A 461373-nucleotide genomic window follows, 5' to 3' on the forward strand; every position below is an offset into this window, starting at 1 on the left:
TCGGCCACACGCTGGGCTGTGGCTACGGTGGGGGCGCTGCCGCCCACTTCGGTAAGGGGATAGTTGCTCATAGGCTTTCCTGCAAGGCGGCCAGCAGTTGGCGGTTTTCGTCGGGGGTTCCCACCGTCAAGCGCAGGCAATTGGCCAGCAATGGGTGCATTGTAGAAACGTTCTTGATGAGAATGCCACGCTCTTTGAGACGCTGGAACACGACAGCCGCCTCGGTTCGCTCACTGCGCAACAAAATCATGTTGGCTTGGCTCTCAAACACGGTCACGATAGGCATGGCTTGCAATGCTCCTAAAAGCATAGCGCGCTCAGCGCATATTTGCTGGGCTTGAGCCGCAAAAACAGCTTGGTGCTCAAGCGCAAAAATGGCGCATTCGTAGTTCAGTACGCTCACGTTGTAGGGCGGGCGCACTTTGTCAATCTCGGCCACCAGCGCAGCGGGCCCCATGAGGTAGCCCAAGCGAACACCAGCCAAGCCGAATTTGCTCAGCGTGCGCATCAGGAGCACATGGCCATGGGCAACCGGGTCGGCGCGCATCTCGTCTAGCCATGTGTGACTGGAAAAAGGCTGGTAAGCCTCGTCCAGCACCACGATGCTGCCCACCGCAGCAGCAGCGGCAATCACGCGGCGCATGTCGGCCTTGTCCCACAGCGTGCCAGTGGGGTTATTGGGATAAGCCAAGTAGACAATGGCAGGCTGCTGTTCGGCAATGGCCGCTTCCATGGCCGGTACGTCCAATGCAAAGCTGGGCAACAGTGGCACGCCGCAAAAGTCCAGCCCCAGCAAGGCGGCACTCATGGCGTACATGACAAAACCCGGCACAGGAGCCAGCACCACGGGCTTGCGCCCGGTGGTGGGGTCTGTGCCCTGCTGGCAGGCCATGGTGACCAAGCTGATCAACTCGTCGGAACCATTGCCCAATATGAGGCGATAGTCTGCGGGCATGTCGGTGTACTGCTGCAGCGCTTGGCGCAGCGCTTCCACGCGGTTGTCCGGGTAACGGTGCAACGCGGCTTGGCCCAAGCGCTGGCCCAGCGCGGCCTGCAAGTCAGCGGGCAGGCAAAAAGGGTTTTCCATCGCGTCGAGCTTGACGTAGCCACGGCTGTCTTGCACGTGGTAGGCGTGCATGGCGCGCACATCGGCGCGGATGCGGCGCTCCAGCACGCGTTGGGTCAGGTTGTTGGTAGGTGTGGTACTCATGCAAGGCTCTCGAGCAAAGACAAATCGGCTGCATCCATGTTGGCAAACGGGTTAATCACTTGCACCGCACCATAGCGCTGCTCATGCGGCAGGTCTTCGCTGAGCAGGTATTGGCAGTCCAAGTGCTGGGCAGCGGCCACTACCAAGCTGTCGGCAAAGTGCAGGCCAAAACGGCTCTCGATGGCCCAAGCCGACTCAACAGTGGCGTGGTCTATCTGCCAAGGCTGCCAGTGCTCGTAGCGGCGCACCTCGGCGCGGGCGTCGCCAGCGGGCATGGGCGGCTGCAGCTCATAGGTGGCGATGCGGTAAAAGTCGTGCAGCACCTGCGTGCTGGTGCGCCCCAAACCGCGCTGCCACAGGGCCGTGAGCCACTGCAGCGCCACGGCGCGGCGCTCGGGGTAGGCACCGTCTTCACTGGCCAGCAGCAGCGATACGTCCACGAACACGCCACTCATGGCTTGGCCTTCGCAGATGTGCTGCGGCTGGGATATGACGCGCCGTTGGACGACCAGAGGCGGTCTTTGCTCATCCAGTCCCGGGTGGCGCGGGCATAGGCATCGGTGCGCGCCATCTTTTCGGCAATCATTTCCCCCACCAACCGCGACACACTGGTGTTGCGCCGTGCAGCCTCGATGCGCACCCACTCCAAGGCGGCATCGTCCACGGTGATGGTGACGTTTTTCATGTGCCGCAGTTTACACGATTTTCGTGCAACACGAAATTCGTGTTGATATTTGCTCGCACGAAATCCAGCTACAGTATGTCCACCATGCGTTCGCTACTCCCCACTTTGCCACCCCTGATGTCTGCCCTGCTCCTGTACATCGCCACCGCTCTGGCCGAGATCGTGGGCTGCTACCTGCCCTACCTGTGGCTGCGCCAAGGCCACAGCGCGTGGTTGCTGCTGCCAGCTGGCTTGGCGTTGGGGCTATTCGCTTGGCTACTGACCCTGCACCCGGCTGCTGCTGGCCGGGTCTACGCCGCATATGGTGGGGTGTACATCGTGGCGGCCATCGCCTGGCTGTGGCTGGTAGAAGGCATACGCCCTAGCGGCTACGACGTGCTGGGCTGTGCCGTAGCGCTAGTGGGCATGGGCATCATCGTGCTAGCACCGCGTGGACAATAAGACGCCATGCACACCCTTCCCACCCACCCCCACGCCGGCAAACCGCTGTGGCTGCGCATGGCCTTGAGCCGGCCGCGCTTACTGATTGCCGCCACCTTGGCGGTACTCACGTATGTGGGCATGCCATCGGTGCTGGAGTCACACACGGCAACCAAGCTCATTACCGCGTGGAATGTGGGGGCCTGCCTGTATTTGGTGCTGGCCTTGCACATGATGTTTGGCTCCAGCCACGAACGCATGCGCACACGCGCCGTGCAGCACGATGAAGGGCGTTTGTTCATTTTGTTGCTGGTGGTGCTAGCGGCTGTCGTGTGCATAGGCGCCATCTTTGTCGAACTGGCTACGGTCAAAGACATACAACGCCCCAGCGCATTGCGCTACGGTCACATTGCGTTGGCAGCGCTGACCATTGCCAGTTCATGGCTCTTCACGCAGGTGATGTTTGCCCTGCACTACGCACACGACTACTACGTGGCGCTGATGCGCTACGGCTCAGGCGGGCTGGAGTTTCCGGGTGGGCATGCGCCGGACTACAGCGACTTTTTGTACTTTGCCTGCGTGATAGGCACCTCAGGCCAAACCGCCGATGTGAGCTTTAGCAGCCGCGCCATGCGCCGCATAGGCACAGTGCACTGCGTGCTGGCTTTCTTCTTCAACACCACCGTGGTGGCGTTGACGATCAACATCGCTTCAGGCTTGTTTTAGGCATGCCGGCAGTTCTAACCGCTTAATGAAGAAGCGGTGGCTGCCAGTGCTGGTTTGCGTTTGCATTTTGATCGGATGCATCAATACGAAAAGCGGATACCGCTTGAACCAAACTGGAAGCTTGATTGCGCAGCGCTTCTGCTGCAGCGGCACTCTGCTCTACCAGCGCAGCGTTTTGCTGCGTACTCCGATCCATGTCCAATACGGCTTGGTTTACACGCTGAATTCCCTGCGCTTGATCTACAGCAGCTTTGGATATATCCAGCACCATGGCGCTCACTTGCTCAATAGAACTCACAATACGATCCATGGTTTCTCCAGCGGTCTGCACTTTGACCGTACCGAGCTCAACTTGCTCAACCGATGCACTGATCAGTGTGCGAATTTCTTTGGCAGCCTCCGCAGAACGCCCAGCCAAAGAACGCACTTCAGACGCAACCACCGCAAAGCCTCGACCTTGATCCCCTGCCCTAGCTGCCTCTACAGCAGCATTGAGGGCCAAGATATTGGTTTGAAAAGCAATGCTATCGATCGTGCCTATGATTTCACTAATACGCTTGGCTTGGGTACTGATGACATCCATTGAGGAAATCACTTCACCCACAGCCATTCCACCTTGCTGGGCGATGTGCGAGGAATCAAAAGCCAGTTCACTAGCACGCGAAGCGGTTTCTGAACTCAATTGCAGCGTGCGGGTCAAGTCCCCAACAGCAGATGCCGTAGATTGAAGGGCCATCGCGGTCGATTCCGTGCGTGAAGCCAAGTCGTTGTTACCTTGTGATATTTCGCTAGCAGCCGTATTTATTTGATGGGCGCTACCACGTATGCCTGCAATCATGGCACGCAGACGGGCTGAAACGTCATACAAGGCACTGACCACGCGGCCTGCCTCATCTTCACCAGCACGGACTTTTTGCAGCGCCAAATTCCCGCTTGCTACATCATTCGCAATATGCATGGCTGTTTGCAATGAAGCAACTATTTGTCGAGCAATAAACCACGTCAAAAATATACCCAACAACAATGCACCAAGCGTTAATACAACAGATATATTGACACCGGCACTAAGTCCATTAGCGGCATTATCTGCTTCTACTTTCGCTTCATTGACTTCGCTTTGAAACTGTTTTTCAAGAAGCATTTGCGCCTCTTTATATGCTGTCTCGTTCGCAGAAAGCAAAACAGCTGCAGCGGTGATATCCGCATCACGCATATCAAGTGTATCCAAGACACCTTTAGTATAAATTTTAAATGCCTTATCTACTTTTTCCAGACGCTCTGTCGCATCTGCATCACCTTCCCCTACAATACTTCTCGTTTTATCCATTTGCTCCTGCGCTGCTTTTAACTCACTGGTGAGTTTTTCGTCCAGCGCCTTAATAACATCCGCCTTAAGCCCTGCTGCAGAATAGGCGACACTCTGCATCACAAGCGCATTGATGGAAACCACCCGCGCTTGCAATTGGGCAGTCAAAACTGTGTGGCGTATGCCTTGGCTAGCCAAGTCATTCAGGGTTGCCGAAGACTGCTGAGCAGTCCAAATACCGTAACCGGTAACTACAAGCAAAAAAACAAGAACCAGCGCTGGGGCTAATGCCACTTTGAACATGAGTGGCAATCGGGCAAAAAGGTATTTCATAGCTATAAAAAAACCAGTCAAAAGACTGGTTTTCAAAAAATCAACGATAAATACCTACCCCAGCAAATCCGTCAAAGCCCGGTATACGCTTCAAATAGCTTGACTTACCTTCTAGTTTTTTCGTAACTGGATTAGCCCAATCATAATCAACCCAAGTTTCTGAACCCGCTGTCATTGCATCCACAAAACCACGAATAAATTGCTTTCCATTCTGATCTTTTAGTTCTATAAGATTTTTTCCAATCAATTTCTCGTTTGCGCCATGTGCAATCATGACGCCCTTCATGTCCATAACAAAGACATACAAATCTTTTTTATTCCAGTTCGCCTTATCGGTTGAAAAATCTTTGAATGCCTGCTCTGCGCCAACTTTCTTAACATGGGCTAGTGCCGCATTCACCATGGCTTTGGCTTCGTCTTTGGTTCCATGCTCTTGAGCAGAAGCTGAAAAACAAATAGCAAGGGCGGCAAAAAAAGTGAGCAAGGGACGCAAAATAATCATGAACAATCTCCAATGGATTTTATAAACCAATGCAACGATAAAAAAAAGCGGCGAAGAACACTCACCGTATCGTTACAGAGTTGCAGATGATATATTTAATTACCAAAACACTCAAGTCTTCACGATTGATGCCACATTCCCATTCGTTGGCATGAAGATGGGATGCTGCGCCTTGCGCACATTCAGCAGGTTCGATCAGCTAGCAACGCCAATCCGTCAGCACGGATAGCTGGCTTCCAAAGCATTGCGCATGATCAGCTCGACGGGCATATCGGCTTCGTACAAACCTTCGTTGCGCAGCAGTTCAGCATTGAACAGGTTACGCGCCATACTGGGCTCCAGTTTGCGACCATTGGGGCAAATGCGGGGCTGCTCACCGCGGCGGGAAATGTCCGCTTGGTCTTCCACAATGCCCTCCATCAAGCCCACCAAGTAGTAGGTGGCATATAGATCGCCTTGATCCGGCACTTGACCCAAGGTACGCCACTCGCGCAGGCTCATGGCTTGTGCACTAGTTGCCAGCAAGCATGCTCCTATGCCCAATAGCGCTGCCCAGTGCTGTACAGCACGGTGCACAGGGCGGATGGCCAATCGCGAACGGGTGACGGGAAACATAGCGGTGCTCCGGATTTACTTGAGGCGCATTTCTGCCGCGCGGGCATGGGCTTGCAGACCTTCGCCATGGGCCAGCACGCTGGCGATACGGCCCAGGCTTTGTGCGCCCTGCTCGCTCACTTCGATCAGGCTGCTGCGCTTTTGAAAGTCGTACACGCCCAGCGGGCTGGAAAAGCGTGCGGTGCTGCTGGTGGGCAGCACGTGATTGGGGCCAGCGCAGTAGTCGCCCAAGCTCTCGCTGGTGTATGCGCCCAAAAAGATGGCTCCAGCGTGCTTGAGCAGCGGCTCCCAGCGGTGCGGGTCGCTGCTGCTCACTTCCAAGTGCTCAGGCGCAATGCGGTTGCTGATGGCGCAGGCCTCTTCCATGCTGCGGGTCAGAATGAGCGCACCACGGCCTGTGAGGCTTTTGGCGATGATTTCAGCCCGCGGCATTTGTGGCAGCAGGCGGTCTATCTCGCGCTGTACGGCGTCGATGTAGGCCGCATCAGGGCACAGCAAAATGCTCTGCGCCAGTTCATCGTGTTCGGCTTGGCTGAACAAATCCATGGCCACCCAGTCTGGGGGCGTTGTGCCATCGGCCAGCACCAAAATCTCGCTGGGGCCTGCAATCATGTCAATGCCCACGGTGCCAAACACGCGGCGCTTGGCAGCGGCCACATAGGCGTTGCCGGGGCCGGTGATTTTGTCCACGCGCGGCACCGTGGCAGTGCCGTAAGCCAAGGCAGCCACAGCCTGAGCGCCGCCGATGGTGAAGGCACGGCTCACACCGGCCACGTAGGCGGCAGCGAGCACCAGTGGGTTCTTTTCTGCTTTGGGCGTGGGCACCACCATGATGATCTCGCCCACCCCAGCCACATGGGCGGGGATGGCGTTCATCAGCACGGACGAGGGATAGGCCGCTTTGCCGCCGGGGACGTAGATGCCCACGCGGTCCAGCGGCGTGACTTTTTGGCCCAGCAAGGTGCCGTCTTCGTCGCGGTAAGTCCAACTCTCGCCCGATGCTTTCTTCTGTGCCTCGTGGTAGCTGCGCACCCGCTTGGCCGCGGCTTGCAGGGCATCGCGCTGCTCGGTGGGCAGGCTGTCGAAAGCGGCTTTCAGCTCCGTCTGGCTCAGCTCCAGCGCGGCCATGGTGCCAGCCTGCACACCGTCAAAGCGGGCGGTGTACTCCAGCACGGCGGCGTCGCCGCGTTGTTGCACATCGGCCAAGATATCGGCCACCCGCTGCTCGATGGCGGCATCGGTATCGGCAGACCAATGCAAGCGGGCCTGAAAATCAGCCTCAAATGTGGCGCTAGCCGTTGATAGACGGTCTGGAGCAGCTACAAAAGTCATAGCAAAAATTCTCCGGTTACAAAGCCACAGCACCAGCGAACGCATCGATGATGCGGCGAATGGGCTCTTGCTTGAGTTTGAGCGCGGCTTGGTTGACCACCAAGCGCGAGCTGATGTCCATGATTTGCTCGACTTCCACCAGGTTGTTGGCGCGCAGCGTGCCGCCGGTGGAGACCAAGTCCACGATGGCGTCGGCCAAGCCCACCAATGGCGCCAACTCCATGCTGCCGTAGAGCTTGATCAAGTCCACGTGCACGCCTTTGCTGGCAAAAAATTCGCGCGCAATAGCCACGTACTTGGTGGCCACACGCAAGCGCGAGCCTTGGCGCACGGCACGGGCATAGTCAAAGTCGGCCCGCGTGGCCACGCTGATGCGGCACTTGGCAATCTGCAAGTCCAGTGGCTGGAACAAGCCTTGACCACCATGCTCCAGCAAAGTGTCCTTGCCAGTAATGCCCATATCAGCCCCACCAAACTGCACGTAAGTGGGCACATCGGTGGCGCGCACGATGAGCACGCGCACATCGGGCTGGTTGGTGGCCAAAATCAGCTTGCGCGACTTGTCCGGATCGTCCAGCACCTCAATGCCAGCGGCGCGCAGCAGCGGCACGGTTTCTTCAAAAATGCGTCCTTTGGACAGCGCGAGGGTAATCATTTCACTCTTTCAATGTCGGCACCAATGCCACGCAACTTGGCCTCCATGCGGTCATAACCACGGTCGAGGTGGTAGATGCGGTCCACCACCGTCTCGCCATCGGCCACCAAACCGGCAATCACCAAGCTGGCCGATGCGCGCAGATCGGTGGCCATGACGGTGGCACCCGACAAACGCTGAACACCTTCCACCACGGCCACTTTGCCGTCGGTTTGGATGTGGGCACCCAAGCGCACCAGTTCATTGACGTGCATGAAGCGGTTTTCAAAAATCGTCTCGGTCACCTTGCTGCTGCCTTGCGACACGCAGTTGAGTGCCATGAACTGCGCTTGCATATCGGTCGGGAAACCGGGGTACTCGGTGGTGCGAAAGCTCTGCGCCTTGAGGTGTTGCCACGCTGGGCCGGGAGAGCTGACGCGGATGCCCCCCTCCACCGCCTGCACGTTGGCACCGGCTTCGCGCAGTTTTTCCACCACCGCGTCCAAGTGATCGGCACGGCCATGGCGTACCAGCACATCCCCACCCGTTGCGGCCACAGCGCACAGGAAGGTGCCGGTCTCAATGCGATCAGCCACCACAGTGTGGGTGCAACCGTGCAGGCGCTCCACGCCCTGAATGCGGATGCGGCTGGTGCCGTGGCCTTCGATCTTGGCGCCCATGGCAATGAGCATCTCGGCCAAATCGGGAATCTCAGGCTCTTGGGCGGCGTTCTCCAGAATGGTCTCGCCCTCGGCCAGCACGGCGGCCATGAGCAGGTTCTCGGTGCCGGTTACCGTCACCATGTCGGTGGTGATACGCGCTCCGTGCAGCCGGGTGCGGCCTGCGGGCAGTTTGGCAATGATGTAGCCGTGCTCGACCACAATCTCAGCGCCCATGGCTTGCAAGCCCTTGATGTGCTGATCCACAGGGCGCGAGCCAATAGCACACCCACCGGGCAAGGACACTGTGGCCTCGCCAAAGCGGGCCAGCAAGGGGCCCAGCGCCAAGATGGAGGCACGCATGGTCTTGACCAACTCATACGGCGCTTCGGGCGCGGTCACGTGGCTGGCGTTGGCGCTGACCGTACCATTTTCTTGCTGCTCTATCTCCACCCCCATGTTGCGGATGAGCTTGAGCATGGTCGACACGTCTTGCAAGTGGGGCACGTTGTGCAAGGTGACCGGATCTGCCGTGAGCAGCACAGCGCACAGTTCGGGCAAGGCCGCGTTTTTGGCACCAGAGATAGCCACTTCGCCGTGCAAAGCGCGGCCACCGCGGATGAGTAATTTGTCCATAGCAGGCTTTCAGTGCTGGTGCGCAGCCCATTCGGCTGGCGTGAAGGTTTTCATCGACAGGGCATGCACTTCGTCGGTTTGCATGCGCTGGCCCAAGCAGGCGTAAACCTGCTGGTGGCGTTGGATGAGGCGTTTGCCCTCAAAAGCGGTGGAAACGATGGTGGCGAACCAGTGGCGACCATCGCCTTCGAGTTCGCACAGCTCGCAGGGCAAGCCTTGGGTAATGAGTTGTCGCAGTTGTTCAGCAGTCATGGCTGTAGAGGGGTGGGGGGTTCAGTGGCGAATCTTGTAGCCTGTGCGCAGCAGGTACAGGGCCACTGCGGCCACCAACACCAACGCTACGCCGACCACGCTCAGGCTGATCCAAGGCGACACGTCACTGACACCGAAGAAACCGTAGCGAAAGCCATCGATCATGTAAAAAAACGGATTGAGGTGGCTCACCGCTTGCCAAAACGGGGGCAAGGAATGGATGGAATAAAACACACCACTCAAGAAGGTCATGGGGACGATGACGAAGTTCTGAAACGCGGCCAATTGGTCAAACTTTTCAGCCCACAAGCCACCGATCAAACCCAAAGTACCCAGCAAAGCAGCACCCAAAAGGGCAAATACCGCAATCCACAGCGGTGCAGCGTAGCTCAGGTGCGCAAACCAGCCGGTGACGGCAAACACCCCCAACCCCACCGCCAGGCCACGGGCGATGCTGGAACCCACATAGGCCACAAACCAGTGCCAGTAGTTCAAGGGGGTGAGCAGGACGTACACCAAGTTGCCCATGATCTTGCTCTGGATGAGCGAGGATGAGCTATTGGCAAAAGCATTTTGCAACACACTCATCATGACCAAGCCGGGCACCAAAAAGGCAGTGTACGCAACGCTGTCGTATACCTTCACATGGTCTTCGAGCACATGGCCAAAAATCATCAGGTACAGCACCGCGGTGAGCACCGGGGCGGCAATCGTCTGAAAACTGACCTTCCAAAAGCGCAGCACCTCTTTGTACAGCAACATTTGCCAGCCGGTCATGCGGCACCTCCTGTCTTGGCATCTTTGCCCACCAGCGACAGGAACACATCTTCCAAGTCGGCTTTGCGGATTTCCACCTCTTCCACATGCACACCCGCTTCACGCGCTTGGGCCAAGTAGCGCTCTACCTGCAAAGCATCTTGCACCGGTAGCTGCACCATGCGCCCCGTGACACGGGCCACAGTCGCCAACCCATCGGGCAAGGGATCGTTGGTGCTAAAGCGCAGCACGTTACCGCTGGCGGCCTTGAGCAGCGCGCTGGTGCTATCAAGGGCCACAATGCGCCCGCTTTTGAGCATCGCCAAACGGGTGCACAAGGCTTCTGCTTCTTCCAAGTAATGGGTGGTCAACAGCACAGCATGGCCTTGCTTGTTGAGTTTGCTGATGAACTGCCACAGCGTTTGGCGCAGTTCCACGTCCACACCAGCGGTAGGCTCATCGAGCACGATGACCGGAGGCTTGTGTACCAAAGCCTGCGCCACCATGACGCGGCGCTTCATACCGCCGGATAGCTGACGCATATTGGACTGGGCTTTATCGGTCAGCCCCAAACTGGCCAACAGTTCATCAATCCAATCGTCGTTGTGGCGAATGCCAAAGTAACCCGACTGAAACCGCAAGGCTTCACGCACCGTGAAGAAGGGATCAAACACCAGTTCTTGCGGAACCACGCCGAGCTGACGTCGTGCTTGGGTGGCGTCACTTTGTACGTCATAGCCCATGACCTTCACGCTACCGCTGGTAGCACGGGTCAACCCAGCCAATATGCTGATGAGTGTGGTTTTACCAGCCCCGTTGGGGCCGAGCAGGCCAAAAAATTCGCCTGGCTGAATCTCCATGCTCACACCATCCAACGCAGTGAATGGCGGGGCCCCAGTACGGGTGGCAGGGTAGATTTTGGATACGGATTGAAAGCTAAGAGCGGGCATAGGTAGCCCGCCATTTTAAGCCGGGCACGTTTCAGGCTGCAGGGAGAAGGGCACTGATGCCGTACAAACCAGCCAACTCACGCAAGCGTGTTGGCAAACCTTGCACGGCAAACAACTTGCCCCGGCGTGCGCATTCGCGGCGCAATTCCAACAAAACAGCCAAGGCCGATGTGTCAAAGCGCTGCAAAGCCGTGCCATCTACCACCACCTTGTCCGACGGCTCATTCACGTGCTGGCGCAGTTCTTCCAGACATTGGTGCGCCACTTCTTGGGTGAGTGTAGAGGGCAGGTTCAACATATCAGCCTTTCTTGTTGGCACTAGTCTTGTTCTGCTCGACCAAAATGTCAATCAGTCCATCAATGCCCTTGGCATTGATTTGCTGCGCAAATTGGCTGCGATAGGTATCCACCAACCACACACCCAAGACATTGATGTTGTAAATCTTCCAACCAGCGCCTTGACCGGGGGTTTTTTCCATGCGGTAGTCCAACTGAATCGGATCACCACGGCCCTTGATTTCAGAGCGAACGACAATTTCTTTGTCATCGGGATTGGCACGCAGCGGTTTCATGGCGATGGTTTGATCACTCACCTGCGACAACGCGCCAGCGTAAGTACGCACCAGCAAGGTTTTGAATTCATCTTGCAAGCGCTTTTGCTGCTCCGGTGTAGCTTGACGCCAAGCGGGCCCCACGGCCGAAGCGGTCATGCGCGCAAAATTGACGTGCGGCATGATGCGGTTGTCCACCAAGGCAATGATTTTGCTCAAATCACCATTGCGCAAAGACTTATCTGACTTCAAAGTATCCAGCACTTCATTGGAGACGCGCTTGATCAGTGCATCAGGGGCTTCGTCTTCAGCGTAGGCTGTGGTCGTGAGTGCCAACGAAGCCACCACGGCTGCCATGAGCCCCAAAAACCATCGACGTTGTTGCATAAAAAAACTCCTGTACTCGTACGTGCCTCAGTTTACGCCGCTTGGCGACTCCGTACTGACTGAAGGGTCATTATTTTCATCATCTGGTGGATTGCCGTCGTATTCGCGGCTACGTTGGCGCTGCAAATAGGCATCACGCATAAAGGTGTAGCGATCCAAGGCTGCACCATTCATCACATCATCAGCCCCCAAAAGACTGGCACGCGTGTCGATTAAGTCAACCACTGTCAAGGTATCGCGGGTGGTCACGTCAGGAATATGGTTCTGCAGACTGCCTTGTTGATCAACAGGAATCGCGCCGACCTCACGCAAGGTGTAGGGCCCCAATACGGGCAAAACCACGTAAGGCCCCGGTGGAACGCCCCATTTGCCCAAGGTGTAGCCAAAATTGGTGCTGTGGCGCTCAATGCCCAAATCACTGGCCACATCCAAGACACCACAAAGACCTACCACGGTATTAACCATGAAACGGCCAATATTGTCCCCCGCCTCTTGGCGCTTACCCTGAAAAATCGAGTTCACGCCAGACCACAAGTCATCCAAGTTAGAAAAGAAGTTGTTTACACCTTTGCGAAACCATGATGGCAATGCATCGCGATAGGTTGTTGCAACAGGTTTTGCCACGTACTTGTCCATGGTTTCGTTGAAACCAAACATCGTGCGATTGAAAGACTCCAAAGGATCGCGCTTATCTGGTCGCTCGACCGTGGCACAGCCCTGTAGCACCAGAAACGCCATGCACAAACAAGCGACCAACCAGCGGCGAACACGCACTGGATCAATGGGGAGCAAACCAAACAAAAGCATGGGGACTTAATCGGTTTTCTTACCGCCATCTGCCGCTTTGCTATAGAGAAACTGGCTGATCAGGTTCTCCAACACCACGGCACTTTGGGTGGTAGTAATGACATCGCCTTGCGCCAAATTGGCCGCATCGGCACCAGCCTCAATCCCGATGTACTGCTCACCGAGCAAACCGCTGGTCAAAATTTTGAGCGAGCTGTCTTTGGGGAAAGCGTAGCGCTTGTCCATGGACATAACAACTTTGGCTTGGAAGGACTTGTCATCGAACACGATTGACTCGACACGCCCCACCACAACCCCCGCGCTTTTGACTGCCGCCTTGGGCTTGAGGCCTCCAATGTTGTCAAACTTGGCGCTGACTTGGTAACCCTTATCCCATGTAATGGTCAATAAATTGGCTGCTTGCAAGGCCAAAAACACCAATGCCAGCGCTCCAATTAGCACAAACAAACCCACCCACAAATCCTTGGCGGAACGTTGCATCACGCACTCCTTACAAACTAAACATCATGGCGGTGAGAATGAAGTCCATTCCCAACACCGACAGCGAGGCCACTACCACCGTGCGCGTTGTGGCACGGGCTACCCCCTCAGGGGTTGGTAGCGCGGTATAGCCTTGCAGCAAAGCGATAAAACTCACCAAAACACCAAAAACAGCGCTTTTGAGGACGCCATTGCCCAGGTCGGCCCAAACGCCCACGCCGCTTTGCATCTGCCCCCAGAATGCCCCCGCATCCACACCGATCATCACCACGCCCACAACCCATCCCCCCAGTACACCAATGGCACTGAAAATGGCTGCCAGCAAGGGCATGGCGATCACGGCACCCCAAAAACGCGGAGCCAAAATGCGCTGGATTGGATCGACAGCCATCATTTCCATGGCGCTGAGTTGCTCGCCCGATTTCATGAGGCCAATTTCTGCCGTGAGCGATGTACCCGCGCGACCGGCAAACAGCAATGCGGTAAAGACAGGGCCGAACTCACGCACCAAACTCAGGCTAATGAGCAAACCAATGGAGTCTGCTGCGCCAAAACGCTGCAAACCATAGTAGTACTGCAAGCCCATCACAAAGCCGACAAACAAACCCGACACCACAATGATGGCCAAGGAGTAGTTGCCCATAAAGTGAATCTGGTCACGCACCAATCCAAAGCGACGCAAACAACCGGGCAAGGCCGCTAACAGTCGCCACAGCAAGCGCGCACCGTAGCCGAAATCGGCTAACTTACTGCGCAGCGCAAAGCCCACTTCCGCCGGATGCAGCCAACGGCTCATGCACCTACTCCCAAAAAGTCTTGCTCCACCGAAGTACCGGGGTAATGGAAACGCACCGGACCATCGGCTTGTGCAGTCACAAATTGCTGCACCAAGGGATCGCTACTGTGGCGCACCTCATCGGGCGTACCTTGGGCAGCTATGCGTCCATTGGCCAGCACAATCACTTGATCGGCAATCATGAAAGTTTCTTCCAGATCGTGCGACACGATGATGCTGGTCAACCCCATCGCATCATTGAGCTGGCGGATCAAGCGTGCAGCGGTTCCGAGCGAAATTGGATCCAAACCAGCAAATGGTTCGTCGTACATGACGAGCTCGGGATCGAGCGCAATAGCGCGGGCCAACGCCACTCGGCGGGCCATGCCTCCAGACACTTCCGAGGGCATCAGATCGCGGGCACCACGCAAGCCCACAGCATCGAGCTTCATGAGCACGATGTCACGTATCAGCACTTCCGGTAGCTGGGTATGCTCTCGCAAGGGAAACGCCACGTTGTCGAACACGGACAGGTCGGTGAACAAAGCACCGAACTGGAACAACATGCCCATGCGGCGACGCAATGCAAACAGCCCTTTGCGATCCAAGGTACCAACGTCTTGGGCGCTTGCACCCTGCGCATTGCCATGCACGACCACCTGTCCACTTTGCGCAGCCACCTGACCGCTGATCAGGCGCAGCAAAGTGGTTTTACCGCCACCCGAGGCGCCCATGATGGCAGTGACCTTGCCACGCGGAATGTGCAAGCTAACGCCATCCAAGATGCGGCGCTCGCCGTAGCCGAACACGAGATCGCGGATGTCAACCAATGAGGTGTGTGTGGAATCTGTCATGCGAAAAGATAAGGCCGGAGAAATCCGGCCCCTCAATCATATGCGGGAAAACCTTATCCCCGCACACGCAGGCCTGCTCACGCAGGTCCATACCTTCGCCATTTAGCGCGGCAAGGCGGTGCTGCCCATCAAAAACTCGTCCACCGCACGGGCGGCTTGACGGCCTTCACGAATGGCCCATACCACCAAACTTTGGCCACGACGCATATCGCCAGCGGCAAATACCTTGGGTACGTTGGTAGCGTAGCCACCCACCACCTCAGTGCTGGCTTTGGCATTGCCGCGGGCGTCTTTATCCACCCCAAAGGCTTCCAAGATGGTCGCCACGGGGTTCACAAAGCCCATGGCCAGCAGTACCAAGTCAGCCTTCCACTCTTTTTCGGTGCCAGGGATTTCCACCAGCTTGCCGTCTTTCATCTCCACATGCACGGTTTTCAGACCGGTGACCTTGCCGTTTTTGCCGATGAACTCTTTGGTCGAGACAGCAAACTCACGCTTGAGCAAACCTTGTGCATCGCTCTCGTCATGGCTGGAGCTGGTACGCAGCTTGAGCGGCCAGTAAGGCCAGACCAAGGATTTGTTTTCCTTCTCAGGTGGCTGGGGCATCACCTCAAACTGCACCACACTGACTGCACCATGGCGGGTGCTGGTGCCTACGCAGTCAGAACCTGTGTCACCACCACCGATAACGATGACGTGTTTGCCGTCAGCACGCAGTTGGCCCTTGAGCTTGTCACCCGCGTTGACCTTGTTTTGCTGGGGCAAGAACTCCATGGCGAAGTGGATGCCATCCAGATCACGGCCGGGTGCGGGCAAATCGCGGCTTTGCTCAGAACCACCAGTCAGCAACACAGCGTCAAAGTCTTTGTGCAATTCCTCGGCGGAAATGGTTTCCTTGGCCCAGTTGGTCACCTTGCTGCCTTCGGGCATTTTGCCAATCAGCACGCTGGTGCGAATGGTGACGCCTTCGGCCTCCAACTGCTTGGCACGGCGGTCAATCAACCCCTTGTCCAGCTTGAAGTCGGGGATGCCATAGCGCAGCAAGCCGCCAATGCGGTCGTTCTTTTCAAACAAGGTCACGTCATGACCAGCGCGTGCCAACTGCTGGGCTGCTGCCATACCCGCAGGGCCTGCGCCAACCACGGCCACCTTCTTACCTGTCTTGCGCTGCGCGGGTTCGGGCTTGACCCAGCCCTCAGCCCATGCTTTGTCGATGATGGCGTGCTCGATGGACTTGATGCCCACGGCGTCGCCATTGAAGTTGATGGTGCACGCGGCCTCGCACGGTGCGGGGCAGATGCGGCCCGTGAACTCGGGGAAGTTGTTGGTGCTGTGCAAGGTATCAATCGCCGACTTCCAGTCTTGGCGGTACACCAAATCATTGAAGTCGGGAATGATGTTGTTGACTGGACACCCGTTGTTGCAAAACGGGGTGCCGCAGTCCATGCAACGCGCAGCCTGGGTTTTGGCCTGGCTGTCATCCAGCCCGATGACGAATTCGCGGTAGTGCTTCACACGCTCTTTGGCGGGCGCGTAGCCCTCCTCAATGCGCTCATATTCCATGAAGCCGGTAACTTTTCCCATGATCCTATCCTTCCTAATCGTGCTGCATTACTTGCCGGCTGCTACTTTTTTTGTAGCAGCCTGAGCTGATTTGACGGCCTCTGCAGCCGATTTCTTGGCATTAATCTCACCGAGTGCGCGCTTGTAGTCGATCGGGAAGACCTTGACGAACTTGGCGCGGGCTACTTCCCAGTTGTCCAGCAGTTCGCGGGCACGCTTGCTGCCAGTCCAGCGGTTGTGGTCTTCCAGCAGCTTTTTGAGCTGGGCTTCATCGGTCTCACCGCGGTGCCATACCGCGCGGTCGATGCTGGCTTGCTGTTCAGCGGCAGGCAGCACCTTGTCCATGGTCACCATGCTGGTGTTGCAGCGCTTGGCGAACTGGCCGTCCTCGTCGTAGACGTAGGCCACGCCACCACTCATACCAGCCGCAAAGTTGCGACCCGTCTTACCCAGCACCGCCACAGTGCCACCTGTCATGTATTCGCAGCCATGGTCACCCGTACCTTCCACCACCGCAGTAGCGCCGGACAGGCGCACCGCAAAACGCTCACCAGCCACACCGCTGAAGAACGCCTCACCCGCTGTGGCACCAATCATCACGGTGTTACCCACGATGATGTTGCGCACGGCTTCGCCGCGGAAATCGATGCTGGGGCGCACCACGATGCGTCCACCCGACAAACCTTTGCCGGTGTAGTCGTTGGCTTCACCGATGAGGTACAGCGTGATACCGCGGGTCAGGAAAGCGCCGAACGATTGACCGCCTGTGCCTTCGAGCTGGATGCGGATGGTGTCATCAGGCAAGCCCTCTGGGTGCACCTTGGTCACCGCGCCGGAGAGCATGGCGCCCAAGGAGCGATTGACGTTGCGGGCCACTTCCATGAACTGCACGCGCTCGCCCTTGTCGATGGCGGGGCGACATTTCTCGATCAGCACGTTGTCGAGCGACTTTTCCAAACCGTGCTCTTGCTGTGCAACGTGGAAGCGAGGCACTTCGGGGCCTACTTGCGGCATGGCAAACAGGCGGCTGAAGTCCAAGCCCTGGGCCTTCCAGTGCTCGATGCTCTTGCGGGTATCGAGCAGGTCGGCACGGCCCACCATGTCGTCGAACTTGCGGATACCCAACTGGGCCATGATCTGGCGCACTTCTTCGGCAATGAAGAAGAAGTAGTTCACCACGTGCTCGGGTTTGCCAGAGAACTTGGCGCGCAGTTCAGGGTCTTGGGTGGCCACGCCCACAGGGCAGGTGTTCAGGTGGCACTTGCGCATCATGATGCAGCCTTCCACCACCAGCGGTGCGGTGGCAAAGCCGAATTCATCCGCACCCAACAGGGCACCAATCACCACGTCGCGGCCCGTCTTCATCTGGCCGTCGGCCTGCACCCGAATGCGACCACGCAGGCGGTTGAGCACCAAGGTTTGCTGGGTTTCCGCCAGACCGATTTCCCATGGGGAACCCGCGTGCTTGATAGAAGACCAAGGCGATGCGCCAGTACCACCGTCATGACCAGCAATCACCACGTGGTCTGCCTTGCACTTGGCAACACCTGCGGCAATGGTGCCCACGCCGATTTCAGACACCAACTTGACGGAGATGTCGGAATGCGGAGCGACGTTCTTGAGGTCGTGGATCAGCTGGGCCAAATCCTCGATGGAATAAATGTCGTGGTGCGGTGGTGGGGAGATGAGACCCACACCCGGCACGCTGTGGCGCAGCTTGCCGATGTACTCAGACACCTTGCCACCGGGCAACTGCCCACCCTCACCGGGCTTGGCACCCTGGGCCATCTTGATCTGGATTTGATCCGCACTGGCCAGATACTCTGCCGTCACACCAAAGCGGCCTGAAGCCACCTGCTTGATGCGGCTGCGCAAGGAGTCACCATCTTCCAGCGGGATATCCACTTCCACTTGCTCAGCGCCGATCACGCTCTTGAGGGTCTCGCCCCTCTTGATCGGGATGCCCTTGAGCTCGTTGCGGTAGCGTGCGGGGTCTTCACCGCCCTCCCCCGTGTTGCTCTTGCCGCCAATGCGGTTCATGGCCACCGCCAAAGTCGCGTGCGCTTCGGTCGAGATAGAACCCAGCGACATAGCACCGGTGGCAAAGCGCTTGACGATTTCCTTGGCTGACTCCACTTCCTCGACAGGAATGGCCTTGGCCGGATCAATCTTGAACTCGAACAAGCCACGCAGCGTCAGGTGGCGCTTGCTCTGGTCGTTGATGATCTGGGCGTATTCCTTGTAGGTGTTGAAGTTGTTGGCACGGGTGGAGTGTTGCAACTTGGCAATCGCATCGGGCGTCCACATGTGCTCTTCACCCCGGGCGCGCCAGGCGTATTCGCCACCAGCATCCAACGCATTGGCCAACACAGGGCTGTCGCCATAGGCCAGTTTGTGCATGCGGATGGCTTCTTCAGCAATCTCGAACACGCTAATGCCTTCGACCTTGCTGGGGGTGCGGGTGAAGTATTTCTCGATGGTGCTGGCGTTGATACCGATGGCCTCGAACAACTGGGCACCGCAATAGCTCATGTAGGTGCTCACGCCCATCTTGGACATGATCTTGGACAAGCCCTTGCCGATAGCCTTGATGTAGTTGTAGATCGCCTTGTCTGCCGACAAATCGCCGGGCAGGTCTTTGTGGATGGAGACCAAGGTTTCCATCGCCAAGTAGGGGTGCACTGCCTCGGCACCGTACCCTGCCAGCACGGCGAAGTGGTGCACTTCGCGGGCGGTGCCGGTTTCGACCACCAAGCCAGCGCTGGTGCGCAAGCCTTCACGCACCAAGTGCTGGTGCACAGCCGACAAAGCCAGCAATGCAGGAATAGCCACTTGGCTAGCACTCACAGCACGGTCGCTGATGATGAGGATGTTCTTACCGCTCTTGATGGCATCGACCGCTTCAGCGCACAGGCTGGCCAGCTTGGCTTCCACGCCTTCGTGCCCCCATGCCAGTGGGTAGGTGATGTCCAGCGTGTAGCTGCGGAACTTGCCTTGCGTGTGCTGCTCAATGTTACGCACCTTGGCCATGTCGGCAAAGTCCAGCACAGGCTGGCTCACCTCCAAGCGCATGGGCGGGTTCACTTGGTTGATGTCCAGCAGGTTGGGCTTGGGGCCAATGAATGACACCAGCGACATCACGATGGCTTCGCGGATAGGGTCAATCGGTGGGTTGGTCACCTGCGCGAACAACTGCTTGAAGTAGTTGTACAGCGGCTTGTTCTTATCAGACAACACAGCCAATGGACTGTCGTTGCCCATGGAGCCAATGCCCTCTTCGCCATTGGTCGCCATAGGGGCCATCAAGAACTTGATGTCCTCTTGGGTAAAGCCAAAGGCTTGCTGGCGATCCAGCAAGGCTGCCGCGTCGCTGTTGGCCACAGCAGGGGCTTGGCATTGCACGTCATCGAGCTTGATGCGCAGGTTCTCAATCCACTGCTTGTAGGGCTTACTATTGGCCAGCTGGGTCTTGAGTTCTTCATCGTCGATCATGCGGCCTTGCTCCAGATCGATCAGGAACATCTTGCCGGGCTGCAGACGCCACTTGCGCACGATTTTGTTCTCTGGCACGGGCAGCACACCAGACTCAGACCCCATGATCACGAGGTCGTCGTCGGTGATGCAGTAGCGCGAGGGGCGCAGGCCGTTGCGATCCAGCGTGGCACCGATCTGGCGACCATCGGTGAACACGATGGAAGCCGGGCCATCCCAAGGTTCCAGCATGGCGGCGTGGTATTCGTAGAAAGCCTTGCGGCGCTCATCCATGGTGGTGTGCTGTTCCCAGGGTTCGGGAATCATCATCATCACCGCTTGGCTGATGGGATAGCCCGACATGGTGAGCAATTCCAGGCAGTTGTCGAAAGTCGCTGTGTCGGACTGGTCGGCAAAGCTGATGGGGTACAGCTTTTGCAAATCAGCACCCAGCACTGGCGAGGACATCACGCCTTCGCGGGCCTTCATCCAGTTGTAGTTGCCTTTGACGGTGTTGATTTCACCGTTGTGCGCTACATAACGGTAGGGGTGGGCCAATGGCCACTCTGGGAATGTGTTGGTAGAAAAGCGTTGGTGCACCAAGCCCAAGGCCGATACGCAACGTGCATCTTGCAAGTCCAAGAAGTAAGTACCCACTTGGTCTGCCAGCAACAAACCCTTGTAGACCACCGTGCGACTGGACATGCTAGGAACGTAGTATTCCTTGCTGTGCTTGAGCTTGAGCGCTTGGATGTTGGCGCTGGCTGTCTTGCGGATGACGTAGAGCTTGCGCTCCAAGGCGTCTTGCACGATAACGTCGTTGCCACGGCCAATGAAAACTTGGCGGATGATGGGTTCTTTTTCGCGCACTGCGGGGGACATGGGCATGTCCACATTCACCGGCACATCGCGCCAGCCCAGCAGGACTTGGCCTTCGGCCTTAATGGCTCGTTCCATCTCTTGCTCGCAAGCCAAGCGGCTGGCGTGCTCTTTGGGCAAGAAGATCATGCCCACACCGTATTCACCCAATGGAGGCAGTACCACACCCTGTTTGGCCATTTCTTCACGGTACAAAGTGTCTGGCAACTGGATCAAGATGCCAGCACCATCGCCCATGAGCTTGTCTGCGCCCACAGCACCGCGGTGATCCAGATTCTCCAGAATCTTCAGCGCGCCTTCCACGATGGCATGGCTTTTCTCACCACGGATGTGGGCCACAAAGCCCACGCCGCACGCATCGTGCTCGTTACCGGTCGAATACAGACCCTGTTCTTGTAGGTGTTTGATTTCTGCTGCCGTTGTCATGGCGCACTCCTGTTAATGACACTGGGTGCGCAGAATACCGCATAACCTTATGCACAACAAGATTTTTAATTGGTGTACGTCCCTTATTTATTAAGACAAGAAAACAACCCAATATAAATAAGGGACATATCAAAAATATGGAAAATCAAGCAGTTGCACGCGGGCGACCAGGCTTTCTCTGGCTAATTCGCCGCTGCGTGTGGAGCTGCAGGGTATGCAAAAAATCTTCCGACCCCAGCGCCCAACCTCCCCAAACAGCTTGTTCCAAGCAAGTCCGGCGTTCACGGCTCAAGTCTTTTTGCACCAATTCTTGGAACGCAGCCTCCCGAGCAAATGGCGTATTGCCCAGCGCCCAATATGCGCTGGGTGGCGTCAACGCCTTGTCAACAGCTGTACCCGCGTAGTAGCGATAACTGCTCCACAGGTACGCTTCCGGGCTAGTGGCCTGTTGGTCATACACAGGTGCCCACGCTACACTGACCAAGCAATCCATAATCCAAGCTGCAGACTCCACAATCGTGCAGCGGTAACGCCCATCCCACAAAGTGCCGCTGCGGCCATAGCGTTGGTTGTAATAGCGCACATAGTCACGACCGATCGCCTGCATAAATCCAGGCAAGCTGGTGGCCTGTTGGGGAGTTAAGACCAACTGGTATTGGTTATTGAGCAGCACATAGGCATGCAACTGGACACCCAAACGCGGTGCATGCTGAACCAACAATCCATGCAGAAATTCAAAGTCCGCATCGTCTTGCGCGATCAACAAGGGCTGCAACGCCCGCAATATGACGTGGTGTACCTGTCCTGGTACATTCAAACGCGGCAAACGCGCCATGGATATTTCCTCAAAGCAAACGATTCTTGGGCAGCTGGTATTGGGTCGAGCCGACCAAGTCGATGCCACATGCCAATTGCTCCAGCCACTCTAACAGTTCAGGGATAGCCGCTCCCACCAATGGGGCTCCATGCTGCGGTGCAATCATGCTGATGTCGAGATCGCGCACCATGCGCACCCACAAACGCAGAATTTTGTTGCTAACCATGTAGCGGCGGTGAAAGCGCTCCATGCCGGGTGGCAACGGGGACAGCGTGGTCAATGCTTGAGCAGCTTGCGCCCCCGATAAAAGGGATACACCCAAGTCACCGGTAAACAGAATTTTGCTGGTGGGATCGTAGAAATGGAAATTGCCTTCTGAATGCATAAAGTGCGCAGGCAAAATGAGCAATTCGCAACGACCAAAGCGCAAACGTCCCCCTTCGTCGGGCACAGAAACAATCCGATCTTCGGTTTTTCCGATCTTGCAGAAATGGGGGGCAAACCGCGCCCAGAGGGATGAAATGACCAGCTTGGCTTGACTCGATGTCATCCATCTATCCAATGAGGCAATGATGTCGGGATCGGCGTGGGACGCGAGAATGTAATCCAGCTTGTGCGGTGCCATGTACTGGCGCATGGTGACGCTCAGCTCGTTGTAGGTCATGTTGCCACCCGGATCAAGGATCACCCCTTCCCCGTCGTCCACGATCAAGAACTGATTGGCTTGCACCGCCTCGTGCTCATCTGCCACCAAATCGGTGAACATGATGCAGCGGTGCTGCTCGGATTTGAATAATTCCACTGGCATGGCAGATCCCCAATGAGCCTGCACAATGCCACCTTGGCGGCACAGACTCTGTCCCTGAAATTATGAAAACAAGGCTGCAGAGTCTGTTTGATGTGGGTCAGTAATTCAGAGTGCTTACTGCTTGGGTGCCTTGCTAACGCGCACTTTGCCACCTGTCGTGACCATGATGACAGCATCACCCGGGGCGAAGGTTTCGCTGCCTTTGGCTTGCACAATGGAGCGGCGCTCTCCACCTTTGAGTTGCAAAATGATTTCCAAGGCCGTTTCTTTGGTTGATAAACGCTCAATTGCATTGCCTGCAGCAGCACCTGCAACACCTGCCAAGATGCCCAGTACCTGTGCTTCGCGCTGTACGCCGCTGCCTGAATAGCCACCAATTGCACCCACGACACCACCCACAGCGGCACCAGCTCCGGACTGGCTTCCATCCACCGTCACTTCACGGACTGACAAAACGGTAGCATCTTGGACCTGCGAGAGTCGCTGCGTATCCGAACGTTGAATCACGTCAGGGCTGCTGCTAGCGCATGCCGCCAGCATGGCGACCAAAAGGCAACTTGCGCCGTAGCGCAGGGTTCGGTTCATGGTATTTCTCCTTGCAAATTAATGTTTCCTGCCATGGCCAACTGATCCCAAGGCAGGCGGGCAAAACGTTGTCGCACTATATCGGCGATACCAAATTCCTGTGCGATGGCGTGCAATCGCCGTGCTGCAGATCGCTTGGCTTGACCGGTGTAGCGTGCCACTATGAGTTCATTTTTCATACTATGTTCCCAACCCACCAATTCGGTCACGGTAACTTGGTATCCGTTGGCCTCCAGATATAAACAGCGCATGACGTTGGTTAGTTGACTGCCAACCTCGCGGGTATGTATAGGATGGCGCCACAACTCAGCCAGAGGTGTGCGGGCCAAACTCAAGGCTTTGGATTGGTTCAAACCACGGGCCACCTCAGCTTGACAGCACGGTACCAGCACCATGGCTTGGCTTTGCTTGTGCAAACCAAATTCAATGGCATCGTCTGTTGCCGTATCGCACGCATGCAGGGCGGTCACTATGTCAAAACGCCCTGGCAATGCGCTGTCACGCGTGGCATCGGCAACCCGCTCATTGACAAAGTGCATCCGCTCAAAACCCAATCGCTGTGCCAGCTCGGTGGATTTTTGCACCAATTCAGCCCGGCTTTCTATGCCATAGACCCGCACTGCTGGATGGTCTTTGGCAAACAAGTCGTACAAAATAAAACCCAAATAGGACTTACCCGCACCGTGATCAGCAAGCAGCACGGCTGAGCGCTCAGCAGAAAGCTCAATGAGTATCTTTTCAATAAATTGGTAAAGGTGGTAAACCTGCTTGAGTTTGCGACGCGTGTCTTGATTGGTACGGCCTTCGCGCGTGAGGATGTGCAATTCTTTGAGCAACTCGAGTGATTGGCCTGGGCGCACTTCCTCAGGCAACGCAGTCGTATTGGAATCCGTCTTGGATTTGGAGGTTGATTTATTTTTCATACATGCCGGCCTACACCCAATGCAGCCCACCCTTCAGGACCCATTTTTTCCAATGTCTGGATATTGCGCTCGTAAATACTATCGGGGTCTGGAAACGATGCGAGTGCTTTTTCGATGCTGGCTTCGCGTATCAGATGCAGCATTGGATACGGCGCACGATTGGTGTAATGGCTCATGCCATGTGGATTTTCCCCAGCGAATTCAAACTGGGGATGAAAATGTGCAATCTGTATTTCCCCCTGCAACTTGCACTGCTTGAGCACACGCTCCGCAGGGCAGAGAAAGTCATTGAAATCCAAGAAATCCGGCATGAAATTAGGCAGCACAAGCACGGTTGTGTCGCGCTCTGCAGCAGGCAAGGCCTGCAAGGCCAATAACTCCGACTCAAGCTGCTCAAGCACATCAGCCGCGTGCGTCCACCACCCAAGGGCTAGATGAACTTGGTTTTTGACATACACGGCCTTGGCAAAAGGACATAGATTGAGACCAATGACAGCTTTCTCTAGCCAGCGCCGTGTGTCAATCAGCACGGCGGTGCTGTGGTGCTCAGGACGCAGCACCATCACACTATCTCCAAGCCAGCAAACACGCGCTGACCCGTCAACCGTTCATGCTCACGCGCCGCGAATCGATCTGTCATGCCGGCAATGTAGTCAGCCACGTGGCGTTGTAGCAAGCCATCGTGTTCCCAAGGGCGCTCATCAGCCAAACTGCCTTTCATTTCTTCTGGCTTGTCCACGTAACTGGCAAACAATTTATGAATGACTTTTTCGGCGGCATCCATAGTGGCCACGACCTTGGGATGACGATACAACTGCGCAAACAGATAGGCCTTCAAATGGCGTGATGCACTGCGAATATCAGGCGAAAAGCATGCCAGCGGACGCTCACAAGCTCGCACATCATTGACAGACTGCACTCCAGTGGAACGCAAAGCATGCTGGGTAGCTTCTATGACGTCATAAACCATGGTGCTTAGCAGCACACGCACCAGTTCATAGACCAATCGGCGCTGCTGCTGAGGTGCAGACAACTGGGGGTGTTGTTGCAGTATTTTTTCGCACAAAACATCAATCCAAGGCACAGAGCGTAAACCCGCCAGATCAATAAGGCCCGAGCGAATGCCATCGTCTATATCGTGTGTGTTGTAGGCAATTTCATCCGCCAAATTGCATAACTGCGCTTCTAGGCTAGGTTGCGTTCCCTGCAAGAAACGTTGTCCTATGCCGCCCGCACCATCGCTGTATCGGGGTTCATCGGCTTCAATTGCTGCAGCACGCTCGCGATTGCAATGCTTCAATATGCCTTCACGCGTTTCGAAACACAAGTTCAAACCATTGAACTGTGGATAGCGCTGCTCCAAGCTATCAACTACACGCAAACTTTGGTAGTTGTGCTCAAACCCGCCAAAATCGACCATGCATTCATTCAAAGCACGCTGCCCAGCATGTCCAAAAGGCGTGTGCCCAAGATCATGTGCCAAAGCAACTGCCTCCACCAAATCCTCATTGACCTGCAAGGTTCGGGCAATCGAGCGCCCTAGCTGAGCGACCTCAAGGGAATGGGTCAAGCGGGAGCGAAACAAATCGCCTTCGTGATTGGCAAACACTTGGGTCTTGTAAACCAAACGCCGAAATGCTGTGGAGTGCACAATCCGATCCCGGTCACGTTGAAACGCGTTGCGTGTAGGGGCTTGCTCCTCTGCGAATCGACGCCCTCTACTACGGCCTGGGTCACTGGCGCAGAGTGCAAGCATCACACTGCTGTGCATTGTTCAATCGCTTGAATGACCGCACTGTCATCTACAGGCTCAATTACCGCACGCCCCATTTCACGGATCAAAATGAAATGGATACGTCCAGCTTCAGACTTCTTATCCAAACGCATCCATTTGAGGTATTGGGCAGGGTTGTTCTGCTTGCTAAGCACTGGCAAATGTACTGGCAAATCAGCTTGCACCACCAAACTGCGAATTCGTTGCACATCTGCTAGCGAGATGTATCCCAGGTTGTGCGAAAGCTGGGCAGCCACCACCATGCCGGCAGCAACAGCTTCACCGTGCAACCATGCACCAAAACCCAAACCTGCCTCTATCGCATGCCCAAAAGTGTGGCCATAATTCAAAATAGCGCGCAAACCAGATTCTTTTTCATCTTGGCCTACAACTTCTGCCTTGATTTCACACGAGCGCTGTATGGCCCATGCCAAAGCTTGTACATCACGCCGCAGCAATGCCTGCATGTTTTGCTCTAACCATGCAAAAAACCCCGCGTCGTAAATAGGCCCGTATTTGATAACTTCAGCCAGGCCGGCTTTCAACTCCCGATCAGGCAGTGTACGCAGGGTGTCCATATCGCATATCACCTGCAAGGGTTGGTAAAAAGCACCAATCATGTTTTTACCTGCAGGGTGATTGATACCCGTTTTCCCCCCTACAGAAGAATCAACTTGCGCTAACAAGGTCGTAGGAACCTGGACGAAAGGCACACCACGCATAAAACACGCAGCTGCAAATCCAGCCATGTCCCCCACTACTCCACCACCCAAGGCAAAGATCACGGTTTTTCGATCACAACCCCAAGTCAACAGCGCATCAAATATGCTCTGCAAAGTTTCCCACGTTTTATAAGACTCACCGTCAGGTAACTCAACCAGTTGAACTTGTGAGAATCGATCTTGCAATGTTTTGCGTAATGTTGCGGCATAAAGTGGCGATACAGTCACATTGGTAACGATCACTGCTTGAGTGCCTTTCACAGTCGCTTGCAAAAACTCAATATTGGTCAGCAAACCTGCGCCAATGCAAATGGGATAGCTGCGGTCTGGCAACGGTATGTGTACCGTAGCATGGAGGGTAGTAGGCATAAAAATAAAAGTCGATGAGAGCTGCTAGCACTGCGGTGCTAGCTCAAGCTGCATCACGATTTTATTCACTAGTGCACTCACTGTAGTACGTGCGGTATCTACAGTAAAAGTAGCTACTTCACGGTACAACGGATCACGTTGCACGAACAGCTCCTGAAGCCTCGCATGAGGATCGTCTACCTGAAGCAATGGACGTACCGTGTCATGCTTTAGCCGTGCATACAAATCTGTAGCCGTGCTACGCAAATACACAGCCGTAGTGTGCTTTTTCAAAACCAAACGATTAGCATCACGCAAAACGATGCCGCCACCTGTCGCCAAAATACTAGCAACGGGATTTGCTACAAGTTGCGCAAGTACGTCTGCCTCTATGGCACGAAAAACATCTTCACCATGCAAGGCGAAGTATTCCCGGATAGATGTACCAATTTTGCTTTCAATGACAGCATCGGTATCAATGAAAGTTGTATTGAGCTTTTTAGACAGCAATTTGCCGAGAGTGGACTTTCCTGCTCCAGGCAAACCCACTAAAGCTATAGGTTTTCTCAACTCCACAAACAACTCAGCGGGCTAAAGCCTTCTCTGACAAAACCTTAGGCGTAATGAAAACCAACAATTCTTTCTTTGTCGATGCCTTAGATGTATTGCGGAACAATACACCAATACCAGGCAAATCGCCAAAGAAAGGAATTTTATTCACTTGGTCAGTTACTTCTTCGGTATAAATACCGCCAATCACTACCGTACCACCATTTTCCACTAGTACTTGTGTTTGGATATGCTTAGTATCAATTGCAAAACCTGCAGATGTTGACTGTCCAACACTATCTTTCGTCACATCCAAAGTCAAAATAATATTACCTTCCGGGGTGATTTGTGGAGTTACTTCCAATTTAAGATTGGCTTTTCGGAAAGCTATCGATGTTGCTCCACTGGAAGATGCAACTTGATAAGGAAGTTCGGTACCTTGCTCGATTAAAGCCTTTACCTGATCAGCCGTAATCACACGTGGATTAGAAACAACTTTGCCTTTTCCATCGGATTCCAATGCGGAGATTTCCAAATTCAAAATGGAGTCAGAGCCAGCACCGAATATTGAGAGTGCAAGGGTACCAACACTGCTTGACGACGATGTACCAGTGGCAGCCAAACTAACGAAAGAGCCAGCACTTAGGCCACTCGACGATGATGAGTAAGTTCCAATTGAGCCAGCAGAATTCGAACTACCGCCACCCAAGCGAGCCCCCAAGGACTTACCAAATGTATCCGAAGCCTCCACAATACGCGCTTCAATCAGAACCTGCCGCACAGCGATATCAATCTTCGAAATCAATTGCTGAACCTGCTCCAATTTACTTGGTATATCGGTAACAAAAAGTTGATTTGTTCTTGTTTCAAAAATAACACTACCGCGAGTAGTTAATATTCTACTTGCACCAGCCGCACTCCCAGAACCCGAACCAATGAGACCTGCGGCAATGTCGGCTGCTTTTGCATAATTAATTTGAAATGATTGTGTACGCAACGGTTCTAGACTTTGAACCGCCACAACATTTTCAAGTTCCAATTTTTCTTTGGCAGCTATCTCATCTTTTGGAGCGACCCATAAGACATTGCCATTTTTTCGCATCCCCAACCCTTTGGATTGCAAAATAATATCCAAAGCCTGATCCCAAGGCACATCTTGCAATCTCAAAGTAACCGAACCAGTTACAGAATCAGATGTAATAATATTAAAGTTGGTGAAATCAGCAATAACCTGCAAAAGCGATCTTATTTCAATACTCTGAAAATTCAAAGATAGTTTTTGTCCATTATAACCAGGTCCTTGCGTTAATTTACGCGGATCGGTTTTAACCTCTTTGACCTCCAATACAAATTGTTCATCGCTCTGATAAGCTGAGTGTTCCCATACACCTTGAGGTTCAACAACCACTCGCACAACATCTCCTACTTGGGAAACGGATACAAAACGAACTGGCGTAGCAAAATCAGATACATCCAATTTTCTCTTTAGAGAATCTGGCACTTTTGATTTCATAAAATCTACGATTAACTGTCGCCCTTCTTGCCTAATATCGACACCAACTTGATTATTAGGCAGCTTTACAACAACACGACCAGAGCCATCAGCAGATCGCCGAAAATCAACATCTTGTAATTCGGTAATGTTCTTATTTTTATTCTCAGCAAAATTTGTTGACAGCACTTTTGTAGTCGAAGAAATGGGATCCATATAAATCCATACGACTTTTCCTTCTACAACAGTCCTATATCCGGTTGAATTTTTCAAGTTAAGCACTAGCCTAGTGCGATCAGAAGCCTGCACTATCGCAAACGAGCGCATATTGCCTTGTGCAACATCTGTACTAGTTTTACCTGTTCCATTAATGTAACCAAGGAAATCCAAAACCACTCTAGCTGGTGATTGAACTGAGAAGCTTGCCGGAGCCACTTCAATAGGCTCTGACACCTCGACCTTAACCACATCGGAACCATCACGAACGGAGGTAGATATAGATTGAATAGCCGGTTGTGCATGCGCCAATGCAGCGCCTAAAAAATATATTAAAAATGCAGCAAAAACTCGAGAGTTCATAGCAACGTTCGACAGCAATTTCATTTTACTTTCTCCTGCAACTCCAATGTTGCTACACGCTCAATCCATTCGCCAGTTGAATCTTGAACAATTTCACGCAAACGAATTTGTGTTTCCGATATTTTTATTATTTTTCCATAATTTTGACCAAGATAGTTTCCAACACTTACTTGGTACAAATTTTTCTCAACATTGATGAGCGCAATTGGTTTTCCAGCTTTATTAACACTCCCAACCATTACCATGGTATCTAATGGATAGGATTCCAAAGGCTCTTTTCTCCTATTTAACTCAGGTGCCACCAAAGCAGCATTAGATTCCATTTGAGCCGATGCTTTTTTCAAAGCAACCGTAAGTTTTTCCGAATTGAATGGATCCGGTAAATTCTCGACAACATAAGGTTCGGCAACAAATTTTTTAGGCTCTTGAATAGGCTGTACAGCTGGGTGACTTTGATTACGCTCAGCTTCCATCCATGCTCTTAAATCATCATTTGACGTCAGACCACATCCGGTAAGGAGAACTGCCAGAATTGCTAAGCAAAAACCATTAATCATAGTCTTTGTCATTTTTTTACCCCTGCAGCCTTTTTTTGCGCCTGAATTTCATCAGGATCAAGGTATCTATACGTTTTTGCAGTGGCTTCAAAAGAAAGAACATTCTCTTTGCTTTGGGATATTGCCAAACCATTTAGAGTAACAATGCGCGAAAGATTGGCAACATCAGACGCGAATGAACCTATATCGTGATATCTTCCTGTCACTTTTAGTGCAATTGGCAATTCAGCATAATAATCTCTAACCACTACTTGCCCAGGACGAAACAACTCAAACTGCAAGCTTCTACCCAATCCAGCTTGATTTATATCTGATAGCAAAGCATCCATTTCAGCTTTACTGGGCAATTGTTTTTCCAACTGCAAAACATACTGCTGTACTTGTTCACGTTGTTTTTTTAGAAGATCCAGATTAATAGCTTTAACCAACTTTTTCTTGAAGTCTTCTTTGAGAGCAACTTCTTTGTCTTGCGCTTGCTGCAACTGCTCGCGAGAATCTGTTATCCACAAGAACCACAAGAGTAAAAGCACACAAAAGGATATCAACACAAGCAATCCATACCGTGGCAATGCAGGCCATGCTGAAGGATCTTGAGGATTCAAGTCCTCAAATTGCTCTCGCACTTTTTCCTGTATAGCCACTATATTAAAATTTTTGATTTGCATAAATACTCAGGGCTTGGGAGATTCGGTCTGTACAGATTGCTTTGCAATGAGCGCCTGCTGAGCATCCGCCTCTGCTGGATTTGACAGCCTTACACGTACAACAAAATTACCCACACGTTTTTGTTCACGAGAAACAGAGACAGTTCCAGCCACAATTTCCACCAATTCAGGCTTATTAAGCCATGGAGTTTTTGAAGTTAAATTTCTTAACAACTCCGATACACGCTCATTAGATTGAGCCACGCCATTAATAGTGATAACCCTGTCCTGCTGAGCAAGTTTTGTAATATAAATTCCATCAGGAAGCTGCTTCACGAGCTCAGTGAGCAAATGCACTGGCATATTACGATCTGCCTGCAAGTCTTCAACCGCTTGTTTTCTAGCTTTAAGTGCCGCAATCTCAGACTCTATATCAGCAATTTCTTTTATCTGCTGATCAAGTTTTTGAATTTCATTTGTCAACAAGGTGTTGTCGGATTCTTGTGCATCTATTGCTCCTTGATACATTAAATGAATCAAACCAGCAAAAACACCCCCTGCCATTGCAGCCACAAGAATAGCAATATTGAATGATTCCTTGCGGCGCTTTTTAGCTGCTTCGCGATGAGGCAATAAATTTATTCGTATCACTTATCAAACCTCCGCAGAGCCAAACCACAAGCAGTCAAATAGGAAGAGGCTTCGCGTGCCATTTTTTTCAACCTAACAGCACTACCCACTTCCATACCATCAAAAGGATTGACAACTGAACAAGAAAACGATGTATTTTGACTAACAGCTTGTGCCAGACCAACCAAAGAGGCAGACCCACCGCCCAAGAGAATTTGATCAACTCTATTGAAAGGTGTACTTGTGAAGAAAAACTGCAGGGCACGCGCCAATTCTTGCGACAATGTCTCCAAAAAAGGAGTAAGGACTACAGACTCGAAATCGTCAGGCAAATCACCTGCACGTTTTTTTGTTTCTGCTTCCTCTGGTGAAAAACCATACTGGCGAATAATTTGCTGCGTCAATTGCGCACCACCAAAAGCCTGATCGCGCTCATACAGCACATCCCCATCGCGCAGAACTTGCATGCTGATGGTGTAAGCACCAATTTCGAACAAGGACACCACTTTGCCTTTACCTTGATCGGGCATGGCCTCTATGAGGCGTTGTGTGGCCTGGCGAGAAGCATAGGATTCAATGTCCACAATCATCGGAGTTAAACCAGCAGCTTCTGCAAGACCTTGGATATCTTGCACCTTCTCTTTACGAGAGGCAGCTATCAATACTTCCTCATCACCGGGTGATGAACTGCTAGGGCCTACAACGCAGAAATCAAGCGCAACCTCATCCAACGGGAATGGAATGTACTGATTAGCTTCTGTTTCTACTTGCTGCTCAAGTTCGATTTCAGAAAGACCACTTGGCAAAATGATTTTTTTGGTGATAACTGCGGATGGTGGTAAAGCCATTGCCACATTCTTGGCTTTGGTGCCACTTTTTTTCACCACTCGTCGAATAGCATCGGCAACATCATCGAACTTTTCAATGTTGCCATCGGTGATACATCCTCGCTCCAAGGGCTCCAACGCACAACGCTCAAGCACCAAGCGACCGGAGCGATCACTGTCCAACTCCACCAACTTCACACTTGATGTGCTTACATCCAAGCCTATGAGTGGCGGCGATTTGCGACTAAATAAAGAACCAAGCGTTGTCAAATGAGTCCCCTGTAAGACCACAAAAAAGCTTACAACTTACTTCAATACTAGCAGCAAGATCGTTGATAGACCAAAATTTTTGAGCTCTTGTCACCCATGCGTTGGACTTAGCCCACGAATGCTTCAGAGGCCATTTCTATAATCGCGTCAAACTTCATTTCCATACATGAACAAACCCACTCCAGCAGCTACTCGTAACAACGACTCGGCAAAAAGCACATCCCAATTGATGCTCCGCGGCCTCTTGGCCATTGGTGCCTCCGCAGTGGCAGCAGTAGTTGCAGCAGTGGTTTTGGTGGCCATAGCATTGGCTACGGCATTTCCAAATCTGCCAGATATTTCGGATCTATCGATATACCACCCCAAATTACCGCTACGGATATTCTCATCAGAAGGTGATTTGATTGGCGAATTTGGCGAAGAAAGACGCAGCTTCACCCCCATCAAAGAAATGCCACAAAGCATGATTGATGCCATTTTGGCTGTGGAAGATGCCCGTTTTTTTCAGCATGGTGGTGTTGACTATGTAGGCATGGTTCGTGCGGGCTTAGCCAATATTGGCAAAGCGAAAAGTCAAGGAGCATCCACCATCACCATGCAGGTAGCACGCAACGTCTACCTTTCCTCTGAAAAAACCCTCACACGTAAACTCTACGAAATACTGCTGACACTCAAGCTAGAACACAGTTTAACAAAAGACCAGATTCTAGAAATTTACATGAATCAGATTTATCTTGGAAATAAATCGTATGGATTCTCTGCAGCAGCTGAAAATTACTTTGGAAAATCAATAAAAAATATCAGTATTGCCGAAGCAGCTATGCTGGCTGGACTGCCTAAAGCTCCATCCAAATACAATCCCATCGTTAATCCTGAGCGTGCACGTATTCGCCAGCAATACATTATTGATCGAATGCTCGAAAATGGCTTTATCACCTCCGAGCAAGCCACTGCTGCAAAAAAAGAAGAACTACACATTCGCACATCCGCCCAAAGTAGTCCTGTCCATGCAGAGTACGTGGCTGAAATGGTGCGGCAAATGATCATCGACCAGTACGGAGCTGAAGCCTACACGCGCGGTTTAGATGTCTACACAACCATATCGGCTCAAGATCAAAATGCTGCCTATAAAGCGTTGCGAAAAGGCATCATGGATTACGAGCGTCGGCAAGTTTACCGAGGACCTGAGAAATTCATCGATCTGCCGAACAATCCGAACGATCGCCAAGATGCGATTGATGATGTACTGGACGAGCACCCAGACAACGGAGAGATTTTGTCGGCAGTTGTGCTGGAAGCATCCAGCAAGCTTGTCAAAGTGGTTCGACAAAATGCCGAAACCATCGAGGTCACCGGTGATGGTTTGAAACCTGTCACCTCAGGCCTCAGCGACAAAGCACCCGCCAACATCAAACTCCGTCCTGGAGCGGTCGTACGCATTCAAAAAAATCCCAAGGGCAGCTGGGAACTAACCCAACTTCCAGAAGTGGAAGGTGCTTTTGTAGCCATGGATCCCCGCAATGGCGCAATCAAAGCCTTGGTAGGGGGTTTTGACTTTGCCAAAAACAAGTTCAACCATGTAACACAAGCTTGGCGTCAACCTGGTTCAAGCTTCAAACCCTTTATTTATTCCGCAGCGCTGGAAAAAGGCTTTGCCCCAGCCACGATCGTTAATGACGCCCCCATCCATTTCGACTCTGGTACCACGGGCGGTGATAGCTGGGATCCCAAAAACTACGATGGCACTTACGATGGCCCCATCACCATCCGCCGAGGCTTGGCCAAATCGAAAAACATGATTTCCATTCGTGTACTCAATGCCATTACTCCGCAGTACGCCCAAGAATGGATTGGACGTTTTGGTTTTGACCCAGTGAAGCATCCTCCCTACTTAACGATGGCACTGGGTGCAGGCTCGGTAACCCCCATGCAATTGGCCAGTGCTTACTCTGTGTTTGCCAACGGTGGCTACCGCATCAATCCATGGCTAATCAGCAAAATCACCGAGCAGCGGGGACGCACCTTGCTCTCGACCACACCACCCGATTTGGATGAAAGCATGCGTGCCATTGACGCTCGCAATGCCTTTGTCATGTCATCGCTGTTGCAAGAGGTCGCCCGCTCCGGTACAGCGGCACGTGCCCAAGCCACTCTGAAACGCCCAGACATATATGGAAAAACAGGCACAACCAACGACTCTATGGACGCGTGGTTTGCTGGTTTCCAACCTCAACTCACGGCAGTAACTTGGATTGGGTATGACACTCCCCGCAAACTCGGTGACCGTGAGACCGGTGGCGGCTTGAGTTTGCCGGTGTGGATCAGCTTCATGGAAACAGCTATCAAGGGCATTCCCGTCAGTGAACCTCCAGTGCCAGAAGGCGTGGTGCATGTCAACGGAGATTGGTTCTATGACGAATATGCCCAAGGCCAAGGCGTCACCAGTCTAGGACTGGGTGATGGAGGAGCCGAAAAAGCATCGGCCCCCTTGAGTCCACCAGCAGGCACGGGTACCCCGGCTGCGGGCGAAGAGAAGAAACAGATTCTCGACCTGTTCAAAAATTGATCACGCAAAGCGCAGCGCTTGGCCACTTTGCTGGCTGGCCTGCGCAGACAAAGCGGCAAAAAAAGCCTCTCCCGTCTTGCTGTCATGCCATGCACCATCTGCCCAGCGAAAATGCTGACCTGCTGCTTTAGAAGCCATCCAGACCTCATGCAATGGTGGTTGTAAATTGATCACGATTTGCGAACGGTTGGCAAACACCACCGTCAACATATTGCCAACGCGCTGCACATCCAAGTCCAGATCATCAACGGTTTCACTCAATGCATCGCATTGTGTTTCTACTGAGCGCAGCAAGGCCTCGGCTTTGTCCCAAAATTCGGTATCTGTCATTTCCATCACTCCACAACTCAAAGGTCGCCGTATGCACAAACTGTTATTGCTCAGCGCAACCCTGATTGCCCTCCTGCTCAGTGCCTGTGGGCAAACCGGGGCGCTGTACCTGCCACAAAAGAACAGCCAGCAAAGCAGCACGAAACCCTAAAGCTTACAGAGTTCCGTAGCTGTGCAGTCCAGATAGGAACATATTGACCCCAATAAAAGCAAAGGTAGTCACCACCAAACCAACCAAGGCCCACCAAGCAGCCACCACGCCACGCAAGCCGCGCATCAGGCGCATGTGCAGCCATGCAGCGTAGTTGAGCCACACAATCAACGCCCATGTTTCCTTAGGATCCCAGCTCCAATAACCGCCCCACGCTTCGGCGGCCCACAGCGCCCCCAGCACGGTGGCGATGGTGAAAAATGCAAAACCAACCGAAATGGCCTTGTACATCACGTCATCGAGCACCTCCAGCGCAGGCAAACGATCTGCTATCGTGCGACGCCCTGCCAACACACCCGCAACCACCAGTGCAACGACTCCAAAATAGACAGCCCAGTAGGCTGACACGCCAATGCTGGCCCCTTTGCGAAACACCACAGGCTCAAAACACAAAACAACCCCCAGCAGCCACAAGGGCAGCAAACGCCACCAACGCGTCTCACTGGCTTGGATCTTGATCAGATAGGCAAACGCCACCATTGATGCCAAGGCAAACGTACCGTAACCGATGAAGTTGGCAGGCACATGCAATTTCATCCACCAACTCTGCAGAGCTGGCACCAAAGGCTGAATCTCTTGCGCACCACGTACCACGGTGTACCAGAGCAAAAAGCCCACCGCAGCACTCACCACCAGCATGACGAACGCACCCAAGCTGTAGCTGCGGTACTGGGCTTCGTAGTACAGATAGAACAAGGCGGTCATCCAGCAAAAAAGTACGAAGACCTCGTACAAATTGCTAACTGGGATATGGCCTATATCGGCACCGATGAGGTAGCTCTCATACCAACGCACCATGGTTCCCACAAGCGCCATAAAGACAGCCAACCAAACTAGGAAAGACGCAGTCTTGAACAAGCCCAGTCCTTTTTCAGCCAAGAAAAGCGCCGACCAGTAGAACAAAGTCGCTACAAAAAAGAGCAAGCACATCCACAAAATGGCCGATTGGCTGGAGAGGAAATACTTGAGCCCAAACACGGTATCGGCTTTGGCAATGTCCCCACCATACAAGGCAATAGCCAACCCACTGAAGACAGCTACCAGCACCAGGAGTTGCTGCAAAGGGCGCCAAAACCAGCCCAAAGCGACCAGAGCCGGTGCACTCAAACAAAAAATACCCAGCTCATAGCCATCCATTCCACGGTGGTAGTGCACCCCGCCCCAAACTGCCAAGGCCAACACCGCCAGCGCAAACAACCAATCCTGCACGGAACGCTGACCCCGGCGCGCTTGCACAGGCAGATTCAAAGCAATTTCAGTATCAGGCATTTCGCACTCCTTCCATGGCTTGTACAGCCTCGACCCAATGGGCAAACTCATGATCTGCCCCCATTGTTTTGCGGTTGCTGGAATAGGCCAGCAAAACCTGCCCATCAGCCCCAGCCCACAGCCACAAACGCCGCTCGCGCACATAGAGCATGGCAAACACACCGACAATGAGCAGTGCACAACCGATATATACCACCCACTTGCCGGGTGAGCGGGTTACTTGGAACACGCTGGCTTGCACCTGTTGAAAGTCTTGCAGAACCAGTACAAACGGCGCTTGATAGACCGGCACATCACTCAGAGCCAAAACGGCTTGGGTCATATAAGCCTGCGTGCGTTCATCTGCCAAAGGCAGGGTTGCTTGGTGTGCTTTCTCCAGTGCCAGCTGCTGCAGCTCAAACACCACACCGTTAAGGATGCGAATCAACACATCACCCGCTTTGTTGCGCTCGGCCTGGGGCACGTTGTGTTCAATGAAGTCCGACACCGCTTGCAAACCAGCCGTTCCGGCAGGTGCACCCTCCCCTGCAAACAAGGCCAACACTTTGCTGGCCGATTCACCAAGCTGTGCTTGCACGCTTGCTTTTTGGCTCTCCAGTGCTTTGTGCACATAACGTTGCACGGCTTGGCTACGCAAAGCGGGGTTATTTATGGCCGCATGCAAGCGCCAAAAACTGTCCATACTGCCTGCAGCATCGGTAGGTACACGCAGATAGCGAAAACCCTCCTGCTCTGAGGTTCGCATGCCAAACAAATACACCGGCACGGTGCCATCATCCAATTGCACCGGGGCCATATAGTTTTGAAACTCCCGTGCTTGGCCTAATCCATCACGCAGTTTGTAAGTCACACTGGGGCCCAGATTGCGCAACTGCTTATCGCTTTTGCGGCTTGCAGCGCCCAACTGATCCTGCAGCGTCTCTATGGCATGCTGAGAGTCATTGGCAGCCTTGGGATCTTCGCCCAAACGCTCTACATTGATAACGCGCAGATCGGTGTACTCCACCGTCAACTCGTCAGAGACGCGCGTACTAGCACCTACCCGCCCTTGCAACGCAAACGGCGCGCTACGCCCATCCAAAGGAATGGCCTGCAACTGCAATGAAGAGCCGCCATCCTCAAAACTGCTTTGGTAAATCTGTACCCCGTTGTAGTCGAAAGGATGATTCACCTCCACCCGGGCAGGAATGGTTTTTCCACCATCGTGGATAAGGATGTCACTGGCAAACAACTTGGGCATGCCCGTGCTGTAGTAGTCCACTTGGAATTTTTTGAGCTCCACCGCAAAGGGTAAATCCTGCAGCAACACTCCGTCTTTTTGAGCCAGCACGGCAGTACCCGATTGGGTGTTCTCCGCCACTACCAAATTACCACGGTAAGTAGGATTCCACAGTGGCAAACGGTGCTGCTGGGGTACATCGGCCACAAAGCCGCCGCCACGGTAAGGCGTCTTGCCAGCCAACAGAGTTTGCGCTCGGATCACCAAATCGCTGTCGAGCAAGCCCCCCACACAAACCATGATGATGGCCCCGTGTGCAGCCACATATCCCCACTTGTTGAGGCCACCTTTTTTGGCCGCCAGCAAGTAACCGCTTGGCACACCGTGAGCCGCAGTTTGCGTCTCTCGCTCTACACCTGCGCGCTGCTGGGCTTTGAACTGCCAACCTTGGGCCTGCAGACGTTGCGCCAACGACTGCACCATTTGGTACGCAGCCTGGTCACTGGAGTTCACCACATGGGTTTCATAGCGGTGGCCAAAAGCCCGCAAACTTTGCAGACGGATATGCTCTTTGTAAGAGCGAGCATCGCGCAAGAACTTAGGGGTATTGCGCCACAAACACAAACCGGTGCTGAGTACCAAAAAACCCAAAATCAGCAAAAACCACCAGGAACTGTAAATGCTATACAGGCTCAGGGTGTCAAACACCTCGGCCCAAAATGGCCCGAACTGGTTGATGTAATTAGGCATAGGCTCGTGTTGCTTGATGAGCGTGCCCACCACCGATGCAATGCAAATCAAGGTTAGCAACGCCACAGCAAAACGCATCGACGACAGCAATGGAGACACACTACGCCAGGCAGCGCGAGGGCGCTCCAACCAGCCAGACGAATCAGAAGAGACAAAAGACATCAACACAACCAATCAGAAACCACACGCCAAGCATCCGCATAAAAAAAGCGGAGCTGCCCCCAAGAAGCCGCCCCGCCTACTCGCCCAGAAGCCAGCACACGGCTTCTTGGCTGAGTCTCTCAATGCAAGCCAGCAATATAGTCTGCCACGGCTTTGATTTCTTTATCGTTCATCTTGGCTGCAACACCGCTCATTTGGGGGCTGTTGCTGCGCCCCCCATCGCGGAAGGCCTGCAACTGCGCAGTGGTGTATTCGGCATACTGGCCACTCAAGCGTGGATATTGGGCAGGAATACCCGCACCCGTTGGGCTGTGGCAGCCAGCGCAAGCGGGCACTTGGCGATCAGCAATGCCGCCACGGTAAATGCGCTCGCCCAAGCGCACCAAGTCCTTGTCTTTGGCAGCACCGGGCTTGGCAGGCTTGTTCGTGACCCAATAGGCGATATTGCGCATGTCCTCATCACTCAAGGCCGTCGCCATAGGGGCCATGACTATGTTTTGGCGTTTACCAGACTTGAACTCCTGCAACTGTTTAACGATGTATTCAGGGTGCTGCTGTGCCAGCTTGGGGAAAGTGGGGCCGGTGCTATTGGCATCGGCTGCGTGACAGCCCACACAAATTGCCGTGTAACTGGCTTCCCCTTTGGCCAAATCGGGTTGCTTAGCGGGTGCAGCCACCTCACCAGCCCACGCCGACAGGGAAGAACCCACCACGAGAGACACCAACAGCCAGTGCGCAAAAGTCTTCATACAAGCATCCACCCAAGGAAAACGAAGCCAAAACGAGGGCCATTGTAGGGAGCCAGCCCGTGCACACACTTGATCTAAGGCAAGCTTTGCTGCCACAAGTCGGCACGGTACGTGCCATCCCATTGGAGGGCCTAGCGCCTACAATGCAGGCCCCGCTTAAGGCCTGTATGACCACCCCTGCTTCCAAAACCCCCGCCCAATTGGCCACTGCCTGGCTGCACACCGCGCGCTTTATGACCACTGCGCCGCAGTTGCATTTCCTGCCAGAACACGATGTGCCCGAAATCGCCTTCGTGGGCCGCTCCAATGCGGGGAAATCCACCTGCATCAACACCTTGACGCAGCAAAAGCAACTGGCCTTCGCTTCCAAAAAACCCGGACGTACACAGCACATCAACCTGTTTTCCTTGGGCAAACAAGGCGTCACCGATGCCGTACTGACCGACCTGCCCGGCTATGGCTACGCCGCCGTACCCCAGCAGGACAAAATTCGTTGGCAACAAGTCATGGCCAACTACTTGGTCAGCCGCAAAAACCTGCAAGGCATCGTGCTGCTGTGCGACCCCCGCTTGGGACTGACCGAACTGGACGAAATGCTGCTGGACATCATCCGTCCACGGGTGGAGGAGGGCCTGAAGTTTTTGGTATTGCTAACCAAAGCAGACAAACTGACCCGCGCGGAAGCACAAAAAGTGCTGTCCATCACCAAGCTGCAAGCAGGTGGCGGTGAAGTACGCTTATTCTCGGCCACCAAGCGCATCGGTATTGAAGAAGTATCTGAAATGCTCTGGCACTGGGCCCACCCGGATCAATAAGGTGCTTCGCCTGCCCCTGGCGGGCGGTCTTTGAAGCGTTTGTGCACCCAGTAGTACTGGGCTGGCATGGCGTTAATCCATTGCTCCAAACGCTGATTCATGGCGCAGGTATCTGCCTCCAAATCACCTGTAGGGTAGTCCTTCCACGCGGGCAACACCTCGACCGTGTAGCCCGCTGAGGTAAGCCGGGTCACTACTGGCACCACCTGTGCCTTGCCCAAACGGGCAAAACGTGGCAACGATGGCACCGTGGCAGCGGGCACGCCATAAAACGGCACAAACAGCGATTCGTGCGGGCCAAAGTTCATGTCGGGCAACAAATACAGCACACCACCGCTGCGCAGACTGGCGATGATGTCCTTCACCCCGTCGATGCGACCAAACAAACGCGGTGTACCAAAACGCTGGCGCCCCTGCAAAATCCACTCGTCCATTACTTTGTTGGCTTGGTCGGTATAGATGGTGCAAAACTGGCGTGACACCCCTTGCGTCAAGGCCGTCCAACCGACATCCAAGCCCATGAAGTGCGGGGCAAACAGCACCGTGGGCTGCTCACCTTGCAAAGCGTCTAGTGCACCCGTCAATTGCACCCGCCGTGCAATGCGCGCTGGGCTGGCATGCCAAAGCCATCCGCGATCCAACCACGCTTGCGCAAAATACACAAAACACTGCTGCGCGATGCGTCTGTGCTGCGCTTGTGTCCAGTCTGGGAAGCACCAGCGCAAATTGGTCATGACCACATGGCGACGCGAAACAATCACTCCATACAGCAGCCAGCCTAAGCACCAACCCAACGCCCGCAGCAGCGGCAAAGGCAGATACCCGAGGGCACGCAACACCCACAACACACAATAGCTGGCCATGGTTTACGCCTGATCCCGTGGTTGCTTGTAGCGGTTATAGCCCCACAAGTACTGGCTAGCCGCTTGGCGAACTACTGGCTCCATCGACGCATTGAGCACGCCACACGCCTCTTGCACATCCAAACCAGCCAAGTTAGGGCCCGGTATGGCGTGCACCACAAAACCCCGCCCCCACGGCAAACGCTCCCCCCATAGCCACAGCATGGGTGCACCTGTTTGCGCAGCCATGCGGGCTGCCAAGGTCATGGTGTAGGCATCACGCCCAAACAAAGGTGCCCACACGCCTTGGCCTTGCGGCGGCACTTGGTCGGGCAAGATGCCCACACTCTCGCCCGCCCGCAGGGCTTTGATCAGCTGTTTGACTCCAGCCAAGCTGGTAGGGGCCGTGCGCATGCCGGGGCGCTGGCGCGATTGGGACACGATGTCGGTCAACACCGCTTGGCGCGATGGGCGAAAAAGCACTGTGAGCGGGTTGCCAACTACCCCAAAATCACGTGCATAAAGCTGGGCCGTAGCCTCAAAACTGCCGCAATGTGGGGTCAGCAAGACAGCTCCCAGCCCTTGCTGCAAGGTTTGTTGCACCACCTCTGGATTGGCCCAGCGCGCAGGCACTGGCTTACCTAACCAAATGCGCGGCAACTCTGCCACCAGCTTGCCGCTGTGTCCTACGGCAGGCAGCCATTGGCGCCAGCCGACTTGGGCTTGGCGCACTTGCAGCAGGAAATGGCGGCGATAGCTGGGCGACAGCAAAAAAATTAACCATCCCATCCACCAACCGCAGCAATGCAGAAAACACAGGGGAAAACGGGCGGTTATCAAAAAAAGGACTCGCATCACTGGGCTAGAATTCGTCGGTCGCTGAGTTATGAACTACTTGCAGGGCGACAGGGTACACCATGCAAAGGGCTGGGATTGTGCCTTCCAATTTAAGGAACATCTGCTAAAGCGTTCGCTGCCTGCTCCAAGCTGCGGCAACGCAACTTGGAGCAATGCATATGGCAAACGATTTTCTCTTCACCTCTGAATCCGTCTCCGAAGGCCACCCCGACAAAGTGGCTGACCAAATTTCGGATGCAATTTTGGATGCGATCTTCGCGCAAGACCCCAAAAGCCGTGTAGCTGCCGAAACGCTGTGCAACACCGGCCTCGTGGTGCTGGCGGGTGAAATCACCACCAACGCGCACGTGGACTACATCCAAGTAGCCCGCGACACCATCAAACGCATCGGCTACGACAACACCGACTACGGCATTGACTACAAGGGTTGCGCCGTGCTGGTGGCCTACGACAAGCAGTCCAACGACATCGCCCAGGGCGTGGACCACGCGTCCGACGACTACCTGAACATCGGCGCTGGCGACCAAGGCCTGATGTTTGGCTACGCCTGCGACGAAACGCCCGAGCTGATGCCAGCCCCCATCTACTACGCACACCGCTTGGTAGAGCGCCAAGCCCAACTGCGCAAAGATGGCCGCCTGCCCTTCCTGCGCCCCGACGCCAAGAGCCAAGTGACCATGCGCTACGTGGACGGCAAGCCCCACAGCATCGACACCGTGGTGCTCTCCACCCAGCACGCCCCCGAAATGAGCTTGGGCGACAAGATGAAGCCCGAGTTCTACGAGGCCGTCATCGAAGAAATCATCAAGCCCGTGCTGCCCAAAGAGTGGCTGCAAGACACCAAGTACCTGATCAACCCCACAGGCCGTTTCGTCATTGGTGGCCCGCAAGGCGATTGCGGTTTGACGGGCCGCAAAATCATTGTGGACACCTACGGTGGCGCTTGCCCCCACGGTGGCGGTGCTTTCTCCGGCAAAGACCCCTCCAAGGTGGATCGCTCGGCCGCTTACGCCGCCCGCTATGTGGCGAAAAACGTGGTGGCCGCCGGTTTGGCCAAGCAATGCCAAGTGCAGGTGGCCTACGCCATTGGCGTGGCCAAACCCATGAACGTGACCGTTTACACCGAAGGCACGGGCGTCATCCCTGACGACCAAATCGCCAAGCTGGTGAACGAACACTTCGACCTGCGTCCCAAGGGCATCATCCAGATGCTGGACTTGCTGCGCCCCATCTATAGCAAGACCGCCGCTTACGGCCACTTTGGCCGCGAAGAGCCCGAGTTCACCTGGGAGCGCACGGACAAAGCGGCTGCTTTGCGTGCTGCAGCAGGACTGAAGTAAGCCCATGAATATCCAGACACAACGTTTCATTGACCGCTGGGCTGGCCAGCTGCTGTGCGCCGCGGTGTCTGGATGGGTGCGCTTGTCCCAGCTCTGGAAAAAGCCTAGCTCTATGCCGCGCGAGCCGCGGCATATTTTGGTCATCTTGCTGTCCGAAATGGGCAGCATCGTGCTGGCTGGGCCCATGTTCGCCCAGTTGCGCCGCCAGTACCCGACAGCGGCCATCCACATCCTGCAACTCAAGAAAAACCAAGAAGTCTCGCGCATGCTGCGCCTCACCGACGAGGCCTACATGCACAGCCTCAACGACAAGAGCGGTGCGCAACTGGTGCTGGACATCCTGCGCGTGAGCTGGCGGCTGCGTCGCTTGGGGCTGGACGCCGTCATCGATTGCGAGTTGTTCTCGCGCGTCAGCGCTTTGCTGTCCTTCACCACTGGTGCGCCTATTCGCAGCGGCTTTACCGCCCACACCCAAGAAGGCTTGTACCGCGGCAGCTTCATCAACCGCAGCATTCCCTACAACCCTTACCAGCACATCAGCAAGCAGTTTTTGTCGTTGGTAGACGCCTTGGGTTCGGGCCAAAGCATGCCACGCAACCGCGCTGCCCCCTTGCGCAACACCCCACGCGAGACCGAACTGTCTGTGCCATTCACGGCCAACGAGTTGAGCGCCTACAGCAACAAACTGGTGCAAGACCACCCCACCGTGCAAGGGCGCAAGTTGGTGCTGCTGTACGCAGGCGGCGGCATACTGCCAGAACGCGCTTGGCCTGCCGAACACTACGCCCACCTAGCGCGTGGCTTGTGCGATGCCGGGCATGCAGTAGGCCTCATAGGCTTGCGCGATGACGCCCCACTGGCCCAAAGCCTGATCGCCCAAGTGCAAAGCCCGCTGTGCCGAGACCTAACCGGCTACACCAAAAGCATCCGCGAGCTGCTCATGCTCATGCACGCTGCTGCTTTGCTGGTGACCAACGACGGTGGCCCCAGCCACTTTGCCACGCTCACGCCCATCCAAACCATGGTGTTTTTTGGGCCTGAAACGGGTCTGCTCTACGGGCCACTGGGCGACAAGTGCCGCATTTTGGAAAGCGGCATCGCCTGTTCCCCCTGCCTAACGGCCTACAACCACCGCCTGACCTTTTGCGATGGCGACAACCAATGCCTGCAGCGCATTCCCCCCGAGCCCGTATTGGCCGATGCGCTCACTTTCCTGTCCACAGGGACCATGCCCTTTGTGCCGCCGCGCACCGTGTTGGCCCCGCACATCCCCATCCACCCCGCCGTGGCAGCGCCACAGGCCTAAATCTGCGCAGCGCGCTGTTTGTTCATGAGTTTGTCGTCTTTCACCTTGTGGGTGCAACGCACCGTGCTGTGGGCCTTGGGGGTACTGGAACGGGTGCGCTTTCTCAAGTTTGGCATCGTCGGAGCCAGTGGCGTGGTAGTGAACTTCGCCGTGCTGCACTTTGGCCACGAGTACCTGTTTGCCACGCTGGAGAAGGGCTACCAAAAACCCTACATCTCCCTCGTGCTGGCCATCGCACTGGCCACGCTCAACAACTTCACCTGGAATCGCCTGTGGACTTGGGCTGATCGCGTGCGGGCGCTGGAATCCGAACTGCCCGCCCCCCAGCCCAGCTTGCGCACCATTTCGCTCGAATTCAGCCAGTACGCTACCTCCACCGCGGTGGGCAGTGGGCTGCAGTACGTCCTGACGCTTCTGCTGTCAGGCTATGTGGATTACCGTGCAGCCAACCTGCTGGCCATTGCCATGGCCAGTGTGGTCAACTACTTGGCCAACGACCGCTGGACTTTCAAGCAGCGTCGCCGCAAGAACCACTAAAACCTATCCACCATGAGCACCATGCCACACGCCTCCTCCCTGCAAGGCAGCGATTGGCGCCGTTTGGCTTGGGCGCAATGGCCATGGCTAGCCTTGGTACTGCTTTGTGCCAGCCTGTATCTGTATGGCTTGGGCAGCAGCTACGCCCCCACCAATGGGGACGAAATGGTCTACCTCCACATCGCCCACCGCACCGCTGACAGCGGGCATTGGCTGCCTTTGCAATCGGACTTGGTGGGCACCCGCAACACCAAACCGCCCCTGCTTATCTGGCAAGCCATGGTGGCAGGCGGCTGGGGCCAGTGGTGGGAACTGGCCTGGCTGCGCCTGCCCAGTGTGCTCTACACCTTCGCCACCACCCTGCTGCTGGCACTGAGCACCTGGCGCATGGTGCGCGTGCCCATGCATTCCACACCCAGCAGCACAGGCGCCGCGGACACTGCAGCCCCAGCACTGCGCACCGCCTGCTTGGCAGCAGCGACTTACCTGCTTTGCTTTTCTACCTACCGCTATGGGCGCGCCTACTTGACCTCGGGGCCAGAGACGTTTTGGCTCGGCCTGCCAGTGTGGTGGCTGCTGCTGGGTGGACAACGCCCCAGCCATCTTGGCAACAGCACCCTTTTCTACACCGCTTGCGGCCTGGCCATGGGCTTGGGCAGTGCCTACAAATCGTTTGCGTTACTGGCCCCTGCCGCCGCCACTGTCTGGTTGGCCCTGCTGCTGACCCAACCACAAGCGCTGCGCTGGGCCGATGTGCTGCGCGCCAGCGTGGGCATGGCGTGGGCTACCGCCGTGGGTCTGGGCATTTTTTGCCTGTGGTTTGTGCTCGACCCCGACCCCGCAGCGGTATGGCAAGAGTTCGTGGTGGCTGAGAACGCCGGCAAGATGAACAATGCCATGGGCTACTGGCAAAACGCTTGGAATGGCCCTTATCCGCTGTGGGAGCAATTGCTGGGCTACCCCGTGAACGCAGGCTTGCTGTTCTTGCCCGTGCTGGGCCTGTGCTGCCGAGGCGTGTGGCAGCTAGCCCACCTGCGCCAGCGCTGGACTGCCATACCCCAAGCTGTGCGCGTGCTGCTGGCTTGGGCCGTGCTGTGGATGGTGGTGTTTTCCATTCCCAGCCAGCGTTCGGAGCGTTACCTCATCCCCGCCATGCCTGCTCTGTGCATGCTGTGGGCTTTGGCATGGAATCAGCTAGGGCGCGTTTGGTACGTGCTGACGCTGCCTGTTTTTGCTTTCGCTTTGGTCATGCTGGCCCGTATCGGCTGGGTCATGCACGGCATGGGCATGTCCAGCAGCACCGAGCTTGCTACAGTTTTGATAGCTGCATCAGCAGGACTGGCAAGCTCTGCAGCCGTTTTTTATGCTTGGCGATGGGCCCGCGAGGCCAGCCTACTGACCGTGGCTTGCGTTTATGCCTGCTTCACCGCGATGGTGGCCCCGCTGTCTGACCCAGCAGCCCAGTACAGCGCCGCCGTGCAGCAACAACTGGCAGGCCAGCGCGTAGCCGTTCCCAACGGTTTTACCGGCCAGTACGAACGCTTTCACTTCCTGCTGCCCGAAAGCACCCTGCTGCCCTACGACGCCGAAGGCCGCAACACGGGTGAGCGCTTCCCCCAACTGCCCGATGCACAGCGCATACCACGCCTGCTGGATCCCGCCCAAGGCGGTGGCCAGGCCTTGGTCTGGCTGCAGTCGGAAGACGTGCCCAACGCCGAGCGCCTGCTAGCGCTGTGCCAAGCGGCCCCCAGTGCTGCAGCACAGGGTAAGCCTTGCCAACTGCTGGGCCAGCGTTGGCACGTGCGCAGCCGCCACAAAGCCGGCGAGATCACGCTGGATAACCTGTGGCAGCCACAGGAGTGGCTGTTTGCGCGGGAGTGGTTGGTCAGCACTCCACCAGCGCCTTGATCACCCCTTGGCTGGGCTCTAGCAAAGCAGCGAACCCCGTGGGCACATCAGCCAGCGAAAGGCGGTGCGTGTTGAGCGCTTGGGTGGGTATGTGGCCTGCGCGCATGGCCGCCAACACGGTCTGAAAATCCTCCACCGTCGCGTTGCGGCTGCCCATAAGGGTGGTCTCGCGTTTGTGGAACTCTGGGTCGTTGAAGGTGATGTTGTCCCGCACGATGGACACCAGCACGTACTTGCCCCCATGGGCCACCAAGGCAAAACCGCGCTCGATGGCTTTGGCATTGCCCGTGGCATCGAACACCACGTCGTACATTTCTCCATCGGTCAGGGCGCGCATCTGGTTTTCATCGTCTGGGCCAATGGTCACGGCAGCATGTGCGCCCAAATGCTGTTGGCAAAACGCCGCCCGCTCGGTGCGGGTATCCAGCGCAGTGACCTGCGCACCACGCAAAGCGGCAAAGCGCACCACCGCCATGCCAATAGGCCCCGTACCCACCACCAGCACGCGCTGGCCTGCTTGCACATCGGCCCGGCGCACCGCGTGGGCACCGATGGCCAAAAACTCCACCATGGCAGCCTCATCCAGACTCACCCCCTCAGCCTTGTGCACAAACTGCACGGGCACGCTCAGGTATTCGGTGAAAGCGCCATCGCGGTGCACCCCCAGCACCTGGATATTCACGCAGCAATTGGTCTTGCCTTGGCGACACGCCACGCAACGCCCGCAGGACAGGTAGGGCATCACATAGGCCACATCGCCGGGTTTCAGAGGCGAGTCCGCCGGGGCTTCTTCCACCACCCCAGCGATTTCATGGCCCATGACACGCGGGTAGCTCAAGTAAGGCTGGTTGCCGGTGTAAATGTGCAAATCGGTTCCGCACACGCCGACACGGCGCACTCGCAACAACACTTCGCCCTCTGCCCGAACGGGTTTGGGGCTGTCGATGGCGGTGAGTTGGTGGGGGTTTTCACAAATAATGGTGAGCATGGCATGGTGCAAAAGAATGGGTTAGGCCTGCATTTGGCCTGACCAATTTGCACAACAACATCCGGGTTTTCACCAAATAGCAGATGACCCCCACAACCAACTCCCTACGCCCCCACCCAACGCCGCTCCGACTCTTGCAAATGCAAACGCATAGCCGTTTGAGCAGCCAACGGATCACGTTGCTCCAAAGCACCCACAATAGCCTCGTGCTCTTGCACAGCCGACTCCCACGTGTACTCCGACTCCACCCGGGCGCTCAGGCGCTCCGACACAGGGCTGTGCCGCTCATCAAACAGCAGCGCGGTCATGCGCTGCAGCACACCATTGCCCGTGATTGCCGCCAACCCCACGTGGAACTCGCGGTCTAGCGCTATGGGCGACTGCCCCTGCGCCACCGCTTGGCGCATGCGCTGCAACACTGCGCGCAGGTGGACGATGTCACCTGCCGTCGCCTTGGCGCAGGCCAAGGCCACCACCGAGCCCTCGAACAAAGCACGGGCTTGCATCAACTCGCTGGGGCTCTCACCCAAGGATGCCAGCGCCAACGATTGGCGCTGCGCAGGGGGGCACACATACACCCCGGCCCCCATGCGCACCTCCACCACCCCGGCAATTTCCAGCGCGATCAAAGCCTCGCGCACCGAGGGGCGCGACACGCCTAGCTGCTGCGCCAAGTCCCGCTCGGGCGGCAAACGGCTACCGGGCGCATAGCCCCCCTTGTCGATCAGACCACGAATTTGGTCAGCGATTTGGTGGTACAGCCGCCGCGTATCGGCAGCCTGCTTGAGCGGATCCAACATACTTCCTCCAAGACACACAGTGTATTCCCCAAGCTTGTACAGGGACTGGGCTTGCTAAACTGGCCTGACCAATTTACACCAAAAAGCCCCCTCAAGCCTTTCTTATGACGCCCATCCTGCTGCACCCCCAAGACTCGGTCGCTGTGGCCCAACAAGCCGTCGCAGCAGGCCAGACCATCGCCGTAGGCGATGGCCACATCACCGCCCAGCAAGACATTCCCGCTGGCCACAAAATCGCCGTTCGCCCAGTAGCGGCAGGCCAAGCGGTGCGCAAATACGGCCAAACCATTGGCGTGGCCAGCCAACCCATAGCACCCGGCCAGCACGTGCACACCCACAACGTGGCCATGGTCAGCTCGCAGGCGCAACACCACTTTGGTGCCGACTACCAGCCAACCCAAGTGGCCACCCAGCCACTCACTTTCCAAGGCTATGGGCGGGCCGATGGCCGGGTGGGCACGCGCAACTACATCGGCCTCATTTCCAGCGTCAACTGCTCAGCCACCGTGTGCCGCCATGTGGCGCAAGCGTTTGACGAGGCGGCGCTGCAAGCTTTTCCCAACGTGGACGGGGTCGTCGCCATCACCCACGGCCAAGGCTGTGGCATGGCCGGTTCTGGCGAAAGCCTGGACGTGCTGCAGCGCACCCTGCGCGGCTATGCCGAACACCCCAACTTTGTGGGCGTCATCGTCATCGGCTTGGGTTGCGAGGTGAACCAAGTGAGCAGCCTCGTCCAGCCCCTGCGCCAGCGCGGCGATGGCTTGTTTGCCGCCCTCACCATCCAAGACAAAGGCGGTACCCGCGCCGCCATCGACGAGGCCAAAGCCTTGGTGCGCGCCATGCTGCCACTGGCCAACCAAGCCCAGCGCAGCACGGTGGATGCCCGCCACCTGTGCGTGGGCTTGCAGTGTGGGGGCTCGGACGGGTACTCGGGCATCAGCGCCAATCCGGTGCTGGGCGCGGCCGTGGACTTGCTGGTGCAGCACGGCGGCACGGCCATCCTGTCCGAAACGCCCGAGGTGTACGGCGCAGAGCATTTACTCACCTCCCGCGCCGCCAGCCCCGCCGTGGGGCAAGCCTTGGTGGACCGCATCCACTGGTGGGAGGACTACGCCCGCCAGCATGGCGGTGACATGGACAACAACCCCTCGCCCGGCAACAAAGCCGGGGGCATCACCACCATTTTGGAAAAATCACTCGGTGCCGTGGCCAAAGCGGGCAGCACCGGGCTTATGGCCGTCTATCCCTACGCAGCACCCGTGCAAGCGCAGGGCTTGGTGTTCATGGACACGCCGGGTTACGACCCCGTATCGGCCACAGGCCAAGTGGCCGGGGGGGCCAATCTCATTTGCTTTACCACCGGGCGCGGCTCCACCTACGGCTGCAAGCCCACGCCCTCGCTCAAACTGGCCACCAACACCCCCCTGTTCGAACGCATGCGGCTGGACATGGACTTCAACGCAGGCACCATCATCACGGGCGAGCAAACCATTGCCCAAGCCGCGCACGACCTGCTGCAACTGATGCTGGACACCGCCTCAGGCCACAAGACCTGCAGCGAGTTACACGGTCTGGGCGACAATGAATTCGTGCCCTGGCAACTGGGCGCTGTGATGTAAGGAATGTTCCGCATGCACGCTGCTGCACTGGATGTATTGACATTGGGCGAAGCCATGGCCCTGTTCGTGGCGCAAGACAGTGGCCCGCTGTCGCAGGTGGAACACTTTGCCCGCACCACCGCCGGGGCTGAACTGAACGTGGCCATTGGCCTGCGCCGTCTGGGTTTTCGCGTCGGCTACGCCAGCCGCCTCGGCCAAGACGCTTTTGGCGACTACCTGCTAGAGCGCCTGCAGGCCGAGGGCATCAACCACCAACACGTGCAGCGCGATGCGCACTACCCCACCGGCTTCATGCTCAAGTCGCGCCAAACCGATGGCAGCGACCCGCAGGTGCAGTACTTTCGCCAAGGCTCGGCGGCTAGCCGCATGGGCGTGCCGGGCCAACAAGAGGGTTTGCTGGACTACTGCCTGAGCGGGCGCTGGCTGCACATCACCGGCATCAGCGTGGCACTGTCCGACAGCCTGCGCGAGCTGGTGTTTGCCTTGGTGCAAGAAGCCAAACGCCGCGGCGTGCGCGTCTCTTTCGACCCCAACTTGCGCCCCCGCCTGTGGCCCAGCCAAGCGCTCATGGTCGATACCCTCAACGCACTGGCCGCGCACTGCGACTTGGTGTTGCCCGGCTTGGCCGAAGGCCAGCTACTCACCGGCCAGCGCGAGAGCGCTGCCATTGCCCAGTGGTATTTGGATAACGGCGCAAGCCAAGTGCTCATCAAACTGGGCCCACCCGGTGCCTACTACGCCAGCCACGATGGCCATGGCACCGTGCCCGGTTTTGCCGTCCCCCGCGTAGTGGACACCGTGGGCGCTGGCGATGGCTTTGCCGTCGGCGTGCTGGCAGGCCTGCTCGATGGGCTGCCCCTGCCCCAAGCGGTACGCCAGGGCAATGCCATCGGGGCGCTGGTGGTGCAGTCACCGGGTGACAACGACGGCCTGCCCGACCGCGCAGGGCTGCAGCGCATGCTGCAGACGGCTGCTTAAGAGGGTTTATTCCCCAGCAAGCCCACCGCGGCGCGCAGACCCAGCAGGTAGCTGTCCACGCCAAAGCCGCAAATCTGGCCTTGGGCGATGTCGGCAATCACCGATTGGTGGCGAAACGCCTCGCGGGCGTGGATGTTGGACATGTGCACTTCCACAATCGGGCACTTCAAAATGGCCAGCGCATCGCGGATGGCGTAGCTGTAGTGCGTCCACGCGCCGGCGTTGATGAGCACAGCATCCACGCCTTCACGGTGGGCTTGGTGGATGCGCTCGCACAGTTCGCCTTCTATATTGGTTTGGTAGCTGTGCACGGACACACCCAACTCAGCCGCCAAGGTTTGCAGGCTGCGGTCAATGTCTGCCAAAGTGGCCGTGCCGTACTGCGCGGGATCGCGCTGGCCAAACATATTGAGGTTGACCCCGTGCAGGGCCCAGATGGTTTTCATGCCGACTTCCTTTTGAAATAACGCCACAGCGCACGCACCAACACACCGTGCAGACCTAAGCATAGCCAAGGGTCGAGCAGTGCATCCCACACATTACCGGTTGGCAAACGCAACAGCACGTACAGCAGCAAGCTCAAGCACAGTACCAGCACCATGCGGGTGCTGCCCATGCCTATCCACAGCGCAGCCACGGCCACCAACACCCACGCCAAAGCGATAGGGCCTACGCCCCAAGGGTACACAGCGACAGGCCACAGGGCAAAACTATCGAGTGCCAAAACCCACCCCCACCCAGCAGCCAGTGCCACCAGCGCGTATTGCGCCCATGTGGGTTCGCGGCGCTGCCACGCCGTGTCGTCCGAGGCGGTTTCCCCCCAACCGGCAGCCACGCCTTGCCACAACAAATCCACCGCACACCACAACACCAATACGGCGCTGGGGTACTGGAAAGCCAAGCCCCACCAATACACCGGAGACACTACACCGGGTAAACCGGCCAAACTCACCGCCAGCAAAGCGCAGCCCCACACCCGTTGCCATGCCCGGGCACGGGGCGCGCCGAGGCGCTGGGCCACCAGCACCAATGCAGACAAAGCCCACGCCAGCACCACCGCCCAGCCGCCATAGAGCCATAGCTGTTGCAGCCACAAAGCAGGCTGCAACGGGCGACCAGCCCAGCCCAAGTGCATCAAATTTTGAATGCCATCCATCACGGTGTCTTTCTCTCTACGCTGGCTGGCACAGGTGCCAAGCGCTGCCATGCCAAACGGGCACGATCCACGGTGTAGGTGACCCACAACTGGCCATCCACCCAGGCCATAGCCGGATAAGAAAACTCGTCTTCAGGCTTGCCGCTCTCCAGAGTGCGCAGCAAACCCCAATGCGCGCCATCGCGGCTGGCACTCAAGTCCAAACGCTCGCGCCCACTGGGCGAGTTGTTGTGCGCCAGTAGCAGCTCGCCACTGGGCAAGGTCAGGCCGCTCACCGCAGAATCGGGATTGAGCAAATCGAGATCGGGCAGGTCTTGCCAACGCTTGCCTCCATCTTGGCTCTGCGCCGCCAGAATACGGCCATCGTGGCGCTCGTCACGCATCAAGGCCAACCAGTGGTGCTCGCCCAGCGGTAGCAGTGCGGGTTGCAAGGCGTAATCGCGTTGGCTGATGCGCACCATGCCCAAATACCCGCCTTGCGCATCAAAACGCAGCAATGCGGGTACTTTGCTACCCAGCTCAAAGTGCACTGGCAGCACCATGCCACCATCGGCCAGCGGCAATGGTGCATTGCGCACCAAGTAGCTGGTGTTCCAGCCCCAGGCCAACGGCAATACACCCACCGGTTCAAAGCACAACTGGCTCAGTGCATCGCTGGCTGCCGGGTTGTCACACTGGCGCAAATGCACCACGCGGCTAGCAGCCCAACCGCCCCAGCCCGTGCCCACCACAAACAGGTGGATGCGCCCTTGCCCATCGCGCCACGCCACTGGGTTGCCCAAGCGGCGCACGCCCAAGCCCAAATCACGCCCCAGCGTATGCCGGTTGACCACCGCACGGGCTGGCAACCACTGCTGCTGACCAGCGTCCCACTGGGTAGCGGCAATTTGTACCAACGGGCCACTTTCGCGGTCGCCCGAGAACCAAAACACCAGCAGCCCCGCACTGCTGGGCAGCAGGCTGCTGGCGTGCGCCGCTTTATCCTGCCCCAGCGAAGGAATTGGGCCTTGGGCCTGCACTTGCCACACAACCGGCTCACTGGCAGAGGTGGCTGGTGCCGCGCTTGCACCTTGCATCAAGGCGTTGCGCACCACAGTGGCACTGGCCACGGGGGGCATGTCAGGGCGCAAACTGGCATCGACCACCCACAGCAAAGGGGCAAAGGTCATGGCCAGCAGCGCGCGGCGTACACGGGTGGCTGTTGCGGCCTTGCAGAAGGAGACAAAATACATAACCTTCAACTATAGCGGCCACCTGCTTCTCCCTTGGTTTTGGCCCTATTCAGTACCACAGGCAGCCCACACCATGAGCAACACCCCTTCTGCGCCCCCCTCGGCGACACACGCCCTGATCGGCATGGCCGCCTTGCCACCAGGCCCCAGCCCGTGGCCCACCATCGATCCGTTCTTGTTCTGCGTTCACCACAACGACGCCTACCCCGCTGGCAATGCCGACTTGGGAGTAGCCGCCAGCCTGCAGGGCCGCCATGTGGGCAGCGACTTCAGCGCCCGCGACGGCTGGAGCATGTACCACGGTGACAACGTACCCGGCTTTCCCGCCCACCCGCACCGGGGTTTTGAAACCGTGACCATCGTGCGCGAAGGCTTTATCGACCACAGCGACTCCGCCGGGGCCACCGCCCGCTACGGCCAAGGCGATGTGCAGTGGCTCACAGCCGGCGCGGGCATCGTGCACTGCGAGATGTTCCCCATGCTCAACCAAGACGCAGGCAACCCCACCGAGCTGTTCCAAATCTGGCTCAACCTGCCCGCCAGCCACAAAATGGTGCCGCCGCACTTCACCATGTTTTGGCACGAGGCCATTCCCCGTACCACGGTGACCGACGCCGCCGAGCACAGCACCCATGTGGTCTGCGTAGCAGGCCAAGTGGCGGGCCTGCAAGGGCTGGCTCCACCTCCGGACTCGTGGGCCAGCCAAGCCCAGGGCGATGTGGCCATTGCCACCATCCGCATGCAACCCCACGCCCGCTGGACCTTGCCCGCCAGCAGCGGTGCCAAAACCCTGCGCATGCTCTACTGCATGGGCGGAGCTGGCGTGCGACTAGAGGGCCCAGAAGGCCAGACCCTGCCCCCCAACCACGTGGCCCAGCTGCACGGCCCCGTGGCCTGCGAGCTGGTCAACGGCGACGCTGAAGTGGAACTGCTGCTGTTGCAAGCGGCCCCCATCGGCGAACCTGTGGCGCAGTACGGCCCCTTTGTCATGAACACGCAAGCCGAAATCCACCAAGCCTTTGCCGACTACCGCCGCACCGAATTTGGCGGCTGGCCTTGGCCCACGCAAGACCCGGTGCATCCACGCGAACAAGGCCGCTTTGCCTTGTTTACCAACGGCGAGCGGCAGGAGCCCACAACATAAAAAGCACAACCAAATCAGAGCTGCAAACTAGCGTGGATGTCGCGCTCAAACTGGTCCAGTGCGGTTTGGGTCACCGGGTCGGTGCTCCACGCAGCCAGGCTACTGGGCGGCAACGTGACCGCAGCAGCACCCACTGCCAACAAATGGGCCATCACCTCGTGCGACTTGATGCTGGCCGCCAGCAAACGCGGGCCGGGCTGGTTGGCGTCGTTTTGCACCGCCACACAGGCCCGCACCAGCGCCCATATGTCGCGCCCATCGGTGGCCAAACGGCCCAAATACGGTGCCACGTACTGCGCGCCCATGTCGCGGGCCCACAGCAACTGCACGGCGTTGGACAAGCCCGTAAGCAGCACAGCTTGCCCCTCAGATTGGACAAAACGGATGCAGTGCTCCCAATCGGCCGCGCAGGGCAGCTTGATGGTCAGCACCACGCCACGGGCCTGTGCAGCCTTGCGCAAAGCATCCAGCCACTGGCCTGCGGCGGCCAAGTCCGGGCGGGGCAGTTGCAGCATCAGCTCAGCCAAACCCGCATCGGCCACGGCGTGCACCAGGCCTTGGTAGGTGTCCAAAGTCACGGGCAAGCCCGCCTGAAAAACCAACGTGGGGTTGGTGGTGACGCCTTGCACGGCTGGGCAGCCTGTAGGCAGCTTCCACGAGTCGATGCGAGCGGAGTCGAGGTAGATTTTCATGGCTCTAGCAGTGCTGCAACTGCGTACGGGATACTGGTCAGCAAATCGGTGGGCAGCATGCTGTAAGTCGTCAAACTTTGGCTGCACAGTTGGCCAGCCAAGCCGTGCAGGTAAGTGGCTACGCAGGCCGCCTGCAGCGCGCCAGCACCTTGGGCACACAAGCCTGCCACCATACCAGCGAGCACATCGCCCGTGCCGGCCTTGGCCAGCGCCGAGTTGCCAGTGGGGTTGGTAAAGGTTTGCTCGCCATCGCTGATGAGGGTTTGGTGGCCCTTGAGGATGACCACCGCTTGCCACTGGCGGGCTGCCATGGCTACGTATTGGGCGCGGTTGGCCTGAACCTCTTCCACGCTGACCTGCAACAAACGCGCTAGCTCTTGCGGATGCGGGGTGAGCACGGTGTTTTGCGCGGCAAATCGGGGACGCTGCTTTTGCGGTAGCTGGGCCAGCACATTGAGGGCGTCAGCATCCACCACCATCACCATGCCATTCCCACTGGCTACTTGCAGCACTTGGCGCGTGAACACCTGCACCTCGGTTGACACACCATCCATATTCCCCAGCCCACAGCCCATGCACAGCACTTGGTAGCGTGGCAAGGCGGCCACGATGCGTTGGCCCGCGTCAGAAGCAATGCAACCGTCGCGCTCGGGCAATTCCCACGCAATGAGCGCTGGAGTTTGGGCCATGGCTGCTTGCACCACGGTTTCTATGGCGGCCAAGGTGGCATAACCAGCCCCTACACGCAGCGATGCCAGTGCTGCCAACAAAGGTGCCCCACGGTAATGCTGCGATCCTCCTACTGTGAGCACACTGCCAAACATCCCCTTGTGCGAATCAGCCGGGCGCTGGGGCAACCAAGCGCGCAACATGGCGGGGGTCAGAAAATCTGTCATTCAATACCTACCTCTAATAAAACTTGAGCCTGTACCGGATTGTCAGTTACCGATTGGGTACGCACAGTTCCCAAAAAAACCTGCTCGACGGGCACTTGCTGGTTCAACAAAAACTCTTTCACGGCGATAGCGCGTTGCATGGCCAAGTCGCGCAGCACATCATCATCTACCGCACTGCTGTCGAGCCAATCTTGGGCTGGGTTGGCTTGGCCATGGATGGTGAGCAATAGGTTGGGCTTGTTGCGCAGATTGGGGGCCAATGTGCGCAGGGTGTTTTGTGCAGCCTCACTGAGCTTGGTGCTACCGGCAACAAAAGCCAACGCGCCATTGGACTCGCTCTCTGTCGTCCCCCCCAAAGCAGCAAGCCATTTGAAAGGGGAAGTCGCCGCCTTGACGATCAGATTGCCCAAGGCCTTCCACAGCAATGGGCCTAGGCTGAACTGCGGATCGTTGATGGAGCCAGAAATGGGAAAGTCCAGATCGATGACACCATGGCTATCGGCCAGCAAAGCCACTGCCAACTTCACTGGCAGGGTTTTGGCACTGAGTGGCTGATCGCCAAAGCGTAGCTGGTTGAGCACCAGTTTATTGGTGGCCGTTAGCTGGCCATCGGGTTGCACCGTGTAGTGCAAATCCATGCTCATCTTGCCGCGCTCAATACCATAGCCAGCGTACTTCACGGCATAGGGGGAAAACGGCGACAGTTCCAAATCGCGCAGGCGGGCGCTCATATCCAAGACCAATGGCTTGACCAAGGGATTGAACTTGCCATTCACATCCAAGCTGGCTGTGCCTTCGGCACGGCCTTGCAACTCCAAATCGGCCATGGCAGGACTGCCATTGGCTGATGCCTGCGAATTGAAAGCACTGAGCCGACCATTGAGCTGGGTGATATGCAAAGCGTAATTGGGCCGGATGAACTGGTCTTCAAAGTCCACCTTGCCGCGCAGCAAGCGCAGCGGCCCCATGTTCACCACCATGGTGGGGCGGCTGGCGGGACTGTCAGCCACAGCTTGTGTACTGCTTGCGCTGGAGTTTTTGAGCAAGTGCTCCAAGTTGAGGGTGCTGTCTGGACGCACCAAGATTGAGGCGTAAAAGTCCGTCAAACTGGCCTCTAGCGCACTCACCCGCACGGCTTGCCCATCACCCATTTGCAGTTGCAAACCGGGCACTTGCAGCGCTTTCCAGCGCAGCAAGTCGTCACCGTCTTGGCTGCTACCGTTGGCGATGGTGGCGTGCAAGTCTTCCAGCGCGGCATCGCCCTTCACTTGCACTTGGTTGCCTGCTTGCACCCAATCCACTTGACCACTGAACGACGCGTCAGCGCGGCGCACCTCTACGTTCAAGCGGTCTGCCACATAGGGCATGGCTAGGTGCACGGGCACACGCTGCAACTGCCCCTGCGCACTGAGGCGTTGCGGCACACCTTGGGCCAAGAGTTGGGCACTTCCCTGCAAGCGCACAAAACCACTAGCACTTGCATTCTTGCCCGCTTCTTTGCTTGTGCCTGCAATGCCTGCTTGCACACTCCAGACTACAGGTTTGGCGCTGGCTTGCCCCCACACCAGCGACTGCACTTGCAATTGCACGCCGTTCATAAGCAGTTGCACCGGCGTAGCTGGCTGCCAATCACTCCAAGCCACGGAGCCGTCGCGCACCGTCAGCGCATCCAATTGCACCACCCATGGCACGCTGGGTTTGGGGGCAGCAGAAGCAGGGCTGCTGGCCAACCACGCTTGCACATTGAGCACGCCTTGGGCATTGCGCTGCAGGGCCATGCGGGGTTGCTGCACTTGCAGGCTTTGCACTTGCACGCGCTGCTGGCTCAAATCCAGTTGCACGCCTTGTAGGCGTAGCTGTTGCAACTGCGGCCACTGCTGGGGCGATTGCGCATCGGCACTGGCACTGGCACTGGCACTGGCACTGGCATTGGCAGGCTGCAGTGCCAGCTTGCGCACGGTCAGTTCTGGCACGCTCAGTTGCAGGTTGGGCAGCCACTGGCCAGTCACACCAGCAGTGCCATTCCATTGAGCGTGCAGGGTGGCGTCCAGTGTGCCTTGCAGTTGCAGCGGCTGCTGGGGGTTCCACAGCGCTTGGGTATAGGGGTTGGCCATGGCCAGCGGCAATTGTTGCAACTGGGCTGTGGCTTGCCCCTTCGAAGGGCTGCCTTCTAGCTGCCACTGCAGCGCAGCTTGACCCGCAACGCCTTGCATGGTTAGTACCGCGCGGCCTTTGAGTGCGCCACTGGCGGGGGCAGCGCCAGCTACTTCGGGCCAACGCCACTGGCTCGCCTCTAGGCGCACATCGCGCAGCGCCATGCGGGTGTTATTGGCTTGCGTGTCCACCCAGGCTATGGAGTCCGCTTGCAGTTGCAGGGATTGAAGCAACACATGCGGCTGCGGGTCTTCATCGACAAAACTCAAGCGCACATCGGCTTTGAGCACGGCCTGCGTGGGCCGCTGCGCCAGCGTGGCAGGCCAGTAGGGCAAATAAGGCGCCAAATCCAGCTTATCCACCTGCACATGCACATTGCCTTGTGGATCATCGGCAAAAGGCAGCGCCATGGCATCGCTGTCCCAGTGGGCTCCGTTGAGGGTGAACACCAACTGGGGCTTGACCTGCACGCTGCGCTTGGCGGGCAAGTTGCTGATAAAAGGCAACTGCAGTTGCCCATCGCGCAAGCTGTGGTGCACCACGGTGCCATTGGGGCGCACATCGTCAAAGTCCACCTGCAGGTCTTGCAAGGCTATGTTGTAAACCGCGTAGCGCACCGGATCGCTGGGCGGCTGGTTGAGCAAGCGCTGCAACACATCGTCCACGTCGTAGTGGCCTTGGCCCTGGTGGCGCAAGCGCAGGTGCAAGCCCTGCAGTTGCACGGCATCGAGCACGGGGGCCAAGTGCCACAGGCTTTGCAGTTCGGCATCCACATAGACGCGCTGCAACTCCAGCTGCGGTGTGGAATCATCTCCCACATTCCCCCCAGCGCCAGCTATGCGCAAGTCATGCAGTTCCAGTTCCAGCGACCACGGGCGAAACTGCACCGACCCCACCGCTACTACGCGCCCCAGCTTGTCGCTCAACTGCCGCTCGGCCATGCGTTGCAGCATGCTGGGCAGCACCGCCCAGCCCACCACACACCACAGCAGCCAGGCTGCCAGCACACCAGCCACTACCCACGCCAAGCGGCGCACGAGTGTGGGCATAAAAAGCATGCGCTTCCCTGTGGGCGCACCAGTTGTTTCTTGGTCTGTATGCATAGGCCTATTGTCAGGGCAAGGAACACTTTTCTAGTGACAGGGTGTTTTTGCCATGCGTGTTTTTACTTAGTTCAATAAACAAACTATGTCGGGTTTGTCCCGATGTGACGGCCCCAACCGCGCCACAGAATGCGCCGGTCACGTCTGCTGCCGCAGGCAAACAGGCCGGTGACTCGCTTAAACACAAACCAAGGCCGCGAGGCCATATGAGGAGACTGCGATGAAACTGAAGACAACCCTGACCGCTCTGGCCCTGAGCATGGCCGCCGCCGGTGCTTTTGCCCAAGTGGTGGGTGTGAGCTGGTCCAACTTCCAGGAGGAGCGCTGGAAGACCGATGAGGCCGCCATCAAAGCCCAACTGGCCAAAATGGGAGCCACCTATGTGAGCGCAGACGCGGGCGGTTCGCCCGAGAAACAACTAGCCGACATTGACAGCCTGATCGCCAAGGGTGCCAAGGCACTGATCATTTTGGCCATGGACAAAGACGCCATCTTGCCCGCCGTGAACAAGGCCAACCAGCAAAAAATCCCAGTCGTGGCCTATGACCGCCTGATCGAAGCACCCGGCGTGTTCTACATCACCTTTGACAACGTGGAAGTGGGCCGCATGCAAGCGCGTGCCGTGTTCGAAGCCAAGCCCAAGGGCAACTACGTCATGATCAAAGGCTCCCCCACCGACCCCAACGCCGACTTCCTGCGCGGTGGCCAGCAAGAGGTGATTGACGCTGCGGTGAAGAAGGGCGACATCAAGATCGTGGGCGAGGAATACACCGAAGGCTGGAAGCCCGAAGTGGCGCAAAAAAACATGGAGCAAATCCTGACCAAGACCGGCGGCAAGGTCGATGCCGTGGTCGCCTCTAACGACGGTACCGCCGGTGGCGTGGTGGCTGCGCTCACTGCCAAGGGCATCAAAGGCGTGCCCGTGTCGGGCCAAGACGGTGACCACGCTGCGCTCAACCGCGTGGCACTGGGCACCCAAACCGTGTCGGTCTGGAAAGACGCCCGCGACCTGGGCCGCGAAGCCGCTGCTGCTGCCGTGGACTTGGCCAAGGGCCAAAAGGTAAAGAACGCCGTGACCTGGAACGGCGGTGCCAAGAAACTGGCCCTGCAGTCGCAGTTCCTCAAGCCCGTGGCCATTACCGCCAAAAACTTGGACGTGGTGGTCAAAGCCGGCTGGATCAGCAAGGCTGACCTGTGCAAAGGCGTGGACGCTGCCAAAGGGCCTGCTGCCTGCAAATAAGCCCTGCAGAGCCTGATAGCAACACCGCACGGCCCTTCACACCCCTGTGCTGGCCTGCGGTGTTTTTTTCTCGGAGAAATCCTCTTGAACGCCGTTTTGTCTTCCCTTAAGCAAGCCGCCATCGACTGGCGCTTGGTCGTCATGGGCCTGGTGCTAGCGGTCATTGCTGTGACATTCAACATCCTCTCGGGTGGCCTGTTTTTGGGCCCTGAGAACCTCTACAACATTGCCCAGCAAACCGCCGTGGTGGGCATCGTCGCCACCGTGGTGGTGCTGGTCATCGTGGCGCGCCACATCGACCTGTCGGTTGGCTCGGTCATGGGCTTTGTGGGCGTACTCATCGCCACCCTCATGTACACCGGCGGCTGGCACTGGATCAGCGCCAGCCTAGCCGGATTGGCTGCGGCCATTGCCGTGTCGTTTTACCAAGGGGCCCTGTCGGCCAAGCTGGGCGTTCCCTCGTTTGTGGTCACGCTGGGCGGCCTCATGTCCTTTCGTGGCGCGGCCTTTTTGGTGGCCGATGGCAAAACCCAGCCGGTAAACGACGCTTTCTTCCAGCGTCTGGGCGGTGGGTTTGATGGTGCTATTGGCGTCGCCGCCAGTTGGCTGCTGGCCCTGTTGGTGTGCGTGGCCGTGGTGCTGGCCACCTGGAGCCGCCGCCGCGCCCAAGCCGCCTACCAAGTGCCCAACAACCCGCTGTGGCTGGACGTGGCGCTCACCCTCGTGCCCATCGCGCTGGTGCTGGCCTTTGTCGCCACCATGAACGCCTACCAAATCCCCGCCAAAGACGCGCCCCAGGGCGTGCCTATTCCCGTGCTCATTTGGGGTGGCGTGGCGCTGCTGCTGTCATTCATCGTCAAGCGCACGCGCTTTGGCCGCTACATCTTTGCCATGGGCGGCAACCCCGAGGCCGCCGCGCTGGTGGGCATTCCGGTCAAGCGCGTCACGCTCATGCTGTTTGTGCTGTTGGGCGTGCTGGTCACGGTGGCGGCCATTGTGTCCATTGCCCGCCTGAACGCAGGCACCAACTCGCTGGGCACGGGCATGGAGCTGTACGTGATTGCCGCCGCCGTCATTGGTGGCACCGCGCTCACCGGGGGCAGCGGCTCCATCATGGGGTCGGTGCTGGGAGCGCTCATCATGCAATGCATAGACAGCGGCATGCTGCTGCTGGACGTGTCCATTGGGGTGCGCTATGTGGTCATAGGGCAAGTACTCATCGTGGCCGTGGTGTTTGACGTGCTGTACCGCCGCCTGACAGGAGAAACCGTATGAGCAGCACGCACACACACACTGCACCGTTGGTCGAACTGCGCCGCATCCACAAAGCCTTTGGCGGTGTGCACGCCGTAGAAGACGTGAGCCTGAACCTCTACCCCGGCGAAGTGGTGGCCCTCTTAGGCCACAACGGTGCGGGCAAATCCACCCTCATGAAAATGCTGGCCGGGGCCTACCCCATAGACAGCGGCGAGGTGCTCATCAACGGCCAAAAAGCCGCCATACGCACCCCCGTGGACGCACAGGGCCACGGCATCGAATCCATCTACCAAACGCTGGCGCTGGCCGACAACCTGGACTCGGTGGCCAACCTGTTTTTGGGCCGCGAGCTGATGACGCGCTGGAACACCCTGGACGACATGCGCATGGACGCCGAGGCACGCAAAGTGTTCCAGCGGCTGAACAAAAACTTCAAGAACGTGCGCGTGCCCGTGCGCCGCCTCTCGGGCGGGCAGCGGCAGGTGGTGGCCATCTCGCGCGCCATTTACTTCAACGCCAAGATCCTCATCATGGACGAACCCACCGCCGCGCTCGGCCCCGAGGAAACCGCCATGGTGGGGCAGCTCATACGCCAGCTCAAGGCCGAGGGCGTGGGCATCTTCCTCATCACCCACGACATGCCCGACGTCTTCGCCCTGAGCGACCGGCTGGCAGTGATGAAAAACGGCAAGCTGGTGGGCACCTACCGCACCAGCGATGTGAACGAGGACGAGGTGCTGGGCATGATCATTGCGGGCAAACTACCCCCCAACAAAGCCCAAACCCACACCCTCTAAGCGAGTCACCCCACCATGAAAAAAACCGGCGATCTGCAACTCGTCAAACGCATGAACCGCTGCGAGCTGATGCGCTTGCTGCGGCTGCAGCCCGGTTTATCGCGCGCCCAGTTGGCCCAAGCCAGTGGGCTGACCAAATCCACCGTGAGCCTGCTGATCCGCGAGCTGATGGACGATGGTTGGGTCACCGAAACCCAAAGCCATAGCGATAGCGATGCCGCCAGCCCCCCCGTGATGGGCCGCCCCTCCACCCCGCTGCAGGTCGATGGCACGCGGCGCGCCCTGCTGGGCGTGGACATTGGCGTAGACACCCTGCGCGCCGTGGCCGTGAACCTGCGCGGCGAGGTGCTGGCCAGCGCCGAAGAAGCCCTGACAAGCACCCAGCCCGCAGCCGCCTGCTTGCAAGCTGCGCAACTGGTGCGCCAATTGATAGACAAATTGCCCCACCAAGCCGAACAGCACCGCTACACCCTGTGCGGCATAGGCTGCGGCGTGCCCGGTGCCATCGACGAGCGCCAAGGCCTGCTGCGCTTTGCCCCCAACCTGGGCTGGCGCAACCTGAACCTGCTGCAACTGCTGCGCCAAGCCCTGCACACCGCCCAGGTGCCCGACCTGCCCGTGCACATTTGCAACGAGGCCGATGCCGCTGCGCTGGGCGAGTACGAGTTTTCCGCCACCCACCCCAGCCCCTTGGTCTTTGTGGCTTGCGGCGTGGGCGTGGGGGCCGGCATCGTGCAGGGCGAGCTGGTGCTGACGGGCTACCAAGGCATGGCAGGCGAAATAGGCCACAGCATTTTGGACATGAACGGCCCGCGCTGCTCCTGCGGACGCCAAGGCTGTGTGGAGGCGTTTTTGGGTTCCCGCGCACTGGCCCACGCTATTGAGCAGGGCAGCAGCGAAAACGCTTTGGCCCAAGCCGGGCGCTATTTGGGCACTGTGCTGCAAAACCTGTGGATGACGCTCAACCCGCGCACCATGGTGCTGGGCGGCGCATCGTGCATAGCCCACCTCGCGCTGGTGCAAGAAGCCACGCGCATGCTGGGCCAGTACGCCGAGCAAGCCGGCATGCAAGCCCCCGACGTGCAACTCACCCGCCACGGCCTGCTGGCCGGGGCCGTGGGCGCAGCCGCACTGGTGCTCTACCACGAACTACAACCACTGCAACGACTGGGCATATCCAGCACACCACCATGTACATAGGCATAGACGCTGGCACCTCCGAAATAAAAACCCTGCTGCTGGACGAGCAGCACCGCGTACTGGCCAGCAGCGGGGTGGCGCTGGACATCAGCCGCCCCCACCCCGGCCACAGCGAACAAGACCCCCACGCTTGGTGGGATGCCACCTGCCAAGCCATCGCCCAACTGCGCCACAGCGCACCGCCCAAGGCATGGCAGCAAGTGCGCGGCATTGGCCTGTCCGGCCAAATGCACGGCGCGGTGCTGCTGGACCAAGCCGACCGCGTGCTGCGCCCCGCCATCTTGTGGAACGACGTGCGCAGCGCCGAGCAGTGCCAGCACATGATGCAACGCCTGCCCCAGCTGGGCATGCTGGGCGGCAGCCTGGCCATGCCCGGCTTTACCGCGCCCAAGCTGCTGTGGGTGGCCCAGCACGAACCCGAGGTGTTTGCCCAAGTAGCCAAAGTGCTGCTGCCCAAAGACTACGTGCGCCTGCAACTGACGGGCGACTACGCCAGCGACATGTCCGACGCCAGCGGCACCCTGTGGCTGGACGTGGCGCGGCGCGACTGGAGCGACGAGCTGCTGGCCCTGACAGGCCTGAACCGCAGCCACATGCCCCGCCTAGTGGAAGGCAGCCAGAGCAGCGGCACCCTGCGCCCGGCCTTGGCCGCGCAGTGGGGCTTGCCTGCCAACGTGCAAGTGGCCGGGGGCGGTGGCGACAACGCGGCCAGCGCCATCGGCATGGGCATGGCTGCAGCGGGCCAAGGCTTTTTGTCGCTGGGCACCAGCGGCGTTATGTTTGTGGTCACGCCCGGCTACCAGCCCAACCCGGCCAGCGCCACCCACGCCTTTTGCCACGCCCTGCCCGGCCTGTGGCACCAAATGAGCGTCATGCTCAGCGCCGCCAGCGCCCTGCAGTGGGTCACCCAACTGCTGGGCTACCAGCGCGTGGCCGATCTGGAGCCCCGCGCCGCCGCCCTGAGCAGCAGCGCACGCAGCGCCAGCCCCTTGTTCTTGCCCTACCTTGCGGGCGAGCGCACCCCGCACAACGACGCACTGGTGCGTGGCAGCTTCCACCATCTCACGCTGGACACCGACCCGGCCCAACTGACCTACTCCGTCATGGAAGGCGTGGGCTTTGGCCTGCGCGACGGCTTGGCCGCGCTGCAAGCGGCGGGCACGCAGGTGGCCAGCCTGTCGCTGGTGGGCGGCGGTGCGCGCAGCCGCTTTTGGGCGCAGTTGCTGGCCAACACCTTGGGCGTGCCCATCGTCACCCACGAAGACTCGGCCCTGGGCGGCGCACTGGGTGCGGCCCGGCTGGCGTGGCTGGCCTGCGGCGCACCGCTGGCGCAGGTGTGCACCACCCCGCCCGTGCAAGACACATTCACCCCACAAGCTACCGAACACGACGCGCTGCAAGCGCGCTACCAGCGCTTCAAGCGCCTTTACCAACCGGGCAGTGAACCCGGCCACTGAATACCCCACACAACAGGAGACAAGCCATGAGCACCTACTTTCACAACATCCACCCCATTGCCTACGAAGGCCCGCTGTCGCACAACCCGCTGGCCTTTAAGTGGTACGACAAAGACCGCATGGTGCTGGGCAAGCGCATGCAAGACCACCTGCGCTTTGCCGTGTGCTACTGGCACAGCTTTGTGTGGAACGGCATGGACCCGTTTGGCGGTGACACCTTCCAGCGCCCTTGGCAGCACATGGCCGACCCCATGGCCGCCGCCAAGGCCAAGGCGGACGTGGCGTTTGAGTTCTTTAGCAAACTGGGCGCGCCCTACTACTGCTTTCACGACCGCGACGTGGCCCCCGAAGGCGCTACCCCCCGCGACAGCGTGAACAACCTGCGCGCCATGGTGGACGTGCTGGGTGCCAAACAACAGCAAACCGGCATGAAGCTGCTGTGGGGCACGGCCAACCTGTTTAGCCACCGCCGCTTTATGTCAGGCGCGGCCACCAACCCCAACCCCGAGATATTTGCCATGGCCGCCCTGCAAGTGAAAGAAGCCATGGACGCCACCCTGAAACTGGGTGGCGAAAACTACGTGCTGTGGGGTGGCCGCGAAGGCTACGAAACCCTGCTCAACACCAAAATGGGCCACGAGCTGGACCAGCTAGGCCGCTTCCTGAACATGGTGGTGGAGTACAAGCACAAGATAGGCTTTAAGGGCACCATCCTGATAGAGCCCAAACCCCGCGAACCCAGCAAGCACCAGTACGACTTTGACACCGCCACGGTGTACGGATTCTTGACCCGCTACGGGCTGGAAAAAGAAGTGAAGGTGAACATAGAGGCCAACCACGCCACCCTGTCGGGCCATAGCTTTGAGCACGAGATAGTGACCGCGCTGGACTTGGGCATTTTCGGCTCCATCGACATGAACCGGGGCGACATGCAGTGCGGCTGGGACACCGACCAGTTCCCCAACAACATAGCCGACACCGCACTGGCGCTGTACTACATCGTGCAGGGCGGCGGCTTCACCACCGGTGGCTTTAACTTTGACGCCAAGGTGCGCCGCCAAAGCATAGACCCCGAAGACATGTTCCACGGCCACATAGGCGGCATGGACGTGACCGCCCGCGCCCTGCTGATAGCCGAGAAGATGATTGCCGATGGCCGCTTTGCCCAAGTGACCGAAGACCGCTACGCAGGCTGGAAGGGCCACTTTGGCCAAGACGTGCTGACCGGCAAACTGGGCCTGGACGCCGTGGCCCAGCGCGTGCTGGACAGAAACGTGGACGTGCAGCCCGTGTCAGGACGGCAGGAGTGGGTGGAGAACTTGCTCAATAGCTATTTGTAAGGCCGAGCTGGGGCTGAAAGAGAAAACCCCCGTGGGCGGGAGCCTGCGGGGGTTTTAATTTAAATTTTAGCAACTACGTAAGGCACAAATACCTTTTGATTACTGAGAATACGGAGCACAGTATCTTGAAAGCCCATCATGATGTGGTGAGCGCTGTGGTTATGAAAAACGATCTTTGAATTGTGATCGTTGTGCTTCGCGTGATACGTCACGATCGTTGGATTTTCCTCACCAATCAGCGTGTAGCTTTCATCGTGCATAAGAGAATGCTTAAAGCTATTGAAAAGCTCATTGATGATTTTTAAGAATTCTGTTGAATCTTTTTCATAGCGCTCACCATCCCCGACAATAACCCTTGAAAAATCTGTTCCTTGAGTCGATACATCTAGTGCACGCCCTATTTCGTTGTGCGCTATTTTTTTTGTTTTCTGAAACATATCTGCATCAGTAATCAAGTAAGTGAGCTGGGCGAGGCTATCAAGCACTCGACGCATCAGATAAACAATGGATTCGATTTCGAGTTTGTACCTATAAATATCTGTCGGCAAGCAAGCAAGACTCGCGGCATCCGGTGAATCCAGCGGAACAAGGGACAAACTTTCACGCCCGATCGCCTTATGCAAAAGACATGCAGTGTTGAATTTTTCTTGAATAAAACGAATACGCTGACAGATTGCTATAACAACGACCCTGGAATTGCATATCTGAGGTATAGACGGGTAATTCGGAAAATCACTACCAAAGGCCGACAGGCTGAGCGGCTGATAAGTAGCCATCAACCTTCCCGCATCGTAATTAACCTCTTCACATAAGGGACGCCAGAAATTGTTGGGGACAATTCGCCACTGATTCAGGGCCTTATCAAATTGAGCTATCTCGTCATCCTGGGTTGCAAGGATCGGAGGCGGGACAAAGGTTGCATTAGCAGGCAACAGTGGTACACCTGTTTCCGGACAAATATTTGCTTTCCCAACCCATAAGAGAAACCGCTCTCGCGCTTCGTAGTGATACACCAGTGTTTCGCTATTGACACTCATAGATACTTAGTAAGTTTGGGTGGTAGTGAACCGTACTTCGCTTACTGATTTTCCAACAAATGCTGTGCCTATTTAAATATCTCTTCCAGTTGTGGCGGCTTATTGCTCACTTAAATTAACGTAGCTACAATAAAGTATGCGCATTGAATTCGACCCAGCAAAAGATGCATCCAATCAAGAGAAGCACGGCCTGTCGCTTGCGCTAGCGGCGGAGCTTGATTGGGATGAGGCTCTGGTCTGGGTGGATGATCGACGCGACTATGGCGAGCTGCGCATGATTGCGCTCGCACCGGAGACCGGGATTTTGTATTACGTGGCGTTTGTGGAGCGCAATGATGCCCGCCGCATCATCAGCTTGCGCAAAGCCAATCGACGCGAGGTGAAGCACTATGTCCAAAGTTACTAAACGACCAGCTGTTGTCATGCCCACCGTGGCTGAAGACAGGGCCATTACCGCTGCTGCCAAGGCCGATCCTGATGCACAACCGCTAACGCCCAAGCAGCTACAAGCCATGGTGCCGCTCAAAACGGTGCGCGGTCGCCCGAAGTCTGCCAGCAAAAAACTACTGGTCTCTGTGCGCTACAGCCCGGAGGTGGTGGCGTATTTCAAATCCACTGGCGAGGGCTGGCAATCGCGCATGGATGGCGTACTGCAGCAGTATGTTGCCGAGCATTCGCGCAGAGCGTGACGGGCTCCCCAGTCCAGCACGTGCTGCATGGCAGCCAATACCACCGCTGACGGAAAGCTATCGGCTTCCGTCACAAATACAGACGTTTTCCCGTTTCTGCCCCGCCAGAATTCTTGGAGAATGGGCACAGACCGTATCTGTAACCAGCCCCACCGCCCAAGGCCTGCCTGGCGGTGCACTTCGGAGTGTTCTGCCCCGTGAGTTCCGCCCCACCGTCGTCTGTGGACGACCTGATCCAGCGCATTGCCAGTGACTACAACGCGCTGAGCAAGCAGCTCAAAATCATCGCCCGCTATGTGGAGCAGCACCGCGACCACATAGGGCTGGAGGGCATTTTGGATGTGGCGCGCAACTGCGGCGTGCAGCCTTCGGCCATCGTGCGCTTTGCCAAGCACTTTGGCTTTTCGGGCTTTAGCCAGCTGCAGGCGGTGTTCCGCGAAGGGCTGTCGCGCCAGTTGGTGCCGGGGCGCAATTACCAGGCCCGCATTCGCGAGGTCATCGAGTCGGCCAACAAGCCGCTGGATGCGGCGGACATTGCGCGGGAATTCATCAGCGGCTGCCAAGCGGGCATGCAGGAGCTGCAGCAGGCGCTGGATCCGGTGGCGCTGGACAAAGCGGTAACGCTGCTGCAGCAGGCCGACAGTATTTGGATTTGCGGCTCGCGCCGTTCGCTGCCCATAGCAGCCTACCTGGACTACGCGCTGCAGCACACCGACAAGCGCGTGGGCCTGATCTCGGCGCTGGGCAATATGCACTTGGGCCAAACGCGCTCGGTGCGCGCGGGGGATGTGCTCATCGCCATCTCCTTCGCGCCCTACGCCAACGAGACAGTGCAAGTGACCGAACTGGCGCACGAGCGCGGCGCGCACATCATCGCCATCACCGACAGCCTGATGAGCCCCCTGTCCACCCACGCCCACACCACGCTGGTGGTGCAAGACCACTCCACCTTTGGCTTCAGGTCGCTGAGCAGCACCATGTGCCTGGCGCAAAGCCTGTTCATCGCCCTGGCCTATCGGCTGGAGCTGCCCTACCAGCCGACGACGGGGAAGGTCTAGCCTAGTAGCTTGGATGAGCATATTTTATTTCCCAAACAGGAAATTTTGTTGCGCAAAGGTCTGTTGCACACCATAATTTCCCGTACGGGATATTCAACAGACCATGACAACCATCCAATCGCCCCAGCAACTGGGCCAGGCCTTGCGTGCCGCACGCAAGCAACTGGCGTTGACACAACCCCAGCTAGCACTGGCAGCGGGGGTGGGTGTGCGCTTTATCGTGGATTTGGAGGCTGGCAAACCGACGGTGAGGCTGGAAAACGTGTTGCGCGTTATCGATGCGTTGGGCGGTGTAGTGCAGTTGATTGGACTTCCATTGGCTACCAACAGCACAGACGAAGGTGGCGCACATGGCGCATGAACTGCAAGTTTGGCTTTTTTCCCAGCGCGTGGGCACGCTGGCACTGGTGGATGGGCGACTCCATTTTGCGTATGCCCCTGACTGGCTGTTGCGGCAAGATGCGGTGGCCTTGTCAGCTTCGCTTCCTCTGCAAGCTGCGCCGTTTGACGACAAGCAGACACGGCCTTTCTTTGCGGGCTTGTTGCCCGAGGGGCAAATGCGCCGCCTGATTGCGCAACAGTTTCAAGTCTCTGGCCAAAATGACTTTGCCCTGCTGGATCTCATAGGGGGCGAGTGTGCAGGGGCGGTTACCTTTCTGGAACCGGAGCAAGCGTTGCCTGCCACTGTGGGCCAGCCCAGCAACACGGATGTGCAGTGGCTCAGTGATGAAGAAGTGGTAGCCATTCTGGAGGAGTTACCACGCCGCCCGATGCTGGCCGGCAAAGACGGTTTGCGGCTTTCATTGGCCGGTGCACAGGACAAACTGCCTGTGGTCTTCGACGGTGTACGGATTGGCTTACCTCTGCGTGGAACGCCTAGCTCCCACATCTTGAAACCAGCTATCCATTCGGTTGCGGACAGTGTGGTGAATGAAGGATTTTGCATGGCATTGGCACAAGTCATGCAGCTACAACCTGCCAAGGCCGCCGTGCACAAGGTGTTCGACCGTTCATTTCTGCTGGTAGAGCGTTATGACCGACTGGTGGATAAGCAAGGGCTGCTGCAACGCTTGCACCAAGAGGACTTTTGTCAGGCATTGGGCGTAGTGCCGGAGATGAAGTACCAAAACGAAGGGGGGCCTGACTTGGCCCAGTGTTTTGATTTGGTACGCCGCGCCACGCGCCCCAGTGCCCCCCATGTGCTGCGGCTGCTGGACTGCGTGGTATTCAACGCCCTGATTGGCAACAACGATGCGCATGCTAAAAATTTCTCGTTGCTCTACACAGCAAAGACACCCGTTTTGGCACCGCTGTATGACACGCTGTCCACCGCTATCTGCCCGAGCCTAACTCCCAAGATGGCGATGAAAATCGGCAGCAAATACAAGTTCAGCGAGGTGGAAAAGCGGCACTGGGAGCAATTTGCTCAGAACGTAGGTGTGACCAAAGCCCAAGCCAAAAGGCGCATTGTGGAGTGGGCCAAATCACTGCCTGCAGCAGCACGCAAACTGCAAGCAGACACAGTACAAGGCTTTGCTGGCAACACGGTGGTGGAGCAAATCACTGCACTGATTGAACAGCGGTGTGCGTTGACAATTCGGCGGCTCACAGAGGCCGACAGCGACACCTCAAGACAAGAATAAAAATTTATTTAGCGTAAACCATAATAGAAAAATATTTCTATTGCTAGTTATGCTCCCCGGGTCGCGCAGCGTGCTGCGCACCAGAACCAACGACCCGAGGACACGCATGAAAAAAGTAGCCGTATTCGGTGCTGGCCGCATTGGCCGCATCCACGCCACCAACCTGGCCGCCCTGAGCGGTGTGCAGCTCGCCTATGTGTGCGACGCCATGCCCCAAGCCGCTGCCGACCTGGCCCAGACGCTGGGTGCTGCAGCGGTAGACATAGACACCGTGCTGGCCGACCGCAGTGTGGACGCGGTGGCCATTTGCTCGCCCACCACCACGCACAGCGACCTGATTGCGCGCAGCGCAGCGGCGGGCAAACACATCTTTTGCGAAAAGCCGGTGGACTTGTCCGTGCCCCGCGCCGAGGCCGTGGCACAAACCGTGGCCCAAGCGGGTGTGGGCTGCATGATTGGCTTTCAGCGCCGCTTTGACCCCACCTTCAACGAAGCGCGCACGCGCATGGACAAGGGTGAAATTGGCACGCCGGAGATGCTGGTCATCACCAGCCGCGACCCCGGCGCGCCGCCGGTGGAGTACATCAAACAGTCGGGCGGCATTTTCCGCGACATGCTGATCCACGACTTTGACGTGTTCCGCTGGATTTTGTGTGCCGACGGTGACGAAGCCGCTTGGCTGAGCGCCACCGGCTCGGTGCTGACCAACCCCGCCGTGGGCGAGGCGGGCGACTTTGACTGCACCGCCGTGACCATCCGCACGCGCAAGGGGCGGCTGTGCCAGATCAACACCACGCGCCGCGCCGCTTATGGCTACGACCAGCGCTTTGAAGTGCTGGGCTCGCAAGGCATGCTGCAGTGTGGCAACCACGCGCCCAGCCAGGTGCAACAGTGGGATGCGAACGGCATCAAGGCCGACAAGCCAGAGGCTTTCTTCCTGCAGCGCTACGCAGCGGCATACCGCCTGGAAATAGAGCACTTCTTTGACTGCCTGCAGGCGGGCAAGCCCTTTAAAACCACGGTGCACGACGGCGTGCAGGCGCAAAAGCTGGCCGATGCGGCCACCCAAAGCGCCACCACGGGGCAGCCGATTAGCCTATGAACAGGCCTCAGCGCCGCAGTCGCGTGAGGCCAAATAGCGATGCCAACTTGGTATCCAAGGTGCGAGTGGGCAGTAAGCGCTTGAGCCAGATGAGCTTGGCGCTATTGGTACCCGCCCGGTACAGTGGGCCTGGCTGCGCTTGCACCAAGTGGTCTGCTAAGCCCCGCGCAAACACATCGGCAGGGGTGGCGGTGGCCTGCGAAGCGCGTGCTCGCTGCAGAACCGAATCTGCTATGGCGCTGTAGAGCGAATCTGCAGGCAGTTGCACCTGCTCACTGCCCGCATCGCCAAAGCGCGATGCCACACCACCGGGCTGCACGGTAACGACATGAATCCCCAATGGCAACAGTTCCATGCGCATGGCATCGGCCATAGCGTGCAAAGCAGCTTTACTAGCGCAATACGCTCCAGCAAAGGGCGTCGTGACCACCCCCGACACACTGCCTATATGCGCCACGCATGCGCGGGGTGCAGCGGCAAGCAAACACGGCAGCAAGGCCTGTGTCACGACAAGTGGTGCCAGCACATTGGTATCGAACTGCTGGCGTATGGCGGCAGGACTGATGTCCAGCATGGCGCCAAACTGGCCGTAGCCCGCGTTGTTGACCAACAGGTGCAACGCTACTTTTTCTGTTTGCAGTGTGGATGCCAGTGCAGCGATTGACTGTGCGTCGCTCACATCCAGCGCCATAACTCTGGCCCCCGCTGCAGCCAAGGCCTGCAAGCGCTCTGGTCTGCGTGCGGTAGCGATTACCTGCCAACCGCGCTGCAGCAACTCGACTGCCAAAGCCGCTCCAATGCCACTAGAGCAGCCAGTGATAAGGGCAGTAAAAGGTGTTGATGAAGTCATATTGATGCAAGATGTATGGAATACGTGCCCACCGCATGCGCCACAGGCTCGCTCTGGCCTTGGGAGTAGAGGTAGACCTCGCCCACCACCAGGCTGCGGCCTACTTTGAGCAGGCGGCATTCCCCCACGATGCGGGCATCGGCACTGGGTTTGCGCAGAAAGTTGATGTTCAGGCTGGTGGTGACCGCCAGCGGCACGATGCCTATGCGGCCCAGTATGGCAACGTACAGCGCCACATCGGCCACGGCCATGAGCACGGGGCCAGAGACGGTGCCACCGGGGCGGAGCTGCTCTGGCCCGACAGGGTGGGACACCGTGGCGCAGTCCGGGCCGATGGACTCGACCACGCACTGCGTTTGCGGAAATTGGGCGGCCAAAAAGGCCGCTACTTCGTGTTGGCTGGCAGGCATGCCCACAGCTTACTGCCTTAGTGCCGGATTGGGCAGCCCTACTTTGGAGCCAGCATCCACTCATGCGCGGGGTCGTTTTTGAACACCCAAAAACGGTTGGGCCCAGCCATGACGTTGAGGTAGTAGGACTCGTAGCCGTGCGGAGCCACCACGGGGTGGTAGCCGCGCGGCACCATCACCACGTCGTGGTTTTCCACCGCGCAGGCTTCGTCTAGGCTGCGGTCGTCGGTGTACACGCGCTGGAAGGCAAAGCCTTGCGGCGGGTGCAGGCGGTGGTAGTAGGTTTCTTCCAACTGCGTTTCCACGGGCGGCTGCTCCAGGTCGTGCTTGTGCGGCGGGTAGCTGCTGCTGTGGCTGGCGGGGGTGCGCACCTCCACCACCAGCAGATGGGCGGCCAGCGGGTTGTCGTGCGGCAAGATGTCGCACACATAGCGGGTGTTGGTGCCCTGCCCGCGCACGCTGCGGCGCATGGTGGCGGGGTCTAGCAGGGTCACGGGGCGGGGCTTGTCGTCACCGGGGGCGCTGCACAGGGCCACCTCGGCATTGCCATGGGCGCGAATGACCACCTGCTTGCCCGGCGGCACATACAGCGCAGCAGGGGCTACGGGGTCGAACACCGACAAGCGGGTGCCCATGCGCTCAAATACTTGGCCGTCTACCTCCATGTCCACCACACCGGTGAGCACCACCACGCAATGCTCCCGCGTGAGGGTGGGGACGTGCTCGACATCGCCCGCGACCAAGCGCACGGCCCGAAAGCCCACATAAGTCCACCCAGCCCGCTCGGGCGTGATGTGGACGATTTCGCGGCCTGTGGGGGTGGCCTTTACGTGCAGTGGGCTGACCATGGGTGCCTCCTGTGCTGGTGCGGTTTAAGGGTGTTCTGCGTTGATGCGGCTCACGATGCCTTGCAGGGTTTGGAAGCCTTTTTCAGCGTACTGGTAGCTGGGGGCGACCGCGGGGTCTTGCTCGGCCTCCACCACCAGCCAGCCCTCGTAGCCTGCGGCGTGCAGGGTGCGCAGCACGGCGTCGTAGTCGATCACGCCATCGCCGGGCACGGTAAACGTCCCATTGAGCACACCGTGCAAAAAGCTCCAGCCGTCGTTGCGGGCTTGGGCTATGACTGGGGCGCGCACGTCTTTGCAGTGCACGTGGGCCACGCGCTGCACATGCTTGGCCAGCAAGTCCACCGGGTTGCTGGCCCCGCCAAAGTAGGCGTGGCCCGTGTCGTAGAGCAGGAACACGGCGGCTGGGTCGGTCAGCGCCATGAGCTTGTCGATGTCGGCCGGGGACTCCACATACGCGCCCATGTGGTGGTGGTACGCGAGCTTGATGCCGTAGGTAGCCAACAAGTGGCGGCCAAACAGGTTGAGCCGCTCGGCATAGTCCTGCCATAGCTGTTCACTGGCAAAGCGCGGGCGCTTGCCCACGGGGGTGTCTATCTGGCCTTGGATGGTGCCTGCGCATTCACCGTAGACGACCACCTGCACGCCGTTGTACTGCAGCTTGCTCATGTGGGCGTGGCAGCGCTCTATCTCGGCCTGCACGGCCTGGGCGTTGGTCTGGTGGGCTTCCTTTTCTGCCAAAAAGCCCGAGTACCAACCCGACACGCACACCAAGCCGAACTCGGCCAGTTTGGCCTTGAGCGCGGGGCCTTCTTGGGGGAATTTGTTGCCCAGTTCAAACCCGGCGTAGCCGATTTGCTGGCCTTCAGCCAGCGCGGTTTCCAGCGGGGTTTCGCCACCCAGGGATGGCAGGTCATCGTTCATCCAGGACAGGGGGTTGATGCCGATGCGGACGTTCCAAGTCATAAAACAGGTCTCTCTCTTTGTAGGTGTTGTGCGTGGTTACTTCAAATGCGTTGCTGTTGCTTGGCCGTGGTGTAGCGCTGGTGGGCTTGCTGCACTTCGGCGCGGGTGGACACCTCGGGGATGGCAACTTCCCACCAGCAACCGCCGTCGTCGGTGGTGCGGGTGTGCGTGGTGTTGATGACCAGCACCTGCGTGCGCTGCGCCTTGCGGGCTTGGGCCATGGCGCGGCGCAGCTCGGCCACATCGGCCACGTGCACGGCATCAGCGCCCATGCTGCGGGCGTGTTGGGCAAAGTCGATGCGGCTGGGCTCGCCACCTGCGGGGATGCAGTCATCCAGCAGGTTGTTGAACCGGGGGCTGCCACTGGCCAACTGCAGGCGCTGGATGCAGCCGTAGCCCCGGTTGTCCAGCACCACGACGATGAGCTTGAGGCCCAGCATGACGGAGGAGGCTATTTCCGAATTCATCATCATGTAAGAGCCATCGCCCACCATGACGATGACCTCTTGCTGGGGCCGTGCCAGCTTGACGCCCAAGCCCCCCGCTATCTCATAGCCCATGCAGGAGTAGCCGTATTCCATGTGGTAGTTGCCGGGCAGGCTGGCGCGCCAGAGTTTGTGCAGTTCGGCAGGCAAGGTGCCAGCGGCGCAGACCACTACGTCGTGCGCGGGGCTGCTCAGGCCTACATCGGTGGCGGAGTCGCGCACGGCGCCGATCACCTCGGCGTCGTACGGCAACTCGTTCTGCGGCAATGGATGGTGTGGTGCAGTGGTGGTGAGGGCTTGCACGCGGTCGCGCCATGCTTGCGCGGCTTGGGTGGCTTGCTGCGTCCAACCAGCTGGGGCTGTGTAGGCGGGAGTTGTGCCATCACCCGCCAAGCCTGCAGCCAACTCTTGCAGCGCGGTGCGGGCATCGGCCACCAGCGACTGGGCGTGCCACTTGTGCGCGTCCAGCGCTTGCACGTTGATAGACAGCAGCTTGGCCTGCCCAAACAGGCTGTGCGAGCCGGTGGTGAAGTCTTGCAAGCGCGTGCCCACGGCCAGCACCACGTCGGCTTGGCGGGCTAATGCATTGGCGGCGGGCGAGCCGGTCACACCGATGGCACCGAGGTTGAGCGGGTGGTCCCACGGCAGGCTGCTTTTACCCGCTTGGGTTTCGGCCACGGGCACGCCGTGGGCGCTGGCCCACTGGTCCAATGCAGCACCGGCCAGGCTGTAGAGCACCCCGCCGCCGGCGACGATGAGCGGGCGCTGCGCTTGGCGCACCAGCGCCAGCGCTTGCTGCAGCTCGTGCGCATCGGGTCGGGGGCGGCGCAGGCGCAGCACGGGCGGGTGCAAAAACTCCACCGGGCAGTCAAACGCCTGCGTCTGCACGTCTTGCGGCAAGGCCAGGCACACGGGGCCGCACAGCGCCGGGTCGGTCAGGATGGCGATGGCGCGTGGCAGTGCGGTGAGGATTTGCTCCGGGCTGGTGATGCGGTCGAAGTAGCGCGTGACGGGGCGGAAGCAGTCGTTGGCACTGACATCGCCGTGGTGGAAGTCCTCCACCTGCTGCAGCACAGGGTCAGGGGCGCGGGACACAAAGGTGTCGCCGGGCAGCAGCAAGAGCGGCAGGCGATTGACATGCGCCAGCGCGGCTGCAGTGACCATGTTGGTAGCGCCGGGGCCAATGCTGCTGGTGGCCGCCATGATGCGCTGGCGACCATGGGCTTTGGCGTAGGCAATGGCGGCATGGGCCATGCCCTGCTCGTTGTGGGCGCGCAAGGTGGGCAACTGCTCGCGCTGCGCCCAGAGGGCCTCGCCCAAGCCGGCTACGTTGCCATGGCCAAAGATGGCGAACACGCCCGCGCAGTAGGGCACGGTGCTGCCATCGTCCAGTTGCACGCGCAGTGCCGCTAGGTGCTGCACCAGCGCTTGCGCCATGGTCAGGCGCACATGGGACGCCGTGGAAGAAGGGGTTGGCTGAATACTCATGGTTAGCGAGAGAGTGGTTGGCGTGTGGCTTGTTGGCGCTGGGCCCAGGCGTGGATCAGGGTGTCAAAGTTGCGGGCCACGGTGGCGACCAGCGTGGCGTCGTCTATCAGACCGCTGAGCCACTGCTGCGACGCATCGGCCCACAGGCTGCGCCCCACCATAAAGCCTTTGACCACGGGGTTGCAAGCCTGGGTAAAACTGCTTGCCAAATAGTCCAAAGGCTGGTTAAGCCCCAAGATGACTGCGCCACGGCAATGCGGGTCACGTACTTGGAGCAACTGCTCCAGCGCCGCCCACCCCGCGGGCTGCATGGGGGCGAGCTTCCACCACTCGGGCTTGACGCCTAGGTTGTAAAAGCGCTGGATGGCGCGCAGCACCAACTGATCGGCCAAGGCATCAGCCCCGCTGTGCTGCACCTGCAAGCCAGGCAAGCTGGCTTGGTGCGGCGCTTTGGGCACGATGATTTCCAGCAGCAGTTCGTTGCCGCTGACGCGGGTGGCTTCCCACAACTCCAGCACGCGCTGCTCTTGCTCCAGCCGCAGCGCGGTGCTGTCGTCGGGGTGGTAGTGCACCAAGCACTTGACCACCTGCTCAGTAGGCCACTGCACCAGTGCCGTGCCTACGGAGCGGGTGCCGTCAAAACGCAGCGGGCGTGAGCCGGGCAGCTCCACCGGGCGGCCCACCCACCAGCCCCGGCCCGTGGCATGGGCCAAGGCACTGCGGCCATAGTCGCCACCATCAACCAGCACCCCCAGCTGGGTGCCCAGCGCTTGGCTGCGCGGCTGCACCTGCTCGACGGCCTGCAGCAGCAATTGCTTGAGGACGGGAATGCGCGCTTCACTGGCCCCGGCGTTGCGCGCCAGTTCGTAAAACTGGCTGCGGTGGTCAAACGCCAGCACGCACAAGTTGCCCCACTGGGCACGGTTGGGGGTGACGCGGTGCAGGTGGGCCAACTGGGTGTCGGCATCGACCTTGGGGTTGCGCTGACCGCTGAACCAGTGGTCTAACTCGGCCATGGTGGGCATGGCTGCAGAGCAGGCGTGGCGCGACACGACGATGGCGCCGCAGGCATTGGCCACGCGGGTGGCCTCGGCCCAGCCGTGGCCGCGCAGCAAGCTGGCCAACAGGCCGGACAAGAAAGCATCGCCCGCGCCCAAGACGTTGAGCACTTCGACCTGCTCTCCTGCGTAGGTGGGCGCATGGTCTAGGCTGGCTGGTACTGCGCCTTCTAGGACGGTGCACCCCAGCGGGCCGCGCTTGACCACCAACACAGCCAGCGTGATAGCGCGCACGGCTTGCAGGCTGGCCAGCAAGTTGCCCTCTACCCCACCGGCGATGAGGAATTCCTCTTCAGTGCCTACCAGCAGGTCGAACTGGGGCAGCACAGCTTGCAGTTGCTGGGTCACTGCGGCATCGGGCACGTAGCGGTTTTCGCCCGCGCCGCGGCTGGTCAGGCCCCAGAGCACGGGGCGGTAGTCGATGTCGAGCACGCGCACAACGCCGTGTTTTTTGGCGTAACCCAAGGCCGTGAGGGCAGCAGAGCGCGTGCCGGGGGTGGACAGGTGGGTGCCGGTAATGGACAGCGCCCGGCACTGGCGGATGAAGTCTTCGCTGATGGCGGCGGCGTCCAAGGCCATGTCGGCGCAGTTCTCGCGCACAAAGAGCAGTGGGAAGGTGTCTTGGTCTTTGATGCCCAGCAGCACCAAGGCGGTCAGGCGCTGGGGGTCGATCTGGATTTGCGAGGTGTCGCAGCCTTCGCGCTCCAGCGTTTGCCGCAAAAAGCGGCCCATTTGCTCGTTGCCCACGCGGGTGATCATGGCGCTGCGCAGTCCCAAGCGGGCCACGCCAAAAGCCAAGTTGCCCGAGCTGCCGCCCAAGTACATGGCCATGCTGCGGGCGTTTTCAAGGGCGCTGCCAATTTGCTGCGCGTACAGATCGACCGCGAGGCGGCCTAGGCATGCCAGGTCTATGCGCCGGGCTGGGGGAAATGGAAGAACGGTCATGGCTTGGTCATGGGATGGTGTGCTGCAAGTGTAGTGACAAGAGAAATAAATATTTCTAAGTAAAACCACCTAGAAATAAATTTCTATTTTGGTTCTACAGTTGCTCCGTCCCAGCGGACAAACACAGACCAACAAACAGGAGACACGGTATGAAACAGATTGCTCTGGTGGCAGCGCTTGCGACTGCCATGCTGGCCCCCGTGGCCGCACATGCAGAAAAAGTGGGCTTGGCGATGGCGCAGCAGGACACGTTTCTGACGATTTTGAAAAACGGCACGCTCGATGCAGCCAAGAAGCACAACGTGACGGTGCAAGTGGAAGACGCGCAGGGGGATGTGGGCAAGCAGTTGAGCCAGATCCAAAACCTGATCGCGCAGAAGGTGGACGCCATCATCGTCAACCCAGTGGATACGGACGCAACGCCCAAGATCACCAAGATGGTGACCGACGCCAAGATTCCGCTGGTCTACGTGAACCGCAAGCCGGTGGACTTTGACAAACTGCCCGCAGGCGTGGCGTTTGTGGCGTCGGACGAAAAGGTGTCGGGCACCATCCAAACCCAAGAGGTGTGCCGTTTACTCAAGGGCAAAGGCAACCTGCTGGTGCTGATGGGCGACCTGTCCAACGAGGGGGCACGCACCCGCACCAAAGACATCGAGGAAGTGGTGGCGACCAAAGAGTGCTCTGGCTTGAAGATTGTGGACAAGCGCGAAGGCAAGTGGGACCGCACGCAAGGGCAAGACATCACCACCAACTGGCTGTCCTCGGGCGTGAAGTTTGACGCCATCATCGCCAACAACGATGAGATGGCCATTGGCGCTATCAACGCTTTGAAGGCAGCCAAGAAGTGGACAGCCCAATCCATCGTGGCAGGCATTGACGCCACCCCCGATGCGCTGGCTTCTATGAAGGCAGGCGACCTGAAGGTGACCGTGTTCCAAAACGCCGCTGGCCAGGGTTCTGGCTCTATCGACGCTGCGCTCAAGCTGATCAAAAAGCAGCCAGTGGATCGCTTCGTGAACATTCCGTTTGAACTGGTGACCCCAGCCAACCTGAGCAAGTACGCAGGCAAGAACTGATGAGCACGACGCTGACCAGCAGCGAAGCCCCTGCCCAGCAGGGGCATGAGCAGACCGTTGCTCTGCTGCAAGTGGATGGGGTGCGCAAAACCTTCCCCGGCGTCGTGGCGCTGGAGAAGGTGCACCTGACACTCAAAGCAGGCACGGTGCATGCACTGATGGGTGAGAACGGCGCGGGCAAGTCCACGCTGATGAAAATCATCGCTGGCATTTACACCCCCGACGAGGGCGCGGTGCGCCTGCACGGGCAGGCGCTGAAACTGCGCTCGCCCAAAGATGCGCTGGAGCATGGCATTGCCATGATCCACCAAGAGCTGAACCTGATGCCCTACATGACGGTGGCGGAGAACGTGTGGATTACCCGCGAACCGCGCAACCGCTTAGGGCTGGTAGACCACAGCGCGCTGCGCCGCCAAACGCAAGCGCTGTTTGATGAACTCCATATCCAGATAGACCCGGATGAGGAAGTACAAAACCTGTCTGTGGCTAGCCGCCAGATGGTGGAAATTGCCAAGGCGGTGTCGTACAACTCGGACGTGCTGATCATGGATGAGCCGACCTCGGCGCTGACCGAGGCAGAGGTGGAGCATTTGTTCCGCATCATCCGCGACTTGCGCTCGCGGGGCAAAGGCATCATCTACATCACGCACAAGATGAACGAGCTGTTCGAGATTGCGGACGAGTTTTCGGTGTTCCGCGATGGGCGCTACATCGCCACCCATGCCTCGCATGACGTGACGCGCGACGACATCATCCGCATGATGGTGGGGCGTGAGATCACGCAGATGTTCCCCAAAGAAGCAGTGCCTATCGGTGACGTGGTGCTGTCGGTGCGCGACCTGGGACTGGAAGGCGTTTTCGGCGGTGTGAGCTTTGACATCCGCGCCGGCGAAATACTGGGCCTAGCGGGCTTGGTGGGATCGGGCCGCTCCAACGTGGCCGAGACGCTGTTTGGCATCACCCCTGCCACCAGCGGGACGATTGCGATTCACGGCCAGACCGTGCTCATGAGTACCCCCACACAAGCCATGGCGGCAGGCATGGCCTTCCTGACCGAAGACCGCAAGCAAACAGGCTGTTTCTTGTGTCTGGACATTGAGGACAACATGGACAGCGCGGTGCTGAGCCAGCGCTATGTGCGCGCTGGCTTTTTGCAGCGCAAAGCCTTGCGCCAAGACTGCGAGGCGATGGCGCGCCGCCTGCGCGTGAAAACGCCGCACATGCAGGAGGTGATCCAGAACCTGTCGGGGGGCAACCAGCAAAAGGTACTGGTAGGCCGTTGGCTGCTGACCAATCCGCGCATCCTGATTTTGGACGAGCCCACACGCGGCATTGACGTGGGAGCCAAGGCAGAGATTCACCGCTTGGTGACCGAGCTGGCACGCCAAGGCGTGGCGATTTTGATGATTTCTTCTGAACTGCCCGAAGTGCTGGGTATGAGTGACCGCGTGATGGTGATGCACGCAGGCCGCATGACGGGCATTCTGAACCGGGCCGAGGCCACCCAAGTGGCCGTGATGGATTTGGCAGCCAAATAACTTTAGCCGCTATGCATGCTATGAACTCTACGCTTTCTACCCCTACTGCTTCTTCCACTGCCGCTATAGCGCAGCGGCGTTTTAAGCTGCCGCCTGAGGCCAGCATCTTCATGGTGTTGGTGGGCATTTGCCTGTTTTTCGAGGCGCTAGGCTGGTACGTGAACGGCCAGAGCTTTTTGCTCAACTGGGAACGCATCCAAATCATCGTGCTGCAGATGGCGGTGATCGGCATCATCGCGGTGGGTGTGAACATCGTCATCATCACCGGCGGTATCGACCTGTCATCGGGCTCGGTGGTGGCCGCTGCGGCGGTGGTATCGGCCAGCCTAGCGCAGGTGTCGGACTTTCCGCGGGCTGTCTTTCCGCAACTGACCGATTTACCCATCGTCTGGCCCGTGCTGGCAGGCACGGTGGTGGGCGTGGTGGTGGGGCTAATCAACGGTGCGCTGATCGCGTACACGGCGATTCCGGCCTTTATCGCCTCGCTGGGCACCATGGTGGCGGCGCGCGGTTTTGCCAAGTGGTTCACTGGAGGCATGCCCGTTTCCATGTTGACGGACGACTTTGCCGCCATCGGCTCGGGTGCCACACCGGTCTACATTTTCCTGACCGTGGCCTTGGTCTTTCACATCGTGCTGCGCTACACGCGCTTTGGCAAATTCACCTACGCCATTGGGGCCAACCGCCAGGCGGCGGTGGTGTCGGGCATCAACGTGGGCAAGCACCTGATTTGGGTCTATGCCATCGCGGGTTTTTTGAGCGGAATTGCTGGCACGGTCACGGCGGCCCGCGCCATCTCGGGCCAGTCGGGCATGGGCGTGATGTACGAGCTTGATGCGATTGCCGCCGTGGTGATTGGCGGCACCTCACTCACGGGGGGCTTGGGGCGCATTACCGGCACCGTCATTGGGGTGCTGATACTGGGCGTGATGATGTCGGGCTTTACCTTCATCCGCATTGATGCGTACTACCAAGAGATGGTCAAGGGCGCCATCATCGTGGTAGCCGTGGTAGCTGACCAGATGCGCAACCGCAAGCGCCGCGGCTAAACGCCATCAGACCCGGTAGCGGTCGCCCGATTCGGCGCGCAGCTTTTGTAGCAAAGCAGGGGCGATTTCGGTTAATGGCAGCACCTCATCAGCCGCACCTGCCAAAATGGCTTCGCGTGGCATTCCGAAGACGACACACGAAGCCTCGTCTTGGCAGTAGTTGTAGCTGCCGGCATCGCGCATTTCTTTCATGGCCTTGGCACCATCGTTGCCCATGCCAGTGAGCATGATGGCGTAGGCATTGCGCCCCACCACTTTGGCACCGGATTTGAACAGCACTTCTACCGAAGGACGATGGCGATTGACCAACTCGCCATCTTCCACCACGCACACGTAGTTGGCACCGCTGCGGTTCACGCTGAATTGTTTGCCACCCGGGGCAATGTAAGCGTGACCGGGCAGAATACGCGCACCGTTAACGGCCTCTTGCACGGTGATTTGACACAGGCTATTGAGGCGTGCGGCAAAGCTGGAGGTAAAGCCTGGTGGCATGTGCTGGGTAATGACGACCCCAGGAGCATCCGCTGGCAGGCGTGTGAGGATTTCTTTGATCGCCTCGGTACCGCCGGTAGAAGCGCCAATGAAAACCAGCTTTTCGGTGGACAAACGGCCCACACTGGCAATGGCGCTATCGCCTCCGGCGGGCTTGGTGGCTCCAGGCGCTGCGGGTTTGGCCACATGGCGGCGCAGTTGGGCTTTGGCTGCGATGCGGATTTTGTCCACTATGTCGGTAGCCAATTCGCGCACCCCATCAGCCACGCCAATGCGGGGTTTGGCCACGAAATCGACCGCACCCAACTCCAAAGCTCGAATAGTCACATCGGCACCTTGTTGGGTCAGGGTGGAAATCATGACCACAGGCATGGGGCGCAGGCGCATCAAGCGCTCTAGGAAATCAAGCCCGTCCATGCGGGGCATTTCCACGTCCAAGGTAATCACATCGGGATTGAGCTCGCGAATCATCTCGCGTGCCACCAAAGGATCGTTGGCAGCGCCAATGCATTGCATATCAGGCTGTTTGTTGATGATTTCAGCCAACAAACCGCGTATGAGTGCAGAGTCGTCCACTACGACGACTGTAATTTTTGTACTTGTCATTTAAAAAAGATCCACAGAACCGCCTGCCGTTTTGGTAGCGACTACAGCGGCATTGCCGCGTCGCTCTTCGACAACCAAGCTTTCTGGATGTGCATGTGCCAGCCGTTTGACCAGCGCTTTTCCCAAAACAGGGAAGAAGCATACTTTACGCGGATGGATGTCCATCACATCACGCGAAACAATCGGGATACGCTCCGTAGCGAGATAGTCCAAAACAAAATTGGTGTTGCGCTCCCCCACATTCATGGTGGTAAAGCCCGCCATCACTTGACCACCACCAAAAATCTTTGCCTGCAAAGTCTCGCGGGTGGCCCCCATTTTGAGCATTTCGTTGATGAGCAACTCCATGGCGTAAGAGCCAAAACGACCACTGCCCTGCCCACCTCCATCACCATCAGGCAGCATGAAGTGATTCATACCACCGACACGGGCCCGTGAGTCCCACAAGCACGCTGCGATGCAAGAGCCCAGCACCGTCATGATCACGATGTCTTGATTGGCCACGAAATACTCACCCGGTAGCACTTTGACCGCATCGTACTGAAAGTGGTGGTCGAAATAAAAAAACGAAGCCTCCCCTGGCTTGCGCGGCTGGGCTTTGAGCTGGTCAATTCTCGAATTGCTCACACAACACCTTTATGGGTTACAGCGGTCAAAGGCCGTTAGCCTCCAACTCGGGAATACACGGTTTTTCCTCTCAGATGGAAAAGGTCGCGGGAATCGCTGAAGTTCTCAGCATGCCCAACGAACAGCAAACCACCTGGCTTCATCACTCGATGGATCTTGGCCAATACCTTGCGCTGGGTTTCCGCATCAAAGTAAATCATCACGTTGCGGCAGAAAACGACATCAAATGCCTCACGAAATGGCCAGTTGTCTTCTATCAAATTCACAATCATGAAATCGATAGAGTCACGCAACTCGGGCTTCGCACGCACCAAACCCGAGTTGCTTCCCTTGCCGCGCAAAAAGTATTTTTTCGCCATGCCATCGGGCACGGTTTTGAGAGCATCAAAGTTATAGATTCCATTTTTGGCAGTGGCCAAAACCTTGGAATCGATGTCACTGGCGGTGAGTTTGAAATGGTCACGCCCCAGCATTTCGGTCGCTGTCATGGCCAACGAATAAGGCTCTTCACCAGTAGAAGCCGCGCTGCACCAGATTTTGCAAACACCACGGTCGAAAGACTCTGTGTGCAAGTAGTCACGCAACACATCAAAGTGGTGGTTTTCTCGGAAAAAGGAAGTGAGGTTGGTAGTCAGTGCATTGATGAACTCTTGCCACTCAGCACCACCCGAAGACTCCAACCAACCCAAGTATGCACTGAAGCTTTTATGGCCTGTCTCTCGCAATCGTCGAGACAGGCGACTGTAGACCATGGCTTTTTTGCCATCGTGCAGACTGATCCCAGCCTTCTGGTAGATCAATTTCTGCACATGGGTGAAATCAGCCCCCGTCCATGCGAACTCATGCTCCTGCAAGTCGGTATCAGAAAGCATTGGCTGATTCCGAAAGATGGATAAAACCCATTACTCGCCCAGAGTCACGAGACCCATGCCAGGGTCATCCATCAATTTTTCGATATCGAGCAGAATCAGCATGCGCTCACCAATAGAACCCAGGCCCATGACAACAGAGCTGTCAATCACGCTGTCAATTTCGGGAGCGGGTTTGAGTCCGTCAGTGGGAATTTCCATCACATCGCTCACAGAGTCCACTACGACGCCAACGATGCGACTGCGCAGATTGAGCACGATCACTACGGTGAACGTGTTGTACTCTGCTTTGGGACAATGGAACTTCAGGCGCATGTCAACAATAGGAACAATCGTTCCACGCAGGTTAACAACGCCTTTGATGAATTCGGGGGCATTGGCGACACGGGTTGGTGGTTCGTACCCTCGAATTTCCTGTACTTTCAGGATGTCAATGCCGTACTCTTCTTGATCAAGTTTGAAGGTCAGGTACTCGCGTACACCACCTGCATTCGCTACTGTTTCATTTGCTTTTTCCATCAAGCACTCCTCGTCTTGAATTAGTGACGTGTGCGGCGAACCAAAGCACCGGTATCCAAAATCAACGCGACCTTGCCATCACCCAAGATGGTGGCACCCGACACGTTGGGCACTTTTTTGTAGTTGGTTTCCAAGTTCTTCACTACAACTTGCTGTTGTCCCAACAGCTCATCGACTAGCAAAGCCACTCGCCCGCCCTCTGCCTCAACCACCACCATGATGTCGCTTGAACGCTCGAAATCAAAGCGAGGGATTTGGAAGACTTTCTCCAATTCAATCACTGGCATGTACTCTTCACGCACTTTGACCAACTGGGAACCTTGGCCCACAGTAGACAAGGCATCAGACTTGACTTGGAAGGATTCAACCACAGAGGACAAGGGCAAGATGTAAACCTCTTCACCTACACCCACAGACATACCATCCATAATGGCCAAAGTCAGTGGCAAGCGCACAGAAACTTTGGTGCCATAGCCCTCGGCAGAGTCAATTTCTACCGTGCCATTCATGGCTGTGATGTTTCGTTTGACAACATCCATGCCTACTCCACGGCCAGAAATATCAGTCACAACATCTGCAGTCGAAAAGCCTGGTGCAAAGATGAGTTGCCAAACCTCTTGGTCGGACATCTGATCGGATACTTCTAATCCACGTTCACGAGCCTTGCTCAAAATTTTGTTACGTGAAAGGCCACGACCATCGTCGCGCACCTCAATCACGATGGAACCACCTTGGTGTGAGGCTGACAGAGTGATAGTGCCAGTTTCGGCTTTGCCTGCAGTCAATCGGTCTGCAGGCAATTCAATTCCATGGTCACAGCTATTGCGTACCAAATGGGTCAATGGGTCAGTAATTTTTTCCACCAAGCCTTTGTCCAATTCGGTCGCTTCACCGTGTGTCACAAAGTCCACTTTTTTGCCCAACTTGCCAGCCAAGTCGCGCAGCATGCGGGGGAAGCGGCTGAACACGATAGACATGGGGATCATGCGAATCGACATTACAGACTCTTGCAAGTCGCGTGTATTGCGATCCAAATCTGCCAAGCCCGCCAAGAGTTGCTGGTGCACTGCAGGATCCAAAGCACGGCTGTTTTGAGCCAACATCGCTTGGGTAATAACCAATTCACCAACCAAGTTAATCAGCTGATCAACCTTGCTGATTGCAACGCGGATGGTGGCGGCTTCCGGCTGCGCAGCTGGGGGCACATTAACACCAGCAGTTTTGGCTGCAACTGGTGGAGCCTTCACCTCTACTGCGACTTCAGTAGCAACGGGCACCGCTACGGGGGCCGCAGGTACTACAGCTGGGGAGGCCGCAGCGGTCACTGGCGCCCCAGGCAAACCGGGGGATCCATCAAAGAAACCATAACCAGCCTCTTCCCCAGCAGCAGCAGTTTGAGAAGCCGTAACTGGCGCTGCGACCGAGGCAGCAAGATCCTCAATGGCCACCTTTTCACGTGCCACGTGAAAGGCGAACAGATCCAATAAATCGTCGTTGGTAGAACTTGTTTTAGCCTGGAAAATGCGGGATGTGGCCGATGACTCTAACGGCTCAATCGTTCCAAGACCAGGTATGTCACGGAACAAGTCCTGAATTGCATCTGCTAGCTGCGGCTTTTCCAAGGGCCCAATGGTGATGCGAATGGTGCGCACCCCACCAACTGCGACAGGTGCCACAGGAGCTGCCTGCACCTGCGGCGCTGCGACCTTGGCTTCCACTTTAGCTTCTGCTTTGGGTGCAGAAGGCTCTAGAGCACCACCGCTGGCCAACACGCTGATGCGCTTAACCAAGTCTTCGGTAGCTGGAGCTTCACCTTCATCTCCAGCTTGGTGGCGCGCTAGCAAACTACGAGATATGTCTGCAGACTCCAGCAACACATCGACCATGCTAGCGTTGGCTTGCAACTCGTGGCGCCGCAGCTTGTCAAGCAGCGATTCCATATGGTGCGTCAACTCTGCGACATCAGCAAACCCGAAGGTCGCTGCACCGCCCTTGATAGAGTGAGCGCAACGGAAAATGCCATTGAGCTCTTCGTCATCGGCGGTTTCCAAGTTCAGATTCAAGAGCATGTGCTCCATCTGATCAAGGTTTTCTCCAGCTTCCTCAAAAAAGATTTGATAAAACTGACTGAGATCGAAATCTCCACCGGCGCTTTCTTGGTGCATATCTGCCATAGTCACTCTCCGTATTACTTGCGGCTGAAGGCTTGTTAGCCAATCACCTTCTTGATCACATCAATCAAGCGCGCCGGATCAAAAGGTTTTACCAGCCAACCTGTTGCACCTGCCGCGCGCCCTGCCTGCTTCATCAAATCACTGGATTCGGTAGTCAGCATCAGGATGGGAATCGTTTTGAATTGCTCATGTTCTCGCAATTTGCGTGTCAAACCCAAGCCATCCAAACGCGGCATATTTTGGTCCGTCAACACCAAATCGAATTTCTGTGCGAGAGCTTTCTCGTAGGCATCCTGCCCATCGACGGCTTCCACAACTTGATAGCCAGCGCCAGTCAAGGTAAAGGAAACCATTTTTCTCATGGATGGAGAGTCATCGACTGCGAGTATCACTGGCATGGATTGCTCCGAATAATCTGTAGATCAATTAGTTAGAAAAGCTCAATTGAGCCTGCGTCCATTTCATCTTGTGTAACAGGATTTGGTCTTTCCGGCACCTGTTCTACAAAAGGAACTGCTTCCCCATCTTCACGCCCCATGCTTTCTGAGGCAAGTCTGTAGGCGCAACCTTGCAATATTTTCGAAGTATGAACGATAAGCTGAGATGCCATATCTTGGAACTGCAATTCCGTGACTGCAGCACGCAAAATTTCTTTTGCCTTTTCAATTTCCTCTATATCCGCTGCCAACTGGGAAGCAGCAGCCAAACGAGAGCTGGCTGTTGTAAAGCGCTCCATCAAATTTTCCATGGTGTGCGCTAACAAGCCATCCAAGCGAGCCAAGTCATGCACAACCACCAACAGTGAATCTTGTACCTCGGCCACCAGCATTACGGGCAATTGCACCGCAGGCGGGGAAGAATTGGTCTGTGTTGGATCCATTAGTTCGCTCCTCAATGCGTACGTTTATACCAACTCAAAGTAAGCTTGTGAACCACCATCATTGCTATCGACGATAGCAGACGATCGAATAAACGCCACATGGAGCATCCTCTTTGAAGCGAGATGTTTTATGCTGCTACATGATAGCGACAAATATCCTCCTATAGATCGTTCGATAAAGCTCGTGAACATCCTCCATATCGAAGACTCTGCGTTAGATCATGCTCTATTTAAGCGTGCGTTAGCCGCTTATGGAATCAATGCAATTGTCATGCATGCCAGCACATTAGATGCTGCCTGCACCTCTTTACAAAAAAACCATTGTGATGTCGTCGTTGTCGATTACAGGCTGGGGGATTTCAATGCCATTGATGTGTGGAATGAAGCCACATCAATGGCATGTACAGCCCCATTCATTTTGCTATCAGGCGCCATTGGTGAAACAGCCGTAGCCCAAGCCCTGCGAACAGGGATTCACGACTTCGTTCACAAAGATGATTTGCACACCATTGGTCGTGTAATTGAACGCACGCTGGCTTGGCAAAAATTACAAACCGAAAAGAAAAAAACAGATGCAGCGCTGCAGCAGTCACAACAACAAATTGCAGAACTGGTGCAGCACTTACAAAAAATTGCTGAAGACGAGCGCACAGCATTCGCTCGAGACCTGCATGACGAAATAGGTGGCACCCTGACCGCGACGCGATTAGAGCTTGCATGGTTGCAGCGCCACGTGAATGATGCGCAATTCAAAGCGCATGTGGATGCAGCCTGTCTGCTGGTGCAAAACGCCACCTTGGCCTGCCAACGCATCATGCAAGAGCTACGCCCCCCTGTGTTGGACGATGGCCTAACCACCGCTGTGGAGTGGCTTGCACGTGGCCATGAGCAGCGCAATAGCAGTCCTGTTCACTTGCGTGTACCACCATCACTCGCCACACTGCCCGAAAACGTCATGCTCGCGGTCTACCGCACTGTGCAAGAAGCACTGACGAATGTGAGCAAATATGCCTATGGCTCCAGTGTGCAAATTGACCTAGAAAACAGTGGTGGAGCACTGACCGTTGAGATTTCGGATAACGGTCCAGGCTTCAGCCCCGAAGCGCGCAGCAAACCCTCTTCATATGGCCTGCGTGGCTTGCAAGAACGCGCCCAAGCGGTGGGTGGATGGCTAGACATTCACTCCACACTCGGTCGCGGAACCTGTTTGACCTTGACGATTCCATTGAGTATGGCGAACGATAACTTGGAGGGTTTGGATGATTGATGTCATCATCTGTGATGACCACGCAATGATCCGGCGTGGCATTCGAGACACTTTGACAGAAGCCGTGGATTTGCGCGTTCTGGCTGAGGCAGGCAACTACGGCGAACTGAAAGAACAACTACGCCAACACCCATGCCATGTGGTGGTATTGGACATCAACTTACCTGGGCGCAGTGGCTTGGAGACACTGAGCAGCATCCGAGAAAGCTATCCAGAGGTCAAAGTGCTGATCGTCTCCATGTACCCTGAAGAGCAATACGCCATCAAAGCACTCAAGCTGGGAGCCTTTGGCTATCTCAACAAAGCAGATGATCCTGCTCAATTAATCGATGCCGTGCGCACCGTGGCGCAAGGTCGCAAATTCCTCACGCCCGCGCTATCAGAACTGCTGGTGACGCAGCTGTCCTCCCCCGTTCCACAAGCCCCACACGATGCACTGTCCGATCGAGAAATGCAAACGCTATTGCTTATCGCCCAAGGCAAAAAACTCTCCGATATTGCCGATGAATTGGCTTTGAGTCCCAAGACAGTCAGCGTCTATCGCGCCCGTCTGCTGGAAAAACTGCATCTTTCCAGCAATGCAGAATTGGCCGTGTACGCGATTCGGAACCAGCTAGTGTGAAGCAACACTAAGCCCCAAACATGGCCACCAGCTTGCCCATCAAAATATTGAAGGGATCAAGCATGTCAGGCAACACCAGTGCGATAGCCAGCATTCCCACCACCAAGGTAATAGGAAAACCAATCGCAAAAATATTCATTTGAGGGGCTACACGAGAAATAACGCCTAAGGCCATATTGGTAAACATCAGAACCCCGACCACAGGCAGTGCAATCCAAAAGGCCGAGGCAAACAACTCTGCCCCAAGTTTGTAGATTTCAAGCCCCTGCAGACGGGGCAAAAAATCCACTCCTACAGGGATGTAGGCAAAGCTATTGGCTACAGCCCCTAGCACTAGCACATGGCCATTGAGCACTACAAAAAGCAAGGCGGTGAGTTGCGTGAACATGCGTGCAACAGCACTGGACTGGCTATTCATGGCCGGATCAAAGAAGGCTGCGAAATTGAGTCCCATCTGGAATCCAATGATTTCCCCAGCCAGCTCCATCACCCCAAACAACAATCGAACCACAAACCCAATCGCCAAACCCACCACCACCTGCTGCGTAGCAATCGCCACTGCACTGGGGTCATTCAGGCCATATACCGGGGCACTGGGCAAAATAGGAGCAATGGCCACAGCCACCAAAAAGGACAAGCCTATGCGCACCCTTATGGGCACAGAACGTGATGACAACACCGGAGCCGAGGTAAAAACGGCCAAAATGCGCAAAAAAGGCCAGAAGATAGGCGCCACCCAAGCCGCTATCTGCGCCTCATCAAAAGTGAATGGTGGCACGCGCAATACCCCAAAGGGCCATCAGAGCAGCATGCTGGGAATGGCCTCAATCATGCGCTTGAGGTACTCGACCAGCATGGTCAACATCCATGGCCCGGCTATCGCAAATACAGCCACTACAGCGATCAATTTGGGGACGAAGGCCAAAGTCGCTTCATGGATTTGGGTCACGGCTTGAAACAAACTCACCAACAATCCCACCAACAGGGCAACACCCAAGATAGGGGCGGAAATCATCAGCATCATCAACAGGGCTTGCTGCCCCAGTGTCAAAACCATCTGAGCATTCATGGCGACTCCTTGCTGCAGCGCTACTGCACAAAACTGGCGACCAATGAGCCAACCAATAGATTCCACCCATCGGCCAGTACAAACAACATCAGCTTGATGGGCAAAGCCACCAGTACGGGTGACAACATCATCATCCCCAAAGACATCAGCACACTGGCCACCACGATATCGATGACCAAAAAGGGAATGAAGATCATGAAACCAATTTGGAAAGCTGACTTGAGCTCACTGATCACAAAAGCGGGCACCAACACCCGCATAGGCGCAGTGTCGGACTTCACATCGGATGGCAACTTGGCCAAACGGGCAAACAGCATGAAATCTGACTGCCGAGTTTGTTTGATCATGAAAGCCCGCATAGGTACTTCGGCTTTTTGAATAGCCACTTCAAATGGCATTTGACCCTGGCTGTATGGCAGATAGGCATCCTCGTACACCTTGTCCAAGGTAGGCCCCATAACAAACAGTGTGAGGAACAAAGACAAACCAATCACAACTTGGTTAGGAGGAGCTGATTGGGTTCCCAATGCTTGGCGCAGCAAAGACAACACAATGACGATGCGAGTGAAGCTCGTCATCATCAGTACCACCGCAGGAATGAAAGACAGTGCTGTGAAAAACAGCAGTGTCTGAATAGGGACTGAGAAATTCAGTCCGCCATTGCCCGAACCCACCAACAAGGGCAATTGGCCTTGGTTTGGCACACCTGTCTGAGCTTGTGCCCATGCCACGCCAGCTATGCCGCATAGCAACAACGACAGCAACACTGCGCGAGAGCCTGTGCGGCTATAAGCCCCCATTTTTTTCAACAATACGGTCAAGCTACGTCCCATGATCAGTCTGAGTGGACACAGGGATAGAGCTTAACAAAGCGATGGACTGCGGGGTCACACCCACCGTGAGCCATTGGCGCGCATGGGCAGGCCCCACCTCCACCGTGACGATGCGCTGTTGCGGCCCCACTGCCACTGCAGAAATGAATTTGGAGGCGCCAACAGCGGCATCCTGAGGCACAAAACGCTGCTTCCACAACTTGAGCAGCCACGGCACACATGCCAGCACCGTGACAAACCCAACCATCCAGAGCAAAGAACTGCTCATCATCCACCCTTGCTGATACGACGCAGGCGCTCGGACGGAGTCACCACATCGGTCAATCGAATACCGAACTTGTCATTAACCACCACCACCTCACCTTGGGCGATCAAATAGCCATTCACTAGCACATCCATGGGTTCACCCGCAAGGGCATCCAACTCCACCACAGAGCCTTGCCCGAGTTGGAGAATGTGCTTGATAGGTACTTTAGTGCGCCCCAATTCCACCGATAGCTGGACTGGAATATCGAGCACCATACTGATGTCATTGGCATGCGCTTCACCACCTGGCGTATGGGCAGAGAAAGGTTTGGGAGCGTCGCCGCCCGATAACGGACCACCGCTGGGCTCAGGAGCAGCCTCGGCGGTTTTTTGCTCCATCAGGGCTTCCGCCCAATCCGCCATACCGTCATCGGCAGGCAATACGTCATCGGTTTGTTCTTCAGCCATTGCGTTCACCTATCCAGTTCAAATCATTTCCACGTAGCAACTTCTCAATACGGATGGCGTATTTGGAATTATGGGTACCGTACTGGCACTCAAAAATCGGCACACCATCCACCGTGGCCTCTATGCGAGGCTGCCGATTGAGCTCAATAAAGTCACCTGGTTTCAACGCCAATAAATCCTCTACCGTGGCACGGGCTGTTGCCAGTTCTGCCACCAATGTCACCTCCGCCGCTTGGATTTCCCGTGTCAGTACATTCACCCACCGACGGTCCACTTCAATCGAGTCGCCCTGTGTCGAGGAATACAGCACATCACGGATAGGCTCTAGCGTGGAGTACGGAAAACAGAAATGGATAGTTCCCGAAATATCGCCAATTTCCAACTGGAACGATGTTGCAATCACAATCTCACTGGGCGTGGCGATGTTGGCAAACTGGGGCTGCATTTCCGAGCGTTGGTATTCCAACTCCAGCGGGTAAATACCCTTCCACGCTTTTTTGTATTCCTCGGTAATGACATCGACCAAACGATTGATCACACGCTGCTCTGTGGCCGAGAAGTCACGCCCTTCGATACGGGTTTGGAATTTGCCAATACCACCGTACAAGGTGTCAATCACACCAAATACCAAAGACGGTTCACACACGATCAGCCCACTGCCCCGCAAAGGACGAATGGCCACGATGTTGAAGTTGGTGGGCACCGCCAACTCACGCAAAAAAGCGCTATAGCGTTGCACCGCGACAGGACCGACCGAAATTTCCGGGCTGCGACGAATGAAGTTAAACAAACCCACCCGCATGTTGCGGGCAAAGCGCTCGTTGACGATTTCCATCGTGGGCATACGCCCACGCACGATGCGCTCTTGGCTAGAGATGTTGTAGGCACGAACCTCCCCGTTCTCCGGGGCTTCTTCAACGGTTTTCTGACTCTCGCCCGTTACGCCCTCGAGGAGCGCATCCACCTCTTCCTGAGAAAGAAACGACTCACTCATGGTTCACCTCATTACTGAACTATGAAACTCGAAAACAGCACGCCCACCACGGGGTACTGGACTTGTACTTTCTTCTTTTTGGAAGTGGTCTCATTGCCATGACCACCACCAAAAGGCTCAGCAGCAGCCTCCACGATATCGTCTGCCAGTTTTTGCTTGCCTTCAGCTTTGAGCAATTCATCGGCCGTACGTTGCGAAATCAGCATCAAGATACTGCTGCGAATTGCAGGCAAATACGCCTTCACGGTATCGATCATGTGGGCGTCTTCCAACTCCAAAGTCACCCCGATCTGGGCCACACGCTCACCACCTTCATCGGCCAAATTGACCACCATAGGATCCAATGGCAAATAGGCTGGCACAGCTTTGGGATCGACTTTGACTGGTACTTTGGCAGGCTCGGCATGCGTTGCAGCAGACGTTTCCTCTTCTTCGGCACTGCTGGAGTGCTTTTTCAAGAGAAAAAACGCAGCCCCTCCGGCTAGCAGCAACAGCACCAATACCGCCACCAAAATGATGATCAGCAGCTTCTTACTCTTAGGAGGCGCTCCATCCGCGGCAGCGGCTTCTTCTTTTTCAGGCTTGGCTGACACTTGGACTCCTTTGACTAATACAGTTTGCAATTATTGGACAACTTAGTCCCGTGCAAACGATAAATAAGACCATTGCACACGGCGAGTTTGTGCCATTGCTGATTAAACATACAGATCCAAACCACTACCCGTGCGTGGCGTTGGGCTGCGTGTGGACAAACCGGCTTGAGGACTGAGCGCCGCCACTTGCGCCTTGCGCCCTGAATCGGATGATCGTGAACGGCCATCCGAAGGCCCGTCCCCACCAGCACCTGATTGCCCAAACTGCCCCACAGAGACCCCCGCCAACCCCATTCCATGGGCATTGAGTGTTTCGCGCAATTGGTGGTTCGAGGCCTCCAAAGCTGAGCGCACCTCCGGCACATCGGTGCGGAAAGCCACTTGGGCTTCATTTCCCTGCATAGATACAGTGATCCCCAAAGGATCGCCATCCATTCCCATGACGGTAACGTCGGCATTTTGTACATCCCCGTTACCCCAAAAAACCACATCCTCTTGCTGGTAACGATCCAATTCGAGTACGGCTCCTGTAGCCACTATCCCATCAACCCCCATGATGCCGCCATTGTGTGCATCTTGGCCGACCATCCCAGCGTCTGGCATAGGACTTGCCGCATCTTGCTTCTTGACCCACTCGGGGTCTCGCGACAAGGGTTTGTGCAACAAAGTAGCCTCTGCCACCACCGTTTGGGTGACTTGCATGGGAACCATCTCTGGCAGAGGATGAACTCCTGCTTGTTTTCGCTCTTGCATCCAGAGAGCATCCTCTTTGCGCTGCAGGGCATCCGCCACACCCGCCACAGCGACCGCACCCGCCAGCAATGCTTCATTGGCTTTTTTGGCTTTGCTCGCAGCAGCCTTGGAGCCGCCCAATACATCGGCACCAGCATCCTTGCCCAAACTTAAGGTTGAGGTACCACCTGCAGAGGCGGCGCTGGTGCTGGCATTGGGAATGCCGTCCGCAGCACGCGGGGTAACTGCAGCCATAGCAGCCCAGGCGCTGGGGTCTAAGCTTGCTACAGGAGCCGTTGTTGCATCTTGTGCAAGCAGCGCAGTGCTATCGTCAGCCACCACTGCCGCAGAATCATCCACTGGTAAAGCCGCATCGGCCATTGACAGCAAAGCCAAAAAATCCAGTGCAGCAGCATTGCCAGCAGCACCCGATGTGTCGGCGTTGCCGCTATTGGCCGTCTCCGTGCTGGCTTTTTTCTCTGGCGCGCTCTTTTTGTCAGCAGCCGGACGATTGGAGGCGTGTTGTGGGGCAGGTGGTACAGGGCTCATCGTGCTCATACGTGTTCTCCATTGAGTGCCAAACGGCGCATGCTCAGTTGCATCGCCATTTCATCCATGGCTTTTTGTTCGTAACGAGCTTGCTGCTGCTGCGCTTGTAGCTGACGTTGTTGCCAAACTTTTTGCAAAACCGTCAGGCGCTGCTCAGCCTGCACCAAGGTTTGCCGTGCAGTATCTTCATGACGCCGCATTTGTGCTACCACCCCCTCTTGCATGCCGGTGGCTTGCTGCAAGCGGGACATGAATTGATTTTGGTGCGTTACCCAATCCACCGACACCCCAGCCATGCCTTGGCGTGCCCAACGCGCATCCATTTCGGCGGCGTAGCTTTGCAACTGCTCAAGCTGCTGCATGGCTGCTGCCGTCTGTTGACGGCGTGCCATCAAGGCTTTGGCGCAAGCATCGCGTTGGCGTTGGGCTTGTTCAATCGCCAATTGCAGGGCGCGGTGCGGGGTGTTAGCCATCTCAACCTCCTGCCTTCACCCACAACGCTTGTTGCATGGTCTGCAAAGCGTGGGGCATATCCGCACATTCGTGCATGTCTTGTTGCAGGAATTGCTCTAGTGCGGGAAAAACGGCAATCGCCTCATCCAACTGCGGATCACTCCCCGCAGCATAAGCACCGATCTGGATGAGATCGCGCCCGCGCTGGTAGCGGGCGTACAGACTGCGAAAACGCCGCGCCAGCTCCCAGTGGTCTTTTTCCACCACGCTGTGCATCACGCGGGAAGCCGATTGCTCAATATCAATCGCCGGGTAATGACCCGACTCCGCCAAACGGCGCGATAGCACGATATGGCCATCCAAAATGGCACGGGCTGCATCGGCAATCGGGTCTTGCTGGTCATCGCCTTCGGACAGAACGGTGTAAAACGCAGTGATGGACCCAACCCCATGCAAACCATTGCCACTGCGCTCCACCAGTTGGGGCAACTTGGCAAAACACGATGGTGGATAGCCTTTGGTAGCCGGAGGCTCGCCCACAGCCAACGCAATCTCGCGCTGAGCCATGGCATAGCGGGTGAGCGAATCCATAAGCAAAAGGACATGCAGACCTTGGTCGCGAAAATGCTCAGCAATGGCAGTGGCGTAGTTGGCACCTTGCATGCGCAGCAAAGGCGGCGCATCGGCAGGTGCGGCCACCACTACTGAGCGGTGGCGACCATCCTCACCCAAGATGTCCTCGATGAACTCCTTCACTTCGCGGCCCCGCTCGCCGATCAACCCAACCACGATCACATCGGCCTGGGTGTAGCGGGCCATCATGCCCAACAACACGCTCTTACCAACGCCCGAGCCAGCAAACAACCCCAGACGCTGGCCTCGCCCTACGGTCAGCAAGGCGTTGATGGAGCGCACCCCGGTATCGAGCACGTCACGCACAGGTGCTCTGTCCATGGCGTTGATGGGTTTGCGATTCAAGGGTTTGGCGCCCACATCTTGCAGTGGGCCTTGGTGATCCAAGGGAATGCCTTGTGGATCAACCACGCGACCCAACAACCCCGCCCCCAAAGGCAAGCACAGCAAGCCCGCTGGGCTGGTTTCTTCTTGGCTCACATCGCCCAGTCGAGGACGAGGCACATAAGCGGGTGCCACCTTGACGGCAGCGCCACTAGAGAGGCCCTGCACATCACCCGCAGGCATGAGGTAAGCCCTGTCGCCTGCAAATCCCACCACCTCGGCCAACACCTGTTCACCCTGCAACGAGGTGATTTCACATTGCGCCCCCACGGGCACGCGCAAGCCCGTGGCCTCCAGCACCAAGCCGGTAAGCTTGGACAAACTGCCACGGACTTCTAGCTCTGGCTGTGCCGGCAATTGCTGGTGCAAGCGTTGAAAAAATTGCGACCAAGCTGCGGTGTCTGGTGTCGACTCAATCGTGTTCGTCATGCGCCACCTCCTCGTCCCACTGCTGCCCAATGCCCCATGCAGCCACCGCCTTTTGCCAACGGCGCGAAACCGATGCATCAATCACCATACCCGCCGCTTGCACCACGCAGCCACCGCGATCCAAACTGACATCCGCCACAAAACGCATGTCTAGTGCCGGGTAATGGGCACGCAAATCGTCGGCCACCAGCGCCAAGTCCTCTGGGTGCAGTTTGACTTGCGCCAGCTTGGTATCGGTGGTGAGCATGTCCAATGCCTCTTTGACCACAGGCAGCACCGCATCGGGGGTGAGGGTAAGCTCTTGGCGAACAACCTGCTTGGCCAAGGCGCACACCAGTTGCAGCACTTGGTCTGCCAGCAGCTTTTCGACTGCTGCGTGTTGGCTGCTTATGCCCTGCACCACTTGGGCAATCGCCTGTGCAGCCTCTTGGGCTGTATGGGCCTGGAATTGGGCCAGCATGGCATCGGCAGCCGCTTGGGTACGCTCGGTGGCTTCGGCCTCGCCTTTGGCTTGGCCTGCAGCAAAACCTTCGGCGTAGCCTTGTGCATAGCCCAGTTGGTGCGCTTGCTGATCGCGCTCTTGGCTTTCTGCCTCTTCCTGTGCTTTGAGTTTGGCGGCAAAACGCGCCGCCCGCTGGTCTACTTCTTCAAAAGTCCACGGTGAGACTTGGCTACCAGCCACTTGGGGAATGAAAGCAGATGCACTCTTGCTCATCAGATCATGGCGTCGTCGCCACCTCCAGTTGCAATCACAATTTGTCCTTCGTCAGCCAAACGGCGCACGGTTTTGAGAATGTCTTTTTGCTGCGCCTCCACTTCGGACAAGCGCATGGGCCCACGCGATTCGAGGTCTTCGCGCAGACTCTCGGCTGCACGCGAAGACATGTTGGCCAGGATTTTTTCTTTGAGATCGGGCTGTGCGCCCTTGAGAGCCACCACCAACTGATCGCTCGATACTTCCTTGAGCACGGTCTGGATGGCTTTGTCATCGAGTTTGATGAGATCATCAAAGACAAACATCTTGTCCATGATTTTTTGCGCCAAATCGGCATCGTGGCTGCGGATGGACTCAACCACCGTACCCTCGATGACTGTCCCCATCATGTTGATGATTTCGGCTGCGGTTTTGACACCGCCCAAGGACGACTTGCGAATCTTGTCGCCACCAGCCAGCACATTGAACAGCACCTCGTTCAAGTCCTTCAAGGCAGTGGGCTGGATACCTTCCATGGTGGCAATACGCAGCATCACCTCGTTGCGCTGGCGCTCGCTCAGTTGCTTCAAGATGTCGGCCACTTGGTCATATTCCAAGTGCACCAAAATTGCCGCCACGATCTGCGGGTGTTCATTGCGCAGCAATTCAGCCACCGAGAGCGGATCCATCCATTTCAAGCTCTCAATGCCGGAAACATCGCCGCCTTGCAAAATCCGGTCAATCAGCAAGGCCGCCTTGTCATCCCCCAAGGCCAGCTTGAGCACCGAACGCACGTATTCGCTGGAGTTGGACACCAGCAAGCTTTGCGATGCCGCCACAGCGGTGAACTTGGAAATCACCTCATCGACCCGCTCTTTGGACAGGTTGGTGGTTTTAGCAATTGCCTCACCCAAGCGCTGCACCTCTTTGGGTGACAGGTGCTTGAATACCTCCGATGCCTCGGCTTCCCCCAAGGACATCATGAGGATTGCAGCGTCTTTGATTCCGTCTTCGTTATTGGCCATGGTTCATTGTGCGTCAAGCAGTTGCTGGCGCATCTTCTCCGTTGATCCAGGCTTTGACAATATTGGCCACGGCCGCAGGGTTATCGCGGGTAAGTTGGCGAGCCTCATTCAAGCGCTTCTCAGCCTCACTCATTTCAGCGCTCATCTCCTCGTAGCTAGCGCCGTTGGTCAGGGCTGGGCGATCCGGTTGTTCGGCCTCCAGCGCATCCAACTGACCACCTTGCAAGACCTCGGCCAACTCGGCAGATGAGGTGGTTTCTACCGGCTTGAACATGGCTTTCATCACAGGTCGCACCACCCCAAAGAGCACCAGTGCAGCCAAGGCCAAGGTACCCAGTGGCCAAGCCGAGTTTTTGGCCAACTCAAGCATCTCGGGCTTTTGCCACATTGGCAGAGCTTCCACAGGTTTTTCAGGGGCAAACGCTGCATTGATAACGTTGACCGAGTCCCCACGGTCTTGGCTATAGCCCACAGCCTCACGAACCAAGGTCGTCAGTTTTTCCAGCTGGGCATCGCTCAGCGGCTCATTGGTCGTTTTGCCTTCGGCATTGGTCACCGGTTGGTGATTCACTACCACGGCTGCGGTAATGCGTTTGATGACACCCGATGCACCGCGCACCACCTTGACAGTTTTGTCCACCTCGTAGTTGGTGATGCTTTCTTTCTTGCTGGTGGAATTCGCACCCCCGGCAGCTTGCCCCGTTGCTGCTAGAGTTTGGGCCTGTCCATTGATGGGGGCTGCACTCTGAGCAGGTGGTTGGTTGGTGGTAGCACCCGGAATACCCGTCGGTGGCGTGGGTTGCGCACCGCTGCCACTTTCCACAATCTGCTGGCTGCGTACGGCAGCCGTATCAGGCGTTTGGTTGGGGTTGTGCGACTCGGTGGTCGATTCGGTTTGGGAGAAATCCAAATCCGCTGTCACTTGGGCACGCACATTTTCCTTGCCCAAAACAGGCTCCAAGATGTCCAAGATGCGTTTGTTGTACAGCTGTTCTACCTGCTGCACATACTGCAATCGCTCTTCATCCACACCACTGGCATCGGGCTTTTGAGACAGCAACTTGCCGCTGTCATCGAGCACGCTCACGGCATCGGGCGAGAGCTCAGGTACGCTGGAAGACACCAAATGGATGATGCCGGCAATCTGGTTGCGGTCTAGGAAATAGCCACGTTTGAGGCCAATCAGCACCGAAGCCGATGGTTTTTGCTGCTCACGAAAAAAACCATTCTGATTGGGAATAGCCAAGTGCACGCGGGCACTCTCTACCGCCGCCATGGACTGAATTGAGCGCGTCAGCTCCCCTTCCAAACCACGCTGAAATGTCAACCGCTCTTGGAACTGCGTCATGCCAAAGCGATTGGATTCCAACATTTCAAAGCCAGACACCGATCCCTTGGGCAAACCTTGGGAGGCGAGCTTGAGGCGTACTTCGTGCACTTTGTCGGCAGGAACCAAGATGGCACCGCCACCCTCACTGTACTTGTAGGGCACGTTCATGGCCGACAACTGGGCTATGACAGCACCACCATCTTTATCAGACAGGCTGGCATACAGCGTGCGCCACTCCGTCTGGCGTCCCATGATGACGCCGACGATGACGATGACAACGAACAGCACTACCCCGACCGCCAAGCGCATGCGCTTGGGGCGCTCCAATTCTGCAAAGCGTTGCAGCAAATTGGGGGTGGTGGGAATGGTGGCAACGGTATTCGTATCCATGCAGCCGATTATTCAAATCAGCTCACAGAACTTGAGGGGAAAAAGACCGACTTTTACCGTCTATTTCGCATCTATGGTGGCAAGGGGCTCCACCTAGGATTGCGCCACATTGCAACCGTACAGGTGCCCACTATGGACGTCAAACTAAGCCCGGTATCTTCACCCCTGCGAACCAGCAGCACCACTGCCACTCGCCCTATGACCAATGCGCAAGGCACTGGCACAGGGTTTGCCACGGCTTTTCGCGATGCTCTACAAAATGTCAGCGCCCAACAAAATGAATCAACGCGGCTGCAAGAGCAAGTGCAGTTGGAAAACCCGAACGTGAGTTTGGAAGAAACCATGGTTTCCATCCAAAAAGCCCAAATCGGCTTTCAATCCACTCTGCACGTTCGCAACCGACTGGTGCAGGCTTACACCGACATCATGAACATGCAGGTGTAACCCTGTCCCTCTCACTCAATGCAAAAACGCTGGTGTACTTTCTGGATACTCATCCAACTGCGCCAACCACGGCTCTGCCAAATTGCGTATCTGTGCATCGTTGCGCAATATGCGCTGCATGATGCGCGTCTTCTCCACCCGCTCCAAAGGGCCTAGCTCCTCTGTTTTGGCTCGGTGACGCAACTGCTCAATGAGCACTGCACACGCCCCCTCACAGCGCATGACCCCCTCCCAATCTTGGGCTTTAGCGGCTTCCAGCATCCGCAAGCTACTAGCCTCTATCGCCCGGTAAAAGTCAATCAAAACGCCAGTCATGGTGACCTCCTCAGGCTGCGCGCACCAGCTGGGTAGAGGGTACTTTCATTTCTTTCCACCCCGACGCAACGGGGGCAATTAATTGGCTGACCTCATCCAAACCTGCTTCATCGTTTTTGGCATTGGCCAAAACCAAGCGACGGATGCAGTAGTCGTACAAGGCATTGAGGTTTTTGGCGATTTCACCACCACGCTCCATATCCAAAGGGGCTTTCAAGCCTTCCTCCAAAATACGCAGCGCTGCGTTGACTTGGTAGCACTTGCCTGTGATGTCTTGGGCTTGCAGAGCAAGCTTGGCACAAGCAAGGTGGCGTTGCAGGGCTTCAAACAGCAGTGTCACCAACTGGTGTGGATCAGCCATGGCTACGCTGGCTTCCACACTGGCTCGTTTGTAGGCGGCGGCAGAACGGGTATTGACTGAGCTGTACATATCTCGATCCTCGGTTGCTTGTGAACTAGGTATCGGCATGCTGGCCAGAAACTAAAGGGGCAATTTGCAGCCCCTGTGCATCAGTCTTTGGATTTGTTCCAATTGGTCACTTGCTGGGACACATAAGCATTCAAAGCATTGAGGCTGCCCATCTTTTTGTCCAGCTGGGTGTACTGCTTGCGCAGGCGGGCTTCGGTCATGGCCACGCGGTCATTGAGACGCTTTTGATCGTCTTGGTTGTGCTCCATGTCTTTGTCCAAGGCTTTGCTTTTGCTGCTAACCACCCCATCGGCAGCGATAGCTCCGCGCGCGAAGTCTCGAAACTTGAGTGCAAAGCCATTGGTCTGCGGATTCTTGTTGTCTGCCGTGAAGAGTTTTTTCAATTCCTGCCCATTGTTGGCTGCTTGGCCAAACTTGGCTGTATTCATGGACAAAGAGCCATCCAGTTGGCGCTCGACCCCCACCTCGGACAAAGTGTGGTACTGCCCCCCTTCGCTGCTGGAACCCGCAATGGTGCGCAGCAAATTGAGCATGCCAACCACGCCCGAGTCACCCTGAAAAGTACCTGCCTGCTTGCTTTCAGGATCGTATTTGGTCACTTCAGTCAAGGTTTGCGACAGAGTGTTGTATGCAGTAATGAAGTTCTGCACATTCTTCACTGCCACAGTCACGTCCTCACTCACCGTGATAGTGACAGATCCACTGGCAGCATCTTCAGCCTTACTGGGGGTCAACAAAGCGATGCTGACGCCTGGAATGTTGTCATCCAAGTTGTTGTTCTTGGAGCTAACTTCCACACCGTTGATCAGCGCTTTGGTATCACTGGCTAGCTGGATATCACCCGCATCGGATCCCGCCATCCCCACTGCACCGTATGCGGGATCAAAAACCAAGCGCGACAAATCTGCCCCTGCAGGGTCAAGTTTCTCATCAGGAATATCCGCTTGGATGCGAAAGCCCGCCTCTGCGCCCATGTCTTTGGAACGCATGAGCAAGCGCTCTTTGTCGCCATCGCGCAAAACGGTGGCCACCACCCCGGCATTGGCAGCATTGATCTTGCTCGCCACCGCGGACAAGGTATCTGATGCCGTGACCTTGATGTCTATGTCTTTCCCTGATGGTGCAGGCTTGAAACTGTAGCCCTGCTGCCCCTGATTCCAAGAACCCAAGCGCACGGTCAACGTTCCCTCACCCACGGGTTGACCGGAATCAATAGCCGGAGATGCCACCGATTGCTGCTTGGCCAGTGAGAGCACCTCTAGGTTGAATGAGGTTGGAGCCGCATTGGGCTTGACCGTCACTGTCGCCACACTTTCATTGGATGATGTGCCTTTGCGCGCGCCCCAGCCTTCAGGGCTATTCATGGCGTTGGCGGCATCAGCCAAGGCGGAAAACTGGGATTTTATTTGTCCAAAATCCGAAATTTGGGTTTTGATGGACTCGGCCTTCTTCTGCATCCCCTGCAGCGGAGCCTTCTCCACCGTCACCAGTTTGGTGATGATGCCTTCGGCATCCAGGCCACTGCCCACACCCACTGATGAGATGGTTGCCATTCACTCCTCCAAGTCGCACGTAGCAGCGGATTGTGGAGATGGACAACGTCAGCAAAGGGCGGAAAAGCATGGCTTTTCCATGGCAAAAAGCGGCAGATGCTTGCGCATCCGCCGCTGAGATGCCCTGCAAAGCGGGGCTAATCCGACTGACTGCGATTAACGCAGCAAGGACAGCACGCTCTGTGGCATTTGGTTGGCCTGAGCCACCATCGCTGTGCCAGCCTGCGACAGCACTTGCGAGCGCGACAGGTTGGCAGTTTCTTGCGCAAAGTCGGCATCTTGAATACGCGAGCGGGAGGCGCTCATGTTTTCCGAACTGACTTGCAAGTTGGAGATGGTGTTCTCAAAGCGGGACTGGATCGCACCGAACTTCGCACGTTGGCCGTTGATCACTTGCAAAGCAGCGTCCACGGTCTTGAGCGCATCGGTAGCACCGTCAACTGTACTGATATCCAGTTCAGCAACCGACTTCAGCGTAGAAGTGGTGGACTTCAGTGCTGTGGTGTCGGTATCGGCCACCACGGCAAACGACTTGTCCGAGTTGAGTTCCAAATGGCCCGATGTGACGCTGTCGCTAGTCGTGACACCATTGGATGTACCCAAAACCACCGCAGAACCCACTGCAGTACCAGTGCTGTCCATTTTGGTCACACTGACATTGCCAGCGCTAGGGGTATCAGTCAGGCTGACGGCCAAGTCATTACCAGTAGCATTGTTCAAATCAATGCCACTGCCATCCTTGTTCACCATGGCGGTGACACCTGTCTTACCAGCTTGGTCATTGATAGCCTGCACTGCTGCAGCCAAACCATCTTTGGTGTTGACTGATGTCAGCGTGAAGTTCACGCTCACGGCGGTGCCGTTGTCGGAACGCAAAGCCAAGTTGTACGAGCCAGTGGTATCGAACTTCAACTGGGCATCAGTACGGGCTGTAGCCTTCACACCAGTAGAGCCTGCCTTGTCATTGATCGCCTCGGCCACAGCTTTGGCTGTGGCGTTGGCTTCCACATCCACACTGGCTGTACCTACGCTGCCCGCAATATTGATCTTGCCAGCGCTCATACCGTTATTGCCCCATGCTGCTGCAGCGCTAGCCACACCAGCATTGGCACCACCCACTTGGTTATTGCCGTACTTATTGGTACTGAAGTTGGCTGTTTGGGTAGTAATCGTCTGGTTGGCATTGGCACCCACTTGGAAAGTGGCGGAGCCCATGCTGCCATCGAGTAAGGTCTGACCGTTGAACTGGGTAGTTTTGGCAACACGATCCAATTCAGAAGTCAGCTGACCGACTTCAGCGTTCAGCGCAGCACGGTCACTGGCACTGTTGGTCGCGTTAGCGGCCTGCACAGACAGTTCGCGGATACGCTGGAGCATGTTGCCCATAGAGCCCAATGCGCCTTCAGCGGTTTGCGACATGGAGATACCGTCGTTAGCGTTGCGGCTAGCTTGGTTCAAACCGCGAATCTGCGACGTGAAACGCTCGCTGATAGCAAGGCCTGCAGCATCGTCCTTGGCACTGTTAATGCGCAAGCCCGAAGACAGACGTTGCATCGATGTGCCCAGGGAGCTTTGGCTGGCTGTCAAATTCCGCTGAGCCGTCAACGAGTTGACATTGGTGTTGATGATGGCTGACATTTCGATCACTCCTGTAAAACTCAAAATTTCCGGCGAAATTGCCGATCCCAACGCCAGTGTTACCACTGGCACCATGACCGGCGCGCCACAACCTTGACGCCCTCCGGACGACGGATCCTCTGAGCATCCGTTGGACTAGTTTTCGGGTGTCTTGAAGAAAACTTTAGGCTTTTTTTGCAAGGTCGCTAACACGGCTTGAAAAGCACCAAATCAGCAAATGCGGGGTATTTACCCGCCATTTCTGCAAACCTAGGGTTTACCCCTATTAAGAAATTTCCCTCACCAGCAATTTGGCGGGTTTTTCCACGCTTTATCCCCGTTATAGAAAAGTTGGCGATCTCCAGAATTCGGTCATCGAAATCCAAAGCCTGCAATGTATGCAGGCGTTGCCATCAGCCATTTCGCTGATGTTTGTCTAACTAGGAGTTACGCAATGGCCTCAACGATTAACACCAATGTGCAGTCGCTGAATGCGCAGAGAAATCTGGCAGCTTCGCAAAGCTCGCTGGGTACGTCCATGCAGCGCTTGTCGTCGGGCTTGCGTATCAACAGCGCCAAGGACGATGCAGCAGGTTTGGCGATCGCTGAACGCATGACCTCGCAAGTACGCGGGCTGAACCAAGCGAGCCGCAACGCCAACGATGGCATATCTCTAGCGCAAGTGGCCGAAGGCGCCTTGGGTAGTGCATCATCTACCTTGCAACGCATTCGCGAACTGGCAGTTCAATCGGCCAACGCCACTAACAGCGCCAGCGACCGCGCAGCGTTGAACGCCGAAGTAAACCAGCTCAACGCCGAATTACAACGCATCGCACAAACCGCGCAGTTCAACGGGCAGAACATTTTGGATGGCAGCTTCACCTCTGCTACCTTCCAAGTGGGTGCCAATGCCAACCAAACCATCATCGCCACTACGGGTGACTTCCGTACCAGCAAGTACGGTAACTTCCGCATCGGTTCGGATGTCGCTGCCACTGCTGGCGGCCCCGGTGATTTGGTTATGGGCTCGGTAGCTGGCTTGCGCAAAACACAAAGCACTGCCGTCGCAGACATAAACGGCGCAAGTCCAATGGTTGCAGACCCCACCTTCCGCATTGATGGTGGTGCAGGTAGTGCGGTCATCGGCATCACAGAAGGTCAATCGGCTCGGTCATTGGCAGCTGCTATCAATAGCAAAGCGGGTACAACAGGCGTTACAGCGTCAGCGCATACACAAACTGACCTGACCAACTTCCAAGCGCACTCAAGCTATACCTTGCAGTTACGCTCCAATAACGGCACACCTACATCCATCTCCTTCAGCGTGGGCAACCTCACACCCGATGGTCTGTCTGCAGCCGTTTCCGCATTCAATGACAAGAGCTCATCTACCGGAGTTTCTGCACGCATCAACTCCGATGGCAACGGGGTTACCTTGGTCAACGAGTCGGGTGAAGACATTGTGCTGGCCAATACCGATGGAGGCAGCACGCTGAACGTTGGTGAAACAACCATTCCCAATGGTGGCAATCTCGCTGCCTACGTAACAGGTAGCTTGACCTTGGATTCGGATCGATCATTCGGTATCGCCGCTGCCGATCCGGGCGGTTCAGGAGCCAGCTTTTTCTTAGCTGCATCTGCAGCCAGCCAACTGCAACCAGTCGACACGCTGGATGTGACCACGGTGGAGTCATCGACCCGTACATTGAGCACGGTTGATGCAGCGATCTCCGTGATCGCAGCCCAACGCGCCAAATTCGGTGCTCTGCAATCACGGTTTGAAAGCACCATCACCAGCTTGCAAACCATGTCGGAAAACGTCAGTGCATCGCGCTCACGCATTCAAGATGCCGACTTTGCCCAAGAAACAGCCAACTTGTCACGTACCCAAATCTTGCAACAAGCAGGGACAGCTATGGTGGCGCAGGCGAACCAGTTGCCACAAGGGGTGCTGGCACTGCTCAAGCAATAAGCTTGGGCGGTAATGCCCTCTTTTCTGATCTTGTAAGACTTTTTCCGACACACATTACCGGAATACTGACACGAGGATTAGCTTTCTTCTGATTTCAGCCAACAGGGTGAAAAATCAGAATTCAGTTCATGGCGATTCATTCGAATCACCTCCAACCACAAGGAGTCCACCATGAACAACGAGCAACTTTTGGCAGAGATCCGCGAAGCCAACATGACCTACCTCATGCTGGCGCAAAACCTCATCCGCCGCGACAAGGCTGAGGCCCTGTTCCGCTTGGGCATGTCCGAAGAGGCAGCCGACCTGATCGCCGCCCTCTCCCCTGCACAAATCGTTCGTATCGCTTCTATCAATATGTTGCTGTGCCGCTTCCGAGTGGACGACGACATGGTTTGGAGTCTTCTGACCAACCACTCTCCCAGCAAAGTGGACAACGACGCCACGACCAAGCTGCACGCCAGCATTCTGATGGCTGGCCGCTACGGAGAAGCTGTCTAAGCCACTCCCCACTGCAACGATTGAATAGGAAGAAGCACCATGGCAACCGCAAAAAGCGTCCTCAACGACTCCAAACAAATCGAACGCGCAGTCGGCCTGATCCAATTAGGCGCACGCCTGCAAGTATTGGAAAGCGAAACCGACCTGTCCTACGAGCGCCTTTTGCGTCTGTACAAGGAAGTGGCGGGACGCTCTCCCAGCAAAGGCCAACTGCCCTTCTCCACCGAATGGTTCTTGACGTGGCAACCCAATATCCATGCCTCCCTGTTCCAAAACATCTATGAGTACCTGACCAAGGTCAGCGCCATGGAAGACATCGATGCCATCATGGCGGCCTACCGCTTGTATAGCGAGCAAATCACCGCCTGCGCTTTAGAACCATTGTTGTCGGTGACACGGGCTTGGCGACTGGTGAAATTCATTGACAACAACATGCTGTCCATGACCAAGTGCTGCAAATGCGGTGGTCATTTTGTCAGTGAGCCATACGAGACATCTCGCCACTTTGAATGCGGTTTGTGCAATCCTCCTGCACGTGCAGGCAAAGGCGGTACAAGCTCAGGCATTCTGTTGCATTAAATCACCACCTCAAGCTGGCCGTGTAAGTGACGATATGGTAGAAAAGGCCTGAAAAACCATTCTTCATCGTTATTAGGGAGTCGGGCACAGCCTGACACAATGAATCCATGTTCGTCATCATTGGCTGGCTCATCTGTCTTGGTTGTGTTTTTGGTGTCTTTATTGCCCACGGCGGCAATATAGGCGTGGTGCTATACGCCCTCCCGTTTGAGTTGATCACCATTGGGGGTGCCACCATTGGTGCCTTTGTGGCCAACAACCAGATGAAGGTCATCAAAAAAACCTTGGCTGGTCTGGGCGCTTGCTTCAAAGGTAGCAAATACACCAAAGACCGCTACATGGAACTGCTGGCCTTGCTGTTTGACATTTTGCAAAAGGCCCGTAAAGAAGGCCTGATGGCCATCGAAAAAGACGTGGAAGAACCCGAGCAATCGGAAATCTTCAAAAAATATTCCACGGTGGGTTCAGACCACCATGTCGTTGAATTCATCACTGACTACCTGCGCATGATGGTCTCAGGCAACCTCAATGCCCACGAAATCGAGTCATTGATGGACAGTGAAATCGAAACCCACCACCACGAAGAACATGCTGCAGTGGCAGCAATCCAGCGCATAGCAGGTGGCTTGCCTGCTTTTGGCATTGTGGCTGCGGTGCTGGGAGTGGTGAACACCATGGGTTCAGTGGGGCAACCACCTGCTGTACTGGGCGGCATGATTGGCTCGGCACTCGTTGGTACCTTCTTGGGCATTTTGCTGGCCTATGCCTTTGCTGAACCACTGGCCGGTTTGTTAGAGCAAAAGGTCGAAGAATCTGGCAAAGAATTCCAGTGCATCAAGTCCACCTTGCTTGCAAGTATGCAGGGCTACAACCCTTCTACAGCTATTGAATTTGGCCGCAAAGTGCTCTACTCCACCGAACGTCCCACATTCGTCGAGCTAGAAGCCCACGTGAAGAAAAAATAAGCGCCAAACACAGAGGGAATACAGACGGTGGCAGACGGCAAAAAACTACAGCCCATCATCATCAAGCGGGTCAAAAAAGGCGGCCACGCTGCGCATGGTGGTGCGTGGAAAATCGCCTATGCCGACTTTGTAACAGCCATGATGGCGTTTTTTCTCTTGATGTGGCTGCTGGGCAGCACCTCTGAAGGGGACAAAAAGGGCATTTCCGACTTTTTCCAAGCCCCCATCAAAGTGGCCTTAATGGGCGGCCCAGGAGCAGGTGCCAGCAGTTCCCTCATCCCTGGCGGCGGTAAAGACATCACCGAAACCGTTGGTCAATGTAAAAAAACGGAAAATGCCGACAAACGCGGGCGCGACTCTGAACAAGAAAAAAAACGCAGCTTGCGTGCCCAGCGCGATTCGCAAAACTTATCCAAACTCGCATCCAAAATTGCAGCCAGCTTCTCCAACAATCCCAAAATGGCGGAGTTTTTGTCGCAAATTCGCTTGCAAATCACCCCCGATGGTTTGTTAATTCAAATCGTGGATGACCAAAAACGCCCCATGTTCGACAGCGGCAGTGCCACGGTTAAGCCGTATATGCAAGCGATCCTGCAGGAAATCGGTTCTGCATTGGCTGAAGTGGATAACCGCATCAGTCTCGATGGACACACAGACAAGGCAGGTTATGCTAACGCATCACGCGGTTATAGCAACTGGGAGCTATCGTCTGATCGCGCCAACGCGTCACGTCGTGAATTGATCGTCGGTGGCATGCCATTGGAAAAAATTGCCCGCGTGGTTGGTATGGGCGATAGCCAACTTTTAGAACCCCATGATCCCTTGGCGCCTGTTAATAGGCGTATCAGTATTTTGGTGATGACAAAAGAAGCAGAGGAAAGGCTACTAGGCCGACCTGTAGACTATGCAATAAATGATACTTCCAGCAACCAAACTGCAGAGAAGAAACCATAACAAGATCAATTTTCCGTCATACTAGACACGTTACACCTTCAATCACTGGTTAGAGGCTACTTTTATGTCCAAAGAACTGCGCTTTCTCATTGTTGATGACTTCTCAACCATGCGAAGAATTGTGCGGAATCTGCTCAAAGAGAGTGGCTATGCCGATGCAGACGAAGCAGAAGACGGAGTCGCTGCACTCCAAAAGCTGCGCAATAGCAACTTCGATTTTGTCGTCAGCGACATCAACATGCCCAACATGAATGGTTTTCAGTTGCTGGCAGAAATCAAAAAAGACGACAAACTCAAACACATTCCCGTTCTGATGGTGACTGCTGAAGCACGTAAAGAAGACATCGTTCTCGCGGCCCAGCAAGGCGCATCAGGCTACATCGTCAAACCGTTTACCAAAGCCACGTTGGAAGACAAGGTCAACCATATCTTGACCAAGTTGGGGCTGAAATAACCATGACCAGTCCGGCAGACAACCCATCTCAGCTGTCACCCACCGAAATTCACCAACAACTGGGAGCGCTGACTCGCCAGTTGCATGACTCTTTGATGGGGTTGGGTGTAGCTGGTCTGGCCGACAAGGTGCGCGATTGGGCTGATGAGTTGCCCGACGCAAAAAGCCGTCTCTCGTACATTGCAAAACTCACTGGGCAAGCCGCCGAAACCGTGCTAAACAAGGTCGATGAGGCCAAAAACCAGCAAGAATTTATCGCCGCCGAAACCAAACGCATGCAAGAGCTGCTGGTCAAAGACCCGGTGGCTGCGGTTGCCAAAGGCGAGGTGATGAATTACCTGCAGAGCATGGCGGACATTAACGCCAAGGTGGACGCCAATCTCACCGACATCATGATGGCCCAAGACTTCCATGACTTGACCGGCCAAGTGATTGCCAAGGTGGTTCAATTGGCCTCTACTATCGAAGAGCAGTTGGTGCATATGCTTGTGCAAACAGCACCTCCAGAAGCCCAACTCAAAGCGAGCGCAGCCACTGGTGGGGAAATCGTTCCTGCACTGGCTGGTCCCGTGGTCGATGGGCAAACCTACCAAGAAGTCGTTACCGACCAATCGCAGGTGGACGACCTCTTGGCAAGCCTAGGCTTCTAAGCTCCGCAAACCCTAAAAAGCGCTGGAAACCCAGCGCTTTTTGCACTTTAGAAAAACAACCTGCTGGCCACAATGGTAAGAACTTTGAGAGTTCTTCACCATGGAATCAGGCAGTCAGGATCGCAATTTACCGGCATCGCAGCGCAAGCTGCGCAAAGCCCGTGAAGAGGGCAACATCAGCCGCTCGCAAGACCTGTCCCACGCCGCAGTGCTGGGGGCTGGTGCAGTGGGCTTGCTCCTGCTCACACCCCAAATTTTGGAAGAACTGCAAAAAATCCTGCAGTACGGCCTGTCCTTTGATGCCCAAACCATCCAGCAAGCACCACGCATGCTGGAACGCCTGAGCACCGCCAGTTGGGTCGGTTTGGCCTTGTGCGGCGTGTTCGCGGCCGTCACCATGCTCTCAAGCATTTTGTCGGCGTTGGCCAGCAGTGGTTGGATCTACAGCCTGCACCCCATCATGCCAGACTTCAGCCGCGTCAGCCCCTTGAGCGGCTTTGGCAACCTTTTTTCCAAAAAGAAGTTGATTGATACCGCCAAGATGACAGCCATTGCGATCATCTTGCTATTAATCGGTGCCTTGTATTTGCACACTGGCATGCCTGAAATGGCAGCCACCTTGCGCCAACCCTCTGCAGCAGCGCTCACCACCTTGGTCAACTGGTTGATTGCCGGTTTGGGTCTGTTGTTGCTGGTGGTGATTGGTGCGGCACTCATTGACGTGCCCTTGCAAAGCTTTCTGCACAAAGAAAGCCTGAAGATGAGTCAACAAGAACTCAAACAAGAGCACAAAGAGTCGGACGGCAACCCACAAATCAAAAGCAAGATTCGCCAAAAGCAGCGCGAATTGGCCCAAAAAAGCAGCGTCACCGCCGTGCCTAAGGCCGACTTTGTGGTCATGAACCCCACCCACTTTGCAGTAGCCGTGCGCTACGACGAAAAAACCATGACAGCCCCACGCGTCATCTCCAAGGGTGCTGATTTGCTGGCGCTCAAGATCCGCGATGTGGCCAAGCAGCACGACATCCCCGTGCTGCAGTCCCCCATGCTGGCACGTGCTCTGTACGCCAACGCTGAACTGGATCAAGACATTCCCACCGCGCTGTACACCGCCGTAGCCCAAGTGCTGGCCTATGTCTACCGCCTGCGCGCTGCTCTGCGCGGCCAAGGTGCCATGCCACGCGATGTGCCCCAACCACAGGTGCCCGAGGAACTCGATCCGCATTCGCCCCAGTTTGGCAAGACATCCAACCAACGTACTAACAAGGAAGCAATGGCATGAACGCATCGCTCAAAACCTGGCAACAGTGGCTGGGCAAGAACGCTGCCCTGATCCACGGTGCAGCCGCCCCCATTTTGGTCGTGGCCATTTTGGCCATGATGGTGCTGCCCCTGCCCGCCTTCTTGCTGGACACCTTCTTCACGCTCAACATCGCCATCGCGCTGATGGTAATGATGGTGGCCGCCTACATGGTGCGCCCACTGGACTTCGCGGCCTTTCCTACCGTCTTGCTGCTCACCACCTTGCTGCGCTTGTCGCTCAACGTAGCATCCACCCGCGTGGTGCTGCTACACGGTCATACAGGCCCCGGCGCTGCAGGCGCGGTGATTGAGGCCTTTGGCCACTTCTTGATCGGAGGCAACTTTGCCGTCGGTTTGATCGTTTTCGCCATCTTGGTGGTCATCAACTTCGTGGTGGTGACCAAGGGTTCCGAGCGCATTGCCGAAGTCTCTGCCCGATTCACCTTGGATGCCATGCCCGGCAAGCAAATGGCCGTGGATGCGGACTTGAACGCGGGCGTAATTGACGACAAAGAAGCCAAACGCCGCCGCGCCGAGATTGGCGAAGAAGCCGAGTTCTTCGGCTCCATGGATGGTGCTTCCAAGTTCGTGCGCGGCGACGCGATTGCTGGCATTTTGATTTTGCTCATCAACATCTTCGGCGGCTTTGCCATCGGCATCTTGCAGCACGACCTGAGTGCTGGCGAAGCGGCTAACAGCTACATCTTGCTGGCAGTTGGTGACGCGCTGGTGGCCCAAATCCCCGGCTTGTTGATCTCAGTGGCGGCTGCCATGGTGGTGTCCCGGGTAGGTAAAGAGACTGACATTGGCAAACAGATCATGGGCCAGATGTTTGTGTCGCCCCGTGCATTGGGCATCACAGCAGGCATCCTTGGCGTCGTGGGGCTGATTCCCAATATGCCCCATGTGGTGTTTTTGAGTATTGCTTCCATCTTGGGCTATGCCGCATGGGCCATGGCCCACCGCCCCCCCCCCAAAGCAGAGGCACCAGCCCCTGTCACCAACCCCAATGATGGCGAAGCCAGTTGGGATGACCTGCAACCCGTGGATCAATTGGGCTTGGAGTTGGGTTATCGCCTCATCGTGCTAGTGGACAAAAACCGCCAAGGCGATTTGCTCAATCGCATCAAAGGCGTACGCCGCAAATTCGCCCAAGAAGTGGGATTCCTGCCCCCTGCCGTGCACGTGCGTGACAACCTGGAACTGCGTCCCAGCATGTACCGCATCACCCTGCGCGGTGTGGTAGTCGGTGAAGGTGAAGCCTTCCCCGGCATGTACTTGGCCATCAACCCCGGCGGCATCACCACCCCGCTCATTGGCACCCCCACCACCGACCCCGCTTTCGGTTTGCCCGCCCACTGGATCGACGAACGCCAGAAGGAAGCCGCACAAATGGCCGGTTTTACCGTGGTTGATTCTGAGACTGTCATGGCGACCCATTTGTCACACTTGATGCAAGTCCAAGCCGCCAAGTTGCTGAGCCGGACAGAGACCCAACAGTTGTTGGATCACGTAGCCAAAGTGGCCCCCAAATTGATCGAGGAAGTAGTACCCAAAATGGTTTCTGTTGCTGTATTCCAGAAAGTACTGCAACTGCTGCTCGAAGAATCGGTGCCTATCCGCGATATCCGCACCATCATCGAATCGGTTGCTGAGCATGCTGCCAGCACCACAGACCCTGTGGAATTGGCCAAGCGCACCCGCGTAGCGCTGAGCCCTGCCATCGTGCAGCAGATCTATGGCCCGACCAAAGAGCTCAACGTGATTGCCATCGACCCCCCATTGGAGCGACTGCTCATGCAAGCCCTGACCAACAGCCAAGGCCCCGCTCTGGATCCGAACGTAGCCGACATGCTGACCCGCACCGCGGCCGAAACTGCGCTCAAGCAAGAAGAAATTGGCATTCCTGCCTGCTTGCTGGTTCCAGACCCCATCCGCAATTCCATTGCCAAGCTGGTGCGCCGTGTGGCACCCCGCCTGCAAGTGCTCTCGCACAGTGAAATTCCTGAAACCCACTCTATTCGCATAGGCCCCATCCTTAAAGGAGCTGCAGCATGACCATCCAACGCTTCATCGCCCCCACCTCTCGAGAAGCCTTGGCCAAAGCCCGCATGGCTTTTGGAGAGGGCACCCTGATTTTGTCCAACCGCCAAACCGAACATGGCGTCGAAGTAGTTGCCACGGCAGAAGACACGCTCGACGGATTGGATGCCAGCCTGCGCCAAAGCCATGCGCCTGCCAGCAGCAACGGTGGCAAAACACGCCCTGCGCCCGGCAGCTACCAAGAAACTGCTCAGCAAGTGGAAGCCGATGTGGAAAAACTCTCCATGAGTACCCTGTCTTTCCAAGACTACGTACGCGAGCGCATGGCACGCCGCAAGCAAGAGCAAGAGGTCGCTAGCGTCGCCAGCGACACACCCTCGCTGCCAAACACCGTTGCACCACGCGCCCCACAGCGCCAAGCCCCGGCCAACGCACGCAACACCGCCAGCCACGAAGTGCACACCCCGCAGCGTGCAGCGCGGGCACCCGCGCCTATCCAGGTTGCACCCAATATGCCCGATGGCGTGATGCAAGAGCTGCAATCCATGCGCGAACTGATTGAAGACCGCTTCAACACCCTGACTTGGTTGGGCCAAGCGCGCAAGAACCCCATCCACTCCAACCTGATGCTCAAGCTCATCCGCGCTGGCTACTCCCCCTCACTGGCACGCGCAGTCTTGGAGCGTCTGCCAGAAGAGATGGATGCCCCCGAATCGCTACGCTGGGTCATGGACGTTTTGGAGCGCAACATCCGCACCGATGCCACAGCCCAAAACCTGCACGAAGAAGGCGGCGTATTTGCCCTCGTGGGCTCTACCGGCGTAGGAAAAACCACCACCGCTGCCAAACTGGCTGGCTTGTGTGCCCAGACCTATGGCCCCAGCAGCGTGGGCCTCATCACCCTGGATACCTACCGCGTAGGAGCCCATGAGCAACTGCGCACCTACGGCAAGATGCTCGGTGTGGTAGCCCACATGGCCCACGACAAAGCCGCCCTACAAGACCTGCTGGGCTTGCTGTCCAACAAGAAAATGGTGCTCATCGACACCACTGGCATTGCGCCACGCGACCCACGCAAACAAGAGCTGCTGGACTTGATCGACCTGCCCCGCATCAAACGTATCTTGGTACTCAATGCAGGCAGCCATGGCGACACGCTGGACGAAGCCGTGCAGTGCTTCAAAACCGGTGCGATCCAGCACGCGGTACTGTCCAAAATTGACGAGGCCGTCAAACTCGGCCCCGCTATCGATGCGGTGATTCGCCACCAACTGTTGCTGCGCGGTGTAACCACAGGCCAGCGCGTGCCCGAAGACTGGGAAAGCGCCTCGGCTGCCAAGTTGGTGCAACTGTCCATGCGTTCCAGTGGCAACTCGGCCCACGACCCCAAAGACATGGATTTGGGCTTTTTCTTCAGCCACGCCAACAACCAAAACCTGCAAGGGGTGCTGCATGCTTGAAGCCCCTCTCCACCAAGCTGCTGGGTTGATCCGACTGGGCGTGCACCACTCGCCCAAGCTGCTGGCCATGGTGAGCCACGGTGACGAGAATGCCGAACTACCACTGCTGCTGCGCCTGTGCACCAACATGGTTGAGCTGGGTTACCCCGTGGTAGTGCTCGATGGCACCGCCATGGAAAGCAACGACAACCCCGGCCTAGAACAAGCCCTGCAAGGCTTAGAAAGCGGTTGGTCCAGCTTAGAAACCCCGGGCTGGAACATCATCCCCGCGGGCTTGGGCCTGCTCAGCTTGGCCGCCCGCAACCGCGGTGTGCTGGGTTGGAACGGTGTGCATGCCCTGTTTGGCCACCACGCAGTGGTCGTCGTCTACGCCACCGCCACGGTGCTTACCCCGCTCTTTACGGGCAGTGAAGTACGCCCCGTAATCGCGCTGTCGCGCGCCAAAACCTCGCTCCTGACAAGCTACGTGGCCCTCAAACGCGTCTTGACCAAAGGCCATTTGCAACCCTTGGTGGTACATGTGCGCCAAGCCACGCCTGATAACAGCCCCAGCCCCGTAACTGGTTTGCAGGAATACACCCGCCAATTTTTGCAGTACGAGTTTTCGGCTATTGAGCTGGACATTGACAGCGCTGAAGACAACAGCGCCGACACCGATGTGCAACGCCTCGCCCTGGGCTTGCTGGAAACAGCCCACACCATGGCCAGTGGCAGCCATGAAGCAAGCCATTGGCTGCCCCCCCTGGTGCCCACTAACATGGCCAGCCCAGCCGTACCTGTTTCTTCGTCCGTCGGGAGACACTGATGTACACCGCCAAAGGACAACTGGATCGCAGTTCGCTCATCAAACAGTACCAGCCGCTGGTACGGCGTCTGGCCCATCACATGATGGCCAAACTCCCCCCCAGTGTGGATGTGGAAGACCTGATACAGGTTGGCCTCATTGGGTTGTCCGATGCGCTCTCGCGCTACGAAGCCTCGCAAGGCGTGCAGTTTGAAACCTTTGCCACCCAGCGCATTCGCGGTGCCATGCTCGATGAACTGCGCGAAAACGACTGGATGTCGCGCGGTTCACGCAAGAGCCAAAAGGAAATCGAATCGGCCGTTCGCAAGCTGGAGCACAAATTTGGCCGCAGCCCCAGTGAGTCGGAAATTGCCACCGAACTGGGCATGAAACTGGCCGACTACCAAGCCTTGCTGAGCAAAGTGCGCGGCACGCAGTTGGTCTACTTGGAAGACATGGCCAGCCACGACGACGATGACGGTTACCTAGACCGCCACTCCGTGGACAAAGATGCCGACCCCATGAATCTGCTGCGCAACCAGCGTCTGCGCGAATCGTTGGTCGAAGCCATCAAAGCCTTGCCCGAGCGCGAGCAGTACATCATGAGCATGTACTACGAGCACGACATGAACCTGAAAGAAATTGCCGCTGTACTGGAAGTGACCGAATCGCGCATCTGCCAACTACACAGCCAAGCGATTGCCCGCTTGCGCGCCAAGATGCGCTCCCATTGAAAGCTGGCTGCGGTGGCTTCTCAGCCACTCAAACCATGCTTTTGGGTTCGTCCACCATTTTTTGGTAGACAAAGCTCTTGAGCAGCACTTCTTGCTCACTGGTCAGATTGACAAACTCCACCCCAAAGTGACACAGGTCTTGGCCATTTTGGAGCGCGGTAGAACTGGGCGTCATGACCCGCACGACAGCCTGCACCGTGAGGGGCGTTTTCACCCCATGCAGTGGCAGCTGCAACTGCAACTGCAAGGTATCCCCCACACCCCCAATTGCCTCGCGCCCATCAACCAAGGCGCCGCTGGCACTGATGTTAGAGATCACCGCCACGGAGGGCAGCGCTTGTCCCATCTGGCTGGCAGTCACCGAAAACACATCGGCCACCAGCTTGCAGCGCACCCGGGGGTATTTGCGAATCAGTGAACTGGTGACTTTGCTGGGATAAGTCAGGTGCAAATACGGGTACGGTGCTCTGCATACACGCAAAATATCCGCGGCAAAAGCAAACGCTGCTTGGCGCACAAACGCACGCATCACCAGGGTTTCGTTTTCTAGCAGAGGAATCAACTCACCACGCGGTCCACGGGGCATGGTGATCAGCAAAGACAGTCCTTCCCAGTACCCCAGCAAGGATGCAAACACCCGTGGCAGCTTCAAGCTAGCTGGCGGTTCAATTTGGATTTTGGAGCCTATGGGCAAACCGATGTCCGCGAATGCAAGCGCTTTGGCCCCAGCGGTTTGGGCTGCGGCGTCATCGTTCTCGGGTGACAACGGTTGATCTGGGACACTCATACAAGGCAATAGGCGCAGATAGGCTCACACTGCGCTCGACCTTACCAGAAAAGGCTACACGCCCTTGCCCTGCTGAAAGCAGGACAAGGATATGGGCGTCAGAGGGTTTGCACGTTGACTGGCTGCTGCGACTTGGCTGCCATGTTGTAAGTGTGCTGATTTTTCAATGCGGGGAAAAATAGCTGCACAGCCTGCTCTGCATAGGCCTGCTGGCGCAACAAATGCTCACGCACCATCGCAACGTCTTGGGCCAAAGCACTGACCTGCTCTGCAACCGCTTGGGCATCTACCACCCTATAGGGCATGGACTGGCGCAAGGCCATGGCCAACTCTTGGGCCAACTGGGAAAACTTTTGCGACTGCTGCTGTACTGCATCCACATCGGCATCGCGCAGGGCTTGCTGCACATCGGCCACTTGGGTTTGCATCAGGCTCAGGACATCATCCAGACAAAACGACTCAGAATTTTCTGACATGGCACCGCCTTGTGGGTATCAGTTCAGTGGCTGGTTGCCACGATCCATCATTTCTTGGGCGTTGGAGAGCATCTTGTCGGCAATCGCATCGGGATTGGCTTTGAAGCTTCCATCTTTGATGGATTGCTTCATCTGTGCGACTTTTTTCTGGTCAATTTCAGCACCATCCCCTGTTTTTTCCATCGACTTGGCATTGGAGGACATGGTCACCGCCACGCCCGGAGACGCGGCAGTTTGCTTAGCCTGGGTGGCCGCAGCAGATGCAGCGGTGCCCTGAGCCGTTTTTTGCCCTGCACTGGCGGTGCTACTGGGCACCGCACTGCTGATATCTGTTGGTTGACCTATTTTCATTTCTTTCTCCCAGACGAAATCTGGTTAAGGCAGATGCATCCAATATCGGCCCCATTGGGGTGAACTTGAGGTGCAAACATACTGTTATTCACAAATCGATACGTACCGTGCGGCTATCCACTACCTGGGCCGATACCACCCGCCCATTGTCGAACTTGATTTTGGCCATCTGTCCCACCACACCGGAAGACACGGCCAAAGCCTCGCCCGAGACTTGGAAGCCATCGCCTTGGGCAATCACCCGCAGCGGTGTACCGGCTTGGAACACTTCGCTGGCCTTGACCATGCCTTGACGCAAAGCCTGGCCTGCATTGAGCATACGGGTAGCCACTTGGCCGCGCCACGCATTGCGATCTTGCAACACTGCAGTGGGCTCTTCAGCCCAATCCACCTCAGCTTGCACTACATCGTCGTCAGACACAGTGCTACCACCTCGAATGCCATTGCGCACCACCCATGCTGGGCCAAAGGCTTTGACTTGGGTCGCAGCGGTCACATTCCAGCGAGCCACGCCATCGGTGCAACGCAAGCCCACGCGGCTACGTCCCCACAGACGGGTTCCCACAGGCAAGTAGGCCTCTACCTGGGCGCAGGCGGGCAATTGCAAACGGGTATCCAACGGTGCCACCAACACTTCCATGCGCAAGCGCGGATCGGCACTTTCCGAAGTTTTGACCGCATCGTTGGCCCAACGTTGGGCTATTTGGCGCAAGGTATCCAAGTTAGCCAATGCTGGTTGCTGCGCAAACGCACTGCTGGCCAAACAAAAGGCAAGCACTGCGAAAAGCACCACGATGCAATGCTGCAGCACAGTGCGAACAAGAGAAATACTTCTCCAATAACGCTGGTTCATACAGCCTCCTTTTTGCATAGCCATGACTGTAGGCAGCCACCGCCCAGCAAAAGCCGCAATAAGCCCTGTCAACACCCCGCATTTCAGCCATTTGACGGCCTCAAGCATTTCCAATAATCGCCGTACCCCCTATTCCGCGAGGCTATTCATGGTCGCTAACATCAACAACATACTGGACTTTCAATCCAAAGGCCTGGTATTGCGTTCTGAGCGCCAGCGCCTAATAGCCAGCAACATCGCCAACGCAGACACCCCCGGCTACATTGGCCGCGACCTCAATTTCAAAGAAGCCATGGCAGCCGCCTTGGGCGAAGGTGGCATGGAAATGGCCCCCCCCACTGATCGCGGCATGAATCGCAATGGCATGACGCATACCGGCCACATACCGCTACCCCCCATCCCCAGCGACCCCGAAAAAGGCCAACTTCCACTGGCCTACACCGTGCAGTCACAACCCTCTATGGATGGCAACAGCGTGGACATGGACCGTGAACGTGCCAACTTCGCAGACAACTCGGTGCGCTACGAGGCTACTCTTCGCTTCATTAACGGCACTTCCAAGACAATCTTGAGTGCCATCCAAGGCCAGTAAGAAAACAGGAGTAAACCATGTCCATGTTTTCCATCTTCAACGTCTCGGGCAGCGCCATCAGTTCGCAGTCCAAGCGGCTCAACGTGGTGGCCTCCAACATGGCCAACGCGGACGCCGTGGCAGGCCCCGATGGCAAAGCCTACAAAGCGCGCAACGTGGTGTTCCAGACAGTGGAGTTCGATGCCCCCGAGTCCAAGGGCGTGACCGTTAGCTCCATCACCGAGAGCGACGCCCCATTCAAGCGCACCTATGCACCCGACCACCCTAGCGCCGATGCCAATGGCTATGTAGACCAAAGCAACGTCAACCCGGTGGAGGAAATGGTCAACATGATTTCGGCTTCCCGCTCTTACCAAAACAACGTGGAAGTGATGAACACCGCCAAAACGCTGATGCTCAAAACGCTTCAGATGGGCCAATGATGGGCCAACACCTAGGAGATAGACCATGGTATCTGCCGTAAGCACCCCCCCCAGCAGTAGCAGTCAAACTGCGCCTGTCAATTTGGCAGGCAGCCCCGAGGGCCGCTCCATCAGCCCCAGCAAACAGCTAGACCCAGCGGCGCAACAAGACCGCTTCCTCAAGCTTTTGGTGGCGCAAATGAATAACCAAGACCCCATGAACCCGGTGGACAACGCGCAAATGACCAGCCAAATGGCGCAGATCAACACCGTCTCAGGCATCCAGCAACTCAATGACACCATGAAAGGCATGTCCGGCCAATTCGGTGCCATGCAGTTGCTGCAAGGTGCCTCGCTGGTGGGCAAGGGGGTGCTGGTGGATTCGGACAAAGCCCACATCCGCAACGGCCAAGTCAAGGGGGCCATTCAGTTAGAAGCCAAAGCCGAGAACGTCCAAGTGGACGTGCTCAACAGCGCAGGCAAGGTGATAGGCCAAGTTGATTTGGGCAGCAAGAACGCGGGCACCCACGCCTTCCAGTGGGATGCCTCGCAATACCAAGGTAGCGAACCCCTGACTGGTCCTGTGCGCTTGCGCGCCAGTGCAGGCAGCGCCTCCAACCCATTGCCTGTGGCCGTACTGGCCGAGGACGAGGTGGTCTCGGTCGGTGCCAACAAACAAGATGGACTGTCACTGGGCTTGGCCGAAAACGGCACCATGTCCTACAAAGACATCCAGGCCATTCAATAACCCCACACCGTTGGAAAGGAATACACCATGGGCTTTCAAACAGGACTCTCCGGCCTGAACGCTTCCAGCAAAAACCTGGACGTTATTGGCAACAACATCGCCAACGCCAACACCGTGGGCATGAAAACTTCACGCGCTGAATTTGCCAACTTGGTCGCTGCGACTTTGGGTGCATCAGGCAGTTCATCAACCGAGGGGATTGGTGTGACCGTAGGCACCACATCCCAGCAGTTCACCCAAGGCAACCTCAACATCACAGGCAACACACTGGATGTGGCCATCAACGGACGAGGGTTTTTCCAAACCACCGAGCGCGATGGATCTACCGCCTACACCCGTGATGGCCAGTTCAAACTGGACAAAGACGGAAACGTCATCACCAACACTGGTGGTTTTGTGATGGCCTACCCCACTGACGTGAAAGGCAAAACCACCAGTCTGACGCCGCAAAAGTTGACCCTGCCGACAGCAGCACCGATTCCAGCCAAGGCCACCACCACCATCAACACCGAGATGAACTTGGATGCGCGGGCTGAGATCGATACATCACCAGCACCACCAGAAACAATCGCACGCTACGGCACCACCATCACGGCCTTTGACTCCCAAGGGCAAGAAGTGCCCGTGAGCCTGTACTTTGTCAAATCGGCCAACGACACATGGAATGTCTATGACTCATTGAATGCAACAACACCTGCATTCAACATGACTTTCGATGCCAATGGTCAACTGACATCGCCAACAGGCCCCATGCCTCTGACAGTGCAATCGCCCAACCCCAACATCGGTGCCTTCACCGTCAATGTGGACGTGAGCAAAGCCACCCAGTACGGCGCACCGTATGCCGTCTCGAACCTGAGCCAAGACGGTTATACCGCTGGTGAGTTGACTGGCATGAGCATTGACGAATCAGGCGTCATCATGACGCGCTACTCCAATGGCCAAAGCCAAGGACATGGTCAACTGGCGATTGCCGATTTCCGCAACGTCCAAGGCCTGCGCCAAGGCAGCGGCGGCATTTATTTTGAAACCTTCTCTTCTGGCCAACCCATGCTGGGACAACCGGGCATTGGCAAATACGGCCAAGTGCGCTCCGGCGCATTGGAAGAGTCCAACGTCGACCTGACGGCAGAACTGGTCAACATGATGACCGCGCAGCGCAACTACCAAGCCAACGCGCAGACCATCAAGACACAAGACCAGATCATGTCCACGCTGGTCAATATCCGCTAACGGATAACAGGGCCCACACGCCATGGATCGCATCATCTACACCGCCATGACAGGGGCATCGGCCGCCGCCAACCGGCAAGCCACCCTGTCCAACAACCTAGCCAACGCGTCCACCAACGGCTTTCGCGCCGAGTTGGACACCTACCGGGCCGTACCGTTGCGCGGCGATGGTGCCACCACCCGCGTGTTTGCCTTGGAAGCCACTGCCACCTACTCCAACTTGGCAGGCCCGGCCATGCGCACGGATCGCAACTTGGATGCCATGAACATCGGCAACACATGGTTTGCCGTCAGTGGCTTGGATGGCAACGAGGGCTACACCCGCAACGGCCACTTTGAAGTGGGCAACGATGGCAGCTTGCAAACCGGCAACGGCCTGCAAGTGCTCTCCAGCGGTGGTGGGCCACTCATCATCCCGCAGGGAGCCGAAGTCACCATCCAAGCCGATGGCAACGTCAGCGCCCGCGTAGGCAACCAGCCTGCCGAGGTGGTGGGCAAACTCAAAATCGTCTCCCCCCAAGGGGAAGACACCTTGCGCCGCAACCCCGATGGGCTGTTTCGCACCCCCACCAGCGACCCGCTACCCGACGACCCCAACGCCCGCGTACAAGTGGGCGTACTGGAAGGCTCCAACGTCAGCACGGTGGAGACCATGGTGGGCATGATCCAAACCGCGCGCCAATTTGAAGTACAGATGCGCATGCTGCAAACCGCTGAATCCAACGACCGCTCCGCCGGTCAACTACTGAGCTTGCAAGGATAAGAGCCATGATCAATTCCCTGTGGATATCCAAAACCGGCATGGAAGCCCAGCAAACCCAGCTGGACGTGATCGCCAACAACTTGGCCAACTCCGCCACCAACGGCTACAAGCGTTCGCACGCCGTGTTCGAGGATCTGATGTACCAGAACCTGCGCCAAGTCGGCTCCAACACATCCGAGCAAAGCAGCATGCCCACAGGCTTGCAGTTGGGCTTGGGTGTGCGCACCGTGGCCACCAGCCGCACATTTAGCCAAGGGTCCCTACAGCAGTCCAACAGCAATTTGGACGTGGCTATCCAAGGCAACGGCTTCTTCCAAGTCACCCTGCCCGATGGCACCACCGGCTACACCCGCGATGGGGCCTTTCAGATGGACAACCAAGGCGTGTTGGTCACCTCCAGCGGCTACCCCGTACAGGGCGGCGTGACCGTCCCAGCCAACGCCACCAATCTTGCTATTTCGCAAGACGGTGTCGTCACGGCCCAAATCCCGGGTCAGGTCAACCCCCAGCAAATTGGCAACATCACGCTGGCCAGCTTCATCAACCCCGCTGGCCTAGAGCCACGTGGCCAAAACGTGTACACCGAAACCGCTGCATCAGGCCAGCCCAACGCAGGCAACCCCGGCACCAACGGTTTGGGCACCGTGTTGCAAGGCTTCTTGGAAGCCTCCAACGTGAACGTGGTGCAAGAGCTGGTGACCATGATCCAAACCCAGCGTGCCTACGAAATGAACTCCAAGGCCATCCAGACGTCTGACCAAATGCTGCAAAAGCTCGGACAGCTTTAAGCCATAGCGCCAGCCCCATAACCCACCAATAAGCCCGATAAGCACAGCCTTTTCGGGCTTTTGAATGGACTAAAGAATTCCAGAATAGTGCCGACGGTAGCCCACCCTTCTTGGTGGGAACCACAGACCCATCGGCCCTATGACACATTGCAACCCTCCTCTTTCCGAGCGCCCCACCGGGTGGTGGGCGCGCATGTCCCGGTGGATGCGCACCGGATTGCGCTGCATGACAGGCATGGCGGTAGCTGCAGCGCTGCTCAGTACGCCAGCCCATGCTGGTCGCATCAAAGAATTGGCCTCCATCGAAGGCGTGCGCAGCAACCAGTTGTCCGGCTTTGGCTTGGTCGTAGGCTTGGACGGCACGGGTGACTCCACCACCCAAATGCCCTACGCCACCCAAGGCCTGAAGAACTACATGGATCAACTGGGCCTGCCGCTGTCGGCAGCCGGTGCTGCGCAGCTGCAAATGAAAAACGTGGCAGCCGTGCTGGTCACAGCCCAGTTGCCAGCCTTTGCACGCCCTGGCCAGCTCATCGACATCAACGTGTCTTCGCTGGGCAACGCCAAATCGCTCAAAGGCGGCACCCTCATTGCAACCCCTCTGCGCGGCGCCGATGGCGAGATTTACGCCTTGGCCCAAGGCAACCTCATCGTGGCGGGTGCTGGCGCATCGGCGGGTGGCAGCAAGGTGCAGGTCAACCACTTGAGCGCAGGGCGTATTCCTGAAGGTGCACAGGTGGAACGCAGCGTTCCCACTCCACTGCAAGATGGGACAACCATCAGCCTAAGTCTGGATGCCACAGACTTCCAAACCGCCCGCAAGGTGGCCACCGCCATCAACCGCCGCTTTGGCAATGGCGTAGCCTTGGCCATGGATGGCCGCACCATCCAAGTCAAAGCGCCCACCACCCCCAACGAGCGGGTGAACTTCATTGCTGAACTGGAAGAGTTGCCGGTAGAAGAGACCATTGCGGCGGCCAAGGTCATCATCAATGCACGCACGGGCTCCATCGTCATGAACCAAGCCGTTACGCTGGGCCCTTGCGCGGTAGCCCACGGCAACTTGTCCATCAGCATTTCGTCTACTCCCGTGGTGAGCCAGCCCAACGCCTTCTCGGGCGGGCAAACGGTGGTGGGAGAGAAAACGTCCATAGACATCAAACAAGACACCGGCAAGATCGTGCAACTGCCCGCTTCTGCCAAGCTGACTGATGTGGTCAAGGCGCTGAACTCCTTGGGTGCTACGCCACAAGATTTGCTGGCCATCCTGCAGGCTATCAAGTCTGCGGGTGCGCTCAATGCGGAGTTGGAGGTCATCTAATGTCTGTTGGCATGACCCCTGGTTTTAGCGGCAGTCTGAACAACCGCGACATGCTGGCCACCGACGTACAGTCGCTGGACAAGCTCAAGTACGCGGCTGGTGCCAAGACGCCTGAAGCCATCCGGGAAACGGCCAAGCAGTTTGAATCGCTGTTCATGCGCGAACTGCTCAAGAGCATGCGCGATGCCAATGCCTCCATGAAGTCCGGCATGCTGGACAACGAAGGCACCAACTTGGGAAACGATTTGCTGGATCAGCAGTTTGCCGTCCAAATGTCAGGCCAACGCGGTGGCTTGGCCGACATCATTGCCAAACAACTGGCCCAGCAAGCCGGTGTTTCGCTGGATGGATCGTCCACGGGCGTAGGCAAAGCAGCACCTGCAGCATCGATGGGCCCCGCAGCGACAGGCAGTGTCGGTGCGGTCACTAGCACCACCAGCATCTACAGCCGCCAAACAACCACCACCACTGCCGCCTTGAGTGCCAGTGCTTTGGCGGCTTACAACACCCGCACCACGCCAACCCAAGCCCAGCGCGACTTTGTGACCAAACACCAAAACACCGCCGCCCGCATTGAACGCGAAAGCGGCATACCCGCCAGCTTCATGCTGGGTCAAGCGGGGCACGAAACGGGCTGGGGCAAACGCGAGATTCGCACCCGCACAGGTGAAAACTCGCACAACCTGTTTGGCATCAAAGCCGGCCCGAACTGGAAAGGCCGTGTAGCCGAGGTGCACACCACCGAATACATCAACGGTGTACCCCACCGCCAAGTGGCCCGCTTTCGGGCTTACAACTCGTTTGAAGAAGGGTTTCGCGATTACGCCCGCCTGATCAACGAAAGCCCCCGCTACGCCAAGGTGCGCAACCAAATGCATTCGGCCCAAGGCTTTGCCAACGGTCTGCAAAAAGCCGGTTACGCCACCGACCCAGCTTATGGCGCCAAGCTGAGCCGCGCCATCCACACCACGCTGAATATTCAGCGCGTGCAGGTCTGATAGGACGACAAGGAAGACACCATGGGACTTCTCAACGTCGGCACCCGCTCCCTGCAAGCCAACCAAGTGGCCCTGCAAACCACAGGGCACAACATTTCTAACGTCAACACGGTGGGCTACTCACGCCAAAACGCCGTGTTCAACCAAGTGGAAGGGCAGTTCACGGGCAACGGCTATATCGGCAAGGGCGCGGAAATCCGCACCATCCAGCGCAACTACAGCCAGTTCCTGACACGCCAGTCCAGCTTGGCCAGCTCCATCGAGTCGCAAGACGTGATGCGCGCTGACAAATTGCGCCAACTGGAAGAGCTCTTTCCCGGCGGCAACAGCGGCTTGGGCGCTTCGGTGAACGACATGCTCAACGCATTCAGCGATGTGGCCAATGCTCCTACCGACCTGACAGCCCGTACCGTGGCCCTGACGCGTGTGGATGAAACCGCTGCCCGCTTTCGGGCGGCCTCCCAATCGCTGGACGATCTGCAGCGCGGTGTACGCCAAGAATTGGGACAAAAGGTCGATGCCATCAACACCTTGGCCAAAGACATTGCCCAAGTGAACGAAGAAATTGCCCGCACCACCGGCTCTGGCCAACCGCCCAACGATTTGCTGGACCGCCGCGATCAGCTCATTAAGGAACTGAACCAGTACGTGCAAACCACGTCCATCTCTGCCGATGATGGCACCATCAGCCTGTTCGTTGCCCACAGCCAGCCGCTGATTTTGGGCACCCACGTCACCCCCATGACCTTGGTACCCGACGAGTACAACGATCCACTCAAGAACAAGGTGGCCATGCAGATAGATGGTGCCACCATCATGCTCGATGACAACGCCTTGGGCGGTGGTGAGGTGGCAGGCTTGCTGCGCTTTCAGAACCGCGATATGACCGAAGCGCGTAACCTGCTGGGCCGCCTGACTTTGGCCGTGACCACGGCCATGAACGACCAGCATAAGCTGGGCTTGGACATGGATGGCAATGCAGGCAAAGAGTTGTTCAGCCCCATCACGTTCAATGGGGAAAACATCCGCAGCCCCCAAGCACCTGCGAAATTGAACCGTGGCACTGGCGAGCTCAAAATGCAAGTCACCGATGTGACCAAGTTCGCCGCCTCTGACTATGAAATCCGCTTCACAGGCCCTTTGACCGGCACGGTCACACGCCTGAGCGACAACAAAGTGGTCGCCTTCCCACAATCGCCCGCCCCGGCCTCTGGGGCTTTGGTCAATGTGGATGGATTGGACATCCAGCTCACTGGACTGCCAGCCGATGGGGATCGCTTTTTGCTCAAACCCTTTAGCAGCTCCGCCAGCACCATCCAAGCCCAGTTCTCCACCCCACGGGGTTTGGCCGTAGCCAGTCCAATAGCTGGTGCCATGGGTACCAACAACCAAGGCAACCTCAAGGTAGTCAATGTGCGGGCGAACAGCCCCACGGCTACAGCCAATCTCCCTGTGACGTTCACATTCACAGGAACCAACACCTACACCCGTAGCGATGACCCTACGGGCAAAGAGTACACCTATACCCCTGGTCAAGCCATTGGCTCTTTGGGCTCTATCACCATTCCTGCCCCCAGCTCTCCCCCACCAGGAGTGCCTGCTCTGCCCGAGAATTTGCCGGAACCTCCACCGGGAGCGCCTGCGCTTTCTGACCTAGCGCCGCCACCACCACCGGATTTGACTATTCCTACGGGGCAGCCTGACAACCAGTGGAGCTTTGTGCTGCAAGGCGCGCCCAAAGCGGGCGACACCTTCACGGTTATCGACATCAAAGACCCCAAATACGGCGCCGACTACCAGCTCAACGCCGGCAACGCCCAAGCCATGATGGATTTGCGCGATGTGAAGATGTTTGACAACGGCGTCATGTCCGATGGCTACGCCAGCATGATTTCGCAAATTGGTATCCGCAGCCAAAGCGCCAAAAACGCCGCCGATGTGTCGGCCACCGTCGCAGCCAATGTGGAGCGTGACCGCACCCGTGTATCGGGCGTCAACCTCGACGAAGAAGCCGCCAAGATGCTGCAATACCAGCAGGCCTACCAGGCATCAGCCAAGATGATTCAGATCGCTCAGAACATCTTTGACACCCTGATGCAGAACATGAACCGATAAGCCGCAGCTAGAGGTACCACATGGCCGTCACCCCCCTCACCCGCTTAGGCTCCAACAACGCATACGACAACTCGGTGCGCACTTTGGGCGCGCGCCAAAACAAGCTGGTCAACCTGCAAGAGAACCTGACCACTGGCAAAAAAGTGGTCCGCCCCAGCGACGACCCCACGGGTGCCGCCCAAGCCGAGCGGGCACAGGTGCGTATCTCGCGCATTGCCACCGACCAACGGGCACTGGAAAACCAAAAGAACTCCATCGCCATGGCTGAAAGCACGCTGGGCGACATCACCTCGGCGCTGCAGCGTTTTCGCGAACTGACCGTGGCCGCTGGCAGCGGCAGCGCCAGCCCCGCAGAGCGCCGCACACTGGCCATCGAAATGCAGCAACTGCGCGAGCAAGTGCTCTCGTATGCCAACCGCAAAGACACCAATGGTTTGCCACTGTTTGGTGCTTTGGGCAGTGCAGAAAACCCCTTCTCCGGCCCCAACCAACCACCGCAGGACTACCTGTTCTTGGGATTGCCCGGCCAACCCTCGTCCACCGAGCGCAGTATTCCCAATACGGTCGATGGCGACAACGCCCTCATGCTCCAGCCCAAGCGCGATGGGGCCTACAACGTCAAGCTCTCTGACATTCCACCCGAACGCGCTCTGCGCACAGAACCGGTGAAGGTGGTGGATCCCAGCTTGGTCAACGGTTCGGGCTATACGGTCAAGATCGACAAACTCACTACCTTGGACGACGGCAGCACCGAGGTCGAATACACCCTGACCGAAGGCCCTCCAGTCAACGGCTTTACCAAAGCCGGCCTCAAGGCCAGCTACCCACCGGGCATCCCCCCTAGCATCACCATCAGCGAGATGCCGGGCTTAAGCCTGACCCTCAGGGGCAAGATGGAAGCGGGCGACACCGTGGCCATTGATCCCAGCCCCAGCGTGTTCAGCGTCATGGACGACGCTGTCAACGACATTGGTGATGCCGTTAATGACAACGCTGCTGCACAAGCCGTGGCCTTGGCGCTGTACAACTTGGACAAGAGCATCGAACGCGTCTCGGCCGTGCGTGGCCAAACCGGGGCTTTGCTCAACCGTGCCGACCGCATCAGCTCCAACCAAGAAGCCCGCAATGTGCAGCTTGAGGCGGATCGCTCGCGTGCCGAGGACTTGGACATGATCAAAGGTGTGGCCGAGTTCCAGAACCAGCAAACGGGCTATCAAGCCGCCTTGCAGTCCTACGCACAAACACAGAAACTCTCACTGTTTAACTACCTGAGTTGAGACCATGAACCACTCCGTGCTGGGCAGCATCACCATCTCCTACCAGCCCATTTGGAATGCGGTGCGCCAGCGCAGTGGCATACAACTGACCGTAGCGCCGCACACCCAAGGGGGTATAGACGCCCAACACCTGATTGCAGCCCTACAAGAACTCTGGCCCAGCGGGCAAGAAATACAATTGCTGCACATCACCAGCGCCACCTTGCTGCGCGACTTGCTACAACACACCCAAGAGCACCACTTTTGGTTAGAAATCCCGGATGCATGGCTAGACAACCCTGAATACTTGGATTTGCTGGAAAAAGCACAGTCCCACGGCTTGCACTTGGTGTGGCGCGGCGCACCGGGTAGCCCAATGCGGGCCGAGTTTGGAAGCCTGTTCCACCAGCAGTTGCACGAACTGAGCACCCGCCAAGCACTGCAGGCATTGCGTGCTGCCTTGCAACAAAACCAACGCCATGAGCCATCCGCACCGCGCAGCCCCAGCATACCCAGCCCCGTGCAAGAACAAGTGCTCTACCACGGTTTGGCCAGCCAAGCCCTGCTGGAACACGCCTTAGATCAACAACAGGTGCATGCAGTGATAGGCTGGCCCTTAGAAGAAATTCTGTACGGCTACCGCTACCGCCAAATCCAACCATCCAAAGACCAAGTTGTGGAGTTGGTGCAGGCGATTGACGCGGATGAGTCCCTAGAACGCTTGGAGTACTTGCTCGGCGTCGGTCCGCTGCTCACCTACCGCTTCTTGCGCTACGCCAATTCCGAGCAAGCGGGTCTGCGCCACGAAGTCACCACCTTGCACCAAGGCCTGATGGCCATGGGCTATGGTCGACTGCGCAGTTGGCTGCTGGAGCAAATGCCCCATGCCAGCACGGACAACAACCTCAGCCCCATACGCCATGCCATGGTGCTGCGCGCCCACGTGATGGAACACCTGGTCGATGCTGGCATTGAAGACGAATTGCGCCGTGAAGTGTTTTTATGTGGCGTATTCTCACAAGTGGATTTGCTGCTGGGAGAGAGCCTAGGCACCGCCCTGCACCGTTTACCGCTGCCGGGGCGCATCAGCTCAGCCATCTTGGCCAACACCGGCCCCTATGCTGCAGCACTGCAAGTGGCTGCAGCCATGGAAGGTGGGCATCCACGGCTCATTCACGAGCTATGCCAAGGGCACGGTATGCATACCGATGAGGTCAACCGCTCTGTACTGCGCGCCTTGGGCTTGACGCAGGCCCGCGCTAGCAGCCGCCAGTCGGCATAGCCACCAGCGCCCACAGCAAACATTACAACGCCACCGACTCATTGTGGGGAGTCTGCGCCAAAACCAGGGCCTCAAACGCCTCCAACGATACCGGTTTGCTAAACAAATAGCCTTGGTACAAGCTGCATTGCTTGCCGTGCAGGTAATCGCGCTGCAGCGTTGTTTCTACGCCTTCTGCCACCACTTCCAAGCCCAGGTTGTGCGCCATGTGAATCAAGGTTTGGACTATCACGCTGTTGTGTCCACCTTGCTCCACACCGTGCATGAACATCTTGTCCACCTTGATCTGGTTCAGCGGCAAACGGCTCAAATGGGTAAACGAGGAGTAGCCAGTACCGAAGTCGTCCAAGGACAAGCCCACCCCCAATGTGCGCAAACCGTGCATGGTCTTGATCACCTCGTCACCGTACTCCAGCATCACGCTCTCGGTTAACTCCAGCATCAAGCTGTTGGGGACGATTTGGTGCTTTTCCACACAACTGCGCACCATGTCCACAAAACCGGGCTGCAAAAATTGCCGTGCGCTGACGTTGACCGATAGCTGCAAGCCACCCAAAACGGGGTGTGCATCCCATGCTTTCAACTGCGCGCAAGATTGATCCAGCACCCATTGGCCCAAGCGCAAAATAAAACCACTTTCTTCCGCCAAACTGATGAAATCCAGCGGTGGCACCATGCCACGCTCGGGGTGAGTCCAGCGCAGCAGCACTTCAGCTCCCATCACGTGCCCGGCAATATTGACCTGCGGTTGGAAGTACAGCTGCAGTTGCTGGCGCTCTAGCACGTGGCGCAAATCGGTTTGCAAGCCAACCTTGTTTTGCAAGGATTGGCGCTCTTGCTCGTCGAAAAAGCACACCTTGTTGCGCCCCTGTGCCTTGGCTTGTGACAAAGCGGCCAAGGCTTGCATCAGAACGTCTATAGAAGCATCGGCTTGGGCATCTACCACCGTAATACCAATGCATGCCGACAAATAAATCTCTTGCCCATCCAAAACGAAAGGCGTGCGCAGCACATCTTGTAGCTGATTGGCTTGCTGCCACATGGCTTGGCTGGCTTGGCCATGATCGCTCCACCGCGCTTGCGGCACCACGACAAAACAATCGCCGTCTTCGCGGGCCAAAAAATCCCCAGACTGCAAGACGGACTGCATGCGATGCGCCACTTGCTGCAGCAAGCGCCCTCCCCACGCATAGCCTTGGGCTGGACGCACCTGCTTGAAGTTGTCCAAATCGACCACCATAACGGCACAAAAGCCCGGTGCTTTGCGCCACTGGTGGCGCCGTTTTTTGAGATGGCGCAACAGCAAACGCCGATTGGCATAGCCCGTGATGTCGTCCACGTAAGCCAAGGTTCCCATGGGAACGGCATACCAGCGCCACAAAACCCACAGCAAGCCTGTGCAAGCGCAGGCTATAGCAAGGAACCCCAAAGAGCCCAGTTCACTCATTTCACAGCTTTCCAACGATACTATTTATTAGCGGGGCGAGTATAGGTGAGTGGTATGACCACTGCGCTTTGGGTACAGTCGGAAGATGTTTGCCCACCTTGAAACCCTGTCCCAATATCTGCACGCTTTGTCCCTCGTCAAACTGCCGGCCAATGAGGCCCGCATGCTGCTCTTGCACCTGCTGGGACGCCCTGTGCACGAGCGTAGCTGGCTGCTCAGCCATGCCGACGACAAGCTAGAAAACCTGCTGCCAGCGGACCAACACGCTGCTTTCGACCAAGCACTGACCCAGGCCGTAGAACGCCGCTTGGCAGGCGAGCCACTGGCTTACATCGTGGGCCGCAAAGCGTTCTATGGATTGGACTTGGTGATCGATGCCCGCGTGCTAGACCCACGCCCAGATACCGAAACCCTGGTGGACTGGGCACTGCAAATACCGGCTGATGCACTGCCAGCCACGGCCCCTGTGCGGGTGCTGGACTTGGGCACCGGCAGTGGCGCCATTGCCCTGGCATTGCAGCAAGAACGACCGCAGTGGCACGTGGCGGCGGTGGACGCCAGCCATGACGCTTTGGCCGTGGCCCGAACCAACGCCCAGCGACTGCAACTGCCGGTGCAATTGGCGCATGGCCACTGGCTGGATGCGCCCGACCTGCCACAGCAACCATGGCACCTGATCGTGAGCAACCCGCCCTATATCCGCGACGATGACGAGCACCTGAGCGCCCTGCGCCACGAACCCCGCCAAGCCCTGAGCAGCGGCGCTGACGGCTTGGACGACATCCGCACCATCGTGGCCCAAGCCCGCCAGCACCTGCTGCCCGGTGGCTGGCTGCTGCTGGAACACGGCTATGACCAAGCCAGCGCAGTGCGCGCCCTGCTGCAAGAAATGGGTTACCAGCATGTGCAGTCACGCTGCGATTTGGCTGGCATAGAACGTTGCACGGGCGGGCAGTGGAGGGCTTAGAACTAAGCGACAATGCAGCGCACAACTACACCTGCAACAGCAGGGTCACCGTGCGCGGAAGAGAGGCTATGCAAGACACATTCAAACCCATGGAAGATGCGCCACCCCAACTGATGGAATCGGTTTTTCAACTGCAGCGCAGCACCGCGCTGGCTTGGCGCCAATCGAGTGCGGCTGAACGCATTGCGCGCCTCCAACGCCTGCGCCAATGCATATTGGAAGAACGCGACGCGCTGTACTTGGCTTTTGAGAAAGATTTCCGCAAACCCCGCGTCGAGGTCGATGCCACCGAAATCATTCCCGTGCTAGAAGAAATCCAGCACAACTGCAGCCAGCTCAAGCGCTGGATGCGCCCACACAACGTAGGTCGCACCCTGCTGACGCTGACCGAAAGTGCCAGCGTGCACTACCAGCCCAAGGGACGCTGCCTGATCATCGCGCCCTGGAACTACCCTTTTTTCCTGCTCATGGGGCCTTTGGTATCGGCACTGGCTGCGGGCAATACGGCCATTCTCAAACCATCGGAACTGACCCCGGCCGTGAACGCTGTGATGCGCCACATCGTGGAAAACACCTTCCGCCCCAACGAAGTCGCGCTGTTCGAAGGGGGTTTGGCCACCTCACAAGCCTTGCTGGCCAAACCGTTCGACCACATCTTTTTTACCGGCTCACCAACCGTGGGCAAGCTGGTCATGGAAGCGGCCTCCAAGCACCTGGCCAGCGTAACACTGGAGCTGGGCGGCAAATCTCCCACCGTCGTGGACGCCAGTGCCGATCTGCGCCGTGCGGCCGAAACCCTGCTCTGGGGCAAATTCATCAACAACGGCCAAACCTGCGTGGCACCGGACTACGTGTACGTGCACCAGTCGGTGAAGGACGAATTCATCAAACACTGCGTGGACGTGCTGGAACTGCGCTATGGCGACAGCCCGCAAGCCCAACAAGCCACACACGATTTAACCCGCGTGATTAGCGACCGCCACACTGCGCGCCTAGCCGGTCTGCTGGCCCACGCGGTGGACAGCGGCGCGCGCGTGCTGGCAGGGGGGCAAGTGGATGCAGATGACCGCTTCATCGCCCCCACTCTGCTCGACCATGTGCCGCCCAGTACCGCGCTGATGCAAGAAGAAATATTTGGCCCCATCCTGCCCATCATTGCCTACAGCACGCTGGGCACGGTGATAGACGCCATCAACGCGCAACCCAAACCCTTGGCGCTGTACGTGTGGAGCCAATGCAAGGAGACAGTCGATGCACTGCTCACGCAAACCAGCTCTGGCGGGGTCTGCATCAACCACTGCGTGCTGCATGTGGCGCATGGCAAACTGCCCTTTGGGGGAGTGAACAACTCCGGCATTGGCAGCGCGCATGGTATTTTTGGGTTCAAAGCCTTCTCGCACGAGCGCGCCGTGCTGCGCGGGGGCTGGCTCAATCCCATCCAGCTATTCTTCCCACCCTACACCGGGTGGAAGAAAACCCTGCTGGGCTGGGCAGTCAAGTGGTTTGGGCGCTAACAACACCCCCAAACCAATGCGGCTTAAAGGCCTTTTAAGCCTCTAAGCCTTATCCAGCTTACTCAAGCAGCTACATTTTTTGTAGCAGAGCTATCGGCTGTTACCAAGCCCAAGCGGTGCACGCCGCTGACCAGCGCCTTGATGGACGCGGTCACGATGTTGGTGTCCAAGCCCACACCAAAGCGCTCACCGGCTTGGCTGGCGACTGCGCTGGTCAACTCCACAAAGGCACAGGCTTGGGCTTCAGCGGCATCGGCGCTGGCACGGGTGGAACGCTCTTCGTAGCTGCGCACTTGCACCTTCAGACCCAGGCTGTGCAGGGCGTGCACGGCGGCGTCGATGGGGCCATTGCCCTCCCCCGTAGCCAGTACCTGCTGGCCGTTGATCTCCAGCGCCAAGCGGATGCCTTGCACGTGCGGCTTGCCAGCGGCAGCGGCGTGTTCAAACAGGTGGTGCTCCACATAGCGCACGCTGACAGCACTGGGCTGCAAGTAGGTGTCATGGAACAGCTGCCACAACTGCGGTGCGTTGATCTCGCCACCGTGCGTGTCGGTGTACTGCTGCACCTCGGCCGAGAACTCCACCTGCAAGCGGCGCGGCATGACAATGCCGTACTCCTCTTCCATCAAGTACGCCACGCCGCCTTTGCCGCTTTGGCTGTTGACACGGATGATGCTGTCGTAAGTGCGGCCCACATCGGCGGGGTCGATGGGCAAATAAGGTACCTGCCACACAGCATTCGCGCCTGCCGCCTTTTGAGCAGCAAAGCCTTTCTTGATGGCGTCCTGGTGAGAGCCACTGAATGCAGTAAAGACCAAGTCGCCCACATAAGGGTGACGAGGGTGGATGGGTAACTGGGTGCAGTGCTCGACGGTGCGGGCAATGGCGTTGATGTCGGAAAAGTCCAATTGCGGATCAACGCCTTGGGTATAGAGGTTCAGGGCCAGCGTGACCAAGTCCACGTTGCCAGTGCGCTCGCCATTGCCGAACAAGCAGCCTTCCACGCGGTCGGCACCGGCGAGCAAGCCCAGCTCGGCAGCGGCCACGGCGGTGCCGCGGTCGTTGTGGGGGTGCAGGCTCAGCACAATGCTCTCGCGGTACTGCAAGTGGGTGTGCATCCACTCGATCTGGTCGGCATAGCCGTTGGGGCCAGACACTTCCACGGTGGCAGGCAGGTTGATGATGACTTTGTTCTGCGGTGTGGCCCCCCACTCGGCGCAGACTGCGTCCACCACTTCACGGGCAAATTCGAGTTCGGTGCTGGTAAACACCTCAGGGCTGTACTGCAACACCCACTCGGTCTGTGGTTGCTGGGCGCACAACTCCTTGATCTGGCGCACGGATGCCACGGCCAGATCTTTCACCTCGGTTTTGCTCATGCCAAACACCACGTCACGGAAGACAGGTGCGGTGGCGTTGTACACGTGCACGATGGCGCGGCGCGCGCCTTGCAGCGACTCCATGGTGCGGCGAATCAGGTGCTCGCGCGCCTGGGTCAGCACCTCGATGGTCACATCCTGCGGCACATGGCCGCCGGTGATGAGTTCGCGCACAAAGTCAAAGTCGGTTTGCGACGCGCTGGGAAAGCCGACCTCGATTTCTTTGAGGCCAATCTGGCACAGGGTGCGGAACATGCGCATCTTGCGCTCGGCGTTCATGGGCTCAAACAGCGCTTGGTTGCCATCGCGCAAGTCGGTGCTCATCCAGATAGGCGCCTTGTCCAGCACCTTGCTGGGCCATTGGCGGTTGGCCAAGGGCACGCTCTGGAATGGGCGGTATTTCTGGGCGGGCTGCTTGAGCATGGCAATTTCCTACTGTGTTTGTAAAGCCGTTTGGCTGATGTAGGAACTATAGCGAACAAAGTTCGCAACAAAATTGCCAAATCAAGCTCAAAAGAGCAGAAGCACCAAACAAAATAGCCGAAAAATTGCTTCTTCGGCTATTAGCTGTTTTTGCCACCTATGACAGGGGCAGTTTATTGCGTCAGTGGTGGTGACCGTGGGCACCGTGCACGTGGCCGTGGGCGATTTCTTCTTCGCTGGCAGCGCGCACTTCCAGCACCTTCAAGTCCAAGCGAATGGCTTTGCCCGCCAAGGGGTGGTTGCCGTCCAGATGGACTTCAGGGCCCTTGATCTTGATCACGGTGAACACAATGGTTTGTCCATCGTCGCTGCGACCTTCGAGCTGGCCACCCACCTTCACACCCGGGGGAAATTGGGTTTTGGGGATGGTGCGCACCAAGGACTCATCGCGCTCACCAAAGGCCTCAGAGGGTGCCAAATCGATGATTGCGCCAAAGCCAGCGGCTTGGCCTTCCAAAGTGGCCTCGACCTTGGGGAAGATGTTGCCGTAACCGCCATGCAAGTAGGCAATGGGCTCTTGGCTTTGATCCAACAGTTTGCCGTTGGTGTCAAGCAGTTTGAATTGCAGTGTGACTGCGGTGTCTTTGCTGATGTTCATAGTGCGATTATCCTTGCAAGCGTTGCTGACCCGGCCAGAGTGAAATAATCGGGGTTTATTTCCCCTGTCTAACGAAGGAAACGACTATGTCAGACGTACAACAACAAATTGCTGAGTTGGTGAAGAACAATGAGGTGCTCTTGTTCATGAAAGGCACCGCCAGCTTCCCCCAATGCGGTTTCTCGGGCCGTGCAGTGCAAATCCTCAAAGCCTGCGGCGTCGATGCCAAAGCCATCAAAACCGTGAATGTGCTGGAAGACGATGGCATCCGCCAAGGCATCAAGGAATTCAGCAACTGGCCCACCATCCCACAGCTTTACATCAAGGGCGAGTTCATTGGCGGCTCGGACATCATGATGGAGATGTACGAAAACGGCGAACTGCAAAAACTGGTGGGAGCCAGCACCTAAGCTACCCCCAACCAGGCACCACAGACCATGCTGCCGCAACTGCAACGCCTGCTAGGTCCTTCGACTGCGCAGCATGAAGCAGTGCGGCAGCGGCGTTTGATGCAAATGGCGCTGCTCGTGCTGGTGTCTTTTTCGGGTACGGCCGTGCTCTACGGGCTGCGCGACCGTTGGGATTTGGTACTGCCGCTGACGCTGACAGCCACCCTCATGTTGCCCGTACTGTGGATGGTGCACCATGGCATGCACCAATGGGGCATGCAAGTCATGCTGATGGGCGTCACCATCGCCATAAGCTACATGCTCTGGATCAATGAGGGCTTGCAAGACACCGTCTTGCTGTCTTACCCGGTGATTTTGTCCGCTGCAGCCCAACTCATGAGTCCGCGCCGCTTTTGGGTGCTGCTGGCCTGCATGCTGGGCTGTGTGTTGCTGATTGGCTTGGGCACGCAGTATGGATGGCGCAGTGTCCAAATTCCCAGCACCATCGATGAACGCATCACCGACAGCCTAACGATTCTGATCGTCAATGGCTTTGTGATCTGGTTCTTGAGCCGAGACATGCAGCACGCTCAGTTGCGTTTGCAGCGCCAGCTCAAACGCTTGCAAGCATCGGAGCGGCGCATGGCCTATTTGGCCCAGCACGATAGCCTGACCGAGTTGCCCAACCGTGCCTTGGCCTGCGATCTGCTAGAGCGCGCCATGCAGCGCTCCAGCGAAGAGGGCTACGCGCCTTTGGCCCTGCTGTTCATCGACATGGACAACTTCAAAGAGGTGAACGACACCTTGGGGCACAGCGCGGGTGATGAATTTCTGCGCTGCATTGCTGAACGCCTGCGCAGCGCAGTGCGTGAGAGCGACATTGTGGCCCGCCAAGGCGGCGACGAATTTTTGGTCTGCCTGACCGATGTGGTGGATGACGAATCGGTACGCCATGTGGCGCAGCAAATACTGCACAACATGGGCCAACCATTGGTGCTGCGGGGCTTGAGCATCGTGCCCTCTTGCTCCATAGGCGTAGCACTCTTTCCCACCCATGGCCGCAGTTTTGACGAGTTGCTGCGTTACGCCGATTTGGCCATGTACCAAGCCAAAGAGGCCGGACGCAACACCTACCGGATCTACGACGAGAGCATCCACTCCGGCATCAACGAGCACCTGCACCTCATCTCCAGCCTGCGCCAGGCCTTGCTGCACAACGAATTCGTGCTGCATTACCAGCCTGTTTTTGACTTGCGCAGCGGCCACTTGGTGGGTGCAGAAGCGCTGATTCGCTGGCAGCACCCCAGCCTCGGACTGATGGCGCCGGGCAACTTCATTGCCACAGCCGAGAAATCGGGGCTGATCATCGAAATAGGCCAATGGGTGCTGGAAAACGCCTGTCGCCAAATGCAAACTTGGCGCCAAGCGGGTTGCCCCCCCCTGCTGCTGTCGGTCAACCTCTCACCCGTGCAATTTCGCCGCGGCAATTTGCCCGAACTGGTGAACAACGCGCTCTTACACAGCGGCCTGCCCGCGCAGTTGCTGGAGCTGGAGGTGACCGAATCGACTTTGATCGAGGACGTCGAAGGATTTATCCACATCCTGCAGCAGCTCAAGGGTTTGGGGCTGCGCATCGCGGTAGACGACTTTGGCACCGGTTACTCCAACCTGTCTTCCTTGCAGCGTTTCCCGGTGGACAAGCTCAAGATTGACCAAAGCTTTGTGCGCCGCCTGCTGCTGGGCGAGAAAGACGTTGCCATGGTGCGCACCATCATCCACCTGGCCAAGAGTTTGGAGCTGCAAGTCACGGCCGAGGGCGTGGAAGACATGGCCACGCACGACATGCTGCGCAGCCTAGGCTGCGACATGGCCCAAGGCTATGGTCTGGGCAAGCCCAAAACCGCCGAGCAATTTGCCGCCTTCTGGCACACCTACAGCTTGGTGCAGCCCCACGCAGCTCGCTTGCACTGACGGCACGCCTGGCCTGCCCTTTCGGCCACGGGTGGATTTATCGGCCTTCGGTCCAGACCCAGTTCTTTTGTGCTGCTAGCACGGCATTGGGGTACGCTGGCTTGCCACGCGAGCCGTTGTAGCGCCCCAGCGCCATGTACAGGTCCCCTTTTTCCATGTCGAGGTAGTGACGCAAGATGACGCAGCCAAAGCGCAAATTGGCTTGCAGGTGGAACAAGGCGCTGGCATCGCCATCGCCAATGCTGCGTGTCCAAAACGGCATCACTTGCATATAGCCCCGGGCCCCGACCGAACTGACAGCAAATTTGCGGAAATTGCTCTCCACCTGAATCAAGCCCAGCACCAGCGACACATCCAAACCGGCACGCTGGCTCTCGTACCAGACAGTTTGCAAAAACTCCTTGCGCGTGAGCCAGTCGGTTTTTTTCTTTTGCAAACGCGTGCTCATAGCGCCCAGCCAACGCAAGTAACGCAGGCGGGCTTCGGTGCTGGCAAATACAGGCTCTGCAGGGGCTTGCTTGGCCACAGCCGCACTCAGGGCGGTACGCACGGAGTCGGACAGGGGCTCTTCAATCTGCGCCCCCGCTCTGGCTTGCTGCAAAATTGATAGCACCCCCAGCAATACCAGCAAGCTGTACAGGCCGATTTGCTTAAAAAACGCCACCAACCCAGCCCGCAGCCCAACGCCACCGAGGCGCTGGGGCGGCAAGGCCTCACACACTGACACGGGCACGCACGTGGGCCGCAATATCGGCCACCGCCACCTTAGTGGCCGCGCTGTCGCGGCGGTGCTGGTACTCCACCACACCTTCCTTGAGTGCGCGGTCGCCAATCGTCACGCGGTGCGGCACACCGATCAACTCCCAGTCGGCAAACATGGCTCCGGGGCGCTCGTTGCGGTCGTCCAGAATCACGTCAACGCCAGCGCCCAGCAAGTTTGCGTAAAGCGCATCAGCAGCGGCCTTGACTTCAGGGAAACGATCAGGGCTGATGGGGCAAATCACCACGGTAAAGGGCGCAATCGCGTCGGGCCAGATGATGCCCTTCTCGTCGTGGTTTTGCTCGATGGCCGCGGCAGGCAGGCGGCTGATACCGATGCCATAGCAGCCCATTTCCATGAACTGGGGTTTGCCGGTTTCGTCCAAGAAAGTGGCATTCATGGCCTTGCTGTACTTGGTGCCGAGGTAGAACACGTGGCCCACCTCGATGCCACGCTCAATGGCCAGCACACCCTTGCCGTCGGGCGAGAGGTCACCTGCCACCACATTGCGAATGTCGGCAATCAAGGTTGGCTCGGGCAAATCACGGCCCCAGTTCACGCCACGGATGTGGAAATCCTCTTCGTTGGCACCGCAAATCCAATCCGCCATGACCGCCACATCGCGGTCGGCCACCATCTTGACGGGCTTTTTCAAACCCACTGGGCCCAAGTAACCGGGCTTGGAACCAAAGTGCTCCTCGATCTCGGCCAAGGTGGCAAAGCGAAAGTCGGCCAAGCCGGGCAATTTGCCGACCTTGACCTCGTTCATCTCGTGGTCGCCACGCAGCAGCAGCAGCCAGACTTGACTCTTGAGCACCGTGCCCTTGTCGTCCTTCTCATCGGTGGCAAGCACCAGCGATTTGATGGTGGAAGACAGTGGCACCCCCAAAAACTCGGCCACATCGGCACATGTGGACTTGCCGGGCGTAGCCACCTTTTCCATCGGGATGCCGGCAGCAGGGCGCGGGCCAGTGGGGGCCAAGGCTTCGGCTTTCTCGATATTGGCGGCGTAATCGCTGGTCGGACAATAGATGATGGCATCTTCACCGGTGGAGGCGATCACCTGGAACTCTTCGCTCAAGTCGCCACCAATGGCACCGCTGTCGGCCGCAACGGCGCGGTAACGCAGGCCAAAGCGGTCAAAAATCTGGCGGTAGGCTTGTGCCATCACTTGGTAGCTGGCTTTGGCGCTGGCCTGGTCGCGGTCAAAGCTGTAGGCGTCTTTCATGATGAATTCACGCCCGCGCATCAGTCCAAAGCGGGGGCGGCGCTCGTCACGGAATTTGGTCTGGATCTGGTACAGGTTGATGGGCAACTGCTTGTAGCTCTTGATCTCTTGGCGGGCAATGTCAGTCACCACCTCTTCGCTGGTGGGCTGGATGATGAAGTCATGCCCATGGCGGTCTTGGATGCGCAGCAGCTCGGGGCCCATCTTGTCAAAACGGCCTGTCTCTTGCCACAGCGTAGCAGGCTGCACCATGGGCATGGTGCACTCCACGGCACCGGCACGGTTCATCTCCTCGCGCACGATGGCTTCCACCTTGCGAATGACGCGCAGCCCCATGGGCATGTAGTTGTAGATACCGGCGCCCAGCTTTTTGATCATGCCAGCACGGGTCATGAGCTTGTGGCTCACCACCTCGGCATCGGCGGGCGCTTCTTTGAGGGTGGAGATAAGGAATTGGGAGGCTTTCATCGCTTGTGTCAGGGAAAAACTGGAGGCTTATTCACTTGCTGCCGGTATATGCCTGTGCATAATGGCTGCAGTTTAAAAATTTGGGGTTTGATTATGCTCGACCGGGACGGTTTTCGGCCCAACGTTGGCATCGTCTTGCTCAACCACAGGAATCAGGTATTTTGGGGCAAGCGCATACGCTCGCACTCATGGCAGTTTCCCCAAGGCGGCATTGACCGCGGCGAAACGCCTGAGCAGGCGATGTACCGCGAGCTGCACGAGGAAATTGGGCTCAGCCCGGAGCACGTGACCATCGTTGCCCGTACCCGAAATTGGTTGCGCTACGAGGTGCCAGACCGCTTCATCCGCCGTGAAGCACGGGGCCACTACAAGGGCCAAAAACAAATTTGGTTTCTGCTCCGTCTGGTTGGCCCAGACTGGAACCTGAATCTGCGTGCCACCAATCACCCGGAGTTCGATGCTTGGCGTTGGAACGACTACTGGGTGCCACTGGATGCAGTGATCGAGTTCAAGCGCGGCGTGTACGAGATGGCACTGACCGAGTTGGCCCGCTACCTGCCACGCAACGAGCCCCGCAACCGCTACCTGCGCCAAAGTAGCCGCCCACGCGAAAACCGTGCCGCAGAAAGCGCCGACTCCACGGCTGGTGCAGCCGCCCCCATGACCGTGGTGCATGGCTTGCGAGGGCTTTACCCCCCCAAGGACTTGCCACCGGGTGCAAGTTTTGACCCCCAGCCACCAACTGATTTTGGTGAGCTCAATTGAAAAAGGCCTGCTAACAAAGCAGGCCTTTTTTGTGTGCGCCGTCAGCAGAACTACTGCGATACGATCATATTGTCGCGGTGCAGCATCTCCGGCTCGGCTGCATAGCCCAATAAGCCTTCTATCTCGCTTGATGGTTTGCGGCACAGCAAACGGGCCTCGGCACTGGCGTAGTTGGCCAAGCCGCGTGCCAGCTCTTGCCCAGCCTCGTTGCGTACGGCAATCACGTCACCACGGGAGAACTCCCCCTCCACACCCACCATGCCAATGGGCAGCAAACTCTTTCCTTCTGCGGCGATTTTGTGGGCGGCTCCTGCATCCACTAGCACCGCACCACGCAATTGCAGGTGGTCAGCCATCCACAATTTGCGGGCTTGGGTTTTTTGCGTCGGGGCTACCAAGAGGGTGCCAATAGCAGTACCTTCGGTCAGTCGCACCAAGGCGTCAGGCTCGCGCCCCCATGCAATCACCGTGGAGGCCCCGGAACGGGCCGCCCGTTTGGCCGCCAATATTTTGGTGAGCATGCCACCGCGACCAATGCTGGAGCCTGCGCCACCAGCCATTTGCTCTAGGGCGGCATCACCCGCTTGGGCTTCGCGCACGAACGTCGCATCTGGATTCTTGCGTGGATCACTGGTGTAGAGTCCTTTTTGATCAGTCAAAATGACCAAGGCATCGGCCTCCACCAAATTGGCTACCAGTGCACCCAAGGTGTCGTTGTCGCCGAACTTGATCTCGTCGTTCACCACCGTGTCGTTCTCGTTGATGACCGGTACCACGCCATGCTGCAACAAGGTCAGCAAAGTAGAACGGGCATTGAGATAGCGCTCGCGGTCAGCCAAGTCAGCATGCGTAAGCAACACCTGAGCACTGCCCAAACCGTTCTCGCGCAGCTTGGTTTCGTACATGTGGGCCAAACCCATTTGGCCCACGGCTGCGGCTGCTTGCAACTCGTTCACGGCTGTGGGGCGCGTGCTCCAGCCCAAGCGCTTCATGCCCTCGGCAATCGCACCGCTGGACACCATGATGAGTTCACGCCCTTGCGCTGTGAGCGCAGCCAACTGGCGGCACCATTCAGCAATGGCAGCCTCGTCCAATCCGCGCCCTTCATTGGTTACCAAGCTGGAGCCCACTTTGACCACGATGCGGCGTGCCTCTTTCAGCACAGTGGACTGGAAATGGGTATCGGCAAGACTCATGATTCTTGGTTATCCGCAGGAATTTCTACAAAACGGGGATCGATCTCAACAGGCGCTTGCTCCGCTACCTGCTGAGCTTTGACGTGCTGGTAAATAGACTGAATCAGCACCTCACAGCCCTCACGGGTCAGGGCCGATATTTCAAACACCGGGCCTTTGTACTTGAAACGCTTCACAAAATCCTGCACTACCGCCTTGCGGTTTTCTGCGGGCACCATATCCAGCTTGTTGAGCACCAGCCAGCGTGGTTTGTCGTACAGCGCTTTGTCGTACTTTTTCAATTCATTGACGATGGCCTTGGCTTGCGCCACGGTGTCCACGTTGTCATCGAACGGAGCCACATCGACCACATGCAAGAGCAAGCGGGTGCGCTGCAAATGGCGCAAGAACTGGTGCCCTAAGCCTGCACCTTCAGATGCGCCTTCAATGAGCCCAGGGATATCTGCCACCACAAAACTCTGCTCTGGGCCTACCCGCACCACGCCGAGGTTGGGGTGCAAAGTGGTGAAAGGATAGTCGGCAATTTTGGGGCGCGCATTGGAAATGGCAGCAATCAAGGTCGACTTGCCCGCATTGGGCATACCCAGCAAGCCCACGTCAGCCAGCACCTTGAGCTCCAACTTCAGATTGCGGCGCTCACCGGGCCAGCCTGGGGTTTTTTGGCGTGGCGCGCGGTTGATCGCGCTCTTGAATCGCAGGTTGCCAAAGCCGCCATCTCCACCCTTGGCAATGGTGATGACTTCACCGGGCTTGAGCAGCTCGAACAACACCTCGCCAGTCTCGGCATCCGAGATGATGGTGCCCACCGGCATCTTGAGGGTGATGTCATCGCCCGCCGCACCAAACATGTCCGAGCCCATACCGTGCTCACCACGCTTGGCTTCGTAGCGGCGCGAATAGCGAAAGTCCACCAAGGTATTGAGATTGGGGTCGGCTACCGCAAACACATGCCCGCCGCGCCCGCCATCTCCCCCGTTGGGGCCGCCAAATTCTTTGTATTTTTCGTGACGGAAAGAGACGCACCCATTCCCACCATCGCCAGCGGCGATATCGATAAACGCTTCATCTACGAACTTCATGGGGGCCTCTTTCCAGTATTTACAAACGAAAAACCCCGCGCTTGCGCGCAGGGTCTTTATGGTGCGAACTTGCTGATATTAAGCAGCAGTCACATTCACGGTGTGCTTGTTCAGCGCGCCCTTGACGTCAAAGCTCACATGTCCGTCCACCAAAGCGAACAGGGTGTGGTCTTTGCCGATGCCAACGTTCGCACCGGGGTGGAACTTGGTACCGCGTTGGCGCACGATGATGGAACCAGCAGTAATCAACTCACCACCGAAAGCCTTCACACCGAGCATCTTTGGCTTGGAGTCACGTCCGTTGCGCGTAGAGCCGCCGCCTTTTTTCTGTGCCATGACTTACGTCCTTTGCTTACGCCTTGATTGCGCCGATTTCCAGTTCTGTGAACTGTTGGCGATGACCTTGGTGCTTTTGATAGTGTTTACGACGGCGCATCTTGAAGATGCGAACCTTGTCGTGCTTGCCGTGGGACACCACTTTGACAGTCACAGTTGCACCAGCCACCAGGGGAGTGCCAACCTTCAACTCTGCTCCGTTGCCCACCGCGAGAACCTGATCAAACACGATCTCTTGGCCAACTTCCGCAGCAATCTGTTCTACCTTAATTTTTTCGCCAGAAGCAACACGATATTGTTTGCCTCCGGTTTTTATGACCGCGTACATGTAAACCTCGTTAGAAATTTTCTGTAGACCATTCCACAGAACTCCGCATTCTACTATTCATCAAGATTGAATGCAACCAACAGACCAGACGGGGGTTGGGGCTTCCTATAATGCTCAGTACTCTGACTCGTTGGTGGCCCATCTTGCAAACGAACCATTCCACAGCCAATTTGCTGCAGATCATCCAAGACGACATGCGCCAAGTTGATGCGCTGATTGCTACACGCCTGAACTCTGGTGTTCCCTTGGTTGGCAGCGTAGCGCAGCACATCATCACTTCTGGCGGAAAGCGTTTGCGCCCTGTCCTACTGCTGTTGACATCAGCCGCTTTGGGTTACCAAGGCGAATACCGCCATAGCTTGGCAGCCGTAGTGGAGTTCATTCACACCGCCACCTTGCTGCACGACGATGTGGTGGACGAATCCACCTTGCGCCGCGGCAACCTCACCGCCAATGCCACTTTTGGCAATGCCGCCAGCGTGCTGGTAGGCGACTTCTTGTATTCGCGGGCCTTCCAGATGATGGTGGAAGCGGGCGACATGCGCATCTTGTCGGTACTGGCCGACGCCACCAATGTGATTGCCGAGGGCGAAGTACTGCAGCTCATGAACATGCACAACGCCGACTTGGACGAAACCGCTTATCTGCAAGTCATCCGCTCCAAAACAGCCAAATTGTTTGAAGCCAGCGCCCGTGTTGGCGCCATCTTGGCCCAAGCCAATAGCACGCAAGAAGAGGCCGCAGCCACTTACGGCCAAGCCTTGGGGTCGGCCTTCCAAATCATTGACGACATCTTGGATTACGTGGGTGACCAAACGACTCTGGGCAAAAACCTGGGAGACGACTTGCGCGAAGGCAAATGCACGCTCCCACTCATTGCCGCCATGCGTCTGAGCAATCCCACAGACAAAGCGCTGATTCAACACGCCATTCAAGAAGGCAGCATCGATGAACTGCAAGCAATCCAACGCATTGTCACCACTAGCGGTGCTTTGGATGTCGCGCGCCAAGTCGCCTTGGACGAAGCGCACCGCGCCAAGGCTGCCGCACTGCAATTGCCGTCAAATAAACATCAAACGACCTTAGTAGAATTGGCTGAGTACTTGCATTCCCGCACGTACTGAGGTGCCTCCAAGGCACGATTCGGGGTGTAGCTTAGCCTGGTAGAGCGCTACGTTCGGGACGTAGAGGCCGGAGGTTCGAATCCTCTCACCCCGACCACGAAAGCTGTCACACCATGAAAATTGCTATTGCAGGAACAGGCTATGTCGGCCTGTCCAACGCCGTCTTGCTGGCCCAGCACCATGAAGTGGTTGCGCTGGACATCATTCCCGAAAAAGTAGCTTTGCTCAATGCACGCAAAAGCCCCATTGAAGATGCCGAACTGCAAGACTATCTGAGCACAAAGTCGCTGCAACTCAAAGCCACTACAGACAAGGCAGAGGCTTACCGCGGGGCAGATTACGTAGTCATTGCCACCCCCACCAATTACGACGAAACCACCAACTACTTCGACACCAGCAGCATTGAAGCCGTGGTGGCCGATGTCATGCAGCACGCCCCCAACGCGGTGATGGTGATTAAGAGCACCATCCCAGTGGGCTACACCGCCAAGCTGCGTGCCCAAACGGGTAGCTCCAACATCATCTTCAGCCCCGAGTTTTTGCGTGAAGGGCGAGCACTCTACGACAACTTGCACCCCAGCCGCATCGTCGTAGGTGAAGCCTCAGGCGAGGTCGGCAGCGAACGCGCCCAAACCTTTGCCAAATTGCTGCAGCAAGGGGCTATTAAGCAAAACGTCCCCGTGCTGCACACAGGCAGCACAGAGGCAGAAGCGATCAAGCTGTTTGCCAACACCTACTTGGCCATGCGCGTGGCCTACTTCAATGAACTGGACACCTACGCCGCAACCCATGGCCTGGACACCCGCCAGATCATTGACGGCGTGAGCTTGGATCCGCGCATTGGCAACCACTACAACAATCCCAGCTTTGGCTATGGAGGGTATTGCCTCCCCAAAGACACCAAACAACTGCTGGCCAACTACAACGATGTGCCGCAAAACATCATGCGCGCCATTGTCGATAGCAACTCCACCCGCAAAGACTTTTGCGCCTTCGACATCCTCAAACGCCAGCCCAAAGTGGTGGGCATCTACCGCTTGGTGATGAAAGCGGGCAGTGACAACTTCCGCAGCAGCAGCATCCAAGGCATCATGAAGCGCATCAAGGCCAAAGGTGTGGAAGTCATCGTCTACGAACCAGCACTGAAAGAAGACAGCTTCTTCAACAGCCGTGTGGTGCGCGATTTGGAAGCCTTCAAACGCGAGGCCGATGTCATCGTTGCCAACCGCAAAACCGACGTTTTGGACGATGTGCAGAACAAGGTCTACACCCGCGACTTATTCGGCCAAGACTGAATATTGGCTGCGGGGATTTTTTATCCCCGCAGCATGTGCCCAAAGTTGTGAATATCTTTTGGGAAAAGGCGGGAAAGCCTTATTCCATGCGGGTTCCACTGGCATGCCTCATTTTTCATCAATGCCAAACAATGCCCCCTGTTCACGCAGGGCATCACGCAGTAAACGAAACGCAGGGCCTTGCAGCGCATTTTTCCGCCAAGCCACCACAGCAGGGAAATCCGGCATGCGATCGCGCCCCTCCCAACCATTCAAAGACAGCTGAACCAAGCGTCCGGCAGCTATGTCATCGGCCACCATGTGGATCGGCATACTGCCCCAGCCAGTTCCAGCCAGCAACAAATCACGCTTGGCATTCAAGTCGGTCACGTGCCAAGCATCCAATGAGTGAACCCCATAGTCTTGGCTACGCGCAGTAGCATTGGCAGCCATCCAGACCAACTGCATGTAGCCACGCAAAGACTCCAGTTCAATAGGCGCTGGCAGTTGCACCAGTGGGTGGGTAGGGGCGGCGACCGCCACCAACTGGCACTCCAGCCAATGCACCGACTCCATCTCCGAACTGAATGCATTCACTTGGGGAATCAGGCCCAATTCGGCTTGGCCTGACTGAATCATCGCAAGCGAATCATCAAACGAAGCCGCGACCACCAAACGCACACGCACCAGTGGATAGCGTTGGTGTAGCTGGGCCAGTGCTTTTGCAGCCGGTGGCAAAGGCACGAAGTTATTGACCACCAGCGTCAAGTTGGCTTCCAACCCCGCCGAGATACTGCCTGCGTGCTGCCCCACTGCCTCCACATCCAGCAGCACACGCCGCACCCTGGGCAACAAAGCGCGCCCCGCATCGGTCAAGGTGGGCCTGTAAGCAGAGCGATCAAACAGGACCAAACCACACTGCTCCTCCAGCCCCTTGATGGCATAGGTGATAGCAGATTGCGCACGGTTGAGTCGCCTTGCTGCTGCCGCAAAGCCGCCCTCATCCACGACGGTAATGAAGACCACAAACTGATCCAAGCTGAAATGGTGTTTGAACATTGTCTATCTACTTATTAGATTGAATTATTCAAAAAAAAGGACTTCTCATGCATATTTTAAAAATGAACAATACAAACCTCATCAACCGCTTTTGGAGATTCACATGACCACCACTACTTTTTCCGCTCCCTCTGCTAGCAAAGGCCTGCGCATTGGCCTCTGGGTTGTACAAGCCCTGCTTGCATTGCTCTACGTTTACTCAGGCCTGACCAAATTCTTCACCCCCATTCCAGAGCTGTCCCAAATGATGCCTTGGACTGGCGCAGTTCCTGAAGGTTTTGTTCGCTTTATCGGCATTGTGGACTTCGCCGCTGGCTTGGGCTTTGTGCTGCCTGCATTGACTCGCATCCAACCACAACTGACTCCTTTGGCCGCCTTGGGTTCTACCGTCCTGCAAATTTTGGCTTTCTCGTTCCACTCCTATCGTGGTGAATTCATGGTTGTGCCCATGAACATCGTCATCTTGGCAGGTTCCATCTTTGTGCTGTGGGGCCGTTACAAGAAAGCACCGATCCAAGCCCGCTAAGCCTTGCAAACCACTCCGTCTGACAGGAACTCCATGATCAACATGACTCGACAACCTGCAATTTTCCTGTCTCACGGAGGCGGGCCCTGCTTCTGGATGGATTACCCTCCACCCATTGGGCGCCATGGGTTTGACCTATTGCGCCAACACCTCAGCAAATTGCTGGCCACTCTCCCAACGCGCCCAGACGCCATCGTCCTGTGCAGCGCCCATTGGGAAGAGCCCACTTTCACGGTCAGCACAGCAAACCAACCCGGTATGCTGTTTGACTACTACGGCTTCCCCCCCCATACCTACCAGCTGAACTACCCAGCCCCCGGTCATCCAACGCTGGCTAAGCAAATTCTGCAAACCCTTGCCGATGCAGACATTCCCAGCCTGAGCAACACCAGTCGGGGCTATGACCACGGTGTATTTGTCCCCATGCTGATCGTCGATCCTGCCACCGACATCCCAGTGGTGATGGTCTCCATCCAAAACAACATGGACGTACACGAGCACTATCGGCTAGGTCAAGCGCTTGCCACACTGCGTGAGCAGAACATCCTTGTCATGGGTTCCGGCAACATCTGGCACGGCCCACTCATGCGCGAAGAATTACGTGCCCCCAGTATGGCATTCAACGCATGGCTGGCCCAAGCCATGGCTATCCCCTCCAGCCCAGAGCGCTTGGAGCAATTACGCCAGTGGCACACGGCCCCATACGCCAACATGGCACATCCACACCCAGACCACCTCATGCCCGCTATCGTGATCGCCGGCGCAGGAGCCGACGATCCGGGCACCATGATTTTCCAAGACGTTATCGGCGGCGTCTGCATTGCCAGTTATCGCTTTGGTTAGTGCCACAAAATTACCCCCACAGCATGTGCCCAAAGTTGTGAATATCTTTTGGGAAAAGCCGGGAAAGCCTTATTCCATGCGGGTTCCACTGGAGTGCCTTCTTTTTAATCAATCCAGCACTACGGTGGTTGCTAGCCCTCAAGCGTGCCGTGAAAACGATGCTGACTGGCACCTGCACAGACCACCCCGTATGCAAGCGCCCACATAGAGAGGTTGTCGCGTGGCGACAAACAGGCTGAGACAATGCGCCAACGCATCGACCAGCTATAAGGCTCCGCCATGACCAGCAACCCCACCTCCACCTCTGCCTTGCGGGTACCGGGCTACCGTGCCCATATGGCCACCTACTTTGTGGCCATGCTGGCCGACAACACCGAGCACGTCATCAGCTACTGGATGATGTACCAAAAGTTTGAATCCTCCGCCTTGGCTGGCTTTGCCGTCATAGCCCACTGGCTACCCCCACTGGTACTGGGCGTATATGCCGGTGCACTGGCCGATCGCTTTGATCCACGCCGCCTCATCCAAATCGGCATGCTGCTGTTTATGGCCGCCTCCATTGGCTGGGGCTATTTTTTCGTGACAGACACACTGCAAATGTGGCACGCCATGGCGCTGCTGGTCATCCATGGCTTGGCTGGGGTTTTTTGGCAAACACCCAGCCAGCTACTGGTACACGACATCGTGAACCGAGACCAACTGCCCAGTGCAGTGCGCATGAACGCGACCGCCCGCACGCTGGGTCTGCTGGTAGGCCCCGCACTGGGTGCCGGGCTTATGCTCACGGCAGGCCCCATAGCGGGTATTTTTATCAATGCGCTGCTGTACCTGCCCGTTATCTTGTGGCTATGGAAAGCACCCTACGGCCCGCGTTTTCGCGCAGCCGCTGCAGGTATAGCGGGTGTGGCTAGCGCTGTAGCAGCTACACCAACACGTGCAGTGCGTGGTTTTTCTGACGTATGGCGCACCCTGCGCGATGTGGCCCAGCACCCCCTGCTCTCTAGCATGCTCATACTCTCGGCTACCGCCTCGTTTTGCATAGGCAACAGCTACCAAGCCCAAATGCCCCACTTCGCCATGGACTTGGGCCATGGTGACCCCGGCGTCTCCTACAGCGCACTACTGGCTGCAGACGCTGCAGGAGCCCTGTTTGCAGGTCTATTGCTGGAGCGATTTAACCTGCTCAAGCCCCACCCCCGCACCGCCATTTGGCTGGCCATGGGGTGGTGCTTCACTTTGGGCAGCTTCGCCCTCATGCCCTACTACCCCGTCGCCTTGGTGCTGTTATTTGCTGCTGGCATGTGTGAGCTGTCGTTCAATAGCATTAACCAAGCGCTGGTGCAGCTCAACGCTCCCAGCGACATGCGTGGCCGCATCATTGGCTTGTTCAACATGGCGTCTCTCGGGCTGCGCACCTTCAGCGGCTTTACCGTGGGCCTGCTAGGCAGCGCTATTGGCGTGCACTGGTCGCTGAGCCTTGCGGCCGTGCTGGCGTTTACCGTACTCATGGTCTTGCAGCACCGCGTCGGCCGTGCCGCAACCCTTACATCACCCCACTAGGAGCACCACTATGACTGATGCAAGCCCTCGCATCGCTATACGCGACTTTGCCAAGGCAGCCCCCGGCGTCATACCCGCTATGACCGAGCTGGCCAAAGCCATAGATGCATCCGGTCTGGATAAATCTTTGGGCGAACTGCTCAAAATTCGAGCATCGCAAATCAACGGCTGCGCCTACTGTCTGCAATACCACCTGCTGGTAGCGCACAAGCTGGATATCCCCGCTATCAAGATAGACCTGGTGGCCGCGTGGCACGACAGCCCTGTGTACACCCCACGGGAGCGCGCCGCGCTGGCTTGGACTGAAGTGCTCACCGCCATGTCCACCCGCCCTGACACCGATAGCGCCTACCAAGCCCTGCAAGAGCAATTCTCCCCCACCGAAATAGCCAACCTGACAACGGCCATAGCCCAGATCAATGCGTGGAACCGCATTGCAGGCAGCCTGCACTTTGCACCCGATATTCCTGCGACCCACACAGCCCCCAGCACCTGATGCCACGGCACACCCCATCCATCACTGCGCTGCGCACTGCAGGCTGTGTTAGCACCCTTGCTGTCTGCCTGCTGCTGGCGGCATGCGGCAGCACGCCCCGCGCACCCAATGCCGACAGCAGCGAGACCGTGCCGCAAGCCGAGCCACTCAACCCCTACGCCAACCGCCCTTACACCGTGCTGGGCAAAAACTACACCCCGCTGTCCAGCGGCTCAGGCTACAAAGCCACGGGCACCGCCAGCTGGTACGGCAAGCAGTTTCACGGCAAAAAAACATCCTCTGGCGAACGCTTTGACATGAACGCCCTGTCCGCCGCCCACACCGTGCTGCCCATCCCCTCATACGCCCGCGTGACCAACTTGGCCAACGGCAAATCGGTGGTGGTGCGCGTCAACGACCGGGGGCCGTTTCATGCCGGACGCATCATCGACCTGTCTTACGCCGCCGCCCAAAAGCTGGACATGACCGCCAGCGGCATGGCACAGGTGCAGGTAGAAAGCTTGGTGGCTGGTGCCCCGCTGCCCACCACCACGGTGGCCAAGAGCACCAGTTCGTCATCCAGCGCTTCTCCCAGCCCAGCTCCCAGCAACATTGGCGGCACACCGCCACCCAGCTTTACGCCCTATAGCGGTGACAAAGGCTACTTTGTCCAGCTCGGCTCATTTGGCAATGCAGACAACGCCGAAACCCTGCGCCTGCACATGGCCCGCGAGCTGGAATGGCTGGCCCCCAAACTGCGCATAGAAAACGCCGCTAGCAACCAGCGCGTGCAGGTAGGCCCCTTTATCAACCGCACCGAAGCCGAGGCCGTAGCCAAACGCATAGGCGAAGAAATGGATGTGGCCAAACCCATAGTGGTCAGCCGCTAAGCACCGCACACCCCCACGATATGAGCTCAGACAACCAAATCATCATCCCCGACGCCTTCTTGGCGCTCTACACCGACCCGCTACGCCACCGCCTGACCACCAGCAAAGAAGACGTGGCGCAGCGCTACGAGTTGTGCGAAGACCTGGCCAACCTCATGACCGAGCAAGCCGCCCACATCCAGTTCAAAACCGGATGCCAAGAGACCGACGTGCTGGAACAACTGCGCCTGGGTCTACTCAACCCCGACAGCGGCGTGACCGAAGCAGAAGGCCACTGGGTGGTGGGGCGTGTGGGGGAGTTGCTGGGGTGGAATGGGACGCGGGTAGGCTAGCTCTCGAATTGCCTTTGCATCACGTCACACGCCGCCGTGAACAATCCGAATTCGTTCGTCGCGGTTTGGCTGCCATTGCCCGGTCTGAAGAAGCAGCTGACTGGATTCCAGCGTAAACGGTCATTGCAAAATTAGAAGCCAAAGTAGCTGCCGCAAAGCAGATACCAACCCCTTTGTGCGGGAACTGATCATCCCCTTTGGTGAAACTGGCTACGTTGTTCTCTTTGAAATCAAAGCATCCAATCGCGTGCACATCGGTGCCGTTAGACACCAACGAGAGAGCGATTACCACTAACTCCTGTGGCAAAAGAAAAAGGACTTGCGATCACTCGCAAGTCCTTCTGTGTTTTTGGTAGGGCGTGGCGGACTTGAACCGACGACCAAAGGATTATGAGTCCTCTGCTCTAACCAACTGAGCTAACGCCCCAACCGAAGCCATAGATTGTAGCTGGATAGAAGCGCCTCCATAATCTCCCAGCGCCTTGGCGATGCCAACAAACCACCTTTCATGGGAGTGACTGCTATGAGCTTGCTGAACGACATCAAAAAACTCATCCAAGGCAGCACGTCCAACTACCAGCACCACGAAGATTTGCTGACCTCGCTGCTGGTCATGGCATGGATGGTGGAAGCACGCGATGCCTACACCGGCGGGCACTTGTGGCGCGTGTCGCAGTTTGCCCAGTTGCTGGCCACCCGTGCGGGCCTGCCCAGCAAGGATGTGGCGCGCATCACCATTGGCGCTTTTCTGCACGACTTGGGCAAGGTGAGCGTGCCCGACCACATTCTGGGCAAAAAAGACCGCCTGACCGACGAGGAATACGCGGTCATCAAAACCCACCCCGAAATTGGCTGGCGCATGCTGGCTGGCCACCCACTGGCGCAGTTGGCCGAACAGTCCATACGCGCCCACCACGAAACCCCCAACGGTCAAGGCTATCCACGTGGCTTGAGCGGTGATGAAATCGCCATAGACGCCCGCATAGTGGGCATTTGCGATGCGTTTGATGCCATGACCAGCACACGCCCGTACCGCTCAGGCATGCCCACCAGCAAGGCGCTGGGCATCATTCGGGAGAACTTGGGCAGCCAGTTCGACCCAGCACTGGGGAAGTTGTTTATTCACATGGGGGAAGCCGGCGAGCTCAACCACATCGTGGGGCACAGCGATGCAGGCATACCACTGCTCTCGTGCTTGATGTGTGGCCCTGTCATCACCAGACCGCGCTCACTGTCAGTGGGCATGCATGTGTACTGCCCTTCTTGCACGGGCGAGTACGAAACGCAGACCGAGGGGGGTAAAGGCCTCTTGCGAATCACCCCAACCGACAAAAAAGGGCGTCCTGAGGATCTCACCCCTCAAGTCGATCACGATGTGATTCGCGACATGGTGCGCGCTACGGCTCGCACTTTATTGGGCTGATTCCACTGCGTTGCGCCGGTGGATCGCTGCACCGCTACTTCTGGCTCAGCGCGTTGCTCACCAGTTTGGATGTAATGTCCACGATCTGGATCATGCGGTCATACGCCATGCGGGTGGGGCCAATCACACCCAGCGTGCCGACCACTTTGCCGTCCACCTCATAGGTGGTGCTGACCACCGAGAGTTCTTCCACGGGCACCACTTGGCTTTCGCCGCCAATGTAGATGCGCACGCCATCGGCCTGACCGGTGACTTCCAGCAGGCGCATGAGCTGGGCTTTTTGCTCGAACAATTCAAAGGCGCGGCGCAGTTGGCCCATGTCGCTGGAAAAGTCACTCACGCTCAGCAGGTTGCGCTCGCCCGATATCACCACCTCGTCTTGCGCTTCTTGCAGCGCGTCTGAGCTGACGTTGACCGCCTGCTGCATGAGCGCGGCAATCTCGGTGCGCAGGCTATCCACCTCGGCGCGCAGGCGCTGGCGCACGGTTTCTATGTCCAGCCCTAGGTAGTGGTGGTTGAGGAAGTTGGCCGCCTCCACCAATTGGGACTGGGTGTAGTCCGCTTCGGTAATGAGCACGCGGTTTTGTACATCGCCCTCGGGCGAGACGATGATGACCAGCACGCGCCGCGCTGACAGGCGCAAAAACTCGATATGCCGAAACACCGAACTGCGCTTGGGTGACACCACCACGCCCACAAACTGCGACAGGTTGGAGAGCAAGTGCGCAGCGTTGGTCAGCACCTTTTGTGGCTGGTCTGGCTGCAGGGTTTGGGGCGAGGCAATGTGCGGGCTTTGCACCGTGAGCATGGTGTCCACAAACAAGCGGTAGCCGCGTGCGGTGGGTATGCGCCCGGCCGAAGTGTGGGGGCTTGCAATGAGGCCGAGGTCTTCCAAATCGGCCATCACATTGCGGATGGTGGCAGGCGACAGCTCCAAGCCCGACTCTTTGGACAGCGTGCGGCTACCCACGGGTTGCCCGTCGGCAATGTAGCGCTCCACCAGCGCCTTCAAAAGCATCTTGGAACGGTCGTCAAGCATGAGGGCATTTTAGAGGGCTATTTAGTGTCTAATTTAAGCCATGTTGACCCAATTCAAGCACGTGGCGTTGTTTGGCAAGCACCACCCCAGCCCCAGCATTGCGCCCAGTATGCGCAAAACGCTGGACGAAATCGCCCATTTCCTCATGGACCAAGGCTGCGAGGTGGTGGTGGATGCCGACACCGCCAGCAACACAGGCCTCACTGGCTACCCCGCGCTCGACGTGAGCACCATTGGCAGCCACTGCGACTTAGGTCTGGTGGTAGGGGGCGACGGCACCATGCTGGGCATAGGCCGCCAAATGGCCCAGTACGGGGTGCCGCTCATTGGCATCAACTCGGGGCGCTTGGGCTTTATTACCGACATTGCGCTGGACCAATACCCCAATACGCTGGGCCCCATGCTGGCCGGGCAGTACGAGGTGGACGAGCGCTGGCTCATGCAAGCACGCGTGATGCGCGATGGCCACTGCGTGTTCCAAGCCGCTGCGCTCAACGACGTGGTGGTGTACCGCGGCGGCGTGTCCGGCTTGGTGGAGCTGCGCGTGGAAGTGGACGGCCACTTTGTGGCCAACCAGCGGGCTGATGGGCTGATTGTCTCCACCCCCACCGGGGCCACGGCCTATGCGCTGTCGGCTGGCGGGCCGCTCTTGCACCCCAGCATAGAGGGCTGGGTGATGGTGCCCATTGCCCCGCATACTTTGTCCAATCGGCCCATAGTGCTTGCCAATACTGCTCATATTGCTATCGAAATCGTAGCAGGCAAAGATGCCAGCGCGAACTTTGACATGCAAAGCCTCTCGGCCCTGCTGCCCGGCGACCGGGTGGAAGTAACCCGCTCGGCGCACCGGGTTCGCTTTCTGCACCCACGCGGGTGGACGTACTTTGATACGCTGCGCCAAAAAATGCATTGGAACGAAGGAGCCGCTTAAACCATGGCGCTACGCAGAATCGTTTTGCGCGACTTTGTCATCGTGCGCGAGTTGGAGCTGGATTTGCACAGCGGGTTTTCTGTGCTCACGGGCGAGACGGGCGCGGGCAAGTCCATCCTGATCGACGCGCTGCAACTCGTGACCGGAGCCCGCGCCGATGTGGGCGCCATCCGCGAAGGCGCTAGCCGCACCGAAGTGAGCGCCGAGTTTGACTGCCCCGCCACGCTCAGCGAACTGCACACGTGGCTGCAAGAAGCGGGCTTTGACGACGCCAACAACACCGAAAACACTACCCTGCTGCTGCGCCGCACCGTGGACACCCAAGGCAAAAGCCGTGGCTGGATCAACGGCAGCCCCGCCACGGCCCAACAACTGCGTGCGGTGGGCGAACAACTGCTGGACATCCACGGCCAGCACGCCTGGCAAAGCCTGACCCGGCCCGACGCCGTGCGCGCCCTGCTGGACGCCTACGCCCAAGTGAACACCCGCACCTTGGGCCAACTGTGGGCCGACTGGCGCCAAACCCAACAAGCGCTGGAGCAAGCCCGTTCCGCCCAAGACAACCTGCAGCGCGAACGCGAGCGACTGCAATGGCAGATAGGCGAGCTGGACAAACTGGCCCCCAGCGCCGACGAATGGCCCGAGCTGAACACCCAGCACACCCGCTTGGCCCACGCCCAAAGCCTGCTGGATGCCGCCCAACACGTGACCCAAGCACTGGAAGAAGACGACAGCAACGCGCTCTCCGCCCTGCACGCCGCCGCCCAAGCCCTGCAAGCGCAGGTGCACCTAGAGAGCGAATTCCAAGCACCTCTGGAGCTGCTGCAGTCCTCCATAGCCCAGGTGGAAGACGTGGTGCACACCCTGCGCAGCTACAGCCGCCACACCGAACTAGACCCCGACCGCTTGGCCGAGCTGGACGAGCGCATGGGCCTGTGGATGGGCTTGGCCCGCCGCTACAAACGCCCGCCCGAAGAACTGCCCGCCCTGTGGCAAGGCTGGAAAGACGAGCTGGCCGAGCTAGACGCCGCCGCCGACCTGGAAGCGCTAGAGGCCCGCGAAGCCCGCAGCCGCAGTGCGTTTGAGCGCGAGGCGCTACAAATTTCGAAGCAGCGCAAGCAAGCTGGACGTGCTCTGCAGGCCAAAATCACCTCTGCCATGCAAGACTTGGGCATGCAAGGCGGGCGCTTTGAAGTCGCCATCAGCCCCCTGCCCCAGCCACAGCAAAGCGGGCTGGACGATGTGCAGTTTTTGGTGGCTGGCCACGCTGGCAGCAGCCCGCGCCCGGTGGGCAAAGTGGCCTCGGGCGGCGAGCTATCGCGCATCGCGCTGGCCATTGCCGTCACCACCAGCCAGCTGGGCACGGCGCAAACCCTCATATTCGACGAAGTGGACTCCGGCGTCGGCGGTGCCGTGGCCGAGACCGTGGGCCGCCTCATGCAGCGCCTGGGCCAAGACCGCCAAGTGCTGGCCGTGACCCACCTGCCCCAAGTGGCCGCCTGTGCCCACCACCACCTGCTGGTGGCCAAGCAGCAAGACGACGGCCACACCCACAGCAGCGTGCGCTTGGTCGCTGGCGACGAGCGGGTGGATGAAATCGCCCGCATGCTGGGTGGCGAAAAACGTTCCGCCACCACCGTGGCCCACGCGCGGGAGATGCTGCATGGAATGGTCTGACCTGGAAATCGTCGTCATCACCGGCATGTCCGGCTCGGGCAAGTCGGTCGCGCTCAACGCGCTGGAAGACGCGGGCTACTACTGCGTGGACAACCTGCCACCCGAGCTGCTGCGCCAGTTTGCCGAACTGGTGCGCCAAAACGGCATGACGCGCATCGCCATCGCCATGGACGTGCGCAGCGCCTCCGCCCTGCCCCAGCTACCCGGCCTGCTGCGCGTGGCACAGCAAATGGGCGTGGTGGTCAAACCCCTGTTTCTGGACGCCACCACCGACACGCTGGTGCGCCGCTACTCCGAGTCGCGCCGCAAGCACCCGCTGTCTGGCCAAGTCACCCAGACGGCCGACGGCAATGCCCAAGACGAACGCCGCGCGCTGGTAGATGCCATCGAGCTGGAACGCGAACTGCTGGGCCAGTTGCGCGAGCTGTCGCACGTCATCGACAGCAGCCTGATACGCCCTGCCCAGCTACAAAGCTATGTCAAAACCCTCATCGCCGCGCCTGGCGGGCAACTGACGCTGGTGTTCGAGTCCTTCGCCTTCAAACGCGGCATCCCCAGCGACGCCGACTTTGTGTTTGACGTGCGCATGCTGCCCAACCCGCACTACGAACACGCCCTGCGCGAGCTGACCGGCATGGACGCCCCCGTGGCCGACTACCTGCGCCAGCAAGCCAGCGTGCTGCAGATGCAAGAGCAGATAAGCCAGTTCCTGCACAGCTGGCTGGACACCTTGGTGCGCGACCACCGCAGCTACGTGACAGTCGCCATAGGCTGCACCGGCGGTCAACACCGATCCGTGTACCTAGTGGAGCAGCTATACGCCCACTTTCACCCCAAATGGAACACGCTCAAACGGCATCGGGAGATGGATGCAATAAAACAGCACTGAAATACAATCATGTTTTCTTAACAAAAAGAAACATGAAAAACCATATTGCAACAATTTTTGCCATTTCCGTTCTTGCTGCATGCGGTGGAGGCGGTGACTCTTCTTCTAGCAGCGGCACCGACAACGTCTCTAAATACGTTGGCACGTGGAAGACTGCATGCTGGACAAGCAGCATCTACAAAGACACCAGCAATTCAAACGCAAGTGCGTACCTGACCAGAACTTTTGTTATCAGCAAGGCCAGCAACTCCAAGCTATCCGTCAGTGTCACTGATACTGTTTATGCATCGACCGACACCGGCTGCACAGGAAGCGTAGAAGCAACGATCACTCGAACCGGGCAAAACACTGGCACTTTTACCTCCAACAGCACAAGCATTACCAGCAGCTTAGGGGAAAACTCATTTACCTATGCAGGCGTAGCCAGCATCACTGGAGCTAGCGGGGCTGACAATTTTGATGTCGTAAGCGCCGCTTTGTCTTCCACCAGCAATGCAACATTCACCGTAGGCAACATCAGCCTCAACAGCTCTGACTTCACTGGTGGTAGTGCCAAAACAGCTTTGTATCTGAGCGGTTCCACACTCCAGCTAGGCCAGTCCACTGGAAATACCAACTACCCAACAGCACTCAATACAACAGCAAGCGCCATCTTTACCAAGCAATAAGCCACGAATGCTTACCCCTGCTCCAGCAGCTTCCTCACCGGCGCAGGCAGCCCCAGCGCAGGCCAGTCGCTAGCAGCCACCCAAGCGCCCTCGCACTGCGGCGCTTGGCCTGCTGGTAGCACCACCTGCAGGGGGTGCAGGTACAGGTCACGGTGGGTGAGTACGTGTTTGACCACGGGCAGCGCCTGCACCTGCTGGCGCTGCGCGGCGGGTAGGCAGGCCAGGGCAGATGCTTCGTCACCCCACATGGGCAGGCAGTGCAGGCCGGCCCATACGCCACGGCTGGGGCGTTTGTGCAGCCAGACTGCGCTTTTTTCATGCGTTGCGCCACCCTCGCCTTGCTGCGCCCACAGCACCCACCACTGCTGGGCGCTGCGTTGCAGTTTGCGGGTTTGGATGGGAAAGTCCGTCGCCCTGCCCTGCGCTCTGGCTTGGCAGTGCATTTGCACGGGGCACAGCAGGCACTGCGGCTGGCGCACGCTGCACAGGCTGGCGCCCAGGTCCATCATGCCTTGGGTGTAGGCGGGCATGTCGGCAGCCGTAGCGGGCAGCAGGGTATCGGCAGCAGTCCACAGGTCGCGCACGGCTTTGGCTTGGGCCAGGTCTTGCTCCCACGCCAGCACGCGGCTGAGCACGCGTTTCACATTCGCATCCAGTATGGACACACGCTCGCCAAAGCACACGGACGTGATAGCCGCTGCGGTGGAGCGGCCTATGCCGGGCAAGGTGGCCAGCGTGGCGGCATCGCGCGGGAAAGTGCCGCCAAAGCGCTGCACCAGCTCTTGGGCGCAGCGGTGCAGGTTGCGGGCGCGGCTGTAGTAGCCCAACCCGCTCCACAGCCCCATGACGGTGTCTTCATCGGCTGCGGCCAAGTCCTGCACGGTGGGCAGGCGCTGCACGAAGCGGTCGAAGTAGCCCAGCACGGTAGCCACCTGGGTTTGCTGCAGCATGATTTCGGACAGCCACACGCGGTAGGGGTCACGCCCGGCTTGCCAAGGCAAGTGGTTGCGCCCGTGCACGCGCTGCCACTGCACAACGGCTTGTGCCAATGTGTCACTCATAAGGGAAATCAGCCTGTGTGGCCGGGTTGGCGCATCAGATAACTGGTGAGCTCTTGCAGCTTGGCATCGAGCTGGGCCAAGGTGCCCACTTGCTGCTGGATTTCAGCAATACGCTCTTGCAAGCCCCCTGCCGCTTGTTGGATGCGGTCTATGGCATCCATGCGGCGGGTGAAGTGGCGGCGGCGCTCGCGCAGCTGGGTGTCAATCTGCGATGCCGACGATTTGCTCCACACCTCCACCTCAGCCAAGGCGGTGTCGTACACGGCAGCTACGCGGGCGCGCAAAGCGCGCACCAAGCGCTCGGCAAACTCCAGCTGAGCCAGTTTGAGGGCATTGCCCAAGCTGAGGTATTGCAGGTGGGTGCGTTCCAATACGTCCAACTCGGCAATGAACCCCAGCAAGTCGGGAGACGGTGGCACTTGCAGTGCAAAACCGTACTCGGCATTGAGCTGTGTGAACGAGGCTTGCAGCATGTTGTGCAACTCTTCGAGCATGCCGTTGGCACGGTGGATATTGCCACGCAAGCGGTCAAAGGTGTCCCCATAGGAGCGCTTGATACCGAGCTTGAGGCCTTTTTGCTTGAGGCTCTGCGTCAGCGCGAGCATTTCTTTTTTCAAAGTCAGGCTGCTGAGCAGCTTGAAGATGTCGCGCATGAGTTTGAGGTGCACCGAACGCACGGCATGCACACGGGCGCTGCTTTGATCGAACTCGGCCTGCTCTTGGGCTATGCGGGCGCGCATCATGCGGATCACCCCGGCGTTTTTGCCTTTTAGGCTTTGCAGTTCTTGCTCTTGCTCGGTCAGGTCGAGTTGGCGAATGCGGATCAAGCGGGCCGTTTCGCCGCGCAGTTCGCCCACGCCTTGCGCCATGGCCGAACGCAGCACGCGCTGGCGGTTGTGCAGCAAATCGCGGCCCAGTTTTTCTTCGAGCAAGGGCAGGCCACTGCGTTGCAGCAAGTCAGCATCGTCGGACACTTTGGCGACCAAGCCTTTTTGGGCCGAAATAGCCACCACGCGCTCCAGCGGCAAGGCCAAAGTTTCGGCTACCGTGCTGCGCTGGCGGTCGATTTGGGCCTGTACTTGCGCAGGGGTACTCAGGGCATCCCACAGGGTGTCTATTTTGTTGAGCACCACCAAGCGGGCGTCGCTGTGCGTTTCGTCGGTGATGAGGTGTTCGCGCCAGATAGACAAGTCGGACTTGGTCACGCCGGTATCAGCCCCGAGCAAGAACACCACGGCTTGTGCTTGCGGTATCAGGCTCACGGTCAGTTCAGGCTCGGCACCAATGGCGTTGAGCCCTGGGGTATCCAAAATAACCAGCCCTTGCTTGAGCAGGGGGTGCGCCACGTTGATGAGCGCATGGCGCCAGCGTGGCACTTCGACCATGCCTTGGGCGTCAAGAATGGGGTTGTCTTCGGGCGACTCGGGGTTCCACAAACCCAGTGCTTGCGCTTCGGACTGGCTGACCTTGCGGGTTTCGGCCACTTTTTCAAAAGCCAGCGCGAGCTGCTGGGGGTTGTTCACATCCAGGTCTATGCGCTCCCAGCGGTCGGGGTTGAGGCGCCAGTCCATCAGCGTTTGCTGCTGCAAACGGGTCTCGATGGGCAACAGGCGCAAGCATGGGGGCAGCTCGGCATCGTAGCCCAGCTCGGTGGGGCACATGGTGGTGCGCCCGGCACTGGCGGGCATGATGCGGCGACCATAGCCGGCAAAGAACAAGGCGTTGATCAGCTCGGATTTGCCACGCGAGAACTCAGCCACAAAAGCAACCATGATCTTGTCTGATTGCATCTGGGTTTCCAGACGCAGCAAGCGGTCTTGCACAGCCTCGTCCAGCAGGTCGTGGTCTTTGAGCCAAGCTGCCAATAGGCGCAGGCGCAACGCGAACTCGCGGCGCCATTGCCCGTGCTGATCGAGCTGCTCATTGAACGACATGTGTACTTACCTCTTTGTTTTTAGCGGGCCAATATAGCACCGCCCCTTGCAACTACTTGACCAGTCTAGGGTTTTTGACAAATTGGGCAATAGAAAGTGGAGCGTTGCCCCTGCCGAATACGGCGTATGGGTGTGGCACAAATGCGACAAGGATGGCCTTCCTTGTCGTACACCATGGTGTGCAGTTGGAAATACCCCGGTTCGCCGTGGGCATCCACAAAGTCGCGCAAGCTACTCCCGCCCGATGCCACAGCAGCGGCCAATATCTGCCTGATAGCGGCGTGCAAACGGGTGGCACGTGGCAGGCTCACGCGGTTGGCCGCTGTAGCAGGGCGTATGCCAGCGTGAAACAGGGCTTCGCTGGCGTAGATATTGCCCACGCCCACCACCACATCGCCCGCCAGTAGCACTTGCTTGATGGGGGCTCGCCGCTCGCGCAGACCTTGGTGCAACACCGCGGGCGTAAAGCCATCTTCCAGGGGTTCAACGCCCAAGTTTTGCAGCAGTTTGTGGGCCTGCGGGGCCGACTCGGACTCGGCATACACGACTGCGCCAAAGCGGCGCGGGTCATGCAGGCGCAGCACGCCACGGTCAGTGTGCAAATCCATGTGGTCGTGCGGGCCAGCCAGCTCCACGCGAGGCGCAAAGCGCAGGCTGCCGGACATGCCCAAGTGCATGAGCAAAAGGCCTTTATCCATGTCCAGCAACAGGTATTTGCCCCGACGGCGCACCTGCAGCACTTGCCGCCCAGCCAGCAAGGCCGGATCGCAACCCAAAGGCCAGCGCAGGGGTTTTCCCAGTTGCAGGCGCAGGATGCGTGCCCCGGCGATGCGCTGCGCAAAACTCAAACGGGTGACTTCTACTTCAGGTAATTCAGGCATGGACAACAAGCTCGGTGGTCGATGAATTATTATGGGCCGATGCACGCAACCAAACTCCTTGCATCTTGCCTAGCTGGCCTCAGCTTGGCCTTGGCCCAAGTCCCTGCCGCCCATGCGCAAGAGGCCGAGCCCATTGTCAACTCCGACCTCAGTGGCGAACTGTTTTACCAGCTCATACTGGCTGAAATGAGTGCCAACCAAGGGGACTTGGGCAATGCTTACAGCCTGATGCTCAATGCAGCACGCAAAGCCAACGATGCCAAGCTCTTTGAACGCTCTATTGCATTGGCTATCCAAGGCCGCAGTGGGGACTACGCACTGGACGCTGCACGCACTTGGTTACGTGCTCAACCGAACTCGCGTGAAGCCAACCGCTACGTATTGCAAATTTTGCTGGGCATGAACCGGGTGAGCGACAGTTTGGAGCCGCTCAAACGCGAATTGACCGAAGTAAGCGGTGACGAACGCCTAGACGCCATCAACCGCATACCGGGCTACTACGCCCGCGTCACCGACAAGGCCTTGGGCATTGCCATAGTGCAGCAAGCGCTGAGCGCTGATTTACAGGACAAACGCTACGGCCCCGCCGCTTGGGTAACGCTTGGGCTGATGCAACTCAACGCAGGCGACAAAGAAGCGCCTTGGGCTTCGGCCGATGCTGCACAAAAGCTCAACCCTGTGTCAGATGAACTGGCGGTATTGGCTCTCAACCTGATGGAATTGGACGATGCGCGGGCCAAAAGCTACCTCGCCGCGTACTGGCAAAGTCCTCAGGCCAAGGCCGATCTGCGCATGCTCTACGCACGCCGCCTGACACAATCCAATCAACTGGATGCTGCACTGGAACAAGCCATACTGACCACCCAACAAGCACCGCAGCAACATGAGCCATGGCTGCTGCGTGGCTCGCTGGAATGGCAAATGCAAAACGCAGACTCGGCGCAGGCCAGCCTGCAACAGTTCTTGCAACTAACAGAACCCGGTGAACCCGCCAGTCGCAATGCCCTGACGCCGCGCCAACGCAGCGAAGCCTATCTGTTGCTATCCCAAATCGCCCAAAGCCGTAAAGACTACGCAACGGCACTGAACTACGCCGATCAAGCCGATGCAGCCGAGGACGCCATGCGGGCCGGATCGCGCAAAGCACTGATACTGGCCGAGCAAGGCAAACTGCCTCAAGCGCGTGAGGCCTTGGAAGCCATCCCCGAAGAACGACCAGAAGATGCTCGTACCAAAGTCTCACTATTGGTATCGCTGTTGCGTGACAACGGGCAAGTCCAGCAAGCGTATGACGTGCTAAAAGACGCCGTTCAACGCTACCCCCAAGACGCCGAATTGCTGTACGACAAAGCCCTGCTGGCTGACCGTCTCGGCAAATACGATGCGATGGAGCATGACCTGCGCCGCGTCATAGAACTCAATCCCCAGTACCACCACGCCTACAACGCGCTGGGCTATTCGCTGGCTGAGCGCAATACCCGCTTGGGCGAGGCGCGCACCTTGGTACAAAAAGCCTTGGAATTAGCCCCCAACGACCCCTACATCATCGACAGCATGGCCTGGGTGGAATACCGCAGCGGCAACCTCAAGGCAGCCCAAACCTGGTTGGAAAAAGCCTATAGCTTGCGCACCGACACCGAAATTGCCGCCCATTTGGGCGAGGTGCTCTGGGTGCAAGGCCAGCACGAGCGGGCCAACCAAATCTGGGGCGAAGCCCTGCAACACAACCCCAACCACTCCGTGCTGCAGGAAACCATGCGTCGATTGCGCAAGAAACCATGACACCGCCCCTCTTTCGATTAGGCCAGCGCCTGCTGGCCTTTTTATTTGCTATATTTTTTATAGCAGGATGTGCGCACAGGACAAGCTCCAGCGGCCAAATTGACCCCCAATCCCCAACATGGGAAGGCCGCTTGTCCATCCACATCGCCAGCCAACCTCCGCAGTCGTTTTCATCGGGTTTTACCCTCCAAGGCCAAGCTGAACGCGGGGTACTCACCTTCTACACCCCACTGGGCAACACCGCTGCCGAACTGCAATGGGCCCCCGGACTGGCCCAATGGCAACAGGGCCGCGACCAGCGCCACTACCCCGATCTGTCCAGCCTGCTGATAGACGCCACTGGAGCCGACTTGCCTGTCGCCGCCCTGTTCGACTGGCTACAAGGTCAAGCCACTGCGGTAAGCCACTGGAGCGTGGACACCAGCCAGCTGGCCCAAGGCCGTCTGCGGGCTCAGCGCGAGGCAGCCAACGGACAACCTGCCGTCGATGTGCGGGTGGTGCTCGACCGATAATCGCGCCCCATGCAGTCTCTCCACGATATTCCAGCCCCGGCCAAACTCAATCTGTTTTTGCACATCACGGGCCGCCGCGCCGACGGCTATCACCTGCTGCAGTCAGTCTTCATGCTGATCGACTGGTGCGACACCTTGCATTTGGATTTGCGCACCGATGGCCAACTCAGCCGCGAGGATCTCACTACCCCGCTCCCCCCTGACGACTTGTGCCTGCGCGCGGCCCGCTTGCTGCAGCAGCACACGGGCTGCCGTTTTGGCGCCCACATTGGCATCGAAAAGCGCATCCCCGCCCAAGCTGGCATGGGCGGTGGCTCCTCCGATGCCGCCAGCGTGCTACTGGGGCTAAACCGCCTCTGGCAACTGGGCTTGAGCCGTGAGCAACTGTGCCAGCTCGGCGTGCAGCTAGGAGCCGATGTGCCCTTTTTCTTGGGCGGACATAACGCATGGGTAGAAGGCATTGGCGAACAACTGACTCCCATCACCCTGCCACCCGTGCATGCGGTAGTGGCCAAACCTGCAGCAGGGCTGGACACAAAATTAATTTTTTCTGATCCTTTTTTGTCCAGAGACACAAAACCTGCTATAGTTGCGGTCTTCGCTGATAGCGCTTCTTCACTAGATGCGCTGCGTTTCGGAAGAAACGATTTGCAAGCTGTAGCAGAGCGCTTGTGCCCCGATGTAAGCACCGCACTGCAATGGCTTGCCAGCAAAGGACTTGCTGGTCGAATGACTGGCTCTGGTAGTGCGGTGTTTGCGTTGTCGCCAACACCTGTGGATGTAAAAGATGCACCACCAGACTGGCAAGTTCGTTGTTGCAGCGGTTTGGGAGTCCATCCCCTTGTGGATTGGGCAACCAGCGACAGTTTATCGGTGGGTAGCAAGCAATAGTTTGCTGCCAACCAGTGTAGGGGAGTCGCCAAGTTGGTTAAGGCACTGGATTTTGATTCCAGCATGCGAAGGTTCGAATCCTTCTTCCCCTGCCAAATTGCCCATCGCCGGCAAATGGCCTTAGTGGCAAACACTTCGTAGATAAACAACCCCCATTTTTCGCTGGATCCCCAAGCATGCAGGCTGCAAACATTCCTCCTGACTTCATGATCTTCACTGGCAATGCCAACCCTGCCATGGCAGAAGGCATCGCCAAACACCTGGGCACCACCTTGGGTGACGCCACTGTAGGCCGCTTCTCTGACGGTGAAGTGACAGTGGAAATCAACCAAAACGTGCGCGCCCGCGACGTGTTTGTGGTGCAAAGCACTTGCGCACCTACCAACGACAACCTGATGGAGTTGTTGATCATGGTCGATGCTTTGAAGCGCGCATCGGCAGAGCGCATCAGCGCCGTGATCCCCTACTTCGGTTACGCCCGCCAAGACCGCCGCCCCCGCTCCACCCGTGTGCCTATCACGGCCAAAGTGGTGGCCAACATGTTGCAAGCCGTGGGGGTAGACCGTGTGCTGACCATGGATCTGCACGCTGACCAGATTCAAGGCTTCTTCGACATTCCCGTGGACAACATCTACGCCTCTCCCGTGCTGTTGGGGGACCTGCGTCAGAAGAATTACGAAGACCTGATCGTCGTCTCCCCCGACGTGGGTGGTGTGGTGCGTGCCCGTGCGCTGGCCAAGCAACTCGGTTGCGATCTGGCCATCATCGACAAGCGCCGCCCCAAGGCCAACGTGTCCGAAGTGATGCACGTGATCGGTGAAATCGAAGGCCGCAACTGCGTGATCATGGATGACATGATCGACACCGCAGGCACCTTGGTCAAAGCCGCTGAAGTGTTGAAAGACCGTGGTGCCAAAAACGTGTACGCCTACTGCACCCACCCCATCTTCTCCGGCCCCGCTATCGAGCGCATCGCCAGCGGCAACGCCTTGGATGAAGTCGTGGTGACCAACACCATTCCGCTCAGCCCTGCAGCAGCGCAGTGCAGCAAGATTCGCCAACTCTCCGTGGCCGGTTTGATTGGGGAAACCATCAACCGCATCGCCAACGGTGAGTCGGTCATGAGTTTGTTCTCCGACGCTTAATTGCAAGCGTTGGTTGGCAAAAGCCAGCAACCACCCGTTGTGGGTGGTTTGCTATTTGTAAAACTTGGGTATTACTGGTCGCGGTAAACCCACACTGGAGTTAGTTATGAAATTCGTCGCTTTTGAGCGTTCTAAGCAAGGTACGGGTGCGAGCCGCCGCCTGCGTATCACTGGCCGTACCCCCGGCATCGTGTACGGTTCTACATCGGCCCCCCAACTGATCGAACTCGATCACAACGCCTTGATGCAAGCCATCAAGAAGGAAGCGTTCCACTCTTCCATCCTAGAAATGGAATTGGCTGGCCAAACCACCAAAGTGCTGTTGCGTGATCTGCAAATGCACCCCTACAAGCAATTGGTGCTGCACATCGACTTCCAACGCGTGGATGCCAACACCAAGCTGCACATGAAGGTGCCACTGCACTTCAGCGGTCAAGAAAACTCGCCTGCTGTCAAGGCAGACGCTTGCATCGTGAACCACGTGGTCAACGAACTCGAGATCAACTGCTTGCCAGGCGATCTGCCTGAGTTCATCGCCGTCGATCTGTCCGGCTTGGTCAAGGGCAAGTCCCTGCACCTAGCTGACTTGACTCTGCCCAAGGGCGTGACCGTCGTGACCCACGGCAAACCCAACCCCGTGATCGTGTCCGTGGTGGAACCAGTGGAAGAAGTGATTGCAGCCCCTGTTGCTGCTCCTGCTGCTGACGCTAAGAAGGGCAAGGGCAAGAAGTAATCCTTTACTTCCAGTCTCTTCAAGACTCTTCCTCAAGAAGCAAAACGGCCCGCCTCGCGCGGGCCGTTTTGTTTTTCCACCACCACATACATCGCCCAGCGCATCGCATCGATGGCGTGGTATTCGATAATTCCCCCATGATCAAACTGCTAGTTGGCTTGGGTAACCCCGGCCCTGAATACGAGGACACCCGGCACAACGCCGGCTTTTGGTGGGTAGATGCGGTGGCACGGCAACTCAAGGTGCAACTGCAATACGAGCGCAGCTACTTTGGCTTGGTGGCCCGCACCAGCGTACAAGGCAACCCCTTGTGGTTGCTGGAGCCGCAAACGTTTATGAACCTGTCGGGCAAATCGGTCGGGGCACTGGCCCGTTTTTTCAAAATCACCCCGGGTGAAATTCTGGTGGCGCACGACGAACTGGATATTGACCCCGGTGAAGCCAAGCTCAAGTTGGGCGGTGGCCATGCTGGCCACAACGGGCTGCGCGACATCCACGCCCAACTGGGCAGCAGCGACTATTGGCGCCTGCGCATAGGCATAGGCCATCCAGGCAACAAGGCTGAAGTGGCCAACTGGGTGCTGAAAAAACCCATGCTGGATCACCGCATTGCCATCGACCAAAGCATTGACCGCAGTCTGCGTGCGCTGCCCGAGCTGCTAGCAAGCCAGATGGACAAGGCTACCCAGCTCATCCACACCAGCAAACCACCACGGCCCAAACCACCACGCCCTGCCACCACAGGTTCCGCACAGAACCCAGACCCCGCAGCAATACCGGAGAAATAAGCCTATGCAACGCCTTGCTTTTGCTACAGTTTTGATAGCTGCATCAGCTTATTGCACGGGCGTTAGCGCCCAAAATAGCCCATCTATCTACCGCTGCGGCAACCAGTACAGCCAACAACCTTGCCAAGACCTTGGTGAGCCGGGCAAAACGGGCCAAGCAGCCACCCAGCAAGTGGTGCCAACTCCAGACCCGTTGCCACCAAGCGGGAAACCGGCCAAGACCAAAAGCTATGCTGAGCAAGCACAGGCGCTAGAGCGCGAGCGCCAAGCACGCGAAGCCCAAGCAGCGCGCCAGGCACAGCGTGAGCCTGCAGAGTTCAAAGCGAGATCCAATGCCCAGCATGACAAGAATGCACCAGGAGCGGCATCGGGCAAAAAATCCCACAAAAAAAAGAAGCAGGACCCCGACTACTTCACTGCTGGTACGCCCAAACCCGCCAAGAAGCCCTGATGCCTGTGAGCGCCCTCACACCTTGGTTTGGGTGAGGAGGAAGTATTTCTGCTGCAGTTGGTCACGGCTTTCCACGTGCTCAGGGTGCACGGGAATGCAGGACACAGGGCATACCTGCACGCACTGGGGCTCGTCAAAGTGGCCCACGCATTCGGTGCACTTGTGCGGGTCTATGACATAGATGCTCTCGCCCATGGAAATGGCGTCGTTGGGACATTCGGGCTCGCACACGTCGCAGTTGATGCACTCGTCGGTAATCATCAGCGCCATAGATCAAGCCTTTCGGGGCAACTTGGCAACCAAGGCCTGCCACACAAGCGGCGCAACGAAATCGTGCGCGGGGCCGCCCAATGCTGCAATCTCGCGCACCAAGGTACTAGAGACATGCTGCCAGCGCGCATCGGGGGTGAGGAACACCGTGTCAAGCGTGCTGCCTGCCGATTGCGCCATGGTTCGGTTCATGCCAGCCAACTGGGCTTCGTAGTCAAAGTCTGTCACCCCGCGCACCCCGCGCACCATGGCCTGCGCACCGTGCTGCATGGCAAAGTCACGCACCAACCCATCAAAGGGCAGCACGCTCACGTTGGGCAAGGTTTGCAGCGCACTGCGGGCCAAGTTCAAGCGCTCATCCAAGGTGAAGAGGGTCTTCTTGTGGTGGGCAGCGGCCACCGCCACGATGACATGGCCAAACAAACGGGCGCTGCGGGCAATCAGGTCTTGATGCCCCAAGGTCAGGGGATCGAAAGTCCCCGGAAAAACCACCACCACGTCTGCTGACGCCATACGCCCTACTCCGCACAGAGAAAGGCGAAATTATGCCTGCGCGGCCCCCACCCCACCACCAACCCCACTATCGGTGCGGTAGAGCAAATGGGCATGCACCGCCCCGGCTTTGAGGTGGCGATGCACCCGCAAGCCCCATGCCGCAAGCTGCACATCATCCCAAGCTTGGGGCGCTTCCAGATACACCCAGCCCGTGGGTTTGAGGGCGCGCACCGCAGCGCGCAGTGCTGGTTCGAATAAAGGCAGACCAAATGGCGGGTCAAGAAACACGCCATCCACACTCTGCACAGGTAAACCTGTCAGGTGGGCGATGGCATCCCCTCGCACCACGTGGGCCGTGGTTTGCGCATTGGCCGCATCGGTGGACTTTTGCAAATGGGCCAGCACTTGGCGCAGTTGCAGCACCAAAGCCGGGTCTTGCTCGATCAAGGTGACTTGGGCCGCACCCCGCGAAGCAGCTTCCAAGCCCAAAGCCCCCGTGCCGGCAAAAGCGTCCACCACACGCAAACCGCCCATGTCTTGCCCCAACCAGTTGAACAGGGTTTCCCGCACCCGGTCGGGCGTGGGGCGCAGGCTAGGCTTGTCAGCCACCTTGAGCTTGCTGCGCTTCCACTGCCCGCCGATGATGCGGATTTCGTGGCTACCAGCATGCTTAGGCGGCACTGGAACGGGTGATTTGTGTGATTTAGATGCCATAGCCAGCGATTATGGGCTGTCCAAACGCTTGGGCTTTCATAGAATGCGAGCAGAGTTACACCATGTCCATGTTCAGCTTTTTCAAGAAAAAAACACCCCCTGCCACCCCCAGCAGCGAAGCCCCACAGGCGCCGCCTGCCTCCAGCAGCACCCCCATTGCCTCTGTACCCAGCACTGGTGCAGCGCCTACTGCCCCCCTCATCACCCCGCCCGAACCTACCGCCAAACCTGAGCGCGGTTCGTGGCTGAGCAAACTCAAAGCGGGCTTGGGCAAGACGGCCAGCAATATTTCGGCCGTCTTTGGCGTGCACCGTGTCGATGAAGCCTTGTTCGAAGAACTGGAAAGCGCTTTGCTCATGGCCGATGCGGGTGTATCGGCCACCACCTATTTGGTTGACCAACTGCGCCAAAAAGCCAAAGCCCAGCGCATAGAAGACCCCATTGCCCTGAAAGCGGCCTTGGTGGATGAGTTAACTGCATTGCTGCAGCCACTGCAAAAAACCTTGCTCGTGGGCCAAGAGCAACCCACGGTGATCATGGTGGCAGGTGTCAACGGTGCGGGCAAAACCACCAGCATTGGCAAGCTGACCAAGCATTTGGCCGACAGCGGAGCCAGCGTTTTGCTGGCTGCAGCCGATACTTTCCGCGCCGCAGCCCGCGAGCAGTTGGCCGTGTGGGCCAGCCGCAATACGGTGGACATCATCAGCCAAGAAGGCGCTGACCCAGCCGCAGTGTGTTTTGATGCCGTCACCGCTGGCAAGGCACGCGGCAAAGACGTGGTACTGGTCGATACCGCAGGACGCCTGCCTACACAGCTGCACCTGATGGAAGAGCTGAAAAAAATCCAACGCGTGATTGCCAAAGCCGATGCCAGCGCACCGCACGAGGTGCTGCTGGTCATCGATGGCAACACAGGCCAAAACGCACTCACCCAAGTCAAAGCCTTTGACGATGCTTTGCACCTGACAGGCTTGGTAGTGACCAAGCTCGATGGCACGGCCAAAGGCGGAGTACTCGCTGCCATTGCCCGCGAACGGCCCGTACCGGTGTATTTCATCGGCGTGGGCGAAAAGCTCGATGAGTTGGAAACCTTCAATGCCCGGGAATTCGCCCAAGCCTTGCTGAACTGAGAGACCAGACCATGACCACCCTGACCTCCGCACTGCAAAAAGACATCCATCTTTTCAGCCAAACGCAAAGCGTAGGTTACGAACCCAACCAGCTAGTGCTGCTGGGGGCGGGCATGTCCAATATTCAGCTCCTGCGCAGCATGGTTGAAAAACCACTGCCTGAACTGCGCATTGTGCTTATTCACCCACTCAAAACCAGTATTTACCCAGCCCGTTTGCCCAGCTTTATTGCTGGCGAATTGGGCTTGGAAGACTGCAGCATTGAACTTGAACCCTTGGTGCGACAAACTGGTGTGCGCTGGCTGCGCCGCATGGTGCGACGTTTCGATGCGCAAAGCCAAACCCTCGGCTTGGACAACGATATCGATGTGCACTACGACTGGCTGAGCGTGAACACACCCGCCCTGCAAACGCCGCACGATGCCGAGCACATCATTCCTGGCGCAGCCGAATTTGGGCTGTTCTTGCAACCCTTGGAAATTTTTGCCACCCTGTGGCCACAAGTGCTCAATGTGGCACAGCAACGTTCCTTGCGCCTAGCAGTGCTGGGATCCAGCGCCTTTTCTATGGAAATTGCGCTGGCCATACGCCAACGCCTGCCACACTGCGCCATGACGTACATCCACACGCCGTTGGGTGCGGCCCCCGAAATCCCTGAAGCTGTTCGCCTGCACATGGGCCAGACCTTGCGCGCCCAGCGCATCAATGTCTTGCAAGACAGCGTGACCTCCATATCGGCCACCGAACTGCATCTGGGCTGTGGAGCGCGCTTGGCTTGCGACATCCCGCTCATTTGCCCTGCAGGCTTGCCACCGCAATGGCTGCAAAACAGCGGTTTGGCACACGATGCGCAGCAGTCCATCCTGACTGACAGCTATGGCTGCAGCACCAGCCACCCCCGGGTGCTGTGCACCACCGACTACAGCACCGATGCCGCCAACAACATTGGGGCACTGACCAGCGGTAAAAACCTGCGCCCCATTGATCCAGCATGGAGTGGTCTGCACATCCTGTTTGCGGGCAGCGACCAAGCCATGGCCTGCTGGTCTGGCAAGACCATGCAAGGCCGTAGCCTGACATGGCTCAAGCGCTGGGCAGATCGCCGTACCTTGGCCCACTTGACGGCACCATGAGCCTAGCGCACCCATTTGTTTACATTGCCCGCCTAGAGGCCCAAACACTGCTGCGATCGCCTCGCATGTGGGTTGCTGCCTTAGTGGTTTCAGTACTGCCACTCATTTACGCACTGATTTACCTCAGCAGTGTCTGGGATCCTGTGGCACACACCCAGTCACTGAGTGTGGCCTTGGTCAATTTGGATGAGGGCTTCTTTAACGAAGACACCCTCATCAAGGTCGGCAGCCAAGTGGTAGACAACCTCAAGCACAGCAACCGCTTTACCTATACCGAATTGCAAGATGCAGAGAGTGCCCGGCAAAGCGTACGCCAAGGGCACTATGCATTTGCACTCATCATCCCGCCAGACTTCAGTTCGCACGCCATTCCCGGTGTCATACCCGGTGACGGCAAACTCGTGGTGTACAGCAGCGATGGCAACCACTACCAGACAGCCCTGCTGGCACGGCAATTTGCCACTGAACTGGGGCATGCAGTGAACGAGAGGCTGAATGAACAACGCTGGTCTTTGGTCTTGCAAAGCGCCGCAGGATCGCAACACAGCGTGGATCAATTGCACAGGGCTGTGGAGGAATTGCGCAATGGCGCCTACGAAATCCACACGGGTAGCCAGCAAGCTGAACAGGCGGCCCAGCAGCTAGCCAATGGCTCCAATCGGCTCAATATCGGAGTCAATGCACTGACCGATGGCATGCGGCAAATGGGGAATGGCATCCGCACCATGGACAGCAAGCGGCCGCGCACCAGTGAACTCAACCGCTTGCGCAATGGTGCCGAAAAACTCGTAGCAGGCCATACGGAGCTAGGGGCCGGTCTGGATAAAATCCACAAAGGTGCTGGCGACATACAACGCGGTGTCCAAGGCTACCAAGCAACCCTTGAAGACAGTCTGCTAGCCCCCAATAGCCTGAAAGACGGCGTTAGCCAACTCAAAACAGCCCTCACAGAACTCCACAACGGGATTGGGAATGCCCAAGAAGGCCAACGCCAATTGGCCGATGGTGCCGAAAAACTCAGCACTGGCGTTGGCAGTTTGACCACCGGCATGCAAGCCATGTCCAACGGCATCCATACCATTGCCACCAAACTGCCAGAAGACAACCAACTCGATGAACTGAACGCTGGCAGTGGAAAAATAGTTCAGGGTAATAGCGATTTGGCCAATGGTTTGCACAAACTAGAAGGCGGTACTAGGCGTTTGAGCGATGGGTTGGATACCTTATTCCACGCGCTACCCGCCAATGTCAGCAAACCCTCTGGCAGCCCAGAAGGCATGGCCAACTCGGTTCAGCCGGTCATGGAAGTAGCAGCGCCAGTCCCCAATAGCGGGCACGGCATTGCGCCCAATTTATTGCCTGCTGCACTGTGGTTGGGAGCCAGCATCGCGGTATTTTTGATCAATCTGCACATACTGCCCCGCCCAGCCCACCGCAGCCCACGCCCGTACCTGTTGCTGGGCAAACTGAGCATGCCCGCCGTCCTCGTGCTGCTGCAAAGTGTGTTGCTCTACGCCGCTGTGGAGAACGTGCTCAATTTGCGTGTAGCGCACCAAGGGCCTTTCATAGCCACCTTGGTGATTACTGGCTGGAGTTTTTTGTGCATTGTTAGCATGCTGGCCAAGTTGTTTGGCGATGCTGGCAAAGCCCTCTCCATGGTGCTACTGGCTGTGCAAATCTCGGCATCGGGTGGCGTCATGCCAGTCGAGCTAAGCGGAGGGTGGTATGCCAGCATCAGCCCATGGTTGCCCTTGACTTGGGTGGCGCGCGGTATCAAAGCCAGTGTGTTTGATGCTTTCGATGGCCAATGGGGCATGCCACTGGCGATCAACATCTGCTGGGGACTGGCTGCTCTGCTGGTGACGATGTATCTGGGTCGATGGAAATTTGTCAGCCCACGCGCCATGCGCCCTGGAGTAGATATCTGAACCTAGGCCTGCAACTGTGCTGCGACACTCACAGCAGCATGGCTTGCGTACCACGGTGGCGTTGGGCCACCAACTGCTGCGCCGGATAGGGACGCATGAACTGCTCCAACGCTTCATCCCCCTGCAGCCAATCCACATAGTCGTACGGATCCAAGATCACTGGCATGCGCTTTTCGTCCGTGGCTTTGTGAAACTGGTTCATCAGCAGGTGCTGGTCGGCATTGACCGTGAGCATGGCGTAGCTGTGCAGCACCTCACCACGCGGACTTTTCCACTCAGACCATAGGCCTGCCACCCCCAGCACCGAGTGGTCACGTGCCGCAATACGCGCAGGCAACGCATTGCCAGTGCGCCAATCGGGCTCGAAAAACGCCTGTACCGGGATGATGCAGCGCTGCTGCTTGCGCACAGCATCACGAAAACTGGGTTTGGTGTGCACGGTTTCTGCCCGGGCGTTGTAGGTGTGGCGCGCCAGTTGGGTATCCACCGCCCAATGGGGCACCAAACCAAACAAACCCGGCAAACACTCCAACTGCCATGCGCCCGTTTGCGCTTGCAAGCGGATAAATGCCCCGGTGTAGCCAGGCCACACATCGGTTTTGGCTTGTGCGGGGGCATTCACGCCCAAATTTTGGGCCAGTTGCAGGGCGTTGGGGGCTTGGTAATGAAGGCACATTTGCGCAGCTCCTTGGGTCTTGAATATACTGTATGCAAACACAGTATCTCAGATTTTTAGGCAGCGTGTAAATGGCCCAAACGTTTTTCCCCTCTCCCGCCGAAGACTTGGGTGGGCTGCGGCTCGATGTGGTCGATTTGCTGCAAACCGACAAACCCGACAGTTTTTTCATGCGCGTGGCCGATCCACGCTGGCAACGCTGGGGCGTGCACAGGGGCGACATCGTGGTGGTACGCCGCAACAAAATCGCCCGCCCTGGTCACTTGGTTGTGGCCTGCATCGATGGCGAGCTGGTGTTGCAACGCCTACCCGCTAGGCACCAAGCCACACAAGCTATCGACGTATGGGGCGTGGTCACAGCCTCCATCCATATGCTGGAGCCTTAAGCCGTGTTCGCCTTGGTCGATGGAAACAACTTTTACGTCAGCTGCGAGCGGGTCTTTCAACCGCGTTTGCAAGGGCGGGCTGTGGTAGTGCTGTCCAACAACGACGGCTGCGCCATTGCCCGTAGCAACGAAGCCAAGGACATGGGCATCGCCATGGGCGCGCCATGGCACCAAATTCGTCCCTTGGAGAGAAGCCACGGACTGATCGCGCTATCGGCCAACTTCGCTTTGTATGGCGACATGTCCGAGCGCATGATGGCCTTGGCCAGCGCCTTGGGATATCGGCAAGATGTGTACTCCATTGATGAATGTTTTATCCACCTGCATGGAGTAAGCGGTGACTTGCACGAGCGCGCGCAGCAACTGCGCCAGCACATTCGGCGCAGCATAGGCATACCGTGCGGCATAGGATTGGGCAGCACACCGACCCGCGCCAAGCTGGCCAACCACTTGGCCAAACTGGCTGAGCGCCACCCGCACAAATACCCTGCAGAGCTGGCCCAAGTGTGTGATCTGGAGCGCATCGACCAGCCGCTGCTGCATAGGCTGCTGCAGGGCCTGCCCATCAGCGCCGTTTGGGGTGTGGGGCGCAAACTGGCACCCCAATTGCAGTCAGTCGGTGTGCACACCGTGTTGGATTTGCTGCAAAGCGACGCCGCCACCATGGGCCACCACTGGTCCAGTGTGCTGGAACGCACCGTACGCGAGCTACAAGGCACCCCCTGCTTAGACTGGGACGCATTGCCACAGCCCAAACAACAAATTGCCTACACCCGTTCGTTTGGCCGCACCGTCACAGCACAAGGCCATCTGCAAGAAGCGGTGAGCGAATACACCGCCCGCGCAGCCGAAAAGCTGCGCCACCAACACAGTGCAGCAGGGGCTATTGGTGTCTATATCCGCACCAGCGCGCACCAGCCCAATGCAGATGAGCGCTACAGCAGAGGCTTGGTCATGACCTTGCCCCAAGCCAGCCAAGACAGTGCGGTGTTGATAGGTGCAGCCCTTCGGGCGCTAGAGCGCATCTACCAACCTGGCTACCGCTATGCCAAGGCCGGAGTGCATTTGCTGGATTTGCAAGATGCTGCGCGCTTGCAACTGGCACTGCCATGGGCGGGAACCAGTCCCGAGCGACCGGGTTTGATGCAAACGCTCGATAGTCTCAACCAGCGCTTTGGACAAACCACGGTGCAATGGGGCAGTGCGGGCTTGGGCGGACGGGCGCGCCCGTGGAGCATGCGACAAGAGCGCCGCACACCGGCTTACACCACGCGCTGGGCCGAGTTACCGACCCTGCACGCCCCCCGCACGCCGGATCAGTAATGCGACAGCGCCAAAGCTGTGCTGTGACTGCGGTTGGCATCCAGCTTGAACATCGCCACCGACTCCACCAACTGCACGGCTTGGGTCTTGAGGCTGTCCGCTGCCGCAGCGCCTTGCTCCACCAAGGCCGCGTTTTGCTGCGTGCCTTGGTCAATTTGACCTACCGCTTGGCTGACTTGGTTGACCGATTGACTTTGATCGCGGCTCGCAGAACTGATTTCCCCCACCAAATCGCCCAAACGGCGAATGGAAGTGACGATCTCTTGCATGCTGTTGCCCGCTTGTTCCACCAAAGCGTTGCCGTGCTCTACCTTTTCCACGCTGGCACCAATGAGTCCTTTGATTTCCTTGGCCGCCTCGGCTGAGCGCCCAGCCAAGCTGCGCACTTCACTGGCCACCACGGCAAAACCACGGCCTTGCTCTCCAGCACGGGCTGCTTCTACGGCAGCGTTCAGCGCCAAGATATTGGTCTGAAAGGCAATGCCATCAATCACCCCAATGATGTCAGCAATCTTTTGACTGCTGCTGTGAATATCCTTCATGGTGCTCACCACCTGTGACACCACCTCACCGCCACGGCTGGCCGCATCGGAAGTTCCCACCGCCAACTGATTGGCCTGCTGGGCGTTGTCCGCATTGTGGGCAACGGTTTGCCCCAAATCGTTCATGGTGGATGCCGTGCGCTGCAACTCCGCCGCCTGCTGTTCGGTACGGCGACTCAAGTCTTGGTTACCTTGGGCAATTTCGGCACTGGCGGTAGCCACGCTCTCGGCGTTGGAGCGGACATTGAACACAATCGTCGTCAATGCTTCGCGCAAGTGACCAATCGCTTTGAGCAACTGGCCAATTTCATCGCCACGGGCGGTATCAACCGTCACGGTCAAATCACCTTGTGCCACACGTCCCAAAGTGTCAATGCTGTCGCGCAAAGGTTGGGTCACTGAGCGCACCGCCCACATGCCCATCAGCGCACTGACGATGCCAGCCAGCACCGCCAACACCAAAAATCCTGCAATAAAAATGGACGCCTTGGATTGGGCCTGCTCCACACCGCTCTTGGTGAACTGCAGCTGCAACTCCACCAACTTTTGCACATTGGTAGTCAGCCCCTTGAACTCCACATCCAAGGCAGGTATGTAGGTGCCTGCGCTTTCGATGCCAGCCACCATCATGTCCAAGGTATCGCGGGCCACTTTGCCGTAGCGGTCGGCACTGTCTGCCATGGCCTTGAGCAATTCTTTCTGCTCATCGCTCAGACCAGGTTCTTCCTGCTTGGTTTTCACACTTTTGGACAAATTAGCCACCGAGGACAACATCTCCGTTTGCAAGGCCTTGATACGCTCTTCGCGCTGCCCCACAGCTTGCCAAATCAGAATTTGGTACATCTGCTGGTGCATTCGGGTCACTTGGGCCGCCATGGCTTGGCTGTCTACCACCGCACGCACTTCTTTTTCACCCACTTTGGCCAAATTGCTGGACAAACCTTGGGACGACAGCACAGCGGCTATCGTCACCGCCAGCAATGCCACCAACGCCACTGCAGGCGCCATGAATACCTTGACGGCGACAGGCCAGTCACGAATGCTTGAAAAACGCATAACAACCTCACCTTTAAACAGAGGAGTGCCAAGCACTCCTTGTGTTCATGCCTAGGGGCACAAAGCCCTCGGTATTAGCGATACACACCTACGCCCACAAAACCTTCGCCATTGGGCTGTTTGCGTACATAAGTGGATTTGGCCATGACTTTCTTGGTTATAGGGTCAGGCCAATCGTAGTCCACCCAACCACCGCCTTTGGCAGCCATTTTGATCATGTCCGGCACCAAGTTAACACCGTTAGCATCGCGCACATTGGTCATGTCCTTGCCCACCAATTGGGGGTTACCACCATGGGCTTGGTTGATAGACGCATTGTTATAAACCTGTACGTACATATCTTTCTTTACCCACTTGGCTTTGTCCGTGGTGAAGTCTTTGTAGGCTTGTTCTTCACCGACTTTTTTGATGTGATCAAAGGCAGCATCGGTCATGGCTTTCGCCTCTTCGCGTGTCCCACGCTCTTGGGCATACGCCATGACACAGGACACCGACAACAGTGCCGCTATTGCAAACCGACGAGAAAATTGCATTGAAATCTCCTTACAGGGCAAACAAACCCTTGAATATTTTAGGGTTGATCGATGTTAAGAAACCGTAGAAATAACAGCTTTTTAAGAGCTTTTAACCTTGGTCATAGAAGCGCTTGCTACGCTGACTCATGGATCCAACCCATTCGCAGAAATCGATAGCCCAATATCCCTTCCCCATAGCGGATAATTTTTAGCAATGACTATCCGTTTCAACCACGTTGCTTGGGTGCGTGGCACGCGCCCTGTACTGAGCGACATTGACTTGCACCTGACCGAATCGCGCATTGGCCTGATTGGTGACAACGGCGCAGGCAAAAGCAGCTTGTTTCGTCTGATTTGTGGCTTGGATCAACCGAGCCAAGGCACAGTGCACACCCACGACCAAGCAGCCCACCAAAGCCCTCCAGGCCAAGTGGGGCTGATGTTCCAAAACCCTGACGAGCAAATCATCTTCCCCACGGTAGCCGAGGAATTGGCCTTCACCCTCACGGCCCGCGGCATGCCGCGCCAGCAAGCACACCAGCAAGCGCTGGAGTATTTGTCTGCACATCAACTAGGCGACTGGGCTACACGCGCCATCCACAGCCTGAGCCAAGGCCAACGCCAATACGTGTGCTGGCTGGCTATGCGCATTGGCAAGCCCCGCATACTGCTGCTGGACGAACCCTACGCCAGCCTGGACTTGCCCAGCCAAGCGTTTTTGCAGCGTGCCATTGCCAGTGCTGAACAGCAAATACTGGTCTCCACCCACCAACTGCACTGGGTGCGCGACTTTGAGCGCGTGCTGTGGCTGGATCAAGGGCGGGTGCGTGCCGATGGCCCCGGCACCACCGTCTGCGCCGCCTACGAAGCCGATGTGGCGCAACGCATGTCCCACCAGCAAGGCACAGTCGCACCATGCTAAGCCTGTACAGCGACCACCCCAGTTGGCTGCACCGCTGGCCTGCGGGGTGGAAACTGGCCTGCCTCAGCGCAGCGGGGACAGCCCTGTTCTGGTTGCAAGCGTGGATTTGGTTGCTGGTGGCCTTTCTTGCCAGTGCTGCCGTACTCCTGAGCCTAGGCCCCGGTGCCCGCAAGGCGTGGCAAGTGCTCAAACCCATCGGGTTTAGCTGTGCCATTGTGGTGCTGGTGCATGCCCTATGGGGCGATCTAGCACTGGGTATCAGCAGCGCACTGCGACTGCTGTGCACCGCATCGCTGGCCACCGCGTTAACATTAACAACTCGTTACAGTGACCTGCTAACACTGTTAGAATTTTTATTGCGTCCACTGCAACGCATTGGTATTCGGTATGAAGCCATTGCGCTGCAACTGGCGTTGATGTTGCGGTTTGCAGAACATTTTTTTGTTCAGTGGAAACGCATGGATGATGCCTACCGCGTCCGCGCTGGACGCAGCGGCTCATGGCGACTCATGGCGCCATTTACCATCCAAATACTGCGCACCGCCAAACAAGTGGCCGATGCATTGCGCGTTCGGGCTGGCTCCTGACATAGCGCACGCATCCTCCGTCCTACTCCATTGCCCCGATATATGACAAAAAATACCCGCGAAACCACCGTCTACGTTGCCCTATTTGCCGCCTTGATGGCAGTGCTGGGCCTGATCCCCAAAATCGACTTGGCCTTCGGCGTCCCCATCACCCTGCAAACCATGGGCGTCATGATGGCAGGCTGCTTGCTCGGCCCACGCCGTGGTGCTTTGTCCATGCTGCTGTTTCTGCTGGCCGTCGCTGCCGGTTTGCCACTGCTCTCTGGTGGCCGCGGCGGCATCGGCGTGTTCTTTGGCCCATCGGGCGGTTACCTCATTTGCTGGCCTGTGGCTGCAGCCATCTGCGGCTGGCTGATGCAACGCCTGCTGGCACTCAAGACCCCTGCGACCCCCCGCAGCATTGCCCTGAGCGCTTGGGTTGCCTCCGTGGTGGGTGGCATTGTGGTGATCCACATTTTTGGTGTCATTGGCTTGGTCTTTTTGGTCAAGCTGGACTGGAGCAAAGCCGCATTGGGCACATTGGCATTTGTGCCGGGCGACTTGATCAAGAGCGTGGTGTGCGCCCTGGTGGTGCAAACCGTTGCCAAAGGTCTGCCGGACTGGAACTTTGGCCGCCAAGCCAGCTAAGCGCGTGCTAGACCACACGGTTATAGCGCCACTGCCCCAGTGGGCACAGACCCAAGCCCAACGCCCTGCGCTGAGCGATGGTCTTCACAGTTTGTCTTTTGCCGAGCTGTGGCAAGCAGTACAAGCCCGTTCCGCAGCCCTGCCTAGCGCATTGCCCAGTTCCGTTCTGGTGGCGCAAAACGACAGCCCCCTAGAGCAACTGCTGGACTTTTTAGCCCTGCAGGCCAGTGGCCGCTGCGCCGCCATCGGGCACCCGGACTGGACTGAGGCCACGCACCAACAAGTGCGCCAGGCCTTGGCCAACTTACCCAGCGCCCCCACACCACTCCCAGCGGCGGAGCAAGGCTTCTATATCGGCTTTACTTCTGGCAGCACGGGTGTGCCCAAGGGTTTTCGGCGCAGCCACCGCTCTTGGACTGAAAGCCTGCGCGTGTGCGTAGACACCTTCGGCCCTGCCGTATGCGGGCCCGTACTGGCACCAGGCAGTATTGCGCACTCGCTATTTTTGTTTGGCATGGTGCTGGGCTTGTGGACTGGCGGTGGCGTGGTGGTGCAAGACCGCTTTAACGCAGGCCGTGCGCTGGACACCTTGGCACAAGGCCATGCCACTTGCTTGGTGGCAGTGCCCAGCCAACTGCTGCTCATGCTCGAATGGGCACAACACCGCCACATAGCCCCGATTGCCAGCACCCAGCTCATCCTTATCAGCGGTGCGCGCTGGTCGCGCCAGCACACAGCAGCAGTCAAGGCACTGTTCCCCCATGCGCGCATCGTCGAGTTTTACGGCGCATCGGAAGCCAGCTTTATCACTTGGCAAGACGCGGATGCAACCACCCCGTTTGAGGTAGTGGGTCAGCCGTTTTCCAATGTACGGCTGCGCATAGAAAACGGACTGATTTATGTGCACAGTCCCATGCTGTTCAGCGACTACGTGCTGGGCGCAGGCGACCAAACAGCGGCCCACTACGCCACCTTCGACGGGGTGGAGTGGCTCACCATTCGCGACATGGGGCGCATAGACGAACAGGGCCGCTTGTGCCTTGCAGGGCGCGAGCACCGCATGATCGTCACACAAGGTAAAAACCTCTTTCCAGACGAGCTCGAGGCCCTGCTGGGCAGCCACCCTGCCGTCGCTAATGCATCGGTACATGGCGTACCCGATGCCCTGCGTGGCCAAGCCGTGGTAGCAGTGCTGCGGCTGCATGCCCACAACGCCACGCAAGCCAACACCACTTTGACCAGCCCCGCACTGGTTGCTTGGTGCCGCCAGTGGTTAGAAGGCTGGAAAGTGCCACGCCAATTTGTGCTGTGCAATGACTGGCCATTGACTGCCAGCGGCAAAACCAACCACGCCCGCTTGGGCGAACTACTGCTGCGGCAAGACCCATGTCTGCGCCCCTTGCTCTGATTCACGCTTGGGCACGCAGCCCCGTCGCCCCAGTGGGTGGCGCGCTGGCCCACCTGAGAGCCCACGAATTGGCCACTCCCGTGCTGCACGCTGTATTACAGCAAGCTGGCTTGGAGCCATCAGCCGTGGACGCTGTGGTGGTAGGCAACGCCTTGGGCGCAGGCGGCAACCCTGCCCGCATGGTTAGCCTGGCCGCTGGCTTACCAACCCACTGCGCCAGCTACTCGGTCGATACGCAGTGTTGCGCTGGGCTGGACGCCATCACGTTGGGGTTGGGCTTGATCGCCAGTGGCCAAGCCCAGTGCGTGCTGGCCGGCGGTGTAGAGGCCTGGAGCCGCGCTCCCTTGCGCCTGCACCGCCCACTGCATGCTGCGCAAGCGCCTGTGCCTTACGACCGCCCGGCTTTTGCTCCCGATCCAACCCAAGACCCCGACCTGCTGCAAGCCGCCACCGACTACGCGCAAACCCACGGCTACAGCCGTGCTGAACTGCTGGACTACGCGATGCAAAGCCACCAACGCGCCGTGCAACACCAGGCCGAACTGGCCACCGAAATCGTGCCCGTGGCAGGCTGTGCCCACGACAGCTACCCGCGCCTGCTCGATGCCCGCAAAGCCCAGCGCATGAGCGCCCTCACCACCGCACCCAAAGCCGACGGCGCAGCCTTTGTGCTGCTGCTGCGCGCCGATGCAACACCGGGGGCGCATGCACTGTTCACGGTGTGCAGCACCGCCTCGGTTGGGGGTGACTCGCGCATGCCCTTGCGCATGGCAGCCATCGCAGCAGAGCAGGCACTGCAGCGTGTATCTACCGCCACAGGAGCACTTGCCGCACACAGTGTGCAGCGCCTAGAGTTGCACGATGCTTTTGCCGTGCAGGGTTTGGACTTTTGCCAAACCCTGGGCATAACGCCAGAGCGCATCAACCCACGGGGCGGCGGTGTGGCACGGGGGCACCCCATTGGCGCCTCGGGCACCATCGCCTTGGTGCGGGTGCTGACCGACTTGCACGCCCACGGCCAAACCGGTGACTACGGCTTGGCCGCCATTGCAGGGGCCGGTGGGCTGGGCGCTGCCATCGTGGTACAGCGCACTGAAGCAAGCTACTGAACAACACAGGGAGACGGGGATGGAGCGAGCGGACTTTGTGCACATGGTGCACCTGAGCGAGCAAGCCAGCGCGGACAACAGCGATGCCTATCGGCGCAATGTGGCCGCCTTTGCGGCACTGGGCTATGCGTGGGTGCTGGGTTGCTTGGTTCTGGCCTGCGCCATGGTTTGGTGGTCCAGCACCAACTTGCTGCATGGTCGCTTTCGCGGTGGACTGGCCATGATGCTAGTGGCCGGACTGAGTTTGCTGTGGTTTAGCCTCCGGGCACTGTGGTTGCGCATAGATGCGCCTGAGGGCACCGCTATCACCGCGGCGCAAGCGCCTGCTTTGTTTGAAGCACTGGAGCGCATTCGCCGCAAAATCAAAGGCCCGCCCATCCACCGTGTGCTGCTCAACCAAGAGTTCAACGCCGCCATCCAGCAGGTTCCGCGCTTTGGACTGTTGGGCGGCAACACCAATTATTTGGTGATAGGACTGCCCTTGCTGATGGCGCTGGACAAAGCCCGCCTGCTGGCTGTGCTCTCGCACGAGTACGGCCACCTGCGCGGAGACCATGGCCGCTTTGGTGCGTGGATTTACCGCACCCGCTTATCGTGGATGCAGTTGAGCGCACAACTCTCCGGCTCTGGCGGTGCGATAGAAGCCGCTACCAACGCTTTTTTGCGCTGGTACTTTCCACGGTTTATGGCCAAAACCTTTGCCATTGCCCGGCAAGACGAATACGAGGCCGATCGCGTGGCTGCCCGCTTGGTGGGTGCTGACACCACCGCAGCCGCCTTGGTAGAGATTGAGGTACGCAGCGCATGGTGGGCCGACGAGTTTTGGCGCGACCACTGGAGCACCGCCACCACCCATCCACAGCCAGTAGGCCCATACACCCACCTGCAAACACTGCTGCGCACCGCACCAGCGCCAACGCAAGCGGCCCAGGCCTTGCGCCAAGCACTCAAACGCCCCAGCAACTTTGACGACACCCACCCTGGCTTGCGTGACCGGCTGGAGGCACTGGATACAGCCGCTACCTTGCCCCCGTGGTCACGTGGCAGCGCTATGCAGCTATTGGGCAACAGCGCCCCTCACTGGATTGCGTACTTCAACCGCCAATGGTGCGCGCAAAACGCCAGCGACTGGAAACGCCACCACGCCCGCATGCAGCAAGCCCAAGAGCGTGCGACTGCCCTGCAAGCACGCCAGCACCAAGCCAATGCCGCCGAACTGGTGGAATTGGCCCGCTTGCAGCGCAACCTGCACCCGCACAACGATGTACGGGCCTTGTACGAACTGGCGCTGCAGCGCAGCCCCAACTACCCCGAAGCCCTGCGCGGCCTCATCGCCAGCCTGCCCGACAAAGAACATGCCAGCCAACTCAATTTGCTGCACGAACTGTGGACCTGCAGCGAGTCAGACCGCTGGTGGTGCTGCAATACGGCGCTGGACACCTTGGACACCCTGCACCGCAGCAGCCCCGAGTACGACGCAGCCGCCGTGAACCAATGGCGCCAGCGCAAAGAGCGCGCATCCGAGGCCGAAGAACGCGCTTGGGAAGAACTGAGCGACACGGCTTACTTCAACCTCATCAGCCGCCATGACCTGAACGAATTCGAGCTGGCCGAAGTGCAGCTAGACATCGCACGCTATACCCCCGTCAGCTATGCTTGGGTGGTGCGCAAAAACCTGCGCGAATTCCCACGACGCCGCGCTTACCTGCTGTTTGTAGAACTGCCCAACATGGCCGACGAAGACCGCTACCACCTGTGCCGCACGCTGGAGCAGCAAATCACCCTGCCCGGCCCGGTGCTGGCGCTGTGGGCGGGTAGCAACCCCACGCTGCAAGAGATTGAGCGCAGCGCTTTTGACCCAGTGTTTATGCGCCCCTCACCGTGAAGAATTCGTCCAAACCGCTGCGCTCGGTCACAGTTTGGTTCACCGGGGCGGCCGGGTCGGCATAGCCCAGTGCCACGCCACACACCACGTGCTGGCTGGCATCCAGCCCCAAATGCTGGCGAATGATGCCGGGGTAGGACGCCATGGCCCCTATGGCACAACTGGCCAGCCCGTGTTCGTGCGCAGCGAGCATCAGGCCGTACAACATCATCCCCAAGTCCATGTAGCCACCCGCGCCAAAGCGGCTGTCTATGGTGACGATGAGCGCCACCGGCGCATCAAAGAAGCAGAAGTTGCGCGCAAACTGGGCATCGCGCCCAGCCTTGTCGTCCCGCTCTACGTCCAGCGCACCGTACAGCGCTTGGGCGGCGGCCACTTGGCGGCGGCGCAGGTGCAAGGGCATGGGGCGGGGAAAGTAGCCGTAGTCCTCTTGCGCTGGGTACTGCTCGCGCCACGCCCGCAGCAACTCTTGGCTCAGTGCCTGGCGCACCGCGCCCTGCACTTGCACCACATGGCCGGGCTGCAGGTTGGCACCGCTGGGCGCTTGGCGCGCTTGCCGCAGCACCGTGTGCAAAAGCGCAGGCTCCACCGGGGTTGGCAAAAAGGCGCGGATGGAGCGGCGCACTGTCTTGGCGAGTGTCTCAACAGGTGTCACAACACCCCCGGGAAAGCACCCCCGTCCATCAGCAGGTTTTGCCCGGTGATAAAGCCTGCCTGCGCGCTGCACAAAAAGGCGCAGGCATCGCCAAACTCAGCAGGTGTGCCAAAGCGCCCGGCGGGGTTGGCTTGGCGGCGCTGCTCCAGCTCTTGCTCCAGCGTGCGGCCACTGTGGCTAGCCGCTTTGGCGGCGTTGCCGCGCAGGCGGTCGGTATCAAAGGGACCGGGCAACAGGTTGTTGATGGTGACGTTGTGCGCCACCGTTTTGCGCGCTATGCCAGCCACAAAACCCGTGAGCCCAGCGCGAGCTCCGTTGGACAGGCCCAGCACATCAATGGGGGCCTTCACCGCGCTGGACGTGATGTTGACGATGCGGCCAAAGCGCCGCGCCACCATGCCGTCCACCGTGGCTTTGATCAGCTCGATGGGGGTGAGCATGTTGGCATCGAGCGCGGCCAGCCAGTCCTCGCGCGTCCAGTCGTGAAAGTCACCGGGCGGCGGGCCGCCTGCGTTGGTCACCAAAATATCGGGCTGGGGGCACGCCTGCAGCACCAGCCCCCGCCCTGCGGGGGTGGTGATGTCCGCCACCACCGCCGTGACCTGCACCCCGGTAGCGGCGCGAATGGCCTGCGCCGTGGCGTGCAGCGTGGATTCGGTGCGCGCCACCAGCGTGAGCTGGCAACCCTCGCGCGCCAACGACTCGGCGCACGCACGCCCCAGCCCCTTGCTGGAAGCGCATACCAGGGCGTGGCGCCCTTCTATTCCTAATTGCATGGTTCAACTCTCCGCTGGGCGTGTGCAGTGCGCACGTTGCAACTGCTGCAATTCCTGCAACTGCACGCTGTTTGGTTGACCGATTGTCCTAGATGGCAAGACCTCAGTGAGCTGCCAACTCCAACGAAAAAGCCACGGCGCGACTGAGGTTTTTTTCATTCATCAGTGCATGTTGCTGCAGCAAACGCACAGCACAAGCTGCACGGAAAAAAGCCTGTCTCTAAACCCAACTCCAAGGCCCATGTACTGGCAATGGATATATCGCAATCTCGTCCTAGGCGTGTGCAGATATGGAATTTCACTTCATCAACCACCCCCCATTTTTAGTCATCTAGCCAACCTCAAACAGAGAGCAAATTATTACGATTTGCCTGCGTCTGAAAGAAAACCACGTTCTAACCGTCGCAATTTTCAGCAACACACGGCCTTAACAGGTCGCTTCACAAAGGAATCAAAATGGCTTTCCCAACAGCAGTCAACGATCAGATCACGGACTCTGTCACCCAAGCTAACACCAAAGTCTTGGGAGACGCTCCTGCAGTTGCCATGGGCAACCTGTTCCAAGCCACAGCCCAGGCTTTGGCTAACGCCGCCCACAACGCAACGAACGCCCAGCAACAAAGCTACGTCACATCGCAAGCTGCTACCACCATGGGGGTTTCTACGCTGTACTCCATCGACACAGCTAGCACAGGTGAAGCCACCAAGGCCATCCTCACTCCCCGCGTAAAAGGCTTGGGCGGCTAAGTTCCATACGCAGCTACTTCACCTTCCCAATCTCATTTTTATTAACTGGAGAACACCATGGCATTCCCTACCGCAGTCAACGACCAAATCACCGATTCCGTCACCCAAGCCAACACGAAAGTGCTGGGCGACGCCCCCGCTATTGCAATGGGCAACCTGTTTCAAGCTACTGCCCAAGCATTGGCCAACGCCGCCCATAACGCAACCAATGCACAACAACAAAGCTACGTCACATCACAAGCAGCTACCACCATGGGTGTTGCAACACTGTATTCCATCGATACAGCAAGTACTGGCGAAGCGACCAAAACCATTCTCAGCGCCTAAACGCAAGCTATGTCAAAGGTCTGGAAACTAAACATTCCTGACCTTTGACTCTGCCCCATGCGCAAAGCGTCAATACCCCTCATTAGGAGCACGCCCCATGGCATTTCCTACCGCAGTTAACAATCAGATTACCGACTCTGTCACACAGAGCAACCTACAGGTGCTGGGCACTGCACCGGCAATGGCCATGGGCAATTTGTACCAAGCCACAGCACAAGCGCTTGCCAATGCGGCGCATAACGCCGCCATGGCCCAGCAACAGATGTACACCACGGCACAAGCTGCGACTACGGCAGGAGTGGCCTTGCTGTACTCGTTAGACACAGCATCTACAGGCAAAGCTACCAAAGCCATCCTAGGCTAATCCATTGGATTGCTGCCCACATTCATCCGACTAACCTTTTAAGGATTCATCATGGCCTTTCCTACCGCTGTTAACAGTCAAGTATCTGACTCTATTACACAAGTCAATACCGAAGTCATTGGAGTTTCGCCAGCGATTGCCACAGGCAACCTGATGGTGGCTACCGGACAGGCTCTCTCCAATACTGCGCACAACGCAACGAACAACCAAAACCAAGCCTACGTCACGATGCAAACCAACACGACCCAAAGCTTGTCCACACTGTTCTCCGTTGACACAAGCAGTACTGGTATAGCGATCAAACGCATTGAAGCTGTGCGCTGAAATCCATAGCTGTTGGAGTGCTGCCTGAGCCTCACCCAAAAGGACTCCGATGTGATGCCGACCCCCATATGCGTATTGAACGTGGGCTCAACACCTGCGGCAGCAATGGGCATGGTCTACCAAGCTATGTCACAGAGCACCAGCATCGCTATGCAAAACGCAGTCGCCAACCAACAGCGTGGACAGGTCATCACCGCAGCAGCCGTCACACAAGTTCTGGTTTTAATCAATAAATTAGGAGCCAATTCAAAATGACTGACGAAGGCACCGTTAACAGCCAAGTTATAGACAGCGTCACGAATGTCGCCACGCTCATGACGGCTCAAGCTCCGTCACAGGCCTTTGCCATGCTTGACACCGTCATGGTGGAAACCATGGGTATGGCCATGTACAACGCAGTAAACCGCCAACAAAATGCAGGCATGGTGAGCACTGCAGCAGTGACTGCAGCCTGCGCACGCATCCTCAACACCTTTGCGGCGATACCTGCTGCCCCACCTAAGTCTGAGTCAGCACCACCTGCCTCGCACATAGAACCACTTCCAAGCCCTCCGCCGCCTGTTGCTCCACCGCTAGCTACAAGTCCAGACGCCAGCGTTGCAGATGCCTATGCCAAAGGCAATGCAGCCATCTCGACCTTGCAAACCCTTGCTGGTTCCAGTTCGTCTGTAGCCCAAAAAGCCCAGAGCGACTTACAACAACTGGCAAGCAGTGCTGGCGCTCCCCCTGTGCCAAAGCCAAGCAATACAACAGAAGCACAGAGCAATACAGCGGAAAAGCCGAACGCGTAACGCTACCTGACGTAGGCCCCACCCTATCAACGCTAAGGAGAAGTCACCATGAGTAACACCAACAACCAAGTGGTTGATGCCATCAATCAAGTCCAACTTGCCACCATGGGCCCACAAGTGGTCATGACCAGTGGCGCAGGTAAGGCCTATCAATCAGTGGCCCAATCCACCGCTATCGCAGTGCAAGACGCCGCCGATGCTTTACGCAACATTTCAACCATCGCCACCACTACCATGGGTGTGGCCATGGCCCAGTTCTTGGCAACAAAAGATCCATCGTACATCCCTGTGATCAACAACGCGCAGCAGCTCATTAGCCAAGCCACGGTGGAGTTTGGAAATGTGGGTGCCACGGCCGCCAATATCGTGAAAGCTTATCCAGCAGGCTAAGCCCCCCCTCGAACGACTCCCCCATCTCATCAAAGGGTCCACTCCATGACCATCATCATTGCAGGCAAGATCATTCACAAAAGTGGTGATTTGTCGATGCTCGCACGCCAAACCCTCGCTTTCGTCGACGGTGGACTGCAGTGGTTGGATTGGGCCCTGAACAACCCCACCGTCTGCTACGACCTACCAGATGAAACCTTGCTAGTAGGGGAGGTTCAGCAAGGGCTGCATGCTTGTCCTATGGCCCTACTACCGACGCTGGGCTTGTGGATCAGCCCGATCAAGCTAATGGCTTTGGGTAGTCCTAATTTGCGCACACTTGCACAAGCCGAATCGGGCGACACCAGCACTCCAATACTTGAACAAACCCAGCGGATTCTGAGTGACAACCAAATCATCACTGCAGCACAACTAGCACGCGCCAACGCACTGTTGCAAGACCTCGGTGTTGCCGGCTCAGCGGTATTTCAAGGGATGAATTTTTTGGATCGGCTGGCCCTCTTCGACCTCGCTGCGCTGCCCGATGGACAACTGGGACAAAACCCGCAACAACTGCGAAGAGACGCTGCTCAATTTGCAGTACACCAAGCTCGTACCGTTCAGCAGTTTTGTGACTACTACCAAGTCTATCTTGCGCAAGTGGCCAAGCTCCATGCCCTGGACGCGACCACGGAGGAACGCAACTCCATTGCGACTCAAGCCATGCAAACACTGTTGCCATTGGCATTCGGAGCGCTGGATTGCCCGCAACTCCCCCATCGACTCGCATCACCTGATGATGTGCAACGCTGTCTACACAACTGGCTTGGCATGGGGAGAAAGCTCGGTTTTGCAAGCGTATCTGAAGCCGTTCTGCAAGTAGTGACGCAAACCATATTTAGTACCGAAACTGGCACGCAGGCAAGCCAACTCTTCGACCAATATCTCCGCAGTGCGCAGGCATTTCTAAGCAATAACAACCTGCGCCAAAGCCGACTCGGTCAAGACGGCGCATCGCTGAGCTTCACCTTGCAAAACAGAGACCAGCAAGCCGTGCTTCACGTCAGCGCTCAGTACTTACTCTCTCTGGGCAGTTTTGGAGCTTTCCCGCCCCCTACGCCCAGTGAAGGGCTTCCACCCAATATGTCCTGAGCCTAAGCCACTTTATTTACACCATGAACACAACAGCTAGCAACACCCCAGGCAGCACCGCGCCTAACACCGCATCTGATATCACGTACCGCATGGCAACGGATTCCGCTCCCAACACCACATCCGCCACAGCCTCCAATGTCGCTGATGCCAACTTCATCAAGATCGAGCCTCAAAACTACGCTGCATCACCCACCTCGCAAGACCATGGCCAAGAAAGCATGCTTGCATCTCAGCGACTAGCACAAGATGCTGTCAAAACCGCCCAATGCAGCATCCGAAATAGCTTGCATGAAGTTACCCATGCCATGCAACAAACTTGGCAAACCCAAGCCAAACTGGTCCAAGAAGCATCGGCACGCGCTCAAGCAGCTACTGCAGCAGCAGCCAACGCGATGAGCAACCAATCGGCATCCGCTCCGATCCCCACAGCACAGACAGCCATGTCGCCCAAGTGAAAGACCTGCTATGCCTTGGATGAGTGACCTCTACTACGACAATGCGCTTGCGCACAGTCCACGCGGAACCTTCCGCAATCGGCCTTTGAGTTGGCTAACACTGCCTGGCACCCACGCCTCAGGAGCCTACCGCAAGCAGTGGATATCGGGTTACGAGGCCCAAACCCAAGAGCAAGACGTATACCAACAACTTGCTGATGGTGTACGGTATTTAGACATCCACCCCTGTCTCTACAACAATGGTTTTTGGGTCTATCGTGGCACGCCAGATCAGTACATAGGTGCTCGCATTGACGGGATCGATGGCATCTTGTCCCAAGTTGCTAGCTTTATGGCGAGTCTTGCGCATTCAGACCGCGAGCTTGTCGTTCTCAACTTTTCCCATTTCAGTGGTTTTAGCAATAGCAGCCACGCCAACCTTTTGGGGCAAATTCAGGGGGCGCTGCAAGAGTTTCTGGTTCCCGTATCCATTGAGCAAGTCAATGCTGCAAGGTGTCCTTACTGGCAACTTCTCACAGAACCCGAATACTTAGGCTATAGCTATGAGGCGATCCCCAGCAACAAAATTCGCTCACGTGTACTAGTCCTATACGACGGGGCCATGGACACCCCTCGCGAAAGCTACATCAGCAGCAAAATCGAAACGGCCCCCTTGGGCACTGGGATATTTACTGTAGGGCCCAAATACACGGGTCACGATGCGGCCCATACCTTTTACCTTTTTTCCCAAGCTTCAACAACCGAGGATCTAGGCACGCAATCGAGCATGCCCACGGATCAGTACAACAAGCTCACGCAAAGACAAAACTATGCTTGCTCGCAAGCAGACTGGGCTAGCGATCTGGGAATAAGCAATCTGTGGGGGGCCAACACCCCAGCCAACCCCAGTAACGGCATACAAAACGCACTGCATGTGATCTGCTGGGATCTTGGAGCCCGTGCACTCGGTGTTGCACCAATTTTGCTGGCTCGCGACATAGCAAATCCTTCATTGCAAGACTTTTTCCAAAACACCCAGAGTTGGAATGGCAAGCATTACGACGCCACCCTAAGCCCCTGTGTCAACGTCCTGCTGGTAGACGACTACGCCTCCCACCGCCACCGCAATCCAAGCTCACCGTGGCATGGCCTTGCATTGCCTGTGGCACTGGCTGCACGCACAAACGTCGGGCCTATTGGACCGGCATCTACTTGGTAAACCTTATTCGATTTTTCCAACCCACCCAAAGGAGCCTTCGCCATGAACTACTGTGTCACAGTCTCAGCCCCCGGATACCCCACCTACACCTACGGCGGCTTTCTACAACAAGTCACCTACCTTACCTTGCAGGACTTCGTCCAGGGAATACGCAACTACTACCGCGCCTCACTGGGCATCCCCGGCAGCATCTATGTTGCAGCCACTATTCCTGTGACCTACTGAGCTATGCCTGCCATGGCCGACCCAATGGCACTTGCCAGCATGCTGTTCCACCTCATCACGGCGGCATGCTTGCTTGAGCATGGTTTGAACCTGCTGTTTGCCTCACCTCAAGAGACAACGAGCAGCTTCAAACTGCCCGAGTACCTGCCCCTGCCAACAACAGGTCGCTGGTCCAAACTTCCCCGCATCACATTGCGCGACTTGGTCACGCTAGCCACTGCCGGCGCCCATGCACATACCATGGAAATACAGCTGTACAACACCCTCAAAGTCGGCAGCGTACCTCCCGTGGTTGACCAATGGATTGCCGCCTTTCTCATGGCAGGCATAGCCCAAGCGCTACGCACGTGGATGCGACGGCATCCAGCCACCCTTGGAAACCTTGTACTACCGCAGAACGGCATTCCACCTAGTAATTTGGAAACGAGCGCACCGGTTCAGGCAAATACAGCGCCTAGCAGCTCAGTCAGAAAAGACGAAACGCCTGCAGCGGATGCTCCAAATAAACAAGCACGCATTCTTCCGCCGCGCATCACTCCCACCAATCGCATGGCAGCGAATGCAATTTCCTCCACATCTGGCGTCATGGCAGAGGCCAAGCTATTTCGTCTTGGCAATTTGGTCCGTGCTCAGCCAACCCCTGCTTCCAACACTCAACCCTCCGGACAAAAACCATGAGTACCACACTAGCCCAGCTCATTAGCGGCATAAAAAAAGCTGTTCTCGAAGCCCAACGCAGTGTCGCTGGTCAGCACATTGAAGAGCTAGAGCAGTTTTTCTACCAACCCGCAGCTGGTGCAGAAGGCACAACCGACCTCCCCCCCGGGAGCTGGGTTGCACGCAGCGTACGCATGAGCATCCCCCGCGAAGTGAGTCACAACGGCGTGGTGAGCCAAGTTCAGCACAGCATCGACGTACCCCTCATTACTCTGCTACCACTGAAGAGCTTCACGATCGAGCGAGTGGAAATACTCACCTCCATGGATTTGTCATTGCCCAACTCCCCCAGCAATACCGACACCCCCCAAGCCAGTGGACCCAGCAGCGAAGACATCCTCCAAGACCCAGATGTGCAAGTCAGCATGACAGGGGCATCCCCGCACAGCGCCGAAATCAAGATCGTAGTGCAAGGTCATCAGCTCCCCGAAGGTTACAGCCGCCTAGTACAGGCCTACGAAAAACTTCTCAACGCCCAACTGCCCGCCTAGCCCACTAGCCCATTACTCGCAACCCACCACAGGAGTCCACCACCATGCCCTCACCCGCAGTAGACACAGGTTTACTCAGCCTAGCCCAAGAATTCAGCGGCTTGCCCATGCAATCCCTAATCGCAGCTCCGCTGCAAGCCGCAGCCCAAGCCCAGCAAAGCCTGGCCATGCAGCAAACCCAGTACATCCTCAATACTGGTTTTAGTCGTTCTGAAGATGCCAATGGCAAATTGCTCGGCTACAAACCCATCACTGCAGCCATTGCACTCACCAACACCCGTCCCGTGATTGATGCTCAAGGCAATATCAGCCCAGCGACCTCATCCTTGGCGCTCGGCTTTCCCCTCTTGAGCATGATGCCCATCCCCACGCTGGGTCTCACCGAACTCAATATTAGTTTTGACATGGAGGTGAAGTCCAGCTACCTGCACGACACCCAAAACGACACCCACACCCAAACCGCAGAACAAGGCACTTTCGATGCCAAAGCTGGTTGGGGGTGCTTGGGGGTGGAAGTAAAAGGCTCGGTCTCCCACGACGCTGACCAAACCAAAAACGACGAGCAACGCTACCGCAAAAGCAACAACGCCCGCTATCACCTAGAAGTCAAGGCAGAGCAACAACCCATCCCCGATGGCATCAAGCTCCTGCTGGGCATCTTCAGCCGCAATATCGACATGGCCATGCAACCCATGTCAACTGCTACCAACAGCCCTGCAGCGCCCGTAGCACCGCCACAGCCAGTCAACCCAAGCACCACCAATTAATCACTGTCCACTTTTGACGGGAGCGAACCATGGCCAACTTCCAAGAATTTCTGCCCACCCTGCTGCGCTTTGAAGGCGGCTATGTAGATGACCCAGCCGATCCCGGTGGTGCCACCAACAAGGGCATCACTTTTGGCACTTTCCGCCAGTACGCATCCAACCTGCTGCAAGTACGCCCCACTCTTGAGGCCCTGCGCGACCTCACCGACGAGCAGGCCGGTCGCATTTACAAAGTGGAGTACTGGGATCGCATTTATGGCGATGACTTCAGCTTCCAACCCTTGGCCAACATCGTATTTGACTTCAATGTCAACGCTGGCTGGCATGCCATCACAACCCTCATTCAGGTGCTCAACCGTGTAGGCGCTAACCACGCCCCCAACAGTACGTTGACTCCCCAACTGGTCGACAGCCTGCAGTACCACGACCCGATCAACATCTACACCCAATACAAAGAAGCCCGCAGGGCCTACTACATCAACCTAGCCAATGAAAACCCCTCCCTGCGGCGCTTCTTGCAGGGGTGGTTGAACCGCGTCGATGCGTTTCCAAGCTTTCACCAAAATCCACCAGTACCTAGCACCCCAATGAGTGTGCTACCGCCCCTGCGTGGACTTGAGGGTGCAGTACTCCTCAGTCATCAAGAAGCCGCAACTACCACGACAGAACAACCCGAAGCCACCGCGATTCCAAGCAGAACGCCCAAAGCCAACTTCCAAGAATTTCTGCCCACCCTGCTGCGCTTTGAAGGCGGCTATGTAGATGACCCCGCCGATCCCGGTGGTGCCACCAACAAGGGCATCACTTTTGGCACTTTCCGCCAGTACGCATCCAACCTGCTGCAAGTACGCCCCACTCTTGAGGCCCTGCGCAACCTCACCGACGAGCAGGCCGGTCGCATTTACAAAGTGGAGTACTGGGATCGCATTTATGGCGATGACTTCAGCTTCCAACCCTTGGCCAACATCGTATTTGACTTCAATGTCAACGCTGGCTGGCATGCCATCACAACCCTCATTCAGGTGCTCAACCGTGTAGGCGCTAACCACGCCCCCAACAGTACGTTGACTCCCCAACTGGTCGACAGCCTGCAGTACCACGACCCGATCAACATCTACACCCAATACAAAGAAGCCCGCAGGGCCTACTACATCAACCTAGCCAATGAAAACCCCTCCCTGCGGCGCTTCTTGCAGGGGTGGTTGAACCGCGTCGATGCGTTTCCAAGCTTTCACTCCTTAGCCAGCCCTGCATAAATTAAATGTCTCGAAAATAATATCCGCATCCAATATTAAATTATTAATCATGAACAAAACATTCACAATCTGCTATTCAGGCACAGACTGCTATCTTGATCATGCGCTGGTACTACGAAAGCCTGATGAGATTAAATGCTACAACGAAGTATCAGGCTACATACCAAGCAAAATACACAAAATAATCAATAAAAATAATAAATCTTGGGAAAATGCTGGAGATAGCACATCACTCGACGGCCCTGGCGGACCGTACAATGAAAGCAGAGAAAACCTACCAGTTATCATATGGGAAACAGAGGATATCAACAGCGGCTACGAGAGCGATACAGATAGTTTTGGGAATACAATAATAAAAGACAAGCAACCAATACTTAAATATTACCATACAAAGCCAGCCCCCTCCAAAATCGACAGTGCTACGGGATTATCGATGGAAACTATAGCGATTGCAGGAATCGCAAAAATGTTCGACATAACCATTCATATGGTAAGGTATGAGTCTTCACAGACGAAAGAACAATTTGACGGTTACTTTGACGAAACGCGCACATCACCCCACAAGGCAGTAAGTTTGGAATATCCAAGCCAATGGAAAAACTGGCAAAATCAATGCGCAACCCCTGGCCACTGGCGCTTGCGCTGGAACGAGGCTGACAATGAAAAAATTGACAGATTCAAAAAGGAATATGGCACCATCGTATTAATTGGCCATAGCCGCGGCGGTGTTGAATGCATAATTGCAAGCAATTATTTAGCAGATTTATGGCCAGAATTCAAAATAAAAATTATAGCAATAGATCCAGTACCCGGCCCTGGAGATTGGTGGGGGGTTTTAACCAAAATACCTGAAAAAACAAATACTGAACCAGTTGAGTACATTGGAGTATATGCAATTGATGAAACGTCCGCCAACTTCAATGCAGTTACGCCAAGAATAAAAGGAGTAAACGATAAATTATGGGATCCACTGGGATCGAAAAGTCAAACTTATCAACCAAACCAAAATAAATACGAACTCATATATACAAGAGGACGGCACGCCACCGCCCCTGGATCAATATGCATTTATGGCGACTCCGACCCAAATAATACAAACGAGGAAATTGGATCAAGCGGCAATCTAGTCTTTGCGTACACAATAAAAAAATTAGATGAATGGGGAGTTAAAATTAAAGATAAAATTAAAGTTGCAATTAAAAACAACATAAAAGAATGGCGAATTCAATTGGAAAACAAATGTGATGATTATGGAAAAATGAGGGATAAAAATTATGGCCCATGGAATGTATTCGGTTTATTAAACGGCATAATTTACTATAATGCACGAGGAATATCATCCTCATCCGGCGCAAATCCAAGCGATTGGTCTTACTTAGAAACTTACATAAAAAATCCTTCAACCCAACTTCAAAAAAAAATTAAAGGATTAATAGCTGGCATCGAATCCAAAAAAGATGCCGCCTGCACTTGGAAATTCATCAACGACATTAACATTGAATTTAACTCAAACGAAACAAACACATCAAAAGCCCCCCCCTCAAAAAGACTCGGTTCTACAGACTAGTTAAAACAACTCGGAAATAACAATTATCAAAAAAAACACACAAGCCTCACGCCCCAACAGTATTCCTCAAACACTGCCGAAAATGCCCACGATCTGAAAAACCGACTTTTTCGGCAATATCTGCCAAGCGTGCATGGGGGTTTTCTTCCAGCATTCTGCGGGCATGCTCTATGCGAACCGCCTGCACGAACAGTTTGAATGACAGTCCGACCTCTTCACGCAGCAGCTGACGCAGGTGCGAGGGGCTGACATAGGCTTGGGCTGCCAAGTGTTCCATGGGAAAGGTATCGCGCCAGTGGGTGAACAGGTAGCTCAGTGCCCGGGCCAGTGCGGGGTGCAGGCGCCCCAAGGCTTGCTGGCGTTGTTCCACCACGCACAATACCCAGTAGCGACTTGGATCGGCTGGCGTGCTACCACCTGCAGGTAGCAAGACGGTGGATACATCGGTCAATGCAACGGCTATGTCGCTTGTACTGCCCCCCAATAGCTGTGGTGCATGCTGGTTGATCTCTTGTGCCCCAATGCTAGTACCCGGTGTAAGCACGGCCATGCGGGCTAGCACCTGCTCTAACTGTTGGGCCTGTCCAGGCCAGTGGTAGTGGGTACTCCACTGCTGCAGGGTGTCTGTCAGACGCTGATCGGCGTGGTGTCCGTAGTAGTCCAGAACGGCACGGGTGAGCAGTGGTATGTCCATGCTTCGCTGGGTGAGTGTAGGCAGCGTGATGCTGCACCAGTTGTCATCTGCTAGAGGCCATGGTGCTAACTGTTCAGCACGTTGACTGGGAATGGTGGGCTCGTCTGGCAGCATCAGAAACAGGCGAAATGCCCCTGCTGCCGAGGCGTGCATGAGCTGCTCCCACACATGGGCTTGGTCGGCCAAGGTCGCAAGACGATGCATACCATGCACCAGCAAACTGCCACCGCGCGCACGTGCTACCCAACGTGCAGGGGCATCCAGTGCGGCGGCTGCATCTATCACCACCCAAGGGCGGTAGTGACCTGTAGCGTAATGAATGGCAGCGACCGTTTGCTGGGCCTCATGCAGACCTGTACCGCGCAGCAGCACGGGCAATCCATGGCTGGTGGCTTGGGCGATTGCTTCATCTAGTTGCAACATGGCAGGGCTGTAACCTAGGAGGCAAGGTGCACTGCCATGTTGCTGCCCCACTAACCACTGCTGGCTTTGCAAGCGCAAGCACATGCGAGCGCACTGCTGTGCTAGGGCAATGGCTTGTTCGCTTGGGCTGGTGTGGGTCTGCGCATGGGGTAGGGCTACCTGCAGATTGCCTAAGGTGTGCCCTGCCACTTGCAAGGGCAAGATCCAACCGTTGTGGGCTTGTTTGCCTTTACCCGCGCCCTCCCCCAGCACCACACAAGGGCTTTGACCGTGCAAGGCCAGTGTGGCGTGATGCCAGACTTTGGTAATGGCTGATTGCTGAAGATACTGGCCAACGGTTATTGCAAAGTCCCACGCTGTGGAGTGGTTTGGTGCCCACCCAACCTCAAGCGGAACCAGCCGATCGGTAGGTTCGTTGAGGCGAGAGGGCAAGGCTCTCGTTCCCTGTGTCTGATAGGTGCTGGGGGGCATAGCCCGCAATCTAAAATTGCAGGCAGAAAAGGTTAATTACAAGTCATTACACGAGACGCCATCAAAGTACCGCTGGTAATAATCGCCCTTCTTCTTGGCTGCCTTTTTGGATGGTGCACGCATAGGTTCCAAAACGCACTTCGCCCCGGCGCCGCTCCACCAAGGGGGGCAACCCTGACAAGTGAACGGCGAATGTCTCGGCCAAGGCCTCTGCAATTTGCTGACGTGCACGAAAAATTTGAATGTTGACGTAGGCTGTGTCTATACCCAGCATGCCGGCTAAGGTCTCCAGTGGTAACCAGCCTTGGCTGTGGTGATCTATACCGCGCTGCATGTCTTGCAGGCGTTGGCGTACCAATGTGACTAGCGCATAGTGGTGTATGCGCTCCCCCAGTCCAATTCGCTGGCTGCCTAATTGCAGGTTGAGTGTGACGTGCTCTTCATTTTGGCTAATGTGAAAGTGCAAATCTGGGATGGTCGGAGAGATGCACGGCAGTTGCTCCAAATCAAGCGTGGTGCTCAGCAGCGTGCACAGTACGAACTCCCACGCTTGGTCTGCCACCCGAATACGGCGACCATCCTGCAAAGCCTCTGTGCCAGTGGACTGCTCGAGCACCCACTGGCCGTTTTGGACATAGACGGTGGCTTGAGACACCTGCGTGTCAGGCAGAGGATTGCCGTGCAGATGCAATGCTATAGGCGCTTGTGCAAGATCGTCAGGCAGCAAACTAGTACAAGGTGGTGCCAAATCGGTCACAGACCAGTGTCCAATAGGATCGCTTGAAATATGGATTTGGTCATGCAACGTCAGTGGCATCCATTGGTCGGGGGCGATGCGGCGGCCATTGATCCAAGTGCCATTGCGGCTGCGATCGCAAAGCTCCCATCGCCCGTCATGCCAATGAATTTGGACATGCAGTTTGGATACGTCGGGAGCATTCACCCACGTATGGCAAGCCTGTGGGTCACGACCGAGCATATGCACTGGGCGCAGCATGGCACGGTAATGCCGAAATACATTCCAAAGTAAAGCCATTGCAAGGGGAGGATGCGCTGAGACTAGAGGTACAAGGCCCAAGTATTGAACTGGGCTTCTGTCAAGGACTGGGGGAGCCAGCCCAGCTTCACCGGTACTTGGTAGAGTCGCGGGTTAGCCAGTTCTGGCCATACATGGCATAGACCCGGAACCACAACTTTGACAGTATGCAAGGGTATATCGGGGCGGCTGTAGTCATGCAATATAACTTCCAAGTCTGCGCAGGCAGCAGCTTCCACGCAGGCTTGGATATCTTGCGCAATATCCTGATAGCTTGCTGCTAGTACAGGAACCCGTTTCGCCTGTTCCTGCGGGTATAAGAAGCTAGGAGGTTGTGCGCGGCCTTGTGTCCACTGGGCGGGTAGACATTTGTCAACTGCAATCAGTTGTACCAATTCGGTGACCGCACGCTCTGCCGCCTGTGGCAAGCTCAGGCTGCACCCAAAACCGATACCCCACAGCCCTAGCTTGCGATGCTGTCCAATCGCAACAACGACGGGTATACCAAGGTCATGGGTGATATCCAGCAACCAGTAATCCCAATCAGAACCAATAGTTTGCGCCAATGCTTGGCTGTGTGCACTGGACAAAGTGTCTACTGGCACACAAGGTCGGGCTATCTCGTTGTACCACCATATGGCTGCAGCATCGCGCTCTATGAGCTCTAAAAGCCCTTGCAAAATAGCCTCTTCTTTGGTGTTGCCAGCAGCGCAGCCGTTGGAATTCCACCGTGCCAAGCGTTGTGCAGGGGAAGGAGCGTTGGCATAACAAGCCCCCAGTGGCAGGTAACGCAAGGCATCATGGGTCAAGGACCAAGCGGGTGTCCAGTCTGCAGGCTCACAGGGGTGGTAGGCGAGCACGGGCGGCATACGTTGGGCGGAACTTACATAGCTCAGTTGGCTCGGCAGCACATAAGGGGCATCAAGCGCTTGGGCTGGACTGTGTACACAGGCTTCATCGCCTTGATAAAACGCTGCATAACGCTCCACCGCTTCACAGAGCGCACTCGCACGGGACTGCATATCAGTCATACCTTTGCCCAAGCAGACTTGCACAAAGCTTTGCTTGGATAGGGACGTATCCGATGGCTGGGTACGGTAAAAATGGCTGCGATACACGGAAAGCTGCCCATCTTGCGGGGTATTTAGCTGAACCAACTGGTTTACAACTCCGCTGACCTCACTCACCCAAGGCAAGAGACGCTGCACCGTGTCTTGCGCCAATACGCCACGCGCCCCACCATGGGCGGTTGCCAACTTATGACATGGCTGCAAACGCACAGGTTCAAACTGCTGCGTAGTCAGCATGTGTGGATCACCACAATGCGGACATTGTGGGCGACGATGAACGGCGTGCACCGTTGCCTCCGGTAGTTCCGGGGCATCCGCACTAAGCACATGGGTTGACCAAACCAACATACTTGGTGTTTCCATCGTCAACACCCGCATTGCGAAGGGAATCAAATGGGGGGTAACAGCATGCGCTGTTTGCACGGCCAAAGCATCGGCACGCACGGGCAGTCCACGAGAAAGACCCGCCCCCAAGTGACGCCACACACTGTGCGCTGGTTGATTACGTTGCATGCGTGCAGCCAAACAATACCAACACGGGCTATGCGCCGCTCCAGGCGTGAACAGTGGGCCGAGAATTATTTTCTGCCCAGTCACCTTGGTCAGCAACCATGCTTGCCCAAGTGCATCTTGCTTGGCTTGGATCTCCTCCAAGCGAGGGTCTAAATAGTCATCGCACAGGACAACTGTCAAGCCACCAGTTAAACACGTTTGTCTCAAGCTCTCAGCAAAGTGCAGGACGGGTGCGGAGGGCTTCGGTTGAGCCAAAGGACTGACGGGATAATCCACCAACATCTTACTCAGTACAACCAAGGAACTGTGCTGATCCAAGCTCCATTGCAGTGCTGGTTCGGAGAAATTGGGTGAGCTATATAACGGGGGCTGCTTGGCAGAAAAGGCCGTGACAAAACCTTGCCGGACCATTGATTGCAAAGCGGATAGTAGGCGTGCCGACTGGTCAGCCAGTCCATGGGTTTGACAGTAGGCCGCAAGGCTAGTTTTCGCCTGCACAACGTATGCCAAGCGTAAAACGCTTGGCATATCAAAGGTCAAGACCTCCCCTTCTTCTAGTAGTAGCAAATGCTCCTTATCGGCATCCATCAACGCCTCAAATCGAGGATGCCAGCGCAAAGGAGTATTGAACCAATCCATAAGACAGTTGGACTTGATTTAATTGCAAGTGAAAGGATAGGCCGCACCGGTATTGTTATATGTGGCCAATGCCACTGGGCGAATCTCTTCATCGTCAGGACACGTGGGGTAATTCAAAACAACCTTGTTCCAAATTACTGGTGCCTCTGGAGTGCCCATATTCCAACCCCAAGTCTGGCTGCTAGCGTTGTAAGACCAGTTGTAGTCAGAGGATGGGTTGTGCTCAAATTTGATAAAGAAATTGAATGGCATGCTAAATCCAAACCACTTGGCTAGACTTGGAACTGCATCATTTGCATGGATCAATTCATGGAAGAACTCTTTGTTTGTCCAGCTCAAAATGACTGCTCGCAATATCACACTGCCAAAAGCGAGAAACGAGTCCGGACCACCACCAGGAATACCCATTGCTGTCGGCTGGGGGGATCCTATCCCATGAGAGTGTGGGCTGGACATGGTCGATAAAGCAGGGCCAAGTACTGTGGGGAAGTTTTGATAGTAGGCAGCTAGTGCCTCTGCCATATATTTTTTTTGCGAATCGTCGGGGCAATTGGGAAGTGTGATGACAAATAAATCATTGGGGCCAATCCAGCCAACGGCATCTTTGTAACTCCAGCGTACAGCTTGTGCTGGATCATGGCTTGCATATAACTGAACGCGAAGATTGGGCCACTTGGTGGTACAGCCGAAATTGGTGATCAATTTATCTTGAATATCTTCGGTCATAGATCCACCCGGAACAGGCTTACTAAAAATTTCTTTTCTGAAGCGTTCATCACGCCAAGTCTTAGCCAAAAGACGCAAATAAGCTAAACGAAACTGCAGTAGTGGTTCACCAGGAACAGAAGTTAAGGTCATTGGTGGGATCCTTTCAATAAATGAGTTACGTAACAATCATGTCGGGCCGAAGTTCGATTAATTTACACAGGCGAGCCTGTGCTCTCGGATGAAGCCCCGGCTCTTGCTTACACAGAGTGCGTAAGGCTTGTGCTTCCGTCCGAATATCTGCTTTGGAGCGCGCATCTTTGGCAGCACGCTTCAGAAGCTGAATGCATGCGGTGCCAGATCTGCCGTCTAAAAACATGTACTGCGCCTTTTTTAAAAATAATTGAGCGGTGTAATTACCCTCTCCAGAAAGTTGACTCAGCCGTATGCATTCATCAATACGCGCAATTGCCGCCTGCCATTGCCCTTGCTCGGCTAAAGTTTGCGCAGCGAACGAGCGGTATGTTGGTTGACTGTATTTGCAGCCCATCTCCAATAAAGATTGCAAAATCTTGTCCGCTTCTTGAACGTCTCCTACTGCCCAAGAGTGAATGACACGAGCGTAACCCTGCTGTGCAGATAGACCATAGTGATCTGCCAAATGCAATAGCTCATCGATGACTTCTAATGTGGCAAGTTTGTTACCCCGCGCTTGGTAACCGAGTGCTTGACACAACAGAGCAATCCCTAGGGATGGAACATGGGCAATTTGCTTAGCCCAATCGACAGCTTGTTGCGCCTCACTCTGCGCACGCTGTTCATAACCAGCGTTTAACAATATGCGCGCTCTACTGGCCATAGCCCATACCAAAGTATCGACTTCCAATTGGCCACTCCAATCCCTATCTCCATCCTTAAGGGCTACGCCAACCTGTATGGCTTTGGTAAACGCCTCTTGCGCACCTTGAAGATTGCCTAAACCGTATAACGCTCTACCAACTGCCAAGTCCGCCGCAGCCACCAAGCCTGGAATCTGCTGATCAACTGCAAGGCGCTGCATCCAATGACCTAAGCGCAACATCTCTGGCAAGTTGCAAGCCACTTGGTGGTACGTTATAAGACTCCAGAGGTGACGAGCCAATTTGGGAGGGGCAATATCATTGGCCAACATGGTTTGCATAAGCTCAATTTTGTTGACCACCTTCGCATGTGCCCATCCATGTTGGTTCATCAATGCTTGGATCACACAGGTATTGCAATCCAGCAGTACTTCACGACGCTGTTCAAGAGGCAAGTGCTGAATCCAGTACCCCATATTCTCAGCATATTGAAGCACTTCAGCATTCGCCTGACGCTTTTGGCTAGCCTGCAAATGAGCCAATCCCAAAGGCACAGCACGGCTGTATTGCTCAGCCTGTGCCCAGTGAAAAGCTATACCACTGAGTTCAGCGGCATTGCACTCAGGATGCAGGCGTTCCAATGCATCGGCTACAACAGCATGACAATGCTTGCGCTGATGATTTGTCATGCTTTGGTACGCGGCTTCACGAATCAAGGCGTGTTCAAACGCAAATACACAGTGGCCCGTGGCGGATTCGATCTGCTCAGACAATGCATCCTTCCATGCTTGGGCCGACTCCCTTCCACATTCGCCTAGAACTTGGCGTGCCTGCATCGGTATGAGCAAACGTGCACGACATAAACGCTGCAAATTGGGCACGAGTTGATCCGACTCGTATTCAGTAATGCAGGCTCTAAGCACTGTGAGTTCAAAGCACTGCCCTATCGTTGCGGCCAGTTGCAACAAAGACTTAGCCACGCCGAGTTGATCAAAGCGAGCTGCCAAGGACTCGTTTAAGGATGCAGGCAATAGTGCTGGTGCGAGGCGATCCCGAAAAACCATGGTGCCTTCCCGCAGTTCCAACTGAGACTCCAGCAGCCCTCGTGCTAATTCTTGTACGAATAAAGGGACTCCGCCGGCGCGTGACACGATGTGATGCGACACCTCAACATCCGGGACAGAGGGCGCAAACAAGAGATTGACGATGCGCACACTGTCTGCTGCAGAGAGAGGCATTAATCTCACGATCTTGTGAACATTCAACTTACTTGAATCATCGTGGAGGTCGTTAACATCGGCGTCATCGAGTCGCTTCCATGAAACTCCTTCGGCAGAACGCTTCGTCAAGATCAGCAATAGACGGTGCTCGGCAACGGAGCTACTGAGGTATTGCAGAAATTCAAGCGTCACGGAGTCTGCCGCCTGCACATCCTCAAAGATCAATAACAAAGGGGTTTGCTCAGACAAGAAATAGAACAAACGTCTTAGCGAATCAAAGAGCGCCGTACGCTGCTTACCAGGGGAAGTAAACATGCCACAAGCATGCCCAGTGACAAGCCCCCCAATACCCCGATCCAAGCACACTGTCGATGGCAGAGTCCACGCCAACCAAGAACAAAAAATGGGCAAAACCTGACTTACCTCACAGCCAGCCATTGCCAAAAGTCGTGTCAAATGCCACTGTTTGGCATAGTCTCCATTAGTGCTATGCGGTGCCCCTTCTCCCTCCAACTCAGACCCACTCAATGGCCATTCTTGCATCGATGGAGTTGCTATGTGGCTCCAAGGTGCATCCAACCACCGCTCCAACATCTGCAGCAGCGGGGACAAGGCCAGATTGGGTGAGGTATCTAAACACCGCACACTGAGCACACGCTGTTCGGTACCGATGCATCGGCGGGTGAATTCCTTGGTCAAACATGATTTACCAAGCCCTGCTGCTCCGACGATAGCTATGCTGCTTCCACGTCCAAGGCAAGCGTCTTGCCACATTCGCTCAAGCTGGTCTAATTCCGCTTCTCGTCCTACACACCCTGCATCGGCTAACCCTGAATCTGCAATGCGTGGTAATGCATAGTGATTTTGCGACTCTCCCGCAAAAATTTTGATTTGATATATGGGAGTTTGAGGTTGTGTATGCAGAAATCCAGCGGGTTCCGCATCTACCAAACCATGCATACGCGCACAAAAGGAGGGGCTTGCAAGCAAGCTATCTGCCGTAGCCTGACTCGCCAATTGCATTGCAACATGGACACAATGACCCGAAAAATGTTTCCCCGCGGCTATCACCACTGAACCGGTATTCAAGCCCAGCCGCATCTCTAACAGCACTTCGTACTTTTCAAACACCTCCTTTTTACGCGAGGAGAGAAGTCGCATCAACGATCGGAGGCAGTTGATGATATTTGTTTCAACATGTTCGTCTTGCGGATAGCCAAACAGCACTACAAAGCGGTCTCCCAGTGCACCCAAGAAAAATCCTTTATGACGCTGAGCCTCCGCACAAAATAAAAAATATTCGTCCTGTAATAACTGCTCAACAATTTCGACATCCATACCTTCTGTGGCAGATCGGACTGATAAGGTGCAGCACAAGGCAGTTACCTGATACTTTTCGTCGAAACACTGTTTAGATGCAATCGTGGGACTAATCTCTGTGGTACCTGGGTCTACTTGCAGTGCAAGAATCGGTTCTTTTGCCACAGTCACTGGCGCTAAATCAGCCCATCGAACCACACTAAGACGTTGCATCAGCACCTGTGCCGATGGACTACGATCTTGGGTTCTTTTTCGCAGAGCAAAACGCAATATGGTGCCCAGTGGATGATCTGCGATGGCTTGAGGGATAGAAATTTCTCTCTCATTGAGTTGGCATTGAATAGCCTCAGCAAAGGACTTGGCAGCGATAACGGATTCGCCCGTCAAACATTCCAAAAAAATGAGGCCCCAAGCATATAAATCAGACTGTGCATTGGGGGGCTCACCTCGGAGCTGCTCCGGGGCTGAATAGGCCAGTGTTCCCAAAAACTCATGTGTAAGAGTTAGGCGATCACACCCGCTTTGTACCAATGGTTCTGTAACAGCACCAATGCCAAAGTCAAGTATCTTGGCGTGTACCAACGTGCCAGAACGAGTGATAACGATATTTTCTGGCTTGAGATCTCGGTGTATGACCCCTGCGTTGTGTGCACATGCCAAACCATCCAGTACCTGCATCATCAAGCTAGCAGCCTCGGTGACTTGCATAGAACCGTGCTCTCTCAAATGCTGGCGCAAAGTTTTCCCTGGAATATATTCAAATACCGCAAATAAATAGGGCGGCTGCTCAACAAAATCTATCAACTGAACGATGTTCGGATGCTGAAGCATTGAACATAACTTCGCCTCCAACCGAAACCGACTTACTAACCGTGGGATATCCCAACGCAGCATCTTCTTAATAGCAACAACCCCACCCGTGCTAAGTCGAATAGCTTTATATACGGTGGCTGATGCACCCCTGCCCAATAGCTGCTGGACAACATATCCCGATATTGGGACAAAGTCAGTTTCTGATGTTGCCAGCCCATCGCTTGCTGATAGATCAATATTTTCTGTAGCTTGCTTGGACACCACCAGGATATGCCCCATCAACATAAGTTATCGATATAGAGACCACAAATAAAAACCAGACAGCAAAAGCGATTGGATAAATCTATAGGCCCCAGATATACCTTTGTGTACAAGGACTGTAAACATGCTGAAGCACTGAGCGGGCGGTCTGTTTTTTGTAGAAATTTGCATGAAACCTAGCAACCTTTTCTTGCAATCAATCCACCATCGACACAAACGTTATTTCTCTCGTTACATTTACTATACCCTCAAAACTACAAAACCTATACACCCTCTGAAAAAACCTCCCAACCCAAGCAAGCAGCATTCGTTCTGAATCGATGTCCCACAAGTGCGGTGCAGAGTAATTTATTGACAGTCAATCCGCCCAAGCGCTGATTCCCATCCTTGATCAGATTGAGGTGTGGGCTCGTCAAAACTGCGACTCGCGCACGAACACTCTTTTCAGGGCGTGGTGATCTTTCCGCAGCCTTGCCCCCTTGAAATGTCACAAATCGCCCTTATCATTAGCACTCGTCGGGGGTGAGTGCTAACAACTCCCCTCGCAGTTAACCCAATGACTTTGCTCAATCTAGGAGAGAAACCCATGAAACTGCGCCCATTGGCAGACCGCGTGATTGTGAAGCGCGTAGAAAACGAAACTCGCACCGCTTCCGGTATCTACATCCCTGATGCCGCTGCTGAAAAGCCAGACCAAGGTGAAGTTTTGGCTGTCGGCCCCGGCAAGACCAACGACAAGGGCGAAACCAAGGCCCTGACCGTGAAGGTTGGTGACCGCGTTTTGTTCGGCAAGTACTCTGGCCAAACCGTGAAGGTGGACGGCGACGAGCTGTTGGTCATGAAGGAAGACGACCTGTTCGCAGTCGTTGAAGCTTAAGCCAATCAGCTACTAAATTGATAGCGCACCTAGCAATACTAGCGCGCTGTACAGACGAATTAACCTTTATTTGAAGGAGCCAAAAAATGGCAGCAAAAGACGTAATTTTTGGCGGCGAAGCCCGCGCTCGCATGGTTGAAGGCGTGAACATTCTGGCCAACGCCGTGAAGGTCACCCTAGGTCCTAAAGGCCGCAACGTGGTTCTGGAGCGTTCTTTCGGCGCCCCTACCGTGACCAAGGACGGTGTGTCCGTGGCCAAGGAAATCGAACTCAAGGACAAGCTGCAAAACATGGGCGCGCAGATGGTCAAGGAAGTGGCTTCCAAGACTTCTGACAACGCTGGTGACGGCACCACCACCGCCACCGTGCTGGCCCAAGCCATCGTGCGCGAAGGCATGAAGTACGTGGCCGCTGGCATGAACCCCATGGACCTGAAGCGCGGTATCGACAAGGCTGTGGAAGCCCTGATCGCCCAGCTGAAGGCCGCTTCTAAGCCCACCACCACTTCCAAGGAAATCGCCCAAGTGGGTTCCATTTCCGCTAACAGCGACGCTTCCATCGGCCAAATCATCGCTGACGCGATGGACAAAGTGGGCAAGGAAGGCGTGATCACTGTGGAAGACGGCAAGTCTCTGCAAAACGAGCTGGACGTTGTCGAGGGCATGCAATTCGACCGCGGCTACCTGTCTCCCTACTTCATCAACAACCCTGAGAAGCAAGCTGCTCTGCTGGACAACCCCTTCGTGCTGTTGTTCGACAAGAAGATCAGCAACATCCGCGACCTGCTGCCGACACTGGAACAAGTGGCCAAGGCTGGCCGCCCTCTGCTGATCATTGCGGAAGACGTGGACGGCGAAGCGCTGGCTACTTTGGTGGTCAACACCATCCGCGGCATCTTGAAGGTCGTGGCTGTGAAGGCTCCTGGCTTTGGCGATCGTCGCAAGGCCATGTTGGAAGACATCGCTATCCTGACTGGCGGCAAGGTTATCGCTGAAGAAGTGGGCCTGTCTCTGGAAAAAGTGACTTTGGCCGACCTGGGTTCTGCCAAGCGCATCGAAGTGGGCAAAGAAAACACCATCATCATCGACGGTGCTGGAGCTGCTGCTGACATCGAAGCCCGCGTGAAGCAAATCCGCGTGCAAATCGAAGAAGCCACTTCCGACTACGACCGCGAGAAGCTGCAAGAGCGCGTGGCCAAGTTGGCTGGCGGTGTGGCCGTGATCAAGGTGGGCGCTGCTACCGAAGTCGAAATGAAGGAAAAGAAAGCCCGCGTGGAAGACGCCCTGCACGCTACCCGCGCTGCTGTGGAAGAAGGCATCGTGGCTGGTGGTGGCGTGGCTCTGCTGCGTGCTCGCCAATCTGCTGGCGACATCAAGGGTGACAACGCTGACCAACAAGCTGGCGTGAACCTGATCCTCAAGGCCATCGAAGCGCCTCTGCGCGAAATCGTGTCCAACGCTGGTGGCGAGCCATCCGTGGTGATCAACGCTGTGTTGGCTGGCAAGGGCAACTACGGCTTCAACGCTTCCAACGACACCTACGGCGACATGATCGAAATGGGTATCTTGGACCCCACCAAGGTGACTCGCACAGCTCTGCAAAACGCCGCTTCCGTGGCTGGCCTGATGCTGACTACCGAGTGCATGGTGGCTGAAGCCCCTAAGGCTGAAGCTCCTGCTCCTGCAATGCCCGACATGGGCGGCATGGGTGGCATGGGCATGTAATTGCCCACGGCACCCGAAGGCCGCAAGGCCTTCGTCCTGCACCAAACCCCGCACGGTTCACGCCCTGCGGGGTTTTTTCATGGGAACTGCGGTACAAAGTGCTCCTCCAAACCCTTCAAGGAGATACACCCAATGACACGCACTGAACCCCAGTACAACGCCTACCGTTCATGGTCACTCAGCCTTGCCAGCGCTGCCTGCATCGCAGTGGCAAGTCTTGGCCCTCAGGTCCACGCGGCAAGCCCTGCAGCGCCGTTCACCCAGCTAGACCCAGCCCGTGTGGGTGCAGACGTAGGCGCAATGCGCAGCGTGGCGGTGGAACTGCAAGACAGCATGCGCTTTAACCCCAGCGAGTTGCGCGCCAAACGGGGAGAAACCGTGCGCTTTGTGGTGCGTAACAGCGGCAAGCTGCCGCATGAGTTCGTGATAGGCCAAGCCACAGCGCTCAAAGAGCATGCCGCTCAAATGCGCCAAGCGGCCAGCGGCGGGCACAGCGGGCATGAGCACCACGGCAACGACCATGCATCACACACAGCCAACACCGTCGCGGCAGTATCGGTACCAGCAGGGCAGCAGGCCGAACTGATCGTGCGCTTTGACGCAGCAGGCACGCTGGGCGTGGCCTGCCTCGTGCCGGGTCACAGCGAAGCGGGCATGACAGGCCGTATCACGGTTGCGCCGTAGTGCCTTGCACAAACTGTTCGGCCAAGGGCAGCTTCAGGTCGCGCAGCCCCTGCACCACCAGCTCGCTCATGGCCACCGCCCCACGCTCCTGAAAGTGCGTGTTGTCGGGGTTGCTGCGTGAGCCCTGCTCAGTGCGGTAGTAGGGATAGCGTTCTGGATCAACGGCCAAGAAGTAATCCAACGAGGCCACCTCCCCCACTTGGTTGAAGAACGCCACGCTGCGCACATCCAAGTCGATCAAGGGCACTTGGTGGCGCTGGGCGGTGTCGCGTACCGTTTGGCTGTAGTCCCCGGGAAATTTGCCTTTGGTTTTGTGGTGCGTTTGGGCTTCTAAGCGGCCATTGCGAAAGGCGCGCCGCGTGACCGGGGTGATAAGCACGGGCGTGGCCCCCACGGTGCGTGCCATATCGATATAGCGCGCCAGCGTGGCGGCAAAGGACACGCCATCGGCATGCTGGGCGTCCACACCGGGGTAGGTGCACAGCTTGGCAAAGTCGGCTTGGTCACGCGCTGGCGGTGGGCGTGGCGGGTCTTCGCCGCATTTTTCGTCGTTGTGGCCAAACTGGATCAGCAGGTAGTCGCCCGCACGGATTTGCCCTTGGATGCGGGCAAACCAGCCTTCGCTGATGAAGCTGCGCGAACTGCGCCCAGGCTGCGCAAGGTTAACCACCTGCACGGCAGCACCGGGTTGGAGCTGGCGCTCCAGCACCTGGCCCCAGCCCATGCGGGGGTAGACCTGCTCGGAATAGTGGCTGGCCGTTGAGTCACCCGCGATGAAGATGCGAATTGGCTCCGCACCCACCGCACCTGTGGCCCCCATTGCCCCGACAGGCACGGCCATGGTGCTGCACAACAGGGCAGGCAGCGCCATGCGGATAAAAACAGACTGCACAGCGATACCCTCCTCTGCTGGGATTTAGCGCAAGCGTGCCAGCAAGCCGGCAGTGGAGGCATCTAGCCCCGTCGCATCGCCACTGGTCAAGCGTGGCTCAATATCTTTGGCCAACACCTTGCCCAACTCCACACCCCATTGGTCAAAGCTGTTGATGCCCCACAGGCTGCCCGTGACGAACACGCGGTGCTCTTGCAGTGCAATGAGCGCGCCCAGTGATGCGGGGGTCAGATCATCCAGCAGCAAGAAGGTGCTAGGGCGATTGCCGGTGAAGTGCTTATGCCCTCCCGCATCGCTCTTGCCCACCATCAGCGCCTGGGCCTGCGCCAGCACATTGGCCAGCAGCTGGCTGTGGTGGCTCGCCAAGTCGTGGCGCGGTTTTTTGACGGCGATGAACTCGACCGGAACGATGTCCGTGCCTTGGTGCAGCATTTGGAAGTAGGCGTGCTGGCCGTTGGTGCCCGGCTCACCCCACAGCACGGGCGAGGTGTCAAACGGCAGGGCTTGGCCCTGGCCGTCCACACGCTTGCCGTTGCTCTCCATCTCCAGCTGCTGCAGGTATGCCGGCACGCGGCGCAGCGCGCTGTGGTAGGGCGCAATGCTGCGACTGGTAAAGCCGTGGAAGTTGCGATACCACACGTCCAGCAGCCCCAAGCGCACGGGCAGGTTGCGCTCCAGCGGCGCGCTACGGAAGTGCTCGTCCATGGCGTGTGCGCCCGCCAGCAGATCACGAAAGCCCGCAGCGCCAATGGCGATGGCCACTGGCAGACCGATGGCCGACCACAGGGAGTAGCGACCGCCCACCCAGTCCCAGAACGGGAAAGTGGTGCTGATACCAAACTCCGCTGCAGCGGCCACGTTGGTGGTCAGCGCAGCAAAGTGGCGCGCCACGTCCGTGCCGCCTTGGGCGGCAAACCACGCCTTGGCCGAGCGGGCGTTGGTCATGGTCTCGATGGTGGTGAAAGTTTTGCTGGCGATCAAAAACAGCGTATTGGCGGCTTTGAGCTGGGGCAGCACAGCGGCCAGTTCGTGGCCATCCACGTTGCTGACAAAGTGCAAACGCTTGCCCGCGTGGGCAAAACTTTGCAGCGCCAGCACCGCCATTTGCGGCCCCAAATCAGACCCGCCAATGCCGATGTTCACGATGTCGGTGATGGACTCATCGGCGCGCACCGCCTCGGCATAAGCCAGCATAGCGTCCAACGTGGCATGCACCTTGGGTAGCTCGATTGCTATATTTTCTATAGCGGCACCAGCTTGCTGGGCTTGCTCTACAGGCCAATTTGGCTGTTTATTCGGGTGGCGCAACAGCACATGCCACACGGCACGGCCTTCGGTGTGGTTGATCTTCTCGCCCGCGAACATGGCGTCGCGGTGGGCCTCCAGCCCGCTTTGGCGGGCCAAGTCCAGCAGCAGGGCTTCGGTGGTGGCGTCAATGCGGTTTTTGGACAAATCCGCAAACACATGCGGTGCCTCTTGGCTCAGGCGCGCAAAGCGCTGCGCGTCGCTGGCAAAGGCGTCGCGCACGTCCAATGCGCTGCCGCTGGCGGCAAAGTGGGCCTGCAACTGCGCCCATGCGGGCGTGCGGTCGCAGCGGGTACGGGTAAAGCTCAAAGCCATTTGTCTCCTCCTTGGGTACGGTGTGTCTACTCAGCCGATCAGGGCTTAAGCAGCGAGCAGCAGTTGTTCGAGCTTGACCGCATCCACACAGAAAGCGCGAATGCCCTCGGCCAACTTCTCGGTAGCCATGGCATCGTCGTTCAGAGCCAAACGGAAGGAGGCTTCGTCGTACTGCACGGCGTCGATCTGGCTAGTGCGGGCGGCATCGGCGTCCAGCGCTTTGCCCAGCGGCTCGGAGCTAGCGGCCAGTTGGGCCAGCAAGTCGGGGCTGATGGTCAGCAAGTCGCAGCCAGCCAAGGCGGTGATCTGGCCCACGTTGCGAAAGCTTGCCCCCATGACTTCGGTGGCGATGCCGAACTTCTTGTAATAGTCAAAAATGCGCTTGACCGACTGCACGCCGGGGTCGTTGGCACCTGCGCGCTCGGCTTCCACCCAGGTATTGCCAGCGGCTTTTTTGTACCAGTCGTAAATGCGACCCACAAACGGGGAAATGAGCTGCACCTTGGCTTGGCCACAGGCCACCGCTTGGCAGAACGCAAACAACAGCGTCAGGTTGGTGCGGATGCCGCGCTCTTCCAAGTATTTGGCGGCTTGGATGCCCTCCCACGTGGAGGCGATTTTGATGAGCACACGGTCGGTAGGAATGCCTTGTGCTTGGTACAGGTCGATCAGGCGCTCGGCACGGGCAATGGTGGCGTTGGTGTCAAAGCTCAGGCGGGCGTCCACTTCGGTGGACACGCGACCGGGAATGATGGAGAGGATTTCGCAGCCAAAGCGCACCAACAGGCGATCCACCACTTCGTCCAGCGGTTTGCCGTGGAAACGCGTCACGGTTTCCTTGACCAGCGGGGCGTACTCGGGCTTTTGCACCGCCTTGAGAATGAGCGAGGGGTTGGTTGTGGCGTCTTGGGGCTTGAAGGCGTCCAGTTGCTTGAAGTCGCCAGTGTCGGCCACCACGGTGGTGTACTGCTTGAGTGCGTCGAGTTGGGTCATGTTGATTACAGGTAGTTGCGTGTGTGCAGGGTTAACCAGACTTGAATTATGGGTGAAACAAAGTTACATTAGAAAATCAATTTTCCGTAACCTAGAGAAAAACATCTCATGAGCTTTGATCTTGTCATGTTTGGCGGCACAGGTGACTTGGCCTGGCGCAAACTCATGCCCGCCCTGTTCCAAGCATTCCGCCACGGCACGCTGCCAGCGGGTGGTCGCATCATCGGCGTTGGCCGTGATGACATGAGCCACGAACAATACCGCGACCTGATTCGCAAGCGCTTTGACAAGGTGGAACTGGCCAAGCGCCCCAGCGCCGAAGAATTCGCCCGCTTTGCCGAGCTACTGGAATACGTGCGCATGGATTTGTCCAAGGCTGAGTCTTACCAAGCCTTGGCCAACACGCTGCAGCAGCGCAACGCGGACACGGTGGTCATGTACTTGGCCACAGCACCGGGCTTGTTCACCACCATTTGCGAGCAGCTAGCCGCCCATGGCATGAACAGCCCGCACATCCGCTTGGTGCTGGAAAAACCACTGGGGCACGACTTGGAGTCCAACCGTGCCATCAACCTGACAGTGCGCCGCTTCTTCCAAGAAAACCAAGTTTTCCGCATCGACCACTACTTGGGCAAGCCTTCGGTGCAAAACCTGTTTGCGCTGCGTTTTGGCAATGCGCTGTTTGAACCGCTCTGGCGCCGCGAACACATTGCCAACATCCAGATCAGCATTGCCGAAGATTTGGGCGTGGAAAGCCGTGGTGCGTTTTACGAAACCACCGGCGCGCTGCGCGACATGGTGCAAAACCACGCGCTGCAACTGCTGTGCGCCATTGCCATGGAGCCACCTATCAACGCGCATGCCGATGCCATCCGCGATGAAAAACTCAAGGTGCTGCGCAGCCTGAAAGCCTGGACCCCCGTATCGCTGCAACAAGACGTGGTACGCGGCCAGTACAGTGCGGGCACCAGCGGTGGCTTGCCAGTGCCGGGCTACCTGCAAGAAGCAGGCGTAGACCCCAACAGTGCTACCGAGACTTTTGTGGCCCTGCGCACCGAGATTGCCAACTGGCGCTGGGCAGGCGTGCCTTTTTACATCCGCACCGGCAAGCGACTGGCGGGGCGCGATGCGCGCATCGTCATCAACTTCCGCCCCACGCCCCACGCTATTTTTGATACCGGCAACACCGCCAGCAACCAGTTAGTCATCAACCTGCAACCCAAGGATGGGCTGGAGCTGCACTTGCTGGCCCAAGGCCAGCACACGCGTGCAGCCAAGGGAGCGAGCGCACAAACTCTGTCGCCCGTGCACTTGGACTTGGACTTTGACAAGCGCTTTGGCTCTGAGCGCGTGGGTGCCTATGAGCGGCTGCTGCTGGACGTGATCGATGGTCGCTTGAACCTGTTTGTGCGCAGCGACGAGCAAGAGGAAGCTTGGCGCTGGGTAGAGCCCATTTTGGACCACTGGGCCAGCGACCCCCAAGGCCCCCGCCACTATGCCGCCGGCACTTGGGGGCCCAGTGCCTCCAGCGCCATGATTGCCCGTGACGGCTTTTGCTGGGCTGAAGAAAGCTAATGCGCGAGGATCTCCCCATGCTGGACCGCATCCGTGCCTGCCTGCCCTCATTGGCCCCTGCAGAGCAGCGGGTGGGCAAGCTGTGCCTGTCTGACCCACGGGCTTTTGCCAAACTGCCTGTGAGTGAACTGGCCGACCGAGCCCACGTGAGCAAGCCCACCGTGGTGCGGTTTTGCCGCAGCGTGGGCTATGACGGCTTGGCCGACTTCAAGCTCAAGCTGGCTGGCACAGTCAACGAAGGCGTTCCCTTCATCCACCGCAGCGTGGACGCGGACGACAAAGTGGGGGACGTGCTCGTCAAAGTGGTGGACAACACGGTGGCGGCATTTCTCAAATACCGCAACGACGCCTCGAGCGCCGCCATAGAAAAAGCCGTCAAGGCATTGACCGAAGCCTACAGCAACCGACGCCAAATTCAGTTCTTTGGTGTGGGCAACTCCGGCATCGTGGCGCAGGACGCGCAACACAAGTTCTTCCGGCTAGGCATTAACACCACTGCCTACAGCGACGGGCACATGCAAGTCATGAGTGCATCGCTGCTGCGCGCGGGCGATTGCGTGGTCATCATCAGCAACTCAGGCCGCACCCGCGACCTGATGGATGCGACTGACATTGCGCGCAAAAACGGGGCGACCACCATCGTCATCACGGCCAGCGGCTCGCCACTGGCCAGTGCCGGGCACATTCACCTCAGTGCCGACCACCCCGAAGGCTTTGACAAATACAGCCCCATGGTCTCGCGCCTGCTGCATTTGATGATGATCGACATCCTGGCCACCTGTGTCGCCCTGCGCATAGGCAGCAGCCAACTGCAGCCACTGCTGCAAGAAATGAAAAACAACCTGCGCAACAAACGGTATGCGTGAACAAGCAAAAGGCCGCTTACGCGGCCTTTTTGCTGGAAGCTACGCTTCAGGATAGTTGCTGATAAATCTTAGAACGAATGGCTCAGCAAAATATCTGCAGCACTTTCGTTTTGTTTGTAACCCAAAATGCTCAATGAGCTGACCACACCATTGGTTGCAGCAGCAGTACCAAATCGCTCAAACTGTTCATAACCACTGACTGTCCAAGTTGCGTAACGAACCGCAATATTGGTGCGTTTACTCAATGCATACTGGGCGCTTACTGTCATACCACTTGCAGTGCCATCGACACGATTCAGCGCAGCTTTAACGGCAGAAGCGGTACCCCCAGTCAACGGTCCTACGGCAGTTAATGGAGCATCGGTAACACCATTGACACGCGATTGCTCCCAAGCAGCACCAAACAGCCATTTACCGGCAGGGACACTCATACCGAACAGTACGTTGTCTTGGGTGACACCCCAACTCACATTGGCATGGTCATAGCCTGCACCTAGCTTCATGTAACCAAAGTCATAACCGGCTTCAAGGTGATAAATCTCTTTCTTAGTCAAACTATTGCCATTGAAAATACCGCCGGTATCGTCTGCATTCGTATATTTACGGTAGCCAGCCCCCACTTTCAAGGTATCCGTCAGATATGCCACTATGAAATCGTGCTGCCCCTGTCCCACAGCACCAGTAGTTGAGGCGCTAGCCGTACCTTGCGAACCCAAACCAATGCCCGAGCCATTGCTTGACTCGCTAAATTTGTATCGCATGAGAACTGGGCCACTCAATGCTGTATAGCTCAGATATTCTTTGGATGTACGGACTTGATTCAGTTTGCTGTCAAACTTGATCAGATTCCCACCACCGTAAGCAATATCTGTGAAGATATCTGCTTCCTTAGCATAGCCCATTTCGATACGGCCAAAAGATTGATCCGTATAGCTGATCTTGCTATCCCCACCAGCTGTGGATGCACGAGTAAGCCCGTCAAAACCCATCTCTGCTGTAACAGTTTTTCCTGCGCCTAAATTCTCAACAATCGAAAAATTGATCGTTGATGTATCAACACCAAAACCTGCCGCATCGTTGCCACTCGTGTCATGGCTTGTTTTATATCCATAGACATACTGACCGCTGATAGTGACCTGTGCTTGGGCAGCCCATGCCAGCGAAGTTACGGCCATAGCAATCAAAGTTTTTTTCATAATCCAATACCTTTAAGCGAATAAGCTGGTACTACCAGCGGCAAAACTTCCTGTTTTAGAAGCTGTATGCATTGCATCAAAAAGGCTCTCAACCCGCATTGGGGATCCCCCTAGAAAATCGTAGGCTAGGCACTCTAAAAACCACCCTTAAGCATCAAGTCTGCATAAAAAAACCCGCCCTAAAAGGGCGGGTTTTTATTTCCAATAAAAACTGACTTACGCCAGCTTTAAATTAGAAAGTGTGACCGAGCAATACCGCTGTGTCTGTACCGCGGTTGGCACCGTTTTGATCCCAATTCTTGTATGTCAAGGACACAGCAGTACGCTTGCTCAGAGCGTAAGAAGCTGTCAAACCATAGCCAGAGTTCTTCACGTCACCAGTAGTGTCGCTAGAAGAAGCCAAGGCAGCTGTACCATCACCAACAGAAGATCCTGTACCGTCGCGCTTGGAGTTGATGTAGTCCAGACCAATAGTCAGGTTGCCAAATGGAACAGTTGCACCGACCAAGAACTCTTGGTAAGTACCTTTAACTTTGGTAGTGTTGATAGCAGCAGCGCCCAACTTTGCAACGCCCAGATCATAAGAACCCTTCACGCGTACGCGGGACTTGTTATTGTTGTTGCTACCTTCGTAGCTATCGTACTGCGCATAGTCCAAAGCGGCAGTAGCAGGACCAGCTGCATAAGCAGCAGCGATACCAACCTTACGTTGCTTAGTAACAGTTGCGTCACCAGCAGAACCAGCACCGGTAGCGGAATCTGTAGAAGAAGCTTCATCAGCACCAACCGACACAGTCACAGGGCCAAATGCTGGCAATGTGTACTTCACGTAGTCGTTGGTAGTACGGCTAGCAGAAACCTTGCCATCAAAACCAGCCAAGCCGGAGATAACGTTTTCAGAGTAGTTAGCACCCTTGATGTAACCACCTTCGATCTTGCCGAAAGAGCCAGACAGATTGATGGAGCTATCGCCACCAGAAGCAGTTGTACGTGTCAAAGTGTCGATGGCCATGTTTGCACCAGCCTTCAAACCACCACCCAGATCTTCAGATGCGTTGAAGAAGATGGAAGCAGTATCAACACCGAAGCCTGCTGCATCAGCACCAGAAACAGAACGGGTAGCTTGGTAACCATACCAGTACTCACCAGTGATAGTCACTTGTGCGAAAGAAGAAGTAGCAGCCAGAGCGGCCAAAGCAACGAGAGTCTTTTTCATGAAAATTTTCTCCAGGTTAAAACGAAGGACTCTGGCCTGATGGATCAGAGCCCCGAGCCAACCTCCTGTCTAGGAAGTTGTTGCTATTCAACCAGAGCACGACATTCTTGGCAAAGAAAAGAAGACAAAAAGTGACTTTTTTGTCTTCTTTCGTTGCAACACGACAACATTGGCAAATATGTCACTCGAAAATTTAGGCATTTTTCCAACAAAATGAGCAAACCAACCACCGAATTCGACCTATGAATGACATTTTGGTCGCTGCCAACAGCGCACTGCGTACCTTGTTTGCCCCCGCAAGCGGGCAAATTAGCTACACAAAACTATCCAATTCACTTAGCAAAACAGAAACCCAACATGCCGCAGGCCTTATGCGTGTGAACCATGTGGGAGAAGTTTGTGCCCAAGCACTGTACACAGCACAGGCGCTGACAACGTCCAACGCTGCTTTACGCAAACATTTTCTGGATGCATGCGAAGAAGAAACCGATCACTTGGCATGGACAGAGCAGCGCCTACAAGCGCTTGGAGGCCGAAAGTCTCTGCTCAACCCCCTGTGGTACGCAGGTGCGTTTGGCCTAGGCTTGGTAGCAGGGCGCCTAGGCGATGCGTGGAGTTTGGGCTTTGTCGTCGAAACGGAACACCAAGTGGGGGCTCATTTGCAAAGCCATCTGCAACCCTACGATGGCAGTGCAGACAGTGGCCTACCCAGTGGAGATACCACTTCACGCGACATAGTCCAGCAGATGCATGCTGACGAATTGCGCCATGCTGAAAATGCGGCTAAGGAGGGTGCCAAGGATCTCCCTCCCCCCGTCAAGCAGCTGATGCGTGCCGCGGCCAAGGTCATGACAACGGTGGCCTATCGCCTGTAAAGCCAACTACTCAGCCGCAGGGGTGCGCCCCATAAGGGCTGCTACGGCTTGCACTGGGGTGAGTGCACCATCCAGCAACCCCACCACGCACCCTGTAATAGGCATAGAGACACCCAATTGTTGGGCCCTAGCCCATACCGTACGGGCACTGTATACCCCTTCGGCAACGTGTCCTAGGGCGGCCACCGCCTGCTCCAAGCTCAAGCCACGGGCTAAAGCTAGACCAACTTGCCGGTTGCGGGAAAGATCGCCTGTTGCAGTCAACACCAAGTCGCCCAAGCCGCTCAAACCCATAAAAGTTTCAGCATCCGCCCCTAGGGCGACGCCCAAGCGGCTCATTTCAGCCAAGCCACGGGTCACAAGTGCTGCACGCGCGTTCAGCCCCAGCGATAAGCCATCGCACAGGCCAGTTGCAATCGCCAGCACATTTTTCACCGCACCACCCACCTCTACACCGACAACATCGGTATTGGCGTAAACACGCATATTGGGGCCATGGAATGCGTCCACCAATGCAGAACGCACGTGGGCCAAGGTACTGGCAGCTACCAGCGCCGTTGGTGCACCTTGGGCTACTTCTTGCGCAAAGCTGGGGCCACTGAGCACACCTGCATGCAAACTGGGGGCAACTTGGGCATGGATTTCATGTGGCAACCACCCATGCTCGCCAGCTTCAAAACCCTTGCACAGCCATGCAACGGGGGTATCTGACACCCTATGAGCCAGTTGTCGGAGCATGCCACGCAAAGCCCGCATGGGGGTTGCAATGACAAATAAATCAGCACCAGTTGCAAGCACATCGTCTACAGGTGCTGCAGCAATAGTCAAAGCATCTGGAAAATGACTCGCTGGCAAATAACGAGCATTACAGCGCGCCATTTGCATAGTCTGCACTTGCGCTGCATCACGTGCCCACAAGGTGACTTGATGGCGCGGTGATTGCGCCGCGCTAATAGCCAAGGCGGTACCCCAAGCACCCGCCCCTAACACTACAACTTTCATAGCAGCTTGAGCCCGCAGCACAAGGGCTGCGGGCACTTTTTGTTATTGAGCTTGCTCAGAACGCTGTTGTTCGTACATCGCTTGGAAATTAATTTCACTCAAATGCACCGGAGGGAAGCCTGCACGTTGAATGAGGTCAGCCACATTACCGCGCAGATAGGGGTAGACGATTTGCGGGCAAGCAATGCCCATCAACTGGCTCAGATGCTCATCTGGCACGTTGCGAATCTCAAAAATACCGGCTTGCTTGGCTTCGACCAAGAACACTGTTTTTTCTTTCAGCGTGGTCTGCACAGTAGCAGTAACTGCCACTTCGTAAACCCCCTCAGCCACTGGTTTGGCCTCCACACCCAATTGAATATCCAGAGCTGGTTGCTCTTGCTCGAGCAAAATTTCAGGGGAGTTGGGTTGCTCCAAGGATGCTTCTTTGAGATAAACGCGCTGAATTTGGAATACAGGATCTTGATCCGCCATGGCTTGCTTTCTGTGGATGAACGATGACAAAGGCGCTGATTATGTCAGGCCTGTCCTTGCAGCAAGGGAACCAAGCCACCTTTCGCATCCAAGGCAGTCAAATCATCGCAGCCCCCTACATGGGTATCACCGATGAAGATTTGCGGCACGGTGCGTCGCCCGGTGATCTCCATCATCCTTGCACGCTCTTGAGGGTTGGCATCAACGCGAATTTCTTCGATGACCGCCACCCCACGCGCCTGCAACAAGCGTTTGGCTTGGATGCAGTAGGGGCAGACAGCGGTTGTGTACATTTTGACGGCTTGCATACGGTTTCCTTAGGAACAATTACCGATATTGTCCAATGTACTGATCAACCTTATCGACATTAAGGCGAGTGACAAAAGCCGGACCAGACAAGATGTGTCGCCCATTGCTTGGCTTGAGACTCAACCCATACTTGGAAGCCCGCACATGCAGCTTATTTTCAGAAAATAAGCCAATTTGCAACAGCAGCGCAGACTCTTCGGGATATTTCAGCTTGCGCGCCAAGACTGCCACAGGCAAATACCCCTGCAAGTAAGGCTGTTGATCTATTGCAAAGTCCATTAAGCCTGAAGTAACTCCCGTCGCCACCTCCTTGGACAGATCGAACGTGACCAAGTGGGGCTTTTTAGAGTTCTTGCTTTTGCGCAAATACCCCATGGTGGCAATCGCTTCATTCAGCCCCGTTGTCAAAATGCTGTTGACAGGCCCAGCACCTTCGATGAATTTGGCAATGCTGGCTTCTGCCTCTGCATCTTTGCCTTGTGGCTCGAACATAGCCACAGGGCCTGCAACCCCTAGACCCTTAGCAAACCCTTCGCAACGTTGCTTGGTAGCAGCATTGTCCACAGAGCGAACGATGCACACAAAGCTTGTGGCACCTGCTTTGCGGGCTTGTTCGCCAGCCAACCGCCCAGCAAGCTCCTCTGGCTGCCCCACGTGCAAAATGGCTCCAACGGCTTCGCTGTCTTCTTGAGTGCCCGAGTTGGTGGTAATAAGCGGTAAGCGCTTTTCCTTGACCATGGCTGCAAGCGGGTTGCGCAAGCGCCCAGGATTGGGCATGGTGGAAACCACAGCAGCGTATTTGCTGGGGTCGATTTCGTTGATGATTTTGATCATGCCATCCAGCTCGCCATCGGCTGGGGTTATGAAATCCACGTCAACACCAAAATCTTCCGCAGCTTGCGCTATACCGTTTTTAACCGGATCCCACCATTTGGATGAAGATTTGGCCGAACTTATAAAAGCGATACGGGGCTTTTTGGTGGCGGTCTGAGCCGATGCGAAACCAACACCTGCACAACAAACCGCCACCAGACAATAGCGCAAAACTTTTTGCACATAGGCATTCATTTGCATAGAGAACTCCTCGGATTACAGTTGCTGCGGCGACTGTAGCGAGTTCAGCATTGCAGAGAAAGCCAAATCCTTGCATTAAGTCTTTTCTAGTGGCAAATTGGCTGCACCCCACGCCTTCAAGCCACCAGCCAAGGAATAGACTTTCTCAAAACCCAATTTGCGTGCTTGACTCACAGCACGCGATGATCGTGCCCCCGACTGACAAACCAAAATAAGTGGCTGCTGCTTGTTTTTGACTGCTCCTGGCAATTCAGCTTCCAGAGAGGTCAATGGAATATTGCGCGCTCCGACGATATGCCCTGTAGCAAACTCTTGTGCGCTACACACATCCACCACCACCGCTTTTTCACGGTTAATAAGCTGCACAGCCTCATGCGCGGGTATGCCACCAGCAGCGCTGCCAGCAATCACGGGCCACAGCAGCATCCCGCCGGAGGCGAGTGCCAAAAGGATGAAAGCCCAGTTATCGAGAATGAATTTCACAGTGTTCCTTGTGTTGTTGTTTAAAAAGCAAGTGTCGCATTTTAGAATTTGCAGTTGGCCTTCCATAAAACCCTAGAGAATTAGCCCATGTACAAACTCGTTCTTATTCGCCATGGCGAATCCACTTGGAATCTCGAAAACCGCTTTACTGGTTGGACAGACGTCGATCTGACCGCTACCGGCATTGAACAAGCCCAAAATGCCGGGCGTCTGCTCAAGGCCGAAGGCTATGAGTTTGATGTGGCTTACACCAGCGTTCTCAAGCGTGCCATTCGCACCCTGTGGCTCACCTTGGATGAAATGGATCGCACTTGGTTGCCCGTCGTTCACAGCTGGCGCCTCAATGAGCGCCACTACGGCGCATTGCAAGGACTGAACAAAGCCGACATGGCCAAGCAGTATGGTGACGAGCAAGTGCTCATTTGGCGCCGTAGCTATGACACCCCTCCTCCAGCACTGGAACCAACAGACCCGCGCTGCGAACGCCAAGACCTGCGCTACGCCAAGATCAACCCCAACGATGTACCCTTGACTGAATGCCTGAAAGACACTGTGGCGCGCGTGTTGCCGTTCTGGAATGAGTCCATGGCGCCCGCGATCAAAGAGGGAAAACGCATTGTGGTTGCGGCCCATGGCAACTCTATTCGTGCATTAGTCAAATATTTGGACAACATTTCTGATGCGGACATTGTTGGCTTGAACATTCCTAATGGCATTCCCTTGGTGTACGAGTTGGACGAAAATCTCAAACCCATTCGCCACTACTATCTGGGTGACGCGGAAGCTGCTGCTAAAGCTGCAGCAGCAGTTGCATTGCAAGGCAAGGCCTGAACTTTTTAGCCCACTGCCGAACTAAGGAACACTATGGGTCACAAACTGAAAATCGCTGGATGGATGGCTATTGGCGCCTTTGCTGGCGCCCTGACCACCGTATCGCTGCAAACCGTTGCGCGCAACACCATGGCACCACTGCCGCTGGAGGAGTTGCAGCAGCTTGCAGCGGTATTTAGCATCATCAAGAGTGACTATGTAGAGCCTGTAGATGAAAAGAAATTGATCACCGATGCCATATCGGGCATGGTCTCTAGCTTGGATCCCCATTCGCAGTACTTTGACAAAAAATCATTCCAAGAGTTTCGGGAAGGCACTTCCGGAAAGTTTGTCGGCGTAGGCATTGAAATCACCCAAGAAGACGGCTTGGTAAAAGTCGTCTCACCGATCGAAGGATCACCCGCTTTTCGGGCAGGCCTCAAAACCAACGATTTGATTACCCGCATTGACGATGCTGCAGTCAAAGGTCTGACACTCAACGAAGCTGTCAAACGCATGCGAGGCGAGCCCAACACAAAAGTTATCCTGACCATATACCGTAAAGATGAGAATCGCACATTTCCCGTGACCATTGTGCGAGAAGAAATCAAGCAACAATCGGTACGTGGCAAGGTGCTTGAACCCGGCTATGCATGGGTGCGTATTAGCCAATTTCAAGAGCGTACGACCGAGGACTTCGTGAAAAAACTCGAAGAAATTTACAAGCAAGACCCTAAATTGAAAGGTTTAGTACTGGACTTGCGCAATGATCCAGGTGGCTTACTCTCGGCAGCTATTGCTGTGTCATCCGCTTTTTTGCCTGATGACGTGACCGTTGTGTCAACCAAAGGCCAAACCACTGAAAGTAACGACGTTTTCAAATCTGGTGGCAAATACATGGGCACTAATGGGGCCAATCTCATTAAGAGTTTGCCCGCATCAATCAAAAAAATTCCCCTGATCGTCTTAGTGAACGAAGGCTCAGCCTCTGCCAGTGAGATTGTCTCTGGTGCACTGCAAGACCACCGCCGCGCCACCATTATGGGCAGCCAAACCTTTGGTAAGGGCTCGGTACAAACCTTCCGCCCATTAAGCCAAGAGACTGGTGTCAAGATCACCACATCGCGCTATTACACCCCCAGCGGTCGCTCCATCCAAGCCAAAGGGATAATGCCCGATGTCTTGGTAGATGAGACAGCGGAAGGCAGTCCCTATGCTGTGCTGCGTATGCGTGAAGCGGATCTTGAAAAGCATTTGACCAATGGCGCAGAACAAAAAAATGAAGCATTGGAAAAAGCCCGTGAGGACGCCATGAAACGCCTTGAAGATGAGTCTCGCAAACCAGCCAGCGAACGCAAAGCCCCTGAATTTGGCTCATCTGAGGACTTCCAACTGCAGCAAGCCTTGAATCAGCTCAAAGGCAAAACTGTGCAAGTCAGCAAGACACAAACTGAGCGCAAAGAAACCCCCAAGGACAATTGATTAGCATGCAAGATGCCGAGCTACTGCGCTATGCCCGGCATGTGCTCTTGCCCGAAGCAGGGGTTGAAGCCCAACAATGTTGGCTTGACTCGAGCGCTTTGATCATTGGCGCAGGCGGGTTAGGCTGTGCTGCTGGGCTTTATTTGGCAGCAGCAGGCGTGGGCTATATCACTGTGGTGGATCACGACACCATTGAGTTGTCGAATTTGCAACGGCAAATAGCGCACCATGACCACCGAATCGGTGAGAACAAAGCCATTTCCCTGCGCCACCAAATGCTGGCCCTTAATCCCAGCATTCAAGTTCATGCTATTGCACAAAGAGCCGATAGCGCAGCACTGAATGAATGGGTGCCCCAGCATGACATCGTTTTAGACTGCACCGACAACTTCACAATCCGTCAGGTCATCAATGCGGCATGCGTCACCCACCACAAACCATTGATCAGTGCATCCGCGCTAGGTTTTTCGGGACAACTGGCCGTATTCGATTTTGCGCAAGACAACAGCGCTTGCTATGCCTGCCTGTACCCACCCTCGGCACCGCCTGAAGAGATATCGTGCGCCACCAGCGGAGTGATCGGCCCCCTAGTGGGGGTGATGGGCAGCATGCAAGCGAACCAATCCTTGTTGGTATTAGCCAAAATAGGGCTACCGCTGCACTCCCAACTTTTATTGCACGATGCTTTGGATTGCAGCTGGAATAGGCTATCAATACCACGCTCAGCTCACTGTACGGTATGCGGTCATTTGAAATAGTGCAAAAACACCGCACTTCAATGGGCTTCCCACAGTGCAATTCGATGCTTTGGTTGACACTTAACTGGTAGACTTGTTCAGTATTATTCAATTCATTGGCCGTGGTAACGCAAATTCAACCTGCTCTTGTCGACTTGCATCAACTGCAGTTGGACAATGCACGTGCGCTCCTGGCACATACCACTGAATACCAAGCACCACCGCTAGAAGAATCGGCAGCCGCTTATCTGCAAAGCGTGATTGATGGATTGTGCGAACTGTCTTTGCGTGATCCACTAACTGGTTTAGCCAACCGACGCCAATTCCAGTCCGTGCTGGAACGAGCCATCGATATGGTAGCTCGCTCCGGTGAGCCTGCCTTGTTGCTGATGCTGGACATTGATCACTTCAAACAGGTCAATGACAACTATGGACACGCTGCTGGCGATTCGGTTTTGCAAGCAATTGCCCGCTCTCTATCGGCCAGTGTGCGTCCCATGGATACTGTGGCTCGGCTTGGCGGAGAAGAATTTGCCATTTTGCTACCAAGCTGCCAGCCTAGTTACGGAATCAGCGTTGCGGAGCGTCTGCGCGCCCAAATAGAAGAACAGTCGATTGCCATAACACCCAATCTATCCCTCCAAATCACCATCAGTGTCGGTGGCGCGTTTGCCCATGAATGGGTGAGAACCACGCCTTCACTTTGGCTAGAACGAGCCGATGTTCAGCTATATCGCGCCAAACAAAGCGGGCGCAATCGGGTTGAACTTGATCAACAACAAGATGTGTCAGTCAGTGCAGAAGAGAAAAACTTCTTGTTTGGACAACTGGCTTTTACCGGCATAAACAGTTTGGTTGATGACGCCTCGTATACAGGCGCAGAAACCATTTCGCCCCCACCTTCGGCGGGGGAGCAAAGGGTATTGTGATGACTGAAGTGCTCAAGCCTTCTGAATCTACAGCTCAAGAGAATCTTGTTCCGTTGGAGCCTCTTGGCAAAGTAATCGCCGTCACCAGCGGCAAGGGTGGCGTAGGCAAAACTTTTGTATCCGCCAATTTGGCTGCTGCATTGGCCAAGCGTGGACTGCGCGTGCTGGTATTGGATGCCGACTTAGGACTGGCCAACTTGGATGTGGTTTTGAATCTCTATCCCAAAACCACGCTGCACGACGTGTTCACAGGCAAAGCAAAGTTAGAGGAAGCCATCATCCGCGCCCCAGGCGGATTTTCAGTGCTATTGGCTGGCTCAGGAATGGTGGAGTACTCGCGCCTTACCCCCGAAGTGCGAAACGAATTTTTGCGCATCATGGTGGGTTTGGTACCCCACTACGACGTGATGCTGCTAGACACTGGCGCGGGAATTTCCGATGTTGTTCTTTTTGCAGTGTCCTTAGCCTCTGAAGTGCTAGTTGTCGCTACACCAGAGCCGACTTCGCTGACCGATGCATATGCAACGATCAAGGTACTTGCCAACCAGCAAAAGCGACAGCAAATTCGCTTGGTGATCAATCAAACGGCCCGCACAGGCGATGGACGCGCCATCACCATGCAGCTGCAACAAGTGCTTGATCGATTCGTGGGCAAAGAAGGGCAACCGGCCGTCAAACTACTTCACGCAGGCGACATACCAGCCGATCCCTCTGTGCGGCAAGCTGTGATGCGTCGCCAGCTATTGTTGCAAAACATGCCTGGCAGCCCAGCCGCCTTGGCTATTTCGCAATTGGCAGCCAAACTAGAAGAAGTGGTAATCAACCGATAGGCTCAGGATCGGCCCATGATGGAGGCTGTGGCCATCAGTTCCTCTAGCAAAGCCAAGGACACATGGCCCGAGACAGAGTACGGGTCGAGCTCGGCCTTTTCTGAGTACTTGAGCAAAATGCTGCTGTTGATTTTGGCAACGTTAACTTGCCCCATAGTCCAACTGCCAAAACGACGTTCAGCAATCTCTTGGTAATGCAGTAACACTACATCGGTGTGCCGTGGGTCGCGCAATATATGCCCATAAAGTTCATTCACGGCAGCTCTACCGCCCTCGATGGCTTGCAAAAATATACCCGCGCCGTAACACAAAATCCCTGTTATGCCATGGCTACTATTGCACTGGCGGGACTGGGACAAAATAGCATCGATTGCTTCTGTGGAAGCATCAACAGCTCGACTGGCATACAGTAAACGCACAAGCATGGTTAACCTCGTTGCGGAATCAAAGCCAAAAATTCCCGTCGCAGGACAGCGTCCTTCAGAAAAACACCACGCATCACGGAGTTGATCATCTTGCTGTCCATGTCTTTAACGCCACGCCAAGCCATGCAGTAATGGGTCGCCTCCATCACGATAGCCAGACCATCGGGTCGTGTTTTTTCTTGGATAAGATCCGCCAGTTGTAAGACTGCTTCTTCTTGTATCTGTGGCCTGCCCATAATCCACTCGGCCAAGCGGGCATATTTAGAAAGCCCTATGACGTTGGTATGCTCGTTGGGCATTACACCGATCCAAATACGGCCAATGACAGGGCAGAAGTGGTGACTGCATGCACTGCGTACCGTAATCGGCCCCACGATCATGAGTTCATTCAATCGACCGACATTCGGAAACTCAGTGATACTAGGCGTCGTCACGTACCGCCCTTTAAACACTTCTTGCAAATACATTTTGGCCACGCGACGGGCCGTTTTATCGGTGTTGTGGTCATTGTCTACATCAATGACCAAGCTTTCCAAGACACCGCGCATCTTGCCCTCCACCTCATCGAGAAGCTGCTCTAGCTCTCCAGGCTGGATGTAATCGGCAATATTGTCATTGGCGTTGAAGCGCTGACGCGCTGCGAGTAAGCGCTCCCGAATTTTGACCGATACAGGGGTGCCGACATCATCGCCAGAGCTGGGTAGGTTTGAATTGGTAGGGTTCATAGCAGACATGGCAAGCATGGTAGCAGCCTTCCCATACCCCTATATGAAGTACTAGTAGCGCCGCCCTGCCAACCAAAGCATTGCGCGCATCAAAGAATATGCCAACCATTCTCGCACCTTGCCTGTGAGTGATCTTGCAGCGTAGGCAGTTGGCTCAACAGCATGGCCAGCGCTGTGCATGAGTTGGTCTAAGCGCTCGCGCAAAACTAGAGCAAATGCCGCATCACTGCCCGCAACGTTAGCCTCTAAATTAAGCAGCAAGGACAGTGGATCCAAATTCGATGAACCGACGGTAAACCACGGACGTGTCGTACAGGCATCTACGACAGCCACTTTGGCGTGCAAAAAACTGGCCTTGTATTCGTAAATTTTCACCCCTGAGGCCAGCAGCATTCCGTAAATAGCCCTCGCACCATGGTACTGCCAGAAATACTCATAGCGTCCTTGGAGAAACAAGCGCACATCCACACCCCGTGCTGCAGCACGCATCAGCGCATGGCGCATTTTTCGCCCAGGTAAAAAATACGCGTTTGCAATCCAAACTTCACTTTGCGCCCGGCCTATAGCCCGCAAATACGCTTTTTCAATGCGTACACGCTTGGTAAAGTTATCACGCAACAAAAATTCCCACCCTTGCCCCACCGATCGCGGAGTTACTCGTGCTTTAGGGAGCGTCTGAAGGGGTAGCGCTACTTTGGCCGTGTGCATAGCAGCACGGACAGCCAATGCAATGCTGCCTTGCAGGCGTACGGCGAAATCCAAGCGAGGGGCTACCAGATGCCCGTGGTGTGGATCCCAATAGTCATCAAGCAAATTCATTCCGCCGCAGTACACCGTGTAGGCATCTATGACGCAAAGTTTGCGATGCAATCTATGCCAGTTGCCTGGTAGTAGCCAATCCATTCGCCTCAATGGCGCGTACAACTTGGTATGAATGCCTGCACTGTGCAGGCGATAAAGCCATGCATGCGGTGCCTCGCCACAGCCCAAAGCATCTGCCAGCAACGCGACATGCACACCTCGCTTTGCAGCAGCAATCAACGCATCAAATACCTCAACCACGCGCCCCGTTTCTGCCACTGTATAGGTTTCAAGCAAAATTTCCCTTTGGGCACAGTGAATATCTGCCAGCAGCGCATCAAACCATTCGTGTGCGCCTTGTAGTAAACGAATATCGGTAGAAACAAACTCACCCATTAGCCCATGCTAACGAATTGACGCCAGAACGACCACTCTGCAAACACCCCTATCAGGGTGAGAATGCGTCAACATTCATACCCTCTTGCCATGCAAGATTGTTGCCTTGAGCACACTGCCGTAGCCAACGCAAACCAACGCGGCATAAGAGCAATTGGCGTCCATCACTAGCAGGCAAAGAGATCACCGCGTCAACCATGGTGTTGGCTGCCACACCATCTCCAGTCATAGCTACGGGCTGAACCCGCTGCGATTCAACATGCAACATCGGCCCGAGTTGATCCACACGCAATGCAAACTCGTACCGCTGCCCTCCCTCTCCGGGTATGTTGAGCACCAGTAACTGGCGATTGGGATCTGCCAGTCGCGCATCAGGCTTGGACGCAGTAGTTGAATCCAAAACGTCACGCATATCCAGAACATGGAATACCCTGTCACCCACCTTCGCCATACCCAAGAATGGGGCGCGCATTCCACCCGCATGCAAAATTTGCGTATCCGATGCAGCTAATTGAATGCAACTCGCATCCAGCCCCAACCAATGCTTCCCCACCATGCAGGTAGCGATATGAATGCCTTTTTCGCGGTTGAGATTGGGCTGCTGCAACAAAGCAGGCGGTGTCACAGTCTCTGCTTGTTTGTCACGCACCATGCGCAACACCGTGCAAGTAAGACCATGCTCGTATCCATCTTGAGCACGGAACTCTCGATACCCCCAACCCCGAGACTGCCCTACCCCATAGGTCAAACCGTTCAACTGGCATGTACTGGCTGGGCTGCACACAGCAGCATAGGCATTGGCTAAATCGGCATTGGAAGAGGCAATAACGTGCCCATTCTTGTCGCTAAAGAGCAAGACTTCATCGGCGCGCAAACCCTCAGCACATGCCCCCACCACCGAATTGAGTTGCTCCTGTGCATCCCACACAATCGCAATCCCACCTATTACACGCCCAGATTGCGGCTCTCGCACAGCTGCGCTGTAGACAAAGGTATCTAGACCATCGTAGAACTCCGATGGCTCCCACTGGCTCACCCAATAGGCTTGGCTACCACTCAACTGGAGCGTTTTATTGACCCATGCGGCATGCACTTGGGAACCAACTCGGTCACGCATCCTCGGCTGTGAAACCGCCACTACTTTGCCCGTGGCATCAAATAAAACCAAACAGCTATAAACGGTGTATAGGTTATTGATGTGCTCAAGCACTTTGGCCGCACTGCCTTGCTCATCATGCCCTTGGTGCAGTACTTCTCCCAAACTCGGAGTAAGTGCCCACCATCGGCAATCGTTGGCACGCTCATACAAATTGCGATCCACAATTTGCATTGCCAAATCTGCACGTGTTTGCGCATCCCTTTGTAAAGCGGCCACCACACCACGGTACAAATTATTCAGTGCGCTTGCAAACGCCTGTGCTGTTTTGCGTGCAGTCACCCCCACTTCGGACAGCAACGTTTGGGCAAACAAACGATCACGCGGTGCCACGCCTTCTTTATCACCCACGGCATACAGCTCAAGCAAACCATTCCACACAGAGCGCTCTAGAGCCGATTGAATTGCAGCCGAACGCAGGGGAATGGTTTGCAAATCAGGTAACAGCAATTGGGTACTGGCCGATAAAACATCCCCTGCTGTGCTTTCCTCTGCAAAATCCTCGAACGCCAAATCCATGGGTATCAATGCCACACCTCGCCAACCCGGACCGGCATATCCTTGGAAACCATGGGTTTCCCGCACAACCTGCAAATAACGTCGCCCCCAGTGCGTCACTACGCTTGTCGGTTCTGTTGTGTCCAACACATAACCGCGTTGGAGTAGTTGCGTATTGGAACCAATAAGCACACAGCCATTGGCATCCACCAAACCCAACAAAACCCCTTTTGTTGCTGAGTTTGACTGTGTCAACAAAGTGGCAAAAAGTGCCTGCATTTCATCAACCAAGCGAAATTGCAAACACAGTGCCCCGCATACCCGCCCTTGGTATGCCACGGGATGTGCATACACAAGGCTGGGCTCTGCTGAATTGGCAAAACCATGCACAGAAAAATCTTCTACAAATGCATCCGCAGAAGTCAGTACTTGCTGTAAAAATGCAGCGTCTTTCTTATGCTGCGTGGCACTGACTGGCGTATCCGCATCCAGTGCTTGCAAGGCCGTGAGCAAAGTCCCCTGCCCATCAAACAAAAATACATTGCTGTAGACGGAGTACTTCTGCACATATTCGCGTAAGCGCTGCTCAATGTGTGCGGCCCCTGTATCGGTGGGATTGTGCAAATATTCCGCTATTGATTCATCCATGGCCAAAAAACCGATGTCAGCAGTGCGCTCAAACAAGTTGCGAACCAAAACATCAATGGTGATTTGTGCCAAGCTGGACATATCGTCCACCGAGTGGCGCAGGCTCTCTCGTACCAAACCTTGAATGAGCTCATCGGCTAAAGCCGCAAAATCATGCCGCGCCCGCGATAGATCCTCACCGGAGGACGCCTTTGTGGACAGCAAGGACATTGACGACAACAACGTCAACTGATCCCACGCCATTTCTACCAAACGCAACTCTTGCCGCTGCTTATCCACTAGCGGCATGTAGCGCATCCATCGTTCTGTTTTTTGCAATAAGTGATGCACATTACCCTCCCTGATAAAAGGTAAGCAAAATTTGCACCAATTAAAAAACCCTAGCCAGCTCACGCCAACTAGGGTTTTCAAGCAGCACAAAGCGGGAATTGTCCCGCTCCAACCTATTAGTTGGGCTGAGGGTTACGCAAACGAATATGCAGTTCGCGCAATTGCTTCTCATCCACAAGGCTAGGCGCTTGGGTTAACAAGCACTGGGCACGTTGTGTTTTGGGGAAAGCAATCACGTCGCGGATCGATTCGGCCCCTGTCATCAGGGTCACGATGCGATCCAAACCAAATGCCAAACCACCATGCGGAGGAGCACCATACTGCAGGGCGTCGAGCAAGAAGCCAAACTTGAGTTGTGCTTCATCAGGGGAAATCTTCAAGGCATCAAATACCTTTTTCTGCACATCTGCACGGTGGATACGCACCGACCCCCCACCGATTTCCCAACCATTGAGCACCATGTCATAGCCTTTGGCAATGCACTTCTCTGGTGCAGTTGCCATCCAGTCTTCATGACCGTCTTTGGGCGCAGTAAAGGGGTGGTGCACAGCCGTCCAACGATCATCCTCTTCATCGTATTCAAACATGGGGAAATCCACGACCCACATAGGAGCCCAACGATTTTCAAACAGCCCATTCTTCTTGCCAAATTCACTGTGACCAATTTTGATGCGCAATGCACCAATAGAGTCATTGACCACCTTGGCTTTATCGGCACCAAAGAAGATCAGATCGCCATCTTTAGCGCCTGTGCGTTGCAAAATTTCAGCAATCGCCTTGTCGTGCAAGTTTTTCACGATAGGGGACTGCAGACCCTCGCGCCCCTTGGCTACCTCGTTGACTTTGATCCAAGCCAAGCCTTTGGCACCGTAAATTTTCACGAATTCGGTGTAGCCATCAATCTCGCCACGGCTCATTTCGCCACCGCCTGGCACACGCAAAGCCACCACGCGGCCACCCTTCATGGTGGCTGGGGTTGAGAACACCTTAAAGTCCACATCGGCCATCACATCGGTCAGTTCGGTGAACTCCAACTTCACGCGCAAATCTGGCTTGTCTGAGCCAAAGCGGTGCATGGCTTCGGAGTACGCCATGACTGGGAATTCGCCCAAATCGATGTTCAAAACGTTCTTGAACACATTGGTGATCATGCCTTGGAACATGTCACGAATGTCTTGTTCGGTCAGAAACGATGTTTCGATATCGATCTGTGTGAATTCAGGCTGGCGATCGGCACGCAAGTCTTCGTCACGGAAGCACTTGGTGATTTGGTAGTAGCGGTCAAAACCCGCCACCATCAACAACTGCTTGAACAGCTGCGGGGATTGGGGAAGGGCAAAAAATTGGCCATCGTGCACACGACTGGGTACCAAGTAGTCCCGCGCACCCTCGGGCGTGCTCTTGGTAAGCATGGGAGTTTCGATGTCGATGAAGCCATTGGCATCCAAGAATTTGCGCACTTCCATGGCCACGCGGTAGCGCAGCATCAGGTTGTTCTGCATGTACGGGCGGCGCAGATCGAGCACACGATGGGTCAAGCGGGTGGTCTCTGACAAGTTGTCTTCATCCAGCTGGAAAGGAGGGGTCACCGACGCATTGAGCACCGTCAACTCTTGGCACAGCACCTCAATCTTGCCGCTCTTGAGGCTGTCATTGGTTGTACCTTCGGGGCGAGCGCGTACCAAACCTTGAATCTGGATACAAAACTCATTGCGCAAGCCTTCCGCGGCTTTGAACATATCGGGGCGATCGGGATCGCACACCACTTGCACATAGCCTTCGCGGTCACGCAAATCCACAAAAATCACGCCCCCATGATCGCGGCGGCGGTTCACCCAGCCACACAGGGTTACGGTTTGCCCCAACAGGGCCTCGGTCACCAGACCGCAATAGTGAGAACGCATAGCCATAAAGAGCTTTCTTGCTTCAAATTGCCGACGATGCAGCAGGTTACTGACAGAACTATTCGGACGCCGCAGGCTGCGACGTACCAGGAGCAACAGCCCCCATAGAAATCACATAGGTCAAGGCCTCATCCACACTCATGGACAGCTCGACCACCTCCGACTTGGGCACCAACAAAAAGAATCCACTGGTAGGGTTGGGCGTGGTGGGCACATACACACTGATGCAGTCAGCTGGCACATGCTGGGCCACTTCGCCACTGGGTGTGCCCGTTTGGAATGCCACCGTCCAGCACCCTTGGCGTGGATACTGGATCAGCAAAGCCGTGCGAAATGCATTGCCATTGCTGGAAAACAAGGTGTCGGACACCTTCTTCACACTGTTGTAGATGGATTTCACGATCGGGATATGGGTGAACAAGCGATCCCATTGGCGCACCCACCAACGCCCCGCCACGTTCGACACCAAACCGCCTGTGAGCAGCAAGGCCACAGCAACGAGCACTACCCCGGCACCAGGCACATGCTGCAAACCCAGCACTTGGACTGCCATAGAGGCTGGCAACACTGCCGATAAAGCCGCCAAAAAGGCCGCCAGCACCGCATCGAGCATCCCCACCAACCACAACAGAACCCAAATAGTGATCGCCAGTGGCAACCACACCATCAAACCAGTCAATAGGTATTTTCTGATTGGCACATGGGCTCCTGTGGGTGGATAAACAAGGTGGACAAAGCTAACTCAGGCTGCAGAGCCCTCGCTAGAGGAACTGGCAGTTGCAGCAGTGGCTGGGGCACTGGGCACGTCAGTGGTGCTAGCTGCTGGGGTTGCAGGGCTGCTCGCCCCAGCCGAACCACCACCGGAACCACCGCGGAAATCGGTCACATACCACCCCGATCCCTTGAGTTGAAAGCCCGCTGCAGTGACCTGCTTAGAAAATGCAGCTTTTCCACATGACGGACATTCCGTCAGGGGTGCATCGGATATTTTTTGCAACACGTCCTTAGCGAATCCGCAGGACGCACATTTGTAGGCGTAAATTGGCATAGCAAACGACCTCTCGCAGAATGTTGGAAAAACCCGCCATTATAGAAGTGGCTCTACCAATGGCGCAGACGCACCATCACTTGCATGAGCAACAAGCCCACAGAAAAGCCCACAATCAGCGCAATGAGTGTCTGCAACAAACGATTGGTACGGCGCTGCTCACGCAGTAACTCTTGCGTCAATGTCTCATCGGGATTGACTTTCGCCTGCAAAGCACGGTGCACCAGCGCGGGTAATTGGGGCACTAACTGCACATACTGGGGAGCATGGGCTTTGAGCGAACGCCACAGGGCCTTGGGGCCCACTTGCTCTTGCATCCAGCGCTCTAAAAATGGTTTGGCCGTAGCCCACAAATCCAAATCCGGGTCCAACTCCCGCCCAAGGCCTTCTATATTGAGCAAAGTCTTTTGCAGTAGCACCAACTGGGGCTGTATTTCCACCTGAAAACGACGGGACATTTGGAACAAACGCAACAGCACCATACCCAAGGATATTTCCTTCAATGGCCTGTCGAAATAGGGTTCACACACAGCACGTACCGCGGCTTCCAACTCATCCACACGCGCCGTAGCAGGCACCCAACCCGACTCAATGTGCAACTGTGCAACACGCTTGTAGTCACGGCGAAAAAATGCCAAAAAATTGTGTGCCAGATACTGCTTGTCCACCTCGGTAAGCGTACCCACAATCCCAAAATCCAAGGAGATGTAGCGCCCAAAGGTCGCAGGTGCAAGGCTGACTTGGATGTTGCCAGGGTGCATGTCGGCATGGAACACGCCGTCTCTGAACACTTGGGTAAAGAAGATGGTCACACCATCACGCGCCAGCTTAGGGATATCAACCCCCGCTTCTCGCAAACGCTGCACTTGGCTGATCGGCACACCGTGCATGCGCTCCATGACCAATACATTTTCGGTGCAGTAGTCCCATAGCATTTCAGGGATCAACACCAAATCCAACCCCTCCATGTTGCGGCGCAACTGGGCAGCATTGGCAGCTTCACGGGTCAAATCCAACTCGTCGTGCAGGTATTTATCAAACTCAGCCACCACTTCACGGGGCTTAAGACGACGTCCATCACGCGATAAGCGCTCCACCCACTGGGCCATGGTGCGCATCAAAGCCAAGTCCTTGTCAATGACGCGGCGCATACCGGGGCGCAACACCTTCACAGCCACTTGCCGTTCATAGCCCTGCTTATCACGCAACACCGCAAAGTGCACCTGCGCTACCGATGCGCTGGCTACGGGAATGCGCTCAAACGAGACAAAAATGTCTTGTAATCGCTTACCCAGCGCAGTTTCCACCATAGCAATGGCCGTATCTGAACTGAAGGGGGGCACGCGGTCTTGCAACTTGGCCAGTTCATCGGCCACATCGGGGGGCAGCAAATCGCGCCGAGTGGATAGCACTTGGCCAAACTTCACAAAAATCGGCCCCAAGCGCTCTAGCGCCTCGCGCATGCGCTGACCACGCGAGGTTTTCCAAGAACGTCCCAGCAACAACACTCGCGACAACAGAAACAGGCCCTTGTGTCCAGTACTGCTCAATACCAGTTCATCAAGACCATAGCGAATCACCACCCACAGGATGAACAAGCCACGCAACATAAGCACCCCGCTCAGGCCGCAGGTGCTGCGCGTGCAGCGACCCACTGTTGCAATGCTTGTGCGACCCAGCGGGCAGCACGCACCAACTGGTGCGCCTGCACATCGCCCAGCACACGGGCCAGATCTTCTTCCACGTCCCAACGGACATGCTGGGTAAGCCAATTCATCTCGGCGGCCAGCTGCACATCACCTTCAATGCGCACTGGGGGCTTGCTACCCTGCACCGCATGCTGCACCAGTTCAACAGCCGATTCGGCCAAGATGGTCAACGTCAACGCTGGCTTATCAGTGGGCGCCGCCAAATCCAACAAACCAGCCGGTGTGGCCTTGCAATAGAGGGTGAACTGTTGCCACTGAAACAGCACTGCATGGCCTTGCTGTCGGCGCAAGCGCTCCATGGCTTGGGGTTCCTGTTGCAAGATGTGGTTGAGTACCAGTACCAACTTGCGCTGCATTTCCTCCACCAACCACTGTGGTGGCAAAGGAGGTGTGGGCAAGTGTTGGGCCAAGTTGGCCAAGAAGGCCAAAGGAGAGGGGCGATCAGTCATAAGCGCCATTATCTCTGCACACTGTCACTGAAATGCCTGTACCCCAGCCACTAGCCAATCGGTACGGCCATCCAAGGGCTTGACCATACTCCAAACCTCGCGAAATGGATTAGGACCGGCCGAAGCATCTTCACGAATCAGGCCAGAAAACTCGACATTGACCAGCCATTCTTGGGGCAATGACTCCACACCCACCAAACGGGCTTGCAGCATCACCACCTCGGTCGGGGCCAAAGCCTCTGACCCCAATGCTTCACGGTCGAGCAATTGCTGGTGCACCTCCAGCAACATGCCATCGGTCATGCGCGATCGCAGCAAGGCCATGTCGGCCTTATCCCATGCATCTTGCAGCGCCAAGAAGTGCTTTTTGGCCAATTCCACGAATGCCACCGCATCGAATCCTGCAGGCATGTTCAGGCTTGGCAAATGCAAATCGGCCCCCACCAAATCGCCCTGCTCCCACGGGCGGGCAGAAGCGTCATTGCCCACGTTGTCAGGTTTGTAGCTGCTACTGCGCACCGTGGGCACCACAGGCGCAGCCAAGCTAGCTGTTACCTGCTGGCGTTTGCGCCACCACAGCCAAGAAGTCCCTGCCACCAAAACCAACGCGAACAGCCCTATCAACCACCCTGTGACTTGCATGTTCGCCTCCTTCCTCTGTGCCTGTATTGTGTTTGTGATCTTTAGGCGTTTTGTATCAGCAACGTATGCCTACATGCAAGGCCGCAACACCACCGGTCATGTTGTGGTAATCCACATGACCAAAGCCTGCTGCGTGCAGCATGGCTTTGAGCTCGGCTTGGCCGGGGTGCATGCGGATGGACTCGGCCAAGTACCGGTAGCTATCGGCATCGTTGGCAAACAATTGGCCCAGCTTGGGCAACACGTTGAACGAATACCAGTCATAGGCCTTTTCCAAGGGCGGCGCCACTTTGGAAAACTCCAGCACCAACAAACGACCACCGTCCTTGAGCACGCGGCGCATTTCGGCCAAGGCTGCCTCTTTGTGGGTCATGTTGCGCAAGCCAAAGGCCACGCTCACCACGTCGAAGTACTGGTCGGGAAAGGGCAATTTCTCGGCGTCACACACCACGGTAGGCAGTACCACTCCAGCATTGAGCAGGCGATTGCGCCCAGTGCTGAGCATGGCCTCGTTGATGTCGGTATGCACCACTTGCCCCGTCTTGCCCACCTTTTTGGCAAACGCCATGGACAAATCCCCCGTGCCGCCAGCAATGTCCAGCGCACGCTGGCCTTCTTGCAAGTTGGCCACCATCACGGTGTAGGCCTTCCACACACGGTGCAAACCCGCCGACATGAGGTCATTCATCAAATCGTACTTGGGTGCTACCGAATCAAACACGCTGCGCACGCGTTGGGCTTTTTCTTGTTCGGCTACGGTTTCAAAACCAAAATGTGTTGTACTCATACCACTTCCCATTGTCTTGTTAGTGCGATGCGCAGCCTTTGCCGCGCTCGGGCATGGGGTCATCGCGCCCCACCCCAGCGGCTTGGAGCCGCTCTTCGTAGCGTGCCCACCATTGGGCTTGGTCGCGCCCCATCTCGTACAGATAGATCCAAGTGTAGATGCCGCTGTGGTGGCCGTCCGAGAAATACGGTTGCACCGCGTACTGGCCGACAGGCTCTAGCGCTTCGATACCAACATCCCGTTTGCCAGTTTGCAGCACCTCTTGGCCCGGCCCATGCCCTTTCACCTCCGCCGATGGGGAGTACACGCGCATCAACTCAAAGGGAATGTGAAAAGTCAGCCCATCACTGAAGGTGATTTCGAGTTGTCGCGATGCGCCATGCACCGTGATGGCTTGCGGATAAAGATTGTCCATAAGGGTCAGATCCAGCCGGTATCGTGCAGTTCCCGCTTCAGGTAGGCGTAAAGCAAAGGCCCAGCCACCAAGCCTTGCAGGCCCATCACGGCCTCGCTAACAAACAACACCACCAGCAGCTCCCAAGTAGCGGTACGGGTCTGCTTACCCACCACTTTGGCGTTAATGAGGATTTCGGCCTTGTGGATCACCACCAAAAAGACCAAGCAGGTCAGGCCAACCAGGGGGGAAACTGCAACACCCACGACTGTCAAGACCACATTGCACAACAGGTTGCCCACGATGGGGATCAATCCCGCCAAGAAGGTGAAAATGACCAAAGCCACGGTGTAGGGCATATGCACACCAAAAGACGGCAGTGCCAAACCCAAAAACACAGCCGTACAACTGGCATTGAACGAGGCAATCCAAAACTGCGCCACCACAATTTGGCGAAACGCAGCCAAAAAACGCCGCCCACGCAGCCGCAGTGCCACCGCCAGTGGTTTGCTAGTGGCTGGTGCTTGTGTACCGACTGTCAGCGCACCCACCAACCAACCCACCACGGCCAGCAGCACGCCTTCCAGCACCGCGGTGCCCATGCCTGCCAGCTCACGGGCTTGGCTTTGCAAATAAGCAGCAATAGCGGCTTGGATGGACTCCAACCCATCGGGCAGATGGGCTGCCAAATCGGGGGGGAGCTTGTTGCGGATTTCCAGCACGGTGTGGGCCATGTGCTGCAGCAAGGCTTGGTACTGCGCCAACACCGAGCCACCCACGCCAACCAACTGCCACACGCCCACGCCCAGCACCAGCGCCATGGCCACCATAACCAAGGCCGCTGCCCATGCCGAGCGCAATTGCCGGGCCACCGCCAAAGTCAACACATGGGCCAAGCACAGTGCCAGCAAACCGGGCAACAAATGGAAAAACATCACCACGACGGCCAAGACCGCCGTAATGAGCAGGCTGATCAGCGGCGCCCAGCGACGCTGGTTCAAGGGGCTCACGCCACTCATACCAGCACCCGCTCTATGCCCCCGGCATTGGCACGATCCACATACTCGGGCATCCAGCTCTCACCCAAGATGTGGCGCGCCATTTCAACCACGATGTAGTCCGCTTCCAGCAAACCGTTTTGCAGGTCGCCTTGATAGCGGTTCAAGCCCTGCAAGCAGCTGGGGCAACTGGTCAAAATTTTGACGTTGTCTTGCTCAGCCACGGCACCCGATGCACGCAATGCGGCTTCACCCTTGCGGATTTCCTCTTCCTTGCGGAAGCGCACTTGGGTCGAAATATCCGGACGGGTCACGCCCAGCGTGCCCGACTCGCCGCAACAGCGCTCGCTCTTGACCACCTGTGGCCCCACCAGCGCCTTGACGGTTTTCATGGCATCTTGCTGCTTCATGGGCGTGTGGCAGGGGTCGTGGTACAGGTAGGCACCGGCCTTCTCTTGCGGCAGGGTAATACCCTTTTCCAGCAGGTATTCGTGGATGTCCACAATGCGGCAGCCGGGAAAAATGTCCTCGAACTTATAGTCCTGCAACTGGTCGTAGCAGGTGCCACAGCTCACCACCACGGTCTTGATGTCCAAGTAGTTGAGTGTGTTGGCCACGCGGTGGAACAGCACCCGGTTGTCGGTGATGATCTTCTCGGCCTTGTCGAACTGGCCCGAGCCGCGCTGCGGATAGCCGCAGCACAGATAGCCTGGCGGCAGCACGGTTTGCACACCCGCATGCCACAGCATGGCCTGGGTGGCCAAGCCCACTTGGCTGAACAAACGCTCCGAACCGCAGCCGGGGAAGTAAAACACCGCCTCGGTATCGGCCGTGGTGGACTGTGGGTTGCGGATGATGGGGACGTAGTCTTTGTCCTCAATATCCAGCAGCGCACGCGCCGTTTTCTTGGGCAAACCACCGGGCATCTTTTTGTTGATGAAGTGGATCACCTGCTCCTTGATCGGCGCTGTTCCCACCGTTGCAGGAGGTGCGCTGGTTTGCTTTTTGGCCGCCAGCTTGAGCAAGTCATTGGCAAAGCGCTGCGCCTTCATGCCCACCCCCACCATGGCACCCCGCGCCAGCTTGATGGTCTCGGGGTTGGTGGCGTTGAGCATGAACATGGCCGCGGCATTGCCGGGGCGGAAAGACTTCTTGCCCATCTTGCGCAACAGGTTGCGCATATTCATGGTCACATCGCCGAAGTCGATTTTCACCGGGCAAGGCGTGTAGCACTTGTGGCACACCGTGCAGTGGTCGGCCACGTCTTCAAACTCTTCCCAGTGCTTGATGCTGATGCCGCGGCGCGTCTGCTCTTCGTACAAGAATGCTTCCACCAACAGTGAGGTGGCCAAAATCTTGTTGCGCGGGCTGTACAGCAGGTTGGCGCGCGGCACGTGGGTGGCGCACACGGGCTTGCACTTGCCGCAGCGCAGGCAGTCCTTCACGCTGTCGGCAATGGCACCGATATCGCTCTGCTGCATGATGAGCGACTCGTGCCCCATGAGGCCGAAAGACGGCGTGTAGGCATTGGTCAAATCGGCCTGGCGCAGCGATGCATCCTGCTGGGGCTGCTCCTGATTTCGTAGCAACTTGCCCCGGTTGAAGTAGCCCTTGGGATCGACCTTTTGCTTGTAGTTGGCAAAGGGGGCCAGCTCTTCGTCTGTTAGGAACTCCAGCTTGGTGATACCAATACCGTGTTCGCCCGAGATCACGCCATCCAAGCTGCGCGCCAGCACCATGATGCGCGCCACCGCATGGTGGGCGGTTTGCAGCATCTGGTAGTCGTCGCTGTTGACCGGGATATTGGTGTGCACGTTACCGTCACCGGCGTGCATGTGCAGCGCCACCCAAACACGGCCCTTGAGCACGCGCTGGTGGATCGTATTGCACTCGGCCAAGATGGGCTCGAACGCCGCACCAGCAAAAATGCTTTGCAGCGGCGTGCGAATCTGCGTCTTCCAGCTAGCGCGCAGGCTGTGGTCTTGCAGCTGCGGGAACAGACCATCGACCTGATCGAGCCAGCCTTGCCACTGGGCACGCACTTCGGCCAGCAGGGTTTGGGCCTGCTGCACGCGGTCTTCCAGCAATTCGGCGCTGGCGATTTCACTGGCGTCGTCAGTCTTGCCAATGGGCAGGTCTTTGCGGGCAAAGAACTGCTGCAAGGCATCGCACAGGGCCAGCTTGTTGTGCAGGCTCAACTCGATGTTGATGCGCTCGATGCCGTCGGTGTACTCGGCCATGCGCGGCAGCGGAATCACCACGTCTTCGTTGATCTTGAAGGCGTTGGTATGGCGGCTGATCGCCGCAGTGCGCTTGCGATCGAGCCAGAACTTCTTGCGCGCATCGGCGCTGATGGCGATGAAGCCTTCGCCGGATCGGGAGTTGGCAATGCGCACCACCTCGCTGGTGGCGCGGGCCACGGCATCGGCGTCGTTGCCGGCGATGTCGCCGATCAGCACCATCTTGGGCAGGCCACCGCGCTTGCTCTTGGTAGCGTAGCCCACGGCCTTGAGGTAGCGGTCGTCCAAATGCTCCAAGCCAGCCAGCACCACACCGCTGCGCTTGGCCTCGGCAAACATGAAGTCTTTGATTTCAACAATGCTCGGCACCGCATCGCGGGCGTGGCCAAAGAACTCCAGGCACACCGTGCGGGTGTGCTCTGGCATCTTGTGCACCACCCAGCGGGCGCTGGTGATGAGGCCGTCGCAGCCTTCCTTCTGGATGCCGGGCAAGCCACTCAAGAACTTGTCGGTCACGTCCTTGCCCAAGCCCTCTTTGCGAAAGCTCGGGCCAGGAATATCCAGCCGCTCTTGGCGGATAAAGGTCTTGCCATCGGCCTTGTAGTACTTCAGCTCAAAGCTGGCCACATCGGCATCGTGGATCTTGCCCAGGTTGTGGTTCACGCGCACCACCTCCAGCCACTCGGCTTGGGGGGTGACCATGCGCCAACTGGCCAAGTTGTCCAGAGCAGTTCCCCACAGCACGGCCTTCTTGCCGCCCGCGTTCATGGCGATGTTGCCGCCAATGCAACTGGCCTCGGCACTGGTGGGATCCACCGCGAACACATAGCCGGCGCGCTCGGCCGCATCGGCCACGCGCTGGGTGACGACACCGGCTTCGCTGTAAATGGTGGCCACGGGCTGGCTCAACCCGGGCAGTTGCACCATTTCTACTTCGGTCAGGGCTTCAAGCTTTTCGGTGTTGATAACCACGCTCTTCCAAGTCAACGGAATAGCACCACCGGTGTAGCCCGTACCGCCCCCACGCGGGATGATGGTCAGTTCCAACTCGATACAGGCTTTGACCAGCGCCGCCATCTCGGCTTCGCTGTCGGGCGTGAGCACCACAAAGGGGTATTCCACGCGCCAGTCGGTCGCGTCGGTCACGTGGGCCACACGGCTCAAACCGTCGAACTTGATGTTGTCGCGCCGGGTGTGGCGAGCCAGCACCTTCTGGGTCTGGCGGCGCAGTTGCGCCATGGCGTTGAAGTGAGAGTCAAAGGACTTCACCGTTTGGTGAGCCGCCTGCAGCAATCTGCCCACCAGCGCATCGCGGCTGGCATCGTCTTGCGGTGTGCGGCGGCGCTCTATCTCATGCAAGCGGTGGTTCAGCGCCTGCACCAGCAAAGCGCGGCGCTTGGGGTTGTCCAGCAAGTCGTCTTGCAAATAGGGGTTGCGCTGTACCACCCAGATATCGCCCAGCACTTCGTACAGCATGCGGGCCGAACGGCCTGTCTGGCGCTCTTGGCGCAGTTGGGTGAGCCAATCCCACGCCTCAAGGCCGAGCAGACGGATCACGATCTCCCGGTCGGAGAACGAGGTGTAGTTGTACGGAATTTCACGGACGCGGTCGGCACCAGCGTCGTCGTGCTGACCTGCTTGGAGCAGGTGGAAATGCGAAGTCGGAGCGTTCATCGGAATCAGGCCCGCCAGCCAGACACAGGGCCACGCGGGTAATGCAGGGCCGTAGATAGTAACCCAGCCACCAAATGCTAGCTAAGTCTACGGGTAAGCACTGAGAATTAGAGGCCTGACCAAGCGGTCAAATTCGCCAAAATCCCCATCTGGGCGTCATGACCGTGACACGGCTTTGACACAAACAACACATAGCATGCCCCGCTTTCACCGCTAGGAGACCTCTCATGAAGACTTTGCGCCGCACCGCCTTGGCACTGGGCTTGGCCGCTTGCATCAGCAGCCCCGCCATGGCGGTTACCGAAATCCAATGGTGGCATTCCATGACTGCCGTCAATGGCGAATGGGTCAACGACTTGGCCAAGCAGTTCAATGCCAGTCAGTCGGACTACAAGGTGGTTCCCACCTTCAAAGGCAGCTATGACGAGTCCATGACCGCTGCCATCGCCGCCTTCCGCGCAGGCAACGCCCCCCATATCTTGCAAGTATTCGAAGTGGGCACCGCCACCATGATGGCCAGCAAAGGGGCTGTGGTGCCCGTGGGCAAAATCATGACCGATGCGGGCGAGAAATTTGATCCCAAAGCCTACATTCCAGCCATAGCCGCGTACTACACCGCGCCTAACGGGCAAATGATGAGCTTTCCCTTCAACAGCTCGACCACGGTTTTCTACTACAACAAAGATGCGTTCAAGGCCGCAGGACTGGATCCCAATACGCCCCCCGCCACATGGGGAGACGTGACACTGGCTGCTGCCAAACTCAAAGCCAGCGGCCACAAATGCCCCCTGTCGATTGCATGGCAGGGCTGGACCCAGTTGGAGAGTTTTTCCGCTTGGCACAACGTGGAATACGCCACCAAGCAAAACGGTTTGGCCGGGTTGGACGCACGCCTGAAGATCAACTCCCCCCTGCACGTGCGCCATATTGAGAACTTGGCCAACATGGCCAAACAAGGTTTGTTTGTTTACAAAGGCCGCGGCAACGTACCAGAAGCCACCTTTGTGTCGGGGGAATGCGCCATGATGACCACTTCCAGCGGCTTCTACGGCAACGTGCGCAAAAACGCCAAGTTCGCCTACGGCGTTGCGCCCCTGCCCTATTACAAAGACGTACCCGGAGCCCCTCAGAACACCGTCATTGGCGGCGCCAGCCTGTGGGTCATGTCGGGCAAGAAAGCCGATGAATACAAAGGCATTGCCAAGTTCTTCAACTTCATCTCCAGCCCCGAAGTGCAAGCGGCCAGCCACCAACGCACCGGCTACTTGCCTGTGACGACAGCGGCTTTCAACCTGACTGAAAAGTCGGGCTACTACAAAGAAAACCCCGGCACCGATGTGGCCGTGAACCAAATGATCCGCAAGGTGACCGACAAGTCCCGTGGCATTCGTTTGGGCAACTACGTGCAGATTCGCACCATTGAGGACGAAGAACTGGAACAAGTCTGGGCTGGCAAAAAGAGCGCCAAAGAAGCCTTGGACAGCGTGGTGCAACGCGGCAATGAGTTGCTGGAACGTTTTGAGAAAGCCAACCACTGATCATGGCTTCTGACAAGCGCGTTGTTTTCCGCTCCCGCTGGTTGCCTTGGGCGCTCATGGCGCCCCAGTTGGTCATCATCGTGGTGTTTTTCTTTTGGCCCGCGCTGCAGGCCATCTTGCAGTCGGTGCAGCAGTCTGACGCCTTTGGTACCAGCGTCAACTATGTGGGATTGGAGAATTTTCGCAACCTCTGGAACGATGCCAGCTACCTCGCCTCGTTCCAGACCACCGCTGTGTTTTCTGGTTTGGTCACGGTGGTGGGCTTGTCATTGGCTTTGCTCTTGGCCACGTTTGCAGATCGGGTGGTACGTGGCTCAGCCATTTACCGCACCCTGCTCATTTGGCCCTACGCCGTAGCCCCCGCCGTGGCGGGCGTGCTCTGGTTGTTTTTGTTCTCACCCTCCATTGGTCTTGTCAGCTACGCCTTGCACGAACTGGGCTTGAACTGGGACCCGCTGCTCAACAGTTCACACGCCATGGCGCTGGTCGTGATGGCGGCTGTTTGGAAGCAAATTTCCTACAACTTCTTGTTTTTCTTGGCTGGCTTGCAGTCCATTCCGCTGTCGCTGATCGAAGCGGCAGCCATGGATGGCGCCAAGCCTTGGAAGCGCTTCTGGACTATCCAGTTTCCGTTGCTTTCGCCCACTACCTTCTTCTTGCTGGTGATGAACGTGGTGTATGCCTTTTTCGACACCTTCGCCATCGTGGATGCAGCCACCAAAGGCGGCCCCGGCAAAGACACCGCCATCTTGGTCTACAAGGTGTATTTCGATGGCTTCAAGGCCATGGACTTGGGTGGATCGGCTGCGCAATCGGTGGTACTGATGGTCATCGTCGTTTTGCTGACGGTGGTGCAGTTCCGCTTCGTTGAAAAGAAAGTGAACTACTGAGCATGGTGGAACGCAGACCCTGGCTGGACTTTCTGTCCCATGCCATTTTGATCGTGGGCGTGCTAATCATCGCCTTTCCCATTTATGTGACTTTTGTCGCATCCACCCACACCACCCAAGATGTGGTGCAAAACCCCATGCCATTGCTACCAGGCTCAGAACTGGTAGAAAACTACCGCACCGCATGGCTGGGCACGCGCACAGGCACCGGCTCGCACGCTGCCGCTGGCAGCATGATGGTAGTCAGCCTCGTCAGTGCCATGGTCATTGCACTGGGCAAGATCGCCATCTCCCTCTTGTCGGCCTTTGCCATTGTGTATTTCCGCTTCCCGCTGCGCATGGCCTGCTTTTGGAGCATCTTCATCACGCTGATGCTGCCGGTGGAAGTGCGCATCGGCCCCACTTACCAAGTGGTAGCCGATTTTGGCCTGCTCAACAGCTACGCCGGCCTGACGGTGCCGCTGATTGCCTCGGCCACCGCCACATTTTTGTTCCGCCAATTTTTCTTAACTGTGCCGGAAGAATTAACAGAGGCTGCGCGCATGGACGGTGCCAGCCCTATGCGCTTTTTCAAGGACATGCTGGTTCCCCTATCCCGCACCAGCATGGCCGCGCTGTTTGTCATCCAATTCATTTATGGCTGGAACCAATACCTCTGGCCCCTCTTGGTCACCACCGATGAAAGCATGTACCCCATCGTCGTGGGCATCAAGCAAATGATCGGCTCTGGGGGCGATGCGCAAACGGAATGGAACATCGTCATGGCCACTGCCATGCTGGCACTACTGCCCCCTGCGCTGGTGGTGATGCTGATGCAAAAGTGGTTCGTCAAAGGTCTCGTGGATTCGGAAAAATAAATGGCTGCACTCTCATTCGACAACATCGTCAAACGCTACGGCGTAGGCCCCAAGGCCAACCAAGTCATCCACGGCATCAACGCAGAGATTGAGGCGGGCGAATTCATCGTCATCGTCGGCCCCAGCGGCTGCGGCAAGTCCACCCTGTTGCGCATGGTGGCGGGCTTGGAAGAAATCAGCGGCGGCACCATGCGCTTGGGCGACAAGGTCATCAACGACTTGGAACCCAGCGAGCGCGACATGGCCATGGTGTTCCAGAACTACGCCCTGTATCCGCACATGAGCGTGTACGACAACATGGCCTACGGCCTGCGCATCGCCAAAGTGAGCGAAGCCGACATCCGCACCCGTGTGGACGAGGCAGCCCGCATGCTGGAACTGCAACCCTACTTGCAACGCAAACCGCGCGAACTCTCGGGCGGTCAGCGCCAGCGCGTGGCCATGGGCCGCGCCATCGTGCGCCAGCCCAAGGTGTTTTTGTTCGACGAACCACTCTCCAACCTGGACGCCAAGCTGCGCGCCCAAACCCGGCTGGAGATTCAAAAGCTGCACCAACGCCTGCGCATCACCAGCCTGTTTGTGACACACGACCAAGTGGAAGCCATGACGCTGGCCCAGCGCATGATCGTGATGAACGCTGGCCGCGTGGAACAAATCGGCACCCCCGAGCAGGTGTACAACACGCCAGCCAGCACCTTTGTGGCCAGCTTCATCGGCTCCCCACCCATGAACCTGCTGCGCCATGCGCCCAGTGCCACGGTAGGCCACATCACGGGCATTCGCCCCGAGCATTTGGACATCACCCCCGGCCAAGGCTGGGCCTTGCAAGTGGAAGCGTGCGAGTTGCTGGGCGCCGAGCGGTTGGTGTACTGCCGCTGGGCCAACGCCACAGGCGATGCGCTGCACGACAGCCTCATCGTGCGCTGCGACGAAGCCACCCCGGCACCCGCAGTGGGCAGCTTGCTGCACGCCACCCCACGCAGCGATAAACTGCACCGCTTCGATGCGGCCAGCGGGCTGCGAATTATCTGAACACAGGAGCGCTGCCATGACTGCTGCCACCCCCCTCTCCCCTTGGCCCTACCCTCGCTGGGTAGCCCACCGCGGCGCAGGCAAGTTGGCACCAGAAAACACCTTGGCCGCCTTTCGCCTCGGCGCTGAGCACGGTTACCGCATGTACGAGTGCGACGTGAAACTGAGCGCCGACGGCGTCCCCTTCTTGCTGCACGACGATACGCTAGAGCGCACCAGCAACATTGCCAGCACCCCTTACGCCAACACAGCATCCACAGCAAATCAGGCTGTAGAGCATGCTGGGCAAGCTGTAGCTGCTACAAAAACCATAGCAGGCAATCTGCCATGGAGTACCCTCAGCCAACTGGATGCTGGCAGCTGGCACAGCCGCCGCTATGCTGGGGAAACCTTGCCCACCCTAGAAGCGATTGCCCGCTTTTGCTTGGCCAATCGGCACTTTCTGAACATCGAAATCAAACCCACCCCCGGCACCGAACACCACACCGGTGCCGTGGTTGCACAGCACGCCGCCCGCTTATGGCAAGGCCAGGCCGTACCACCTTTGCTCAGCTCCTTTGCACCCGAAGCGCTGGCCGGAGCCAAAAGCAGCCGCCCCGCGCTGCCGCGCGGCCTGCTGCTGGAGGAGCTGCACCCCGGCTGGCTAGACACCGCCCTGCAACTGCAGTGTGTGGCCGTGATTTGCGACTATCAGTTGTGGACCCCCGAAAGCGTATCGGCGGTGCAGGATGCTGGCCTCAAAGCCCTGAGCTACACCGTCAACGACGCCGCTGCTGCCACCCACTTGCTGGAGGTGCTGCACACCGACGGCATCATCACCGACCGAGTGGACTTGTTCAGCGCGGCGTAGAGTGAAAGACGCAATGTCGCACGTACTGCCACTAGGTTTCTGGGGCTTTGTAACGTTCTCTCAGCACAATGCGGGCTATGCGATCCTCCACCACCTTCACATAAGGTTGGTCTGTATCGAGTGAAACCAACACCATGACGTATTGGCCCTTGGTGTTGAGGATGTAAGTTGTGAGGCTTCGGACATCACCCGATTCGATACGCCGATGCATCGCCAATTCAGCCGACACTGCCTCGTAACGTTCAGGATCAATCGACAACTGTCTCGCCGCTGAACTTTGCACCCATTCTTGCAATTGGGCTTGCAGGGCTGCCAACCCATGATTTGCGCGACCATTTTTCGAATCAGACAGCCACGGCAGGAATACGCCCAACAGCACGGCTACGACGACAATCAACAAAAAACCGACATCCACAGTTCAGCCCTCCCAAACAGAAGCGCGGCGCATTAGCTTTTCTGCGCCAGCTCCCTTTGCAACTGCCCCAAACTCTCCATCACCCGCACGGCCTTGGCAAAGTCGTGGTGGGCTGACAAGGGCGTGGGAATGGCCACGCAGGCCACCCCCGCGCCGTGGGCGGCAGCCAAGCCAAACTGGGTATCTTCCACCGCCAGCGCTTGGGAGGCTTGTAAGCCCATGCGCTGCAAAGCCAGCAGGTAGCAGGCGGGATGGGGCTTGCTGTGCTGCACGTCATCGGCGCTGACGACGGTTTCAAACACGCCCTCCAGCCCATGAAAGCGCAGCGTAGCCTCCACCACAAACTGGCGCGCCCCGGTCACGATGGCCATGCGCAGCCCTGCTTGCTGGCAAAACTGCAGCATCTCGCGCACACCGGGCATCAGGGGGAAGGCACCGCCTTGCAAATAGGCCCGCGTGGCGGCCTGCTTGCGCGCCACCAAGTCTTGCACCGTCAGGCGCTGCTCGGGCGGTTTGCGCGACTCGGACTCGCACAGCAGAGTGTCCAGCAAGCGCTGGGCGTTGTTGACCGTGGGCAAGCCCGCGTAGTGGGCGGAATAATCGGCTTCGTCTATGGACACGCCCAGTTCGGCCAGCGCTTGGTTCCATTGCTGCCAGTGGCCGGTTTCGGAATCGACCAAGGTGCCATCGTGGTCAAACAGCAGCGCTTGCAGTGGCGCAGGGTTCCATGCATTTGACATGCATCAAGCTTTCATCGGTGTTGAAACCACCACTGTACCGTAGCCACCACCAGCACCAGCGCGCCATACATGAGCATCTTGCCATCGTGCTGCGTCCACACCAAAGCCGCCAGCACCACAGCCAAACCTGCTACAAAATTAATAGCTGCCTGAGCAAGCAGGACGGGCGCTGCAGCCCGTTTTTTCATAAAAATACGCCCACACAAGGCGAGCAAAATTGCCAACGCAGCAGGGGCCAACAACAGGTTGGCGATGTGGTTGAGCAGATCAAAAAAACCCATGAAAAATCACTATGAAGACCATGCAAAAGCCCTTGCTGCAGGGCTAGGGTAAGAGGAGGGGCAATTCTATAATCGCCCCCGACTTAGCTCTTGCTTGCGCACCGCACCCTTTTCCATGGCCGCTGTCTGGACTCTTGGCATCAACCACAACACTGCTCCGCTGGATGTGCGGGGCCGTTTTGCGTTTGCTATGGATCGCATCGCGCCGCATTTGGAGGCCTTGCGCCGCGCACACCCAGTGGCACAAGCCAATGCTCTGCCCGAAGCGGCCATCGTCTCCACCTGCAACCGCACCGAGATTTACTGCGCAGGCGACGAAATGGCCATGGACCACACGCTGGACTGGCTGGCCCAAAGCGGCGGCGTGTCGGTGCAAGAGCTGCGCCACCACACCTACCGCCTGCAAGGCCCCGAGGCGGCCCGCCACGCCTTTCGCGTCGCCAGCGGGCTCGATTCCATGGTGCTGGGAGAAGCCCAGATACTGGGCCAGCTCAAAGACGCCGTGCGCGCTGCCGACGAAGCGGGCGCGCTGGGCACCACGCTGTCACAACTGTTCCAGCGCTCCTTTGCTGTGGCCAAAGAGGTGCGCACCAGCACCGAGATCGGTGCCCACAGCATCAGCATGGCCGCCGCCGGGGTGCGTTTGGCCAGCAATTTGTTTGAAGACCTCTCGCGCATCAAGGTGCTGTTTGTTGGCGCGGGCGAGATGATCGAGCTGTGCGCCACCCACTGGGCTGCACGCCAACCAGCCAGTATGGCCATTGCCAACCGTACGCTGGAGCGCGGAGAGAAGCTGGCCAGTCGCTTTGGGGCCGAAGCCCTGCTGCTGTCCGACTTGCCCAACCGCCTGCACGAGTTCGACGCCATCATCAGCTGCACCGCCAGCAGCCTGCCCCTGATTGGCTTGGGCGCGGTAGAACGCGCTCTCAAGCGCCGCAAGCACCGCCCGCTCTTCATGGTGGACTTGGCCGTGCCCCGCGACATCGAACCCGAGGTGCAACGCCTCTCAGACGTATACCTCTACACCGTGGACGACTTGGCCCAGGTGGTGCAAACCGCCCAAGCCAACCGCCAAGCCGCCGTGGCGCAGGCCGAGGCGATTGTGGACGCCGGGGTGCAAAGCTTTATGCACTGGGTAGACCAGCGCGAAACCGTGCCGCTGATCCAGCAACTCCAAGCCCAAGCCGATGACTGGCGCCAAGCCGAACTGGCGCGCGCGCGCAAAGCCTTGGCCAAAGGCGAAGACATGGACGCCGTGCTGGAAGCCTTGTCCCGCGGCCTGACCCAAAAAATGCTGCACGGCGCCATGGCCGAGCTGCGCGCTGGTGACGCCAGCACCCGCGAACGTGCGATGCACGCCATACGCCACTTCTTTTTGCGCAACAGCCGTTAGCTGTTCAACCCCCTTTCGCTATGAAACCCTACCTGCGCGCTCAGATGGAGCGCTACACCCAACGCCTGTCCGAACTGGAGTTTTTGCTCTCGCGCGAAGACATCATGAAAGACATGGAGCAGTTCCTCAAACTCTCGCGTGAGCACACTGACGTAGCCGCCGTGGCCAAACGCTGGGAGCGCTACCAGCAGCGCGAGTCCGACTTGGCTGCAGGCCAAGAGATGCTCAACAGCGCCGAGGGCGATGCCGACATGCAAGCCATGGCGCAAGAAGAAGTGACCAGCGCCGAGCGCGAAATGGCCGAGCTGGAAGAGTCCCTGCAGCGCATGCTGCTGCCCAAAGACCCCGACGACCAGCGCGCCGCGTTTCTGGAAATCCGCGCAGGCACAGGCGGGGACGAATCGGCCCTGTTTGCCGCCGACTTGGCGCGCATGTACACCCGCTACTGCGACAGCGTGGGCCTGCGCACCGAAATCATCAACGCCAGCGACAGCGAGTTGGGCGGCTACAAAGAAGTGGTGCTGCGCATAGACGGCAGTGTGCAAACCAGCACCGGCTCGTGCGGGGCCTATGGCGTGTTCAAGTTTGAAAGCGGTGGCCACCGCGTGCAGCGCGTGCCCGCCACCGAGACGCAAGGCCGCATCCACACCAGCGCCTGCACCGTAGCCGTGCTGCCCGAGCCGGACGAGCAGCAAGCCATCCAGCTCAACCCAGCAGACCTGCGCATCGACACCTACCGCGCCAGCGGCGCGGGCGGTCAGCACATCAACAAAACCGACTCAGCGGTGCGCATCACGCACATCCCCACCGGCATCGTGGCCGAGTGCCAAGATGGCCGCAGCCAGCACAGCAACAAGGCCTCGGCCATGCGCGTGCTGCTGGCACGTATTCAAGAAAAAGAACGCTCTGAGCGTGCTGCCAAAGAGTCCGCCCAGCGCAAGAGCCTGATCGGCAGCGGCGACCGCAGCGACCGCATCCGCACCTACAACTACCCCCAAGGCCGCCTGACCGACCACCGCATCAACCTCACGCTCTACAAACTAGACCGCGTGATGGAAGGCGACTTGGCCGACGTGGTAGACGCCCTGCAAGCCTTCGAGGCGGCGCAGCAATTGGCCGAGTTGGAAAACAGCGTGGTGTAAAGCAACAAACCCCGCACTGGGCGGGGTTTGTTGTATGCGGCACAAGGTCCACTCAAGGCGCGAGGCTGAGTGCTACTGTGCAAGGTGGTGCTTCACTTTTACGATTCTTCTCGCAAAAGGCAAGTGCGTCTTTCTCCGCCTCTTCCTTGCTCTTGCGATCAGCAGCAAAACCCCAAGTGGTTTTGTAGTCTTCTAGCGGTGAATACGCCACTGCTCTAAAACCTACTTTGTTGTCTTGCACATCCGCCAGCACACTCAAGAAATTGGTGGACACCTTTTGCTGCACAAACTCTTGCGGTGCATTGATCACCGTGCGAAAAGACGGCATAGCGTTCAAGGCATCGGGTTTCTTGGTGTCAAACACGTCGCGGGTGGCGTCTTGCAACTGGATTCCCCACTGTGTCAAACGCTTGACCAAAGCGGCGCGGCTCGGAGTGACTTCAATGGACGTAGATCGCCAGTCTTCAGGCTTGGTATCACGGGCACCCAGCATCACAGGGTTGAGTACAAACGTCACTTTGTAATAACGACCACCACGGCTAGAGTGGCTCACAACCAGTTGCAGGAGCTTAGATGTCTCCAAGTAGTCCAACGTCAAGCAGTTGTCATCGCGCCCACTGCTCTTTTTATTCACTACAAGATGCGAACCACCACAAGGGTCGCTATTCCAATAACTGGTGTTCCCTGGCTGCAAATTGGCCCGTACCCGCAACTCCCCCACCCACGTAACGCCCTCAGTCAAAACAAAAACAACTTCGCCCAAAGGAACGGGCGTGCCACCTTCTCGGGACGGTTGAGAAATCCACACATTGCTACTGGAGAAGCGCCACAGCCCACCCGGCTGGAAGATGGGATAGCCACCAATCGTATGACTCGCTTCCAAGGCCGTGCGGGTATTAATACCCTCTGCGGGTTTGTCATCCACAAACAAATCCCCCGCTTGCGCGATCTGCAACACCATGGCACTGATCGCCGCTAGCCATATCCGGTACTGACGCATTATGACTCCCTTTACTTTAAAGCCTTATTAACGAAGCGGGCATTATGCCGAGCAATATCTGGGGGTTTTCTCTAGTCGCAGGACATCTGTGGCCCAGTAGCATCGCCCACCTTGGCATCGCAACCCGGTGCCAAGACCCCGGCAAGGTTTGTCGTGACCAACGCATGCCCGGCCATTCACAACATCCACAAGATGAGGCGACATTTCTATGCTCAATGCACAGCACCAAGCGCGCTTGGACGCGCTGCACCGTTCCCTTTCCGAGTCCAGCCAGCACTTTCTGGGCTACCCGTGTGCCAACGATATTGACTACACGGACTTGCTGCGGTTTTTGCAGTTCCCGTTCAACAATGTGGGCGACCCCTTTCAGCCCAGCACCTACCGCTTGGCCACGCGCGACTTTGAGCAAGAGGTACTGCACTTTTTTGCCCAGCTGTTTCGCGCACCGGCCAATGACTACTGGGGCTACGTGACCAACGGCGGCACCGAAGGCAACCTGTACGGCCTGTACTTGGCGCGCGAGCTGTACCCCAACGGGGTGGTGTATTTCTCGCAAGACACGCACTACAGCGTGACCAAAAACGTGCACCTGCTGGGGCTGCGGCACATCATGATTCGCACCCAGCCCAACGGCGAGATCGACTACGACGACCTGCGCGACACCGTGCGCCTGCACCGCGATGTGCCTGCCATCGTGTTTGCCAACATTGGCACCACCATGAAGGAAGGCAAGGACGACATTGGCCGCATCCAACAACTGCTAGACGAGCTGGTGATCGAGCAGCGCTACATCCACTGCGATGCGGCTTTATGTGGCCCCTACGCACCGTTCCTAGAACCGCGCCCCGCTTTTGACTTTGCTGATGGTGCCGATTCGCTGGCCTTTAGCGGCCACAAATTCATTGGCTCACCCCTACCCTGTGGTGTGGTGCTGGCACGCAAGCGCTACGTGGAGCGCATTGGCCGCGCCATTGGCTACATCGGCAGCATGGACACCACCATCACCGGCTCGCGCAGCGCCTTCACGCCCCTGCTGCTGTGGCACGCTATCCACAGCATGGGGGCCGAAGGCCTGCAGCGCCGCCTGCAGCAGTGCCAAGCGGTAGCCGCCTACACCGTGCAGGCCCTGCAAGCCGTGGGCATTACCGCGTGGCGCAACCCCGGCGCACTGACCGTGGTGCTGCCCCGCGTGGGCGATGCCATCAAGCACAAGTGGCAACTGGCCACGCAGGACGATTACTGCCACATCATCACCATGCCAGGGGTGACCACGCAGCACATCGACGCTTTGGTGCAAGACATCGTGCAAGAGCGCTCTACCACCCGCTTGCAGCACGGGGAAACCGCATTGGCCTAAGGCCGATACAGACACACACACCAGAGAACGCACTTTCGCTGACAATCGCCAGCACAGGAGGTCTCCCCCATGCTGGATTTCATCAACGCCCGTTTCCCGGTGCGCTTAGTTCCCTTGTTACTGGTGTGTGTGCTGTGTTTGCTCAGCGCCGCCACAGCGCTGGCCGCTGGCGTGGGGTGGGTCTGGTTTGTATTGAGCCTGCTACTGCTGGTGCGCGGCGTGTACGACCTGCGCCAAACCCGCCACGCCGTGCTGCGCAACTACCCACTCATTGGGCACTTTCGCTTCATGCTGGAATTTGTTCGGCCCGAAATTCGCCAGTACTTTTTGGAAAGCGACATGGAAGCCCAGCCCTTCTCGCGTGCCCAGCGCTCACTGGTGTACCAACGCGCCAAAAAAGAATCGGACAAACGCCCTTTTGGCACCCAACTGGATGTGCACGCACAAGGTTATGAATGGGTCAACCATTCGCTAGCCCCCACCCTGCTTGCCACGCACGACTTTCGCATCACCATAGGCCCAGACTGCGCCCAGCCCTACAGCGCCAGCGTGTTCAACATTTCGGCCATGAGCTTTGGTGCGCTCAGCGCCAACGCCATTTTGGCCCTCAACCAAGGTGCCAAGCGCGGCGGCTTTGCGCACGACACGGGTGAGGGTTCCATATCGCAGCACCACCGCGTGCACGGTGGTGACCTCATCTGGGAAGTGGCATCGGGCTACTTTGGTTGCCGCGACGAGCAAGGCCGCTTTGACGCCGACAAATTTGCCGCCCAAGCCCAAGACCCCCAGGTCAAGATGATCGAGCTCAAGCTCAGCCAAGGTGCCAAGCCTGGCCACGGCGGCATGCTGCCTGGCCCCAAGGTGACCGCCGAAATCGCCGCCGCCCGTGGCGTGCCTGAAGGCGTGGATTGCATTTCACCCGCTACCCACAGCGCCTTTAGCACCCCGGTGGAGATGCTGCAGTTCATCGCCCGCCTGCGCGAGCTGTCGGGCGGCAAGCCCACGGGCTTTAAGTTTTGCGTAGGCCACCCGTGGGAGTGGTTTGCCATTGTCAAAGCCATGCTGCAAACCAATATCACGCCGGACTTCATCGTGGTCGATGGCGCTGAAGGCGGCACCGGCGCTGCGCCACTGGAGTTCACCAACCACGTGGGCGCGCCACTGCAAGAAGGCCTGCTGCTGGTGCACCACACGCTGCGTGGCGCGGGCCTGCGCCAACGCATCCGCATAGGTGCGGCGGGCAAGGTGGTCAGCGCGTTTGACGTTGCCCGCCTCATGGCACTGGGTGCGGACTGGTGCAACAGCGCGCGTGGTTTCATGTTTGCGCTGGGTTGCATCCAAGCACAGCACTGCAACACCGGCCACTGCCCCACTGGCGTGGCGACGCAAGATCCCGTGCGCCAGCAAGCGCTGGTGGTGCCCGACAAGGCCGAGCGCGTCTACAACTTCCACCAGCAAACACTGGAGGCACTGAAAGAACTGGTGCAAGCCGTGGGCCTGCAACACCCCGGCCAATTCACCCCCCACCACATCGTGCGGCGCATGGAGGACGACACCGTCAAGTCACTCGCCCAGCTCATCTTGGTGCAAGTGCAAGAAGGCTGTCTGCGCAACGGCTCGCTGGACGACCTGCCCCAGATTTACCGCACCCACTGGCCCGTGGCCAGCGCGGACACCTTCGCGCCCAAGTGGTGAACAGGCCTTCCATCGCCAAGCATGCCATCTGTTGAGACACCTACCGCATCGAGCCCCGCCGCTTTGGCGGGCCTGAAAGTCATCGAAATGGGCCAGCTCATAGCCGGCCCATTTGCCGCCAAAACCCTGGCCGACTTTGGGGCCGATGTGATCAAGATCGAATCCCCCGACGGCGGCGACCCGCTGCGCAAGTGGCGCTTGCTCAAAGACGGCACATCGGTGTGGTGGCAAATCCAGTCGCGCAACAAACGCTCCATCGCGCTGGATTTGCGCACGCCCGAAGGGCAAGACATCGTTCGCCGCTTGGCCCACGAAGCCGATGTGCTGATTGAGAACTTTCGCCCCGGCGCGCTGGAGAGTTGGGGGCTAGACCCCGCTGTGCTGCTGGAGCACAACCCCCGCCTGATCGTGCTGCGCGTCAGCGGCTACGGGCAAACCGGCCCCTACCGCAACCGCCCGGGCTTTGGCGTCGTGGCCGAAGCCATGGGCGGCCTGCGCCACCTCACCGGCGAGCCTGATCGCACCCCCGTGCGCGTGGGCGTGAGCATGGGCGACACCCTGGCCGCCTTGCACGGGGTCATAGGCATTTTGCTGGCGCTGCAGCACCGGCACCGCAGCGGCCAAGGACAGGTGATTGATGTGGCGCTGTACGAAGCCGTCTTCAACTGCATGGAAAGCCTGCTGCCCGAGTACAGCGCCTTTGGTGCTGTGCGCGCCCCCGCAGGCAGCGCTCTGCCCGGCATAGCGCCCACCAACGCCTACCGCTGCCAAGACGGTGCTTACGCGCTGGTGGCGGGCAATGGCGACAGTATTTTCAAGCGGCTCATGACCCTGATTGGCCGCGACGACTTGGCCAAGGACCCCAGCTTGGCCGACAACACCGGACGCGTAGCGCGGGTAGAGGAGCTGGACGCAGCCATTGGTGCATGGACGGCTCAGCGCAGCGTGGACGAGGTACTGACCCTGCTCGATGGTGCCTCGGTACCAGCCGGGCGCATCTACACCGTGGCCGACATTGCCGCCGACCCGCACTACCAAGCACGCGGCATGCTGCACACCATCGCAATGGACGACGGCAGCAGCCTGGCCATTCCGGGCATAGTGCCCAAGCTCTCGGCCACGCCAGGCCAGCATCGGCGCAACGCCCCCACACTGGGGCAAGACACCGACAACGTGCTGCAAGACATGGGCCTGAGCCCAGCGCAAATCGCCGAACTCAAACGCCAAGGCATCGTGCACTAAGCCCCGCCACCCTCGTATGCAACGCATTCACTTCCACGAAGTCGTCACCCGCGATGGCTTTCAGAACGAAGCCACTTTTGTGCCCACCGACACCAAAGTGGTCCTCATCGACGCGCTCAGCCGCTGCGGCTACGCCAAGATAGAGGTCACCTCCTTCACCTCGGCCAAGGCCATTCCCATGCTCAAAGACGCCGAGGAAGTCATGGGCCGCATCCAGCGCCAACCCGACGTGGAGTACACCGTCTTAGTGCCCAATGTGCGCGGTGCCGAACGGGCGCTGGAGTGCCGTGCCAACGAGTTCAACGTGGTCATGTCCGTCTCTGAAACGCACAACCTGACCAACCTGCGCATGACGCGTGCGCAAAGCTTTGCCAGCCTGCGCGATGTGATTGCCATGGCCCAGCAGCATGTGGCCATCAACGTGTCGCTGTCCACCAGCTTTGGCTGCCCCATGGAGGGTGTAGTGCCCCAAGACGAGGTGCTGCGCTGGGCCGACCAGTTTGCCGCCTTGGGCGTGCGCGGCCTGACCATTTGCGACACCACAGGCATGGCCAACCCGGCGCAAGTGGCGCGCATGGCGCGGGCGCTCAAGCAGCGCTTCCCCACCCTGCAACTGACCCTGCACTTTCACAACACCCGGGGCATGGGCTTGGCCAACGTGCTGACCGCTGTGCAGGAAGGCATAGACCGCTTTGACGGCTCGCTCGGCGGCTTGGGCGGCTGCCCCTATGCGCCCGGAGCTAGCGGCAATATTTGCAGCGAAGACGCCATCCACATGCTCAGCGAAATGGGCTACGACACCGGCATAGACCTGCCCCGGCTGCTCGATGTGGCGCGGCGCATGCCCGCCATCGTGGGGCACGAGGTGTCAGGCCAATTGGCCAAAGCCGGTCTGTGCACCGACCTGCACCCAGCCCCCTCCATGTAGCCACACTGCGGGAGAACACGCATGATTGACCACCTCGACCACTTGGTACTGACCACTTCTCGCCGCGATGCCTGTGTGGACTTTTACACCCGCGTGCTGGGTATGCAGCTCGAATCGTTTGTCGGCGGCACGCCCCCGGTGGAGCGCTACGCATTCAAGTTTGGCAACCAGAAAATCAACCTGCATGTGCAGGGTGCGGAGTTCGAGCCCAAAGCCCACCTGCCCGTGCCCGGTGCGCTAGACCTGTGCTTTATCGCCTCCATCCCCTTGGACAGCGTGGTAGCGCGCCTGCACGCCGAGAACTGGCCCATTGTGGAAGGCCCGGTTCTGCGCACCGGGGCCACGCACAAGATACGCTCGGTCTACGTACGCGATCCGGACTTCAACCTCATCGAAATATCCGAACTGGTACAGCCCTGACGCCTAGCGCCCAACCCATGACCGCCCTGCCACCCCGAGACATACCAGCCCGCCAGCTTTTGCGCGCCTTGTACGACGCCGCCGTAGCCCGCGCCCAAGCGGCGCAGGTACTGCCCGCGCATTTGCCACCACCGCCAGCCAAAGGGCGCACGGTGGTGGTAGGCGCAGGCAAAGCGGCAGCGGCCATGGCGCAGGCGGTGGAGGCCGCTTGGCCTGCGAGTGCACCCCTCTCTGGCGTGGTGGTTACGCGCTACGGGCACATACCGCCACAGGTCAGCACGGCCACGCAGCGCATCCGCATACTGGAAGCCGCCCACCCCGTGCCAGATGCGGCAGGCGTAGCCGCATCGCAGCAGATACTGCAGGCGGTGCAGGGCCTCACGGCGGATGATTTGGTCATCGTCCTCATGTCCGGTGGGGCTTCGTCCCTGCTGGTGCTGCCCGTGGATGGCGTGGACTTGGAAGCCAAACGGCGCATCAACCAACAATTGCTGCACAGCGGCGCGCCCATTGACGCCATGAACTGCGTGCGCAAGCACCTCTCGCGCATCAAAGGCGGGCAACTGGCCGCCGCCTGCCACCCCGCCCGGGTGCTGACGCTGGCCATTAGCGACGTGCCGGGCGACGACCCCGCCACCATAGGCAGCGGCCCCAGCGTGGCAGACCCCAGCACCTGCGCCGAGGCACTGGCCATCGTGGAGCAATACCGCATAGACATACCGCCCGCCATACGCCAAGCGTGGGCCAGCGGCCTGCTAGAAACCATCAAACCCGCCGATGCCCGCTTGGCCCAGTGCGAAACCCGCGTGGTGGCTGCACCTTGGCAGTCGCTGCAAGCGGCGGCAGCGGTGGCGCAAGCTGCGGGCTACACGCCCTACCTACTGGGCGACAACATAGAGGGCGAATCCCGCGAGATAGGCCGCATGCACGCCGCGCTGGCCCTGTCCTGCGCGCAGCGCGGGCAACCATTCCAAACACCGTGCGTGCTGCTGTCTGGCGGCGAAACCACCGTGACCGTAGCCCCAAGAGCCGCTCACGAACCACGTGGCAAGGGTGGACGCGCTGCCGAGTTTTGCCTAGGCCTGGCCCAAGGCTTGGCAGGTGGGCAAACAGACGCTGTTGGCATATGGGCGCTGGCCGCAGATACCGACGGCATAGACGGCAGCGAAGACAACGCCGGCGCATTCGTCACCCCCGACACGCTGCAGCGCGCCCGCCAGCAGGGCCTGCGCCTAGAGCAATACTTGGCCCGCAACGACTCGTACAGCTACTTCGCCCAGCTGGGCGACCTGCTGGTGACTGGCCCGACGCATACGAATGTGAATGACTTTCGGGCGGTGGTGATTGTGTGAGTAAGCGCTAGCTGGGTGCTTAAGCTTGCCATGGGTTGATCAGCTCAACCCCTGCATTGGCAAAGTCCCGCACGTTGCGGGTTACCAATTGGCATTGGTACGCGCGTGCCGTGGCCGCGATGATCGAGTCGAAGGCTGACATGGGTTTGCCTTGCACATCGGCCTGCACAGTCATTTGAGCCCAAGCATCGGCCACTGACTGATCAAACGCCAAGATACGGCCTTCAAACCCCGCGCCTAACTGCTCCAGCCAAGACGTCAATTCCGCACGGCGTTTGGACTCCGGCAGTCTGCCCACGCCCCGCTGCAACTCACCCCATGTCATGGCGCTTATGTACAGCTCATGCGGTTTGCGTGCGGCAAACCAGTCAATCACTCGGGCATCTGGCGCACTCTTGACCAGCTCGGACAGCGCACAGGTGTCTAGCAAATACTTCATAGCGCTATATCGCGAATGGCCTTGCTGGAGCGATCCAGCACCAATGCCTCACCGCGTGGCGCGTTGAGCAGGCAGTCCATCAGATTAGCGGTCTGACCGCTCAAGCGGCGGTAATCGTGGGCAGCCAGAATGACCACGGCCTCCTCACCTCGCCGGGTGACGAGCTGCGGCCCCTCTTTGAGCGTGAGATCAACCAGCTCGCTGAACCGGCTCTTGGCCTCTTGTAGTTGCCATGTGTGCATGATGCACTCCAAATCTAGTCAGACTAGTCATTATCATCCCCAAAGTGTCTTCGAATGTCAATCGCGTGCGCAAACGTTATAAATTTAAAAACTATACTGGTATGAAGACAAAGGCTGAGAATGCTTCGCACCGCTGCCTTGAGTATTGGGTTTCACAATTTCATAGGAAGAACCATGAGTTTGCTTTACGGCAACAATTCACCGCGCCACAAGGTGTTTGTCAGTTATCACCACGCCAATGACCAAGCATATCGGGACTACTTCGAGAGGCTATTTGCGCATACACACGATGTCATGGTTTCAAAGTCGGTACAGATCGGCGACATTGATCCAAATCTAAAGACAGAAACTGTCCGACAAAAGATCCGCGACGAATATCTGCGCGACTCAACAGTGACAGTGGTTCTGATTGGGTCGCAAACTTGGCAAAGGAAGCACGTTGACTGGGAAATCGGGTCGAGCATTAGGCAAACGCAGTTCAGTTCACGCTCCGGGTTGCTCGGTATCATCCTGCCTACATATCCTCGCAACGACACCACCAAGTACGACGGGTATACGATTCCTCCTAGGCTCTACGACAACATTCAATGTGGGTTCGCCAAAATCTACAACTGGAGCACCGATGCAGCCTCAGTGCAACAGTGGATTCATGAGGCATACGAACGGAGAAAACAGATTAATCCCGACAATTCCTTTCCGAGTTTTGTGAATAACCGATCTGCTGATAGGTGGCAAAAATGAAATGGAGCAAGTGGTTAGAAAACTGGGATATGGCGTCTTTGAAGATCAAAGCGCCATTTCTGGAGATGGAGTGGAAGCCTCAAGACGAGGATAAAGCCGCCGCGTGGGAGTTGTATGTCGAACTGCTAACCCGAATTGCTACCCAGCCGCTTGATGAAAAACACGGCGACGAAAAAACGGCTTTGGATAGCGTTTACTCGCTCTTCGCCATTACGCGCCAAGTTTTGAAAAACAACACTAGAAACTGCACGGAGTTCACGAAGATTGCCATAGTCGTACTGAATCAGGTGATTCGACCATTCACGGCGAAATGGCACCGCCTGAGCATTGATGGGGCATTCTCAGATGTCGAGAAGCAAAAGGAATTCCGAGATGAGCTCGCAGAGCTGCAATCAGTACTCAAAAAATACACAAAAATGCTTGCTGATATGGCAGGTGTTGAAGACCTCACGACTCTGGAAGATAGTGAAACCTAGCACGGGCAACGATTTCGCACTATCCGGTCGCTGGTCGTTGTGCGATAAAACAGCACAGCCCTCGGTCGCCCAAACGTTAGATTGCAAGGAGGAAATTTGGAGCAGAACTATCTGTATCTTTTCGAGTGCGACTACGGCTCGCGCATAAAAGAGCGCCAATTCGTCAAAGACATTCTTCGATCCTTTGATAAAGATTACGCCACGATGGTGGGTGTCGTCGTCAATAACAGCCCCTACTGCCTTGAGTTTTCGATCGCTGTTAATCTTCAAGACGATCCAATTAAGTTTGAGCGATGGCTCAGAGCCAACTACCCAAACAAGTTGAAACGACACAACGTATTCCTTGAAAATGCACTCCCCTTCAATGTCGTGACGTTCATTGATGACTTTATGGTTGATTTGACCCTCACAAGTGAAGGGGACGGACTCTTGTTTTTATGGCCGGAGAGAGAACACCTTGAGTCGCAACACCCTCAGTTCAAATGCATGAAGAAGAACGCATCAAGGGTCTTCATTGGTCACTCGTCAAAGGATAAGGAATTAATTGTTAATCCGTTGAACGCATACCTTCAGGCTCAGGGAATTGGCACTTGGGTTGATAGCTACGAGATCGATTATGGGGAAAACATCTATTCGAAGGTCAATGAAGGTATCGAGAACGCAAAGGTCGGCTTATTCATCCTGACAGACAGCTTCTTCGATAGCACCAGTGGTTGGCCAATCACTGAGTTTTCCACCTTCTTCATGCAGCTAATGAAAAGCAATAAAAAGGTTCTCATGGTGAACGCCGGAGTTGATCCAGAGAAAATTCATGCAATGATGAAAGCATACCGATACATAGACTGGAATGGCGGCAACGGCATGCCTGAGATCGCTGCCGCGATTAAACGGAAACTTGCTACCTAATCTCCACCCCCAACCCCGCCAGCCGTTTGCGCATTTTCAGCACGGCTTTGTCTTTGCTCCACAGGGGGCAGGTGTGGGCTACGGCCAGGTCAATGAAGCATTGGTCGTCCGGGTCTTTGCAGGTGTAGGGGGCTTTGGGGGCCACGTCCACCAGTTGTGCCCATGCGTCGCGCTGGGCTAGCACAGTCTCCGCGCTCAGGGTTTGACCATTGGCTTGACTATCTGCAGCGGTTTGCAGGCGCTGCTGCACGTGGGGGTAGTGCAGCACGCGCTCTAGCTCGTCGCGCATGCGCTGGGTGGCTATCCAGCGTTGGCGGCCTTGGGCCAGGTCGTCCTTCAGGCCCTGCACACGCGGGTCGCGGAAGACGAACATGTCCAGCACCACGTTGGTGTCGATCACGACCAGCGTCATGCAGCGTCACCAGCTTGTGCGCTGTCGGGGTTGGTTGGTTCGGCGGGGCGTTTGGCTTTGTCCAAGCGGCCGGCCACCATGTCAAAGCGGAACAGGCGGCACTCCAGCGGGCCGTTCCACATGGGCACGCGGCGGCTTTCTTTCAGGCGCATGCGGCCGGGCAGTTTCAAGTCGGGCGTCAGCATCCACGCGGTCCAGCCGGTGAAGTTTTTCTTCCAGTGGGCAGAGAGTTGTTCGAAGAAGGAGCCATCGCCCTCAAACTCCACCAACTCGCGCGCGCCGGTTTTGGCCACACCGCCCACGCCAATGCGCTCGCCATAGGGGGGGTTGAGCATCATGACGCCGCCGTTGGCGGACTTGACCGGGGGCATGCGCTGCAGCGCGTCGCCGCCGCGGAACTCGATCACGTCGCCCACACCAGCGCGGTCTGCGTTGCGCTGGGCAAAGTCCACCATGCGGTGGGACACGTCGCTGCCGTAGAACAAGAAGGCTTGGCCGGGGTCGGGCTTGGCGATGTTGGCTTGCGCTTCGGACTTCATGGCCTGCCATGCGGGGCCGTGGTAGGGGCGCAGCTTGGTAAAAGCGAACGGGCGCTGCAGGCCGGGGGCCATGCCGCAGGCCATTTGCGCGGCCTCGATGACGATGGTGCCGCTGCCGCAGCAGGGGTCGTACAGGGGTTGCAGGTTGCCGTCGGCATCGCCCTTCACCCAGCCGCTGGCGTACAGCATGGCGGCGGCCAGCGTTTCTTTCAGCGGGGCGTCGCCCTTGTCTTCGCGCCAGCCGCGCTTGAACAGCGGCTCGCCCGATGTGTCCAGATACAGCGAGCAGGCGTCGGTGGTCAGGTGGGCAAATATGCGTACATCGGGGCGCTGGGTATCCACGTCGGGGCGCACGCCGCCGCTGGTTTCGCGAAAGCGGTCGCACACCGCGTCTTTGACGCGCAGGGCGGCAAAGTTCAGGCTTTGCAGCGGGCTGTGCTGGGCGGTTATCTCGACCTTGATGCTCTGGCGCGGGGTGAACCACTGTTCCCACGGCACGTTCATACCGGCGCGGTAGATGTCTTGCTCGGTGCGGTATTCGGTGTACGAGAGCAGCACCAGCACGCGCTGGGCCAGGCGGCTGTGCAGGTTGAGCAGCATGACCTCGTTCCAGCTGGCGTTGACGCGCACGCCGCCGCGCTGGGGGCTGATGGCTTTGGGCGGCAGTTGCACGACCGAGCGGATTTCGGTGGCCAAAAATTCCTCAACGCCAGCGGCGCAAGGCAAAAACAGTTGCAGGTTCATAGCTAAAAGGTGTCAGAGCGCTTTGCGCAGCGTTGCGGTGGGGATCTTGAGTCCCTCACGGTATTTGGCCACGGTACGGCGGGCGCAGTCTATGCCCTGCTCTTTGAGCATGTCCGACAGTTGGCTGTCGCTCAGGGGCTTGCGGGTGTCTTCGTTGGCAATGAATTGCTTGATAAGCGCACGCACCGCCGTGCTGGAGGCGTTGCCGCCCGCGTCAGTGCCCAGACCGGAGCCAAAGAAGTACTTGAGCTCAAACGTGCCAAAGGGCGTGGCCATGTATTTGGCGGTGGTGACGCGGCTGATGGTGGATTCGTGCAAGCCCAGCTCGTCGGCAATCTCGCGCAGCACCAGCGGGCGCATGGCCAGCTCGCCATGGGTGAAGAAGCCTTTTTGCCGCTCCACGATGGCATTGGACACGCGCAAGATGGTGTCAAAGCGCTGCTGGATGTTTTTGATAAACCAGCGCGCCTCTTGCAAGCGCTGCTGCAGCGCGCCGGAGGATTCGCCCCCGCGCTGGCCGCGCAGGGCGTTGGCGTAGATGTCGTGCACGCGCAGGCGGGGCATCACGTCGGGGTTGAGCAGGACGCGAAAACGCGGCATGCCGCCCACCTTGCCCGCCAGAGTGACGATGACGTCGGGCACGACGATGTTGCGCTCCACCTGCACAAAACGGCGGCCGGGTTTGGGTTCTAGCCGGGCAATGCGCTGCAGGGCTTCGCGCACGTCGGCCTCGCTGCCGCAGCCGGCTTGCACCAGGCGCTTGACGTCGCGGCGGGCCAGCCACTCGGCAGGCTGCTGGCTCACGGCCAAGGCGGTTTGCCACAGGGCCACGGCATCGTCATCGCCCTCTTTGTCGGCCAAGGTTTTCTCATGGCGGATTTGCAAGGCCATGCACTCAGCCAGGTTGCGCGCGCCCACGCCCACGGGCTCTAGGCTGTGCAGCAAGGACAAGGCGGTGCGGAAGTGGTGCAAGAGCTGCTGGTACTGCTCTTCGGACTCGGGGCGCAACGACTGTGCCAAGTCCTCGATGGACTCTTCCAAGTAGCCGTCGTCGTTGAGCGACTCGATGAGAAAGCGCAAAGCGGCAGAATCTTCGGCCCCCACTCGCAGGGACAGGGTTTGCCGGTGCAGGTAGTCCTGCAGGCTTTCGCCACTGCGCGCCAAGGTAACAGCGTCGGCTTCTTCGTCATCGTCGTTGTTGTGGGTGCGGGCTTTGGCTTCTACGCCCCACTCGCTGTCATCGGCGGCAAAGTCGTTTGTGCCATCACCTTCCCAACTGGGATCATCGCTCAGGGCAGAGGGCTCCCATTCCGCCTCGCTGCTGTCCGCCATGTGGTCAGTGCTGTGTTCGGTGGCTACCTCGCTCACATGGTCGCCCAAACTGACGGGGGCATCGGCCTGGCCAAGACCAAAGTCTTCGCGTTCAGCCCGCTCTTCTGCCAACTCCAAAAAGGGGTTTTCATCGAGCATTTGCTCGACTTCTTGGCTCAGTTCCAGCGTGGAAAGCTGCAGCAAGCGGATGGATTGCTGTAACTGCGGCGTCAGGGCCAGATGCTGCGAAACGCGCAGCGACAGTCCGGGCTTCATTACATGCGGAAGTGTTCACCCAGATAGACGCGGCGCACATCTGGGTTGTTGACGATCTCGCCGGGCGTACCTTGGGCCAGCACATGACCATCGCTGATGATGTAGGCCCGGTCACAAATGCCCAAGGTCTCGCGTACGTTGTGGTCAGTAATAAGCACCCCGATACCCCGGGCACGCAAGAATTTGATGATGCGCTGGATCTCGATCACGGCAATCGGGTCAATGCCCGCAAACGGTTCATCGAGCAAGATAAAACGAGGACGCGAAGCCAAAGCCCGGGCAATCTCGACGCGGCGGCGCTCGCCACCGGACAGCGCCACCGAGGGCGAGTCGCGCAAGTGATCGACACGCAGCTCTTCTAGCAAAGCGGTCAGGCGTTCTTCGACCTCCGCACTGCTGAGCTTTTTTCCATGCTCGTTGTGCTGCAGTTCCAGCACGGCGCGCACGTTGTCCGCCACGTTGAGCTTGCGAAAGATGGATGCTTCTTGGGGTAAATAGCCCAAGCCCAAGCGTGCCCGGTGGTGGATGGGCATGTGGTCCACGCGCTGGTCATCAATGGTGATTTGGCCCGCGCTGGCGCGCAGCAGGCCCACAATCATGTAGAACGAAGTGGTCTTACCCGCGCCGTTGGGGCCGAGCAAGCCCACCACTTCGCCAGTGGCAACTTCCATCGACACGTCTTTGACCACAGGCCTGCGTCCATACGACTTTTGCAGGTTCAATGCCCGGAGCTGACCATGCGGAGCCTTCTCTGAGGCCAACAAAATATGAGCGGCCGCGTTCACTGATTGGACTTTTCGATTTGGTTGCTGGGTTTGAGCGGCACCGCTTCGGTGCTGGTCGAGCTGGGCTTGGGAGTGAACATGGCGCGCACACGACCACCAGTACCAGCCGCCGTCTTGGGTGCACCATCCACACTGAAACGATCCGACAGGTTCTCGTACAGAACCGAGTCCCCGGTTACTTCATCGGCCAAGGTGCTGCCACGCAAGCGACGTAATTGGGCTTGTTTCAGAAAACGAACTGTGTCGGCACGACCATCGTATTGGATGGTTTCACCGGTGCCTTCAATGAACTCATCCACACCATCACGCTTTTGACGGAAATAAGCGGGCGTTTGCGAATTACCCACTACGGTGGCGTATTGGTAGCCATCGGGATCTTGGCGAACCTCCACCGTAGCGCCGCGAATGACGATGCTCCCTTTGGTCAGCACTACATTGCCAGTGAGCACACTGACTTGGCGCACGTCGTCATAGCGCAAGGCATCCGCTTCTAGCTGTATCGGCTTATTGCGATCTGCCCGCTCTGCAGCGGCTGGTGCCACCAGACTTCCAACCAAAGCGGCGCACCACAGTAACGAGGAGATTTTTTTCATAAAGGCACGAAACTTGCTGTTAAAGCGTTTCGGGCCATTGTACGGGGAGAGTGGGCCATCGTGCGTGCGATGACCCATCGTATCGATATTGAAAAGATTTTTTACACTGGTTTAGCGCGAACCTGATCGACCAATTGCTGGACGATTTGCAGAGCACGCCCCATACCCCCCGCCATACCAGCATCAGTCAAGAAGCGACCAGCCACGCCCAAGGAAGGCACACCTTCGATCTTGTAGGCATTTTGCAACTGCGTTGCTTTGCCCGCTTTGGTGGCAGTAGCAAAGGAGTTGTAGGCTGCAGTAAAGGCATTTTTATCAATGCCCTGCTTGGCAACCCAATTGATGATGGCATCAGGCTTGGTCAAATCTTGACGCTCGACATGGATGGCGGCGAACACCTTAGCCTGCATTTTTTCGACCAAACCCATGGTCTCCAACGCGTAGAAAAAGCGCTGTTGTGGAACAAAGTCGTCACGGAACGCCACGGGTACTCGGCGGAAATGCACGTCTTTGGGCAGCTTGGGAATCCAAGCTTGCAAAGTGGGTTCAAACGCATTGCAGTGCGGGCAATTGAACCAAAAGAACTCCACCACTTCGATCTTGCCAGCCGGTGCCTCCACCGGGGCACGGGGATCAATCACTTGGTAGTCAGTGCCTGCCACTGGTTTGGCACCTTGGGCCCAAACAGTGCTACCAGCCGTAGTGGCCAAACCTGCACCGGCCAATTGTGCGAATTCTCTGCGTTTCATGCTTTACTCCTTTGTAGACTGGGATGCTTGGTAATCCAAGAAAGTTCCGAAACTAGGGGGTTACTCGAACCACCGCTGCATCCAGACCGTTTTTTTCCAGTTTGTCGCGGTTGGCTTCGGCGTCTTCTTTCTTGTCGAAAGGCCCCACCCGCACACGGTACACCGTCCGCCCGTTTTGTTCGCGCTGCGACACCTTGGTATCAATGCCACTGATTTGCAATTTAGCGCGCTGTCCTTCGGCCTCATCGGCGTTGAAGTAAGCGCCCACTTGCACCCAGAACACTACACCGCCAATGGCGCCTTTGGCCTTGGCCAAATCTGCAATGGGGTCAGCCGATGCAGGTTGCTTGGCATCAGCAGGCGTGCTTTTAGGGTCAGGGGCTTTGGCTTCCGCTGGCTTGGCATCCGCACCCTTAGTTGGCTCAGCCTTGGTGGCTTTACTGCCGGGAACCGTGATAGTGGGTGGCACCGGAGCCGGGTTTTTGCCGTACAGGGGCGCATTGGGATCCCAGTTCTTATTTTTTTCGGCTTCTGCCGCATCTTGTTCGGCAGAGCGCGTTTGGGTTTTGTTCACAAACGGCACGGGTACCTTGGTGATGTAAATCGCCACCACCAAGGCGATAGCCAAGCCCACCAGCAAGCCGGCTATAAAACCGACTACGGTTCCACCACGTTGTTTTGTCAGCATAAATCTGCCTTTGCAGGGTTACATTTTTTCTGGCGCATCCACACCCAACACAGCCAAGCCATTGCGCAGCACTTGCGCGGTAGCTGCCACCAAGGCCAAGCGGGCCAGTTTGGTGGGCTCGTCGTCCACCAGAATGCGCTCGGCATCGTAATAGCTGTGGTAGCTCGCAGCCAGCTCGCGCAGGAAGAAAGTCACGTCGTGTGGTGCTTCTCCATCACATGCAGCCGTCAACATGGCGGGGTATTTGGCCAATTGCAACATCAGCGCCTGTGCCTGTGGACCCTGCAAGGGCGACAAGTCGGTTGTCTGCAAGTTGGCCACACTGGCACTTTGCCCTGCCGCCTGCGCCGCCTCTTGCCACGCACGCAACACCGAGCAGATGCGGGCATGCGCGTACTGCACGTAGTACACAGGGTTGTCATTGTTCTGGGCCACGGCCAAGTCGACATCAAAGGTGTATTCGGTATCGGGTTTGCGGCTGAGCAAGAAGAAGCGCACTGCGTCCTTGCTGGTCCACTCAATCAGATCACGCAGCGTGACGTAACTACCGGCGCGCTTGCTGATTTTGACCTCTTCACCCCCGCGCACCACGCGCACCATGGTGTGCAGCACGTAGTCGGGATAGCCCAGGGGAATACCCACATCAGCCGCCTGCAGGCCAGCGCGCACGCGAGCGATGGTGCCGTGGTGGTCGGTACCCTGGATGTTGACGACTTTGGCAAAACCGCGCTCCCACTTGGCAATGTGGTAGGCCACATCGGGCACGAAGTAGGTGTATGTGCCGTCTTTCTTGCGCATCACGCGGTCTTTGTCGTCACCGTAGTCGGTGGACTTAAGCCACAGCGCGCCGTCTTGCTCGTAGGTCTTGCCGTTGGCGACCAGTTTGTTCACTGTGGCATCCACACGGCCACTGCTGTATAGACTGGATTCGAGGTAGTACTGGTCAAAGTGCAGGTTAAAGGCCTGCAAGTCCTTGTCCTGCTCGTTGCGCAAGTAGGCCACGGCGAACTGGCGGATGTTGTCGTAATCCTCTACATCCCCATTGGCGGTGAACTCACGGTCATCGGCCTTGACAGTAGCCTTGGCTTTAAAGGCTTCGGCAATGTCGGCGATGTAGTCACCGTTGTAGAAGTTCTTGGCCAGTGGGTTGTCACTGTCGGTGGGCCAGCAGTCGTCACCGGGCTTGAAACCCTTGGCGCGCAGCTGGGTGCTCTTGGTCAAAGTGTCGATCTGCACGCCCGCATCGTTGTAATAAAACTCGCGGTGCACATTCCACCCTTGGGTGGCAAACAGGTTGCTGATGGCATCGCCCAGCGCAGCCTGGCGACCATGGCCCACGTGCAAGGGCCCCGTGGGGTTAGCCGACACAAACTCCACCAGCACGCGCTGGCCGTTGGACTCTTGGTAGCCAAAGCGATCGGCCTGTTGCAGCACTTCCCGCACGACCTGCTGCTTGGCAGCAGGTTTGAGTCGGATATTGATAAACCCTGGCCCGGCGATTTCCAGTGCCTCTACCCACTGCTGATAGGGCGTGGTCGCTTGCAGGGCATCAATCAAATCTTGTGCCACTTGGCGGGGGTTGAGTTTGAGTGGCTTGGCCAACTGCATCGCAGCCGTGCAGGCGAAGTCACCGTGAGCGGCCACTTTAGGGGTTTCAAACGCAGCTTTGGCACCGGCACCGGGGCTCAGGCGCTCCAAAGCATCGGCCAAGATGGCCAACAATTCATTTTTGACAGAAAGCATGGCCGCGATTCTACGGGTCAACCCAAAACCGCCTGCGCCGTTGTATGCTGGTGTGCGGCTAGGCAGCTAGCGCTCTTGCTTGCTAGCCCACAACCTTCTTAACCATCTTGATGAGGAGTTCGCAATGAAAGTATGGATGACCACTCTGGTACTGGCCTGCACCTTGGCAGCAGGCCATAGCTACGCTGGCGCACAACAAGAGAAGATGAAAACCTGCAACGCCGATGCCAAAACCAAAGACCTCAAAGGCGATGAGCGCAAAAAGTTCATGAGTGAGTGCTTGAGCGCCAAAACCGAAGAACCCGCCAAGCCCGTCAAGCAACAAGACAAAATGAAAACCTGCAACGCCGATGCCAAAACCAAAGACCTCAAAGGCGATGAGCGTAAAAAGTTCATGAGTGAGTGCTTGAGCGCCAAATAAGCAGCGCCCACTCCAATCTCTGGCGCAGTTTGTTGCATGAATTGCCCAAACTGCGCCCAAGCGATGGGACGCAGTCTACTGAGCGATCCCAGACAAAAACATGTCAACGGTCGCCATACCATCGCCTTCAATATCGAATACAGACGGGTCAAGCAACCAGTTGCGCAAAAGGCCTGCCATCAAAGCATCCAACCCAACCACCGCTGCCCGCACACTCACCTGCGGGCGCAATTGCCCTTGCTCCTGCGCCAAGTCGAGCAAGAACTGCATCTCTTGCATAAAACGCACCCTATCGCGCTGGTACTGCAGATAAATCCCTTGCATTTCGTCCACGTACTCCAGCTTGAACGAAACAATGGCAAAGACGCGTCGTCCTCGCTCATTTTGGGCCACCAAACTCAAGCCCATACGCAAATTAGTCCGCAGCCGCTCAAGTGGTTGCACAGCACTGTTGGTACTGTGTGCATCCCAAGATGCAAAGAACGGCTTGGTAACCCGATCCACCATGGCCTGAAACAAATCACTTTTATTCTTAAAGTGCCAGTAAATAGCGCCCCGTGTAACACCCGCTGATTGGGCAATTGCCTGCAATGATGTGCGCGACACGCCGTGCGCCAAAAACACGGTCTCCGCAGTGTCCAAAATCAGTTCTCGCGTAGCCTGCGCTTCTTCCTTGGTTTTCCGTGCCATGTTTCTCCCTTAGTGGCCGAAAGGGTTATTTAACAATTGCTCAAGCATACATTCAAGCATGTATGTAAACTGTTTGCCATTTTCCACCTTTATGGTTGCGTCGCCTCCCCTTTAAGGACATATATGCCTACGTCACATCAAATACTGCACCCACGACACCTTGCACTGCTGAGCATCCCCGCCGTTTTGGCTTTAGCTGCCTGTGGCGCAAAAACCGATGCACCAGGAGGTGCCATGGGGGGCATGCCCCCAGCAGAAGTAGGCGTAATCACCGTTGCTCCGCAATCGGTGGCATTGCAAACCGAACTACCGGGTCGCGTTAGCGCCCTGCGGGTTGCGCAAGTACGCGCCCGTGCCAATGGAGTGGTGCTCAAGCGCTTGTTCCGCGAAGGCAGCGAAGTGCAAGCTGGCCAATTGCTCTACCAAATCGACGATGCACCCTACCGCGCCGCACTGGAAAGTGCCCAAGCCACCTTGGCTAAAAGCTCGGCCACTTTGGCCCAAGCCAATGCCCAGCTAGAGCGCAACAAAGCCTTGGTAGAAGCCAATGCAATTAGCAAACAAGACTTCACCACGCTGCAAACGACGCAGCGCCAAGCCGAGGCCGATGTTGCGGCCGCCAAAGCCGCTATAGAAACCGCACGCATCAACCTTGCATACGCCAGCGTCACAGCGCCCATCTCTGGCCGTATAGGTCAATCCCAAGTGACTGAAGGCGCACTGGTCAGCGCCTCTGAGGCTACCCAACTGGCCACTATCCAACAGATCTCTTCGGTTTACGTCAATTTCACCCAAAGCAGCACCGAAGTGCTGCGCTTGCGCAAAGCGATTGCCTCCAAGCAGCTACGTGCTGCCAGTGATGGTTCGGTGGCTGTACGCATAGTGCTAGAAGACGGCACGGAGCTTCCCAAACCCGGCAAACTGTTGTTCAGCGACCTGAGCGTCGATGCCACCAGCGGCCAAATCACCCTGCGTGCCGAAGTGCCCAATAGCGATGGTTTGCTGTTGCCAGGTCAATACGTGAGAGTGCGCTTGTCGCAAGCGGAATTGCCATCGGGCATCTTGCTGCCCCAGCAAGCGGTGACCCGCAGCAACCAAGGTGACACGGTTATGGTGATAGGCGAAGGCGGTAAACCCGGACCTCGCCCCGTGAAAGTGGGTAACTCGCAAGACGGCCAATGGGTCATCTTGGATGGCCTCAAAACGGGCGACCAAGTGATCGTCGATGGTTTCCAAAAAATGATGGTGCCCGGCGCCCCCGTGAAACCCGTTCCATGGACAGGTAGCGCACCCGCTAACGCCGCTCCAGCCACTGGCGCACCTGCCAGCAAATAAGCACACACAAGGCGCAGACCTATGTCGCAGTTCTTTATCCAACGCCCCATCTTTGCATGGGTGATCGCTCTCTTCATTTTGGTGCTGGGCGCGGTGTCCATCACCAAGCTACCCATTTCGCAATATCCACCCGTTGCCCCGCCGTCTATTACGATCAACACCAGCTACCCTGGCGCGTCGGCACAAACGCTGGAAGACAGCGTTCTGTCGGTGATTGAGCGCGAAATGAACGGTTCGCCCGGTTTGATCTACATGGAATCGGTCGCACAAGCCGATGGTTCTGGCAGCATCACACTGACTTTTGAAACTGGCACCAACCCTGATTTGGCCCAAGTGGATGTGCAAAACCGCTTGGCCCGCGCCACCCCTCGGCTGCCCAGTGCGGTGTCCCAGCAAGGGGTGCGCGTTGACAAATCGCGTTCCAACTTTCTGCAGTTCGTCATGTTGTCGTCCACCGACCCCAACACCGACACCATCGCCTTGGGTGACTATGCCTCCCGCAACATCGTGCCCGAACTCCAGCGCGTAGCGGGGATTGGTCAAGCGCAGTTGTTTGGTACTGAGCGCGCCATGCGCATTTGGCTCGATCCCGCCAAGCTGGCCTCTTACAACCTGACTGCAACCGATGTAAACAGTGCCATTTCCGCGCAAAACGCCCAAGTTTCCGCAGGTGCCATCGGTGATCGTCCCAACATCACCGGGCAAAACATCGCAGCCACCGTCGTTGTCAAAGGGCAGCTCGCTAACACCCGCGAGTTTGGCAACATCGTCTTGCGCGCCAATACCGATGGCAGCAGCGTACGACTTAAAGACGTAGCCCGCATCGAGCTGGGCGCACAAGCCTATGCCACCGCAGCCCGCGTCAATGGCAAACCAGCCATTGGCATTGGTTTGCAACTCTCCACCAGCGGCAATGCCATGGCTGCAGCGCAAGCAGTGCGTGACCGCATGACACAACTGCACGCTTACTTCCCCAGTGGCATGCAGTGGAGCATTCCCTACGACACATCGCGTTTCGTAAAAATCTCCATCACCCAAGTGGCACAAACCCTGCTTGAAGCAGTGGTGCTGGTGTTCTTGGTGATGTTCCTGTTCCTGCAAAACTGGCGCTACACCATCATCCCATCGGTGGTGGTTCCCATTACCTTGCTAGGTACTTTTGGTGTGCTGTACAGCATGGGCATGTCCATCAACGTGCTCACCATGTTTGGCATGGTGCTGGTCATCGGTATCGTCGTGGATGACGCCATCGTGGTGGTCGAAAACGTCGAACGCATCATGAGCGAAGAAGGTCTGTCACCGCTCAAAGCAACCCAAAAAGCAATGCACCAAATCTCTGGTGCGATTGTGGGCGTGACCTTGGTGCTGATTGCCGTATTTGTGCCGTTGGCTTTCTTTGCGGGTTCTGTGGGCAATATTTACCGCCAGTTCTCCGCCGTGATGGTGTCCGCCATTGCCTTGTCTGCCCTCATGGCACTGACACTAACCCCCGCTTTGTGCGCCACGCTGCTCAAACCAGTAGAAGCAGGGCATGCACACGCCAAGACAGGTTTCTTTGGCTGGTTCAACCGCGGCTTTAGTCGCACCGCCAAATCTTATGAAGGCTGGGTACAGCGCCTCCTGGGCAAAGCATGGCGCTATGTGGTGGTCTATGCAGCCATCATCGCTGCTGTGGGTGTGATTTATTTGCGCCTGCCAACCTCGTTCTTGCCCGCCGAAGACCAAGGCAATGTGTTCGTCAACATACAACTGCCCCCCGGTGCCACCATGGAACGCACCACCAAAGTGGTGGAGCAAGTGGAGCAATTCTTCCTCAAGCAACCAGAAGTAGAAAGCATTGTGGGCGTGCTGGGCTTTAGCTTCTCGGGCCAAGGTCAAAACGCCGCGCTAGGCTTTGTGTCGCTCAAAGACTGGAAGGAACGCGCTGGTGAACAACACTCAGCCCAAGCGCTAGCAGGCCGGGCTTTTGGGGCACTCATGGGCATTCGCGATGCCTTCATCTTCCCCTTGAGCCCTCCCCCCATTCCCGAGTTGGGCAACGCATCGGGCTTTACCTTCCGTCTGCAAGACCGCAGCAACCAAGGCCACGATGCACTGCTGGCCGCCCGCAACCAGCTTCTGGGCATGGCATCCAAGAGCAAAATCCTCACCCAAGTGCGCCCTGACGGTTTGGAAGATGCACCGCAACTGCAAATCGACGTCGACCGCGACAAGGCCAGCGCACTGGGCGTAGGCTTTGCCTCGATCAACAGCACCATATCCACCGCGCTGGGTTCCAGCTACGTGAACGACTTCATCAACGCTGGTCGTATGCAGCGCGTGGTGGTGCAGGCCGATTCTCCAGCGCGCATGCAGCCCGAAGACATCCTCAAGCTCAACGCCATCAACAGCAGTGGCAAAGCCGTTCCCCTGTCGGCCTTTGCCAGCACCCGCTGGATCAAGGGCCCCATGCAAACCGTGCGCTACAACGGCTACCCCGCTATGCGCATTGGCGGCAGCGCTGCACCAGGCTACAGCACAGGCGATGCCATGGCCGAAATGGAACGCCTAGCCAGCCAATTGCCCACAGGCTTTGGCTTTGAGTGGACGGCCCTATCCCGCGAAGAAAAAATCGCTGGCAACCAAGCCATGGTGGTGTACGGCTTTGCTATCTTGGCCGTGTTCCTGTGTTTGGCAGCGCTCTATGAAAGCTGGAGCGTGCCGCTGGCCGTGATTTTGGTCGTGCCATTGGGCGTATTCGGTGTGGTTCTGGCAACGCTGCTGCGCAGCTACGCCAACGATGTCTACTTCCAAGTGGGCCTCATCACCATCATCGGCTTGTCAGCCAAGAATGCGATTTTGATTATCGAGTTCGCCAAAGACCTGCAAGCGCAGGGCAAAACAGCCATCCAAGCGGCCCTGAGCGCGGCACACCTGCGCTTCCGCCCCATCGTCATGACCTCACTGGCCTTCATGCTGGGTGTGGTGCCCTTGGCTATCGCCACGGGTGCAGGTTCTGCCAGCCAGCGCGCCATCGGCACCGGCGTGATTGGGGGCACTGTTGCCGGCACCGTGCTGGCCGTGTTCTTCGTCCCCCTGTTCTACGTCCTCGTTCGCAGCATCTTCAAAGGCAGCAAACGTCAGCAGCAATTTGACTTGGAGCACTCCCACCAAACCGGAGTGGAATCCCATGAATAAATCTTTCCTCACCCCCCCGGCAGCACTGCGTCCGCGCGCCGTGGTTTTGGCACTGGGCACCACCATGCTCATGGCTGGATGCAGCTTGATCCCCAGCTACCAGCGCCCAGCCGCACCAGTGGCCGAGCGCTTTGACAGCAGCGCCGCCACCAATGCCAACACCAAGGCCGTGGCCGATATTGAATGGCAAAGCTTCTTTCAAGACGCACGCCTCAAACGCCTGATTGAGATCGCCTTGGCCAATAACCGCGACCTGCGCGTGGCCGCCCTCAACATCGAGCAGATGCGTGCCAAATTGCAAGTGGCCCGCGCCGATCAGTTGCCCACTGTCAATGCCAGCCTTTCAGGAACCCGTGGCCCCTCTGCCAGCAGCAACTACACCACGGTCACCAGCAGCTACACCGCTGGCCTGAACATCACGTCGTACGAACTGGACTTCTTCGGTCGCGTGCGTGCACTCAGCCAAGTGGCCCAGGCCCAGCTACTGAGCACTGAAGAAGCCCGCAAGACCGTGCAAATGAGTTTGGTCGCCTCGGTAGCCACCACCTACCTGAGCCTGCTGTCTGACCAAGAGCAACTGCAACTGACGCGCGAGACACTGCAATCGCGCCAAGAGTCGTTGCGCCTAACACAGCTCAAATACGACAACGAGTCAGCCTCCAAATTGGATCTGAGCCAAGCCCAATCGCTGCTAGAAGCCGCCAAAGTTTCCTTGGCCCAGCTAGAACGCCAGCGCGCCCAAGACGAAAGCAGCTTGGCCCTGCTGCTAGGCCAACCTCTGCCCACCGACTTGCCTGCTGGCTTGCCGCTGAGCCAACAAGGGTTGGTCGCCGATTTGCCTGCGGGCGTGCCCTCTGAACTGCTGACCCGCCGCCCCGATGTGCGCCAAGCCGAGCAAACCCTGCTGGCCAACAACGCCAACATCGGTGCTGCCCGTGCCGCCTTCTTCCCCAACATCACGCTCACTGCCAGCGCAGGGGTAGCCAGCGGGGATTTAGACAAGCTCTTTAGCGACGGCACCTCGGTTTGGTCATTCACTGGCCAGTTGCTGCAACCCATCTTCAACGCGGGCCGCAACAAGGCCAATCTGGAGGTGGCCAAGGTCAACCGCGACATTGCCATTGCCCAGTACGAAAAAGCCATCCAAACCGGCTTCAAAGAAGTGGCCGACGCACTGGCTGGCCGCGCCACACTGGCCGATCAGCTACGCGCTCAAAACGCCCAGCTGCAAGCCTTGCAGAGTACCCTGCAGCTGACCAAACTGCGATTTGACAACGGAACAGCCAGCTCCTTTGAAATGCTGGACGCCCAGCGTTCGCTGTTTGCAGCCCAGCAATCGACCATTCAGGTGCTGGCCCAGCAGCAACAAAACTTGGTCACGCTGTATAAGGTGCTGGGAGGTGGTTGGACTCAGACAAGCGAAACACCGACACAGACTGCACCAAGTCCTGCGCCTGCGCCCTGAGGCTGGCCGCCGAGGCGGCCACTTCTTCCACCAACGCGGCATTGTGTTGGGTCACTTGATCCATCTGACCCACAGCCTCACTCACTTGCGACACCCCAGCGCTTTGCGCGCTGGAGGCGTCGCTGATAGTCTCCACAATGCGCGCCACCTGGTTAATGGACTGCACCACCTCAGCCATGGTGGCACGCGCCTCTTCCACCTGCTTGCCTCCCCGCTCCACCTGCTGAACACTAGCCGTAATCAACGCACTGATCTCCTTGGCCGCCGATGCACTGCGGCCAGCCAAAGCCCGCACCTCACTGGCCACCACGGCAAAGCCGCGGCCTTGCTCGCCCGCACGGGCAGCCTCTACCGCCGCATTGAGGGCCAGAATATTGGTCTGAAAGGCAATGCTGTCGATCACGGCAATGATGTCGCCAATCTTGCTGCTCGATTCGTTGATGCCACGCATGGTGCTCACCACATCAGCAACCACCACACCACCGCGCTGCGCCACTTGCGAGGCGGTTTGTGCCAAGGTATTGGCCTCTTGCGCCGAATCGGCGTTTTGTCGCACCGTGCTGGCCAATTCGTGCAAAGAAGCGGACGTCTCCTCCAGCGCACTGGCTTGGTTCTCGGTACGGGCGGACAAGTTCTGGTTCCCCTCAGCAATCTCACTGCTGACGGTGGCCAAAGTATCAGCGTTGTGCTTAACCCGTTCCACCATAGAGTGAAATGCACTCTGCGCCCGCCCCATGGCCAGTAGCAAATGCCGCGTATCGTCATTACCCATAGGCTGTACCTGCACGGTCAAATTGCCATCGGCCAAGGCATCAGCCAGCTTTTCAGCCTGACTCATAGGCTGCTGCGTCACCCGCGCCAACCACAGCGCCACCGCCACCATGGTGACAGCGCCCATGAGCAAAGCCAGCCCCACCAACCAGCGCGTACGCGTGAGGCTGCTGTCGGCCAGCTCAGCTTGCACCTCCCACACAGACGACACATCCTCACCAATCTGAGCCATTTGTGTCTCTAGCTCACTGAACGACTGCTGAAAAGCAGACAAGCCCTCGTAAGCCGCATCTGCATCCGACTGGGCTTTGTCCACCACCTGCTCAGCCAAACGGATATAGCCATCAACCAGCGGTAGCACCTGCTCCACGCGCTTTTGCAGCTCGGGCGTGAGCTGTGCATTGCGCACTTCTTGCATGCGCTCCCGAAAGTTTTTGCCATGCTCAAGCAAATCACTCTTCGCCTCTTTGGCCTGCTGGACATTGCTGGTGTGCGCCGCCGTCAAGGCTAGCAACACATCGCCGCGTATGGCGTCATGCATCATGTCCGCGTCTTGGCTGCTCTGCAGCGCCTTGGCCGCACCTATGGCTTTGTCCATCAGCAGACCCAGTTGCCCCGCCCCCAGCAAGCCCACACCACCCACCAAAGCGGCCAATACAGCCCCCACCACACCAAGCCCCACCACCTGATCGCGTAGCCGCATCGCTCCCTCCTGTACCCGCACTACCTCAATGGCAATGCAATAGAGGCCAACGTAACAGCAAAGGCCGCAACGTAGGTATTGAAGTTGTAAACAACTGCTAGAGAAAACGCTACTGCTAACAGCTGATTGCAAACCGAAAACAAACGCACAAAAGACGAAAGGCCGCATATAGCGGCCTTTCCATTTGGTGCATCTTTCAGCTTGTTAGCGTCCAGAGCGCATCCCAATCATTTAGTGGCTGTGATCATACACAGCAGCGAAGGATTCGGAAATGCACTCTGGCCGGAACCACGAACCACAGTCATGAGCAATTCAAGATTGGCTTTCATTCTTGCGATTATATCCCTCACGAACCACAAATTGCATAAAACGCAGATTTATGCATAATGCACTACACAAAAAGAAAGGCGACGGTTGCTACCAACAACTCGCCGCCTCGTTCGCCAACCCACCCTGCGAGGGGATAACTTGGCTATCTGGGCCAAGAGGAGGATGCATATGTGATTAAACACATGATCAGAAGAAACTTGGCCCGGCTCAACTCGTTATGAATTGAGCCGGGCCAATTGTCTTATAAATGAACAGAAAGCTCAAAGATGAGCAGCAGGGAGAAGAATATGGCGAACATGCGCTACAGGCTTGCGCTCGATTTGGGAACAACATCACTAGGCTGGGCCATGATTCGGCTCAACCACGAAACACCACCTGCGCCAGTCGCCATCATCAAAGCCGGCGTGAGAATCTTTGCCGATGGACGCAACCCGAAAGATGGCTCATCCCTTGCCGTAACCCGGCGCGAAGCGCGTGCCATGCGCCGCAGGCGCGACCGATTGCTCAAGCGCAAAGCGCGCATGGAAAAGACGCTGATTGACCACGGTTTTTTCCCAGCCAATGAAGCTGAGCGCAAAGCCTTGGTCACTCTTGACCCCTACGAGCTGCGAGCCAAGGGCTTGGATGAAGCGCTGACGCCCGCCGAATTTGCCCGCGCCCTTTTCCACATCAACCAGCGACGCGGCTTCAAGAGCAACCGCAAGACGGACAAGAAGGACAACGACAGCGGTGCGCTGAAGCAGGCTATCTTGGGCTTGCGCTCCCAACTCCACCCGCAAGGCCACGATGGCAAGGCACGCACGGTGGGCGAACTGCTGTACCGCCGTTTGACCAACACCGCCCTACCGCCCACCCAGCGCACGGTGCGCGCCCGCTACCGCGAGCAGCGCATCGTCAAAGACGACGGCAAATCCAAAATCGACAAGAGCTACGACCTCTACATCGACCGCGCCATGATCGAGGCTGAGTTCGATGCACTGTGGGCGAAACAATCGTCGCTCAACCCCACCCAGTTCAACCCCACGGCACGCGACCAGCTTAAAGACTGCCTGCTGCACCAGCGCCCGCTCAAACCCGTCAAGCCCGGGCGCTGCACCTTGCTGCCCGACGAAGAACGCGCCCCACTGGCTCTGCCTAGCGTACAGCGCTTTCGCATCTACCAAGAGGTGAACAACTTGCGCATCTTGCGCGAAGGCTTGAAGGAAGAAGCCCTCACGCTACAGCAACGCGATGCCTTGGTAGCCGCGCTGGAAGCCAATAGCAAACGCAGCTTCACGCAAATCAAAAAACTGCTAGGCATTGGTGGCGCAGTGCAGTTCAACTTTGAAGACCCCAAACGGCAAGAACTCAAGGGCAACACCACCAGCGCGATCTTGTCCAAGGACGAATACTTTGGCAAAACATGGCTTGCCTTTGATGAAACCAAGCAAGACGCCATCGTGCTGCAACTGGTCACCGAAGAGAACGAAGCCAAGCTGGTGCAGTGGCTGCAAGCAGAAACAGGCATTGACGAACGCCGCGCCGATGCAATTGCCAATGTGGGACTGCCCGAAGGCTACGGCAGCCTGAGTAGCAAGGCGCTGGCGCGCATACTGCCCGAGCTACGGCGCGATGTGGTGACGTACGACAAAGCTGTGGTGGCAGCGGGGTTTGAACACCACAGCAACATAAGCCCGGCAGCCACTGGCGAAATACTGCCCGAGCTGCCGTATTACGGCATTCCGCTGCAGCGCCACGTAGGCTTTGGCACCGGCAAGCCCGAAGACCCTGATGAAAAGCGCTACGGCAAGATCGCCAACCCCACGGTACATATTGGCCTCAACCAAGTGCGCTTGGTTGTGAACGCCCTTATCAAACGCTACGGCCACCCCAGCGAAGTGATTGTGGAATTGGCACGCGACCTCAAGCAAAGCAAGGAGCAGCGTGATGAAGAGAATAAACGCCAGGCCGAGAACCAGCGACGCAACGCCCGGTTGCGCGCCGACATTGCAGGCGTATTGAACATCAGCCCCGAGCGCGTACGGGCTGCTGATATTCAAAAAATGATTCTGTGGGAAGAGTTGAGCGACAACGTGGCCGACCGCCGCTGCCCCTACTCGGGCGTGCAAATCAGTGCGGCCATGCTGCTGAGCGAGCAGGTCGAGATAGAACACATCCTGCCCTTCTCTGAAACACTGGATGACAGCCTGAACAACAAAACTGTTTCGCTGCGCCAAGCCAACCGCATCAAGGGAAACCGCACGCCATGGCAGGCGCGGGATGACTTTGAAGCGCAAGGCTGGAGCTATGCCGCCATGCTGGAGCGCGCCGAACAAATGCCCAAGGCCAAGCGCTACCGCTTTGGTGAAGATGGCTATGCACGTTGGCTCCAAGACGATGCGGGCTTTCTAGCCCGTGCACTCAACGACACCCGCCACCTGAGCAAAGTCGCCCGCGAATACCTAAGCCTGATCTGCCCGCAAAACACCCGCGTCATACCGGGGCGCATGACAGCCATGCTGCGTGCCAAGTTTGGTTTGAACGATGTGCTGAGTTTGCAAGGGGAGAAGAATCGCAACGACCACCGCCACCACGCGGTGGATGCCTGTGTGATTGGCGTAACCGACCAAGGTCTGCTGCAACGCTTTGCACAAGCCAGCGCCAGCGCACGGGAGCAGCAGCTAAATCGATTGGTGGAAAACATGCCTCCCCCGTGGGGCGAAAACCTGGATAACTATCGCGCCCATGTGCAACGAGCCATACAAAACATCTGGGTCAGCCACAAACCCGACCACGGCCATGAAGGTGCCATGCACAACGACACCGCCTACGGCCTGCTAGGCAATGGTCGTGTGAGCGTGCACAAGGTGGTGGATGGCAAGCGTGAGCGCATAGAAGACAACCTCAAAGTCATTGAATTCAGCAGCGCCAAAGCCGTAGCTCGCCACGGCGTACTGCCCACGGGCGAACCGCGCCCCTACAAGGGCTACAAGGGCGACAGCAACTACTGCATCGAAATCGTGCGCAATGACAAGGGCAAGTGGGAAGGCGAAGTGATTTCCACCTTCGAGGCCTACCAACTGGTACGCACACATGGGCTGGCTCGGCTGCGGCATCCCAAATTGAGTGTGAGCGGGAAACCACTGGTGATGCGACTAATGATTGGTGACACCGTACGACTCAACAACGATGATCAACTGCTAACTGGACGAGTGGCGTGGATTAAGTCAAACACACAAATTGCACTCGCAGCCGTTCACGAAGCGAATACCGATGCACGGGCACGCGATAAAAATGACCCGTATACATACACCGTAAAAACTGCTGGGGTATTCCAAAAAGTGAGCGCCCGCCGAGTCACCATCTCCCCCATCGGCGAACTCCACGACCCCGGATTCAAGGGGTAAGCAGCATGATCGGTCGCATCGTAGAAGTGGCCGATGATCGTCGGCATCTGTTCATGCACCGCGGCTTTATGGTGGTGCAAGACACTGAAGGCGAGCGCAAAGAGTTGGGCCAAGTGCCGCTGGATGACATTGCTGCCGTCATCGCCAATGCACACGGCCTGAGCTACACCAACAACCTGCTGGTGGCGCTGGCCGAGCGCGGAGCGCCCTTTGTGCTGTGCGCGGCCAACCACAACGCAGTGGGCATGTTGCTGCCGATTGACGGCAACTTTGAGCAAGCCAAACGCATAGAAGCCCAGATAGCCGCCAGCCAACCCACTCACAAACGCCTCTGGGCGGCTGTGGTGCGCAGCAAGCTGGAGCAACAGGCCGCTGCACTAGAAGCCGCAGGCTCCCCCACCGCACCGCTCACTGCGTTGGTATCCAAGGTCAAAAGTGGTGATCCAGAAAACGTGGAGGCACAAGGCGCTCAACGCTACTGGAAGCTGCTGTTTGGTGACGCTTTCCGGCGTGATCAAAATGGCGGCGGGCTCAATGGTCTGCTGAACTACGGCTACACCGTACTGCGCGCCGCCACAGCACGGGCTGTGATCGCCGCTGGCCTACACCCCAGCATTGGCCTGCACCACAGCAACGACAACAACGCCATGCGCTTGGTAGACGATGTGATGGAGCCGTTCCGCCCCATCATCGACTTGAAGGTTTGGCATCTGCGCCGCAATGGCGAAGGCGAAGTAACCCCCGAAACCAAACGCGCCTTGGTTCGCACCCTGTACGACGACATGCAAACCGAGGCAGGGGCCACGCCTGTGATGGTGTGCACACAGAAGCTGGCCGTATCACTTGCACAGGTGTATTTAGGTGAAAGAGAAAAACTCGATTTACCGCTCCCGGGTCTGCCGTTGGCACTCATCAACGCACTGCAAGATGAATAGTGGCGTGCACCCATGCTTTCTGGATACAGACTCATGTGGATGGTGGTGATGTTTGACCTGCCTGTGGTGGAAAAGGCCGAACGCAAGGCTGCCACTGAGTTTCGCAACACACTGTTAGACATGGGCTTTGAGATGAGCCAGTTCAGCGTATATATGCGCTTTTGCACCAGTGCAGCGCAAGTGGATACCTACTGCAAACGCGTAGAAGCAGCCTTGCCCGAAGGGGGTAAAGTGAATATCCTGCAATTCACTGACAAGCAGTACGAACGCATTGTCAGCTTCCACGGAAAAGCAAAACTACCCGCCAATAAAACGCCCGATCAGTTCGACCTTTTTTAACCTATGCCTGCGATTTTTCCAGCGCCAAAAACGATAAACCCCTTGACGAATCAAGGGGTTACCGTATCTAGAGTCTAGATGATTGGGATATGCGCTCTGGCCGGAACTACTTCCTTCTCAAAGTTTCCGACTTGTCGAGTCTAGATGATTGGGATATGCGCTCTGGCCGGAACAGGTAGATCGTTGTGTCGCTTTTGCGCAGAAGTCTAGATGATTGGGATATGCGCTCTGGCCGGAACCTGCAAGCCAAGCTATATGCGCTGGAGCATAGTCTAGATGATTGGGATATGCGCTCTGGCCGGAACAGCGCAGCCGCTACAGCGTGTTGGCCAACCAGTCTAGATGATTGGGATATGCGCTCTGGCCGGAACGGATAATGGCTGGATACGAATAATGGCGCAAGTCTAGATGATTGGGATATGCGCTCTGGCCGGAACGCGGTCTAGTCGGTGCACGTTGGTTCGGCTAGTCTAGATGATTGGGATATGCGCTCTGGCCGGAACATTGCTGCAACGACATTGCCCGCCTTCACAAGTCTAGATGATTGGGATATGCGCTCTGGCCGGAACATTGCTGCAACGACATTGCCCGCCTTCACAAGTCTAGATGATTGGGATATGCGCTCTGGCCGGAACTGCCGTGCCCGCACTGTGGCCACATGCAGTAGTCTAGATGATTGGGATATGCGCTCTGGCCGGAACCGCCATGCAGCACTGGCGTGATGCGGATCGAGTCTAGATGATTGGGATATGCGCTCTGGCCGGAACTGGCTTCGATTGCGACTGCTGGGTCAGGCAAGTCTAGATGATTGGGATATGCGCTCTGGCCGGAACGTACGCGAATAGTTCGATTCGTTTGGAAGCAGTCTAGATGATTGGGATATGCGCTCTGGCCGGAACTTGGCTATGCTGGCAGTGCTCGAAAGTCGCAGTCTAGATGATTGGGATATGCGCTCTGGCCGGAACACAGACCGACTGATAGATATTTCGCCTGCTAGTCTAGATGATTGGGATATGCGCTCTGGCGTAAGCGATACCTAGAATGGTCCAATGCTTTCAGAGATTCTGTTTTCCGGTGCCGCCGTTTTGCTCACACTCATGGGGATAGCAATGTGCTTCCTACCGTTCATCTTGGTTTGGGGAGCTTTTGCCATCTACCGCGCCTACATCCACACACCAGACGACAGCGACACGAATCACCAAGAAAAATAATAAAACGGGCTGTACAGCGCGTCCCTATTGCTGGAGTAGCTATCAAATTGATAGCAATCACCACACTGCCAGCACAGTGGTCAGGGCCACCGTCAGGCCCAGCCAGTGGTTCAGGCGGAAGGCCTTGAAGCAGCCATCACGGCTGCGGTGGCGGATCAGCAGGCCATGCCAAACCACTTGGGCGGCAGCCACTGCCCCACCCAGCACCAGCACCCACGGGCGCTGCACCTGCGGGGCGATGGCCAGCCCCCACAACAGGCCGTAGGCCACATAAAAAGCCAGCACGCCCAGCACATCAAAACGCCCCAAGGTGATGGCCGAGGTTTTGATGCCAATGTGCAAGTCGTCGTCGCGGTCCACCATGGCGTATTCGGTGTCGTAGGCCAGCACCCAAAACAGGTTGGCCAGCAGCAGTAGCCAGGCTTGTGCAGGCACGTGGCCCAGCACAGCGGCGTAGGCCATGGGGATGCCAAAGCTAAAGGCCACCCCCAGCACGGCTTGGGGCATGGACACAAAACGCTTGGCAAAGGGGTAGACCAGCGCCAGCACCAGCGCGGCAAACGACCACAGCACGGTGGCGGTGTTGGTGGTGAGCACCAGCGCAAACGCCACCAACACCAGCACCAAGGCCACCCACAGCGCTTCCTTCACACCCAAACGGCCACTGGTAACGGGGCGCTGGGCGGTGCGTTTGACGTGCTTGTCAAAGTCGCGGTCGGCCACGTCGTTGACGGCGCAGCCTGCGCTGCGCATGAGGATGGTGCCCGCCGTGAACACCAGCAGCAAATGCCAACCGGGAAAGCCGCCGGCTGCCAAAAACAAAGCGGCCAGCGTGGGCCACAACAAGAGCAACCAGCCTGCGGGGCGGTTCCAGCGGATCAAGTCCAAGTACAAAGCCAGTTTGGAGCGCATGGCAAACAAAGAAATCAACAAAAAACAGCCTAAGCGTGCAAACGCTGCACACCGGGCAGGTCACAGGCGTAGATGGCGTTGCGCAGGGCGGCAATGGCCTCGTAGCGGGTGAAGCTGCGCCGCCACGCCAGCACCACGCGGCGCGTGGGGGCATCGCCGTTGGCAGGGTCTACCACGGGCACGTAGCGCACCAAGCCGCCTTCGTGCTCGGCCATGGCGGCATTGGCGGGCACACTCAGGCGTGGCACCAGGGTCACGCCCATGCCAGCGGCCACCATGTACTTGATGGTCTCCAGCGACGAGCCTTCAAAGCTCTTGCGAATGCCATCGGCGTCGCTGGAAAAGCGCGCGAACTCGGGGCACACCTCCAGCACATGGTCACGAAAGCAGTGGCCGTTGCCCAGCAACAGCATGGTTTCGGCCTTGAGCTGCTGGGGCGTGATGCTGTCTTGCTGGGCCAGCGGGTGGCTGGTGGGCAAGGCAGCGTAAAACGGTTCGTCGTACAGCTCGGCGGTGGCCAGGCCCGTGTCGGGAAACGGCTCGGCCAAGATGGCGCAGTCGATCTCGCCATTGCGCAGCAGCTCCAGCAGCTTGACGGTGAAGTTCTCCTGCAGCATGAGCGGCATTTGCGGCACGTGGGCAATGAGGTGGCGCACCAGCGCAGGCAGCAAATACGGGGCGATGGTGTAGATGACGCCCAGCTTGAGCGGCCCGGCCAGCGGGTCTTTGCCGCGGCGGGCAATGTCTTTGATGCCTGCCGCCTGCTCCAGCACCACTTGGGCTTGGCGCACCACTTCCTCGCCCAGCGGGGTGACGGTGATTTCGTTGGCGCTGCGCTCAAAGAGTTTGATGTCCAGCTCTTCCTCCAGCTTTTTAACCGCCACCGACAGCGTGGGTTGGGACACAAAGCAGGCATCGGCGGCGCGGCCAAAGTGGCGCTCGCGGGCCAAGGCGACGATGTATTTGAGTTCAGTCAGGGTCATCGTGGAGCAGCGTCAGATGATTAACGTTTATAGGCAGGGTCGTTGCGGTTCAAATCATCGCGCAGCATGAGCAAGCGGTCTTTCCACGCCCGGCGCACTTCGGGCGATTCGCCCTTGAGTACGCGGAATTTTTTCGGTTCCGACTGCAAATTGGCGTCCTGAGCCAGTACCGCCACTTCCAACTCCCCCGTCAGCGATGACACACTGGCCCCACGCAAGGTGGTGTGGATGACATGGTCACCATTGACCAAGGTGATTTTTCCCGTGGGGTCTAAGTCAATGAACCAGTCCACAAAGCCTTGGCGGTTGGCCCCATAGGCGCTGGTGGTGCCCGTAAAGCCCGCCTCTTGCCGCCAATGGTTGAGCTGCTCATGGATGCGCTCTTTGGGGTCTTTGATCTGCGTGAGCGCCGCTTTTTCGGCTGCTTTGGCAGCAGCCTCGGCCACAGCGGCCAAGCGATCGCTCTCTTCCTTGCGGCGCTTGGCTTCTTCGTGGATCAGGATGCGCTCCATGCGCTCAATCCACAGCCCCACTTGGGTGGCAAAGGGCGCAAAACCACGCACCACCAAAGGGGCTAAGCCAGTCAGCAGCACTTCAGTCGTAGGAGTGGGGCCAGCCAAGGCGTTCGCTTCGTCCTCTGGCACGGGGGCTTCGGTGCTAAAGACCTGGGGCTCCAGCGGTTCAAACTGAAACGGCGTGTCGGCAGTGGCACCCGGACTGCTGGGGGTGGCGGGTGCTGCGGGCATTTCGGGTTGCACCACGGGGGCCAAGTCTGCCGGTGGCTCCCACGCTTTGGCCACAAAGCGCACCGACCACTTGCCTGTGGGTTTGGGTTCGGCGTCGTTCTCGGACTGTTGCACTTCGGGCGCGGTGACGATGCGCAGGCCCGCTGCATCGAGCGTGATTTGCACTGGCCCTTGGGTGATTTGGGGCGCGTCGTCGCCTTGGCGCTGGATCAATTCGGCTTGGCTGGCGTTGATGTGGATTTGGCGCTGCGCGCGCAGAATTTCGACCGTCCAGCCGTGGCTCTCAAAACGGGCACCGCCCGGCACCTTGAGGATGCGGGTAGTCCAACGGTCAACCCTTTTTTCCAAATATATGAACCAGCCCGCCAGCGGCAAACCCACCAGACAAGCCCACATCCACCATTCCATTGCAGCCACTACCCTTTCTGTATCGCGTATCAAGCCTTGAGGTACTCGACCTTACCACCAAGCCAGCGCTGTACATGCTTGCTCGCTAGGTGCGGGTAGCGGTCAAGCAATTTGGGTGCCTCGCGGCGCGCCCATTGCAGTATCTCGTCGTCCTGCGCCAAATCGGCAAAGCGCAGCATGGCCTCACCGCTTTGCCGCGCCCCCATGAACTCGCCCGGCCCGCGTATCTCCAAATCGCGCCGGGCGATTTCAAAGCCGTCATTGGTCTCCACCATGGCCTTGAGGCGCTCACGCGCCGTGTCGCTCAAGCGCGCCGCATCGCCCGTGGAGTACAGCAACACACACACCGAGGCCACCGCCCCGCGCCCCACCCGCCCACGCAGTTGGTGCAACTGGCTCAGGCCAAAGCGCTGGGCGTTCTCAATCACCATGAGCGAGGCATTGGGCACGTCCACACCCACTTCAATCACGGTTGTACTCACCAACAGCGCCATGCGCCCGTCGATAAACGCCTGCATCACGGCCTTTTTCTCCGGCACAGGCATGCGCGAATGCAGCAGCCCTACCAGCGCTGGCTCGCCACCCGGCATGGTGCAGCCTTGCAAGGCGTCCACCAAATCGGCATGGGTGTGGGTGGCATTGCTCAAGTCCAGCGCTTCACTCTCTTCAATGAGCGGGCACACCCAGTACACCTGCCGCCCCTCTTGCACTTGGGCGCGGATGCGCTCGATCACGTCCATCCGACGCGACTCGTGGAACACCTTGGTCACCACCGGGGTGCGACCGGGTGGCAGTTCGTCCAGCGTGGAGACGTCTAGGTCGGCGTAGTAGCTCATGGCCAGCGTGCGCGGTATGGGGGTGGCCGTCATCATGAGCAAATGCGGCTCCAGTTTGGTGGCGTTCTCGCCCTCCAGGTGCAGCTTGTTGCGCAGGGCCAAGCGCTGGGCCACGCCAAAGCGGTGCTGCTCGTCGATGATGGCCAGCGCCAAATTGTGAAAGCGCACCTTGTCCTGAATGATGGCGTGCGTGCCCACCACCAGCTGCGCCTGGCCACTCTCTATGCGCTCGAGCATGGCGCGGCGCTCTTTGGGCTTTTGGCTGCCAGTCAGCCACGCGGTGCCTATGCCCAGCGGCTCCAGCCACGCCAGCAGCTTGCGAAAGTGCTGCTCGGCCAGTATCTCGGTGGGGGCCATCAGCGCGCACTGCCAACCAGCGTCTATGCACACAGCAGCGGCCAGCGCGGCCACCACGGTCTTGCCCGCCCCCACATCGCCCTGCAGCAAGCGGTGCATGGGCACGTGGCGCGCCATGTCAGCGGCTATCTCGCGCACCACACGCTGCTGGGCATTGGTCAGCCCAAAGGGCAAGGCGGCCAGCAGGCGGGCGTGCAAGGTGCCGGCTCCCTCGTCTGGCGGCTCCTGCAGCACGGGGGCACGCAGGTGGGCACGCTCGCGGCGGTGTTGTAGTTGGCTGATTTGCTGGGCCAGCAGCTCCTCGGCTTTGAGGCGCTGCCACGCCGGGTGGCTGTGGTCTTCCAGCGTGGCCAGCGCGGTGTCGGGCGTGGGGTGGTGCAAAAAGTAGAGCGCATCGCGCAGCGTCCACAGCGGGTGCGAGCCCGTGCCGTGCCACAGCTCGTCCAAGTCGCCGGGGGCGAAGGTATCGCTCAGGTCGGCCCGCGCCAGCCCCGCTTGCACGGCCTTGCGCAGCACGGGCTGGGTGAGCTGCGCCACCGTGGGGTAGATGGGTGTGAGGGCGGTGGGCAAATCGCCCCCCGCTGCTTTGCAGTGCGGGTGCAGCATGGTTTTGCCAAAGAAGCCGCCACGCACCTCGCCGCGTATGCGCAACTTGCGCCCCACGGCCATGGCCTTGAGCTGCGAGCCGTAAAAGCTGAAAAAGCGCAGTGTGCAGGTGGCTGAACCATCGTCCACCGTGACGATGAGCTGGCGCCGGGGCTTGAATGTCACCTCTTGGTGCGTGACCACGGCCTCAATCTGGGCGTGGTCGCCATCGCGCACATCGCGCAGGCGCACGATGCGGGTTTCGTCCTCGTAGCGCAGCGGCAGGTGCAGCGCCAGGTCGATGTCGCGCGTCAAGCCCAGCTTGGCCAGCGCCTGCTCCAGCACCGTGGGCTCGGCGGCCTGGGGGCTGGCAGAAAGACTGGGATCAGTAGCAGTGTCTGTGGCTGAAGACTTTTTGCGCGGCATGGGCCGATTGTGGAGCAGGACTGACCCCCGCTAAGGCTTGCGCGCTATCTCCTGCAGCAAAGCCTGCAGGCTGGGCGCGTGCAAAGGTTTGCTGACAAAGTGGTCCATGCCCACATCCAAGCAGGCTTGGCGGTCTACGTCGTGGGCATTGGCCGTGACGGCCACTATGGGCACACGTGCCATGCCGTGGCTTTGCTCCAGCGCACGGATGCGGCGGGTCGCCTCCATGCCCGACATCACGGGCATTTGCATGTCCATCAGCACCACGGCCCATGGGCGTTGCAAAAAGGAATCTACCGCTTCTTGCCCGTTGTGGGCCGTGAGCACTTGGTAGCCCCAGCGCTGCAACAGGATTTGGGCCAGTTTCTGGTTCACCGGGTGGTCTTCAGCCAGCAGCACCCATGCGCCATTGGCGCAGGGAGAGGCTGTGGGAGCAGTGCTGCAAACCTGCGCCGCTGGCTGGGCCGAACTGGGTTGCACACGCACCATAAACCCAAAGGTACTCCCCTGCCCCGGCGTGCTGTGCAAATGCATGCTGCCCCCCAGCAACTGCACCAAGCGGCTGCAAATACTCAACCCCAACCCCGTACCACCAAACAACCGGGTGGTGGAGGTATCGGCTTGGCGAAAGGCTTCAAATACCAATTGCTGCTTCTCGGGGGCAATGCCAATGCCGGTGTCGCGCACGCTGCCGTGCAGCTCCAAGCCACCGTCTAAGGTTGAACAGGTATGCAAGCGCAACTCCACCTGCCCTTGGGGGGTGAATTTGATGGCGTTGTCTACCAAGTTGGTCAGTATCTGCGCCAAACGCACAGGGTCGCTGCGCACACAGGTGGGCATATCAGGACTGCATTGCAAGAGCAACTGCACGGGTTTGTCTTGCACTTTGCAGCGCAGGCTGTCCATGACCTGCTGGGCCACTGCACGGGGGGAAAAATCGACCGACTCCACGCCCAACTGCCCGGCTTCCATTTTGGAAAAATCCAATATGTCATTGAGCAATGCCAGCAAGACCCCTGCCGATTGGCGTGCAAGCAGCAACTGTTCACGCTGGGAGGCCAACAAATCCCCTTCCAACACCAAATCGGTCATACCCAGTATGCCGTTCATGGGGGTACGGATTTCGTGGCTCACATTGGCCAAAAACTCACTCTTGGCTTGGCTGGCAGCTTCGGCTTTTTCTTTGGCCTGCTGCAGTTGTTGGCGCGTGCGCTGCAGGGACATGATGGTGCGGTTCAACCCTACCAACAGCAGCGTAAACGCCAAGGACACCGCGATGGCCAGCACCAGTGCATTGCGCCAATACTGGTCAGCACTGGCATGGATATCGGCCAAAGGCATGCCGACAACGAAACCCAAACCATAGAACGGCAGGGTTTGAAACGCATACATCCGATTCACCGCCCCCAACCATGCGGCATTGGAGAAGTTACCCAACTGCGTGGCGGAGGATTGGCTGTAAGGCAAACCTTGCAAGGCTTGTCCGTAGACTTGATCGTCTGCAGGACTCAAGGCCAACACACTGCCATCCAAGCGCGTGACCAGCACCACCGATTGGGTGCCTTCGTTGATGCGAGCGCCAAAGCGTGCAAACACCTCGGGACTGACCGAGATGACAATCACCCCTGAAAAAACGCCTCCCCGAAACAAGGGGCGGGTGAACTGGATGGACCAACGTCCCGACACCTTGCCTTTGACGGGCTTGCTGATGAACAACTGGTCTTGATGCGGTGCGCGTTGGTGCACGCGAAAGTGTTCGCGCTCGCTCAAATCCACCCGCTCGCTGGCCTTAGCCAGATTGCTAAAGAGCAGCAAACCATCTGCGCCTACGATGCTGATTTGGAAAGCCAAATCGCTGAGGCTTTCTTGCCGCCGTATGACCTCTTGTGCAAAGCGGCGATCATCCCCCTCCCACTGGCTGCCCAAATCCAGCGCTAGCTCATTGAGGCGGCGAATGGAAGACAATGAAAATTCAGCAAACAGTTGGGCTTGGTCTTGCAAATCGCGCTGGGCTTGCTCCACCACCCCTTGGCGGTAACGCACCGTCTCATAGCCCATAACCCCCCAAATGCAAGCCATGGATAGCCACCACAAACCGACCAAATGCCCATTGCGCAGGCCCAATACCTCGACAAACCAGTGCCAAGTGGCGGCCCAGCGTGGAACAACTATCGGGGTCGTGTCGGTTGTCGTGCGCGAATGCTGCGTAGCCTGCATGCCCACCCCGTGAAAAAGATTGAAACTCTAGGAAGTACCAAGGCACTGCCATTGACTTTGAACAAAGCGATCATGGCTTGGGAGACAATCGCGCTTCGTTTTTTTTTGTAGCCATGTCCTCAAGCCTTGCTGGCACCGCGCGTGCTTACACCCTGTCCGATTTCGATTTCGAGCTGCCCGAAGCACTGATTGCCCAGCACCCAGCGGCACAGCGCAGTGCTTCGCGACTGCTCGATGGTTTGCAACTGCCGCCCACCGACCGCATTTTTCGGGATCTGCCCACGCTGCTGCGCAGCGGTGATTTGCTGGTATTCAACGACACCAAGGTGCTGCACGCCCGCCTGTTTGGCGAAAAACCCACCGGCGGCAAAGCCGAGCTGCTGGTAGAGCGTGTACTGGGCAACAACGAAGTGGCCGTGCACCTGCGGGTGAGCAAAAAACCCGAAGTGGGCACCACCTTGCGCATGGCCTGCGCGCCCGGTCACGACGAAGAGTTTGGTGCCACGCTGTTGGGCCGCTGGCCCGATGCCGATGGCCCGCTGTTTCGCTTTCGCCTCTTTAACGCGGCGGGCGACGATCCCTATACCCTGATGGAACGCCACGGCCACGTGCCGCTGCCACCCTACATCACCCACAGCGATTCGGCCGAAGATGCCCAGCGCTACCAAACCGTATTCGCCCGCAACCCCGGCGCTGTAGCCGCGCCCACCGCCGCCCTGCACTTTGACGAGTCGCTGCTGGAACGCCTAGAAGCCATGGGCGTGCAGCGTGCCAACGTCACGCTGCACGTGGGCGCAGGCACTTTCCAGCCGGTCAAGACCGAGAACATCGCCGAGCACCGCATGCACAGCGAGTGGTACCAAGTACCTGAAGCCACCCAACAAGCCATTGCCCAGTGTCGTGCCCGTGGTGGCCGCGTGGTGGCGGTAGGCACTACCACCGTGCGCACGCTAGAGAGCTGGGCGCAAAGCGGACAGGCACAGGGCGATACCAACATCTTCATCACGCCAGGCTATGCCTTCCAAGTGGTGGATGTGCTGATTACAAACTTTCACCTGCCCAAGTCCACCTTGATGATGTTGGTAAGTGCTTTCGCAGGTTACGAAGAGATACGCACCCTCTACGGGGAAGCCATTAGGCGGCAGTACCGCTTCTTCAGCTATGGTGATGCCATGCTGCTGCAGCGCCAACGGTGACTGCACAGCCAGCCTGTCACACCACACTGCTGATTAGAGGGATACCGTGTCTGCATACAGCCCAGCCACCAGGGGCATGCAGGTGCTTGGGCACCAGCAAAGCCTCGTCAACCGCGACCTGTACACGCGCTTTAGGCCGTGGCCTTTGTTGTTGCTGGCCATGACGCTGGCTATTGCCGCTGTGAATGGTGATTGGCTCGGACAGCCCGCTTTGATTGCGTTTGTGTGTGCTTTGTATCTGACCAACTGGCTTTTGCACCGCCGCGCCCAGCCTCCCGAGAACGGAGAAACCTCCACCAATACCCAATGGCTGCGTGGAATGTGGTTACACATTTACAGCACCAGTTTGATCTGGGGGCTGTTTTACGGCTGGATAGGCAACAGCCAGCCCGTACTTTCTTACCCTTTTTTACTCGCCACGGGGGTAACGCAAGCCTTGGCTTTCTCCAGTTGCGACAACTACCCCCTGCATCCACGCCAAAGCATGGGTGCGCTGCTGCTTTTGCAACTGCCTTGCTTGCTGGTGCTGTTGACGCATGAACAGACGCTCAAGTTGGTGCCATTTTTTGCCCTGCTCATGGTCTTGCAGTGGGTGCGCATTCGCAGCAGCGCCCGCCACTACGAGCATGTGTTGCGCAGCGAAATAGCCTTGCAAGAAAGTCGCCGCGAAATTGAGCGCTTGTCCTCGCACGACAACCTGACGGGCCTATGCAACCGCCGCGGGTTGGAAACCACGCTTTATAGCCAGTGGCACTTGGCTGCCCGCCAGCAAGGGGCCGTGTCTTTGATTGCGTTGGACTTGGATCACATCAAGCGTGTCAACGAACGCTTAGGCCATGGCGCTGGAGATGCCTGTCTGCGCCATGTGGCCCAGCTACTGCGCTCGCAGTTCCGCCGCTCTTCCGATTTGGTAGCACGCATGGGCGGCGATTCGTTTGCCGTGCTGCTACCGCAAACCGATGCCATCGAAGCCATGCGTTTGGCACGCGATCTGCGCGACCAGTTGATGCGCAGTTCACTGGAGTGGAACGGCCAATCCCTGAACATCACGGCCAGCATGGGGGTGGACTGTGCGCGATGGGACATGGATCTGTCCCCCGACGACACACTCAAGCGCATTACCGCAGCCTGCCATGAAGCCAAAACCAAAGGCCGCAACCGTGTTTTGCAGGCCTAAACACGTCATGCTCCCTACAGCTTAAAAGTAGCCACCACCTGCACCAAATCATGGGCTTGGTGCTTAAGGCTGCTGGCAGCCGCCGCCATTTCTTCTACCAACGCGGCATTTTGTTGGGTGGACTGATCCATGGCGACAACCACCTCACCAACCTGCTCTACCCCTGCACTTTGCTCATGGCTGGCGGTACTGATGGCCCCCATGATGTCCGTCACGCGGTGGATACTGTTGACCACTTGCGTCATGGTTTCACCGGCCTTATCCACCAAAGCCGAACCCAACTCGACCTGCTCGACACTGGCGGTGATCAAGCCCTTAATCTCTTTGGCGGCGTCTGCGCTGCGGCTGGCCAAAGACCGAACCTCCGATGCCACCACGGCAAAGCCTCGACCTTGCTCTCCCGCCCGAGCGGCTTCTACCGCTGCATTGAGCGCCAATATATTGGTCTGAAAGGCAATGCCATCAATGACACCGATGATGTCTGCAATCTTGCTGCTAGCGCCATGGATGCCTTTCATCGTCTCGACCACTTGGCCCACCACTTCCCCACCTTGGATCGCCACAGTAGAAGCATTCATGGCCAAATGATTGGCTTGGCGGGCTGAATCAGCGTTTTGCTTGACGGTGGAACCCAGCTCCTCCATGGAAGCAGCGGTTTGTTGCAAGGCGCTGGCCTGTTGTTCCGTACGGGCACTGAGATCGTGGTTGCCCTGTGCTATTTCGGCACTGGCGATGGCAACGGACTCGGAGCCTTGGCGAACATTCGACACCACATCCACCAAGTGGGTGCGCATGCGCTCCAAGCTGGCCAAAAGACGGCTCATTTCATCATGCCCCTGCACAGGCACTTGGTGCGTCAAATCCCCTTCGGCAATGCTGTGGGCCATTGCAACGGCTTGATTGACGGGTTCGATCACGCTGCGGGGAATAAACCAAATCAAGCCGCCCCCTATGAGCAAACTCACCAGCAAAGCACCGACCATGGCCTGTTCCGTAGTGCTGACTTTTTGCGCCACCATGGTGGAGGTTTGTGCCGCACCCTTCATGTTGAACAAAAGAATGGCCTCCATCGCATCGGCAGCTTTGCGAAATGCGACTGGGCCATTGATGGAATACTGCTGCCGCAGCTTGCTCAATTCGCCTTCATCACCCATCGCATCATCCACCGCTTGGGTGCTACTTTTCGCAATGGCAAAGTAGGCGTCGCGCTTGGCGCGGTAATCCGCGTACAAAGCCTGTTCTGATGCGCCCTTGGCAGAGTCCTCGGTCGAAGTTGTCAGCGTGGCTGCGTAGATGTCGGTCGCTTTGGATAAATTGGACTCGAGCTCTTGGATCTTTTTTTGAAAGCTCATTGCATCCAAGCTTCCTTGCACGGCAAGACGATCATTGATCACCAAGTAATGCTCCGACAGATAGCCTTTCATTCGCCCCAAATTCTCAATGGCTGGGAGCCACGAGTTACTCACCTGCCGAGCTTCCTGCTTAACCGAGATGTTCTGGTACAAAGAATTAACGGCACTCAAAACCGCTAACACCAGAATTACCAGCAAGCCAAGAGTAATGCGCGCGCGAATGCCTAGTCGATTCAAGTTCATGTTCGTCTTTCAGAGCAAGCGCTTCCAACGCGCAGTATTTTTTAATGGGGTGAACGTGAACATTCTGGGCACAATCCGCCCAGACAAAACCGGTAACATCTTCTAACCATCATCACTTCCGCATTAATTCAGTGGGGCACGCGTTCCTGTACTAGCGCGTGTCAGATGCCGCAACCGCAAACTCCTCGCATCAGGGACAATACGCCCTATGCTGAACTTTGAACTTTTGGCCACCGATGCTGATTCGCACGCACGCCGTGGCCGCCTGACCCTCAACCATGGCGTTGTCCAGACGCCCATCTTCATGCCCGTGGGCACCTATGGCACTGTCAAGGGTGTGATGCCCCGCAGCCTGCACGACATGAACGCCCAAATCATTCTGGGCAACACCTTTCACCTGTGGATGCGTCCCGGCTTGGATGTGATCAAGCAATTTGGCGGCCTGCACGCCTTTGAACAGTGGAACAAACCCATCCTGACCGACTCTGGCGGCTTCCAAGTCTGGAGCTTGGGCCAGATGCGCAAGATCACCGAGGAAGGCGTCAAATTCGCCAGTCCCGTCAATGGTGACAAGCTCTTTCTCACGCCCGAGGTGAGCATGCAAATCCAGACGGTGCTCAACTCGGACATCGTGATGCAGTTTGACGAGTGCACGCCCTATCTGTCGGTAGACCCCAAGAGCAAAGGCCAGATCACCACCGAAGCGCAAGCCCGCTCCTCCATGCAGCTAAGCCTGCGCTGGGCCGAGCGTTGCCGTGACGAGTTTGCCCGCCTGTCCAACCCCAACGCGCTGTTTGGCATCGTGCAAGGGGGCATGTTTGAGCATCTGCGCGACGAGTCGCTGGCTGGACTGGAAAAACTGGACTTTCCCGGCATCGCTGTGGGCGGCCTGTCGGTGGGCGAGCCCAAAGAAGACATGCTGCGCATCCTGCGCCACATCGGCCCCAAGCTGCCAGCGCACAAGCCGCACTACCTGATGGGCGTAGGCACGCCCGAAGACCTGATCACCGGCGTGCAAATGGGCATAGACATGTTCGACTGCGTGATGCCCACGCGCAATGCCCGCAACGGCACACTGTTTACGCGCTATGGCGACCTGAAAATCCGCAACGCCCGCCACCGCAGCGACCCGCGCCCCATAGACCCTAGCTGCACCTGCTACGCCTGCGCGGGCAGCTCGGGCGTGTCGTGGAACGACGGTGGCCGCGAGGGCTTTAGCCGCGCCTACCTGCACCACCTGGACCGCTGCGGCGAAATGCTCGGCCCTATGCTGACCACAGTGCACAACCTACACTACTACCTGACGCTGATGCAAGAGGTGCGCGACGCCTTGGACGCCCAGCGTTTGGGCTCATTTGTACAAGCGTTCCACACCACCCGCGCACAAGGGGCATAACTGACATGGGACAAGGCAAGTTGATCATCGTTGGCGGCGGCTATTTGGGTGCTGGCTTGGCGCGGCGCATGGATGCACACGCCGATGTCACCTTGGTTGAGCCCCGCGAAGCGTTTGTACACAACTCGGCCATGATTCGTGCCTTGGTAGAGCCAGCACTGCTGGAGCAAGTGCTCATGCCCTACGACAAACTGCTGCAACGCGGCCGCGTGCTGCGCCAGCGCGCCACAGCCTTGCATGCCGATGGGGTGACCTTGGCCAATGGTGAACGTTTGCATGCCGATGCCGTTGTAGTGGCCACCGGGTCGCGCTATGCCCTGCCATTCAAACCGGCTGGGGACTCGATTGAAGCCCTGCGCCAAGCCTGTTTGGACACCCACCAACAACTCCAAGCCGCCAAGACTGTCGTCATCATCGGTGGTGGCGCAGTTGGCATAGAGCTGGCAGGCGAAATTGCAGCGAGCATGCCTGGTAAGCAGATCACATTGGTCAATAAAGACCCCCACTTTTTGCCCGACTATCCCGATCGCTTAGGTCAAAAAATTCAGAGCCAGTTGCAAGCGATGGGCGTGCATACCATGCACAGCAACTACGCCTTGCGCTTGAACCAGCGCCATGCGCCCTACTGTGGCACGGTGCAGCTTTTCCAAGGACAAACTCTGTACGCCGACCTCATCATCCCGGTGGTGGGTGCCAGCGCCCAAAGCGAATTACTCACCACATTGCCGGATGTACAACTAGGCTCTGCGGGCCGCATCATCACCGATGACTGGTTGCGCCCCAGCCCCAGCATGCCCAAGGTATTTGCTGCGGGTGATGTGGCCGATACAACCGATGGCATGACCATCGTGGCGGCCCTGCGCCAACTGCCATGGCTGGCCAAAACACTGCGCCGTGTGCTCAATGGCGGCCCCGTGCAACGAGGTTGTCACTACCACCCATGGCAGCAAGCACCGATTTTGTTGCCCCTAGGGCCCCGCAAAGGCAATAGCTGGCTGCCCTACATCCCCACCCACAAACTGGCTGTGCAAGGCCCTCGGTTGACGTCCTTGATGAAGGGACGCGATTTGTTTATTCCCAAATACCGCAAGCTATTCAGGCTGGAGTAAGCATCTGCTCGCGGTGAAGGCGAAACACACTGACTGCCTGCACCAAATCGTTCGATTGCGCACGCAAGCTGGCAGCAGCAGCCGCCATTTCTTCCACCAAAGCGGCGTTTTGCTGGGTGGTTTGGTCGATGCTAGAAACGGCTTCACCCACCTGCACCACGCCCCGGGCTTGCTCATCACTGGCCGCCGATATGGAAGCCACGCTCTCGCTCAAGCGCTGGATACTGACCACCACTTGCTCCATGGTCTGCCCGGCATACTGGGCTTGCGCAGCACCTTGCTCAACGCGCTCGACACTGGTGTTGATGAGCACCTTGATCTCGCGGGCCGCCTCGGCACTGCGCCCAGCCAAAGCGCGCACTTCGCTGGCTACCACCGCAAAGCCACGCCCCTGCTCTCCGGCGCGGGCTGCCTCTACCGCCGCGTTCAGCGCCAAGATATTGGTCTGAAACGCAATGCCATCGATCACCCCAATGATGTCGGCAATCTTGCGACTGGATTCTGAAATACCGTCCATGCTCTGCACCACTTGGGCCACTGCTTGACCACTTTGCTGGGCAACGCCCGACGCCTCTTGTGCATGCGCATTGGCACGCTTGGCGTTGTCCGCGTTTTGGCGCACGGTGGAACCCAGTTGCTCTGTGCTGGCTGCCGTCTGCTGCAAGGCACTGGCTTGGCTTTCAGTGCGCGCCGACAGGTCTTGGTTGCCATGGGCGATTTCGGCACTGGCTGTGGCCACGTTCTCCGAACTTTGGCGCACTTTGTGCACGATGTGGGCGATGCTGCCCTTCATGCGCTCCAAGGATTGCAGCACGACCCCAATTTCATCTTGGTTGCGGACTTGGATATCGACATCCAGATTGCCCTTCTCGATTTGCTCGCAAGCATGCTGGGCTCCGTGCAAAGAGGCTCGGATGCGACGCAGCAATGACAAGCCCATGAATGCAGCGCCGCCTATGCCCAGCAGCGTTACGCCAACAGATATCCAAAACATGCGCTCATAGCGCTTCTCGGAGTGATCGTATTCGTCTTGTGCTTCTTTGAGCTGCACTGCGATGAGTGCATCCATGATTGGCTGGTATTGGGCCGCAATGGGACTGAGTTTTTTCTCGTACACCTCTTTGGCCTGCTCAGTTTGGCCTGCCAAGGCGGCATCCCGCGTGGGCAGCACGCCCTCTTCCACATAGCGCTTGCGAATCGCCGCGAATTGCTCTGCCAATTCTTTTTCTTTCAGCGTCATGGAGGTACTGGCGTACTGCGCCAAAATCTCTTGAACTGTCTTGCGGTTCTTTTCCAGTTCTGTGTTGCGTCTGTTCATGCGCTCTGGTTCTGGAAACAAAACCATGTCCATCACCAGCACACGGTTGCGGATCATCAACCGACCAACCTCTTCGAGCTGCCCCAACGCCACCACGCGGTCTTCGTACACCGTCTTGAGACTTTGCATCCCAACACGAGAGACCAACACACCAAACACACCTTGCAACAACAGCAAAGCAGACGAAACAAAAACCAGCATAAAAAGGCTGGTGGAAATCTTCATATGGCGCATAACTCCCTTTCTCACTCCTGCTGTTTTTTCATTTTACTAAGCAGTCGATAGTTATATATACAAATTAAATATATACATACTACTATCTAAAAATGATACGCATTCGCTAACACCCCAATCTTCTATCATTGGCACCTCTGCTTGATGACCACAAGCCACCACCATGATCCGCATCACTGAACTCAAACTACCCCTATCGGCACTGCCCGTCGAAATACGCCGTGCTGCCGACGCCCCCAGCGAAACCGAGGAAGACCGCCGTCCGGTATCGCACCCCACCGAAGCTCTGCAAAGACTGGTAGCGCAAACGCTCCAAATCCCCTCGGATGCCATCGCCCACCTGCATGTGCACAAGCGCAGCTTTGATGCCCGCAAAGCCGACCTGCAGGCGGTGTACATCGTGGACGTTGCGCTAGTCGATCCCTCGCAAGAAGCCGCACTGCTGGCGCGCTTGGCCCAACACCCGCATGTGGCAGCCACGCCGGACATGGACTACCACTTGGTAGGCCAAGCCCCGGCTGGCTTTGCACGCCGCCCCGTGGTGGTGGGCTTTGGCCCCTGCGGCATGCTGGCCGCACTGGTGCTGGCGCAAATGGGCTTGCGCCCCATCGTGCTTGAGCGCGGCCCCAGCGTGCGCCAGCGCACCAAAGACACCTGGGGCCTGTGGCGCAAAAAGACACTCAACCCCAACAGCAATGTGCAGTTTGGCGAAGGCGGCGCAGGCACCTTCTCGGACGGCAAGCTGTACAGCCAGATCAAAGACCCGCGCCACCTGGGCCGCAAAGTGCTGCAAGAGTTCGTGCGCTTTGGCGCGCCCGAGGACATCTTGTTCGAAGCACACCCGCACATTGGCACCTTCAAGCTGGTCAAAGTGGTGGAGGGCCTGCGTGAAGAAGTCATGCGCTTGGGCGGTGAGGTGCGCTTTGGCCACATGGTGAGTGATTTGCTATCAAAACAGGAGCACGGTCAGCAATCCCTGCAAGCTCTAGAGGTCAAAAACATCTTAGAAAACACCAGCTACACACTGGAGGCCGACCACGTCATCATGGCGCTGGGGCACAGCGCCCGCGACACCTTTGCCATGCTCTACGAACGCGGCGTGGCCATGCAGGCCAAGCCCTTCTCGGTGGGGGTGCGCATAGAGCACCCGCAAAGCGTGATCGACCGCGCGCGCTGGGGCCGGCACGCAGGCCACCCCCTGTTGGGCGCTGCCGACTACAAACTGGTGCACCACGCCGCCAATGGCCGTGCGGTCTACAGCTTTTGCATGTGCCCCGGCGGCACCGTGGTGGCCGCCACCAGCGAGCCCGAGCGCGTGGTGACCAACGGCATGAGCCAATACTCCCGCGCCGAGCGCAATGCCAACGCCGGCATGGTGGTGGGCATAGAACCCAGCGACTACCCGCAAGACGAGGCTGCATTCGTGCACGCTTGGGGGCCCGAGCGCGGCGTGCGCTACGCCCGCGAGGCCGCCGCCCTGCGCGCCAAGCACCCGGACGACCCGCAAATGGCCCACCCATTAAGCGGCGTGAACCTGCAGCGCCAACTGGAAAGCCTAGCCTATGTGGTCGGCGGTTCCAACTACGAAGCCCCCGCCCAACTGGTGGGCGACTTTTTGGCCCAGCGCCCCTCGGGCCAACTGGGCGCGGTGCTGCCCTCGTACAAGCCGGGCATCAAGCTAGGCGATTTGTCGCAGGTGCTGCCCGTTTACGCCATCGAGGCCATGCGCGAGGCCCTGCCCGCTTTTGGCCGCAAGATTCGCGGCTACGACATGCCCGATGCTCTCATGACAGGGGTGGAAACACGCACCTCCAGCCCCATCAAAATCCCCCGTGGCGAGGACCTGCAGTGCACCAACCTGCGCGGCCTGTACCCAGCCGGTGAAGGCGCGTCCTACGCGGGCGGCATTTTGTCGGCGGGGGTCGATGGCATCAAAGTCGCCGAGGCCGTGGGCAAAAGCCTGCTGGGTTTGCACTAAGCGCCCCCAGCGATGCTCCCCCTAGCATTGCGCAAACCCAACCGATATTGGCTAGCGGCCATGGCCGCGGTGCTGCTGGCCTGGGCTTTGGCCTACGGCGCAGCGCAGCGCCAGCAAAGCGCCACGCTGCAAGCGCTGGGGCGCGACATTCAGGTGCACGCCCTGGCCCTGCGCGGAGCCACGGCGCGCCACAGCTACCTGCCCTACACCGTGGCCCAGCACCCACTGGTGCAAGCCGTGCTGCGCCACCCCAGCCCCGCCAATGTGGCTGCGGCCAACCACTACCTGGAAGACATCAACCGCAACGCTGGCTCCTTGGCGCTGTACGCCATGGACGCCCACGGCCGCACCCTGGCCGCCAGCAACTGGCGCAGCAGCCAAAGCTTTGTGGGGCAGGACTACGGCAACCGGCCTTACTTTTTGCAAGCACTGCGCGGTGAACAAGGCCGCTTTTACGGCGTGGGCAAAACCACGGGCGAGCCGGGCTACTTTTTGTCCGCTCCGGTGCGCAGTGCAGCGCCTGCAACGCCATCAGCACAAGCAGCGCAGACGCTGGGCGTGGTGGCGGTGAAGGTGGATTTGCGCCCCCTGCAAACCACGTGGCAAAACGCCGCCTACCCGGTGCTGCTAACCGATGCGCACGGCATCGTCATGCTGGGGTCTGAACCCGCATGGCTGTACCACGCCACCCGCCCGCTGGACGGGGCCGAACAAGACTGGCTGGCGCGCCACAGCGTGTATGGCACCCACCCCGTCAACCGCCAAACCCTGCCGTGGGATGTGCGCCCCGTGCCTAACGACAGCGCGCAAGGCGTGGAGCACGGTGCCATCGTGCAGACCGCACTGGCAGGGCAAGTGCAACAACTACTAGCTGTGCAAGACACCCTGCCCGAGCTGGGCTGGACGCTGACCGTGACCCACAGCGCCGCCGTAGTGCAGCAGGCCTTTTACGCCACCGCCACCCTCACCCTGCTGGTGGCCGCCCTGTTGGCCACCGCTTGGCGGCTGGTGCAAACGCGGCGGCTGCAGCAGTACCAGGCCCAGCAAGCCCAACTGCAGCACGTGCAGCGCCGCGCCATGCTGGACGAAATGGCCTCCACCCTCGCGCACGAAATCAACCAGCCGCTGCTGGCCATAGGTGCCCAAGCGTCGGCCGCGCTCTTGTGGCAAGAGCAAGGCAAGACCGACGCCCTGCGCGAAAGCCTGCAGCGCATAGAGGAGCAAAAGAACCGCGCCGCCACCATCGTGAGCCGCATACGCAGCCACGTCAAAAGCCAAACCGCCGGGGCCGAGGTGTGCACCCTGCGCCAACTGGTGGACAACGTGGCCGGCTTTTTGGCCCCCGAACTGCGCCAGCACCACACCACGCTGACATGCGAAGTGCCCACCACCCTGCCACCGCTGCGGGTGGACAAGGTGCTGATGGAGCAGGTGCTGCTCAACCTGCTGCTAAATGCCTTACAGGCCCTGCAAGCCCAGCACGGCCCCCCCGCCACCCAGCGCTGGGTGGGCGTGCGCGCCAGCAGCGACGGCGGCGAAGGGAGCGGCCACACCCTGACCGTGGTGGTGGAAGACAACGGCCCGGGCATTGCACCGGCCATCGCCGCGCAGTTGTTCCGCCAATTTGTCAGCACCAAGCCGCAAGGCCTGGGCATGGGCTTGAGCATTTGCCGCTCCATTGTGGAAGCGCACCGGGGCACCCTGCAGTTTGCCAACCGCCCCGAAGGCGGTGCGCGCTTTACCCTGACACTGCCAGCCCATACAGCAGCCCATACAGCAGACCATGCGACAGACCATGCGACAGACCATGACCCAGCCCCTAAGCCCTGAGCTGCACCTGCACATCGTGGACGACGACGACGGCGTGCGCCTGTCCCTGTCCACCCTGCTCACGGCCAGCGGCCACCGCGTACACGAGTACGCCAGTGGCGAAGACTTTTTGGCCCAAGCCGACACCACCCAGCCCGACTGCGTGCTGCTGGACCTGCGCCTGCACGGCATGAGCGGCCTGCAGGTGCACGACGCCCTGCGCCAGCGCGCCAGCCCCATGGGGGTGGTGTTTTTGTCCGGCCACGGCGACATACCCACCGCGCTGGACGCGGTGAACCACAAAGGCGCGCTGGACTGGATCGTGAAAGGCAGCCCCAACGCCGAGCTGCTAGAACGCATCGCCCGCGCCATGCAGCACCTGCGCCAACAAGCCCAACACCAGCAAGCCCGCCAAGCCGTGCTACAGCGCTGGCACAGCCTCACCCCGCGCGAAGCCGACGTAGCCCGCCTGCTGCGCCAAGGCCTGAGCAACAAAGCCGTGGCGCAAACGCTGGACATCGGCGTGCGCGCCGTAGAAACCCACCGCGCCCGCGTCTACGACAAACTATGGGTGAGCAACCCGACGGAGTTGGAGCGGCTGCTTAGGGAGCATGGGGTGGGGTGAATCCATCCGTCCAAGTGGTTACGTGATTGAACGTGCTTGCAAGTAGCACGCGCATGCGTAAAATATGGTTGCATATGTGCAACTAGATTCATCGATACAAGCACGTGCGAGTCATTCTTGATACTTCCGTTTTGGTTGCTGCCACGCGTTCGCGCAATGGGGCGAGTTTCCAACTGCTCTCGATGCTACCTAGCAGCCAATTTGAGATTGCCTTGACTGTGTCCTTGTATACGGAATGGCAGTCGGTACTGACTAGACCCGAGCATCTGCCACCCGGCGCAAGTGCTGAAGCGGCGATAGGGTTCTTGCGGTATTTGGCGTCGATTGCCCACTTGCAAGACGTGCACTTCTTGTGGCGGCCGTTCTTGCGCGACCCGGACGACGATATGGTCTTGGAATGTGCCGTGGCATCAAGCAGCCGCTACATAGTCACGCACAACGTAAAAGACTTCAAGCGTTGCGCAGAGTTGAATGTGCAAGCCGTTACCCCAGCCGAATTTTTAACATTCCTTAGGAGGCCAACATGACAGCATTGACCGTACGACTGCCGAACTCCGTGCATCAAAAAGTGCGCGAGTTGGCCGAGCGTGATGACATTTCGGTGAACCAGTTCATCGCAGCCGCCGTATCAGAAAAGATGGCTTCGGTGATGACGCTGGATTACTTGAAGGCAGAAGCCGCCAAGGGCAACCGCAAGGACTTTGATCAGTTCTTGGCAATGGTGCCGGATGTGCCTGCGCCTAGTGGCGACTGAATAGTCGAGGCACACCACCAATGACTTGGAGCAGCTACTCAGTGAGCATGGGGTAGGGTAAAGAGAGTCGAAATCGTGCCAAGTCGTGGCTTTGGTCAAGCAGCCACGCCCCTCCCCTAGTGGTTTTCCCGCGTTTGCGTAGTTTTACGCACGACCGGGTGGGGCAAGTCTTCGCATCATCGCGCCACAAGTTTTTATGCGAGGAGACTCCCCATGCAACTGGCATTGCGCCCCCAGACCGTTGCCCGCCTGAGCGCTGTATGCGCCCTGCTGGCCAGTTCCCTAGCCCCCAGTGCCCACGCCCAAGAAGTGGTGCGTTTGGGCAACCTGAAGTTCGCGCACTATGGCGCGGTGTCCTACATCAAAGAGATTGCGCCCAAGTGCGGTATCAAGGTGGAGGAAAGCATGTTCGCCAAGGGCCCGGACATCATGCAAGCCATCGTGGCGGGCGAGTTGGATGTGGGCGCATCGGCATCGGAAGCAGCCATTGCAGCGCGTGCCAAGAACGTGCCCATCTACGTGGTGGCGGGCTTTGCCAAAGGCGGGGCGCGCTTGGTGGCGCGCACCGATGCAGGCATCAAGACCGTGAAAGACCTCAAGGGCAAAAAAGTAGGCGTGACGCGTGGCGGCATTCAAGAGGTACTGCTGGCGGCGCAACTGGGCCAAGCAGGCCTGAGCTTTTCGGACCAGCCGGGCAAGGACGTGCAGATCGTCTACTTGGCCTTCCCCGACCTGAACCAAGCGCTGATGGGCAAGAACATCGACGCCATGCTGCAAAGCGAGCCCTATGCCTCACAAGCGCTGAACAAGAACTTTGGCACCGAGATCAACCGCCCCTACGACACGCCCATTGGCGAGCCGGTGCGCACCTTGGTCATGACCGAGAAGTTCTACAAAGAGCGCCGCCCTGTGGCCGAGAAGTTCATGCGCTGCTTTGTGGAGGCAACCAAAACCTTCATGGACAACAAAGCGCTGGCCGAGAAGTACGTGACGCAGACCATGTTCAAGGGCCAAGTGACCAAGGACGACTTTGAGGACGCCATCGACAACTCGCCCTACAGCTTTGACATCACCGCTGCGCATATCCAAACCACGGGCGAGGTGATGCAAAAGTACGGCATTGGCAAGATGGACAAAGTGCCCACAGCCACTGAGTGGGTGAAGACCGATTTGCTGGATGCGGCCAAGAAGTCGCTCAACATCAAGTAAGGGGGCGGCATGCTGGCAAAGCGTTTAACGCAATGGCTGAGCGGCGCGGTGGTGCCTGCGGCAGTGCTGCTGCTGTGGCAGGGGGTGTGCTCCATGGGCTGGGTCAATGAGCATGTGCTGCCATCGCCCACGGCGGTGGTGCACAAGTGGGTGCTGTACCTGCTGCCGCTGCAAACACTGGAGGAAAGCGGCCTGCCCTATTGGCGCTGGCTGCTCTCGGGCGAGCTGCTGAGCGACGCGGCAGGCAGCCTGTACCGCGTGGTGGTGGGCTTTGCAGTAGGTGCGGTGCTGGCACTGCCGCTGGGCTTGCTCATGGGCAGCAGCCAGCGGGCCTACCGCATGTTCAACCCCATCACACAGGTGCTGCGGCCCATACCACCGATTGCCTATATCCCTCTGGCCATTTTGTGGTTCGGGCTGGGCAATGCACCGGCTATCTTCCTCATCGCCATCGGCGCGTTCTTTCCGGTGCTGATGAACACCATCGCCGGGGTACGCCATGTGGATGGCATTTACCTGCGTGCGGCGCGCAACCTGGGCGCGGGGCAGTTCACCATCTTCACCCGCGTCATATTGCCTGCGGCTGTGCCCTACATCCTGACGGGGGTGCGCATTGGCATCGGCACGGCCTTCATCGTGGTGATCGTGGCCGAGATGATTGCCGTGAACAACGGGCTGGGTTTTCGCATTCTGGAAGCGCGCGAATACTTTTGGTCCGACAAGATCATCGCGGGCATGGTCACCATTGGCCTGTTGGGCTTGGCCATCGACTCGGCGGTGAACAAACTGAACAACCACCTGCTGCGCTGGCACCGTGGACTGGAGAACTGACATGAGCGAGAACGCCATTGCCATTCGCAATGTGAACAAGGTGTTCAACACCGGTGAGCGTGAAGTGATCGCGCTGCGCGACATCACGCTGGACATTCCCAAGGGCCAGTTTGTGTGCCTGCTGGGGCCATCGGGCTGCGGCAAGTCCACGCTGCTCAACGCGGTGGCGGGCTTTGCCCTGCCCAGCAGCGGCAGCATCGTGGCCAATGGCCGCACCGTGACCGAGCCCGGCCCGGATCGCGGCATGGTGTTCCAAGAGTACGCGCTGTTTCCGTGGATGACGGTGGAGAAGAACATCGCCTTTGGCATGGAGATCAAAGGGGCGAGCGCTGCCGACATCACCCACACCGTGGACGCGATGCTGGACAAGCTGGGGCTGACGGACTTTCGCCACCGCTTCCCCAAGGATCTGTCGGGCGGCATGCGCCAGCGCGTAGCCATCGCACGGGTGCTGGCACTGGATTCGCCCGTCATGCTGATGGACGAGCCCTTTGGCGCGCTGGATGCGCTGACCCGCCGCACGCTGCAAGACGAGCTGCTGCGCATTTGGGCAGAGTCGCACAAGACGGTGATTTTTGTGACCCACAGCATTGAAGAAGCCGTGTACCTGGCCGACCGCATCGTCGTCATGACCTACCGCCCCGGCACGGTCAAGCGCGACATGCTGGTGGATCTGCCGCGCTTGCGCGACCCATCATCCGCAGGGTTTAACGCCCTCAAACGCGAACTGGCCGCACTGGTGATGGAAGAGCAAAACCGCTACCAGCAAGCAGAACTGACAGCGGCGGTGGACTGAGGCGTAGCCCCCTTGGCCGTATGGTCTATAGGGCCTACGGCTTGCTGCGCGCTTTGCTCGGCACCCGCAGGTCATCCAGATAGTCAGTCGCGATGTTCACCGTGCTGTGCTGGCCCAGTGCATCAAAGTGCTTGTGCAGCCATTTGGCTGCGCACTCGCGCCCCAGCTCGTACAGGGTGTAGATGAGCTTGGCATCGGTCTGCGTTTTGCTGGAGGCGGGGTAGCTCTCCAGCGCCTCGCCCCCGTCTATGCGGTGCAGCAGCACGTCTTTGTAGCGGGTGGGGTCTAACTTGCCGTCGGCCAGCAGGCGTTTGACAAAGTCGATGGCGCGCATCTCGGCTATCAAGGCGGCGTTGAAGGTGATCTCGTTCACCCGGTCCATGATGTCCGCCGCCGTAGTGGGCAACTTGTCGCGACGAATGGGGTTGATCTGCACCAGCAGCACGTCGCGGCTTTTGCATTCGTAAAACAAGGGGTGGATGGCTGGGTTGCCCGCAAAGCCGCCATCCCAGTAATGCTCGCCCTCTATCTCCACCGCCTGAAACAGCGTGGGCAAGCAGGCCGAGGCCATCACCGCATCGGGCGTGAGGCGTTTGCCAGAAAACACCTCCGCCTTGCCGGTGCTGACCTTGGTAGCCACCACAAACACCTTGGGGCTGCGGCTGGCAGCCAAGCGTTCAAAGTCGATATGCAGTTGCAAGAACTGGCGCAGCGGGTTGATGTCCAACGGATTGGTTTGGTAGGGCGATACGGACTGCGCCCAAAAGTTGTTGACCGCATTGCTGAGCATGCGTGGCAAGCCCGGCAGCGCAGACTGCAGCGCACCCATGGCGATAACGCCTTCCCATAAACCGCGCAGCGACTTGCGGGCTGCTTCGCGTTCTTTGTCGGGCGACTGGCCCTCGGCCTGCGCCAGCCCGTTGGCCAGCGCCACGGCATTCATGGCCCCGGCGCTGGTGCCGCTGATGCCGTCAAACGCGATGCGACCATCTTCTAGCAGGGCATCCAGCACGCCCCAAGTAAACGCACCGTGGGAGCCTCCGCCCTGCAGGGCGAGGTTGATTAAAGCCATACACACACCTCCTACAGACACCAATGAACAAAGCCTCCAGCAGGGGGGCTCCAGCCTTGGGTGTGCAGATTAGCACGGGCTTATGAACGTTGGCGACGGGCGTCCAAACTCCAAGCACCTGCGCCTTGGGCTGCCAGCACCAGTAAACCACCGGCTATAGCGATGTTCTTGAAGAACAGCAGCTGCACCACAAAAGCTTGATCCGCAGGCACAGCCCAGAAGGGGTGGAAAAAGAAGCTAGCGGCCAAGGTAAACAGCGCCAGCACCACCGCAGCGATGCGAGTACCAAAACCTGTAACGAGCGCTACGCTGCCCAAAATTTCGACCGTGAGGGCCAGCACTGCACCCACTGCAGGCAGTGGCAAGCCCGCAGAGGCGATGTAGCCCACGGTGCCCGAAAAACCAGCCAACTTGCTAATGCCTGCGGGCAAAAACAAGAGGGCCAACAGCACGCGGCCCGCCAAGTTAAGGGCGTTCTGGACTGGGGCGGGAAAAGTAATGGTGTTCATGGTGGTAGCTCCTTGCATTTCATACAGTGTTGCGATGGGTGAACTATATCCGCCAACAATGACCCTGAAAATGCCCTTTAATGGATATCATTGTTGCCACAATGGAACAATCATCCACCAGCATAGACCCCAATGACCTGCTGATTTTCGCCCGGGTGGCCGAGCTGGGCAGCTTTAGCCGCGCAGCCGAGAAGCTGGGTCTGCCCAAGTCCAGCGTGTCGCGCCGTTTGGCTGCGCTGGAGCAACGTTTGGGCGAGCGCTTGCTGCTGCGCACCACCCGACGCCAAACCCTGACGGAGCTGGGCACCCAATTGTTGGAACACGCCCAGCAGGTTGCGCAAGAAGTGCAAGCCGTGCAAGACCTGAGCGAGCATCGGCAAACCACCCCCAGCGGGCGACTGCGCGTGTCCATGCCCGCCGACTTGACCACCCTGCTGCTGGCCAAGCACTTGGCCGACTTTGCCGCGCAGTACCCCCACATAGCGCTGGAGATCGATTTATCGGCCCGCCGGGTGGATTTGCTGGGCGAAGGCTTTGACGTGGTGCTGCGCGCAGGCATATTGACCGACGACAACCTGCTGGCCGCGCGCAAGCTGTGCGACCTATCCTCCAGCCTGTACGCCGCCCCCAGCTATCTGGCACGCCATGGCGAGCCGCACACCCCCGCCGACTTGCAGCAGCACCACACCGTGCGCCTGCAGCGCAGCAGTGGCGAACTAGCGCCCTGGCCGCTGCGCTGCGGGGAGCAAACTGAGCACGCCAGCCCCCCATGCCGCCTGAGCGCCAATGCGCCCGACTTGGTACTGCGCTGGGTGGTTGCAGGCTGCGGCATTGGCTCAGTGCCCAATGCACTGGCGCGCCGCGACTGGGAGCAAGGCGCATTGGTGCGCGTGCTGCCCGATTGGCAACTGCCTACCGTACCTATATCGGCCGTGTTTCCGGGCCGCAAGCTCATGCCACCCAAAACCCGGGTGTTCATCGACATGCTGCACAGGGCTTTTAGCGAGAACGGGCTGTAACTCGCCAGCATTGCTGTTTTCTCGCTACCGTCATCGGGCAAAAACAGATTGAACGAGCGATGCCACATCACCATCATGCTGCAGTCCTAGCTTGTGTGCAGTCGGTGTGTGCAAAGGCGGATACGCGGCAAAAAGCTTTTGGATTACGGGATCGGGTTGGTATTGCACCAAGTCTCGGCGATCGGTGCCCAATCGATGTACCAGAGCGGCAACCACCTCCTGCATCTGCAGGCAAAGTGCAGGCATTTGGTACACCCGCCCCACATGGGATGGGGGAAGATCAACAAGCGAAGCTAAGAGCAAATTGTTGACCGCCGCCTTGAGCGACAACCACCACGCAGTTCCCTCGGGGCTCACAGGAAGGGTGATGGACTGTCCTTGAGCAAGTACCCAGAACACATCACTCATAAAGGCCGACATCAGACCTTGGGATGAGGCAGGACGCGCAACGATGCCAGGCAAACGCAAAGCGCATCCGTCTACCCATCCGCGCCGTGTTGCATCGGCCACCAGCAGTTCGCAAGCACGTTTATGCACGCCATAACTCAAACTTGGCAACGCAGGCGTTTGCTCATCCACTGCGGGGGGAAGGTTCTCACCATAAACAGCGATGGAGCTGGCATAGACAAACCGAGCATGTATTTCATGCTCGCCCAAGGCCTGCAACCAATCGGCTGTTGCATCCAGATTCACGCGTCGCCCTAAGGCATAGTTTTTCTCTGCTGTCCCGCCTGGGACACTGGCCAGATGTATCACGATATCGGGCCGCAATGCACAGACCTTTTCCAGCACGGCGGGATCGGCAACACTGCCCTCTATGGGCAGCAAGCGGGCATCTGCGCTCTCAGAAGGCACGTGCAAATCGACAGCCACCAAGCACTCCAACGAGGATGCCCATGAGGATGATTGGAGCAATGTCTTGACGAGTGCAGAACCGATAAACCCACCAGCACCAGTAACAACGACGCGTGTCATGGGCAATACTTCGCAACGCGTTGTTCAATTACACCGAATGGGCCGGGTGAACCGTCGTCCCATAGCGCTTGCATTCGCACGCGATCACCAAAGCGCATGAAAGGGGTGCTGCTTTGTCCATGGTCAATGATTTCAATGACTCGCCGCTCTGCAATGCATGCCGAACCTGCAGTCCGTGCAGCGTTGGAGACCGTGCCCGAGCCGACAATACAACCCGCCGTAAGTCGGCGCGTATGGGCGGCATGTGCAATCAATTGTCCAAAATGGAAATTCATTTCTCCCCCATGGGGTTGACCAAAATGGTCGCCATTCCATTGCACCTGCAGAGGCATTTGCACCCGTCCACCATGCCACGCAGCGCCTAGTTCATCGGGCGTCACGGCAAGTGGGGCAAATGCCGTCGAGGGCTTGGCTTGCACAAAACCAAAACCCGTTTTCATTTCATGCGGCCCCAGCGCACGCAGGCTCCAGTCATTGATCTGTACAACCAGACGCACACAATCGAGTGCAGATGCCGCATCCACCCCCATAGGCACGGCTGCAGTAATCACGCCGAACTCACCCTCGAAATCAATCCCATCTTCCTCTCGGGGTAAAAACACATCGTCGTGCGGCCCCAAGAAGTCATCACTGGCACCTTGGTACATCATGGGCACTGTCTCTACCAATGGTGGTGCAGGTTTGTTGAAGGCCCGATCCATCAAATTACTGTGATTGAGGAAAGCGGAGCCATCCAACCACTGCGGGCTGCGTGGCAAAGGCGCGGTACAGGCAGCCGGGTCAAACGCAAAAGCGCTCGGTGCCGTGCCAGCATTCAAGGCTGCATACAAGGCTTGCAGCGGTTCATACACCGTATCCCAGTGCTGCAAAGCATTCAGTAGCGTGGGAGCTATTGCCTGCGCTGAGACTGCTTGCTGCATATCGCGGGATACCAGCAGCAACTGACCATCTATCTGGGCGTTTCGCAAAGTTGCAAATTTCATGGGGAATGTCCTGAAAGAAAGGGCTATGTGCTAGCCGCAAGTGACTGCGCAATAGCGGCGTCGTACACGCCATCGACCAACACAAACAGCATTCGGCAAGGCTTGCCTGAACGATTGGCCCAAGCGTGGTTGGTACCGCGTTGCACCACCACACTGCCCGGCTTCAACGGCACTTCTGCGTTGTCCAAAATTAAAACCACCTCCCCCTCTATAACCACACCATAGTCCACAGACTGCGTGCGATGCATCAAGGGATGTGGTGAATGCGCATGGACGGTCGATGCCGCTGCATCCCCTATCTGGTCAAAGGCCGCTTGCATGCGTTGCGCGCCTTGTTTCAAAAATTCATCGGTATCCGGGGGAATGTCTACAAAGCGAATACGGGTACCCTGTGGTGGCGGTGGCAGGACAACTGGCCCCAATGTCGGATCAGGGCCGTTATCTACCAAGACAGGACAACCTTGGGTGCTCCAAACTTCATGAAAAAAAGTACCGGGTATGGCGGCCATAGGAAGTACCGTGGGCAAAGGGCCGTTGGATACCAACACCGCTTGGCCTTTCTCGTTATGGCCAGTGACAACCCGATGGATGGGAGGAAAAGACATGCACTCACTCCTAGTTATCAAAAATTGCCACCGCACGCGTCCAACCAGCAGAAGCGCCACGGATCTTGTGCGGGAAGCAAGAAATCGTGAAACCTGTCGGCGGCAAGGCTTCTAGGTTGTGCAGCTTTTCAAGGTGGCAATACCCAATGTCACGACCTGCCTTATGGCCTTCCCAAATGAGTGCTTTGTTGCCTGTTTCGGCCACGCGCTTAGCGGTGTAGGAGAACGGGGCATCCCAGCTCCAAGCGTCGGTACCTGTGAGTCGCACGCCACGCTCTAGCAGATACATCGTGGCCTCATATCCCATTCCACAACCAGCCCCCAGATAGTCGCCATGGCCATAGCGTGAGCCAGCACGGGTATTGACCACCACGATATCCAACGCTTGCAGTGTGTGACCAATGCGGTTGAGTTCCGCTTGTACATCGGCTGCGGTGGCCACATAGCCATCGGGGAAGTGGCGAAAATCCAGTTTCACACCAGACTGAAAGCACCACTCTAAAGGCACCTCATCAATGGTGATAGAGGGACGTGATCCTCCGTTTTTGGCATCCTGAGTGGAGTGAAAGTGCCAAGGCGCATCAAGATGGGTTCCGTTATGGGTGGTCAGTGTGACCCACTCAGCAGCGGCAGCCTCACCATCGGGATAGTCCTCGGGATGGGTTCCCGGAAGCATGGCCATGAACTCTGGCAGCGTATCCGCATGCTTTTGGTACGTTATCTTGGGCGCCAGAGGTGGCGGGTCAGACAGAACATCGTTCTCCAAGTAAATGGACAAGTCGATAAAACGGCGTTGGGATTGGCTCATATCAACAAACCTCCAGATTCACCCGTGCTCGCCCCAAAAGGGACGGATGCACAACATAGGAAAAGAAATGTGCAAGGGGTCATAGTGCAACTCATGCCACCCCCTGTGCAGGAGTCACTGCTGGTCTAACACGATGAATGCGGGCAAATGCCAACATGGCCAGCGCATCAATCACCAAAGCAGCAACACCCAAGCTGCCATAACCCAACACTTTGACCAAGGTGCCTCCCAATATGGGGCCAATGGCCGCGCCAAACATCAGCATCGCTGGGGTAGCAGCCAAGGCCCTGCCACTGGGATCCAAACGCGCCAGCACGCCAAAAGCGAATGTGTGGGTAAAGATCATCACGGCTGCAAAAACAGCAGAGGCCACCGCATAGGGTGCAAAAATGGGCGAGTTCATGATGAGCACAACCAATAGCGCTTGCAGGGCAGGCCCGACGAACAACACCTTGCTGGCGGCCCAGCGCTTTTCCAGCACCGCAGCTAACGCGGCAGGGAACAGATTTACCACGCCAAGGGCAATCAGCACGCCAGTAACCGCATCCAAGCCGAAACCATGGTCACGGCCCACACGCTCCAAAAAGCTAAAGGTCATGGACTGCACCAAGCCCATGGCCGCAACGCCCACCACCCCCCACCACACTGCCGCGGACAAGGGAGTGGAGGTTGCTGGGCGTTCGCTTTTCGCCTTGTCATCCGTATCAACCACGGGAAAGGCCAGTACCGCCGTCACAGCCGCCACAGCCATAACACCGGCAAACACTTGAAATAGCACCGAACCACCAAACTGAGACACCAACACCGGGGTTCCGCCTAGGAATGCAATAGCGAACACCCCCAACGCAATGCCCACCAATGCAAACAGTCGATGGGGGTTGCGACTGCGAGCAATGGTTCCATGCGTCACACTCAGTGCCAAACCGGCAGCCAAACCAACGACCGCATGCAATACAGCCAACTGCGCAAATTGCGTGGTGGTAGATGCGATTACAAAGCCCACACAAGCCAAAGCAAAACCCAGCGCAACGGCAATACGCCCAGGTAAGGCCTGAATAAAAGGTGCCAAAACCAAGCTGGCTAGCACGGCACCAGCAAGAAACAATGTGACCAGTAGACCCGCTTGCTGGGGATCGAAGTGGTACACCGAAATCAAGGTTCCCACCCAGACTGGCAAAGCCACCAGATCGACCATGCCAGCGCAATGGGCCACCATCAAGGCAATGCGGCCACGAACAGATTCAGTACGTATCATGTGTTTCTCCTAGGGCATCAGATAGGTTCGGCCAGTGCCATGAGGGAGGTGCGCATAATCTGCGCATGCTCATTCTTGTCGCCACCAGCGACCTCTATCTCACCTAGACGGGCTGAGTTCTGCACCACCATGCGACAACGCTCCCAGCGTCGCGCCTCAAAAGCAGCAATTCCTTGAGGAATATCTGCCGCACGTCCCAACTCCTGCGCCAACACCAAGGCATCTTCGATGCCGATACAGGCACCGGAGGCCAAATGCGGGGTAGTGGCATGAACGGTGTCGCCAATCAGAACCACCCGGCCCTGTGACCACGGACGGGGCATGAGCATGCCCTCCAGAGGCCGGTACACAATCTGCGAATCGGGCCCCAACTGGTCGCGAATACGCTGCAGCACCGGTGCAGGAAAGTCTGCCAACAAAGCCTTGAGCTTGTCCACAAAAGTGTCCGGCTCCACGTACTCATTGACGGGTTTAGGCTCTGTCACAAACAGGTACATCTCGGTGGCTGAAACTGGATTCACGCCGGGCTTGATCTTGGGCCCCATCCACATGGTGATGGTTTCAATCTCGGGTGGGCGTGGCAATACGGCACGCCAAACGGCCTGTCCGCTGTACTGCGGTTTGGGGGCCTGCGGAAACAACGCCGTGCGTACCTTCGAGTACAGACCATCGGCTCCCACCACCAAGTCGTAACGCGCTGTGCGACCATCGGTAAAGCGCACATAAACCCCAGTCTCATCTTGAGTGATTTCACTGAAGGTGGATCCGAGAAATACCCGCGTACCGCAGGCACGGGTGGCATTGGCCAATATTTTTGCCAACACTGGACGCATGATGGCCCCCCCACCGGGAACATCGGGTCTAGCCAGCCGCGGGGTGGGTATTTCAGCTACCCGTGGCCCATGGGGGGCGCACAGGTGCACGCCATCAGCTGCGTAACCTTGCTCCAAAAAGGCATCCAATACATTGAGTTGCTCAAACGCGCGTAGCGTGGCCGGGCCTAGGCTGATACCGGCTCCGTAGCTTCGCCAGCCTGGATCTATCTCCACCAGGTCAACCTCTGCGCCCTGTTTGCGCAGTTCTATTGCGGCCGACATGCCTGAAAAACCACCACCAATAATGAGGATGCGTCGGAATTGCTGTGTCATGGATATGTCTCCTTGTATGTTTTTTCGTCGATGTGTACTTCGCCCGATTCCTCGAGTCGCAGAGCAATCGATGTCAGCGATTGCCCCAAACACGGCCCCAAGGTGCACAGGCCGGTTTCAATTTCAAATTGCGCACCATGTGCTGCACACACGATGCGGTCACCAGTTGCATTCAAGTAAGCGTCTTTGCGCCATGCCATCGGGGTGTTGTGGTGCGGACAAGCATCCCGCCAGGCATACAGCCGCATGCCCTGACGCACCAGCAGCAGACTGTCTTGCCCCTGCCTCAGAGGATCAAAACCACGGGAGCCCCCATCGGGCACTTCATCTATATGGCACAAGCGCATGGTCGACCTTCAGGCTGTGGGTTTCCCGGCTCCAGGAGGTGGCCCTGACGGAGCCCACTTTTCGCGGTACTGCAACAGAAACAGCTGTGACGCATCAGCACCCATGCCCGCCTCACGTGCCGACCAATTGGTATCGTGCAAATCCATGTCTGCGTCGTACTCAACATGGCAGCCCAGCGGTGAGTTGAAATACCAAAACCAATTGCTCCCGAACTTATGCCGCCCAGGTCCCCAGAAGCTTTGGTAGCCCTTTTCGACAAAGCGCGAGCCTGCCAACATCACCTCGGTTGGCCCCCCCATGTGGAAGGTGAAGTGCTCGCATCCCTTCATGAAGGGTGGTGTCTGGATCATGAACAAAGTGTGGTGATCCAACGTACCTGCAGGACGCATAAAAGGCCCCACTCCGGTGAAGCGGTCGGTGCACACAAATCCCAGCCGTTGGTAAAAAGCCTCTGCTTTGGCTGCATCGGGAACGAAGTACACAACGTGCGAGAGTGAGCGAGGACGCGCTGGCATATCACTGACAACACCCAGTTGATTGACGCCGCGCTGAGGCTGTGCGCCAGGGGCATTGACCAGTTCGGCTGACAACGCAATTTTTTTGCGCACGGTGACTTGAAACGCCAGCGCAAATCCCATGTCATCGTGGCAACGCACTACACCACCATCGCGGGTTACTGGACGATCACGGCGCAACTCGGCCTCGATAGCATCAAGCGTGGCCACATCGGCCACGCCATAAACCGTCTCGCGCAGCATGTTGGCAGTGCCCAAGCCGGGGGGCAATGACGGATCATCTTTGGCGCGAATAATGACCGCCGTGCCATCGAGCGCTTCAAAGCGCCCATCTCCAGCATCCGTCAGGCCATAGTCGCTCAGGTACTGCTGGCATGCAGCCAGATCATCTACGCCAAAAACCAAGGCGTCAGGTCCAATGATGTTCATAGTTTTTCCTTGCAATAAATCTGATATCGATGCGTCAGGCCAATCGGCCACCCAAGGTTTCGGCGACCCAATCTGCGATGTACTGACCTGCATTGATGCTGTTGTCGAAACTGGCGTGCTGGGATCCACCCTCGCGGTCGGTAAACACTTTGAGTTCACGCTTGGGGCTGTTCACCAGTTGTTCGTAGGTGCGCTCAGCCCACTTCAATGGAATCTGGCTGTCACGCGCACCGTGGGTCACGAGGAAAGGCACGCGAATCTTCTCGACCACACCATCCAAATGCACGTCTTCAGCTATGCGCATGAAGTCCGCAATGTCTTTGGCACCCCAAACCCAGCACACATGGGCCCAGTAGTGCGGCACAGGAAAATCCCCTTCTTTCTCAAGGCGGCGCTTTTGCACATCACGCCAGTCGTGATTGGCCCCCCAAACCACACCGCAAGCAAAGCGCGGCTCCATCGCAACAGCACGTGGGCAGTAGTACCCACCCAGCGATACACCTTCCATGCCTATGCGTTGGGCATCGACGTCTGAACGTGATTCCAGCCAATCCACGACACGACTCGCCCAGTGCTCGGCGTCATAACGGGCAGTCATGCCGTGCAGTCGCAAAGCTTCTCCAGTGCCGGGCTGATCCACGATGAGTGAGGACACACCACGCTGTGCCAACCAGCCGGGCAGTCCGACCAAATACTTCATCTCCTTGGTCGAATCGAGTCCATTGACCTGCACCAGTAGTGGCGCACGTTGTCCCGGCTGCAACCCTATGGCTGGCAGATAGAGTGCGGATAGATGCTTGCCTTCATAGGGTATTTCGACCCGCAGCACTCGATCACCAAGCAAGCGTGAACCTTCGAGAAACAGTGCCAACTCGCGCTCATAAAGGGAACGACGACCGGGTGAGTCGTGCGCCTGCAATCGCTCGGCGGTAATCAGATAGCCGCTGGCACGACGCAACTTCTCACCCGCAGAGATCAAGCGACCACGATCCTTGTCCTGCGCAGCAAGTTCGCACAATTGGTCGGCCATCTTGACCCAGGTCTCTCGGAAAGCTTTGGTACCTGCTGCATCGGGTGCCTTAGCTGCCTCTTGTAGCGGTGCACACATGGCTTCTATTTCGCCAATCCGTGCACCCATTTCGATGGCCAGATCGACCGAAAGATTCCAAACGTAGTTGGTTGGAAAGTACTTAAACATAGATCACGTCTCCTTAAGGTCTTGAGATGCACGGGAATTCATTCCCTGCGTGTCAAAAGTGGGCTTCAACAAAAAGTGGGAAAGAGCCGGTATCAGAATCAAGGCACCCAGCATGTTCCAGAGGAACATGAACGCCAGCAGTAAGCCCATGTCGGCTTGGAACTTGATGGGACTGGCCAACCATGTGACAACACCCACGGACAACGTCACTCCTGTGAGCATGACCACCTTGCCGGTAAACAACAGTGCACGGTAATAAGCCTCGGACAAGGTCTTTCCCTCGCGCAGCTGCGCCAAGGTGACGGAGAGGATGTACAAGGCGTAGTCCACACCGATGCCAACACCCAATGCAATCACAGGCAAGGTGGCAACCTTTACCCCCATGCCCAGCAGTACCATGAGCGCTTCTGCCAAAAAGGATGTCAGCACCAACGGCAGTACCGCCACCAATACCGCGCGCCAAGAGCGGAATGTCACCAGGCATAGGAGCACAACAGCGCCATAAACCATGAACAACATGGTGTGCCACGCACCACGCACAACCATGTTGGTAGCGGCCTCAATGCCAGCAGAACCAGCCGCCAATAAGAAGCGGGCTTTATCGGAATTGTTCTGCTTGGCAAAGTCTTCAATATGCGCAACCACACGCGTCAAGGTATCGGCCTTGTGGTCGCGCAAAGAGACATACAGGGTCAGCAAGTTGCAACTGTCGTTGTAGAGACCTCTGGGTGCTCCTGCCGTAACGGTATTGAGCATGTCCTGATTGGGCACAAAGTCATACCAACGGGGATTGCCTTCATTCAAACCAGCAAGCACTCGCCGATTCAGAAGAGACAGGCTGTTGGTGCCTTCCACCCCATCAATTTGCCGAAGCTCCCACTCCAATGCATCAATTTTTTTCAGTGCCTCGTAGTTTGAGCAATCGCCATCAGGGGTCTTGACCATCACTGCCAACAGATCACTGCCCGCGCCGTACGCTTGGTTCATGAATGCCACATCCAAGTTGTAGCGACTCTGTGCACGCAACTCTGGGGCACCTGGGTCTAAATCACCGATCTTTAGCTGGGTACTCAATGCAAATCCCGCTAGGCCCAACACACCAGCCAGAGTCAGCGCTATGAATGCCCAAGGACGCTGGGTGAATCGATCCAGAAAAATCCACAGTGAGTGCTTATTCGCGCCCACTTGCTCAGCCATCTCTGCCCGCAAGCTGCGTTTGGCTGCCGCTGCACTGACCCCCGTGTAGGAGAGCAGGATTGGCAAAAGAATCAGATTGGTGAAGATCAGAACCGCTACGCCAATTGAAGCGGCAATAGCCAATTCACGGATTACCTGGATGTCTATTACCAGCAGTACCGCAAAACCCACAACATCGGCCAATAACGCGGTAAGCCCCGCCAGAAAAAGACGCCGGAAAGTCAAACGCGCAGCCACCAGCTTGTGCATACCGCGCCCAATGTCTTGCATGATCCCATTCATCTTCTGTGCGCCATGGCTCATGCCAATAGCAAACACCAGAAAAGGAACCAGCATCGAATAAGGATCCAGTGCGAAGCCCAAGGTAGGTAGCAAACCTAGCTGCCAAATAACAGCAATCAAGGATGCCAGCACAACCAACGCCGTAGACCGCACGCAGCGCGTGTACCAGTAGACCATGGCCGTTGCAATCGCTACTGCCAAGGCAAAGAACACCAACACAGCACGCACACCCGCAATCAGATCACCCACGATCTTGGCAAAGCCTGTGATGTGGATAGACACCCCTTGGGCTTCGTATTTGCTGCGCAAGGCTTCGAGCCGTTGTGTAAAGGCCGCGTAGTCCAGTGCTGTGTCGGGGGTATTTTGTGAAAGCAGCGGTACAAAGATGATGCTCGACTTGGCATCGCGTGCGACCAACTGCCCCAATTCGCCCGATCGTTCAATATTGGCAGCCAAAAGCTGCAAACTGCGCGCCGAACCATCATAGCCCTCAGGTATGACTGGCCCACCTTCCAACCCCTCCTCGGTCACCCCTACCCAACGGGTTGTAGGTGTCCAAAGGGATTTCATGCGCGCCCGGTCTACACCTGGTAGCAAAAATACTTCTTCACTCAACCGGCGCAGGGTATCGAGGTATGCGCGGTCATAAATGCTTCCCTCAGGCTTGGCCACCGCTATGCGTATGGCATTGCCCAAACCACTGAGTTCGCGTTGATACGCAAGGAAGTTCTGGATATACGGGTGCGCCGTTGGAATGGTTTTTTCAAAGCTCGCTTGCAAACGCAGCTTGCTGGCTTGCCATCCCAGTACGGCCGTAACCAGCATGCATAGCGCAATGACCCACCAACGGTGGTTAAACAACAAGCGCTCAACCCACGAACCTGAACGCGTGTCAAAGGACGCCATATCGCCAATGGGGGATATGTTGGTTTTCATGGTTGCGCTCCTTGAACCTGCGCAAACGCTGGCACAGGTACGACACCAGCGACACCCACGGCGAGCCATTGATCATTGGTCAACGGCAATATCCCTGCGGGTGTCGGTAGCGGCGTTGTATTGACTGGGGTGACACGTTGCCCCTGCAAACGCAACATTTGCCCTGCTTGCGTCGCCAACACAATGTCACCTGCAGGTGTCTGTGCACTGGCCAAGATGGAGGCGGCATTCGGCGTGGGAATTGCAACCCAGCGTCTACCAGCATCCGATGATTGCCACACGTTGCCACGCAATCCGACAAGGGTTAAGCGACCTCCAGGTTGCAGTTCTGCCGAAAACCAACTCCCGCGGTATGGCGATGGCATGGAGTGAAAAGTCTTCCCGCCATCATCGGATTGGGCCAACAAGCCTTGCTCACCGGCCAACAAAACGCTTTGATCCTGACGGCGTGCCACATACCAATGCATGCCACGAGGGTTGGGCAAACGCCCCATCCAAGACTGCCAAGTTGCACCACCATCTGGGCTGTAAAAGGCCAAACCGTATGCCCCCACAGCCAACAAATGGCGTGCATCCCATAACAGAACATCGAGAAATGGTTTATCTGGCCCATCTGCTGCCAACCGTGCTGCCTCGGTACGCTGCGCATCGTTGACAGCATCGCGCAAAGCAATGGCTGACAACTGCGTTCCATTAAGGCGCACCTGCCAATTACGGCCTCCATCTTGAGTCGTCAGTACAGTACCGCCATGGCCCACAGCGACACCATGCTCGGCGTCTGCAAAACGCACCATGGTCAGGCTAACGCTCACAGGGCAAGGCATCTGCCTCCAAGTCTTACCCTGATCCTCACTACGCACGATGACACCGCGCTCGCCCACAGCCACAATGCCCTGACCTGCATGGGCCAGTGCCAATAGAACGGAGCGCTCTGCCTGACGCACCAACAAAGCTGGACGTTGCAAAGCATCGCCCACTGGCGTCGCATCAGCACTGGAGATAGCCACTGCACAAGCGGCAGCTACCAGCATCGATGCGACTCCCTGAATACGCACTGGACAATGAATCACCGTACCCCCTGCCCTGCCATGGCATCTGGCGTAAAGAAGCTGTCCGGACGGCGCGGTACGATTTTGTAGTGCAACTCACGTTCATTGACCACACCACTGGCATACCAAGCACCAGAGAGCAAGTCGTTGAACCCCCACTGCTGTTGCGGGGTAGTAGCAGGAAGGTCAGGCATAACAACCGGATGTGACCAAATCGTTTTCCAGAGTTGCCCATTGGCATCCCAACGATCACCCAATACAGCGACCCACGTGTCTTCATCCACGTAATAGCGACTCTTAGGCGCTTGGTGGCGTTGGCCACTCTTGAGTACAGCCTCTATCACCCAGACACGATGCAGTTCCCAGCGAACATGGTCGGGATTCAAGTGATTGGGCAGCAGGACATCGGAATCTTTAAGCGGCGTATACAAGCGATTGCTGTTGTAAGGAATCAGCATTTCGCGTTTGCCCACGATCTTCCAATCAAAACGATCCCCACGGCCTGAGAACACATCGATTTCATCGAAACTGGCAACCCCGCTGGTGGCAGGAGCTGGCGTATCGCAACAGGCATTGGGCAATTTACGCACCCGGCGTTGGCCTGTGAGATAGACCCACACACTGGTTTTATCTGGGTCTAGGTTCTGACGACCAGTAATGGCTTCTCCAGCGCGCACTGGTGGCCCACTGTTGACCAAACGGATCATCCAACTTTCGCCAGAAAATTTGTCTGCCTGTCCGTTGGCGTAATACGGCATTTGGAAATCACCAATGCCTTGCACAGACAACACCACCTGCCCATTGCCTGTTCCCATGTAGCCACGGAAATCGGTTTGCCAAGCTTCACCGCGCCAGTGCAGTTCGTTGTTCATCAAGACCTCTCGACCAGTCTTGGGTATGGGAAATGGAATACCGCCAAAAGCCCCTTTGACCAACTCACCATCTAGCGATGCACTCGTCGCATTCTTGAAGGTGTTGTCATATACCCATTGCGGTGCAGCGGCAGTGCGGTAGGTCTTGTAAACGTCGACGCGATAACTGTTGGGGTATTTTTTTAGCAGCGCTTGCGTTCCATCCGTTAACTTATCCGCGTACTGCGCCATGTTGGCCGCAGTGATGCTGTACAAGGGCTTTTCATTGGCAAATGGATCCAGACGACGTCCCCCATTTTTAAAACCCGCAATGGGTGTTGTATAGCCACCTGTCCACGCAGGGATAGAGCCATCTTTATTTCCGGCACGCTCAGCACCAAAGGGGGTTAACTCACTCTTAAGGCGCGCAGCTTCATCCGCTGTAACGCCAGCCGATGCAGTGCCAGCTGCACACATCAACGAAATGCATGCCCATACGATTTGGTTTTTTTTCATATATCGCTCCTGATTCAAAAGGTGGTGTTCACTGAGAACGTGAGGTAGTTGCGATCTTTGAGGGCTTGGAGGTACTGCACGTCGTTATTGGCATCCAAGGTGGTACCGGACGCGCCAAGGAACTGCACATAGTTCGCAGAGAAATTCCACTTCCCGAGATACGTACCAGCCAGGCCTAGCGTCAAATCTCCGCCCTTATCAACACCGAACGCTGGGCCCACGGCAGAAGAGCGACCTCTGGTGTAGCCCACACCTATCGAAGGCGTGAGATCCAGACCAGGCTTTACTTGGCGGTAAGTAGGGGCATACACCATGCGCACAGCCCATGCAGACTCATCTGAATTGGGGTTCAGCATCGATTCGTTTTGGGTCACGCTTAACCGCTTATTCCAAGCCAGCTCCCCAATAAAAGATGCTTCGCGCGATATGAAAGAAGGCCCTAAAGAAGCAATCCAAGAAACCTGCGCATGGCCAGTTCGTCCCACTGCATACCCTGGGTTATCGGTATTGTTTAAACCCACGTTGGAACCTGAGGTAGTGTTGATCGTCTGCCCTGAGCTGGCCAAGGGTGCGTTATCCCGAACAGAGACCTCACCGGCCCAGCCCCACTCAGCAACCGACTTGGAGAAACTGGCACCATAGGCACGTATGCCTTCGTGATAAACCCAGCGATATGAAGTGGGTGCAGGCGATAGCGTGGTGTAGATATTGCTGGGAGTGGTGGCGTGATAGCGTGTCGCGTAGAAACCGAAGTCGGTATCAATCGATGCAGCACGCCAGCGCAGTTGGATACCCCCCTGCCCATCGCTGCTTGGATTGAGATCATCGCGCTTTGTGAAAGCCGATGAACCTGCAGAAATACGCTCAGCCCCCAAACCCATGGTATCTAGGCTCGATAAATATGCCCCTACCGGAATGAGCCGACTTTTTTCCCATTCATAGCCTACATACATGCCCACAGACACATCCGAAGACAACTGCATCTGCCCCGAAAGTTTGCCTGTAGGACGTGCAATTTCCTTGAACGTTGAATTGGGAACGGACAGAAGCTTGATCAAATCCAATGGAGCTTGTCCTCCGGCAATCCCGTTGACCCCAAAGAACAGACTCTCCCCCCACAACAGGGTATGCCGTCCCAATCGGACAGAGGTCGGCTTATCCCCCACGTCAAAATTGCTGTAAACAAACGCATCCAACAACTCCGCGTCATTGCCCATGAGGCGGCGTGTCTCAGACGGAAATTCGTTGCTGGGAGTGTGGTTGGAGGTAGCGCTGGTGTTGTTATTGCCGCGCATATAAACACTGTCATACCAAGCGGCACCACTGATTCGCGCCCCATAGCTTGGCCCCGTCAAATCCAACTCTGTAAACAGATCTACTCGGTTGGACACGATGCCTCGATCAAAGTTGTTGTCACCGTCGTTTTGATTCAAGGTTCCCGATCCACTGGATAGCTCAGAACTGGCTGAATCCAAGCGACTCATCACGCTGTACTTGACCGTGTTGTCCCAACGCAGCTTCCAGTCAGGATTGCCAACATCTATCTCCATTGCATGAACTGAATGAGCCTCCAGCAGAGCTAGCGCTGCAATCGATACAGCGTGACGGCGTAGCAGCACATGCGCAGGGTTTGAGCCTGCACGCACATCATTTCTCATGGTTTGTCTCCGTTGTCTTTTTGAAATCTATCCGGGAGGATGTGGGTATCTCTTCGGATAGGACGCAACTGTAGGCAGCGCGTTTTCATTCGAGAAATGGATTCTTTGGATGCTTGACATCGGTCAAGCCAATATCAGTGGTAACCCGCAAAGACAACGCATGCGATTCAACAAACTTGACCTGAATTTATTGGTGGCTCTGGATGCTCTTTTGACAGAAAGAAACATCAGCCGAGCTGGGCAACGCATACACCTGAGCCAGCCTGCAACGAGTAATGCACTGGCCAGACTGCGAGACTATTTCCAAGATGAACTACTGATCCCGCGAGGCAGACAACTGATCCTGTCCACTCGCGCACAAGAACTGGTAGAACCAGTGCGCGAAATACTGATGCGCATAGACAGCACCATTGCAACGCAACCCACTTTTGAACCATCCGAAACCATGCGCAAATTTGTGCTGCTGCTATCGGACTACAGCGCATCGGTTTACATCCCTTCCTTGATTGCCAGCATGTACAAACTGGCCCCCCAAAGCGGCCTGGAAATGCGCTCACTCAATGAGCGTCCACTGGAGCAATTGGAAAAAAATGAAGTGGATCTTTTGATCATCCCTTCCCAATACGTATCGAGTGCACACCCCTCCAAACCACTGTTTGAAGAGCAATACATGTGCGTCACGTGGAAAGGCAACACCCGTATCCAAAACCAACTCACATTCGATGACTACATCGAAGCTGGGCATATCGCAGGAGACTACTCAGTCAATCACCAGCATGCTCCTGCATTCGATAGCTGGTTTTTGGAGCGTTTTGGCGTCAAACGCAGGGTCGAAGTCACAGCCCCCACATTGACGGCATTACCCCAAATGGTCGTGGGCACCAACCGCATTGCCACGGTGCATAGACGTATCGCACTGCAAGCGGAAAAGACATTGCCCGTTGCCATATGGACGCCCCCCATTGAAATCCCCACCATGATCCAAACCTTGCAGTGGCACAAACACCGTGACGGTGATCCCGCTATGCAATGGCTGATTGCAGAAGCGTTGCGTGTGGGGAAAACCATTTGATTGCCCGCACTAAGGCCGCACCCCCTGCCACGCCAGCCCCGCAGCTACACCGCCAAAGCGGTTGCCCTCGACCAGCGTGGCCTGTGGCATGGCTTGGCGCAGGGTGGTGATGAGGGTGCGCAGCGCCGATGAACCACCCGTGAGGTAGACCACATCCACCGCCTGCAAGCCCGCAGCGCTGATGCACTGCTGCGCGCACTGAACCACCTGCTGGAGCGAGGCATGCAGCGCCTCCTCCATGCCCGGCGCATCGATGCGGGTGGTGGGCAAGGTGGCATCCAGATACGCCAAATCCACCGCGCTGGGCTGCCCACTGATAGAACAAGCAATCTTGGCCGCCTCCACACTGGCCAGCATGCGGTGGCCGTACTGGCACTCCAGCGCCGTCATGAGGCGATGGTGCAGGGTTTGGTCGGAGTAGTCAGTCCACAGCTCTTTGGCAAAGTGCAGGGCCTTGCGCGTGTAGGCCTGGTGGATGAGGTGCCAGGTGCTGAGGTCAAAAAACACGCTGCTGGGCACGATGCGCCCGCCCGTACCCACGTGCTTGTAGCCCAAGTGCGGCATGACAGTAGCCAGGTCCAGCAAGCGGTCAAAGTCGGTGCCACCAATGTGCACCCCAGTGGTGGCCAGCACGTGGGCAGACTCCGATGACTGCCCAGCGTGCAAACGCATCACCGTGAAATCCGAGGTGCCACCACCAATGTCCACCACCAGCACGGTGGTGTCGGTGCTGATGCGTTGGCCATAGTCCAGCGCAGCGGCGATGGGCTCAAGCTGGTAGCGGATGTGGGTAAAGCCTGCCTCTTGGGCCGCTTGGCCCAGCGTGTCTTGCGCCAGCGCGTCGCGCTCGGCGCTGTCATCCACAAAGTGCACAGGGCGGCCCAGCACCACGTGGTGGAAGGGGTGGCCCGCTTGGGCTTCGCAGCGGCGTTTGAGTTCTTTGAAAAACAGCACCACGATGTCGAAGTAGCGCAGGCTGCGCTCCCCCACTGCCGTGTATTCGTTCATGAGGGCGCTGCCCAGCAGGCTTTTGAGCGAGCGCAGCAAGCGCCCTTCGGTGCCCGCCAAATAGGCCTGCATGGCCTGGCTGCCAAACAGCACTTGGTGGTTCTCGGTGTCAAAGAACAGGGCTGTGGGCATCTCGGCCTTGGCCCCGTCAAGCTGGATGACTTGCAGCGCACCGCTGGCGTCTATGTAAGCCGCAGCGGTGTTGCTGGTGCCAAAGTCGATGCCCAGCACGATGGGGCGGTTAGAAGATGCGTTGGAGGTAGTAGAAGACACCATAAAAAACTTGCAGGACAAACAGTGCTGCACATTGTGACTGCATGCCCGTTTGCGCCAGCGCAAAGGCCATGACGGCGAGCTATAGCCGTAACGCCATTCTTGATGGCAATCAAATCACTCCTCCACACTGAGCCAAAGAATGGACTGCACGTTTATTCAAAGCACAGAAAGGTGAGCGTGATGACGCACTTTGACAGCCAAAGCAGTGAATTGTGGATTGTGGGCGGAGGCATTGCCGGCATGTCGGTAGCGGCCTTTGCCATCCGTGACGCGGGGGTACCGGGCCAGCACATCCATATCTTGGAAGAAACCGGGGTGACGGGCGGCTCTATGGACGGCTCGCACGCGCCCAACAACCCGCAGCAGGCATGGGTCACGCGCGGTGGCCGCATGCTGACCGACGAAACCTACCTGTGCACCTGGGATTTGTTCAGCACCATTCCCTCGCTGGAGAACCCCATGGTCTCGGTGCGCGAGGAGGTGATTCGCTTCAACGAGCGCGTGAAGACCCACGCCCAAGCGCGTTTGATCGACAAAAACCACCAGATCATCGACGCATCCCAACTCGGGCTGTCCATGCACAACCGGCTGGAGATGATGCGCCTCTTGGCCACCAGCGAGGAGCGGTTGGGCAGCAAACGCATTGACGAGTACTTCAGCCCCGACTTCTTCAGCAGCAACTTCTGGCGCATGTGGCGCACCACGTTTGCCTTCCAAAAGTGGCACAGCGCCGCCGAGCTCAAGCGCTACCTGCTGCGTTTTGTGCAGGAGTTCAGCCGCCTGCACACCCTGGGCGGCGTGCGCCGCACCAAGTACAACCAGTACGACTCCATGATCGTGCCGCTGCAGCGCTGGCTGTTGGATCAAGGTGTGGACGTGCGCTTTGGCCACCGTGTGACGGATGTGGACTTTGCCACCCTGCCCAGTGGCGAACGCCGCGCCAGCGTGCTGCACCTGCAAACGCCCGATGGTGCCCAGACCCTAGCCATGCGCGAGCAAGACTTGGCCTTTATCACGCTGGGCTCCATCACGTCCGACGCACGCTTTGGTGGCAACGACAGCGTGCCCGAACTGGTACGTGACCGCCGCGACCACGGCTGGAGTTTGTGGGAGAACATCGCCCGCAAAGCGCCCGACTTTGGCCGCCCTGTGGCCTTCTGCGGCAATGTGGACGAACACAAGTGGGAGTCGTTCACCTTCACCATGCACGACGACACACTGCTCAAGCGCATCGAGGCGTATTCGGGCAACGCACCGGGCACGGGGGCGCTGATGACCTTCTTCGAGTCCGGCTGGCACCTGAGCTTGGTAGTGCCTTACCAGCCCCACTTTGCCGACCTGCCAGATGGCAAGTTCACGCTATGGGGCTATGGCTTTGAGGTGGACAACGTGGGCGACTACGTGCGCAAGCCCATGAGCGCGGCCACCGGACGGGAGGTGCTGACCGAAGTCATTAAGCAACTGGGCTTTGACGACATACTGAACCATGTGCTGGCCACTACCGATGTGACCACTGCCATGCTGCCCTACGCCTCGGCCCTGTTTGCTTGCCGCACGCCCAGCGACCGGCCCCTGAACATCCCCAAGGGTGCGCAAAACTTCGCCTTCATGGGGCAGTTTGTGGAGATACCGGAGGACGTGGTGTTTACCGTTGAGTACTCGGTGCGCTGCGCCATGCTGGCGGTGTACCAGTTCTTTGGTGTGCAGCGCCCCGTGCCTGCCATTTACCACGGGCTGACCGATCCCGAGGTGGGACTCAAGGCGCTGGAGACGGCCTTCCACTGACGTGGGCCAACAAACCGGTGCAGGCGTCTTCCACGAGGTCTAGCACCCGCTCAAAACCGTCTGCGCCGCCGTAGTACGGGTCGGGCACCACGTCACTATCGTGGCGGGTGCAAAACTCGGTCAGGCGGCGCAACTTGTGCGCGTGCTCAGGGGGGCACAGCGCCTGCACGTGCTCCAAGTTATTCCAATCCATGACCAGTATCAGGTCGTGGTGTTCAAAGTCGGCCTGCCGTATCTGGCGCGCCCGCAAATCAGCCAGCTGGTAGCCGCGCTGCTGGGCGTGGCGCTGCGAGCGTGCATCGGGCGGCTCGCCGGGGTGGTAGTTGTGCGTAGCCGCCGAGTCCACAGCAATGCGCGGGGCCAGCCCCGCCTGCTGCACCAACTGGCGCATGACACCATGCGCCGAGGGGCTGCGGCAAATATTGCCCATGCACACGAATAAAAGGGATTGGGATTGCATGGGTCTATTGGAACACTTGGAACACCTGCGCCAGTGCTTGGCCCAGTGTTTGGGCCTCTGGGCTGATAGCGTGCAAGCACCAGCCCACCACCCAAGCGGCCAGCACAAAGCACAAGCCCACCCAGATGGTTTTGCGCAGCATGTGGGGCCAGTAATCGGCATGACCGTAGCCCGCGCCTTGACCGTAGCCGCGCGCCATGCGCCGCACCACCACGGCACCGGCCACGCATTCCAACACCACTTCGGCCAGAAAGCCTGCGAGCAAGTCGGTCAGCACCACAGGCGCAAGCCCCAAGAACCACAGCACGACGATGGCCAGCAGCAACAGGCTGATGACCGCCAACAAAACGGAGAGCCAGTCCTCGCCTGCGGAGGAAAAATCCCAGCCCTCTAGCCAGCGTATGGGTTTGGTGCGCTCTTGCGCAGCATCGCTGTAAGCGGCTTCTTCGATGGGGGTGGCGGCATCTACCTCCGCATGGGGCACCCGCGCCGCCCACCAGCGCGCGTACACCCAGCCGCCCAGCAAAAAGCCCACGCCATAGATGACCAAGGCCGAGAGAGCGTAGCGCGTGCTCAGGGCATGCACCCCAGCGCGGTACAGCAGCAGGGTGCTGCCAGCGCCCACCACGCCCAGCCAGAGCCCCAAGGCCCAACCGTGCCAACGAAAAAGCCCCCGCTGGTGGGGGGCGATGCGGCCTAGGCCCAAGAAACCCATGAATCAGAGTGGGCTGTTTTGCAGCGCTGCGATGCGCTCTTCAATGGGCGGGTGGGTCGAGAACAACTGGCCAATACCACCGGCAATGCCCATGGCGGCCACGCTCTTGGGCAACTCACCGGGGGTGAGCCCTCCCAGACGGGCCAAGGCGTTCACCATGGGTTGCTTGCGACCCAGTAAAGCAGCTGAGCCTGCATCGGCACGGAATTCACGCTGGCGGCTGAACCAGGCCACGATGATGGCAGCCACAAAGCCCAGCAAAATGTCCAGCACGATGGTGGTGACGTAATACCCGATGCCGGGGCCGCTGCTTTCGCGGTCGTCACCCTTGCGCAAGAAGCTGTCCACGGCGTAGCCGATAACGCGACTCAGGAACACCACAAAGGTGTTCATCACGCCTTGGATCAGCGTCATGGTCACCATGTCGCCGTTGGCGATGTGGGCCACCTCGTGGCCGATCACGGCCTCTACTTCGTCGCGGGTCATGTTGTATAGCAAGCCATCGGACACAGCCACCAGCGCGCTGTTGCGGAAAGCGCCTGTGGCAAAGGCGTTGGGCTCGCCATTGAAGATGGCCACTTCGGGCATGCCGATACCGGCTTTTTCAGACAAGCGGCGCACGGTCTCCACAATCCACGCTTCGTCGGCGTTGCGCGGCTGGCTGATAACCTGCAGGCCGGGCGTGGTCCACTTGGCCATGGGCTTGCTGATGAGCAGCGAAATGATGGCACCGCCAAAGCCCATGATGAGCGCAAAGCCCAGCAGCGCGCCCAAGTTCAGGCCATTGGCCGTGAGGAAGCGGTTCACGCCCAGCAAGCTGGCAACGACACCCAACACCAGCACGACGGCCAGGTTGGTCAGTACAAAAAGAATGATGCGTTTCATGGTTCTGGTCTCCTGTATCCAGACATTGGTTCCAACACAGTGTGGATAGTAGGGCCAAGCGGCCCACTTTGCCTACGGGCTCTAAAGGCTGGCCCCATGCCAGAAAGGGGAATCAGGCCACTGGGGCTGGCACCACGGTGCTGGGGCTGCGGGGTCGACGAAACACGCTGGCATCGGCGTAAAACGCGGCATCGCCCTGCTCCAATCCCCCATTGGCAGGCCACCAACCGGGCACGCCCAGCACCGGCAAGTGGGCGAAAGGCTTGCTGGCCACCCAAGAAGCATTCAGGGCTGTAGAGCACGTCCAGTCTGCTGAAGCAGCTATCAAATCTATAGCATCCATAGACCATGCCAACACATGTGCGGTGAGCGGCTTGCGTGGCAACACCAACTGCTCCAGCAGCGCGTGGCCGACGATGCACACACGGCTGCGCTGCCACGCTGGGCGCAGGGGGCCAAATAGCTGCATCCAGTCTTTGGCTTGCAAGGCGGCCACCACGGCAGGCGGGGCCAGCAACAAAGCACCGTTTTCGTCCAACAGCGTCAGGCCATCGCGCACTGCGCCACGCCGTGGTGGGGAGGCGTTGTCTGGGGCGTGCCGTGTTTGCAACCCAATCTGCTCCCAATGCAACGCGGTGATGCGCGCCTTGGTCTGCGGGTAGTGCAGCCAGATCAGGCCATTGAAAAAGTCGTGCAGGTTGTCCCGCGTGGGCACCGCCCCGGTAGTAGCAATGTGCGCCTCGTAGGCCATGCCGCTGGGCAGGTCCTGCTGGGGCACAAAGTGCAGCCGCCCATCCAGCAAGTCCTGCCACGCTCCGGCTGGAGCATCTGCACTGCCTTGGCGCTGGCGCAACAGTAGCCCATGGTTGAGCGCATCGGCCACGCTGGCCCCAGCCAGTACGCGCTGGGTCAGCAACGGCCCCAGCGGGCACAGGTGCGCCAGCCAAGGGGCGCTCCAGTTGACGCGATTCAGACCAATTTCCAAGCCAATGCCTCGCCTGCCGCCAGGGGGATGAGCTTGGCTTCGCCAAAGGCGAATTCGGCGGGTGGCATCCAGCTCTGGCGCTGCAGGGTGATGGTGCCGCTGTTGCGGGGCAGGCCGTAGAAGTCGGCCCCAAAGTGGCTGGCAAAGCCTTCCAGCTTGTCCAAAGCACCAGCGGCATCGAACGCGGTGGCGTACAACTCCATGGCGGCGTGGGCGGTGTAGCAGCCAGCGCAACCGCTGGCGTGCTCCTTCAAGTGGGCTGCGTGCGGGGCGCTGTCCGTACCCAAGAAAAAGCGTGCGTTGCCGCTGATCGCGGCTTGCACCAATGCCAAGCGGTGGGTTTCGCGCTTGAGCACGGGCAGGCAGTAGTAGTGCGGGCGAATGCCGCCGGTGAAGATGGCGTTGCGGTTGTACAGCAGGTGGTGCGCGGTGATGGTGGCGGCAGTTTGAGGCCCGGCTTCGGCCACGTACTGGGCGGCTTCGCGGGTGGTGATGTGCTCCATCACGATCTTGAGCGCGGGGAAGTCGCGGCGCAGCGGCTGCAGGTGGCGCTCAATGAAAACGGCCTCACGGTCGAACAGGTCGATGTCGCTGCTGGTCACTTCGCCATGCACCAAGAGCAGCATGCCGTGGCGCTGCATGGCCTCTAACACGGGGTAAATGTTGCGCAGGTCGGTCACGCCCGCATCGCTGTTGGTGGTGGCGCCTGCGGGGTAGAGCTTGCACGCCACCACGCCTGCGGCCTTGGCCTTGGCGATTTCGTCGGGGCTGATACGGTCGGTCAGGTACAGCGTCATCAGCGGCTCAAACTGCATGCCTGCAGGCACGGCGGCCACAATGCGGTCGCGGTAGGCCAAGGCCGCCTCGGTGGTGGTAACCGGGGGCTTGAGGTTGGGCATGATGATGGCGCGCCCAAACTGGGCGGCCGTGTGGGGCACCACCGTGTGCAAGGCCTGGCCGTCGCGCACGTGCAGGTGCCAATCGTCAGGCCGGGTAATCGTGAGGGAGGATGGGGAGGGAGATGTTGTGCTGCTCATGGGGCCGCATTGTCCCAAACTCGGCGGCCCCACTCCCACGACCAGCGTGCCCCATCAGAACGGCACGAAGTCGCTAGGGTATTTCCAGAAGTCTTTGAGCAAGTAACCCACAGGCATGCTCAGGCTTTTGCCGTTGGGTGGAATGGGTTTGTTGAACCATTTGTCGTAGATGGGATAAATCTCGCCACTCAGGATCAGGCGCTTCATCTCGTCATCGATGACTTTCTTGAACTCGGCATCGCCCTTGGGCAGCATGATGGCCAACGCTTCGGCGGTGATGGACTGCCCCACCACCTTGAAGTCTTTGGGGCTAGCGTCTTTGGCGATCAGGCCGTAGAGCTGCACATCGTCCATGGCAAACGCATCGACCTCACCTGCACGCACCAACTCCACGCCCTTGGCGTGGTCGGGTACTTCCACGGTTTGGATGCCCATACCCCGCTCGCGGTTGAGTCGCTCCAGTGCTTGCAGGGGGGTGGAGCCTTTGGTGGAAGCAACTTTGCGCCCCGAAAAATCTTCCATGCGTGCCATGGGGCTGCTGGATTTGATGAGGAAACGCGCCCCGGTGATGAAGTGGGGAATGGTGAAGGCCACTTTTTCGCGCCGCTCAGCGTTGTTGGTGGTAGCGCCGCACTCCATGTCGGCACGGCCTTCCACGATGGCGGGTATGCGCTCTGCCGGGGCGACCATCAGATATTCCACCTTGATGGCTTTGAGGGTGAGTTTTTTGCGCACCGCTTCGGCCAGCTTTTGGCACAAATCCAGTGCATAGCCTATGGGCTTTTTATCCGCATCCAGGTAAGAGAAAGGCACCGCCGATTCGCGGTGCGCCAGCACGATACTGCCTTTTTTGCTGATGCGCTGCAGCGTGGTTTCGGTTTGTGCCCAGGCACTCGTTGCCAGCAAACAAGCGGCTATGCACAGCGTAGGCAATCGAAGTTGTCCAACGGTCATCATCACACCTCACGGTTTTGTAGAAACGTCACGATAGCGCAGAGCAACATTCACGCCAAAACCTGTTGCCCCAAATAATCCCACAAAGCTTGGGCCGCACTCTTGCCGGCTGCAGCCTGTTTGCTGGCTACCTTGCCCTGAGGCTTGGAGCTGCTCTTGGCTTCGGGGCGCTCGCGGTAGGCGCGAATGTCCATGGTGATTTGCAAATGCTGGGTCGGTGGGGTCAGTGCGCTCACCAGCTTGCCAGCGCTGAGTTCGCGAGCCACAGCGCTGTATGGCAAAAAGGCCACGCCATGCCCTTCAAGGGCCATGGCTTTGAGTCCTTCGGCCATATCGGTTTCATACACCCGATCAAAGTGTACGGGGGTATCAGCTTGTTTCAAGATGAGATCGACCATCATCCCCATGTAGGCCCCAGCGCTGTAGCCCAAATAAGGCAATGGCGCTCCTGCCCGGCCGGGAAGCACGTGCAGTGGCCGACCTTCGGCATCGGGACGCACATAGGGGGCCAGTGGCTCTTGGCCCAGCGTCACCATCTCGTAGCGCTCGGGATCTAGCTGCAAGGGCTGGGATGGGTGGTGGTAGGCAATCAACAGGTCGCAACTGCCTTCGACCAAGCGCATCACGGCATCGTGCACGTTTTGCGCAATAAGGCGGCTTTTGAAATGCCCAAAGTGCACCCGCAAATCGGAGACCCACGCAGGAAAAAAGGTGAAAGCCAAAGTATGTGGCACAGCGAACTCCACCACATCCTGCGCCGTCACGTTGTGCCCGCGCAGCATGGCACGGGTGGACTGCAGGGACTGCAGAATTTCCAAAGCTTGGTCATACAGGGTTTGGCCTGCTGCTGTCAGGCGAGTGGGGTAGCTACTTCGATCGACCAAATCCGTCCCTGCCCACGCCTCCAAAGACTGAATACGGCGTGAAAAAGCAGGCTGCGTCACATGACGCAACTGCGCTGAACGGCTGAAGCTGCGTGTTTCAGCCAAGGAAACAAAGTCCTCAAGCCATTTGGTTTCCATCGCGTGTCCTTCAATAAGTAGGAATCTTGGCGGCAGATTGTCTGTCTTTTTGCCAGAATGCTCGATTGTGAAAGAAATGACAATCTAATCACCAATCTCACAATTTGTTCCAAGGGTTGATGCCATGAAGCCTTCTGTATCGATTTTTGCGCGGCTGCTTTTCCTCGCCGCGGCGGTCTTTTTGATGGTGCAAGCCATCCAAAGCGGTCAGCCCATCACCATCGCGATGGTGGTTTGCTCGCTGATCATGTTTGCTGTCAGTTGGCACAACGCCAGCCAAACCATGGGTTCTAGCGCAGCACTCACCTTTGTAGTCACAGCAGGTCTGCTGGGTTGGTTTGCCGAGGAAATGGGGGCCACCAAAGGCTGGTTCTTTGGCAGCTACACCTACACCAATGTGCTGGGTTGGCAGCTAGGCCATGTGCCAGCCGTCATTCCCATGATGTGGTTTGCCCTGTGCTACGAGGCCTATGTGATCGTGAGCCTGATCGTGCGCCAACAGCCAGTTTGGCAGGCCAAAACCGGCTGGAGCAGTTTTTACATCGCACTGCTGTGCGGCATGGTGGTGACTTCGTTTGATCTGGGTGGTGATCCCTACATGGTGTACGTGATCAAGGCATGGATCATGACCAAGACTGATGGCGGCTGGTTTGGCGAAACGCTGCAAGGCTTTGTGGGCTGGATGTTGGTTTCCACCACCATCGTGACGGTGTTCAGCTGGCTGCAGCGCAACCAACCCTACCAACCAGCGCCCGACTTGCCTGTGTGGATGCCGCTGCTGCCTATTGGTCTGTACAGCTTTTCCATGGTGATCCAAATCTTCTCGGGCGATCCAATCGAAACCCGTGCCATTGCCGTGTTTGCCATGGGCACACCCGTGCTGCTGGCTTTGGCTGGCTGGTGGCGCTGGAAGCAGCGTGTGCAAGCCGAACGCGCCCGCGCCAAAGTGCACACCGCAAGCGATGAAACTTTGCGGCAAATGCGCTTTGCCGCCGACCCCTTGGCCGACAACACCATTGCAGCCGTTGTGGGACTCACTCCTCTGGTACCCAACACCCCGCAAGCCGAGCAAGCTTGCAACCACTTGGCACAAGTAACACGCCAGTTTGCGCACTGGAACAGCAACGCCAGTCTGCACAATTGGAAGCCTGTAGGCCATTTGGATCCGACCATCACCCAAGCCTTGCAAGACTATTTGCAGCAAGGCATGGCACTGCCCGCTTGGGCTGATACTGGCAAGATTCAACGTGCGGAACAAATATTTTTAGACCACAGCACACTGTCATGCCTGTCACTGTTTTGTGCCAGCTTGCCCGAGTGCTATGTACCCGAAGACTTGTCTACCGTACTGCACATTGCTGGTCAGTTAGAAGCCCATACCGAGCACCGCATTCGCAGCACGGCGGCCATGATCTTCCCTGTTATGTTCCCAGGAGGTCTGACCGACCCCAGTGGCAGCGGCATTGCCCAAATACTCAAGGTACGCCTGATCCACTCCACCATTCGCCACTTGATCCTGCGGGAAACACCCCAACAAGCCCTACAAACCGTGGCCACACAGTGGGCCGCTGGGCTGCAAGGCAGCATCGCCGCGCAGCAGAAACCGCTGCAAGCTAGCCTGTACCAGTCCTTGCTATTTAACGGCTGGCATTTGGGACGCGATGGCCTGCCCTGCAACCAAGAGGAGATGGCCTACACCCTGCTGACCTTCTCCTACGTGTTCTTGCGCACCTTGCGCCAGTTGGGGCAAGCATTGCCCCAAGCCGACGAAGAGGCTTACCTGCACTGCTGGAACGTCACGGGGCATTTGCTGGGCATTCGCGCCGAACTCATGGCCCACACCATGGAAGAAGCCCAGGTACTGTTTGACACGATGCAAGCACGCTGCGCTCCGGCTCGCATCAGCCCCGACCCTCGCCCCCCTCTGGCCAACGCCCTGATGCAAACCATGGCCAACGTGATCCCGTGGAAATTGGCCAAACCATGGCCAGTCCTGCTCACACGCCAATGGTGTGGCGAGGTGGCCGTGCAAGCCTTGGGCTTGAATGGGCCCACGCCTTTGCTTTCACGCATAGCGTTCAACACCGGCATGGGCTTGATCCGCTGCATAGACAGCCTCTTGGGATGCAGCCTCTCCGTCATGCTCACCCGCGTGGTGGGCTACCACTTTATGGAGCACCTATTGCTTGACCAAACCCGGCCCTTGGTACTGCCAGAGCATCTGCTCAATCCGGTGCGACAATCGGTCGCTCAACTGGGCCAGTGCTCCCGTTCGGCCCACTGGCAAAACCGCTTAGAGCGGTGGCTTAGCAAGAAAATTGCTGCCAATGCACCGCTGTCTGCGCTGCGCCAATCCACGTCCTAGCCCCACTATGCTTTTACTCTTGCGCTCTGCACTGACTGCCTTGTGGTTGCTAATGTGCTTGTCCCCCACAGCCAGTGGGGCGCAAGAAGCGGTGCTATTGCAAGCAGACACCGCCAATGTGGCTGTATGGCCATGGGTTACCGTGCTGCCAGAGGAGGGGGAGCCCATCAGCATCCAAACGGTGATGGCATCCACAGCGCAATTCCAAAAGCCCACCTCGGCTTACCAAACACTGGGCATTGCGCGCCCGCCACTGGAGGACCAGCCAGTACAGTTTTATTGGCTGCACATCCCACTGCGCACCCACTTGTCGGTGCAAACGCCTTTTGTGCTGCATGTGGGCTTTCCTGTTTTGAATCTGCTGGATTTGTATGTGGTGCACCAAGGCGATGTGGAGCAACGCTTTTTGCAAGGCAATTTGATGCCATTTAGCGAGCGGCCCATCGCCGTCGCCACCCATGCATTCAACATCAATCTAGAACCCAATAGCGACTACGACATCTACCTGCGTGTGGGCTCCAGCGGCACATTCATCCTACCCATCAGCATAGAAAAGCCTGCCTATTTCCAGCGCATGCAGCAAAACGAGCTGCTGCTACAAGGTGTCATCAATGGACTGTGCTTGGCACTGCTGGTGTTTAGCGTGGGCAAATGGGTGTTGCTACGCGATAGTCTGTATTTCAAATACGTGCTGTTGATTTGCGGCATGGAGATGTTTTTCTTGGTGTTCCATGGCTTGGGCTCCCAGTATGTGTGGGATGGCAATGCATGGCTAGAAATCCACCTTGGACTCATTGGCAGTATGGTGGCCGCCACTGGCTCGCTGCTATTTAGCGAGCATTTGCTGCGCCCACCACAAGGCCGCCCCCACTGGGGGCTGAGCCTTTTTATGCTGGGCTGTGTTGTGTTCACTGCGCTGCTGTGCTTGCTCTATGGACTCAACATCATCAACACCGCCACAGGCACGAAAATAGCCAGTGCCTACGCCTTGATCCCGGTGTTGGTTGCCACCCCTTTGGCTTGGCGGCGCTGGCGGCGCGATGGTGAACGCTTGGGCTTGGTGTTCTTGGCCAACTTGGCCTTTTACACCGCCACAGCAGTGATCATGGCCCAGATCGTGCATGGCAAACTGGACGCCAATTTTTGGACGCTGCATTCGATGCAAATCGGCTCGCTGGTTGACATCTTGGTGTTCATGTTCATGCTGGGCATGCGCAGCAAAATGTCGCACAGCCAATTGCAACTGATTGAGAAAGACCAACAACTGCAAGACTCCACCTTGCTAACCGACTTGCACACGGGGTTGATGCTGCGCTCGGGTTTCATGCAACGTCTAGAAGTGACCTTGGCACAATCACACCACCGATTCCTGACGGCGGTTTACATCATCAATCCCGAACTGATCGACTCCAGCAACGATGCCGATTGGTTGGCCGTGCAGCATGATGTACTGAGCGCAATCGGTATGCGACTCAAGAGCCAATTGCGTGGCAGTGATACCGTCTGTCGCTGGGGAGAAAACAGCTTTGCGGTCATGGCCATTCAGTTGCGCAATCCAGAACAAGCGCTGGACATCGGCAACAAGCTGCTTCACTTGGTCGTAGAGCCGCTACAGCTAGGGCATTACGAGGTGTATTTGGGGGCCCGCATTGGCTATGCCTTGGCCCCAGTGGATGCCCACTTGGCTCTGGACTTGATGCGCATGGCCGATATCGCGGTGTACACCGGCACCCAGCACATCAACCAAATTCAACGTTACGCGGCCAGTGCTGCAGCATAAGCAGAACGGGTAGCAGGGCTTACGCTGGCTACCACTTGGGCATAGCGCGTTTGGTGGCGCGCCATCAGGCGTGCCGAAGCAATCGACCTAGAGCGGCAAAACCAGTGGCAGGTGTGCTGCAAAAGCAGCAACTCGGCACAAGCCATATAGGCGCGCTCACGCTCACTGCGTCCAGTTTGGTTGTCTATGACTTGCCCCAAGCCTTTGGCATGCAATGCCAACAACTCACGCGCATCCACCGTCAAGCCTGACAACCACTGCGTGGCGTACGGCAATGCCACCGGCACCCTACTGATGCGCCACACTGCCGCAGGTTGGGTAGCCACGTCAGCCGCCAATGCCGCGAGTTGCTGGCACAGCTTGTGTTCCAGCGGACGCAAATACGCCAATACCTGTTCACGCCGATCAGCCGCCGCCTCCCCCATCGCACGCAGGTAACCGTCCATGACGGTTTCCATGAGTTTTTCTATTTCATAGCGCCCCAAGGCTTGGCTCAGTTGCACGATGCGCTGGCGCTGCTCAAAGTTACGCGCCAACCACCACAGCGCGGCCAATCCAATCAACACAAAAAACCGCATATCCATTTGTCCATCAAACTGTCGTTGGGGAGTCCCCGCTTTGCTGCAACGCCCACATCTGGGCATAGCGTCCTTGGCGTTGCAGCAGTTCAGCATGCGTGCCACGCTCCAGCACACGACCATGCTCCAGCACCACGATTTCATGCGCATCCACCACCGTAGACAAGCGGTGCGCAATCACCAGCGTGGTCTTATTGTGCGACACCTGCTGCAACTCAGACTGAATGGCGCGCTCATTGGCGCTGTCGAGCGCACTGGTCGCCTCGTCAAATATGAGAATGGGCGGGTTTTTCAGCAAGGTACGGGCAATGGCCACACGCTGCTTTTCACCACCACTGAGTTTGAGTCCTCGCTCGCCCACCCGCGTCTCGTAGCCTTGTGGCGTGCGGGCAATGAAGTCATGGATGTGCGCAGCCTTGGCCGCCGCCTCCACCTCGGCTTGCGTGGCTTTGGGGCGACCGTAGGCGATGTTGTAGGCCACCGTGTCGTTGAACAGCACGGTGTCTTGCGGCACGATGCCTATGGCTTGGCGCAAGCTGCTTTGCGTCACTTGGCGAATGTCTTGCCCCCCAATGCGGATGCTGCCGCTCTGCACGTCGTAGAAGCGAAACAGCAAGCGCGCCAAAGTGGACTTGCCTGAGCCACTGGGCCCCACCACTGCCACCGTCTTGCCAGCGGGAATGGTCAGACTCACACCGTGCAATACCGTGCGCTCGTGGCCGGTACGCTGGTCGTAGGCGAACACCACGTTGTCAAACTCCACATCGGCCTGCGCCGCATCACTGTGCCGAGAGCCGATTTGCAATGGCAACGCATCGGGGGCATCGGCCACTTCTCGCTCACACTCCAAGAGCACGAACATCTTGTCCAAGTCGGTCAGGCTTTGTTTGATTTCGCGGTACATCACACCTAGGAAATTGAGCGGTATGTAGAGCTGGATCATGTAGGCATTGACCATGACCAAATCGCCCAAAGTCATGCGTCCATCGACAACACCTTGGGTCGCACGCCAGAGCATGACCACCAAGGCCACGGCGATGATGCATTGCTGCCCGCTGTTGAGCAGCGACAACGTGCGCTGGCTCTTCACGGCGGCTTGGCGATAGCGCTCCAGGTTTTCGTCGTAGCGCTTGGCTTCAAAGGCTTCGTTGTTGAAGTACTTAACGGTTTCGTAGTTCAACAGCGAATCGATAGCTCGGCTGTGTGCGCTGCTATCGAGTTCGTTCATGCGCTTGCGAAACTGGGTGCGCCACTCCGTCACCGTCACAGTGAAAGTGATGTACACCACCAAAGCCAAGGCAGTGATCAGCACAAACCACCCATCAAACTGCACCCCCAAAAGGGTGAGTACCAGCACCACCTCAATCAAGGTCGGTCCGATGCTGTAGAGGGAGTAACTGATGAGCGAGTTCACGGCCCGTGTACCACGCTCGATGTCGCGCGTCATACCGCCCGTTTGGCGCTCTAAGTGAAAACGCAGGCTCAAGGCATGCAAATGCTCAAAAACCTGCAGCGTAATAGCACGCGAAGCACCCTCGGTGGCCTTGGCAAAGACCAGTTCACGCAACTCATTGAGCACAGAACTGCCCAAACGCAAAGCGCCATAACCCACCAGCAAGGCCACAGGCACTACCAACAAAGCCTGTGCGGCCCCTGCTGGCGTCGATAGGTTGGGATTCAATGCATCGATCATGTGCTTGAGCAACATGGGTACGCCCACATTGGCCAGCTTGGCTCCCAGCATACAAGCCAGCGCGATCAACACGCGCCACTTGTACTGCCACAGATAGGGGAACAAGCGCTGCAAAGTGCGCCAGTCGCTACGGACAGGCCCTGTGGCCTGCGATGGTTCGGGAATGGGATCAGCAGCGTAACGGCGCATACAGGACAATAGAGTGAATTATTCAAACCAATCAAAACAGCATTGTCCTATGACGGATCACACTCCTATTTCTCCAGATCAAGTTCCCAGCGATGAAGAGCTGGTGCTCAAAGTTATTCCCATGCCATCGGACTGCAATGCCAACGGCGATATTTTTGGGGGTTGGCTCATGGCCCAAGTGGACTTGGCCGGTTCGGTGCTGCCCTATCGACACAGCCGCAGCCGCATGGTCACGGTGGCCGTCAAGGAATTGCTGTTTTTGCTGCCCGTGAAGTTGGGCGATTTGCTCAGCTTTTACGCCAAAGTCACCCGCGTGGGCCGCACTTCAGTGACCGTCAAAGTCAATGTGTACGCCGAACGCTTTTCCAACCAAGGCAAGTTCTACAAGGTGACCGAGGCCACCTTGAGCTACGTGGCCATCGACGACAACGGCCAGCCCAAGGTGATCACGCCTCAGTGAGCGCCCGAACGGGCAAACTGGAACCCTCTGCCTGGTGCGGCAGCCAGCAGCTTTTGCGTGTAATCGCTGCGCGGTGCGCGAAACACCGTGCTAGCGTCCCCTTCTTCCACCAACTGCCCTTGGTGCAACACCATGATCCGATCACAAATGCGACTAGCCACACGCAGGTCATGGGTGATAAAGAGAATGCCAATTTGCAATCGCTGCTGAATTTCATCGAGCAAACGCAAAATTTGCGCTTGCACCGATACATCCAGCGCAGAGACAGCCTCGTCAGCAATCAACACCTTGGGCTTACAAGCCAGCGCACGTGCAATCGAAATACGCTGGCGTTGCCCACCGGAAAACTCACTCGGGTAGCGGTGCAAAGCATCGGGCTGCATACGCACCAAACGCATCAATTCTTCGGCTTCCGCCCACGCTTGGGTACGATCAACGCCGAAATTCAAAGGCCCCTCAATAATGGACTCACCCACGGTTTGCCGCGGGTTCAGTGAACGATAAGGGTCTTGAAAAACCACTTGCAAGGTTTTCCGGTAGGGCAGCAAATCGCTCACACTGGCATGTGCCACAGATCGCCCATCGGAAAAAATGTCCCCTGCGCTGGGTTCTATCAAACGTGCTATGCAACGTGCAAAGGTGGATTTACCGGAACCAGACTCACCCACAATGCCAATGGTTTCCCCAGCGCGCAAGCGCAAAGAAATGTCGTTGACCGCCTTCACCAAACGCGGCTTGGCTGGCCAACGCCGTGTTTCATACGTTTTGCAAAGGTTGTGCACTTCCAAAAGCGGATATTCATTCGACACTACAGGACGCGCAGCAGGCTCCAGCTCCAGCACCGCATCCAACAAGGCTTGCGTGTAAGACTCCTTGGGGGCAGTTAACACCTGCTCTTTGCTGCCGCGCTCCACCATCTTGCCCAGCTGCAACACCACCACTTCATCAGCAATTTCAGCCACTACCCCGAAGTCATGGGTAATAAACAAAACGGCTGTCCCACTCTCTTCTTGCAACTCGCGAATCAGCTTGAGAATTTCTGCTTGGGTGGTGACATCCAGCGCCGTTGTTGGCTCATCGCAAATGAGCAATGCTGGCTTGAGTATCAAGGCCATGGCTATCACGATTCGCTGGCGTTGCCCGCCTGAGAGTTGGTGCGGAAAACTGGCATAAATGCGCTCAGGCTCTGGCAAGCGCACATGCTGGAATATTTCCAACACACGTGCGCGCCTTTGGGCTTTGCTCAAAGGCGTATGCTGCGCCAGCATTTCCTCCACCTGCTCGCCACACGCCATAACCGGGTTAAGTGCTGTCATGGGCTCTTGAAAAACCATCGCCACTTGGGCACCTCGTATGGTTCGCATGTGCTCTTGTGAACACTGCAAAACATCGTTCCCCATCAACAGTACTTGTCCGGCATCGGCCCTCAAGCCCTCTGGCATCAGCCCCATCACCGTACTGGCAATGACCGATTTCCCTGACCCTGACTCCCCGAGCAAACACACAATTTTTCCTGCATGCACATCAAATGAAATGCCGCTCACCGCATGCGTACGATCAGCCCCAGAAGGTAACTGAATCGCCAGATTGCGCACTGACAGGACTGCCTCCTGCGCAGAAGACGAACTCTTAGGGTTTGTTGCACTGCTCATATGACTTGCCTTAGGTGCGTTTATTGAATTTGGGATCGAGCTTGTCACGCAAAGCATCCCCCAGCATATTGACCGACAGCACCGTCAATGCCAGCAAAGTTCCGGGTAACAAAACGACTTGGGGGTATTGGTTAAATTGGCTGCGCCCCTCGGCCATGATGCTGCCCCATGTTGCCTGCTCTGCAGACAACCCCAATCCCAAAAATGAAAGGCTAGACTCAATCAGGATGGCAGCCGCACAGATGTATGTACCTTGAATGATCAGAGGTGCCATGGCATTAGGCAAAATGTGCTTGCGCAAAATTTTGATAGTGGGAGTCGCCAGTGCCACCGCCGCCTCTACATAAGCTTCCTCCCGAACGCTCAGCACTACCGAGCGCACTAGACGGGCCACCCGGGGAATTTCAGGGATGGTGATAGCCACAAGCAAGGTACTGAGATGCGCGCCAAAAATCGCCACCAAACTGATGGCAAACAGCATGGCCGGAATGGCCATCAACCCATCCATACAGCGCATGATGACTGCATCTACGCGTCGGAAGTAGCCACTCACCAACCCCACCAAACTGCCAAGGACGATGGACAGGCATGCAACGACCACGCCCACCGTCAGGGAAACACGGCCGCCATAGAGCATGCGACTCCATAAGTCACGCCCCATCGCATCCGTTCCTAGCAAAAACCGGTGTTCAAAACTGTCACCAGACAAGTCGTTAAACACCGCCACAGTCCACCACGGCAAATTGGCATTGGAAGGGTCTATTGCATCCGGGGAGATCGTGCCAAACAGGGGTGCACCAACAACCAAGACCACGACAAAAAGCAACAAGGCTGTGCTGTAGCGCACAGGTCTATGCCGCCATAAACGCAGTGCTTGCTTTTTCCAAGGCGCACTGGCGCTGGTTTTTGCAGATTTGTGTGAAGACATAAAAACCCTGCCTATTCAATACCGGATGCGAGGATCGAGCAGCAAATAGCTCAAGTCCACCAGCAAATTAACCACCACGTACACAAAGGAGAAAAACAAGGTCACACCCTGAATGAGGGGAAAGTCACGCGCAAGCACGGATTCAACCGTCAAACGCCCCAAGCCGGGGATAGCAAAAACCGTCTCCGTGACCACCACACCAGTAATGAGCAATGCAATACCAATACCGACCACCGTGGCGATAGGCACAGCCGCGTTGGCCAAAGCGTGACGTGTTAGCACTCGCCACTCGGATATGCCTTTCGCACGGGCTGTGCGGATATAGTCCTCGGTCAAGGCTTCTGATACTGCAGCACGGGTGACCCGCGCGATCAAAGCCACGTAGACAAAAGACAGCGTCAGCGCAGGCAGTATCAGTCCATGCAGCCATCCCCCAATACTCTGCGATGCAGGGGTGTACCCCTGCACTGGAAACCACCGCAACTGCAGGCCAAACAGCCAAATCAATGCATAGCCCACCACAAAAGCAGGGACTGAAAAACCCAGTGCTGACGCCGCCATAAGGCTGCGATCCAGCCAACTGTTGCGCTTCCAAGCTGCGATCGTTCCCAGCGGAATGGCCAGTGCCAGCGTGAACCCCAAGGTCAACACCGCCAAAGAGACCGTGGGGCCAATGCGCTGCGCAATCAGGGATGTAACGCTTTGCTGAATAAACAGCGAATGCCCTAAATCCCCTTGCAGCAAGCGCCCAAACCAATGTGCAAACTGCAGTGGCAGTGGATCATTCAGCCCCAACTGCTCCCGCATGTGCGCAATATCTTGGACTGTGCCGCTGTCCCCTACGATAAGCGCTGCTGGATCGCCCGGCGCTAGATGCAGCATGATGAAAACAATCAAGGCCACAACCACCAACACCGGAATGGTCGCTAGTGTGCGCCGCAGAATAAACATAAGCATTGCTATGGCCCTTTGTAGGAGTCAGAAAAGCACGAGGACTTACTTTTTACGAAGTCCCCAGAACACATTGACCGGCGCTTTCACCAAGCCACTGACGTTCTTGCGCAAAGCCGTGTAGGGCGTGTACTCACCCAATGGCACGACAAGTCCCTGCGAGAGTGCTTCCTCTTGGATATCGGTAGCGATTTTTTTCTTCTTCGCAGGATCCGATTCCATCAAGAAGTCCACTTTGAGCGTCTCCAACTTCTCCGAAGTAGCCCAACCAAACCACCCCTTGGTGCCATTGCCAGTCAGTGTCGGCATGGTGATGGGATTCATCATGTCCGCAGCAAAAAAACCGGTCATAAAAATATTCCACCCACCATGGTCTGCCGGATCCATCTTGGCCCGGCGCGCAACCACGGTCTGCCAATCCATAGATTGCATGTCCACGTTAAAACCCACTTGGCGCAACAAAGCCGCCATAACCAGCGGGTATTTATTGTGGGTAGCGTGGTCTGTAGGTGCCAGCAACACAACGGGCTTTCCGTCATATCCTGCTTCTTTCAACAGTTTTTTGGCTTCGGCAATTTGTGATTTGCCCGTGAAACCTACCGTGCGGTCAGACCAATACGGTGTACCGCTGGCATAAATAGAAGGGTTGGTATTGAACATCTCAGGCGCTACAAACTGGGCGCGCATGAGTGCTTGCTGGTTCACCGCCAACATGGCAGCACGGGCAATTTTGGGGTTATTAAAGGGCGCAGAAAGATGGTTAAAAAACATCACGATTCCGCCTTGCCCCACCTGCTTTTCCAGCGTGATATTGGCATCGCCCTTAAAGCTCGCGTATTGCTCCGGCGGAATGCGCTCAATCATGTCCACCGAGCCTGAAATCAGTGCATTGGCTTGTGTTTGTGCATCGGGCAATACGAGCCATTCGACACGATCCAAATACACCTGCTTGCCACCCGTTGTGCCAGATGCAGCTTCTTTGCGTGGAACGTATTGAGGGTTCTTCACATACACCACTTTGCTTCCGGGAGCGTACTCATCCTTTTTGAATATATACGGCCCGGATCCAACCACCTCGGAAATTTGGGTAGTTCCTGGTGTTTCAGCAATGCGACGGGGCATGATGAACAAGGGGTTACTGGGGTTACCCAAGGCATCCAACATGAAGCCAAACGCTTGGTTCAGCTCAATGCGGAAACTTTTCTCATTGACCGCATCCATGCTCTTGGTCGCAGCCAGTAGCAATTGACCGACTGGAATGCGTGAGCCCCAACGTTTGATAGAGGCAATGACATCAGCACTGGTTACTGGAGCGCCATCATGAAAAACCAAGCCCGAGCGCAGCGTAAAGTTCCACTCTTTGCCATCTGCACTGCGCTTGAAGCGGTCCACCATCTGTGGCTTTATTTCGCCCTTTTCGGTTATGCCAAACAAAGTGTCGTACACCATGAAACCATGGTCGCGCGTTACCGTCGCAGTCGTCCACACAGGATCCAAAATCTTCAAATCAGCTTGCGGCACCATGCGCAGCACCTTGCTATCTTCCGTCGCGGCTTGCGCCATGCCGGGTAAACCTGTCAAAAGAGATGCTTGCGAGGTAACAAGCCAGCCCATGGCTGCGCGACGCGATATAGCTCCAGTCATAAAAACTCCTTTGATATCAAATAGATAAGAAACCGTTAAACAGCGCTCACCGAACCCGATGCATGCAACTGCATATCACCCGCCAGAGGTGGCGCAGTCACGATGGATTTGAGGGATGGAAATGGCTCTGGGATGGCATGCACATTGGGGATAGGACGGCGCAACTGCTGGTAAGTAGAAAAAGCCTTCTCCAACGCTTGTGAAATGGCCAGCAACTGCACATCACCGCGAAAACGTCCCACCACTTGCAAGCCAAAAGGCATACCCAACTCATCAACGCCACACGGCAGACTGATGGCTGGATGCGCCGTCAAAGTCAGCACATAGGTCAAGGCTAGCCAGCGGTAATAGTTTTCTTGTTTTTTGCCGTCGATGCTGTCCGCATACAAGGATGTCCATGGAAACGGCGACAGCGGTGTTGTGGGGCACAGCAGAATGTCGTAGTGCTCAAAATAGTGCTGAAACGCTTGCGTGATGCGTGTTTGCTCAGCCCGTGCACGCGCCACATCCCGCAAACTCATCGCAGCCCCCAACTCATAGTTGGCACGCGGATTGGGGCCCAAATTAGCAGGATTTTGGCTATAAGCAGCATCCATGCTGGCGACAAAACTCTCAGCCCTGAGCACATCAAAGCAAGTATGTGCTCCCAAAAAGTCCAACTCAACGGGTTCACACTTGGCAAACCAACCTTGCATCAAAGCCACCTTCGCTTGGAAGGCGCGGCGCACTAGGGGGTCTACGTCGCACACGCCCAAATCCTCTATCCACCCCACGCGCACAGTGCTGAGGTCAAGCTCCTTGGGCTGCAAAAATTGCTGACTATCCAGCGGGTATGTCAGCGGGTCTGCGCCATGCATGCCTGCGCTAGCGGCCAGCTGCAAACACGTATCAGCCACCGTACGGCCCATAGGCCCCACCACCGACAACGGTGTCCAACCAAACTTTTTGCGCTCACTGGGCACAACACCTGGCGAGGGGCGCATGCCAACCACACCATTGAGCGCAGCCGGAATACGCAAAGACCCCCCCGTGTCCGAGCCTGTACAGACAGGGAGCATGTCACATGCCAAGGCAGCAGCAGAGCCACCCGATGAGCCACCGGCATTGAGGTTGGGATTAAACGGATTGCCCACCGCACCCCACACCACATTGCGCGAATTGGCACCCGCTCCAAACTCCGGCACATTGGTTTTGCCCGCCACCACTGCCCCCGCAGCACGCAAACGCTGCACAAGCACATTGTCAGCACGAGGAATATGGTGGCGAAACAAAGGTGAGCCATAGGTGGTGAGCAAGCCCTCCGTGTCCTCTAAGTCCTTAACACCCAGTGGCAAGCCATGCAATAAGCCCAATGGCTTTCCTTGCATCACTTGCTGCTCTGCTTGTCGCGCTTCAACACGCGCTCGATCAAAGCAAGTCGCCGTGATCGCGTTCACACGCGGGTTGACTGCCTCGATGCGTGCAATGCATGCATCTAGCAACTCAAGGGGCGAGAGTTCCTTACAACCAATCATGCGGCGCATCTCCACAGCAGGGAGGGCCAACAAAGAATCGTGCGGCAATGCATGCTTGCTCATGTTGTTTCGCTGATCGAGTCCATCAGACTTGTGTCATAGATGATTGCATCTTATGCTGCTCATGCTTTGCCAGCCACAACCAAAACTAAAAGTATCTTTGCTTTTTTGGAAACCTTTCATGCACAAAAAAACCGCAGAACTGCAAGAGACTTCGTTGCGCTATTTTTTGGAAGTCGCCAGAAGTGGCTCACTCACCGCAGCGGCCGAAACCCTTTCCGTGGCGCCATCAGCCATAAGCCGCCAAATAGCACATCTTGAAAAAACGCTGGACACCCTGCTTTTTGAACGCCGCGCCCGCGGCATGACATTGAATGCAGCAGGTGAACTGTTGGCTGCGCATGCGCAGCGCCAACTACAAGACGCCGATCGCGTACTCACAGAAATAGAGGGGCTGCGAGGGCTGCACCAAGGGCGGGTTCACATTGTCAGTACAGCAGGATTTGCCTCGGACTTTTTGCCCAATACCATCGCAGCCTTTCGCAAACGCTACACCGGCATTGAATTCCAGCTCACCGTCTGCAAACAGTCCGACGTTTCCAAGCGGATACGCGAGGGCAATGGCGACATAGGCATCAACCTTGGCTTTAGCCCCGAATCGGGCGTTCGCGTGCAATTTCGCCATCCCTCCTCGGTGTTGGCCATCACCGCCCCCACCCACCCTTTGGCCCAGCGTCGCCAGTTATCGGTCGCCGAAATCGTGACCTATCCACTGGCTCTGCCTGAGCGCAATATCGACTCCACCCTACGCCAACTCTTTGACATTTGCTGCAGCAGGCAAAGCCTGCAATACCAAAGCGTTTTTAGCAGCAACGACCTGAATGCACTCATTGGCTTTGCCGCTGCTGGCGGTGGTATCTCGCTTTGTGGTGAACTGGCCATTCGAGAGCGCACAGCAGCCCACCAACTGTGCGCCATTCCACTGCGCGATCGAGAAATGAACGAGCGTTTCATGGAAGTCCAAACCATGGCCGGCCGAATGCTCCCCACTGCATGCCAAGAGTTTCTTCAGTACCTCAAAGCCAGCGCAACTGGCTCTTTGACCACCATCCCCGAGAACACAACACTGCCCTATTAAGTATTCTTTGCCTATTGAGCAAGCATGTTTTTCAAAAAGCATCATGTTTGTCAAAGCAAAATTCCAGCAAAATGCATCCAAGCACTGCAAAGCGCAGCCTATCCCTATCCAAGTTGGAGAACCCATGAAAAGAACCACCATCGTCCTAGGTGGAGGCATCGTCGGCATTTCCTCAGCACTGAGTCTGCAAGAGCGTGGGCACAGCGTCATCGTGGTGGATCGTAAAGCTCCGGGACGCGAAACGTCGTATGGCAATGCAGGACTCATCCAACGCGAGGCTGTTGAGCCATACCCATTGCCACGCGACCCCAGCGAACTGATTCAGCATGCGTTCGGGCTCAGTCCTGCAGTCCATTACCACTGGCGCGCCCTGCCCACCATACTGCCCAAACTCATAGCGTATTGGCGTGCCTCGACCCCCGCACGCCATGCACAAATTAGCAAGGAATGGGCCACTCTGATAGAGAACTCCACCAGCGAGCACGCCCAATGGATAGAGCAAGCCAATGCACAGGAACTAGTCACCCCAAAGGGTTTTCGTTTTGCATGGCGACAGGAGCACAGCTTTAAAGCAGGAGTAGAAAGAGCCAAACGCCTTCAGCAAACCTTTGGCGTGCAATTTCGCGCACTGGGCACGGACGAACTGCTGCACGAAGAGCCTGCCATCACACAACGTTTTGTCGGCGCCGTGCACTGGACAGAGCCATGGGCCGTATCCGACCCCGGTGAACTGGTCTCCCGCTACGCCGCATTGTTTGCACAACGCGGTGGCCTTATCGTGCAAGGCGATGCATTGAGCCTTCAGCAAACCACCAATGGGTGGAGCGTGATGACACAAGACGGGTTGCACGAAGCATCTGACGCCATCGTTGCACTGGGGCCGTGGGCGGATGATGCGCTTCGCCCTCTGGGCTACCACTTCCCGCTTTTCGTCAAACGTGGCTACCACAAGCACTACCAAGTAGAACGACAGCTCAGCATGCCTTTGCTGTGTGCCGATGATGGCGTCATGCTTGCCCCTATGCGCGCAGGCTTGCGCATCACCACTGGAGCTGAACTGACCTTACGCGACGCCCCAGCAACCCCTGTTCAACTGAAAATGGCTGAACGCGTTGCTGCGCGTGCCTTGAAAATTGGCAAACCAGTAGAAGACACCGCATGGCTAGGCGCACGTCCTTGCACGCCAGACATGAAGCCCATCATTGGTGCAGCGCCCCGCCACCGTGGGCTGTGGTTTAACTTCGGGCATGCCCACCAAGGCTTCACCCTGGGTCCAGCCAGTGCCCGCTTGTTAGCAGACATGTTCGATGGAAAAACGCCTTACATCAATCCCGCACCGTTCACAGCCAAGCGGTTTGACGAAGTGAAGCAATAGCTAGCGGTTAGCAAACTTCATGGCATACAAGTGCTTGTCTGCCACCGCTATCAGACTTTGCTGGTCTTGCCCATCGTGCGGGAATCGGGCTAAGCCGTAGCTAAAAGCCGGGCGCAACTCAACTCCGCCGTACAACATGGGCAAAGGCTGCAATTGGCTGCGCACTTGCTTGAGCGCTTGGTCTATCGCCTCCATCGAATCTCCGGTGTAGAGCGCGATGAATTCATCACCTCCAAAGCGGCCCATGATGTCGCGCGTCCCGCAACTGGCATACAGCGCGCTGGCCACAGCCATCAGCATTTGATCCCCTGCCAAGTGACCATGCAGATCGTTGGTCGTCTTGAGGCCATCCACATCGAACAAGGCCAGCACAAAGGACTGCTTATCGTTCTGCGCCTGCTGCAAGGCATGGGCAAACAAATCGTCAAAGTAACCCCGTGTCAGCACCCCAGTCAAGGCATCGACTTGGTAGCGCTTGATGCGGTCGGTGTAGCGCTCGCGTGCCAATAAGGCAATCTCAATCTGCGCTCGTATGCGCTCAACAATTGAGACATCCGTTATGTCATAGGTATCGTTAACAGATGAATCCAAGTTGAGCAAACCAAACAGGCGATCCCCCACAAAAATGGGAGCACTGATGACAGACTTGTACTCCCACACTTCAGGCTTGATAACAGTTTCGACAGTATGGAAATCTTCGCGATTGATCAACCGCGCCTCGCGGATGTGACCATCGGTGACTTGATACAAAAAACAATCTTCAAGACGCAACCGAAAATTGCTCACGAACTCTTCTGTAAAACCACGCGATGCTGCAAACGTCAAATAGCCGTCGTCGCCCAAAATCAGCACCGATCCGGTGGTGGCGGTGTTGAACACACTGAACAGGTAATTCAAGATGGTGCCGTAAATGAGCTCAATGTCTTCGTTGAGCAAGATGTCACGATTCACTCGGACATTCATTTCCGCCAACAAAATCAACCGTCGGGACGACTCCTGCAATGCACGGTAGCGCCGCATGTGCTCTGCAATACCGAAGTGCAACAATGCCATACACAGGATGGAGACAAGCCCCCAAGACACCCCATAGGCCCCTCCCAACGCCAAAGCAATCAGGCTACAACATATGGCCACTGTGACGCCAACCATCCCCCAACGACTGGGGAGGGCGATGAAAACGTTTTTTTTCATAGCGAGAGTATGGCACTGTCGCTACCGCCCTGTAAGCGATGCAGCCACTGCACGCCGGAACAAGGGCAAATGCTGGCCCACGCGCAAAGCGGCACGGCGCAACAAGCGCGCTGCCGCATGCTCGCTGGTGTACAGGTGGGTAATAGCCTGTGTCGCTATGAAGGTGGGCTGACTGCTCATGCGCTGTGCACGTTCATAGCGCGCCAAAGCGTGGGCGTCAGCCACCCCTCGCCCTTGGGACCATGACTGAACCAGAGCATGGGCCAAATGCTCCACACTGCGCAGCCCCAAGTTAAAGCCATGTGCGGTCACCGGGTGCATGCCACAAGCGGCATCCCCCACACACGCCAAGCGGGGGCCAACCAAACGCCTAGGGTACACAGCCACCAAAGGATAGACATGGCGTGTGCTGCACAAGGCCATGGCACCCAAGCGGCCAGCAAAGCGTTGCTGCATATCCGCATTGAAGCGGGCATCGTCCATGTGCTCCACCGGCCTCATCTGGGCTGCGGGCAGCGTCAACACCACCGAAGAGCGGGGCATCCCTGTCTCGGAGCACGGATTCATGGGCAGCAAAGCCAAGGTTTGGCCATAGCCAAACCACTCCCACGCTTGGTGGGCATGGTCACGCTCGTGGCGCATGGTGCACACCAGCATGCTGCGACCAAAGTCATGCATATCAGCAGCCAAGCCCAAAGCCCGGCGCACGCCCGAATGGCGGCTATCGGCTGCCACCAGTAACTGGGTGTGCAAGCGTCGCCCATCAGCCAGTTCCACCACCGCGCCATCGGCCTGCACGTCCACGGCGTGGACGCTGCTATCGGCCAGCAAGGTGGTTTGCACATGCGGCATCGGCGATGCAGGCTCCAAACTGGGGGAAAGGGCATCCCACAGCGCTTGGCGTATGTGGTGGTTGGCGACCAAAAAACCCAATTCCTGAGGCGCATGGCTGCGCTGCACTGGAGCATCGCGATGGCTGATGGTCATGGCAAACGGGTCATCGCCATCCATCACCAAGGCATCTTTCAACGGTGATTTGGCCTGCGCGGGTATGCGCTGCCACACCCCCCACTGCTGCAGCAGCGCTACGCTGTGCTGGGTGAGGGCAATCTCTCGGCCATCGAAAGCGGGGGCTTCCAAACTACTGCGCGGCGCTTGTTCGACCAAACCAATGCGCAACGCAGCGGCTGCGGGCAAGCTGTGCTGCAGTTGCAAAGCCAGCGACAGGCCTGCTGGGCCTGCGCCAACAATCAGGACGTCATACGCAGCGTTGGATGATGCAACAGAGGAAAAGTCGTTTGGTGCCATGGCACAGCAGCATAGCTACGCCAAGGAAATAGGCTTTGCCGCACGTCAAAGGACACTCAGCACTCTATCGCCGTGCTATCGCTTTGTTCCAAGCAGAAACCAAGAGGGTTTCGATATCGAATACGGGGCGTCCTGTAGCACGTATCACCGCATCGCGGTAGGGCGGCATATTGGTGCACTCAAAGACGATGCTGCGCACCTCCGGGTGGCGCGCCACCAAGGCCATGGCAGCATCCACGACATTGCGCTCAGCCTCCACCACGTCAAGCTGTAACTCATTACCGAGCAATCGGCGGTGGAATTCACAACCGGGCTCAATGCCTTGCACGGGGGTGTTCGGCGGAACACCAGCTTGCCCCAGAATGGCATCGGTTAACGATGCCGCATCAATGGTCACGATGCCTGGCAAAGGCACCCATGCACCTTGCAGAAGGCTCGATGTCAGCACTGGTACGGATACCTGCTCCGACAAGAAGGATTGGTAGGCCGCCAAAAACCCACAACTGGTAGAAATCATGCTAGCCCCTTGGGCAACCAGTTCCCGCGCTGCATCCACAAACGGTTCCAAGAGAGTTGGATCAGCCTCTTTAATAACGCGCTGCGGCGATGCGCCACGCACGATGGTGTAGCGCACCGGAATCCCCGCGCGCGCGAAAGTCTCGGCATTGCCCACATCGCCCACGGGGCGAGGGAACTGCGTATCCAGCATCAAAATGCCAAGGAACGCGGGAGCGGGATTCACCATGTCAGACCTTCTTGTGGGATAAGCTTGCAACGACACTCACTAGGCCGCATGCGGTGTTGTTCCGACACCGCGCGACTCGCTGGCCCTGAAGCGACTCAAGAAACTGCGCGTGGCTTCTTGGCGCGGGTTATCGATCACCACAGACGGTGGGCCTGCTTCGGTCACGACACCATCGCGCATGAAGATGACTTGATCGGCCACTTCACGGGCAAATGCAATTTCATGCGTCACCATGATCATGGTCATGCCTTCGCGCGCCAACTCTTTCACCACATTGAGCACTTCCCCCACGAGCTCGGGGTCGAGCGCCGATGTGCATTCATCGAACAACATCACCGCTGGTTGCATCGCCAGAGCACGCGCAATCGCCACGCGTTGCTTTTGGCCACCGGAAAGTTTGTCCGGGTAGTAGCTGGCCCGGTCGGCCAGGCCGACCTTCTTGAGCAAGGCCAAGGCCGTTGCCTGCGCCTCTGAAGCGGGCTTGCGCTGCACGGTGACAGGGCCTTCCATCACGTTCTGCAATACCGTCATGTGCGGGAACAAATTGAAGTGCTGGAAAACCATCCCAGTAGTGGCACGGAACTGAGCCAGTTGTTTTTCAGACGGCATCACAGTGTTGCGGCCATCGAATGCGATGGATTGCGCTCCCACGGTGATGCGCCCTCCATCAGGCACCGTCAGCAAGTTAATGCAGCGCAACAACGTGGATTTGCCAGAACCCGAAGGGCCAATCATCGCCACGACTTGGCCACGCTGGACTTCGAGATGGATGTCCTTGAGAACGGAGGTCTGACCAAAACTTTTCTTCAGACTCTCAATGCGGATGAGGGGTTGGGACATATCAGCTCTCCTTGACGGCGGCTACTTCGAGACGCTTGGCCCACAGCGTGATGGGCAGCAACACCGCGAAATACACCACGGCGATGAATGTATAGACCTCCAAAGGGCGGTAGGTGTCGTGCGCAATCACCTGCCCTTGGTACAGCAAATCGGGCACAGCCAGCACCGACAACAGCGAGGTGTTCTTGAGCTGCATGATGGACTGGCTCATCAAGGGGGGAACCATGCGCCGAAACGCTTGCGGCAGCACCACGCGCTTCATCAGCTGGTAGCGGGTCATGCCCAGCGCTTTCGCCGCTTCAACCTGCCCCACGTCGATAGAGATCACCCCACCACGCACAATTTCGGAATAAAACGCGCCGCCATACAGCGCCAGACTGAGCGTAGCGGCACCAATGGCCGATATTTCGATGCCCGTGAGCACCGGCAAAGCGTAGTAAAACCACACCAGCTGCACCAGCACGGGCGTACAACGGAACACTTCCACATAGGCACGCAGGGGGGCGGTAATGAAGGGGTCACTCGACAAACGCCCCAGCCCCACGACCACACCCACGATCAAACCCAAGACGACGCAGACCACTGTGAACAGGAGGGTGTAACCCAAACCCGAAAGGAGCAGCTTGCGGTATTTCCACAGCATGGCAAAGTCCCAGTCGTAGTTCACACTGGCATTGGAACTGTAGGTTCGCAATAGATAAAGCGCCCCACCCACAACAGCCAGCAAGACGAGCAGCGCCAGCCAACGCGAGCGCAGTGACCTGCTGCCCACCAATTCAGAATTCCCCATGGTTTTCTCTTTCATTTAACGTAATTGGTTTCCTGATCCCCAACAAATTCCTCAACCCAAGGCATATGGATTTGCCTACTTCAACCATCTTAGTGGCGAAAATGGACGCGGATCGATGGGGGTTGACTCGCCCTGCATGAGGGCACCGAGCAAGGCCGCAGTACCGGTACTGGTACTGAAGCCCACATGCTGGTGGCCAAAAGCCAACCACAGTCCAGGCAAACGGGGGGCGGGCCCAATCACGGGTCGGCTGTCGGGCAAGGTGGGGCGACGGCCCAACCAAGCATCCTCTTCCAGCCGCGCCCCCAAGGGCAATGCTTCGCGCGCCGCACGCTCTGCCAAATCCAGCTGCACTAGCGACTTGGGCGCATCCAGGTCTGCCAACTGCACGCCCGTGGTCAGCCGCAAGCCTTGCTCCATGGGCGACAGGACATAGCCACCACCTGTGTCGTACACCGGGCGATGCAGGGTTGCCCCACTGAGTGCGCCATAGTGCATGTGGTAGCCGCGTTCGTACGCCATCGGCACAGACAGTCCCATGCGTCCCAAGAGTTGCTTGGCCCATGGGCCCACTGCCAGCACCAGTTGCTTCACGACCATGGAGGGGCCCGTACCGCCCAACTCCCAGCCCGCATCGTGGGGCGTCACATCGCGTATCTCACGCTGTACCAGCGTTCCCCCGCGCTGTACGAACAGGCGTGTGTAAGCTTCGACCACGCGACCGGGACTGTCCACCGAGGCAGTGTCTTTGATCCACAGCGCCTTGGGAAAAATGGGTCGCAAGGCAGGCTCCAGATCCGACAAGGCGTGGCCATCGAGCACCTGCGTGGATACCGCATACGACCCCAGAACATCGCGTGTCCACTGGGCATCGGCAAAAGCCTGTTCCGAGCGGTACAGAAACATCCACCCGTTTTCCCGCCACCGGTGCAACTCCCCCGCTTCACCCAACAAACGCCGATGCTCTGGCATGGACAAACGAATCAGCGCATCCAATGCCGTGGTCGTCTCCCTGCAAGGCACTTGGCGAGCGCGCGACAAGAAAGCCAGCGCCCAGTGCGCATTGCGGGCTAGGAATGCGGGGTCGTAGCGAAACGACGCGGATCGGTTGCGCAGCAGCTTGGGCAGTGCGCGCCACAAGGTCGGGTTATTGAAGGGCACCAACGAACTGCGCGCGATGACTCCCGCATTGCCGTAAGAGGTCTCATGGCCCGGGTGCTGGCGATCTATCAACACCACATCAAAACCGCGGCGTTGCAATTCCAGTGCACAAGTAACACCAACCACGCCGGCACCCAAAACGGCGACGCGTTGTTCAACGGAGTTCATAACTAATTTTTATGGCTGACGCAATACAAAAAGCCACTGAAGGCCCACGGCCATCAGCGGCTCACAGAATTATGCTGTGATCGGAATCAGAACTTGATATCTGCGGTGAAAGCACTGGCTGGAACCCCTGCCAACTTCTCCATATTGCTGAGGATCACGCGGCGCACTTCACCACGGCCACGGTACTCTTCCAGCCACTTGTTCACATTTTTCTGCATAGTGAGATCGGCCTCTTTTTGCAAGCCAATGCTCACAGGTGCAGTGAACACGGGGGTTGGCACATACATCGAGCCAATCGAGGCGCGCTTGGCCAGCAAGGGCTGGGCCAGCAAGATCACGAGGACTTGGCAATCGGCTTTGCCCGCTTGCAGGGCCAGTGTGGCTGAAGACGAGTTTTCCAAGCGCTGCACATCGGCCTGTGGCAAGGACTTGGTCGCAAACTGGTCATGACTGGAACCCACATCGACCGCAATTTTTACCGTCGATTTGTTGAGCTGCTCCCATGTAGTGGGTGCCAAGCCTTTGCGGCACACCGCTGTGTAGGTGTTTTCGAACAAGGTCTCCGAGAAGTTCACCACTTCCTTGCGCGCGGGGGTCGGTGCCATGCCGAACATCACATCAATTTTGTTGGATTGCAAATCCAACACGGCGTTGCCCCACGTGGTCTCCACGAACTCGAGCTTAGCGCCCAACTTCTTGGCCAAATCCTCCGCGAAGTCAGGGCCAAACCCTTCCCACTTGCCTGTCTCCAGATTCTTGTTGTAGTAGGGGATGGCACCTGCCACCACGCCAATGCGCAAGGTTTTGGTTCGCTGCACCCGAGCGGCCGAGCTTTCGGTCACTTGCGCGCCCACAGTCAAAGAAAAACACAAGCCCGCAACAGCAGCCAAAGCCCGCAAGGCAAGAAAACGACGATTCATAGGAACGCTCCAATACAAGTGATTCAAGTTTTACAGGGAAGCAAAAAACATGCGCGGTGCGTACGATACTGCAGTTTGGTAGCCCCACTCACAGCTTGCTGAAGTCCGGATGGCGCTTGTCCATGAAAGCGGTGAAAGCCTCTTTGGCAGCGGGTTCGCGCAGCATGCGGGCAAAGCTGTGCGCCTCTTCCTCGATGCGCGCCAGCAAAGCGGCTTGTTGGCCGCCCTTGAGCAAACGCTTGGTTTCCACCAGCGAGCTCAGTGGTTTGGCCGCCAGCTTGCGGGCTTGGGCTTGGGCATAGCCATTGGCCTCGGTCGGCGGCACCACGCGGTTGACCAAGCCCACTTCGAGCGCTGCTTCGGCAAAGAAAGGCTCGCCCATCAAGAGCGCCTCCGCTGCACGGTGCATGCCCATAAGCTGGGGCACCAGCAAGCTAGAACCGGCCTCGGGGCACAGGCCCAGATTCACAAACGGCATAGAAAACGCCGCGTTGTCCCCGGCGTACACCAAGTCGCAATGCAGCAGCAAAGTCGTGCCAATACCCACTGCAGGGCCGCACACAGCAGCCAGCAAAGGCTTGGGAAATGCCACCAAAGCACGCAAGAAACGGAACACTGGGGCATCGGTACTGGCTGGCGGATTGGCCAAAAAGTCTGCAATGTCGTTGCCTGCGGAGAACACGCCCACATCGCCCTGCAGCAGCACCACGCGCACAGCGGCGTTGGTAGCCGCTTCTTCCAAAGCTTGGGCACAGCTGCTGTACATGGTCTGGGTAAAGGCGTTTTTCTTCTCCACCCTGTTCAGGGTGATGGTGCAAATGCCATCGGTCAGGTCGGTCAATATGTCGGACATGGTGTTCATTCTTTGTAGTAAACGATTTGGTGCGTGGTGGCCAGCAGGCTGCCGCTTTGGCTCCAAAGCTGGGCCACATGGTCAAAAAAGCCATGGCGAAAGCCCTGCCCTTGCACCTGCCCCAACACATAGCCCATACCATGCTGCTGTAGCTGCTCGCCGCTGGCATGGAAATATACCGTGATGGACACCGTGCCCGTGGGCACCATGAGCGCCCGGCGCGAGTACACGCGGGGGAAGAACATATCGGCCATCGCCGCCAAACCCGCAAAGTCCATCGGACGTGGTGGGATATCGCGCACCCACAGGCGGGTAAGGCTCGTATCGCTGGTGGTGCCGAGCTCGGTCAATGGCGAACCCTGCATCACACGCCATTCATAACGCGAGAGAAAGGGCCTGTCCAGCAGCATGCGGGGCATGGGCACCTGCTCGGGAGCCGGCACCACGGGCATCTTGGTTTCATCATCGGCCCATGTATCGCGGCGCAGGGCTGTGACGGCGGTGGCCGTCGTCACCACTTTGCCATCCTGCTCCATGCGCAACATCCAGTGCTGGGTGGAGCGATTGGTTACCACCGGTTGCGCCACGATGGTGAACGCCCCGTCTGCCACCGCTGCGCAAAAGTTCACCGTTAGGCTGACGGGCTCACCCAAGCGCTGCGGGTGCAGCCAAGCGGCTTGCAGCATTTGGGCCGCCGTCACGCCCCCATACGGGCCCACCATATTGGCGTATCCCGGATGGGTGTGGCCCTGCCAGCGCACGGTGCCGTCGGCCTCGTGCTGCAATGCAGTCAGGGTCAGTGCTTGGTCCAGCGTATGCACCCAATCGACCTTACACGCGCTCAAAAATACCGGCAGCGCCTTGGCCTGTGCCCACGCACATGGTCACCATGCCGTACTTCAGGTTGTGGCGGCGCAGCGCATGCACCACGGTGGCGGCGCGGATGGCACCGGTAGCACCCAAGGGGTGACCCAATGCAATGGCCCCGCCCATGGGGTTGACCTTGGCGGGGTCTAGGCCCAGCGTGTTGATGACCGCCAAGGACTGGGCAGCAAATGCCTCGTTGAGTTCATACCAGTCAATGTCTTGGCTGTTGATGCCGGCATAGCGCAAAGCAGCCGGAATGGCTTCAATCGGCCCAATACCCATGATTTCGGGTGGCACACCACGGGCGGCGTAGCTCACGAAACGGGCCAAGGGGGTCAGTCCAAATTGCTTGACGGCTTTTTCACTGGCCAAAATCAAGGCACCAGCGCCATCGCTGGTTTGCGAGCTGTTGCCAGCCGTCACGCTGCCACGCGCGGCAAACACGGGCTTGAGTTTGCCCAAGGCTTCCAGCGTGGTATCGGGGCGTGGGCCTTCGTCCAGGTTGACCGTGCGTTTTTTGGTTTTGACTTCGCCCGTGGCCAAGTCGGGTACGCGATCGACCACCTCAAACGGGGTGATCTCGTCGGCGAACTCGCCCGCTTGCTGCGCTTTCACGGCACGCAGGTGTGACTCCAGCGCAAAAGCGTCTTGCATCTCGCGCGTCACTTTCCACTGCTGGGCTACTTTTTCAGCCGTCAGCCCCATGCCGTAGGCGATGCCCACGTTTTCGTCACGGCTAAAGACCTCGGGGTTGAAGGATGGTTTGCCACCGCCCATGGGCACCAAGCTCATGGATTCGGCACCGCCCGCAATCAGGACGTCGGCCTCACCCACGCGGATGCGGTCTGCAGCCATTTGGATGGCGGTCACGCCCGAGGCGCAAAAACGGTTGACAGTCACCCCGCCCACAGGATGGTTGAAGGCCAAACCCACGGCCATGCGGGCCATGTTCATGCCCTGCTCGCCTTCAGGGAAGGAGCAGCCAATGATGGCGTCTTCAATCGCCTTGGGATCCAGTGTGGGCACTTGCAACATGGCACTTTGGATGGCAGCCACCAGCAAGTCGTCAGGGCGGGTGTTCTTGAAATACCCGCGTCCGGAACGGCCAATAGGCGTGCGTGTTGCAGCAACGATGTATGCGTCTTGCACTTGTTTCATGTGTGTCTCCGGTCGGGTCAGTTGCGTACGGGCTTGCCTGTGGACATCATGCCCATGATGCGTTCTTGGGTTTTGGGATGGGTTACCAGGCTACAGAAGGCCTTGCGCTCCAGCGCCATGAGGTATTCCTCGCTCACCAAGGAACCAGCATCCACATCACCACCGCACACCACCTCGGCAATCAGGCTGCCGATGTGGAAATCGTGCTGGCTGATGAAGCCCCCATCGCGCATGTTGACCAGCTGCGCCTTCACCGTGGCGATGGCATTGCGGCCCGCCACAGGGAACAAGCGCTTGTGCGGCGCACGGTAGCCTGCAGCGTAAAGCGCCTTGGCTTCGTTGATGGCGACAAACAGCAGTTCATCCTTGTGCGGCACCACCACGTCGCTGTCGAGCAAGTAGCCCAGTTTGCGACTCTCCAGCGCACTGGTACCCACCTTGGCCATGGCCGCAGCGGTAAAACCTTCGGTCAAGAAAGGCAGCACGTCTTTGCTGGTGGACAGAGCCATGTTTTCTGCAGCGCGGCGGGCGATGTAGGTGAGGCCACCGGCACCGGGGATCAGCCCCACGCCCACCTCGACCAAGCCAATGTAGCTCTCCATGGCCACCACGCGCTTGCTGGAGTAGACCGCCAGCTCGCAGCCACCGCCCAGGGCGATACCGCGGATGGCCGAGATCACCGGCACGTTGGAATAGCGCAGCTTGAGCACCGTCTCTTGCAGGCCTTTTTCCATCTCTTCTACGGCAGCAGCGCCACCGGCCACGAACACGGGCATCATGCCTTGCAGATCGGCCCCGGCGGAGAACATTTCATCGGGCGACCAGATCACCAGCCCTTGGTATTTTTCCTCGGCCAGCGCTTGCGCTTGCAGCAAGCCTTCTATGACCTCACCGCCAATGGTGTGCATCTTGGTCTTGATGGTGGCAATCAGCACATCGCCTTCGAGCGTCCACAGGCGAATCGCATCGTCTTCGAACACGGTAGTGCCCGCCTGGGTGGCATCGGGCGCTTGCAGGCCCAGCACGGTCTCGGGGAAGTGCTGGCGCTGGTACACGGGCAGGTTGCGCACGGGCACGAACTGGCCTGTGGTGGGGTTCCACGAGCCTTGGGCTGTATGGACGCCACCCGCCTGCGCTACAGGGCCTTCAAACACCCACTTTGGCAGCGGCTCTTTGCACAACGCTTTGCCAGCATCGATGTCTTCTTGCACCATCTGGGCCACTTCCAGCCAGCCCGCTTCTTGCCACAACTCAAAGGGGCCTTGCTTCATGCCAAAACCCCAGCGCATGCAGAAATCCAAGTCGCGGGCATTGTCGGCAATCGATGCCAAATGCACCGCTGCGTAGTGGAAGCTGTTGCGCAGCACCGCCCAGACGAACTGGCCTTGCGGGCCTTCGCTGTTGCGCAGCAGTTTCAGACGCTCCGCTGCAGGTTTTTTGAGCATGCGGGCGTACACCTCGTCGGCCTTCTCGCCACCGGCTTCGTAGTCCCCGCTCTGAGGGTTGAAGCGCAGGATGTCGCGCCCCACTTTCTTGAAGAAACCTGCCTTGGTCTTTTGGCCCAGGTGGCCCTTCTCAATCAAGGCTTTGAGCACTGCAGGCGTGGCAAAACTCTCGTAGAAAGGATCGGTCTCCAGCGACAGGGTGTCTTGCAGCGTCTTGACCACGTGGGCCATGGTATCCAAGCCCACCACATCGGCGGTGCGGAAAGTGCCCGAGGAAGCCCGGCCCAGCTTTTTGCCAGTGAGGTCATCCACCACGTCGTAGGTCAGACCGAAGTTTTCCACCTCCTTCATGGTGGCCAACATGCCCGCAATACCGATGCGGTTGGCAATGAAGTTGGGGGAGTCTTTGGCGCGCACCACGCCCTTGCCCAGCGCGCTGGTCACAAAGGTTTCCAAGTCGTCCAAGATGGCCGCTTGGGTGGTGGGAGTGTTGATCAGCTCCACCAACGCCATGTAGCGGGGTGGGTTGAAGAAGTGGATGCCGCAAAAGCGCGGCTTGATGCTCTCGGGCAGCACTTCGGACAGCTTGGTGATAGACAAGCCCGAGGTGTTGGAGGCCACGATGGCGTGCTCGGCAACAAACGGCGCGATCTTTTTGTACAGGTCGAGTTTCCAGTCCATGCGTTCGGCAATGGCCTCGATGATGAGGTCGCAATCACGCAGTTGCTCCAAGTGCTCCTCGTAGTTGGCTTGGCCAATCAGCGCGGCGTCTTCGGGCACACCCAGTGGCGCGGGCTTGAGCTTTTTGAGGTTGTCCACCGCCTTGGTGACGATGCCGTTTTTGGGACCTTCCTTAGCGGGCAGGTCAAACAGCACCACGGGTACTTTGACGTTGACCAGATGGGCGGCGATCTGCGCCCCCATCACCCCAGCGCCTAAAACGGCGACTTTGCGAACTTGGAAACGGGACATGTGTGATGTTCCTTTTGCTGTTGAGCTTTGGTGTGCTTTGGTTTATTGCGCCCGCACCCACACTTGGGTGCGGTAGAAGGGGCCGATATAGCCCCGTACCTGCAGCTTCTTGCCATCCTCTAGCGGACGCACGCGCAGGGTATAAGTTTTGCCACTTTCAGGGTCAAGGATTTGTCCGGCCTCCCACAAATCCTCGCCCTCGGTTTTCTTCAGGCCACGGATGATTTCCAGCCCCAGCAGAGGCTTGCCCTTGCGCTCATCGGTGCAGGCATCGCACAGCGCGTCGGGTTTGGCGGTTTTGCTCAGCACTTTGTTGACCTTGCCACTGAGCACGCCATTGGTATCCACGATCACCACCTCCGACTTGACCTCACCGGTCTTGTCGTCAATGGTGTTCCAAGCGCCCACCGGCGTCATTTGGGCATGGGCCACTGCGCCCAGCCACAGCGCCGCTGCGGCGCTCAGCCATTTCACTGTGCTGCCAACCTTGTATATATGCATGTATGTCTCCTCGGTTGCCATCAGGGGTGGGCGGTTAAGCAAATACTGCGTCGGTGTCCATCAGCACGCGGCTACCAGCACGGGCGGTGCGCATCAGCATGGTGGTCTCGGGGAACAGCTTGGCAAAGTAAAAGCGCGCTGTTTGCAGCTTGGCTTGGTAGAAGGGATCGGTGTTTCCCGCTGCGATTTGGCGCAGTGCCACTTGGGCCATGCGGGCAAAGAAGTAGCCAAACACCAAGTGGCCTGCCACACGCAAGTAGTCCACCGCAGCGGCACCCACCTCATCGGGGTTTTGCATGCCTTTGAAGCCAATCTCGGTGGTGAACTTGGTCATCTGGTCCCCCAGGTAGGCAATGGGGTTGATGAACTCGGCCATCTTCTCGTTCACGCCCTCTTCTTCCACCAGCTTGCCAATCAGCTTGCCAAACTTTTTCAGCGTAGCGCCGTTGTTGGACAGCACCTTGCGGCCCAGCAAGTCCAGGCTCTGGATGGTGTTGGTGCCTTCGTAAATCATGTTGATGCGGGCATCGCGCACGTACTGCTCCATGCCCCATTCTTTGATGTAACCGTGGCCGCCAAACACCTGCTGGCACAGGATGGTGGCTTGCATGCCGTTGTCGGTCAGGAAGGCTTTCACGATGGGGGTAAGCAAGGCCAGCATTTCGGCGGAGTCTTTGCGCACTTTCTCATCAGGGTGGTGCAACTCTTTGTCCAGCAACAGTGCGCAAAAGGCTTGCAGCGCGCGTCCCCCTTCGGCATAGGCTTTGGCGGTGAGCAGCATCTTGCGCACATCGGGGTGAACGATGATGGGATCAGCAGGCTTGTCCTTGGCCTTGGCACCTGTCAGGCTGCGCATCTGAATGCGGTCTTTGGCATAGGCCAAGGCGTTTTGGTAGGCCACCTCGGTCAAGCCCAAAGACTGGTTGCCTACGCCCAAGCGGGCGGCATTCATCATCACAAACATAGCTGCCAAACCCTTGTGCGGCTGGCCGACCAGCGTACCGACCGCGCCGTCGAGCACCATCTGGCAGGTGGAATTGCCATGGATGCCCATTTTGTGCTCGATGCCACCGCAGTAAATGGTGTTGCGCTCACCGATGCTACCGTCCGCTGCCACGTTGAACTTGGGCACGACAAACAGGCTGATGCCTTTGCTGCCCTCAGGCGCATCGGGCAAACGGGCCAACACGAGGTGGACGATGTTTTCGGCCATGTCGTGCTCGCCAGCGCTGATGAAGATTTTCTGGCCGGTGATCTTGTAGCTGCCATCGGCCTGGGGTTCGGCCTTGGTGCGCAGCAGGCCCAGGTCGGTACCGCAATGGGGCTCTGTCAGGCACATGGTGCCAGTCCACTCACCACTGGTCAGCTTGGGCAAGTACAGGTTTTTCTGCTCGGGCGTGCCGTGCGCCAGCAAACACTCGTAGGCACCGTGGCTCAGGCCGGGGTACATGGTCCACGCTTGGTTGGCACTGTTGAGCATTTCATAGAACTGGCCATTGACCACAAAAGGCAGGCCTTGGCCACCGAACTCAGGATCGCACGACAGCGCAGCCCATCCACCTTGCACGTACTGGGCATAGGCTTCTTTAAAGCCCTTGGGTGTGGTCACATTGTGGCTGTCACGGTCATAGTGGCAGCCCTCTTGGTCGCCACTCAAATTCAAGGGAAACGCCACTTCCGCTGCAAACTTACCGCCCTCTTCTAACACCGCATTGATGGTATCGGCATCCATGTCGGCATGTTTGGGGATTTGCGCCAGTTCCTGCGTTACTTGCAGCACTTCGTGCAGCACAAATTGGATATCGCGCAGGGGTGGGTTATAGCTTGGCATGGTCTCTCTCCTCAGGTCAGTTTAGGGACGCAGCTGCCGCTGTGGCATAGCGCTGCAACAGGTTGGCAAACCCCAGCTCTGCACGTGCAATAGAGCCAGGGGACTGCAAAAAACGGGCTTCGTAATGCAAGGCCAAAATCAGGCCGTGGATCTCAAAAGTCATCAGGTGTTCATCGGTGTCGGCACGCAAATGGCCGCAGTCCTTGGCTTGCGCAATGGCCCGTGTCACTGCATTGAGCCAGATTTGCGCCGACTCGGCCAAAGCATCGCGCACCGGGCCGGGGCGATCATCAAAGTCCACCGCTCCGCTGATAAAAATGCACCCCGATTGGATCTCTTGCGCCACGCGCTTCATCCAATGCGTGAACAAACTGCGCAAGCGGGGCAGGCCGCGTGGTGCTTGGATGGCGGGAAAGAAAACCTCTTGCTCAAAAGCGCGGAAATACTCCCGCACCACCGAAATTTGCAGTTCTTCGCGTGAACCGAAATGGGCAAAAACACCCGATTTGCTCATCTGCGCGGCCTCGGCCACGGCCCCTATGCTCAAACCCTCCAAGCCAATGCGGGTGGCCAAGGACAAAGCTGAATCGAGCACCAACTGGCGGGTGTGCAACCCCTTGGCACTGGCACGACCGCGTCCGCGCGGCTGAGGGGCTGCGTCGTGTGGCGTGGTCGTGGAGGAGATTGGCATGGAAACGGGAACACACTAAATAGAACGATCGTGCTATTTTGCTGCATTTCCGTTTCGCGGTGTGGGTGGCTGTGTTTTCTAGAGCCCACCTTCTAGGGGTTATTCGGGTTAACCCTAGATTCCGCTGGGCGAGGCCCAACTGGGCAACGTCAGGCGCTGATCATGGTGCCCAATGCATTGCTGGTCAACAGCTCCAGCAGCAGCACATGCGGCACACGCCCATCGATGATGTGTACCGACTGCACACCGGACTTGGCGGCATCCAATGCCCCTGCGATCTTGGGAATCATGCCGCCGCTGATGGTGCCATCGGCACACAACTCGTCAATGCGCTGGGCCGTTAGCTGGGTCAGTAGCTGACCAGCTTTGTCCAGCACGCCCGCGATGTTGGTCAGCATGAGCAGCTTTTCGGCTTGCAGCTCTTTGGCCAAACGGGCGGCCACCACATCGGCATTGATGTTGTAGCTCTCGCCTTGCTCACCGTAGCCAATGGGGCTGACCACCGGGATGCATCCTGCTGCCTGCACGGCACGCAAGAAAGAGACATCCACCGCAGTGATATCCCCCACTTGACCAACATCCAGAAACTGGCCGGGGTTTTGCTGATCGGCCAACTGCAAGCGGCGCGCTTGGATCATGGCTCCATCACGACCGCTTAAACCGACACCGCGCCCGCCAGCTTGGTTGATAAAACCCACGATGTCTTGCTGCACTTCGCCTGCCAACACCCACTCCACCACTTCCATGGTTTCGGCGTCGGTCACGCGCATGCCTTGCACAAACTCGCCTTTCTTACCCAAGCGGCCCAGCAAGCCTTCAATTTGCGGCCCCCCACCATGCACCACCACGGGCCGAATGCCCAGCATCTGCAGCATTACCACGTCTTGGGCGAAGGCTTTCTGCAAGGCAGGGTCGGTCATGGCGTTGCCACCGTACTTCACGACCATGGTTTTGTTTTGGTACTGGCGAATAAAAGGCAGGGCTGCAGCCAGCACCTGCGCTTGATCACCTTGGGAAATAGCTTGGGACAAAGTGTTTTGTGTCATGCGCGTTGAGGGTCTTCTGTTGGAACAAATAGCACTAGGCCGCATTGTGCAGCAGCACAGCCATGCCCATAATGCGCGCACCTTGCCCGATAGGAGACACCATGGCCAAAAAAAGCCCCCCCAGCAGCGACCAATTTAGCAACACCATCAAAGAGTCGGCCCAGCAAATTTGGCAAGCAGGCCTAGGGGCATTTGCGCGGGCACAAGCGGAAGGAAACAAGGCTTTCGAAAGCCTGGTCAAAGAAGGCATGCACCTGCAACGCAAAACGCAGCAAGTCACCGAAGAGCGCCTGAGCGAAGTAACCGCCCGCATGTCCTCCATGGCCAGTGACATCAGCAACCGCAGCACCGGCCAGTGGGACAAGCTGGAAAGCATATTTGAAGACCGCGTCGCACGGGCATTGCAACGCCTGGGCATGCCGTCAGTGCAGCAATTGCAAGCACTGCAAGAGCGCATCGAAGCGTTGGAAAAAACCGTAACCCACTTGCAAAAGCAAACGCCCCAAGGGGCGGCAACCAAAGCCTCATCCAGCGCAACAACAGCCATACCCGCTAAAAAAACCGCCAGCAAGACTGCTCGCAAAAACACAGCTCCCACCGCAACCCCCAGCGCCAAGAAAGCCAAGAATGGTTAAGAAAGCCCCCCGCAGAACGGCACAGCGCATTCTGGAGGTGACGCTGGAGCTGTTCAACCGCTTTGGTGAACCCAATGTGTCCACCACCTTAATTTCGTCCGAGCTCAACATCAGCCCGGGCAATTTGTACTACCACTACCCAGCCAAAGATGAACTGATCAATACCCTGTTCGACCAGTACCAAGACGCACTGAACCAAGTACTTAATGCCAGCGATGGCGTGCGCGATGTGGAAGATGCTTGGTTTTTCATGCACACGCTGTTCGAATTGATTTGGCAGTACCGCTTCCTGTACCGCGACCTCAACGACTTGCTGAGCAAAAACCGCAAACTGGAAACCAATTTCCAAGTGGTGCTGAAAAACAAAACCCGCGCCATCCGCACCCTGCTGCAGTGCATGGCCCGAGCGGGGGCACTGCAAATGGATCCCCAAGACATGGAGGCCAGCGCGACCAGCATGGTGGTGGTCATCACCTACTGGCTCAGCTTTGAATACGTGCGCGACCCACGCAATGCGCTAGAACCCGCCAGCGCGCAAAGCTCTCTGCTGCGTGGGGGCTACCACGTACTCAACCTGTTGATGCCGTATTTGGAGCCGCAGCAACGCAGTCACCTGCAAACCTTGGCTGGCGCCTACCGCTCAGTCGCTTGAAATGCGGGGAATTCCCCCCGCTTATTGGACTCAAGTTTTTCGCAGCACTCAGGACAATCCAGCCATTGCAGTTACTTTCGTGAGGTAAGCACCATGGCTATCAGTCCTGTATCTGGCTCCGCCAGCCCCGTCAAAAGCTCCAGCCCTGTGACGGCAGCGTCCCCCCAATCCACCAACCGCAAGCCCAAGGAAGCCCCCGCTGACGTGGCCGCTAGCGACAACAAACCCAAGCCCACCACCAATGGCATGGGCCAAACCATCGGTCAGACCCTGAACGCGCAAGCCTGACGCGGCCCTAGCACCACGCTAGGCCGCCCTCACTCCCCCCATGGGAGCATGAGTGTGACCATGCTCAGGCGAGCGAACTCGGGTTCAAACTCGTCGATGATGGCTTGCGGATCGGGGCACAACCCGGCATCGGTCATGAGACCGAACTGCACTTCGCCGCCATAGCTCAGCATGCACACACCCATGCCGACAGAGCCACTCTGCGGCACCCAAAACAAAGCCTCTTCGATACGGCGTCCACAAATGCTGTGCTTGCGCGATGGGCCAGGCACATTGGTAATGACTGCCGTTGCCTTGCGTGACAAAAGATTGAGCAATGCATCTTGCGCGGGCTTGATGAGCAGGCCCGCCACCGCCAACAAGCCAAACACCAGCGCTGGCTGGGTGCTGCCCTTGAGTTGGTTCATGCGGTCACGCACGGTGTAAACCCGTTCCACCGGGTTGTCCATGGCAATGGGCAACGACAAGGGCGCAAAGCCAAATTGGTTGCCCAGCTGCGGGGCATAGCTGTCCTCGCGCAGATTCACCGGCACCATGACGCGGATTTCTTTGCCCGTCGGGTCTTGCCCACGCTCGCGCAGATAAGCCCCAATCGCCCCACCAGCGCAAGCCAGCAGTACATCGTTGACCGAACATTTCAGGGCTTTGCCCACGGCTTTGACCTCATCGAGCGCAATGGGTGGGCACCACGCCACACGCTTGACACCGCCGGGCGTTCCTTTGAGCAAGGTGGGCGAATCGTCAGGCATTAGCGCCAGCGATGTCAGGTCATTGAGCATTTGGTAGGCCAGCGCCCCCACATCCACACCCGTAGATTGGCCGCTGGCAGCACTTTTTTGCATACCCTTGGCCGCCAAATCGACCAAAGGCTTGAGCAGCAAGTCCGACAACCACGCTTCTTCAGAGGCAGGGGCCACATGCTTGGCATTCTTGGCTTTTTCCACTGGCAAAGCCGGGGCCACCCCCCCATCGACCAACGCCTCGATCACTGTGGCCAGCGCTACCGCATCGGCCATGCAATGGTGGATGCGTACCAGCATGGCCGAGCCACCGTCGTACTGCTCCACCAAATGGATTTGCCACAACGGATGTTTGCGATCCAAAGGCTGCATCGCCAAGTCGCCCAAACGCTGCTGCAAAGCCTGTTGGGGCGTTTTACCGCGCAGTTTGAGCTTGTCTTGCACCACATGACGCTCTAAATCAAACTGGGCATCCAGCACCCACGCCGCGCCGTTGGCATCTTCTTCTACACGCTGGGTAAAGCGGGTAAAGCGCAGCAAGCGCTCCTGTACCCGTTGGTGCAACTCGGCCAAACGCAAACCCGGGCGCAGCACCCAAACGCCCACAATCATCATCAGATTGCTGGGCGTATCCATGCGCAGCCACGCGGTATCCACTTGGCTCATGCGCTCGCGCTGTACAGGGCTGGTTTTTTTCGCCATCGCTTGTCTCCTAGTCTGGGCGCCATTCTGCAACGTAAACACACCGTAAGATACGCCCAATCCATCCTACAAAGAGACAACATCATGTCAGACCTGAAAGCCGCTTTTGAGAAAGCCGTGGCCGATTCACGCAACCTGAGCCAACGCCCTGACAACGGCACCTTGCTGAAGATTTATGCCCTCTACAAGCAAGCCACCGTGGGCGACAACACAGAGAAAAAACCCGGCTTTGCCGACCCCGTAGGGCGTGCCAAGTGGGAAGCGTGGAGTGCCGTCAAAGGAACTGGCAACGACGCTGCCATGCAGCAGTACGTGGAATTGATTGGTTCACTGGAGTAAAGCATCCAAGTTGCGGGTGATTTGCTCTTCGATGCGCGCCTTAAAAGCCCCGAGTAAAAAACCCAACTCGGCCTGCAGATCAAAACTGCTGGCTTGCACCGTCAGCGTACCTTGCACACCCGCCCGTTCAAAGCGCACGACATCGTGCTGCACGCCGCGTTCGTAGCCACACTCCATGCCGTAGTCGCTGCGGGCTTGTTCCATCCAACGCTGGGCCAGCAAGCGGGCTTGGTCTAAACCCAAGGTATGGGTGCGGCGGATGTGCAGTTGGGGCATCTTCTTTCTCCTAACGAATAGCCATGATTGGTTGGGGTTAGTATGGGGCATGCTGTACCGCTTCTACTCCCGCGCTTGCGCTGACATCATCTTGCTGCCCTCAACCGCACAACCAATACTGCGCTTGTGGGGCAAAGACGAGTACGCACCTGAAGGAATAGTCATAACGCAAGATATTGCGCAGGCTATTGAGGCGCTGGAGCAAGCCATTGCAGCCGAAGCGGCGCAATTGGCTGCGGCCACGCAATCTGACGAGGAAGAACCTACGCCCCCTAGCGTAAGCCTGCGCCAACGTGCCGCCCCGGTGTTAGACCTGTTGCGCCGCAGCCTACAAGCCAATGAAGCCGTGCTCTGGCGCACGTAAAGAGGCGCTCGAATGGGGCTATCATTCCGCGATTGGCGCTAGGCCAGACTCTGCCACTGGAGAAACATGCACATGCCGCACACCGACACCCCCTCTACCAGCACCCATGCCATGCGCCTATTGCGCTGGGGAGCGGCCTGCGCCCTGATGGTCACCTTGACCGGTTGCAGCTCTTTTTCCTTGAGCAAACTCTGGCCTTGGGGCAACAAGGCTGAACCAGAAGTCAGCGCGCAAACACCCGCCACCCCGGCTGAGCCTGAAAAACCAGCCGCCCCAGAGCCCACCACCTTCCCAGAGACACCGCCATCGCCCTTGCCAGCCCAAGTCGCCAGCCCGAGCACCCAATCGGTGGCACTGGCCCCCACTCCCCCCGTGGTGAGCCCAGCCCCCATGGGTGGCGAAGCCACTAGCAAGAAGGCCAGCCCCGCCAAAGCCAGTCCAGCCCATGACGCTGGCAGCTTGGTGCGCGGCTATTACGTCAACGTCGGCCTGTTTGCCGTGGCATCCAATGGCACCAACGCATTTCGCAAGTTGGAAGCCGCAGGTTTGCCGGTTTTCACCGACGTGGTGCAATCCCGCACCAAGGGCCCCCTGACTCGGGTGCGCGTAGGCCCCTACCCCAGCCCAGCGGAGGCAGACCAAGCCGCCAAGGACATCAAAGCCCAAGGGCTGGACGCACTGGTATTTGAATTTGCCGGCCACCCTGCAGCCAAAGGCAGCAAAAAAGCCAAACCCGCTGCGGCCAAGCCCAAAGCCCAAACCAGCCAAGAACCTGCTGGTGGCAAAGAAACCAAATCCATGGGCAGCGCTGGCTCGGCCAAAGCCGAAGCCGCCAAGCCCGCAGAAAAGAAGCAGTAAACCATGACCACCCCGCCGCGTTTTCGCCGCGCACCAGCCCCGGCGAGTATGTCGGCTGATGCCCGCAACAAAGCACCGACAGCCCCAAAAGCCGATGGCTCCGTACGCCTGAACAAACACATGGCCGACCTCGGCTTGGCCTCGCGCCGCGAGGCCGATGACTGGATCGCCAACGGTTGGGTGCGGGTAGATGGCCAGGTCGCCCCCATGGGCATGCAAGTGCAGCCCGGTGTACGCATCGAGATTGACCCTGCAGCCAAAGGCCAGCAAGCGCGCCAAGTAACCGTGCTGCTGCACAAACCACTGGGCGTGGTCAGCGGTCAAGCCGAAGACGGCCACACCCCCGCCATCACTTTGGTGCAGCCGGGCAACCGCTGGCGCCAAGACCGCAGCCGCATCCAATTCCACCCCGCGCAACTGCGCAGCCTGGTGCCCGCAGGCCGTTTGGATGTGGACTCCACCGGCCTCTTGGTTTTGACCCAAGACGGACGGGTAGCGCGCCAGATCATTGGCGAGGATGCCGAGCTGGAAAAAGAATACCTCGTGCGCGTGACCTACACCGGGGCCCCCAACTTGGCGGCCGCCAACAGTGCCGCCGCCACCCACGGCAAGCTGCAGATGCTGGACGAGAACAGCCCGGCCACGCAGGATGTGCAAAGCGTATTTCCGGCCAGCGAATTGGCACGCTTGCGCCACGGTCTGAGTTTGGATGGCCAGCTACTTAAACCCGCCAAGGTGGATTGGCAAAACCCACAACAGCTACGCTTTGTACTGACTGAAGGGAAAAAACGCCAAATTCGCCGCATGTGTGAACTGGTGGGCTTGAAAGTGCTGGCCCTCAAACGTGTGCGAGTGGGCCGCGTCCGACTGGGGGAACTGCCCGTGGGGCAATGGCGCTATCTTGGCCCAGATGAAAAGTTTGTGCTGTAAAACCACCACAAAGCTGGAAAAAATTCACCCCAACTGCCTAATTTCTCCGCAGAGTCTCCAAACTGCAGCGGCAATATTCCTTCCATAGTCACTCTAAGGAAGGAATTGCCATGACACCGCGTATCAAATCTTGGGCTGTATTGGGCTTGGCCGCATCTACCGCCTTGTGCCTGCAACTGGCGAATGCCAGCCAACCCACCACACCTAGCAAAAAGGGCAGCACTCAAGTGCGCCCCGGTCCAGAGCGCCCCCCTATGCCCCCGATGGGCGAACCGCCCATGCCACTGGAAACCCAGTTGCACTTGAATGACGACCAAGCCAAGCTGTTTGAAGACCTGATGAACACGGCACACGCCTACCACTACGTCGATCCTGCGGCACAGAAAAAACTCAGCACGCCCGAGCGCATTGCCAAAATCAACGCCTTGCAGCAAGAGCAAGCCAAGAAGGTGGAGGCTGTGGTCAAGAAGTTCTATAGCGCCTTGGATGCCGAGCAAAAGAAAACGTTTGATGACATCAGCCCCATGCTGCTGATGCCAGGCCCCGGCATGCCCCCTTCGGGCCCTCGCCCAGAGCAAGCAGCCGATGGACGCGGCCCCGGCATGGGACACCCCGGCAAAATGGGTGGCCCCAACTCCCCTCAACCCCCACAAGATGGGGGCGAGGCACCACGCCAACCGGGCTAAACCACAGCCAGCGTCAGCCAAAGATTCCATCAAACGGCACAAGCACTCTTGAAAAACCTGCCAGCACCCCCATGTGGGCTGGCAGGTTTTTTCTTTTCCGTGTAACCCGATCAACCGTTTGAAACCATGAGCAAACAGACCCATTCCTTTCAGGCCGAAGTAGCCCAGCTCCTGCATCTGGTGACCCACTCGCTGTACTCCAATCAGGAAATCTTTCTGCGCGAGCTCATTTCCAACGCCTCTGACGCGTGCGACAAGCTGCGCTACGAAGCCCTGAACAACAGCGCCTTGTACGAGAACGACAGCGAACTGAAGGTGCGCATCAGCTTCGACCAAGACGCCAAGACACTGACCATCACCGACAACGGCATTGGCATGTCGGTGCAAGAAGCCATCGACAACCTAGGCACCATCGCCAAAAGCGGCACCAAAGACTTCATGAGCAAGCTCACGGGCGACCAGAAGTCAGACTCCCAGCTCATCGGTCAGTTCGGCGTGGGCTTTTACTCCGGCTTTATCGTGGCTGACAAGATCACGGTGGAGAGCCGCCGCGCCGGACTGCAGGCCAGTGAAGCTGTGCGCTGGGTGAGCGACGGCGGTGCCAGCGGCAGCGCCTTTGAGGTGGAAACCATTACCCGCCAAGCCCGTGGCACCAGCATCATTCTCCACCTGCGCGACGACGCGCACGACTACCTGCAAGCGTGGAAGGTCAAAGGCATCGTCAACAAATACTCCGACCACATCAGCCTGCCCATCCAAATGGAAAAGGAAGAGTGGAAAGAAGGCGAAAACGACCAGCCCGGCAGCATGGTGAAAACCGGCGAATGGGAAACCGTGAACAAGGCCAACGCCATCTGGACGCGCAGCAAGGGCGATATCACCCCAGAGCAGTACGACGAGTTCTACAAACAGATCAGCCACGACTTTGAAGCGCCGCTGACCCACAGCCACAACCGCGTGGAAGGCAAGACCGAGTACACCCAGCTGCTCTACATCCCCAAGAAAGCCCCGCACGACCTGTGGAACCGCGACAAAAAAGGCGGCCTCAAGCTGTATGTGAAGCGCGTCTTCATCATGGACGAGGCCGAGGCCCTGCTGCCCAGCTACCTGCGCTTTGTGAAGGGCGTGGTCGACAGCGCCGACCTGCCCCTGAACGTGAGCCGCGAGCTGCTGCAAGAAAGCCGCGACGTGAAAGCCATCCGCGAAGGCAACACGCGCCGCGTGCTGTCCATGCTCGAAGACTTGGCCAAGCACGACAAAGCGCCAGCCGCTGGCGACAACGCCGAAGGCGTGACCGACGTGGTGAGTGAAGAAGACAAAGCCAAGCAAGGCCAGTACAGCCAGTTCTACAGCGAGTTTGGCGCGGTGCTGAAGGAAGGTCTGGGCGAAGACTTCGCTAACCGCGACCGCCTCTCCAAACTGCTGCGCTACGCCAGCACCAGCAGCGACACGACCAGCGTCAGCTTGGCCGACTACAAGGCGCGCATGAAAGAAGGCCAAGAGGCCATCTACTACATCACCGCCGAGACCTTGGCCGCCGCCAAGAACAGCCCGCAGTTGGAAGTGTTCAAGAAAAAGGGCATCGAAGTGCTGCTCATGACCGACCGCGTGGACGAGTGGTCGCTGAGCTTCCTGCACGAATTTGACGGCACCCCGCTGCAAAGCGTGGCCAAGGGCGCTGTGGACTTGGGCAAGCTGCAAGACGAAGCCGAGAAGAAAGCCGCCGAGGAAGCCGCCGAAGCCTTCAAGCCCGTGCTGGCCAAGCTCAAAGAAGCCCTGAAAGACAAGGCCGAAGACGTGCGCGTGACCACCCGCCTGGTGGACAGCCCCGCTTGCTTGGTGGTGCAAGAACACGGCATGAGCACCCAACTGGCGCGCTTGCTCAAACAAGCGGGCCAACAAGCCCCCGACGCAAAGCCCGTGCTGGAAGTGAACCCCGAGCACGCGCTGGTGAAAAAGCTCGACGGCAGCGTGCACTTCCACGACTTGGCCCACATCCTGTTTGACCAAGCGCTGCTGGCCGAAGGCGGTCTGCCCGACGATCCAGCCGAGTACGTCAAGCGCGTGAACGCCTTGCTGGTGTAACAAACCTTGGTATCAAATTGGGCTCTACAGCTTATGTAGCAAGCTGAAGCAGCTATTAATTTGATAGCAAAAACAAAACCCCGCCATCGCACGATGGGCGGGGTTTTTTGAAGATGCACTAACTTGATAGAATTCAAGACAATACTGTTTTTTCATACACCTTTGATTGGAGGGTATCGCTATGGCCTACTCAGCTTACGCAGTAGCTAATGCTTTCATTCAGAGAGCTGAAGAGGGGAAAATTTCAAACCTAACCCCGATGAAATTGCAAAAATTGCTTTACTTCGCACAAGCATGGCATTTAAAAGGAACAAATGGTCTTCCCGTATTGGATGATCATTTCGCTCGCTGGAAATATGGCCCCGTCATACCAGCCATCTATCATGAGTTCAAAGCTTTTGGGTATCAGCCCATTACCCGCAAGGCGACAACGCTATCCATGAATGATGCAGGTTATTCAGTGCTTGTTCCTATGGTTCCTGCAGAAGACCTAAGTACATGGGGCCTCATTGATGCGATCATCAATTCATATGGCTCGTTCGACGCTCAAACATTGTCTACCATGACACACGAAGAAAACTCCGCCTGGGCGCAGGGCAATCCTGACGGAAGCGTCATTACCCACCCTGAAATTTTGAGCGACACGACAATATTTGGCTAAAGGAAGGACTGCGAGTGAATAACAGCCCTCAAGACCAAGCAGTCGCCAAAACCTCAAGTTACTGGGCTAATTTGGTGCAACCCGCATCAAATCCCAGCCCCGACACGATCCCCAGTCAAAAAGCTCGCGAAGAAGCCCCTCCTGAAGGCAAAGACAAAAAAGGTGACTCACTACAAGAGCAAACCGTTAAAGATATGGAGGCCAATCGAGGCCTTAGAGATCGGTATGCGGGAAAAGCCTATGAGATGGCAACAGGCTGTCTTTGTGCTTGGTTTGTACTTCTTGGGGTCCATGGAATCATTAATGCAATACAGATGCGTCCGATGTACAGCGACAAAGTCATCATCGCTGTGACCAGCGGTGTCACAGTCAGTGTTCTTGCAGCATTTTTAGGTGTCATACGCGGGCTGTTTCCCTCAAGCACCAAAGACAAGACTGATAAAGGCTGAATCGGAACACCCGCCATCGCACGATGGGCGGGTTTTTTTTGTCAAAAGCGGCTGTCAATGGCCGCTGCGCAGCATGCCCACGATCAGCTTGTGCATCGCGGTGACCGCTTGCTTGCCCTTCGATGCCTGGCTGCGCACCACCCCAACCCGCACCGAACCCAAGGCCGGAAGACCGTGCTCCTCGCCCAAAATATGCAAATGGGCAGGCACGCACGATCGCACCAAAACGGCCACGGCCAGCCCGCTCTCCACCGCAGCCAACTGCCCCACCACGCTAGGGCTTTGGTAGACCAACTTGTACGGTATCCGGTGCTTGACCAGCGAGGCCAAGGCCTTTTTTCTGGCCATGCATCCTTGCTCATACGCCGCAATGGGCAAAGGATTTTTGCGCCAGATGGCATGCTGTGGTGAGCCGACCCATACCAAGGATTCATCCAACAAATGAACCCCTGCTTGTTTGTCATCCAAGGTCACTATGGCCAAATCCAAGCTTCCCTCCTTCACCTTGGGCAAAAGCTCTGTGGACTGCTGGCACAGCAACTCGATTTCAACGCCCGGATAACGACCCGCGAAGGCCCCCAAGACCGGGGTGATGTACGCCGCCGCATAGTCGTCTGGAATACCCAATCGGATTTGCCCCTGCAACTGGACGCCATGCAAGGCGTCCAAGGTTTGCTCATGCAACTCCAACATCTGACGAGCATAGGCCACCAAATCGGTGCCCGTAGCAGTCAGTGACAGCGACCTAGGCCCGCGCAGCAACACGGGTTTACCAATCGCATCCTCCAATTTTTTCAGCTGCATGCTCACCGCAGATTGGGAGCGGTACAGCTTGGGGGCCGCTGCAGACAACGACCCAGCGTCCACCACCGTGATAAATGCACGCAGCCAATCGAGCTGCAAATCGTTGCGCATAGATGGTTCACCCATGATTTGAAAATCAAATACTCATTGTTTGAATTATCCGCTTTACGCAAGGCATGCACCACCCAATACTGGGCGCATGACTGCATCGAACACCCCGAACACATCCCCCCTTCACAACAAAGCCCTGGTCATCAGCGGCGGCTTGTTGTTTGGAACCCTGGGCATCTTTGCCCAAGAGGCCCAGCAAGATGCACTGACTATCACGTGGTTTCGCTGCGCCGTTGGTGCACTGGCGTTGCTGGCATGGGGGCGCATGAGCGGGAACAACCATGCGCTGCGACTGCACGGTAGGTCATGGAGCATGGCGCTCACCACTGGTTTGCTGATGGTGATCACATGGGCCTTGTTCTTTGGGGCCATGGCACGCACATCCATCGCTGTGGCGACCTTGGTATTCCACATCCAGCCCATCATGACCATGGCACTGGGTGCCATTTTTTTGCGTGAACGGCTGCAACGCATCCAATGGGTGATGGCATCACTGTGCTTTGTGGGCTTGGCGCTGGCCACTGGCCTGCTAGAAACCACCTCCCCACACATCGGCAGCATGGATTACTGGATAGGGCTGTGCATGTGTGTGGGTGCCGCCTTGGCCTATGCAGTGGTCACCCTGATTGCCAAAACCAATCGCAGCATGAGCCCCCTTTCTCTCGTCACCTGGCAATGCCTCGTAGGGGCCGTGCTGCTGGCATGGTGGCCGTGGACCCACGGCGCGGCCATCCATGCCAGCAACTTGGCTTGGCTGGCCTGCATCGGGATCATCCATACAGCGCTCGCCTACATACTCATCTACACCGGGTTTGGGCGACTGAGCACGGGACAAATAGCCCCGTTGCAGTTTGTGTATCCATTGACTGCCATTACCTTGGATTGGATCGTCTACCGCAACACTTTGAGCGCCATCCAACTCAGCGGCGTCCTGATGATGGGCATCGCCATTGCTTTTATCAGCCGCTCACGGTGATGCAAGCCGCTGCATCCACATGTCCGAAAACGGCGCATGCGCCAGAGCGTTCTTCGTATGATGGCCCGCATGCCCAGCCCCCTCTCGCCCACCGCCAACACCGCCAGTACCACCTGCAGCACCAGCAGCAGCGATGACGCCGGCTACTACCTCGCGCTCAAGGCGCGGGATGCGCGGTTTGATGGGCGTTTCTTCACCGGGGTGACCAGTACCGGCATTTACTGCCGCCCTGTGTGCAAGGTGCGCACCCCCAAGGCGGAGAACTGCCGTTTTTTCACGCTCGCGTCGCAGGCAGAGGCGGCGGGGTTTCGGCCCTGCATGCGCTGCCGGCCTGAGTTGGCCCCATCGGGATTGCCGAGTTGGGGGGCGCAAACGTGGTCGGTGCAAGATGCATCGGCCATTCTGGCCCGACAGGCGGCCCAGTTGCTCGATGCACCACAGCTCTGGAGCGACGGCGCACCTAGCATGGGCGAGGTGGCACAGCGTCTGGGCATTAGCGAGCGGCACCTGCGCCGCATTTTTGAGCTGCAGTGGGGCATCACGCCCCTGCAGTACCTGCAAACGCGCCGCCTGCTTACCGCCAAACAGTTGCTGACGGATACGCAACTGCCTATTGCCCAAGTGGCCCTGCTCAGTGGCTTTGCCAGCGTGCGGCGCTTTCACAGCGCGTTTGCAGCGCAATACCGACTGCAGCCGCGCGCGCTGCGCAGCAGCACAGCCGCCACGCGCACTAGCCCCACAGGCTTGCGCCTGCGCGCAGCCTACCGCCCCCCGCTGGACGAAGCCGCCTTGCTGCAGTTTTTTGCCCAACGCAGCCTCGCGGGGGTGGAGGTGGTGGACGCTTCTGCCCTGTGCATGGCCCGCACCCTGACCGTGCAAGCAGCAGGCCACCCCCTGCAAGGCTGGGTGCTGCTGCAGCTACAGCCCGCCCACAGCGAGGTGCACATGACCGTGAGCGACACGCTGGCCAGCGCACTGCCGCAGGTGATGGCGCGGATGCGCCACCTGCTGGACTTGGACGCCGACCCGCAGGCCATTCACACCGTGCTGCAGGCGACCTTTCCCAACGGTGCGGGCCTGCGCGTGCCGGGCACGGTTGATGGCTTTGAGCTGGCGGTGCGCGCCATACTGGGCCAGCAGATCACGGTGCAAGCGGCCCGCACACTGGGCAGCCGCTTGGTGCAGCGCTTTGGCACACTACTGGCTGTGCAGGCAGCGCAAGCTGCCCCGCCCGTGCCAGGGCTTACCCACCTGTTCCCCAGCCCCGAGCAGTTGCGCCACGCCAGTGATGACAGTTTGGGCAGCCTTGGCATCGTGCGCCAGCGCCAGCACGCCATACGCGCCTTGGCGGCAGCCGTGGCCGATGGGCAGCTGCACCTGCACCCCGGTGCGGATGTACCCGCCACCATGGCTGCATTGCAGACCCTGCCCGGCATAGGCGCATGGACAGCCCACTACATTGCCATGCGGGCCCTGCGCTGGCCCGATGCTTTTCCGGCGGGCGATGTGGCCTTGCAAAAAGCCTTGGGCGTGCGCAACGCGCCCCGCCCCGCCTTGGCGGCCGAACAGGCCTCGCAAACCTGGCGACCATGGCGCAGCTATGCCACGGTGCGCGCTTGGTCACAGCCTTCAGGAGAGTCCTCGTGATGAAATTCCCTCCCCACACGGTACGCAGCAGCATCACCACCCCGCTGGGGCGCATGACACTGGCAGCCAGTACCCACGCTTTGGTGGGCGCGTGGTTTGATGGCCAGCAACACCAACCCGACTGGTCTGCATGGCCCACCATGGATACCCACCCCGTGCTGCAAGCGACAGCCGAGCAACTGGGCGAATACTTTGCCGGCCTGCGCCAGCGGTTTGACTTGCCGCTGGATCTGTCGGGCGGCACCACCTTCCAGCAAGCGGTGTGGGCACAGCTATTGCGCATACCGCATGGCACCACGGTCAGCTACGGGACCATCAGCCATCAGCTAGGCAAGCCCACGGCCATGCGTGCGGTGGGCGCAGCGGTGGGGCGCAACCCCATCAGCATCATCAACCCCTGCCACCGCGTTCTGGGCGCGCAAGGTAGCCTGACGGGCTATGCTGGTGGACTGGAACGCAAGATAGCCCTGCTCGAACACGAAACCCAACACCCTCCCACTGCATGACAACGCCCAACACCACCGCTACCGCCACCACGTCTGCCACAACAACACCGCCTTGGGTGTTGGACTTTGTGCTGCTGGCAGCCATTTGGGGCTCGTCTTTCTTGTTCATGCGCATGGGGGCTAAGGAGTTTGGTGCCCTGCCCACAGCGGGTTTGCGGGTGGGCATTGCGGCCCTGTTTTTGCTGCCCATACTCGCCTACCAAGGCCAGCTTGCGGGGCTGCGCCAACACTGGAAACTGCTGTTCGCCGTGGGCCTGCTCAACTCGGCGCTGCCGTTTGCCTGCTTTGCCTATGCGCTCTTGAGCATTCCGACGGGGCTCACGTCCATCATCAATGCCACAGTACCGCTGTTTGGTGCCGTGGTGGCGTGGGTGTGGCTGCACGACAGACCACAGGGGCTGCGGGTACTGGGCTTGCTGGTGGGCTTTGCGGGCGTGGCGTTGCTGGCATGGAGCAAATCGAGCTTCACGCCCAGCGCATCGGGAGGGGCTTCCGGTACTGCCAGCACTGCGACTGGCTGGGCGGTGCTGGCCAGCTTGGCGGCGTGTTTGTTCTACGGCATTGCGGCCAGCTTCACACGCCGCCATTTGGCTGGCGTGCCCTCCATGGTGCTGGCCACGGGCAGCCAAGTGGGCGCGGCAGTAGGGCTGCTTCCCTTTACGCTGTGGTACTGGCCCAGCCAAACAGTCAGCGCATCGGCCTGGCTGGCTCTGCTGGCGCTGGGGGTGCTGTGCACGGGCATTGCCTATGTGATTTTTTTTCGCCTCATCGCCCGGCGCGGCCCGGCCAAGGCGCTGACGGTGACCTACGCCATTCCTGTTTTTGGCGTGGCCTATGGCGTCTTGCTACTGGGCGAAACAGTGACAGGTTGGATGCTGGTCTGTGGCCCCATCATCTTGCTGGGAACAGCCTTGTCCAGCGGACTCATAGGCGGACGAGTGACGCGCTAATTCCATACAAAACGACACTGGTAATCCATAGAAATAAACGCATTGAGCATAAATCTTTAAGATGGTCGGTTATGCCCCCGTTTCGTCCTCCACAGTTCACAGGGATCCACGAACGTGCCAAACCGCCGCTTATTGCTCATCACATGTTGTGCCTTGTTCCTCACCATCGCCGCATGGATTGCCAGCACCGTGGTGGTGGCATTGCATGGACTCCGGCAGGCAGAAGATGGCTTGAAATCCATGCGGCAACTGCAGGTGCTGCTCATTGCCAGCGAAATGGCAACACGCGAACGCGGCCCAGCCAACGGCGTGCTCGGCGACGATGTACCTGCCGCCCCTGAAAAGCAACTGCGCCTGCAAACTGCTCGTCAAATGACGGATGCGGCTTTTGACAATATCCAGCGCTCCGCACCGATTGAAGACCATGACGACGAAACGCAAACCCTGCGCCAAGCGGCCCAAAAAGCCTATGCGCATTTGCTGCGCGCCCGCGCCTTGGTTGATGCCCAAGCAAACAAGCCACGCACCGAACGCGAAGCGCTGTGGATACGGCATGCCGTGAACGAGATGATTGGCGTCATCGACGACCTCAATCCAGCCATAGCCCTGCTGAGTAAAAACGCCTCCATCCGCTTCCCCCAAGCTGCCAATGCACTGATGGGTGCTCGCCAAGCAGCCATGCTGCGCGAGCTAGCGGGGCAACTGGGTTCCCAACTCACAGCCGCACTCACAACCCGCCAGCGCCTGACGCAAGACGAACAATTCACGCTGGAGCATTTGTGTGGGCGCATTGAGCAATTGCGCCATCAACTCATCCAAGATGCGAGCGACCAAAGCATGCGGCCTGCTACCCGCGCAGCCACCGATGCCATGGTGAACCAATACTTCAACTCTGCGATGCCTTTTGTAGAGTTGCTGATTGAAATTGGCAAACACAGCGGTCAATACCCGGTAAACACCACCGAGTTTGCAGCCCGTTACGTGCCCGAGATGAACTCCATCTTGGCACTGCGCAACGTACTCATGGGTGAAGCCATGGGCGAAGCACGCCAAGAACTACGCAATGTCCACCGCCTGCTCTTATTTGCTGCATTAGGTTGCATGCTGGTACTGGCACTTACCACCGGACTGTGGTGGCAGTTGCAAGCCAAGCCCACCGCCACCGCGTGTTAACCCCTGCTACCGAAAAAAGCGCCCAAAGGGCACATTTGTTGCTTCAGAAAAATCACATTTTTGAATAGGAAAACCTATGCAACACACATCCCCCTTCAAAGCGTTGGCAATCACTCTGGCTATTGGATTGGCATGCACCAGCATGGCCGCCACCATTCCCCCCGGCGTCAAACTGCACGACAAACAAGAGCTGGTGCGCAATTTGGGATCCGAGCCAGAATCCCTTGATCCTGCGATTGCCGAATCTGTTGGCGCCAATGAAATTTCGCGCGATTTATTCGAAGGGCTGACCGCCACTGATGCATCCAACAAAGTGGTTCCAGGCGTTGCAGAAAGTTGGAAGCAAACGAATGAGACCACATGGGTATTCAAACTGCGCAAAGACGCCAAATGGTCCAACGGAGACCCCGTCACTGCCGATGATTTCGTCTATGGCATTCAACGTTTTGTGAACCCTAAAACCGCCTCGCCCTATGCATCGGTTTATGGCGTTTTTTTCGTCAATGGTGCTGACATCGTCGCAGGCAAAAAGCCCGTCACAGAACTAGGCGTGAAAGCCTTGGACAAATACACGCTGGAGCTCAAAACGGCCTTCCCAGTGGGCTTTCTGCCTGAGCTGGTAGTCAACACCCAACTGGCACCGGCCCATAAAGCGACCATCGAGAAGTTTGGCAAAGACTGGACCAAGCCCGGCAATATGGTCAGTAATGGTGCCTACACGCTCAACACGTGGGTTGTGAACAGCAAAATCATCGAAACCAAAAACCCCCACTACTGGGATGCCAAAAATGTGCAACTGACCAAGGTCACCTTCTTGCCAGTAGAAGACCACACCGCTGACGTAAAACTGTACGAGTCGGGTGAGAACGAATGGGTCTACCAACTGCCAGCCAGCAGCTACGAGAAATACAAGGCCCAATACCCCAAAGAAATACGCAACAACACCACACTGGGACTACGCTACTACTCGTTCAACCACACGGATCCCCTGCTCAAAGACGTTCGCGTGCGCAAAGCGTTGAGCATGGTGATCGACCGCGACACGCTATCGCAAAAAGTGACGGCCGATGGGCAGCCACCAGCCTACAGCGTGATCGTGCAAGGCCTCAAAGGTGCCAATGTGACCACCTATGACTGGGTTAAATGGCCCATGGACAAGCGCGTAGCCGAAGCCAAGAAGCTACTGAGTGAAGCTGGTGTACCAAGCGGCACCAAGCTGAAGTTCTCCTACAACACCGACGATTACCACAAGAAGATGGCCATCTTCGCGGCATCCGAGTGGAAAACCAAGCTGGGTTTGGATACAGAACTAGAAGCCATGGAGTTCAAAGTTCTGCTGAAAAAACGCCACGATGCCGAATACCAAATTGCCCGCAATGGCTGGCTGGCTGATTACAACGACGCCACCAACTTCCTGACGCTCATCCAGTGCGATTCCGATCAGAACGACAACAAGAGTTGCAATAAAAAAGCCGATGCATTGATTGAGCAAGGCAATAAAACCACCGATGCGAAAAAACGCACCGAATTGCTCACGCAAGCAGCCCAAATCGCGATGGAAGACTATCCCATGCTGCCCCTGTTGCAGTACACCGTTCCACGGCTAGTCAAACCTTATGTGGGGGGCTACTCCACCGAGAACGGCACAGACCACTTCCGCGCCAAAGACCTCTACATCATCAAGCACTAAGCTGCACTGATGTGCACCAGCGTCACGCCCCGAAAGGGTGCGTGGCGCTATTCCTTTGGAGCGTCTTATGTGGATGTATGCATTGCGCCGTTTACTGGCGACTATTCCCACCCTGCTGGCCGTGATCACCGTGTGCTACTTGCTATTGCACATGACGCCAGGCGGCCCATTTGATTCGGAGCGCAAAGTCTCCGCTGCCGTGCTGGAAAACCTGCAGGCCAAATACCACCTCGATTTGCCACTGTGGAAGCAGTACCTGTACTACTTGGGCAGCTTGCTGCAAGGCGATTTGGGTGCGTCTTTCCGCTATGCCGACTGGAGCGTGAACGATCTGGTTCTGAAAGCTCTGCCGGTATCGGCCACGATTGGCGGCTTGTCCATCGTGGTGGCTGTGGCTTTGGGGGTGCCATTGGGCATGTGGGCGGCTTTGCGCCAAAACAGTGTGCTGGACTACACCGTCATGCTGCTGGCCAGCATAGGCAATGCCTTCCCTTCATTTGTGATTGGGCCGGTGCTGATTTTGGTCTTCGCCATGGGTTTGCACTGGTTTCCATCGGGTGGCTGGAACGCAGGTGAAATCCGCTATGCCGTGCTCCCCATGCTGCTGCTGGTATTCATCAACATGGCCACCATTGCCCGCGTGATGCGCGGCAGCATGCTGGAGGTGCTGCGCAGCAACTTCATTCGCACAGCCCGCGCCAAGGGTTTGCCACTGCGCGTGGTGGTGTGGCGCCATGCGCTCAAGCCAGCGATGTTGCCCGTGGTGTCGCTCATTGGACCCTTGGCCATTGAATGCATTACCGCCGCCATCGTGACCGAATCGGTTTTCTCACTGCCCGGCATAGGCAAGCTCATCGTCAACGGAGCCGCCAACCGCGACTACACCTTGGTGCTGGGGCTGGTGGTGCTGGTCACCGTCATCACCGTGGCATTCAACCTCTTGGTCGATCTGGCCTACGCATGGCTAGACCCCAAGATTCGTTACTAACACGCACGGTTGGAGACTTTTTTGTTCACCCCATCATCCAAACAACAAGCGCTGCAGCACTCGCTCGAACAAGCGGGTGCGGACATCAGCAGTCGCAGCCTGTGGTCAGACGCCGCACGCCGCTTTCGGCGCAACCAAGCAGCCGTCATCAGTTTATTTTTGCTGGCCTTCATCGCCTTGGCATGCGCTATTGGCCCCCTGCTGCTGCCAAACGCCTACGACGCCACCGATTGGAATGCCACCAGCTTGCCCCCGACACTGCTCAACTTTCACTGGTTTGGCACCGATGAATCGGGGCGCGATCTGCTGGTGCGCACCCTCATTGGGGGGCGCATCTCGCTGGTAGTGGGCGTACTGGCCGCTTTGTCCTCGTGTACCGTGGGCATTGTGGTGGGGGCTACTGCGGGTTTTATGGGCGGCAAAGTCGACGCCTTCTTGATGCGCTTTGTGGACATGATGTACGCCATCCCCTACCTGCTGATAGCCATCTTGCTGGTGACCATCTTGGGACGAGACTTTTACCTCGTGGTACTCACCATCACCGCGTTCTCGTGGATGAATATGGCGCGCATCGTGCGCGGCCAAACACTGAGCCTGCGCTCGCGTGAATTCATCGAAGCGGCCCGCGTCATTGGCGTGCCCACATGGCGCATCATTGCCCGGCACATCATCCCCAACTTGCTGGGCATCGTGATCATCTACACCACCATCACCGTTCCCAGCGTCATTTTGGTGGAGTCGGTGTTGTCGTTCTTGGGCTTGGGCATCCAAGAGCCCATGACCAGCTGGGGCGTGCTCATCCACGACGGCACTGCCGTGATGGAAATATCGCCGTGGATGCTGCTCTTTCCCGCCGGCATGCTCTCGGCCTCGTTGTACTGCTTCAACTACATTGGCGACGGCTTGCGCGACGCCCTCGACCCCAAGGACAAGTAAGCCATGACGATTCTTTCCATCCAAGACCTGCACGTGCAGTTCAGCACCCCCGATGGGGCCGTGCAAGCCGTCAACGGCCTGAACTTTGCGCTGGGCAAAGGGGAGACTTTGGGCATTGTGGGTGAAAGCGGATCGGGCAAAAGCCAAACCGTGTTGGCCATGATGGGGCTACTAGCCAGCAATGGCCGCGCCAGCGGCCAAGCCCTGTTCCACGGGCAAGACCTTCTGCGCCTGCCTGTGGTGGAGCTCAACCGCATCCGCGGCAATCGCATTGCCATGATCTTCCAAGACCCCATGACATCGCTCAATCCCTATCTGACGATTGAGCGCCAGATGACCGAAGTGCTGCAACTGCACAAAGGCATGGATCGCCGCAGCGCACGCGCCCAAGCCGTGCGCATGCTCGATGCCGTGAAGATTCCCGAAGCAGCCCAGCGCATCGGCCTATACCCGCACGAATTCTCCGGCGGCATGCGCCAGCGCGTGATGATTGCCATGGCCCTGCTGTGCGAACCCGAGCTGCTGCTGGCCGACGAGCCGACCACCGCGCTGGACGTGACGGTGCAAGCCCAAATCATCACCCTGCTGCGCGAACTGCAGCGCGACTTTGGCACCGCCATCATCCTCATCACCCACGACTTGGGTGTCGTAGCGGGCTTGTGCCAACAGGTACTGGTGATGTACGGCGGCCGTGTCATGGAACAGGGCAGTGCCGATCAACTCTTTGCCAACCCCAGCCACCCCTACACGCGCGGCTTGCTCAACGCCATCCCACGCTTGGACGATGCAGGGCAAACGCTGCAAGCCATTGCGGGCATACCACCCAACATGGCACGCCCACCCAAAGGCTGCCCTTTTGCGCCGCGTTGCCAGTGGGCACAAGACGTTTGCCACCAACAACTGGCCAGCACCAGCACCGTGGCCGCAGGCCATTGGCGCACCTGCCACCTGGCCCTAGAGGAATTGCACCATGCAGCACACTGATACGCGCCCCATCCTGAGCGTGCAAGACCTGCACGTGCAATTCACACTGCCCGCCGCCAAAGGCCAAATGCCTTGGGCCCGCAAACGCACACTCAAAGCCGTCAACGGCGTGTCTTTTGACCTGCACGCAGGGGAAACCTTGGGCATTGTGGGTGAGTCCGGCTGCGGCAAATCCACCTTAGCCCGCGCATTGACCAACTTAGCCACTATCAGCTCTGGCAGCGTGCGCTGGCAAGGCACAGAGCTGCATGGCGCCAGTGCCGCTACCTGGCAAGCCCTGCGCCGCGATGTGCAAATGATCTTCCAAGACCCACTGGCCAGCCTCGATCCGCGCATGACCATCGGCGAGATCATTGCCGAGCCACTGCACATCCACGAGAAAGCATTGGGCGCAGCCGCCATCGCCCAACGGGTGCAAGACATGATGCAGCGCGTAGGCCTGAGCCCGCACCTGCTCAACCGCTACCCCCACGAGTTCTCCGGCGGGCAATGCCAGCGTGTGGGCATTGCCCGTGCGCTCATCTTGCGACCCAAGCTGGTCATTTGCGATGAACCCGTATCGGCTTTGGATGTGTCCATCCAAGCCCAAATCGTCAACCTGCTGCTGGAGCTGCAGCAAGAGATGGGCTTGGCCCTCCTCTTCATCGCGCACGACTTGGCGGTGGTCAAACACATCAGCACCCGCATCATGGTGATGTACTTAGGCCGCGTGGTGGAACTGGCCCACAAGCAAGACTTGTACGCCAGCCCACAGCACCCGTACACGCAAGCGCTGCTCAGCGCCATTCCCATCCCCGACCCGGTACGCGAGCGCAACAAAACCATCACCTTGCTGCAGGGCGATTTGCCCTCGCCCATCTCGCCGCCGTCGGGATGCGTGTTCCGCACGCGCTGCCCACAGGCACACGCCCGCTGTGCCGAGAGCGTTCCCGCATTGCAAGCCGTGCTGGCACGCACCCACAGTGCATGCCACCTGCACACAACAGCAGAGACCACGCCCGCCTGATGGGCCAAGGGCGCGCATTGCGCGCCCTTGTAAGACTTTTTCCTACAAGCGGTTTAGCCAGTGGCTGACTTTGGTTTTCAACCCGCACTTCTACAGTTCCTATACCGCCTAAACGGAAGGAGAACTGCCATGAAATCCACTGCTACCGCTTTCAATCCCTTCAGCCTCATGATGGAGCCTGAGCTGGTGCTGCAAAACATGGAGCGTTCGCAGCAACTGCGCAACCTGCGCCGCCACACCCTGCGCCCGCTGGATAAGCCCCTGATTCCCTACGCCGTGAAACCCAAAACGGATGTGGATGCGTACGACGCCGAAATCGAAGCCGATGATTTCGAAACCCAAGCCGATAACTACCTGTTGAATTGATTTACAGTGCAAGGCTCCAACATCCGTTAGAGCCTTATGACAAACACTGTGTCTTCTGCGCTGGGTTATGCGGGCGATGTAACGCCCCAGCAAGCGTGCGACTGGTTCCAGAGCGGCTCCGCCGTGCTGGTGGACGTGCGAACCGATGCCGAGCGCGAATGGGTGGGTTTTGTACCCGGTTCCGTGGCCATTGCCTGGAAGCAATGGCCCGGCATGGCGGCCAACGCCGACTTTGACGCCCACGTACAGGCTTTGGACAAGAGCCGCAAGATCGTTTTCTTGTGCCGCAGTGGCGTGCGCTCCGTTGCGGCAGCCAAACGCGCCACCGAACTGGGCTACGAGGCCTACAACATCTTGCAAGGTTTCGAGGGCGATGCAGACGCCAACGGCCACCGCGGCAAGCTGGGCGGCTGGCGCTTTCACGGCCTGCCTTGGCAGCAACGCTAAACCACGCCGCATCGCCTAGGCTGCTATGACGCTGCTCGCCATCGATGTCGGCAATACGCGCCTCAAATGGGCGCTGTTTGACCAAACCAGCCCCCAAGCCCGCCTGTTGGCACAAGGGGCCGAATTTCTGGAAAACATAGACCGCTTGGGTAGCGGCGCTTGGACGCAACTGCGCCAGCCCGACGCCGTACTGGGCTGTGTGGTGGCAGGTGATGCCATCAAGCGCCGAGTAGTTGACCAAATGGAAGCATGGGATGTTGCCCCCCAATGGGTCGTTTCCAACGAAGCCGAAGCGGGTCTCAAAAACGGCTACGACCACCCCACCCGCTTGGGCTCAGACCGCTGGGTGGCCATGATTGGTGCCTACCATCGCATGCTGGAGCAAGGCAAACCACGCCCCATCGTGCTGGTGATGGTCGGCACCGCCGTCACAGTGGAAGTGATTGATGCGGGCGGCATGTTTCTGGGCGGCCTCATCCTGCCGGGGCACGGCATCATGCTGCGCGCACTCGAATCAGGCACCGCAGGCCTGCACGTGCCCACAGGCGAGGTGCGCCTCTTTCCCACCAACACCAGCGATGCGCTGACCAGCGGCGGCACTTACGCCATAGCCGGAGCGGTCGAGCGCATGGTGCAGCACTGCATAGCCCGCTGCGGCCAAGTGCCCGCGCTCTACATGACAGGCGGTGCAGGCTGGAAAATGGCCCCCAGCATGACCCGCCCCTTCGAACTGGTGGACAACCTCATATTTGACGGCTTGCTGCAAATCGCCAGCCGCCGTTTTGCGGCACGGGTTGATTGATCATGAAGTCTTTGCTTAGCCCATAACCGCACAAGGCACCAAAATGGATTTTCATTTACTGCTCTTGTTTTTCGTAGCTTTTACGACCGCTGTAGCCGTACCTGGGCCGAACGTTGCATTTGCCGTAGCGCAAGCACTCAAGCATGGAATCAGAACGACATTGCCTGGGGCACTTGGTTTTGGGCTGGCAACAGCTGTTCACGCGACCGTGGTGCTTTCCGGTGTTGGCCTACTCATTCACGAGCACCAGTGGGTACTTACTTATTTGCGGTGGATAGGAGCGCTCTATCTCGCATACCTTGCCCTCAGCACTTGGTTCGCCAAACCCAGCACCAACGACGTTAAGGCTGGTGAAGCCAGTGCCAAAAAAATGTTCGTTGACTCATTTCTGGTATCCCTGACAAACCCCAAGGGATGGCTAGCTAGCCTATTGACTTATCCAAGCTTTATCAGCCCCCATTTTCCCTACCTGACGCAAGCCATAGCTCTGAGTTTGACGGCACTGGCTATCTCGCTCTCCATCTATGCCGGATACATGTTTCTAGCCCATAAAGCACGCGCCGCTTTTGACAACAAAGCCATGCTGAACAAATCAACCAGCGTAATTTACGTCATCGTGGCGCTTAGTCTTGTGCTGCTTCCTTAGCGCGGTCGTGAGCAAGTGGCTATTGGCCTCCAAGTGACGGCTTTACCCATCTTTTAGTCTAAATCATATGTACCAACTTCATTGCTTTAGCCAATCTGGCAACTCCTACAAAGTCGCCTTTTTGTTGTGTGCCTTGCAGCAGCCGTGGGAGGCTAAGTTTGTGGACTTCATGAGCGGCATTACCCGAACGCCACAATGGCGAGATGATTTGAATGAGATGGGAGAAGCGCCCGTCTTGGATGACAGAGCTAAACGCATTACGCAATCTGGCGCCATCCTGACTTATTTGGCTCAGAAGCATGGTGCATTTAATGGGAAGACTGAAGACGAGCGGCTTGATGTTCTGCGCTGGTTGCTTTTTGATAACCACAAGTTCACCAGTTACTTTGCAACCTATCGGTTCATGAAATCATTTGCCGCTACTGCGCCCGATCCTGCTGTTATGACATGGTTGAAAGGTCGCATGGACAGCGCATTTAGCATCGTCAATCAGCACTTGGCTTCGCGCGAGTTCTTAGTTGGCGATCAACCAACGATTGCCGATATGTCTTTGTCTGGATATTTGTTTTATCCAATTGAAGAAAGTGGCTACGACGTAGCTGCTCTCTACCCACACATTGGAACTTGGTTGCAGCGGTTGCAGCAAATCCCCGGGTGGGCCAATCCCTACGAAATCATGCCAGGTGGGGTAATTGCACCGAAATGGTAATGCTAGTTGCATCGCCGGGTGACGAACCTACCTAGATTCGTCTTACCGCGCCAACCACGCCTTGGCCAACTCCACCCAGTAGCGTGCGCCCACGGGTAAGAGCGCATCGTTGAAGTCGTAGCTGGGGTTGTGCAGCATGCAGGGGCCGCCGCCGTGGCCTATAGCGCGGTGGTCGCCGTCGCCGTTGCCAATGAAGGCGTAGCAGCCGGGCTTGGCCAGCAGCATGTAGGCAAAATCTTCCGCGCCCATGGTGGGTTCTTGGGGCACTACTTTGCTCTCGCCAAACACGCGCTGCATGACTTGGCGGGCGAACTCGGTCTCGGCCGCAGCGTTGATGGTGGGCGGGTAGTTGCGCTGGAACTCAAAGTCCGCCTGCGCGCCAAAGGCGCTGCACAATGCATGCGTCATGTCGCGCATGCGCTGCTCCACTTGGTCTAGCACCTCCAAGCTAAAGGTGCGCACCGTGCCCTGCAGCTCGCAGCTATTGGGGATGACGTTGGTGGCCTCGCCCGCGTGAATCATGGTCACCGAGATGACCGCCGCATCGATGGGTTTGACATTGCGGCTGACAATGGTCTGAAAGCCCTGCACCAACTGGCACGCCACCACCACGGGGTCTATGGCGTTGTGCGGCATGGCGGCGTGCCCGCCTTTGCCGCGAATGACGATGCGAAACTCGTTGCTCGACGCCATAACCGGGCCGGGACTGGCGGCCAGGGTGCCCTCGGCCAAGCCGGGCCAGTTGTGCACGCCAAACACCGCATCTACAGGAAAACGCTCGAACACGCCTTCGGCCACCATCTCGCGCGCGCCACCGCCGCCCTCTTCGGCGGGCTGGAACAGCAGCACCACGGTGCCGTCAAACTCGGCATGGTGCTGCAGGTAGTCGGCTGCGGCCAGCAGCATGGCGGTGTGGCCGTCGTGGCCGCAGCCGTGCATCTTGCCGGGGTGGCGGCTGGCGTGGTCAAAGGTGTTGATCTCTTGCATGGGCAGCGCATCCATATCGGCCCGCAGGCCGATGCTGCGCGCACCGGGCTGGCTGTGCTGGCCTTTGCGGATAACGCCCACCACGCCCGTCTTGGCGATGCCGGTGTGCGTTTCTATGCCCCAGCTATGCAGCGTTTGGGCCACTACACTGGCGGTTCGGTGTTCGTTGAAACTCAGTTCGGGGTGGGCATGGATGTCGCGGCGCAAGCCCACATACTGACCCATGCGCTGCTGCAGGTATTGCTCTAGTTGCATGCGAACTCCGATCACTCTCTGTATTGCATCGTTCATTATCGTCACCATGACACACGCGTCCAGCCAACTCGCCGATAGCCCTACTGCCGTGACCGCTGCTAGCGACAGCACACACACCGTGCTGGGAGCCTGTCCGCACGACTGCCCCGACACCTGCTCCATGGTGGTGACGGTGCAAGGGGGCAAAGCCATCAAGGTGCAAGGCAACCCCGCCCACCCCACCACAGGCGGCGTGCTGTGCACCAAGGTGTCGCGCTACACCGAGCGCACCTACCACCCAGAGCGCCTGCAGTACCCGCAAAAGCGCGTAGGGCCGAAAGGTCCCGGTCAAGGTGCAGGCCAGTTTGTGCGCGTAAGCTGGGAAGAAGCCATTCATGACATCGCCCAGCGCCTGCAGGCCATTGCCGCGTCCCCCGCCGGGCCGCAGGCCATACTGCCCTACAACTACGCAGGCACCATGGGCCGGGTGCAGGGTGGCAGCATGGCATCGCGCTTTTTCCACAAGCTGGGGGCATCGCAGCTGGAGGCCACCATCTGCGCCTCCGCCGGGGCCGAGGCGCTCAACCTCACCTACGGTTCGCGCTGGGGCATGCACATGCCGTACTTTGCAGAGTCGTCGCTCATCCTCATCTGGGGCAGCAACGCCATTGGCAGCAACCTGCACTTTTGGCGCTACGTGATGGAGGCCAAACGCAACGGTGCCAAGCTGGTGTGCATAGACCCACGCCGCACCGAAACGGCCGACAAATGCCACGAGCACATTGCCCTGCTGCCCGGCACCGATGCCGCGCTGGCGCTGGGGCTGATGCAGCAGCTCATCGTTAACGACTGGCTGGACCACGACTACCTGCAGCGCCACACCGAGGGCTGGGACGCCCTGCGCACCCATGCGCTGCAATGGACGCCCGAGCGCGTGGCAGCCACCTGTGGCATCCGCGCAGAGCAGGTGGTGCAACTGGCTGCGGACTATGGTGCCTGCCGCCACAGTGCCCAAGCACTGGGCACAGGACACGCCGAAAAACACGCCGCTATCCGCGTCAACTACGGCGTGCAGCGCACCCACGGCGGCGGCAACGCTGTGCGCGCCATCGCCTGCCTGCCTGCGCTCATAGGCGCTTGGCGGCACCGGGCGGGTGGCCTGCTGCTGTCCAGCTCGGGCTTTGCTCCGCCGCTCAACCCGGCATTGGAGGGCGCGCACCTGGCACCTGCCACACCCCGGCGCAGCATCAATATGTCGTGCATTGGCGATGCGCTCGACCCACTGTCCACCAACCCACCCAGCCCTGCGCTGCAAGCCGTGGTGGTCTACAACTCCAACCCCGTGGCCGTGGCCCCAGACTCGGCCCGCGTGAAGCGAGGCTTTGCGCGTGAAGACCTGTTTACCGTGGTGCTGGAGCATTTCCAGACCGACACGGCCGACTACGCCGACTACCTGCTGCCCGCCACCACGCAGCTGGAGCACTGGGATATCCACACCAGCTACGGCCACACCGACGTGCTGCTGAACCGCCCCAGCATCGCCCCCGTGGGCGAGGCGCTGCCCAACACCGAAATATTCCGCCGCCTGGCCCGCGCCATGGGCTTTACCGAGCCCTGCTTTGCCGACAGCGACGAAGCCCTGTGCCGCATGGCCTACGATGGGCGGGTGGACTTTGACGCACTGCTGGAGCACGGCTTTGTGCACCAGGACCTGCCCGAAGCCCCGTTTGCCCAAGGCGGCTTTCCTACCCCCAGCGGCAAATGCCAGTTTGTCAGCCCCGCACTGGTGGGGCCGGGCAACGACGGCCTGCCCCACTACCTGCCGCTGCGCGAGGAGCCACACCCAGCCAATGCAGAGGGCGCTAGCGGCGGCACGTCGCCGCAGTACCCCCTGCGCATGATCAGCCCCCCTGCACGCAACTTCCTCAACTCCACCTTTGTGAACGTGCAAAGCCTGCGCAAATCGGAAGGCGAACCGCTGGTGGAAATCCACCCGCACGACGCCGCCGCACGTGGCATACAAACGGGCGATGTGGTGAACGTGTTCAACCAACGCGGCAGCTACCGCGTGCGCGCCGAAGTGAGCGAACGCGCCCGCCCAGGCGTGGTGGTCTGCCTAGGCATCTGGTGGCACAAAGACAGCTTGGAGGGCCACAACATCAACATCCTGACCAGCCAAGCCGTGACCGACCTAGGCAATGGCGCGACGTTTTATGACTGTGGGGTGGAGGTGGGGAAAGCATGAAAAGAAAAACCCAGTCGGTTGCCCGACTGGGTTTTGGGTACGGACGGAATCTTTCGATTAATCTTGACCTTTAGAGCGCACGGGATGTGCGTTTCCGTTTAGTGGGAATAGCAGAAGCCAAACTGGGGTGGCTTACGTCCTCTTGTTTGTGATTCGCCAGATCGGAAAAATTCAATGAAGGGAGCAATAAAGGCCCATGCGCCGAACGGCTGGTCACTGTACTAACCATTTCACGAACAGCCCCGTACAGCAGTGATGCTCCATTAACCAGAGCTCGAACCCGACGCTCTTCGGTTTGCCGATCCGCTTGAGTAAGGTGCATGCGCACAATGCCCCGTACGGAAATCTGGATGTTGTAGGGTGCCTGCGCATCTTCCTTGGGGCCCACACGCAAAGTGAGCTTCACGCCGAAGTCGGAGTACTTTTCCTTCTCATCCAGTAGCGCCAACCCAGTATCAGCCGACATCGCCAACTTGCCGGGGAAAAAAACCAAACCAGGCGCAAACGATGGATCTGCTTGATACCCGTCCACAGGGATCACAGACACGCCATCAAAGGTGTACTCCAGCAATTGCAAAGGACTAAGCTGCACAGGCTTCCTCCTTAAACATCTCATCGTGATTGGATGAAACCAATTGCACGCCAAAGTTCACGAACTCCATTGCGCCAGCGAACAGTCCAGACATAGGCTTCATGGTCTTGCGACTCATCCATTCCTGCAAGTCCGGAGCATCCACCATATCCAACGCCAAAGTGGCTTGGCTCTCCCAAGGCTGAGAGGCTGCGGGGGCTCCCACTTTGCGAAATACAGCATCAAAGGTATAGCCCAAGGCCTTGGTCACTGCGGCAATGGTTTCGACTGTGAGATTTTCGTGCCCGGAGAGAACTTGCGTCACTCGCGCACGGCTCCAGCCCAAAGCACGAGCCAAGTCAGCACGAGTCTTGCCTGCGTGGTGCAGTAACAGCGTCAAATCGGCGGCCACATCCACGGCTTTGAGCTCTTCTGCCAGCCCTTCGTGGGCGGCAATCAAATCGCCAAAAAGAGGTTTGTGTTCCATAGTCATCTCACTTCACTCAATCCACTGCAGACCCGCTGCAGTTCGGGATGCTGTCAAAAAATCAACCACTGCCTGCTTGGCTTGGTTGATATCTTTGTTTGAAAGCTTATCTGTACGTTTGGGCAAGGTGTGCGTCAACAAGACCACCTTGTCCGTTGCGTAATAAAACAAAATCCGAATGTCGCCATGCCGATACCGCCATACCGTTTCATTCTTCTTGGTCACATCACAGTAAAAAGGATTAAATGCTTCATGCACCGTCTTCGCATCTGATAGCTGGTTGAAAGGCTTACCTAGTTGAGCCAGCTTCAGCAGCTTTTTCAAACCTAGCAGGGCCTGTCGCTGGTCATCCCCCTGCAAGCTTTTAACTGCCTTAAACACCTTCGCCGAGTCTCTGCTCTTGGCATCCGTACAGGGTGAGACCACCTTGAATCGACCCTGCGCAGACACAGCACCTGACTCAAAGTCACTCACCCTGATTTCGGTCAGAAAATACATTTGTTTAGCTATAGCTTAACACCAACAAGAAACCGCACATAAAGAAAAACCCTTAAAAACAGCCGCAAATCTGCAAAGTGAGACGCCTACCTTAACTATCTCAAAGCATAAGCAGCGCTGTTTTACAACGGATGTACACACAACGCGGTCAACAAATGGGCGTCACACTGGGCACGTGAAAGGAATTGATCTGAAGAGCTTTCGCGAACCATCACTATATTTGAATTCCACAGATGACTACTCAGCATGGACATGCTCATGGCAAACACCAAATTTTCACAACGATAACTTCCAAGCTGTGCGCAGCACTCCAGTTAAAGAATACCTCCTAGGAACATCAATATTGAATTGGCAAGGCTGATGCCTTGAGCAACACCCCAGAGAACCATGATCACCTGCTACATCCGCTACATCATCGACCCTTATAAGCTCCACGAGTTTGAGCACTACGGCAAAACATGGATACCGCTGGTGCAAAAGTTCGGCGGCCAGCACCACGGCTACTTTTTGCCGTCCGAAGGGGCCAACAACGTGGCTTTGGCCATGTTCAGTTTTCCCAGTCTGGCGGCTTACGAGACCTACCGGGTGCAATCCCAAACCGACCCGGAATGCCTAGCGGCGTTTCGCTATGCCGAAGAAACGCGCTGCATCGTCAGCAACGAGCGCAGTTTCTTTCGGCCGGTGTTTGGATAAACGCCCCACACTTCCCGCTGCTCGCCGCCCCTACCCCCTGAGCAAAAACGAGTTGCCCGGGTCTTGCAGCGCGGCACCGTCGGTGCTGGCGGTTTCGTCTTTCAAGTCCACACCCGAGAGCATGCGCTGGCGCGATTCGCTCAGCAGGTAGTGCAGTTTGTAGGCGGCTTCGTCGTACACCAACCCGGCGGGGCGCACGTTGGAGATGCAGTTGCGGCTGGCGTCGGTCAGGCCGACGCGGGGCATCCACGTCAGGTACAGGCCCATGCTGTCGGGCGAGCTAAGGCCGGGGCGCTCGCCAATGAGCATGACCACGCAGCGCGCACCCAGGCGCTGGCCTACATCGTCGCCCACGGCCACACGGCCTTGCTGCACGATGCTGATGGGGGCCACGTTCCACCCCTCGCCCGCCATGCGCGCATGCAGCGCGGCGACAAAGGGGGCAGCGTTTTGCATGATGGCGCGGGCCGATAAACCGTCTGCCACCACCAGCGCTAGGTCGTAACGGCGGCTGGCCGGGTCGTCGCGCACCACTTGCCCGGCAGGCGCGCTGGGGGCCATGTCTTGGAGGGCTTGGGCAGATGCCGCGCCCAAGCGGCGGCCCATGTCGGGGCGCTGCAGGTACTGGCCACGGTCTGCGGCAGCGCTGTGCAGCAGCAGGGGCTTGCCCAAATTCGGCCACGCTTGCTGCAGGTCGTGCTGCAGGGTGGGCACGTCCAGCGCGAGGTGCACTGCGTCACGCGCTTGGGCGTGGGCCAGTTGGAATTCCAGATGCGCGGCAGTGGGCAAGCTCACCCCCGCACGGCCCAGCGCGATGCGCGCGGCGGTGAACTGGCGCAAGCCCGCCCAAGGGTTGCCGACCACGGAAAACGGTGCGGTATCAGAAGGCTTGGTGGGTTCGATGGACTTGGGAGTAGACATAGCACAGGCCTCCGTTTAGCTGATTTGCAGCAAGGCGCGCTCGAACGCGGGAGGCAAGCTGTTTTGCAGGCGCATGCCAGCGTCAGTGCAGGTGGCGATTTGCATGCGCTCCAGCCACGCCTCGAACTCGGGCGCGGCGCGCAAGCCCAGCACTTGGCGCACGTACAGCGCGTCGTGGAAGGACGTGGTTTGGTAGTTGAGCATGATGTCGTCCGACCCCGGTATGCCCATCACAAAGCTGATGCCTGCCGCGCCCAGCACGGTGAGCAGCACGTCCATGTCGTTCTGGTCGGCCTCGGCGTGGTTGGTGTAGCAGACGTCGCAGCCCATGGGCAGGCCCAGCAGCTTGGCGCAGAAGTGGTCTTCCAGCCCGGCGCGGATGATTTGCTTGCCGTCGTACAAATACTCTGGCCCGATGAAGCCGACCACGGTGTTGACCAGCAGCGGCTTGAAGTGGCGCGCCACGGCGTAGGCGCGGGCCTCGCTGGTTTGCTGGTCCATGCCGTGGTGGGCATTGGCCGACAGGGCGCTGCCCTGCCCTGTCTCAAAGTACATGACGTTGTTGCCCACGGTCCCCCGGTTCAGCGACAAGGCGGCGGCGCGGGCTTCGCCCAGCACCGCCAGGTTGACGCCAAAGCTGCTGTTGGTGGCCTCGGTGCCGCCAATGGACTGGAACACCAAGTCCACCGGCGCACCGCGCTCGATGGCTTGTATGGTGTTGGTTACGTGGGTCAGCACGCAGGACTGGGTGGGGATGTCGTAGTGGTCGATGACACCCGCCATCATGTGCACCAAGCGCATGACCTGGGCCACGTTGTCGGTGGCGGGGTTGATGCCGATGACCGCATCGCCACTGCCGTAGAGCAAACCGTCGAGCATGCTGGCGGCAATGCCAGTGGCGTCGTCGGTGGGGTGGTTGGGCTGCAGGCGGGTGCTCATGCGGCCAGGCAGACCGATGGTGTTGCGAAAGGCCGTGATGACGCGGCATTTTTTGGCGACCAAGATGAGGTCTTGGTTGCGCATGATTTTGCTCACAGCGGCGGCCATTTCGGGCGTGATGCCGGGAGCCAAGGCCGCCAGCGCTTCGCTGGTGGCCGCTTCGCTCAGAAGCCAGTTGCGAAAATCGCCCACCGTGAGGTGAGCCACTTTCGCAAACGCGGCTGCGTCGTGCGTGTCCAGAATGAGTCGGGTGATCTCATCCTCTTCATAGGATACCAAGGCCTCGTTCAAGAAGGTGCGCAGCGGCACATCGGCCAGCGCCAACTGGGCGGCTGCGCGTTCTTGGGCACTGCCTGCTGCCACCCCGGCCAAATAGTCCCCCGAGCGGGCGGGGGTGGCTTTGGCCATCAACTCCTTGAGGCTGGCAAACCCGTAGGTGTGTGCGCCCAAGCTGTAGTGGTAAGGGTAAGCGTGCATAGCAGGCATGGCGAGGGAACTCCTTAGTCTTGGCGTTGGTGCTTGGTGAGCACAAAGTACGCGTAGCCCAGCACCAAAATGCCGACAAACAGACCCGCAACGATGGCGTTGTAGTAGGCCATGGTAAGCAAGCACACCAGTGCAGCGGCCAAGGCAAATGCTGGGAAGAATGGGTACAGCGGAGCTGTGAAAGGACGCACCATGCCAGGTTCGCTCTTGCGTAGTTTGAACAGGCTCAGCATGCTCATGATGTACATCAGGATAGCGCCGAACACGCTCATCGTCACGATGTTGGCCGTCAGGGTCATGCCGCCGATTTGGATCAGCTCGTCACTGAAGATGGCGGCAATACCCACCACGCCACCGGCCAGAATAGCCCGGTGGGGGGTGTTGAACTTGGGGTGCACTTTGCACAGGAAGGCGGGCAAATAGCCTTCACGGGACAGGGCAAAGATTTGGCGCGAGTAGCCCAAGATAATGCCGTGGAAGGACGCCACCAAACCGAACAAGCCCAACCACACCAGCATGTGCAACCAGCCGCTGCTCTCGCCCACGATGAGCTTCATGGCTTGGGGCAATGGGTCGTTGATATTGGCCAACTTGGTCCAGTCGCCGGCACCACCGGCAAACACCATCACACCCACAGCCAGCACCACCAGCGTCAAGATACCGGCGATGTAGGCGATAGGAATGGAGCGCTTGGGGTCTTTGGCTTCTTCAGCGGCCATGGCCACGCCTTCGATGGCGAGGAAGAACCAAATAGCAAACGGAATGGCTGCAAACATGCCGCCGATGGCAGCCAAGCTGAAGCTGTCTTGACCAGCCCAACCGCCCTTGACGAAGTTGGCCATGGAAAAACCGGGCGACACCACGCCCATGAAGACCAGCAGTTCAAAGATGGCCAAGATGGTGACAAACAGCTCGAAGGTGGCGGCGATGCTCACGCCCACGATGTTGAGCGTCATGAACACCACGTAAGCCCCCACGGCTGCGACCTTGGGATCGAGTGCGGGGAACTGCACATTGAGGTAAGCACCAATGGCCAAAGCAATGGCAGGCGGCGCAAATACGAACTCCACCAGCGTGGCAATGCCCGCCAAGTAACCGCCCACAGGACCGAAGGCGCGCTTGCTGTAGGCAAACGGGCCACCGGCGTGGGGAATGGAGGTGGTCAGCTCGGTAAAGCTGAAGATGAAGGTGGTGTACATGGCCGCGATGAACAGCGCTGTGACGGTAAAACCCAGCGTGCCCGCTGAGGCCCAGCCGTAGCTCCAGCCGAAGTATTCGCCCGAGATCACCAAACCGACAGCGATGCCCCAGAGCTGCAGGGTACTTAAAACCGGCTTGAGCGCCGGAACCCCGGATGCGGGGGATGTTGTTGACATAGAAGACCTCCAAAAAAGTGCGGTGCAGCAGGCATAGCGCTTGCTTCCATTGCACTCTAAACACGCCAAGGACAAGGCGGTATCAAATTTCGGCAAACTTGGAGCAAAACGATGAACGCAACAAAAGAGAGCGCAATCAACAACGTTCGAACCGTTTTAGCACAAGATGCAGACGAACACGCCTGCAACCTGACCAACTGGGAGCAGTGCTACGACCAAACAACCCGTGGCGCTTTCCAAGGTTCGCTGCACGAAATGCAGCTGCCGCACATGCAGGTGTTTTGCGAGCGCACCAACCAAGGGATGCTGCAGCGCTGCTGCGTGTGGCCTGACAGCCTGTGGTTTGGTCTGCCGCTGCCGCATGCCATGCAACAAGACAGCCGCATCAACGGCTTGGGTAGTGGGCAGCACAGCATCATGGTGCGCCCCGGTGGGCAAGAGTTTGAACTGAACACCCCGGCGGACTTCAGTATTTACGGCATCGTGGTGCGGCAAGACTGCCTGCGCCAAGCGGCCGAGGAACAAGGCTTTGTGGTGGACTGGGCGGCACTGAGCCACAGCCCGCTGCTGCAGGTGCACACCCAACCCCATGCGCGCTGCTTGCAAACGCTACAAACCCTGTTGCTGGACAAGGGTGCCATGGCCGAGCAAACCCGCCACAGCGCGACCGACAGCGTGCTGGAAGCCCTGCTACCACTGCTGGAAACCGCGCAGCGTGCTGACCACCACAGTGGCAGCTTTGACCGCCACTTGCGCGTGGTCAGCAAAGCCCGCGACTGGGTGCTACAACACCCCGAAGACCCCATCAACGTGCCCCAACTATGCGAGCAACTGCATGTGAGCCGCCGCACTTTGCAATACTGCTTTGAAGAAGTCACGGGCTTGAGCCCCACCCAATACCTGCGGGTACTGCGCCTGAACGGCGCACGCCGCCAACTGCGCCAAGCCGCTAGCGGCACTACCGTGCGTGATGTGGCAGCCAGTTGGGGGTTTTGGCACTTCAGCCAGTTCGCCAGCGACTTTCGCAAGCAGTTTGACTGCTCACCATCGCAACTGCTGGCAACGCAGTTGCACTAAGCTTGGAGCGCCACCACCTTGGCGTAGCGCTGCACGCAGCCTTTGCCTTGGCGCTTGCCTTCGTAGAGCGCCATATCGGCGAACTTGATCAGTTCAAACGCATCGGTACTGTCAATAGGCGCCAAGGCATAGCCAATAGTCACCCCCACATGCACTTGGATATTGCCCAAGGTGGTGTTCAAACGATACGGCTGCTGTAGCACATGCAGCAACTTGGCCGCCAGCTCTTGCACCTGCAAGGCGTTGGTCAAGTCCCGCGCCACCACCACAAATTCATCGCCACCTAGGCGCACCACCAAGTCCGAACTGCGCACCTGCCCTTTGAGGCGCTGCGCTACAGCCCTGAGCAGTACATCGCCCACGTCGTGGCCGTAGGTGTCGTTGATGGGCTTAAAGCCATCCAAATCGAGCACCATGACTGCCGCTTGGTTATCGACAGAAGCCTGCGTCAGCATGCTGTCCAGCGCGGTATCCAAACCACGGCGATTGAGCACCCCCGTGAGCGCATCGGTGTAGGCCATGGTTTGCAAGGCATCACGCTCTAGCGCAGCCCGCTGTGCGGCCACACGGACTCCCTTGGAACGCAACCCCAGCACGTACAAAAACAGCACCGAATCGATGGCAGCTGCGATGGGGAAAGCCCGCACCGTCCAAAAGCTCACACTAGGCCAGCCTTGCCAGCCATACATTGCACCAAAAGTCAGAAGCAACGCCTCGACATAAACCGCCCAAACCAACAACAGGGCCTTGGCAATCGAATTGCTTTTGTCCGCTTTAAACAGGGTGTAAGGAATGGCCATCATGGATGGCACAAAAGGCCACAAGGTAAACAGCAGCAAAAACACATCGTGCGCAAAGCCATCGAGCAAGTAGATGACCATGAACACCGCAGACAAAGCGGCACACGCACGCATGGCCCACAAGAAACGACGTCGTTGTGAGTCGCCCCCTGCCAAAACCTCTCCCACAAACAAAAACGTACCCACAGAGCCGAAAAAGGTGACTGTGCCGTCCATGTGCGCCTGCACCCACAGTTGATCCGGCCACAAAAAACGCCACCCAAGGCCATAGAAAAAAATGTTGGACAACATCACGCCAAAGGTCATGAGTGAGTACATCCAAAACACGGGTTCGCGCAGACTGACCCACTGCAATAAGCAGTAGAGCAGCAAAGTGAGCTCGATGCCACAGATCAGCCCCATTACCAGCTGATCCACCTCCGCTTGGGCGATGGCATCGCCTGCTTTTTGCAGTCGCATGGGCAGCAGCATGGGCCCTGCGGACTGCACACGCAGCCAAATGCCGTAGGTCATTGCGTCACGCAAATGCAGCGGGATGCTAATGGCCACAGAACGCGGCTTGGCATCATCGCGCGCGACGGAGGAACCTCTGGCCACGTGCTGCACCAACTGGCCATTGGCCGTCAGAAACAAATCAAAACGCTGGACGATGGGGTAGTCGATGGTGAAAACCCAATCGGTTTCAGCCCCGGCAGGCACCTGCACTGGCAAATAGAGCCATACAGGGAACTTCACTACGCCAAAGGTGGAAAGTGGATGGCCGCTGTTGGATTCAAACTCGTCCAAGCGCGCTTGCACCTGATCCAGCCCCAAGGGGGTGCCTTGCTCGTGCAAGAAACGCAGCTCTGACCAGACCACACCACCGGCGTACTGACCGTCCAGCACCACCGGCGCATCAGCGGCGTGCACACAGCCCCAGCTCAGCGACAAGGCCAACCCAATACGCCACAGCAGGCGACAACGCCCAAGCACTCCAACAATCCACGCCATCTTCATATAAGCCACTCGCGCTGGCTTATTTTTTATTGACTGGTGACTTTTTAGCCGCTGGCGCACGCCGAGGGGTGGCACGCTGTGTGGTTGCCTTGGCCATGCTTGCCGCTGCTGGGGGCACATGGCGCATGGCTTCTTGCATGGTGGCACTGGCAATGGTTTGGAACTGCTGGGCCAAACCGTTCCATAGCTGCAGTGGGTCAACCCCCGGCTGCGCACTGGTGGCGGCTGGGTCGGCCTGCGCAGCCTCAGGGCCTGGGCTTGCTTTAGGTGCTGCAGCATCAGACTGGGTGGAGGCCGTTGTAGCGGCTTTGGGCATAAAAGCCTGCGCCAAGTCGGCCAGATTCACGTTCATGCCCTGCAAGGTGCTCAGGGTCATTTTTTGCACTTCCAAAGCCTGCACCGTGGCAGCCAAGGCGCGGCTGTTTTGCTCCAGCCAGAACTGCACGCTCTTCAAGTCTTGGATGCGCTTGTCCAGTTCTTCCACGCTCAGGGTGGGCGTGGCCCACGAGCCCATACCGGGCATCGGGGGCATGCCGGGCACGCTGCCCGACATGGCATTGCTCTGCAGGTTTTTCCAAAAATCCAGACCCGGCATCCACTGCCCAAACGCGCTTGTCCAATCTTGCTCATTGCCCATGTCTGCCCCTTCCGCATGCGGTGTTGTTGTCAACCAACAACTCTACAGCATAAGCACCAAACAGACCATGCGCTTAAACCAATATTGCACAGCGTGGCACTGGTATGAGCAAGCCATCAAACCCTTGGAGCATGTCCACCTGCACACGAAACAGTTGAGCCAAGCAATCGGGTTGCAGCATATCCGCCGCTGCACCTTGGGAATGCAGACACCCTTGCTGCAAGGCGAGCACCGTGTCGGCAAAGCGTGCCACAGCCGCTAGGTCATGCAACACGACGACCACACACAGACCGTGCTGGTGGGCCAAATCGCGCAGTAGCTGCAGCACTTGCAACTGGTGCTCCATGTCCAGCGCGCTGGTGGGTTCGTCCAGCAGTAACACCTGCGGCTGCGCTAGCAGAGCTTGGGCCAGCCAAACTAGCTGCCGCTGCCCGCCGCTCAGCTGATGCAGGCTGCGCCCAGCCAAGTGGCTGATGCCTAAGCGCTCCAGCACTTGGTATACCCCCTGCCTGTCGGCAGTGGACACACGCACCCCCAGTTGTCGCAAGCGCCCCAGCAAAACCACCTCCAAGACGGTCAAGCCCTGGCTAGCTTGGTTGTCTTGCGGCATGTAGGCCAGTACTTGGGGGCGCAGCGCCGGGCTCAGCTCCCTACCTTGCCACTGCACTTGCCCGGTACTGGGCAACACACCAGCTATGGCTTTGAGCAAGGTGGTTTTGCCGCATCCATTGGGGCCAATAACCGCCCCCAACTGCCCACATTCCCAGTGGGCGTGCTCTAGCTGCAACACGGTTTGCGCGCTGTACTGCACACACAAGTCGTGCACCTGCAAAGTCATAGCACCTCCTTGCGGCGGGGCGACACCAGCAGCATGAAACACGGCACCCCGATGAGCGCCATAACAATGCCAATGGGGAACACCGCCCCCGGGTACACCGTTTTGCTGGCCACCGACGCCAGGCTGAGCAGCACCCCACCCATGCAGGCCGAAGCGCTCAAAAACCAGCGCTGGTCTTCCCCCACCGTGGCACGCGCCATGTGCGGTGCGACCAGTCCCACAAAGCCAATGGTGCCCACAAAAGCCACGGCCACCCCGGTCAGCACCGACACGATGGCCAAGCAGCGCAGGCGCAGGCTGCGCAAGCGCACGCCCAAGGCGGCAGCTCGTGCATCGCCCATGCGCAGGGCCGTGAGCGGCCAAGCATCGCGCACCACCCACGGTATACACAGCACCAGCACCACCGCCATGACCCCGAGCTTGGGCCAAGTGGCTTTTTGCAGGCTGCCAAACAGCCAAAACACGATTTGCTGCAACGCCTCGGGCGAAGCCAGCAGTTGCACGAGTGAGGTAAGGGCTTGGAACAAAAACAGCATAGCAATACCTGCCAGCACCAAGCGGTCAGGCGCAGCATGCCCCCAGCCGCCCAGGGCGTACACGCCCCAGCACGCCAGCGCGGCAAACACCATGGCATGCGCGGGCACGGCATAGGCCTCGGGCACCGGCAGCCATGCGCCCAAGGCGATGGCCGATGCTGCGCCCAAACTGGCACCTGCCGATATGCCCAGCGTATAGCCCGATGCCAGCGGGTTGTTCAAAATGGTTTGCATCAGCGCGCCCGACAAACCCAGCGCCGCCCCCACCACCCACGCAGTAAGCGCAGCGGGCAGGCGAATGTTCCACACAATGGCGGTGGCCTGGATGCTGGAGACATCGCCCAACAAGGTCTGTACCACCACCCAAGGCGATAGCTGAGCGGGGCCAGTAGCCACATCCAACACCAAGGCCATGAGGCCCAGCGTCAGCGTGCTCGCCAGCACCGTGCAGTGGTGCCAGTGCAAACGCCGCCACAGTGCATCGAGCGCAGCCGCACTGGTCTGGGGCTCTCTGCGGGCGCTCACGGCTTGATCGGCAGCATCCACACGCCGCTGTACTTCACGGGTAGGTACTTGTCGTAGTAGGCCTTGAGGGAGGCGGCCGGGTCTACGTCTTTGAACTGCTCGGGGTACAAGCGCTTGGCCAGGTATTGCAGGGCTACAAAGTCGAACAGCGTGCGGCACAGGCCGTGCTCCATAACGTTGACTTCACCATTGCGCACCGCCTTGAGGCTGCTGTAGCCGGGACGCTCGGTGTAGGGCTTGAGGTTGGCACGAATCTCTTCGGGCGTGGCGTCAAAGCCGGTGCGCACCGCCTTGGGTTTGTTCACCCAAGATGAGCCCGCAAAGACGATGACATCCGGGTCAGCAGCCAGCACCGCCTCTTGGCTCACCGGGCCCCAAGGGCCGGGCAGCTTGCCATCGGCCACGTTGTCAGCGCCCAAGAGCGTGATCATCTTGCCCCACATGGTGCCGCTGTAGCTGTTGCCCACGGTGTCGGCACCGGCTTGGGCCAGCTCCACGTACACCTTCTTGCGGGCTGCGTTTTTGGGCACGCGGGCCAGCACTTTGCTGTACTCGGATTCGTACAGCTTGGCCAATTCCTCAGCGCGGGCGCTGGTACCCATCACCTTGCCAATGACGCGGGTGGAAGCCAAGTGGCGCTCCAGCAGCTGGGCGTTGTAGTCCACCACCACGATGGGAATGCCCGCAGCCTCGATCTGCTGGCGCGCGGTTTCCATGGCGCTGTAAGTCCATTCAGCGATGAACAGTACATCGGGCTTGAGGGCAATCACCTTCTCGGCGCTGAAGGTGCCGTCTTCAGAGTGGCCGATATCGGGCATGGCCTGCAGGTTGGGGATGACCTGCGCATAGCGCTTGAAGATGGCGGGTCGCCAACTCTCCCACGGCGTGCGCGAAATGCCCACCACCCGCTGCCAACTGTCCACGCCCGCCACGGCGGTGAACTCTTCAAAGTTGAAATTGAGCGCCACGCGCTTGACGGGCACCGGCACCGTGACCTTGCGGCCCATGGCGTCCACCACCACCTGGGTGCTTTGCGCATGCGCTACACCCACCCACGCTGCCAGCAACACGCACGCAGCAACCCACAGCGCCCGCACGGGGCGCATAGTCATAGTCCACATGGAGTGCTCCGATCAGTGCTGGTGTTGGTGCGCGTCAGCAGCCTTGGGGGCCACCATGGTCACTGGCACCTTGATCTGCTGCTCACTCTTGACGCCCTTCGCATCTTGGAAATACAGCGTCAGCGGAATGGTGGTGTCTTTTTGCAGCGGCAGCTTCAAATCCAACAGCATGACGTGATAGCCACCGGGCTTGAGCTCGACCGCTTTACCAGCAGGCAGTTCCAAGCCATTGGGCAAGGCAGCCATTTTCATGACGCCTCCATCCATCTTCATCTCATGCACCTCGGCTACACCGGCCACGGGCGAAGCCACGCTTACCAAGCGCCCGGGCTTATCGGCTTTGAGCGTCATGAAAGCACCCGAGGCCATTTGCCCCTGCACGGTAGCCCGCGCCCAAGCGCCTTGCACCTGCACATTCACCTGCGCCATGGCGGCACCACCGCAAGCCAAAGCCGCCAGCGCCAAGGCGATGGGGGTTGTACGAATACGCAACATAGTCAACTCCTTGGGTGGTCTATCAGTGGTGGTGGCCAGCAGGCTGCACATCGAGCACGTCCAAACGGGCGGCGGGCATGGGTAGGCTGTGGGCGTCTTGTCCGGCAGCGGGGATTTGCACCCACTCATTGCTGCCTTGGGTGCAAGTTTGCACCACCTTGAACCAGTAGGTTCCAGGTTTTTTGGGTGTGGTGGTGCGCAGCACAAATTCGTCGTACAGCGCATCGGGCAAGGCGTCGGCGGGGTCTTTCACCGCCCAGGTGATTTCTTGCACGCCATCGGTAATGGTCTTGCCATGCATTTGCACGGGCTCAGCCAAAGGGCCCACCACGGTAGTGACTTTCCAACCGGGTTTGACCATGGGCTGGCTGCCGCTAAAGCCTGCAGGCACCAGCACCTTGATGGAAGTCGTCGCTGCACCAGCGCAGCCGTGGCCCACGCGCAGCACCGCGCGATAACCGCTTTGGGCCGCTGCGGCTTGGTCTTGCAAAGTTACATGAGAAAAAGCGGTGCCAGAGCCCACCAGCAGGGCACAAGCAGCTATGGTTTTGATAGCAAAAGAAGTCATAAAAAATCTCTGAACAAAAAGCCTGAAACACAGTGCACGCACAGCCCCTGCACAAGGCTAGGGCTGCACGGCAAAAGAAGAGACGGGTTCAGGCGTTCAGAGGCGGGCCACGTGCCGCAGGCTGGGGCACGCTGCGCTGGGCCACCGATACGGCAGCACGCGCCAGTGGAGCTGCTGGCAGCAAAGCGGGGGCTTGCCACGTTTGCTCGGGCAACGGCAACGCCATGGCAGGCAAACACAGTGCGCACTGCAAGGTGTGGTGCGGGTTGCTTTGCTGCGGGTCGCTGGGGTTGCCAGAAGCATTGGCCGCACTGCAAATAGGACCTAACCCTGCTTGGGCTGCAGGCGACTGCGCCCATGCCACCACGGGTGCCAGCGCAGCCACCTGCAGGGCCAGCACAAAAACCAGCGTGACCCAGCGGGTCAGCCAGCGCGTGCGGCGTAAGGCGTGCAGTGTGAACATACTGCGCATTATCAATCAGGCTGCTATCCTGCTGGCCCGCCTGTGCGGCCGTAGCCAGGCTTGAGATTGATATTTGTCATGAACTACACATTCCTGTCCGCCACTATTTTGTTGCTGCTGATTACCGACCCCATCGGCAACATTCCCATCTTTGCCAACGCGCTCAAAAAAGTGCCTTTGGCGCGCCGCCCCAAAATCATCCTGCGCGAAATCCTGATCGCGTTTGGACTGCTGCTCACCTTCATGTTTGTGGGCGATAGCTTTTTGCGCGTGATGGGCCTGAGCGAACTGGCGCTGCAAATTGGCGGCGGCGTGATTCTGTTTCTGATCGCGCTGCGCATGGTCTTCCCACCCGCTGCCGCGCAGGAGGTGGAACTGGAAACCGAACCACTCATCGTGCCGCTGGCGGTACCCGCCATTGCAGGCCCGTCGGCCTTGGCCACGGTGCTGTTGCTGGTGTCGCACCAGCCCGAGCAGCGCTTGGAATGGATAGCAGCGCTGTGCGTGACCATGCTGGTCAGTGCTGCTGTGCTCTTGGCTGCGGAATACATCCAACGCGTGATTGGCTCGCGCGTGGTGACCGCCATGGAACGCCTGATGGGCCTGGTGCTGGTCGCAGTATCCATGGAGATGCTGATGCGCGGCATCCGCACCTTCATCAGCCAGATGCATTCCTAGAGGGGTAAACACTGTTACCGAGCGCAAATTAACGCAAAGTTATAGCGTTTTATAGAGTAGCAACTCTCAATAGATGCATTCAGAATCCGATAAAGTAGTTAGCTCTACTAAACAAAGGAATCTTTGCATGTTTCGTTCCGCTCGCTTTGTAATCAGTGCCTTTCTTGCTTTGGGCCTGACCATGACAACCGCTTGGGCCGATGCCCGTAAAGATGCCCAAGAGCAAACCTTGGCTGCGCTGGCTCACATCAAGAAAGTGGGCCCAGATCAAGCGTTCAAAGACTTCAACACAGAAGCACAGTGGAAAAACAAAGGACTCAATGTCAATGTGGTGGAGTTCACCGGCTTGGTACGCGCCAGCTCTCTGAACGATAAGTTGGTAGGCAAAAACACGCTGGAAGCCAAAGACCCCAATGGCAAAGAGTTCGTCAAAGAATTCATCAAAATGTCTGAAAAGACTGATGGCGGTTGGGTGGACTACATGTTCATCAACCCAGAAACCAAAAAGCTAGAGGAGCGCTCCATGTACGTGCGCAAAATCCCCTCCTTCAATGGTTTTGTTGGCATAGCTATCACCAAGTAAGTTCTCTCAAAGCCTGCTACTACAGCGGGCTTTTTTTCGAAAGCCACTGCCATGCTGAACCAATTTGGAATTGGCAAACGCCTGTATGGCGGCTTTGCCTTGGTCATTGCCAGTCTGCTTGCTGCACTCGTGGCAGCAGCCACCATCAGCGCCAAAAATATTGGATCCATGGAGGCATTAAGCCAAGACACCACCCAACGCATAGGCTTGGTGGTATCTATGCGCGAATTGCAGCAAGAAATTGTCTCCAGCATCCGAAACGCAGGCTTGCAAACAGACAGCGCTGAGCTCAACAAAGACGTTGAACAGTACAAAAAATCCTTGGTCAAGCTTGCCAGTGTAGAAAAAGGATTCCAAGACCTGTCCAACAGTGAGGCTGTGCAGGCACTTCTCAACCAAATCCAAACACAGCGCAAAAAAACCGAACCGGTGGTGGAGCAAGCCATTCAGTTGTCCATGGCCTTTGCTGGGGAAGAGGCTGCCAAAGTCCTGACGCAGCAGCTAGCACCATTGCAAAAAGAATGGCGTGACAGTTTGGACAAGCTCATGGCCGTGCAATTGGCCAACGCCCAAGAGTCGCATCAAAACGCGGTGAACTCCCTGTTTATTTGGTTGTGGGGTATTGGTTTGGCAGCATGCGCCATTGCAGTGGCCGCGATGGTTTTTTCCATCGCCATGACACGCTCCGTCACCACCCCACTGCTAAGCGCTGTTAGTGCAGCGCACAGCATGGCGCAGGGTGATATGACGGGACCTGTAAACGCGCAGGGCACTGACGAAACAGCACAGCTCATGCACTCCCTAGAAAAAATGCGTGCGGCTTTGTCCTCCATGGTGCAGCAAGTGCGTGATACCACCCAAAGCGTGCGCGTAGCATGTTCAGAAATCACCAGTGGCAGCAATGATCTGTCCGTCCGCACAGAAAAGGCGTCAAGCCAATTGCAGCAAACTTCGAGTTCCATGAGCTCTTTGAGCCAAGCAATTGACGTCAGCTCAGGGCACATTGACCAAGCACGGCGTTTGGCTGATCAAGCCTCGTCGATTGCAAGCCAAGGCGGCACCTCTATGCAGCAAGTGGTCTCCACCATGAGCGGCATCCAAACCAGCAGCCAAAAAATCGGCGACATCATCAGTGTCATTGATGGCATTGCATTCCAAACCAATATCTTGGCGCTCAATGCTGCGGTTGAAGCCGCTCGAGCTGGCGAACAAGGCCGGGGCTTTGCAGTAGTGGCCAGTGAAGTACGCGCCTTGGCGGGACGCTCTGCCGAGGCCGCCAAGGAAATAAAAGCTTTGATCCAAAACTCGGTTCAGAACGTCAACGATGGCTCCGTACTGGTGAGCAAGACTGGTGAAACAATCAGCGAAGTCGTGCACGTCGTTCAGCAACTACACCACCTGATTGGCGACATCTCTGCCGCCATTCAAGAACAAAACCACGATCTACGCCAAATCAATCAAGCGATTCAGCAGCTCGACGAAATGACCCAGCAAAACGCTGCGCTGGTCGAAGAAAGCAATGCCACGACCTTGAGCCTCAATGAGCAGGTGGAGCAACTCAACCACACCGTAGAAGTGTTTCGCTTGGGTGAAAACAGCGCGGCATACGCAAACAACCACACATCCAGTGACTCCAGGCTGCCGCGCTTGCTTAGCCGCTGACGTGCAGCTCCAGCGCACCCCACGGGCTGCCGCCATCGGCACCCACGGCTTGCCAGCGCAGGCTATCGCCGCTCTGTAGCGTCCAGTCCGACTCGGTCAGTGCAGGCAGCGCCAGCAAGGTGCCCGCGCGCAGGCGACGCCAGCGGGCGGCACTGGCGAGCCAATACCCCACCCCAGCGTTGCCACTCCCACCACTGTGGCCCGCCACCGCTTTGGGTTTGTGGCCGTTCAGGCTGGCGTGTACCGCCACTTGGGCACGGCCCCGTTGCCAAGCCTCGCCCAGTTCATCAGGCGTAATGGCCAAGGGAGCCAGTTGCCAGCCATGGCTGTGCTGCTGGCCATCGACCACCCAGCGCGTGTGCTGGGCCAGTACCAAAAGGCGCACGGCGTCTTGGGCACGGTCGGCGGTGCAGGCCATGGGCACATCGCCACACAGCACGCCCACGTGGGCGCTGCAGGCCAAGGTGCCTGCCAGTTCGGCGTCGGGGCGGCCCAAGTCGTCGCTGGGGTGCTGCAGCACGCCGTCGGCACTGGCTTGCAGGCACTGGTAGGCGCGTGGCAAAGGCGCTAGACACTGGCTGGCGTCAAACGCAAATGCATGACGGGCACGACCTTGGTTGAGGCTGACGTAGACATCCTGCAGCAAAGGGCTGAGGTAGTTCCAATCGTCCAGCACCTGCTGCAGGCGTTGGGCTATGTGGGTGGCGTAGTGGGCGTGGGTGCCATCGCGCGAGACCACCACCAGCTGGCCGTCGCGCGAACCGTCGTGAAGCGTTGCGAGTTTCATGGGGGCGCATTGTGTAGCATCTGGCCATGACAACCCTCAACCCCTTGTCCCCTGCCTCAGCAATGCCTGTTGTTTCCACCCCTGCCATACCGCGCTCCCGGCGCGTGCTACTGCGCCGCGCCGCATGGGCTTTGGCAGTGGTGCTGCTGGCCCACAGCGCCCTGTTGCACACGCCACTGCAGTGGCTGCAGCCATGGGCCGACTCCACCGCTGGCAATGCCGTACAGGTGCAATTCATCATCCCTGAAGATTCACCACAAAAAATAGCCGCAGAGCAACACCAGCAAGCTGCAGCAGCTACAAAAACCATAGCAAAAAGCACCCCAACCGCACCGCGCAACACCTCGGCCGAAAACGTGTCGAGCCAGCCCCCTGCCCCGCAGCCCCCCTCTCCACCCCAACCAGACGGTTCCTCCGGCTCTGGCGCAGCTATTAGCGCCGCTGCTTTGGCAACGGCCAGCGGGGTGGCGACTGCAGCCCCGCCGGTGGCCCCTGCGGCCAACGCCAAGCTGGTGTTTGACGTCGCAGTGCAAGCCAAAGGGCTGACGCTCAACCCCAGTGGCGAGTTGCTGTGGCAGCATGACGCCACCACCTACAACGCCCGCTTGTCACTCAGCCACCTGTTTTTCAGCCGCAGCCAAACCAGCCGCGGCAAGCTCACAGGCAATGGACTGCAGCCCGTCCGCTTTGGCGACAAGGTGAAAAGCGAGGTGGCGGCCCATTTCGACTGGGATGCGGGCAAAGTCACCTTCAGCGCCAACACGCCCGACGTGGCGCTGACACCTAGCACGCAAGACCAGCTCAGTGCCTTGCTGCAGTTGGGGGCGCAAATTGCAGCGGCTCCACCACAGTACCCCACAGGCACCGTGGTGCGCATGGCGGCCATCGGCCCACGCTCGGAGGAGCAGTGGGAATTTGTGCTGGCTGGCACGGAAACCCTCAAACTTCCTGGGGGTGAGTTGGCCACGGTCAAGGTGACGCGGGCCCCTGCGGTGCAGTACGGCAACAGAGCGGAAATATGGCTAGCCCCCGCACTGGGCTACTTGCCCGTGCGCATTCGGCTCATTGAATCGAACGGCGATATTGCCGATATGCAATGGAAGGAAACACAACAGCCGTAAACCTGTTACCCTTGAAACCCAAGAAGTAGGCCTCATTTGCAGCCCATCTCTTGCCCACCTGCCTAAAGGGAACTGCCATGAACACTCTGTACGACTCCGAATCTTTCACCGTGACCCACATCTTGGCCAACGCTGAAACCGAAGGTCTGGCCGTCCCCGGTAACGAAATGGCCGCCTTGGAAGGCACTCCGGTGTTGGCCCGCCACGGTTTTGAGATCGTGGACAAGCGCACCGGCAAGGAAATTTATCTGGACGGTTCGTGGGCCGAGTATTTCCACCAGCGTATCCAACGCTGGCAAGACAGCAGCCCCACCCAAGAGGAAGTGGAAGAAACGCTGGACCAGTTCAGCGTGTTGGCGCAAAACCCCGTCGTGGTGCACTGAGTCCCGCACCTGGCTGTGGCAGCCCTGTGGCGGCCAATTGACCGAGCCCGGACAACGGGTTCGGCCAGTCGGCGACAATAGGGGGTTATGACGACTCCCACTTACATACTGACTTTTTCTTGCCCCGACCGTTTGGGCTTGGTACACGTAGTCTCGGGCTTTTTGCTCGAGCATGGTGGCAATATCGAAGAGGCCGCCCAGTTCAACGACCACGACACTGGCTTGTTTTTCATGCGTGTGCAGTTTGCCTGCCCGCTGCCGGTCGATGAATTGCGCAAGCTGCTGGCGGTGTTTGCGCAGCCGCTGCAGTTGCAGTGGAGCTTGCACCCCACGGCCCAGCCCATGCGCACCGTGCTCATGGTGAGCAAAGAAGGGCACTGCCTCAACGACTTGCTGTTCCGCTGGAAAAGTGGCCTGCTGCCGCTGGACATCCGCGCCATCATCAGCAACCACCGCGAGTTTTACCAACTGGCGGCCAGCTACAACGTGCCCTTCCACCACATCCCCGTCACGGCAGCGACCAAAGAGCAAGCCGAGCAGCGCCAACTGGAGATCATCGACAGCGAAGGCGCTGAACTGGTGGTGCTGGCGCGCTATATGCAAATTCTGAGTGACTCGATGTGCCGCGCCCTCAATGGCCGCGCCATCAACATCCACCACAGCTTCCTGCCCAGCTTCAAGGGTGCCAAGCCCTACTACCAAGCGCATGACCGCGGCGTGAAGCTGATTGGCGCTACCGCCCACTACGTGACGGCCGACTTGGACGAAGGCCCCATCATCGAGCAAGACGTGGCCCGTGCCGACCACAGCAAGACCGTGGAAGACCTGACCGCCATGGGCCGCGATACCGAGAGCCAAGTGCTGGCCCGGGCCGTCAAGTGGCACAGCGAGCACCGCGTGCTGCTCAACGGCCACCGCACGGTGGTGTTCAAGTAAGCCTATCGCTTTAGGCTTTGCCTTGGGCCATGGCTTGGCCCAAGCGCACGGGCGCGGCGGGCTCCCACCCGGCCTGCCAGTCCATCCCCAAGCGCGGCCACAACATAACAACGGTGGAACCGAGCAAAAAGCGCCCCATCTCGTCACCCTTGCGCAGACTCACTTGGCCGGGTTGGTAGCTCCATTCGGTCACCTCAGCGCGGCGCGGTGGGTTCACCACCCCATGCCATGCGGTGGCCATGCTGCCCACGATGGTGGCACCCACTAGCACCAAAGCCAAGGGGCCGTGGGGGGTATCAAAAATGCAGACCACGCGCTCGTTGCGGGCGAACAAGCCCGGCACGTTGCGGGCGGTCAATGGGTTGACCGAGAACAGATCCCCCGGCACATAAATCATGCGGCGCAACTCACCATCGCAGGGCATGTGGATACGGTGGTAGTCCTTGGGGCTAAGGTAAATGGTGCAAAACCACCCCTCTTGAAACTGCTGCGCCAGCCCGCTGTCCCCCCCCACCAAGGCCGTGGTGCTGTAGTAGCGGCCTTTGGCCTGCAAGAGCTGGTCTCCGCTGATGGCACCCAACTGGCTGACTGCGCCATCCACGGGGCTTACCCACGTGCTGTCGGCCAAGGGGCGCAAGCCCTCTTTCAGGGGGCGGGTAAAAAATTCGTTGAACGTGGGGTAGCTAGCCGGATCAGGGTTGGCGGCCTCAGCCATGTTGACGCCATAGCGCTGGATAAAGCGGCGAATCATGCCGGTGGTCAAACTCCCACCGCGGTAATTGGCGAGGTGCCCTGCCGTCGCAGTGAGCGCGGTTTTGGGCAAGAGGTACTGCGGCAATACGGCCAGGGTTTCGTTCACGGGGCACTCGCTTTCTGTAACTAGCTGTGGATTCTAGACACTGCTAGCATGCAAGCGCACGAAAACAAGACCCCCACAAGCACTTCACTGCGGAGACACGCATGGCGTCATCACCCACCACCAATCAAGCTGGCACCGAGACAGAGTTGCTATCAAAAAAGGAGCTGCAGCAGCTTATGGTACAAGCCCTGCAGCACGATTTGCCTGTAGAAAATTTGCTCTGGCACGATGCACAAACCACGCCTTACGAATGCGATGGACTGACCGCCTACCGCCAGCGCCCGCTGCTGGTGGCCTTGCCCGAGACAGAGGCGCAGGCTGCTGCCGTGCTGCGCACTTGCCAGAACCTGGGTGTGCCCGTCGTTGCGCGCGGTGCGGGCACCGGCTTGTCGGGCGGGGCCATGCCCCACGAACGCGGTGTCACGCTCTCACTGGCGCGTTTTAACCGCATCGTGGCAGTTGATGCCAACAGCCGCACCGCCCGCGTGCAATGCGGGGTGCGCAACTTGGCTATCAGCGAAGCCGCTGCCCCACTCGGCTTGTATTACGCGCCCGACCCGAGCAGCCAGATCGCCTGCACCATTGGCGGCAACGTGGCCGAGAATTCAGGCGGCGTGCACTGCCTCAAGTACGGCCTGACGCTGCACAACGTGCTGCGTGTGCGTGGCCTCACGGCTGCGGGCGATGTGGTGGAGTTTGGCAGTGAAGCGCTGGATGTGCCGGGCTACGACCTCTTGAGCGTGGTGGTAGGCAGCGAGGGCCTGCTGGCTGTGGTGACCGAAGTGACCGTGCGCCTGACACCCAAGCCGGCGCTGGCACGCTGCATCATGGCCAGTTTTGACGATGTGCGCACTGCCGGCCATGCCGTGGCTGCTGTCATTGCAGCAGGCATCATCCCTGCCGGGCTGGAAATGATGGACAAGCCCATGACCGCCGCCGCCGAAGACTACGTGCATGCGGGTTACGACCTCGATGCTGCGGCCATCTTGCTGTGCGAGAGCGACGGCACGATGGACGAGGTGGAAGAAGAGATTGCCCGTATGCAGCAAGTGCTGCGCGATGCGGGGGCCACACGCCTGGCTGTGAGCCAGAACGAAGCCGAACGCTTGCGTTTTTGGAGCGGGCGCAAAAATGCCTTTCCCGCCAGCGGGCGCATCAGCCCCGACTACATGTGCATGGACAGCACCATTCCGCGCGCCCGATTGGCCGACATGCTAGAAGCCATTGGCCAGATGGAGCGCAAATACCAATTGCGCTGCTGCAATGTCTTCCACGCAGGCGATGGTAATTTGCACCCGCTGATTCTGTTCAACGCCAACAACCCCGATGAACTGCACCGCGCCGAACTGTTTGGTGCCGACATTCTGGAAACCAGCGTCGCCATGGGCGGCACGGTCACGGGTGAGCATGGCGTGGGCGTGGAAAAACTCTCCAGCATGTGCGTGCAATTCACCGCAGCAGAATTGGCGCAGATGCACGCGCTCAAAGCAGCCTTTGACCCCAGCGGCATCCTCAATCCCGGCAAAGCCGTCCCCACCCTGCATCGCTGTGCCGAATACGGCAAGGTGGTGGTAAAAAACAATCAGCCTAGGTTCCCCGAGCTGGCTCGGTTCTGACCTAGGCTGATGGAGTGGGTTCTAAACGCGGGGATTAGAACTTGTAGGCGATGCCGAAGGACACGGTAGAAGATGTGGGCTGCAGCTGACCAGTGGCGTTGGGGTAGGTCTGCTTATCGTATTGGCTAAACATCAACTCAGCATTCCACAAAACATTTTTATTGATGTTTGATTGCAGCCCAAAACCTAAGCCTGTACCAGAGACTGTTTTGCTTTGATTAACAATTCCAGACAACTCACCACTGCCGCCTACAGATGCAAGTTTGCCGTAGTACAAGTTAGTTCCTTTAGCATAGCCAACAACAGCAAATGCGCTGTATGCATTTTTCAGTTTTGCTGTTTCATTAGTCCATTCGCCAAACTTGTTGTCCACAGCTTGGATGCTCGCACCTGCGCCCAATACCCACGACTCTCCCAGCGCCCAGTTGTATTGGGCTGTCAAACCCAAATTTGCTGTACTTTGTGATGTGCTGTCTGTTTGCCCACTGGAGCCAGTATTCTTACCAGAGACCAAGTCCACGCTTGCTCCCACTTGGAAACCAGCAAAATTTTGAGCTTGCGCAAAAGCTTGACCGGCAAATGCGAAAGAAGCGGCAGCTGCTACGATAGCGATACGTTTCATCAAATTACCCCTTTGGAAAGTTTTCTTACAAGTTCGCTATTTTGCATCAAAACTTCCGATGCATTTCTATTTTCTGTTTATCAGCACCTATTGCACAACAATCTATAGCTAGCTTCCGCCTGCTTCAGCTTGCAAACGTCCAAAATTAACACTTTATTAAAGTGAATTGAGATGTTTTCGAAACCGCTGCTGCCACAACCAAAAACAGCCAAAGCTTTTTCGTTTCCGGCATTGGTCAAAAGAAAACCGTCGATGCGGCCCAAGTTTGCGGTGGCGCTGACAAAGTCAAGGGCGTAGCTGTGGAGGAGTCTGCAGGCAACGTTTTGCTGAGCATAGTGACTTTGGGGATTTACACCCCACGCACTGCACGTGTGTATTGCAAATAATGCAATCGCCCTGCGCGCCATAAAAAAAACCCGCTTACGCGGGTTTTTTCTTTAGGCAATCGTGCAGCTTGCTTAGAACTTGTAAGCGACACCCAAAGACAGGCTATTGGAACTGCCTTTGACTTTGTTCGATGCGCTCAGATCCACCTCGTCGTAGCGCTTGGCCATGAATTCGGTGGAGAGCAAAATGTTTTTGGTCAAAGCGGTCTGCCAGCCAAAGCCGATGCCATAGCCAGAGAGGGTTTTGCTGCCTTCTGTACCTGATTGGGTGATTTTTCCGTCTGTGCCGACCGCTGCAACCTTGGCGTAGACCAAGTTGCTGGCATCCAGTGCCAGGCCAGGGGCCACAAACACGCTGTAGGTATTTTTGCCTTTGGCTTCAATGCCATTGGCTTCACCGGCTTTGTTGTCTACCAGTTGATAGGAAGCACCGACACCCAGCACCCATTCGTTGCCCAATGCCCAGTTGTATTGGGCGGTCAATGAAACGTTGGCGGTGTTTTGGCTTTCGCTAAAGCCACTGGAGGACAGTTCAGTTTTAGAAGACACGGCATCGATGCTCGCGCCGAGTTGGAAACCAGCAAAGTTTTGGGCTTGAGCAAAGGCTTGACCTGTGAAAGCAGCGGCAGCCAGAGCGATGGCGGTAGTGATTTTGCGCATGAAGCACTCCTTAGGGGGTAAGTTAATGACTAAACGGTCATTAATAGTACATCCAAGCCCCAATCCCATGCAAGCAAAATGGTTAATCCAGTTGTGTGCGGATCACACAAACCCGCTCACAGGCATATCGGCACCGCGTTGCAACCAATTGGTGGCGTTGTAACTGCATGCACCATCGGTGACGTGCAAGGTATAGGCATGGCGAGACTGCATTGAGCGATTGGGCGCGCTGTAGTGGGGTAGGAATCCATGAAAAACCACCAGCGTGCCCGCTTGCACCTCCAAAGGCACTGCCCCCGTTGTGGCACTGGGCCATGGTGTATCGTCGATTCGGCGCTTGCTCACTTTGTCACCAAAGCGCTCAAACCTTTCGCGCAAAGGTCCATGGTGCCCACCCGGTTGCACCCACAAACAGCCGTTGTGGAGTGTGGCGTCTTCCAAGGCAAACCAGAAGGTCGTGACACTTTGCGGTGTGGTGTCAAAGAAAGTAGCGTCTTGGTGCCAATCCACCTCCCCACCAATACCCGGCTGCTTGAAGATGTACATGGACTGCCAAATCTGTGCTTGCTGCAAGCCCACATCCTTGGCCACTGCAGCCAACTCCGGGCCATGGCTGAATTCGACAAACACAGGGTCTAGGTCATGCATGGCATGGCCGATTTTGTTGATGGACAAGGCCTTGGCTTGCTTGAGTCGGCCTTGTGAATCGAAGGCTTCCTCTTCAAAGAAGCAACGCACCTTGTCAGCCGAATCCAAGAAATATTGGTTCAAACGCCGCGTTTGCTCATTGGTGGTAAAGACCATTTGCCCCTCGTGCTCCGGGTCATAGGCATCCACAATGGCCTGTGCTCGCTCACGCAAGCGGGCAATCGCATGCGGTGTTTTGAAATGGGGCAGCACGACATAACCGTCGCGCTGGTATTGAATCAGTTGGTCAGGTGTCAGCATGCGCACAGTGTAGAACGGTGCCACACGGAACGCACGCCAAACTCTGCCCTTTAGAAACTCTCCCACTCATCATCAGCCGCCTTGGCCGTGGCCATTGGCAAACTCTTAGCCGGTGACGCTGGCGCCACTGGTGCTTTGGCGGCGGCTTTGGGCATACTGGCTGCTGCAGGCTTAGCCATGGCGGTGGGTTTAGAAACAGCCGACTTCGCAGTGGGTTTGTAGGCAGATGCCGTGCTCACTGGCTTGTGGGCCACGGCACCACCGGCACCTGCAGAAGAGGCGTAACTACTGCGCACGCTCTCTTGTCCATTGAGCTTGAACACCCCCACCGCCTGCACCAACTCATTGGCCTGACTCTTGAGGCTGGCCGCCGCCGCTGCCATCTCTTCGACCAAGGCCGCGTTTTGCTGCGTCGTCTGGTCTATGCTGCCTATGGCCTCTCCCACTTGGCTCACCCCTGCGCTTTGCTCTGCGCTGGCGGCGCTGATCTCGCCCACGATGTCGGTCACTCTGCGGATGCTGCTGACCACCTCTTGCATGATCTGGCCTGCTTGGTCTACTTGGGTGGAGCCTTGTTCTACCTTTTCTACGCTGGTGCTGATCAATGTTTTGATTTCTTTGGCCGCTTCGGCGCTGCGCCCTGCCAAGGCGCGCACTTCACTGGCTACCACGGCAAAGCCTCTGCCTTGTTCGCCTGCGCGGGCCGCTTCTACGGCAGCGTTCAGGGCCAGGATGTTGGTTTGGAAGGCGATGCCGTCGATGACGCCGATGATGTCGGCAATCTTTTGGCTGCTGGTGTGGATGTCGCGCATGGTCTGAACCACTTGGGAGACCACTTGCCCGCCTTGGGTGGCGACGTTGCTGGCGTTTTGGGCCAGTTGGTTAGCCTGGGAGGAGCTGTCGGCGTTTTGCCGTACGGTGGAGCCTAGCTCTTCCATGCTGGCTGCTGTCTCTTCTAGGGCGCTGGCTTGGCTTTCGGTGCGGGAAGAGAGGTCTTGGTTGCCGCTGGCTATTTCGGCACTGGCGTTGGCTACCGAGTCGGAGCTGGTGCGCACTTTGCTCACTACCTGGATCAGGGAGTCTTGCATGCTAGACATGGCGGTGAGCACCTTGCCCACTTCATCGTTTCGATCCACCTGAACACGCTGCGTCAAATCCCCTTCAGCGATTTTGCTCGCAATGTGCAAGGCATGCTCCATGGGGCCCACCAATGCACGAATGACGCTGTAGGCTGTCCATATGCCCAGCACGATCATGACAAAAACACCAATGGCCAACAGCATGCTCGCTGTAGAGGCGGCCGATGCGGCTTTATCGGCGACTTCTTTGACGATTTTCTCCTGCACGGCAGTGGCATCTTCCATCGCCTTGAACATGTCTGCCTGCTGAGTTGTGAGCTCATTGAGCAATAAACCAAAGGCTTTTGGTTTGTCACCTTCGTCAGCGGCCTTGAGTAAAACAACGCGGGTTGAGCGATAAGCCTCGCGTGCTTTTTTCACACGCTCCAAAGCTTCCCGAGCACTAGGAAGAGATAGTGTTTATCCAACTGCTCTAGATAGCCATTGGTTTCTTTACCGTTGTCGTCCAATTTCTTTTTGATGTCTGCCTTACGGGCAGCTTCATCAGTGATCACGTAGTCGCGCAAGTAGCGCGAGGTGTCCTGCATGTTGTCTTTGATTTCGTTAAACAGCCTGAGTTTGACCATCCGATCATTGACCAACTCATCCAAAGTCCGGTTGATGCCGTTTAATGTGATAACGCTATTGATACCAAGCGCCAAACCTATGGCGAGTAGGAAACCAAAGCCCCATACCAAACGCTGCTTCATGGTCCAGCTATTCATGCTAACTCCCTGTTGACTAACCGATAGACTTCTCATTCACCAATGAAGGTGTGACAAGTCATTATCGACCTGCACCACCGCCACGTGAAGCTAGAAAAATGTATCTTTTTCTTATCTATTGCAAAGTTAGTCTTACACGTTGGAATACCGACCAGAACCGTGCGTCTTGCGTGGTCGCAAAGTTAATGCGCATCAGCGTACTGGGCGAGCGCTGGGCATGGAACAAGTTGCCCGGAGCGAGCAAGTAGCCCTCGTCCAACATGCGCTGGGCCAAGGCTTCGGTATCCACGCCGGTATCCACCCAGCCAAACATGCCAGCAGGCTCGGACACGAAACGGCATCCATGCTGCACCGCCAGCTCCACCGTGCGCTTGCGGGCGGCATGCAGCAAGGAGCGCACGCGCTCGCTGTGGCGGCGCAAATGCCCCTGCTCCAGCGACCATGCCATGGCTCCCTCCATCAGACTGGGGGTGGTCAGGGCCGTCAGCAGCTTGGTGTCCACCAAGCGCTCCAGCAGCGCAGGAGGGGCGGCCATGAAACCCACGCGCCAGTTGGGTGCCAACACCTTGGCAAAGCCGCCTATATAGATAGTGCGCTGCAAGCCATCGAGGGCGCACAGGCGCGTGGCGTGTTCAGGGGCAAAGTGGCAGTAAGTGTCGTCTTCGAGGATGTGGAAGTCGTATTGCTCGGCCAACTGCAAAATGCGGTGCGCACTGGCCGGGCTGAGCGAGTAGCCCGTGGGGTTGTGCAGCACACTCACGCTGACAAACAGGCGCGGCTGGTGCTCTTGGCAATAGCGCTGCATCACCGCCAAATCGGGGCCCTGGGGGCCACGCGGCACAGGCAGCACGCGCATGCCCAGCGCTTGCAAACGGGCAAACTCCACCGTCCAGCCCGGCTCCTCCACCATCACCGGGTCACCCGCTCGCAACAGCGTTCGGCTGGCCACATCAAGCGCCTGCGTGGCACCCAAAGTGGTGACGATTTGTTCAGGCGCTGCCTGCACAGCCAGGCGTGCCAAATGCGCACTGAGCGCGCGGCGCAAGGTCGGGTTCCCCGCCGGATCACCATATTGCAATGCCAAGCCTTTATCGGCCTGCACTGCACGGCGCAAGGCTGTGCCTAAAAAAGCGGTTTCCATCCAACTGGCAGGCAGCACCCCCATGCTGGGTTGGGGCAGGGTTTGGTGATCCACAAACATGCCACGTATCAGCGCTGTGGCATTGACTGGGGCTGAAAGTCGCATGGAATGGGCTGAAGCTGCTACAGCTTCTATAGCATCCCCAGCTTTATCCATGCGCTCTACTGGCTGATTTCGCACGAAAAACCCACGGTTGCGCAACGCCTCAACCAAGCCCTGAGCCAGCAACAAGTCATAAGCCGCCACGACCGTAGAGGGGCTCACTCCCTGTTGCTGCGCACACTGCCGCACCGAGGGCAAGCGCGTGCCCGGTGGCAGGAGGCGGTCGCGGATGCGCTGGGCCAAGGTGGCCGCCAGTTGCTCCACCAAACTTTGACCTGCGGCTTTGACGAGCTTGCTCATGGGGCGTGCCCTTGCCGCTGCGGGGAATACTGCATGACGATTGCGCGCTGTTCAGAAACCCAGAGTACGTCCATCGGGGTTGCGCGGATCCGAAAATCCGTCAAAACCGTTGGGCCTGATTTGGATACTCTGGGTTCGCCCCATGGCAGGCTGCACGCTGATTTTCTGACCCTTGTCTTGCAAAATTTTGAGGGTATCGGCCGACAGCCCCTTCTCAACCCGCAGCACATCAGGTGCCCACTGGTGGTGGATGCGCGGCGCAATAGCCGCCTCAGCCACATTCATGTCATGGTCGATCACGTTGAGAATGGTCTGCAACGTGGTCGTGATGATGCGGCTACCACCCGGGCTGCCCGTCACCAAGAAAGGCTTGCCATCTTTGAGTACAAAGGTGGGCGACATCGACGACAGCGGGCGCTTGTACGGGCCAACGGCATTGGCATCGCCTCCAATCAGGCCAAAAGCGTTGGGCACGCCCGGCTTGACCGCAAAGTCATCCATCTCGTTGTTCAGGGTAATGCCGGTACCTGCGGCCACGATGCCACTGCCAAAGTTCAGGTTCAGTGTGTAGGTAGTCGCCACCAAGTTGCCATCCTTGTCGGCCACCGAGAAATGGGTGGTCTGATCGCTTTCATACGGTTGTGGCTGGCCGGGTTTGATATCGACCGATGGGGTGGCGCGATCGGGGTTGATTTTCTTGGCCAGTTCATCCGCATAGGCGCGTGAGGTCAGGCCTTTGACCGGAACTTTGGTGAAGTCGGGGTCACCCAAGTATTCCGAACGATCGGCATACGCCAACCTCATGGCTTCAGCCATCAGGTGGATGGTCTGGGCACTGTCGGCACCATATTGTTTGAGTGGATAGCGCTCCAAAATGTTCATCATCTGGATGATGTGCACACCGCCAGAGCTGGGCGGTGGCATCGACATCACTTGGTAGCCACGGTAGTTGCCCACGACAGGTTCGCGCTCTACGACTTTGTAGTTCTTGAGGTCTTCGGCGTTGATCAGGCCACCGTGCTTGTCCATTTCGGCCACGATCTTGTGGGCAATAGCCCCTTCATAGAAAGCTTTGGGGCCTTGCTTGGCAATCAGCCGCAGCGACTTGGCCAAATCCTTCTGAACCAGCATCTCCCCTTCCTGCAGCGGACGCCCTTGCTTGAAGAAAATAGCCTTGGAAGCCTCCCACTGCCCCAGGTGGTCGCGCTCGGCGGCCAGTATCTGTGCCAAGCTGCGGCTGACCGGATACCCCTTCTCGGCCAGCGCGATGGCGGGTTGCATCACCTGCGACAGTGTCATCGTGCCGTACCGAGACAGCGCATGCGACAGGCCAGCCACCGTGCCCGGCACACCAATGGCCAGATGGGTATAGAGCGAACGCCCTGGCACCACATTGCCCTTGTCGTCCAAATACATGTTGCGGGTGGCACGTTGTGGGGCCATTTCGCGAAAGTCCAAGGCCACATTTTTGCCAGTCTTGGCATCGTGGATCATCATGAACCCGCCGCCGCCAATATTGCCCGCATTGGGCAGCACCACGGCCAACGCAAAGCCCACGGCTACGCCTGCATCCACGGCATTGCCACCGCGCTGGAGGATGTCTACGCCGACCTTGGAGGCCAGCGCTTGCTCGCTAGATACCATGCCATGGGTGCTATGCACCGGGCTGATGATGTCGTAAGACAAGTCGTACTTGACCACGGGTACGGTCGGCGGCGGCGTCTGGGCGCTAACTGGCAGCAAGGCCAAGCCAACGCATAAGGGAAGCAGCGCCATGGTGGCCGACTTGCCAAAACCAATAAATCTCTGCATCGAGAAAACTCCTAAAAATCCGGATGGGTTGTAAAAATCCATTGTGCTGGTAGACGAATCCCATCCTATGCACATTGCATGCCTGTGCAAGGGCCATCAGCGACAAGCTGCAACAGCCATGGACGCGCATGGAGCACCCTGCTCACTGTATGGACAAATGAAGCAATACAGTTTCATTTCTGTTTTATAAAACTGTACCACTACTGTGCTGTTTCAACATCTACAGTGCATGGCATGACAAGCCAAACGACCCCACTCCAACCGACAACACCCCTGGTGGCATCGACGCCTGCATCGCGGGAAACACTGGGGCTTTGGCTCGGTTTGGTGGGGGTTGCCCTGTTTGCCCTGACTGCCCCCATGACCCGCTTGGCGGCAGGCACCGAACAAGCCCCCACCATGTCAGCCTGGTTCATCGCCAGTGCCCGGGCGGTACTGGCTGGTGCTCTGTCCATTGTTTTCTTGCTGATCACCCGCTCGCGCCTGCCCAGTGCGGCAGAGCGCAAGCCCTTGCTGTGGGCGGCGTTGGGCAGCGTGGTGGGTTTTCCGGTGCTGCTGGCCAGCGCTTTGCGCGTGGTCGATGCCAGCCACGCCGCCGTCATCACCGCTTTGCTGCCACTGGCCACAGCGGCCATGGCCGCATGGGTTATGGGGCAACGGGCACACTGGGGCTTTTGGCTGTGTGCTGTACTCGGCGCCGCTCTGGTGGTGGTCTATGCCTTGCACCGGGGACACGCCATGGGGCATGGCTTTAGCCTGTCACATGCCGACTGGTTGTTGCTGGGTGCCGTCCTCATGGGCAGCTTGGGTTACGTGCATGGCGCACGCATCACCCCCAGCTTGGGGGCCGAGCAGGTGATTTGCTGGATATGCGTGGCCGCGCTGCCGCTCACGGTGCCCGTCGCCATCCTCACGTGGCCCAGCCACAGCCTGCCCAGCAGCGCATGGTGGGGATTGGCCTACACAGGGGTGTTTTCCATGTGGGCAGGCTTTTTCGCTTGGTATCGTGGCTTGGCGCTGGGCGGCACGCTCAAGGTCAGCCAAGTACAGCTGCTCCAGCCGTTCTTCAGCATCGTGGCCGCCATTCCCCTGTTGGGGGAAACCTTGGATGGCATCACCCTCGCTTTCGCTTTGGGCGTGGTGCTCACCGTATTCATCGGCAAACGCTTTACCCCCCAACACGCCCCAAGCCAATCGGCATCCACACGAAAGGACAACCCATGACACCGGATGTATTGCTCGCAGCAGGCCTGTTTATGGTGGCGAGTTCCATCACCCCTGGCCCCAACAACACCATGCTGATGGCATCGGGTGTGAACTTTGGCTTCAAACGGTCGCTACGCCATTTGGCGGGCGTTAACCTTGGCTTTGGTTTCATGGTGCTGTGCGTGGGCTTGGGCCTGCACACCGTATTGCAGGATTGGCCAGCGCTCTATGACCTGCTGCGCGCCTTGGGCGGTGCCTACCTGCTGTGGATAGCCTACAAACTGGCGCGCTCAACTACACCTATTGCAGCCACCCCAACACCATCCGAAACGGCGTCTTGGAGTGCACCAGCATCAGCGCAACCCATCGGCTTTTGGGAGGCTGCCGTTTTCCAATGGGTCAACCCCAAAGCATGGATGATGGCGGTCACTTGCATGAGCACCTACCTAGCACCCCAAGCCGAGGCCCTGCAAGTAGTGCTGCTGGCCGGCCTGTTTTTGCTGCTGGGCAGCCCCTGCAGCGTACTCTGGGTGGGCTTTGGAAAGGTGCTGCGGCACTGGCTGCAACAACCTACACGGCAACGCTGGTTCAACCGGACGATGGCCGCCGCCTTGGTGCTGTCGCTCTACCCCATGCTCACCCCCTAGAAGCCCTATGCAGCAACACCAACAGTGGTACAAACAGGCCACACTGAAAACCGCTTCTCGATCAAAACAACCACACAACTTCACTGGAAAAACACCATGAGTCAATGGACTTTGGCGCAGCGCGCCCACAAGATGAACCCCTCGGTGATCCGCGAGATCCTCAAAGTCACCGAACGCCCCGGCATCATCAGCTTTGCGGGTGGACTGCCCTCTAGCAAAACATTCCCAGCGGCTGAATTCAAAGCCGCTTGCGACTACGTGCTCACGCACGACGCCAGCTCGGCCTTGCAATACTCCGCCAGCGAAGGCTATGCCCCCCTGCGCGAACTGATCGCCCGCCAACTGGGCGAAACCAGTGCCGCTGCCGGCCTGCGCTGGGACGTGGATCCGGCCAGCATCCTCATCACCACCGGCTCACAACAAGGCTTGGACTTGGTGGCCAAGGTGCTGGTCGATGCAGGCAGCCGCGTGCTGGTGGAGTCGCCCACTTACCTGGGGGCCATCCAAGCCTTTACGCCCATGGAACCCACCATCGTGGGCGTGGACAGCGACGAGTACGGCGTGCTGCCCGATGGCACACCCGGCAGCTTGCGCCACCAAATCCTGAGCGGTGCGGACAAAGCCCGCTTCATGTACCTGCTGCCCAACTTCCAAAACCCCACTGGCCGCACCATGACCGAGGAACGCCGTGCCGCCGTATCGGCTCTGGCGGCCGAACAAGGCTTGCCGCTGCTGGAAGACAACCCATATGGCGACCTGTGGTTTGACCAAGCGCCCCCTGCCCCGCTGACAGCACGCAACCCCGAAGGCTGCTTGTACTTGGGCTCGTTCTCCAAGGTGCTGGCCCCCGGCCTGCGCTTGGGCTATATGGTGGCCCCCAAGGCCTTGATGCCCAAGCTGCTGCAAGCCAAGCAAGCAGCGGACTTGCACAGCCCCAGCTTCAACCAGCGCGCTGCCTACGAAGTGATGAAGGGCGACTTCTTGCCCGGCCACATCCAAAGCATCCGCGCCCTGTACAAAGCCCAGCGCGATGCCATGCTCGAATCGTTGGCAGAGCACTTCCCCAACGCGCAGCAAGACCCCGAACACAACCTGACGTGGAACCACCCCGATGGCGGCATGTTCCTGTGGGCCCGCCTGCCCGCCGGCCTGAACGCTGTGGAGCTGCTGCCCAAGGCCGTGGATGCGGGTGTGGCCTACGTGCCTGGAGCGCCCTTCTTTGCCACCGGAGGCGACCCACGCAGCCTGCGCTTTTCTTTCGTCACCCCCAGCGTGGACGAAATCCGCCGCGGTGTGGCCGCCTTGGCGCAAGCCATCAAGCAAGCGCAGTAAAAACACAGGAGCTGCCATGCCACATCTGTGGGGACGACTGACTTCCATCAACGTACGCAAAGTGGCATGGGCTGTCGGTGAGCTGGGGCTGGATCTGCCCCGCACCGATGCCGGGCGCGAGTTCGGGGTCGTTAACACCAGCGAGTACCAAGCCCTCAACCCCAATGCATTGGTACCCACCTTGCAAGATGGCGATCTGGTGCTGTGGGAGAGCAATGTCATCGTGCGCTACCTGTGTGCCCGCTACGGCAATCTCCGAGGGCGCGACACTGGCTTGTACCCGCAGGACTTGGCGCAACGCTTCGATGCCGAGCGCTGGATGGACTGGCAGCAAACCACCTTCAATCCAGCTGGGCGCGGTGCCTTCATGCAACTCATCCGCACGCCGCTGGAGCAGCGCCAGAGCGCCGTCATTGCCCAGTCGCAAGAGCAAACATACGCCCTGCTGGCGCAACTCGACGCCCACCTGCAAGAGCGTCTTTACCTGTGCGGAGAACGCTTCACCATGGCCGACATCCCACTGGGCTGCGAAATGCACCGCTGGTATGGCTTGCCTCTCGAACACCCGCGCTTTGCAGCCGTAGAGGCCTGGTTTGATCGCCTGCGCCAACGCCCTGCAGCCCACGCCATCCTGACCATGCCGCTGGGCTAAGCCCACAGCAAACGCCCGCATCCATCACGACCTATAACCTCACCCCCTCCCCCTCCCACACCATGCCCCCACGCCAACGCCCCTTTGCCCAAGTCGATGTGTTCACCGCTACCCCCTATCTGGGCAATCCGCTGGCGGTGGTGCTCGATGGCACCGATCTGAGCGAGGCGCAGATGCGCCAGTTCGCTGCGTGGACGAATCTGAGCGAAACCACCTTTGTGCTGCCGCCCACCCCCGAAGGTGCGGCAGCGGGGGCGGACTACCGGGTGCGCATATTCACGCCCGAGAGCGAGCTGCCTTTCGCGGGCCACCCTACGCTGGGCACTTGCCATGCTTGGTTGCAAGCCGGTCACCAGCCGCGCCAACAGGGTGTGGTGGTGCAGGAGTGCGGGGTGGGCTTGGTCACTATTGGGCGGCGACAGGGCCACTGGGCGTTTGCAGCGCCCAGCTTGCGCCGCAGTGCGCCTGATGCGGCCTACCTGCAAGCCGTGCTACAAGCGCTGGGCGTGGCGAGTGCCCAGATGCAGGCGGTGCAAATGCTGGACAACGGCCCGCATTGGCTGGGCCTCTTGCTCGACAACCCCGAGACCGTGCTGGCTTTGCAGCCCGACCACGCCGCACTGCGCGCCCTGCATGCGTTTGTCGGTGTCGCAGCCCTATACCCACACGAAGAGTCCAGCAGCCCCGGCTTGATTGGACGCAGCAACCGCGAGGCACGGGCCTTTGTGCAGCCCTCGGGCCAACGCCCTAGCGATGCACGTTCTGGCAACGCCGACTTGCCCCACTTGGAAGTGCGGGCCTTTGTGGGCGAAGTCGGGGTCTCGGAAGACCCGGTCACGGGCAGCCTGAACGCCAGCCTGGCCCAATGGCTGATTGCCGACGGGCACCTGCCCGAACGCTACACCGCCGCCCAAGGCACTTGCCTGAACCGCGCAGGGCGCGTGTTCCTAGAGCGTGACCCCCATGGCCAAGTATGGGTGGGTGGGCACAGCGTGACCTGCATCCAAGGCACGGCATCGATTTAAAACATCTTAAAAAACATTTACGCAATCAAAACCGTTTTTGCACCAGCAATTAGCAACAGCGCATGAAACAATCCTGACACCCATACCATCTAGACACCCACTATGCTGGGCGCAAGGTGATTGATTCATTCTCTTTCCAGATTGGTTCAAGGCTTTCCATGTTTCGCATTGCATCCCTCCATATCGCCAACCGCCTGCGGCTTTTGATTGCCAGCGCAGTGATAGGTTTACTGCTGCTGTTGGCGTTTTTCATGGTGTCCGAGCGCACCATGCTCATGCACGAGCGCCAAGTAGCCGTACGCCAAACCGTGGAAATTGCCCACGCGCTGGTAGCGCATTTCCACGCACAAGCCACCCAAGGCAAGATGAGCGAGGATGAAGCCAAGCAACGCGCCTTGCTGGCGTTGAAGTCGGTGCGTTACAGCGGCGCAGAATACATCTGGGTCAATGACATGCAGCCCAAAATGGTCATGCACCCCATCAAGCCAGAGCTCGATGGCAAAGACCTCACGGAAAACAAAGACCCCACCGGCAAACGCGTGTTTGTCGAGTTCGTGAAAGCCGCCCAAAGCAGCACCGAGGGCGCCAGCGTGGCCTATATGTGGCCCAAGCCGGGCAACGACCAGCCGGTGCAAAAAGTATCGTTTGTCAAAGCGTTTGCCCCATGGGGATGGGTAATCGGCTCCGGTGTGTATGTGGACACGGTCAATGCCACCATCCTCAACCGCTCGATGCAAGCTGGTGTCGGCACCCTGTTGCTGGCAGTCCTGCTGCTGGCCATGGGGCTGCTGATTGGGCGCAGCATTCTTCGGCAACTGGGTGGCGAGCCAGGACAAGCCAATACCATCGTGCACCGCATGGCACAGGGTGATTTGAGTGTGGCCATTCCCTTGCAAGAGGGGGATGGCACCAGCTTGATGCATGGCATCAAAGCCATGCGCGACAGCATGGGCGGCATTGTGGCCCGCGTGCGCTCCGGTAGTGAGTCAGTAGCCACGGCAAGCGCCCAAATAGCCCAAGGCAACCAAGACCTCAGTGCACGCACCGAAAACCAAGCCAGTTCACTGCAGCAAACCACCGCCTCCATGGACGCACTGGGCCACACGGTTCAGCAAAACGCTGAACATGCCCACCAAGCCAACCAGTTGGCGCAAAACGCCTCTACAGTGGCCGTGCAAGGGGGCGAGGTGGTGGCCCAAGTGGTGGACACGATGAAGGGCATCAACGACAGTTCCAAGAAAATCGCCGACATCATCGGCGTCATCGACGGCATCGCCTTCCAAACCAATATCTTGGCCCTCAACGCTGCCGTAGAAGCCGCCCGAGCAGGGGAGCAAGGCCGAGGTTTTGCCGTAGTGGCCAGCGAAGTGCGCAGCTTGGCTGGACGCTCGGCCGAAGCCGCCAAACAAATCAAAGCCCTGATTGACGACAGCGTGCAGCGCGTGGAGAAAGGCACTTCATTGGTTGACCAAGCGGGCAGCACCATGACCGAGGTGGTGGCCAGCATCCGCCGGGTTACCGATATCATGGGCGAGATCAGTTCTGCCAGCGTCGAGCAAAGTTCAGGCGTGGCACAAATAGGCTCTGCCATCACACTCATGGATCAAGCAACACAACAAAACGCCGCCTTGGTGGAAGAAATGGCGGCCGCGGCTTCCAGCTTGCGCGCACAGGCCGATGAATTGGTGCGCACCGTGGCCGTATTCCAAATCAGCGCCCACGATCACGCCCACGACCCAGTACGCCTGTTGCCATGACAGTCGGTGCAGGCGATCCATGGCTGCGCGCAACAGCCCGTGTAATGGCCATGTTCGCGTGGGCTTGGTTGGCCCTGCCAGCCTACGCCTCAGCGACTGCCCCACAACCCACCCTGCACTGCGCCCTCACCTACGCTGGCAGCACGCAGCACGTGCAAGCCACCCCGCAGCCTGACGCATACAGCACGCCCTTGGTGGATGTGTATGGGCGCTTCTGGTTCAAACCTGTGGTGGTGGGGCAGGGGCAGCACATAGAGTACATCGCCCTATCGACCTATGTGGACACCGACGAGGGCCCCCTGCTGGTGCAGCAGAACAAATACCACCCGCCTTTCGCAGTCGCCCCAACACACCTGCGCAAAGGCCAAGGCAAGAGCCCATCCAGCCTGACTGGCCAGCAATTCGTATATGCAGGCCATCTGCGGCGCGAGTTCCAGTACCACTGCACGCTGCAAGGCTACCGCCCCAGCCCCCATGCAGCCCAATCCTTTGCAAGCAGCCATCGCGCCCGCCCCGCCGCCAACCGAATCCCTGCTGCGGGCCCAACGCAGCGCGTTTCGCTGGTATTTGCAGGCGATATGGCGCTGGACGATGCTGCAGGCGACTTCATTGCCAAGGGTGGCGACCCCTTGGCTCCGTTTGCCGACTGGTTGGACAGCGCCGACATCCGCATAGCCAACTTGGAATGCGTGGTGGCTACCGAGGGCAACGCGGAGGGAAAAATTTACACCTTCCGCGCCCACCCGCGCGTGCTGCCTGTGCTGCGCCGCCATTTGGATGCGGTGACCTTGGCCAACAACCATTCAGGCGACTTTGGCCGCGCTGCTTTTGCGCAAATGCTGGGCTTGCTGCAAGAGGCCGGGCTGCAGCAAGTGGGTGGCGGGCGCAATCTGCGCGAGGCGCACACCCCGCTCATCATTGAGCGCCATGGGCTGCGCATCGCGCTGCTCTCTTACGTGGAGTTCATGCCCCGCAGCTTTGAAGCCGATACCGATGCCGCTGGCGTGGCTTGGAGCGAAGACGAACAAGTGCGCTACGACATCGCCCAAGCCCGCAGTCGCTACGGTGCCGATGTGGTCATCCCCTTCATGCACTGGGGTTGGGAAAACGAGCTGGTGGCCAACAGCCGCCAGCGCCAACTGGCCCGCACCCTGATCGACGCTGGGGCCGATGCCGTGGTGGGTGGCCACCCCCATGTGACGCAAGACGTGGAAACCTACCGCGGCAAACCCATCGTCTACAGCGTGGGCAACTTCATCATGAAAGAAACCGACAACGACAACCAGCGCCGTGCTTGGATGCTGCGCTTGGAGTTGGATGCCAGCGGGGTGCGCGCTTGGCAAACCCGTGCGGTGGATATCGGCATGGACGGTTTGCCACACCCTGCAGACCGACCCACACCGCGTTGGACACGCGATTGAGGGCCGAATCAATCAACTATATTGATTGACTTCATCAAGTAAAAGGACTTCATATTCTGCACGATAGATGGAATGATGCAGGCATTCTTGTCTTCATCCTTTGAGATGCCCTGTCTATGTCCACTGCAAACACCCCATCAGCTACGGCAGCCCAGCGCCAACCCGTCTACTACCTGTCCCACGGTGGCGGGCCTTGGCCATTCATGAATGGGCCGTTCCGTGACATTTTTGCCGTCATGGAAAAGTCCCTGCAAGACCTGCCATACCAGCTACCGGAGGCGCCACGCGCCATCCTCATCATCAGCAGCCACTGGGAAGCAGACGTCTTCAGCGTGTCGGCCTCACCCCAGCCGCCGATGATTTACGACTACTTCGGCTTCCCCGATGCGCTCTACCGCATCCAATATCCGGCACCCGGTCATCCCGAATTGGCACACCAAGTCGCCAGCTTGCTGCAAGACGCTGGTTGGGATGTGGACATTGACCCCCATCGTGGTTATGACCACGCCACTTACAGCCTGCTCAAACCCATCTACCCCGAGGCCAACATACCTGTGGTTCAGTTGTCCATGCGTGTTGGTTTTGATCCGGCAGAGCACATCGCCGTAGGTCGTGCGCTATCCCCGTTGCGCGACCAAGGCATCCTGATTTTGGGCAGCGGCCAGAGCTTTCACAACCTGCGAGAGCGTGGCAAGCAATCGCTCCCAGCATCCGAGATGTTCGATCTCTGGCTGCGCCAATCCCTGCTCAACCGCAGCGCCGAAGAACGCTCTGCGGCCTTGGTGAACTGGGAAAAAGCCCCCTACGCCCGCCTAGCCCACCCCCAAGAAGACCACCTCATTCCCCTGATGGTGGCCGCTGGTGCTGCGGGTGACGACCACGCGGTATGCGTATTCGGAGACTATGTGGCCAACTTCGCCACCTCGGCCTACCGCTTTGGGGGCGATACTGCTACCAGTCCGTACGACGTACTCCAACTGCACACCCGACAAGGTAGCGCCTGAGCCAAGGCATAGGCCCCCTGTCCGGAGCATGCCAGCCTAGCGGTACCAGCCAAGTCAAGCGTTGGGAGCTGCTGTGCTGATCGTACTGGCAGGCAAGCTGTGCACCTCTGCCAGCAGTACTGCCAATGCGCGCCCGGCTGCTGCAAGGACGGAGCGCCCTTTGTCGGCAGTGGCTGCTGCTGCATTGCCCACCGCCCCTGCAGGGTTGTAGTCCTGCATTTGCCACGCCAATTTGGCGCTCTTGCCATTGCCCAAAATGGGGTACTGGGCGGCGCGCTGCTCGGACGCAGAGGCAAATTGCTGTGCCGCCTGCATGCGCACCAAGTCGGGCCGCAAGGCCAGCATCATGGACGTTTCCACATCCCCGGCATGGATGCCAAAACGGTGTTCGTGCGCGCTGAACATGGCGTTGGCATCGTGGCCGTCTTCGGTCGTCAACGGCAGACCATACCAGTTGACGCTGAACACCAGCATGCCCAGCCGGGCGCGCAGATCGCGGGCCACGGTATCGAGCAGGCCCACCTGCCCACCATGGGCATTGAACAGCACCAAACGCTGCACGCCAGCGCGGTGCACGCCTTCGCCCAGCTCGGTCCACAAGCGGATGATGGTGGTGGCCGACAAGCTCAGCGTGCCGGGGTAGGCCATGTGCTCTGGGCTAAAGCCCACCGCTTGGGTGGGCAAAAACAGCGCGGTGGTCTGTTGGGCTTGCACGTGGGGCACGGCGGCTTGCACCACCCCGTCGACCAAGCAGGTATCGACCTGCAAGGGCAGGTGCGGGCCATGCTGCTCGGTGGCCCCCAAGGGCAACACCGCCACAGGCTGCACGCCCTGCAAGCGAGCGGTGGCAAAGTCGGTCCATGTCCAATCCGCCCAGTAAGGCGATGACGGCAAGGCAGCAGGCGAGGCTGGGGGCGTGAAAGCGTGTGTCATAGCCACCTATGATGCCACTCCATGAGCAAAAAACCCGCAAAGTCCGCTGCCACCCGCGCTACAGCCACTGCCTCCACCACTCGGCAGGGCGTGACGGGTGATGGCTTTTTTGGCTGGGATGGAGACACCTTGGTGGTGAACGTGCTGGGCAAGCCCAGTGCGGGCAAGGATGCTATTGGCACACCGCTGGGCAAAGAATTGCGCATCAGCGTGACTGCAGCCCCGGAGAACGGCAAAGCCACCGACCACATGGTGCGTTTTCTGGCACCCTTGTTTGGCGTGCGCCCTTCACAGATTGAGGTGGTGTTTGGGCGCGAGAGTGTGCACAAACAGCTGCGCATCCACGCGCCCAGCAAAATGCCTGCCGTATTCGGGCAGGCACTGGAAGCGAAAGCTGGAAAAACCGCTTAGAACGAGTAGCTCACGCCCAAGCCCAGCACGGGCAGCACTTTGAGCTTGTCGATCTCGCTTTGCACCTTGGCGTTTTGGGTGTTGATGTCGTTTTGGGTGACACCACCGCCAGTGGCTGTGAGCTCCGATTGGGGATTGCCCGCCATCAGACCGAAGTCAAAACTAAAGCCAAAGCCCTTGGCTTGGCGCGGACGCAAACCGTAACCAATGCCCAAATAGAGCTGGGGATCTTTGCTGAGCTTGATCTCGTCGTTCACGTTGGCTGTAACACCATTGACTTGCCCCGTACCCGACACCGTGATCTTGCTTTGGTTGAAGATGATGCCAGGCGTCAGACGGAAACCTCCACCGCCAGGATACCAATCGGCCAACAAGGAGATGGACTGCCATTGCAAGTCGATATTGAGGTTGGCACTGGAGCCAAAGTCACCCACATTGGTGCTGTTGGCGCTGTACTTGGGAAAGGCGCTGTAGTGAATACGGGCCGCAAAATCATCCCCCAAAGACACGCCGTAACCCAAGGTGTAGCCATTGCTGCTACCTTGGGTGTACAAAGTACCGTAATCGCCCGCTTGGGCAGCGCCCCCCAACAATAGCCCAGCAAGCAAAACCGTAGCACATCCGATTGTCTTTCTATGCATAAGCCCTCCTGTTGCATGCGTTTTCATCACCATTTATAGCCAATAAAGCTGGCGTTAAAGCCACGAAAAACAGCCTAATTGCGCTTAGATAAGAATGCAAGACTTGTCCCATCGCAATGGCACACTGTTACTGAACTTTTCCACTGCCTCCATATCTACTTTGTCATGCAGCCCTTTTTGCGCCACCTTTTTGCTACATTTTTGATAGCTGCTGCAGCAATACAGGCAAGCGCTGCAGGCCTTTTTGATAAAAATAATCCGGTAGCCCAAACCGAACAGGTGCGTGCCGAACTGCTGGCCTACGCCCCCAACGGCTTGCAGCCGGGACAAACCATTTGGCTGGGAGTGCAGCTGGAACACCAGCCGCACTGGCACAGCTACTGGAAAAACCCCGGCGATACCGGATTGCCCACCGAATTGCGCTGGACGCTGCCCGAAGGCTGGGATGTGGGCGAAATCGCTTGGCCCGTGCCACAACGCATCGCAGTGGGTGACTTGGTCAACTTGGGCTACGAAGGCCGGGTCTTGCTGCCAGTGCCTGTGCGCATTCCCACCACTTGGCGCGCCCCGCTGGCGGGTGAAGTCAGCATAGGCCTGCAAGCCCACTGGTTGGTGTGCCGCCAAGAATGCATTCCACAAGATGCGAGCATGAGCTTGGGAGTGCCGGTGCGTGGCTCAGTCGCCATGCAAGCCGAAGACTTTGTCCAAGCCCCCACGCGGGCTCCACAAAGTGCGCAAGCCTTGGGCTGGGCCGGTGTACAAGCCCACAGCCAACTGGAAACCAGCGCCGATGGCCGCACCACTTTGCTGCTGCAGGTGCAAGGTCTGCCCGCTGCCTGGCAGGGCCACGCCCTCACCGCCCTGCCTGAGCAAGCAGCCATTGTGGCCACGCCCCTGCTGCCCCATGCCGCCCAAACCGTACAGACGGTCGACCACAACGCCGCCCCAGCCACCGTGGGCCAACAGTTGTGGCGCAGCGAGTCGGCCAACGCCAGCCGCAGCACGTGGCAAGTGCGTATCCCGCTGGCAGAGATGCGCTTGGAATCGCCCTCCATGCTGGACTGGGTGCTGGTAGGCCCCTCCTCTTCAAGCGCTCGCAGCGCATTGCGGCTCTCCGCCCCTGTGCAAGGCCAGTGGCCAACCCAGGAGCAAGCCAGCGCAGCAAGCGGGCCATCCCCCACCAGCAGCGCGCCCCTGGCGCTGGATGTGCGCCAAAACCTGGGCGGCGTGGACTGGATCGTTCTGCTGGGCTCGGCCCTGTTGGGTGGGCTGATTCTCAACCTCATGCCCTGTGTGCTGCCGGTGCTGGCCATCAAAGTGCTGAGCTTGGCCCTCCCCAGCGCGGGAATGCGCAGTGTGCCCGGTTGGCAGCGAGGCACGGCCTACAGCGTGGGCGTGGTGGGCAGCATGCTGGCACTGGCCGCAGCCTTGCTGGCGCTGCGTGCGGGGGGCGAACAACTGGGCTGGGGCTTTCAACTGCAAAACCCGTGGGTCGTGGGTGCACTGGCGCTCTTGTTTACCCTGTTGGCGGTCAATTTGCTAGGTCTGTGGGAGTGGCGCAGCTTGGCCGTGCTGTCTGGCCGCAGCAGCCAAGCCGAGCACGCCAGCGGCGCTAGCCCGCACCTGCAAGCGCTGCTGCGCCATCCTTGGGCCGATGCAGCGTGGTCTGGCGTGCTGGCCGTGGCCGTGGCATCGCCCTGCACCGCCCCATTCATGGGGGTAGCGCTGGGCACCGCGCTGACACTGCCCGCTGGCGCGGCACTGGCCGTGTTTGCCACGTTGGGCTTGGGCTTGGCCCTGCCCTACTTGCTGCTGTGCCTGTGGCCGCAAGCGGCACGCTGGCTACCCCGCCCGGGCCGCTGGATGCTGCACCTGCGCCGCGTGCTGGCGCTGCCTTTGCTCGCCACCGTGCTGTGGTTGTTGTGGGTGCTGTGGCAACTGCTCAGCCCGGCCAGCGTCGTGGCGGCTAACACGCAAGGCGCATGGCAAGCGTGGACGCCTGAGCGTGAGGCACACGCCCTGGCAGCAGGCCAGCCCGTGTTTGTGGACTACACCGCTGCATGGTGCATCACCTGCCAAGTCAATGAACGCACCACCCTGAACCAAGACAGCGTGCAGCAAGCATTTGCACAGCGCCGCGTGCTGCTGCTGCGTGCTGACTGGACACGGCAAGACCCCGCCATCACCCAAGCCTTGCGCGCGCTGGGGCGCAGCGGGGTGCCGGTGTACGTGCTGCACCCCGGCCCAGGCCAAGCCCCGGTGGTGCTGACCGAGTTACTCACACCCGGTCAGGTGCTGCAGGCTTTGGATTCGGTGCAGCCCTAAGACTCCATCGGCTTCAGTGTCTGCGCCACAGGTGCAGCCTGGTTCACGACGCCCCGGCGCGGAGCAAGCCCAGCACCTCGTCCAGCATCTTCTTGGCATCGCCAAAGAGCATGCGGTTGTTTTCTTTGTAGAAGAGCGGGTTGTCCACCCCGGCGTAGCCCGAGGCCATGGAGCGCTTCATCACGATGGAGGTTTGCGCCTTCCAGACTTCCAGCACCGGCATGCCGGCGATGGGGCTGGCCGGGTCTTCGATGGCGCTGGGGTTCACGATGTCGTTCGCGCCGATCACCATGGCCACATCGGTGTCGGGGAAGTCTTCGTTGATTTCATCCATCTCCAGCACGATGTCGTAAGGCACCTTGGCTTCAGCCAGCAGCACGTTCATGTGGCCGGGCATACGGCCCGCCACCGGGTGGATGGCGAAGCGCACGTTCACGCCCTTGGCGCGCAGGGTCTTGGTGATTTCGAACACGGTGTGCTGAGCTTGGGCCACAGCCATGCCGTAGCCGGGGATGATCACCACGCTCTTGGCGGTGCTCAGCAGCTCGGCGGTTTCGGCAGCGCTCACGGGAACCACTTCGCCTTGAGGCTGCGCAGCGCCGCCAGCGGCAGGGGTGCCCGCGCCAGAGCCAAAGCCGCCCGCGATCACGCTGATGAAATTGCGGTTCATGGCTTGGCACATGATGTAGGACAGGATGGCACCCGAGGAGCCCACCAGTGCGCCCGTCACGATCAGCAAGTCGTTGTTCAGCATGAAGCCGGTGGCCGCAGCGGCCCAGCCGGAGTAGCTGTTGAGCATGGACACCACCACGGGCATGTCCGCACCGCCGATGGCCATCACCATGTGCACGCCGAAGAGCAGCGCGATCACGGTCATCACCAGCAGCGGCGTCATGCCAGCCTGGATGTCATGCGCAGCGATGAACTCGCGGCCAAACCAGATCACCACCAGCAGGGCCACCAGGTTGAGCCAGTGACGTGCGGGCAGCAGCAGCGGCTTGCCGCCGATCTTGCCGTTGAGTTTGCCGAAGGCGATGAGCGAGCCCGAGAAGGTCACCGCGCCGATCAAGATGCCGACGTAGATCTCCACTTCATGGATCAGCTTCTCAGCGCCTTGGAATTGCACCGAGGTGTCCACGTAGCTGGCGAAACCCACCAAGCAGGCTGCGAGACCCACCAAGCTGTGCATCAGGGCCACCAGCTCGGGCATCTGGGTCATCTTGACCACTTTGGCGGCATACAGGCCGATGCCGCCACCGATCACCAGCGCGCCGATGATCCAGGGCACGCCAGCAGCGCTGACGCGTGGGCCGAGGATGGCCGCCAGAATGGCGATACCCATACCGATCATGCCGAACAGATTGCCGCGGCGTGACGTTTCCGGGTTGGACAGGCCACCCAGGCTCAGGATGAAAAGAATAGCGGCACCGAGGTAGGCCACCGTTGCGAGACTTTGGGACATGGTCGTGTTTCCCTCTTGTTCTTATTTGCGGAACATGTCGAGCATGCGACGTGTCACAGCGAAGCCACCGAACATATTGACGGCGGTCAGCACAATGCCGGCAAACGCCAGCCAGCGGATGAGCTCATCCGGGCGGCCGCCACCCACTTCGGGCGGCGCAATTTGCACCAGTGCGCCAATCGCGATGATGCTCGAGATGGCGTTGGTCACGCTCATCAACGGCGTGTGCAGGGCCGGGGTCACGTTCCAGACCACCATGTAGCCGATGAAGCAGGCCAGCACGAACACGGTGAAGTGACCGAGGAAGGCCACCGGAGCGTTGGCACCGATGAACCAGAACGCCACCGCCGCCACCGCGAAGATGATGGCCAGCGTCTTTGCAGGCATGGGCGCACTGTTGCCATGGCCGTGGCCGCTCTTCTTTTGCTCCACGGGGGCAGCGGCCTTGGGTGCCGGTGCTGCAGCTTGTGGCAGGGGAGGCGCGGGCCAGGTGATTTCGCCGCCTTTGGTCACGGTCAGGCCGCGAATGGCGTCGTCTTCCATATTGACCACGGCCACGCCGTCCTTGGCCTTGCACAGCTCTTCGGTCAGGCGCAGCAGGTTGGTGGCGTACAGCGTCGAGGATTGCTTGGCCAAGCGGGACACCAGATCGGTGTAGCCCACGATGGTCACGCCGTGCTTGACCACCGCCTTGCCCGGCTCAGTCAGTTCGCAGTTACCGCCTTGTTCAGCGGCCATGTCCACGATCACGCTGCCCGGCTTCATGGACTTCACCATGTCGGCCGTGATCAGGCGCGGCGCGGGCTTGCCCGGGATCAGCGCGGTGGTGATGATGATGTCCACTTCCTTGGCCTGCTGCGCATACATTTCGCGCTGAGCCGCCTGGAAGCCTTCGCTCATGACCTTGGCGTAACCGCCGCCGCCCGAGCCGTCTTCTTCGTAATCCACCTTGACGAACTCGCCGCCCAGGGACACGACTTGGTCGGCCACTTCAGGGCGGGTGTCGTTGGCGCGCACGATGGCACCCAGGCCCACGGCAGTACCGATGGCGGCCAAACCGGCCACGCCAGCACCGGCGATAAAGACCTTGGCCGGGGGCACCTTGCCCGCAGCGGTGATCTGACCGTTGAAATAGCGGCCAAACGCGTTGGCGGCTTCGATCACGGCACGGTAGCCGCTCACGCCGGCCATCGAGGTCAGCGCGTCCATCTTCTGGGCTCGGCTCAGCGTGCGGGGCAGCGCGTCCATGGCCAGCACGGTGGCCTTCTTGGCTTTGAGCTGTTCCATGAGCTGGGGGTTTTGGGCCGGCCAAATGAAGCTGATCAGCGAGCCGCCTTCGCGCATCAGGGCGACTTCTTCGGTGCTGGGTGCGCGCACCTTGAACACGATGTCGGCGACCGACCACAGCGCCGCTGCGCCTGGGGCGATTTCGGCGCCAGCGGCGACGTAGGCCTCATCGCTGAAATTGGCTTGCTCGCCCGCGCCCGACTCGACCACGACTTTGAAGCCCAGCTTGATGAGCTTTTCCACCACATCGGGCACGGTGGCGACGCGCTTTTCACCGGGGAATATTTCCCGGGGCACGCCGATAGATTGCACCGACCCATGGTGCACCATGGCATCTGACAGATCAGACATACAGAGTTCTCCCCGTGTTGCGTTTCAAATCCGACTATCTAGCTGTACAGCCATCAAATCAGATAGTCCCGTTCACCGCAACCGCAAGAACTCTGAAATCACAAGGAAAAATTGCTCTGACGCCTACGCTGCCTTTTGCAAAATGACGTAGAGCTGGTCTTTGAGTTGCAACTTGCGCTTCTTGAGCTGCTCGACTTCAGCAGGAGTGCCTCCCACGATATGGGATTCAATGTTTTTGATGTGCTGATCCAGCGCGTTGTGCTCATCGAACAGCTTGGCGAAATGCTGGTCGCTGGTCTTCAAGCGGGAAATTTGGTCGCGGTATTCAGGGAACATGGTAGGAAGCCTCCTCGGGGCTGCTCAATGCAGCTTTTCCAGCATGGTAGGCCGCGCCTGTGCCAGCCACTTTGCGCTAGCGCAAAGCAATCACTGCTTGGCGCAGGTCTTGTGCCCAAGCTCGGCGATCACGCTCCTGCGCTAGCTGCGGTTCCCCAAAATGCACCTGGGCCACCAAACCATTGGCACACAGGGTGCGCCACAGGCTCTCTAGCAGGCTGTCGTCGCCCACGTAGCAAGGGGCCAGGCTGAGCGCGCCGTTGGCATCGACAAAGCGCAAGCCAATGGGCTGCACCGCAACGCCAGCGCTGATGGCTGCTTGCAGCAAATTGGCATGGAAGGGCAGCACATCGGTGCCATCGCCCGTGGTGCCTTCAGGGAACACGGCCAGCACATCGCCCGCCTGCAAGCGTTCGACCATGTGGTGCATGACGCGCATGGCGTCGCGGCGCGAGTCGCGCTCGATGTAGAGCGTGCCTGCCGCATCGGCTAAGCGCCCCACCACAGGCCAGTGGTGCACTTCGGATTTGGACAAAAACCGGCAGTACTGCGCGGCGTGCATCACCACGATGTCCAACCATGAGATGTGGTTGGCCACCAGCATGACGGGGCCCGCCGCAGGCTGGCCCAGCACCTGCACGCGTATGCCTATGTGGCGCAACATGGCTTGCGCCCAGGCTTGCACCACCTGTTCACGCTGCGCTTGTGTCAAGCGTGGCAATTGCCAATACGCCCGCGCTAAACCAAGCGACAAGTGGGCCACAACGCGCAGCATGCGCCAGCCAGCGCGCAACACGGCCAATGCTTTGCGCATTGTCATCAGGCGGCGCGCTGGTACACCGGCACGCCGGCCACCACGGTGTGCTGCACCGTGCCGGGCAGCTCATAGCCTGCAAACGGTGTGTGCTGGCCACGGCTGCGCAACTGCTCGGGCAACACTTGCCAGCGGGCCAGCGGGTTGAAGAGCACAAAGTCAGCCACACCACCCACTTGCAATGCACCGCAGCCCTGGGGTGCAGTGCCTGCCAGCACCGCAGCGGGGCGGTGTGTCAGGGCGGCCAGCGCTTGGGGCAAGGCCAGCTTGTCTTGCTCGGCCCAGTGCAGCGCCAAGCTCAACAGCAACTCTACGCCAGTGGCACCGGGTGTGGCCTCGGCAAAAGGCAGGGTTTTGCTGTCGGTATCGACCGGAGTGTGGTCGGACACCAAGGCGTCGATGGTGCCGTCGGCCAAACCAGCGCGCAGGGCCGTGCGGTCGCGCTGCTGGCGCAGCGGCGGGTTCAGGCGCATGCGGCTGTCGTAGTAACCAATGTCCACATCCGTCAGATGCAGGGAGTTGACGCTCACATCGCAGGTCACGGATAAGCCCTCGGCCTTGGCCTGGTGCACCAACTCCACACCGGCTGCACTGCTGATGCGGCACAGATGCAAACGCGTGCGGGTGCCGCGCACCAGCTCAAACAGGGTGTGCAAGGCAATCGTCTCAGCGGCCACGGGAACGCCAGTCAAGCCCATGCGGGTGGCCAGCGCACCACTGGCGGCCACGCCTTTGCCCAGGTGCAGGTCTTGCGGGCGCAGCCACACGCTGTAGCCAAAGGTGGCGGCGTATTGCAGGGCGCGTTGCAGCACTTGGGTATCGGCAACGGGAACCTCGGCCTGGCCAAAGCCGACGCAACCTGCTTGCGCCAGTTGTTGCATGGGGGCCAGCACCTCGCCAGCCAAGGCACGGGTCAGCGCGCCCAGCGGCAGCACACGCGGGCCGCCTTGGATCTGGCTGCGGTAGCGCAACATTTCTACCAAGCCCACTTCGTCCATGATGGGGTTGGTATCAGGTGGGCACACCAAGGTGGTGACGCCGCCAGCGGCAGCGGCGGCACGTTCGCTGCTTAGCTGGCCGCTCTGCGCTTGGCCAGACTCGCGCAAGCGGGCGCACAAATCCACCAGACCGGGGGCCACCACCAAGCCTTGGGCGGCGATGGTCTGCTTGGGTACAAAACCCGCTGGCAAATGCCCCGCTTGCCCAGCAGGGGTGATGGCGACGATGCGGCCATCGGCCACGGCAATATCGGCCACATGGTCGGCTCCGCTGGCTGGGTCTATGACGCGTCCGCCTTGAATCAACAGGTTCATGTTTTTCTCCTTCTTGTCCATCGCTGTCCACTCAACGCGGATCGGCGTCGTTGCCCGCCACGATGCTCATGACGGCCATGCGCACGGCAATGCCAAAGGTCACCTGCGGCAAGATGACGCTTTGCGGCCCGTCCACCACGGCGGAGTCGATCTCCACACCGCGGTTGATGGGGCCGGGGTGCATGACGATGGCATCGGGCTTGGCCCACTGCAGCTTCTCGGGCGTCAGGCCAAAGGTCTTGAAGTACTCTTGGGTAGATGGCAGCAGCGCGCCACTCATGCGCTCGTTTTGCAAGCGCAGCATGATGATGACGTCGCAGTCCTTGATGCCCTCTTCGAGCGTGTGGCACACGCGCACGCCCATAGCCGACAAGTCCGATGGCACCAAGGTGGTGGGACCTACCACGCGCACTTCGGCAGCGCCCAAGGTAGTCAGGGCATGGATGTCCGAGCGTGCCACGCGCGAGTGCAGCACGTCACCGACGATGGCCACGGTCAGGTTGGCAAAGTCTTTCTTGTAGTGGCGGATGGTGTACATGTCCAACAACCCCTGGGTGGGGTGGGCATGGCGGCCATCGCCCGCGTTGATGACGTGCACATGCGGCGCTACGTGCTGGGAGATGAGGTAGGGCGCGCCCGACTCGCTGTGGCGCACCACGAACATGTCAGCCGCCATGGCCGACAGGTTGGCGATGGTGTCCAAGAGCGACTCGCCCTTGGCGGTGGAGCTGCGGGCAATGTCCAGCGTGTACACGTCGGCCGACAGACGCGTGGCGGCGATATCGAAGGTGGTGCGGGTGCGGGTGCTGTTTTCAAAGAACAGGTTGAACACGCTCTTGCCGCGCAGCAAGGGCACTTTTTTCACTTCACGGTCGTTGAACGATACGAAGTTGCTGGCGGTATCCAGTATGTGCAGCAAGATGTCGCGGGGCAGGCCTTCGGTGCTGAGCAGGTGCACCAGTTCGCCGTGGCGGTTGAGCTGGGGGTTGCGCTTGTACAGCATGGTGGTCATGCCTCCTGAATGTCGAAAGTAAAGCGGTTGTCGTCGCCTCGTGCCAAGGCCAGCGACTGGCTGGCAGCCAAGGTGATGCGGGCGGCAGCAAAGTCGGCTTGGATGGGCAACTCGCGCCCCCCCCGATCCACCAGCACCGCCAAACGCACACTGGCAGGGCGGCCGTAGTCAAACAGCTCGTTGATGACGGCGCGGATGGTGCGCCCGGTGTAGAGCACGTCATCGAGCAGCAAGATGTCAGCGCCGTTGACGTCAAACGGCAGCTCGGTCTGGCCTTTGGCCGACAGGCCGCGCTGGGCAAAGTCGTCCCGGTGCATGGCAGACGAAATGCGCCCTGCCTGGCCTGGCAAAGCCCAGTCTTGCTGCAGGCGCTCGGCCAGCCATGCACCACCTGATGTGATGCCCACCAAGCGCGTCTGCGGGCCACGCAGGGCTGCAGCACCGCTGCACAGCGCGCCATACAGCGCTTCGGCATCGATGAGTAAATTGCTCACGACAAACTCCTTAAAAACTGTTCCAAGATGATGCAGGCCGAGGCGGCATCCGCGTCTTTGGCACCCGAAGCCAAAGCCTCGGTGGTGCTGTAGCGCTCATCGACCTCGTGCACCGTGAGGCCAAAACGGCCGTGCAACTGGCGACCAAACTTTTGTGCCAATGCAGTGTTCTCGTGAGGCTGTCCATCGGGGTGATAGGGCACGCCGATGACCAAGGCATCGGGCTGCCACTCCTGGATGAGCTTGGTAATCTGCTGCCAACGGGCATCGCCTTGGGCATGGATAGATCCCTTGGGGCTGGCCGTGGCCAGCATGCGGCTGCCCGTGGCCACGCCCACGCGCTTGGTGCCAAAGTCAAACGCCATGAAGCTGCTGTGCTGGGGCGACACGGGCTTAGGAGTGGGCTTGGTAGTGGAACTGAACTGGTTCATGCGCGCCCCGATTGGCTAGACAGCATCCATGGCTCCAGCCCCAGCAGCTTGAGGGCGGCGTCGTAACGGGCGGCGGGGGCGACATCGAACAAGATGCGCGGATCGGCCTGCACGGTCAGCCAAGCGTTCTCGGCCAGCTCACTCTCCAATTGGCCAGCGCCCCAGGCGCTGTAGCCCAAACACACCAGCACCTGCGCAGGGCCTTTGCCCTCGGCCAAGGACTCCAGCACATCGCGCGAAGTGGTCATTTCCACATCGGGCGTGACGCGCATGGTGGCACCGTACGTGGGGCCATGGTCGGCATCATCGGCCGTCATGGAGGCGGCGGGCATGGCCGTGTGCAGCACAAAGCCCCGCTCGGTGTGAACGGGGCCACCCATGTAGACGGGGGATTGCATCAGGTCTTCGCGCTGCAGGGGCATGTCCAACTTGTCGAGCAGGGTTTTCAAATCCACGTCGGCAGGCTTGTTGACAATGAGGCCCAAGGCCCCGTGGCTACCGTGGTCACACACGTACACGAGGCTTTTGCCAAATACCGGGTCTTCCAAACCGGGCATTGCGATCAAGAAGTGATGCTGGAGCTGAATGGTTGGAGAATCGCCGGGCATAAACCCGAATTCTAGCTATGCCCACACTCCTTCCCCGCGGATTGGTCTGGTTGCGCCGCGACTTGCGCTTGCAAGACAACCCCAGCCTGCATGCCGCCACGGCGCAATGCGAGGCCGTTTGGTGTGTTTTTGTGCTTGATCGCACCATCCTCGATACCCTGCCACGCCGCGATCGGCGAGTGGAATTCATCCTGCAGAGCCTGCGCGATTTGCAGGCGCAATTGCCTGCGCACAGCCAGCTCATCGTGCTCGAAGGCGACCCGGCGCAGGCCATTCCTGCCTTGGCACACTCGCTGCAAGTGGGCGCGGTGTTCACAGGGCGAGACTACGAACCCGCCGCCGTGCAACGTGACCGAGCAGTGGAGCAGGCTCTGCAACAAAACGGTATTCGTTTGGTGTCGCTGAAAGACCATGTGCTGTGGGAGCAAGCCGAATTGCTCACCCAAGCGGGTACGCCGTTCACGGTGTTCACGCCCTATTACAAACAGTGGCTGGCGCGCACCCTGCGCCAGCCACAAGCCCCCTACCAACTTGAGCCTGCTGCACTGCAAAAGCTACAGGGCTGGGATGCCCAGCTCCACCAGGCTGCGTTATCCAAGCACACGGCACTGTTGCACACCGGCGTGCCAGCCCTTGCTGCGCTGGGCTTTGAATCCACTAACTTGAGCCAACTCCCCATTGCCCCCGGGGAGCACGGCGCCACACAGGCGTGGCAGGATTTTGTGCAACGCATGCCCCACTACCACACGCGACGTGACTTCCCCGCCATCAAAGGCCCTAGTTACCTGAGCGTGCATTTGCGCTTTGGCACCATCGGCATTCGCACCTTGGTACAAGAAGCGGTGGCGCAACACCTGCAGGGCATAGAAGGGGCCAGCAAGTGGCTGGCGGAGCTTGCATGGCGCGATTTTTACGCCCAGATACTGGCCCACTTTCCGCATGTGGTGCAAGGTGCTTTTCGCCCGGTGTATGACCGCATCACGTGGGAAAGTGGTGCCACGGCCGAGACCCGCTGGCAAGCGTGGACCAGCGGCCAAACCGGCTATCCACTGGTGGATGCGGCCATGCGCCAACTCCTGCACAGCGGCTATATGCACAACCGCCTGCGCATGGTGAGTGCGAGCTTTTTGGTCAAGCAACTGGGTATCAGCTGGCAGCGCGGTGAAGCATTCTTTGCCGAACACCTGCTGGACTTTGACCTCAGCGCCAACAACGGTGGTTGGCAGTGGTGCAGCTCCAGCGGTTGCGACGCGCAGCCATACTTTCGCATCTTCAACCCGATCAACCAAAGCGAGAAATTCGATCCGAATGGCACCTTTATCCACCGCTATGTCCCGGAACTGCAAGGCCTAGACGACAAGCACATCCACAGCCCGTGGCTGGCGCCGCACCCACCTGCGCATTACCCCAGTCCGATGGTGGACTTGAAAGTAGCCCGAACCGAAACGCTGGCGCGCTACCAGATAGCACGCGCCAGCGCCCCGATGAATGGAGCTACTGAGGTTTTATGAAGTTGTTGCTTCGGGCTGTTTGCAGTAACCAGCCACCAAGGCCAGTAATTGCTCTTCCGAGTACGGTTTGCCCAAGTAGTGATCGACCCCGATCGCTTTGGCATGCTCGCGGTGCTTCTCCGCAATACGGGAAGTAATCATGATGATGGGCAAATGCTTGAGTTTGTCGTCCGCACGGATGTTGCGCGCCAAATCAAACCCATCCATGCGCGGCATTTCAATGTCCGACAGCACCACGGCAGGCACTTCTTCTTGCAAACGCTCCAAGGCTTGCAAACCATCGTTGGCCAAGGCCACGCGATAGCCTTCTCGGCGCAGCAACCGTTGGGTCACCCGACGCACCGTGATGGAGTCATCCACCACGAGCACCAAAGGCGTGCTGTCGTGTGCACTGCCAGTTGCCACCGGGCTTGCAACTTGTGGCGCATCAGTCACCAACGGTTCGGCACTGGCTTGCGCCAACACTTGCTCACCATAGACCGCTGCCAATGCCACGGGGTTGTAGATCAACACCACAGCACCGGAGGGCAACACCGACATGCCTGCAAGCCCCGGCAAACGCGAGAGCTGGGCCCCCAAGTTCTTGACCACCACTTCGCGGTTGCCCAACACTTCGTCCACGTGCAATGCGACGTGTTGACCTGCACTGCGCATGATGACCACTGGGGTGGTTTTACCGACGGGCTCCTCACTCTGGCGCGATACTTGAAGCAAGGCACCAGCCCAAAAGAAGGGCATGGCCTGCATGCCGTACTCAAACTGGTTGCTGCGGTAGGCGTTGGCCAAGCCATCGGGGGATACGCGCAACACGATCTCCATGTTGTTGGCCGGAACCCCCATGGTGAAGTTCCCCATGCGCAGCAAAACCACTTGGGTCACGGCGGTTGTCAATGGCAACACGAGTTTGAATTGGGTTCCCTTCCCGGTTTCGGTATGGGTTTCAATACGGCCACCCACTGCCTGCACCTCGGCACGCACGACGTCCATGCCAATCCCGCGGCCAGCCAATTCAGTGACCTGATCGGCAGTAGACAAGCCGGGATGGAAGATCAACTCCGCCACATCAGCATCGGTCAAGACTGCATCTGCCGACACCAATCCTGCCGCTTGGGCTTTTTCACGGATGCGTTGCAGATTCAGACCAGCACCATCGTCGCTGAAGACCACCGAGACTTCGTTGCTCTCTTGTTCAACGCCCAACTGGATTTGCCCCACCAAAGCTTTGCCTGCTTTTTGGCGAGCATCGCTTGACTCAACCCCGTGGGCAATTGCGTTGCGCAACAAGTGCTCGAAGGCTGGTGCCATACGCTCCAAAATGGCACGATCCACCTCAATATTGGCACCTTCAATTTCCAAACGAACTTGCTTGCCAGCATCCTTGGAGGCTTGGCGCACCACACCGTACAGACGATCAGCAATCGAGTCGAACTCCACCATGCGGGTGCGCAGCAAGTCGCGCTGCAACTCCCGGGCCTGACGGGCTTGGGCGATCAAATCATCCTCGGCACCATCAATGGACTGCTGAAGGTTACGCTGCACAGTGGCCACATCGTTCACTGACTCGGCCATCATGCGGGTGAGCTCTTGCACACGGGTAAAGCGGTCAAACTCCAGTGGATCAAACCCCTGCGCGCTGTCTTTGGCTTGCGCCAAACGGGACTGCATTTGCGATTCGGCTTGGACCTCAACATCACGCAACTGCTGGCGCAAGCGATCCAAGTTGCCCGTCAGATCACTCAACGTTGAGCGCATCTGTCCCACATGCTCATCCATGCGCGAGCGCGCAATGAGCACCTCACCGGCTTGATTGAGTAGCTGGTCAATCAACTGCGAACGCACGCGCACTGTCTGCTGCCCTGTAGCTTTGGCCACAGCCGATTGCACAGGAGTTCGCACGGCAATTTTGGGCATGACCACAGCTGGTTTGACCACCCGCTCAGGCTTGACTGCCTCTGCTGCGCCACTGTCTATGCCATCTTCTGCTGCACGTGCCTCCAACACAAACGCTTCGGGAACTGCAGCAATTTGTGTATCTTGCGTGATCTCCGCGGCATCCAGTGCGGACGACTCCCATTCTGGAGATAGTTCAGGATTGGCCTCCAAGCCCTGAACTGCCGTTTGAATGGTGTCGAAACGGGTTAGCAGGGGTTCAATTTGCACTGTCTGCAGGCCATCACTTCCCAAGCTTTCAATGGCAGTTTCCATGCGGTGCGCCATTTCACCCACGCGCATTGCTCCGGCCAAACGAGCACTGCCCTTGAGGGTGTGCAGCAAACGCAACACTTGGGCGCGCTGATCGAGCAAAGTGGGCGTATCCACCCACAAACGCAGCGCAGTACCCAAAGCAGGCATCAGTTCATCGGCCTCTTCGCGGAATATTTCGAGCAAATCAGGATCCAGGTTATCCACTGCATCCAAATCGTCGTCTTGCGCTGACAACACAACCAGTGGCGCTGCCACAAAGTTAGCCGCAGTGCTGCTGGCCTCCACAGGAGCCCCAACGGGAGGCGATGTCGCATCGTCGAGGGCAATCAGCACTTCTGGTAGTTCTATCGCCTCCAAACCAAACTCAGGCTCAGATACTGCGTCCGACGTTGCAACAAGCGGTTCATCTATTTCAACAGCCCGCACATCTTCAGAGAAATCTTGAGCAGCCAGCGCATGCAAACGAACCAATACATCCTCATCCGCTTCCTTCAAGACACCCGCAGCGAATTGGTGCAGGAGTCGACGGATATCGAGTGCGGCAGCCAGTGCCAAGTCCGCATGTGCGGACTGCGATTGGAGATGGCGCTGCAAATGCTCCAATGCAGACTCCAATGCGCGAGCCAACTCTGACAGCGCTGTAAAGCCCACCGTAGCGGAACTACCCAACAACGAGTGGGCACACGCAATGGCAGCCTCAGGCACACCCAATGCCAAATCAGCGCGCCACTGCTGCACAGACTCTTGTAACTTCTGCGACCATTCATCGGCCTCACCCAAGAAGACATTGAACAGCGCTGGACTGATGCGCAAATGGCCCACCACCTTGATCTCGTCTTCGGGCTTGGGCGGTGGGTTCACCTCCAACACTACAGGCAATGACGGAGGAGCTACAGCCTCCGCAGGGAAGTCCAACTCCAAAGCAAAATCGATATCCTCTGCAACAACCTCGGCCTGCGGCGCTGACGTCGACTCCAGCTGATTACTGGTTTGTGTTACATCAACCGCGGGGAAGTCCAGACTGATGACACTCTCGGTGACAGCAGGCTCAATGGCGATAGGCGCATCTTGGGCAAGATTCGGCTCTGTAATGTCTTGGGGGATGTCGATCAGATGCGGCAACTCATTGATTGCGGGCAGCTTTGAATCATCTTCTGCAACGCCCGGAGCGGTATCGGCGAAATCCACCATCTCGACCGATGGAGGTGCCTCCTCTATTGCAGCAGACTGCGTCGCTGCAAAATCGGCGTGGGCTAGCGATTCTGCCTGCTGACCCTCTTCCTGTGCCGGATGTTGAGTTTCTACTGCTACGTGGCCATCGCTAAGACTGGGATGCAAAGCGGCCAGAACACTATCACGGGCGTGCGTAGGTACTTGCAGCGGAGCCAAACGGCCTTCCAGTCGCAACGCATCGGCCGTAATACGGAATGGTTGCGCACTCCAAGTGGATGCTTGTTGGCTTTCAATGTCGCGCACCCATTGACCAAAAGCAGCCATGGCATGGCCTGCAATCAGCTGCATTTCTTCTGTTGCAGGCTTGTGCTCAGCCAATGAGGTATTGAGCAATTGCTCAAAAGCCCATGCGGCCTCCCCAAACTCGGTCAAACCCACCATGCGAGAGCTGCCCTTGAGGGTATGGAAAGCACGTCGCAGCGTAGTTTGATCTGCCAAATTGGTGTTATCGGCCTTGAGGGCACCCAAAGCCTCTTGGCCATTGTGGATGACTTCTCGCGCCTCTTCCAAGAAGATACCAAGCAAATCATCGTCATCTTCATCCGGCGTCAGAACAACGGATGCAGGTGCCTGCGTCACATTGGGTGCACTGGTTGCAACTTCGTCACTGAGCGAATCGGTCTGCATGAGTGC

Annotated in this window: 446 protein-coding genes, 3 tRNA genes, 4 pseudogenes and 1 CRISPR repeat array (2 of these 454 cut by a window edge); of the genes and pseudogenes, 210 read left to right on the top strand and 243 right to left on the bottom strand. The window is 57.8% G+C overall.

Going from position 1 to position 461373, the window contains the following annotated elements; genetic code table 11:
• The 4 genes in view from hisB to KIK84_RS03750 are tightly spaced (each overlapping or abutting the next) and all read right to left on the bottom strand, a layout consistent with a single transcriptional unit that may run on beyond the window.
• Positions 1-71, bottom strand: the beginning of a protein-coding gene (hisB, locus tag KIK84_RS03735; protein ID WP_214121658.1) for an imidazoleglycerol-phosphate dehydratase HisB. The gene continues 574 nt to the left of window position 1, outside the view; the window shows 71 of its 645 coding nt (coding positions 1-71); its start codon is at positions 69-71; its stop codon lies off the left edge, out of view.
• On the bottom strand, positions 68-1210 hold the full coding sequence (gene hisC / locus KIK84_RS03740) for a histidinol-phosphate transaminase (protein ID WP_214121659.1): 1143 nt from the start codon (positions 1208-1210) through the stop codon (positions 68-70). The genes hisB and hisC overlap by 4 nt, the downstream gene beginning before the upstream one ends.
• The gene (locus KIK84_RS03745; protein ID WP_214121660.1) at positions 1207-1665 is read right to left on the bottom strand and encodes a PIN domain-containing protein; all 459 of its coding nucleotides are present in this window, start codon (positions 1663-1665) and stop codon (positions 1207-1209) included. Before KIK84_RS03745 ends, hisC begins: the two co-directional genes overlap by 4 nt.
• Complete coding sequence (locus tag KIK84_RS03750; protein WP_214121661.1) at positions 1662-1895, bottom strand: CopG family transcriptional regulator; 234 nt, start codon at positions 1893-1895, stop codon at positions 1662-1664. Before KIK84_RS03750 ends, KIK84_RS03745 begins: the two co-directional genes overlap by 4 nt.
• Before the next feature lie 117 nt (positions 1896-2012).
• Between KIK84_RS03750 and KIK84_RS03755 the strand changes: the two genes are divergently transcribed.
• Together KIK84_RS03755 and KIK84_RS03760 are read left to right on the top strand one after the other, a co-directional pair.
• A complete protein-coding gene (locus tag KIK84_RS03755) occupies positions 2013-2336 on the top strand; it encodes a YnfA family protein (RefSeq protein WP_214121662.1) in 324 nt (107 codons plus the stop codon).
• Between the two features lie 6 nt (positions 2337-2342).
• Positions 2343-3041 carry a DUF1345 domain-containing protein gene (locus tag KIK84_RS03760; protein WP_214121663.1) on the top strand — a complete coding sequence of 233 codons (699 nt, stop codon included), beginning with the start codon at positions 2343-2345 and terminating at the stop codon, positions 3039-3041.
• A 22-nt stretch (positions 3042-3063) separates the two neighbouring features.
• Here KIK84_RS03760 and KIK84_RS03765 read toward each other — a convergent pair whose 3' ends face one another.
• The 30 genes from KIK84_RS03765 to KIK84_RS03905 all read right to left on the bottom strand — a co-directional run bounded on the left by KIK84_RS03765 (position 3064) and on the right by KIK84_RS03905 (position 32734).
• Positions 3064-4716, bottom strand: a complete 1653-nt coding sequence (locus KIK84_RS03765) for a methyl-accepting chemotaxis protein (RefSeq protein ID WP_214121664.1) — start codon at positions 4714-4716, stop codon at positions 3064-3066.
• 4 nt (positions 4717-4720) lie between these two features.
• Positions 4721-5182 (bottom strand): cache domain-containing protein, encoded by a 462-nt coding sequence (locus tag KIK84_RS03770; protein ID WP_214121665.1) that lies wholly within the window; start codon positions 5180-5182, stop codon positions 4721-4723.
• Positions 5183-5398: 216 nt separating this feature from the next.
• Positions 5399-5797 (bottom strand): hypothetical protein, encoded by a 399-nt coding sequence (locus tag KIK84_RS03775; protein WP_250207749.1) that lies wholly within the window; start codon positions 5795-5797, stop codon positions 5399-5401.
• A 15-nt stretch (positions 5798-5812) separates the two neighbouring features.
• The gene (gene hisD / locus KIK84_RS03780; RefSeq protein ID WP_214121666.1) at positions 5813-7129 is read right to left on the bottom strand and encodes a histidinol dehydrogenase; all 1317 of its coding nucleotides are present in this window, start codon (positions 7127-7129) and stop codon (positions 5813-5815) included.
• A 16-nt stretch (positions 7130-7145) separates the two neighbouring features.
• Positions 7146-7784: an ATP phosphoribosyltransferase gene (gene hisG, locus KIK84_RS03785; protein WP_214121667.1), complete on the bottom strand. Its 639-nt coding sequence runs from the start codon at positions 7782-7784 to the stop codon at positions 7146-7148.
• On the bottom strand, positions 7781-9058 hold the full coding sequence (gene murA / locus KIK84_RS03790) for a UDP-N-acetylglucosamine 1-carboxyvinyltransferase (RefSeq protein ID WP_214121668.1): 1278 nt from the start codon (positions 9056-9058) through the stop codon (positions 7781-7783). Before murA ends, hisG begins: the two co-directional genes overlap by 4 nt.
• 9 nt (positions 9059-9067) lie before the next feature.
• Positions 9068-9310 (bottom strand): BolA family protein, encoded by a 243-nt coding sequence (locus tag KIK84_RS03795; RefSeq protein WP_214121669.1) that lies wholly within the window; start codon positions 9308-9310, stop codon positions 9068-9070.
• A 21-nt stretch (positions 9311-9331) separates the two neighbouring features.
• The gene (locus KIK84_RS03800; protein ID WP_214121670.1) at positions 9332-10087 is read right to left on the bottom strand and encodes an ABC transporter permease; all 756 of its coding nucleotides are present in this window, start codon (positions 10085-10087) and stop codon (positions 9332-9334) included.
• Complete coding sequence (locus KIK84_RS03805; RefSeq protein WP_214121671.1) at positions 10084-11016, bottom strand: ABC transporter ATP-binding protein; 933 nt, start codon at positions 11014-11016, stop codon at positions 10084-10086. The genes KIK84_RS03800 and KIK84_RS03805 overlap by 4 nt, the downstream gene beginning before the upstream one ends.
• A 31-nt stretch (positions 11017-11047) precedes the next feature.
• Positions 11048-11314: an STAS domain-containing protein gene (locus KIK84_RS03810; RefSeq protein WP_214121672.1), complete on the bottom strand. Its 267-nt coding sequence runs from the start codon at positions 11312-11314 to the stop codon at positions 11048-11050.
• Between the two features lies 1 nt (position 11315).
• On the bottom strand, positions 11316-11954 hold the full coding sequence (locus KIK84_RS03815; RefSeq protein WP_214121673.1) for a Tgt2/MlaC family protein: 639 nt from the start codon (positions 11952-11954) through the stop codon (positions 11316-11318).
• A 27-nt stretch (positions 11955-11981) separates the two neighbouring features.
• Positions 11982-12761, bottom strand: coding sequence for an MlaA family lipoprotein (locus tag KIK84_RS03820; RefSeq protein WP_214121674.1), 780 nt, complete (start codon positions 12759-12761; stop codon positions 11982-11984).
• A 6-nt stretch (positions 12762-12767) separates the two neighbouring features.
• Complete coding sequence (gene mlaD, locus KIK84_RS03825; protein ID WP_214121675.1) at positions 12768-13241, bottom strand: outer membrane lipid asymmetry maintenance protein MlaD; 474 nt, start codon at positions 13239-13241, stop codon at positions 12768-12770.
• A 10-nt stretch (positions 13242-13251) separates the two neighbouring features.
• Positions 13252-14037, bottom strand: coding sequence for a lipid asymmetry maintenance ABC transporter permease subunit MlaE (gene mlaE / locus KIK84_RS03830; protein ID WP_214121676.1), 786 nt, complete (start codon positions 14035-14037; stop codon positions 13252-13254).
• Positions 14034-14870 (bottom strand): ABC transporter ATP-binding protein, encoded by an 837-nt coding sequence (locus KIK84_RS03835; RefSeq protein ID WP_214121677.1) that lies wholly within the window; start codon positions 14868-14870, stop codon positions 14034-14036. The genes mlaE and KIK84_RS03835 overlap by 4 nt, the downstream gene beginning before the upstream one ends.
• Before the next feature lie 102 nt (positions 14871-14972).
• Positions 14973-16454, bottom strand: coding sequence for a glutamate synthase subunit beta (locus KIK84_RS03840; protein ID WP_214121678.1), 1482 nt, complete (start codon positions 16452-16454; stop codon positions 14973-14975).
• A 27-nt stretch (positions 16455-16481) separates the two neighbouring features.
• Entirely contained in the window at positions 16482-21209 is a 4728-nt protein-coding gene (locus tag KIK84_RS03845; RefSeq protein ID WP_214121679.1) for a glutamate synthase-related protein, read from the bottom strand.
• A gap of 145 nt (positions 21210-21354) precedes the next feature.
• On the bottom strand, positions 21355-22044 hold the full coding sequence (locus KIK84_RS03850) for a transposase (RefSeq protein ID WP_214121680.1): 690 nt from the start codon (positions 22042-22044) through the stop codon (positions 21355-21357).
• A 10-nt stretch (positions 22045-22054) separates the two neighbouring features.
• The gene (locus KIK84_RS03855; RefSeq protein ID WP_214121681.1) at positions 22055-22834 is read right to left on the bottom strand and encodes an oxygen-binding di-iron domain-containing protein; all 780 of its coding nucleotides are present in this window, start codon (positions 22832-22834) and stop codon (positions 22055-22057) included.
• Between the two features lie 114 nt (positions 22835-22948).
• Positions 22949-23419 carry an outer membrane lipoprotein gene (locus KIK84_RS03860; protein ID WP_214121682.1) on the bottom strand — a complete coding sequence of 157 codons (471 nt, stop codon included), beginning with the start codon at positions 23417-23419 and terminating at the stop codon, positions 22949-22951.
• Positions 23416-24342, bottom strand: a complete 927-nt coding sequence (locus tag KIK84_RS03865; RefSeq protein ID WP_214121683.1) for a class I SAM-dependent methyltransferase — start codon at positions 24340-24342, stop codon at positions 23416-23418. Before KIK84_RS03865 ends, KIK84_RS03860 begins: the two co-directional genes overlap by 4 nt.
• The gene (locus KIK84_RS03870) at positions 24339-24905 is read right to left on the bottom strand and encodes a DUF1415 domain-containing protein (protein ID WP_214121684.1); all 567 of its coding nucleotides are present in this window, start codon (positions 24903-24905) and stop codon (positions 24339-24341) included. The genes KIK84_RS03865 and KIK84_RS03870 overlap by 4 nt, the downstream gene beginning before the upstream one ends.
• On the bottom strand, positions 24905-26113 hold the full coding sequence (locus KIK84_RS03875) for a deoxyguanosinetriphosphate triphosphohydrolase (RefSeq protein WP_502757537.1): 1209 nt from the start codon (positions 26111-26113) through the stop codon (positions 24905-24907). The genes KIK84_RS03870 and KIK84_RS03875 overlap by 1 nt, the downstream gene beginning before the upstream one ends.
• Positions 26098-27207, bottom strand: coding sequence for a 3-dehydroquinate synthase (aroB, locus tag KIK84_RS03880; RefSeq protein ID WP_250207750.1), 1110 nt, complete (start codon positions 27205-27207; stop codon positions 26098-26100). Before aroB ends, KIK84_RS03875 begins: the two co-directional genes overlap by 16 nt.
• A gap of 24 nt (positions 27208-27231) precedes the next feature.
• On the bottom strand, positions 27232-27762 hold the full coding sequence (locus tag KIK84_RS16530) for a shikimate kinase (protein WP_349815898.1): 531 nt from the start codon (positions 27760-27762) through the stop codon (positions 27232-27234).
• Between the two features lie 7 nt (positions 27763-27769).
• Complete coding sequence (locus KIK84_RS03885; protein ID WP_214121686.1) at positions 27770-29830, bottom strand: type IV pilus secretin PilQ; 2061 nt, start codon at positions 29828-29830, stop codon at positions 27770-27772.
• Positions 29827-30375, bottom strand: a complete 549-nt coding sequence (locus KIK84_RS03890) for a pilus assembly protein PilP (RefSeq protein ID WP_214121687.1) — start codon at positions 30373-30375, stop codon at positions 29827-29829. The genes KIK84_RS03885 and KIK84_RS03890 overlap by 4 nt, the downstream gene beginning before the upstream one ends.
• Entirely contained in the window at positions 30372-31028 is a 657-nt protein-coding gene (locus tag KIK84_RS03895) for a type IV pilus inner membrane component PilO (protein WP_214121688.1), read from the bottom strand. Before KIK84_RS03895 ends, KIK84_RS03890 begins: the two co-directional genes overlap by 4 nt.
• A 6-nt stretch (positions 31029-31034) precedes the next feature.
• Positions 31035-31658: a PilN domain-containing protein gene (locus tag KIK84_RS03900; protein WP_214121689.1), complete on the bottom strand. Its 624-nt coding sequence runs from the start codon at positions 31656-31658 to the stop codon at positions 31035-31037.
• The gene (locus KIK84_RS03905; protein WP_214121690.1) at positions 31655-32734 is read right to left on the bottom strand and encodes a pilus assembly protein PilM; all 1080 of its coding nucleotides are present in this window, start codon (positions 32732-32734) and stop codon (positions 31655-31657) included. The genes KIK84_RS03900 and KIK84_RS03905 overlap by 4 nt, the downstream gene beginning before the upstream one ends.
• A gap of 166 nt (positions 32735-32900) precedes the next feature.
• Between KIK84_RS03905 and KIK84_RS03910 the strand changes: the two genes are divergently transcribed.
• Entirely contained in the window at positions 32901-35300 is a 2400-nt protein-coding gene (locus tag KIK84_RS03910) for a penicillin-binding protein 1A (RefSeq protein ID WP_214121691.1), read from the top strand.
• On the opposite strand, the gene cyaY is transcribed toward KIK84_RS03910, so the two are convergent.
• Positions 35301-35630, bottom strand: a complete 330-nt coding sequence (gene cyaY, locus KIK84_RS03915) for an iron donor protein CyaY (protein ID WP_214121692.1) — start codon at positions 35628-35630, stop codon at positions 35301-35303. It lies immediately after the preceding gene.
• Positions 35631-35661: 31 nt separating this feature from the next.
• Between cyaY and lptM the strand changes: the two genes are divergently transcribed.
• Complete coding sequence (gene lptM / locus KIK84_RS03920; protein WP_214121693.1) at positions 35662-35781, top strand: LPS translocon maturation chaperone LptM; 120 nt, start codon at positions 35662-35664, stop codon at positions 35779-35781.
• Between the two features lie 3 nt (positions 35782-35784).
• On the opposite strand, the gene ccsB is transcribed toward lptM, so the two are convergent.
• The 3 genes from ccsB to KIK84_RS03935 form a co-directional block, all read right to left on the bottom strand.
• Positions 35785-37110 carry a c-type cytochrome biogenesis protein CcsB gene (gene ccsB, locus KIK84_RS03925; RefSeq protein WP_214121694.1) on the bottom strand — a complete coding sequence of 442 codons (1326 nt, stop codon included), beginning with the start codon at positions 37108-37110 and terminating at the stop codon, positions 35785-35787.
• Positions 37103-39241, bottom strand: coding sequence for a cytochrome c biogenesis protein ResB (locus KIK84_RS03930; protein WP_214121695.1), 2139 nt, complete (start codon positions 39239-39241; stop codon positions 37103-37105). Before KIK84_RS03930 ends, ccsB begins: the two co-directional genes overlap by 8 nt.
• A gap of 119 nt (positions 39242-39360) precedes the next feature.
• Positions 39361-39990 (bottom strand): c-type cytochrome, encoded by a 630-nt coding sequence (locus KIK84_RS03935; RefSeq protein ID WP_214121696.1) that lies wholly within the window; start codon positions 39988-39990, stop codon positions 39361-39363.
• A gap of 167 nt (positions 39991-40157) precedes the next feature.
• On the opposite strand from KIK84_RS03935, the gene yihA reads away from it, so the two are divergent.
• Complete coding sequence (gene yihA, locus KIK84_RS03940) at positions 40158-40805, top strand: ribosome biogenesis GTP-binding protein YihA/YsxC (RefSeq protein ID WP_250207751.1); 648 nt, start codon at positions 40158-40160, stop codon at positions 40803-40805.
• On the opposite strand, the gene KIK84_RS03945 is transcribed toward yihA, so the two are convergent.
• Both KIK84_RS03945 and KIK84_RS03950 read right to left on the bottom strand, forming a co-directional pair.
• Positions 40799-41668: a lysophospholipid acyltransferase family protein gene (locus tag KIK84_RS03945; protein ID WP_214121697.1), complete on the bottom strand. Its 870-nt coding sequence runs from the start codon at positions 41666-41668 to the stop codon at positions 40799-40801. The two genes, yihA and KIK84_RS03945, sit on opposite strands and share 7 nt — an antisense overlap.
• Before the next feature lie 3 nt (positions 41669-41671).
• Positions 41672-42502, bottom strand: coding sequence for a lysophospholipid acyltransferase family protein (locus KIK84_RS03950; RefSeq protein ID WP_214121698.1), 831 nt, complete (start codon positions 42500-42502; stop codon positions 41672-41674).
• 161 nt (positions 42503-42663) lie between these two features.
• On the opposite strand from KIK84_RS03950, the gene metK reads away from it, so the two are divergent.
• The 4 genes from metK to KIK84_RS03970 are packed head-to-tail and all read left to right on the top strand — an operon-like array spanning position 42664 to position 47596.
• On the top strand, positions 42664-43845 hold the full coding sequence (gene metK, locus KIK84_RS03955; protein ID WP_214121699.1) for a methionine adenosyltransferase: 1182 nt from the start codon (positions 42664-42666) through the stop codon (positions 43843-43845).
• Between the two features lie 4 nt (positions 43846-43849).
• Complete coding sequence (locus KIK84_RS03960) at positions 43850-45151, top strand: glycosyltransferase family 9 protein (protein WP_214121700.1); 1302 nt, start codon at positions 43850-43852, stop codon at positions 45149-45151.
• Between the two features lie 24 nt (positions 45152-45175).
• On the top strand, positions 45176-45688 hold the full coding sequence (locus KIK84_RS03965) for a GtrA family protein (protein WP_214121701.1): 513 nt from the start codon (positions 45176-45178) through the stop codon (positions 45686-45688).
• A 12-nt stretch (positions 45689-45700) separates the two neighbouring features.
• A complete protein-coding gene (locus KIK84_RS03970) occupies positions 45701-47596 on the top strand; it encodes an ArnT family glycosyltransferase (RefSeq protein ID WP_214121702.1) in 1896 nt (631 codons plus the stop codon).
• On the opposite strand, the gene KIK84_RS03975 is transcribed toward KIK84_RS03970, so the two are convergent.
• Both KIK84_RS03975 and KIK84_RS03980 read right to left on the bottom strand, forming a co-directional pair.
• Entirely contained in the window at positions 47574-48584 is a 1011-nt protein-coding gene (locus tag KIK84_RS03975) for a zinc-binding alcohol dehydrogenase family protein (RefSeq protein WP_214121703.1), read from the bottom strand. The two genes, KIK84_RS03970 and KIK84_RS03975, sit on opposite strands and share 23 nt — an antisense overlap.
• A 104-nt stretch (positions 48585-48688) precedes the next feature.
• Entirely contained in the window at positions 48689-49384 is a 696-nt protein-coding gene (locus KIK84_RS03980) for a FadR/GntR family transcriptional regulator (RefSeq protein ID WP_214121704.1), read from the bottom strand.
• 104 nt (positions 49385-49488) lie between these two features.
• Here KIK84_RS03980 and KIK84_RS03985 point away from each other — a divergent pair, with 104 nt between their 5' ends.
• Together KIK84_RS03985 and KIK84_RS03990 are read left to right on the top strand one after the other, a co-directional pair.
• Positions 49489-51003 (top strand): UxaA family hydrolase, encoded by a 1515-nt coding sequence (locus KIK84_RS03985; protein WP_214121705.1) that lies wholly within the window; start codon positions 49489-49491, stop codon positions 51001-51003.
• A 12-nt stretch (positions 51004-51015) separates the two neighbouring features.
• Entirely contained in the window at positions 51016-51981 is a 966-nt protein-coding gene (locus tag KIK84_RS03990) for a sugar kinase (RefSeq protein WP_214121706.1), read from the top strand.
• Here KIK84_RS03990 and aroQ read toward each other — a convergent pair.
• The 3 genes from aroQ to KIK84_RS04005 are packed head-to-tail and all read right to left on the bottom strand — an operon-like array spanning position 51978 to position 54369.
• Complete coding sequence (gene aroQ / locus KIK84_RS03995) at positions 51978-52427, bottom strand: type II 3-dehydroquinate dehydratase (RefSeq protein ID WP_214121707.1); 450 nt, start codon at positions 52425-52427, stop codon at positions 51978-51980. The two genes, KIK84_RS03990 and aroQ, sit on opposite strands and share 4 nt — an antisense overlap.
• Complete coding sequence (locus KIK84_RS04000; protein ID WP_214121708.1) at positions 52424-53137, bottom strand: hypothetical protein; 714 nt, start codon at positions 53135-53137, stop codon at positions 52424-52426. The genes aroQ and KIK84_RS04000 overlap by 4 nt, the downstream gene beginning before the upstream one ends.
• Positions 53137-54369 carry an exo-alpha-sialidase gene (locus KIK84_RS04005; RefSeq protein WP_214121709.1) on the bottom strand — a complete coding sequence of 411 codons (1233 nt, stop codon included), beginning with the start codon at positions 54367-54369 and terminating at the stop codon, positions 53137-53139. The genes KIK84_RS04000 and KIK84_RS04005 overlap by 1 nt, the downstream gene beginning before the upstream one ends.
• A 73-nt stretch (positions 54370-54442) precedes the next feature.
• On the opposite strand from KIK84_RS04005, the gene KIK84_RS04010 reads away from it, so the two are divergent.
• On the top strand, positions 54443-55513 hold the full coding sequence (locus tag KIK84_RS04010; protein WP_214121710.1) for a pirin family protein: 1071 nt from the start codon (positions 54443-54445) through the stop codon (positions 55511-55513).
• Between the two features lie 14 nt (positions 55514-55527).
• On the opposite strand, the gene KIK84_RS04015 is transcribed toward KIK84_RS04010, so the two are convergent.
• The 3 genes from KIK84_RS04015 to KIK84_RS04025 are packed head-to-tail and all read right to left on the bottom strand — an operon-like array spanning position 55528 to position 60313.
• A complete protein-coding gene (locus KIK84_RS04015; protein WP_214121711.1) occupies positions 55528-56205 on the bottom strand; it encodes a transaldolase family protein in 678 nt (225 codons plus the stop codon).
• Complete coding sequence (locus tag KIK84_RS04020) at positions 56202-57101, bottom strand: NAD(P)H-hydrate dehydratase (RefSeq protein ID WP_214121712.1); 900 nt, start codon at positions 57099-57101, stop codon at positions 56202-56204. The genes KIK84_RS04015 and KIK84_RS04020 overlap by 4 nt, the downstream gene beginning before the upstream one ends.
• Positions 57098-60313, bottom strand: a complete 3216-nt coding sequence (locus tag KIK84_RS04025) for a DUF748 domain-containing protein (protein WP_214121713.1) — start codon at positions 60311-60313, stop codon at positions 57098-57100. Before KIK84_RS04025 ends, KIK84_RS04020 begins: the two co-directional genes overlap by 4 nt.
• Positions 60314-60578: 265 nt before the next feature.
• Between KIK84_RS04025 and xylF the strand changes: the two genes are divergently transcribed.
• From xylF to xylA, 6 genes are all read left to right on the top strand, one after another.
• On the top strand, positions 60579-61598 hold the full coding sequence (xylF, locus tag KIK84_RS04030; protein WP_214121714.1) for a D-xylose ABC transporter substrate-binding protein: 1020 nt from the start codon (positions 60579-60581) through the stop codon (positions 61596-61598).
• A gap of 141 nt (positions 61599-61739) precedes the next feature.
• Entirely contained in the window at positions 61740-62873 is a 1134-nt protein-coding gene (locus tag KIK84_RS04035; protein ID WP_214122298.1) for a sugar ABC transporter permease, read from the top strand.
• Entirely contained in the window at positions 62870-63652 is a 783-nt protein-coding gene (locus KIK84_RS04040) for an ATP-binding cassette domain-containing protein (RefSeq protein ID WP_214121715.1), read from the top strand. Before KIK84_RS04035 ends, KIK84_RS04040 begins: the two co-directional genes overlap by 4 nt.
• A 15-nt stretch (positions 63653-63667) precedes the next feature.
• Complete coding sequence (locus KIK84_RS04045) at positions 63668-64852, top strand: ROK family protein (protein ID WP_214121716.1); 1185 nt, start codon at positions 63668-63670, stop codon at positions 64850-64852.
• Entirely contained in the window at positions 64843-66309 is a 1467-nt protein-coding gene (gene xylB, locus KIK84_RS04050; protein WP_214121717.1) for a xylulokinase, read from the top strand. Before KIK84_RS04045 ends, xylB begins: the two co-directional genes overlap by 10 nt.
• A gap of 26 nt (positions 66310-66335) precedes the next feature.
• Positions 66336-67649 carry a xylose isomerase gene (gene xylA / locus KIK84_RS04055; protein ID WP_214121718.1) on the top strand — a complete coding sequence of 438 codons (1314 nt, stop codon included), beginning with the start codon at positions 66336-66338 and terminating at the stop codon, positions 67647-67649.
• A gap of 59 nt (positions 67650-67708) precedes the next feature.
• Here xylA and KIK84_RS04060 read toward each other — a convergent pair whose 3' ends face one another.
• Positions 67709-68686: a hypothetical protein gene (locus KIK84_RS04060; RefSeq protein ID WP_214121719.1), complete on the bottom strand. Its 978-nt coding sequence runs from the start codon at positions 68684-68686 to the stop codon at positions 67709-67711.
• Positions 68687-68822: 136 nt separating this feature from the next.
• Between KIK84_RS04060 and KIK84_RS04065 the strand changes: the two genes are divergently transcribed.
• The 6 genes from KIK84_RS04065 (at position 68823) to iolG (ending at position 73178) form a co-directional block, all read left to right on the top strand.
• Positions 68823-69092 (top strand): BrnT family toxin, encoded by a 270-nt coding sequence (locus tag KIK84_RS04065; RefSeq protein ID WP_214121720.1) that lies wholly within the window; start codon positions 68823-68825, stop codon positions 69090-69092.
• The gene (locus tag KIK84_RS04070) at positions 69076-69375 is read left to right on the top strand and encodes a BrnA antitoxin family protein (RefSeq protein WP_214121721.1); all 300 of its coding nucleotides are present in this window, start codon (positions 69076-69078) and stop codon (positions 69373-69375) included. Before KIK84_RS04065 ends, KIK84_RS04070 begins: the two co-directional genes overlap by 17 nt.
• 185 nt (positions 69376-69560) lie before the next feature.
• Positions 69561-70433: a MurR/RpiR family transcriptional regulator gene (locus KIK84_RS04075; RefSeq protein ID WP_502757544.1), complete on the top strand. Its 873-nt coding sequence runs from the start codon at positions 69561-69563 to the stop codon at positions 70431-70433.
• 103 nt (positions 70434-70536) lie between these two features.
• Positions 70537-70794 (top strand): helix-turn-helix transcriptional regulator, encoded by a 258-nt coding sequence (locus KIK84_RS04080; protein WP_214121723.1) that lies wholly within the window; start codon positions 70537-70539, stop codon positions 70792-70794.
• Entirely contained in the window at positions 70784-72076 is a 1293-nt protein-coding gene (locus tag KIK84_RS04085) for a type II toxin-antitoxin system HipA family toxin (RefSeq protein ID WP_214121724.1), read from the top strand. Before KIK84_RS04080 ends, KIK84_RS04085 begins: the two co-directional genes overlap by 11 nt.
• A 106-nt stretch (positions 72077-72182) precedes the next feature.
• Positions 72183-73178, top strand: coding sequence for an inositol 2-dehydrogenase (gene iolG / locus KIK84_RS04090; protein WP_214121725.1), 996 nt, complete (start codon positions 72183-72185; stop codon positions 73176-73178).
• A 7-nt stretch (positions 73179-73185) separates the two neighbouring features.
• On the opposite strand, the gene KIK84_RS04095 is transcribed toward iolG, so the two are convergent.
• Genes KIK84_RS04095 through KIK84_RS04120 form a run of 6 tightly spaced genes read right to left on the bottom strand, consistent with a single transcriptional unit; the run spans position 73186 to position 80225 of the window.
• Positions 73186-74028 (bottom strand): SDR family NAD(P)-dependent oxidoreductase, encoded by an 843-nt coding sequence (locus KIK84_RS04095; protein ID WP_214121726.1) that lies wholly within the window; start codon positions 74026-74028, stop codon positions 73186-73188.
• Positions 74025-74438: a PaaI family thioesterase gene (locus KIK84_RS04100; RefSeq protein WP_214121727.1), complete on the bottom strand. Its 414-nt coding sequence runs from the start codon at positions 74436-74438 to the stop codon at positions 74025-74027. The genes KIK84_RS04095 and KIK84_RS04100 overlap by 4 nt, the downstream gene beginning before the upstream one ends.
• A gap of 38 nt (positions 74439-74476) precedes the next feature.
• Positions 74477-75286 (bottom strand): 5-deoxy-glucuronate isomerase, encoded by an 810-nt coding sequence (gene iolB, locus KIK84_RS04105; RefSeq protein ID WP_214121728.1) that lies wholly within the window; start codon positions 75284-75286, stop codon positions 74477-74479.
• Positions 75287-75310: 24 nt separating this feature from the next.
• A complete protein-coding gene (iolE, locus tag KIK84_RS04110) occupies positions 75311-76249 on the bottom strand; it encodes a myo-inosose-2 dehydratase (protein WP_214121729.1) in 939 nt (312 codons plus the stop codon).
• Positions 76250-76290: 41 nt separating this feature from the next.
• Positions 76291-78222, bottom strand: coding sequence for a 3D-(3,5/4)-trihydroxycyclohexane-1,2-dione acylhydrolase (decyclizing) (gene iolD, locus KIK84_RS04115; protein ID WP_250207753.1), 1932 nt, complete (start codon positions 78220-78222; stop codon positions 76291-76293).
• Between the two features lie 2 nt (positions 78223-78224).
• Positions 78225-80225, bottom strand: coding sequence for a bifunctional 5-dehydro-2-deoxygluconokinase/5-dehydro-2-deoxyphosphogluconate aldolase (locus tag KIK84_RS04120; RefSeq protein ID WP_214121730.1), 2001 nt, complete (start codon positions 80223-80225; stop codon positions 78225-78227).
• A gap of 149 nt (positions 80226-80374) precedes the next feature.
• Between KIK84_RS04120 and KIK84_RS04125 the strand changes: the two genes are divergently transcribed.
• The 3 genes from KIK84_RS04125 to KIK84_RS04135 all read left to right on the top strand — a co-directional run bounded on the left by KIK84_RS04125 (position 80375) and on the right by KIK84_RS04135 (position 83891).
• The gene (locus KIK84_RS04125; RefSeq protein WP_214121731.1) at positions 80375-81304 is read left to right on the top strand and encodes a sugar ABC transporter substrate-binding protein; all 930 of its coding nucleotides are present in this window, start codon (positions 80375-80377) and stop codon (positions 81302-81304) included.
• Positions 81304-82842 (top strand): sugar ABC transporter ATP-binding protein, encoded by a 1539-nt coding sequence (locus KIK84_RS04130; RefSeq protein ID WP_214121732.1) that lies wholly within the window; start codon positions 81304-81306, stop codon positions 82840-82842. The genes KIK84_RS04125 and KIK84_RS04130 overlap by 1 nt, the downstream gene beginning before the upstream one ends.
• Before the next feature lie 110 nt (positions 82843-82952).
• Positions 82953-83891 (top strand): ABC transporter permease, encoded by a 939-nt coding sequence (locus KIK84_RS04135; protein ID WP_250207797.1) that lies wholly within the window; start codon positions 82953-82955, stop codon positions 83889-83891.
• Positions 83892-83897: 6 nt separating this feature from the next.
• Here the strand turns inward: KIK84_RS04135 and KIK84_RS04140 are convergent, their stop codons facing one another.
• The 7 genes from KIK84_RS04140 to KIK84_RS04170 are packed head-to-tail and all read right to left on the bottom strand — an operon-like array spanning position 83898 to position 90058.
• A complete protein-coding gene (locus KIK84_RS04140) occupies positions 83898-84989 on the bottom strand; it encodes a protein-glutamate methylesterase/protein-glutamine glutaminase (RefSeq protein WP_214121734.1) in 1092 nt (363 codons plus the stop codon).
• Complete coding sequence (cheD, locus tag KIK84_RS04145) at positions 84990-85616, bottom strand: chemoreceptor glutamine deamidase CheD (protein WP_349815899.1); 627 nt, start codon at positions 85614-85616, stop codon at positions 84990-84992.
• Positions 85617-85651: 35 nt separating this feature from the next.
• Positions 85652-86488 (bottom strand): CheR family methyltransferase, encoded by an 837-nt coding sequence (locus KIK84_RS04150; RefSeq protein WP_214121735.1) that lies wholly within the window; start codon positions 86486-86488, stop codon positions 85652-85654.
• 30 nt (positions 86489-86518) lie between these two features.
• Positions 86519-87004, bottom strand: coding sequence for a chemotaxis protein CheW (locus KIK84_RS04155; protein ID WP_214121736.1), 486 nt, complete (start codon positions 87002-87004; stop codon positions 86519-86521).
• Positions 87005-87024: 20 nt separating this feature from the next.
• Positions 87025-89178, bottom strand: a complete 2154-nt coding sequence (locus tag KIK84_RS04160; RefSeq protein ID WP_214121737.1) for a chemotaxis protein CheW — start codon at positions 89176-89178, stop codon at positions 87025-87027.
• A 35-nt stretch (positions 89179-89213) separates the two neighbouring features.
• Positions 89214-89576, bottom strand: a complete 363-nt coding sequence (locus KIK84_RS04165; RefSeq protein ID WP_214121738.1) for a response regulator — start codon at positions 89574-89576, stop codon at positions 89214-89216.
• A 32-nt stretch (positions 89577-89608) separates the two neighbouring features.
• Positions 89609-90058, bottom strand: a complete 450-nt coding sequence (locus KIK84_RS04170) for a hypothetical protein (protein ID WP_214121739.1) — start codon at positions 90056-90058, stop codon at positions 89609-89611.
• A gap of 61 nt (positions 90059-90119) precedes the next feature.
• On the opposite strand from KIK84_RS04170, the gene KIK84_RS04175 reads away from it, so the two are divergent.
• A complete protein-coding gene (locus KIK84_RS04175; RefSeq protein ID WP_214121740.1) occupies positions 90120-91325 on the top strand; it encodes a hybrid sensor histidine kinase/response regulator in 1206 nt (401 codons plus the stop codon).
• Positions 91318-91947, top strand: a complete 630-nt coding sequence (locus tag KIK84_RS04180) for a response regulator (RefSeq protein WP_214121741.1) — start codon at positions 91318-91320, stop codon at positions 91945-91947. The genes KIK84_RS04175 and KIK84_RS04180 overlap by 8 nt, the downstream gene beginning before the upstream one ends.
• A 7-nt stretch (positions 91948-91954) precedes the next feature.
• Here KIK84_RS04180 and fliR read toward each other — a convergent pair whose 3' ends face one another.
• The 13 genes from fliR to fliF form a co-directional block, all read right to left on the bottom strand.
• Positions 91955-92725 (bottom strand): flagellar biosynthetic protein FliR, encoded by a 771-nt coding sequence (gene fliR / locus KIK84_RS04185; RefSeq protein WP_214121742.1) that lies wholly within the window; start codon positions 92723-92725, stop codon positions 91955-91957.
• A gap of 21 nt (positions 92726-92746) precedes the next feature.
• Positions 92747-93016, bottom strand: a complete 270-nt coding sequence (gene fliQ, locus KIK84_RS04190; RefSeq protein ID WP_214121743.1) for a flagellar biosynthesis protein FliQ — start codon at positions 93014-93016, stop codon at positions 92747-92749.
• 20 nt (positions 93017-93036) lie between these two features.
• Positions 93037-93816, bottom strand: a complete 780-nt coding sequence (gene fliP, locus KIK84_RS04195; RefSeq protein WP_214122301.1) for a flagellar type III secretion system pore protein FliP — start codon at positions 93814-93816, stop codon at positions 93037-93039.
• 22 nt (positions 93817-93838) lie between these two features.
• A complete protein-coding gene (locus tag KIK84_RS04200) occupies positions 93839-94117 on the bottom strand; it encodes a FliO/MopB family protein (protein ID WP_250207754.1) in 279 nt (92 codons plus the stop codon).
• On the bottom strand, positions 94117-94563 hold the full coding sequence (fliN, locus tag KIK84_RS04205) for a flagellar motor switch protein FliN (RefSeq protein WP_214121745.1): 447 nt from the start codon (positions 94561-94563) through the stop codon (positions 94117-94119). The genes KIK84_RS04200 and fliN overlap by 1 nt, the downstream gene beginning before the upstream one ends.
• Entirely contained in the window at positions 94556-95557 is a 1002-nt protein-coding gene (fliM, locus tag KIK84_RS04210; RefSeq protein ID WP_214121746.1) for a flagellar motor switch protein FliM, read from the bottom strand. Before fliM ends, fliN begins: the two co-directional genes overlap by 8 nt.
• Before the next feature lie 11 nt (positions 95558-95568).
• Positions 95569-96150, bottom strand: a complete 582-nt coding sequence (locus tag KIK84_RS04215; RefSeq protein ID WP_214121747.1) for a flagellar basal body-associated FliL family protein — start codon at positions 96148-96150, stop codon at positions 95569-95571.
• A gap of 102 nt (positions 96151-96252) precedes the next feature.
• Positions 96253-97440, bottom strand: coding sequence for a flagellar hook-length control protein FliK (locus KIK84_RS04220; protein ID WP_214121748.1), 1188 nt, complete (start codon positions 97438-97440; stop codon positions 96253-96255).
• Positions 97437-97904, bottom strand: a complete 468-nt coding sequence (gene fliJ, locus KIK84_RS04225) for a flagellar export protein FliJ (RefSeq protein WP_214121749.1) — start codon at positions 97902-97904, stop codon at positions 97437-97439. Before fliJ ends, KIK84_RS04220 begins: the two co-directional genes overlap by 4 nt.
• Position 97905: 1 nt before the next feature.
• Positions 97906-99330: a flagellar protein export ATPase FliI gene (gene fliI, locus KIK84_RS04230; RefSeq protein ID WP_214121750.1), complete on the bottom strand. Its 1425-nt coding sequence runs from the start codon at positions 99328-99330 to the stop codon at positions 97906-97908.
• On the bottom strand, positions 99314-100045 hold the full coding sequence (locus KIK84_RS04235) for a FliH/SctL family protein (protein ID WP_214121751.1): 732 nt from the start codon (positions 100043-100045) through the stop codon (positions 99314-99316). Before KIK84_RS04235 ends, fliI begins: the two co-directional genes overlap by 17 nt.
• The gene (gene fliG, locus KIK84_RS04240; protein WP_214121752.1) at positions 100045-101049 is read right to left on the bottom strand and encodes a flagellar motor switch protein FliG; all 1005 of its coding nucleotides are present in this window, start codon (positions 101047-101049) and stop codon (positions 100045-100047) included. The genes KIK84_RS04235 and fliG overlap by 1 nt, the downstream gene beginning before the upstream one ends.
• A 13-nt stretch (positions 101050-101062) precedes the next feature.
• Complete coding sequence (gene fliF, locus KIK84_RS04245; RefSeq protein WP_214121753.1) at positions 101063-102769, bottom strand: flagellar basal-body MS-ring/collar protein FliF; 1707 nt, start codon at positions 102767-102769, stop codon at positions 101063-101065.
• 132 nt (positions 102770-102901) lie between these two features.
• On the opposite strand from fliF, the gene fliE reads away from it, so the two are divergent.
• Positions 102902-103213, top strand: coding sequence for a flagellar hook-basal body complex protein FliE (fliE, locus tag KIK84_RS04250; protein WP_214121754.1), 312 nt, complete (start codon positions 102902-102904; stop codon positions 103211-103213).
• Between the two features lie 15 nt (positions 103214-103228).
• On the opposite strand, the gene KIK84_RS04255 is transcribed toward fliE, so the two are convergent.
• The 4 genes from KIK84_RS04255 to KIK84_RS04270 all read right to left on the bottom strand — a co-directional run bounded on the left by KIK84_RS04255 (position 103229) and on the right by KIK84_RS04270 (position 107149).
• Positions 103229-103528: a flagellar protein FliT gene (locus KIK84_RS04255; RefSeq protein ID WP_214121755.1), complete on the bottom strand. Its 300-nt coding sequence runs from the start codon at positions 103526-103528 to the stop codon at positions 103229-103231.
• A 10-nt stretch (positions 103529-103538) separates the two neighbouring features.
• Positions 103539-103958: a flagellar export chaperone FliS gene (gene fliS, locus KIK84_RS04260; RefSeq protein WP_214121756.1), complete on the bottom strand. Its 420-nt coding sequence runs from the start codon at positions 103956-103958 to the stop codon at positions 103539-103541.
• Between the two features lie 80 nt (positions 103959-104038).
• The gene (gene fliD / locus KIK84_RS04265) at positions 104039-105511 is read right to left on the bottom strand and encodes a flagellar filament capping protein FliD (RefSeq protein ID WP_214121757.1); all 1473 of its coding nucleotides are present in this window, start codon (positions 105509-105511) and stop codon (positions 104039-104041) included.
• Between the two features lie 156 nt (positions 105512-105667).
• Positions 105668-107149, bottom strand: coding sequence for a flagellin N-terminal helical domain-containing protein (locus KIK84_RS04270; RefSeq protein ID WP_214121758.1), 1482 nt, complete (start codon positions 107147-107149; stop codon positions 105668-105670).
• Positions 107150-107582: 433 nt separating this feature from the next.
• On the opposite strand from KIK84_RS04270, the gene KIK84_RS04275 reads away from it, so the two are divergent.
• The 12 genes from KIK84_RS04275 to KIK84_RS04330 all read left to right on the top strand — a co-directional run bounded on the left by KIK84_RS04275 (position 107583) and on the right by KIK84_RS04330 (position 119523).
• Positions 107583-109100, top strand: coding sequence for a flagellin N-terminal helical domain-containing protein (locus tag KIK84_RS04275; protein WP_214121759.1), 1518 nt, complete (start codon positions 107583-107585; stop codon positions 109098-109100).
• Between the two features lie 171 nt (positions 109101-109271).
• A complete protein-coding gene (flhD, locus tag KIK84_RS04280) occupies positions 109272-109598 on the top strand; it encodes a flagellar transcriptional regulator FlhD (RefSeq protein ID WP_214121760.1) in 327 nt (108 codons plus the stop codon).
• A 39-nt stretch (positions 109599-109637) separates the two neighbouring features.
• Positions 109638-110177: a flagellar transcriptional regulator FlhC gene (gene flhC, locus KIK84_RS04285; protein ID WP_214121761.1), complete on the top strand. Its 540-nt coding sequence runs from the start codon at positions 109638-109640 to the stop codon at positions 110175-110177.
• Positions 110178-110284: 107 nt separating this feature from the next.
• On the top strand, positions 110285-111142 hold the full coding sequence (gene motA, locus KIK84_RS04290; protein WP_214121762.1) for a flagellar motor stator protein MotA: 858 nt from the start codon (positions 110285-110287) through the stop codon (positions 111140-111142).
• A gap of 27 nt (positions 111143-111169) precedes the next feature.
• A complete protein-coding gene (gene motB / locus KIK84_RS04295) occupies positions 111170-112096 on the top strand; it encodes a flagellar motor protein MotB (protein ID WP_214121763.1) in 927 nt (308 codons plus the stop codon).
• A 64-nt stretch (positions 112097-112160) separates the two neighbouring features.
• Complete coding sequence (gene cheY / locus KIK84_RS04300) at positions 112161-112550, top strand: chemotaxis response regulator CheY (RefSeq protein ID WP_214121764.1); 390 nt, start codon at positions 112161-112163, stop codon at positions 112548-112550.
• Positions 112551-112552: 2 nt separating this feature from the next.
• Entirely contained in the window at positions 112553-113200 is a 648-nt protein-coding gene (locus KIK84_RS04305) for a protein phosphatase CheZ (RefSeq protein ID WP_214121765.1), read from the top strand.
• A gap of 100 nt (positions 113201-113300) precedes the next feature.
• A complete protein-coding gene (locus KIK84_RS04310; protein WP_214121766.1) occupies positions 113301-114482 on the top strand; it encodes an EscU/YscU/HrcU family type III secretion system export apparatus switch protein in 1182 nt (393 codons plus the stop codon).
• Positions 114479-116560, top strand: coding sequence for a flagellar biosynthesis protein FlhA (gene flhA / locus KIK84_RS04315; RefSeq protein WP_214121767.1), 2082 nt, complete (start codon positions 114479-114481; stop codon positions 116558-116560). The genes KIK84_RS04310 and flhA overlap by 4 nt, the downstream gene beginning before the upstream one ends.
• A complete protein-coding gene (gene flhF / locus KIK84_RS04320; RefSeq protein WP_214121768.1) occupies positions 116557-118005 on the top strand; it encodes a flagellar biosynthesis GTPase FlhF in 1449 nt (482 codons plus the stop codon). Before flhA ends, flhF begins: the two co-directional genes overlap by 4 nt.
• A complete protein-coding gene (locus tag KIK84_RS04325) occupies positions 117998-118810 on the top strand; it encodes a hypothetical protein (RefSeq protein WP_214121769.1) in 813 nt (270 codons plus the stop codon). The genes flhF and KIK84_RS04325 overlap by 8 nt, the downstream gene beginning before the upstream one ends.
• The gene (locus tag KIK84_RS04330; protein ID WP_214121770.1) at positions 118810-119523 is read left to right on the top strand and encodes an RNA polymerase sigma factor FliA; all 714 of its coding nucleotides are present in this window, start codon (positions 118810-118812) and stop codon (positions 119521-119523) included. The genes KIK84_RS04325 and KIK84_RS04330 overlap by 1 nt, the downstream gene beginning before the upstream one ends.
• Before the next feature lie 28 nt (positions 119524-119551).
• Here the strand turns inward: KIK84_RS04330 and KIK84_RS04335 are convergent, their stop codons facing one another.
• From KIK84_RS04335 to flgA, 4 genes are all read right to left on the bottom strand, one after another.
• Complete coding sequence (locus KIK84_RS04335) at positions 119552-120310, bottom strand: flagellar brake protein (protein WP_214121771.1); 759 nt, start codon at positions 120308-120310, stop codon at positions 119552-119554.
• A 98-nt stretch (positions 120311-120408) separates the two neighbouring features.
• Positions 120409-120786, bottom strand: coding sequence for a hypothetical protein (locus KIK84_RS04340; RefSeq protein WP_214121772.1), 378 nt, complete (start codon positions 120784-120786; stop codon positions 120409-120411).
• Positions 120787-120804: 18 nt separating this feature from the next.
• The gene (gene flgM / locus KIK84_RS04345) at positions 120805-121137 is read right to left on the bottom strand and encodes a flagellar biosynthesis anti-sigma factor FlgM (RefSeq protein ID WP_214121773.1); all 333 of its coding nucleotides are present in this window, start codon (positions 121135-121137) and stop codon (positions 120805-120807) included.
• An 88-nt stretch (positions 121138-121225) separates the two neighbouring features.
• Positions 121226-121990 (bottom strand): flagellar basal body P-ring formation chaperone FlgA, encoded by a 765-nt coding sequence (gene flgA, locus KIK84_RS04350; RefSeq protein WP_214121774.1) that lies wholly within the window; start codon positions 121988-121990, stop codon positions 121226-121228.
• 148 nt (positions 121991-122138) lie between these two features.
• Between flgA and flgB the strand changes: the two genes are divergently transcribed.
• The 11 genes from flgB to KIK84_RS04405 all read left to right on the top strand — a co-directional run bounded on the left by flgB (position 122139) and on the right by KIK84_RS04405 (position 133487).
• Positions 122139-122582: a flagellar basal body rod protein FlgB gene (flgB, locus tag KIK84_RS04355; RefSeq protein ID WP_214121775.1), complete on the top strand. Its 444-nt coding sequence runs from the start codon at positions 122139-122141 to the stop codon at positions 122580-122582.
• Positions 122583-122599: 17 nt separating this feature from the next.
• A complete protein-coding gene (flgC, locus tag KIK84_RS04360; protein ID WP_214121776.1) occupies positions 122600-123004 on the top strand; it encodes a flagellar basal body rod protein FlgC in 405 nt (134 codons plus the stop codon).
• A 25-nt stretch (positions 123005-123029) separates the two neighbouring features.
• A complete protein-coding gene (locus tag KIK84_RS04365) occupies positions 123030-123731 on the top strand; it encodes a flagellar hook assembly protein FlgD (protein WP_214121777.1) in 702 nt (233 codons plus the stop codon).
• 27 nt (positions 123732-123758) lie between these two features.
• Complete coding sequence (gene flgE, locus KIK84_RS04370) at positions 123759-124964, top strand: flagellar hook protein FlgE (RefSeq protein WP_214121778.1); 1206 nt, start codon at positions 123759-123761, stop codon at positions 124962-124964.
• Between the two features lie 22 nt (positions 124965-124986).
• Positions 124987-125727, top strand: coding sequence for a flagellar basal body rod protein FlgF (locus tag KIK84_RS04375; protein WP_214121779.1), 741 nt, complete (start codon positions 124987-124989; stop codon positions 125725-125727).
• A gap of 5 nt (positions 125728-125732) precedes the next feature.
• Positions 125733-126515 (top strand): flagellar basal-body rod protein FlgG, encoded by a 783-nt coding sequence (gene flgG / locus KIK84_RS04380; RefSeq protein WP_214121780.1) that lies wholly within the window; start codon positions 125733-125735, stop codon positions 126513-126515.
• Between the two features lie 205 nt (positions 126516-126720).
• Positions 126721-127836, top strand: a complete 1116-nt coding sequence (locus tag KIK84_RS04385; protein WP_284150469.1) for a flagellar basal body P-ring protein FlgI — start codon at positions 126721-126723, stop codon at positions 127834-127836.
• Entirely contained in the window at positions 127836-128834 is a 999-nt protein-coding gene (gene flgJ / locus KIK84_RS04390) for a flagellar assembly peptidoglycan hydrolase FlgJ (protein WP_214121781.1), read from the top strand. Before KIK84_RS04385 ends, flgJ begins: the two co-directional genes overlap by 1 nt.
• A gap of 21 nt (positions 128835-128855) precedes the next feature.
• The gene (gene flgK, locus KIK84_RS04395; protein WP_214121782.1) at positions 128856-130949 is read left to right on the top strand and encodes a flagellar hook-associated protein FlgK; all 2094 of its coding nucleotides are present in this window, start codon (positions 128856-128858) and stop codon (positions 130947-130949) included.
• A gap of 20 nt (positions 130950-130969) precedes the next feature.
• Positions 130970-132226 carry a flagellar hook-associated protein FlgL gene (gene flgL / locus KIK84_RS04400; RefSeq protein WP_214121783.1) on the top strand — a complete coding sequence of 419 codons (1257 nt, stop codon included), beginning with the start codon at positions 130970-130972 and terminating at the stop codon, positions 132224-132226.
• A gap of 4 nt (positions 132227-132230) precedes the next feature.
• Positions 132231-133487, top strand: coding sequence for a YuxH family protein (locus tag KIK84_RS04405; RefSeq protein ID WP_214121785.1), 1257 nt, complete (start codon positions 132231-132233; stop codon positions 133485-133487).
• 22 nt (positions 133488-133509) lie between these two features.
• Here the strand turns inward: KIK84_RS04405 and KIK84_RS04410 are convergent, their stop codons facing one another.
• A complete protein-coding gene (locus tag KIK84_RS04410; protein WP_214121786.1) occupies positions 133510-134934 on the bottom strand; it encodes a putative bifunctional diguanylate cyclase/phosphodiesterase in 1425 nt (474 codons plus the stop codon).
• 85 nt (positions 134935-135019) lie between these two features.
• Between KIK84_RS04410 and prmC the strand changes: the two genes are divergently transcribed.
• Entirely contained in the window at positions 135020-135901 is an 882-nt protein-coding gene (gene prmC, locus KIK84_RS04415) for a peptide chain release factor N(5)-glutamine methyltransferase (protein WP_214121787.1), read from the top strand.
• Between the two features lie 68 nt (positions 135902-135969).
• Positions 135970-137415 (top strand): aldehyde dehydrogenase family protein, encoded by a 1446-nt coding sequence (locus KIK84_RS04420; protein WP_250207755.1) that lies wholly within the window; start codon positions 135970-135972, stop codon positions 137413-137415.
• A gap of 62 nt (positions 137416-137477) precedes the next feature.
• On the opposite strand, the gene leuA is transcribed toward KIK84_RS04420, so the two are convergent.
• Complete coding sequence (gene leuA / locus KIK84_RS04425) at positions 137478-139217, bottom strand: 2-isopropylmalate synthase (RefSeq protein WP_214121788.1); 1740 nt, start codon at positions 139215-139217, stop codon at positions 137478-137480.
• A gap of 181 nt (positions 139218-139398) precedes the next feature.
• Complete coding sequence (locus tag KIK84_RS04430; protein WP_214121790.1) at positions 139399-139875, bottom strand: FKBP-type peptidyl-prolyl cis-trans isomerase; 477 nt, start codon at positions 139873-139875, stop codon at positions 139399-139401.
• Positions 139876-139961: 86 nt separating this feature from the next.
• On the opposite strand from KIK84_RS04430, the gene grxD reads away from it, so the two are divergent.
• A complete protein-coding gene (gene grxD / locus KIK84_RS04435; protein ID WP_214121791.1) occupies positions 139962-140285 on the top strand; it encodes a Grx4 family monothiol glutaredoxin in 324 nt (107 codons plus the stop codon).
• Positions 140286-140312: 27 nt separating this feature from the next.
• Positions 140313-142235: a putative bifunctional diguanylate cyclase/phosphodiesterase gene (locus KIK84_RS04440; protein ID WP_214121793.1), complete on the top strand. Its 1923-nt coding sequence runs from the start codon at positions 140313-140315 to the stop codon at positions 142233-142235.
• A gap of 37 nt (positions 142236-142272) precedes the next feature.
• On the opposite strand, the gene KIK84_RS04445 is transcribed toward KIK84_RS04440, so the two are convergent.
• Together KIK84_RS04445 and KIK84_RS04450 are read right to left on the bottom strand one after the other, a co-directional pair.
• A complete protein-coding gene (locus KIK84_RS04445; protein WP_349815907.1) occupies positions 142273-142881 on the bottom strand; it encodes a lytic transglycosylase domain-containing protein in 609 nt (202 codons plus the stop codon).
• Between the two features lie 67 nt (positions 142882-142948).
• Complete coding sequence (locus tag KIK84_RS04450) at positions 142949-144691, bottom strand: proline--tRNA ligase (protein ID WP_214121795.1); 1743 nt, start codon at positions 144689-144691, stop codon at positions 142949-142951.
• Between the two features lie 93 nt (positions 144692-144784).
• On the opposite strand from KIK84_RS04450, the pseudogene KIK84_RS04455 reads away from it, so the two are divergent.
• Positions 144785-145313 (top strand): annotated as a pseudogene (locus KIK84_RS04455) (RNA pyrophosphohydrolase); the annotation flags it as partial.
• 193 nt (positions 145314-145506) lie between these two features.
• Here KIK84_RS04455 and proB read toward each other — a convergent pair.
• From proB to rplU, 4 genes are all read right to left on the bottom strand, one after another.
• Positions 145507-146652: a glutamate 5-kinase gene (gene proB / locus KIK84_RS04460; RefSeq protein ID WP_214121798.1), complete on the bottom strand. Its 1146-nt coding sequence runs from the start codon at positions 146650-146652 to the stop codon at positions 145507-145509.
• On the bottom strand, positions 146649-147731 hold the full coding sequence (gene cgtA / locus KIK84_RS04465; protein WP_214121799.1) for an Obg family GTPase CgtA: 1083 nt from the start codon (positions 147729-147731) through the stop codon (positions 146649-146651). The genes proB and cgtA overlap by 4 nt, the downstream gene beginning before the upstream one ends.
• 78 nt (positions 147732-147809) lie before the next feature.
• A complete protein-coding gene (rpmA, locus tag KIK84_RS04470) occupies positions 147810-148067 on the bottom strand; it encodes a 50S ribosomal protein L27 (RefSeq protein WP_214121801.1) in 258 nt (85 codons plus the stop codon).
• 16 nt (positions 148068-148083) lie between these two features.
• The gene (gene rplU, locus KIK84_RS04475) at positions 148084-148395 is read right to left on the bottom strand and encodes a 50S ribosomal protein L21 (RefSeq protein ID WP_214121803.1); all 312 of its coding nucleotides are present in this window, start codon (positions 148393-148395) and stop codon (positions 148084-148086) included.
• A 110-nt stretch (positions 148396-148505) separates the two neighbouring features.
• Here rplU and KIK84_RS04480 point away from each other — a divergent pair, with 110 nt between their 5' ends.
• The 3 genes from KIK84_RS04480 (at position 148506) to KIK84_RS04490 (ending at position 150814) form a co-directional block, all read left to right on the top strand.
• The gene (locus KIK84_RS04480; RefSeq protein WP_502757538.1) at positions 148506-149519 is read left to right on the top strand and encodes a polyprenyl synthetase family protein; all 1014 of its coding nucleotides are present in this window, start codon (positions 148506-148508) and stop codon (positions 149517-149519) included.
• Between the two features lie 20 nt (positions 149520-149539).
• Positions 149540-149616 (top strand) — tRNA-Pro (locus KIK84_RS04485).
• Positions 149617-149632: 16 nt separating this feature from the next.
• Entirely contained in the window at positions 149633-150814 is a 1182-nt protein-coding gene (locus KIK84_RS04490) for a nucleotide sugar dehydrogenase (protein WP_214121804.1), read from the top strand.
• Positions 150815-150922: 108 nt separating this feature from the next.
• On the opposite strand, the gene KIK84_RS04495 is transcribed toward KIK84_RS04490, so the two are convergent.
• Positions 150923-151852, bottom strand: a complete 930-nt coding sequence (locus KIK84_RS04495; protein ID WP_214121805.1) for a LysR family transcriptional regulator — start codon at positions 151850-151852, stop codon at positions 150923-150925.
• A 103-nt stretch (positions 151853-151955) separates the two neighbouring features.
• Between KIK84_RS04495 and KIK84_RS04500 the strand changes: the two genes are divergently transcribed.
• The 6 genes from KIK84_RS04500 (at position 151956) to KIK84_RS04525 (ending at position 156478) form a co-directional block, all read left to right on the top strand.
• Complete coding sequence (locus KIK84_RS04500) at positions 151956-152378, top strand: DoxX family protein (protein WP_214121806.1); 423 nt, start codon at positions 151956-151958, stop codon at positions 152376-152378.
• Between the two features lie 42 nt (positions 152379-152420).
• A complete protein-coding gene (locus KIK84_RS04505; RefSeq protein WP_284150470.1) occupies positions 152421-153221 on the top strand; it encodes a DODA-type extradiol aromatic ring-opening family dioxygenase in 801 nt (266 codons plus the stop codon).
• A gap of 279 nt (positions 153222-153500) precedes the next feature.
• On the top strand, positions 153501-154781 hold the full coding sequence (locus KIK84_RS04510) for an MFS transporter (protein ID WP_214121808.1): 1281 nt from the start codon (positions 153501-153503) through the stop codon (positions 154779-154781).
• 10 nt (positions 154782-154791) lie between these two features.
• The gene (locus tag KIK84_RS04515; protein ID WP_214121809.1) at positions 154792-155277 is read left to right on the top strand and encodes a carboxymuconolactone decarboxylase family protein; all 486 of its coding nucleotides are present in this window, start codon (positions 154792-154794) and stop codon (positions 155275-155277) included.
• Positions 155277-156146 carry a septal ring lytic transglycosylase RlpA family protein gene (locus tag KIK84_RS04520; RefSeq protein ID WP_214121810.1) on the top strand — a complete coding sequence of 290 codons (870 nt, stop codon included), beginning with the start codon at positions 155277-155279 and terminating at the stop codon, positions 156144-156146. The genes KIK84_RS04515 and KIK84_RS04520 overlap by 1 nt, the downstream gene beginning before the upstream one ends.
• 20 nt (positions 156147-156166) lie before the next feature.
• Positions 156167-156478, top strand: a complete 312-nt coding sequence (locus KIK84_RS04525; protein WP_214121811.1) for an ATPase with chaperone activity — start codon at positions 156167-156169, stop codon at positions 156476-156478.
• A 350-nt stretch (positions 156479-156828) separates the two neighbouring features.
• On the opposite strand, the gene KIK84_RS04530 is transcribed toward KIK84_RS04525, so the two are convergent.
• Positions 156829-156905 (bottom strand) — tRNA-Ile (locus tag KIK84_RS04530).
• 96 nt (positions 156906-157001) lie between these two features.
• Here KIK84_RS04530 and KIK84_RS04535 point away from each other — a divergent pair.
• Positions 157002-157901, top strand: coding sequence for an HD-GYP domain-containing protein (locus KIK84_RS04535; RefSeq protein WP_214121812.1), 900 nt, complete (start codon positions 157002-157004; stop codon positions 157899-157901).
• 34 nt (positions 157902-157935) lie between these two features.
• Here KIK84_RS04535 and hrcA read toward each other — a convergent pair whose 3' ends face one another.
• Positions 157936-158940, bottom strand: a complete 1005-nt coding sequence (gene hrcA / locus KIK84_RS04540; protein WP_214121813.1) for a heat-inducible transcriptional repressor HrcA — start codon at positions 158938-158940, stop codon at positions 157936-157938.
• A gap of 40 nt (positions 158941-158980) precedes the next feature.
• On the opposite strand from hrcA, the gene KIK84_RS04545 reads away from it, so the two are divergent.
• Genes KIK84_RS04545 through KIK84_RS04560 form a run of 4 tightly spaced genes read left to right on the top strand, consistent with a single transcriptional unit; the run spans position 158981 to position 163105 of the window.
• A complete protein-coding gene (locus KIK84_RS04545) occupies positions 158981-159871 on the top strand; it encodes an NAD kinase (protein ID WP_214121814.1) in 891 nt (296 codons plus the stop codon).
• A 3-nt stretch (positions 159872-159874) separates the two neighbouring features.
• On the top strand, positions 159875-161548 hold the full coding sequence (recN, locus tag KIK84_RS04550) for a DNA repair protein RecN (RefSeq protein WP_214121816.1): 1674 nt from the start codon (positions 159875-159877) through the stop codon (positions 161546-161548).
• Entirely contained in the window at positions 161535-162437 is a 903-nt protein-coding gene (gene rapZ, locus KIK84_RS04555; protein WP_214121817.1) for an RNase adapter RapZ, read from the top strand. The genes recN and rapZ overlap by 14 nt, the downstream gene beginning before the upstream one ends.
• Positions 162386-163105, top strand: coding sequence for a hypothetical protein (locus KIK84_RS04560; protein WP_214121818.1), 720 nt, complete (start codon positions 162386-162388; stop codon positions 163103-163105). Before rapZ ends, KIK84_RS04560 begins: the two co-directional genes overlap by 52 nt.
• A gap of 11 nt (positions 163106-163116) precedes the next feature.
• Here the strand turns inward: KIK84_RS04560 and mutY are convergent, their stop codons facing one another.
• From mutY to mutM, 3 genes are all read right to left on the bottom strand, one after another.
• On the bottom strand, positions 163117-164166 hold the full coding sequence (mutY, locus tag KIK84_RS04565; protein ID WP_214121819.1) for an A/G-specific adenine glycosylase: 1050 nt from the start codon (positions 164164-164166) through the stop codon (positions 163117-163119).
• 8 nt (positions 164167-164174) lie between these two features.
• The gene (locus tag KIK84_RS04570; RefSeq protein WP_214121820.1) at positions 164175-166100 is read right to left on the bottom strand and encodes a dynamin family protein; all 1926 of its coding nucleotides are present in this window, start codon (positions 166098-166100) and stop codon (positions 164175-164177) included.
• A 65-nt stretch (positions 166101-166165) separates the two neighbouring features.
• Positions 166166-166981 (bottom strand): bifunctional DNA-formamidopyrimidine glycosylase/DNA-(apurinic or apyrimidinic site) lyase, encoded by an 816-nt coding sequence (gene mutM / locus KIK84_RS04575; RefSeq protein ID WP_214121822.1) that lies wholly within the window; start codon positions 166979-166981, stop codon positions 166166-166168.
• 39 nt (positions 166982-167020) lie between these two features.
• On the opposite strand from mutM, the gene KIK84_RS04580 reads away from it, so the two are divergent.
• From KIK84_RS04580 to KIK84_RS04615, 8 genes are all read left to right on the top strand, one after another.
• On the top strand, positions 167021-168763 hold the full coding sequence (locus KIK84_RS04580) for a tetratricopeptide repeat protein (protein ID WP_214121823.1): 1743 nt from the start codon (positions 167021-167023) through the stop codon (positions 168761-168763).
• Between the two features lie 131 nt (positions 168764-168894).
• Positions 168895-169275 (top strand): lipoprotein insertase outer membrane protein LolB, encoded by a 381-nt coding sequence (locus tag KIK84_RS04585; protein WP_214121824.1) that lies wholly within the window; start codon positions 168895-168897, stop codon positions 169273-169275.
• 9 nt (positions 169276-169284) lie between these two features.
• On the top strand, positions 169285-170166 hold the full coding sequence (gene ispE / locus KIK84_RS04590) for a 4-(cytidine 5'-diphospho)-2-C-methyl-D-erythritol kinase (RefSeq protein ID WP_214121825.1): 882 nt from the start codon (positions 169285-169287) through the stop codon (positions 170164-170166).
• Positions 170167-170184: 18 nt separating this feature from the next.
• Positions 170185-170261 (top strand) — tRNA-Gln (locus tag KIK84_RS04595).
• 81 nt (positions 170262-170342) lie between these two features.
• A complete protein-coding gene (locus tag KIK84_RS04600; RefSeq protein ID WP_214121827.1) occupies positions 170343-171311 on the top strand; it encodes a ribose-phosphate pyrophosphokinase in 969 nt (322 codons plus the stop codon).
• A 106-nt stretch (positions 171312-171417) separates the two neighbouring features.
• Positions 171418-172044: a 50S ribosomal protein L25/general stress protein Ctc gene (locus KIK84_RS04605; RefSeq protein ID WP_214121828.1), complete on the top strand. Its 627-nt coding sequence runs from the start codon at positions 171418-171420 to the stop codon at positions 172042-172044.
• 137 nt (positions 172045-172181) lie between these two features.
• Positions 172182-172832 (top strand): aminoacyl-tRNA hydrolase, encoded by a 651-nt coding sequence (pth, locus tag KIK84_RS04610; protein ID WP_214121829.1) that lies wholly within the window; start codon positions 172182-172184, stop codon positions 172830-172832.
• A gap of 4 nt (positions 172833-172836) precedes the next feature.
• Positions 172837-173283 (top strand): hypothetical protein, encoded by a 447-nt coding sequence (locus tag KIK84_RS04615; protein ID WP_214121831.1) that lies wholly within the window; start codon positions 172837-172839, stop codon positions 173281-173283.
• 15 nt (positions 173284-173298) lie between these two features.
• On the opposite strand, the gene KIK84_RS04620 is transcribed toward KIK84_RS04615, so the two are convergent.
• From KIK84_RS04620 to rsmD, 3 genes are read right to left on the bottom strand one after another with little or no spacing between them, the layout of a single operon-like run.
• Positions 173299-173553 (bottom strand): YfhL family 4Fe-4S dicluster ferredoxin, encoded by a 255-nt coding sequence (locus KIK84_RS04620; protein WP_214121832.1) that lies wholly within the window; start codon positions 173551-173553, stop codon positions 173299-173301.
• A 3-nt stretch (positions 173554-173556) separates the two neighbouring features.
• Complete coding sequence (gene coaD / locus KIK84_RS04625; RefSeq protein ID WP_214121834.1) at positions 173557-174066, bottom strand: pantetheine-phosphate adenylyltransferase; 510 nt, start codon at positions 174064-174066, stop codon at positions 173557-173559.
• Positions 174067-174096: 30 nt separating this feature from the next.
• Positions 174097-174762, bottom strand: a complete 666-nt coding sequence (gene rsmD, locus KIK84_RS04630; RefSeq protein ID WP_214121836.1) for a 16S rRNA (guanine(966)-N(2))-methyltransferase RsmD — start codon at positions 174760-174762, stop codon at positions 174097-174099.
• A gap of 68 nt (positions 174763-174830) precedes the next feature.
• Between rsmD and ftsY the strand changes: the two genes are divergently transcribed.
• Genes ftsY through KIK84_RS04645 form a run of 3 tightly spaced genes read left to right on the top strand, consistent with a single transcriptional unit; the run spans position 174831 to position 178953 of the window.
• A complete protein-coding gene (ftsY, locus tag KIK84_RS04635; RefSeq protein WP_214122306.1) occupies positions 174831-175892 on the top strand; it encodes a signal recognition particle-docking protein FtsY in 1062 nt (353 codons plus the stop codon).
• An 11-nt stretch (positions 175893-175903) separates the two neighbouring features.
• Complete coding sequence (locus KIK84_RS04640; RefSeq protein WP_214121837.1) at positions 175904-177025, top strand: NAD(P)/FAD-dependent oxidoreductase; 1122 nt, start codon at positions 175904-175906, stop codon at positions 177023-177025.
• Positions 177022-178953 (top strand): YhgE/Pip domain-containing protein, encoded by a 1932-nt coding sequence (locus KIK84_RS04645; RefSeq protein WP_214121839.1) that lies wholly within the window; start codon positions 177022-177024, stop codon positions 178951-178953. The genes KIK84_RS04640 and KIK84_RS04645 overlap by 4 nt, the downstream gene beginning before the upstream one ends.
• A gap of 28 nt (positions 178954-178981) precedes the next feature.
• Here the strand turns inward: KIK84_RS04645 and KIK84_RS04650 are convergent, their stop codons facing one another.
• A complete protein-coding gene (locus tag KIK84_RS04650) occupies positions 178982-179629 on the bottom strand; it encodes an SOS response-associated peptidase (protein ID WP_214121841.1) in 648 nt (215 codons plus the stop codon).
• A gap of 71 nt (positions 179630-179700) precedes the next feature.
• On the opposite strand from KIK84_RS04650, the gene KIK84_RS04655 reads away from it, so the two are divergent.
• Together KIK84_RS04655 and KIK84_RS04660 are read left to right on the top strand one after the other, a co-directional pair.
• Positions 179701-180015 carry a LexA family protein gene (locus tag KIK84_RS04655; protein WP_214121842.1) on the top strand — a complete coding sequence of 105 codons (315 nt, stop codon included), beginning with the start codon at positions 179701-179703 and terminating at the stop codon, positions 180013-180015.
• Between the two features lie 3 nt (positions 180016-180018).
• The gene (locus KIK84_RS04660; protein WP_214121843.1) at positions 180019-181338 is read left to right on the top strand and encodes a Y-family DNA polymerase; all 1320 of its coding nucleotides are present in this window, start codon (positions 180019-180021) and stop codon (positions 181336-181338) included.
• Here KIK84_RS04660 and KIK84_RS04665 read toward each other — a convergent pair.
• Together KIK84_RS04665 and KIK84_RS04670 are read right to left on the bottom strand one after the other, a co-directional pair.
• Positions 181332-182936, bottom strand: coding sequence for a methyl-accepting chemotaxis protein (locus KIK84_RS04665; protein WP_250207756.1), 1605 nt, complete (start codon positions 182934-182936; stop codon positions 181332-181334). The two genes, KIK84_RS04660 and KIK84_RS04665, sit on opposite strands and share 7 nt — an antisense overlap.
• 74 nt (positions 182937-183010) lie before the next feature.
• On the bottom strand, positions 183011-183469 hold the full coding sequence (locus KIK84_RS04670) for a cache domain-containing protein (protein WP_214121844.1): 459 nt from the start codon (positions 183467-183469) through the stop codon (positions 183011-183013).
• Positions 183470-183665: 196 nt separating this feature from the next.
• Between KIK84_RS04670 and KIK84_RS04675 the strand changes: the two genes are divergently transcribed.
• The 6 genes from KIK84_RS04675 to KIK84_RS04700 are packed head-to-tail and all read left to right on the top strand — an operon-like array spanning position 183666 to position 189989.
• Positions 183666-184373 carry an energy-coupling factor ABC transporter ATP-binding protein gene (locus KIK84_RS04675; protein ID WP_214121845.1) on the top strand — a complete coding sequence of 236 codons (708 nt, stop codon included), beginning with the start codon at positions 183666-183668 and terminating at the stop codon, positions 184371-184373.
• Entirely contained in the window at positions 184367-184960 is a 594-nt protein-coding gene (locus tag KIK84_RS04680) for an energy-coupling factor transporter transmembrane component T family protein (RefSeq protein WP_214121846.1), read from the top strand. Before KIK84_RS04675 ends, KIK84_RS04680 begins: the two co-directional genes overlap by 7 nt.
• Before the next feature lie 42 nt (positions 184961-185002).
• Entirely contained in the window at positions 185003-185587 is a 585-nt protein-coding gene (locus KIK84_RS04685; protein WP_214121848.1) for a biotin transporter BioY, read from the top strand.
• On the top strand, positions 185568-186995 hold the full coding sequence (locus tag KIK84_RS04690; RefSeq protein WP_250207757.1) for an AMP-binding protein: 1428 nt from the start codon (positions 185568-185570) through the stop codon (positions 186993-186995). Before KIK84_RS04685 ends, KIK84_RS04690 begins: the two co-directional genes overlap by 20 nt.
• Positions 186974-188104 carry a thiolase family protein gene (locus KIK84_RS04695; RefSeq protein WP_214121850.1) on the top strand — a complete coding sequence of 377 codons (1131 nt, stop codon included), beginning with the start codon at positions 186974-186976 and terminating at the stop codon, positions 188102-188104. The genes KIK84_RS04690 and KIK84_RS04695 overlap by 22 nt, the downstream gene beginning before the upstream one ends.
• 19 nt (positions 188105-188123) lie before the next feature.
• A complete protein-coding gene (locus tag KIK84_RS04700) occupies positions 188124-189989 on the top strand; it encodes a M48 family metalloprotease (RefSeq protein WP_214121851.1) in 1866 nt (621 codons plus the stop codon).
• Here KIK84_RS04700 and KIK84_RS04705 read toward each other — a convergent pair.
• Both KIK84_RS04705 and KIK84_RS04710 read right to left on the bottom strand, forming a co-directional pair.
• On the bottom strand, positions 189970-190644 hold the full coding sequence (locus KIK84_RS04705; RefSeq protein ID WP_214121853.1) for a nitroreductase: 675 nt from the start codon (positions 190642-190644) through the stop codon (positions 189970-189972). The two genes, KIK84_RS04700 and KIK84_RS04705, sit on opposite strands and share 20 nt — an antisense overlap.
• Positions 190641-191420: an SDR family oxidoreductase gene (locus tag KIK84_RS04710; RefSeq protein ID WP_214121855.1), complete on the bottom strand. Its 780-nt coding sequence runs from the start codon at positions 191418-191420 to the stop codon at positions 190641-190643. Before KIK84_RS04710 ends, KIK84_RS04705 begins: the two co-directional genes overlap by 4 nt.
• A 456-nt stretch (positions 191421-191876) precedes the next feature.
• Between KIK84_RS04710 and KIK84_RS04715 the strand changes: the two genes are divergently transcribed.
• The 16 genes from KIK84_RS04715 to KIK84_RS04790 all read left to right on the top strand — a co-directional run bounded on the left by KIK84_RS04715 (position 191877) and on the right by KIK84_RS04790 (position 202173).
• Positions 191877-192167 carry a RebB family R body protein gene (locus KIK84_RS04715; protein WP_214121857.1) on the top strand — a complete coding sequence of 97 codons (291 nt, stop codon included), beginning with the start codon at positions 191877-191879 and terminating at the stop codon, positions 192165-192167.
• A gap of 57 nt (positions 192168-192224) precedes the next feature.
• On the top strand, positions 192225-192494 hold the full coding sequence (locus KIK84_RS04720) for a RebB family R body protein (RefSeq protein ID WP_214121859.1): 270 nt from the start codon (positions 192225-192227) through the stop codon (positions 192492-192494).
• 97 nt (positions 192495-192591) lie between these two features.
• Complete coding sequence (locus KIK84_RS04725) at positions 192592-192858, top strand: RebB family R body protein (protein WP_214121860.1); 267 nt, start codon at positions 192592-192594, stop codon at positions 192856-192858.
• Positions 192859-192909: 51 nt separating this feature from the next.
• Entirely contained in the window at positions 192910-193182 is a 273-nt protein-coding gene (locus tag KIK84_RS04730; RefSeq protein ID WP_214121862.1) for a RebB family R body protein, read from the top strand.
• Positions 193183-193236: 54 nt separating this feature from the next.
• Complete coding sequence (locus tag KIK84_RS04735) at positions 193237-193437, top strand: RebB family R body protein (RefSeq protein ID WP_214122309.1); 201 nt, start codon at positions 193237-193239, stop codon at positions 193435-193437.
• A complete protein-coding gene (locus KIK84_RS04740) occupies positions 193434-193973 on the top strand; it encodes a RebB family R body protein (protein ID WP_214121864.1) in 540 nt (179 codons plus the stop codon). The genes KIK84_RS04735 and KIK84_RS04740 overlap by 4 nt, the downstream gene beginning before the upstream one ends.
• 48 nt (positions 193974-194021) lie before the next feature.
• Complete coding sequence (locus KIK84_RS04745; protein ID WP_214121865.1) at positions 194022-194363, top strand: hypothetical protein; 342 nt, start codon at positions 194022-194024, stop codon at positions 194361-194363.
• A 45-nt stretch (positions 194364-194408) separates the two neighbouring features.
• Positions 194409-195494, top strand: a complete 1086-nt coding sequence (locus KIK84_RS04750; RefSeq protein WP_214121866.1) for a hypothetical protein — start codon at positions 194409-194411, stop codon at positions 195492-195494.
• Positions 195495-195517: 23 nt separating this feature from the next.
• Entirely contained in the window at positions 195518-195952 is a 435-nt protein-coding gene (locus KIK84_RS04755; protein ID WP_214121868.1) for a hypothetical protein, read from the top strand.
• A 10-nt stretch (positions 195953-195962) separates the two neighbouring features.
• On the top strand, positions 195963-197150 hold the full coding sequence (locus KIK84_RS04760) for a PI-PLC domain-containing protein (RefSeq protein ID WP_214121870.1): 1188 nt from the start codon (positions 195963-195965) through the stop codon (positions 197148-197150).
• Positions 197151-197192: 42 nt separating this feature from the next.
• Positions 197193-197375: a hypothetical protein gene (locus KIK84_RS04765; RefSeq protein ID WP_214121871.1), complete on the top strand. Its 183-nt coding sequence runs from the start codon at positions 197193-197195 to the stop codon at positions 197373-197375.
• A gap of 84 nt (positions 197376-197459) precedes the next feature.
• Positions 197460-198053: a hypothetical protein gene (locus KIK84_RS04770; RefSeq protein WP_214121872.1), complete on the top strand. Its 594-nt coding sequence runs from the start codon at positions 197460-197462 to the stop codon at positions 198051-198053.
• The gene (locus KIK84_RS04775; protein WP_214121873.1) at positions 198050-198583 is read left to right on the top strand and encodes a DUF2589 domain-containing protein; all 534 of its coding nucleotides are present in this window, start codon (positions 198050-198052) and stop codon (positions 198581-198583) included. The genes KIK84_RS04770 and KIK84_RS04775 overlap by 4 nt, the downstream gene beginning before the upstream one ends.
• Positions 198584-198627: 44 nt before the next feature.
• Entirely contained in the window at positions 198628-199350 is a 723-nt protein-coding gene (locus tag KIK84_RS04780) for a DUF2589 domain-containing protein (protein ID WP_214121874.1), read from the top strand.
• 29 nt (positions 199351-199379) lie between these two features.
• Positions 199380-200606 carry a glycoside hydrolase family 108 protein gene (locus KIK84_RS04785; RefSeq protein WP_214121875.1) on the top strand — a complete coding sequence of 409 codons (1227 nt, stop codon included), beginning with the start codon at positions 199380-199382 and terminating at the stop codon, positions 200604-200606.
• A 49-nt stretch (positions 200607-200655) separates the two neighbouring features.
• Positions 200656-202173, top strand: coding sequence for a hypothetical protein (locus tag KIK84_RS04790; RefSeq protein ID WP_214121876.1), 1518 nt, complete (start codon positions 200656-200658; stop codon positions 202171-202173).
• 46 nt (positions 202174-202219) lie between these two features.
• On the opposite strand, the gene KIK84_RS04795 is transcribed toward KIK84_RS04790, so the two are convergent.
• The 5 genes from KIK84_RS04795 to KIK84_RS04815 form a co-directional block, all read right to left on the bottom strand.
• Positions 202220-203722, bottom strand: coding sequence for an AraC family transcriptional regulator (locus KIK84_RS04795; protein WP_214121877.1), 1503 nt, complete (start codon positions 203720-203722; stop codon positions 202220-202222).
• 100 nt (positions 203723-203822) lie between these two features.
• The gene (locus KIK84_RS04800) at positions 203823-204797 is read right to left on the bottom strand and encodes an FHA domain-containing protein (RefSeq protein ID WP_214121878.1); all 975 of its coding nucleotides are present in this window, start codon (positions 204795-204797) and stop codon (positions 203823-203825) included.
• Positions 204798-204820: 23 nt separating this feature from the next.
• The gene (locus KIK84_RS04805; RefSeq protein WP_349815900.1) at positions 204821-207019 is read right to left on the bottom strand and encodes a TOMM precursor leader peptide-binding protein; all 2199 of its coding nucleotides are present in this window, start codon (positions 207017-207019) and stop codon (positions 204821-204823) included.
• A gap of 18 nt (positions 207020-207037) precedes the next feature.
• Positions 207038-207877, bottom strand: a complete 840-nt coding sequence (locus KIK84_RS04810) for a BMA_0021/BMA_0022 family TOMM bacteriocin (RefSeq protein ID WP_214121880.1) — start codon at positions 207875-207877, stop codon at positions 207038-207040.
• Between the two features lie 25 nt (positions 207878-207902).
• Positions 207903-212201 (bottom strand): protein kinase domain-containing protein, encoded by a 4299-nt coding sequence (locus tag KIK84_RS04815; RefSeq protein WP_214121881.1) that lies wholly within the window; start codon positions 212199-212201, stop codon positions 207903-207905.
• A gap of 562 nt (positions 212202-212763) precedes the next feature.
• Here KIK84_RS04815 and KIK84_RS04820 point away from each other — a divergent pair.
• From KIK84_RS04820 to KIK84_RS04830, 3 genes are all read left to right on the top strand, one after another.
• Positions 212764-213054, top strand: coding sequence for a co-chaperone GroES (locus KIK84_RS04820; RefSeq protein ID WP_087495027.1), 291 nt, complete (start codon positions 212764-212766; stop codon positions 213052-213054).
• Between the two features lie 86 nt (positions 213055-213140).
• A complete protein-coding gene (gene groL / locus KIK84_RS04825; protein WP_214121883.1) occupies positions 213141-214778 on the top strand; it encodes a chaperonin GroEL in 1638 nt (545 codons plus the stop codon).
• 132 nt (positions 214779-214910) lie between these two features.
• A complete protein-coding gene (locus KIK84_RS04830; protein ID WP_214121884.1) occupies positions 214911-215462 on the top strand; it encodes a cupredoxin domain-containing protein in 552 nt (183 codons plus the stop codon).
• Here KIK84_RS04830 and KIK84_RS04835 read toward each other — a convergent pair.
• From KIK84_RS04835 to tal, 3 genes are read right to left on the bottom strand one after another with little or no spacing between them, the layout of a single operon-like run.
• Complete coding sequence (locus KIK84_RS04835) at positions 215446-216354, bottom strand: rhamnogalacturonan acetylesterase (protein WP_214121885.1); 909 nt, start codon at positions 216352-216354, stop codon at positions 215446-215448. The two genes, KIK84_RS04830 and KIK84_RS04835, sit on opposite strands and share 17 nt — an antisense overlap.
• A gap of 24 nt (positions 216355-216378) precedes the next feature.
• On the bottom strand, positions 216379-217974 hold the full coding sequence (gene pgi, locus KIK84_RS04840) for a glucose-6-phosphate isomerase (protein ID WP_214121887.1): 1596 nt from the start codon (positions 217972-217974) through the stop codon (positions 216379-216381).
• 45 nt (positions 217975-218019) lie between these two features.
• The gene (gene tal / locus KIK84_RS04845; protein WP_214121888.1) at positions 218020-218967 is read right to left on the bottom strand and encodes a transaldolase; all 948 of its coding nucleotides are present in this window, start codon (positions 218965-218967) and stop codon (positions 218020-218022) included.
• Between the two features lie 108 nt (positions 218968-219075).
• On the opposite strand from tal, the gene zwf reads away from it, so the two are divergent.
• The gene (gene zwf, locus KIK84_RS04850; protein ID WP_214121889.1) at positions 219076-220542 is read left to right on the top strand and encodes a glucose-6-phosphate dehydrogenase; all 1467 of its coding nucleotides are present in this window, start codon (positions 219076-219078) and stop codon (positions 220540-220542) included.
• Positions 220543-220559: 17 nt separating this feature from the next.
• Entirely contained in the window at positions 220560-221408 is an 849-nt protein-coding gene (locus tag KIK84_RS04855) for a MurR/RpiR family transcriptional regulator (RefSeq protein WP_214121890.1), read from the top strand.
• 68 nt (positions 221409-221476) lie between these two features.
• Here the strand turns inward: KIK84_RS04855 and KIK84_RS04860 are convergent, their stop codons facing one another.
• Together KIK84_RS04860 and KIK84_RS04865 are read right to left on the bottom strand one after the other, a co-directional pair.
• Entirely contained in the window at positions 221477-222604 is a 1128-nt protein-coding gene (locus KIK84_RS04860; RefSeq protein WP_214121891.1) for a porin, read from the bottom strand.
• Positions 222605-222836: 232 nt separating this feature from the next.
• A complete protein-coding gene (locus tag KIK84_RS04865; RefSeq protein WP_214121892.1) occupies positions 222837-223820 on the bottom strand; it encodes a porin in 984 nt (327 codons plus the stop codon).
• A 242-nt stretch (positions 223821-224062) separates the two neighbouring features.
• Between KIK84_RS04865 and coq7 the strand changes: the two genes are divergently transcribed.
• Positions 224063-224695, top strand: coding sequence for a 2-polyprenyl-3-methyl-6-methoxy-1,4-benzoquinone monooxygenase (gene coq7 / locus KIK84_RS04870; RefSeq protein ID WP_214121893.1), 633 nt, complete (start codon positions 224063-224065; stop codon positions 224693-224695).
• A 6-nt stretch (positions 224696-224701) separates the two neighbouring features.
• Here the strand turns inward: coq7 and KIK84_RS04875 are convergent, their stop codons facing one another.
• From KIK84_RS04875 to KIK84_RS04895, 5 genes are all read right to left on the bottom strand, one after another.
• Positions 224702-225697, bottom strand: a complete 996-nt coding sequence (locus tag KIK84_RS04875) for an NAD(P)H-dependent glycerol-3-phosphate dehydrogenase (protein WP_214121894.1) — start codon at positions 225695-225697, stop codon at positions 224702-224704.
• A gap of 42 nt (positions 225698-225739) precedes the next feature.
• Complete coding sequence (gene secB / locus KIK84_RS04880) at positions 225740-226171, bottom strand: protein-export chaperone SecB (RefSeq protein ID WP_214121895.1); 432 nt, start codon at positions 226169-226171, stop codon at positions 225740-225742.
• Positions 226172-226215: 44 nt separating this feature from the next.
• The gene (gene grxC / locus KIK84_RS04885; protein ID WP_214121896.1) at positions 226216-226479 is read right to left on the bottom strand and encodes a glutaredoxin 3; all 264 of its coding nucleotides are present in this window, start codon (positions 226477-226479) and stop codon (positions 226216-226218) included.
• Between the two features lie 19 nt (positions 226480-226498).
• Positions 226499-227554 carry a substrate-binding domain-containing protein gene (locus tag KIK84_RS04890; protein WP_214121897.1) on the bottom strand — a complete coding sequence of 352 codons (1056 nt, stop codon included), beginning with the start codon at positions 227552-227554 and terminating at the stop codon, positions 226499-226501.
• 75 nt (positions 227555-227629) lie between these two features.
• On the bottom strand, positions 227630-228037 hold the full coding sequence (locus KIK84_RS04895) for a rhodanese-like domain-containing protein (RefSeq protein WP_214122310.1): 408 nt from the start codon (positions 228035-228037) through the stop codon (positions 227630-227632).
• An 87-nt stretch (positions 228038-228124) separates the two neighbouring features.
• Here KIK84_RS04895 and gpmA point away from each other — a divergent pair, with 87 nt between their 5' ends.
• The 5 genes from gpmA (at position 228125) to KIK84_RS04920 (ending at position 232825) form a co-directional block, all read left to right on the top strand.
• Positions 228125-228868, top strand: a complete 744-nt coding sequence (gene gpmA / locus KIK84_RS04900; RefSeq protein ID WP_214121898.1) for a 2,3-diphosphoglycerate-dependent phosphoglycerate mutase — start codon at positions 228125-228127, stop codon at positions 228866-228868.
• Between the two features lie 33 nt (positions 228869-228901).
• Positions 228902-230329, top strand: a complete 1428-nt coding sequence (locus KIK84_RS04905; RefSeq protein ID WP_214121899.1) for a S41 family peptidase — start codon at positions 228902-228904, stop codon at positions 230327-230329.
• 5 nt (positions 230330-230334) lie between these two features.
• On the top strand, positions 230335-231087 hold the full coding sequence (locus tag KIK84_RS04910) for a HesA/MoeB/ThiF family protein (protein WP_214121900.1): 753 nt from the start codon (positions 230335-230337) through the stop codon (positions 231085-231087).
• Between the two features lie 101 nt (positions 231088-231188).
• Positions 231189-231995, top strand: coding sequence for a GGDEF domain-containing protein (locus tag KIK84_RS04915; protein WP_349815901.1), 807 nt, complete (start codon positions 231189-231191; stop codon positions 231993-231995).
• The gene (locus KIK84_RS04920) at positions 231995-232825 is read left to right on the top strand and encodes a MinD/ParA family protein (protein WP_214121901.1); all 831 of its coding nucleotides are present in this window, start codon (positions 231995-231997) and stop codon (positions 232823-232825) included. Before KIK84_RS04915 ends, KIK84_RS04920 begins: the two co-directional genes overlap by 1 nt.
• A gap of 2 nt (positions 232826-232827) precedes the next feature.
• Here the strand turns inward: KIK84_RS04920 and KIK84_RS04925 are convergent, their stop codons facing one another.
• The 14 genes from KIK84_RS04925 to KIK84_RS04990 form a co-directional block, all read right to left on the bottom strand.
• Positions 232828-233250, bottom strand: coding sequence for a BLUF domain-containing protein (locus KIK84_RS04925; protein ID WP_214121902.1), 423 nt, complete (start codon positions 233248-233250; stop codon positions 232828-232830).
• A gap of 2 nt (positions 233251-233252) precedes the next feature.
• Complete coding sequence (gene folE / locus KIK84_RS04930) at positions 233253-233984, bottom strand: GTP cyclohydrolase I (RefSeq protein WP_250207808.1); 732 nt, start codon at positions 233982-233984, stop codon at positions 233253-233255.
• 42 nt (positions 233985-234026) lie between these two features.
• Positions 234027-235172, bottom strand: coding sequence for a phospholipase D-like domain-containing protein (locus tag KIK84_RS04935; protein WP_214121903.1), 1146 nt, complete (start codon positions 235170-235172; stop codon positions 234027-234029).
• 52 nt (positions 235173-235224) lie between these two features.
• Positions 235225-237762 carry a cache domain-containing protein gene (locus KIK84_RS04940; RefSeq protein WP_250207758.1) on the bottom strand — a complete coding sequence of 846 codons (2538 nt, stop codon included), beginning with the start codon at positions 237760-237762 and terminating at the stop codon, positions 235225-235227.
• A 158-nt stretch (positions 237763-237920) separates the two neighbouring features.
• Entirely contained in the window at positions 237921-239714 is a 1794-nt protein-coding gene (gene aspS / locus KIK84_RS04945) for an aspartate--tRNA ligase (protein ID WP_214121905.1), read from the bottom strand.
• Positions 239715-239766: 52 nt separating this feature from the next.
• Entirely contained in the window at positions 239767-240402 is a 636-nt protein-coding gene (locus KIK84_RS04950) for a DUF502 domain-containing protein (RefSeq protein ID WP_349815909.1), read from the bottom strand.
• Between the two features lie 48 nt (positions 240403-240450).
• Positions 240451-240756, bottom strand: a complete 306-nt coding sequence (locus KIK84_RS04955) for an FmdB family zinc ribbon protein (protein ID WP_214121906.1) — start codon at positions 240754-240756, stop codon at positions 240451-240453.
• Positions 240757-240809: 53 nt separating this feature from the next.
• Positions 240810-242366, bottom strand: coding sequence for a ubiquinone biosynthesis regulatory protein kinase UbiB (gene ubiB / locus KIK84_RS04960; protein WP_214122315.1), 1557 nt, complete (start codon positions 242364-242366; stop codon positions 240810-240812).
• Positions 242367-242377: 11 nt separating this feature from the next.
• A complete protein-coding gene (locus KIK84_RS04965) occupies positions 242378-242914 on the bottom strand; it encodes a hypothetical protein (protein ID WP_214121907.1) in 537 nt (178 codons plus the stop codon).
• A gap of 24 nt (positions 242915-242938) precedes the next feature.
• On the bottom strand, positions 242939-243556 hold the full coding sequence (locus tag KIK84_RS04970) for a Tim44 domain-containing protein (RefSeq protein ID WP_214121908.1): 618 nt from the start codon (positions 243554-243556) through the stop codon (positions 242939-242941).
• Between the two features lie 55 nt (positions 243557-243611).
• A complete protein-coding gene (ubiE, locus tag KIK84_RS04975) occupies positions 243612-244343 on the bottom strand; it encodes a bifunctional demethylmenaquinone methyltransferase/2-methoxy-6-polyprenyl-1,4-benzoquinol methylase UbiE (protein ID WP_214121909.1) in 732 nt (243 codons plus the stop codon).
• A 19-nt stretch (positions 244344-244362) separates the two neighbouring features.
• Positions 244363-244758: a gamma-butyrobetaine hydroxylase family protein gene (locus tag KIK84_RS04980; RefSeq protein WP_214121910.1), complete on the bottom strand. Its 396-nt coding sequence runs from the start codon at positions 244756-244758 to the stop codon at positions 244363-244365.
• Between the two features lie 5 nt (positions 244759-244763).
• Positions 244764-245756 (bottom strand): AI-2E family transporter, encoded by a 993-nt coding sequence (locus tag KIK84_RS04985; protein WP_250207759.1) that lies wholly within the window; start codon positions 245754-245756, stop codon positions 244764-244766.
• Positions 245753-249649 carry a DUF3683 domain-containing protein gene (locus KIK84_RS04990; protein WP_214121911.1) on the bottom strand — a complete coding sequence of 1299 codons (3897 nt, stop codon included), beginning with the start codon at positions 249647-249649 and terminating at the stop codon, positions 245753-245755. Before KIK84_RS04990 ends, KIK84_RS04985 begins: the two co-directional genes overlap by 4 nt.
• A 227-nt stretch (positions 249650-249876) precedes the next feature.
• Here KIK84_RS04990 and ugpB point away from each other — a divergent pair, with 227 nt between their 5' ends.
• From ugpB to KIK84_RS05015, 5 genes are read left to right on the top strand one after another with little or no spacing between them, the layout of a single operon-like run.
• Complete coding sequence (gene ugpB / locus KIK84_RS04995; RefSeq protein ID WP_214121913.1) at positions 249877-251187, top strand: sn-glycerol-3-phosphate ABC transporter substrate-binding protein UgpB; 1311 nt, start codon at positions 249877-249879, stop codon at positions 251185-251187.
• Positions 251188-251189: 2 nt separating this feature from the next.
• Complete coding sequence (gene ugpA, locus KIK84_RS05000; RefSeq protein ID WP_214121914.1) at positions 251190-252077, top strand: sn-glycerol-3-phosphate ABC transporter permease UgpA; 888 nt, start codon at positions 251190-251192, stop codon at positions 252075-252077.
• 2 nt (positions 252078-252079) lie between these two features.
• On the top strand, positions 252080-252934 hold the full coding sequence (gene ugpE, locus KIK84_RS05005; protein ID WP_214121915.1) for a sn-glycerol-3-phosphate ABC transporter permease UgpE: 855 nt from the start codon (positions 252080-252082) through the stop codon (positions 252932-252934).
• On the top strand, positions 252935-253966 hold the full coding sequence (gene ugpC / locus KIK84_RS05010) for a sn-glycerol-3-phosphate ABC transporter ATP-binding protein UgpC (RefSeq protein WP_214121916.1): 1032 nt from the start codon (positions 252935-252937) through the stop codon (positions 253964-253966).
• A 16-nt stretch (positions 253967-253982) separates the two neighbouring features.
• On the top strand, positions 253983-254816 hold the full coding sequence (locus KIK84_RS05015) for a glycerophosphoryl diester phosphodiesterase (protein WP_214121917.1): 834 nt from the start codon (positions 253983-253985) through the stop codon (positions 254814-254816).
• A 31-nt stretch (positions 254817-254847) separates the two neighbouring features.
• Here KIK84_RS05015 and KIK84_RS05020 read toward each other — a convergent pair whose 3' ends face one another.
• The 3 genes from KIK84_RS05020 to KIK84_RS05030 are packed head-to-tail and all read right to left on the bottom strand — an operon-like array spanning position 254848 to position 256252.
• Positions 254848-255231 (bottom strand): hypothetical protein, encoded by a 384-nt coding sequence (locus KIK84_RS05020; RefSeq protein ID WP_214121918.1) that lies wholly within the window; start codon positions 255229-255231, stop codon positions 254848-254850.
• 32 nt (positions 255232-255263) lie between these two features.
• Entirely contained in the window at positions 255264-255971 is a 708-nt protein-coding gene (locus KIK84_RS05025) for an HAD family hydrolase (protein ID WP_214121919.1), read from the bottom strand.
• A gap of 11 nt (positions 255972-255982) precedes the next feature.
• Positions 255983-256252, bottom strand: a complete 270-nt coding sequence (locus tag KIK84_RS05030) for a hypothetical protein (RefSeq protein ID WP_214121920.1) — start codon at positions 256250-256252, stop codon at positions 255983-255985.
• 115 nt (positions 256253-256367) lie between these two features.
• Between KIK84_RS05030 and hemA the strand changes: the two genes are divergently transcribed.
• Together hemA and prfA are read left to right on the top strand one after the other, a co-directional pair.
• Positions 256368-257645 carry a glutamyl-tRNA reductase gene (gene hemA / locus KIK84_RS05035; RefSeq protein ID WP_214121922.1) on the top strand — a complete coding sequence of 426 codons (1278 nt, stop codon included), beginning with the start codon at positions 256368-256370 and terminating at the stop codon, positions 257643-257645.
• 20 nt (positions 257646-257665) lie between these two features.
• On the top strand, positions 257666-258787 hold the full coding sequence (gene prfA, locus KIK84_RS05040) for a peptide chain release factor 1 (protein WP_214121923.1): 1122 nt from the start codon (positions 257666-257668) through the stop codon (positions 258785-258787).
• A gap of 52 nt (positions 258788-258839) precedes the next feature.
• On the opposite strand, the gene KIK84_RS05045 is transcribed toward prfA, so the two are convergent.
• Positions 258840-259748 carry a hypothetical protein gene (locus tag KIK84_RS05045; protein WP_214121924.1) on the bottom strand — a complete coding sequence of 303 codons (909 nt, stop codon included), beginning with the start codon at positions 259746-259748 and terminating at the stop codon, positions 258840-258842.
• A gap of 247 nt (positions 259749-259995) precedes the next feature.
• Between KIK84_RS05045 and KIK84_RS05050 the strand changes: the two genes are divergently transcribed.
• The 6 genes from KIK84_RS05050 (at position 259996) to KIK84_RS05075 (ending at position 266781) form a co-directional block, all read left to right on the top strand.
• Entirely contained in the window at positions 259996-261144 is a 1149-nt protein-coding gene (locus tag KIK84_RS05050; RefSeq protein WP_214121925.1) for a histidine decarboxylase, read from the top strand.
• Positions 261145-261213: 69 nt separating this feature from the next.
• On the top strand, positions 261214-262839 hold the full coding sequence (locus KIK84_RS05055) for an FMN-binding glutamate synthase family protein (RefSeq protein WP_214121926.1): 1626 nt from the start codon (positions 261214-261216) through the stop codon (positions 262837-262839).
• Positions 262840-262860: 21 nt separating this feature from the next.
• Positions 262861-264081 (top strand): CaiB/BaiF CoA transferase family protein, encoded by a 1221-nt coding sequence (locus tag KIK84_RS05060; protein ID WP_214121927.1) that lies wholly within the window; start codon positions 262861-262863, stop codon positions 264079-264081.
• 16 nt (positions 264082-264097) lie between these two features.
• On the top strand, positions 264098-265009 hold the full coding sequence (locus KIK84_RS05065; protein ID WP_214121928.1) for a hydroxymethylglutaryl-CoA lyase: 912 nt from the start codon (positions 264098-264100) through the stop codon (positions 265007-265009).
• A 21-nt stretch (positions 265010-265030) separates the two neighbouring features.
• Complete coding sequence (locus KIK84_RS05070; RefSeq protein ID WP_214121929.1) at positions 265031-265429, top strand: VOC family protein; 399 nt, start codon at positions 265031-265033, stop codon at positions 265427-265429.
• Positions 265430-265446: 17 nt separating this feature from the next.
• Complete coding sequence (locus KIK84_RS05075; protein ID WP_214121930.1) at positions 265447-266781, top strand: glycerate kinase type-2 family protein; 1335 nt, start codon at positions 265447-265449, stop codon at positions 266779-266781.
• A 19-nt stretch (positions 266782-266800) separates the two neighbouring features.
• Here the strand turns inward: KIK84_RS05075 and KIK84_RS05080 are convergent, their stop codons facing one another.
• Both KIK84_RS05080 and KIK84_RS05085 read right to left on the bottom strand, forming a co-directional pair.
• On the bottom strand, positions 266801-267220 hold the full coding sequence (locus KIK84_RS05080) for a type II toxin-antitoxin system VapC family toxin (protein ID WP_214121932.1): 420 nt from the start codon (positions 267218-267220) through the stop codon (positions 266801-266803).
• Entirely contained in the window at positions 267217-267462 is a 246-nt protein-coding gene (locus tag KIK84_RS05085) for a type II toxin-antitoxin system Phd/YefM family antitoxin (protein WP_214121934.1), read from the bottom strand. Before KIK84_RS05085 ends, KIK84_RS05080 begins: the two co-directional genes overlap by 4 nt.
• Positions 267463-267636: 174 nt before the next feature.
• Between KIK84_RS05085 and KIK84_RS05090 the strand changes: the two genes are divergently transcribed.
• From KIK84_RS05090 to KIK84_RS05100, 3 genes are all read left to right on the top strand, one after another.
• Complete coding sequence (locus tag KIK84_RS05090; RefSeq protein ID WP_214121935.1) at positions 267637-268203, top strand: TIR domain-containing protein; 567 nt, start codon at positions 267637-267639, stop codon at positions 268201-268203.
• Positions 268200-268679 (top strand): hypothetical protein, encoded by a 480-nt coding sequence (locus KIK84_RS05095; protein WP_214121936.1) that lies wholly within the window; start codon positions 268200-268202, stop codon positions 268677-268679. The genes KIK84_RS05090 and KIK84_RS05095 overlap by 4 nt, the downstream gene beginning before the upstream one ends.
• 96 nt (positions 268680-268775) lie before the next feature.
• Entirely contained in the window at positions 268776-269585 is an 810-nt protein-coding gene (locus KIK84_RS05100) for a toll/interleukin-1 receptor domain-containing protein (RefSeq protein WP_214121937.1), read from the top strand.
• Here KIK84_RS05100 and KIK84_RS05105 read toward each other — a convergent pair.
• The 8 genes from KIK84_RS05105 to argS all read right to left on the bottom strand — a co-directional run bounded on the left by KIK84_RS05105 (position 269578) and on the right by argS (position 277425).
• The gene (locus tag KIK84_RS05105) at positions 269578-269997 is read right to left on the bottom strand and encodes a PIN domain-containing protein (protein WP_214121938.1); all 420 of its coding nucleotides are present in this window, start codon (positions 269995-269997) and stop codon (positions 269578-269580) included. The two genes, KIK84_RS05100 and KIK84_RS05105, sit on opposite strands and share 8 nt — an antisense overlap.
• Positions 269994-271280, bottom strand: a complete 1287-nt coding sequence (locus tag KIK84_RS05110) for a THUMP domain-containing class I SAM-dependent RNA methyltransferase (RefSeq protein WP_214121939.1) — start codon at positions 271278-271280, stop codon at positions 269994-269996. The genes KIK84_RS05105 and KIK84_RS05110 overlap by 4 nt, the downstream gene beginning before the upstream one ends.
• Before the next feature lie 12 nt (positions 271281-271292).
• Complete coding sequence (rpoN, locus tag KIK84_RS05115; RefSeq protein WP_214121940.1) at positions 271293-272867, bottom strand: RNA polymerase factor sigma-54; 1575 nt, start codon at positions 272865-272867, stop codon at positions 271293-271295.
• A complete protein-coding gene (lptB, locus tag KIK84_RS05120) occupies positions 272867-273652 on the bottom strand; it encodes an LPS export ABC transporter ATP-binding protein (protein WP_214121941.1) in 786 nt (261 codons plus the stop codon). The genes rpoN and lptB overlap by 1 nt, the downstream gene beginning before the upstream one ends.
• The gene (gene lptA, locus KIK84_RS05125) at positions 273649-274245 is read right to left on the bottom strand and encodes a lipopolysaccharide transport periplasmic protein LptA (RefSeq protein WP_214121943.1); all 597 of its coding nucleotides are present in this window, start codon (positions 274243-274245) and stop codon (positions 273649-273651) included. The genes lptB and lptA overlap by 4 nt, the downstream gene beginning before the upstream one ends.
• A 101-nt stretch (positions 274246-274346) precedes the next feature.
• A complete protein-coding gene (locus KIK84_RS05130; protein ID WP_214121944.1) occupies positions 274347-274994 on the bottom strand; it encodes a thiol:disulfide interchange protein DsbA/DsbL in 648 nt (215 codons plus the stop codon).
• Positions 274995-275046: 52 nt separating this feature from the next.
• Positions 275047-275682, bottom strand: a complete 636-nt coding sequence (locus KIK84_RS05135; protein WP_214121945.1) for an SPOR domain-containing protein — start codon at positions 275680-275682, stop codon at positions 275047-275049.
• A gap of 18 nt (positions 275683-275700) precedes the next feature.
• On the bottom strand, positions 275701-277425 hold the full coding sequence (gene argS / locus KIK84_RS05140) for an arginine--tRNA ligase (RefSeq protein WP_214121946.1): 1725 nt from the start codon (positions 277423-277425) through the stop codon (positions 275701-275703).
• A gap of 136 nt (positions 277426-277561) precedes the next feature.
• On the opposite strand from argS, the gene KIK84_RS05145 reads away from it, so the two are divergent.
• Positions 277562-277846 (top strand): PsiF family protein, encoded by a 285-nt coding sequence (locus KIK84_RS05145; protein WP_250207810.1) that lies wholly within the window; start codon positions 277562-277564, stop codon positions 277844-277846.
• 75 nt (positions 277847-277921) lie between these two features.
• Here KIK84_RS05145 and KIK84_RS05150 read toward each other — a convergent pair whose 3' ends face one another.
• A complete protein-coding gene (locus KIK84_RS05150) occupies positions 277922-278536 on the bottom strand; it encodes a TetR family transcriptional regulator (RefSeq protein WP_214121948.1) in 615 nt (204 codons plus the stop codon).
• Between the two features lie 123 nt (positions 278537-278659).
• On the opposite strand from KIK84_RS05150, the gene KIK84_RS05155 reads away from it, so the two are divergent.
• Genes KIK84_RS05155 through KIK84_RS05165 form a run of 3 tightly spaced genes read left to right on the top strand, consistent with a single transcriptional unit; the run spans position 278660 to position 284513 of the window.
• Positions 278660-279871, top strand: coding sequence for an efflux RND transporter periplasmic adaptor subunit (locus KIK84_RS05155; RefSeq protein WP_214121949.1), 1212 nt, complete (start codon positions 278660-278662; stop codon positions 279869-279871).
• Between the two features lie 21 nt (positions 279872-279892).
• A complete protein-coding gene (locus KIK84_RS05160; protein ID WP_214121950.1) occupies positions 279893-283048 on the top strand; it encodes an efflux RND transporter permease subunit in 3156 nt (1051 codons plus the stop codon).
• The gene (locus KIK84_RS05165; protein WP_214121951.1) at positions 283041-284513 is read left to right on the top strand and encodes an efflux transporter outer membrane subunit; all 1473 of its coding nucleotides are present in this window, start codon (positions 283041-283043) and stop codon (positions 284511-284513) included. The genes KIK84_RS05160 and KIK84_RS05165 overlap by 8 nt, the downstream gene beginning before the upstream one ends.
• Here KIK84_RS05165 and KIK84_RS05170 read toward each other — a convergent pair.
• Positions 284425-285987, bottom strand: coding sequence for a methyl-accepting chemotaxis protein (locus KIK84_RS05170; RefSeq protein ID WP_250207760.1), 1563 nt, complete (start codon positions 285985-285987; stop codon positions 284425-284427). The genes KIK84_RS05165 and KIK84_RS05170 overlap by 89 nt on opposite strands.
• Positions 285988-286604: 617 nt before the next feature.
• On the opposite strand from KIK84_RS05170, the gene cas9 reads away from it, so the two are divergent.
• The 4 genes from cas9 to KIK84_RS05190 all read left to right on the top strand — a co-directional run bounded on the left by cas9 (position 286605) and on the right by KIK84_RS05190 (position 292188).
• Positions 286605-289703 (top strand): type II CRISPR RNA-guided endonuclease Cas9, encoded by a 3099-nt coding sequence (gene cas9, locus KIK84_RS05175; RefSeq protein ID WP_214121953.1) that lies wholly within the window; start codon positions 286605-286607, stop codon positions 289701-289703.
• Positions 289704-289708: 5 nt separating this feature from the next.
• Positions 289709-290638, top strand: a complete 930-nt coding sequence (cas1, locus tag KIK84_RS05180) for a type II CRISPR-associated endonuclease Cas1 (RefSeq protein ID WP_214121954.1) — start codon at positions 289709-289711, stop codon at positions 290636-290638.
• 12 nt (positions 290639-290650) lie between these two features.
• Positions 290651-290977 (top strand): CRISPR-associated endonuclease Cas2, encoded by a 327-nt coding sequence (cas2, locus tag KIK84_RS05185; RefSeq protein WP_214121956.1) that lies wholly within the window; start codon positions 290651-290653, stop codon positions 290975-290977.
• 71 nt (positions 290978-291048) lie between these two features.
• A CRISPR array of direct repeats spans positions 291049-292008; the repeat unit is 36 nt; unit sequence AGTCTAGATGATTGGGATATGCGCTCTGGCCGGAAC.
• Positions 292009-292026: 18 nt separating this feature from the next.
• On the top strand, positions 292027-292188 hold the full coding sequence (locus KIK84_RS05190; protein ID WP_214121957.1) for a hypothetical protein: 162 nt from the start codon (positions 292027-292029) through the stop codon (positions 292186-292188).
• Between the two features lie 57 nt (positions 292189-292245).
• Here the strand turns inward: KIK84_RS05190 and ubiA are convergent, their stop codons facing one another.
• The 5 genes from ubiA to KIK84_RS05215 are packed head-to-tail and all read right to left on the bottom strand — an operon-like array spanning position 292246 to position 299658.
• On the bottom strand, positions 292246-293100 hold the full coding sequence (gene ubiA, locus KIK84_RS05195; RefSeq protein ID WP_214122318.1) for a 4-hydroxybenzoate octaprenyltransferase: 855 nt from the start codon (positions 293098-293100) through the stop codon (positions 292246-292248).
• Positions 293101-293129: 29 nt separating this feature from the next.
• On the bottom strand, positions 293130-294083 hold the full coding sequence (locus tag KIK84_RS05200) for a hydrogen peroxide-inducible genes activator (protein WP_214121958.1): 954 nt from the start codon (positions 294081-294083) through the stop codon (positions 293130-293132).
• Between the two features lie 20 nt (positions 294084-294103).
• Entirely contained in the window at positions 294104-295225 is a 1122-nt protein-coding gene (locus KIK84_RS05205) for a hypothetical protein (RefSeq protein WP_214121959.1), read from the bottom strand.
• Positions 295226-295266: 41 nt separating this feature from the next.
• Complete coding sequence (gene recG, locus KIK84_RS05210) at positions 295267-297441, bottom strand: ATP-dependent DNA helicase RecG (RefSeq protein ID WP_214121960.1); 2175 nt, start codon at positions 297439-297441, stop codon at positions 295267-295269.
• Between the two features lie 30 nt (positions 297442-297471).
• Positions 297472-299658, bottom strand: a complete 2187-nt coding sequence (locus KIK84_RS05215; RefSeq protein ID WP_214121961.1) for a hybrid sensor histidine kinase/response regulator — start codon at positions 299656-299658, stop codon at positions 297472-297474.
• A 113-nt stretch (positions 299659-299771) separates the two neighbouring features.
• Here KIK84_RS05215 and queA point away from each other — a divergent pair, with 113 nt between their 5' ends.
• Both queA and KIK84_RS16895 read left to right on the top strand, forming a co-directional pair.
• On the top strand, positions 299772-300854 hold the full coding sequence (gene queA, locus KIK84_RS05220; RefSeq protein WP_214121962.1) for a tRNA preQ1(34) S-adenosylmethionine ribosyltransferase-isomerase QueA: 1083 nt from the start codon (positions 299772-299774) through the stop codon (positions 300852-300854).
• Between the two features lie 46 nt (positions 300855-300900).
• Complete coding sequence (locus KIK84_RS16895) at positions 300901-302031, top strand: GGDEF domain-containing protein (protein WP_214121964.1); 1131 nt, start codon at positions 300901-300903, stop codon at positions 302029-302031.
• 17 nt (positions 302032-302048) lie between these two features.
• Here KIK84_RS16895 and KIK84_RS16970 read toward each other — a convergent pair.
• Positions 302049-303011 (bottom strand): annotated as a pseudogene (locus tag KIK84_RS16970) (methyl-accepting chemotaxis protein); the annotation flags it as partial.
• A 54-nt stretch (positions 303012-303065) separates the two neighbouring features.
• Positions 303066-303626: pseudogene (locus tag KIK84_RS16975) on the bottom strand (Tar ligand binding domain-containing protein); the annotation flags it as partial.
• A gap of 208 nt (positions 303627-303834) precedes the next feature.
• On the opposite strand from KIK84_RS16975, the gene tgt reads away from it, so the two are divergent.
• The gene (gene tgt / locus KIK84_RS05235; protein WP_214121965.1) at positions 303835-305022 is read left to right on the top strand and encodes a tRNA guanosine(34) transglycosylase Tgt; all 1188 of its coding nucleotides are present in this window, start codon (positions 303835-303837) and stop codon (positions 305020-305022) included.
• Positions 305023-305027: 5 nt separating this feature from the next.
• Entirely contained in the window at positions 305028-306131 is a 1104-nt protein-coding gene (locus tag KIK84_RS05240) for an NAD(P)/FAD-dependent oxidoreductase (RefSeq protein ID WP_214121966.1), read from the top strand.
• Here KIK84_RS05240 and KIK84_RS05245 read toward each other — a convergent pair.
• On the bottom strand, positions 306118-307674 hold the full coding sequence (locus KIK84_RS05245; RefSeq protein ID WP_214121967.1) for a methyl-accepting chemotaxis protein: 1557 nt from the start codon (positions 307672-307674) through the stop codon (positions 306118-306120). The genes KIK84_RS05240 and KIK84_RS05245 overlap by 14 nt on opposite strands.
• A 172-nt stretch (positions 307675-307846) precedes the next feature.
• On the opposite strand from KIK84_RS05245, the gene KIK84_RS05250 reads away from it, so the two are divergent.
• The 8 genes from KIK84_RS05250 to KIK84_RS05285 all read left to right on the top strand — a co-directional run bounded on the left by KIK84_RS05250 (position 307847) and on the right by KIK84_RS05285 (position 315685).
• The gene (locus tag KIK84_RS05250; RefSeq protein WP_214121968.1) at positions 307847-309661 is read left to right on the top strand and encodes an NAD(P)/FAD-dependent oxidoreductase; all 1815 of its coding nucleotides are present in this window, start codon (positions 307847-307849) and stop codon (positions 309659-309661) included.
• Between the two features lie 12 nt (positions 309662-309673).
• The gene (locus KIK84_RS05255; RefSeq protein ID WP_214121969.1) at positions 309674-311491 is read left to right on the top strand and encodes a sensor histidine kinase; all 1818 of its coding nucleotides are present in this window, start codon (positions 309674-309676) and stop codon (positions 311489-311491) included.
• The gene (locus tag KIK84_RS05260) at positions 311469-312095 is read left to right on the top strand and encodes a response regulator transcription factor (protein WP_214121970.1); all 627 of its coding nucleotides are present in this window, start codon (positions 311469-311471) and stop codon (positions 312093-312095) included. The genes KIK84_RS05255 and KIK84_RS05260 overlap by 23 nt, the downstream gene beginning before the upstream one ends.
• A gap of 104 nt (positions 312096-312199) precedes the next feature.
• Positions 312200-312622, top strand: a complete 423-nt coding sequence (locus tag KIK84_RS16900) for a putative toxin-antitoxin system toxin component, PIN family (protein WP_349815902.1) — start codon at positions 312200-312202, stop codon at positions 312620-312622.
• A complete protein-coding gene (locus KIK84_RS05270; RefSeq protein WP_214121972.1) occupies positions 312619-312849 on the top strand; it encodes a toxin-antitoxin system HicB family antitoxin in 231 nt (76 codons plus the stop codon). Before KIK84_RS16900 ends, KIK84_RS05270 begins: the two co-directional genes overlap by 4 nt.
• Positions 312850-313062: 213 nt before the next feature.
• The gene (locus KIK84_RS05275; RefSeq protein ID WP_214121974.1) at positions 313063-314058 is read left to right on the top strand and encodes an ABC transporter substrate-binding protein; all 996 of its coding nucleotides are present in this window, start codon (positions 313063-313065) and stop codon (positions 314056-314058) included.
• Positions 314059-314067: 9 nt separating this feature from the next.
• Positions 314068-314889 (top strand): ABC transporter permease, encoded by an 822-nt coding sequence (locus tag KIK84_RS05280; RefSeq protein WP_214121975.1) that lies wholly within the window; start codon positions 314068-314070, stop codon positions 314887-314889.
• Position 314890: 1 nt separating this feature from the next.
• Entirely contained in the window at positions 314891-315685 is a 795-nt protein-coding gene (locus KIK84_RS05285; RefSeq protein ID WP_214121976.1) for an ABC transporter ATP-binding protein, read from the top strand.
• 34 nt (positions 315686-315719) lie between these two features.
• On the opposite strand, the gene KIK84_RS05290 is transcribed toward KIK84_RS05285, so the two are convergent.
• Both KIK84_RS05290 and KIK84_RS05295 read right to left on the bottom strand, forming a co-directional pair.
• A complete protein-coding gene (locus tag KIK84_RS05290; RefSeq protein ID WP_214121977.1) occupies positions 315720-316757 on the bottom strand; it encodes a patatin-like phospholipase family protein in 1038 nt (345 codons plus the stop codon).
• Positions 316758-316837: 80 nt separating this feature from the next.
• Complete coding sequence (locus KIK84_RS05295) at positions 316838-317266, bottom strand: DoxX family protein (RefSeq protein WP_214121978.1); 429 nt, start codon at positions 317264-317266, stop codon at positions 316838-316840.
• 101 nt (positions 317267-317367) lie between these two features.
• Here KIK84_RS05295 and KIK84_RS05300 point away from each other — a divergent pair, with 101 nt between their 5' ends.
• Positions 317368-318285, top strand: a complete 918-nt coding sequence (locus KIK84_RS05300) for a LysR family transcriptional regulator (protein WP_214121980.1) — start codon at positions 317368-317370, stop codon at positions 318283-318285.
• 30 nt (positions 318286-318315) lie between these two features.
• Here KIK84_RS05300 and KIK84_RS05305 read toward each other — a convergent pair whose 3' ends face one another.
• The 13 genes from KIK84_RS05305 to KIK84_RS05365 form a co-directional block, all read right to left on the bottom strand.
• On the bottom strand, positions 318316-319260 hold the full coding sequence (locus KIK84_RS05305) for an NAD-dependent epimerase/dehydratase family protein (RefSeq protein WP_214121982.1): 945 nt from the start codon (positions 319258-319260) through the stop codon (positions 318316-318318).
• Positions 319257-320243: a fumarylacetoacetate hydrolase family protein gene (locus KIK84_RS05310; protein ID WP_214121983.1), complete on the bottom strand. Its 987-nt coding sequence runs from the start codon at positions 320241-320243 to the stop codon at positions 319257-319259. The genes KIK84_RS05305 and KIK84_RS05310 overlap by 4 nt, the downstream gene beginning before the upstream one ends.
• Positions 320244-320266: 23 nt before the next feature.
• Entirely contained in the window at positions 320267-320848 is a 582-nt protein-coding gene (locus KIK84_RS05315; RefSeq protein ID WP_214121984.1) for a cupin domain-containing protein, read from the bottom strand.
• A gap of 10 nt (positions 320849-320858) precedes the next feature.
• Positions 320859-321656 carry a cyclase family protein gene (locus KIK84_RS05320; protein ID WP_214121985.1) on the bottom strand — a complete coding sequence of 266 codons (798 nt, stop codon included), beginning with the start codon at positions 321654-321656 and terminating at the stop codon, positions 320859-320861.
• 91 nt (positions 321657-321747) lie between these two features.
• On the bottom strand, positions 321748-322911 hold the full coding sequence (locus tag KIK84_RS05325) for an MFS transporter (RefSeq protein WP_214121986.1): 1164 nt from the start codon (positions 322909-322911) through the stop codon (positions 321748-321750).
• 17 nt (positions 322912-322928) lie between these two features.
• Positions 322929-324059 carry an FAD-dependent oxidoreductase gene (locus tag KIK84_RS05330; RefSeq protein WP_214121987.1) on the bottom strand — a complete coding sequence of 377 codons (1131 nt, stop codon included), beginning with the start codon at positions 324057-324059 and terminating at the stop codon, positions 322929-322931.
• Positions 324056-324406 (bottom strand): Rieske (2Fe-2S) protein, encoded by a 351-nt coding sequence (locus KIK84_RS05335; RefSeq protein WP_214121988.1) that lies wholly within the window; start codon positions 324404-324406, stop codon positions 324056-324058. The genes KIK84_RS05330 and KIK84_RS05335 overlap by 4 nt, the downstream gene beginning before the upstream one ends.
• A gap of 9 nt (positions 324407-324415) precedes the next feature.
• The gene (locus KIK84_RS05340; protein ID WP_214121990.1) at positions 324416-325351 is read right to left on the bottom strand and encodes a VOC family protein; all 936 of its coding nucleotides are present in this window, start codon (positions 325349-325351) and stop codon (positions 324416-324418) included.
• 34 nt (positions 325352-325385) lie between these two features.
• A complete protein-coding gene (locus KIK84_RS05345; protein WP_214121991.1) occupies positions 325386-326549 on the bottom strand; it encodes an alpha/beta hydrolase family protein in 1164 nt (387 codons plus the stop codon).
• Between the two features lie 3 nt (positions 326550-326552).
• On the bottom strand, positions 326553-328964 hold the full coding sequence (locus KIK84_RS05350) for an efflux RND transporter permease subunit (protein WP_214121993.1): 2412 nt from the start codon (positions 328962-328964) through the stop codon (positions 326553-326555).
• Entirely contained in the window at positions 328961-329995 is a 1035-nt protein-coding gene (locus KIK84_RS05355) for a WD40/YVTN/BNR-like repeat-containing protein (RefSeq protein WP_214121994.1), read from the bottom strand. Before KIK84_RS05355 ends, KIK84_RS05350 begins: the two co-directional genes overlap by 4 nt.
• Before the next feature lie 35 nt (positions 329996-330030).
• Positions 330031-331380, bottom strand: a complete 1350-nt coding sequence (locus tag KIK84_RS05360; protein ID WP_214121996.1) for a DUF1329 domain-containing protein — start codon at positions 331378-331380, stop codon at positions 330031-330033.
• Positions 331381-331394: 14 nt separating this feature from the next.
• The gene (locus KIK84_RS05365) at positions 331395-332930 is read right to left on the bottom strand and encodes a DUF1302 domain-containing protein (protein ID WP_250207761.1); all 1536 of its coding nucleotides are present in this window, start codon (positions 332928-332930) and stop codon (positions 331395-331397) included.
• A 217-nt stretch (positions 332931-333147) separates the two neighbouring features.
• Here KIK84_RS05365 and KIK84_RS05370 point away from each other — a divergent pair, with 217 nt between their 5' ends.
• On the top strand, positions 333148-334110 hold the full coding sequence (locus tag KIK84_RS05370; protein WP_250207762.1) for a LysR substrate-binding domain-containing protein: 963 nt from the start codon (positions 333148-333150) through the stop codon (positions 334108-334110).
• 9 nt (positions 334111-334119) lie between these two features.
• Here KIK84_RS05370 and KIK84_RS05375 read toward each other — a convergent pair whose 3' ends face one another.
• Positions 334120-335394, bottom strand: a complete 1275-nt coding sequence (locus KIK84_RS05375; RefSeq protein ID WP_214121999.1) for an Hsp70 family protein — start codon at positions 335392-335394, stop codon at positions 334120-334122.
• Positions 335395-335574: 180 nt separating this feature from the next.
• On the opposite strand from KIK84_RS05375, the gene KIK84_RS05380 reads away from it, so the two are divergent.
• Positions 335575-337179, top strand: a complete 1605-nt coding sequence (locus KIK84_RS05380) for an oleate hydratase (protein ID WP_250207763.1) — start codon at positions 335575-335577, stop codon at positions 337177-337179.
• On the opposite strand, the gene KIK84_RS05385 is transcribed toward KIK84_RS05380, so the two are convergent.
• The 7 genes from KIK84_RS05385 to KIK84_RS05415 form a co-directional block, all read right to left on the bottom strand.
• On the bottom strand, positions 337151-337639 hold the full coding sequence (locus tag KIK84_RS05385; RefSeq protein WP_214122001.1) for a low molecular weight protein-tyrosine-phosphatase: 489 nt from the start codon (positions 337637-337639) through the stop codon (positions 337151-337153). The genes KIK84_RS05380 and KIK84_RS05385 overlap by 29 nt on opposite strands.
• A gap of 4 nt (positions 337640-337643) precedes the next feature.
• Positions 337644-338354, bottom strand: a complete 711-nt coding sequence (locus KIK84_RS05390; RefSeq protein ID WP_214122002.1) for a hypothetical protein — start codon at positions 338352-338354, stop codon at positions 337644-337646.
• Between the two features lie 3 nt (positions 338355-338357).
• On the bottom strand, positions 338358-339239 hold the full coding sequence (htpX, locus tag KIK84_RS05395) for a protease HtpX (RefSeq protein WP_214122003.1): 882 nt from the start codon (positions 339237-339239) through the stop codon (positions 338358-338360).
• Between the two features lie 112 nt (positions 339240-339351).
• On the bottom strand, positions 339352-340224 hold the full coding sequence (locus tag KIK84_RS05400) for a DUF3025 domain-containing protein (protein WP_250207764.1): 873 nt from the start codon (positions 340222-340224) through the stop codon (positions 339352-339354).
• Positions 340209-341261 carry a dihydroorotase gene (pyrC, locus tag KIK84_RS05405; RefSeq protein WP_214122005.1) on the bottom strand — a complete coding sequence of 351 codons (1053 nt, stop codon included), beginning with the start codon at positions 341259-341261 and terminating at the stop codon, positions 340209-340211. The genes KIK84_RS05400 and pyrC overlap by 16 nt, the downstream gene beginning before the upstream one ends.
• 54 nt (positions 341262-341315) lie before the next feature.
• Entirely contained in the window at positions 341316-342215 is a 900-nt protein-coding gene (locus KIK84_RS05410) for an amino acid ABC transporter substrate-binding protein (protein WP_214122006.1), read from the bottom strand.
• A 50-nt stretch (positions 342216-342265) separates the two neighbouring features.
• Positions 342266-343237, bottom strand: coding sequence for a LysR substrate-binding domain-containing protein (locus KIK84_RS05415; protein ID WP_214122007.1), 972 nt, complete (start codon positions 343235-343237; stop codon positions 342266-342268).
• A gap of 124 nt (positions 343238-343361) precedes the next feature.
• Between KIK84_RS05415 and KIK84_RS16550 the strand changes: the two genes are divergently transcribed.
• Both KIK84_RS16550 and KIK84_RS05430 read left to right on the top strand, forming a co-directional pair.
• Positions 343362-345602 carry a carotenoid biosynthesis protein gene (locus KIK84_RS16550; protein WP_250207765.1) on the top strand — a complete coding sequence of 747 codons (2241 nt, stop codon included), beginning with the start codon at positions 343362-343364 and terminating at the stop codon, positions 345600-345602.
• A gap of 7 nt (positions 345603-345609) precedes the next feature.
• Positions 345610-347382 (top strand): 7TMR-DISM family protein, encoded by a 1773-nt coding sequence (locus tag KIK84_RS05430; protein WP_214122008.1) that lies wholly within the window; start codon positions 345610-345612, stop codon positions 347380-347382.
• Here KIK84_RS05430 and KIK84_RS05435 read toward each other — a convergent pair.
• Both KIK84_RS05435 and KIK84_RS05440 read right to left on the bottom strand, forming a co-directional pair.
• Positions 347358-347966: a hypothetical protein gene (locus KIK84_RS05435; RefSeq protein WP_250207766.1), complete on the bottom strand. Its 609-nt coding sequence runs from the start codon at positions 347964-347966 to the stop codon at positions 347358-347360. The genes KIK84_RS05430 and KIK84_RS05435 overlap by 25 nt on opposite strands.
• A gap of 7 nt (positions 347967-347973) precedes the next feature.
• A complete protein-coding gene (locus tag KIK84_RS05440) occupies positions 347974-349842 on the bottom strand; it encodes an ABCB family ABC transporter ATP-binding protein/permease (protein WP_214122009.1) in 1869 nt (622 codons plus the stop codon).
• A gap of 49 nt (positions 349843-349891) precedes the next feature.
• Between KIK84_RS05440 and KIK84_RS05445 the strand changes: the two genes are divergently transcribed.
• Positions 349892-350302, top strand: a complete 411-nt coding sequence (locus tag KIK84_RS05445) for an acyl-CoA thioesterase (RefSeq protein WP_214122010.1) — start codon at positions 349892-349894, stop codon at positions 350300-350302.
• On the opposite strand, the gene KIK84_RS05450 is transcribed toward KIK84_RS05445, so the two are convergent.
• From KIK84_RS05450 to KIK84_RS05470, 5 genes are read right to left on the bottom strand one after another with little or no spacing between them, the layout of a single operon-like run.
• On the bottom strand, positions 350296-351954 hold the full coding sequence (locus tag KIK84_RS05450; protein ID WP_214122012.1) for an ABC transporter ATP-binding protein: 1659 nt from the start codon (positions 351952-351954) through the stop codon (positions 350296-350298). The genes KIK84_RS05445 and KIK84_RS05450 overlap by 7 nt on opposite strands.
• A gap of 10 nt (positions 351955-351964) precedes the next feature.
• A complete protein-coding gene (locus tag KIK84_RS05455) occupies positions 351965-352882 on the bottom strand; it encodes an ABC transporter permease (RefSeq protein WP_214122013.1) in 918 nt (305 codons plus the stop codon).
• Between the two features lie 15 nt (positions 352883-352897).
• Positions 352898-353839, bottom strand: coding sequence for an ABC transporter permease (locus KIK84_RS05460; RefSeq protein ID WP_214122015.1), 942 nt, complete (start codon positions 353837-353839; stop codon positions 352898-352900).
• A 39-nt stretch (positions 353840-353878) separates the two neighbouring features.
• Entirely contained in the window at positions 353879-355477 is a 1599-nt protein-coding gene (locus KIK84_RS05465) for an ABC transporter substrate-binding protein (RefSeq protein WP_250207767.1), read from the bottom strand.
• Positions 355478-355512: 35 nt separating this feature from the next.
• Positions 355513-357054 carry an amidase gene (locus tag KIK84_RS05470; protein ID WP_214122016.1) on the bottom strand — a complete coding sequence of 514 codons (1542 nt, stop codon included), beginning with the start codon at positions 357052-357054 and terminating at the stop codon, positions 355513-355515.
• Between the two features lie 118 nt (positions 357055-357172).
• Here KIK84_RS05470 and KIK84_RS05475 point away from each other — a divergent pair, with 118 nt between their 5' ends.
• Both KIK84_RS05475 and KIK84_RS05480 read left to right on the top strand, forming a co-directional pair.
• Entirely contained in the window at positions 357173-358129 is a 957-nt protein-coding gene (locus KIK84_RS05475; protein WP_214122017.1) for a LysR family transcriptional regulator, read from the top strand.
• Positions 358130-358253: 124 nt separating this feature from the next.
• On the top strand, positions 358254-359504 hold the full coding sequence (locus tag KIK84_RS05480) for an NAD(P)/FAD-dependent oxidoreductase (protein ID WP_214122018.1): 1251 nt from the start codon (positions 358254-358256) through the stop codon (positions 359502-359504).
• On the opposite strand, the gene KIK84_RS05485 is transcribed toward KIK84_RS05480, so the two are convergent.
• The 15 genes from KIK84_RS05485 to argB form a co-directional block, all read right to left on the bottom strand.
• Positions 359505-360695 (bottom strand): sensor domain-containing diguanylate cyclase, encoded by a 1191-nt coding sequence (locus KIK84_RS05485; RefSeq protein ID WP_214122020.1) that lies wholly within the window; start codon positions 360693-360695, stop codon positions 359505-359507.
• Positions 360696-360716: 21 nt separating this feature from the next.
• Positions 360717-362003, bottom strand: coding sequence for a 5-demethoxyubiquinol-8 5-hydroxylase UbiM (gene ubiM / locus KIK84_RS05490; RefSeq protein WP_214122022.1), 1287 nt, complete (start codon positions 362001-362003; stop codon positions 360717-360719).
• Positions 362004-362067: 64 nt separating this feature from the next.
• Positions 362068-362748: an aspartate/glutamate racemase family protein gene (locus tag KIK84_RS05495; protein ID WP_214122023.1), complete on the bottom strand. Its 681-nt coding sequence runs from the start codon at positions 362746-362748 to the stop codon at positions 362068-362070.
• 39 nt (positions 362749-362787) lie between these two features.
• Positions 362788-363588 carry an amino acid ABC transporter ATP-binding protein gene (locus tag KIK84_RS05500; RefSeq protein WP_214122025.1) on the bottom strand — a complete coding sequence of 267 codons (801 nt, stop codon included), beginning with the start codon at positions 363586-363588 and terminating at the stop codon, positions 362788-362790.
• 1 nt (position 363589) lies between these two features.
• Entirely contained in the window at positions 363590-364231 is a 642-nt protein-coding gene (locus KIK84_RS05505) for an amino acid ABC transporter permease (RefSeq protein WP_250207813.1), read from the bottom strand.
• Positions 364232-364453: 222 nt separating this feature from the next.
• On the bottom strand, positions 364454-365707 hold the full coding sequence (locus KIK84_RS05510) for an NAD(P)/FAD-dependent oxidoreductase (RefSeq protein ID WP_214122028.1): 1254 nt from the start codon (positions 365705-365707) through the stop codon (positions 364454-364456).
• Between the two features lie 86 nt (positions 365708-365793).
• The gene (locus tag KIK84_RS05515) at positions 365794-366627 is read right to left on the bottom strand and encodes a transporter substrate-binding domain-containing protein (protein WP_214122029.1); all 834 of its coding nucleotides are present in this window, start codon (positions 366625-366627) and stop codon (positions 365794-365796) included.
• Positions 366628-366715: 88 nt separating this feature from the next.
• Positions 366716-367480: an enoyl-CoA hydratase gene (locus tag KIK84_RS05520; protein WP_214122031.1), complete on the bottom strand. Its 765-nt coding sequence runs from the start codon at positions 367478-367480 to the stop codon at positions 366716-366718.
• Positions 367481-367485: 5 nt separating this feature from the next.
• Complete coding sequence (locus KIK84_RS05525; RefSeq protein ID WP_250207768.1) at positions 367486-368325, bottom strand: acyl-CoA thioesterase; 840 nt, start codon at positions 368323-368325, stop codon at positions 367486-367488.
• Positions 368312-369505, bottom strand: coding sequence for an acetyl-CoA C-acyltransferase (locus tag KIK84_RS05530; RefSeq protein ID WP_214122032.1), 1194 nt, complete (start codon positions 369503-369505; stop codon positions 368312-368314). The genes KIK84_RS05525 and KIK84_RS05530 overlap by 14 nt, the downstream gene beginning before the upstream one ends.
• A 17-nt stretch (positions 369506-369522) precedes the next feature.
• A complete protein-coding gene (locus tag KIK84_RS05535; RefSeq protein WP_214122033.1) occupies positions 369523-371922 on the bottom strand; it encodes a 3-hydroxyacyl-CoA dehydrogenase/enoyl-CoA hydratase family protein in 2400 nt (799 codons plus the stop codon).
• Between the two features lie 42 nt (positions 371923-371964).
• A complete protein-coding gene (locus tag KIK84_RS05540) occupies positions 371965-372423 on the bottom strand; it encodes a DUF2147 domain-containing protein (protein WP_214122034.1) in 459 nt (152 codons plus the stop codon).
• Positions 372424-372457: 34 nt separating this feature from the next.
• Positions 372458-374254: an acyl-CoA dehydrogenase C-terminal domain-containing protein gene (locus tag KIK84_RS05545; protein WP_214122035.1), complete on the bottom strand. Its 1797-nt coding sequence runs from the start codon at positions 374252-374254 to the stop codon at positions 372458-372460.
• Between the two features lie 16 nt (positions 374255-374270).
• Positions 374271-374945: a TetR/AcrR family transcriptional regulator gene (locus KIK84_RS05550; protein WP_214122036.1), complete on the bottom strand. Its 675-nt coding sequence runs from the start codon at positions 374943-374945 to the stop codon at positions 374271-374273.
• 149 nt (positions 374946-375094) lie between these two features.
• Positions 375095-375991 (bottom strand): acetylglutamate kinase, encoded by an 897-nt coding sequence (gene argB, locus KIK84_RS05555; RefSeq protein WP_214122037.1) that lies wholly within the window; start codon positions 375989-375991, stop codon positions 375095-375097.
• A gap of 101 nt (positions 375992-376092) precedes the next feature.
• On the opposite strand from argB, the gene KIK84_RS05560 reads away from it, so the two are divergent.
• From KIK84_RS05560 to KIK84_RS05570, 3 genes are all read left to right on the top strand, one after another.
• The gene (locus KIK84_RS05560) at positions 376093-376626 is read left to right on the top strand and encodes a phasin family protein (protein ID WP_214122038.1); all 534 of its coding nucleotides are present in this window, start codon (positions 376093-376095) and stop codon (positions 376624-376626) included.
• Entirely contained in the window at positions 376619-377278 is a 660-nt protein-coding gene (locus KIK84_RS05565; RefSeq protein ID WP_214122040.1) for a TetR/AcrR family transcriptional regulator, read from the top strand. The genes KIK84_RS05560 and KIK84_RS05565 overlap by 8 nt, the downstream gene beginning before the upstream one ends.
• A 93-nt stretch (positions 377279-377371) precedes the next feature.
• Positions 377372-377566 (top strand): hypothetical protein, encoded by a 195-nt coding sequence (locus KIK84_RS05570; RefSeq protein ID WP_214122042.1) that lies wholly within the window; start codon positions 377372-377374, stop codon positions 377564-377566.
• 29 nt (positions 377567-377595) lie between these two features.
• Here KIK84_RS05570 and KIK84_RS05575 read toward each other — a convergent pair whose 3' ends face one another.
• Complete coding sequence (locus KIK84_RS05575; protein ID WP_250207769.1) at positions 377596-379008, bottom strand: wax ester/triacylglycerol synthase family O-acyltransferase; 1413 nt, start codon at positions 379006-379008, stop codon at positions 377596-377598.
• A gap of 84 nt (positions 379009-379092) precedes the next feature.
• Between KIK84_RS05575 and KIK84_RS05580 the strand changes: the two genes are divergently transcribed.
• Positions 379093-379347 (top strand): acyl-CoA-binding protein, encoded by a 255-nt coding sequence (locus KIK84_RS05580; protein ID WP_214122044.1) that lies wholly within the window; start codon positions 379093-379095, stop codon positions 379345-379347.
• On the opposite strand, the gene KIK84_RS05585 is transcribed toward KIK84_RS05580, so the two are convergent.
• Complete coding sequence (locus tag KIK84_RS05585; protein WP_214122045.1) at positions 379336-379623, bottom strand: polyhydroxyalkanoic acid system family protein; 288 nt, start codon at positions 379621-379623, stop codon at positions 379336-379338. The genes KIK84_RS05580 and KIK84_RS05585 overlap by 12 nt on opposite strands.
• Before the next feature lie 49 nt (positions 379624-379672).
• Between KIK84_RS05585 and KIK84_RS05590 the strand changes: the two genes are divergently transcribed.
• The 7 genes from KIK84_RS05590 to KIK84_RS05620 all read left to right on the top strand — a co-directional run bounded on the left by KIK84_RS05590 (position 379673) and on the right by KIK84_RS05620 (position 385656).
• Entirely contained in the window at positions 379673-379987 is a 315-nt protein-coding gene (locus KIK84_RS05590) for a DUF1840 family protein (protein WP_214122047.1), read from the top strand.
• 72 nt (positions 379988-380059) lie between these two features.
• Positions 380060-380845: an SPOR domain-containing protein gene (locus KIK84_RS05595; protein ID WP_214122048.1), complete on the top strand. Its 786-nt coding sequence runs from the start codon at positions 380060-380062 to the stop codon at positions 380843-380845.
• A 3-nt stretch (positions 380846-380848) separates the two neighbouring features.
• Positions 380849-381775, top strand: a complete 927-nt coding sequence (locus KIK84_RS05600; RefSeq protein ID WP_214122050.1) for a pseudouridine synthase — start codon at positions 380849-380851, stop codon at positions 381773-381775.
• Between the two features lie 110 nt (positions 381776-381885).
• Complete coding sequence (locus tag KIK84_RS05605) at positions 381886-382461, top strand: Spy/CpxP family protein refolding chaperone (RefSeq protein WP_214122051.1); 576 nt, start codon at positions 381886-381888, stop codon at positions 382459-382461.
• Between the two features lie 126 nt (positions 382462-382587).
• Positions 382588-384546 carry a molecular chaperone HtpG gene (htpG, locus tag KIK84_RS05610; protein ID WP_214122052.1) on the top strand — a complete coding sequence of 653 codons (1959 nt, stop codon included), beginning with the start codon at positions 382588-382590 and terminating at the stop codon, positions 384544-384546.
• 181 nt (positions 384547-384727) lie between these two features.
• Positions 384728-385207 (top strand): Panacea domain-containing protein, encoded by a 480-nt coding sequence (locus KIK84_RS05615; protein ID WP_214122053.1) that lies wholly within the window; start codon positions 384728-384730, stop codon positions 385205-385207.
• Positions 385208-385221: 14 nt separating this feature from the next.
• Positions 385222-385656 carry a hypothetical protein gene (locus tag KIK84_RS05620; protein ID WP_214122054.1) on the top strand — a complete coding sequence of 145 codons (435 nt, stop codon included), beginning with the start codon at positions 385222-385224 and terminating at the stop codon, positions 385654-385656.
• Positions 385657-385710: 54 nt separating this feature from the next.
• Here KIK84_RS05620 and KIK84_RS05625 read toward each other — a convergent pair whose 3' ends face one another.
• Positions 385711-386586 (bottom strand): LysR family transcriptional regulator, encoded by an 876-nt coding sequence (locus KIK84_RS05625; protein ID WP_250207770.1) that lies wholly within the window; start codon positions 386584-386586, stop codon positions 385711-385713.
• A 73-nt stretch (positions 386587-386659) separates the two neighbouring features.
• On the opposite strand from KIK84_RS05625, the gene KIK84_RS05630 reads away from it, so the two are divergent.
• From KIK84_RS05630 to KIK84_RS05700, 15 genes are all read left to right on the top strand, one after another.
• Positions 386660-387547, top strand: coding sequence for a DMT family transporter (locus KIK84_RS05630; protein WP_214122055.1), 888 nt, complete (start codon positions 386660-386662; stop codon positions 387545-387547).
• Positions 387548-387616: 69 nt separating this feature from the next.
• The gene (locus KIK84_RS05635; RefSeq protein WP_214122056.1) at positions 387617-389194 is read left to right on the top strand and encodes a DNA-3-methyladenine glycosylase 2 family protein; all 1578 of its coding nucleotides are present in this window, start codon (positions 387617-387619) and stop codon (positions 389192-389194) included.
• Positions 389194-389700: a methylated-DNA--[protein]-cysteine S-methyltransferase gene (locus tag KIK84_RS05640; RefSeq protein WP_214122057.1), complete on the top strand. Its 507-nt coding sequence runs from the start codon at positions 389194-389196 to the stop codon at positions 389698-389700. Before KIK84_RS05635 ends, KIK84_RS05640 begins: the two co-directional genes overlap by 1 nt.
• Positions 389697-390650, top strand: coding sequence for a DMT family transporter (locus KIK84_RS05645; protein WP_214122058.1), 954 nt, complete (start codon positions 389697-389699; stop codon positions 390648-390650). Before KIK84_RS05640 ends, KIK84_RS05645 begins: the two co-directional genes overlap by 4 nt.
• Positions 390651-390803: 153 nt before the next feature.
• Positions 390804-391823: a hypothetical protein gene (locus KIK84_RS05650; protein ID WP_214122059.1), complete on the top strand. Its 1020-nt coding sequence runs from the start codon at positions 390804-390806 to the stop codon at positions 391821-391823.
• Between the two features lie 76 nt (positions 391824-391899).
• Complete coding sequence (locus KIK84_RS05655) at positions 391900-393513, top strand: peptide ABC transporter substrate-binding protein (protein ID WP_214122060.1); 1614 nt, start codon at positions 391900-391902, stop codon at positions 393511-393513.
• A gap of 67 nt (positions 393514-393580) precedes the next feature.
• Entirely contained in the window at positions 393581-394501 is a 921-nt protein-coding gene (gene oppB, locus KIK84_RS05660; protein ID WP_214122061.1) for an oligopeptide ABC transporter permease OppB, read from the top strand.
• A 51-nt stretch (positions 394502-394552) separates the two neighbouring features.
• On the top strand, positions 394553-395437 hold the full coding sequence (locus tag KIK84_RS05665) for an ABC transporter permease (RefSeq protein WP_250207816.1): 885 nt from the start codon (positions 394553-394555) through the stop codon (positions 395435-395437).
• A 3-nt stretch (positions 395438-395440) separates the two neighbouring features.
• Positions 395441-396421, top strand: coding sequence for an oligopeptide/dipeptide ABC transporter ATP-binding protein (locus KIK84_RS05670; protein ID WP_214122063.1), 981 nt, complete (start codon positions 395441-395443; stop codon positions 396419-396421).
• Positions 396408-397427 (top strand): dipeptide ABC transporter ATP-binding protein, encoded by a 1020-nt coding sequence (locus tag KIK84_RS05675; protein WP_214122064.1) that lies wholly within the window; start codon positions 396408-396410, stop codon positions 397425-397427. The genes KIK84_RS05670 and KIK84_RS05675 overlap by 14 nt, the downstream gene beginning before the upstream one ends.
• Before the next feature lie 129 nt (positions 397428-397556).
• Positions 397557-397793, top strand: coding sequence for a hypothetical protein (locus KIK84_RS05680; protein WP_214122065.1), 237 nt, complete (start codon positions 397557-397559; stop codon positions 397791-397793).
• Between the two features lie 36 nt (positions 397794-397829).
• Positions 397830-398240 carry a rhodanese-like domain-containing protein gene (locus KIK84_RS05685; RefSeq protein WP_214122066.1) on the top strand — a complete coding sequence of 137 codons (411 nt, stop codon included), beginning with the start codon at positions 397830-397832 and terminating at the stop codon, positions 398238-398240.
• Positions 398241-398265: 25 nt separating this feature from the next.
• A complete protein-coding gene (locus KIK84_RS05690) occupies positions 398266-399042 on the top strand; it encodes a type III pantothenate kinase (RefSeq protein ID WP_214122067.1) in 777 nt (258 codons plus the stop codon).
• Positions 399043-399085: 43 nt separating this feature from the next.
• Complete coding sequence (locus KIK84_RS05695) at positions 399086-399688, top strand: LysE family translocator (RefSeq protein ID WP_214122068.1); 603 nt, start codon at positions 399086-399088, stop codon at positions 399686-399688.
• Between the two features lie 67 nt (positions 399689-399755).
• A complete protein-coding gene (locus KIK84_RS05700) occupies positions 399756-400397 on the top strand; it encodes a glutathione S-transferase family protein (protein ID WP_214122069.1) in 642 nt (213 codons plus the stop codon).
• 42 nt (positions 400398-400439) lie between these two features.
• Here KIK84_RS05700 and KIK84_RS05705 read toward each other — a convergent pair whose 3' ends face one another.
• Positions 400440-401639, bottom strand: coding sequence for a M20 aminoacylase family protein (locus KIK84_RS05705; protein ID WP_214122070.1), 1200 nt, complete (start codon positions 401637-401639; stop codon positions 400440-400442).
• A 46-nt stretch (positions 401640-401685) separates the two neighbouring features.
• On the opposite strand from KIK84_RS05705, the gene KIK84_RS05710 reads away from it, so the two are divergent.
• Entirely contained in the window at positions 401686-403863 is a 2178-nt protein-coding gene (locus tag KIK84_RS05710) for a molybdopterin-containing oxidoreductase family protein (protein ID WP_214122071.1), read from the top strand.
• 70 nt (positions 403864-403933) lie between these two features.
• On the opposite strand, the gene KIK84_RS05715 is transcribed toward KIK84_RS05710, so the two are convergent.
• From KIK84_RS05715 to KIK84_RS05725, 3 genes are read right to left on the bottom strand one after another with little or no spacing between them, the layout of a single operon-like run.
• Entirely contained in the window at positions 403934-404455 is a 522-nt protein-coding gene (locus tag KIK84_RS05715; protein ID WP_214122072.1) for a protein-export chaperone SecB, read from the bottom strand.
• Positions 404445-404921, bottom strand: coding sequence for a helix-turn-helix domain-containing protein (locus KIK84_RS05720; RefSeq protein ID WP_214122073.1), 477 nt, complete (start codon positions 404919-404921; stop codon positions 404445-404447). Before KIK84_RS05720 ends, KIK84_RS05715 begins: the two co-directional genes overlap by 11 nt.
• Positions 404922-404933: 12 nt before the next feature.
• A complete protein-coding gene (locus tag KIK84_RS05725) occupies positions 404934-405419 on the bottom strand; it encodes a type II toxin-antitoxin system RelE/ParE family toxin (RefSeq protein ID WP_214122074.1) in 486 nt (161 codons plus the stop codon).
• A gap of 387 nt (positions 405420-405806) precedes the next feature.
• Between KIK84_RS05725 and KIK84_RS05730 the strand changes: the two genes are divergently transcribed.
• Positions 405807-406112 (top strand): NIPSNAP family protein, encoded by a 306-nt coding sequence (locus KIK84_RS05730; protein ID WP_214122075.1) that lies wholly within the window; start codon positions 405807-405809, stop codon positions 406110-406112.
• Positions 406113-406142: 30 nt separating this feature from the next.
• Here KIK84_RS05730 and eutC read toward each other — a convergent pair whose 3' ends face one another.
• Genes eutC through eat form a run of 3 tightly spaced genes read right to left on the bottom strand, consistent with a single transcriptional unit; the run spans position 406143 to position 409834 of the window.
• Positions 406143-407033 carry an ethanolamine ammonia-lyase subunit EutC gene (eutC, locus tag KIK84_RS05735; RefSeq protein WP_214122076.1) on the bottom strand — a complete coding sequence of 297 codons (891 nt, stop codon included), beginning with the start codon at positions 407031-407033 and terminating at the stop codon, positions 406143-406145.
• A gap of 15 nt (positions 407034-407048) precedes the next feature.
• Positions 407049-408449, bottom strand: a complete 1401-nt coding sequence (locus tag KIK84_RS05740) for an ethanolamine ammonia-lyase subunit EutB (protein WP_214122328.1) — start codon at positions 408447-408449, stop codon at positions 407049-407051.
• Positions 408450-408472: 23 nt separating this feature from the next.
• The gene (eat, locus tag KIK84_RS05745) at positions 408473-409834 is read right to left on the bottom strand and encodes an ethanolamine permease (protein ID WP_214122077.1); all 1362 of its coding nucleotides are present in this window, start codon (positions 409832-409834) and stop codon (positions 408473-408475) included.
• A 111-nt stretch (positions 409835-409945) separates the two neighbouring features.
• Here eat and KIK84_RS05750 point away from each other — a divergent pair, with 111 nt between their 5' ends.
• On the top strand, positions 409946-410911 hold the full coding sequence (locus tag KIK84_RS05750) for a helix-turn-helix domain-containing protein (protein ID WP_214122078.1): 966 nt from the start codon (positions 409946-409948) through the stop codon (positions 410909-410911).
• Here the strand turns inward: KIK84_RS05750 and KIK84_RS05755 are convergent.
• The 8 genes from KIK84_RS05755 to KIK84_RS05790 form a co-directional block, all read right to left on the bottom strand.
• The gene (locus KIK84_RS05755; protein ID WP_214122079.1) at positions 410908-412683 is read right to left on the bottom strand and encodes a diguanylate cyclase domain-containing protein; all 1776 of its coding nucleotides are present in this window, start codon (positions 412681-412683) and stop codon (positions 410908-410910) included. The two genes, KIK84_RS05750 and KIK84_RS05755, sit on opposite strands and share 4 nt — an antisense overlap.
• A 43-nt stretch (positions 412684-412726) precedes the next feature.
• Entirely contained in the window at positions 412727-413344 is a 618-nt protein-coding gene (locus KIK84_RS05760) for a PhaM family polyhydroxyalkanoate granule multifunctional regulatory protein (RefSeq protein WP_214122080.1), read from the bottom strand.
• A 73-nt stretch (positions 413345-413417) separates the two neighbouring features.
• Positions 413418-414182 (bottom strand): ABC transporter ATP-binding protein, encoded by a 765-nt coding sequence (locus tag KIK84_RS05765; protein ID WP_214122081.1) that lies wholly within the window; start codon positions 414180-414182, stop codon positions 413418-413420.
• Positions 414179-415264 carry a FecCD family ABC transporter permease gene (locus tag KIK84_RS05770; RefSeq protein ID WP_214122082.1) on the bottom strand — a complete coding sequence of 362 codons (1086 nt, stop codon included), beginning with the start codon at positions 415262-415264 and terminating at the stop codon, positions 414179-414181. The genes KIK84_RS05765 and KIK84_RS05770 overlap by 4 nt, the downstream gene beginning before the upstream one ends.
• On the bottom strand, positions 415240-416364 hold the full coding sequence (locus tag KIK84_RS05775; RefSeq protein ID WP_214122083.1) for an ABC transporter substrate-binding protein: 1125 nt from the start codon (positions 416362-416364) through the stop codon (positions 415240-415242). Before KIK84_RS05775 ends, KIK84_RS05770 begins: the two co-directional genes overlap by 25 nt.
• 12 nt (positions 416365-416376) lie before the next feature.
• Positions 416377-416859: a copper chaperone PCu(A)C gene (locus KIK84_RS05780; RefSeq protein WP_214122084.1), complete on the bottom strand. Its 483-nt coding sequence runs from the start codon at positions 416857-416859 to the stop codon at positions 416377-416379.
• Between the two features lie 22 nt (positions 416860-416881).
• On the bottom strand, positions 416882-417427 hold the full coding sequence (locus tag KIK84_RS05785) for a YcnI family copper-binding membrane protein (RefSeq protein WP_214122085.1): 546 nt from the start codon (positions 417425-417427) through the stop codon (positions 416882-416884).
• 88 nt (positions 417428-417515) lie between these two features.
• On the bottom strand, positions 417516-417890 hold the full coding sequence (locus tag KIK84_RS05790) for a DUF2946 family protein (RefSeq protein WP_214122086.1): 375 nt from the start codon (positions 417888-417890) through the stop codon (positions 417516-417518).
• 78 nt (positions 417891-417968) lie between these two features.
• Between KIK84_RS05790 and KIK84_RS05795 the strand changes: the two genes are divergently transcribed.
• The 3 genes from KIK84_RS05795 (at position 417969) to KIK84_RS05805 (ending at position 420813) form a co-directional block, all read left to right on the top strand.
• Entirely contained in the window at positions 417969-418568 is a 600-nt protein-coding gene (locus tag KIK84_RS05795; RefSeq protein WP_214122087.1) for a MarC family protein, read from the top strand.
• Positions 418569-418695: 127 nt separating this feature from the next.
• Complete coding sequence (locus KIK84_RS05800) at positions 418696-419151, top strand: cache domain-containing protein (RefSeq protein ID WP_214122088.1); 456 nt, start codon at positions 418696-418698, stop codon at positions 419149-419151.
• A 51-nt stretch (positions 419152-419202) separates the two neighbouring features.
• A complete protein-coding gene (locus KIK84_RS05805; protein ID WP_214122089.1) occupies positions 419203-420813 on the top strand; it encodes a methyl-accepting chemotaxis protein in 1611 nt (536 codons plus the stop codon).
• On the opposite strand, the gene KIK84_RS05810 is transcribed toward KIK84_RS05805, so the two are convergent.
• Positions 420803-421600, bottom strand: a complete 798-nt coding sequence (locus tag KIK84_RS05810) for a fumarylacetoacetate hydrolase (protein ID WP_214122090.1) — start codon at positions 421598-421600, stop codon at positions 420803-420805. The two genes, KIK84_RS05805 and KIK84_RS05810, sit on opposite strands and share 11 nt — an antisense overlap.
• A 26-nt stretch (positions 421601-421626) precedes the next feature.
• Between KIK84_RS05810 and KIK84_RS05815 the strand changes: the two genes are divergently transcribed.
• The 3 genes from KIK84_RS05815 (at position 421627) to purU (ending at position 424040) form a co-directional block, all read left to right on the top strand.
• Complete coding sequence (locus KIK84_RS05815) at positions 421627-422721, top strand: DUF3108 domain-containing protein (RefSeq protein WP_214122091.1); 1095 nt, start codon at positions 421627-421629, stop codon at positions 422719-422721.
• 77 nt (positions 422722-422798) lie between these two features.
• On the top strand, positions 422799-423104 hold the full coding sequence (locus KIK84_RS05820) for a BTH_I0359 family protein (protein WP_214122092.1): 306 nt from the start codon (positions 422799-422801) through the stop codon (positions 423102-423104).
• A gap of 87 nt (positions 423105-423191) precedes the next feature.
• Positions 423192-424040, top strand: coding sequence for a formyltetrahydrofolate deformylase (purU, locus tag KIK84_RS05825; RefSeq protein ID WP_214122093.1), 849 nt, complete (start codon positions 423192-423194; stop codon positions 424038-424040).
• A gap of 10 nt (positions 424041-424050) precedes the next feature.
• Here the strand turns inward: purU and asd are convergent, their stop codons facing one another.
• Positions 424051-424899, bottom strand: a complete 849-nt coding sequence (asd, locus tag KIK84_RS05830; RefSeq protein ID WP_214122094.1) for an archaetidylserine decarboxylase — start codon at positions 424897-424899, stop codon at positions 424051-424053.
• A 176-nt stretch (positions 424900-425075) separates the two neighbouring features.
• On the opposite strand from asd, the gene KIK84_RS05835 reads away from it, so the two are divergent.
• Complete coding sequence (locus KIK84_RS05835; RefSeq protein WP_250207820.1) at positions 425076-426515, top strand: FAD-linked oxidase C-terminal domain-containing protein; 1440 nt, start codon at positions 425076-425078, stop codon at positions 426513-426515.
• A 34-nt stretch (positions 426516-426549) separates the two neighbouring features.
• Here KIK84_RS05835 and KIK84_RS05840 read toward each other — a convergent pair whose 3' ends face one another.
• A complete protein-coding gene (locus tag KIK84_RS05840; RefSeq protein WP_214122096.1) occupies positions 426550-427137 on the bottom strand; it encodes an outer membrane beta-barrel protein in 588 nt (195 codons plus the stop codon).
• A gap of 194 nt (positions 427138-427331) precedes the next feature.
• On the opposite strand from KIK84_RS05840, the pseudogene KIK84_RS05845 reads away from it, so the two are divergent.
• Positions 427332-427523, top strand: a pseudogene (locus KIK84_RS05845) (Bor family protein); the annotation flags it as partial.
• Positions 427524-427595: 72 nt separating this feature from the next.
• Here KIK84_RS05845 and KIK84_RS05850 read toward each other — a convergent pair.
• The 6 genes from KIK84_RS05850 to ggt all read right to left on the bottom strand — a co-directional run bounded on the left by KIK84_RS05850 (position 427596) and on the right by ggt (position 434329).
• Complete coding sequence (locus KIK84_RS05850) at positions 427596-428183, bottom strand: outer membrane protein (RefSeq protein WP_214122097.1); 588 nt, start codon at positions 428181-428183, stop codon at positions 427596-427598.
• A 102-nt stretch (positions 428184-428285) separates the two neighbouring features.
• Entirely contained in the window at positions 428286-429131 is an 846-nt protein-coding gene (locus KIK84_RS05855) for a phytanoyl-CoA dioxygenase family protein (protein WP_214122098.1), read from the bottom strand.
• Positions 429132-429181: 50 nt separating this feature from the next.
• The gene (locus tag KIK84_RS05860) at positions 429182-430630 is read right to left on the bottom strand and encodes a methyl-accepting chemotaxis protein (protein WP_349815903.1); all 1449 of its coding nucleotides are present in this window, start codon (positions 430628-430630) and stop codon (positions 429182-429184) included.
• The gene (locus KIK84_RS05865) at positions 430627-430974 is read right to left on the bottom strand and encodes an MCP four helix bundle domain-containing protein (protein ID WP_214122100.1); all 348 of its coding nucleotides are present in this window, start codon (positions 430972-430974) and stop codon (positions 430627-430629) included. The genes KIK84_RS05860 and KIK84_RS05865 overlap by 4 nt, the downstream gene beginning before the upstream one ends.
• A 115-nt stretch (positions 430975-431089) precedes the next feature.
• Complete coding sequence (locus tag KIK84_RS05870) at positions 431090-432517, bottom strand: aminotransferase-like domain-containing protein (RefSeq protein ID WP_214122101.1); 1428 nt, start codon at positions 432515-432517, stop codon at positions 431090-431092.
• Positions 432518-432568: 51 nt separating this feature from the next.
• Positions 432569-434329, bottom strand: coding sequence for a gamma-glutamyltransferase (gene ggt, locus KIK84_RS05875; RefSeq protein WP_214122102.1), 1761 nt, complete (start codon positions 434327-434329; stop codon positions 432569-432571).
• A gap of 234 nt (positions 434330-434563) precedes the next feature.
• On the opposite strand from ggt, the gene KIK84_RS05880 reads away from it, so the two are divergent.
• The 8 genes from KIK84_RS05880 (at position 434564) to KIK84_RS05915 (ending at position 443373) form a co-directional block, all read left to right on the top strand.
• On the top strand, positions 434564-435553 hold the full coding sequence (locus KIK84_RS05880) for a DMT family transporter (RefSeq protein ID WP_214122103.1): 990 nt from the start codon (positions 434564-434566) through the stop codon (positions 435551-435553).
• Positions 435550-436182, top strand: a complete 633-nt coding sequence (locus KIK84_RS05885) for a LysE family translocator (RefSeq protein WP_214122104.1) — start codon at positions 435550-435552, stop codon at positions 436180-436182. The genes KIK84_RS05880 and KIK84_RS05885 overlap by 4 nt, the downstream gene beginning before the upstream one ends.
• A 96-nt stretch (positions 436183-436278) precedes the next feature.
• Entirely contained in the window at positions 436279-437514 is a 1236-nt protein-coding gene (locus tag KIK84_RS05890) for an aminotransferase-like domain-containing protein (RefSeq protein ID WP_214122105.1), read from the top strand.
• Between the two features lie 16 nt (positions 437515-437530).
• Positions 437531-438166 carry a glutathione S-transferase family protein gene (locus KIK84_RS05895; protein ID WP_214122106.1) on the top strand — a complete coding sequence of 212 codons (636 nt, stop codon included), beginning with the start codon at positions 437531-437533 and terminating at the stop codon, positions 438164-438166.
• 62 nt (positions 438167-438228) lie between these two features.
• On the top strand, positions 438229-439191 hold the full coding sequence (locus KIK84_RS05900; protein WP_214122107.1) for a PhzF family phenazine biosynthesis protein: 963 nt from the start codon (positions 438229-438231) through the stop codon (positions 439189-439191).
• Between the two features lie 158 nt (positions 439192-439349).
• Positions 439350-440948: a methyl-accepting chemotaxis protein gene (locus tag KIK84_RS05905; RefSeq protein ID WP_214122108.1), complete on the top strand. Its 1599-nt coding sequence runs from the start codon at positions 439350-439352 to the stop codon at positions 440946-440948.
• A complete protein-coding gene (locus KIK84_RS05910; protein WP_250207772.1) occupies positions 440945-442369 on the top strand; it encodes a CapA family protein in 1425 nt (474 codons plus the stop codon). The genes KIK84_RS05905 and KIK84_RS05910 overlap by 4 nt, the downstream gene beginning before the upstream one ends.
• Positions 442370-442485: 116 nt before the next feature.
• Positions 442486-443373, top strand: coding sequence for a DODA-type extradiol aromatic ring-opening family dioxygenase (locus KIK84_RS05915; RefSeq protein ID WP_214122109.1), 888 nt, complete (start codon positions 442486-442488; stop codon positions 443371-443373).
• A 54-nt stretch (positions 443374-443427) separates the two neighbouring features.
• On the opposite strand, the gene KIK84_RS05920 is transcribed toward KIK84_RS05915, so the two are convergent.
• Positions 443428-444306, bottom strand: coding sequence for a creatininase family protein (locus KIK84_RS05920; RefSeq protein ID WP_214122110.1), 879 nt, complete (start codon positions 444304-444306; stop codon positions 443428-443430).
• Between the two features lie 21 nt (positions 444307-444327).
• On the opposite strand from KIK84_RS05920, the gene KIK84_RS05925 reads away from it, so the two are divergent.
• The gene (locus KIK84_RS05925; protein ID WP_214122111.1) at positions 444328-444717 is read left to right on the top strand and encodes a DUF167 domain-containing protein; all 390 of its coding nucleotides are present in this window, start codon (positions 444328-444330) and stop codon (positions 444715-444717) included.
• On the opposite strand, the gene KIK84_RS05930 is transcribed toward KIK84_RS05925, so the two are convergent.
• The gene (locus tag KIK84_RS05930) at positions 444714-445358 is read right to left on the bottom strand and encodes a hypothetical protein (RefSeq protein ID WP_214122112.1); all 645 of its coding nucleotides are present in this window, start codon (positions 445356-445358) and stop codon (positions 444714-444716) included. The genes KIK84_RS05925 and KIK84_RS05930 overlap by 4 nt on opposite strands.
• A 165-nt stretch (positions 445359-445523) precedes the next feature.
• On the opposite strand from KIK84_RS05930, the gene KIK84_RS05935 reads away from it, so the two are divergent.
• Positions 445524-447683: a thioredoxin family protein gene (locus tag KIK84_RS05935; protein WP_214122113.1), complete on the top strand. Its 2160-nt coding sequence runs from the start codon at positions 445524-445526 to the stop codon at positions 447681-447683.
• Positions 447684-447726: 43 nt separating this feature from the next.
• Here the strand turns inward: KIK84_RS05935 and pntB are convergent, their stop codons facing one another.
• The 9 genes from pntB to KIK84_RS05980 form a co-directional block, all read right to left on the bottom strand.
• Positions 447727-449145: a Re/Si-specific NAD(P)(+) transhydrogenase subunit beta gene (pntB, locus tag KIK84_RS05940; RefSeq protein ID WP_214122114.1), complete on the bottom strand. Its 1419-nt coding sequence runs from the start codon at positions 449143-449145 to the stop codon at positions 447727-447729.
• A gap of 21 nt (positions 449146-449166) precedes the next feature.
• Positions 449167-450762 (bottom strand): Re/Si-specific NAD(P)(+) transhydrogenase subunit alpha, encoded by a 1596-nt coding sequence (locus KIK84_RS05945; protein WP_214122331.1) that lies wholly within the window; start codon positions 450760-450762, stop codon positions 449167-449169.
• A gap of 144 nt (positions 450763-450906) precedes the next feature.
• The gene (locus tag KIK84_RS05950; RefSeq protein WP_214122115.1) at positions 450907-451119 is read right to left on the bottom strand and encodes an HP1242/YdcH family protein; all 213 of its coding nucleotides are present in this window, start codon (positions 451117-451119) and stop codon (positions 450907-450909) included.
• A gap of 76 nt (positions 451120-451195) precedes the next feature.
• The gene (locus tag KIK84_RS05955) at positions 451196-451933 is read right to left on the bottom strand and encodes a lysophospholipid acyltransferase family protein (RefSeq protein WP_250207773.1); all 738 of its coding nucleotides are present in this window, start codon (positions 451931-451933) and stop codon (positions 451196-451198) included.
• Between the two features lie 5 nt (positions 451934-451938).
• Complete coding sequence (locus KIK84_RS05960; protein ID WP_214122116.1) at positions 451939-453246, bottom strand: dihydroorotase; 1308 nt, start codon at positions 453244-453246, stop codon at positions 451939-451941.
• A 31-nt stretch (positions 453247-453277) separates the two neighbouring features.
• Positions 453278-454249: an aspartate carbamoyltransferase catalytic subunit gene (locus KIK84_RS05965; protein WP_214122333.1), complete on the bottom strand. Its 972-nt coding sequence runs from the start codon at positions 454247-454249 to the stop codon at positions 453278-453280.
• Positions 454250-454254: 5 nt separating this feature from the next.
• Positions 454255-454752 (bottom strand): bifunctional pyr operon transcriptional regulator/uracil phosphoribosyltransferase PyrR, encoded by a 498-nt coding sequence (pyrR, locus tag KIK84_RS05970; protein ID WP_214122117.1) that lies wholly within the window; start codon positions 454750-454752, stop codon positions 454255-454257.
• Positions 454749-455183, bottom strand: coding sequence for a Holliday junction resolvase RuvX (gene ruvX, locus KIK84_RS05975; protein WP_214122118.1), 435 nt, complete (start codon positions 455181-455183; stop codon positions 454749-454751). Before ruvX ends, pyrR begins: the two co-directional genes overlap by 4 nt.
• Positions 455180-455791: a YqgE/AlgH family protein gene (locus KIK84_RS05980; RefSeq protein WP_214122119.1), complete on the bottom strand. Its 612-nt coding sequence runs from the start codon at positions 455789-455791 to the stop codon at positions 455180-455182. Before KIK84_RS05980 ends, ruvX begins: the two co-directional genes overlap by 4 nt.
• A gap of 17 nt (positions 455792-455808) precedes the next feature.
• On the opposite strand from KIK84_RS05980, the gene KIK84_RS05985 reads away from it, so the two are divergent.
• Positions 455809-457302 carry a cryptochrome/photolyase family protein gene (locus tag KIK84_RS05985; RefSeq protein ID WP_214122120.1) on the top strand — a complete coding sequence of 498 codons (1494 nt, stop codon included), beginning with the start codon at positions 455809-455811 and terminating at the stop codon, positions 457300-457302.
• Here the strand turns inward: KIK84_RS05985 and KIK84_RS05990 are convergent.
• A protein-coding gene (locus tag KIK84_RS05990; protein ID WP_250207774.1) for a hybrid sensor histidine kinase/response regulator crosses the window boundary here: on the bottom strand, positions 457297-461373 show its 3' portion. 1827 nt of this gene lie beyond the right edge of the window; only the last 4077 of its 5904 coding nucleotides appear in the window; its start codon lies beyond the right edge, outside the window; its stop codon occupies positions 457297-457299. The two genes, KIK84_RS05985 and KIK84_RS05990, sit on opposite strands and share 6 nt — an antisense overlap.

Source organism: Curvibacter sp. CHRR-16 (assembly GCF_018474005.1).
Lineage (GTDB): Bacteria > Pseudomonadota > Gammaproteobacteria > Burkholderiales > Burkholderiaceae_C > Allorhodoferax.

Coding starts and splice junctions, on each gene's coding strand:
- KIK84_RS03975 (WP_214121703.1), bottom strand. CDS start 48,584: ATGCTCACCATTATTTGTGAAAACCCCCACCAACTCACCGCCATCGAC.
- KIK84_RS04375 (WP_214121779.1), top strand. CDS start 124,987: ATGGATCGCATCATCTACACCGCCATGACAGGGGCATCGGCCGCCGCC.
- KIK84_RS04325 (WP_214121769.1), top strand. CDS start 117,998: ATGCTTGAAGCCCCTCTCCACCAAGCTGCTGGGTTGATCCGACTGGGC.
- KIK84_RS05505 (WP_250207813.1), bottom strand. CDS start 364,231: ATGCTGTGGAAATACCGCAAGCTGCTCCTTTCGGGTTTGGGTTACACC.
- argB (WP_214122037.1), bottom strand. CDS start 375,991: ATGACACAAAACACTTTGTCCCAAGCTATTTCCCAAGGTGATCAAGCG.
- aroQ (WP_214121707.1), bottom strand. CDS start 52,427: ATGAAAACCATCTGGGCCCTGCACGGGGTCAACCTCAATATGTTTGGC.
- KIK84_RS05390 (WP_214122002.1), bottom strand. CDS start 338,354: ATGGGTTTCTTGGGCCTAGGCCGCATCGCCCCCCACCAGCGGGGGCTT.
- tal (WP_214121888.1), bottom strand. CDS start 218,967: ATGACCCAACTCGACGCACTCAAGCAGTACACCACCGTGGTGGCCGAC.
- rpmA (WP_214121801.1), bottom strand. CDS start 148,067: ATGGCACAGAAAAAAGGCGGCGGCTCTACGCGCAACGGACGTGACTCC.
- KIK84_RS04025 (WP_214121713.1), bottom strand. CDS start 60,313: ATGCTTTTTATGCCCACACTCGTGCGCCGCTTGGCGTGGGTAGTGGCT.
- htpX (WP_214122003.1), bottom strand. CDS start 339,239: ATGAAACGCATCATTCTTTTTGTACTGACCAACCTGGCCGTCGTGCTG.
- KIK84_RS04675 (WP_214121845.1), top strand. CDS start 183,666: ATGACTATCCGTTTCAACCACGTTGCTTGGGTGCGTGGCACGCGCCCT.
- KIK84_RS04965 (WP_214121907.1), bottom strand. CDS start 242,914: ATGACTGATCGCCCCTCTCCTTTGGCCTTCTTGGCCAACTTGGCCCAA.
- KIK84_RS04005 (WP_214121709.1), bottom strand. CDS start 54,369: ATGTATTTTGTCTCCTTCTGCAAGGCCGCAACAGCCACCCGTGTACGC.
- ccsB (WP_214121694.1), bottom strand. CDS start 37,110: ATGCCTGATACTGAAATTGCTTTGAATCTGCCTGTGCAAGCGCGCCGG.
- flhC (WP_214121761.1), top strand. CDS start 109,638: ATGGCAACCGCAAAAAGCGTCCTCAACGACTCCAAACAAATCGAACGC.
- KIK84_RS04640 (WP_214121837.1), top strand. CDS start 175,904: ATGACCACCCTGACCTCCGCACTGCAAAAAGACATCCATCTTTTCAGC.
- KIK84_RS05880 (WP_214122103.1), top strand. CDS start 434,564: ATGACAAGCCAAACGACCCCACTCCAACCGACAACACCCCTGGTGGCA.
- KIK84_RS05065 (WP_214121928.1), top strand. CDS start 264,098: ATGCAACGCATTCACTTCCACGAAGTCGTCACCCGCGATGGCTTTCAG.
- KIK84_RS04235 (WP_214121751.1), bottom strand. CDS start 100,045: ATGAGCAAGAGTGCATCTGCTTTCATTCCCCAAGTGGCTGGTAGCCAA.
- flgB (WP_214121775.1), top strand. CDS start 122,139: ATGGTCGCTAACATCAACAACATACTGGACTTTCAATCCAAAGGCCTG.
- KIK84_RS03930 (WP_214121695.1), bottom strand. CDS start 39,241: ATGTCTTTTGTCTCTTCTGATTCGTCTGGCTGGTTGGAGCGCCCTCGC.
- KIK84_RS04170 (WP_214121739.1), bottom strand. CDS start 90,058: ATGGATCCAACACAGACCAATTCTTCCCCGCCTGCGGTGCAATTGCCC.
- iolB (WP_214121728.1), bottom strand. CDS start 75,286: ATGGTCAGCCCACTGCACGTAAAGGCCACCCCCACAGGCCGCGAAATC.
- argS (WP_214121946.1), bottom strand. CDS start 277,425: ATGCTTTCTGTCAAAAATGAATTGTTGGCCATCTTGGCCGATGCTTTG.
- KIK84_RS05170 (WP_250207760.1), bottom strand. CDS start 285,987: ATGCGGCTACGCGATCAGGTGGTGGGGCTTGGTGTGGTGGGGGCTGTA.
- pntB (WP_214122114.1), bottom strand. CDS start 449,145: ATGTCCCAAAGTCTCGCAACGGTGGCCTACCTCGGTGCCGCTATTCTT.
- KIK84_RS03950 (WP_214121698.1), bottom strand. CDS start 42,502: ATGCGAGTCCTTTTTTTGATAACCGCCCGTTTTCCCCTGTGTTTTCTG.
- KIK84_RS05455 (WP_214122013.1), bottom strand. CDS start 352,882: ATGTCTTCACACAAATCTGCAAAAACCAGCGCCAGTGCGCCTTGGAAA.
- KIK84_RS03895 (WP_214121688.1), bottom strand. CDS start 31,028: ATGCAAATCAAAAATTTTAATATAGTGGCTATACAGGAAAAAGTGCGA.
- KIK84_RS04200 (WP_250207754.1), bottom strand. CDS start 94,117: ATGAGCAGTTCTTTGCTCTGGATGGTTGGGTTTGTCACGGTGCTGGCA.
- KIK84_RS05460 (WP_214122015.1), bottom strand. CDS start 353,839: ATGCTTATGTTTATTCTGCGGCGCACACTAGCGACCATTCCGGTGTTG.
- KIK84_RS05295 (WP_214121978.1), bottom strand. CDS start 317,266: ATGAACACCATTACTTTTCCCGCCCCAGTCCAGAACGCCCTTAACTTG.
- KIK84_RS05585 (WP_214122045.1), bottom strand. CDS start 379,623: ATGCCCCAACTGCACATCCGCCGCACCCATACCTTGGGTTTAGACCAA.
- KIK84_RS05200 (WP_214121958.1), bottom strand. CDS start 294,083: ATGACCCTGACTGAACTCAAATACATCGTCGCCTTGGCCCGCGAGCGC.
- KIK84_RS04100 (WP_214121727.1), bottom strand. CDS start 74,438: ATGCCTGCCAGCCAACACGAAGTAGCGGCCTTTTTGGCCGCCCAATTT.
- KIK84_RS04710 (WP_214121855.1), bottom strand. CDS start 191,420: ATGCAATTAGGAATAGAAGGGCGCCACGCCCTGGTATGCGCTTCCAGC.
- KIK84_RS05765 (WP_214122081.1), bottom strand. CDS start 414,182: ATGACTTTGCAGGTGCACGACTTGTGTGTGCAGTACAGCGCGCAAACC.
- groL (WP_214121883.1), top strand. CDS start 213,141: ATGGCAGCAAAAGACGTAATTTTTGGCGGCGAAGCCCGCGCTCGCATG.
- KIK84_RS05930 (WP_214122112.1), bottom strand. CDS start 445,358: ATGCATAGAAAGACAATCGGATGTGCTACGGTTTTGCTTGCTGGGCTA.
- KIK84_RS05985 (WP_214122120.1), top strand. CDS start 455,809: ATGCCCACACTCCTTCCCCGCGGATTGGTCTGGTTGCGCCGCGACTTG.
- flgC (WP_214121776.1), top strand. CDS start 122,600: ATGTCCATGTTTTCCATCTTCAACGTCTCGGGCAGCGCCATCAGTTCG.
- KIK84_RS05565 (WP_214122040.1), top strand. CDS start 376,619: ATGGTTAAGAAAGCCCCCCGCAGAACGGCACAGCGCATTCTGGAGGTG.
- ugpC (WP_214121916.1), top strand. CDS start 252,935: ATGGCTGCACTCTCATTCGACAACATCGTCAAACGCTACGGCGTAGGC.
- KIK84_RS05350 (WP_214121993.1), bottom strand. CDS start 328,964: ATGAAAACCAACATATCCCCCATTGGCGATATGGCGTCCTTTGACACG.
- KIK84_RS05090 (WP_214121935.1), top strand. CDS start 267,637: ATGAGTTTGCTTTACGGCAACAATTCACCGCGCCACAAGGTGTTTGTC.
- grxC (WP_214121896.1), bottom strand. CDS start 226,479: ATGCAAGCCGTCAAAATGTACACAACCGCTGTCTGCCCCTACTGCATC.
- KIK84_RS04405 (WP_214121785.1), top strand. CDS start 132,231: ATGAACCACTCCGTGCTGGGCAGCATCACCATCTCCTACCAGCCCATT.
- fliN (WP_214121745.1), bottom strand. CDS start 94,563: ATGGCTGAAGAACAAACCGATGACGTATTGCCTGCCGATGACGGTATG.
- rpoN (WP_214121940.1), bottom strand. CDS start 272,867: ATGAAGCCCGGACTGTCGCTGCGCGTTTCGCAGCATCTGGCCCTGACG.
- KIK84_RS04730 (WP_214121862.1), top strand. CDS start 192,910: ATGGCCTTTCCTACCGCTGTTAACAGTCAAGTATCTGACTCTATTACA.
- KIK84_RS04000 (WP_214121708.1), bottom strand. CDS start 53,137: ATGGATGGCATTCAAAATTTGATGCACTTGGGCTGGGCTGGTCGCCCG.
- KIK84_RS05085 (WP_214121934.1), bottom strand. CDS start 267,462: ATGCACACATGGCAACTACAAGAGGCCAAGAGCCGGTTCAGCGAGCTG.
- KIK84_RS04420 (WP_250207755.1), top strand. CDS start 135,970: ATGCAAGACACATTCAAACCCATGGAAGATGCGCCACCCCAACTGATG.
- KIK84_RS05850 (WP_214122097.1), bottom strand. CDS start 428,183: ATGCGCAAAATCACTACCGCCATCGCTCTGGCTGCCGCTGCTTTCACA.
- rapZ (WP_214121817.1), top strand. CDS start 161,535: ATGGAATGGTCTGACCTGGAAATCGTCGTCATCACCGGCATGTCCGGC.
- KIK84_RS05760 (WP_214122080.1), bottom strand. CDS start 413,344: ATGGGCAATGAGCAAGATTGGACAAGCGCGTTTGGGCAGTGGATGCCG.
- KIK84_RS04120 (WP_214121730.1), bottom strand. CDS start 80,225: ATGACCGTTCTTCCATTTCCCCCAGCCCGGCGCATAGACCTGGCATGC.
- KIK84_RS04620 (WP_214121832.1), bottom strand. CDS start 173,553: ATGGCGCTGATGATTACCGACGAGTGCATCAACTGCGACGTGTGCGAG.
- htpG (WP_214122052.1), top strand. CDS start 382,588: ATGAGCAAACAGACCCATTCCTTTCAGGCCGAAGTAGCCCAGCTCCTG.
- pyrC (WP_214122005.1), bottom strand. CDS start 341,261: ATGAGCAGCACAACATCTCCCTCCCCATCCTCCCTCACGATTACCCGG.
- KIK84_RS04440 (WP_214121793.1), top strand. CDS start 140,313: ATGCTGCCGCAACTGCAACGCCTGCTAGGTCCTTCGACTGCGCAGCAT.
- KIK84_RS04545 (WP_214121814.1), top strand. CDS start 158,981: ATGTTGACCCAATTCAAGCACGTGGCGTTGTTTGGCAAGCACCACCCC.
- recN (WP_214121816.1), top strand. CDS start 159,875: ATGGCGCTACGCAGAATCGTTTTGCGCGACTTTGTCATCGTGCGCGAG.
- aroB (WP_250207750.1), bottom strand. CDS start 27,207: ATGCCTACTACCCTCCATGCTACGGTACACATACCGTTGCCAGACCGC.
- KIK84_RS05155 (WP_214121949.1), top strand. CDS start 278,660: ATGCCTACGTCACATCAAATACTGCACCCACGACACCTTGCACTGCTG.
- KIK84_RS04820 (WP_087495027.1), top strand. CDS start 212,764: ATGAAACTGCGCCCATTGGCAGACCGCGTGATTGTGAAGCGCGTAGAA.
- KIK84_RS04755 (WP_214121868.1), top strand. CDS start 195,518: ATGAACACAACAGCTAGCAACACCCCAGGCAGCACCGCGCCTAACACC.
- KIK84_RS05380 (WP_250207763.1), top strand. CDS start 335,575: ATGACGCACTTTGACAGCCAAAGCAGTGAATTGTGGATTGTGGGCGGA.
- KIK84_RS05160 (WP_214121950.1), top strand. CDS start 279,893: ATGTCGCAGTTCTTTATCCAACGCCCCATCTTTGCATGGGTGATCGCT.
- KIK84_RS05145 (WP_250207810.1), top strand. CDS start 277,562: ATGACCACTCTGGTACTGGCCTGCACCTTGGCAGCAGGCCATAGCTAC.
- fliD (WP_214121757.1), bottom strand. CDS start 105,511: ATGGCAACCATCTCATCAGTGGGTGTGGGCAGTGGCCTGGATGCCGAA.
- KIK84_RS05215 (WP_214121961.1), bottom strand. CDS start 299,658: ATGCAGGCTACGCAGCATTCGCGCACGACAACCGACACGACCCCGATA.
- KIK84_RS04650 (WP_214121841.1), bottom strand. CDS start 179,629: ATGTGCCTTCATTACCAAGCCCCCAACGCCCTGCAACTGGCCCAAAAT.
- KIK84_RS05260 (WP_214121970.1), top strand. CDS start 311,469: ATGACCCAGCCCCTAAGCCCTGAGCTGCACCTGCACATCGTGGACGAC.
- flgG (WP_214121780.1), top strand. CDS start 125,733: ATGATCAATTCCCTGTGGATATCCAAAACCGGCATGGAAGCCCAGCAA.
- KIK84_RS03820 (WP_214121674.1), bottom strand. CDS start 12,761: ATGCTTTTGTTTGGTTTGCTCCCCATTGATCCAGTGCGTGTTCGCCGC.
- KIK84_RS04525 (WP_214121811.1), top strand. CDS start 156,167: ATGAGCTCAGACAACCAAATCATCATCCCCGACGCCTTCTTGGCGCTC.
- cheY (WP_214121764.1), top strand. CDS start 112,161: ATGTCCAAAGAACTGCGCTTTCTCATTGTTGATGACTTCTCAACCATG.
- KIK84_RS03890 (WP_214121687.1), bottom strand. CDS start 30,375: ATGACAAAGACTATGATTAATGGTTTTTGCTTAGCAATTCTGGCAGTT.
- KIK84_RS05725 (WP_214122074.1), bottom strand. CDS start 405,419: ATGTATTTTCTGACCGAAATCAGGGTGAGTGACTTTGAGTCAGGTGCT.
- xylF (WP_214121714.1), top strand. CDS start 60,579: ATGAAACTGAAGACAACCCTGACCGCTCTGGCCCTGAGCATGGCCGCC.
- KIK84_RS05775 (WP_214122083.1), bottom strand. CDS start 416,364: ATGTGGACTATGACTATGCGCCCCGTGCGGGCGCTGTGGGTTGCTGCG.
- KIK84_RS04180 (WP_214121741.1), top strand. CDS start 91,318: ATGATTGATGTCATCATCTGTGATGACCACGCAATGATCCGGCGTGGC.
- yihA (WP_250207751.1), top strand. CDS start 40,158: ATGACCACCCCTGCTTCCAAAACCCCCGCCCAATTGGCCACTGCCTGG.
- KIK84_RS03750 (WP_214121661.1), bottom strand. CDS start 1,895: ATGAAAAACGTCACCATCACCGTGGACGATGCCGCCTTGGAGTGGGTG.
- ruvX (WP_214122118.1), bottom strand. CDS start 455,183: ATGAACCAGTTCAGTTCCACTACCAAGCCCACTCCTAAGCCCGTGTCG.
- KIK84_RS04270 (WP_214121758.1), bottom strand. CDS start 107,149: ATGTCAGCCATCATCAACACCAATGTCAACTCGTTGACGGCTCAGCGG.
- KIK84_RS04010 (WP_214121710.1), top strand. CDS start 54,443: ATGAGCAACACCCCTTCTGCGCCCCCCTCGGCGACACACGCCCTGATC.
- KIK84_RS04720 (WP_214121859.1), top strand. CDS start 192,225: ATGGCATTCCCTACCGCAGTCAACGACCAAATCACCGATTCCGTCACC.
- KIK84_RS04685 (WP_214121848.1), top strand. CDS start 185,003: ATGACAAAAAATACCCGCGAAACCACCGTCTACGTTGCCCTATTTGCC.
- proB (WP_214121798.1), bottom strand. CDS start 146,652: ATGAGTCTTGCCGATACCCATTTCCAGTCCACTGTGCTGAAAGAGGCA.
- ugpE (WP_214121915.1), top strand. CDS start 252,080: ATGGTGGAACGCAGACCCTGGCTGGACTTTCTGTCCCATGCCATTTTG.
- KIK84_RS05720 (WP_214122073.1), bottom strand. CDS start 404,921: ATGGAACACAAACCTCTTTTTGGCGATTTGATTGCCGCCCACGAAGGG.
- KIK84_RS04365 (WP_214121777.1), top strand. CDS start 123,030: ATGGTATCTGCCGTAAGCACCCCCCCCAGCAGTAGCAGTCAAACTGCG.
- KIK84_RS03945 (WP_214121697.1), bottom strand. CDS start 41,668: ATGGCCAGCTATTGTGTGTTGTGGGTGTTGCGTGCCCTCGGGTATCTG.
- KIK84_RS05320 (WP_214121985.1), bottom strand. CDS start 321,656: ATGAGCCAATCCCAACGCCGTTTTATCGACTTGTCCATTTACTTGGAG.
- KIK84_RS05630 (WP_214122055.1), top strand. CDS start 386,660: ATGACTGCATCGAACACCCCGAACACATCCCCCCTTCACAACAAAGCC.
- KIK84_RS04045 (WP_214121716.1), top strand. CDS start 63,668: ATGAAAAAAACCGGCGATCTGCAACTCGTCAAACGCATGAACCGCTGC.
- hisG (WP_214121667.1), bottom strand. CDS start 7,784: ATGATTACCCTCGCGCTGTCCAAAGGACGCATTTTTGAAGAAACCGTG.
- KIK84_RS04920 (WP_214121901.1), top strand. CDS start 231,995: ATGACTGAAGTGCTCAAGCCTTCTGAATCTACAGCTCAAGAGAATCTT.
- KIK84_RS05920 (WP_214122110.1), bottom strand. CDS start 444,306: ATGACACACGCTTTCACGCCCCCAGCCTCGCCTGCTGCCTTGCCGTCA.
- KIK84_RS05710 (WP_214122071.1), top strand. CDS start 401,686: ATGACACACGCGTCCAGCCAACTCGCCGATAGCCCTACTGCCGTGACC.
- KIK84_RS05900 (WP_214122107.1), top strand. CDS start 438,229: ATGCCCCCACGCCAACGCCCCTTTGCCCAAGTCGATGTGTTCACCGCT.
- KIK84_RS05325 (WP_214121986.1), bottom strand. CDS start 322,911: ATGATACGTACTGAATCTGTTCGTGGCCGCATTGCCTTGATGGTGGCC.
- KIK84_RS04155 (WP_214121736.1), bottom strand. CDS start 87,004: ATGGAAAAAGCAAATGAAACAGTAGCGAATGCAGGTGGTGTACGCGAG.
- zwf (WP_214121889.1), top strand. CDS start 219,076: ATGAGCTTTGATCTTGTCATGTTTGGCGGCACAGGTGACTTGGCCTGG.
- KIK84_RS03985 (WP_214121705.1), top strand. CDS start 49,489: ATGACGCCCATCCTGCTGCACCCCCAAGACTCGGTCGCTGTGGCCCAA.
- KIK84_RS05910 (WP_250207772.1), top strand. CDS start 440,945: ATGACAGTCGGTGCAGGCGATCCATGGCTGCGCGCAACAGCCCGTGTA.
- KIK84_RS05675 (WP_214122064.1), top strand. CDS start 396,408: ATGCAGCACACTGATACGCGCCCCATCCTGAGCGTGCAAGACCTGCAC.
- KIK84_RS05645 (WP_214122058.1), top strand. CDS start 389,697: ATGACAACGCCCAACACCACCGCTACCGCCACCACGTCTGCCACAACA.
- cas9 (WP_214121953.1), top strand. CDS start 286,605: ATGGCGAACATGCGCTACAGGCTTGCGCTCGATTTGGGAACAACATCA.
- KIK84_RS05290 (WP_214121977.1), bottom strand. CDS start 316,757: ATGGCTTTAATCAACCTCGCCCTGCAGGGCGGAGGCTCCCACGGTGCG.
- KIK84_RS05670 (WP_214122063.1), top strand. CDS start 395,441: ATGACGATTCTTTCCATCCAAGACCTGCACGTGCAGTTCAGCACCCCC.
- hisD (WP_214121666.1), bottom strand. CDS start 7,129: ATGACTTTTGTAGCTGCTCCAGACCGTCTATCAACGGCTAGCGCCACA.
- lptM (WP_214121693.1), top strand. CDS start 35,662: ATGCACAAACTGTTATTGCTCAGCGCAACCCTGATTGCCCTCCTGCTC.
- KIK84_RS04140 (WP_214121734.1), bottom strand. CDS start 84,989: ATGACAAGTACAAAAATTACAGTCGTCGTAGTGGACGACTCTGCACTC.
- KIK84_RS16550 (WP_250207765.1), top strand. CDS start 343,362: ATGAAGCCTTCTGTATCGATTTTTGCGCGGCTGCTTTTCCTCGCCGCG.
- KIK84_RS05840 (WP_214122096.1), bottom strand. CDS start 427,137: ATGAAACGTATCGCTATCGTAGCAGCTGCCGCTTCTTTCGCATTTGCC.
- KIK84_RS03755 (WP_214121662.1), top strand. CDS start 2,013: ATGTCTGCCCTGCTCCTGTACATCGCCACCGCTCTGGCCGAGATCGTG.
- ugpA (WP_214121914.1), top strand. CDS start 251,190: ATGGCTTCTGACAAGCGCGTTGTTTTCCGCTCCCGCTGGTTGCCTTGG.
- KIK84_RS04535 (WP_214121812.1), top strand. CDS start 157,002: ATGAGCTTGCTGAACGACATCAAAAAACTCATCCAAGGCAGCACGTCC.
- leuA (WP_214121788.1), bottom strand. CDS start 139,217: ATGCTCAAGCAGCCCGCCCAGAAATACCGCCCATTCCAGAGCGTGCCC.
- KIK84_RS03770 (WP_214121665.1), bottom strand. CDS start 5,182: ATGATTATTTTGCGTCCCTTGCTCACTTTTTTTGCCGCCCTTGCTATT.
- KIK84_RS05895 (WP_214122106.1), top strand. CDS start 437,531: ATGCCACATCTGTGGGGACGACTGACTTCCATCAACGTACGCAAAGTG.
- recG (WP_214121960.1), bottom strand. CDS start 297,441: ATGCCGCGCAAAAAGTCTTCAGCCACAGACACTGCTACTGATCCCAGT.
- KIK84_RS05855 (WP_214122098.1), bottom strand. CDS start 429,131: ATGCTGACACCTGACCAACTGATTCAATACCAGCGCGACGGTTATGTC.
- cgtA (WP_214121799.1), bottom strand. CDS start 147,731: ATGAAGTTCGTAGATGAAGCGTTTATCGATATCGCCGCTGGCGATGGT.
- KIK84_RS05375 (WP_214121999.1), bottom strand. CDS start 335,394: ATGGTGTCTTCTACTACCTCCAACGCATCTTCTAACCGCCCCATCGTG.
- KIK84_RS04855 (WP_214121890.1), top strand. CDS start 220,560: ATGCTGGACCGCATCCGTGCCTGCCTGCCCTCATTGGCCCCTGCAGAG.
- KIK84_RS05165 (WP_214121951.1), top strand. CDS start 283,041: ATGAATAAATCTTTCCTCACCCCCCCGGCAGCACTGCGTCCGCGCGCC.
- KIK84_RS03865 (WP_214121683.1), bottom strand. CDS start 24,342: ATGAAAAATAAATCAACCTCCAAATCCAAGACGGATTCCAATACGACT.
- KIK84_RS05625 (WP_250207770.1), bottom strand. CDS start 386,586: ATGGGTGAACCATCTATGCGCAACGATTTGCAGCTCGATTGGCTGCGT.
- KIK84_RS05960 (WP_214122116.1), bottom strand. CDS start 453,246: ATGAACCTGTTGATTCAAGGCGGACGCGTCATAGACCCAGCCAGCGGA.
- KIK84_RS03970 (WP_214121702.1), top strand. CDS start 45,701: ATGAGCACCATGCCACACGCCTCCTCCCTGCAAGGCAGCGATTGGCGC.
- coaD (WP_214121834.1), bottom strand. CDS start 174,066: ATGGCGTCAGCAGACGTGGTGGTGGTTTTTCCGGGGACTTTCGATCCC.
- KIK84_RS04955 (WP_214121906.1), bottom strand. CDS start 240,756: ATGCCAATTTACGCCTACAAATGTGCGTCCTGCGGATTCGCTAAGGAC.
- KIK84_RS04815 (WP_214121881.1), bottom strand. CDS start 212,201: ATGTTGATGGGGCATATCCTGGTGGTGTCCAAGCAAGCTACAGAAAAT.
- KIK84_RS04725 (WP_214121860.1), top strand. CDS start 192,592: ATGGCATTTCCTACCGCAGTTAACAATCAGATTACCGACTCTGTCACA.
- KIK84_RS05335 (WP_214121988.1), bottom strand. CDS start 324,406: ATGCGCTTGTGCCATATAGATGAAGTGCCCGATGGGGGCTCCCGTGGT.
- KIK84_RS05705 (WP_214122070.1), bottom strand. CDS start 401,639: ATGCAACTAGAGCAATACCTGCAGCAGCGCATGGGTCAGTATGTGGGC.
- KIK84_RS05250 (WP_214121968.1), top strand. CDS start 307,847: ATGATCCGCATCACTGAACTCAAACTACCCCTATCGGCACTGCCCGTC.
- KIK84_RS04015 (WP_214121711.1), bottom strand. CDS start 56,205: ATGAAAATCTACCTCGACTCCGCTCGCATCGACTCGTGGAAGCTGCCT.
- KIK84_RS05520 (WP_214122031.1), bottom strand. CDS start 367,480: ATGTCCGACATATTGACCGACCTGACCGATGGCATTTGCACCATCACC.
- pgi (WP_214121887.1), bottom strand. CDS start 217,974: ATGGCTTTGAGCTTTACCCGTACCCGCTGCGACCGCACGCCCGCATGG.
- KIK84_RS04745 (WP_214121865.1), top strand. CDS start 194,022: ATGAGTAACACCAACAACCAAGTGGTTGATGCCATCAATCAAGTCCAA.
- KIK84_RS05030 (WP_214121920.1), bottom strand. CDS start 256,252: ATGGGTTTTTTTGATCTGCTCAACCACATCGCCAACCTGTTGTTGGCC.
- prmC (WP_214121787.1), top strand. CDS start 135,020: ATGTTTGCCCACCTTGAAACCCTGTCCCAATATCTGCACGCTTTGTCC.
- ubiA (WP_214122318.1), bottom strand. CDS start 293,100: ATGCGCTCCAAACTGGCTTTGTACTTGGACTTGATCCGCTGGAACCGC.
- KIK84_RS03815 (WP_214121673.1), bottom strand. CDS start 11,954: ATGCAACAACGTCGATGGTTTTTGGGGCTCATGGCAGCCGTGGTGGCT.
- KIK84_RS05580 (WP_214122044.1), top strand. CDS start 379,093: ATGTCAGACCTGAAAGCCGCTTTTGAGAAAGCCGTGGCCGATTCACGC.
- KIK84_RS04035 (WP_214122298.1), top strand. CDS start 61,740: ATGGGCCTGGTGCTAGCGGTCATTGCTGTGACATTCAACATCCTCTCG.
- KIK84_RS05280 (WP_214121975.1), top strand. CDS start 314,068: ATGCTGGCAAAGCGTTTAACGCAATGGCTGAGCGGCGCGGTGGTGCCT.
- KIK84_RS05245 (WP_214121967.1), bottom strand. CDS start 307,674: ATGAAGATTTCCACCAGCCTTTTTATGCTGGTTTTTGTTTCGTCTGCT.
- queA (WP_214121962.1), top strand. CDS start 299,772: ATGTCCTCAAGCCTTGCTGGCACCGCGCGTGCTTACACCCTGTCCGAT.
- KIK84_RS05150 (WP_214121948.1), bottom strand. CDS start 278,536: ATGGCACGGAAAACCAAGGAAGAAGCGCAGGCTACGCGAGAACTGATT.
- KIK84_RS05925 (WP_214122111.1), top strand. CDS start 444,328: ATGAGCAAAAAACCCGCAAAGTCCGCTGCCACCCGCGCTACAGCCACT.
- KIK84_RS04065 (WP_214121720.1), top strand. CDS start 68,823: ATGCGCATTGAATTCGACCCAGCAAAAGATGCATCCAATCAAGAGAAG.
- KIK84_RS05795 (WP_214122087.1), top strand. CDS start 417,969: ATGAACTACACATTCCTGTCCGCCACTATTTTGTTGCTGCTGATTACC.
- hisC (WP_214121659.1), bottom strand. CDS start 1,210: ATGAGTACCACACCTACCAACAACCTGACCCAACGCGTGCTGGAGCGC.
- KIK84_RS04070 (WP_214121721.1), top strand. CDS start 69,076: ATGTCCAAAGTTACTAAACGACCAGCTGTTGTCATGCCCACCGTGGCT.
- KIK84_RS03875 (WP_502757537.1), bottom strand. CDS start 26,113: ATGCACAGCAGTGTGATGCTTGCACTCTGCGCCAGTGACCCAGGCCGT.
- flhF (WP_214121768.1), top strand. CDS start 116,557: ATGACCATCCAACGCTTCATCGCCCCCACCTCTCGAGAAGCCTTGGCC.
- KIK84_RS05695 (WP_214122068.1), top strand. CDS start 399,086: ATGGATTTTCATTTACTGCTCTTGTTTTTCGTAGCTTTTACGACCGCT.
- KIK84_RS04830 (WP_214121884.1), top strand. CDS start 214,911: ATGACACGCACTGAACCCCAGTACAACGCCTACCGTTCATGGTCACTC.
- KIK84_RS03965 (WP_214121701.1), top strand. CDS start 45,176: ATGAGTTTGTCGTCTTTCACCTTGTGGGTGCAACGCACCGTGCTGTGG.
- KIK84_RS04430 (WP_214121790.1), bottom strand. CDS start 139,875: ATGAACATCAGCAAAGACACCGCAGTCACACTGCAATTCAAACTGCTT.
- KIK84_RS05550 (WP_214122036.1), bottom strand. CDS start 374,945: ATGCCAATCTCCTCCACGACCACGCCACACGACGCAGCCCCTCAGCCG.
- KIK84_RS05935 (WP_214122113.1), top strand. CDS start 445,524: ATGCAGCCCTTTTTGCGCCACCTTTTTGCTACATTTTTGATAGCTGCT.
- mlaE (WP_214121676.1), bottom strand. CDS start 14,037: ATGAGCCGTTGGCTGCATCCGGCGGAAGTGGGCTTTGCGCTGCGCAGT.
- KIK84_RS05950 (WP_214122115.1), bottom strand. CDS start 451,119: ATGTTCCCTGAATACCGCGACCAAATTTCCCGCTTGAAGACCAGCGAC.
- KIK84_RS03850 (WP_214121680.1), bottom strand. CDS start 22,044: ATGGCGCGTTTGCCGCGTTTGAATGTACCAGGACAGGTACACCACGTC.
- KIK84_RS04135 (WP_250207797.1), top strand. CDS start 82,953: ATGGTGTTGGTGGGCATTTGCCTGTTTTTCGAGGCGCTAGGCTGGTAC.
- KIK84_RS05905 (WP_214122108.1), top strand. CDS start 439,350: ATGTTTCGCATTGCATCCCTCCATATCGCCAACCGCCTGCGGCTTTTG.
- fliQ (WP_214121743.1), bottom strand. CDS start 93,016: ATGAATGCTCAGATGGTTTTGACACTGGGGCAGCAAGCCCTGTTGATG.
- fliM (WP_214121746.1), bottom strand. CDS start 95,557: ATGAGTGAGTCGTTTCTTTCTCAGGAAGAGGTGGATGCGCTCCTCGAG.
- KIK84_RS05340 (WP_214121990.1), bottom strand. CDS start 325,351: ATGAACATCATTGGACCTGACGCCTTGGTTTTTGGCGTAGATGATCTG.
- KIK84_RS04080 (WP_214121723.1), top strand. CDS start 70,537: ATGACAACCATCCAATCGCCCCAGCAACTGGGCCAGGCCTTGCGTGCC.
- KIK84_RS03805 (WP_214121671.1), bottom strand. CDS start 11,016: ATGCCCGCTCTTAGCTTTCAATCCGTATCCAAAATCTACCCTGCCACC.
- KIK84_RS05600 (WP_214122050.1), top strand. CDS start 380,849: ATGACCACCCCGCCGCGTTTTCGCCGCGCACCAGCCCCGGCGAGTATG.
- KIK84_RS05865 (WP_214122100.1), bottom strand. CDS start 430,974: ATGAATAGCTGGACCATGAAGCAGCGTTTGGTATGGGGCTTTGGTTTC.
- KIK84_RS04560 (WP_214121818.1), top strand. CDS start 162,386: ATGGAACACGCTCAAACGGCATCGGGAGATGGATGCAATAAAACAGCA.
- KIK84_RS05575 (WP_250207769.1), bottom strand. CDS start 379,008: ATGGCGAAAAAAACCAGCCCTGTACAGCGCGAGCGCATGAGCCAAGTG.
- KIK84_RS05530 (WP_214122032.1), bottom strand. CDS start 369,505: ATGAAACAAGTGCAAGACGCATACATCGTTGCTGCAACACGCACGCCT.
- KIK84_RS04865 (WP_214121892.1), bottom strand. CDS start 223,820: ATGAAAAAGACTCTCGTTGCTTTGGCCGCTCTGGCTGCTACTTCTTCT.
- KIK84_RS05560 (WP_214122038.1), top strand. CDS start 376,093: ATGGCCAAAAAAAGCCCCCCCAGCAGCGACCAATTTAGCAACACCATC.
- KIK84_RS04740 (WP_214121864.1), top strand. CDS start 193,434: ATGACTGACGAAGGCACCGTTAACAGCCAAGTTATAGACAGCGTCACG.
- KIK84_RS04095 (WP_214121726.1), bottom strand. CDS start 74,028: ATGACTTCATCAACACCTTTTACTGCCCTTATCACTGGCTGCTCTAGT.
- KIK84_RS05870 (WP_214122101.1), bottom strand. CDS start 432,517: ATGAGCAAGCTCGTCAAAGCCGCAGGTCAAAGTTTGGTGGAGCAACTG.
- KIK84_RS05075 (WP_214121930.1), top strand. CDS start 265,447: ATGACCGCCCTGCCACCCCGAGACATACCAGCCCGCCAGCTTTTGCGC.
- KIK84_RS04810 (WP_214121880.1), bottom strand. CDS start 207,877: ATGACCTTAACTTCTGTTCCTGGTGAACCACTACTGCAGTTTCGTTTA.
- KIK84_RS05430 (WP_214122008.1), top strand. CDS start 345,610: ATGCTTTTACTCTTGCGCTCTGCACTGACTGCCTTGTGGTTGCTAATG.
- KIK84_RS04655 (WP_214121842.1), top strand. CDS start 179,701: ATGGCCCAAACGTTTTTCCCCTCTCCCGCCGAAGACTTGGGTGGGCTG.
- KIK84_RS05700 (WP_214122069.1), top strand. CDS start 399,756: ATGTACCAACTTCATTGCTTTAGCCAATCTGGCAACTCCTACAAAGTC.
- KIK84_RS03980 (WP_214121704.1), bottom strand. CDS start 49,384: ATGTTGGATCCGCTCAAGCAGGCTGCCGATACGCGGCGGCTGTACCAC.
- iolD (WP_250207753.1), bottom strand. CDS start 78,222: ATGAGTATTCAGCCAACCCCTTCTTCCACGGCGTCCCATGTGCGCCTG.
- KIK84_RS04775 (WP_214121873.1), top strand. CDS start 198,050: ATGAGTACCACACTAGCCCAGCTCATTAGCGGCATAAAAAAAGCTGTT.
- KIK84_RS04490 (WP_214121804.1), top strand. CDS start 149,633: ATGAAAATTGCTATTGCAGGAACAGGCTATGTCGGCCTGTCCAACGCC.
- flgJ (WP_214121781.1), top strand. CDS start 127,836: ATGTCTGTTGGCATGACCCCTGGTTTTAGCGGCAGTCTGAACAACCGC.
- fliJ (WP_214121749.1), bottom strand. CDS start 97,904: ATGGCTAACACCCCGCACCGCGCCCTGCAATTGGCGATTGAACAAGCC.
- KIK84_RS04645 (WP_214121839.1), top strand. CDS start 177,022: ATGAGCCTAGCGCACCCATTTGTTTACATTGCCCGCCTAGAGGCCCAA.
- KIK84_RS05495 (WP_214122023.1), bottom strand. CDS start 362,748: ATGGTGAATCCCGCTCCCGCGTTCCTTGGCATTTTGATGCTGGATACG.
- KIK84_RS03800 (WP_214121670.1), bottom strand. CDS start 10,087: ATGACCGGCTGGCAAATGTTGCTGTACAAAGAGGTGCTGCGCTTTTGG.
- KIK84_RS04715 (WP_214121857.1), top strand. CDS start 191,877: ATGGCTTTCCCAACAGCAGTCAACGATCAGATCACGGACTCTGTCACC.
- oppB (WP_214122061.1), top strand. CDS start 393,581: ATGTGGATGTATGCATTGCGCCGTTTACTGGCGACTATTCCCACCCTG.
- hrcA (WP_214121813.1), bottom strand. CDS start 158,940: ATGCTTGACGACCGTTCCAAGATGCTTTTGAAGGCGCTGGTGGAGCGC.
- KIK84_RS04340 (WP_214121772.1), bottom strand. CDS start 120,786: ATGTCAGAAAATTCTGAGTCGTTTTGTCTGGATGATGTCCTGAGCCTG.
- KIK84_RS05635 (WP_214122056.1), top strand. CDS start 387,617: ATGCCCAGCCCCCTCTCGCCCACCGCCAACACCGCCAGTACCACCTGC.
- eat (WP_214122077.1), bottom strand. CDS start 409,834: ATGTCAACAACATCCCCCGCATCCGGGGTTCCGGCGCTCAAGCCGGTT.
- KIK84_RS05270 (WP_214121972.1), top strand. CDS start 312,619: ATGACAGCATTGACCGTACGACTGCCGAACTCCGTGCATCAAAAAGTG.
- KIK84_RS04330 (WP_214121770.1), top strand. CDS start 118,810: ATGTACACCGCCAAAGGACAACTGGATCGCAGTTCGCTCATCAAACAG.
- KIK84_RS05515 (WP_214122029.1), bottom strand. CDS start 366,627: ATGAATCGTCGTTTTCTTGCCTTGCGGGCTTTGGCTGCTGTTGCGGGC.
- KIK84_RS04385 (WP_284150469.1), top strand. CDS start 126,721: ATGCGCACCGGATTGCGCTGCATGACAGGCATGGCGGTAGCTGCAGCG.
- KIK84_RS03760 (WP_214121663.1), top strand. CDS start 2,343: ATGCACACCCTTCCCACCCACCCCCACGCCGGCAAACCGCTGTGGCTG.
- KIK84_RS03870 (WP_214121684.1), bottom strand. CDS start 24,905: ATGGTGCTGCGTCCTGAGCACCACAGCACCGCCGTGCTGATTGACACA.
- KIK84_RS03935 (WP_214121696.1), bottom strand. CDS start 39,990: ATGAAGACTTTTGCGCACTGGCTGTTGGTGTCTCTCGTGGTGGGTTCT.
- KIK84_RS04765 (WP_214121871.1), top strand. CDS start 197,193: ATGAACTACTGTGTCACAGTCTCAGCCCCCGGATACCCCACCTACACC.
- KIK84_RS04500 (WP_214121806.1), top strand. CDS start 151,956: ATGACCACCACTACTTTTTCCGCTCCCTCTGCTAGCAAAGGCCTGCGC.
- KIK84_RS05955 (WP_250207773.1), bottom strand. CDS start 451,933: ATGCGCAAAGCATTGGCCGTGTTGCGCGCTGGCTGGCGCATGCTGCGC.
- mlaD (WP_214121675.1), bottom strand. CDS start 13,241: ATGCAACGTTCCGCCAAGGATTTGTGGGTGGGTTTGTTTGTGCTAATT.
- KIK84_RS05445 (WP_214122010.1), top strand. CDS start 349,892: ATGACGGATCACACTCCTATTTCTCCAGATCAAGTTCCCAGCGATGAA.
- KIK84_RS05190 (WP_214121957.1), top strand. CDS start 292,027: ATGCTTTCAGAGATTCTGTTTTCCGGTGCCGCCGTTTTGCTCACACTC.
- KIK84_RS04905 (WP_214121899.1), top strand. CDS start 228,902: ATGGGTCACAAACTGAAAATCGCTGGATGGATGGCTATTGGCGCCTTT.
- flgA (WP_214121774.1), bottom strand. CDS start 121,990: ATGAACCAGCGTTATTGGAGAAGTATTTCTCTTGTTCGCACTGTGCTG.
- tgt (WP_214121965.1), top strand. CDS start 303,835: ATGCTGAACTTTGAACTTTTGGCCACCGATGCTGATTCGCACGCACGC.
- KIK84_RS05980 (WP_214122119.1), bottom strand. CDS start 455,791: ATGCCCGGCGATTCTCCAACCATTCAGCTCCAGCATCACTTCTTGATC.
- prfA (WP_214121923.1), top strand. CDS start 257,666: ATGAAACCCTACCTGCGCGCTCAGATGGAGCGCTACACCCAACGCCTG.
- iolE (WP_214121729.1), bottom strand. CDS start 76,249: ATGACTTGGAACGTCCGCATCGGCATCAACCCCCTGTCCTGGATGAAC.
- KIK84_RS05015 (WP_214121917.1), top strand. CDS start 253,983: ATGACTGCTGCCACCCCCCTCTCCCCTTGGCCCTACCCTCGCTGGGTA.
- KIK84_RS03745 (WP_214121660.1), bottom strand. CDS start 1,665: ATGAGTGGCGTGTTCGTGGACGTATCGCTGCTGCTGGCCAGTGAAGAC.
- KIK84_RS05750 (WP_214122078.1), top strand. CDS start 409,946: ATGAACGCAACAAAAGAGAGCGCAATCAACAACGTTCGAACCGTTTTA.
- KIK84_RS04875 (WP_214121894.1), bottom strand. CDS start 225,697: ATGAAAGTTGTAGTGTTAGGGGCGGGTGCTTGGGGTACCGCCTTGGCT.
- mutY (WP_214121819.1), bottom strand. CDS start 164,166: ATGAGTGACACATTGGCACAAGCCGTTGTGCAGTGGCAGCGCGTGCAC.
- metK (WP_214121699.1), top strand. CDS start 42,664: ATGGCAAACGATTTTCTCTTCACCTCTGAATCCGTCTCCGAAGGCCAC.
- ftsY (WP_214122306.1), top strand. CDS start 174,831: ATGTTCAGCTTTTTCAAGAAAAAAACACCCCCTGCCACCCCCAGCAGC.
- KIK84_RS04665 (WP_250207756.1), bottom strand. CDS start 182,936: ATGCGTTTTTCAAGCATTCGTGACTGGCCTGTCGCCGTCAAGGTATTC.
- KIK84_RS05815 (WP_214122091.1), top strand. CDS start 421,627: ATGACAACCCTCAACCCCTTGTCCCCTGCCTCAGCAATGCCTGTTGTT.
- KIK84_RS04505 (WP_284150470.1), top strand. CDS start 152,421: ATGACTCGACAACCTGCAATTTTCCTGTCTCACGGAGGCGGGCCCTGC.
- KIK84_RS05300 (WP_214121980.1), top strand. CDS start 317,368: ATGGAACAATCATCCACCAGCATAGACCCCAATGACCTGCTGATTTTC.
- motA (WP_214121762.1), top strand. CDS start 110,285: ATGTTCGTCATCATTGGCTGGCTCATCTGTCTTGGTTGTGTTTTTGGT.
- KIK84_RS05780 (WP_214122084.1), bottom strand. CDS start 416,859: ATGTTGCGTATTCGTACAACCCCCATCGCCTTGGCGCTGGCGGCTTTG.
- KIK84_RS05820 (WP_214122092.1), top strand. CDS start 422,799: ATGAACACTCTGTACGACTCCGAATCTTTCACCGTGACCCACATCTTG.
- KIK84_RS04450 (WP_214121795.1), bottom strand. CDS start 144,691: ATGAAAGCCTCCCAATTCCTTATCTCCACCCTCAAAGAAGCGCCCGCC.
- KIK84_RS04275 (WP_214121759.1), top strand. CDS start 107,583: ATGGCCTCAACGATTAACACCAATGTGCAGTCGCTGAATGCGCAGAGA.
- KIK84_RS05915 (WP_214122109.1), top strand. CDS start 442,486: ATGTCCACTGCAAACACCCCATCAGCTACGGCAGCCCAGCGCCAACCC.
- KIK84_RS05360 (WP_214121996.1), bottom strand. CDS start 331,380: ATGAAAAAAAACCAAATCGTATGGGCATGCATTTCGTTGATGTGTGCA.
- KIK84_RS05810 (WP_214122090.1), bottom strand. CDS start 421,600: ATGAAACTCGCAACGCTTCACGACGGTTCGCGCGACGGCCAGCTGGTG.
- KIK84_RS03990 (WP_214121706.1), top strand. CDS start 51,016: ATGCACGCTGCTGCACTGGATGTATTGACATTGGGCGAAGCCATGGCC.
- KIK84_RS04970 (WP_214121908.1), bottom strand. CDS start 243,556: ATGCAAGTCACAGGGTGGTTGATAGGGCTGTTCGCGTTGGTTTTGGTG.
- KIK84_RS04580 (WP_214121823.1), top strand. CDS start 167,021: ATGCACGCAACCAAACTCCTTGCATCTTGCCTAGCTGGCCTCAGCTTG.
- KIK84_RS04735 (WP_214122309.1), top strand. CDS start 193,237: ATGCCGACCCCCATATGCGTATTGAACGTGGGCTCAACACCTGCGGCA.
- KIK84_RS04085 (WP_214121724.1), top strand. CDS start 70,784: ATGGCGCATGAACTGCAAGTTTGGCTTTTTTCCCAGCGCGTGGGCACG.
- lptA (WP_214121943.1), bottom strand. CDS start 274,245: ATGAAAAAAATCTCCTCGTTACTGTGGTGCGCCGCTTTGGTTGGAAGT.
- flgL (WP_214121783.1), top strand. CDS start 130,970: ATGGCCGTCACCCCCCTCACCCGCTTAGGCTCCAACAACGCATACGAC.
- fliP (WP_214122301.1), bottom strand. CDS start 93,816: ATGGGGGCTTATAGCCGCACAGGCTCTCGCGCAGTGTTGCTGTCGTTG.
- KIK84_RS03840 (WP_214121678.1), bottom strand. CDS start 16,454: ATGGGAAAAGTTACCGGCTTCATGGAATATGAGCGCATTGAGGAGGGC.
- KIK84_RS04335 (WP_214121771.1), bottom strand. CDS start 120,310: ATGAGTGTCCCAGATCAACCGTTGTCACCCGAGAACGATGACGCCGCA.
- KIK84_RS05415 (WP_214122007.1), bottom strand. CDS start 343,237: ATGGAAACCAAATGGCTTGAGGACTTTGTTTCCTTGGCTGAAACACGC.
- KIK84_RS04750 (WP_214121866.1), top strand. CDS start 194,409: ATGACCATCATCATTGCAGGCAAGATCATTCACAAAAGTGGTGATTTG.
- KIK84_RS05680 (WP_214122065.1), top strand. CDS start 397,557: ATGAAATCCACTGCTACCGCTTTCAATCCCTTCAGCCTCATGATGGAG.
- KIK84_RS05055 (WP_214121926.1), top strand. CDS start 261,214: ATGCTGGATTTCATCAACGCCCGTTTCCCGGTGCGCTTAGTTCCCTTG.
- KIK84_RS05500 (WP_214122025.1), bottom strand. CDS start 363,588: ATGTCCCAACCCCTCATCCGCATTGAGAGTCTGAAGAAAAGTTTTGGT.
- KIK84_RS05540 (WP_214122034.1), bottom strand. CDS start 372,423: ATGCATATATACAAGGTTGGCAGCACAGTGAAATGGCTGAGCGCCGCA.
- KIK84_RS04520 (WP_214121810.1), top strand. CDS start 155,277: ATGCCACGGCACACCCCATCCATCACTGCGCTGCGCACTGCAGGCTGT.
- KIK84_RS05470 (WP_214122016.1), bottom strand. CDS start 357,054: ATGAGCAAGCATGCATTGCCGCACGATTCTTTGTTGGCCCTCCCTGCT.
- rplU (WP_214121803.1), bottom strand. CDS start 148,395: ATGTACGCGGTCATAAAAACCGGAGGCAAACAATATCGTGTTGCTTCT.
- KIK84_RS03775 (WP_250207749.1), bottom strand. CDS start 5,797: ATGTTTCCCGTCACCCGTTCGCGATTGGCCATCCGCCCTGTGCACCGT.
- ggt (WP_214122102.1), bottom strand. CDS start 434,329: ATGCAGAGATTTATTGGTTTTGGCAAGTCGGCCACCATGGCGCTGCTT.
- flhD (WP_214121760.1), top strand. CDS start 109,272: ATGAACAACGAGCAACTTTTGGCAGAGATCCGCGAAGCCAACATGACC.
- KIK84_RS04125 (WP_214121731.1), top strand. CDS start 80,375: ATGAAACAGATTGCTCTGGTGGCAGCGCTTGCGACTGCCATGCTGGCC.
- pth (WP_214121829.1), top strand. CDS start 172,182: ATGATCAAACTGCTAGTTGGCTTGGGTAACCCCGGCCCTGAATACGAG.
- KIK84_RS05345 (WP_214121991.1), bottom strand. CDS start 326,549: ATGTTTAAGTACTTTCCAACCAACTACGTTTGGAATCTTTCGGTCGAT.
- KIK84_RS03910 (WP_214121691.1), top strand. CDS start 32,901: ATGAACAAACCCACTCCAGCAGCTACTCGTAACAACGACTCGGCAAAA.
- KIK84_RS04165 (WP_214121738.1), bottom strand. CDS start 89,576: ATGCCAGTGATACTCGCAGTCGATGACTCTCCATCCATGAGAAAAATG.
- KIK84_RS05615 (WP_214122053.1), top strand. CDS start 384,728: ATGGCCTACTCAGCTTACGCAGTAGCTAATGCTTTCATTCAGAGAGCT.
- fliI (WP_214121750.1), bottom strand. CDS start 99,330: ATGACGAACACGATTGAGTCGACACCAGACACCGCAGCTTGGTCGCAA.
- KIK84_RS04160 (WP_214121737.1), bottom strand. CDS start 89,178: ATGGCAGATATGCACCAAGAAAGCGCCGGTGGAGATTTCGATCTCAGT.
- KIK84_RS05110 (WP_214121939.1), bottom strand. CDS start 271,280: ATGAACCTGCAACTGTTTTTGCCTTGCGCCGCTGGCGTTGAGGAATTT.
- murA (WP_214121668.1), bottom strand. CDS start 9,058: ATGGACAAATTACTCATCCGCGGTGGCCGCGCTTTGCACGGCGAAGTG.
- KIK84_RS05095 (WP_214121936.1), top strand. CDS start 268,200: ATGAAATGGAGCAAGTGGTTAGAAAACTGGGATATGGCGTCTTTGAAG.
- KIK84_RS04310 (WP_214121766.1), top strand. CDS start 113,301: ATGGAATCAGGCAGTCAGGATCGCAATTTACCGGCATCGCAGCGCAAG.
- KIK84_RS05465 (WP_250207767.1), bottom strand. CDS start 355,477: ATGACTGGAGCTATATCGCGTCGCGCAGCCATGGGCTGGCTTGTTACC.
- KIK84_RS03795 (WP_214121669.1), bottom strand. CDS start 9,310: ATGACTGCTGAACAACTGCGACAACTCATTACCCAAGGCTTGCCCTGC.
- KIK84_RS05440 (WP_214122009.1), bottom strand. CDS start 349,842: ATGCGCCGTTACGCTGCTGATCCCATTCCCGAACCATCGCAGGCCACA.
- cas2 (WP_214121956.1), top strand. CDS start 290,651: ATGCTTTCTGGATACAGACTCATGTGGATGGTGGTGATGTTTGACCTG.
- KIK84_RS05080 (WP_214121932.1), bottom strand. CDS start 267,220: ATGAAGTATTTGCTAGACACCTGTGCGCTGTCCGAGCTGGTCAAGAGT.
- KIK84_RS04780 (WP_214121874.1), top strand. CDS start 198,628: ATGCCCTCACCCGCAGTAGACACAGGTTTACTCAGCCTAGCCCAAGAA.
- KIK84_RS05570 (WP_214122042.1), top strand. CDS start 377,372: ATGGCTATCAGTCCTGTATCTGGCTCCGCCAGCCCCGTCAAAAGCTCC.
- KIK84_RS04860 (WP_214121891.1), bottom strand. CDS start 222,604: ATGAAAAAAACTTTGATTGCTATGGCCGTAACTTCGCTGGCATGGGCT.
- KIK84_RS05790 (WP_214122086.1), bottom strand. CDS start 417,890: ATGTTCACACTGCACGCCTTACGCCGCACGCGCTGGCTGACCCGCTGG.
- KIK84_RS04695 (WP_214121850.1), top strand. CDS start 186,974: ATGTCTGCGCCCCTTGCTCTGATTCACGCTTGGGCACGCAGCCCCGTC.
- KIK84_RS05605 (WP_214122051.1), top strand. CDS start 381,886: ATGACACCGCGTATCAAATCTTGGGCTGTATTGGGCTTGGCCGCATCT.
- KIK84_RS05385 (WP_214122001.1), bottom strand. CDS start 337,639: ATGCAATCCCAATCCCTTTTATTCGTGTGCATGGGCAATATTTGCCGC.
- KIK84_RS04985 (WP_250207759.1), bottom strand. CDS start 245,756: ATGAGTGGCGTGAGCCCCTTGAACCAGCGTCGCTGGGCGCCGCTGATC.
- KIK84_RS04670 (WP_214121844.1), bottom strand. CDS start 183,469: ATGCAATTTTCTCGTCGGTTTGCAATAGCGGCACTGTTGTCGGTGTCC.
- eutC (WP_214122076.1), bottom strand. CDS start 407,033: ATGTCTACTCCCAAGTCCATCGAACCCACCAAGCCTTCTGATACCGCA.
- KIK84_RS04480 (WP_502757538.1), top strand. CDS start 148,506: ATGCTCAGTACTCTGACTCGTTGGTGGCCCATCTTGCAAACGAACCAT.
- KIK84_RS05435 (WP_250207766.1), bottom strand. CDS start 347,966: ATGGATATGCGGTTTTTTGTGTTGATTGGATTGGCCGCGCTGTGGTGG.
- KIK84_RS04760 (WP_214121870.1), top strand. CDS start 195,963: ATGCCTTGGATGAGTGACCTCTACTACGACAATGCGCTTGCGCACAGT.
- KIK84_RS04910 (WP_214121900.1), top strand. CDS start 230,335: ATGCAAGATGCCGAGCTACTGCGCTATGCCCGGCATGTGCTCTTGCCC.
- ubiM (WP_214122022.1), bottom strand. CDS start 362,003: ATGGCACCAAACGACTTTTCCTCTGTTGCATCATCCAACGCTGCGTAT.
- KIK84_RS05050 (WP_214121925.1), top strand. CDS start 259,996: ATGCTCAATGCACAGCACCAAGCGCGCTTGGACGCGCTGCACCGTTCC.
- KIK84_RS04305 (WP_214121765.1), top strand. CDS start 112,553: ATGACCAGTCCGGCAGACAACCCATCTCAGCTGTCACCCACCGAAATT.
- KIK84_RS03960 (WP_214121700.1), top strand. CDS start 43,850: ATGAATATCCAGACACAACGTTTCATTGACCGCTGGGCTGGCCAGCTG.
- KIK84_RS04990 (WP_214121911.1), bottom strand. CDS start 249,649: ATGAACGCTCCGACTTCGCATTTCCACCTGCTCCAAGCAGGTCAGCAC.
- KIK84_RS04805 (WP_349815900.1), bottom strand. CDS start 207,019: ATGGATTGGTTCAATACTCCTTTGCGCTGGCATCCTCGATTTGAGGCG.
- folE (WP_250207808.1), bottom strand. CDS start 233,984: ATGTCTGCTATGAACCCTACCAATTCAAACCTACCCAGCTCTGGCGAT.
- KIK84_RS05315 (WP_214121984.1), bottom strand. CDS start 320,848: ATGTCTTTTCCTCCCATCCATCGGGTTGTCACTGGCCATAACGAGAAA.
- KIK84_RS04570 (WP_214121820.1), bottom strand. CDS start 166,100: ATGTCGTTCAATGAGCAGCTCGATCAGCACGGGCAATGGCGCCGCGAG.
- cas1 (WP_214121954.1), top strand. CDS start 289,709: ATGATCGGTCGCATCGTAGAAGTGGCCGATGATCGTCGGCATCTGTTC.
- rsmD (WP_214121836.1), bottom strand. CDS start 174,762: ATGGCATCTAAATCACACAAATCACCCGTTCCAGTGCCGCCTAAGCAT.
- flhA (WP_214121767.1), top strand. CDS start 114,479: ATGAACGCATCGCTCAAAACCTGGCAACAGTGGCTGGGCAAGAACGCT.
- KIK84_RS05805 (WP_214122089.1), top strand. CDS start 419,203: ATGCTGAACCAATTTGGAATTGGCAAACGCCTGTATGGCGGCTTTGCC.
- KIK84_RS05510 (WP_214122028.1), bottom strand. CDS start 365,707: ATGAACTCCGTTGAACAACGCGTCGCCGTTTTGGGTGCCGGCGTGGTT.
- KIK84_RS05275 (WP_214121974.1), top strand. CDS start 313,063: ATGCAACTGGCATTGCGCCCCCAGACCGTTGCCCGCCTGAGCGCTGTA.
- ubiB (WP_214122315.1), bottom strand. CDS start 242,366: ATGTTGCGTGGCTTGTTCATCCTGTGGGTGGTGATTCGCTATGGTCTT.
- cyaY (WP_214121692.1), bottom strand. CDS start 35,630: ATGACAGATACCGAATTTTGGGACAAAGCCGAGGCCTTGCTGCGCTCA.
- aspS (WP_214121905.1), bottom strand. CDS start 239,714: ATGGCTATGCGTTCTCACTATTGCGGTCTGGTGACCGAGGCCCTGTTG.
- KIK84_RS05485 (WP_214122020.1), bottom strand. CDS start 360,695: ATGAAAAAAAACGTTTTCATCGCCCTCCCCAGTCGTTGGGGGATGGTT.
- KIK84_RS05355 (WP_214121994.1), bottom strand. CDS start 329,995: ATGCTGGTAGCTGCCGCTTGTGCAGTGGCTATCTCCAGTGCTGATGCG.
- KIK84_RS05945 (WP_214122331.1), bottom strand. CDS start 450,762: ATGGTGCACCATGGGTCGGTGCAATCTATCGGCGTGCCCCGGGAAATA.
- KIK84_RS04495 (WP_214121805.1), bottom strand. CDS start 151,852: ATGTTCAAACACCATTTCAGCTTGGATCAGTTTGTGGTCTTCATTACC.
- KIK84_RS05410 (WP_214122006.1), bottom strand. CDS start 342,215: ATGACCGTTGGACAACTTCGATTGCCTACGCTGTGCATAGCCGCTTGT.
- KIK84_RS05730 (WP_214122075.1), top strand. CDS start 405,807: ATGATCACCTGCTACATCCGCTACATCATCGACCCTTATAAGCTCCAC.
- KIK84_RS03845 (WP_214121679.1), bottom strand. CDS start 21,209: ATGACAACGGCAGCAGAAATCAAACACCTACAAGAACAGGGTCTGTAT.
- KIK84_RS05045 (WP_214121924.1), bottom strand. CDS start 259,748: ATGGTGTTGCAGATCGCGCAAGCGGGGGATTTGTTTGTGGATGACAAA.
- flgM (WP_214121773.1), bottom strand. CDS start 121,137: ATGAAAATAGGTCAACCAACAGATATCAGCAGTGCGGTGCCCAGTAGC.
- fliF (WP_214121753.1), bottom strand. CDS start 102,769: ATGGATACGAATACCGTTGCCACCATTCCCACCACCCCCAATTTGCTG.
- KIK84_RS04060 (WP_214121719.1), bottom strand. CDS start 68,686: ATGAGTGTCAATAGCGAAACACTGGTGTATCACTACGAAGCGCGAGAG.
- KIK84_RS05965 (WP_214122333.1), bottom strand. CDS start 454,249: ATGCTGTACAAGCGCAACCCCCAGCTCAACCGCCACGGCGAACTGGTG.
- fliE (WP_214121754.1), top strand. CDS start 102,902: ATGGACGTCAAACTAAGCCCGGTATCTTCACCCCTGCGAACCAGCAGC.
- gpmA (WP_214121898.1), top strand. CDS start 228,125: ATGTACAAACTCGTTCTTATTCGCCATGGCGAATCCACTTGGAATCTC.
- KIK84_RS04935 (WP_214121903.1), bottom strand. CDS start 235,172: ATGGGTGAGTTTGTTTCTACCGATATTCGTTTACTACAAGGCGCACAC.
- KIK84_RS05480 (WP_214122018.1), top strand. CDS start 358,254: ATGAAAAGAACCACCATCGTCCTAGGTGGAGGCATCGTCGGCATTTCC.
- fliG (WP_214121752.1), bottom strand. CDS start 101,049: ATGGCCAATAACGAAGACGGAATCAAAGACGCTGCAATCCTCATGATG.
- KIK84_RS04515 (WP_214121809.1), top strand. CDS start 154,792: ATGACTGATGCAAGCCCTCGCATCGCTATACGCGACTTTGCCAAGGCA.
- grxD (WP_214121791.1), top strand. CDS start 139,962: ATGTCAGACGTACAACAACAAATTGCTGAGTTGGTGAAGAACAATGAG.
- KIK84_RS03885 (WP_214121686.1), bottom strand. CDS start 29,830: ATGAAATTGCTGTCGAACGTTGCTATGAACTCTCGAGTTTTTGCTGCA.
- KIK84_RS03855 (WP_214121681.1), bottom strand. CDS start 22,834: ATGCCAGTGGAATTATTCAAATCCGAGCAGCACCGCTGCATCATGTTC.
- ubiE (WP_214121909.1), bottom strand. CDS start 244,343: ATGAGTACAACACATTTTGGTTTTGAAACCGTAGCCGAACAAGAAAAA.
- KIK84_RS05785 (WP_214122085.1), bottom strand. CDS start 417,427: ATGACTTCTTTTGCTATCAAAACCATAGCTGCTTGTGCCCTGCTGGTG.
- KIK84_RS04980 (WP_214121910.1), bottom strand. CDS start 244,758: ATGGACAATCTTTATCCGCAAGCCATCACGGTGCATGGCGCATCGCGA.
- KIK84_RS04020 (WP_214121712.1), bottom strand. CDS start 57,101: ATGACAGATTTTCTGACCCCCGCCATGTTGCGCGCTTGGTTGCCCCAG.
- KIK84_RS05450 (WP_214122012.1), bottom strand. CDS start 351,954: ATGAGCAGTGCAACAAACCCTAAGAGTTCGTCTTCTGCGCAGGAGGCA.
- KIK84_RS04255 (WP_214121755.1), bottom strand. CDS start 103,528: ATGACTGGCGTTTTGATTGACTTTTACCGGGCGATAGAGGCTAGTAGC.
- KIK84_RS05070 (WP_214121929.1), top strand. CDS start 265,031: ATGATTGACCACCTCGACCACTTGGTACTGACCACTTCTCGCCGCGAT.
- xylB (WP_214121717.1), top strand. CDS start 64,843: ATGTACATAGGCATAGACGCTGGCACCTCCGAAATAAAAACCCTGCTG.
- KIK84_RS05330 (WP_214121987.1), bottom strand. CDS start 324,059: ATGACACAGCAATTCCGACGCATCCTCATTATTGGTGGTGGTTTTTCA.
- flgE (WP_214121778.1), top strand. CDS start 123,759: ATGGGCTTTCAAACAGGACTCTCCGGCCTGAACGCTTCCAGCAAAAAC.
- KIK84_RS04130 (WP_214121732.1), top strand. CDS start 81,304: ATGAGCACGACGCTGACCAGCAGCGAAGCCCCTGCCCAGCAGGGGCAT.
- xylA (WP_214121718.1), top strand. CDS start 66,336: ATGAGCACCTACTTTCACAACATCCACCCCATTGCCTACGAAGGCCCG.
- fliS (WP_214121756.1), bottom strand. CDS start 103,958: ATGTACAGCTCAGTCAATACCCGTTCTGCCGCCGCCTACAAACGAGCC.
- ugpB (WP_214121913.1), top strand. CDS start 249,877: ATGAAGACTTTGCGCCGCACCGCCTTGGCACTGGGCTTGGCCGCTTGC.
- KIK84_RS05590 (WP_214122047.1), top strand. CDS start 379,673: ATGCTGTACCGCTTCTACTCCCGCGCTTGCGCTGACATCATCTTGCTG.
- KIK84_RS05655 (WP_214122060.1), top strand. CDS start 391,900: ATGCAACACACATCCCCCTTCAAAGCGTTGGCAATCACTCTGGCTATT.
- KIK84_RS04785 (WP_214121875.1), top strand. CDS start 199,380: ATGGCCAACTTCCAAGAATTTCTGCCCACCCTGCTGCGCTTTGAAGGC.
- KIK84_RS05690 (WP_214122067.1), top strand. CDS start 398,266: ATGACGCTGCTCGCCATCGATGTCGGCAATACGCGCCTCAAATGGGCG.
- hemA (WP_214121922.1), top strand. CDS start 256,368: ATGGCCGCTGTCTGGACTCTTGGCATCAACCACAACACTGCTCCGCTG.
- KIK84_RS05105 (WP_214121938.1), bottom strand. CDS start 269,997: ATGACGCTGGTCGTGATCGACACCAACGTGGTGCTGGACATGTTCGTC.
- iolG (WP_214121725.1), top strand. CDS start 72,183: ATGAAAAAAGTAGCCGTATTCGGTGCTGGCCGCATTGGCCGCATCCAC.
- secB (WP_214121895.1), bottom strand. CDS start 226,171: ATGGCGGATCAAGATCCTGTATTCCAAATTCAGCGCGTTTATCTCAAA.
- KIK84_RS05595 (WP_214122048.1), top strand. CDS start 380,060: ATGCCGCACACCGACACCCCCTCTACCAGCACCCATGCCATGCGCCTA.
- KIK84_RS05370 (WP_250207762.1), top strand. CDS start 333,148: ATGCTTGACATCGGTCAAGCCAATATCAGTGGTAACCCGCAAAGACAA.
- KIK84_RS04510 (WP_214121808.1), top strand. CDS start 153,501: ATGACCAGCAACCCCACCTCCACCTCTGCCTTGCGGGTACCGGGCTAC.
- KIK84_RS03835 (WP_214121677.1), bottom strand. CDS start 14,870: ATGACAGATTCCACACACACCTCATTGGTTGACATCCGCGATCTCGTG.
- KIK84_RS04890 (WP_214121897.1), bottom strand. CDS start 227,554: ATGCAAATGAATGCCTATGTGCAAAAAGTTTTGCGCTATTGTCTGGTG.
- KIK84_RS05535 (WP_214122033.1), bottom strand. CDS start 371,922: ATGTCCCGTTTCCAAGTTCGCAAAGTCGCCGTTTTAGGCGCTGGGGTG.
- flgK (WP_214121782.1), top strand. CDS start 128,856: ATGGGACTTCTCAACGTCGGCACCCGCTCCCTGCAAGCCAACCAAGTG.
- KIK84_RS05365 (WP_250207761.1), bottom strand. CDS start 332,930: ATGGAGATAGATGTTGGCAATCCTGACTGGAAGCTGCGTTGGGACAAC.
- KIK84_RS04040 (WP_214121715.1), top strand. CDS start 62,870: ATGAGCAGCACGCACACACACACTGCACCGTTGGTCGAACTGCGCCGC.
- KIK84_RS04600 (WP_214121827.1), top strand. CDS start 170,343: ATGCAGGCTGCAAACATTCCTCCTGACTTCATGATCTTCACTGGCAAT.
- KIK84_RS05740 (WP_214122328.1), bottom strand. CDS start 408,449: ATGCACGCTTACCCTTACCACTACAGCTTGGGCGCACACACCTACGGG.
- KIK84_RS05885 (WP_214122104.1), top strand. CDS start 435,550: ATGACACCGGATGTATTGCTCGCAGCAGGCCTGTTTATGGTGGCGAGT.
- KIK84_RS04410 (WP_214121786.1), bottom strand. CDS start 134,934: ATGAGTGAACTGGGCTCTTTGGGGTTCCTTGCTATAGCCTGCGCTTGC.
- purU (WP_214122093.1), top strand. CDS start 423,192: ATGACGACTCCCACTTACATACTGACTTTTTCTTGCCCCGACCGTTTG.
- KIK84_RS05130 (WP_214121944.1), bottom strand. CDS start 274,994: ATGAAACGCAGAGAATTCGCACAATTGGCCGGTGCAGGTTTGGCCACT.
- KIK84_RS05310 (WP_214121983.1), bottom strand. CDS start 320,243: ATGAAATTTGCAACTTTGCGAAACGCCCAGATAGATGGTCAGTTGCTG.
- KIK84_RS05800 (WP_214122088.1), top strand. CDS start 418,696: ATGTTTCGTTCCGCTCGCTTTGTAATCAGTGCCTTTCTTGCTTTGGGC.
- KIK84_RS05890 (WP_214122105.1), top strand. CDS start 436,279: ATGAGTCAATGGACTTTGGCGCAGCGCGCCCACAAGATGAACCCCTCG.
- KIK84_RS05025 (WP_214121919.1), bottom strand. CDS start 255,971: ATGTCAAATGCATGGAACCCTGCGCCACTGCAAGCGCTGCTGTTTGAC.
- mutM (WP_214121822.1), bottom strand. CDS start 166,981: ATGCCTGAATTACCTGAAGTAGAAGTCACCCGTTTGAGTTTTGCGCAG.
- coq7 (WP_214121893.1), top strand. CDS start 224,063: ATGAATGACATTTTGGTCGCTGCCAACAGCGCACTGCGTACCTTGTTT.
- KIK84_RS05835 (WP_250207820.1), top strand. CDS start 425,076: ATGGTACAAGCCCTGCAGCACGATTTGCCTGTAGAAAATTTGCTCTGG.
- KIK84_RS04790 (WP_214121876.1), top strand. CDS start 200,656: ATGAACAAAACATTCACAATCTGCTATTCAGGCACAGACTGCTATCTT.
- KIK84_RS05240 (WP_214121966.1), top strand. CDS start 305,028: ATGGGACAAGGCAAGTTGATCATCGTTGGCGGCGGCTATTTGGGTGCT.
- KIK84_RS04925 (WP_214121902.1), bottom strand. CDS start 233,250: ATGCTTGTGCGTTTACTGTATGCCAGTCGAGCTGTTGATGCTTCCACA.
- KIK84_RS05135 (WP_214121945.1), bottom strand. CDS start 275,682: ATGCTGACAAAACAACGTGGTGGAACCGTAGTCGGTTTTATAGCCGGC.
- KIK84_RS05475 (WP_214122017.1), top strand. CDS start 357,173: ATGCACAAAAAAACCGCAGAACTGCAAGAGACTTCGTTGCGCTATTTT.
- KIK84_RS05205 (WP_214121959.1), bottom strand. CDS start 295,225: ATGTGGGCTTGTCTGGTGGGTTTGCCGCTGGCGGGCTGGTTCATATAT.
- KIK84_RS04605 (WP_214121828.1), top strand. CDS start 171,418: ATGAAATTCGTCGCTTTTGAGCGTTCTAAGCAAGGTACGGGTGCGAGC.
- ispE (WP_214121825.1), top strand. CDS start 169,285: ATGCAGTCTCTCCACGATATTCCAGCCCCGGCCAAACTCAATCTGTTT.
- KIK84_RS04150 (WP_214121735.1), bottom strand. CDS start 86,488: ATGCTTTCTGATACCGACTTGCAGGAGCATGAGTTCGCATGGACGGGG.
- KIK84_RS04700 (WP_214121851.1), top strand. CDS start 188,124: ATGGAGCGAGCGGACTTTGTGCACATGGTGCACCTGAGCGAGCAAGCC.
- KIK84_RS04615 (WP_214121831.1), top strand. CDS start 172,837: ATGCAACGCCTTGCTTTTGCTACAGTTTTGATAGCTGCATCAGCTTAT.
- KIK84_RS05305 (WP_214121982.1), bottom strand. CDS start 319,260: ATGACACGCGTCGTTGTTACTGGTGCTGGTGGGTTTATCGGTTCTGCA.
- KIK84_RS05545 (WP_214122035.1), bottom strand. CDS start 374,254: ATGCCAAGCTATAACCCACCCCTGCGCGATATCCAATTTGTGCTGCAC.
- KIK84_RS05255 (WP_214121969.1), top strand. CDS start 309,674: ATGCTCCCCCTAGCATTGCGCAAACCCAACCGATATTGGCTAGCGGCC.
- KIK84_RS04940 (WP_250207758.1), bottom strand. CDS start 237,762: ATGCCGCTAGTGGATAAGCAGCGGCAAGAGTTGCGTTTGGTAGAAATG.
- KIK84_RS05060 (WP_214121927.1), top strand. CDS start 262,861: ATGCCATCTGTTGAGACACCTACCGCATCGAGCCCCGCCGCTTTGGCG.
- KIK84_RS03860 (WP_214121682.1), bottom strand. CDS start 23,419: ATGAACCGAACCCTGCGCTACGGCGCAAGTTGCCTTTTGGTCGCCATG.
- KIK84_RS05640 (WP_214122057.1), top strand. CDS start 389,194: ATGAAATTCCCTCCCCACACGGTACGCAGCAGCATCACCACCCCGCTG.
- KIK84_RS05685 (WP_214122066.1), top strand. CDS start 397,830: ATGACAAACACTGTGTCTTCTGCGCTGGGTTATGCGGGCGATGTAACG.
- KIK84_RS04800 (WP_214121878.1), bottom strand. CDS start 204,797: ATGGCTTTACTTTGGAATGTATTTCGGCATTACCGTGCCATGCTGCGC.
- KIK84_RS05285 (WP_214121976.1), top strand. CDS start 314,891: ATGAGCGAGAACGCCATTGCCATTCGCAATGTGAACAAGGTGTTCAAC.
- KIK84_RS03810 (WP_214121672.1), bottom strand. CDS start 11,314: ATGTTGAACCTGCCCTCTACACTCACCCAAGAAGTGGCGCACCAATGT.
- KIK84_RS04680 (WP_214121846.1), top strand. CDS start 184,367: ATGCTAAGCCTGTACAGCGACCACCCCAGTTGGCTGCACCGCTGGCCT.
- KIK84_RS04220 (WP_214121748.1), bottom strand. CDS start 97,440: ATGAGCACGATGAGCCCTGTACCACCTGCCCCACAACACGCCTCCAAT.